This window comes from Alteromonas sp. KC3 (genome assembly GCF_016756315.1).
In the GTDB taxonomy this organism is placed as follows: Bacteria; Pseudomonadota; Gammaproteobacteria; order Enterobacterales; family Alteromonadaceae; genus Alteromonas.
In genome coordinates this window covers 3,690,976-4,152,348 of sequence record NZ_AP024235.1, presented here as the reverse complement: position 1 = coordinate 4,152,348, position 461,373 = coordinate 3,690,976, and the positions used below count along the sequence as shown (strand labels likewise).

Annotated in this window: 385 protein-coding genes, 7 tRNA genes, 6 rRNA genes and 1 pseudogene (2 of these 399 cut by a window edge); 260 read left to right on the top strand and 139 right to left on the bottom strand. The window is 44.1% G+C overall.

What is annotated here, in order from left to right; all coding sequences use genetic code 11:
- From JN178_RS18310 to JN178_RS18245, 14 genes are all read left to right on the top strand, one after another.
- Positions 1-1,436 carry the 3' portion of an NAD(P)H-hydrate dehydratase gene (locus tag JN178_RS18310; RefSeq protein ID WP_202262744.1) on the top strand. It extends 64 nt beyond the left edge of the window, so only the last 1,436 of its 1,500 coding nucleotides appear in the window; its start codon lies off the left edge, out of view; it ends in the stop codon at positions 1,434-1,436.
- A 74-nt stretch (positions 1,437-1,510) separates the two neighbouring features.
- The gene (gene tsaE, locus JN178_RS18305) at positions 1,511-1,993 is read left to right on the top strand and encodes a tRNA (adenosine(37)-N6)-threonylcarbamoyltransferase complex ATPase subunit type 1 TsaE (RefSeq protein WP_202262743.1); all 483 of its coding nucleotides are present in this window, start codon (positions 1,511-1,513) and stop codon (positions 1,991-1,993) included.
- Between the two features lie 63 nt (positions 1,994-2,056).
- On the top strand, positions 2,057-3,400 hold the full coding sequence (locus JN178_RS18300; RefSeq protein ID WP_202262742.1) for an N-acetylmuramoyl-L-alanine amidase: 1,344 nt from the start codon (positions 2,057-2,059) through the stop codon (positions 3,398-3,400).
- Positions 3,401-3,521: 121 nt separating this feature from the next.
- Entirely contained in the window at positions 3,522-5,285 is a 1,764-nt protein-coding gene (gene mutL, locus JN178_RS18295; RefSeq protein WP_202262741.1) for a DNA mismatch repair endonuclease MutL, read from the top strand.
- Position 5,286: 1 nt separating this feature from the next.
- Positions 5,287-6,222, top strand: a complete 936-nt coding sequence (gene miaA, locus JN178_RS18290) for a tRNA (adenosine(37)-N6)-dimethylallyltransferase MiaA (protein ID WP_202262740.1) — start codon at positions 5,287-5,289, stop codon at positions 6,220-6,222.
- 78 nt (positions 6,223-6,300) lie between these two features.
- A complete protein-coding gene (gene hfq, locus JN178_RS18285) occupies positions 6,301-6,549 on the top strand; it encodes an RNA chaperone Hfq (protein WP_014951092.1) in 249 nt (82 codons plus the stop codon).
- 17 nt (positions 6,550-6,566) lie between these two features.
- Positions 6,567-7,856 (top strand): ribosome rescue GTPase HflX, encoded by a 1,290-nt coding sequence (hflX, locus tag JN178_RS18280; protein WP_202262739.1) that lies wholly within the window; start codon positions 6,567-6,569, stop codon positions 7,854-7,856.
- Between the two features lie 67 nt (positions 7,857-7,923).
- The gene (hflK, locus tag JN178_RS18275; protein WP_202262738.1) at positions 7,924-9,075 is read left to right on the top strand and encodes an FtsH protease activity modulator HflK; all 1,152 of its coding nucleotides are present in this window, start codon (positions 7,924-7,926) and stop codon (positions 9,073-9,075) included.
- A 6-nt stretch (positions 9,076-9,081) separates the two neighbouring features.
- Positions 9,082-9,963 carry a protease modulator HflC gene (gene hflC / locus JN178_RS18270; RefSeq protein ID WP_202262737.1) on the top strand — a complete coding sequence of 294 codons (882 nt, stop codon included), beginning with the start codon at positions 9,082-9,084 and terminating at the stop codon, positions 9,961-9,963.
- A gap of 289 nt (positions 9,964-10,252) precedes the next feature.
- Positions 10,253-11,854 carry an AbgT family transporter gene (locus tag JN178_RS18265; RefSeq protein ID WP_202262736.1) on the top strand — a complete coding sequence of 534 codons (1,602 nt, stop codon included), beginning with the start codon at positions 10,253-10,255 and terminating at the stop codon, positions 11,852-11,854.
- A 244-nt stretch (positions 11,855-12,098) separates the two neighbouring features.
- Entirely contained in the window at positions 12,099-13,178 is a 1,080-nt protein-coding gene (hemH, locus tag JN178_RS18260) for a ferrochelatase (protein WP_202262735.1), read from the top strand.
- 28 nt (positions 13,179-13,206) lie between these two features.
- Entirely contained in the window at positions 13,207-13,614 is a 408-nt protein-coding gene (locus JN178_RS18255) for a DUF4112 domain-containing protein (RefSeq protein ID WP_202262734.1), read from the top strand.
- A 106-nt stretch (positions 13,615-13,720) separates the two neighbouring features.
- Positions 13,721-15,361, top strand: a complete 1,641-nt coding sequence (locus JN178_RS18250) for an acetolactate synthase large subunit (protein WP_202262733.1) — start codon at positions 13,721-13,723, stop codon at positions 15,359-15,361.
- 42 nt (positions 15,362-15,403) lie between these two features.
- Positions 15,404-16,834, top strand: coding sequence for an aldehyde dehydrogenase family protein (locus JN178_RS18245; protein WP_202262732.1), 1,431 nt, complete (start codon positions 15,404-15,406; stop codon positions 16,832-16,834).
- Positions 16,835-16,864: 30 nt separating this feature from the next.
- On the opposite strand, the gene JN178_RS18240 is transcribed toward JN178_RS18245, so the two are convergent.
- Complete coding sequence (locus JN178_RS18240; protein WP_202262731.1) at positions 16,865-17,224, bottom strand: DUF2237 family protein; 360 nt, start codon at positions 17,222-17,224, stop codon at positions 16,865-16,867.
- Between the two features lie 102 nt (positions 17,225-17,326).
- Between JN178_RS18240 and ubiG the strand changes: the two genes are divergently transcribed.
- The 6 genes from ubiG to JN178_RS18210 all read left to right on the top strand — a co-directional run bounded on the left by ubiG (position 17,327) and on the right by JN178_RS18210 (position 23,730).
- Positions 17,327-18,079, top strand: coding sequence for a bifunctional 2-polyprenyl-6-hydroxyphenol methylase/3-demethylubiquinol 3-O-methyltransferase UbiG (gene ubiG / locus JN178_RS18235; protein ID WP_202262730.1), 753 nt, complete (start codon positions 17,327-17,329; stop codon positions 18,077-18,079).
- Between the two features lie 256 nt (positions 18,080-18,335).
- Entirely contained in the window at positions 18,336-19,274 is a 939-nt protein-coding gene (locus JN178_RS18230; RefSeq protein ID WP_202262729.1) for a lipase family alpha/beta hydrolase, read from the top strand.
- Complete coding sequence (locus tag JN178_RS18225; protein WP_202262728.1) at positions 19,274-20,233, top strand: lipase secretion chaperone; 960 nt, start codon at positions 19,274-19,276, stop codon at positions 20,231-20,233. Before JN178_RS18230 ends, JN178_RS18225 begins: the two co-directional genes overlap by 1 nt.
- Positions 20,234-20,376: 143 nt before the next feature.
- A complete protein-coding gene (locus JN178_RS18220) occupies positions 20,377-20,985 on the top strand; it encodes a glutathione S-transferase family protein (RefSeq protein WP_202262727.1) in 609 nt (202 codons plus the stop codon).
- Positions 20,985-21,644, top strand: coding sequence for a glutathione S-transferase family protein (locus JN178_RS18215; protein ID WP_202262726.1), 660 nt, complete (start codon positions 20,985-20,987; stop codon positions 21,642-21,644). The genes JN178_RS18220 and JN178_RS18215 overlap by 1 nt, the downstream gene beginning before the upstream one ends.
- 106 nt (positions 21,645-21,750) lie before the next feature.
- Positions 21,751-23,730, top strand: coding sequence for an alpha/beta hydrolase family protein (locus JN178_RS18210; RefSeq protein ID WP_202262725.1), 1,980 nt, complete (start codon positions 21,751-21,753; stop codon positions 23,728-23,730).
- Between the two features lie 68 nt (positions 23,731-23,798).
- Here the strand turns inward: JN178_RS18210 and JN178_RS18205 are convergent, their stop codons facing one another.
- Complete coding sequence (locus tag JN178_RS18205; protein ID WP_202262724.1) at positions 23,799-24,695, bottom strand: LysR family transcriptional regulator; 897 nt, start codon at positions 24,693-24,695, stop codon at positions 23,799-23,801.
- A gap of 179 nt (positions 24,696-24,874) precedes the next feature.
- On the opposite strand from JN178_RS18205, the gene JN178_RS18200 reads away from it, so the two are divergent.
- Positions 24,875-25,615 (top strand): hypothetical protein, encoded by a 741-nt coding sequence (locus JN178_RS18200; protein WP_202262723.1) that lies wholly within the window; start codon positions 24,875-24,877, stop codon positions 25,613-25,615.
- A gap of 25 nt (positions 25,616-25,640) precedes the next feature.
- Here the strand turns inward: JN178_RS18200 and JN178_RS18195 are convergent, their stop codons facing one another.
- Positions 25,641-26,807 (bottom strand): ROK family transcriptional regulator, encoded by a 1,167-nt coding sequence (locus JN178_RS18195; RefSeq protein WP_232369615.1) that lies wholly within the window; start codon positions 26,805-26,807, stop codon positions 25,641-25,643.
- A gap of 205 nt (positions 26,808-27,012) precedes the next feature.
- Here JN178_RS18195 and JN178_RS18190 point away from each other — a divergent pair, with 205 nt between their 5' ends.
- Positions 27,013-27,999, top strand: a complete 987-nt coding sequence (locus JN178_RS18190) for a carbohydrate kinase family protein (protein ID WP_232369614.1) — start codon at positions 27,013-27,015, stop codon at positions 27,997-27,999.
- 63 nt (positions 28,000-28,062) lie between these two features.
- Here the strand turns inward: JN178_RS18190 and JN178_RS18185 are convergent, their stop codons facing one another.
- Positions 28,063-29,667, bottom strand: a complete 1,605-nt coding sequence (locus JN178_RS18185; protein WP_202262722.1) for a cisplatin damage response ATP-dependent DNA ligase — start codon at positions 29,665-29,667, stop codon at positions 28,063-28,065.
- Positions 29,667-30,683, bottom strand: a complete 1,017-nt coding sequence (locus JN178_RS18180; protein ID WP_202262721.1) for a ligase-associated DNA damage response exonuclease — start codon at positions 30,681-30,683, stop codon at positions 29,667-29,669. Before JN178_RS18180 ends, JN178_RS18185 begins: the two co-directional genes overlap by 1 nt.
- Before the next feature lie 144 nt (positions 30,684-30,827).
- On the opposite strand from JN178_RS18180, the gene JN178_RS18175 reads away from it, so the two are divergent.
- Positions 30,828-33,296 carry a ligase-associated DNA damage response DEXH box helicase gene (locus JN178_RS18175; protein ID WP_202262720.1) on the top strand — a complete coding sequence of 823 codons (2,469 nt, stop codon included), beginning with the start codon at positions 30,828-30,830 and terminating at the stop codon, positions 33,294-33,296.
- Between the two features lie 40 nt (positions 33,297-33,336).
- A complete protein-coding gene (gene pdeM / locus JN178_RS18170; RefSeq protein WP_202262719.1) occupies positions 33,337-34,041 on the top strand; it encodes a ligase-associated DNA damage response endonuclease PdeM in 705 nt (234 codons plus the stop codon).
- A gap of 167 nt (positions 34,042-34,208) precedes the next feature.
- Here the strand turns inward: pdeM and JN178_RS18165 are convergent, their stop codons facing one another.
- The 3 genes from JN178_RS18165 to folM all read right to left on the bottom strand — a co-directional run bounded on the left by JN178_RS18165 (position 34,209) and on the right by folM (position 36,980).
- Entirely contained in the window at positions 34,209-35,102 is an 894-nt protein-coding gene (locus tag JN178_RS18165; RefSeq protein WP_202262718.1) for a carbon-nitrogen hydrolase, read from the bottom strand.
- Positions 35,089-36,153: an agmatine deiminase family protein gene (locus JN178_RS18160; RefSeq protein ID WP_202262717.1), complete on the bottom strand. Its 1,065-nt coding sequence runs from the start codon at positions 36,151-36,153 to the stop codon at positions 35,089-35,091. The genes JN178_RS18165 and JN178_RS18160 overlap by 14 nt, the downstream gene beginning before the upstream one ends.
- A gap of 119 nt (positions 36,154-36,272) precedes the next feature.
- Positions 36,273-36,980: a dihydromonapterin reductase gene (folM, locus tag JN178_RS18155; protein WP_202262716.1), complete on the bottom strand. Its 708-nt coding sequence runs from the start codon at positions 36,978-36,980 to the stop codon at positions 36,273-36,275.
- 158 nt (positions 36,981-37,138) lie between these two features.
- On the opposite strand from folM, the gene folE reads away from it, so the two are divergent.
- On the top strand, positions 37,139-37,822 hold the full coding sequence (gene folE / locus JN178_RS18150) for a GTP cyclohydrolase I FolE (RefSeq protein ID WP_202262715.1): 684 nt from the start codon (positions 37,139-37,141) through the stop codon (positions 37,820-37,822).
- A gap of 57 nt (positions 37,823-37,879) precedes the next feature.
- Here the strand turns inward: folE and JN178_RS18145 are convergent, their stop codons facing one another.
- Together JN178_RS18145 and JN178_RS18140 are read right to left on the bottom strand one after the other, a co-directional pair.
- Positions 37,880-38,107, bottom strand: coding sequence for a hypothetical protein (locus JN178_RS18145; protein WP_202262714.1), 228 nt, complete (start codon positions 38,105-38,107; stop codon positions 37,880-37,882).
- A gap of 288 nt (positions 38,108-38,395) precedes the next feature.
- The gene (locus JN178_RS18140; protein ID WP_202262713.1) at positions 38,396-40,345 is read right to left on the bottom strand and encodes an alpha-amylase family glycosyl hydrolase; all 1,950 of its coding nucleotides are present in this window, start codon (positions 40,343-40,345) and stop codon (positions 38,396-38,398) included.
- A gap of 281 nt (positions 40,346-40,626) precedes the next feature.
- Between JN178_RS18140 and JN178_RS18135 the strand changes: the two genes are divergently transcribed.
- Both JN178_RS18135 and JN178_RS18130 read left to right on the top strand, forming a co-directional pair.
- Positions 40,627-41,841, top strand: coding sequence for an MFS transporter (locus JN178_RS18135; RefSeq protein WP_226432025.1), 1,215 nt, complete (start codon positions 40,627-40,629; stop codon positions 41,839-41,841).
- Between the two features lie 113 nt (positions 41,842-41,954).
- Entirely contained in the window at positions 41,955-42,767 is an 813-nt protein-coding gene (locus JN178_RS18130; RefSeq protein WP_202262711.1) for a mechanosensitive ion channel family protein, read from the top strand.
- Here JN178_RS18130 and gloA2 read toward each other — a convergent pair.
- Both gloA2 and JN178_RS18120 read right to left on the bottom strand, forming a co-directional pair.
- A complete protein-coding gene (gloA2, locus tag JN178_RS18125) occupies positions 42,764-43,147 on the bottom strand; it encodes an SMU1112c/YaeR family gloxylase I-like metalloprotein (RefSeq protein ID WP_202262710.1) in 384 nt (127 codons plus the stop codon). The genes JN178_RS18130 and gloA2 overlap by 4 nt on opposite strands.
- A 13-nt stretch (positions 43,148-43,160) precedes the next feature.
- Positions 43,161-44,111, bottom strand: coding sequence for an aldo/keto reductase (locus JN178_RS18120; RefSeq protein ID WP_202262709.1), 951 nt, complete (start codon positions 44,109-44,111; stop codon positions 43,161-43,163).
- 145 nt (positions 44,112-44,256) lie between these two features.
- On the opposite strand from JN178_RS18120, the gene JN178_RS18115 reads away from it, so the two are divergent.
- The 5 genes from JN178_RS18115 to JN178_RS18095 all read left to right on the top strand — a co-directional run bounded on the left by JN178_RS18115 (position 44,257) and on the right by JN178_RS18095 (position 49,009).
- Positions 44,257-44,793, top strand: coding sequence for a lipocalin family protein (locus JN178_RS18115; protein WP_202262708.1), 537 nt, complete (start codon positions 44,257-44,259; stop codon positions 44,791-44,793).
- Between the two features lie 69 nt (positions 44,794-44,862).
- Complete coding sequence (pyrC, locus tag JN178_RS18110) at positions 44,863-45,912, top strand: dihydroorotase (RefSeq protein ID WP_202262707.1); 1,050 nt, start codon at positions 44,863-44,865, stop codon at positions 45,910-45,912.
- Positions 45,879-47,204, top strand: a complete 1,326-nt coding sequence (locus JN178_RS18105) for a substrate-binding periplasmic protein (protein WP_202262706.1) — start codon at positions 45,879-45,881, stop codon at positions 47,202-47,204. The genes pyrC and JN178_RS18105 overlap by 34 nt, the downstream gene beginning before the upstream one ends.
- Positions 47,204-48,583 (top strand): ATP-dependent RNA helicase DbpA, encoded by a 1,380-nt coding sequence (dbpA, locus tag JN178_RS18100; protein ID WP_202262705.1) that lies wholly within the window; start codon positions 47,204-47,206, stop codon positions 48,581-48,583. The genes JN178_RS18105 and dbpA overlap by 1 nt, the downstream gene beginning before the upstream one ends.
- Positions 48,584-48,601: 18 nt before the next feature.
- Positions 48,602-49,009, top strand: coding sequence for an ACT domain-containing protein (locus tag JN178_RS18095; RefSeq protein ID WP_202262704.1), 408 nt, complete (start codon positions 48,602-48,604; stop codon positions 49,007-49,009).
- On the opposite strand, the gene JN178_RS18090 is transcribed toward JN178_RS18095, so the two are convergent.
- Positions 48,972-49,646: a lysoplasmalogenase gene (locus JN178_RS18090; RefSeq protein ID WP_202262703.1), complete on the bottom strand. Its 675-nt coding sequence runs from the start codon at positions 49,644-49,646 to the stop codon at positions 48,972-48,974. The genes JN178_RS18095 and JN178_RS18090 overlap by 38 nt on opposite strands.
- A 122-nt stretch (positions 49,647-49,768) precedes the next feature.
- Positions 49,769-51,835: a M13 family metallopeptidase gene (locus tag JN178_RS18085; RefSeq protein WP_202262702.1), complete on the bottom strand. Its 2,067-nt coding sequence runs from the start codon at positions 51,833-51,835 to the stop codon at positions 49,769-49,771.
- A gap of 226 nt (positions 51,836-52,061) precedes the next feature.
- On the opposite strand from JN178_RS18085, the gene JN178_RS18080 reads away from it, so the two are divergent.
- Complete coding sequence (locus tag JN178_RS18080) at positions 52,062-52,685, top strand: RraA family protein (protein WP_202262701.1); 624 nt, start codon at positions 52,062-52,064, stop codon at positions 52,683-52,685.
- A gap of 11 nt (positions 52,686-52,696) precedes the next feature.
- On the opposite strand, the gene JN178_RS18075 is transcribed toward JN178_RS18080, so the two are convergent.
- Entirely contained in the window at positions 52,697-55,162 is a 2,466-nt protein-coding gene (locus JN178_RS18075) for a carbohydrate binding family 9 domain-containing protein (protein WP_202262700.1), read from the bottom strand.
- A gap of 376 nt (positions 55,163-55,538) precedes the next feature.
- Here JN178_RS18075 and JN178_RS18070 point away from each other — a divergent pair, with 376 nt between their 5' ends.
- The 15 genes from JN178_RS18070 (at position 55,539) to tuf (JN178_RS18000) (ending at position 77,716) form a co-directional block, all read left to right on the top strand.
- Positions 55,539-57,380: an ABC transporter ATP-binding protein gene (locus JN178_RS18070; RefSeq protein WP_202262699.1), complete on the top strand. Its 1,842-nt coding sequence runs from the start codon at positions 55,539-55,541 to the stop codon at positions 57,378-57,380.
- A gap of 167 nt (positions 57,381-57,547) precedes the next feature.
- Positions 57,548-57,624, top strand: a tRNA-Trp gene (locus JN178_RS18065).
- Positions 57,625-57,702: 78 nt separating this feature from the next.
- The gene (gene secE / locus JN178_RS18060; protein WP_159625690.1) at positions 57,703-58,080 is read left to right on the top strand and encodes a preprotein translocase subunit SecE; all 378 of its coding nucleotides are present in this window, start codon (positions 57,703-57,705) and stop codon (positions 58,078-58,080) included.
- Positions 58,081-58,083: 3 nt separating this feature from the next.
- Positions 58,084-58,635 carry a transcription termination/antitermination protein NusG gene (gene nusG / locus JN178_RS18055; RefSeq protein WP_014951044.1) on the top strand — a complete coding sequence of 184 codons (552 nt, stop codon included), beginning with the start codon at positions 58,084-58,086 and terminating at the stop codon, positions 58,633-58,635.
- 194 nt (positions 58,636-58,829) lie between these two features.
- Positions 58,830-61,538 (top strand): Ig-like domain-containing protein, encoded by a 2,709-nt coding sequence (locus JN178_RS18050; RefSeq protein WP_202262698.1) that lies wholly within the window; start codon positions 58,830-58,832, stop codon positions 61,536-61,538.
- Between the two features lie 573 nt (positions 61,539-62,111).
- A complete protein-coding gene (gene rplK / locus JN178_RS18045; RefSeq protein WP_032097749.1) occupies positions 62,112-62,540 on the top strand; it encodes a 50S ribosomal protein L11 in 429 nt (142 codons plus the stop codon).
- 4 nt (positions 62,541-62,544) lie between these two features.
- A complete protein-coding gene (gene rplA, locus JN178_RS18040) occupies positions 62,545-63,240 on the top strand; it encodes a 50S ribosomal protein L1 (protein WP_159625692.1) in 696 nt (231 codons plus the stop codon).
- A 305-nt stretch (positions 63,241-63,545) separates the two neighbouring features.
- Positions 63,546-64,064, top strand: coding sequence for a 50S ribosomal protein L10 (gene rplJ, locus JN178_RS18035; RefSeq protein ID WP_159625694.1), 519 nt, complete (start codon positions 63,546-63,548; stop codon positions 64,062-64,064).
- Positions 64,065-64,121: 57 nt separating this feature from the next.
- Positions 64,122-64,499, top strand: a complete 378-nt coding sequence (gene rplL, locus JN178_RS18030; protein WP_015068303.1) for a 50S ribosomal protein L7/L12 — start codon at positions 64,122-64,124, stop codon at positions 64,497-64,499.
- A gap of 325 nt (positions 64,500-64,824) precedes the next feature.
- The gene (gene rpoB, locus JN178_RS18025) at positions 64,825-68,853 is read left to right on the top strand and encodes a DNA-directed RNA polymerase subunit beta (protein WP_159625696.1); all 4,029 of its coding nucleotides are present in this window, start codon (positions 64,825-64,827) and stop codon (positions 68,851-68,853) included.
- Between the two features lie 81 nt (positions 68,854-68,934).
- Positions 68,935-73,107: a DNA-directed RNA polymerase subunit beta' gene (gene rpoC, locus JN178_RS18020; protein ID WP_202262697.1), complete on the top strand. Its 4,173-nt coding sequence runs from the start codon at positions 68,935-68,937 to the stop codon at positions 73,105-73,107.
- A gap of 310 nt (positions 73,108-73,417) precedes the next feature.
- Complete coding sequence (gene rpsL / locus JN178_RS18015; protein ID WP_014951037.1) at positions 73,418-73,792, top strand: 30S ribosomal protein S12; 375 nt, start codon at positions 73,418-73,420, stop codon at positions 73,790-73,792.
- A 75-nt stretch (positions 73,793-73,867) separates the two neighbouring features.
- Positions 73,868-74,338, top strand: a complete 471-nt coding sequence (gene rpsG, locus JN178_RS18010) for a 30S ribosomal protein S7 (protein ID WP_014951036.1) — start codon at positions 73,868-73,870, stop codon at positions 74,336-74,338.
- 27 nt (positions 74,339-74,365) lie between these two features.
- Positions 74,366-76,468, top strand: coding sequence for an elongation factor G (gene fusA, locus JN178_RS18005; protein WP_202262696.1), 2,103 nt, complete (start codon positions 74,366-74,368; stop codon positions 76,466-76,468).
- Between the two features lie 63 nt (positions 76,469-76,531).
- Positions 76,532-77,716, top strand: coding sequence for an elongation factor Tu (gene tuf, locus JN178_RS18000; protein ID WP_202262561.1), 1,185 nt, complete (start codon positions 76,532-76,534; stop codon positions 77,714-77,716).
- Positions 77,717-78,340: 624 nt separating this feature from the next.
- On the opposite strand, the gene JN178_RS20345 is transcribed toward tuf (JN178_RS18000), so the two are convergent.
- Positions 78,341-78,616 carry a winged helix-turn-helix transcriptional regulator gene (locus tag JN178_RS20345; protein WP_442859712.1) on the bottom strand — a complete coding sequence of 92 codons (276 nt, stop codon included), beginning with the start codon at positions 78,614-78,616 and terminating at the stop codon, positions 78,341-78,343.
- Positions 78,617-78,762: 146 nt separating this feature from the next.
- Here JN178_RS20345 and JN178_RS17990 point away from each other — a divergent pair, with 146 nt between their 5' ends.
- Both JN178_RS17990 and JN178_RS20340 read left to right on the top strand, forming a co-directional pair.
- Positions 78,763-79,320 (top strand): carboxymuconolactone decarboxylase family protein, encoded by a 558-nt coding sequence (locus JN178_RS17990; protein WP_202262694.1) that lies wholly within the window; start codon positions 78,763-78,765, stop codon positions 79,318-79,320.
- A complete protein-coding gene (locus tag JN178_RS20340; protein WP_442859685.1) occupies positions 79,320-79,577 on the top strand; it encodes a CBU_0592 family membrane protein in 258 nt (85 codons plus the stop codon). The genes JN178_RS17990 and JN178_RS20340 overlap by 1 nt, the downstream gene beginning before the upstream one ends.
- 166 nt (positions 79,578-79,743) lie before the next feature.
- On the opposite strand, the gene JN178_RS17985 is transcribed toward JN178_RS20340, so the two are convergent.
- Positions 79,744-80,634 carry a TraB/GumN family protein gene (locus JN178_RS17985; RefSeq protein ID WP_202262693.1) on the bottom strand — a complete coding sequence of 297 codons (891 nt, stop codon included), beginning with the start codon at positions 80,632-80,634 and terminating at the stop codon, positions 79,744-79,746.
- A gap of 93 nt (positions 80,635-80,727) precedes the next feature.
- Here JN178_RS17985 and JN178_RS17980 point away from each other — a divergent pair, with 93 nt between their 5' ends.
- From JN178_RS17980 to JN178_RS17930, 11 genes are all read left to right on the top strand, one after another.
- On the top strand, positions 80,728-81,777 hold the full coding sequence (locus JN178_RS17980; RefSeq protein WP_232369613.1) for an alpha/beta hydrolase: 1,050 nt from the start codon (positions 80,728-80,730) through the stop codon (positions 81,775-81,777).
- Between the two features lie 125 nt (positions 81,778-81,902).
- On the top strand, positions 81,903-82,673 hold the full coding sequence (locus JN178_RS17975) for a DUF3450 family protein (RefSeq protein WP_202262692.1): 771 nt from the start codon (positions 81,903-81,905) through the stop codon (positions 82,671-82,673).
- The gene (locus JN178_RS17970; protein WP_202262691.1) at positions 82,670-83,971 is read left to right on the top strand and encodes a MotA/TolQ/ExbB proton channel family protein; all 1,302 of its coding nucleotides are present in this window, start codon (positions 82,670-82,672) and stop codon (positions 83,969-83,971) included. Before JN178_RS17975 ends, JN178_RS17970 begins: the two co-directional genes overlap by 4 nt.
- Positions 83,968-84,354 carry a MotA/TolQ/ExbB proton channel family protein gene (locus tag JN178_RS17965; protein ID WP_232369612.1) on the top strand — a complete coding sequence of 129 codons (387 nt, stop codon included), beginning with the start codon at positions 83,968-83,970 and terminating at the stop codon, positions 84,352-84,354. Before JN178_RS17970 ends, JN178_RS17965 begins: the two co-directional genes overlap by 4 nt.
- A gap of 3 nt (positions 84,355-84,357) precedes the next feature.
- Positions 84,358-84,765, top strand: a complete 408-nt coding sequence (locus JN178_RS17960) for an ExbD/TolR family protein (RefSeq protein ID WP_202262690.1) — start codon at positions 84,358-84,360, stop codon at positions 84,763-84,765.
- A 17-nt stretch (positions 84,766-84,782) separates the two neighbouring features.
- On the top strand, positions 84,783-85,403 hold the full coding sequence (locus JN178_RS17955; RefSeq protein ID WP_202262689.1) for an energy transducer TonB: 621 nt from the start codon (positions 84,783-84,785) through the stop codon (positions 85,401-85,403).
- 18 nt (positions 85,404-85,421) lie between these two features.
- Positions 85,422-86,813, top strand: a complete 1,392-nt coding sequence (locus tag JN178_RS17950) for a tetratricopeptide repeat protein (protein ID WP_202262688.1) — start codon at positions 85,422-85,424, stop codon at positions 86,811-86,813.
- A gap of 165 nt (positions 86,814-86,978) precedes the next feature.
- A complete protein-coding gene (locus tag JN178_RS17945) occupies positions 86,979-87,581 on the top strand; it encodes a PepSY-associated TM helix domain-containing protein (RefSeq protein WP_202262687.1) in 603 nt (200 codons plus the stop codon).
- Positions 87,582-87,685: 104 nt separating this feature from the next.
- A complete protein-coding gene (locus JN178_RS17940; RefSeq protein WP_202262686.1) occupies positions 87,686-88,219 on the top strand; it encodes a DUF2271 domain-containing protein in 534 nt (177 codons plus the stop codon).
- Between the two features lie 25 nt (positions 88,220-88,244).
- Positions 88,245-89,075: a DUF4198 domain-containing protein gene (locus JN178_RS17935; protein ID WP_202262685.1), complete on the top strand. Its 831-nt coding sequence runs from the start codon at positions 88,245-88,247 to the stop codon at positions 89,073-89,075.
- 39 nt (positions 89,076-89,114) lie between these two features.
- Positions 89,115-90,515, top strand: a complete 1,401-nt coding sequence (locus tag JN178_RS17930) for a flavodoxin domain-containing protein (RefSeq protein ID WP_202262684.1) — start codon at positions 89,115-89,117, stop codon at positions 90,513-90,515.
- Positions 90,516-90,532: 17 nt separating this feature from the next.
- Here the strand turns inward: JN178_RS17930 and JN178_RS17925 are convergent, their stop codons facing one another.
- Positions 90,533-90,670, bottom strand: a complete 138-nt coding sequence (locus JN178_RS17925; RefSeq protein WP_202262683.1) for a hypothetical protein — start codon at positions 90,668-90,670, stop codon at positions 90,533-90,535.
- A 93-nt stretch (positions 90,671-90,763) separates the two neighbouring features.
- Here JN178_RS17925 and JN178_RS17920 point away from each other — a divergent pair, with 93 nt between their 5' ends.
- From JN178_RS17920 to JN178_RS17905, 4 genes are all read left to right on the top strand, one after another.
- Complete coding sequence (locus JN178_RS17920; RefSeq protein WP_159627631.1) at positions 90,764-92,434, top strand: carbon starvation CstA family protein; 1,671 nt, start codon at positions 90,764-90,766, stop codon at positions 92,432-92,434.
- Positions 92,435-92,678: 244 nt separating this feature from the next.
- Positions 92,679-93,815 carry an SO_0444 family Cu/Zn efflux transporter gene (locus tag JN178_RS17915; RefSeq protein WP_202262682.1) on the top strand — a complete coding sequence of 379 codons (1,137 nt, stop codon included), beginning with the start codon at positions 92,679-92,681 and terminating at the stop codon, positions 93,813-93,815.
- A 122-nt stretch (positions 93,816-93,937) separates the two neighbouring features.
- Positions 93,938-95,020, top strand: a complete 1,083-nt coding sequence (locus JN178_RS17910) for a CNNM domain-containing protein (protein ID WP_159627627.1) — start codon at positions 93,938-93,940, stop codon at positions 95,018-95,020.
- Positions 95,021-95,086: 66 nt separating this feature from the next.
- On the top strand, positions 95,087-96,253 hold the full coding sequence (locus tag JN178_RS17905; protein ID WP_202262681.1) for an energy transducer TonB: 1,167 nt from the start codon (positions 95,087-95,089) through the stop codon (positions 96,251-96,253).
- Here the strand turns inward: JN178_RS17905 and JN178_RS17900 are convergent.
- From JN178_RS17900 to pdsR, 6 genes are all read right to left on the bottom strand, one after another.
- Positions 96,250-97,455 (bottom strand): outer membrane beta-barrel protein, encoded by a 1,206-nt coding sequence (locus JN178_RS17900; protein WP_232369611.1) that lies wholly within the window; start codon positions 97,453-97,455, stop codon positions 96,250-96,252. The genes JN178_RS17905 and JN178_RS17900 overlap by 4 nt on opposite strands.
- Before the next feature lie 23 nt (positions 97,456-97,478).
- Positions 97,479-98,132, bottom strand: a complete 654-nt coding sequence (locus JN178_RS17895) for a methylamine utilization protein (RefSeq protein ID WP_202262679.1) — start codon at positions 98,130-98,132, stop codon at positions 97,479-97,481.
- Between the two features lie 137 nt (positions 98,133-98,269).
- Complete coding sequence (locus tag JN178_RS17890) at positions 98,270-98,950, bottom strand: Fe2+-dependent dioxygenase (protein WP_202262678.1); 681 nt, start codon at positions 98,948-98,950, stop codon at positions 98,270-98,272.
- 28 nt (positions 98,951-98,978) lie between these two features.
- Positions 98,979-101,285: a TonB-dependent receptor gene (locus tag JN178_RS17885; protein ID WP_159627617.1), complete on the bottom strand. Its 2,307-nt coding sequence runs from the start codon at positions 101,283-101,285 to the stop codon at positions 98,979-98,981.
- 135 nt (positions 101,286-101,420) lie between these two features.
- Entirely contained in the window at positions 101,421-103,592 is a 2,172-nt protein-coding gene (gene pdsS, locus JN178_RS17880) for a proteobacterial dedicated sortase system histidine kinase (RefSeq protein ID WP_202262677.1), read from the bottom strand.
- A 45-nt stretch (positions 103,593-103,637) separates the two neighbouring features.
- Positions 103,638-104,327, bottom strand: a complete 690-nt coding sequence (gene pdsR, locus JN178_RS17875; RefSeq protein ID WP_202262676.1) for a proteobacterial dedicated sortase system response regulator — start codon at positions 104,325-104,327, stop codon at positions 103,638-103,640.
- A gap of 263 nt (positions 104,328-104,590) precedes the next feature.
- Between pdsR and pdsO the strand changes: the two genes are divergently transcribed.
- Positions 104,591-105,361, top strand: coding sequence for a sortase-associated OmpA-like protein PdsO (gene pdsO, locus JN178_RS17870; protein WP_202262675.1), 771 nt, complete (start codon positions 104,591-104,593; stop codon positions 105,359-105,361).
- Between the two features lie 31 nt (positions 105,362-105,392).
- Here the strand turns inward: pdsO and JN178_RS17865 are convergent, their stop codons facing one another.
- The gene (locus JN178_RS17865) at positions 105,393-105,995 is read right to left on the bottom strand and encodes a carboxymuconolactone decarboxylase family protein (RefSeq protein WP_202262674.1); all 603 of its coding nucleotides are present in this window, start codon (positions 105,993-105,995) and stop codon (positions 105,393-105,395) included.
- Positions 105,996-106,260: 265 nt separating this feature from the next.
- Between JN178_RS17865 and JN178_RS17860 the strand changes: the two genes are divergently transcribed.
- Genes JN178_RS17860 through trmB form a run of 3 tightly spaced genes read left to right on the top strand, consistent with a single transcriptional unit; the run spans position 106,261 to position 108,704 of the window.
- Positions 106,261-107,187, top strand: coding sequence for an ABC transporter ATP-binding protein (locus tag JN178_RS17860; RefSeq protein WP_202262673.1), 927 nt, complete (start codon positions 106,261-106,263; stop codon positions 107,185-107,187).
- A gap of 33 nt (positions 107,188-107,220) precedes the next feature.
- On the top strand, positions 107,221-108,036 hold the full coding sequence (locus JN178_RS17855; RefSeq protein ID WP_226433994.1) for an ABC transporter permease: 816 nt from the start codon (positions 107,221-107,223) through the stop codon (positions 108,034-108,036).
- Positions 108,036-108,704: a tRNA (guanine(46)-N(7))-methyltransferase TrmB gene (gene trmB, locus JN178_RS17850; RefSeq protein ID WP_159627605.1), complete on the top strand. Its 669-nt coding sequence runs from the start codon at positions 108,036-108,038 to the stop codon at positions 108,702-108,704. Before JN178_RS17855 ends, trmB begins: the two co-directional genes overlap by 1 nt.
- 57 nt (positions 108,705-108,761) lie before the next feature.
- On the opposite strand, the gene JN178_RS17845 is transcribed toward trmB, so the two are convergent.
- Entirely contained in the window at positions 108,762-109,493 is a 732-nt protein-coding gene (locus JN178_RS17845) for an EAL domain-containing protein (RefSeq protein WP_159627603.1), read from the bottom strand.
- A 376-nt stretch (positions 109,494-109,869) separates the two neighbouring features.
- On the opposite strand from JN178_RS17845, the gene panP reads away from it, so the two are divergent.
- On the top strand, positions 109,870-111,507 hold the full coding sequence (gene panP / locus JN178_RS17840) for a pyridoxal-dependent aspartate 1-decarboxylase PanP (RefSeq protein WP_159627601.1): 1,638 nt from the start codon (positions 109,870-109,872) through the stop codon (positions 111,505-111,507).
- Positions 111,508-111,580: 73 nt separating this feature from the next.
- On the opposite strand, the gene panC is transcribed toward panP, so the two are convergent.
- From panC to sfsA, 7 genes are all read right to left on the bottom strand, one after another.
- Positions 111,581-112,432 carry a pantoate--beta-alanine ligase gene (panC, locus tag JN178_RS17835; protein ID WP_202262672.1) on the bottom strand — a complete coding sequence of 284 codons (852 nt, stop codon included), beginning with the start codon at positions 112,430-112,432 and terminating at the stop codon, positions 111,581-111,583.
- A gap of 13 nt (positions 112,433-112,445) precedes the next feature.
- Positions 112,446-113,240, bottom strand: coding sequence for a 3-methyl-2-oxobutanoate hydroxymethyltransferase (gene panB, locus JN178_RS17830; RefSeq protein ID WP_202262671.1), 795 nt, complete (start codon positions 113,238-113,240; stop codon positions 112,446-112,448).
- A 63-nt stretch (positions 113,241-113,303) separates the two neighbouring features.
- On the bottom strand, positions 113,304-113,801 hold the full coding sequence (folK, locus tag JN178_RS17825; RefSeq protein ID WP_202262670.1) for a 2-amino-4-hydroxy-6-hydroxymethyldihydropteridine diphosphokinase: 498 nt from the start codon (positions 113,799-113,801) through the stop codon (positions 113,304-113,306).
- Positions 113,794-115,110: a polynucleotide adenylyltransferase PcnB gene (pcnB, locus tag JN178_RS17820; RefSeq protein ID WP_202262669.1), complete on the bottom strand. Its 1,317-nt coding sequence runs from the start codon at positions 115,108-115,110 to the stop codon at positions 113,794-113,796. The genes folK and pcnB overlap by 8 nt, the downstream gene beginning before the upstream one ends.
- A 98-nt stretch (positions 115,111-115,208) precedes the next feature.
- Positions 115,209-116,126: a tRNA glutamyl-Q(34) synthetase GluQRS gene (gene gluQRS, locus JN178_RS17815; protein WP_202262668.1), complete on the bottom strand. Its 918-nt coding sequence runs from the start codon at positions 116,124-116,126 to the stop codon at positions 115,209-115,211.
- Between the two features lie 66 nt (positions 116,127-116,192).
- Positions 116,193-116,642 (bottom strand): RNA polymerase-binding protein DksA, encoded by a 450-nt coding sequence (dksA, locus tag JN178_RS17810; protein WP_159627589.1) that lies wholly within the window; start codon positions 116,640-116,642, stop codon positions 116,193-116,195.
- 274 nt (positions 116,643-116,916) lie between these two features.
- Positions 116,917-117,618 carry a DNA/RNA nuclease SfsA gene (sfsA, locus tag JN178_RS17805; protein ID WP_202262667.1) on the bottom strand — a complete coding sequence of 234 codons (702 nt, stop codon included), beginning with the start codon at positions 117,616-117,618 and terminating at the stop codon, positions 116,917-116,919.
- 99 nt (positions 117,619-117,717) lie between these two features.
- Here sfsA and pepB point away from each other — a divergent pair, with 99 nt between their 5' ends.
- Positions 117,718-119,004, top strand: coding sequence for an aminopeptidase PepB (gene pepB / locus JN178_RS17800; protein WP_202262666.1), 1,287 nt, complete (start codon positions 117,718-117,720; stop codon positions 119,002-119,004).
- A gap of 82 nt (positions 119,005-119,086) precedes the next feature.
- Here the strand turns inward: pepB and JN178_RS17795 are convergent, their stop codons facing one another.
- The gene (locus JN178_RS17795; protein WP_159627583.1) at positions 119,087-119,269 is read right to left on the bottom strand and encodes a helix-turn-helix domain-containing protein; all 183 of its coding nucleotides are present in this window, start codon (positions 119,267-119,269) and stop codon (positions 119,087-119,089) included.
- A 347-nt stretch (positions 119,270-119,616) separates the two neighbouring features.
- Between JN178_RS17795 and JN178_RS17790 the strand changes: the two genes are divergently transcribed.
- Together JN178_RS17790 and JN178_RS17785 are read left to right on the top strand one after the other, a co-directional pair.
- A complete protein-coding gene (locus JN178_RS17790) occupies positions 119,617-120,219 on the top strand; it encodes a YhgN family NAAT transporter (RefSeq protein ID WP_159627581.1) in 603 nt (200 codons plus the stop codon).
- A complete protein-coding gene (locus JN178_RS17785) occupies positions 120,220-120,798 on the top strand; it encodes a YjaG family protein (protein ID WP_202262665.1) in 579 nt (192 codons plus the stop codon).
- A 9-nt stretch (positions 120,799-120,807) separates the two neighbouring features.
- Here JN178_RS17785 and rsmD read toward each other — a convergent pair whose 3' ends face one another.
- Complete coding sequence (gene rsmD / locus JN178_RS17780; RefSeq protein WP_202262664.1) at positions 120,808-121,476, bottom strand: 16S rRNA (guanine(966)-N(2))-methyltransferase RsmD; 669 nt, start codon at positions 121,474-121,476, stop codon at positions 120,808-120,810.
- 66 nt (positions 121,477-121,542) lie between these two features.
- On the opposite strand from rsmD, the gene ftsY reads away from it, so the two are divergent.
- The 3 genes from ftsY to ftsX are packed head-to-tail and all read left to right on the top strand — an operon-like array spanning position 121,543 to position 124,701.
- Positions 121,543-122,997: a signal recognition particle-docking protein FtsY gene (gene ftsY, locus JN178_RS17775; protein WP_202262663.1), complete on the top strand. Its 1,455-nt coding sequence runs from the start codon at positions 121,543-121,545 to the stop codon at positions 122,995-122,997.
- 25 nt (positions 122,998-123,022) lie between these two features.
- The gene (gene ftsE / locus JN178_RS17770) at positions 123,023-123,724 is read left to right on the top strand and encodes a cell division ATP-binding protein FtsE (protein ID WP_202262662.1); all 702 of its coding nucleotides are present in this window, start codon (positions 123,023-123,025) and stop codon (positions 123,722-123,724) included.
- Positions 123,721-124,701: a permease-like cell division protein FtsX gene (ftsX, locus tag JN178_RS17765; protein WP_159627569.1), complete on the top strand. Its 981-nt coding sequence runs from the start codon at positions 123,721-123,723 to the stop codon at positions 124,699-124,701. The genes ftsE and ftsX overlap by 4 nt, the downstream gene beginning before the upstream one ends.
- Before the next feature lie 107 nt (positions 124,702-124,808).
- On the opposite strand, the gene JN178_RS17760 is transcribed toward ftsX, so the two are convergent.
- A complete protein-coding gene (locus JN178_RS17760) occupies positions 124,809-126,044 on the bottom strand; it encodes an EAL and HDOD domain-containing protein (protein WP_202262661.1) in 1,236 nt (411 codons plus the stop codon).
- A 177-nt stretch (positions 126,045-126,221) separates the two neighbouring features.
- Positions 126,222-127,454 (bottom strand): EAL and HDOD domain-containing protein, encoded by a 1,233-nt coding sequence (locus JN178_RS17755; protein ID WP_202262660.1) that lies wholly within the window; start codon positions 127,452-127,454, stop codon positions 126,222-126,224.
- Positions 127,455-127,972: 518 nt separating this feature from the next.
- Here JN178_RS17755 and rpoH point away from each other — a divergent pair.
- Positions 127,973-128,827 carry an RNA polymerase sigma factor RpoH gene (gene rpoH / locus JN178_RS17750; RefSeq protein WP_159627563.1) on the top strand — a complete coding sequence of 285 codons (855 nt, stop codon included), beginning with the start codon at positions 127,973-127,975 and terminating at the stop codon, positions 128,825-128,827.
- Between the two features lie 113 nt (positions 128,828-128,940).
- Here rpoH and JN178_RS17745 read toward each other — a convergent pair whose 3' ends face one another.
- The 3 genes from JN178_RS17745 to pip all read right to left on the bottom strand — a co-directional run bounded on the left by JN178_RS17745 (position 128,941) and on the right by pip (position 131,383).
- Positions 128,941-129,855 carry a bifunctional GNAT family N-acetyltransferase/hotdog fold thioesterase gene (locus tag JN178_RS17745; RefSeq protein WP_159627561.1) on the bottom strand — a complete coding sequence of 305 codons (915 nt, stop codon included), beginning with the start codon at positions 129,853-129,855 and terminating at the stop codon, positions 128,941-128,943.
- 116 nt (positions 129,856-129,971) lie between these two features.
- Positions 129,972-130,409, bottom strand: coding sequence for a D-aminoacyl-tRNA deacylase (gene dtd / locus JN178_RS17740; RefSeq protein ID WP_202262659.1), 438 nt, complete (start codon positions 130,407-130,409; stop codon positions 129,972-129,974).
- On the bottom strand, positions 130,406-131,383 hold the full coding sequence (gene pip / locus JN178_RS17735) for a prolyl aminopeptidase (RefSeq protein WP_202262658.1): 978 nt from the start codon (positions 131,381-131,383) through the stop codon (positions 130,406-130,408). The genes dtd and pip overlap by 4 nt, the downstream gene beginning before the upstream one ends.
- Before the next feature lie 188 nt (positions 131,384-131,571).
- On the opposite strand from pip, the gene JN178_RS17730 reads away from it, so the two are divergent.
- The gene (locus JN178_RS17730; protein ID WP_159627555.1) at positions 131,572-131,808 is read left to right on the top strand and encodes a hypothetical protein; all 237 of its coding nucleotides are present in this window, start codon (positions 131,572-131,574) and stop codon (positions 131,806-131,808) included.
- 4 nt (positions 131,809-131,812) lie between these two features.
- The gene (locus tag JN178_RS17725; protein WP_202262657.1) at positions 131,813-132,451 is read left to right on the top strand and encodes a DUF2959 domain-containing protein; all 639 of its coding nucleotides are present in this window, start codon (positions 131,813-131,815) and stop codon (positions 132,449-132,451) included.
- Positions 132,452-132,532: 81 nt separating this feature from the next.
- Here JN178_RS17725 and JN178_RS17720 read toward each other — a convergent pair whose 3' ends face one another.
- A complete protein-coding gene (locus JN178_RS17720; protein WP_202262656.1) occupies positions 132,533-133,417 on the bottom strand; it encodes a virulence factor BrkB family protein in 885 nt (294 codons plus the stop codon).
- Positions 133,418-133,535: 118 nt separating this feature from the next.
- Positions 133,536-134,423 (bottom strand): methylenetetrahydrofolate reductase, encoded by an 888-nt coding sequence (gene metF / locus JN178_RS17715; protein ID WP_159627549.1) that lies wholly within the window; start codon positions 134,421-134,423, stop codon positions 133,536-133,538.
- A gap of 161 nt (positions 134,424-134,584) precedes the next feature.
- Here metF and metJ point away from each other — a divergent pair, with 161 nt between their 5' ends.
- The gene (metJ, locus tag JN178_RS17710; RefSeq protein ID WP_159627547.1) at positions 134,585-134,917 is read left to right on the top strand and encodes a met regulon transcriptional regulator MetJ; all 333 of its coding nucleotides are present in this window, start codon (positions 134,585-134,587) and stop codon (positions 134,915-134,917) included.
- 84 nt (positions 134,918-135,001) lie between these two features.
- Here the strand turns inward: metJ and JN178_RS17705 are convergent, their stop codons facing one another.
- A complete protein-coding gene (locus tag JN178_RS17705) occupies positions 135,002-136,240 on the bottom strand; it encodes a malic enzyme-like NAD(P)-binding protein (protein ID WP_159627545.1) in 1,239 nt (412 codons plus the stop codon).
- 423 nt (positions 136,241-136,663) lie between these two features.
- On the opposite strand from JN178_RS17705, the gene JN178_RS17700 reads away from it, so the two are divergent.
- Positions 136,664-136,978: a hypothetical protein gene (locus JN178_RS17700; protein WP_202262655.1), complete on the top strand. Its 315-nt coding sequence runs from the start codon at positions 136,664-136,666 to the stop codon at positions 136,976-136,978.
- Positions 136,979-137,045: 67 nt separating this feature from the next.
- On the opposite strand, the gene rpmE is transcribed toward JN178_RS17700, so the two are convergent.
- Positions 137,046-137,258: a 50S ribosomal protein L31 gene (gene rpmE, locus JN178_RS17695; RefSeq protein WP_071816133.1), complete on the bottom strand. Its 213-nt coding sequence runs from the start codon at positions 137,256-137,258 to the stop codon at positions 137,046-137,048.
- Between the two features lie 236 nt (positions 137,259-137,494).
- On the opposite strand from rpmE, the gene priA reads away from it, so the two are divergent.
- The 3 genes from priA (at position 137,495) to JN178_RS17680 (ending at position 141,257) form a co-directional block, all read left to right on the top strand.
- Complete coding sequence (priA, locus tag JN178_RS17690) at positions 137,495-139,678, top strand: primosomal protein N' (protein ID WP_202262654.1); 2,184 nt, start codon at positions 137,495-137,497, stop codon at positions 139,676-139,678.
- Between the two features lie 144 nt (positions 139,679-139,822).
- Positions 139,823-140,401 (top strand): SPOR domain-containing protein, encoded by a 579-nt coding sequence (locus JN178_RS17685; RefSeq protein ID WP_202262653.1) that lies wholly within the window; start codon positions 139,823-139,825, stop codon positions 140,399-140,401.
- An 85-nt stretch (positions 140,402-140,486) separates the two neighbouring features.
- The gene (locus JN178_RS17680; protein WP_202262652.1) at positions 140,487-141,257 is read left to right on the top strand and encodes a hypothetical protein; all 771 of its coding nucleotides are present in this window, start codon (positions 140,487-140,489) and stop codon (positions 141,255-141,257) included.
- Positions 141,258-141,314: 57 nt separating this feature from the next.
- On the opposite strand, the gene JN178_RS17675 is transcribed toward JN178_RS17680, so the two are convergent.
- The 3 genes from JN178_RS17675 to JN178_RS17665 all read right to left on the bottom strand — a co-directional run bounded on the left by JN178_RS17675 (position 141,315) and on the right by JN178_RS17665 (position 143,604).
- Positions 141,315-142,082: a substrate-binding periplasmic protein gene (locus JN178_RS17675; RefSeq protein WP_202262651.1), complete on the bottom strand. Its 768-nt coding sequence runs from the start codon at positions 142,080-142,082 to the stop codon at positions 141,315-141,317.
- A 101-nt stretch (positions 142,083-142,183) separates the two neighbouring features.
- Positions 142,184-142,852, bottom strand: coding sequence for a DUF4386 family protein (locus JN178_RS17670; protein WP_202262650.1), 669 nt, complete (start codon positions 142,850-142,852; stop codon positions 142,184-142,186).
- Between the two features lie 110 nt (positions 142,853-142,962).
- Entirely contained in the window at positions 142,963-143,604 is a 642-nt protein-coding gene (locus tag JN178_RS17665; RefSeq protein ID WP_202262649.1) for a DUF1294 domain-containing protein, read from the bottom strand.
- Between the two features lie 236 nt (positions 143,605-143,840).
- On the opposite strand from JN178_RS17665, the gene hslV reads away from it, so the two are divergent.
- From hslV to JN178_RS17635, 6 genes are all read left to right on the top strand, one after another.
- Positions 143,841-144,365, top strand: coding sequence for an ATP-dependent protease subunit HslV (hslV, locus tag JN178_RS17660; RefSeq protein ID WP_159627529.1), 525 nt, complete (start codon positions 143,841-143,843; stop codon positions 144,363-144,365).
- Positions 144,366-144,472: 107 nt separating this feature from the next.
- The gene (gene hslU, locus JN178_RS17655) at positions 144,473-145,801 is read left to right on the top strand and encodes an HslU--HslV peptidase ATPase subunit (RefSeq protein WP_202262648.1); all 1,329 of its coding nucleotides are present in this window, start codon (positions 144,473-144,475) and stop codon (positions 145,799-145,801) included.
- Positions 145,802-146,206: 405 nt separating this feature from the next.
- Positions 146,207-146,785, top strand: a complete 579-nt coding sequence (locus JN178_RS17650; RefSeq protein ID WP_202262647.1) for a hypothetical protein — start codon at positions 146,207-146,209, stop codon at positions 146,783-146,785.
- 129 nt (positions 146,786-146,914) lie between these two features.
- Complete coding sequence (locus tag JN178_RS17645; protein WP_202262646.1) at positions 146,915-147,616, top strand: hypothetical protein; 702 nt, start codon at positions 146,915-146,917, stop codon at positions 147,614-147,616.
- The gene (locus tag JN178_RS17640; RefSeq protein WP_202262645.1) at positions 147,534-148,637 is read left to right on the top strand and encodes a hypothetical protein; all 1,104 of its coding nucleotides are present in this window, start codon (positions 147,534-147,536) and stop codon (positions 148,635-148,637) included. Before JN178_RS17645 ends, JN178_RS17640 begins: the two co-directional genes overlap by 83 nt.
- A 740-nt stretch (positions 148,638-149,377) precedes the next feature.
- Positions 149,378-150,922 (top strand): hydroxymethylglutaryl-CoA reductase, encoded by a 1,545-nt coding sequence (locus tag JN178_RS17635; RefSeq protein ID WP_202262644.1) that lies wholly within the window; start codon positions 149,378-149,380, stop codon positions 150,920-150,922.
- 77 nt (positions 150,923-150,999) lie between these two features.
- Here the strand turns inward: JN178_RS17635 and JN178_RS17630 are convergent, their stop codons facing one another.
- Positions 151,000-152,058 carry a hypothetical protein gene (locus JN178_RS17630; protein ID WP_202262643.1) on the bottom strand — a complete coding sequence of 353 codons (1,059 nt, stop codon included), beginning with the start codon at positions 152,056-152,058 and terminating at the stop codon, positions 151,000-151,002.
- A gap of 218 nt (positions 152,059-152,276) precedes the next feature.
- Positions 152,277-155,609 carry an amidohydrolase family protein gene (locus JN178_RS17625; protein ID WP_202262642.1) on the bottom strand — a complete coding sequence of 1,111 codons (3,333 nt, stop codon included), beginning with the start codon at positions 155,607-155,609 and terminating at the stop codon, positions 152,277-152,279.
- 274 nt (positions 155,610-155,883) lie between these two features.
- Between JN178_RS17625 and JN178_RS17620 the strand changes: the two genes are divergently transcribed.
- A complete protein-coding gene (locus tag JN178_RS17620; protein WP_202262641.1) occupies positions 155,884-157,050 on the top strand; it encodes a response regulator in 1,167 nt (388 codons plus the stop codon).
- Between the two features lie 35 nt (positions 157,051-157,085).
- Here the strand turns inward: JN178_RS17620 and JN178_RS17615 are convergent, their stop codons facing one another.
- The 6 genes from JN178_RS17615 to JN178_RS17590 form a co-directional block, all read right to left on the bottom strand.
- A complete protein-coding gene (locus tag JN178_RS17615) occupies positions 157,086-158,303 on the bottom strand; it encodes an HD-GYP domain-containing protein (protein WP_202262640.1) in 1,218 nt (405 codons plus the stop codon).
- A 222-nt stretch (positions 158,304-158,525) separates the two neighbouring features.
- Positions 158,526-159,878, bottom strand: coding sequence for a glutathione-disulfide reductase (gene gorA / locus JN178_RS17610; RefSeq protein WP_202262639.1), 1,353 nt, complete (start codon positions 159,876-159,878; stop codon positions 158,526-158,528).
- Between the two features lie 211 nt (positions 159,879-160,089).
- Positions 160,090-161,400: a response regulator gene (locus JN178_RS17605; RefSeq protein ID WP_202262638.1), complete on the bottom strand. Its 1,311-nt coding sequence runs from the start codon at positions 161,398-161,400 to the stop codon at positions 160,090-160,092.
- 58 nt (positions 161,401-161,458) lie between these two features.
- A complete protein-coding gene (locus JN178_RS17600; RefSeq protein ID WP_202262637.1) occupies positions 161,459-163,132 on the bottom strand; it encodes an ATP-binding protein in 1,674 nt (557 codons plus the stop codon).
- Between the two features lie 11 nt (positions 163,133-163,143).
- Positions 163,144-163,974, bottom strand: coding sequence for a phosphate/phosphite/phosphonate ABC transporter substrate-binding protein (locus JN178_RS17595; RefSeq protein ID WP_202262636.1), 831 nt, complete (start codon positions 163,972-163,974; stop codon positions 163,144-163,146).
- 27 nt (positions 163,975-164,001) lie between these two features.
- The gene (locus JN178_RS17590; protein ID WP_202262635.1) at positions 164,002-164,562 is read right to left on the bottom strand and encodes a response regulator; all 561 of its coding nucleotides are present in this window, start codon (positions 164,560-164,562) and stop codon (positions 164,002-164,004) included.
- Between the two features lie 287 nt (positions 164,563-164,849).
- On the opposite strand from JN178_RS17590, the gene prlC reads away from it, so the two are divergent.
- The 9 genes from prlC to JN178_RS17545 all read left to right on the top strand — a co-directional run bounded on the left by prlC (position 164,850) and on the right by JN178_RS17545 (position 174,365).
- Positions 164,850-166,886, top strand: a complete 2,037-nt coding sequence (gene prlC, locus JN178_RS17585; protein ID WP_202262634.1) for an oligopeptidase A — start codon at positions 164,850-164,852, stop codon at positions 166,884-166,886.
- A gap of 6 nt (positions 166,887-166,892) precedes the next feature.
- Positions 166,893-167,582 (top strand): DNA-3-methyladenine glycosylase I, encoded by a 690-nt coding sequence (locus JN178_RS17580; protein ID WP_202262633.1) that lies wholly within the window; start codon positions 166,893-166,895, stop codon positions 167,580-167,582.
- 99 nt (positions 167,583-167,681) lie between these two features.
- On the top strand, positions 167,682-168,467 hold the full coding sequence (gene ubiE, locus JN178_RS17575) for a bifunctional demethylmenaquinone methyltransferase/2-methoxy-6-polyprenyl-1,4-benzoquinol methylase UbiE (protein WP_202262632.1): 786 nt from the start codon (positions 167,682-167,684) through the stop codon (positions 168,465-168,467).
- On the top strand, positions 168,467-169,102 hold the full coding sequence (locus JN178_RS17570) for a ubiquinone biosynthesis accessory factor UbiJ (RefSeq protein WP_202262631.1): 636 nt from the start codon (positions 168,467-168,469) through the stop codon (positions 169,100-169,102). Before ubiE ends, JN178_RS17570 begins: the two co-directional genes overlap by 1 nt.
- Before the next feature lie 17 nt (positions 169,103-169,119).
- Complete coding sequence (gene ubiB, locus JN178_RS17565) at positions 169,120-170,748, top strand: ubiquinone biosynthesis regulatory protein kinase UbiB (protein ID WP_202262630.1); 1,629 nt, start codon at positions 169,120-169,122, stop codon at positions 170,746-170,748.
- A 294-nt stretch (positions 170,749-171,042) separates the two neighbouring features.
- Positions 171,043-171,252 carry a transcription antiterminator/RNA stability regulator CspE gene (gene cspE, locus JN178_RS17560; RefSeq protein ID WP_012519905.1) on the top strand — a complete coding sequence of 70 codons (210 nt, stop codon included), beginning with the start codon at positions 171,043-171,045 and terminating at the stop codon, positions 171,250-171,252.
- A 164-nt stretch (positions 171,253-171,416) separates the two neighbouring features.
- Positions 171,417-172,058 carry a hypothetical protein gene (locus tag JN178_RS17555; protein ID WP_202262629.1) on the top strand — a complete coding sequence of 214 codons (642 nt, stop codon included), beginning with the start codon at positions 171,417-171,419 and terminating at the stop codon, positions 172,056-172,058.
- A gap of 3 nt (positions 172,059-172,061) precedes the next feature.
- Positions 172,062-172,535 (top strand): Lrp/AsnC family transcriptional regulator, encoded by a 474-nt coding sequence (locus tag JN178_RS17550; RefSeq protein ID WP_202262628.1) that lies wholly within the window; start codon positions 172,062-172,064, stop codon positions 172,533-172,535.
- A 234-nt stretch (positions 172,536-172,769) separates the two neighbouring features.
- Positions 172,770-174,365, top strand: coding sequence for a methyl-accepting chemotaxis protein (locus JN178_RS17545; protein ID WP_202262627.1), 1,596 nt, complete (start codon positions 172,770-172,772; stop codon positions 174,363-174,365).
- A gap of 554 nt (positions 174,366-174,919) precedes the next feature.
- Here JN178_RS17545 and JN178_RS17540 read toward each other — a convergent pair.
- The 4 genes from JN178_RS17540 to JN178_RS17525 all read right to left on the bottom strand — a co-directional run bounded on the left by JN178_RS17540 (position 174,920) and on the right by JN178_RS17525 (position 179,049).
- Entirely contained in the window at positions 174,920-175,927 is a 1,008-nt protein-coding gene (locus JN178_RS17540) for a cytochrome d ubiquinol oxidase subunit II (protein WP_202262626.1), read from the bottom strand.
- 9 nt (positions 175,928-175,936) lie between these two features.
- A complete protein-coding gene (locus JN178_RS17535) occupies positions 175,937-177,310 on the bottom strand; it encodes a cytochrome ubiquinol oxidase subunit I (protein ID WP_202262625.1) in 1,374 nt (457 codons plus the stop codon).
- An 11-nt stretch (positions 177,311-177,321) separates the two neighbouring features.
- Positions 177,322-177,879 (bottom strand): GbsR/MarR family transcriptional regulator, encoded by a 558-nt coding sequence (locus JN178_RS17530; RefSeq protein WP_159627473.1) that lies wholly within the window; start codon positions 177,877-177,879, stop codon positions 177,322-177,324.
- Positions 177,880-178,512: 633 nt separating this feature from the next.
- Complete coding sequence (locus tag JN178_RS17525; protein ID WP_202262624.1) at positions 178,513-179,049, bottom strand: hypothetical protein; 537 nt, start codon at positions 179,047-179,049, stop codon at positions 178,513-178,515.
- A gap of 164 nt (positions 179,050-179,213) precedes the next feature.
- Between JN178_RS17525 and JN178_RS17520 the strand changes: the two genes are divergently transcribed.
- The 6 genes from JN178_RS17520 to JN178_RS17495 all read left to right on the top strand — a co-directional run bounded on the left by JN178_RS17520 (position 179,214) and on the right by JN178_RS17495 (position 184,991).
- The gene (locus tag JN178_RS17520; RefSeq protein ID WP_202262623.1) at positions 179,214-179,843 is read left to right on the top strand and encodes a class I SAM-dependent methyltransferase; all 630 of its coding nucleotides are present in this window, start codon (positions 179,214-179,216) and stop codon (positions 179,841-179,843) included.
- A 136-nt stretch (positions 179,844-179,979) separates the two neighbouring features.
- Complete coding sequence (locus JN178_RS17515) at positions 179,980-180,876, top strand: LysR family transcriptional regulator (RefSeq protein WP_202262622.1); 897 nt, start codon at positions 179,980-179,982, stop codon at positions 180,874-180,876.
- A 137-nt stretch (positions 180,877-181,013) separates the two neighbouring features.
- Positions 181,014-181,409: a DUF6326 family protein gene (locus tag JN178_RS17510; RefSeq protein WP_202262621.1), complete on the top strand. Its 396-nt coding sequence runs from the start codon at positions 181,014-181,016 to the stop codon at positions 181,407-181,409.
- Positions 181,410-182,087: 678 nt separating this feature from the next.
- Positions 182,088-182,663, top strand: a complete 576-nt coding sequence (locus JN178_RS17505; RefSeq protein ID WP_202262620.1) for a GrpB family protein — start codon at positions 182,088-182,090, stop codon at positions 182,661-182,663.
- A 143-nt stretch (positions 182,664-182,806) separates the two neighbouring features.
- On the top strand, positions 182,807-184,069 hold the full coding sequence (locus tag JN178_RS17500; RefSeq protein WP_202262619.1) for an alpha/beta hydrolase-fold protein: 1,263 nt from the start codon (positions 182,807-182,809) through the stop codon (positions 184,067-184,069).
- Between the two features lie 199 nt (positions 184,070-184,268).
- Positions 184,269-184,991, top strand: coding sequence for a hypothetical protein (locus JN178_RS17495; RefSeq protein ID WP_202262618.1), 723 nt, complete (start codon positions 184,269-184,271; stop codon positions 184,989-184,991).
- A 77-nt stretch (positions 184,992-185,068) separates the two neighbouring features.
- Here JN178_RS17495 and JN178_RS17490 read toward each other — a convergent pair whose 3' ends face one another.
- The 3 genes from JN178_RS17490 to JN178_RS17480 all read right to left on the bottom strand — a co-directional run bounded on the left by JN178_RS17490 (position 185,069) and on the right by JN178_RS17480 (position 189,062).
- On the bottom strand, positions 185,069-186,793 hold the full coding sequence (locus JN178_RS17490) for a diguanylate cyclase (RefSeq protein WP_202262617.1): 1,725 nt from the start codon (positions 186,791-186,793) through the stop codon (positions 185,069-185,071).
- 289 nt (positions 186,794-187,082) lie between these two features.
- Positions 187,083-187,961, bottom strand: coding sequence for a dienelactone hydrolase family protein (locus JN178_RS17485; RefSeq protein WP_202262616.1), 879 nt, complete (start codon positions 187,959-187,961; stop codon positions 187,083-187,085).
- 111 nt (positions 187,962-188,072) lie between these two features.
- The gene (locus JN178_RS17480) at positions 188,073-189,062 is read right to left on the bottom strand and encodes a substrate-binding periplasmic protein (RefSeq protein WP_202262615.1); all 990 of its coding nucleotides are present in this window, start codon (positions 189,060-189,062) and stop codon (positions 188,073-188,075) included.
- A gap of 231 nt (positions 189,063-189,293) precedes the next feature.
- On the opposite strand from JN178_RS17480, the gene JN178_RS17475 reads away from it, so the two are divergent.
- The 6 genes from JN178_RS17475 (at position 189,294) to JN178_RS17450 (ending at position 196,736) form a co-directional block, all read left to right on the top strand.
- Positions 189,294-190,142 carry a PEP-CTERM/exosortase system-associated acyltransferase gene (locus JN178_RS17475; RefSeq protein ID WP_202262614.1) on the top strand — a complete coding sequence of 283 codons (849 nt, stop codon included), beginning with the start codon at positions 189,294-189,296 and terminating at the stop codon, positions 190,140-190,142.
- Positions 190,143-190,299: 157 nt separating this feature from the next.
- A complete protein-coding gene (locus JN178_RS17470) occupies positions 190,300-193,002 on the top strand; it encodes an ATP-binding protein (RefSeq protein WP_202262613.1) in 2,703 nt (900 codons plus the stop codon).
- Between the two features lie 106 nt (positions 193,003-193,108).
- Positions 193,109-193,450 (top strand): glutaredoxin family protein, encoded by a 342-nt coding sequence (locus JN178_RS17465; RefSeq protein WP_202262612.1) that lies wholly within the window; start codon positions 193,109-193,111, stop codon positions 193,448-193,450.
- 195 nt (positions 193,451-193,645) lie between these two features.
- A complete protein-coding gene (locus tag JN178_RS17460; RefSeq protein WP_202262611.1) occupies positions 193,646-194,179 on the top strand; it encodes an acyloxyacyl hydrolase in 534 nt (177 codons plus the stop codon).
- Positions 194,180-194,272: 93 nt separating this feature from the next.
- A complete protein-coding gene (locus tag JN178_RS17455; protein WP_202262610.1) occupies positions 194,273-195,625 on the top strand; it encodes a S41 family peptidase in 1,353 nt (450 codons plus the stop codon).
- 508 nt (positions 195,626-196,133) lie between these two features.
- Positions 196,134-196,736, top strand: coding sequence for a TetR/AcrR family transcriptional regulator (locus JN178_RS17450; RefSeq protein WP_202262609.1), 603 nt, complete (start codon positions 196,134-196,136; stop codon positions 196,734-196,736).
- 1 nt (position 196,737) lies between these two features.
- Here JN178_RS17450 and JN178_RS17445 read toward each other — a convergent pair whose 3' ends face one another.
- From JN178_RS17445 to ubiD, 6 genes are all read right to left on the bottom strand, one after another.
- Positions 196,738-197,568 carry a helix-turn-helix domain-containing protein gene (locus tag JN178_RS17445; RefSeq protein WP_202262608.1) on the bottom strand — a complete coding sequence of 277 codons (831 nt, stop codon included), beginning with the start codon at positions 197,566-197,568 and terminating at the stop codon, positions 196,738-196,740.
- Positions 197,569-197,677: 109 nt separating this feature from the next.
- Positions 197,678-198,157: a nuclear transport factor 2 family protein gene (locus tag JN178_RS17440; protein ID WP_202262607.1), complete on the bottom strand. Its 480-nt coding sequence runs from the start codon at positions 198,155-198,157 to the stop codon at positions 197,678-197,680.
- Positions 198,158-198,391: 234 nt separating this feature from the next.
- Complete coding sequence (locus JN178_RS17435) at positions 198,392-199,453, bottom strand: substrate-binding periplasmic protein (RefSeq protein WP_202262606.1); 1,062 nt, start codon at positions 199,451-199,453, stop codon at positions 198,392-198,394.
- A gap of 55 nt (positions 199,454-199,508) precedes the next feature.
- Complete coding sequence (locus tag JN178_RS17430) at positions 199,509-200,900, bottom strand: M28 family metallopeptidase (protein WP_202262605.1); 1,392 nt, start codon at positions 200,898-200,900, stop codon at positions 199,509-199,511.
- 141 nt (positions 200,901-201,041) lie between these two features.
- Positions 201,042-201,737, bottom strand: coding sequence for an NAD(P)H-flavin reductase (gene fre, locus JN178_RS17425; RefSeq protein ID WP_202262604.1), 696 nt, complete (start codon positions 201,735-201,737; stop codon positions 201,042-201,044).
- A gap of 107 nt (positions 201,738-201,844) precedes the next feature.
- Positions 201,845-203,311: a 4-hydroxy-3-polyprenylbenzoate decarboxylase gene (gene ubiD, locus JN178_RS17420; RefSeq protein WP_202262603.1), complete on the bottom strand. Its 1,467-nt coding sequence runs from the start codon at positions 203,309-203,311 to the stop codon at positions 201,845-201,847.
- Positions 203,312-203,546: 235 nt separating this feature from the next.
- Between ubiD and JN178_RS17415 the strand changes: the two genes are divergently transcribed.
- Both JN178_RS17415 and JN178_RS17410 read left to right on the top strand, forming a co-directional pair.
- Positions 203,547-203,798, top strand: a complete 252-nt coding sequence (locus tag JN178_RS17415) for a TIGR02647 family protein (protein ID WP_159627433.1) — start codon at positions 203,547-203,549, stop codon at positions 203,796-203,798.
- Positions 203,799-204,025: 227 nt separating this feature from the next.
- A complete protein-coding gene (locus JN178_RS17410; protein ID WP_201283996.1) occupies positions 204,026-204,688 on the top strand; it encodes a tetratricopeptide repeat protein in 663 nt (220 codons plus the stop codon).
- A 20-nt stretch (positions 204,689-204,708) separates the two neighbouring features.
- On the opposite strand, the gene JN178_RS17405 is transcribed toward JN178_RS17410, so the two are convergent.
- Both JN178_RS17405 and JN178_RS17400 read right to left on the bottom strand, forming a co-directional pair.
- Positions 204,709-205,248, bottom strand: coding sequence for a cytochrome b/b6 domain-containing protein (locus JN178_RS17405; protein WP_202262602.1), 540 nt, complete (start codon positions 205,246-205,248; stop codon positions 204,709-204,711).
- Positions 205,249-205,386: 138 nt separating this feature from the next.
- Complete coding sequence (locus JN178_RS17400; protein ID WP_202262601.1) at positions 205,387-205,671, bottom strand: PepSY domain-containing protein; 285 nt, start codon at positions 205,669-205,671, stop codon at positions 205,387-205,389.
- A 303-nt stretch (positions 205,672-205,974) separates the two neighbouring features.
- On the opposite strand from JN178_RS17400, the gene JN178_RS17395 reads away from it, so the two are divergent.
- The gene (locus JN178_RS17395; protein WP_442859711.1) at positions 205,975-208,260 is read left to right on the top strand and encodes a TonB-dependent receptor; all 2,286 of its coding nucleotides are present in this window, start codon (positions 205,975-205,977) and stop codon (positions 208,258-208,260) included.
- A 108-nt stretch (positions 208,261-208,368) separates the two neighbouring features.
- On the opposite strand, the gene JN178_RS17390 is transcribed toward JN178_RS17395, so the two are convergent.
- Positions 208,369-210,045, bottom strand: a complete 1,677-nt coding sequence (locus JN178_RS17390) for an alkaline phosphatase D family protein (RefSeq protein WP_202262599.1) — start codon at positions 210,043-210,045, stop codon at positions 208,369-208,371.
- A 328-nt stretch (positions 210,046-210,373) separates the two neighbouring features.
- On the opposite strand from JN178_RS17390, the gene rnr reads away from it, so the two are divergent.
- From rnr to JN178_RS17155, 47 genes are all read left to right on the top strand, one after another.
- The gene (rnr, locus tag JN178_RS17385; RefSeq protein ID WP_202262598.1) at positions 210,374-212,740 is read left to right on the top strand and encodes a ribonuclease R; all 2,367 of its coding nucleotides are present in this window, start codon (positions 210,374-210,376) and stop codon (positions 212,738-212,740) included.
- Positions 212,741-213,481, top strand: a complete 741-nt coding sequence (gene rlmB / locus JN178_RS17380) for a 23S rRNA (guanosine(2251)-2'-O)-methyltransferase RlmB (protein WP_159627421.1) — start codon at positions 212,741-212,743, stop codon at positions 213,479-213,481. It abuts the gene before it with no gap.
- A 608-nt stretch (positions 213,482-214,089) separates the two neighbouring features.
- On the top strand, positions 214,090-215,757 hold the full coding sequence (locus JN178_RS17375) for a S8 family serine peptidase (RefSeq protein ID WP_202262597.1): 1,668 nt from the start codon (positions 214,090-214,092) through the stop codon (positions 215,755-215,757).
- Between the two features lie 255 nt (positions 215,758-216,012).
- Complete coding sequence (locus tag JN178_RS17370) at positions 216,013-217,407, top strand: DUF4397 domain-containing protein (protein ID WP_202262596.1); 1,395 nt, start codon at positions 216,013-216,015, stop codon at positions 217,405-217,407.
- A 132-nt stretch (positions 217,408-217,539) separates the two neighbouring features.
- Positions 217,540-219,648 (top strand): GAF domain-containing hybrid sensor histidine kinase/response regulator, encoded by a 2,109-nt coding sequence (locus JN178_RS17365; protein ID WP_202262595.1) that lies wholly within the window; start codon positions 217,540-217,542, stop codon positions 219,646-219,648.
- A gap of 222 nt (positions 219,649-219,870) precedes the next feature.
- Positions 219,871-220,239 (top strand): 50S ribosomal protein L14, encoded by a 369-nt coding sequence (rplN, locus tag JN178_RS17360; RefSeq protein WP_012519228.1) that lies wholly within the window; start codon positions 219,871-219,873, stop codon positions 220,237-220,239.
- Between the two features lie 12 nt (positions 220,240-220,251).
- Positions 220,252-220,566 carry a 50S ribosomal protein L24 gene (gene rplX / locus JN178_RS17355; RefSeq protein WP_014950912.1) on the top strand — a complete coding sequence of 105 codons (315 nt, stop codon included), beginning with the start codon at positions 220,252-220,254 and terminating at the stop codon, positions 220,564-220,566.
- Positions 220,567-220,583: 17 nt separating this feature from the next.
- Positions 220,584-221,123 (top strand): 50S ribosomal protein L5, encoded by a 540-nt coding sequence (gene rplE / locus JN178_RS17350; RefSeq protein ID WP_071816102.1) that lies wholly within the window; start codon positions 220,584-220,586, stop codon positions 221,121-221,123.
- Positions 221,124-221,135: 12 nt separating this feature from the next.
- On the top strand, positions 221,136-221,441 hold the full coding sequence (gene rpsN / locus JN178_RS17345) for a 30S ribosomal protein S14 (protein WP_105932243.1): 306 nt from the start codon (positions 221,136-221,138) through the stop codon (positions 221,439-221,441).
- A gap of 13 nt (positions 221,442-221,454) precedes the next feature.
- Complete coding sequence (rpsH, locus tag JN178_RS17340; RefSeq protein ID WP_202262594.1) at positions 221,455-221,847, top strand: 30S ribosomal protein S8; 393 nt, start codon at positions 221,455-221,457, stop codon at positions 221,845-221,847.
- Positions 221,848-221,860: 13 nt separating this feature from the next.
- Positions 221,861-222,394 (top strand): 50S ribosomal protein L6, encoded by a 534-nt coding sequence (gene rplF / locus JN178_RS17335; protein WP_071816101.1) that lies wholly within the window; start codon positions 221,861-221,863, stop codon positions 222,392-222,394.
- Positions 222,395-222,406: 12 nt separating this feature from the next.
- Complete coding sequence (gene rplR, locus JN178_RS17330) at positions 222,407-222,760, top strand: 50S ribosomal protein L18 (RefSeq protein WP_105932260.1); 354 nt, start codon at positions 222,407-222,409, stop codon at positions 222,758-222,760.
- A 9-nt stretch (positions 222,761-222,769) separates the two neighbouring features.
- Entirely contained in the window at positions 222,770-223,270 is a 501-nt protein-coding gene (gene rpsE, locus JN178_RS17325; protein ID WP_012519221.1) for a 30S ribosomal protein S5, read from the top strand.
- Positions 223,271-223,276: 6 nt separating this feature from the next.
- Positions 223,277-223,456 (top strand): 50S ribosomal protein L30, encoded by a 180-nt coding sequence (gene rpmD, locus JN178_RS17320; RefSeq protein WP_014950907.1) that lies wholly within the window; start codon positions 223,277-223,279, stop codon positions 223,454-223,456.
- A gap of 3 nt (positions 223,457-223,459) precedes the next feature.
- Positions 223,460-223,894 carry a 50S ribosomal protein L15 gene (gene rplO, locus JN178_RS17315; protein WP_049586735.1) on the top strand — a complete coding sequence of 145 codons (435 nt, stop codon included), beginning with the start codon at positions 223,460-223,462 and terminating at the stop codon, positions 223,892-223,894.
- 5 nt (positions 223,895-223,899) lie between these two features.
- A complete protein-coding gene (gene secY, locus JN178_RS17310; RefSeq protein WP_159627411.1) occupies positions 223,900-225,219 on the top strand; it encodes a preprotein translocase subunit SecY in 1,320 nt (439 codons plus the stop codon).
- 38 nt (positions 225,220-225,257) lie between these two features.
- Positions 225,258-225,374, top strand: coding sequence for a 50S ribosomal protein L36 (rpmJ, locus tag JN178_RS17305; protein WP_012519217.1), 117 nt, complete (start codon positions 225,258-225,260; stop codon positions 225,372-225,374).
- A 171-nt stretch (positions 225,375-225,545) separates the two neighbouring features.
- Positions 225,546-225,902, top strand: coding sequence for a 30S ribosomal protein S13 (gene rpsM, locus JN178_RS17300; RefSeq protein WP_039217822.1), 357 nt, complete (start codon positions 225,546-225,548; stop codon positions 225,900-225,902).
- Positions 225,903-225,916: 14 nt separating this feature from the next.
- The gene (gene rpsK, locus JN178_RS17295; RefSeq protein WP_013786215.1) at positions 225,917-226,309 is read left to right on the top strand and encodes a 30S ribosomal protein S11; all 393 of its coding nucleotides are present in this window, start codon (positions 225,917-225,919) and stop codon (positions 226,307-226,309) included.
- 24 nt (positions 226,310-226,333) lie between these two features.
- Entirely contained in the window at positions 226,334-226,954 is a 621-nt protein-coding gene (gene rpsD / locus JN178_RS17290; protein ID WP_012519214.1) for a 30S ribosomal protein S4, read from the top strand.
- A 19-nt stretch (positions 226,955-226,973) separates the two neighbouring features.
- A complete protein-coding gene (locus JN178_RS17285; RefSeq protein WP_039226687.1) occupies positions 226,974-227,963 on the top strand; it encodes a DNA-directed RNA polymerase subunit alpha in 990 nt (329 codons plus the stop codon).
- A 41-nt stretch (positions 227,964-228,004) separates the two neighbouring features.
- A complete protein-coding gene (gene rplQ, locus JN178_RS17280; RefSeq protein ID WP_012519212.1) occupies positions 228,005-228,406 on the top strand; it encodes a 50S ribosomal protein L17 in 402 nt (133 codons plus the stop codon).
- Positions 228,407-228,661: 255 nt separating this feature from the next.
- Positions 228,662-230,119 carry a hypothetical protein gene (locus JN178_RS17275; protein ID WP_202262593.1) on the top strand — a complete coding sequence of 486 codons (1,458 nt, stop codon included), beginning with the start codon at positions 228,662-228,664 and terminating at the stop codon, positions 230,117-230,119.
- On the top strand, positions 230,116-232,413 hold the full coding sequence (locus JN178_RS17270) for a hypothetical protein (RefSeq protein ID WP_202262592.1): 2,298 nt from the start codon (positions 230,116-230,118) through the stop codon (positions 232,411-232,413). Before JN178_RS17275 ends, JN178_RS17270 begins: the two co-directional genes overlap by 4 nt.
- 105 nt (positions 232,414-232,518) lie before the next feature.
- Positions 232,519-232,836 carry a hypothetical protein gene (locus tag JN178_RS17265; RefSeq protein WP_202262591.1) on the top strand — a complete coding sequence of 106 codons (318 nt, stop codon included), beginning with the start codon at positions 232,519-232,521 and terminating at the stop codon, positions 232,834-232,836.
- Complete coding sequence (wecB, locus tag JN178_RS17260; protein ID WP_202262590.1) at positions 232,833-233,963, top strand: non-hydrolyzing UDP-N-acetylglucosamine 2-epimerase; 1,131 nt, start codon at positions 232,833-232,835, stop codon at positions 233,961-233,963. The genes JN178_RS17265 and wecB overlap by 4 nt, the downstream gene beginning before the upstream one ends.
- Positions 233,953-235,173: a UDP-N-acetyl-D-mannosamine dehydrogenase gene (gene wecC / locus JN178_RS17255; protein WP_202262589.1), complete on the top strand. Its 1,221-nt coding sequence runs from the start codon at positions 233,953-233,955 to the stop codon at positions 235,171-235,173. Before wecB ends, wecC begins: the two co-directional genes overlap by 11 nt.
- 100 nt (positions 235,174-235,273) lie before the next feature.
- Entirely contained in the window at positions 235,274-238,717 is a 3,444-nt protein-coding gene (locus JN178_RS17250) for a glycosyltransferase (RefSeq protein WP_202262588.1), read from the top strand.
- On the top strand, positions 238,717-240,801 hold the full coding sequence (locus JN178_RS17245) for a glycosyltransferase family 4 protein (RefSeq protein ID WP_202262587.1): 2,085 nt from the start codon (positions 238,717-238,719) through the stop codon (positions 240,799-240,801). The genes JN178_RS17250 and JN178_RS17245 overlap by 1 nt, the downstream gene beginning before the upstream one ends.
- Positions 240,801-242,396, top strand: coding sequence for a heparinase II/III family protein (locus JN178_RS17240; protein ID WP_202262586.1), 1,596 nt, complete (start codon positions 240,801-240,803; stop codon positions 242,394-242,396). Before JN178_RS17245 ends, JN178_RS17240 begins: the two co-directional genes overlap by 1 nt.
- Before the next feature lie 16 nt (positions 242,397-242,412).
- Positions 242,413-243,483, top strand: a complete 1,071-nt coding sequence (locus JN178_RS17235; protein ID WP_202262585.1) for a GSCFA domain-containing protein — start codon at positions 242,413-242,415, stop codon at positions 243,481-243,483.
- Positions 243,480-244,241 (top strand): hypothetical protein, encoded by a 762-nt coding sequence (locus JN178_RS17230; RefSeq protein WP_202262584.1) that lies wholly within the window; start codon positions 243,480-243,482, stop codon positions 244,239-244,241. Before JN178_RS17235 ends, JN178_RS17230 begins: the two co-directional genes overlap by 4 nt.
- A 51-nt stretch (positions 244,242-244,292) precedes the next feature.
- Complete coding sequence (locus JN178_RS17225) at positions 244,293-245,114, top strand: class I SAM-dependent methyltransferase (RefSeq protein ID WP_202262583.1); 822 nt, start codon at positions 244,293-244,295, stop codon at positions 245,112-245,114.
- A gap of 12 nt (positions 245,115-245,126) precedes the next feature.
- Positions 245,127-247,706 carry an asparagine synthase-related protein gene (locus JN178_RS17220; RefSeq protein WP_202262582.1) on the top strand — a complete coding sequence of 860 codons (2,580 nt, stop codon included), beginning with the start codon at positions 245,127-245,129 and terminating at the stop codon, positions 247,704-247,706.
- A gap of 471 nt (positions 247,707-248,177) precedes the next feature.
- Positions 248,178-248,858 carry a DUF6270 domain-containing protein gene (locus JN178_RS17215; RefSeq protein ID WP_202262581.1) on the top strand — a complete coding sequence of 227 codons (681 nt, stop codon included), beginning with the start codon at positions 248,178-248,180 and terminating at the stop codon, positions 248,856-248,858.
- A 283-nt stretch (positions 248,859-249,141) separates the two neighbouring features.
- Positions 249,142-250,314: a glycosyltransferase gene (locus tag JN178_RS17210; protein WP_202262580.1), complete on the top strand. Its 1,173-nt coding sequence runs from the start codon at positions 249,142-249,144 to the stop codon at positions 250,312-250,314.
- A gap of 553 nt (positions 250,315-250,867) precedes the next feature.
- Complete coding sequence (locus JN178_RS17205; protein ID WP_202262579.1) at positions 250,868-253,591, top strand: glycosyltransferase; 2,724 nt, start codon at positions 250,868-250,870, stop codon at positions 253,589-253,591.
- A gap of 301 nt (positions 253,592-253,892) precedes the next feature.
- A complete protein-coding gene (locus tag JN178_RS17200; RefSeq protein WP_202262578.1) occupies positions 253,893-256,682 on the top strand; it encodes a glycosyltransferase in 2,790 nt (929 codons plus the stop codon).
- A gap of 352 nt (positions 256,683-257,034) precedes the next feature.
- The gene (locus tag JN178_RS17195; protein WP_232369610.1) at positions 257,035-257,625 is read left to right on the top strand and encodes a hypothetical protein; all 591 of its coding nucleotides are present in this window, start codon (positions 257,035-257,037) and stop codon (positions 257,623-257,625) included.
- Positions 257,626-257,647: 22 nt separating this feature from the next.
- Complete coding sequence (locus tag JN178_RS17190) at positions 257,648-258,964, top strand: alginate O-acetyltransferase AlgX-related protein (protein WP_202262577.1); 1,317 nt, start codon at positions 257,648-257,650, stop codon at positions 258,962-258,964.
- A 351-nt stretch (positions 258,965-259,315) separates the two neighbouring features.
- The gene (rfbA, locus tag JN178_RS17185; RefSeq protein WP_202262576.1) at positions 259,316-260,200 is read left to right on the top strand and encodes a glucose-1-phosphate thymidylyltransferase RfbA; all 885 of its coding nucleotides are present in this window, start codon (positions 259,316-259,318) and stop codon (positions 260,198-260,200) included.
- Positions 260,201-260,275: 75 nt separating this feature from the next.
- The gene (gene rfbC / locus JN178_RS17180; protein ID WP_202262575.1) at positions 260,276-260,821 is read left to right on the top strand and encodes a dTDP-4-dehydrorhamnose 3,5-epimerase; all 546 of its coding nucleotides are present in this window, start codon (positions 260,276-260,278) and stop codon (positions 260,819-260,821) included.
- Positions 260,822-260,877: 56 nt separating this feature from the next.
- Positions 260,878-261,747, top strand: a complete 870-nt coding sequence (gene rfbD / locus JN178_RS17175) for a dTDP-4-dehydrorhamnose reductase (protein ID WP_202262574.1) — start codon at positions 260,878-260,880, stop codon at positions 261,745-261,747.
- A 26-nt stretch (positions 261,748-261,773) separates the two neighbouring features.
- Positions 261,774-262,856 (top strand): dTDP-glucose 4,6-dehydratase, encoded by a 1,083-nt coding sequence (rfbB, locus tag JN178_RS17170; RefSeq protein WP_202262573.1) that lies wholly within the window; start codon positions 261,774-261,776, stop codon positions 262,854-262,856.
- 81 nt (positions 262,857-262,937) lie between these two features.
- Positions 262,938-264,614 (top strand): glycosyltransferase family 2 protein, encoded by a 1,677-nt coding sequence (locus tag JN178_RS17165; RefSeq protein ID WP_202262572.1) that lies wholly within the window; start codon positions 262,938-262,940, stop codon positions 264,612-264,614.
- A 170-nt stretch (positions 264,615-264,784) separates the two neighbouring features.
- Complete coding sequence (locus JN178_RS17160; RefSeq protein WP_202262571.1) at positions 264,785-265,972, top strand: nucleotide sugar dehydrogenase; 1,188 nt, start codon at positions 264,785-264,787, stop codon at positions 265,970-265,972.
- Positions 265,973-266,239: 267 nt separating this feature from the next.
- Positions 266,240-266,848 carry a YkgJ family cysteine cluster protein gene (locus JN178_RS17155; protein ID WP_202262570.1) on the top strand — a complete coding sequence of 203 codons (609 nt, stop codon included), beginning with the start codon at positions 266,240-266,242 and terminating at the stop codon, positions 266,846-266,848.
- On the opposite strand, the gene JN178_RS17150 is transcribed toward JN178_RS17155, so the two are convergent.
- Positions 266,845-267,741: a LysR family transcriptional regulator gene (locus tag JN178_RS17150; protein ID WP_202262569.1), complete on the bottom strand. Its 897-nt coding sequence runs from the start codon at positions 267,739-267,741 to the stop codon at positions 266,845-266,847. The genes JN178_RS17155 and JN178_RS17150 overlap by 4 nt on opposite strands.
- Positions 267,742-267,893: 152 nt before the next feature.
- Between JN178_RS17150 and JN178_RS17145 the strand changes: the two genes are divergently transcribed.
- The 3 genes from JN178_RS17145 to JN178_RS17135 are packed head-to-tail and all read left to right on the top strand — an operon-like array spanning position 267,894 to position 272,080.
- Positions 267,894-269,591, top strand: a complete 1,698-nt coding sequence (locus JN178_RS17145; RefSeq protein ID WP_202262568.1) for an ABC transporter transmembrane domain-containing protein — start codon at positions 267,894-267,896, stop codon at positions 269,589-269,591.
- Positions 269,592-270,644: an HlyD family secretion protein gene (locus tag JN178_RS17140; protein ID WP_202262567.1), complete on the top strand. Its 1,053-nt coding sequence runs from the start codon at positions 269,592-269,594 to the stop codon at positions 270,642-270,644.
- A complete protein-coding gene (locus tag JN178_RS17135; protein WP_202262566.1) occupies positions 270,638-272,080 on the top strand; it encodes a TolC family protein in 1,443 nt (480 codons plus the stop codon). Before JN178_RS17140 ends, JN178_RS17135 begins: the two co-directional genes overlap by 7 nt.
- A gap of 24 nt (positions 272,081-272,104) precedes the next feature.
- On the opposite strand, the gene JN178_RS17130 is transcribed toward JN178_RS17135, so the two are convergent.
- A complete protein-coding gene (locus JN178_RS17130; RefSeq protein ID WP_202262565.1) occupies positions 272,105-272,935 on the bottom strand; it encodes a hypothetical protein in 831 nt (276 codons plus the stop codon).
- A 597-nt stretch (positions 272,936-273,532) separates the two neighbouring features.
- Here JN178_RS17130 and JN178_RS17125 point away from each other — a divergent pair.
- The 18 genes and pseudogenes from JN178_RS17125 (at position 273,533) to JN178_RS17040 (ending at position 293,402) form a co-directional block, all read left to right on the top strand.
- Positions 273,533-275,065 (top strand): 16S ribosomal RNA (locus JN178_RS17125).
- A 273-nt stretch (positions 275,066-275,338) separates the two neighbouring features.
- Positions 275,339-278,212, top strand: a 23S ribosomal RNA gene (locus JN178_RS17120).
- Between the two features lie 136 nt (positions 278,213-278,348).
- Positions 278,349-278,464 (top strand): 5S ribosomal RNA (rrf, locus tag JN178_RS17115).
- The 16S, 23S and 5S rRNA genes sit together here, the layout of an rRNA operon.
- Before the next feature lie 475 nt (positions 278,465-278,939).
- Positions 278,940-280,496, top strand: coding sequence for a methyl-accepting chemotaxis protein (locus JN178_RS17110; protein ID WP_269752169.1), 1,557 nt, complete (start codon positions 278,940-278,942; stop codon positions 280,494-280,496).
- A gap of 90 nt (positions 280,497-280,586) precedes the next feature.
- Complete coding sequence (murB, locus tag JN178_RS17105) at positions 280,587-281,594, top strand: UDP-N-acetylmuramate dehydrogenase (RefSeq protein WP_202262564.1); 1,008 nt, start codon at positions 280,587-280,589, stop codon at positions 281,592-281,594.
- Positions 281,591-282,577, top strand: a complete 987-nt coding sequence (gene birA / locus JN178_RS17100) for a bifunctional biotin--[acetyl-CoA-carboxylase] ligase/biotin operon repressor BirA (RefSeq protein ID WP_202262563.1) — start codon at positions 281,591-281,593, stop codon at positions 282,575-282,577. The genes murB and birA overlap by 4 nt, the downstream gene beginning before the upstream one ends.
- The gene (locus JN178_RS17095) at positions 282,567-283,325 is read left to right on the top strand and encodes a type III pantothenate kinase (protein ID WP_232369609.1); all 759 of its coding nucleotides are present in this window, start codon (positions 282,567-282,569) and stop codon (positions 283,323-283,325) included. Before birA ends, JN178_RS17095 begins: the two co-directional genes overlap by 11 nt.
- A 121-nt stretch (positions 283,326-283,446) precedes the next feature.
- Positions 283,447-283,522, top strand: a tRNA-Thr gene (locus JN178_RS17090).
- A gap of 7 nt (positions 283,523-283,529) precedes the next feature.
- Positions 283,530-283,614: transfer RNA gene (locus JN178_RS17085), tRNA-Tyr, on the top strand.
- 33 nt (positions 283,615-283,647) lie between these two features.
- A tRNA-Gly gene (locus JN178_RS17080) sits at positions 283,648-283,722 on the top strand.
- Between the two features lie 7 nt (positions 283,723-283,729).
- A tRNA-Thr gene (locus tag JN178_RS17075) sits at positions 283,730-283,805 on the top strand.
- Between the two features lie 68 nt (positions 283,806-283,873).
- Positions 283,874-285,058, top strand: coding sequence for an elongation factor Tu (tuf, locus tag JN178_RS17070; protein WP_202262561.1), 1,185 nt, complete (start codon positions 283,874-283,876; stop codon positions 285,056-285,058).
- Between the two features lie 408 nt (positions 285,059-285,466).
- Positions 285,467-288,040 carry a bifunctional diguanylate cyclase/phosphodiesterase gene (locus tag JN178_RS17065; RefSeq protein WP_232369608.1) on the top strand — a complete coding sequence of 858 codons (2,574 nt, stop codon included), beginning with the start codon at positions 285,467-285,469 and terminating at the stop codon, positions 288,038-288,040.
- A gap of 73 nt (positions 288,041-288,113) precedes the next feature.
- A pseudogene (locus tag JN178_RS17060) lies at positions 288,114-289,449 on the top strand (alkaline phosphatase PhoX).
- A gap of 92 nt (positions 289,450-289,541) precedes the next feature.
- The gene (locus JN178_RS17055; RefSeq protein ID WP_159627691.1) at positions 289,542-289,712 is read left to right on the top strand and encodes a hypothetical protein; all 171 of its coding nucleotides are present in this window, start codon (positions 289,542-289,544) and stop codon (positions 289,710-289,712) included.
- 256 nt (positions 289,713-289,968) lie between these two features.
- Positions 289,969-291,021: a chemotaxis protein gene (locus JN178_RS17050; RefSeq protein WP_202262560.1), complete on the top strand. Its 1,053-nt coding sequence runs from the start codon at positions 289,969-289,971 to the stop codon at positions 291,019-291,021.
- Positions 291,022-291,083: 62 nt separating this feature from the next.
- Complete coding sequence (locus tag JN178_RS17045) at positions 291,084-292,136, top strand: aldo/keto reductase (protein ID WP_202262559.1); 1,053 nt, start codon at positions 291,084-291,086, stop codon at positions 292,134-292,136.
- 111 nt (positions 292,137-292,247) lie between these two features.
- Positions 292,248-293,402, top strand: a complete 1,155-nt coding sequence (locus tag JN178_RS17040) for a Na/Pi symporter (RefSeq protein WP_202262558.1) — start codon at positions 292,248-292,250, stop codon at positions 293,400-293,402.
- A gap of 47 nt (positions 293,403-293,449) precedes the next feature.
- Here JN178_RS17040 and JN178_RS17035 read toward each other — a convergent pair whose 3' ends face one another.
- Positions 293,450-294,613, bottom strand: a complete 1,164-nt coding sequence (locus JN178_RS17035) for a DcaP family trimeric outer membrane transporter (protein ID WP_202262557.1) — start codon at positions 294,611-294,613, stop codon at positions 293,450-293,452.
- Positions 294,614-294,878: 265 nt separating this feature from the next.
- Between JN178_RS17035 and acs the strand changes: the two genes are divergently transcribed.
- Together acs and JN178_RS17025 are read left to right on the top strand one after the other, a co-directional pair.
- Positions 294,879-296,825 (top strand): acetate--CoA ligase, encoded by a 1,947-nt coding sequence (acs, locus tag JN178_RS17030; RefSeq protein WP_202262556.1) that lies wholly within the window; start codon positions 294,879-294,881, stop codon positions 296,823-296,825.
- Positions 296,826-296,840: 15 nt separating this feature from the next.
- Positions 296,841-297,485 carry a response regulator transcription factor gene (locus JN178_RS17025; RefSeq protein WP_202262555.1) on the top strand — a complete coding sequence of 215 codons (645 nt, stop codon included), beginning with the start codon at positions 296,841-296,843 and terminating at the stop codon, positions 297,483-297,485.
- 35 nt (positions 297,486-297,520) lie between these two features.
- On the opposite strand, the gene JN178_RS17020 is transcribed toward JN178_RS17025, so the two are convergent.
- From JN178_RS17020 to rimK, 4 genes are all read right to left on the bottom strand, one after another.
- Positions 297,521-298,468: an amino acid ABC transporter substrate-binding protein gene (locus JN178_RS17020; RefSeq protein WP_232369607.1), complete on the bottom strand. Its 948-nt coding sequence runs from the start codon at positions 298,466-298,468 to the stop codon at positions 297,521-297,523.
- A 71-nt stretch (positions 298,469-298,539) separates the two neighbouring features.
- Entirely contained in the window at positions 298,540-298,974 is a 435-nt protein-coding gene (locus JN178_RS17015; RefSeq protein WP_159627707.1) for an ATP-dependent zinc protease family protein, read from the bottom strand.
- Between the two features lie 17 nt (positions 298,975-298,991).
- Positions 298,992-300,011 (bottom strand): succinylglutamate desuccinylase/aspartoacylase family protein, encoded by a 1,020-nt coding sequence (locus JN178_RS17010; protein ID WP_202266110.1) that lies wholly within the window; start codon positions 300,009-300,011, stop codon positions 298,992-298,994.
- Between the two features lie 62 nt (positions 300,012-300,073).
- Complete coding sequence (rimK, locus tag JN178_RS17005; RefSeq protein WP_202262553.1) at positions 300,074-300,979, bottom strand: 30S ribosomal protein S6--L-glutamate ligase; 906 nt, start codon at positions 300,977-300,979, stop codon at positions 300,074-300,076.
- A gap of 230 nt (positions 300,980-301,209) precedes the next feature.
- On the opposite strand from rimK, the gene JN178_RS17000 reads away from it, so the two are divergent.
- Positions 301,210-301,839 carry a mechanosensitive ion channel family protein gene (locus tag JN178_RS17000; protein WP_202262552.1) on the top strand — a complete coding sequence of 210 codons (630 nt, stop codon included), beginning with the start codon at positions 301,210-301,212 and terminating at the stop codon, positions 301,837-301,839.
- Positions 301,840-301,874: 35 nt separating this feature from the next.
- Here the strand turns inward: JN178_RS17000 and JN178_RS16995 are convergent, their stop codons facing one another.
- Positions 301,875-305,321: a PAS domain-containing hybrid sensor histidine kinase/response regulator gene (locus JN178_RS16995; RefSeq protein ID WP_202262551.1), complete on the bottom strand. Its 3,447-nt coding sequence runs from the start codon at positions 305,319-305,321 to the stop codon at positions 301,875-301,877.
- 258 nt (positions 305,322-305,579) lie between these two features.
- Here JN178_RS16995 and JN178_RS16990 point away from each other — a divergent pair, with 258 nt between their 5' ends.
- The 4 genes from JN178_RS16990 to JN178_RS16975 all read left to right on the top strand — a co-directional run bounded on the left by JN178_RS16990 (position 305,580) and on the right by JN178_RS16975 (position 310,196).
- Positions 305,580-305,846: a DUF4212 domain-containing protein gene (locus tag JN178_RS16990; protein ID WP_159627715.1), complete on the top strand. Its 267-nt coding sequence runs from the start codon at positions 305,580-305,582 to the stop codon at positions 305,844-305,846.
- A gap of 3 nt (positions 305,847-305,849) precedes the next feature.
- Positions 305,850-307,556, top strand: a complete 1,707-nt coding sequence (locus JN178_RS16985; RefSeq protein WP_202262550.1) for a sodium:solute symporter family protein — start codon at positions 305,850-305,852, stop codon at positions 307,554-307,556.
- Between the two features lie 98 nt (positions 307,557-307,654).
- Positions 307,655-309,484: a DUF294 nucleotidyltransferase-like domain-containing protein gene (locus JN178_RS16980; RefSeq protein WP_202262549.1), complete on the top strand. Its 1,830-nt coding sequence runs from the start codon at positions 307,655-307,657 to the stop codon at positions 309,482-309,484.
- Positions 309,485-309,515: 31 nt separating this feature from the next.
- Positions 309,516-310,196, top strand: a complete 681-nt coding sequence (locus JN178_RS16975; protein WP_202262548.1) for a 3'-5' exonuclease — start codon at positions 309,516-309,518, stop codon at positions 310,194-310,196.
- Here the strand turns inward: JN178_RS16975 and JN178_RS16970 are convergent.
- A complete protein-coding gene (locus JN178_RS16970; protein WP_202262547.1) occupies positions 310,185-310,604 on the bottom strand; it encodes an MAPEG family protein in 420 nt (139 codons plus the stop codon). The two genes, JN178_RS16975 and JN178_RS16970, sit on opposite strands and share 12 nt — an antisense overlap.
- A 217-nt stretch (positions 310,605-310,821) precedes the next feature.
- Between JN178_RS16970 and JN178_RS16965 the strand changes: the two genes are divergently transcribed.
- Positions 310,822-311,976 carry a tetratricopeptide repeat protein gene (locus JN178_RS16965; RefSeq protein ID WP_202262546.1) on the top strand — a complete coding sequence of 385 codons (1,155 nt, stop codon included), beginning with the start codon at positions 310,822-310,824 and terminating at the stop codon, positions 311,974-311,976.
- Between the two features lie 61 nt (positions 311,977-312,037).
- Here the strand turns inward: JN178_RS16965 and JN178_RS16960 are convergent, their stop codons facing one another.
- From JN178_RS16960 to JN178_RS16940, 5 genes are all read right to left on the bottom strand, one after another.
- Complete coding sequence (locus JN178_RS16960; RefSeq protein WP_202262545.1) at positions 312,038-312,877, bottom strand: isopenicillin N synthase family oxygenase; 840 nt, start codon at positions 312,875-312,877, stop codon at positions 312,038-312,040.
- 168 nt (positions 312,878-313,045) lie between these two features.
- Positions 313,046-314,257 carry a NupC/NupG family nucleoside CNT transporter gene (locus JN178_RS16955; protein ID WP_159627729.1) on the bottom strand — a complete coding sequence of 404 codons (1,212 nt, stop codon included), beginning with the start codon at positions 314,255-314,257 and terminating at the stop codon, positions 313,046-313,048.
- Between the two features lie 12 nt (positions 314,258-314,269).
- On the bottom strand, positions 314,270-314,893 hold the full coding sequence (gene udk, locus JN178_RS16950) for a uridine kinase (RefSeq protein ID WP_014950808.1): 624 nt from the start codon (positions 314,891-314,893) through the stop codon (positions 314,270-314,272).
- Positions 314,894-315,072: 179 nt separating this feature from the next.
- A complete protein-coding gene (locus JN178_RS16945; RefSeq protein WP_202262544.1) occupies positions 315,073-316,023 on the bottom strand; it encodes a hypothetical protein in 951 nt (316 codons plus the stop codon).
- Positions 316,020-316,916, bottom strand: coding sequence for a PhnD/SsuA/transferrin family substrate-binding protein (locus JN178_RS16940; RefSeq protein ID WP_159627733.1), 897 nt, complete (start codon positions 316,914-316,916; stop codon positions 316,020-316,022). Before JN178_RS16940 ends, JN178_RS16945 begins: the two co-directional genes overlap by 4 nt.
- Before the next feature lie 382 nt (positions 316,917-317,298).
- Here JN178_RS16940 and JN178_RS16935 point away from each other — a divergent pair, with 382 nt between their 5' ends.
- Together JN178_RS16935 and JN178_RS16930 are read left to right on the top strand one after the other, a co-directional pair.
- Complete coding sequence (locus JN178_RS16935) at positions 317,299-320,508, top strand: TonB-dependent receptor (RefSeq protein ID WP_202262543.1); 3,210 nt, start codon at positions 317,299-317,301, stop codon at positions 320,506-320,508.
- Between the two features lie 186 nt (positions 320,509-320,694).
- Positions 320,695-321,378, top strand: coding sequence for a type 1 glutamine amidotransferase domain-containing protein (locus JN178_RS16930; protein WP_202262542.1), 684 nt, complete (start codon positions 320,695-320,697; stop codon positions 321,376-321,378).
- A gap of 73 nt (positions 321,379-321,451) precedes the next feature.
- Here the strand turns inward: JN178_RS16930 and argR are convergent, their stop codons facing one another.
- Positions 321,452-321,916 (bottom strand): transcriptional regulator ArgR, encoded by a 465-nt coding sequence (argR, locus tag JN178_RS16925; protein WP_159627740.1) that lies wholly within the window; start codon positions 321,914-321,916, stop codon positions 321,452-321,454.
- A gap of 236 nt (positions 321,917-322,152) precedes the next feature.
- On the opposite strand from argR, the gene mdh reads away from it, so the two are divergent.
- Entirely contained in the window at positions 322,153-323,091 is a 939-nt protein-coding gene (mdh, locus tag JN178_RS16920; protein WP_159627742.1) for a malate dehydrogenase, read from the top strand.
- A gap of 706 nt (positions 323,092-323,797) precedes the next feature.
- Here the strand turns inward: mdh and JN178_RS16915 are convergent.
- Positions 323,798-324,586, bottom strand: coding sequence for a DUF2071 domain-containing protein (locus tag JN178_RS16915; protein ID WP_202262541.1), 789 nt, complete (start codon positions 324,584-324,586; stop codon positions 323,798-323,800).
- Between the two features lie 221 nt (positions 324,587-324,807).
- On the opposite strand from JN178_RS16915, the gene JN178_RS16910 reads away from it, so the two are divergent.
- Positions 324,808-325,839, top strand: coding sequence for an alpha/beta hydrolase family protein (locus JN178_RS16910; protein WP_202262540.1), 1,032 nt, complete (start codon positions 324,808-324,810; stop codon positions 325,837-325,839).
- Positions 325,840-325,902: 63 nt separating this feature from the next.
- Here the strand turns inward: JN178_RS16910 and ppc are convergent, their stop codons facing one another.
- Positions 325,903-328,524: a phosphoenolpyruvate carboxylase gene (ppc, locus tag JN178_RS16905; protein WP_202262539.1), complete on the bottom strand. Its 2,622-nt coding sequence runs from the start codon at positions 328,522-328,524 to the stop codon at positions 325,903-325,905.
- 233 nt (positions 328,525-328,757) lie between these two features.
- On the opposite strand from ppc, the gene JN178_RS16900 reads away from it, so the two are divergent.
- The 13 genes from JN178_RS16900 (at position 328,758) to JN178_RS16840 (ending at position 341,091) form a co-directional block, all read left to right on the top strand.
- Positions 328,758-329,378, top strand: a complete 621-nt coding sequence (locus JN178_RS16900) for an FKBP-type peptidyl-prolyl cis-trans isomerase (RefSeq protein ID WP_269752166.1) — start codon at positions 328,758-328,760, stop codon at positions 329,376-329,378.
- A gap of 260 nt (positions 329,379-329,638) precedes the next feature.
- Positions 329,639-330,817: an enoyl-ACP reductase FabV gene (gene fabV / locus JN178_RS16895; RefSeq protein WP_202262538.1), complete on the top strand. Its 1,179-nt coding sequence runs from the start codon at positions 329,639-329,641 to the stop codon at positions 330,815-330,817.
- 501 nt (positions 330,818-331,318) lie between these two features.
- The gene (locus JN178_RS16890; protein ID WP_159627753.1) at positions 331,319-332,659 is read left to right on the top strand and encodes a Na(+)-translocating NADH-quinone reductase subunit A; all 1,341 of its coding nucleotides are present in this window, start codon (positions 331,319-331,321) and stop codon (positions 332,657-332,659) included.
- A 3-nt stretch (positions 332,660-332,662) separates the two neighbouring features.
- On the top strand, positions 332,663-333,865 hold the full coding sequence (locus JN178_RS16885; protein ID WP_159627755.1) for an NADH:ubiquinone reductase (Na(+)-transporting) subunit B: 1,203 nt from the start codon (positions 332,663-332,665) through the stop codon (positions 333,863-333,865).
- Positions 333,855-334,619 carry a Na(+)-translocating NADH-quinone reductase subunit C gene (locus JN178_RS16880; protein ID WP_202262537.1) on the top strand — a complete coding sequence of 255 codons (765 nt, stop codon included), beginning with the start codon at positions 333,855-333,857 and terminating at the stop codon, positions 334,617-334,619. The genes JN178_RS16885 and JN178_RS16880 overlap by 11 nt, the downstream gene beginning before the upstream one ends.
- Before the next feature lie 10 nt (positions 334,620-334,629).
- Entirely contained in the window at positions 334,630-335,262 is a 633-nt protein-coding gene (locus JN178_RS16875) for an NADH:ubiquinone reductase (Na(+)-transporting) subunit D (protein ID WP_014950795.1), read from the top strand.
- 3 nt (positions 335,263-335,265) lie between these two features.
- Entirely contained in the window at positions 335,266-335,874 is a 609-nt protein-coding gene (gene nqrE / locus JN178_RS16870) for an NADH:ubiquinone reductase (Na(+)-transporting) subunit E (RefSeq protein ID WP_014950794.1), read from the top strand.
- A gap of 19 nt (positions 335,875-335,893) precedes the next feature.
- Complete coding sequence (gene nqrF / locus JN178_RS16865; protein ID WP_202262536.1) at positions 335,894-337,126, top strand: NADH:ubiquinone reductase (Na(+)-transporting) subunit F; 1,233 nt, start codon at positions 335,894-335,896, stop codon at positions 337,124-337,126.
- A gap of 126 nt (positions 337,127-337,252) precedes the next feature.
- Positions 337,253-338,293 carry an FAD:protein FMN transferase gene (locus JN178_RS16860; RefSeq protein ID WP_202262535.1) on the top strand — a complete coding sequence of 347 codons (1,041 nt, stop codon included), beginning with the start codon at positions 337,253-337,255 and terminating at the stop codon, positions 338,291-338,293.
- Between the two features lie 9 nt (positions 338,294-338,302).
- On the top strand, positions 338,303-338,536 hold the full coding sequence (gene nqrM, locus JN178_RS16855; protein WP_159627761.1) for a (Na+)-NQR maturation NqrM: 234 nt from the start codon (positions 338,303-338,305) through the stop codon (positions 338,534-338,536).
- A 255-nt stretch (positions 338,537-338,791) separates the two neighbouring features.
- Positions 338,792-339,862: a DNA polymerase IV gene (gene dinB, locus JN178_RS16850; RefSeq protein ID WP_202262534.1), complete on the top strand. Its 1,071-nt coding sequence runs from the start codon at positions 338,792-338,794 to the stop codon at positions 339,860-339,862.
- Between the two features lie 31 nt (positions 339,863-339,893).
- Positions 339,894-340,142 carry a DUF1653 domain-containing protein gene (locus JN178_RS16845; protein WP_202262533.1) on the top strand — a complete coding sequence of 83 codons (249 nt, stop codon included), beginning with the start codon at positions 339,894-339,896 and terminating at the stop codon, positions 340,140-340,142.
- Between the two features lie 73 nt (positions 340,143-340,215).
- Complete coding sequence (locus JN178_RS16840; RefSeq protein ID WP_202262532.1) at positions 340,216-341,091, top strand: MBL fold metallo-hydrolase; 876 nt, start codon at positions 340,216-340,218, stop codon at positions 341,089-341,091.
- 93 nt (positions 341,092-341,184) lie between these two features.
- On the opposite strand, the gene JN178_RS16835 is transcribed toward JN178_RS16840, so the two are convergent.
- Positions 341,185-341,403, bottom strand: a complete 219-nt coding sequence (locus tag JN178_RS16835; RefSeq protein ID WP_202262531.1) for a VF530 family DNA-binding protein — start codon at positions 341,401-341,403, stop codon at positions 341,185-341,187.
- Between the two features lie 99 nt (positions 341,404-341,502).
- Complete coding sequence (locus JN178_RS16830; protein ID WP_202262530.1) at positions 341,503-342,237, bottom strand: helix-turn-helix domain-containing protein; 735 nt, start codon at positions 342,235-342,237, stop codon at positions 341,503-341,505.
- Positions 342,238-342,370: 133 nt separating this feature from the next.
- Between JN178_RS16830 and JN178_RS16825 the strand changes: the two genes are divergently transcribed.
- From JN178_RS16825 to yiaA, 3 genes are read left to right on the top strand one after another with little or no spacing between them, the layout of a single operon-like run.
- Positions 342,371-342,745 (top strand): hypothetical protein, encoded by a 375-nt coding sequence (locus tag JN178_RS16825; RefSeq protein ID WP_202262529.1) that lies wholly within the window; start codon positions 342,371-342,373, stop codon positions 342,743-342,745.
- A gap of 8 nt (positions 342,746-342,753) precedes the next feature.
- Positions 342,754-343,554 carry a DUF2145 domain-containing protein gene (locus JN178_RS16820; RefSeq protein WP_202262528.1) on the top strand — a complete coding sequence of 267 codons (801 nt, stop codon included), beginning with the start codon at positions 342,754-342,756 and terminating at the stop codon, positions 343,552-343,554.
- 9 nt (positions 343,555-343,563) lie between these two features.
- Positions 343,564-344,070 carry an inner membrane protein YiaA gene (yiaA, locus tag JN178_RS16815; protein ID WP_232369606.1) on the top strand — a complete coding sequence of 169 codons (507 nt, stop codon included), beginning with the start codon at positions 343,564-343,566 and terminating at the stop codon, positions 344,068-344,070.
- Positions 344,071-344,136: 66 nt separating this feature from the next.
- Here the strand turns inward: yiaA and JN178_RS16810 are convergent, their stop codons facing one another.
- On the bottom strand, positions 344,137-344,829 hold the full coding sequence (locus JN178_RS16810) for a choice-of-anchor E domain-containing protein (protein WP_202262527.1): 693 nt from the start codon (positions 344,827-344,829) through the stop codon (positions 344,137-344,139).
- Between the two features lie 289 nt (positions 344,830-345,118).
- Between JN178_RS16810 and JN178_RS16805 the strand changes: the two genes are divergently transcribed.
- On the top strand, positions 345,119-345,958 hold the full coding sequence (locus JN178_RS16805) for a class II glutamine amidotransferase (RefSeq protein ID WP_202262526.1): 840 nt from the start codon (positions 345,119-345,121) through the stop codon (positions 345,956-345,958).
- Positions 345,959-345,997: 39 nt separating this feature from the next.
- On the opposite strand, the gene JN178_RS16800 is transcribed toward JN178_RS16805, so the two are convergent.
- Positions 345,998-346,909, bottom strand: coding sequence for a LysR family transcriptional regulator (locus JN178_RS16800; protein WP_202262525.1), 912 nt, complete (start codon positions 346,907-346,909; stop codon positions 345,998-346,000).
- Positions 346,910-347,018: 109 nt separating this feature from the next.
- On the opposite strand from JN178_RS16800, the gene JN178_RS16795 reads away from it, so the two are divergent.
- Complete coding sequence (locus JN178_RS16795; RefSeq protein ID WP_202262524.1) at positions 347,019-347,534, top strand: lactoylglutathione lyase family protein; 516 nt, start codon at positions 347,019-347,021, stop codon at positions 347,532-347,534.
- A gap of 114 nt (positions 347,535-347,648) precedes the next feature.
- Here JN178_RS16795 and JN178_RS16790 read toward each other — a convergent pair whose 3' ends face one another.
- The 4 genes from JN178_RS16790 to JN178_RS16775 all read right to left on the bottom strand — a co-directional run bounded on the left by JN178_RS16790 (position 347,649) and on the right by JN178_RS16775 (position 352,453).
- Complete coding sequence (locus JN178_RS16790) at positions 347,649-348,290, bottom strand: MBL fold metallo-hydrolase (RefSeq protein WP_202262523.1); 642 nt, start codon at positions 348,288-348,290, stop codon at positions 347,649-347,651.
- A 64-nt stretch (positions 348,291-348,354) separates the two neighbouring features.
- Positions 348,355-349,680, bottom strand: a complete 1,326-nt coding sequence (locus tag JN178_RS16785) for an APC family permease (RefSeq protein WP_202262522.1) — start codon at positions 349,678-349,680, stop codon at positions 348,355-348,357.
- Between the two features lie 6 nt (positions 349,681-349,686).
- Positions 349,687-351,420, bottom strand: a complete 1,734-nt coding sequence (locus JN178_RS16780) for an amidohydrolase (RefSeq protein WP_202262521.1) — start codon at positions 351,418-351,420, stop codon at positions 349,687-349,689.
- Between the two features lie 4 nt (positions 351,421-351,424).
- Positions 351,425-352,453: a serine/threonine dehydratase gene (locus tag JN178_RS16775; RefSeq protein WP_232369605.1), complete on the bottom strand. Its 1,029-nt coding sequence runs from the start codon at positions 352,451-352,453 to the stop codon at positions 351,425-351,427.
- Between the two features lie 118 nt (positions 352,454-352,571).
- Between JN178_RS16775 and JN178_RS16770 the strand changes: the two genes are divergently transcribed.
- Positions 352,572-355,535 (top strand): putative bifunctional diguanylate cyclase/phosphodiesterase, encoded by a 2,964-nt coding sequence (locus tag JN178_RS16770; protein WP_202262520.1) that lies wholly within the window; start codon positions 352,572-352,574, stop codon positions 355,533-355,535.
- A 12-nt stretch (positions 355,536-355,547) separates the two neighbouring features.
- Positions 355,548-355,922 (top strand): PH domain-containing protein, encoded by a 375-nt coding sequence (locus JN178_RS16765; RefSeq protein ID WP_159627791.1) that lies wholly within the window; start codon positions 355,548-355,550, stop codon positions 355,920-355,922.
- A gap of 70 nt (positions 355,923-355,992) precedes the next feature.
- Here JN178_RS16765 and JN178_RS16760 read toward each other — a convergent pair whose 3' ends face one another.
- Together JN178_RS16760 and JN178_RS16755 are read right to left on the bottom strand one after the other, a co-directional pair.
- Positions 355,993-357,843 carry a S8 family serine peptidase gene (locus JN178_RS16760; protein ID WP_202262519.1) on the bottom strand — a complete coding sequence of 617 codons (1,851 nt, stop codon included), beginning with the start codon at positions 357,841-357,843 and terminating at the stop codon, positions 355,993-355,995.
- Positions 357,844-358,049: 206 nt separating this feature from the next.
- Positions 358,050-360,260, bottom strand: a complete 2,211-nt coding sequence (locus tag JN178_RS16755) for a S9 family peptidase (RefSeq protein WP_202262518.1) — start codon at positions 360,258-360,260, stop codon at positions 358,050-358,052.
- 70 nt (positions 360,261-360,330) lie between these two features.
- On the opposite strand from JN178_RS16755, the gene JN178_RS16750 reads away from it, so the two are divergent.
- From JN178_RS16750 to JN178_RS16715, 8 genes are all read left to right on the top strand, one after another.
- Positions 360,331-360,951 (top strand): NAD(P)H-binding protein, encoded by a 621-nt coding sequence (locus tag JN178_RS16750; RefSeq protein WP_159627797.1) that lies wholly within the window; start codon positions 360,331-360,333, stop codon positions 360,949-360,951.
- A gap of 120 nt (positions 360,952-361,071) precedes the next feature.
- Positions 361,072-361,776, top strand: a complete 705-nt coding sequence (locus JN178_RS16745; protein WP_232369604.1) for a tRNA1(Val) (adenine(37)-N6)-methyltransferase — start codon at positions 361,072-361,074, stop codon at positions 361,774-361,776.
- A gap of 15 nt (positions 361,777-361,791) precedes the next feature.
- The gene (locus tag JN178_RS16740; protein ID WP_202262517.1) at positions 361,792-362,301 is read left to right on the top strand and encodes a YgjV family protein; all 510 of its coding nucleotides are present in this window, start codon (positions 361,792-361,794) and stop codon (positions 362,299-362,301) included.
- Positions 362,302-362,531: 230 nt separating this feature from the next.
- Positions 362,532-363,104 (top strand): hypothetical protein, encoded by a 573-nt coding sequence (locus JN178_RS16735; protein ID WP_202262516.1) that lies wholly within the window; start codon positions 362,532-362,534, stop codon positions 363,102-363,104.
- Entirely contained in the window at positions 363,082-365,304 is a 2,223-nt protein-coding gene (gene bcsA / locus JN178_RS16730; protein ID WP_202262515.1) for a UDP-forming cellulose synthase catalytic subunit, read from the top strand. The genes JN178_RS16735 and bcsA overlap by 23 nt, the downstream gene beginning before the upstream one ends.
- Positions 365,304-367,580 (top strand): cellulose biosynthesis cyclic di-GMP-binding regulatory protein BcsB, encoded by a 2,277-nt coding sequence (locus JN178_RS16725; protein WP_202262514.1) that lies wholly within the window; start codon positions 365,304-365,306, stop codon positions 367,578-367,580. The genes bcsA and JN178_RS16725 overlap by 1 nt, the downstream gene beginning before the upstream one ends.
- Positions 367,574-368,665, top strand: coding sequence for a glycosyl hydrolase family 8 (locus JN178_RS16720; protein WP_202262513.1), 1,092 nt, complete (start codon positions 367,574-367,576; stop codon positions 368,663-368,665). Before JN178_RS16725 ends, JN178_RS16720 begins: the two co-directional genes overlap by 7 nt.
- Positions 368,662-371,061, top strand: a complete 2,400-nt coding sequence (locus JN178_RS16715) for a cellulose synthase subunit BcsC-related outer membrane protein (RefSeq protein WP_232369603.1) — start codon at positions 368,662-368,664, stop codon at positions 371,059-371,061. The genes JN178_RS16720 and JN178_RS16715 overlap by 4 nt, the downstream gene beginning before the upstream one ends.
- A 77-nt stretch (positions 371,062-371,138) precedes the next feature.
- On the opposite strand, the gene JN178_RS16710 is transcribed toward JN178_RS16715, so the two are convergent.
- From JN178_RS16710 to JN178_RS16690, 5 genes are all read right to left on the bottom strand, one after another.
- Complete coding sequence (locus JN178_RS16710) at positions 371,139-372,446, bottom strand: choice-of-anchor A family protein (RefSeq protein WP_202262512.1); 1,308 nt, start codon at positions 372,444-372,446, stop codon at positions 371,139-371,141.
- 174 nt (positions 372,447-372,620) lie between these two features.
- A complete protein-coding gene (locus JN178_RS16705; RefSeq protein ID WP_159627811.1) occupies positions 372,621-373,028 on the bottom strand; it encodes an ExbD/TolR family protein in 408 nt (135 codons plus the stop codon).
- A 142-nt stretch (positions 373,029-373,170) separates the two neighbouring features.
- Entirely contained in the window at positions 373,171-373,959 is a 789-nt protein-coding gene (locus JN178_RS16700; protein WP_202262511.1) for a CLCA_X family protein, read from the bottom strand.
- 30 nt (positions 373,960-373,989) lie between these two features.
- Positions 373,990-374,526: a flavodoxin FldB gene (gene fldB / locus JN178_RS16695; RefSeq protein ID WP_202262510.1), complete on the bottom strand. Its 537-nt coding sequence runs from the start codon at positions 374,524-374,526 to the stop codon at positions 373,990-373,992.
- Positions 374,527-374,543: 17 nt separating this feature from the next.
- On the bottom strand, positions 374,544-376,445 hold the full coding sequence (locus JN178_RS16690; RefSeq protein ID WP_232369602.1) for an alkaline phosphatase family protein: 1,902 nt from the start codon (positions 376,443-376,445) through the stop codon (positions 374,544-374,546).
- A 102-nt stretch (positions 376,446-376,547) separates the two neighbouring features.
- On the opposite strand from JN178_RS16690, the gene JN178_RS16685 reads away from it, so the two are divergent.
- A complete protein-coding gene (locus JN178_RS16685; protein ID WP_202262509.1) occupies positions 376,548-377,669 on the top strand; it encodes a hypothetical protein in 1,122 nt (373 codons plus the stop codon).
- A 99-nt stretch (positions 377,670-377,768) separates the two neighbouring features.
- Here JN178_RS16685 and msrA read toward each other — a convergent pair whose 3' ends face one another.
- Positions 377,769-378,314: a peptide-methionine (S)-S-oxide reductase MsrA gene (gene msrA, locus JN178_RS16680; RefSeq protein ID WP_202262508.1), complete on the bottom strand. Its 546-nt coding sequence runs from the start codon at positions 378,312-378,314 to the stop codon at positions 377,769-377,771.
- A 253-nt stretch (positions 378,315-378,567) separates the two neighbouring features.
- Here msrA and JN178_RS16675 point away from each other — a divergent pair, with 253 nt between their 5' ends.
- The 3 genes from JN178_RS16675 (at position 378,568) to JN178_RS16665 (ending at position 381,298) form a co-directional block, all read left to right on the top strand.
- A complete protein-coding gene (locus JN178_RS16675; RefSeq protein WP_202262507.1) occupies positions 378,568-378,963 on the top strand; it encodes a thiol-disulfide oxidoreductase DCC family protein in 396 nt (131 codons plus the stop codon).
- Positions 378,953-379,678, top strand: a complete 726-nt coding sequence (locus JN178_RS16670; RefSeq protein WP_202262506.1) for an SDR family NAD(P)-dependent oxidoreductase — start codon at positions 378,953-378,955, stop codon at positions 379,676-379,678. The genes JN178_RS16675 and JN178_RS16670 overlap by 11 nt, the downstream gene beginning before the upstream one ends.
- Positions 379,679-379,876: 198 nt before the next feature.
- The gene (locus JN178_RS16665) at positions 379,877-381,298 is read left to right on the top strand and encodes a sodium-dependent transporter (protein WP_159627825.1); all 1,422 of its coding nucleotides are present in this window, start codon (positions 379,877-379,879) and stop codon (positions 381,296-381,298) included.
- Positions 381,299-381,378: 80 nt separating this feature from the next.
- On the opposite strand, the gene JN178_RS16660 is transcribed toward JN178_RS16665, so the two are convergent.
- Complete coding sequence (locus tag JN178_RS16660) at positions 381,379-382,203, bottom strand: NAD-dependent epimerase/dehydratase family protein (RefSeq protein WP_202262505.1); 825 nt, start codon at positions 382,201-382,203, stop codon at positions 381,379-381,381.
- Between the two features lie 171 nt (positions 382,204-382,374).
- Positions 382,375-383,190 carry a DUF2884 family protein gene (locus tag JN178_RS16655; RefSeq protein WP_202262504.1) on the bottom strand — a complete coding sequence of 272 codons (816 nt, stop codon included), beginning with the start codon at positions 383,188-383,190 and terminating at the stop codon, positions 382,375-382,377.
- A gap of 344 nt (positions 383,191-383,534) precedes the next feature.
- On the opposite strand from JN178_RS16655, the gene JN178_RS16650 reads away from it, so the two are divergent.
- Positions 383,535-383,726, top strand: coding sequence for a hypothetical protein (locus JN178_RS16650; RefSeq protein WP_159627831.1), 192 nt, complete (start codon positions 383,535-383,537; stop codon positions 383,724-383,726).
- Positions 383,727-383,795: 69 nt separating this feature from the next.
- Here the strand turns inward: JN178_RS16650 and JN178_RS16645 are convergent, their stop codons facing one another.
- Genes JN178_RS16645 through JN178_RS16635 form a run of 3 tightly spaced genes read right to left on the bottom strand, consistent with a single transcriptional unit; the run spans position 383,796 to position 386,935 of the window.
- Positions 383,796-385,127 (bottom strand): mechanosensitive ion channel family protein, encoded by a 1,332-nt coding sequence (locus tag JN178_RS16645; protein ID WP_202262503.1) that lies wholly within the window; start codon positions 385,125-385,127, stop codon positions 383,796-383,798.
- A gap of 3 nt (positions 385,128-385,130) precedes the next feature.
- Positions 385,131-386,024, bottom strand: coding sequence for an acyltransferase (locus JN178_RS16640; protein WP_202262502.1), 894 nt, complete (start codon positions 386,022-386,024; stop codon positions 385,131-385,133).
- Complete coding sequence (locus JN178_RS16635) at positions 386,021-386,935, bottom strand: acyltransferase (protein WP_202262501.1); 915 nt, start codon at positions 386,933-386,935, stop codon at positions 386,021-386,023. The genes JN178_RS16640 and JN178_RS16635 overlap by 4 nt, the downstream gene beginning before the upstream one ends.
- A gap of 113 nt (positions 386,936-387,048) precedes the next feature.
- Here JN178_RS16635 and fghA point away from each other — a divergent pair, with 113 nt between their 5' ends.
- Positions 387,049-387,891, top strand: coding sequence for an S-formylglutathione hydrolase (gene fghA / locus JN178_RS16630; RefSeq protein WP_202262500.1), 843 nt, complete (start codon positions 387,049-387,051; stop codon positions 387,889-387,891).
- Here the strand turns inward: fghA and JN178_RS16625 are convergent.
- The 4 genes from JN178_RS16625 to JN178_RS16610 are packed head-to-tail and all read right to left on the bottom strand — an operon-like array spanning position 387,856 to position 392,820.
- A complete protein-coding gene (locus tag JN178_RS16625; RefSeq protein WP_202262499.1) occupies positions 387,856-390,003 on the bottom strand; it encodes a putative bifunctional diguanylate cyclase/phosphodiesterase in 2,148 nt (715 codons plus the stop codon). The genes fghA and JN178_RS16625 overlap by 36 nt on opposite strands.
- A gap of 9 nt (positions 390,004-390,012) precedes the next feature.
- On the bottom strand, positions 390,013-390,498 hold the full coding sequence (locus JN178_RS16620; protein ID WP_202262498.1) for a Rab family GTPase: 486 nt from the start codon (positions 390,496-390,498) through the stop codon (positions 390,013-390,015).
- Positions 390,499-390,513: 15 nt separating this feature from the next.
- Entirely contained in the window at positions 390,514-392,274 is a 1,761-nt protein-coding gene (locus JN178_RS16615; protein WP_202262497.1) for an OmpA family protein, read from the bottom strand.
- Between the two features lie 3 nt (positions 392,275-392,277).
- Entirely contained in the window at positions 392,278-392,820 is a 543-nt protein-coding gene (locus JN178_RS16610) for a hypothetical protein (protein ID WP_202262496.1), read from the bottom strand.
- Between the two features lie 421 nt (positions 392,821-393,241).
- Between JN178_RS16610 and dusA the strand changes: the two genes are divergently transcribed.
- Both dusA and JN178_RS16600 read left to right on the top strand, forming a co-directional pair.
- Positions 393,242-394,216 (top strand): tRNA dihydrouridine(20/20a) synthase DusA, encoded by a 975-nt coding sequence (gene dusA / locus JN178_RS16605; RefSeq protein ID WP_232369778.1) that lies wholly within the window; start codon positions 393,242-393,244, stop codon positions 394,214-394,216.
- 193 nt (positions 394,217-394,409) lie between these two features.
- Positions 394,410-394,697, top strand: coding sequence for a hypothetical protein (locus tag JN178_RS16600; protein WP_202262494.1), 288 nt, complete (start codon positions 394,410-394,412; stop codon positions 394,695-394,697).
- 23 nt (positions 394,698-394,720) lie between these two features.
- Here JN178_RS16600 and JN178_RS16595 read toward each other — a convergent pair whose 3' ends face one another.
- A complete protein-coding gene (locus JN178_RS16595) occupies positions 394,721-395,953 on the bottom strand; it encodes an FG-GAP repeat protein (protein WP_202262493.1) in 1,233 nt (410 codons plus the stop codon).
- 401 nt (positions 395,954-396,354) lie between these two features.
- On the opposite strand from JN178_RS16595, the gene pspA reads away from it, so the two are divergent.
- From pspA to JN178_RS16555, 8 genes are all read left to right on the top strand, one after another.
- Complete coding sequence (gene pspA / locus JN178_RS16590; protein WP_202262492.1) at positions 396,355-397,023, top strand: phage shock protein PspA; 669 nt, start codon at positions 396,355-396,357, stop codon at positions 397,021-397,023.
- 63 nt (positions 397,024-397,086) lie between these two features.
- The gene (locus JN178_RS16585) at positions 397,087-397,287 is read left to right on the top strand and encodes a PspC domain-containing protein (protein ID WP_159627855.1); all 201 of its coding nucleotides are present in this window, start codon (positions 397,087-397,089) and stop codon (positions 397,285-397,287) included.
- Entirely contained in the window at positions 397,287-397,649 is a 363-nt protein-coding gene (locus JN178_RS16580) for a hypothetical protein (protein WP_159627857.1), read from the top strand. Before JN178_RS16585 ends, JN178_RS16580 begins: the two co-directional genes overlap by 1 nt.
- Before the next feature lie 153 nt (positions 397,650-397,802).
- On the top strand, positions 397,803-398,795 hold the full coding sequence (locus JN178_RS16575) for a DUF2333 family protein (protein WP_202262491.1): 993 nt from the start codon (positions 397,803-397,805) through the stop codon (positions 398,793-398,795).
- A 3-nt stretch (positions 398,796-398,798) separates the two neighbouring features.
- Positions 398,799-399,554, top strand: coding sequence for a TIGR04219 family outer membrane beta-barrel protein (locus JN178_RS16570; RefSeq protein ID WP_202262490.1), 756 nt, complete (start codon positions 398,799-398,801; stop codon positions 399,552-399,554).
- Positions 399,555-399,721: 167 nt separating this feature from the next.
- Complete coding sequence (locus tag JN178_RS16565) at positions 399,722-401,545, top strand: assimilatory sulfite reductase (NADPH) flavoprotein subunit (RefSeq protein WP_202262489.1); 1,824 nt, start codon at positions 399,722-399,724, stop codon at positions 401,543-401,545.
- The gene (gene cysI / locus JN178_RS16560; RefSeq protein WP_159627865.1) at positions 401,545-403,266 is read left to right on the top strand and encodes an assimilatory sulfite reductase (NADPH) hemoprotein subunit; all 1,722 of its coding nucleotides are present in this window, start codon (positions 401,545-401,547) and stop codon (positions 403,264-403,266) included. The genes JN178_RS16565 and cysI overlap by 1 nt, the downstream gene beginning before the upstream one ends.
- Complete coding sequence (locus tag JN178_RS16555) at positions 403,256-404,002, top strand: phosphoadenylyl-sulfate reductase (RefSeq protein ID WP_159627867.1); 747 nt, start codon at positions 403,256-403,258, stop codon at positions 404,000-404,002. The genes cysI and JN178_RS16555 overlap by 11 nt, the downstream gene beginning before the upstream one ends.
- A gap of 11 nt (positions 404,003-404,013) precedes the next feature.
- On the opposite strand, the gene JN178_RS16550 is transcribed toward JN178_RS16555, so the two are convergent.
- On the bottom strand, positions 404,014-404,919 hold the full coding sequence (locus JN178_RS16550) for a TIGR03899 family protein (RefSeq protein WP_202262488.1): 906 nt from the start codon (positions 404,917-404,919) through the stop codon (positions 404,014-404,016).
- Between the two features lie 138 nt (positions 404,920-405,057).
- Between JN178_RS16550 and JN178_RS16545 the strand changes: the two genes are divergently transcribed.
- Entirely contained in the window at positions 405,058-407,283 is a 2,226-nt protein-coding gene (locus JN178_RS16545) for a bifunctional diguanylate cyclase/phosphodiesterase (RefSeq protein WP_202262487.1), read from the top strand.
- On the opposite strand, the gene JN178_RS16540 is transcribed toward JN178_RS16545, so the two are convergent.
- Complete coding sequence (locus JN178_RS16540) at positions 407,280-407,846, bottom strand: uracil-DNA glycosylase family protein (protein WP_232369601.1); 567 nt, start codon at positions 407,844-407,846, stop codon at positions 407,280-407,282. The two genes, JN178_RS16545 and JN178_RS16540, sit on opposite strands and share 4 nt — an antisense overlap.
- A 134-nt stretch (positions 407,847-407,980) precedes the next feature.
- On the opposite strand from JN178_RS16540, the gene JN178_RS16535 reads away from it, so the two are divergent.
- Entirely contained in the window at positions 407,981-408,286 is a 306-nt protein-coding gene (locus JN178_RS16535; RefSeq protein ID WP_159627875.1) for a pyridine nucleotide transhydrogenase, read from the top strand.
- A 50-nt stretch (positions 408,287-408,336) separates the two neighbouring features.
- Here the strand turns inward: JN178_RS16535 and sthA are convergent, their stop codons facing one another.
- The 4 genes from sthA to JN178_RS16515 all read right to left on the bottom strand — a co-directional run bounded on the left by sthA (position 408,337) and on the right by JN178_RS16515 (position 413,540).
- On the bottom strand, positions 408,337-409,758 hold the full coding sequence (gene sthA / locus JN178_RS16530) for a Si-specific NAD(P)(+) transhydrogenase (RefSeq protein ID WP_202262485.1): 1,422 nt from the start codon (positions 409,756-409,758) through the stop codon (positions 408,337-408,339).
- Between the two features lie 184 nt (positions 409,759-409,942).
- Positions 409,943-411,070 (bottom strand): acyl-CoA desaturase, encoded by a 1,128-nt coding sequence (locus JN178_RS16525; protein ID WP_202262484.1) that lies wholly within the window; start codon positions 411,068-411,070, stop codon positions 409,943-409,945.
- A gap of 149 nt (positions 411,071-411,219) precedes the next feature.
- Entirely contained in the window at positions 411,220-412,164 is a 945-nt protein-coding gene (locus tag JN178_RS16520; protein ID WP_202262483.1) for an alpha/beta fold hydrolase, read from the bottom strand.
- Between the two features lie 11 nt (positions 412,165-412,175).
- Positions 412,176-413,540 carry a DsbA family protein gene (locus tag JN178_RS16515; RefSeq protein WP_202262482.1) on the bottom strand — a complete coding sequence of 455 codons (1,365 nt, stop codon included), beginning with the start codon at positions 413,538-413,540 and terminating at the stop codon, positions 412,176-412,178.
- A gap of 221 nt (positions 413,541-413,761) precedes the next feature.
- On the opposite strand from JN178_RS16515, the gene fabR reads away from it, so the two are divergent.
- A complete protein-coding gene (gene fabR / locus JN178_RS16510) occupies positions 413,762-414,364 on the top strand; it encodes an HTH-type transcriptional repressor FabR (RefSeq protein WP_159627885.1) in 603 nt (200 codons plus the stop codon).
- 114 nt (positions 414,365-414,478) lie between these two features.
- Here fabR and trmA read toward each other — a convergent pair whose 3' ends face one another.
- A complete protein-coding gene (gene trmA, locus JN178_RS16505; RefSeq protein ID WP_202262481.1) occupies positions 414,479-415,573 on the bottom strand; it encodes a tRNA (uridine(54)-C5)-methyltransferase TrmA in 1,095 nt (364 codons plus the stop codon).
- A gap of 202 nt (positions 415,574-415,775) precedes the next feature.
- Between trmA and JN178_RS16500 the strand changes: the two genes are divergently transcribed.
- Entirely contained in the window at positions 415,776-417,092 is a 1,317-nt protein-coding gene (locus JN178_RS16500; RefSeq protein ID WP_202262480.1) for a DUF5610 domain-containing protein, read from the top strand.
- A gap of 73 nt (positions 417,093-417,165) precedes the next feature.
- Here the strand turns inward: JN178_RS16500 and JN178_RS16495 are convergent, their stop codons facing one another.
- Complete coding sequence (locus tag JN178_RS16495) at positions 417,166-417,630, bottom strand: RNA recognition motif domain-containing protein (RefSeq protein WP_202262479.1); 465 nt, start codon at positions 417,628-417,630, stop codon at positions 417,166-417,168.
- Positions 417,631-418,118: 488 nt separating this feature from the next.
- On the opposite strand from JN178_RS16495, the gene JN178_RS16490 reads away from it, so the two are divergent.
- The 5 genes from JN178_RS16490 (at position 418,119) to rrf (JN178_RS16470) (ending at position 423,456) form a co-directional block, all read left to right on the top strand.
- Positions 418,119-419,651 (top strand): 16S ribosomal RNA (locus JN178_RS16490).
- A gap of 77 nt (positions 419,652-419,728) precedes the next feature.
- Positions 419,729-419,804 (top strand) — tRNA-Ala (locus JN178_RS16485).
- A 44-nt stretch (positions 419,805-419,848) separates the two neighbouring features.
- A tRNA-Ile gene (locus tag JN178_RS16480) sits at positions 419,849-419,925 on the top strand.
- Between the two features lie 407 nt (positions 419,926-420,332).
- A 23S ribosomal RNA gene (locus JN178_RS16475) occupies positions 420,333-423,206 on the top strand.
- A gap of 134 nt (positions 423,207-423,340) precedes the next feature.
- Positions 423,341-423,456 (top strand): 5S ribosomal RNA (gene rrf / locus JN178_RS16470).
- Between the two features lie 66 nt (positions 423,457-423,522).
- Here rrf (JN178_RS16470) and JN178_RS16465 read toward each other — a convergent pair.
- Both JN178_RS16465 and JN178_RS16460 read right to left on the bottom strand, forming a co-directional pair.
- Positions 423,523-424,101 (bottom strand): hypothetical protein, encoded by a 579-nt coding sequence (locus JN178_RS16465; protein WP_202262478.1) that lies wholly within the window; start codon positions 424,099-424,101, stop codon positions 423,523-423,525.
- Between the two features lie 201 nt (positions 424,102-424,302).
- A complete protein-coding gene (locus JN178_RS16460; RefSeq protein WP_202262477.1) occupies positions 424,303-426,699 on the bottom strand; it encodes a DNA polymerase II in 2,397 nt (798 codons plus the stop codon).
- 175 nt (positions 426,700-426,874) lie between these two features.
- On the opposite strand from JN178_RS16460, the gene JN178_RS16455 reads away from it, so the two are divergent.
- Positions 426,875-427,885 (top strand): MBL fold metallo-hydrolase, encoded by a 1,011-nt coding sequence (locus JN178_RS16455; RefSeq protein WP_202262476.1) that lies wholly within the window; start codon positions 426,875-426,877, stop codon positions 427,883-427,885.
- Between the two features lie 29 nt (positions 427,886-427,914).
- Here JN178_RS16455 and JN178_RS16450 read toward each other — a convergent pair whose 3' ends face one another.
- The 6 genes from JN178_RS16450 to JN178_RS16425 form a co-directional block, all read right to left on the bottom strand.
- On the bottom strand, positions 427,915-429,192 hold the full coding sequence (locus tag JN178_RS16450; protein ID WP_202262475.1) for a sensor histidine kinase: 1,278 nt from the start codon (positions 429,190-429,192) through the stop codon (positions 427,915-427,917).
- Positions 429,192-429,776 (bottom strand): chemotaxis protein CheX, encoded by a 585-nt coding sequence (locus JN178_RS16445; protein WP_202262474.1) that lies wholly within the window; start codon positions 429,774-429,776, stop codon positions 429,192-429,194. The genes JN178_RS16450 and JN178_RS16445 overlap by 1 nt, the downstream gene beginning before the upstream one ends.
- Entirely contained in the window at positions 429,773-430,138 is a 366-nt protein-coding gene (locus JN178_RS16440) for a response regulator (protein ID WP_159626369.1), read from the bottom strand. Before JN178_RS16440 ends, JN178_RS16445 begins: the two co-directional genes overlap by 4 nt.
- 309 nt (positions 430,139-430,447) lie before the next feature.
- A complete protein-coding gene (locus JN178_RS16435; protein WP_202262473.1) occupies positions 430,448-431,614 on the bottom strand; it encodes a pyridoxal phosphate-dependent aminotransferase in 1,167 nt (388 codons plus the stop codon).
- A gap of 32 nt (positions 431,615-431,646) precedes the next feature.
- Positions 431,647-432,468: a sulfite exporter TauE/SafE family protein gene (locus JN178_RS16430; RefSeq protein ID WP_202262472.1), complete on the bottom strand. Its 822-nt coding sequence runs from the start codon at positions 432,466-432,468 to the stop codon at positions 431,647-431,649.
- Positions 432,469-432,553: 85 nt separating this feature from the next.
- Positions 432,554-435,202, bottom strand: coding sequence for a TonB-dependent receptor plug domain-containing protein (locus JN178_RS16425; RefSeq protein WP_202262471.1), 2,649 nt, complete (start codon positions 435,200-435,202; stop codon positions 432,554-432,556).
- A 414-nt stretch (positions 435,203-435,616) separates the two neighbouring features.
- Between JN178_RS16425 and JN178_RS16420 the strand changes: the two genes are divergently transcribed.
- Positions 435,617-436,606 (top strand): LysR family transcriptional regulator, encoded by a 990-nt coding sequence (locus tag JN178_RS16420; RefSeq protein WP_202262470.1) that lies wholly within the window; start codon positions 435,617-435,619, stop codon positions 436,604-436,606.
- Between the two features lie 16 nt (positions 436,607-436,622).
- On the opposite strand, the gene JN178_RS16415 is transcribed toward JN178_RS16420, so the two are convergent.
- Together JN178_RS16415 and JN178_RS16410 are read right to left on the bottom strand one after the other, a co-directional pair.
- Complete coding sequence (locus JN178_RS16415) at positions 436,623-437,351, bottom strand: endonuclease/exonuclease/phosphatase family protein (protein WP_202262469.1); 729 nt, start codon at positions 437,349-437,351, stop codon at positions 436,623-436,625.
- Positions 437,339-439,555, bottom strand: a complete 2,217-nt coding sequence (locus JN178_RS16410) for a VTT domain-containing protein (protein WP_202262468.1) — start codon at positions 439,553-439,555, stop codon at positions 437,339-437,341. Before JN178_RS16410 ends, JN178_RS16415 begins: the two co-directional genes overlap by 13 nt.
- 302 nt (positions 439,556-439,857) lie before the next feature.
- On the opposite strand from JN178_RS16410, the gene JN178_RS16405 reads away from it, so the two are divergent.
- A complete protein-coding gene (locus tag JN178_RS16405; protein WP_202262467.1) occupies positions 439,858-441,594 on the top strand; it encodes a PAS domain S-box protein in 1,737 nt (578 codons plus the stop codon).
- Between the two features lie 48 nt (positions 441,595-441,642).
- Here JN178_RS16405 and JN178_RS16400 read toward each other — a convergent pair whose 3' ends face one another.
- Complete coding sequence (locus JN178_RS16400) at positions 441,643-442,239, bottom strand: porin family protein (RefSeq protein ID WP_202262466.1); 597 nt, start codon at positions 442,237-442,239, stop codon at positions 441,643-441,645.
- A gap of 516 nt (positions 442,240-442,755) precedes the next feature.
- Here JN178_RS16400 and katG point away from each other — a divergent pair.
- Both katG and JN178_RS16390 read left to right on the top strand, forming a co-directional pair.
- Entirely contained in the window at positions 442,756-445,050 is a 2,295-nt protein-coding gene (gene katG, locus JN178_RS16395) for a catalase/peroxidase HPI (RefSeq protein ID WP_269752165.1), read from the top strand.
- 266 nt (positions 445,051-445,316) lie between these two features.
- Positions 445,317-445,802, top strand: coding sequence for a hypothetical protein (locus JN178_RS16390; protein ID WP_202262465.1), 486 nt, complete (start codon positions 445,317-445,319; stop codon positions 445,800-445,802).
- Between the two features lie 25 nt (positions 445,803-445,827).
- On the opposite strand, the gene JN178_RS16385 is transcribed toward JN178_RS16390, so the two are convergent.
- Entirely contained in the window at positions 445,828-447,153 is a 1,326-nt protein-coding gene (locus tag JN178_RS16385) for a mechanosensitive ion channel family protein (protein WP_202262464.1), read from the bottom strand.
- Positions 447,154-447,669: 516 nt separating this feature from the next.
- Between JN178_RS16385 and JN178_RS16380 the strand changes: the two genes are divergently transcribed.
- Positions 447,670-449,052 (top strand): DEAD/DEAH box helicase, encoded by a 1,383-nt coding sequence (locus JN178_RS16380; RefSeq protein ID WP_202262463.1) that lies wholly within the window; start codon positions 447,670-447,672, stop codon positions 449,050-449,052.
- A gap of 16 nt (positions 449,053-449,068) precedes the next feature.
- On the opposite strand, the gene JN178_RS16375 is transcribed toward JN178_RS16380, so the two are convergent.
- From JN178_RS16375 to JN178_RS16360, 4 genes are all read right to left on the bottom strand, one after another.
- Positions 449,069-449,902, bottom strand: a complete 834-nt coding sequence (locus JN178_RS16375; RefSeq protein ID WP_202262462.1) for a thioredoxin family protein — start codon at positions 449,900-449,902, stop codon at positions 449,069-449,071.
- A 65-nt stretch (positions 449,903-449,967) separates the two neighbouring features.
- Positions 449,968-451,554 carry an MASE1 domain-containing protein gene (locus JN178_RS16370; protein ID WP_202262461.1) on the bottom strand — a complete coding sequence of 529 codons (1,587 nt, stop codon included), beginning with the start codon at positions 451,552-451,554 and terminating at the stop codon, positions 449,968-449,970.
- 90 nt (positions 451,555-451,644) lie between these two features.
- A complete protein-coding gene (locus tag JN178_RS16365; protein ID WP_202262460.1) occupies positions 451,645-452,295 on the bottom strand; it encodes a response regulator transcription factor in 651 nt (216 codons plus the stop codon).
- A 165-nt stretch (positions 452,296-452,460) separates the two neighbouring features.
- On the bottom strand, positions 452,461-454,980 hold the full coding sequence (locus tag JN178_RS16360; RefSeq protein WP_202262459.1) for a S8 family serine peptidase: 2,520 nt from the start codon (positions 454,978-454,980) through the stop codon (positions 452,461-452,463).
- 670 nt (positions 454,981-455,650) lie between these two features.
- Here JN178_RS16360 and JN178_RS16355 point away from each other — a divergent pair.
- Genes JN178_RS16355 through JN178_RS16335 form a run of 5 tightly spaced genes read left to right on the top strand, consistent with a single transcriptional unit; the run spans position 455,651 to position 459,277 of the window.
- Complete coding sequence (locus tag JN178_RS16355; protein WP_232369600.1) at positions 455,651-456,154, top strand: curlin subunit CsgB; 504 nt, start codon at positions 455,651-455,653, stop codon at positions 456,152-456,154.
- Between the two features lie 23 nt (positions 456,155-456,177).
- Positions 456,178-457,626 (top strand): curlin, encoded by a 1,449-nt coding sequence (locus JN178_RS16350; RefSeq protein WP_202262458.1) that lies wholly within the window; start codon positions 456,178-456,180, stop codon positions 457,624-457,626.
- A 39-nt stretch (positions 457,627-457,665) separates the two neighbouring features.
- Complete coding sequence (locus JN178_RS16345) at positions 457,666-458,058, top strand: CsgE family curli-type amyloid fiber assembly protein (protein WP_201283921.1); 393 nt, start codon at positions 457,666-457,668, stop codon at positions 458,056-458,058.
- Positions 458,058-458,507, top strand: coding sequence for a curli assembly protein CsgF (locus tag JN178_RS16340; RefSeq protein WP_202262457.1), 450 nt, complete (start codon positions 458,058-458,060; stop codon positions 458,505-458,507). The genes JN178_RS16345 and JN178_RS16340 overlap by 1 nt, the downstream gene beginning before the upstream one ends.
- Before the next feature lie 8 nt (positions 458,508-458,515).
- A complete protein-coding gene (locus JN178_RS16335; protein ID WP_159626404.1) occupies positions 458,516-459,277 on the top strand; it encodes a CsgG/HfaB family protein in 762 nt (253 codons plus the stop codon).
- Positions 459,278-459,336: 59 nt separating this feature from the next.
- Here the strand turns inward: JN178_RS16335 and JN178_RS16330 are convergent, their stop codons facing one another.
- Complete coding sequence (locus JN178_RS16330) at positions 459,337-460,014, bottom strand: helix-turn-helix transcriptional regulator (RefSeq protein WP_202262456.1); 678 nt, start codon at positions 460,012-460,014, stop codon at positions 459,337-459,339.
- Between the two features lie 249 nt (positions 460,015-460,263).
- Here JN178_RS16330 and dld point away from each other — a divergent pair, with 249 nt between their 5' ends.
- Positions 460,264-461,373, top strand: partial view of a D-lactate dehydrogenase gene (dld, locus tag JN178_RS16325; protein ID WP_202262455.1) — the 5' portion only. Its footprint extends 624 nt past the window's final position; only the first 1,110 of its 1,734 coding nucleotides appear in the window; it begins with the start codon at positions 460,264-460,266; its stop codon lies beyond the right edge, outside the window.

Genomic DNA, 461,373 nt, shown 5'->3' with positions numbered 1-461,373 from the left:
AAAACGAAGCCCAAGCTGCCGCAGATTCTAACTGCGATATGTTTACGTTAATGCAGCGCGCTGGCGATGTTGTTTTTAAACAATGCCAAGAGCTGATGCCTAATTCTGATGTTTATTTGGTTCTGGTCGGTCAGGGCAACAATGCGGGAGACGGCTACATAGCGGCAATGAATGCCAAATTAGCGGGTAAGCAGGTACATTTGTGCGCGGTCGAGCCACAACGAATTCTAGAAGGTGATGCTGGCAAAGCTCAGCAGCGTTGGTGTGATGCAGGCGGAAAGATTAGCGCTTTTGAATCACACATACTTGAAAAGGCGGATGTGGTTATCGATGCACTGTTGGGAACGGGTATCAACAGTTATATCCGCAACGAGTTCGCCGATATTATTGATGCCCTGAATGCCTCGTCGACCCCCGTGGTGAGTGTCGATGTACCATCAGGACTAGATGCAAATACAGGGCAGAGCCTAGGGCGCTGTGTCCAAGCTGATATCACAGTCACTTTTGTTGGTATTAAGCCAGGTCTTGTAACCGGAGCAGGTAAACAATCTTGTGGCAAGCTTGTTTATGCTGATTTGGGAATAGGTAAGGCGTTTCAATCGCTCGCAAAAGCCAGTGCAACGATGCTTAACATTGATCACTTTAAAGGCATGGGGCCTCGCGAAATCAATAGCCATAAAGGCACTTACGGCAGGCTTCTGTGCATCGGTGGTAATAGAGGTACGGCGGGAGCTATTCGCTTAGCGGGAGAAGCTGCACTTCGCAGTGGAGCTGGCATGGTACGCGTGTATACCCATGAGTCTTCGGTTGTGCAAGTGAGTGCAGGGCGTCCTGAACTTATGGTAACAGACTCACACCTAACTGATGCGCTTGAATGGGCAAGTTGTGTTGTAATAGGCCCTGGTCTCGGTCAAGACGACTGGGCTAACACTACATTCGAAATGACGCTTAAGCATTGTCAGACTTATAACAAGCCTGTGGTTATCGATGCCGATGCCCTGAATATATTGTGTAAGCAGTCGACGGCTTACACCATAGCGGACAGCATTCTTACACCACATGCAGGCGAGGCGGCCCGTCTACTTGGCGTTTCAGTTGATGATGTAGAAGGTGACCGCTTTAATTACGCTAGGCAATGTTCTCAGCGCTACCACGCGGTTTGCGTACTAAAAGGGGCTGGAACGTTAATCGACAACGAAAAGAAGACATGGGTATGCCGCCATGGCAATCCGGGCATGGCTACAGCGGGTAGTGGCGATGTACTCAGTGGTATATTAGGTGCTTTACTGGCACAAGGCGTCGAAACCGATATTGCTGCTAAATATGGTGTAGTGCTACATGCAAAGGCAGGTGACGATATTGCCCAACTTTATGGGCAACGTGGTATGATAGCGAGCGATTTATTTGACGCAGTACGTGCACTGATTAATCACTAACTTTCGTGATATTCCCGCAAAAGGGGTGGCATTTACTGTGTTTTTCGGATTTTTAACACTGTGGAATATTGTCGATGTCATACCCGCAAACCTCTTTTTTCGCTAACGAAGTAGATGATACCGCGCAGCTTGCCAAAGACCTTGCGCAAGCTGTTTCCAGTCAACTTCCAACCGATGCTGTTATTTTTTTGAATGGCGATTTAGGGGCGGGCAAAACCACGTTCAGTCGTTATTTTATTCAATCACTCGGCCATTCAGGTAGCGTTAAAAGTCCAACCTATACACTGGTTGAACCTTATGAGCTAGAAAGCGTCAATATTTATCATTTTGATCTATACCGATTGGCCGACCCTGAAGAACTTGAGTTCATGGGGATCCGTGACTACTTCACAAGTGGCGCGATAGCGTTAGTAGAGTGGTCAGAAAAAGGTGGGGAATACTTGGCATCCCCTGACTTAGTGATTAGTATAAATATTACACCGTCTGGTAGGCAGTTCACTATCGAAGCTAAAAGTGCACATGGCGCAAAATTGTTACAGCAATGCAAGCGTGTGTAGCGGGTAAGTGTTGAGAATCACATAATAAGAAAAGCGAAAAGCAAAAGAGCGTGAAGGCATAATATGGTGCGTAGTATATTTTCGGTAATGCTTTTGTGGGTTGTTGTGCAAATGGCACATGCGGCCCAGAATACCATTGATGGTGTAAGGGTATCACCATCATCCGACACCACGCGCGTTGTGTTTGATATGAAGTACGCGCCGGAATTCACGTATTTCACGCTTAAAAATCCTCAGCGATTAGTCATCGATTTACCTAACACCAATAATAACTTTTCACTGTCAAATGTTGATAACGGCGGCGACCTCATAAAACGTCTTCGTTATTCCACACCAAAAAATAAAAGTGCGGCGCGTGTGGTCATTGAGCTTAATCGCCAAGCGACACCTTCTCTTTTCGCTATTACGCCGGCAGGCGCTTTTGGTCACCGTCTTGTACTTGATTTGGCCGACAGTGAGCCTAATCGTACTGCTGTATTAACAGCATCAGCTCCATCAGTAGTGATTGATGACAAAACGAGTCCACGGGATAGCGATATCATCGTTGCGATTGATGCGGGGCACGGTGGTAGAGATCCAGGTTCAATAGGACCGGCAGGTACGTTTGAAAAACACATTACGTTAAGTGTGGCCAAAAAGCTGCAGGCAATGATTAACGCAGAGCCTGGCATGAAAGCGATTATGACGCGTAGCAACGATTCGTATATTTCACCCAATAGACGACCTGAAATTGCGCGAGAGAAAAAAGCCGACTTGCTAATTTCAATTCACGCAGACGCCTTTAGTCAGCCAGAGCCGCGAGGTGGCTCCGTTTGGGTGTTATCTATGAGAAGAGCTGACACAGAGCTTGGTCGCTGGCTAGAAAAATCAGAACGACATGCTGAATTATTAGGTGGCGCTGCTGAAGTTATCAATGATAAATCAAGCGAGCGCTATCTCACAGAGACCATTCTAGGACTGTCCATGGATCACAGCATGGCGAGCAGTCATGATTTAGGAAACAAGGTGGTTGATGAGCTAAAGAAGGTGACAAGTCTTCATAAAAGAAAACCTCAGGCAGCCAGTTTTGCCGTGCTGACTGCGCCGGATATTCCATCTATCTTGGTTGAGTTAGGCTTTATTTCTAATCCTCAGGAAGAGAAAAACCTCAACTGGTCAAAGTATAGAGAGCGCTTGGCCAAAGCGGTGTTTACTGCAACGAAGCAATATTTTAAGCAGACGCCTCCAGATGGTACACTGTGGGCGCAAGAGAAAGCGAATAACAGAACGCATAAAGTACGTAGTGGTGAGTCACTTTCACTGCTAGCACAGCGCTATAACGTTAAAGTGAGCAGTATCAAAGCGGCGAACGACCTAAATAGCGATGTGGTGAGGGTGGGTCAGGTATTGACTATTCCTAGAACCTAACGCGTTTTTAATTCGGTCAAAGTCATCTTCGTTTTACCAAAGTTCGTGTTCGTTTCAGTGCATTGCGTGCAAGACGGCGCGATTGCGTTGTATCAATTAAATCATATTTTAGGGTAAGCCATTGCCTATACAGCTTTTATCTCCGCAACTTGCCAACCAAATTGCCGCCGGAGAGGTGGTAGAGCGTCCTGCATCTGTTGTGAAAGAACTCTTAGAAAACAGCTTAGATGCTGGTGCAACAAAAATTGAAGTGGACATTGAAAAAGGTGGGCACAAACGAATACGCATCAAAGATAACGGCTCTGGTATAGTCAAAGACGAGTTGCAATTGGCGCTAAGTCGCCATGCAACAAGCAAGATCACTACCCTTGATGACTTAGAGCAAATATTGTCACTGGGTTTTCGCGGCGAAGCGTTAGCCAGTATTAGTTCGGTTAGCCGTCTTACTTTAACGTCGCGCACGCAAGCGCAAACTGAAGCTTGGCAAGCGTATTGTGAAGGCCGCGATATGGCAGTAAATGTGCAACCAGCGGCGCATCCCGTAGGCACAACAATTGATGTTGCCGATCTCTTCTATAACACGCCAGCAAGAAGAAAGTTCTTACGCACTGAAAAAACCGAGTTTCAGCACATTGAAGAGGTTATTAAGCGTATTGCACTGAGTTATCCGAGTGTTTCATTTATTCTAAAGCACAACGATAAAGTGATTAAGCGCTACATCGCTGACAAAGCGGGAAGCCTAGCCACGCGAATTGGCGCGGTTGTTGGGCAAAAGTTTATACAGAATGCCGTGCATATTAACACGCAATATGAAGGTATTAGTATTGATGCTTGGCTGGGTAATGAAACTATGCTGCGCAGTAGTAACGATTGCCAATTTAGCTTCGTTAACGGTCGAGGTATGCGCGATAAGCTGATTATGCACGCCATCCGTCAAGCCTATGAAAGTGTTTGGGGTGTTATAGAACAGCCTAGCTTTGTTGTGTATCTGTCGTTGAGTCCAAGAGATGTGGACGTGAATGTACATCCCGCAAAGCATGAAGTGCGATTCCAGCAGGGCAGGCTTGTTCATGACTTTATTTGCAAAACGGTCAGTGAGGCGCTTCACGCGCTCACCGATGATTTACCGTTAACTGACGATTTACATCAGACAAGTAGACCAACACAAGGTGTATTGGCAGGAGATGTGGCTCACGACTACATAAGACCTCTTAAAACACAGTCGTCAGGCACGTCATCTCAAGGGGCAAATGCGCGTATAGGTTCGAGTCGTCCTATTTCTAGCGCCAAAGGGCCTACTGCGGCTTACCAAACGAATTATTCAGCATTAATGACGCCAAAAAGCGACATTTTGTCCCAAAGCACTGGGAAATTGGACGCTATTGAGTGTATCAACCTCACGCCGACATTACGTTTGTACTCACAAGAAGACAAACTTTTTCTAATTGGTGTGGAAAAACTTGCAAGTATCTGGTTGAGCGAACTATTTTTAAAAGCACAGCATGGACAACCGCTGCTAATGCCAGTTGCGTTGGAATATGATGGTGTAAAAGAAGAAAACTTAGCCCTATTGAAAGCACTGCATTTTGATATCAATAAGGTGGCTGGCAAGCTTCGTCTTCAACAAGTGCCCGCTGGCACACGTCACTTACCGTGGATTAAGTGGTTTAGCCATATGTTGTCTTTAGATGTGACTAGTGTTGAGACAGCTCACGCTCAGATTTCTTCGCTGATTTCCTTACCAGCACATGACATTGATGATGAGACTGCAACTCAAGTGTGGTACTGGTTGGAGCAGCAAAGCGAAGCGAAACAATGGGAATATATATCGCAATTTGCTAAAGTTCGCCCCATTAGTGAAGTGCTTGATGTATGGGGAGAATAATATGTCTAGTGGCATAAATTCTGCATCGCCTGTGATAGCAATTATGGGCCCTACCGCATCGGGTAAAACAGATCTGGCACTAGATATTGCTAAGCAGGTAGACAGTGAGATTATTAGTGTCGATTCGGCCCTTGTTTATAAAGGTATGGATATCGGTACTGCGAAGCCGACAGTCGAGGAACAAGCTGGAGTTGTACATCATTTGATCGATATAATCGATCCTGCAGAGAGTTACTCTGTGTCGCAATTTGTCAACGATACCAATAAGTTAATTGGTGAAATCTTCGAAAGAGGAAGGCAACCAATCTTGGCGGGTGGCACAATGATGTACTTTAATGCCTTGATAAATGGAATTTCGCCACTACCTAAGTCGGATGAGGCATTGCGAGAAGCAATCAACGAGCAGGCATTACGCGAGGGATGGGACAAATTACATGACGAATTGTGTCGTGTTGACCCTGTTAGTGGTGAGAGAATTCACCCTAATGATCCACAGCGTATTACACGAGCGCTTGAGGTGTTCCGCTCTACGGGTAAGACCTTGACCGACTGGCAACAGCAGCAAGGTGAAAGATGCCCGTATAATATCGCTCAATTTGCAATTGCACCGCAAGACAGAGCCGTATTGCATAAGCGTATTGCCGAGCGCTTCGACATCATGTTGAAGCAAGGGTTTGAGCAAGAAGTACAAGAACTCTACGAACGGAGTGATCTTCACCAAGATTTACCTTCTATACGTTCTGTGGGTTATAGACAAATGTGGCAGTACTTAGACGGAGAGTTGTCGTATGCAGAGATGCGTGAACGCGGCATTATTGCAACCCGCCAACTCGCGAAACGTCAGCTCACGTGGTTAAGGGGCTGGGAGAACGTTACTTGGCTAGACACATTTGCTAACGATAATTTGACTAAAATTACAGCGAAAGTCACACTTTAAATGTTGGAGTGTGGTATACATTAGACGTGCAGTGGTGGTGTAAGGGCCGCCGCGAATAATAAAAACTAAGGATATCAAATGGCTAAAGGGCAATCTTTACAAGACCCATTCTTAAACGCTTTGCGTAAGGAACGTATTCCAGTATCAATTTATCTGGTAAACGGTATTAAACTTCAGGGACAAGTTGAGTCTTTCGACCAATTCGTCATTCTACTGAAGAACACGGTAAGCCAAATGGTGTACAAGCATGCAATTTCTACAGTGGTACCAGCGCGCGCTATTACCATGCCAAGTGCAGGAGATTCTGAAAATACTAAAGGTGAATAAATTAAAAGGTAACGCGCTTGTTTGACCGTTATGAAGCCGGTGAACAGGCTGTACTTGTTCATGTAAATTTTTCCGACGAGAACAGTAAAGAAGACTTAAGTGAGCTTGAACTTCTTGTGTCTTCTGCTGGGGTTGATGCGGTTGAAGTGATTACAACGTCACGCAGTGCACCGCATGCCAAGTTCTTTGTTGGTTCAGGTAAGGCAGAGGAAATAGCAGCTGCTGTAAAGGCACACGATGCCAATGTTGTTATTTTTAACCACGCGCTCTCTCCCTCGCAGGAGCGTAATCTAGAAGCCGTGTGTAAATGCCGAGTGTTAGATCGCACGGGGCTTATCTTAGACATTTTCGCTCAGCGAGCGAGAACGCATGAGGGTAAGCTTCAAGTCGAACTGGCTCAGTTGAGGCATATCTCAACGCGTCTCATCAGAGGATGGACCCACCTTGAGCGTCAAAAAGGGGGGATTGGTCTTCGTGGTCCTGGTGAAACGCAGCTAGAAACAGACCGTCGATTACTTCGAGGGCGTATCAAAGCCATTCTTCGTCGTTTGGAGAAGGTACAGAAGCAGCGCGAACAAGGTCGTCGTTCGCGTAAGCGTGCTGAAATTCCTACGGTATCCTTAGTTGGCTATACGAACGCGGGTAAATCAACGTTGTTTAACACCATTACCGATTCTCACGTTTATGCAGCTGATCAGTTGTTTGCAACTCTTGACCCTACATTACGCAAAATCGAATTAAAAGACGTTGGGCCAGCCATTTTGGCTGACACTGTAGGTTTTATTCGACATCTTCCTCATGATCTTGTGGCTGCGTTTAAGGCAACGCTTCAAGAAACCCAAGAGGCCGACCTTTTGCTACATGTTGTCGACATTGCAGATGCGAAATATCGCGAGACAATGGATGAAGTGAACGATGTTCTTGAAGAAATTGACGCTTCAGAGATACAACAATTACTAATCTGTAATAAGATTGATAAACTGGACGATGTTAATCCACGTATAGAAAGAAATGACGAGGGCATGCCTGTTCGTGTGTGGCTATCTGCGCAAACAGGAGAAGGCTCTGAGTTGTTGAGCCAAGCGTTGACCGAATGTCTCGGTAAAAGCATGGTTAATTACACGTTGAAGATTCCGCCAGCCCAAAGTCGAATACGTGGTGTGTTGTACGAGCTAAACTGTATAGCAAGTGAAGAATACGACAGTCAGGGTGACTGGGTAGTTGATGTCAGAATGCCTACAGCCGACTGGAACAGACTTGAAAAACGTCTGGAAAACGGAATATCAGAGTATGTTGTGCGACATTAGTCTAGGCTAGACCTAGGTAATGGTTGCGTAATTCAAAAAATATAACAGTAATCTATGGAGTATCAGCATGGCTTGGAATGAGCCGGGTGGCAATAATAATGACCCGTGGAAAAATCGCGGTGGGAAAGAGCAAGGTCCCCCTGATTTAGACGATGTATTTAAAAACTTGTTCGGCAAGTTTGGTAAGTCTGGCGGTAACGGTAATGGCTCAGGTAAAAGCCTAAGCGGTATCGGGGCTGGTATTCTTGTAGTCTTGCTTATTGTCATTTGGGGTGTTAGCGGTTTTTACACCATCCGCGAAGCCGAGCGTGGCGTAGTGTTGCGATTTGGCGAATACCACCAACAAGTTGAACCAGGTCTTCGTTGGGCTCCTACGTTTGTAGATACTGTGATTCCTGTGGATGTGCAGTCTATTCGCGATCAGTCTTCATCGGGTTCAATGCTTACCGAAGATGAAAACGTCGTTAGTGTGCAAATGGAAATGCAGTACCGTGTTGTTGATCCATACCGCTGGACGTTTGCTGTAGAAAGCCCAGAGCAGAGCCTTAGCCAATCACTAGATAGTGCGATACGTTATGTAGTGGGTCATTCAAAAATGGATGACGTACTTACTGATGGACGTGAGGTGACCCGTCAACGTGTTTGGGAAGAGCTTCAAGCCATCATTGAACCATATGACATGGGGGTTTCTATTATCGACATGAACTTCCGTGACGCACGCCCACCTGAGCAGGTGAAAGACGCGTTTGATGATGCCATTGCTGCCCAAGAAGATGAGCAGCGATTTATCCGCGAAGCTGAAGCGTATGCCAGAGAGATTGAGCCGCGTGCACGTGGTCAGGTCAATCGCATGAACGAAGAAGCACAAGCGTATAAAGAGCGCGTAACACTTGAAGCGCAAGGTGAAGTAGCCCGCTTTGATGAACTTCTGCCACAGTATGAGAGAGCGCCGCAAGTAACTCGCGACCGTATTTACCTTGAGACGATGGAAGAAGTATTAGGCAGCACCAGCAAAATTTTGGTGGATAGCAAAGGCGGCAACAATATGATGTATCTTCCATTAGATAAGATAATGGAACGTCAACAATCAAATACGACTACCCGCTCTCGCAATACCCTAGAAGGGCTTCAAGACCCAGTGACTGACGTTTCTGGTCGAAGCCGCAATTCGTCACCATCATCGGGTCTACGCGGTGATAGCTTCAGAGAGGGGAGATAATTAGCTATGAAGAATTTACTTATTGCAGCAGCAGTTCTTCTTGTTTTACTTGCTTCAGGCTCTTTGTTTGCAGTGAAAGAAGGTGAGCGTGCCATTGTTATTCAATTTGGTAAAGTGCAGCGTGATAACGAAACGGGCGACACGAAAGTGTTCACACCTGGTCTTCACTTTAAATTGCCGTTTATTGATTCGGTACGTGTGTTAGATGCACGTATTCAGACGTTGGATGGAACTCCAGATCGCTTTGTTACCAGCGAGAAAAAAGACCTTATTGTCGACTCTTACGTAAAATGGCGTATAGATGATTTTGCGCGTTACTACTTGTCTACCGGCGGCAACAAACTTCAGGCTGAAGCCTTGTTAAAGCAGAAAGTAAACAATGGTTTGCGTTCAGAATTCGGTACTCGCACCATTGCACAAATTGTGTCTGGTGAGCGTTCTGCATTGATGAACCAAGCAATGGAGCAAGCGGCGACCTCGTCTGATGAACTGGGCATTGAAATTGTAGACGTTCGCGTTAAGCAAATTAACTTACCAACAGAGGTGAGTAATTCAATATTCCAGCGTATGCGCGCAGAGCGCGCCGGTGTGGCGCGTGAACACCGTTCAGAAGGCCAAGAGCAAGCAGAGGTTATTCGCGCAAATATCGATGCAAAAGTAACGGTTATGCTTGCTGATGCAGAGCGTAATGCTCGACAACTTCGCGGTGAAGGTGATGCACTTGCAGCACAGATATACGCAGATGCATACTCTAAAAACGCTGATTTTTATAGCTTCCTTCGCAGTATGGATGCCTACAAGAAGAGCTTTAATAGTAAGCAAGACGTGATGGTTATTGCACCTGACAGTGAATTCTTTAAGTATATGAATCAGTCAAAAGGCAATTAATTGCATTTGTGCACGTAAATTTCAAAAAGCCAGTCTTTATGACTGGCTTTTTTGTATCTGTCATTTCTTGTTAAGTTACTGTTTTTATGAGTAAAAGAGAGGGTTAGGATAAGAAAGGGTAACAAGAGATACTGTTTCATTTCACCCTTTGACTGCCAAAATTGAATGAAATCGGGTAAAATACCATCGAATTTACGATAAAAGATGCACCACTGTTTGTACGAAGACACAGCCTTCCCAGCTAGTGAGTCGATGATGTAGGTGCTAAAAAAACGACAGAGGGAAAATTTTGACAACGGAAAACACAAATACAGTTTCTGCCGACAGTAACGGCGGAAAGGGTGGTTTATTCTCGCGATTTCTCGCTACGGTTGAATTTTTAGGGAACTTACTACCTCACCCAGTGACATTGTTTGCGCTATTAGCCGTGTTCATTGTAGTGCTAAGCGGTATTTTAGGTTACTTCGATATCGCGGTTGCAGATCCTCGTCCTGTAGGGGCAAAAGGCAGAGAAGCCGATGGCATGATTGAAGTTATTTCTTTGATGAGTGCTGAAGGCTTGCAACGGATAGTGACTGGTCTTGTGACTAACTTCACTGGGTTCGCACCTTTAGGGACCGTATTGGTTGCCTTATTAGGTGTGTCAGTCGCTGAGCATTCTGGCCTGTTATCTGCCGCTATGCGGGCATTAGTAATGAATGCCTCTCAGCGTGCTGTAACTTTTGCCATCGTATTTGCAGGTATTGTCTCTAATACCGCATCAGAACTCGGTTATGTGGTACTCATTCCACTGGCTGCAATGATCTTTCATTCGCTGGGTCGACATCCGTTAGCGGGTCTCGCAGCTGCCTTTGCCGGCGTATCAGCAGGTTACAGCGCAAACTTACTACTCGGAACTGTAGACCCATTGCTGTCGGGTATTACGGAAGCCGCTGCACACATGATAGACCCCGATTATGTAGTGGGTCCTGAGGTGAACTGGTACTTTATGTTTATCAGCACATTCGTAATTGCGACCATGGGAGCGCTGGTTACGGAGAAAGTGGTGGAACCGCGCCTCGGTAAATTCGACGCATCAGAAGCATCGGTCGATTTGGGTAATCAGTCAATGGATGCACCCACTGATGTCGAGAAAAAAGGGTTGCGCTGGGCAGGTATTTCTTTTGCATTAGTGTGTGCGGTACTAGCACTTACTGTGGTGCCAGAAAATGGTATTTTACGTCATCCAGAAACGGGTGAAGTTGCCGGCTCTCCTTTCTTGAAGGGGATTGTTGCGTTCATTTTCATCACGTTTGCCATTCCCGGTTTTGTTTACGGTAAAGTCACCGGTTCAATGAAGAACGATAAAGACATCATTAATGCCATGTCGAAAAGCATGGGCGCAATGGGTCTTTATATCACCTTGGTATTTTTTGCGGCGCAGTTCGTGGCGTTTTTCAAATGGACTAACCTAGGTACCGTGCTTGCGGTAAAAGGCGCTGCGTTACTACAAGCTGCCGGTCTGGATGGTCCAGCTGTGTTTATCTTGTTTATCTTGATGTGCGGCGTTGTCAATTTATCTTTAGGTAGTGCATCGGCACAGTGGGCCGTAACCGCACCAATTTTCGTGCCTATGCTTATGCTGATTGGGTATGCACCTGAGGTAATACAAGCTGCGTATCGTATTGGTGACTCAGTAACGAACGTAATTGCTCCTATGATGAGTTACTTCGGTCTTATCCTTGCCATGGCCGCCCGTTACAAAAAAGACTTGGGAATGGGCACCTTAATCGCAATGATGTTGCCGTACTCGATGGTCTTTATCGTCGGATGGACATTGTTGTTCTACATCTGGGTATTCCTGCTAGGCATGCCAGTTGGCCCAGGCGCGGCGACCTATTACCAGCCTTAATTACACAACACTTATAGTGACACGCGAAAGGCGGTGGTTGAGTAACCACCGCCTTTTTTTGTTTTTTGTGAAAGCACCCAGTGGCTAATCGCTTCATTTGTACGTTGCAATCGCTTTATTTTCGCCGTGTAAAAGATCATAAGTCGTGGTATTTCAGTATACTATTACTTATTAAAGCGTTACTTATAACAGATAAAGTAATAAAGCTAATTCACAGCGTAGTACTTCTCGGAATCAGTTTTCAATGAAATATAAATCTAACAAAGGGTTCTCCCACGGTCAGGCAGACAAAATAGGTGTATTGGTTACTAATTTGGGTACACCAGAGGCGCCAACTAAACAGGCGTTGCGCCCGTATTTAAAAGAGTTTCTTTCTGATCCACGGGTTGTTGAAGTACCAAGAGCCATTTGGTGGTTTGTGCTAAATATGATCATTCTCAATATACGTCCTAAGCGTTCTGCTCATGCTTATTCGACCGTCTGGACTGACGAGGGGTCGCCATTGATGGCAATTACCAAAGCGCAAGCCAGTGCAATCGCTGAGCGCTGTAAAGCCACTTATGGTGATGATGTGGTTGTTGACTTTGCTATGCGCTATGGCAAACCTGCCATTTCCGATGTTCTCGACAATATGTTATCTCAAGGCGTGCGTAAGTTAGTTGTATTACCTCTATACCCTCAATACAGCGCTTCAACGACAGGCTCAACGTTCGATGCCATCGCCAAAGACTTTACGTCACGTCGCTGGCTACCAGAGCTTCGCTTTGTTAATCACTATAATGACAGAGAAAGCTTTATCAGCGCGCTGGCAAATAAAGTGAAAGCACATTGGGAAGCACATGGACGGGCTGATAAGCTTATTTTGTCTTACCATGGCATACCAAAACGCTACTTGATGAACGGCGACCCGTATCACTGTGAGTGCCACAAAACATCTCGCTTGCTAGCGGAAAAGTTAGGGCTAAGTCACGACGAGTATATGACAACATTCCAATCGCGCTTTGGGCGGGAAGAGTGGTTAAAACCTTATACCGATGAAACCCTAAAAGGGCTGCCTGAGAAAGGGGTCAAATCCATTCAGGTCATGTGCCCCGGTTTTTCTGCCGATTGCCTTGAAACCATTGAAGAAATTGGTGAAGAGAATCGCGAGTACTTTATGGAAGCAGGCGGGGAGCGCTACGAATACATTGAGGCGCTCAACAGCGACAAAGAACACATTGATGCACTGTTTGAAATTATCCAAGAAAACCTTAACGGTTGGACAGTTGAAACTGACAATGGATTACGCGCAGGTCTTGCAAGAGCACTGGGAGCCAGCAAGTAGCCATTGAACATTATGAAGGAAGAATGACATGGACGTTAAAGCGCCCAAAGCCCTGCTAAAGGCACAAAAAATGGCTAACTTACTTGATACGGCAGTAAAGCTACCGATTATACCCATTCGGGTGGGGTTAGACTCTCTCGTAGGCCTTATTCCCGGGGCAGGTGATGCGCTTATGTTGTTTGTGTCACTGAGAATTGTATGGCTTGGCAAGTCCATGGGAATGCCTAAAGCGCTCATTGCGCAAATGATTAAGAACTCAGCTATCGATTTTGGCTTGGGCTTCATACCTTTTATTGGCGATATTGCTGATATCTTTTACAAGGCTAATCAGAAAAACGTGCGGATTATGGAACGCTGGTGGATTAGCGAAAACAAGGCTCATGTCGACGCTGCTACGCAGGAAAAATTAGCGCAATGGGAGTCTGAGAACAGATAACCTCTGAATAAATGTCATAAAATTATCAATCGTTTTCTATACTGTAGGCGTAACAAAAGCGTGTTCACTTCTATCGAACTACCTCTCTACAAGGAGCGTGCAGTAAATGAAAGCGTCAGACCTATTTGTAAAAGCCCTAGAAGCAGAAGGTGTTGAATATGTATTTGGTATTCCAGGCGAAGAAAACCTCGATCTTCTAGAATCACTCCGTTCATCTTCCATCAAATTAGTACTTACACGCCATGAGCAGGGCGCAGGATTTATGGCCGCCACTTACGGTAGGCTTACCGGTAAGGTGGGGGTATGCTTATCAACGCTAGGCCCAGGCGCAACAAACTTAGTTACTCCGGCAGCTTATGCACAATTAGGTGCAATGCCTATGCTGATGATAACGGGGCAAAAGCCCATAAAGACCAGCAAACAAGGCCGCTTTCAAGTCATAGATATCGTCGATATGATGAGGCCGATTACGAAGTTTACGACGCAAGTAGTCAGTGGCGATCGCATTCCTTCTACGGTGAGAGAAGCATTTCGTTTAGCTCACGAGGAGCGACCTGGTGCAGTACATATTGAATTACCCGAAGATATAGCGGCAGAGCAGACGTCTGCCCATTTACTTGAGCCGAGCGTTTCCCGCAGGCCAATTGCAGAATATAAAGCTATTGCGCAAGCAATATCTATGATTGAAGAAGCTCAGTCGCCACTGCTACTTATTGGTGCAGGTGCAAATAGAAAGCTGACGGCAAAAATGCTAAGGGAGTTCGTTGATAAAACCTGTATTCCATTTGTCACCACGCAAATGGGTAAAGGCGTGTTAAACGAGAGCGACAAGCGCTTTGCTGGCAATACCGCACTATCGGATGGTGACTTCGTTCATCGCGCTATCGAGCGCGCAGACCTTATTATTAACGTAGGGCACGATGTTGTCGAGAAGCCGCCTTTCTTTATGCATCACAACGACAAACAGGTAATTCATGTGAATTTTGAGCCTGCTGCAGTTGACCCAGTTTACTTTCCGCAGTTAGAAGTCGTCGGTGATATTGCCAATAGCATATGGCAAATTAAAGAAGGCCTTACACCTCAAGAGGGCTGGAAACTCGACTTCTATCAAGATGTTCACGAAGCTTATGTCAATCACAGAGCCGAGGCCGAGGATGACAGTCGCTTTCCTATTTTACCAGAGCGCTTTGTACGAGACATACGCAAGGTTATGCCCGACAACGGTATTGTGACACTTGATAATGGTGTGTATAAAATTTGGTTTGCTCGAAATTATCCCGCATATCACCCTAATACTCTGTTACTCGATAATGCGCTCGCAACTATGGGAGCAGGGCTGCCCTCAGCGATTGCGGCGAAATTAGTCAAACCTGATGTCCCTGTGGTAAGTGTATGCGGTGATGGTGGGTTTATGATGAACAGTCAAGAAATTGAAACTGCGGTGCGGCTTAAGCTCGACCTTGTTGTGATCATCTTGCGCGATGATGCGTACGGAATGATAAAGTGGAAACAAGCGAATATGCAGTTTGATGAATTTGGTTTGGATTATGGAAACCCGAATTTCGTTAAATATGCGCAGAGTTATGGTGCTCAAGGTTGGCGTGTTGATGATACCGATGTACTGATTCCAATGGTGGAAAAGTGTTTGAATACACCAGGTGTTCATATTATTGATTGCCCTGTTGACTACAGCATGAATGATGAAACCCTGAACCACACCATTAAAGCGCTCAGCGCTAAGCTGTAAAACGCAAATGCAAAGGCAAAGGCAGAGAAAAGGAGCCTAAACATGTTGAAGGACAGTTACCCGTATTACCTTGCGAGCGAAGCCCATTTCGCGAACACCGACTTAGACGTTACCAACAAATTTACCGGTGAAGTGGCGACGAAAGTAGCAATGGCTAACGCCGACACAATAGATAAAGCCATTGCGGCAGCAGAGCAAGCACAACCTGCAATGACGGCGATGGCACCCTACGAACGCCAAGCAGTACTTGAGCACTGTGTAAAGCGTTTTACAGAACGAGCTGATGAGCTAGCACAAGCCTTGTGTATCGAAGCGGGTAAGCCTATCAAGGATGCTAAAGGAGAAGTGAGCCGTCTTATTGATACGTTTAAAATTGCGGCCGAAGAATCTGTGCGCATAAATGGTGAGGTGGTTAATTTGGAGATTTCAGCCCGCGCCAAGGGGTATCAAGGGATGACCAAGAAAGTACCTATTGGACCCTGCTCGTTCATTTCTCCATTTAACTTTCCTTTAAATTTGGCTGCACATAAAGTTGCTCCTGCAATTGCGGCCGGCTGTACCTTTGTTTTAAAACCTGCCTCTCGCACACCTATCGGCGCGCTGATTATCGGTGAAGTACTTGCTGAAACAGATTTACCTAAAGGTGCATTCTCAATTCTGCCATGTAGCCGCGACGGGGCGGACTTATTCACAACGGATGAGCGCCTCAAACTGCTGAGTTTCACTGGGTCGCCAGATGTGGGTTGGGCACTAAAGGCAAAAGCGGGGAAGAAGCCAGTTGTACTTGAATTAGGTGGTAACGCAGCATGTATTGTCGATGAAGATGCCGATATTAAAGACGCCATAGAACGGGTAATCATTGGTGCATTTTACCAGTCTGGTCAAAGCTGCATTAGCGTTCAACGTTTACTTGTTCACAGCAGTATTTACGATGAGTTTAAACAACAATTCGTAGAGCAAGTTAAAGCGTTGGTATCGGGTGACCCATCCGACGAAGACACCTTCATTGGGCCAATGATTTCAGAAGGTGAAGCAAAACGCTTACACGGCTGGATAGAAGAGGCTAAAGATAAAGGTGCCACTATCCTGTGTGGAGGAACTCGCGATGGTGCGATGCTTGAGGCAACGGTTATGGAGAATGTACCAAAAGACTGTGATGCAAGCGCAGAAGAGGCATTTGGTCCACTCGCGATTTTAGTACCGTTTGATGATTTTGATGCGGCATTAGATGAAGTGAATAATAGCCGCTATGGTCTACAAGCAGGCGTATTTACGCGAGATTTATACAAAGCGCACAAAGCGTGGAACGTGTTAGATGTTGGCGGTGTAGTGATTGGCGATGTTCCTAGTTGGCGCGTAGATAATATGCCCTATGGCGGTGTCAAAGACTCGGGCTTGGGCCGAGAGGGCATCCGTTACGCGATAGAAGACATGACTGAAACTCGCCTAATGGTAATTCGAACCCCGCAATAACTCTCTTGCAGTAGGTGCTCAATGGATCACCTACTGCGCAGCGTACTCTTCCAATAGGGCTAACGGAATAATATCCAATGCCTTTTCATGCGTCGCTTCAAGACGCACTTTTGGCGCAACGCCCGCTTGGTAAGCTTGTAGCCATCTTGAAGCACATAAGCACCAACGATCACCGGCCAGCAGCCCTGGAAACTCCATACTTGGCCATGGCGTTATAAGATCGTTGCCTTGGCGTAATGAAAACTGCAAAAATTCATCAGTAACAACAGCGCATACACTGTGGTTGCCTACATCAGCATCGGGTACGTAGCAGAACCCTTCTCGTGTGAAGCCTGTATTTCCACAGCACAGTTGCAATGGTCGACCGTAGACATTTTTTGCGTTTGCCAAATCAAATACTCCTTTCACAACGTATTACTAGCTTTAGAATAACATAGTACTTCATGTGAGCCACATGGTAGCGATTGTATAACGTGCCAAGGAATAATTGATATGCTGGATAAGAGTCAAAAAACGGGGAGCGAGAATTTTTCTCGTGAGGAAGTCGCACGATTTGACGCACTTGCTGAAAGCTGGTGGGATCCAAAAGGGCAGTACAAAACTGCACTGGCATTTAATCAAGCGCGGTTAGAAGTCATAAAAACACAGATTGAGCGTCATTTTGGAATAAACAGCGTTGTTTCAGACTACAGCGCACTGTCAATTATTGATATTGGCAGTGGTGGTGGACTCATCAGTGAACCGCTAGCGAAACTCGGCGCCAAGGTCACCGGAATTGATGCAAGTGCAGTAAGTGTAGAAGTAGCTAAACGGCATGCGGCTAAAGAAGGCGTAAAGGTGACCTATAAACATATGCTGTCAAGCGATGTGGTCAAAGAACAGTCTCAGTACGATGTAGTGATTAATGCAGAGGTGGTAGAGCACGTTCCGGATCAGCAACAACTTATCAGGGAATGTGCGAGTATGGTTAAACCCGGTGGGTTACTCATATTAGCTACCTTAAATAGAACTGTTAAAAGTTATATCATCGCCATAGTAGGTGCCGAGTACGTTATGCGCTATCTACCTATAGGCACCCATGCTTGGCGCAAGTTTGTTAAACCTGCAGAGTTGTATAGCTGGGTAGGCGATGCTTTTGAGCTTCATCACCAAATAGGCATGAAGTTGAATCCTTTTAAAGGTGAATGGGCTACAACGTCGAGCCTCGCCGTCAATTACATTCAAACCTATCGTCACAGAAAGTAATACGTTTACATTAGTTGTGTTTATGCAGTCTATGCACAACAAAAATAGTATGGTAGAGCATACTCAGCGGATACAGTTAACAAACTGATTTACAATGACTTTGAAAAAATAGGGTGCTAAAAATTTGAGCAATACGACACCGCGCGTCTAATTTGTGTCGCATCAAATGTTGATCTTTACATTGTGTTTACATAATTATAACAAAGGTCTGACCACAGACCTCATGTCAATAGACAATATAATTATGGGACACACAATGAAACTAGTTAAAAAACTCGTTGTAACCGTGGCTATTGTTGCTGCGGCGCTTGTTAGCCAAGCTCACGCCAGTACGTACGCCAAAACCAAGTACCCAATAGTATTAGTGCACGGCCTATTTGGCTTTGATGACGTGCTCTTTGTTGATTACTTCTACAAAGTACCGCATAAACTTAGCCGCAATGGTGCCGAGGTATATGTTGCTCAAGTCTCTCCTGCCAATTCCTCGGAGGTACGTGGTGAACAGCTTTTAGCTTATATCGATGAAGTACTCGCATTATCAGGAGCGCAAAAAGTTAATCTTATTGGGCACAGTCACGGCGGTCCAACAGCGCGTTACGCCGCTAGTGTTGCTCCAGACAAAGTGGCATCAGTCTCCTCAGTTGCGGGTGTTAATTGGGGCAGTAAAGTCGCTGACCAACTTCGCAATGCGATAGCTGAAGATTCTTTTCAAGAAGGCGCTGCAAGTGTAGTGGTTGATGCTTTTGCGAATATTATAGAGATTGCTTCAGGTTCTGACCCGCGTGACAAACCTACTGACTCTATTGCAGCAATGGACTCGCTTTCAACCACAGGCAGTATTGCTTTTAATCGCAAGTATCCAGAAGGTATGCCCTCTGCATACTGTCGCAACGATGGAAAGATGCTTGCAGAAAATGGTGTTTATTATTTTTCTTGGAGCGGGGCGAGAACGTTCACCAATGCACTGGATATTGCTGACCCGTTTCTTGCTATTACGGGCACCGCATTTAATGAAGCTAACGATGGCCTTGTGTCTACTTGTAGCTCTCACTTAGGCAAAGTGCTGAAAGACAATTACAAGATGAACCATTTGGATGAAGTTAACCAAAGTTTTGGTATCACCCATTGGTTTGAAACAAACCCAGTTGATGTATTCGTTAATCAAGCCAATAGGCTGAAAAACTTAGGTTTGTAATGAAGGTTATTCTTATTTTCCTAGGAGGGCTTGCAGCCCTCCTTATCGGCACGTTGGCACTTAATAAACAGCAGTCTGCTGCTTCAGTAGAACAACATTTAGTTGCCGACACACCAATGCTACCTTCTTCGCAAGTTGCACTACCGCAAACCTCGTCAGTAGAAAGTAATATAGGTAGCGTAACTCAGAACCAGAATGCCTTTTATTTGAGCTTCACCGTTAAGGACGATTTCGATAAATTTATTTTTGATAGGCAGGAAACCGCACCTGAGTTGGTGATAGCGCATTTCAATGTGTATGCGAGAGAAACGTTTAGCGATGATACCGAGAGTGTGGCGACAGATCTCTTTGAGCGTTATGTAAGATACAAAGTGGCGTTGTCTGACGAAGACATCGAGGTAGATATGTCGCTCTCAAATCTACGCGATGTTGCGTACAAACTCGATGAGAGAGAACTATTAAGGCGTGAGTATTTTTCCGACATTGAATATTACTACTTGTTTAGTCAAGACGCCCAAATTGATCAAGCCGCGTTCGATAGGCTACAGATAGCGCAAGAGAAAATGCTCGACAAATCACAGCGCCAAGCCTTGATCTTTGCGCAAATTGAAAATGCGAGCGACGCTGAAAAACACGCATTTAAGCCAACAGTAGACATGCACAAGATTCAGCAAATAAAGCGCGCACACACATCGCTAAATGCGCGTTACAACGCCGTGGCTGCCGAGTTTGGTCACGAGGTGGCCGAGCGATTCAGGAAAACCTGGCAAGCACAAAGCTCATGGGATGAGCGCGTTAAAGCGTATGAGAGCTACCGACAATCAATAGGGAATAAAGACCTAGAAAGTGATGTCGTGAAACAACAAATTGTCGACTATGAAAAGGCTCATTTTAGTGCCAACGAACTAAAACGGCTAAGAGTGATAACTTCTCTGCAAGCGGCAGCTTCGGCCGATTAAGCTTCAACGCATACATAGGTATAACCATAAAAGCGCTGAATAGTCATACTGTTAAGCAGAGTGATTTGAATGCCTACTCTCCACTGACTACATTAGCAATACACACCTCGCCCTACCGAGTTGCCTATGGAGAGTTTGACAGTATGAAAATATATGAAACGAAAACAGCACCCAATCCTCGCCGAGTACGCATGTTCCTCGCAGAAAAAGGAATAGACGTCGACTATGTTCAAGTCGATATTCAAAAAGGTGAGAATCTAACTGCTGAAATGCGTGCGAAAAACCCACTTGGGAAAATTCCAATTTTAGAACTCGACGATGGAACCTGCATCGCAGAAACCGACGCTATTTGTACATATTTTGAAGCACTGCAACCTGAGCCGCCATTAATGGGCACTACGCCGGTAGAAAAAGCAACGATTTCTATGTGGCAACGACAAGTTGAGTTTGCATTTATGCTTCAGGTTGGCATGTGCTTTCAACATACAACGGGCTATTTTAAAGACCGCATGGTGCCGGTACCTGAGTATGGAAAAGAAGCGGGTATTAATGCATCGAAGTACTTAAATATCTTGGAGCGTAGGCTTGGTGTAAAACCCTTTATAGCCGGTGATGCGTTTAGTATTGCAGATATTACCGCATTGTGTGCCTTAGACTTCGCCCGCGTTGTCGATATTCGAATGAAAGAAGAGCAAACCAACTTGGCTCGCTGGTATGAGACAGTGAGTAGCAGAGCGAGTGCAAAAGCCTGATGATTGATTTATATACCGCAGCAACCCCCAATGGATGGAAAGCCTCTGTCGCCCTTGAAGAAATGGGGCTTCAGTATACTGCCCATAGCGTTAATTTAATGAAAGGCGAACAAAAAACACCTGAGTTTCTCGCCATGAACCCCAACGGACGTATTCCGGTGATTGTCGACCGTGATGAGCAGGGGCATGTTGTGTTTGAATCCGGGGCCATAATGCTCTATCTCGCTGAAAAAACGGGTATGTTTTTACCCCAATCAGCAAAAGGTAAGAGTCAGGTTACTCAGTGGCTTATGTTCCAAATGGGGGGGATTGGTCCCATGATGGGACAAGCCAACGTGTTTTATCGCTATCTAGAAGAAAAGATCCCAGTTGCTATCGACAGATACCAAAACGAAGTGCGACGACTTTTCACTGTTTTAGACGGTCGTTTAGCTGAACATGAGTACTTGGTTGACGACTACTCTATTGCAGACATGGCGAACTGGTGCTGGGTACGCACTTATGAGTGGTCTGGCGTTAGCATAGAGGGACTGGACAATCTTATTCGCTGGAAAAATAGCATTGAAGCGAGACCAGCAGCGCGACGCGGTGTAGAAGTGCCTAATAAGATTGATAAAGAAGCCCTAATTAAAGGCGCCAAGAACGTGGTGACTCGCTAGAACATTAAACAAAGCGTGCTGTACTTTTTTAAATGCACGCTTTGTATTACACTGCAGGCGTGCAAAAACGCGCTAGAACTACGAAAAACAACGTTAAAGGTTTATCATGAAAGGGATTTTACTCTCGCTAATGCTATTAGTTGTGAGCGCTGCGTCCTTCGCTTCGCAACAGCTGCCACTTGAATACTTCATTAAACACGGTGATTACCTCGATTTAAAACTATCGCCTAACGGTAAACACATTGCCGCGCGCGTGCGTGTGGATGGTCGAGTATTCCTAGCCATATTAAATGCTGCGGATATGCAGATTGTAGGCGGTATCAAACCAGGTAATAAAGACATTATCCACACGGTTAACTGGGTAAATGATGAGCGTCTGGTTTTCGAATACGCGGAAAAACAAAGTTACCTCGATAGTCCTATTCCGACAGGCGAGTTATTTGCCATGAATATCGATGGCTCGCAAAAAGAAATGCTTTATGGTTATCGGGCTAGCGATGAAAGAACGGGTTCGCGTTTATCAAGTAAAGAAAACACGTTAGCAAGCCAAGAGATCTTAAGTTATCTAGAAGATGATGAAGACCATATTCTTATTGCCGAATATCCATGGACAAAAGAGGGGACATTGTATTACGACTCTCGTGAAAGACCTCCCATTATTAGCCGTCTTAATATTTACAGTGGTAAAAAGCGCAAACTAGACATATTACCTTATGGGCACAGCCGTGCACTAGCCACGAAAAAAGGCCAGGTTAACTTTATGACGTGGCGCGACGAAAATGGCAACGGACACTCTGCCTATCGCAAAAATAACGACGCAGAATGGGTGCCGTTGAACGAAGCTTTTGAAATTCAAGAAGGGCTATACCCACTAGGCCTTAGCGAAGATAATAAATCAATTTATCTGTCTGGCCGCACAGGTGAAGAAGAAGTGTACACACTGTACACGTTAAATCTTGAGACAGGTAAATACGCGCGCGCGTTCCCAGAGCATACAACCGATATTGAAAATGTGATTTTAGATACCAATGGAATGCCTGCAGTAGGTATTACTTATCCAAACAAGTCAGCGTTTGTTTATGCTAAAAATAACTCGAAGATTGGTAAGATCCACAAAATGCTAGCAGATGCATTTGAAGGGCAAACCGTTGATATAGCTAGTGCGACAAAAGATTGGAAAACGCTTCTTGTACACGTTTCTAGCGATGTAAATCCGGGTGAATACTACTTATTTGATAGTGAATCGATGGGGGCCGAATTTATTTGGGCGAACAGCTCATGGATAGACCCTGGTTACCTATCAGCAATGCAGCCTATCGACATTCCTACAGAAGATGGTGAAACCATTCACGGTTACCTTACCATGCCAAGTGTAAAGCTTAACGAAGGCAAGCCACCATTGGTTGTGATTATTCACGGTGGTCCGCATCAACAAGGAACTCGAGATTTTTGGCAGTATGATGCCGAAACTCAGTTGATTGCCAACCGTGGTTATGCCGTTTTACGCGTAAACTTTAGAGGCAGTGACGGCTACGGCAAACGCTTCGAGCGCTTGGGTTATCGAGAGTGGGGCGGCGCGATGATTAAAGACATTAACGACTCGGTTAAGTACGTTATTGATAAAGGCTACGTGGACGGAAACAAAGTATGTTCTTACGGCGCTAGCTACGGAGGTTACGCTGCCTTGATGTCAGTGGTTCGCGACCCAGATTTGTATAAGTGTACCATTGGCTATGTAGGCATTTACGACCTAGAGTACGTATATTCAGAAAGTGATATTCCAAATAGCTGGGGCGGTCAGGCTTATTTGCAGCGCGTACTGGGCACCGACAAACAAGTATTATCTGAGTTCTCGCCGATTAGTCATGCTAGTGAAATTAAGGCCAAAGTAATGCTTATCCATGGTTCAAAAGACCGTCGTGTACCTGAAATAAACTCAGAAGCCCTTGCTGAAAAGTTAGAAGAAGTAGGCAATGCGCCTCAATATCTTCAGTATTCACAAGCAGGCCACGGCGTGTTTGATGAAGGTGACAGACAAGAGTTGTATCAGGGATTACTCGATTTCCTAGATGCAAACCTTCATTAAAAACGTAAAATAAAACACGTTAGGGCCATTTAACAACTTATGAAATATACGTTGTTAAATGGCCTTTTTTATTGAGCTATGTTCTTGAGAGTTTGCATGAGGCGGTTGAGCCAACCGTTGGCCAGACTGGGCTTGTAAACCAGTACGACCTCCTCTTCGTTACAACTCTGGTTTTCTACTATATTAATCGTCGCGAGCTCTTCTGTCGTCGCTACAAACTCGGGAACATATGCCAGTGCCAACCCACGACGCACCAAAGATATAAGCGTGCTAAAGTCGTTGCAGCGATACTGAATGTATCTTGGCATTTTTTCATCATGCCAACCATCAGAGCCCATACCTCGGCGAATGCCACAAAGAGGGGAAACATTAGGGCAGGCAAAACCGAAACTGCTCAAACCTGCCATCGAGACGTTGCCATCTATCAATGAATTTATGATGGGATGAGACTTGCCTGCTACAATGCAATACGTCGTTTTCCCTAAACTAATAGAAGTGAGCTCACTTCTGGCACCGTGCTCTTGCAGTCCTGCTTTGGTGACCAAAGCTAAATGGCTTTGCCCAGTAGATACATGACTTAGCGCCTGCCCCTCCCAAACTGCATCAACGTTAAATTCCAAGGACATACTGTGTAGCCCTTTTACAATATCGCTTAGCTGATGTTGGAGCAGGATCGCTGGTCCAGACAGTTTTACGGTTGTAGTATGGTCAGCACCAATAAACTCACTAATCGCTTGTTCAGTCTCATGGACAATATGCAATGCATACTGGCGAAACTTTGCTCCCTGTGAATTAAGTACAATATTGCGCCCAATTCGATCGAAAAGTGTAGTGCCAAGTGTGTTCTCAAGTCGTTTAACAACTTTTGATAGGGCGCCAGCAGTGACATTCAGCTTGACCGACGCACGTTGTAAATTGCCACAGTTCGCTATTTCTATAAATTTCTTCAAGTCATCGGTATCCATTAAACCGTTTCCTAACTGGAAATGAATATTGAAATTTTATAGCTTAAAAGTGAATGTTCGCAATGTAATACTCTCGCCAATTCAACCCATACGCACATACAGTCAGGATTCATTGTAGGAATGCCAAGAGCAACAAGTGGTATGTAGGTATTGTGTCTTCGTCATCACGAGTAATAAAAATGAGATTTAGCTTAATTTTTCTGTGCTTTTTTACACTTGTAGGTTATTGCGTTGCCAACACTGAAAATCATGGCGGGGAGCATAGTGGTCATGAGTCACATCGAGTGGGTATGCATGGTATGGTGTTGTTCAGCGATGGCTTGCACCTATATGCGAGCCACCTCCCACTATATAGTACGCCGCATGACTATCAAATTCTTTATCAAGTCGAAAGTCGGTACCAAAGTGAGTTAATCAGCCTGCTTACTACAGCGCGTCGAGAAGTTGATCAGAGAAATGCGCTGCTAACACTACTGCCAGAGTCATTTGACTTGAATAGGCTTATTGCCGGTGATGCTTTTGAAATAAAAGCAACATTCTATAAAGGTCATTTTGAACGCGGTGGTTCAAAATGGAAAGAAGACGAGAGTTTTCAATTTGTGAAACTAATTTATAAGCGACAGTTACCAGCTTCCAAGAAGGGGGGCGCGTCGGCCTCTCAAACAGTACACAACCCAAATCATCATGCTACCCAATGGGTTTCCCTGCCAACTGAAAATGGCAAAAAGTCCATGTATGTCTATCGAATTGAGCGCAGGCCATCATTTGATGCCATTGTGTTAGCAGAGGGCTGCCCATCTGCAGAGCATCTACCATCAGTGGCGCCGCGAACGCCAAGTATTGAGCAAGTTTATGCAGCATTTGATACTTGTAGTCATCGCTCGGTAATGTATTTTGAGACAGCAGATTTCGCACTCTAAAGCAAACATTATGGGTAACGTACCTTCACGCGTAATTAGCCAATAAAGGTAAGTTGGCGCTGCCTATGGACTGCGCTTTGGCGCCAACATTGCCCGCTGTTATTGTCACAGGAGACAGTCCTCTCATATCTAAACGCGATAGTGCATTTTGCGTTGTGTCTACAAGCGCTTGCCTCACGTCGTTGGGCATTGCGCCGTCTATAATGATGCCATCGAGGTCGAGCAAACTCATTGCGCAGTGACTTGCATATGCGAGTCCTTGCGAGGCATTGCTTATCCACGTTGTTATTTCATGGGGAGAACACTGCCAATGGGAAGGGTGCTCATACAAAAGGCCGCCATTCTCGCCATTCGCATTAAGTTGCTGCTCAAGTAGATAAAGAGAAGACTGTTTTATGAGTTGTTGTACTTCCTTTCCATTAAACAGTGACAGCGAGCCAATTGCTCCCGCCCTGCCGCTTTTGCCCTCTAAAAGAGAACCATTGAGCACTAACCCACCACCCACAAAAGTACCAACAAAAATATAAAGGAAGTTACGCCATTGGTGAGCGTTGCCAAACGATAGTTCGGCGCTACATGCTGCGGCGGCGTCATTTCGCACAAAAACTGGTAGGGCTAACAATGCGTTTAACTGGCTTGCGATATCACATTGCTGCCACTGTTTTAACACCTCTATTGGCGCTCCTGCTTCCTCTGCCCAGTGCCATATTTCAAAAGGCATGGCCACACCGATTCCGCGGATCCGAGTGGTAAGGCTTTGGTCTAACGAGCTCGCAACAACATTAAATGCGCGCTGTGAAAAAGAGAGTAGGCTATCGACACTCGGGAAATCAACGCGTTCGTGCAGTGAGGCAACTACATTGCCAACGAAATCGATGAGCGTCATATCATAACTGCGCCTGCCGATCTTAAGTCCTACACTAAAAGCACCGTCTTCATTAAGTGCAAAAGGGATCTTGGGTTGGCCTTTCGCGCCTTTTAGGGGCGAAAGTCGCTTAACCAAATCGTCGGCTTCGAGTTTTTTAATAATAACTGTTGCAGATTGAGCAGACAGGCCTGTCATTTTTGAGATAGTCGCTTTTGGGAGGGCACCGTGCTGACGTATAAGTGCAAGCACCTCTCGTTCGTTTTGCGAGCGATTATCTAACAGTTCAGGTGCATTATTGTCGTTTAAGTCTACAGGTGTATTCACTATCTATGTGCATCAGCATTATGACAAAAGTTACGCTAAGGTTATCACACAATTCTCATCACTTAATGGTGTAATCATAAGCACAATACAATTAAATCAATCTAGTTGATTTAATTGGAGTGATGGTCAATACTACAGCGAAAGTCTGCTAAGCCGGTGGACGTTAGAAGCGCAGTAACGTTCGAATCGTCCCGAGTAGTGAATTATGAATAGTGTCGAGGTGGGTATGAAAATTTTATGTTTAGGTGAAGTGCTAATTGATATGTTAAGCCAGGGGGCTGCGCCAAAAGACAATAGCGCACCTGCAATGCTTCCCTTTCAACCCTACGCGGGTGGCGCCCCTGCCAATGTTGCCGTGGCAGTTGCAAAGCTAGGCGGGCAAAGTGCAATGGTATCTAAAGTGGGTAACGACACCTTCGGCGAGTTCCTTAAAGCAATGCTAGCGCATTACCAAGTGAATACCGATTTTGTGTGGACTACTGACGCGGGCAAAACGGCCTTAGCATTCGTTAATTTAGACGACGATGGCGAGCGTTCATTTGATTTCTACGTTGATAATGCGGCGCACAAGCACATTTCAGAAGATGATCTGTCGTTAATTCAATGCGATGACAACAGCGTTCTGCATTTTTGCTCTGGTTCTATTTCTACTCCAGAACTGCTCCCGAGTACCCATTACATGTTAGATAAAGCCAAACAGAATAATATGATGGTGTGTTTGGATATTAACTATCGCCCCGCATTTTGGGACGACACTTCAAACGCACCTACGCGCATTGATGAAGCGGCCAAAAAGGCGACCATTATCAAAGCAAGCCGAGAAGAACTTGCTGCGCTTTATGGCGAAGACAACGCAGAAATTAAAGTTCAGCAGTGGTTACAAAGCGGCGTAAAGCTGGTTCTTGTTACCGATGGTGGCGAGCCCATTCACTATTATACTGCCACATTCAAAGGCACGCTTGCATCGCCAAAAGCTGATGTAAAAGACACAACGGCAGCAGGCGATTCCTTTATTGGCGGTTTCTTGTATTACATCACCACTTGTGTTGGTAACACGGTTGAGTTTAACCAATGGGTTGAAAACGCTGAACAGGTTGATGAGGCCACTGCGTTTGCTATTCGCTGCGGCGCCTACACGGTTACCCAGTTTGGGGCTTTCAGTGCACTTCCTACGCACGATGATATTGCCTAGCTATAACGACAATGTGGGCGCAAAGGCAAAAGCCCGCAGGTTAAAGCCCGCAGGTTTTAAGCGTTAACGTTCAATCAAGCTTTTTACTGTATCCAGCGTGTCTGCCTCGTTTGCCGGTTTATCCCAGCGAATGCGGTGAATACGCGGAAAGCGAAGGGCCACGCCCGATTTATGTCGGTTAGACGGATGCACAGCATCGAAGGCGACTTCTAGCACCAAGGCTTTTTCTACTTCTCTCACCGGGCCAAAACGGCCAACAGCATGTCGCCTCACCCAGTTATCTAGTTTTTTTAGTTCTTCGTCAGTAAACCCTGAATAGGCTTTGCCTATAGGTAATAGCTGCTCGCCTTCCCATGCGCCAAAGGTGTAGTCGGAGTAAAAACTGGAACGCTTACCGTGGCCGCGCTGGGCGTACATCATGACCGCGTCTACCAAGAGTGGATCGCGCTTCCATTTAAACCACTGCCCTTTAGGCCGCCCTGGCACATACACACTGTCTAAGCGTTTAATCATCAATCCTTCAACAGCACGGTTTTCACACACACTGCTGTGAAGTGCTCTCAGGTCCTGTGGTGAATCTGCATCTAGTACATCAGACAAAAACAACTGCGGATGTGGGTTGGCACTTAGGTAGTTGGCGAGTTTTTCTCTGCGGGCCTTCAAAGGCATTTGTGTTATCGATTTACCCTCAAGCATAAGTGCGTCATACACAATAAGGCCTACGGGTGACGATTGCATTAGCGCTTTACTGGGTTTCTTTTTGTTCAGTCGTTGCTGAAGTGCGTTGAAGGTATCTACATTAGGAAGTGCATTGTCTGTAGCTTGGTTGTGGATCACCAGCAACTCACCGTCTAACACCATGTGACCTGACATATCACTGAGTAAATCGGGAAATGAGTGACTAATATCATCGCCCGTGCGTGAATATAGCGCTTTTTCTGGTGCTGCTTTCTGCGTATTCAGGCTTAATTGCACTCGTATACCGTCGTATTTGTTTTCAATTTGCCAGGTATTTGGCGCAAAGGCGTCGATATCCTTCTCTTCAATGGGGTGTGACAACATAACGGGGTGAAAGGTCACCACATCGTCAATGTTTGGCTTACTCGCTTTCCCTTCAAGCCATTGCAAAAGTTCGGTGTAGGGCGGTGAGACCGCATGCCATAGGGTTTCAATATCCTTAATGTCTTTATTGCCATAGTCAGCGAGAATGTGCTTAATGGAGCGTGCTGACACCCCAATGCGTAGCCCCCGTGTACCAAGCTTTAGTAACGCCCAGCGCTGCGAGGGAGTCATCATCGTTAGGTAGTCAGCCAAGGTCTCTGAAACGCGTTGCTTGCTAATACTGGCAAAGGTCTCAACAATGCTTCCTAACGAAGGCAGCGGGGAAACTGGCTCATTGTCAGGCCAAAGGTGCGCCACTGTCTCACTCACCTCACCAACGTAATCATAACTCATGGCAAATAGGGCAGGGTCGGTGCGCTCGGTTATTAGTTTCTTAACCGTGTTGCGTTTAAAAAAATCAAATCGCAGAGTTCCCGCCATGGCTGCAATAGCCCATCCTCTGTCGGGGTCGGGTGTATTGGCAATGTAGTCAGCAATAAGCTGCGCTTTGGCTTTCGTGCCTGCGGTGTAGTAAAGCTGCTCAAGTAAATGACTGAAGGCTTCCATTAGTCACCTCCTTGTTCTGCTTCATCATACCCAACAAGTGACAATGCACGCGCTTTGTAGCCCATCTTTTGGGCTTGGTACATTAGCGCATCTTCTCTTCCATGGGTTACCCATACTTCTTTGGGGTTTACCTCTTTAATAGTTTGAAGGAGTTCGGGCCAATCGCAATGATCGGAAATAATAAGTGGAAGCTCAGCATTGCGCTGTTTAGCGCGAGCGCGAATTTGCATCCAACCTGAGGCCATCACTGTGCGTACATTGGGTAAACTTCGAGACCAGCGGTCTGCCAGTGCCGATGGCGGAGCAATCACTATTTCGCCAGCCAGCGTAGCTTTGTCTGCAACGTCTGACACGGGAATTAAATTGCCTAAGTCAATATCGAATTGGCGATAGAGTTCGCAGAGTTTTACTTGCGCACCATGCAGGTAAATGGGCTTGTGATACCCTGCTCGACGCAGCGCAATTATGAGACGCTGGCACTTACCTAGCGCGTAAGCTCCCACCAAATGGCATCGCTGTGGAAATACTCGTAATGAATGCAGCAGTTTGTCGATTTCATTTTCTATGGGTGGGTGCGTAAAAACAGGTAAACCAAAAGTTGCCTCGGTGATAAGTACATCACACGGAACGACTTGAAATGGCGGGCAGGTGGGGTCAGGCCGACGCTTGTAATCGCCTGATACCACAACGCGGTAGCCAGCATATTCAATCAGCAACTGGCAAGAGCCCAAAATATGCCCTGCAGGATAGTACGTGACTGAAACATCGTTGAAATAAAGCGGCTCGGCCAGAGTCACGGCATGTTGCTCTTTAGCCATGTCCTCGCCATAGCGGCTACGCATGATAGCTAGCGTCTCTGTGCTGGCGTAGACGCTATGATGCCCTGCACGTGCATGGTCTGCATGACCGTGAGTGATAAGTGCTGTGGCGACCTCTTTCATGGGGTCGATATAAAAGTCACCTGGTTCGCAATAAAGGCCAATGTCGTCTGTTTTTAACCATGTTTCAGGATGCACGCTGTTTAAATACCTATTTTGAACACAAACCTACCGATATATACGTAAAATCAGTAAGAAGGCGCAATCTCTTGCCACTTTTCATATAACTAAACCGTTCAGTGCAGCCTGCGTATAATGAAAGAAAACCACAACGAGCAAGAAATGACATCACTGCCTTCAGTATTTACTGACTGGTTCAAGCAAAAAGGCTGGCAGCTTCGCGACTATCAAAAGCGCATGTTGGTAGAGAAGGACCAACACAAAAGCACTCTGCTAATTGCGCCAACGGGCGCAGGCAAAACCCTGTCGGGGTTTCTTCCAAGCTTGGTGGAGCTTTATGAACACACTAAACAGGCAGAATTTAAAGGGTTGCATACCCTCTATATTTCCCCACTTAAGGCCCTGACCCAAGATATCCATCGCAACCTTTTGCAACCTATAGAGGAGATGGGATTAAGTATTACCGCAGAGACGCGCACTGGCGATACCCCATCGCATAAGCGCCAGCGCCAGAGAAAAAAGCCGCCTCATATACTGTTAACCACGCCTGAGTCGCTCATGCTGATGCTAAGCTATGCTGACGCCGATAAGCTGTTTGGCAAATTACAGCGTGTAATCATTGATGAAACCCACAGCTTAATGGCCAATAAGCGAGGGGACTTCTTATCGCTTGCGTTAGCGCGGCTTAATGTGCTGTCACCACAGCTTAAACGCATAGGCTTGTCAGCCACGGTAGCCTTTCCTGAAACCTTAGGGGCGTGGTTGGCTGGAACTGACAGCCAGTCGCACATTGTTAAAGTAAAAGCCGGCGAGAAGCCCAATGTGGAGATGCTTCACTCAAAAGCGCGCATGCCTTTTGGTGGCTTTATGGCGCGCTACGCCATTGATGATATCTATCACGCCATTGAAAACGCCCAAACTACCCTTGTTTTTGTGAACACCCGTGCGCAGTCAGAGCTTCTGTTTCAAATGTTATGGGAGGCAAATAAAGCGGCGCTCCCGATTGCCTTGTATCACGGTAGTTTGAGTAAAGAGCAGCGTCGTAAAACGGAAGCTATGATGGCAAGCGGGCTATTGCGCGCTGTGGTGTGTACGTCTGCCCTTGAACTGGGCATCGACTGGGGGGACGTGGACAAGGTAATTCAAGTGGGGGCACCAAAAGGTGTAAGCCGTTTACTGCAGCGTATTGGGCGCGCCAATCACCGTTTAGACGAACCCAGTGAAGCATTGCTAGTGCCGGCCAACAGGTTTGAAGCGTTGGAATGTCAGGCGGCCATTACGGCGATTGAAAAAGGAGAGCTAGATGGCGAATCGCCACAACCGGGCGCGCTCGATATTGTTCCCCAGTTTATCCTAAATTGTTTGTGCAGTAACCCTGATACACCAGATACTCTTTATGCGCAGATACTTTCGGCAACGCCGTATCAAGGGTTGGACAGGGATGATTTCGACAAGCTATGGCAGTTTACCCAAGACGGCGGCAGTGCCCTAAATGCTTACGAGCGTTACCAGCGCCTGAGTCAAAACGAAGACGGCACCTATTCTCCGGCCAATCGCCGTGTTATTCAGCGTCATCGACAAAATATCGGTACCATTGTTGAAGCTGGGCGGCTTAAGGTGAAGCGTATCCGCCGGGGTAACCAAGGCAAAATTATTGGCGAAGTAGAAGAGTATTTTGCACAGCAGCTAACGCCTGGCGATACCTTCTATTTTGCCGGAGAGGTGCTCAAATTTGAGGCCATTCGCGATATGCAGCTACACGCAAAACCCGCGAAAGCCAAAGAGCCTAAAATCCCCAGTTATGCGGGTGGGCAAATGCCCCTATCGACGTATTTAGCAGACGGTGTACGCGCCATTTTGGCAACGCCGACAACGTGGAAGGCTCTGCCCGGGCAGGTGCAAGAGTGGCTCAACCTTCAAGCTGCCTTTTCTGAGCTACCTCAACCTGGCAATGTATTGGTCGAACAGTTCCCTTTTAGGCAAGCTTACTACACCCTTTACTATACATTTGACGGTAGAAAAGCCAATCAAACACTTGGCATGCTGCTAACGCGGCGAATGGAAAAAATGGGCATAAAACCGTTAAGTTTCAGTGTGACAGATTACGGGCTGTCAATAGCGTCAGTAAATACACTCTCCAAAGGACAGCTTCAGCAGCTGTTTCAACCTGATATCTTGGGTGATGAGTTAGAAGACTGGATGCTGCAAGCGCCTATGCTCAAACGTTCGTTTCGACAAGTGGCGGTGGTAAGTGGCTTGACCGAGCAGCGTTATCACGCTAGTCAAAAGACCATGAAGCAGGTCACGTTTTCTACCGATTTAATATACGATACGCTGCGCGAACACGACGCAGACCATATACTGTTAAAGGTTGCGCGGGCGGATGCCGAGCGCGAGTTATTAGACTTAACGCGCTTGGCAAACCTGCTTATTCGCTATGTGGATAGTGCGGTGCTCGTGAATTTAGAAAAACCGTCGCCCATGGCGATCCCCATTGTGCTTGATGTACGCAGTGAACAAGTAAAAGGCGCAGGGGCACAAGCCATTATCGAGCAAGCTAATTTGTATGCCGAAGCAGAAAGTATGCTTGATGAAGTGCGCGCGCTACTTTCCACTGCCGAGCGTAAGTAAATGACGTTTAAACGTTAATTGATGAAGTAGAAGGATTATTTTGGCTATCAGTGACACATGGCTGACACAGCAGTTAGGTCAGCGGCAGCTCAGCATTACAAAATTTGCTGATTATCTATGGATCCTCGATGCCCGTGGCGTTGCCTATTTACCAGCCTGTGATTGGCTAATAGTGTCTGATTTACACTTGGAAAAAGGCAGTTACCTAAGTAGTTATGCAAACCCGTTACCTAATCTAGATTCAAGGGCCACGCTTGTGCGATTAGACAAGATAATACGCGACTATAACCCTCGTCGCGTCATTAGTTTAGGTGATAGCTTTCACGATAAACACAGTATGTCACGCATGATAGAAGAAGATCGGATTTACCTGTGTGATTTGGTTCATCGCGTAGAAGAATGGTTTTGGGTGGAAGGAAATCACGATCCCGATTTACCCGATGGCATACCCGGAACGCCGTGTTTTGAAGTGCTGCTAGGTGATGCTGTGTTTCGTCATGAGCCTCAGCAAGCAAATGTTAAAGCACAAGTAATAGGGCACTTTCACCCTAAGACTCGCACCGCTATTTCGCGGCGTCGCTTTACCGGTAAATGTTTCACCCATAACGACGGGCTATTTATTATGCCTGCGTTTGGGCAGTTTACGGGCGGGCTTGATATTGATGAAGACGTTATGCTGGCGCTTTTACCTAAGAAAGCGCGGCACACTTTTATGATGTATGACGACATTCTTTTTAAGGTGTAGCGTTTAAAAGTGTAGCGCTAAAAGATGTTGGGCTTTAAGGTGAAACTATCTGAAAAGAAGGTGTTGTTGAGTGTTCTTCCAAATAGTCAATCAAGCATAAAAAAAGCGGTACAAACCTTTTAGTTTTGTGCCGCTTTTTCTCTAGCTGTTACTTTCGCCAGTGTTTATTAATCACGCCATCGCTTTGTCAAATCGTCGTAGGCGTCAATGCGGCGGTCGCGGAAGTAAGGCCAAATGCGCTTTACTTTCTCGGTACGCTCCATATCTAGCTCAACGGCTAATGTCGTTTCACCATCAGCTTCGGCTTTGGCCAAGATTTCACCCTGCGGGCCCGCAATAAAACTTTGCCCCCAGAACTGGATACCTGGGTCGCCTTCTACTGGAGAGGCTTCAAAGCCCGTACGGTTAGCGACGATAACAGGTACTGAGTTGGCTACCGCGTGTGCTCGTTGAATGGTTTCCCAAGCGCCATGCTGACGAGCGCGCTCGTCATCGGTGTCGGTTAGATCCCAGCCTATTGCCGTTGGGTAGAACAGCAAGTCTGCTCCTGCCATCGCCATAAGGCGTGCAGCTTCTGGATACCATTGGTCCCAGCATACCAATACGCCAAGTTTTCCAACGCTGGTTTCAATGGGTGTGAAACCCATATCGCCCGGGGTGAAGTAAAACTTCTCATAAAAACCAGGGTCGTCAGGAATATGCATTTTGCGGTATTTACCGGCAATCTCTTTACTTCTGTCGAACACAACGGCGGTATTGTGATAAAGCCCAGAACCACGTTTTTCAAATAGTGAGGTGACCAACACAATGTTGTGTTTTTCTGCAAGCTCGCCGAAAAATTCCGTTGCCGGACCTGGAATTGGCTCTGCCAAATCAAAAGCGTCAGTATCTTCTTGCTGACAGAAGTACATGGTGCTGTGCAGTTCCTGAAGCAATATACATTCACAGCCTTCAGCGGCTAACTTGGCTATTTGCTCGGCACTTTTATTCCAGTTCGTTGCTTTGTTGTTATCGGCAACGGCCTGCTGTACCAGACCAACTTTTAGCTTAGTTGGGCGCATGTAGTGACACTCCTTTCTCTAAGGTGGCAATAATCGAATCTTTTAATGTATGTGTGGGTACTTGCATAGAAATACAATGCAAACTACCGTACTGCTTTACGAGTACACTGCAATCAATAGGTTCAACAATGTGCCCAGGATACGCTTTTTGTACCTCGGCTATTGCTTCATCGTCTTCTGGCTGTCCGTACACGGGCAACAAGATAGCCTTGTTACAAATAAGGTAGTTGGCATAAGACGCAGGTAACCTGTCACCCTCTTCATTTTCGATATAAGGTAGCGGAAGGTGGAATTGCTCATGTTCTGGCAATTCTAACGCGCATTCGTCACACAATGCTTTTAGCCCCTCGTAGTGGCTGTCTTGTGGTCGGTTGTTACTCGCCTGAATGACCAAGCCTTTATCCGGAGTAAAACGCACAAGTGTATCTATGTGACCGTCAGTATCATCACCCTCAAGATGACCGTGTTGCAAAACGGTAACCTTGCTACAGCCTAGCATATCTTTAAAGGCGTCTTCGTAGGCCGTCAGCGACATATCGCCATTGCGCTCAGGGTTTAACAAACACTGTGCGGTGCTAAGCAAATGCCCGTCTTCATCAATTTCAAGTGCACCGCCTTCGGCAACGATTGGGCTGCTGCGCAGTGCCGCATTACACATAGACGCTAAATAACGCTGGTTTGCTAGGTTGTCTTCGCTTGCGTTGAATTTATTTCCCCAGCCATTAAAACGAAACTCTACTGGATAACCAATGCCTTCTGCATCTTTACAGGTAATAAAGCCGTAATCGCGCATCCAAGTATCATTAAAAACGGCGGGTACGATAAGTACACGAGCATCGTCAGGCAACTGACTCTTGAGACTATCCACATCGTCAGCAGCACAAAGCAGAATAACGCCCGCATTAAAACGGTTTACCGCAGCAATGACATTAAGATAAGTGCTTCTTGCTTCTTCAAGCCAAGGTGCCCAGTCGGTTTGCGCATGTGGCCACGCCAACATAACGGCATCAATATCATGCCATTCGGGCGCCATAGTGCGATTGCCTTGCATAGTAAATTCCAATTAAACAATAAAGCCGAGATTATAGCCTCACCAAGGCCTATGACCAAGGTGAGGGGTGATGAAATAAATTGGCTGTGACGATTCGTAAATACGTTGATTGAAATGAATTACTTTAGGTGCCGCCCACCGTTTAGGTGAAGAGTTTGCCCTGTGATGTAATCGCTTTGCATGAGATAGTGCATGGCTTTTACCGCTTCTTGTGCGCCGGGAACAATTTCAAGCAAGGATTTTTTTATGGCCTTTTGCTTGTAGGTGTCGTCATCACCCTCGTTAAACATGAGCAGTGCTGGCGCAATACTGTTTACCTTCACGCGAGGTGCGAGCTTTTTAGCAAAAGATAGCGTGAGGTTGTGCAAGGCGGCTTTGCTAGCGGCATACGCCATATGTTTTTCGCTACCTGTTTCTTGGACATAATCAGTCATATGGATGATGTCGGCTTGTCCCTTATCGCTAGTTAGGTGTGATTCAAGCGCCAAATTAATACGATAGGGCGCAACGGCGTGCACCATCATCATGCTGTGTATTAATGCGTGCTTGTCTTCACTGTCTTTCTCTTGTGCCCAATCTGAGGCATTGTGAATAATGGCTCGATAGGTTTTACTGATTGCTTTAATCTCATCAATTGCTCGATCAATAGCCGCCTCAGTGCTAAAATCCGCCTGTAAAACGGTGGCGCCCATCTCTTTGAGTGCGGTTATTGTTGGTTTAAGTGTTCGATAGGTGATGACTACTGAGTAACCTGTCTCTAACAAACTTTCTGCCATGGCCAGTCCGAGTCTTTGGCTGGCCCCTGTAATTAAAATGGGTGAACTCAACGCGAATGCCTTATTAGTTGGGTAACGGTTTACCAAAAGTGTGCCACACACCCAATAGGATGCATTGGCATTAAATAAAAGTCATGTTTCCTTGTAATGGATCTGTAACGATTTGATTAACGTACAAGATCAAAAAAGAAGTAATAACGGATAAAGTAATGTTAGCAAAAGAAGCGGTAATTGTGCGTGATGCACTGGACCCCTCCATTTCAGAACCTGCGCAGCGCGTGCGAGAAGCCTTACAAGCCAAAGGGTTAGAAACCCCTATGGTTGAAAATGGCCTATCGGATGAACAAAAGCGTAAACGCATCGAAAGTGCAATGCGTGATGTAATGGAAACGCTTGGCTTGGATTTAACCGACGATAGCTTGTGCGATACACCTAATCGCATTGCTAAAATGTACGTAAATGAAGTGTTCAGTGGGCTGGATTACCGCAAGTTTCCGAAAATCACTGCTATTGAAAACAAAATGCAGATTGATCAACCTGTACAAGTGTCAGACATTAGTTTGACAAGTACATGTGAGCATCACTTTGTGACCATTGATGGTACGGCGACGGTTTCTTATATTCCGAAAGACACTGTTATTGGTTTGTCAAAATTGAACCGCTTGGTTGGCTTTTTTGCCCAGCGCCCTCAAGTGCAAGAGCGATTAACGCAACAAGTACTGGTTGCGGTTCAAACCCTAGCGAACACCGATGATGTGGCGGTAAGCATTAATGCAACACATTATTGCGTGAAAGCAAGGGGTATTCGAGACACCAGTTCTTATACCAAAACATCGGCCCTCGGTGGGCGTTTTTTAACTGATAACGAACTTAGACGGGACTTTTTCCGCTAACCACGAACATAAAAAAGCCGCTCAATTGAGCGGCTTTTTACTTAACGTCAATTAAAATTATTTCATTGCCTTATCAGATTCGATAGCATCGATAACTAGATTAACACGTCCGCCTATACCATCGGCTGGGGTTAGACTTAACATTTTTTTACAGCAGTCACAGGTTTCGTGCTGTTCGTGATACATATCACGCAGCGCTTCGCGTCTTAACTCATTAATTGTGCCGCAATGCGGGCACATGTATTCCAAAGCACTATCACTTTGCATAGCTTTTTCCGTCACCATTTTCACATATCCGTATGAAGTAAGGTCTACCCCGTATAGTGGCACCACATAATTGATGATGCATTGCCGCAAGAGCAACGTTCACAACCATTATACGTAAAGCGAAAGCAATTCGATTTGCTTAACGGAAAGTATAGAACACATCAGCAAAATCACAGGGTGATTTTACACAAAAATGTTAAGTGTCTGGCGTATATAGGAATTAAGCTTTTTGGGGGAAGTGTAGTGCAGCCACAACGGCGGTTGTGACTGCCTTGGTCGAGAAAATCTTACGGATTTGCCAAGCCGCTAGTCGGCACTCAGCCATACTTGCTGAAATGGGCGAAGCGTAATAAGCGCCTCATTTCCATCAATGGTACTTCCTGTCAGTAAATCACTGCAGCGCTTGCGTTCGATGGTATTCAAAATATCCCCGCTTACCTGCTGAACATGTTCACTAAAGTTACAAATGACCAATAACTTTTGGTTGTCATGGCCTTCTCGTAAGAACGCGAAACAATGCTGATTGTCAGACTCAAGAATGTGTGTTGTCGCGTCCCCAAATACCGCATTCGTCTTTCTGATTTGCAGCATTTTTTGAAGCCCGTCAAAAACGGCTTTACTCGCAGATTGCTGCGGGCTCAGTGCTTTAGAAGAGGAGAGGGCTAAAGCGGTATCTTGCTCGGTAACTGCAATGCGATTTACCCAACGATCATCATGCTTTTTACTGTCGTCGTTACGATAGCTATAGTCATTTAGCTTGGCTATTTCATCACTAGAGTAAAGCAATGGAATACCACCAATACTAAAGGTAATACCGTAAAGCAGAAGCATACGTTTCACTGCATCATCTATTGCTTTTTGATCGCCGTGTTCTAACGCACCCTCTAGCCCACACAACGATGCCAATGAACCACATACCCGACAATCACCATTAGACGGGTTTTCAGCAAAAGGCACACCATTGGCAAAACTGCCATCAAAACGACCGGTGTAAAATTGGTTTAAGAAGTAGCGATGATCAAACGGATTAATTCCTAGTTCCTGTGCGACCGCGTCATCAAAGGTCCACCCAATGTCATCGTGACACCTTACGTAGTTCACCCATGTACATTCGCTTGTTATTGGAAAACTTTTTTGCATAGATCGCGTTAGCAAGCGTGTTTTGCGTGTTGCTAATGAATTCCACAACAACGCCATCAATAATGGGTTGTACGACAATTGACATTCATCTTTGTCGACATACTTAACCACTTCATCTGGGTGCACTATGGCTTCCGATTTAAACACTACTGCCGGTGCTGCTATTTGTAAGCAACTGTTGAACGCCTGTATCAGAACATGTGCTTTATCTTGGTTCTCACAGTTCGTTCCCATTTCCTTCCATATAAACGCCAACGCATCCAAGCGTAACGCGGCACAACCAATATTGGCCAAAAACAGCATTTCTGATGTTATGGCATTGAATACTTCTGGGTTGCTGTAATTTAGGTCCCATTGAAAGCTATTGAACGTTGTCCACACCCACTTTTCCATCGTTTCGTTGTACGTAAAACTGCCGCGGCGCACTTGCGGAAATATTTCTCGTAATGTGGTTTCAAACTGATCGGGAATTGTTCGGTCGTCAAAAAGGTAATAATAGTTTTGGTATTGCTTATTGCCAGCTAGTGCAGCCTTTGCCCACTGATGTTCGTCAGACGTATGGTTGAAAACAAAATCTAGTACTAGGTTTATGCCTTCTTTTTGCAGTGCCGCTGCGAGCTTCTCTAAATCAGCCATTGTCCCTAAAGACGGGTTTACTTTTCGGTAATCGCTGACTGCATAGCCACCGTCGCTGTCACCTTTTGGCGCATCGTAAAGTGGCATTAGATGAAGGTAGGTAATACCAAGCGCTTTGTAGTAAGGAATGCGGTCGTGTAAGTCATTCAGTGTGGGGCCCATTAAGTCAACATAAGCGGCCATGCCAACCTGATTTTGGTCTCGATACCACAACGGGTTTTTTAAGCGATTTTCATCGAGTTTTTTTAGCGCTGCTTTTCGGTTCTTAACACCGTCTCTTAACGTTTCGACTAATTTTTGTAAATGAAAATAGCAATCGTACTGGTGACCATACACATGCGTGTATTTTTCAAATAGCGTAGGGAAATGCGCCTTTAATCGTCGAGTGAACATAGCTGCATCTTTCTTTGTCAGGCCTGACAAATCAGTCGATGCCAAGATTCGGTCTAAACATAAACCACTGTCAGCTGCATAATTCATAAATGACTCCAACACATTACACATTTAGGCGCGACCACTTGTTGGATTGGCTTAGCCTAATTAACAAGTTTACAGCCTGTTTAAATTTTGTTAACTTTTATCTTAAACGATTAAGTGATTTTAGCAAATAAATTTGCGCAAGTATTTATTGTTTGCAGTTAAGTGGCGAAAAGCGAAGTGTGTTGCTGATGAAGCCTAGCGCTTTCGTACAAACTTTTATGAGATGCTCTATGACCAATCAAGATCCTAATAGCAAAATTATCCGATGGTTGACCTACTTGATGTTTATGATGTTCGCGATGACATCAGACTCTGTTGGCGAGATAATTAAAGAAGTAAAAGTGGCGTTTTCTGTGTCCAATGCACAGGCCAGCTTAATGCACTCTCTACCTATGCTAGGTATCGCGCTTTCAGGTCTGTTTCTTGGCTTTCTAGCTGACAAGTTAGGGCGTAAGCCTACAATTATTATAGGTCTCGCCCTGTTCGGTGTGGCATGTTACAGCTTTCTTATTGCTAACGATTTCGTACTCATCGTGAGTTTGATGACCTTATCTGGTGTTGCTGTCGGTGTTTTTAAAACCGGCGCACTGGCGCTTATTGGTGATATTTCCACATCGACTAAACAACATACCGCGACCATGAACGGTGCAGAAGCATTTTTTGGGGTGGGGGCTATTATCGGCCCGCTTATTGTTGCTTATTTAATTCATCAAGGTGTGGCGTGGCAATGGCTTTACGTAATCGCTGGTGGCGTGTGCACAGTCCTTATCGTTGGGGCGCTGTTGGTAAAGTATCCCAGCTATATGCGTGGCAACAGCGAGCAGGTTAAAAAAGTATCAGTAACCCAAAGCTTGGCACTGCTGAAAAATCCCTATGCCCTTGGCTTTTCTATTGGCGCATTTTTATACGTCGCGGCAGAAAGCGCCATTTATGTGTGGATGCCTAGCTATTTGGTGTGTGATGCAACATCGCTAAAGGCGACTTACGAATGTTATACAGAGGGCTTTGCGCAAACGTTAGCTATCTACTCTGTTACTGCATTTTTCATTCTACGTGCCGCTGGGCGCTTTGTGGGTATTTGGATGATGTCCCATTTCAATTGGGCGTTGGTGTTAATGCTGTTCAGTGGCGCCATTGTGTTGTGCTTTAGTGCAGGGCTTTGGGGTGGAAAAAATGTAGCCTTGTTCCTATTTCCACTGACCGGCATATTTATGTCGGTGATTTACCCAACATTTAACTCAAAAGGCATTAGTTGTTTCCCTAAGCACCAGCATGGCACTGTCGCCGGCGTGATACTCTTCTTTACGGCTGCAGGGGCGGCGACTGGCCCATTTGTTATGGGGCTAGTAAGTGATGCGAATGGCGGCGATGCAAAATACGGATTTATGGTGGCCACCGTGTTTGCAACAATCTTGTTCGTGGGTCTGGTATTTAACTACCTTTATAATCCTACACAAAGGAAACTGGCTGAGATAGAAGCCTCAGAGTACCATTAAATCAATTTTGCTGTGGCGCAAAACGACGGGTTTTGCGCTACAGCAAAAGATTGTGCTACCAACTATTGTTGTTTATGCTCTACGCATAATTGTTACAACAAGCCTTTCTTTTTATGGAAGAACTTAAACAAGCTCAAGTCCTTTACGACACACTCGTTGAATTCGCTGTTACCTATAGCTTCCAAATCTTTGGCGCAATTGTCATATTTCTTGTGGGCTGGTGGCTAGCTTCGAAAATAGGTGGAGCAGTAGAGCGCCTAATGGTAAAGCGTGATATTGATATTACACTAAGTCGCTTTACTGGCGGGGCAAGTAAGCTCGTTATTTTAGGTATTGTTATCATTATAGCACTGGGCAATGTGGGCATCAGTGTTACGCCGCTTATTGCTGCAGTCGGCGCAGTGGGTTTGGGTGCTGGCTTAGCAATACAGGGCATGCTTGCTAATTACGCTGCAGGATTCACTATTATTATCACGCGACCATTTGTCGTGGGCGACACTATTCGGGTTCAAGGTGTTGCGGGTGTGGTCGACCAGGTTATGCTGCCTTACACTATCCTTATTGATGAAGACGATGTCCATATTCAAATCCCTAACAAGCTCATTGTGGGTGAAATTCTTCAAAATTCCGCAGAACAAATGCTTATCGAGCTTGAGATTGGTGTTGCCTATTCCAGTGATGTTGAACAAGTGACCCAAATAATTACCGAGGCGGTAGCTAGTGTAGAAGGTGTGTCTAAAGAAAAGTCACCTGCAATAGGTATCGACAATTTTGGGGATAGTAGTATTAATTTCGGTGTGCGTGTGTGGGCACCCACCACACGACATTTTGAAACACGCTATGCGTTAAATCAGGCTATATTCAGCGCACTGCAAAGCGCACATGTGGAAATTCCTTTTCCACAGCGCGAAGTGCGAATGCTTTAAAGTTCGTACAGCTCTAATGGCAGTCCATCTGGGTCTTGGAAAAATGTGAAGCGTTTGCCTGTGTATTCATCAACACGCACGGGCTCGCTTTCAACACCTTTGTCACTCAGGTGACTAACCACTTCATCAAGGTTATCTACCTTAAATGCGAGATGGCGAAGTCCCTGTGCTTCAGGTCTGGTTGGCCGCTCAGGTGCTCCAGGAAAGGAGAATAGCTCTATTTGGCTTCCGTCAGGTAGTCCAAGGTCGCATTTGTACGAGTCTCTTGCTTCGCGATAATTCTCATCAATCACGCTAAAACCCAACACATCGGTATAAAACGTTTTCGACGTCGGGTAGTCGCTACAAATAATAGCGACGTGATGGAAACCTTTTAGCATATGCGCTCCTTTTTCATGGCATTTCTTGACCACGGGCAGTTTCAAAAAGCAGATACCAATGTTCGCGGGTTAGCGTTACATCCATTGCGCGTTGACTCGCCTCAATACGCGATAGATTTGTGCTTCCCAAAACTGGCTGTATCTTCGCGGGGTGTTTCATTAACCACGCCAATACAATAGCTTCAGGTGTTGTTTCATACTGTGCTGCTAGCGACGCCACAAGCTTAGCCGTTGCTTTATCATGTGCACTTTCACTCTTAGCTCCAGTATAGCGCCCCTGCGCCAAACTGCCCCATGCTTGGAGTTGGACTTTATGTGACATGCAGTATTCCAGGGTTCCTGGCGCGTAACCCATTTGCCTATTAGCTGCACTATTAGTAGTAATGCCGTCTTCTAACCAATCCCTGAATGCCAAGCTCATTTCTAATTGATTCGCCACTATAGGAGTATCGAGGGCAGATTGAAGGTACGCAATCTGGTGACCATGCATGTTAGATACACCCACATGCTTTATTTTTCCTTGCGTCTGCAATTGCTGTAAAACGCCTGCTACTTCTTCCAACTCCATAAGTGGGTCCGGGCGATGTAACAGAAGAATGTCTAATTGCTCGATATTAAGGCGCGATAAAATGCCCTCTAAGGAAGATTGAATATACTGGGCAGAAAAGTCGTAGCGTTTTGGTCCTAACGAGTCCTCAAAACGTATTGCACACTTAGATTGAATAAGCATGTTTTCTTTCAAGCTGGGCGCTTGTTTCAGCACTTGCCCAAACACGTATTCTGCTTTGCCAAACGTGTAGATATCGGCATGGTCAAATACATTGATGTTAAGCTCAAGAACCTTGTCTACGATGGCGCGGGCTTGGTCCACATCGTTTTGGGTGGCGGGGCTATCATTCCAGCCTCCTCCAAGGCCCATGCAGCCGTAAATCAGTCGGCTTGCGTGTGGAAAGTATGCTTGCATGTGTATTCTCCCTCGTGAATAAGTGCGACATGAACGGCTTACATTAGAGCGCGATGGCGACTGAATGAAAACCGCGTATAGATGAATTTAACCCAATGGGCGACAGTTTACGCCCTGAATACGTATGAAGATAAGGATTAATTACATGATCAGACGCACTGTATGGTTATCAAGTATTGTGGCATTGTTATTTGCTGTGTCAGGCTGCACGGGTGTACCGGACAACGTGAAGCCGGTCGATGACTTTGAGCTCTCGCGATACTTAGGGACGTGGTATGAAGTGGCGCGTTTTGATCATAGTTTTGAGGAAGGGCTAAGTGAGGTTACCGCTACCTACAGTATGCGAGAAGATGGCGGTGTTAATGTAATCAATAAAGGGTTTTCCAAAGAGGAAGGAAAATGGGATGAAGCGCAAGGGAAAGCCTTTTTTGTGGGGAGTGCGAATACAGGGCATTTGAAGGTTTCTTTTTTTGGTCCTTTCTATGCGAGTTACGTGATCATGGAATTAGATAAAGACAACTATCAATATGCGCTTGTTACTGGGCCTGATAGGGATTTTCTTTGGATACTGGCAAGAACGCCGACACTGCCACAAGATACACTCGAACAATTACTCAATAGTGCACAGCAAGCGGGCTACGACACTGAAAAACTCATCTGGGTTGAACACTCTTCAATGTAACGTTAACGGATGGCTTGTGCTATTATTGCGCGAACCCGCCGTTTAAACACGTATTGAGAGAGTTAGAGCATGCAAACGCTTACCATTACCACCCCTGACGATTGGCATCTTCATTTTCGCGATAACGAAATGCTAGCGGAAACAGTACCCGCTACCGCACGCTGCTTCCAGCGAGCTATCGTAATGCCAAACTTGGTTCCACCAGTGGTGAATGCTGAGATGGCAATGGCTTATAAAGCACGAATTGAAGCGGCGCGTCCGGCGGGTAGCAGCTTTGAGCCTTTGATGACCTTATTCTTGACCAACCAAACAACGGCGCAAGATATCGTTGATGCCAAAAATGCAGGTGTGACAGCCTGTAAGCTTTATCCGGCTGGCGCAACCACTAACTCAGACGCAGCAGTTAAAGGCATTCAAGCGCTTTATCCTGTGTTTCAGGCCATGCAAGAGCAAGGTTTATTGCTACTTATTCATGGTGAAGTCACTGAGCATCACATTGATATCTTTGACCGCGAGAAAGTGTTTATCGATACGCACTTAGGCCCAATCGTTGAAGCATTCCCTCAGCTTAAAGTGGTTTTTGAGCATATCACTACCGCCGATGCCGCGAGTTTTGTCGCACAGTCGAGTGATTTTGTTGGCGCGACTATTACGCCTCAACATTTACTATTAAACCGCAACGACCTTCTCGTAGGCGGTGTACGCCCTCATAATTATTGCCTACCTGTACTAAAGCGTAATACCCATCAACAGGCACTTCGTGAGATGGTAGCAAGTGGAAACAAGAAGTTTTTCTTGGGTACAGACTCTGCACCTCACGCGAAACATAAGAAAGAAAACGCTTGTGGCTGTGCAGGCTGTTACAGTGCATGGTCAGCTATCGAGCTCTATGCTGAAGTATTTGAGCAATTGGGCGTTATTGACAAGTTAGAAGGCTTCGCGAGCCATTATGGCGCTGATTTTTATGGGTTACCAAGAAATACGACTACAATGACGTTAGTAAAAGAAGAATGGACAGTGCCTGAAGAAGTAACCCTAGCAGATGGCACTGACATGGTACCATTTTATGCGGGGCAAACCTTAAGATGGAAATTGCACAAGGCATTTCAAGGCGCATAATTTTCGCGCTTTTCGCAGTAAGCTGCTTGTGGGGCTTTGCTCTACAAGCAAGCGCTGAGTCGTTATCGTATTCAATAGATACGATGCAATCATTGCCGCTAAATTCGCGCGATAAAGCAAAAATCCAAGGATACTCAAAAGTACTACTTGCTGAAAGCTTGAAAGAAAGCGGTATTACTTTAATGGCCACCGAGAGTGATTCACGCCCTACTAGCACTTCCCATATACGGCTCGGCATATTAAGAACGCCCGAAAATGAGCAGGACTTCTACTGGATTTCACCCCTGATAGCACTTGAATGTTCTGAATCAGGAGTGGTCTGTACACCAAATGCGGGCAGTCAGGCGATTAAAGTGGGCGTTACTTATATTGCATTAGAAAAGCGTAATGCTAATTCATTACTGGCTGAAAAACTTTCAGAAACCATTAGTGACTTTAAAACATCAGAGGCTTTCGCTGAATTAGCGAACCCGCTAGTTACATCGCTTAGCACTCGTTATCCCAATGCGCTATTAACCTATGGCACAATCAGTTTACCAGGCGAACTTCACGCGAATACTTCGAACCTGTGGGTAATCGCTGATTTAGTGCCTTTGTTCTCAGAACTGGGCGAGCGTGGTGAATTGAAAGGCATTGTGGCTGATTTTGTGAGAGACATTCTTGAACAAATGGAAATGCCACCTGCTATTTTGTCTGCGCCTTGGAAGCGCATAGCAAAAGAGGCAATGAGTAAGTCAAACGTCATGGTGTTTTCTGTAGTGAGAACACAAGAGCGCGATAATGTATTTCATTGGGTAACGCCTGTCTCCCGCAATCTTCATGGGCTATATGGATTAAATAAGCCCTACTTTGCATCGCTTAACGACGTGCCAAAAACGTATAGAATCGGGACATTACTAGAAGATTATCGGTATAATGTGGCAATTGACAATGGGTTCGAAGTGCGGGGATTTGGTTCTTGGCAGGAACTGGTTGAAGCGCTGCTCAGTGATGAAATAGATGTGGTGTTTGGTTCGCAGGGAGCAGTAGACCTCGGATGCACCGCAAAAAAAGATACTTGTAACAAAATCAAATTGGTAAGTGAATACGAAGTTACCACAGCATACGTTGCCCTTTCTCGAAAAAACACCTGCATTTTGGTACTCGAAAAACTCAAATTAGCAGCAGCAAGAGTAAGAAAAAGTAACACATTTAATGAGCAGTTATCTTCTTGGAGCCATATGGTGTCCAGCGACTACGGCATTGCTCATCACACCAAAAATGGTGTCATACACCTTTGGAACAAAAATTAATGACAGTTGAAACAGTAAAGCATTTAGACATTAATCCCGCCATTGTGAGAGCGCTAGATGCACAGGGTATTTATCAGTTATCCCCTATACAAGCACAATCGCTGCCGGATGCTTTGCAAGGTAAAGATATAATCGGTCAAGCACAAACTGGCAGTGGCAAAACCTTATGTTTTGTTATTCCCGCATTAGAAAGCATTGAAGTAAATGAGTTCACGACGCAAGTAGTAGTGCTTTGCCCTACTCGAGAGCTTGCCGACCAAGTTGCCGATCAATTCAGAATGGCAGCAAAGAACATTGGTAATGTAAAAGTAACGACCTTGTGCGGCGGCCAACCGATGGGGCCACAAATTCAATCGCTTAAACACAGCCCTCATATCATAGTCGGCACGCCAGGGCGTGTTATGGACCACGTTGAAAAGCGCAGAGTAGACTTAAGCAACGTGAAGCTTCGAGTATTGGATGAAGCCGATCGTATGCTAGATATGGGGTTTGAAGATGACTTGCGCGTGATTTTTGGGCAAGTACCACGTCAAGTGCAAACGCTACTATTCTCAGCAACTTATACAGAGCAAATTGAACGCGTTGCTAGGCAATACCTCAGTGATCCAGTGACGTGTAAAGTAGAGTCTCAGGACAGCAAGCCAGCTATTACGCAATTGGGTTACAACGTGTTAGCCCACACGCGTATTCAGGCACTAAAAGCCGTGTTAACGCACTATCAGCCAAAAAACGCTATCGTGTTTTGCAATCGCAAGGTACAGGTGACAGAAGTGGTTGAAGAATTAGTGGAAGAAGGCTTTAGCGCAGCTGGCCTTCAAGGAGATATGGAACAACACGCCCGCACTGCGGTACTCATGCAGTTTGCCAGTGATGCGCTGCAAGTGTTAGTGGCAACCGATGTGGCAGCGCGAGGACTCGATATCGATGATGTAGCCTGCGTTATTAATTACACGGTTAGTGAAGAGCCTGAAACCCATGTTCACCGCATAGGTAGAACTGCAAGGGCAGGTGCTCAGGGTATGGCAATTACCTTAGTAAGTGATGAGGAAGAGCACTTCCTACGCAAGATAGAAGTGCTGCAAGAAAGCGATATACCGCTTAAAGGCGCGCAGAGCTTACGCTTTCATAAAAACAAAATTACCCAACCTGAATTTACCTGTATTTCATTAAGTGCTGGCAAGAAGCAGAAGTTGCGCCCGGGTGATCTTGTTGGTGCATTAACGAAAGATGCCGGTATACCTGGAGATGATGTAGGTAAAATTGCAGTACAAAATAGCATGAGTTTTGTTGCAGTAAAGGCCCGCAGTGTAAAACGCGCGATGACGCAATTTCGCGAGGGCAAAATCAAGGGTAAACGCATAAGAGCACGAAAACTCTAACGAGGTTGAAAGATAACAATGGTTGGCGAAACAGAACTGAGTACATTTCTGCGTAACTTGTCACCAGTGGCAAGCGAAGATACCTATGTGTTTGTTTCTGTCGCCCCTGAAAAGGTAACAGCTGTCTTGTTACAGCGTGCTAAAGGAATGTTCAAAGAGCGAGAAGGTGTCACCTTTATTTTAAAAGCGCACTTAGCGCGAGATATGGGGTTGACCTTTAGTGGCGAATATCGCTGTATTACTTGTGAGGTGCATTCTAGCCTAGATGCCGTTGGCATGACTGCTGCCATGTCTACAGCGCTTGCCAATGCGGGCATGAGTGCGAATGTCGTGGCAGCCTATTATCACGACCATATATTTATTCAGTCAGATAAGGTGTCAGCAGCGCTCAGGGTGTTGAAGTCTCTCGCCGATTCGCCCCAATAAGTCCTCTTGTAAGCAAGTATTGCGCAACGTAGTACGTTAGCATAACGGCAAATCCAGATAGCGTGATAGGCTCTCTAAACACGGATTGCGCTAAAATGGCGTCTGAAATGACAAAAATAAGTGCGCCTGCCGCTATCCACCACGAACGCGTAAGTAGCACAGCGGTTACTCCCATTATGGTTATTACACACAAGTATGCGAGAACGGGATAATAAAGTTGTTGTGCCACAGGTAAGATATGCCCTGCCATTAATACAGCGAAACAAATTACTACAAAGCTTAGAAAGAGCTGTATTGAGGTGACGCGTTTTTTCTGCGGCGCGCTTAAAACTTTATTCGCACGCAAATGAATAAAGCTCACAATGTAAGCTAAGTGCGCTATGAAAAAGCAGGCTAGCCCATAAATAAAGCTTTTCGAAATAGGTAGGGCCAAGAATACATCACCCGCTAAACTCGCGATAAGGGCAAAGCAAACAGTCAACCTAGCGTTGCCTTTGAGGCGCAGAAAGGTGAAAAGCACCAGTAGTCCTATAGGCAAGGCTTTTACAATAAATTGCCCATTGTAAGGCGTGTAGCTCAAACTGCCTAAATAGAGAAATGCAAATGCGGCATAAATCAACGACATGTAATTTGGCATTACCCCTCCCAGTAAAAATAGCGACTAGGTTTATAAAAAAGGGCAGCGAAATGTCATCCATTTTGCCGCCCTCTATTTAGCGCTAGTTTCGCGCTAACGTGTTTTCATAAAGCGCTAGCGAGTTACCAGATTTTTACGCGCTCTTCTGGAGGAAGATAAAGTGCATCTTCAGGTGTTACGTCAAATGCTTCGTAAAACTCTGGTACGTTGCGCACTGCGCCATTAGTACGGAACTTGGTAGGCGAGTGCGTATCAGTTTGTACTTGGCTACGAAGCGCTTCTTCACGGTATTTACTGGCCCAAACCTGTCCGTAACCTATAAATACACGTTGATCGCCTGTGAAGCCATCAAGCACTGGTGCTTCTTCACCATCTAATGATAGATGATAGGCTTTCAGCGCAATGCTAATACCACCTAAATCACCAATATTTTCACCTAGCGTGTATTCGCCGTTGACATGAAGGTCTGGTAATACTTCAAACTGGTTGTACTGCTCAATCAGGTTCGCCGTACGTGCTTCAAACTCACCACGGTCGGTATCGGTCCACCAGTTGCGTAGCACACCGTCGCCGTCGAAAGTCGAACCTGAATCATCGAAACCGTGGCCAATTTCGTGCCCGATAACGGCGCCAATTCCACCATAGTTAACGGCGTCTTCTGCGTTCATGTCGAAAAATGGAGGTTGCAAAATAGCGGCTGGGAATACAATCTCATTTAGCGGTGGATTGTAGTAGGCATTAACCGTTTGTGGTGTCATGCCCCACTCATGTGTCCATACCGGGCCGCCTTGCTTTTTCAGCATCTCTTCATAAACAACGTCTGATGAACGCTTTAAGTTACCAAACAAATCACCCGCATCAACCGTAAGTGCAGTGTAGTCACGCCACTCGTCAGGGTAACCAATTTTAACGGTAAACTTCGATAACTTGTCGAGGGCTTGAGCGCGTGTTTCATCGGTCATCCACTCAAGGTTTTCAATACTCTCTTTGTAGGCAAGTAGTAGATTATTCACCATTTCCATCATGCGTTCTTTGGCTTCTGGTGGGAAATGTTGTTTTACATAAACCTTACCAATAAGTTCGCCAACGTGCGCATTCGATAGACTAACCGCACGACGCCATTGTGGCTCTTGCTCTTCAACGCCACGTAATACCTTGCTGTAGAAATTGAAGTTTGCTTCGTCTAATTGTGCAGATAGGCGGCTAGCAGAGGCGTTTAACAAGCCCCACTTTAAGAATGTCTTCCAGTTGTCCAGCGATGTTTCACTAATAACGCCATCAATGTTCTGCATAAAGTCTTTTTGCAGAATACCTAGGGCAGCGATATCACTGATTTCTGCTTTATCTAGGTAGGCATCCCAGTCGAAGTTGGGCATTAATGCTTTTAACTCTTCAATGGTTAGCTTGTTGTAGTTTGCTGCAAAATTACGAGCCTGCTCTTTTTTCATATGCAGCTCTGCAATTTTAGTTTCAAGGTCGAATAGCATTTTGGCGCTTTCTGCTGGCGCTTCAAAGTTGGCGAGTTCAAACATAGTTTGGATATGCTTTACGTACGCGTCGCGAATAGTCTGAGAGGCTTCGTCGTCTTTGAAATAGTACTCGCGCTCTGGAAGACCAAGGCCAGCTTGCCATGTGTACATCAAATACTCTTTGGGCGATTTTAAATCTGGGTACTGAGTAAGACTGAATGGTGTACCGTATCCATAGCGCGCTGCATAAGCAAAGTAGGCAGCAAGATCTGAGTAATTTTCAATACTATCAATTTTTTCAATCTCAGGTTTTAGTGGCGCTACACCTAAGGCATTACGCGTTTCCATGTCCATGTAAGCGCGGTAAAAATCCCCCACTTTCTGCTCGTCACTACCGGCTTTAAAATCACCTTCTGCAGACGATTTAATAATGTCCATCACGTGATCTTGCGCTTCATCTCGCAGAATCACGAAAGCGCCATAGCTTGACTTGTCAGCCGGAATTTCAAAGTTGTCGAACCATTTACCATTTACGTAACGGAAAAAGTCGTCACCCGGAGAAACAGACAAATCCATATTGTCTTTCATAATACCCGAGCTTAGCGTTTGTGTTTGTGCTGACTCTACTGGGGCTTGTGTTTGTTGTTCTGGGGCTGAGTTTTGCGGGCTACAGGCAGTAAGGGCCAGCGCAACACTCAAACTTAAAACGCTTCGTAACATGGTGTTTTCCTTTTTCTCAATATTCGGCGACCTTGGATATAACCAAAGTTTATTATTTTAAGAGGGGGCGCGTGCATCAAGCAGGCATGGTCACTTTTTTAGCATGTGCGCAGTGATAGAAAAAGCGTTTATAGTGAAAATACACAGCTTGTAACAACTTGTAATACACAATTGGCTATAGTGGAAGCAGTTTGGATGCAGGTTATTCAGTTAAAAGGAGTGGTGTATGAAAACCAATGAAATTCCGTTTGATAGTGTTTCCCCGTGCGAGTATGCCGATGCTTTGCCCAAAGAGCAGTTTATTGACTATGCCATAAAGCCTCTGTGGCCAGGTATTCCGCGGATTGCCGGGCCAGCCTTTACCGTTAAGTGCGACCCAGGCGACCATCTCATGCTACATGCAGCTATTTATCGAGCGAATGCTGGCGACATAATCGTGGTTGAAGCCGATGATAAGTATGCCGTTGCTGGAGGCAATGTATGTGCAATTGCTCAATCACGCGGTATTAAGGGGTTCGTGATTGACGGCGTTATTCGCGATATTGCAGAAACTAGAGAAAATCAATTTCCTGTGTTTGCACGTGGTGTCGTGCCAAAACCCGGCGCAAAAAAATGTATTTCTCCACTCAATCAGCCAGTGCGTTGTGGCGGTGTCACCGTCAATGCAGGGGATATTATTGTGGCTGATGAAGAGGGTATAGCGGTTATTCCTCGAGAACAAGCGCAGCGTGCGTTTGAGATCGCCAAGGCAAGAGGTGATAAAGATGCGGCAATGTCACTCAGTGAATGGCAAGCGCAGCATCAAGACAAAGTAGAGGCTACGCTCGCAAAATTAGGGTTCACTGATTAAAAATAGACGTTTTAGTAAAGCCACGCATAGCTGAACTTCATAAAGACGGCTTGCTCGGTGCGCAATAGGCCTGGGTTTTCATCATCGGCAAACGCTGAATCGCCATAGCCAATGAATAGGCGCGAAAGTGGGTTTATCATGTAAGAATACACCACTTGTGTGCCTAGGCTTCTATCTCGAGCATCTACGCGCATTAGGTAATTATCGGTATTGCGCTTGATATCTGCGTAAACCAGTGCAACGCGGATAAACTGTTTTGCACTAAACTGATAACTTAGTCGCAAATCCGATAGGTTGGCTGTAAAGAGCATTTCATCGTTCACATCAATACGATTGTATTCATGACTCAGCGACGCTTCCAAATGCTGCCCCAAATTGAGGGTAATTGAAGGCTCTAGTAACACCTGATCGCCCAACCGGTCGTTTCTTAAGTCGATTCTGTCACCAATACGGGCAAAATTTTCAAAGTAGAGGGTACGGCTTGGCTGGGCTTCAAAATAGAAGGAATATTGTTCTTCGGTAAAGCGCGTGGCATTGCCATCTATGGCTAAACTAGCGCCATTGTGGCGTAAACCAACAGTATCCCTTTTAATCCACTGAAAATTGAAATAAGACTGATAAGCAGCACTTAACTCCACTTGTGCCTGCATTTCGCGTTCAATAAGTTCACCGTCATCGTTGTGGGTGATATCCCAATCACCGCCGAACTCAAAGCGATTCCACCATGCATCTTCATTCCACCAGATATAGCCGCCGCCCAGTACACTTTTATGTCTATCTACGGTGCTTTCAAAGCCCAAGTCAGCACGAAAGTCAGCTTGAGTACTTGTGCGATTGGCATAAACATACCAGTCACGAACCTCGTGACGGTAGTCAATCTTGTAGGTACTACCCGAGAAAGTATCGTTTTTGCGCGTTCGTAGCGTGATCTCGTTAATATCATCATCGGCACTACAGTCATTACTGCAAAAATCAGAGAACAATGTTTGTGGGTATTGCGTTTGTGAGCGAAGTACTTGCACACGTAACGTGTCGCTTGGCGTTATTTGATAACGGCTATCTAGGCCAGTAACAATATTGTGGTAATCCTCTGAGTGACGACCAGTAATTATTGCGCCTACGGAAAGGTCATCTGAAATGTCATATCGGTATCGGGCGGCTATATTGGTACTTTCTTCGTTGAGCCTTGCTACACTAGAGCCCAGATTTCCAGGCACTAAAAACGTGGTGCTTTCGTCGTTAGCAGCCAAAATACCAAATGTATGGTTGTTCACCCGCCCAGTTAGTTTTGTGCCAATGTCAGGTGCGCCGATATTGCGGGTATACACAAGATCGTATTGAGTACTGAAAAAATCGGCGTTTTCGAGAAAGAAGGGGCGCTGTTCAGGGAAAAATAGTGCAAACGGGTTGTTGATGCCGAGTTGTCCAGCGTCGGCTTCAACTTGAGAAAAGTCAGGGTTAACTGTGGCTTGCAGTAGCATGTCAGATGATATGCCCCAGTTTATATCGACACCTATTTCTTGGTTATCTTGATACTGCCAGTCTGTCGCATTTTGCGAGGGTACAGCTTCACGGTTACGGGCATAACCCGCTACCGCATAGGGCGTTATGGATAAGTTTTGACCTTGCTTTGCCGTGGCGAAGCCCTCCATATCTCCCATTTGGCATAACCCGCATGCGTTATTCCTATCAACGGGCCTGTTAGAAATTCGAAGGTTATTTTCTCGTGGGTAGAAACGTACAAACTCAGCCCGCCATCTTTTTGGGCCATCACTGTCGAGAAAGTTCATGATGCGAAAAGGCAACGCAATCTCAACGGTATAGCCGTCTTGTGTTATTTGTGCTTGTGCGTCCCAAATTGCATTCCAACTATCGCTTTCACTCAACGTCATTTGGTTTTCGATGGCATCAGACTGTATGCCGCGTGGATTAACAAAGAACTGATACGACAGACGACTGTCGCCAAACGTATCTATTTTTATTCCAACTAAGTCGTTATCCCATACGTTATCTCTATCTCGAAATAAGGCGCGTAATTGCGAAGGGTTGTCGTCTTGCGCAGTAAACGCAATATATATGTTTTCGCCGTTTTCAAATATGCGTGCCGTTGTGAGCACGGGAGGCGTGGTATTCTCAAAAGGACGGGTAACAAAAGTAAGCGGTACTTTAGTTGCTTCTTCCCACACAGCCTCGTCGATAATGCCATCAAGTTCTACTGTGCCTGCGATAAAAGGAACAACCAGCGAATCGCCGATATTGTCATCAGACGTTTCTGTAATCGTATTTTCCGACCGCTCTGTAACGATAGTGGGAGGTGTGGAAGTTTCGGTTGCTTGAGGTTGCTCGTGTGGTGTTTCTTGTCGTGGTGTTGCAAAGGCAGAGCCCGCAGACAAACAACCCGCAAAGGCAAATGACGCAAAGATTGTACATACGCGCTTAAGCACAGCATCGCCGCGCTTTACTAAAAAATTATCCATAATAATGTGTGTGATGTCGTTATTATTTTTTCCCGCGCAAAGTATGAATAAAAGCCAATGCGACAAAAAGCGGCTTAATCGCAAATAAACGGATGCTTAACGTGTTTTGCATTTTTACTTAAGTGAAGATGCGGCGAAACAGGGCGATAAAACGGGGCGATGAAACAGGGCGATAATATACAGCGAGTAAACGGCATAAAACAAACCAAGGTATCACCGACAAGGCGTGAACATTTAGTGTAGAATTGCGTACTAAATCAGAGCCCGTTGACCTTTGTATCAAAAACATACCGCAATGGTAAACGCGCTCAAGCCACGTTATTGCTATCTAGCGTTGGCAACACGCACTAGTCATCTGTTAACAAACGAGTATTACATGTTTTCATTTTTTGAAAGGCTCACACAGCCCTTTCCTGATGCACAACCTACCCAGCCTCCTACGGGCATTATTGCGTTTTGTAAGTACTACACTAAAGGTATGTGGGGCGTCATACTGACTGTTTCTGTATTAAGTGCCATTGTTGCCATCTTAGAAGTTGCCCTATTTGGATTTTTAGGCCAGTTAGTCGACTGGTTTTCAGAGCAAGATAGAAGTACGTTTTTAGCAGATCAAAAATTTACCCTTATCGGTATGGGTTTAACCGTACTGGTGTTTATTCCGCTCTTCATACTATTGCGTTCGCTGTTTTCTCGTCAGTCGCTGATGGGCAATTATCCAATGCGCATCAGGTGGCAAGCACACCGCTATTTGCTTGGACAAAGCCTGACGTTTTTTCACAATGAGTTTGCCGGTCGTGTTGCAACTAAAGTTATGCAAACAGCTCTTTCAGTGAGAGAAACGGTTACTAAAGTACTCGACTTATTGGTGTATATCAGCGTGTACTTTATTTCCATGGTGGTCCTTATTTTCAGTACAGATTGGCGTTTAGCTATGCCACTCATCGTTTGGTTTTTTGTCTACATTGGTATTTTGCGCGTATTGGTCCCCAAGCTCAAAGACGTGTCGCAACGACAGGCTGATGCGCGTTCGCTAATGACGGGAAGAATTGTTGATAGCTATACCAATATCACAACGGTGAAATTATTTTCTCACAGCCGTCGCGAAGCTGATTACGCGAAGGAGAGTATGGACGGCTTTCTTCAAACCGTTTATCCGCAAATGCGCTTGGTCACAGTGCTAGAGTTTTGCGTAGAAATGGCAAATGCCATTCTTATTTTTACCATAGGTGCGCTGTCGGTTTACCTATGGATGGAAAACATAGCAACCCCAGGAGATATCGCTATTGCCATCAGTTTATGTTTGCGATTGAACGGTATGTCACATTGGGTAATGTGGGAAGTGTCAGGTTTATTCGAAAACCTTGGCACGGTGCAAGACGGCATGAATACACTGGCACAACCCATCGCGGTCAAAGATAAACCCAAAGCTAATGCGCTTGAAGTAAGCGGCGGCGGGATAGATTTTAAACGCGTTAATTTCTCGTATTCGGGGGCGGACAATAAACCTATCGATGTATTCACCAACTTAGACTTGGCCATTAAACCCGGCGAGAAAGTAGGGTTAGTGGGACGCTCTGGCGCAGGGAAATCTACCTTGGTTAATTTGCTTATGCGCTTTTACGATACCCAAAGCGGCAAAATAATTATTGATGGGCAAGATATTACTGAAGTAGGACAGGAAACCTTGCGTGCCAAAATCAGTATGGTGACCCAAGACACTTCGTTAATGCATCGCTCTGTGCGAGACAACATACTGTACGGGCGAACTGATGCAACAGAACAAGACATGATCCGCGCCGCTAAGCAAGCTGAAGCCCATGAGTTCATTTTGACGCTGACCGATAGCCATGGACGCACAGGATATGACGCTCACGTCGGTGAGCGTGGCGTAAAGTTATCTGGTGGTCAAAGACAACGTATCGCCATTGCGCGTGTTTTGCTAAAAGACGCACCAGTACTTGTACTCGATGAGGCAACATCAGCACTTGACTCAGAAGTAGAGGCTGCCATTCAAGCTTGCCTAGATAAAGTGATGGAAGGAAAGACGGTATTGGCGATTGCGCACAGACTATCAACTATCGCGCAAATGGACCGTTTACTTGTGCTCGACAAAGGTAAAATCGTAGAGCAAGGAACGCACGCAGAACTGATTGCCTATGACGGAATTTACGCCAAACTATGGGCGCATCAGACGGGTGGCTTTATCGGTATAGAATAGGGCGAGGATATTGTATTTGACATTCTTTACCGATACGAGATAAAGCGCTTGTATCTTAAAGGTGGTTAAGTATAATACGCGTCCCTCCCTTGCGATACCGCACTTTCCTAAGAAAAGACGCACCATTGACAAGGGTAGTGTAAGTAAAATTTGTCATTTGACACCACAGGGGTGTAGTTCGAATTGGTAGAACAGCGGTCTCCAAAACCGATGGTTGGGGGTTCGAGTCCCTCCACCCCTGCCATTTTACTTAACAACAAATTTTTTATTGCGCCCTCTTTGAGCGCGTAAGACAACGACGCTGTAGTGCTAGGATCGTAACATGAGCGAAAAGACGGAAAATCAGTCCAATGCATTGGACATGTTTAAATGGGTAGTGATTTTTGCACTACTTGCCGGTTTGGTAACCGCGAACACGGTTTACGGTGAGATTTCGGTACTATACCGTGCCATCGCTGCTGTTGTAGTAGTTGTTATTGCTGGTTTTATCGCAGCTTCAACTGAGAAAGGCAGCACTTTCTTGAGCTTTGCTAAAGAATCGCGCACAGAAGTTCGCAAGGTAGTTTGGCCAACGCGTCAAGAAGCAAACCAGACTACGCTTATCGTGCTAGCGGCAACGTTGATCATGGCACTGATTTTATGGGGACTAGACGGCATCATCGTTCGTGTAGTTGGCTTTATTACTGGAATAGGAGCATAACGTATGTCTGAAGAAGAAGCAGTAAAGAAAAGATGGTACGTAGTTCAAGCCTATTCGCAATACGAGTCTCGCGTTAAGAAGACCCTGCTTGAATACATCAAAATGCACAACATGGAAGACTACTTCGGTCAGGTGCTAGTGCCGACTGAAGAAGTTGTTGAAATGCGTGCAGGTCAAAAGCGTAAATCTGAGCGCAAATTTTACCCAGGTTACGTATTGGTTGAAATGGCGATGACAGAAGAGTCATGGCACTTAGTAAAAAGCGTTCCTCGTGTACTTGGCTTTATCGGTGGTACGTCTGACCGTCCTATGCCAATTACACAGAAAGAAGCTGACGCTATCTTGAATCGACTTGAAGAGAACGTTGATAAGCCAAGACCAAAAACACTGTTCGAGCCAGGCGAAGTTATTCGCGTTATCGACGGCCCGTTTGCAGACTTCAACGGTGTGGTGGAAGAAGTGGATTACGAAAAAAGCCGCGTAAAAGTGTCGGTACTTATTTTCGGTCGCTCTACACCAGTAGACCTAGAGTTTGGTCAGGTAGAAAAAGGCTAAGCCTTTATAAGTATTTAAAAAAAGACGGTTTATCCGTCTTTTTTTATATGTGAAATTCAAAAAAATAATTTGTAACAATTACTTCAGTAACAATTTAGCTTTCCTTGTTAACTCACGCCATCGCTATCTGGTATAACCCGCTACCTGTCATAACTTTTTGACACATAAACATAAATACAGCAAATAAAGGATGTATGATGAAGCGAAGCGTGTTTATTGGTAGCGCAGTACTTGCGTTAAGTGCGTGTGGCGGCGGAGGTTCTGGCTCGAATAACACGCCTCCCGTTAATGTTGCTCCTAATGCCACCGGATTGTCTCTGACGTTATCTGAAGACAACAGTATCTCAATTGTGCTTAGCGGCACTGATTCTGATGGCAGCATAAGCCAATACGAAATTATGTCGCAAACCGAAAATGGCACCTTATCTGGCAGTGTGCCAAACCTCGAATACACACCACACGAGAACTATTTTGGAAGTGACGTCTTCACTTTTCGCGTTATAGATAACGATGGGGCCGTTTCTGAAATTGCAACCGTCTCACTCGATGTCTCACCTGTCAACGATGCACCCGTCGTGCAAACTACCGATATTGCCACGGTATTAGAGAACACTACCGCGACAAGTATTAACCTCGCCAGTTTAGTGACTGATGTTGATAGTGACGACGTAAGTATTGAATTGGTGGCACAAGCCGATAGTCCACTGTTCACTATTGAAGGTGAAGTCAGCGCGTTACGTTTTATAAACCCACCTGATTTTGAGGCGCCCGCTAGCGAAAGTGGAAACAATCTATATCGTGTAATTTTTAATGCAGTGGACGGTGAGGGTGCTGTAACTCAAGGAGTTGCAAATGTTGAGGTTACAGACGAGTCGCAAATATCAATTAGTATTCATTATCCAACTGATGGTGCGAATCTAGGTGGTAATGCAACATCAGTAACGGTATCAGGCACGGTAGTAGACGACGAAGACGGCGAAGTGTTAGCCACGGATGTATCGTCAATTAATACAAATGATATTGCCGCAGTAGTAGATTTAGCAGCAGGGACATGGACCTCCACGCTACCTGTCGCATCAACTGACGTTGAGTTAGTTGCCGAAGTGAGTGTTGACGATAGCGTGGTTGCCCAAACTGCAGTGTCAGTCACAAACAGTGCGTTACTTTATACACTCGAGTCGCCATTAGGCGGTGTTGTCGATGAAGCAAATAATCGAATTATTGCTGTAGATGCGTCTTTAAATGCCGTGGTTGCGATTGACCTTGCAACGGGTGAGGTAACTGAAATTTCTGGCCCTAGTGTAGGCTCAGGCGTGCCCTTTGTTGTGCCGCGCAGTGTGGCATACGACAGCGTTCGCGATGTTATCTTTGTGACCGATACAACGGTAGATGCTGTGATTAAAGTAAATATTGAAACTGGCGCTCGAGAAATATTCATTGAAGAGAGTTTGCTAAATCCATCAGACTATTTTACGCCTAATGATATTACCTATGACCACACAAGCGATGCGCTATACCTGACGGCTAATTACGATACTATTTTAGAAAAGGTCAACCCGCAAACCGGTGCACGTACTGTCGTAACAGGGGGGGGGACTGGCTCTGGCGATACCATTTCAAATATAGACGCTGTGGCAGTGGATAGTGTCAACAATATCGCTTATGTAACAGAGCGCTATGCAGAAAAGATTTTTCGTGTCGACCTAGCGACAGGAGAGCGGACACTTATTGCGTTTGGAAGCGCAGACAGTGGTGAGACGTTTAGTGATATTGTGAATATTGCAATTTCTAATTCAGGCAATACGCTTTTCTTCGTAGGGCGTACAAGTGACGCTGATTTAAAGCCAGCAGTTTACGCGTTTAACTTAGTGACAAATCACATATCTCTCATTAACAGTGTCGATAATGCGACAGCAAGCAATATAGGCTCTCTTCAAGATATCATTCTAGACGATGACGACCAAACATATTGGCTGCTAGATAGCCGAGCAGAAACTGTGTTTGAAGTGGATATGGCCACAGAAGTTACAACTAGTCTATCGCCTCAAGATGAGACAACTGTACTCACCGAACCAACAAGTGCGTTGTGGGATAGCGTAAGAGCGCGTTGGTTTATTGCAGATAGAACACAGATTTACGTTGCAGAAAAAGGGGAAGGGGCACCGCTGCTAGCGCCATTTTCAGTAAGTGAGTTTACGGATATCGAGGCTGTTGAATTCAACGAGAAAACCAATCGCCTGTTTGCAGTCGACAGACTTTCCAGAACACGCAAAGTAATTGTAGAAGTTGATACAACAACTGGCGTAAGCAGTGTTGTGATGGACTCTGAGGTTATAGGTTCTGATTTTTACACAAATCAGCTCGTATTCGACGATGAAAATAACACCTTGTATTGGACTGATTATCGTTACGATGAGGTAGCGGGCTTCAATCTGAGTACCGCTACGCCATTTACGGTAGCGAATAGTAGCATTGGCAGTGGAGCAAACTTATCTTTCGCGACGACTACCGTTGGTGACCTCGCTAATGGGCGTCTTTTTGTGTATGACAACGCTATGAAAGGTATTTTCAGCGTTGATATTTCAACCGGTGATAGAGTTGAAATTGCTTCAGTAACTAAAGGTAGTGGCGTTGAATTCGAAGATGTTTACAGTATGACCTACGATGACGCGAAGGAACGCCTTTTCATCGCTGATTCAAAACACGATTTACTTATTACAGTAGACGTTGCAACGGGCGATAGAGAAGTTCTATCCCAACCAAATGGCACCATACCCTTATACGGTGCAAGCGGTATGTCGTTTGACAGTGAGACAAATAATATATTTGTTGCAGACTTTAACAAAGAATCTGTGTATGTAATCGACGCTATTAGTGGTGAGCGGGCTATTTTGACGCGCTAAAATAAACACACATAGGGTGCTCGCTATTGAAGCACCCTATGTACTGTGCGACCTGTTTTATCTCGTTCGATGATAGAGTGCCTAACTGGAAAAGTAATTGATTACCCAGAGAGTGCCAATAACATCACAAATCGTGATATAGCACGATAAAAAGCGGTAAAAAAGAACCTGTAACCCATAATACGTCTAGTAAAAAAACACGAGTCTTACTGATCTTGGTCGAATCACTAAACGCAGAGAAAAAGCTAACGCTTATAGCGCGCTTAAGTAACCAATTAGCAATGCACACAACCGCAAGCCATATCACTATTTTCATGCAAGACTCTTTAATTTCTTAAAAACCTAAACTGAATGCCTTTGGTAACGAGCACGTTGAGAACACAACGCATCAAACTAGCTAATCTGCCAATTCGAGAAAACTGGCCGTTAGACCGTTTTTTATTCTAATTAGCCCTTGCATAGTAATTAGTCACCTTATATAATGCGCGCCCTTTTAAATGGAAACGGGAAGCCGATTGAGCAAATAAACTCTGTATTTGCGAGGCGTTAGACCCAAACAAGAGAGCATGTAAAATGGCTAAAAAAGTAAGCGGTATTATCAAGCTTCAGGTTGCAGCTGGCGCTGCTAACCCAAGTCCACCGGTTGGTCCTGCACTAGGTCAGCACGGTGTAAACATCATGGAATTCTGTAAGGCTTTCAATGCGAAAACTGATAGCCTTGAGAAAGGCGCTCCGGTACCAGTAGAAATTACTGTATACGAAGACCGTTCTTTCACATTCGAAACTAAGACTCCTCCTGCGTCTTACCTGCTTAAGAAAGCAGCGGGCATCAAGAGTGGTTCTGGCCGTCCTAACACTGAAAAAGTGGGTAAAGTTACTCGCGCTCAGTTGGAAGAGATTGCTAAAACAAAAGAGCCAGATCTTACTGCAGCTGACCTAGATGCAGCGGTACGCACTATCGCGGGTTCTGCTCGCTCAATGGGCTTGAACGTAGAGGACTAATCGAATGGCTAAATTAACTAAACGCGCTCGCCTAATCCGCGAAAAAGTAGACTCGGGCAAAGAGTACGAAATCAACGAAGCTGTTGCGCTTCTTAAAGAACTAGCGACTGCTAAGTTCGCAGAGAGCGTTGACGTAGCAGTTAACCTTGGTATCGATGCGAAGAAATCTGACCAAAACGTTCGTGGTGCAACTGTACTACCTAACGGTACTGGTAAAGACGTTCGCGTTGCAGTATTCACTCAAGGTGCAAACGCTGAGGCTGCTAAAGAAGCTGGTGCTGACATCGTTGGTATGGAAGACCTAGCTGAGCAAGTTAAGAAAGGTGAAATGGACTTTGACGTAGTAGTTGCTAGCCCAGACGCGATGCGCGTTGTTGGTCAACTAGGTCAAATCCTAGGTCCACGTGGCCTTATGCCTAACCCTAAAACTGGTACTGTAACGCCTGACGTTGCAACAGCAGTTAAGAACGCGAAAGCTGGTCAGGTACGCTACCGTAACGATAAGAACGGTATCATCCACGCTAGCATCGGTAAGATTGCGTTCGAAGCGAACCAAATTCAAGAAAACCTTGAAGCGCTACTTGAAGCATTGAAGAAAGCTAAGCCTTCTTCTGCTAAAGGTACATACATCAAGAAGATCAGCCTAAGCACTACAATGGGTGCTGGCGTATCTCTAGATAAGGCTTCTGTAGGTCTTTAATTCCTTTGAGCGAAAGCTCGATGGAATCTCTTAAAGGTTATGGGTTGGAGCTGTTCATTTAGCAGTGCTAATAAGCAGCTCCCGTCCTAGACCGCAGGTGCGGTGTGGTGAAAGAGGTAAGAGAACTTTCACAATCAACATACTGCTTAATACAACAACCTGCGCAGACGGTGGTTTGACTCAGACTCTCTGGGGTAACAAACACCGTAGAGCGGTATCAATCATGAGGATTGGTATCAATCTGTGAACCCTGACGGCGTAAGTAGGCGACTACATACTAAGTCAGATACAAAGAGGTGAACTCAGTGGCACTAGGTTTAGCAGCAAAAAAAGAGATCGTAGCAGAAATTTCTGATGTTGCGTCTCGCGCTCTATCCGTAGCCGTTGCTGAATACCGTGGGATGGAAGTTGGTGAACTGACTGAACTACGTGTTAAAGCTCGTGAGCAAGGCGTATACCTAAAGGTTGTACGTAACACTCTTGCAAAACGTGCTCTAGCAGACAGTCAATTTGCAGACTTAGACAGCGCCTTAACTGGTCCGCTTATCTATGGTTTCTCTATCGACGCACCAGGCGGTGCGGCACGTCTTTTCAAAGACTTCGGTAAGACTAACGATAAGCTTAAAGTTACTGCACTTTCAATTGGTAGCGGTCTTCTTGGTCCAGAGAAATTGGACGCAGTTGCAGCACTACCTACCCGCGACGAAGCGCTTGCGAAACTACTTGCAACCTTCAAAGCACCAGTTGGGAAATTCGTTCAAACAATCAACGAAGTTCCTGGCAAGTTTGTGCGCGTATTGGCGGCGGTCAAAGACACCAAGTAATTGGCGTTTTTGGCATATTGATTTTTTTAACATTTTATACCCAGGAGTTTAGAGAAAATGGCTCTAACTAAAGAAGATATCTTAAACGCAATCGCTGAAATGCCAGTAATGGAACTGGTTGAACTAATCGAAGCGGCTGAAGAGAAATTCAACGTATCTGCTGCAGCTGCTGTTGCTGTTGCTGGTCCAGCTGCTGGCGGTGACGCTGCTGCTGCAGAAGAAAAGACTGAATTCGACGTTGTTATGACTTCATTCGGTGGCAACAAAGTTGCAGTTATCAAAGCAGTTCGCGGCGCGACTGGCCTAGGTCTTAAAGAAGCTAAAGAAGTAGTTGAGTCTGCTCCTAAAGCTATCAAAGAAGGCGTAAGCAAAGATGAAGCTGAAGCACTTAAGAAAGAGCTTGAAGAAGCTGGTGCAGAAGTAGAAATCAAGTAATTTGACATAGTCAAATTATTGCCTGAGACGGCAAGGCTGGTGGTTTTTTGAACCACCAGCCTTTTTGCGCTGTATAGCGTGTAGAATCTAACCCTTGGCTACACGACAAAAGGCGCCATTCGGACATACCCATAAAAAGCATAAAAATCCAACAAGTTAACTAATAATTGGTTAAATTTTGTTGTATGCTGGTGTATCTGCCCGAAAAAGGGTTGTGGAAGTTTGTTGCTTAGTGCGCCATTTGAAACGCAGCTTTTAGCCCATAGCACGCGTTTTAAAGCATTTTGCAGCAGGTTGGGTCAAAAATCAGCAGGCTGAGGAACCCATGGTTTACTCTTATAGCGAAAAGAAACGTATCCGTAAGGATTTTGGCAAACGCCCACAGGTATTGGAAATTCCATACCTTCTTTCAATTCAGCTTGATTCTTTCAAAAAGTTTATTGAGATCGATGCAGATGCTCAATACGGTTTGGAAGCAGCATTTCGTTCCGTTTTTCCAATTAAAAGCTACTCAGGTAGTTCAGAGCTTCAGTATGTAAGCTATCGCCTGGGAGAGCCGGTTTTCGACGTTAAAGAATGTCAAATTCGTGGCGTCACATTCTCTGCTCCGTTAAGAGTAAAACTACGGTTAGTGTTGTTCGATAAAGACGCTGCGCCAGGTACAGTAAAAGATATTAAAGAACAAGAAGTGTACATGGGCGAGATCCCGTTGATGACAGAGAACGGTACGTTCGTTATCAATGGTACTGAGCGTGTTATCGTGTCACAGCTACACCGTTCACCTGGTGTATTCTTTGATCACGACAAAGGTAAAACCCACTCGTCAGGTAAAGTGCTATATAACGCACGTGTAATTCCTTACCGTGGTTCGTGGTTAGACTTTGAGTTTGACCCGAAAGATAACCTGTTCGTACGTATCGACCGTCGTCGTAAGTTGCCTGCAACTATTATCTTACGCGCGCTTGAAATGTCGTCTGAAGAAATCCTAGATACCTTCTTCGACAAAGTAGCGATCCGTATCGACAAAGACAAATTAATGATGGAAGTTGTGCCAGACCGCCTTCGTGGTGAAACTGCGCAATTCGACATCATTGACGGTGAAGGCAACGTAGTTGTTGAAACCGGTCGTCGTATTTCTGCGCGTCACACGCGTGCACTAGAGAAAGCCGGACTTACTGAGCTTGAAGTGCCAGCTGATTACCTAATCGGCCGTGTTTATGCTGCAACTTACGTCAATGAAGATACAGGCGAAGTTATTGTTACAGCGAACGACGAGTTAACGCTTGAAAACCTAGCGGCGCTAAGCCAAGCGGGAATCAAAGAGTTCGAAACGCTTTACATTAACGAGCTAGATCACGGTTCATACATTTCAGATACACTACGTATCGATTCTTCAACTAACCGCCTTGAAGCACTAGTTGAAATTTACCGTATGATGCGTCCTGGTGAGCCACCAACAAAAGATGCAGCTGAAACCTTGTTCGATAACTTGTTCTTCTCTGATGAGCGTTACGATCTATCTTCTGTTGGTCGTATGAAGTTCAACCGCCGTCTAGGCCGTGAAGAACTTATTGGTGCGGGCACGCTAGATAAAGACGACATTATTTCTGTTATGAAGCAGCTAATAATGATTCGTGACGGTAAAGACGAAGTAGATGATATCGATCACCTAGGCAACCGTCGTATCCGTTCTGTTGGTGAAATGGCAGAGAACCAATTCCGCGTTGGTCTTGTACGTGTTGAGCGTGCAGTTAAAGAGCGTCTAAGCTTAGGCGACCTAGACAACGTAATGCCACAAGATCTTATTAACGCTAAGCCTATCTCGGCAGCGGTTAAAGAGTTCTTCGGTTCATCACAGCTTTCTCAGTTCATGGACCAAAACAACCCGCTATCAGAAGTAACGCACAAGCGTCGTATTTCTGCATTAGGCCCGGGTGGTCTTACACGTGAACGTGCTGGCTTCGAAGTTCGAGACGTACACCCGACGCACTACGGTCGTCTATGTCCAATCGAAACGCCGGAAGGCCCGAACATCGGTCTTATTAACTCATTGGCAAGCTTTGCGCGCACCAATGACTTCGGTTTCCTAGAAACACCGTTCCGTCGCATTGTTGACGGCGTAGTTACAGACGAAATCGATTACTTATCTGCAATTGAAGAAGGTCAATTCGCAATCGCTCAGGCTAACATCGCGTTAACTGAAGCTGGCGAGTTGGTTGACGACCTAATTCCATGTCGTCACCGTGGTGAAACTACTTTGATGCCTAAAGAAGACATCAAGTACATGGACGTTTCACCTCAGCAAATCGTTTCAATTGCTGCAAGCATTATCCCATTCCTAGAGCACGATGATGCGAACCGTGCACTAATGGGTGCGAACATGCAACGTCAGGCAGTACCTACACTACGCGCTGATAAGCCGCTAGTTGGTACCGGTATGGAAAGAACTATCGCGGTTGACTCAGGTGTTACTGTAGTTGCTAAGCGCGGTGGTGTGGTTGATTACGTAGATGCCAGCCGTATCGTTATTAAAGTAGACGAAGATGAAATGCTTCCAGGTGAAGCGGGTATCGATATCTACAACCTGACTAAGTACACACGTTCTAACCAAAACACATGTATCAATCAGAAGCCTACTTGTAGTGTTGGCGACCCGATTGTTGCAGGCGACGTGCTAGCTGATGGTCCTTCAACAGACCTAGGTGACCTTGCACTTGGTCAGAACATGCGTATCGCGTTCATGCCGTGGAATGGTTACAACTTTGAGGATTCAATCCTTATTTCTGAGCGTGTAGCACAGGAAGACCGCTTTACGACTATCCACATTCAAGAGCTTAGCTGTATCGCTCGTGATACTAAGCTTGGGCCAGAAGAAATTTCTTCTGATATCCCTAACGTGGGTGAGTCTGCACTGAGCAAGCTTGATGAGTCAGGCGTTGTTTACATCGGTGCAGAAGTGAAAGGCGGTGACATCCTTGTAGGTAAAGTAACGCCTAAAGGTGAAACGCAGCTTACGCCAGAAGAGAAACTACTACGTGCAATCTTCGGTGAAAAAGCGTCTGACGTTAAAGACACGTCTCTACGTGTACCTAACTCTGTTCACGGTACAGTAATCGACGTTCAAGTATTTACCCGTGACGGTGTAGAGAAAGACAAGCGTGCGCTAGAAATTGAAGACATGCAGTTACGTCAGGTTAAGAAAGACCTTACTGACGAGTTCGAAATTCTTGCAGACGGTATTTTTGCTCGTGCACAAACTGCGCTAATCCGTGCTGGTGTTGACCAAGCTAAGCTTGACAGCCTACCGCGCGAGAAGTGGTTTGAAATTGCACTAAATAGCGAAGATGCGCAGCTAGAGCTAGACCAAATTGCCGATCAGCACGCTGAAATCAAATTAGACTTCGATAAGAAGTTTGAAGCGAAGCGTCGTAAGATCACACAAGGCGATGACCTAGCACCTGGCGTACTTAAGATCGTTAAGGTTTACCTTGCGGTTAAGCGTCACATCCAACCGGGTGACAAAATGGCCGGTCGTCACGGTAACAAAGGTGTTATCTCGACTATCCAGCCTGTAGAAGACATGCCATACGATGCTAACGGTACGCCGGTAGATATCGTACTTAACCCACTAGGTGTACCGTCTCGTATGAACATCGGTCAGATCCTAGAAACGCACTTGGGTATGGCTGCACACGGTCTTGGTGTGAAGATTGATCGCATGATTAAAGAGCAGCGTGAGCTGGCTGAACTACGTGACTTCTTGAAGAAGGTGTACGAGCTTGGTGAGAATCACCAAGAAGTTGACATCGATAGCTTCACAGATCACGAAGTTCGTCGTCTAGCTGAAAACCTTCGTAAGGGTGTTCCAGTAGCAACACCTGTATTCGACGGTGCACGTGAATCTGAAATCAAAGAAATGCTGAAGCTTGCTGATATTCCAGAAAGCGGTCAGATTTCATTGTTCGACGGTCGTACCGGTCGCGAGTTTGAGCGTCCAGTTACGGTTGGTTACATGTACATGCTGAAACTGAACCACTTAGTAGACGACAAAATGCACGCGCGTTCTACGGGTTCTTACAGCCTTGTTACACAGCAGCCTCTTGGTGGTAAAGCACAGTTCGGTGGTCAGCGCTTCGGTGAGATGGAAGTGTGGGCACTTGAAGCATACGGTGCTGCATATACCCTTCAGGAAATGCTTACTGTTAAGTCAGATGACGTTAACGGCCGTACCAAGATGTACAAGAACATCGTCGATGGCGACCACAGAATGGAGCCTGGCATGCCAGAGTCATTCAACGTACTACTTAAAGAAATTCGCTCGTTGGGTATCAACATCGAGCTTGAAGAAAAGTAATACGGCAATCGCCGCGTAATGTTATGAGATGGCCCGGTGCTTGCGCCGGGCTCTAGAGACTGACTCCGCTGGGAGAGTAATGTGAAAGACTTATTAAAGTTTCTAAAGCAACAAAACAAGACTGAAGAATTCGATAATATTCGAATCGGTCTGTCTTCACCTGACATGATCCGTTCATGGTCATTCGGTGAAGTTAAAAAGCCTGAAACAATCAACTACCGTACGTTCAAGCCTGAGCGCGACGGTCTGTTCTGTGCGCGTATCTTTGGTCCGGTTAAAGACTATGAGTGTCTTTGCGGTAAGTACAAGCGCCTTAAGCACCGTGGTGTTATCTGTGAGAAGTGTGGCGTTGAAGTTACACTGACTAAAGTACGTCGTGAGCGTATGGGTCACATCGAGCTAGCTAGCCCGGTTGCACACATTTGGTTCCTTAAATCACTTCCGTCTCGTATCGGCCTAATGCTAGATATGACACTTCGTGATATTGAACGTGTACTTTACTTTGAATCATACGTGGTAACAGAGCCAGGTATGACTACCCTTGAGCGCAGCCAACTTCTTAACGAAGAAGAGTACTTGGATGCACTTGAAGAGCACGGTGATGAGTTTGAAGCGAAGATGGGTGCTGAAGCAGTATTCGATCTTCTTACTGCACTTAACGTAGACGCAGACGTTGCGGCTATGCGTGAAGAGCTGCCTTCAATCAACTCTGAAACTAAGCGTAAGAAAATTACTAAGCGTCTTAAGTTGCTTGAGTCATTCCAACAATCTGGTAACAAGCCAGAGTGGATGATCATGACGGTACTTCCGGTACTTCCACCAGACCTACGTCCTCTAGTTCCACTAGATGGCGGCCGTTTTGCAACGTCTGATCTTAACGACCTATACCGTCGTGTAATTAACCGTAACAACCGTCTTAAGCGTCTTCTAGACCTAGCTGCTCCAGACATTATCGTACGCAACGAAAAGCGTATGCTTCAAGAGTCTGTTGATGCGCTTCTAGATAACGGACGTCGTGGTCGTGCGATTACCGGTTCTAACAAGCGTCCACTTAAGTCGCTTGCAGACATGATCAAAGGTAAGCAAGGTCGTTTCCGTCAAAACCTTCTTGGTAAGCGTGTTGACTACTCAGGCCGTTCTGTAATTACCGTTGGTCCTACACTACGTCTTCACCAGTGTGGTCTTCCTAAGAAGATGGCACTTGAGCTATTTAAGCCGTTTATCTACGGTAAGCTTGAAGGTCGTGGTCTTGCCACTACAATCAAAGCAGCTAAGAAGCTAGTAGAGCGCGAAGCACCAGAGGTTTGGGACGTACTAGACGACGTTATCCGCGAACACCCGGTACTACTTAACCGTGCACCTACACTTCACCGTTTGGGTATCCAAGCATTCGAACCAACACTAATCGAAGGTAAAGCGATTCAGCTTCACCCGCTAGTGTGTGCGGCGTACAACGCCGACTTCGATGGTGACCAAATGGCGGTACACGTTCCGTTGACAATCGAAGCACAGCTAGAAGCACGTGCACTTATGATGTCGACGAACAACATTCTGTCACCTGCTAACGGTGAGCCAATTATCGTACCTTCACAGGACGTTGTATTGGGTCTTTACTACCTAACGCGTGACAAAGTAAACGGCCTAGGCGAAGGCATGGTATTTACCAGCCCGAATGAAGCAGAAAAAGCATACCGTACAGGTAATGCTGAGCTTCACTCTCGCGTTAAAGTACGTATTACTGAATATGACATCGATGAAGATGGCAACAAAACTGAGAAAGTAACGCTAACTGACACTACTGTTGGTCGTGCGATTTTCTCATTGATCCTTCCAAAGGGTCTGCCGTTTGAAATCATCAACCAAGCGATGGGCAAGAAGCAAATTTCAAAACTATTGAACGCTTGTTACCGTACGCTAGGTCTGAAAGACACAGTAATTGCTGCTGACCAAATCATGTATACCGGTTTCCACTACGCGATGATCGCGGGTGCGTCTGTTGGTATCGACGATATGGTTATCCCTGCTGCTAAGAAAGACATCATCGATGCGGCAGAAGCAGAAGTTATCGAAATTCAGGAACAGTTCCAAAACGGTCTTGTTACCGCGGGTGAGCGTTACAACAAAGTTATAGATATCTGGTCAAATGCTAACGAAAAAGTAGCTAAGGCCATGATGGATAACCTTAAGACTGACATCGTAATTAACCGCGATGGCGAAGAAGAAGAGCAATCATCATTTAACTCTGTTTACATGATGGCCGACTCGGGTGCTCGTGGTAGTGCCGCTCAGATTCGTCAGCTAGCAGGTATGCGTGGTCTGATGGCTAAGCCAGATGGCTCAATCATCGAAACCCCAATTACGGCAAACTTCCGTGAAGGTCTGAACGTACTACAGTACTTCATCTCAACTCACGGTGCTCGTAAAGGTCTAGCGGATACCGCACTTAAGACAGCTAACTCGGGTTACCTAACGCGTCGTCTAGTAGACGTTGCACAAGACTTGGTAATCACTAACGACGACTGTGGCACATTCGAAGGTGTTCAAATGACACCACTAATCGAAGGTGGTGACGTTGTTGAGCCACTACGCGAGCGTGTACTAGGTCGTGTGGTAGCAGAAGATGTACTTAAGCCAGGTACTAACGAAGTATTAGTAGAGCGTAACGTTCTTCTAGACGAAGCGTTAGTAGACATGCTTGAAGCTAACTCAGTTGACCAAATCATGGTTCGCTCGGTAATCACTTGTGACAACGACTTCGGTGTTTGTGCTAAGTGTTACGGTCGTGACCTTGCACGTGGTCACATGGTGGGTAGCGGTGAATCGGTTGGTGTTATTGCAGCACAGTCAATCGGTGAGCCAGGTACACAGCTAACCATGCGTACGTTCCACATCGGTGGTGCGGCATCAAGAGCATCTGCTGAGAACAGCGTACAAGTTAAGACTGCGGGTAGCCTTAAGCTACACAATGCGAAATTCGTACGTAACTCTGACGGCAAAGTGGTTATCGTTTCTCGTTCAACAGAACTTACTGTTATCGACGAGCAAGGCCGTGAGAAAGAGCGCTATAAAGTACCTTACGGTGCTGTACTTAGCGTGGATGACGGTGCAACCATTGCAGCTGGCGACATTGTTGCTAACTGGGATCCGCATAGTCACCCAATCATCACTGAACGTGCAGCTAAGATTAGCTTCGCAGACATTGATGACTCTAACACTGAAATGCAGCAAGACGAGCTTACTGGTCTAACCCGTATCGTTGTTAAAGACCTTGCGAAAGTAAACTCTAAAGAGCCTAAGCTAATTCTTGAAAGCGACGAGTTCGGTCTTCAAGAAATTCGTCTTCCAAGCTTCACCACTATTGAAGCGAAAGAAGGCAAAGTGGCTAACGAAGGTGACGTGCTAGCACGTATTCCTCAGGAAAGCTCGAAGACTCGTGATATCACGGGTGGTCTACCGCGCGTTGCGGACCTATTTGAAGCTCGTAAGCCTAAAGAGCCTGCAATCCTTGCAGAAATCTCAGGTACTATCGGCTTCGGTAAAGAGACCAAAGGTAAGAAGCGTCTTGTAATTACACCTGCTGAGGGTGACGCGTACGAAGAGATGATTCCTAAGTGGCGTCAGCTTAACGTGTTCGAAGGTGAGAAAGTGGAAAAAGGCGAAGTTATCGCTGATGGTCCAGAGTCTCCGCACGATATCCTACGTCTACGTGGTATCTCAGCAGTAGCAAACTACATCGTGAACGAAGTTCAGGAAGTTTACCGTCTACAGGGTGTTAAGATTAACGATAAGCACATCGAAGTAGTTATCCGTCAGATGCTACGTAAGTGTATTATCACTAACCCAGGCGATACGCAGTTCCTTGAAGGCGAACAGGTTGAAGTATCGAACGTGAAAGTGGCTAACCGTGAAATTGAAAAACACGGCAAGATCCCAGCGCAGTATGAAACACAGCTGCTTGGTATCACTAAAGCGTCACTGTCTACTGAGTCATTTATCTCAGCGGCATCGTTCCAAGAAACAACACGTGTTCTTACTGAAGCTGCGGTTCAAGGTAAAGAAGATGACCTACGCGGTCTGAAAGAAAACGTAATCGTTGGTCGTCTAATTCCAGCGGGTACAGGTTTCGCTTACCACGAACGCCGCGCACAGCGTCGCAAAGAGCAAATCGAAGAAATGTCAGTTTCTGCTGCTGAAGCAGAACAGGCACTAACCGAAGCGCTTAACGCTGGTGCAGACGAAGATACTGCCGAATAAGGCATGATCATAGGAGTGCGTTAACGTACTCCTAACAAATTGGCAGGCAAGGCGTACAAAAAGCAGGAAAACTTCCTGTCTAACCTTTGTACACCTTGACAGTCAGGGCGATGATCATTAATATTCCGCGACCCGATTTTTGATAGCCTAAAAAAGGTACTAAAAACGGTCGCGGTTTTTTGTATTAGCGCTCAGTGAATATTGACGAGCACAATGTTCACATAAAAAGGGCGACGAATTTTAAAAGTCGCATAAATAGGACCCAATCATAGTGATTGGGTTTTCGTAGTTTTTAATCAGGAGCTAGTTAATGGCAACAGTTAACCAGTTAGTGCGCAAGCCGCGTAGAAAGCCCGTTGAAAAAAGCAACGTAGCTGCTCTACAAGCTTGTCCACAAAGACGTGGTGTATGTACTCGTGTATATACTACTACGCCTAAGAAACCAAACTCTGCACTACGTAAAGTATGTCGTGTACGTCTAACTAACGGTTTTGAAGTTTCTTCATACATCGGTGGTGAAGGTCACAACCTACAAGAGCACAGTGTAGTACTTATCCGTGGTGGTCGTGTTAAAGATCTACCAGGTGTTCGTTATCACACAGTTCGCGGTACTCTTGACTGCGCAGGTGTAAACGATCGTAAACAAGCCCGTTCTAAGTACGGCGCGAAGAAGCCTAAGTCTTAACGGTTCTCCGTTAGTAAGGCCAAACTGAAGTTTAAGAGTTTTGGGTTTTCCCTGAATTCATACGGAGAATAGAAAATGCCAAGAAGAAGAGTCGTAGGTCAACGTAAAATCCTACCAGAGCCAAAATTTGGTTCACAACTGCTTGCGAAATTCATGAATGTCGTAATGCTCGACGGCAAAAAGTCAGTCGCTGAAAAAATCGTTTACGGTGCGCTTGATATTGTTGCTGAAAAAACCGGCAAAGCACACCTAGATATCTTCGAGGAAGCGCTTGATAACATCCGCCCAACAGTAGAGGTTAAGTCTCGTCGTGTTGGTGGTTCAACTTATCAGGTTCCAGTTGAAGTACGTCCAGTTCGTCGTAACGCGCTAGGTATGCGTTGGATGGTTGAAGCTGCACGTAAACGTGGCGAAAAGTCTATGGCACAACGCCTAGCGGCTGAAATGCTAGACGCAGCAGATAACAAAGGTTCAGCGGTTAAGAAACGTGAAGACGTTCACCGTATGGCCGAAGCAAACAAAGCGTTTGCTCACTACCGTTGGTAATCAACGTTATTTAACTGAGAGAGATTTATGCCTCGTAAGACCTCGATTGAGCGTTATCGCAATATTGGTATTGTGGCTCACGTGGACGCGGGTAAAACCACGACCACAGAGCGTGTTCTGTTTTATACAGGACTGTCTCACAAAATCGGTGAAGTGCACGATGGTGCTGCTACCATGGACTGGATGGAGCAAGAGCAGGAGCGTGGTATTACTATCACGTCTGCTGCAACGACTTGTTTCTGGTCTGGTATGGAGCAACAGTTCGATCAACACAGGATCAACATCATCGACACCCCTGGACACGTAGACTTTACTATTGAAGTAGAGCGTTCATTACGTGTGCTAGACGGTGCGGTAGTGGTTTTCTGTGGGTCTTCTGGGGTAGAACCTCAATCAGAGACAGTCTGGCGACAGGCTGACAAATATCAAGTGCCACGCCTAGTGTTCGTTAATAAGATGGACCGGGCTGGCGCTGATTTTGAACGTGTTGTGGGTCAAATCCGCAAGCGTTTAGGCGCAAACTGTGTTCCGATTCAAATCAACATGGGCGCTGAAGAGAATTTCCATGGCGTCATCGACCTCGTGAAGATGAAAGCCATCAACTGGAATGAAGACGACATGGGTATGACATTTACCTATGAAGACATTCCGGCTGAATATTTAGATACCGCTGAGCAGTACCGCACCGAAATGATCGAAGCGGCTGCTGAGGCATCAGACGAGCTAATGGACAAGTACTTGGAAGGCGAAGAGCTGACCGAGGAAGAAATCCGTTTAGGCCTTCGTAAGCGTACACTGAACAACGAAATTGTTCTTGCCACTTGTGGCAGTGCCTTCAAAAACAAAGGTGTTCAGGCTGTACTAGACGCTGTTATTCAATATCTTCCTTCTCCTACTGAAGTTAAAGCCATTACAGGTGTGCTTGACGATAAAGATGAGACAGAAGCAGAGCGTCATTCAAGCGACGATGAGCCGTTCTCGGCACTTGCATTCAAAATAGCGACCGACCCGTTTGTGGGAACGCTTACGTTCTTCCGTTGTTATTCTGGTGTGGTTAACACCGGTGACACGGTTTATAACCCTGTTAAAGGCAAGCGTGAACGTTTTGGTCGTATCGTGCAAATGCACGCGAAAGACCGTGAAGAAATTAAAGAAGTACGCGCAGGTGACATCGCTGCGGCCATTGGCCTTAAAGATGTTACTACCGGTGATACGCTTTGTGATCCAAATCACGTTATCACATTGGAACGTATGGAATTCCCAGAGCCGGTAATTTCAATTGCGGTTGAGCCTAAGTCTCAAGCTGACCAAGAGAAGATGGGCATTGCCCTAAGTAAGCTTGCGGCAGAAGATCCGTCGTTTAAAGTGAAAACTGACGACGAGACTGGTCAAACGATTATCTCTGGTATGGGTGAACTTCACCTTGATATCATTGTCGACCGCATGAAGCGCGAATTCAAAGTTGAATGTAACGTAGGTAACCCTCAGGTTGCCTATCGCGAAACCCTTCGTAAAAACGTTGAAGTTGAAGGGAAGTTCGTTCGTCAGTCTGGCGGCCGTGGCCAATTTGGTCATGTATGGTTACGCATTGAGCCTCAAGAAGAAGGGGCTGGCTACGAATTTGTGAACGAAATCGTCGGTGGTGTGGTACCAAAAGAGTTCATTCCAGCGGTCGATAAAGGAATTCAGGAGCAGATGCGAAGTGGTGTTCTTGCAGGGTATCCGGTACTTGATGTTAAGGTTACGTTGTTTGATGGTTCATACCACGATGTTGACTCTTCTGAAATGGCGTTTAAGATCGCCGGCTCTATGGGTTTCAAAAAAGGCGCCGCAGAAGCAAATCCGGTGTTACTTGAACCCACAATGAAAGTTGAAGTGACTACTCCAGAGGATTGGATGGGTGACGTTGTTGGTGACCTTAACCGTCGTCGCGGCATGATCGAAGGTATGGAAGATGGCGTAGCAGGTGTTAAAATAATACGTGCAAAAGTGCCGCTTTCAGAAATGTTTGGGTACGCAACTGATTTGCGTTCACAAACACAAGGTCGTGCTTCATACTCTATGGAGTTCTTCAATTATTCTGAGGCGCCTAACAATGTGGCGCAGGCTATTATTGAATCTAGAATTTAATCTAAATGAAGGTTCGGTCCGGTCTATTTGTGGGTCGGACTTTTAACTTAGGAAACGAGAAAAATGGCAAAAGAAAAGTTTGAACGTACGAAACCCCACGTAAACGTGGGTACAATCGGCCACGTTGACCACGGTAAAACTACCCTAACTGCAGCAATCACTACAGTTCTTTCTAAGACTTACGGTGGTAACGCACAGGCTTTCGATCAAATCGATAACGCGCCTGAAGAAAAAGCACGTGGTATCACCATCTCTACTTCACACGTAGAATACGATACTCCTACTCGTCACTACGCACACGTAGACTGCCCAGGACACGCTGATTACGTTAAAAACATGATCACTGGTGCTGCTCAGATGGACGGTGGTATCCTAGTAGTAGCTGCGACTGATGGTCCTATGCCACAGACTCGTGAGCACATCCTACTTGGTCGTCAGGTTGGTATTCCTTACATCATCGTATTCATGAACAAGTGTGACATGGTTGATGATGAAGAGCTTCTAGAGCTAGTAGAAATGGAAGTTCGTGAACTTCTTAACGAATACGAATTCCCAGGTGATGACCTACCAGTTATCCAAGGTTCAGCTCTTAAAGCGCTTGAAGGCGACCCAGAGTGGGAAAAGAAAATCATCGAGCTTGGTGAAGCGCTTGATTCATACATCCCAGAGCCAGAGCGTGCAATCGACAAGCCGTTCATCCTTCCAATCGAAGACGTATTCTCAATCTCAGGCCGTGGTACTGTTGTAACTGGTCGTGTAGAGCAAGGTATCGTTAAAGTTGGTGAAGAAGTAGAAATCGTAGGTATCAAAGAAACTACTAAGACTACTTGTACTGGTGTTGAGATGTTCCGTAAGCTTCTTGACGAAGGCCGCGCGGGTGAGAACGTTGGTGTTCTTCTACGTGGTACTAAGCGTGACGAAGTTGAGCGTGGTCAAGTACTAGCTAAGCCTGGTTCAATCACTCCACACGTTAACTTCGAAGCAGAAGTATACGTACTGTCTAAAGATGAAGGTGGCCGTCATACTCCATTCTTCAAAGGCTACCGTCCACAGTTCTACTTCCGTACAACTGACGTAACTGGTGCTGTAGAGCTTCCAGAAGGCGTAGAAATGGTAATGCCTGGTGACAACCTTAAATTCAAAGTTGAGCTAATTGCTCCGATCGCGATGGAAGAAGGTCTTCGTTTCGCAATCCGTGAAGGTGGTCGTACAGTAGGTGCTGGTGTTGTATCTAAGATCCTAGACTAATCTAGACTTAGCAACATAAGCCCAAAAAAGCGCACTTAGGTGCGCTTTTTTTATGCCTTTTTGAAAGTGCGTGAGTGTATGTCCTCTGAAACACGCGGTGAACCCATCCCTGGGCGCTCTGCCACAGCATCCATGCTGTGGAAGGTTTCAGAGGACATACTCTCACTCCCTTCTTGAGGCCTAGCAAAAAGTTTGAGGGAGAGGAAGGAACACGCCGTTGGACCATCCGTGCTTTTGTATTAGCGGCTTCGCAGCTGCATCCATGCAGCTGAGAGTTCTAGATTGAATAAGCGCCACCCCTTTAGCATTTATTAAGCTTGGTGGGAGAGGGGAAACACGCGGTGCCCCCCGTCTTTGGTAGCAATAAGAAAGCCAGTGAAAAGTCACTGGCTTTGTATTGGGTAGAATTTTAGAGAATCACTCTCAACTTGATCTGTCAGATTCGAATAATAGGACTCAATCAAATCTGACAGTCGCATTTGTGCCAAAAGCTGCCGTGCATAAGTAGGTATCATAACGTCAGATTTGTACTTAAAGCGGACGTATAGAATTTACAACCTGGCATCAAGCCGATTCAGAAAGAAAGGTGCTCTGTAATACAGCCAAGAAAGATTACTCTGTGCACTAATCGTCCCCTAAAGCCTCATATTTTTTTCTTAGCTCATGAGTATCGTTCAGCAAGCTCAGCGCATCTTTTCCCAAAGATGTAAGTTTGTATTCAACTCTTGGAGGAACTTCGTTATACAGTGTTTTCGTGAGCATTTTGTATTTAACTAGTCGCAACAAACTCTCATTCATCACTTTGACAGATATATCTGCAATATTTTTTTGTAACTCACCTGGTCTGTGCACGTTACTAGCAATCAACTTAAGTAATGTATGACTCCACTTGCACGACATTACGTCTAGCAACATTATTTCAAAATTATTTTTGTCCATATTACAAGTAGTTAGAAAAAAGTGTTCAATACTTACCACAAGGTAACGGATTGTGGTTGCGAGTGTAATCCTTATAGTGCCAATACTTTCACAAGAGGTATTACAAAATGTTCAAACAATTCGATGAAACTAGCGCGCCAGAAGCTTCAAAACCATTCTTAGCTAATACTAAAAGTTCCTTTGGTATGATACCAAATCTAGAGAAGACAATGGCAGGGGAGCCGACATTATTATCAGTCTACTCATTTGCGTGGGACAAATTCAGTGAGACACCACTTAACCCAATTGAACAGCAAGTAGTGTATCAAACCGTTAATTTCGAGAATGAATGCAATTATTGCGTACCATGGCATACAGTCTTGTCAAAAAAAGTAAAAATGCCTGAGGAGGTAAATTCGGCTTTACGTGAAGGAATTAAATTACCTGACGAAAAACTTGAAGCCTTGTCCACTTTTGCTCGATTGCTCATTCACAACAGAGGCAAGATCACACAAGGGCAAATGGATGCATTTATGTCACATGGTTACCAAGAGAAACATGCTTTGTCAGTCATTCTTGGTATTGCAATAAAAACCATGAGTAATTTCACCAACTCAATTGCTCAGACTCCATTAGACAAAGAAGTGGAACCGTTCAGGTGGGAAAAACCCACATTGGGTATCTAATGCAGTCTTTGCTTTTTGAAGTGGCAGGCATAATAGGAGTAACTTTTATTGTGTCTGCTTATTTATTACTTAATATGCAGAGATTAACCTCAACTAGTCTGACTTACTTGTGGTTGAATACTGTGGGTGCATCGCTAGTAATTTTGTCGTTGCTAAACACTTTCAATCTGGCAGCATTTGTTCTCGAATTGTTTTGGCTAGTCATCAGTTTCGTTGGCCTAATACGAAGGAAAAAAACTGTGGCGTCCATCAAATAGATTAAATCTATTATTGAATATTTAGGTCCGCTTATTGTCTGAAGCGGTCTCGCGAGTTAGATATATCCAATGTCCGCTTCACGCTCATAGCTGCCTGTCAGGTAGAGTCTAAACCTATTCATCGAAACTGTCAGATCAGATATGTGCTACTACAATTTAGAGCAATTTATAACTGTTTTACTCTGTAGCCTTTTTCTTGTAACAGGGTAAGTACGTTGTCCTCTCCTACTAGATGTCCTGCGCCAACGAGAACAAATTCAAGGTCATCGTCACCAAACATGGCTTCGATAAGCGGTACCCAGTTTTGATTGCGATTTGTAAACAGCTCATCAAACGATGCCGGTGATTCTTGCTTGAAGGTTTCTATTACCAGTTCGTTTAACTGCGCTGTGTTTCCAACGCGCCAAGCGTTAATGGTGTCTTGCAGCGTTGAATTAAGCTCAGGTAGGGTCTCTAAGGTCTGAGCAATGAAGCGGTCTTCTTCGCCTTCTCCCATGTTGGCAAGCATTTGAATTTGAAATTCTACTGACTCTAAGTATTCACTTGGCTTTCCGTCGCGCTTCGCGAGTCGGGTAAAATAGGCATCTACTCCTTCTCCAGCCAGTTGATTGCGCTGAGCTTCCATAGCAACTAACATCGTCGCCACCATGCCCGGCTTAAAGCCCGCTATTTGATCAGCTGTTGCGCCAAACGCGCTTAGGTACTTGTCCAATGCTGCGTAGGTTTCTGCCGACAGCTCATCCTTAAGTGTTCGCCCATTACGGTATGCCACAGCGGCCATCATCTTTTGTTGTGCTACAAGGTCTGTCGGGTCTGGTAATTGTGCTTCAAACACCACAGTGTCAGCGTTTTCGTATGTTGCTGTAAATACGTCAGGTAAAGGGAATTCTGACGCAGGCAGTAAGTGTATTGTGCCACCGACATACACAATGTCCTCGCCCTTCGACACCTGCCATACAGACGTAGTTGCGCTATTAACGTCGTTGGCCATAAGTGATAACGATGTTAACGCAACACTCAAAGCGAGTACCATATTGCGCAAAGAAAAGCGTTTCATTGTTAATTTCCCTATTAGCGTGTGTAGACCTTTATGCAGGTATAAGGTTTGTAGTAGATTGAACAATCACATATTTGCAGGGATTCGGCAATCATGAAATACCTAATGCACGTAGCATTTCTTTCTGTCGTTATTTCACTCTCATCAGTTGCTAACGAGATTACAATGCCCCAAACAGCGCTTCCCCCTCCCAGTGATACCAGCAGTCAGTTTAAACATGCGATCACGCAATTTCCTGTACCAACGGTTGAAGAGGCAATTGCAGCGACACCGCAAACTGTCGAGCAATGGCGAGACTACATACAACAGCGAAACGCCGACCAGAAAAAAAAGATTAAGAAAATGCGCAAGCAGTTCAACGTACACGTTGAGTTACTCGATATTGCAGGTGTGAAAGTACGTAAAATCACGCCTGAATCCTTATCTGAAGAATTTAAAGATAAGGTTTACATTGACGTACATGGCGGTGCCTATGTACTTTTTGGCGGATTGCCGAGTATAGAAGAAGGCATTCTAATCGCTCACAGGCTCGGAATTGTGGTATTAAGTGTAGATTATCGCATGCCTCCTTCGTCACCGGCTCCCGCTGCATTACTCGATGTCGTTGCGGTGTATAAAGACGTGCTTACTTCATATAGTGCCGATAATATTTTTGTCGGTGGTACTTCAGCTGGTGGAGGTTTGATTTTAGCTGTAACTCAGCAACTCATTAAAGATGACATAGCATCACCACGTGCACTTTATGCTGGCACTCCATGGGCTGACCTAACGAAAACGGGCGATACATTATTTACTAATGAAGGTGTCGATCGCATTTTAGTGACCTATGACGGGCAGTTGGCCTCTGCTGCAAAACTTTATGCATCAGGTAAACCGCTTGATGACGCAAGCATATCGCCGCTTTATGGCAGCTTTGAAGGATTTCCTCCTACCCTTCTCCTCACTGGAACCCGGGATATGTTCTTAAGCGATACGGTAAGAGTTAATCGCAAAATTCGTGATGCAGGTGGTGATACCGTGCTGGAGGTCTTCGAGGGCATGTCACATGCTGACTATCTTATTGCTTATGAAACACCTGAATCCATAGCGGCCTATCGCGCCATCAAGCAGTTTTTTAGTCAGCACACAGCATTAAGCAACTAATACAATATTGCAAATGATAACGATTATCGTTAAGATTGATTGGCGTCGCGTTATCATTTGCGTTTTAGCAACGCAATAGACACGGCCAAAAACCCTTTCCTTGTTTCGTAAAGAAGGTTTTCTTGATGTTGAATCGTTGCTACCTGTTTGCAATGTTTGTTTTTGCTTCTGTGCCGAGTTTTTGCCTAAGTGCAAGTAGCTTGCCCGAGCAAGTTGATAGCCTAACCGAGCAGTGGCTCCGCATAGAAAGACAAACGCGCGAGTTAGAAAATGATTGGCGACAAACAGAGCCAACACTTAAGCAGCGCATTGCACTCTTACAAGCTGAAAAAGCGCAGCTTTCCGAGATACTGTCACAAAGTAAGCAAACTGGCACTGATGTAGAAAAGAAACGCGAGGCATTGCTTGCACAACAGAATACGCTAGAAGCTGAACAACACGCATTAGAACAAACACTCGCGCCTTTGTATTCTGTGTTAAATAGCATTTATCCTACTTTGCCAGAACTTATTCAACAGCGCTGGGACAGTGAAAGCGAAGTGCTGACAAGCGACGCCACTTCTTCACAACAACTTCAAGTCGCGTTGGCGCAGCTTTCTTCTCTTCAAACATTCAATTCGGCCATTACCGTTCATGAAAGCATCATGAAAACTCCTGATAACAAAATGGTAATGATGAAGCAGCTTTACTTGGGCAGCCAATATGCTTGGTTTTCAAATAGCGATGGTCAATATCAGGGGTGGGGAAGTAGTCTCTCTGGGCAATGGCAGTGGACATTCAGCGCCTCAAAAGACGGTCAACTAGATGATATTTTGACCGCCATTTCGATTTATGAAAAGCAGCATCAGCCCGATTATGTCACGCTTCCATTGGATTTAAATAGGGCCGAATTATGAGATGCCTCAACCTATTAGTCATGCTGTGTTTGGCAACCTATACATTATCAGGTCATGCAACAACTGCGCAGTCGCCTAATGGTGAAATGCTCAAAAAAATCGAGCAAGCCAAGGTTAGGTTGGCGCAGACAGAATCGAGTATTAGTAAGGCGCGTGTATCGTTGTCGAATACGCTTAACGCACTAGAGCAAGAGGTCATAGCGCTGAGAGAGGCAACGTCTGTAGCCCGTCGTAAGGCAGACGAAAAAACGCTGGGGCTTGTGCAATTGGAAGAGCGCCTTGCCCGATGGCAGGAGCAGCACGTATTTCAAGAAGATGTTCTCAATCGCTTTCTACGGCAGGTAAAAAGTGAGAAAGCGGAGCTGAAATCTATGACGCTTTCTGAAAAAGTACAGTCCGTTTTGCCGATAGCAAAAAACTATTATGATGCACAGTTTCCGCAGTTCCAAGCTAAGTCCTTGGTGCTATCAAATGGAGAGTTGGTCGATGCACAGTTGCTCACTTTAGGGCCTGTCACCTGGTATCTCACTCATGCGCCGCAAATGTCTGGCCTAGCGACATTTCAAAATTCACACTGGCATACTGACACACAGTTTAGTAGTGCACGCACACAACAGTTATTTGATTTGCTGAATGTTGATTCAGGGGAAGTTGTTTTTGACCCCACACTAGGGCGAGCCGCCACACAATCAGACAGCAGTGAAAGCTTGCACGAACACGTTATTAAAGGCGGGCTTTGGGTTATTCCCATTGTATTGTTCGGCATTCTTGCGCTGAGTATTGCACTATTTAAAGTCGTTCAATTATGGCGATTACCTACTGTTAAGCCCGTCACGTCAGCAAAAGCGCTGTCGTCGTTGCTACATCAATCTTCTATCAATCACTTTTCTGGAATGCAGCGCGAGCTTATCGATATCGCACAAGGCGCACGCACGCCTTTTGAGCGTGACGATGAACTCTTTGCTAAGTTACAGGCATTTAAGTACAAACTAGAGAAATACAATGGCGCCATTTCAATTACTGCGGCTGTCGCACCGTTACTTGGATTGTTAGGTACAGTGAGCGGCATGATAGAAACCTTTAGAATGATGACCGCATTTGGCTCGAGTGACCCCGAAATTATTTCAGGAGGAATCGCAAAAGCGCTAGTCACCACTGAGCTTGGATTAGTCGTTGCTATCCCCGCACTTATCCTCAATGCCATTTTATCTCGCAAAGCGAAAACGTATTACGATTCACTCGAGTCGTTCGCACTGGTGATTAGCAGCGACAGCGAAGAGGCGAGGGCTGCGTCTTGATATCACAACTCATTGAAACCCCGTTGTGCTGGGTGATGGTGGTTACGGCCTGGTTTACCTATCAATCTATTTTTATTTCGTTGGGAAAGCAGAGACGAGACAGTATGGATACCCAAGACAGCGCGTCGAATGAAATGATACCCAATGTTCTTGTTGGTGCACTGCCTTTGATGGGGCTACTCGGCACCATCTCGGGGTTACAGTTAAGCTTTACAGGCATGATGTCACAAGGCATAGACAGTCAGTTGGTAACAAAAGGCATTGCGGATGCGTTGTTTACCACTCAGCTAGGTTTAGTGTTAGCCATTCCCGGCTGGTTACTTATGGCCCTTGCAAACCGTAAGCGGTCGCCTTCTCTTTTGCAAAATAGACAAGGAGCCTAGCCCTTGAGTCTTCGCCTTCAACGCCGAATTGAATTGCAGAATACGCAAGGTATTGATATGTCACCGCTCCTTGATGTGGTGTTTATTTTGCTGATCTTCTTTATTGTCTCAACCGTGTTTGTAAAAGAGACCGGTGTGGAAGTAGACAAACCGCAGGCTATTTCGGCAAAACAGCTAGAGCAAAATACCATTATGCTTGCTATAACCCACGACAACCGTGTGGTGTACGACGGCGCTAATATCGGGCTTACCGGTGTGCGTACCGTGATTGAGCAGACTCTAAGTAGTGAACCGCGCCCTGTGGTAATTCAAGTTGATAAATCGGTGCGCTCAGAATTACTGGTAAACGTTATCGACGAAGCCAAACTGGCGGGTGCACAGTCGGTCAATATTGCCACGTTAAAGCAGTAAAATAAGGTTAGCTATCAATGGTCACTCGTACATCTTCGTTTTTATTGTCAGGGCTGGTACTTGCCTTTGCGCTAGGAACTATGTGGCTTGGTCAGTTACTGGCAGAAAGTAGTGATACTACAGTCATTGTGCGTAATGTGGATATGCTTGTTACAACGCCGCCGCCTCCACCTCCTGTTAGTCAATCATCGCAAACAGACCCTACCCTTGATATTCAAGTAAAGGGGGCGGGTGCGCAATTGATGGTGTCTGAAATAGTCGTATCGCCCACACTTGATATTGATATACCGACTATGCCGGAAATCGACACCACTTTTTTACAATGGTCACTTTCCGATATCGATACCAGTGCATTTGCCCTTAATGAACTTGATAGCACGCCTATCTTGTTAACGCCGATAAAAGTCCACTTTCCCAAAAGGCTTAAAAAGCAAGGTGTGAGTAAAGTACTGGTCAAGCTTGATGTGCTGATAGATGAGCAGGGTAATGTCGAGTTGGTGGATATTGTTGAAAATCCTCACCATGAATTAAACAAAGAAATTGTACGCTTTGTTAAAAATAGCCGGTTCACCTCTCCATCTAAAGAAGATGCCGCAGTGAAAGCGCGTTTTATATGGCCGGTGCTAATAGAAGCCTAATAGGAGTTTGTTGCCATAATGAAGTACGGTATAGGTATACGGGGTCAATTATTCAAGGTCATCATTTCGAACGTCGTGTTTTTCGCATCATCATGTTTTGGTTATGCAGCTTCAGCGATAGACGTAGAACTTGATGTCCCAAGTTGGCAATTCGTAGTTGGTCACCTTCCAGCAAGCCCCTCTACAATGTCGATTACCGCAGATGAGCGCACATTTGCGAAGCAAGTAATGCCATTAGTTGAGCAAAAGGCGTTTGATAAAGCGCTGCGTTTATTCGATAAGCAAGATATATCGGCAATGAGTGCAAAGTTGAGAGAGCTTTATGGGCAAATTTTATTGAGTAACAAACGCTATGACAAAGCACGTGATGTACTAAGCAGCGTAATTGAAGAAGAACCTGATTTAGGTTCTGCCCATCGTGCATTGAGTCTTGCCTACTTGATGCAAGATGTGTTACCTCAGGCCCGTCATCACCTTACGCGCTGTATTGAGCTGGGTATTAATGACCCACAGGTGTTTGGTCAACTTGCTTACACAAACCTACAAATGGGCAAAGCGATTACCGCCATAAGCGGCTATCAACAAGCGCTTTTGTTAGAACCAGACAACGAGCAGTGGTATCAGGGGCTACTCTACGCGCTTATTCAAAGTAACAGCTTGGCGCAAGCAGAAAGCTTGCTAACACAAATGCTGGCGCAGTCGCCACAAGACAAGCAACTTTGGCTTCAACGCTCGCAACTAGCGCTAAAACAGGGGAATACGACTAAAGCTATTGGTAGCTTAGAAACCGCCTTGTCGTTGGGGAATAACACAACAGCTAATCTAGTGACATTAGCCAAGCTTCATATTAAAGCTGGCAGTACAACAAGAGCTACCCATTTACTCGCCGAGCACAGTGATATTCTGCTTCAAGATACAACCGGTGAAGGAGCGAGTGCCTATGTGGATATTGCTACGCATCTGGTAGACACTCAGCAGTGGCAGCTTTTAGCCACATCACTTGAGCATCTAAGTCATAAAACGCAGAGATTAAGCACAGAACACAAATCGCAATTCGATGTGCTTCATGCGCAGTTAGCGATCTCGAAGGGGCAAAATAAACAAGCATTGACGCGATTACGCAGTGCACTGGATGCCGTTCCTGACAACGGCGAGGCGTTATTGTTGTTAGCCCAAATTTATCGCAAGCAACATCGGCTAGATCACGCAAAAATGCTGTACATACGCGCACAGGCGCTTGAGGAAACCAAGCAGCGCGCTATGTTAGCGCAAGCGCAAATGGCCATAGAGCAGCAAGACTACGTTGAGGCGCTTTCATTATTACGCGATGTATATAGTCACTATCCATCGCGAACTGACTTACTACACAATATTGCGGCTTTAGAAAAAATCATCAAACACGCCGCGTAGCCATACATTTTTAATCAACATGACTACCCGTTTACACCATTACTTAAAGGGCTTTTTCTATTAGGTTAAAGATGATAATAAATCTCATTTGCATTGATTGTTGTCATAAAATCTGTATCATCTAGCCCGATAAAACGCAGAAGTAAATAAGAGTCAAACAAGTCAGTGAAGAGTTTTTCGATAGGCACAGTGCGACAGTGGCACTGGATAAGCGGCGCAGTGTGCTTAGTGGGCATGTGCTTATTCGCGCTCACCGGGATCACGCTTAATCATGCAGCCGACATACCTGCAAACAGAGTTGTTAACGCGGTAGAGGCTGAAGCCTCACAAGAGGTCGTTGATGCTTTTCGTGCCCTTGCACCTGATGAGATAAGCATACCTCAACAATTGGTGGCTCATATGGCAAGTATGCACGATGTTGCTATTCCTCGTTCACTTCAGGGTGAATGGGATGGAGTTGAATTTTATGCTGCGTGGCCTGGCCCTGGTGCTGATAGTTGGGTAGCGCTTGATGTTGAACTTGGCATCATTACTTATGAGAACGTGGATAGAGGCTGGATTGCCTACTTTAATGATCTGCATAAAGGTCGCAACACCGCGACGGCATGGCGTTGGTTTATCGATGCATTCGCGCTAGCGTGCGTTGTGTTTAGTGTAACCGGCCTTTTGTTACTCATGCGCCATTCTGCTCACAGAGCTTCAACCTGGCCCATTACCGCGTTAGGCGTGCTCATCCCATTTGTTATTTTGCTGCTTTTTGTCCACTAGAGAAACAGTAAAGCACCGTTGTAAATGATGTTTTTCGCCACGTAACTTAATAACCATCGAGGCTTTAGCCTAGGGCGACAATTTCTAGAGTTAGGAGTGTATTAATGAAAGTTCTGCATAGTTTGGCCATGGTAGCTGGCGCCTTGGCGTTGACAGTGTCTTCTAATGCCGTGAACGCACAAGATGAAGCCACATTAAATGTTGGTTTGCCACAGCTCGATGTGGCCGAGTATCACAAACCTTATGTGGCAGTGTGGATTGAAGATGCAAAGCGCAAAGCAACGCACGTAGCGGTGTGGTATGACGTAGATAAACGCGAACACAAGGGTAAAGAGTGGTTGAAAGATTTACGCCAATGGTGGCGTCGTGGCGGAAGAAGCTTAGATTTGCCATATGATGGGCTTACCAGCGCAACTAAAGGACCAGGTGAGTACTCCATTGATGAACAGTTAAATGAGGCTATTGATGGCTTGACGGCAGGTGACTATACATTGCGTGTTGAGGTATCGCGCGAGGTTGGTGGTCGCGAAGTCGTATCTATACCTTTCTCACTTCCCCTGTCTAAAAATGCGCTACCTATTGAAGCGTCTGGCTCATCTGAAGTGGGTACTGTGGTACTTAGCGTAAAAAGCAACTAAGCGAAATACAAAATAAGGAAACAACATGAAAGCGACGTTTAACCGTGCCATAGTCCTCGCTACCGCAACCCTTGCGTTATCGTTCTCGGCCAGTGCTCACCGTGCATGGCTACTGCCAAGCTCCACAGTATTATCTTCAGAAGAAGTGTATGTAACCGTAGACGGTGCTATCTCTAATACGTTGTTTCACCCAGACCACGTTGCCATGAGCATGAATAACCTGACGATAATGTCCCCGCAAGGCAATAATGTAGAAGCGCTCAATATGGCGAAAGGCAAATACCGAACAACGTTTGATGTAAAACTAGACCAAGAAGGCACTTACAAACTCGCATCGGCAAGCGCAGGACTACGTGCATTTTGGCGAGACGAAGACGGCAACAGAAAAATGTGGCCAGGTCGAGGGCAGCCTTTTGACGCGACCAAATTTGACACTGAAGTGCCAAAAGAGGCAAGTGAGCTTCGCGTAATTCAAAGTGCCCGTCGTGTTGAAACGTTCGTCACGCTTGGTGCACCGTCAAATAAAGTATTTGCACCAACAAATGTGGGGTTAGAGCTTGTTCCTGTTACTCACCCCAACGATTTGTTCGCTCAAGAAGCCGCAACATTCACATTGTTAATTGATGGCGAGCCTGCCGCTGGCGCACAAATAGAAGTTGTTAGAGGTGGCATGCGTTATCGCAACGACCAACAACTTATCGCAGTTAAGTCGGACCGCAGCGGGAAATTCACTGTTACATGGCCAGAAGCCGGGATGTACTTCGTCGAAATTAGCTACGAAGATGACAAGGCTTCAGCGCCAGCTACAGTAAGAAGCGCAAGCTATTCGGCCACACTAGAAGTATTGCCGCTGTGACAATTAACGCGCTTTAGCAATCAAAATATAAGAAGCACCATGACAGAAACGCACCGCTACCTCTTGGCCTTCCTAGCGACCACGCTGTACGTACTGTGGGTAGCAGTGCTTTATCACAAGCATAAGAAAGTGAGTGACCGCACACTCGCACATTCCCTCACCAGCGACAGTACGCTGGTGGTGTATGCTAGCCAAACAGGCACAGCAGAGAAAATAGCAAGGATAAAAGCGGCGCAACTACAACTACCAGAACCCGCACCCGTGATATCTATGGCGTCGTTGTCGTTGCAATCGCTTCAGCGAGTATCGAAGGTGATTTTTGTCGTTAGCACCTACGGCGAAGGCGAGCCTCCTGATATGGGACGTAAATTCAATCGCGCTATTGCGCAGGCTGCTACCAAGGGCTCTACCACACTATCTCATCTTCATTTTGAGGTTGTGGGGGTCGGTGATCGTCAATATGCGCGATTTTGTCAGTTTGCAGATACGCTTTTTGATGGAATAAAGCAATTAGGCGGTAATGCTACACAGCCAGTGCAAAAGTTAGATGCAGGAAGTGGTGAACACCTTGCTTTACTCAATACATCGGGAGACGTTCACTATCAACAACCTTCGATAACGCTAACCCTAACCAAACGAAACCAATTAAACAGCGACTCACCGCAGTCGCAAAAGCTATGCGCGCTGTCGTTTGACCACAACAGTCACTTGTCTACTGTCCACTGGCAGGCGGGCGATGTGTTGGATGTTCTTATCGAGCAAAACAATGAAGATGCTGGGCTTAACCTGCCAGCACCAAACGTGTCTCAACATCAATCTTCTCATCAGATACCACAAATCATTCGCACCTATACCATTGCCTCTGTGCCGGAAGAAAAAAATATCAAGCTGGTCGTTAGACAGTTAGTGAAAGACGAAGGTGAGCTTGGTATTGGCTCGGGCTTTTTAACTGAGACTTTGCAGAACGAGCAGCCCATCAAGGGCTATATTAGACAGCATGCCAATGCTTTCATCACAGATACCCAATCTCCCTTGTTACTGATTGGGGCTGGAAGCGGTGTGGCAGGGATAAGGGCACAGCTTGCTAAGCGCGCTCTACTCAAAGATGCGGGCCCTGTGTGGATTTTATTTGGCGAGCGCCATCCTACGTTTGACGATGTGCTTGACAAAACATTGTCACCTTTTCATTTATCGTCATGCTTAATACGTAAACACACTATTTTTTCCCAGGCAACTCATGGCAGTGGATACGTTCAACAACTGCTACTTCAGCAAAGCAGTGATATACGCAGCTTCTTAGGACAGACTGGGCAAGTGTATGTATGTGGACGCTACGAGGGTATGGGCAAGGGTGTAGATGACGCACTTCGTTCAATTTTAGGTGACAGCGGGCATAAGACATTGGCTGAGCACAAGCGTTATCATCGCGACCTCTATTAACCGGGTTAGACTTTAGTCTAATGCCTGCCGACTAAGCTATTTACATGTTTAAATACGCGACCGAAGTAACCTGCGTCGATGCCAAGTACATAGCATGAGTCGCTATCACTACCACCTACTGTGGTTTCTCTTTTTTGAATCAATCTGATTCCCATGTAAGTTACTGAGGTATTTGCAGTTTGCAGGTAAGACCTTTAGGCACTATAAAGTGGTGTAGTGTTTAGAAAAACAACAAATAGGACGACAGTATGCAGTCTATTGCCATTGTAATACTGGGCATTATTGGAATGATGTTCGGTTGGTTTGTGTATTCGAAATTTATCGCAAATCGCATTTTCAAATTGGATGATAGCTTTGTAACGCCAGCGCACACCGAGCGCGATGGCGTTGATTATGTACCTACCAACAAGGTGGTATTGTGGGGACACCATTTTACCTCTGTAGCCGGAGCTGCACCTATTGTGGGTCCCGCTATTGCAGTGTATTGGGGGTGGGTGCCCGCAGTCTTATGGGTAGTGTTTGGCACCATATTATTTGCTGGCGTGCATGACATGGGGGCGCTCTGGGCCAGCGCCCGTCATAAAGGAAAGTCAATGGGCGCACTATCTGAGAGTGTCATTGGCAAACGTTCTCGCGCCCTATTTATGATTGTTGTATTTCTTGTACTGCTAATGGTAAACGCGGTGTTTGGTGTGGTTATTGCCAATTCTTTTGTGTCTCAACCTAACGCGGTATTCCCAGCATGGACCGCCATTCTTGTGGCGTTGGTAATTGGCCAGTTATTGAAGCGCAACTTCAGTTTAATTCCTTTGTGTATCGTAGGAATTGTGGTGCTTTACGCATCGGTATACGCAGGCAGCTATATTCCATTAAGCCTGCCAGAAACCCTATTTGGTTTAGGCGATAAGGCAAACTGGATCATCATTTTGTTTGTCTATGCCGCTATTGCGTCATTGCTGCCAGTATGGATGCTTCTACAACCACGTGACTTTATTAACGGCATGCAACTGTTAGTTGGGCTCTTCTTGCTATATGGGGCGGTTTTCTTCTCGTTACCTGATATCACTGCGCCGGCATTTAACATGCAAACAGCGGTGGATACACCCAGTATCATACCGTTGCTCTTTGTAACTATAGCATGTGGTGCAGTATCAGGCTTCCACGGCATTGTTTCTTCGGGGACAAGTTCTAAGCAGTTAGATAAAGAAACCGATGCACGTTTTGTTGGCTATTTAGGCGCTATTGGTGAAGGTTCTTTGGCACTTATTACCATAGTCGCAGTGAGCGGCGTAGCCTTTGCTGCGTCACCTGAAGAATGGCATGAAGTCTACAGCCATTTAGGTGCTGGTAGTGTAGGGGCGTTTATTACCGGTGGTGCCAATTTAATTCAACAAGGGTGGGGCTTACCGGTTGATTTTTCCTCAACCATACTGGCTGTAATGGTCGTGCTTTTTGCTGGTACGACGATGGATTCTGGCGTGCGTCTTCAGCGTTACATCATTCAGGAGTGGGGTGATATCTACTCAATAAGCGCGTTGAAAAATGGCGTCGTTGCCACGTTAGTTGCAGTGGGATGTTGTTTGCTGCTTGCGTTTGGCGCTGGTGGTTCATCTGGTAGCGGCGGCATGATCATCTGGCCATTGTTTGGTTCGACTAATCAAATACTGGCAAGTCTAACCTTACTTGTTATCTCGGTTATGCTGATCAAGCTTGGACGCCCTGCGCGTTACACCCTTATTCCAATGGTGTTTGTGTTAGTCATGGCGTTCTTCGCTGGGCTTATAAAGTTAAAAGAGTATTACCTTGCTGAAAACTATCTATTGGTCTTTTTAGATGCAGTGGTACTAATTGTGTCTGTATTGGTCATGCTAGAAGCGTTTTCAGTTGTATCAAAGCTCAAGAAAGAGAAAGACGCGTAAACCGCTTTACTGTTTTCATGGTTGGCCTCGTTATTTGAACATCATTTCGAGAAAGTCAACATTCGGCCAGCGCATCTGCGCTGGCTTTTTTTATATGAAGGTTATGTCGTTCAGTCAGTAGAAGAGACTTCACGCTAGCAATTTAAGTATGCGGGTTTTTCGCATGGAGTATAATCTGGTAGTATCAAATCAACACTGGCAAGTGAATAAGCAATGTCACTTAATTTAGCCGCTACGAGGTAATATGTCGGAGATTTTTTTGTTAGGTCAAAACTTCTTGGCGCTTTTCATTGAGTCGGCGCCCTGGCTGCTTTTGGGGTTGCTTGTGGCTGGCGTTATGCACGAACTTGTTCCAGTGTCATTCCTTGAAAAGCATATGGGCAATGAGTCATTTTCCTCCATTAGTAAAGCGGCGATTATAGGGGCTCCTCTCCCGCTTTGCTCTTGTGGTGTTATTCCCGCAGCGCTTGGATTGCGCCGAAGTGGCGCATCAAAGCCATCAACCATCTCTTTTTTAGTATCAACACCAGAAACCGGTGTTGATAGCGTGTCGGTGTCATATGCGCTTCTCGGCCCGCTTTACGCCATAATAAGACCAATAACGGCAGTCTTAAGTGCAATTTATGCTGGTGTCATGGTCAGACTCTTTGACAGCGAAGTAAAAGGCGTATCAACAAGCCACTCAACTGAGAGTAGCTGCTGCGCCAGTCACACAAAAGCGCCAGAGCCGACGACAAGTTGCTGTGCAAGTGACAAGGGGCACCAACATCAGGTGTCCCCCACGCCGAGCGTTTCAACAAAACTAAGTCGAGTGGTGAGTTTCGCAAGTGGCAAGTTATTAGAAGATATTGTTGTATGGTTACTAATAGGTTTAGGGTTAGCGGCGGCAATTAAAACTTGGGTGCCCACCGATTTCTTAACGCAGTGGGGAGACGGTCTACTCGCGATGGTGGTCATGGCCGTTATAGGTATTCCAATGTACATTTGTGCCACTGCATCAACCCCGTTAGCGGTAGGCTTTTTGGCCGCAGGGTTATCACCTGGTGCCGTATTGGTATTCTTAATGGCAGGACCTGCTACTAACGTATCGACGATGGGCATGATCAAACAAGAAATGGGCAGCCGCACATTGATGTTGTATCTCTTTAGTGTGATGTCTGCCAGTATCGGGTTTGGCTATGGCTTGAACTATATGGTGAATGCGTTTTCGCTTTTCCACCTCATCAATACACAGAGTCACTTACACGAGCATGGTGGGAATGTGCAAGCCCTGTATGCTGTGTGTGCCATTGTGCTAGCTGCACTTATGTTACGACTGGGCTGGAAAAAGTGGCGTCAAGCACGAGAGCATAAACATGCGCAATCAGCGTGTTGCGGGTAATGTGCTGCAAGTTCTTGTACCACTTTATTGCTCAGTGCCCTTGTATATTATGTGCTGTCACTCATAATAGTTCTTTGCATTTTTTAACAAAACACGCTTTTTAGTGGGTTCGGAAACCATTCATGTTTTTACTTGTTGTGTACGTTTTTATTGCATTGGGCTTTTCATTTCTTTGCTCAATTGCTGAAGCGGTTATTCTTAGTGTTTCATCGGCTTACATCTCGGTGTTAGAAAAAGAAGGGAAGCCAAGTGGTTCGCTGTTACGCGCACAAACTGACAACATCAATACCCCACTTTCAGCCATTTTAACGTTAAACACCATTGCCCACACCATGGGGGCAGCGGGCGCTGGTGCACAAGCGGCGGCGGTGTTCGGTGAAGCCTATTTAGGGGTTATTTCAGCCGTACTTACCTTACTGATTTTAGTATTTTCTGAGATCATCCCGAAAACGCTGGGGGCGACATACTGGCGTTCGCTAGCGCCTGCAACGGCTTACTTCTTAAAGTATCTGTCGATGGTACTTAAACCATTTGTGAAAATGTCAGAGCTTTTAACCCGAAGCTTTAAAGAAGATAGTCCACTTCGTGGCCTAAGCCGAAGCGAACTACACGCAATGGCAGAGTTGTCGGGTCAAGAAGGCCAATTGGCCAATCACGAAGCAGCATTTTTACAGAGTTTACTAAGTTTGCATGAGCTGAAAGTAAAAGACGCAATTACCCACAGAACAGCGCTTTTTTCAGTGTCAGAATCAACAACGGTGGAAGCCTTTTTCCACAAGCACGCTAATATTGAGTTTTCACGTATTCCTGTTTATGAAGATAACGACTCAGAAAACATAACGGGTTTTGTCATGCGATCCGATTTACTGGTCGCCCAGGCGCGAGGCAATACTGACAAGCCGCTATCTGAATATGCGAAAGACATGGTAACGGTACTTAATACCATGCCGCTAAGTGTGACTTTCGATCATTTCATCAACAAGCATGTTCATATGTTATTGGTGGTGGATGAGTATGGTGGTTTAGAAGGGGTTTTAACCTTAGAAGATTTGCTAGAAAGGTTACTGGGTGTAGACATTGTAGATGAGAAAGACACCACAGTGAGTATGCGACGTTTAGCGAAAATGATGACTAAACGCAAAGAGCAAATGATGATTAAAAACGTACCCGATGCATCTTTTGAACAACAGAGTAAAAAGCGTTAAATTAACACTATAATTTCACGATGGGTAAGTGACTACCCTGTCGGTATTTATTAAGGACAATACGCCATGAAAGAAAATACACCTCACTCGTTACACAAACACAACACGCCTCGTCGTCGGTTGTTTGCCCCTTCACTGCTATTCACAAGCCTGCTGCTTTCGGGTTTAGCTAGCGCACAAGAATTAAGCGTGCCGTGCGATGAGTTAGAAGAAAAAGTTAAAGCGAACACATCAGATGATGAAGTGAAGCGTATAACGGCATTTCAGCCTGCAAAAACGCTTAAGCGCATAAACCCTGAATACCCAGTAGAGGCAGCAAGGCGTGGCCAAGAAGGGTGGGTTAAAATGAGCTATGTGATTGACGAAGATGGGCATGTACAAGACCCTGTCGTAGATGACTTTAGTGGTAACCGAGCCTTTAAGCGCAAAGCGCTAAACGCTATTAAACGTTGGACTTTTGAGCCTGCGATGAAAAATGGCAAACCAACTCAGCAATGCCATCAAGCGGTACAATTTGATTTTTTGATGGGTGGAAAACCCGGTGCAACGCGCGATTTTATTAGAGCGTATAAAGACGTTGATGCTATATACCAGCAAGGAAAATACGCAGAAGCTAACGCAGCACTTAAAGACTTGCACAATCAAGATAATCTAAATCGCTATGAGAATGCATGGTTATGGAATATGGATGCGCTTATAGCCAGTGGTTTAGAAGATTGGCAGCGAGAGCTAAATAGTTTCGCGCGTATGCTGCCTAGCAATAGAAGCGTCGACGGCAAACACAGTGTGTTTAGTGACAATCATATTGCTTTTGTGCATCAACGAATGGTGATATTAGCCAGCAAGTTAGGGCTGTATGCTGATGCGCAAACATACTACGAGCGCCTTCAAGAGATGGACAATCAACAAGAGCGTTTAAGTGAAATTACGCCGCTTATTGCTAAAGTGCGCGAACATATCGATTCAGACAGCGCTATTCAAGTTGAAGTAACCATCGACGAACGTGGAAATTGGTTTCACACCCTTGTCAGAAATCAATTCGCGTTTGACGGTATTGAAGGTGAGTTAGACACAGTTGAAGTACGATGTGAATCGCACCGCGAAAAATTCACCGTAGCAGAAAATCACATTTGGAACATTCCGAAAAGTTGGGGGCAGTGTAGGGTACTTGTTGAAGGGCAAGAGAACGCTGCCTTTAACCTTATTGAAGTCGCGCAGTCGACGTCTTCCTAGAATTTTAATGTTAAGGCAACCTGAAGCAAATTTTCGGTGTAAGTGGTTTGACTTTGAAAGAATGCCAGGTTGTCTTGCTTACCTTTGTTGGTTTGCCATTCCCCAGTAACAGCCATGTGTTCGCTCAGGTCGTAGCGGGCACTTAGTGTCAATGCGTAACCACTGCTGTCGTTCGGGTCGTACATTGTGTCGTCGCGATCAATCACTTGATACCAGTCTGCGCGTCCGGCGAAGGTAAATTGTTCAAAGGCATAAGCGACAGCGGCATAAGCACTAACAAAATCGTTGTTAACAATATTGCTCCCCATCAGTGTGTTGCCATACAAAAATTGTGAGAACAGCGTTAGGTCTCGATTGGCCATATAACGAAGCGTGAGTGAGTGAAAGCGGGTGTGCCACGCATAAATTCTATCTGGATCTAATTGCGTTGGATCAGCATTATTATCGTAGTAGTAGTATTTCAGCTCGGCATTGCGCTTATGCGCAATATGCGCCCCTACATAGTACCCAAAGCGAGTATCAATCTCGCGAAAAGGATCTGTCCAAGCGGGGGCATTAAGTCCACTGTCATTGACCACCCAAGGGATTGGGGCAAAGTTAACACGGTCATTTAGCAACGATTGTCGATCATGCAATGCGAATCCGCGCCATGACAGTAAAGTACCCGTAGTATCATTGCCCTTAAAAATACTGCCAAGTACTTTCCACGACCAGTTACTGCGCACCTGTCTGCCATTTTGTCGAAGACTTACTTCAATGCCGCCAGTGCGAAGCTCTTCGCCAATCCAGCTATTAATCGCAGAATTAGTCAAAAAATGAGGTGAAAGCCATCCACTATCCGTGTTCTCAGCGGATAATGACGGATAGAACATACCTATTTTCACTTCTGGTTTAATACTGGATGCACTTAAAGGGCGATACTTTGCATACAATTGTGAAATGCCTGCACGTCGCTCACCATCGCTATAAGCGTTCAGAACACCGGCAATAAACCAGTCATTCGTCAATTGATGTTCAGTTGAAAGCATTGCTTGAGACAGGTGTATGCCGTCACCGTCAAATCGCTGGTGGCTTACACCATGCTGCTGAAAGCTTGCGGTATTGTCTTGCGCGCTTAAGGTAGTGCGCAGCAGCACGTCTGTTTTGGCAAACCCTGTTACCGAATACGCTGTAAACACAATTCCCGCAACCAGCTTAATCACGTTAAATCTCGCCTTAAAACGCATTAATAGTCGCCAAAACCTGAGTCGAATCCGTCGTCAACGGGAATAGATTGGTTCAGTTGCCATGTCACTGTGCTTGTTTCGGTTATTGAAAGACGTTGAGCCGGAAGTGCCTTTTCGCCATCAATTAACGGATGCCAAAAACGCACACGGTATTCACCTTTAGGAAGTTGTACCGATACCATCCCCGACGCATCTGTTTTACCGAAAAACGGGGAATCTGAAACCACAATATAGCCCAACATCCAATCGTGGATGTTACAGCCAATATCGACAACACCCGCGGAGTCAAACCTAAGCGGCTCGGCATTAAACTCTTTGTACAGTTTTAGTTCGAACTGCTTGGCAGGGGAAAACGAGTAAACGTGATGAAATAGGTTATCCGCATTGGGAAAAGATATATCGGTACCCGCTTTTACCACTAGCACGTGGGGCACAAACTGCTTGTTAATTTGATTCATAACAGCCGGTGGCTGTTTAGGAATATATTTCGCGTCTACTTGAAACTGAGGTTCAAAAATGAACACGCCATCATTAACGTCTAACGATGCACTGTCAGTGAGTTTGATTGTTAACGCTGCACTGTCGTTGGCTATTGTAGTCTTACTAAAACAAGCAAGTACGCTAAAAATAATTATTATTAAACGCTTATTCATTTCATCGCCATATTAGAATAGTGAATTAGGTGCATGTACAGACACACCCTAAGACTAACCTACATTCTATAAAAAGACCTTAACTGGCGACGAATAATTTCATGTAATGCGAACAGTCGCTTATTTCACTGCCTTGGCTACACCACAGAAAACTTTCGGATAAGGTTATGGTAAACGTGATGAAGGTTATCTAGTTGCTCGCGATTCGCATTGCTGTCGTTGATGAGCGACTGAATACTTTGGTCAAGTTGAAATAGCGTTTCCCGCATTTGCTGGTCGCTGACCATACTTTGCATCCAAGTGATTGCTGCAATGCGCTCACCTTTCGTAACAGGAGTGACTTTGTGTAGGCTAGAAGAGGGATATAAAATGGCGCTGCCTGCCTCGCAACGAATACGCTGTTCGCCAAATCCGGTTTGGATAACAAGTTCACCGCCTTCGTATTCATAAAGGTGCGACAAAAACACTGTCATTGACATATCACTGCGCAAAACATCGGCTGAGTTAGGTAGGCGCATAATGGCTGCATCGACATGGTAGCCATAGGTTTGCGTTTCGCTGTAGCGATTAAAGCAAGGTGGAAAAATGCGTTGAGGCAGCGCGCCAGCAACCACTTTTGGGTGGTTGCCGAGCTTGCCCAAAAGCACATTAGCAAGTTGCATAACGCGCGGGTGTTGGGCGTCTGCCTGACCGTTATTTTTGACACTTGCCGCCATACCCATCGCCGTTTCTTTACCGTCGTTAAATGGCACTTCAGCTAAGTTTGCACGAAACTGTGCGACCTCATCAACTGACAATAGGTTTTCAATAACAATCATTTTTCAACGCTTCTTGTTGCTGTGTTAATTAAAACTCGTAGCTCAATGTACCAGTGATATTTCTACCATCACCGATATACATGAACGAGCCCGAGCGATACGCTGCAGTCCAATACTCTTTATCAAATAGGTTGCCAACGTTTACGCGGAAAGTCAGCGATTCAGAGTAATAGTAATTTGCAAACAGGTTCACTACTTCATAGTCAGGAACCACAATTGAGTACTCGCCTGTCTCAGCATTAAAGCCTGCCGCCGTATCAGGTTGACCGCCAAACATTTCTGACTGATAGCTGTAGTCACCACCAAACGCGAATTTCTCGCTTGGCTGGTAGCGCATTTGAATGTAGAAGCTTTCGTCGGCAAAGTTACTCAGTGCTAGACCAATGTTGTCTTCGTTGTAAGACTTCAGGATTTCAGAGTCCATAAATGCAGCTGATGCTTGAATGCTAAGCTTATCAGTAATATCGCCACTTAATCCAAATTCAATACCTTCAACGCGGTTTTCACCGGTATTAAGCGTCCCAAGTGTTGAGTACGAATCGCCCACACTTTCATGTACATCACTTTTAGTAATTCTAAATAGCGCAGCATTGGCGACTAACTTTTCATCGAATAAAGACCACTTGGTACCTAGTTCAAGGTTTTCTACCTGCTCTGGGTCGGCTTGTGCTGCTTGCTCAGGCGTTCCACAAAGACCGCCGTAGCCACAGTTTGCACCAAGATCTGATTCACCACCGTTGATATTGGTTGCTGTGCTGTATGAGGCATAAAGGTTACCGTGTTCAGTAAGTTCGTATACCAAACCGATATGACCGTTGTACAGATCATCTTCAAATGCATAAAGCTGATCGCCGCCACGACCTGATGTTGCATTGGTATAGTCGTAGCTGTCTGCGCGAAGACCGAAGAATACGTCAAACTTATCGGTAAGCTCAAACATATCCATTACGTAAAAGGAGTAGGTTTCAATATCGTAAAGCGCATCGGCATCGCCACGGGTATAACTTCTTCCCATTAGACCGCCAATGTTGTCAACGGCATCGCCATTGCCATCAAGAATACAGTAGCTTTCAGAAACACCGCGACGCCCGCCTACAAGGCAATTTGTGGGGTTGTTATTTTGTACACTGAAAACGCCGTTATCTACCGACTCGTCGGTGTACTCAAAGCCAAATACCAAGCGGTGGTCAACACCTAAGAACGGCGTATCCCAGAATAAATTGAATTGGGTGGTCACATAGTCTACATCCTGCCAGCCTTGGTGGGTGCTAAGAGATAACGTGTAAGCACCAGGCGCATCAGGATCGGTTGCGTCACGATTAGTACCACGCATTCCCGTTGTAATATATTCGTTTTCCGTTTTGCCAAAGCGCGTCGCATTGTAAAAACGCAAATTATCACTGATATCGTATTCGGTGCGCAGCGTAAACGTAGTGACTTCTGAATTCAGGAAGTCTTCGTCTTGTGCATATACCGGAATATCTTCAAGTGGATGGCCTGCATCACGGTCGTAGTAGCTGCCTAAATCTGGCTTGTCTTCAGCGTTTAGGTAGTAAATGTCGCCCGTAAATGACAAACGATCTGTAGGTTGATTTACATATGAAAGCTGAATACCGTCGCGGTCACGCTCAATGCCCTCGCGGCCCGGTTTGTCTTCTGAAGAGGTCAGCGCATTTAGGCGTACTGCACTGGTTTCTGTGAGGGTTTTATTCAAGTCAACGGTTAGGCGTGTGTGCTCGTCTGTACCGACTGCGGCATCGACACGCCCAAAGTTGTACGCTGTTGAAGCTTTCTTTGTTATTGAGTTTACCGCGCCACCTGATGAACCGCGCCCTGCAAAGGTTGAACTTGGGCCTTTAGTAATTTCAACGCGCTCTGTTGCAAAGCTCTCTCGAGTAGTCATACCTGGGTCGCGAAGTCCATCTACAAACACGTCACTACGCGCCTCGTGGCCACGAATAATGTAGCGGTCACCAAAAGCATTACCATTCTCACCTGTACCTAGGGTTACACCCGCTTGTGCTTGTAAGATGTCTTTTAAGTCGGTTCTTCCACTTTCTTGGATTTGGTCTTGGGTAAGAACGCTAATGGTTTGTGGTGTATCTACAAGATCGGCCAATCGACGAGGATCGCCAGACTTGTTGTAACGGTAAATAGACTGCTGAACACCGTGAATACGAATTAGCTCAATGGCCTCATCGGTTGTTGCTTCGCATTGTGCCGCAGTAGACTCGGTGCACTTGTCTGTGGTTTCTTGCGCAAATACTGCCGTATTGCCAAACGCCAAAGCAGCAGCAATAGTTTGTGCTCCCATGGTTAGTTTTCTGTTTTTCATTGTGTCTTCCTGAGTGTGTGTAAGGACGACGAAGTGTAGGGAAAGAATAATTTAATGTAAATATAAATGATAACAGTTCTCATTTATATTAAATGAAAGGACCTTTCATAATTGCTTAAGGTTGATGAAATTTTGCTAAATAGCTGGAAAGGACGCAGTCACCACAACGCCCGATTTGTCACTTTTATCATCGAGCGATAACGTGCCCTTGTGGAATACCATGATTATATTGGCTATATAAAGACCAAGGCCTAAATGTGGAGATTGCGCTGCATTTTGTACATCATTTTCTTTCCTCACAGAAACCATCGACTGCAATAATTGCGTCTTCATGCCCTGTGGAAGAAGTGGGCCGGGATTACTCACACGTAACACAACACGCTTGTCTTTTTTCTCAACACAGACATCAATAGTGTCGCTATCTCGGCTAAAGTCCACGGCGTTTGAAATGATTTTATCGAATAGCTGGGCAACAAGTTCAGGTGACCCGTTTATATTCAGTGCAGATTCTGGCGCCTGAAAAGTCCATTGTCTGTGCGCATAAGTATGACGGTAGCCTTCAATGCAACCACCAATGACCTTTACCAAATTAAATGGCTCTAGGTCTTCCTGTGCAATAGCGTGTTCCAATCGTGTGGCTTCACTCATGCTATTTAAAATGGTACTTAGCCGATTTACGCCTGACTGCGCACGCTCTACAAAAATAGCTTGTTGCTGTGAATCATCAACGTGAGAGAGCATATCAAGTGATGACTTCACTACTGCAATGGGAGTGCGAAGTTCGTGAGACAATCGCGAGGCCATATTTTCTAGATATGAATTGTATTGTTGTAGACGTGAGAGCACATCCGAGAATGAGCGTGACAGATCACCAATTTCATCACGCTGGGTAGAAGTGGGTAGCGTTCCGACTATCTTGCCATTGTCATCGATAACGGCTTCGGTATTGTCGCGCAGTGCACGGATACGACTTGAAATACGGCTAGCAAAAAGAAGTAGGCCTAGTGTGCCAAGTAACATCACTGCCAATATAACGTGGAATAGCTGTTCGAGGGCGCGATTACGCAGGGTGCGAATACCATTGGTCGTTTGCTCTACAATGACGGCGCCCATCACATTACCGTCAATAAATATGGGGTAAGCCGCTGACAAAATGATGGCTTTGTTGTCAGGAGATAAACGCCACAATGAATCCGGCTGGCCGTTAAGTGCGGTGCCTAAATCTTGCCCCACTAGGGCATAAGCGTCGTCAAGTTCGTCAATGAAGTCAGCTGGGGGGCGGGTTAATATCTGATAATAAATAGGAAGTAACCACTCACTTTCAAACCACTCCCATGCAGCAATGGTCGATGTTTCTTGTGGGGTTACTTCGATGCCCGTTGCAGATTGGATATCACCAGCACGGGCGAGCACACGCTTGTGCTTATCAACTACCCATACCCGTGAGTCTGCGTATTTTAACCCAGCAAGAATACGCTCAATTTCTGGTGAAGGGGTAATGACTGTGCCTAACTCTTTCAGTGCCTTTGTATTGGCTGTACCAATGGCATATTGAGTTTGGCGCGAGACAGGGTCATCCACATCGACAATCGAAAACGCTAAGCCACCTGTGGTCATCGACAGTGGAAATCGCAGTTCAATATTGTAGCCGTTTGCCGTTTCTTGCCAGCGTCCTTGAATAGATAATGCATTCTCCACTGCCCGCGTTGTGTTTGTTGAGCTTGCAAGTTTGTAAGCATTCACCCATCCGCTTTCGTAGGGGGCCACAACATAGCGAGCAAGTGTACCTTGCGCTGTCTCCATGCCAATAAGAAGGTGATCGCCCGTTTCAACGCTTAAGCTGTTGGGTTCACGCCACAACAGCGTATCGTCAGAGACTTCAAACATGGCATAAAGAAATTGACCGTATCGCCCAACCATGTGCTGAAAAGAAAGACTAACGGGTTCGCCTTGGTTACCTTGATAGTATTCAATCACTTCTTGGCTGCCGTAAGTGCCGATGAGTTCGTTCACTTGCTGCCAATCGTTTAACTCTCCGTCCAAACGAATAGGAGAGGGAATGGGCGGCGCGTATAAATCGGTTCCTGGCCTTACGTCTTGCAAATAGGCCGATTGACTGTCAAAAAGAGCAGGGCGTTCATGAAGTGCTGTGGCAACGGCACGCGCCGTGCCAATCATGGTTTGCTCTTGACCGTTCCTTAAGTACTGTTCCAGCTCCCACACATACTTGTAGCCCAAATAAGGAATGGTAAATAAAAATAACGACAGCACTAACAGCTGCAAGCGTATGGAAAAGCGAAACCGCATTAAAGAGTCCTAATCACTGAACACCCATTCTATTGCATTTAAACGCTATAGCTGCCAACGATAACCCATACCATAAACAGTATCGATGTGGTCAAAACGCGGGTCCAGTTGAACAAACTTTTTGCGCATACGCTTAATGTGCGACGTAATGGTGGTATCGTCCACCACCATCCGAGACTCGTCCATTAATTGTTGTCGACTTTTTACGTGCCCCGGTCGTTTGATAAGCGCATGTAGCATCCAAAACTCAGTTACCGTCAGTAAGACAGGTTGATTTTGCCAGCTCACTGTCATTCTCGAGACATCCACTTTTAGATCACCCACTTTCAATTCATCTTTTTGATCTGTAGGAGCCGACAATAAATCAGTGCGACGAAACAGCGCGGCAATACGCGCTAAAAGATGTGCCATGCTAATGTCTTTGGTGAGGTAGTCATCTGCCCCCATGCGCAAGCCACTAATGGTATCGACATCATTGTCTCGTGCAGTAAAGAAAATGATGGGTAAGGTTTGCGACAACCCGCGAAGCTGTTGGCACAGCATAAAGCCGCCTTCAATTTCGTCTTTCAGGCCAATATCGATAATCGCTAAATCGGGTAGCGTGTGGCTAAATGCCTGCGCCGCAGATGGTCTATCTTCATAGGCGTTTACGCTATAACCCTGTGCTTTGAGCGCCATAATGTAGTTTTCTCTTATAGCCGCGTCATCTTCTACAAGTGCGATGGTCTTAGGCATACCTGTATCCGTCTTTCATTTTCTGTCTTGGTGAACACTATACCTATGAACCGTCTACTTTGCTTAAGTTCGACATAAAATCCTCAAGAGTGCCTCATTTACGCCATATTTGGCGCTTTACATCACGACATTTCCCCGATTGCACGCTTTTTTTGCCATTTGTAGTTGGTTTACTAACGCTACTGAACACAAACAAAGACTTACCCTTTGCGCTGTGCGTTACCCCAACGACGCACAGCGCCTTTTTAAAAAGAGGAATCACGATGAGAAACAATAAAGCATTAGCCTCAGCAGTACTAATTGCGATGACCACCTTATCAATAAACGCAGCGGCTGCCTCACGTATGGCATCGAGTGGTAGCACGCCTGTCAACATGCAAGCCCAGAAAGAAAAAGAGTCAAAGGCCGCGGCAGTTGGCCTTGGTAGTGGCGTTGTCGTAGGGGCTATCATTGCAGGGCCCGCAGGTGCCGCAGTAGCAGGAATTTTAGGGGCGCTTATTGGGGAAAATGCGGCTCAGGAGACTGCCCTTAACGAATCGCATGCTGAGCTCGCCGAGCTCGCATACGTTCAACAGGAAAACTCAACATTGCGTGAAGAAAATCACGCTATGCAACAGCAACTAATGCTTACTAAGGTTGCCTATGAGGAAGAGTTAAGCCATGCGCCTGCCCCAACATTGAAAAGTAGTATTCAGTTTAAATCCGGCTCTGTTATTGTTGAGCCTGTTTATGGTGACCAGCTCGCCCTCGTAGCCAGAGCGTTAAAAGGCAACGAGAAACTCACTGTTCGTCTTACGGGTCAAGCCGACAAACGCGGTGACTCGCAATTTAATCAAGCGTTGTCGATGCAAAGAGCCCTTAGTGTGAAAAAATATCTAACGGAGCTTGGCGTGGCCAGTGAGCAAATTATGACGGTCGCAGTAGGGGAGTCGCAAAGCATGCAAACTGAACATGAAGGGATATTCTTTGACCGCAAAGTAGAAATGGAAATTGCAGAGCGAGCCCCTGTTTTGATGAGTCAAAACGCTCAATAGCGCTGCAACGTCCAAGTCTTATCAAGGCGGTTTACTTAACGTGTTTACCGCCCGTCCAGCCCCCTTTCGCTAGCACATCGTCACCTAAGGTTTTGGGTGACGATTCTATTTCTGTCGCCATGGAATCATTCCAACGGTTTAGGAAGCCATAGAGGCTGACGGCACCTAAAATTTCGACAATCTCTTGCTCACCCCAGTGCTCACGCATTGCCGCCATTAATGGTGCATCAACAGCGTTAGGTACACTACCTGCAGCCAGCGCAAAATCAAGCGCTACACGTTCTGCTTCAGTATATAGCGGACTCGTTTTATATTCCCACACTGCTGCCACTTTTTCGTCGCTGATACCGTGAATACCTGCCGCTATAAGTGAGTGTGCTTCACAGTACTGACATCCTGCGGCACGGCTGGCGAAGTGAGCGATAAGGCGTTTAAAGCCGCCATCCACAACACTGCCCTCACCCATAACGCCCTTGGTTAATGCAGCAAAGCCCTTTACCATTTCGGGTTTGCGTTGCATGGTCAAAAGACTGTTTGGGATAAACCCCAAAATATCGATAAACACAGCAAAGTCATCAGCTAGTTCAGGTGTAGTCTCAGGTGGAAGTGGATTTAAAAGTGGGTCCAGTGACATCGGCAATTCCTTCGTTGTTATTCTACAAGGGGCTTGAAAAGCACACTTTTTGTACCCACATACCTTGCTGTATTTAATCGTTAAAAACAATCGCTAGATCGCGCGCGTATTCTATAAGCAGTAAGTTTTACGTTACACTTAAACGCTTAAGACACGAACCGTAAAGATCAACACAGTCCTACCTCATCGCTAGGGTAATGGCTGTCGACGTCGCGATAGTATCTCACCACGGCTAACAGGCTGTGACCAATAACACAGGCAAATCATGAAAGCGTTGGATATTAAAGGGTTAACGAAAACCTATAAGGGTGGCGTTCAGGCACTTAAAGGTGTCGACTTGTCGGTAGAACAAGGCGATTTCTTTGCATTACTGGGTCCCAATGGGGCGGGCAAGTCGACCACTATTGGCATTATCAGCTCATTGGTGAATCAGTCACAAGGGAGCGTCTCTGTTTTTGGTTACGATCTTACTTCACAAAAAGAGCTCGCCAAAGCTTGTATTGGTCTTGTCCCTCAAGAATTTAATTTCAACCAGTTCGAAACGGTTCTGCAAATTGTGCTTAATCAAGCGGGTTACTATGGTGTGCCTCGAAATATCGCGAAAGAGCGTGCGAAAAAATATCTGGCACAATTAGATTTGTGGGAAAAACGCGATGCACGAGCACGAGAATTGTCAGGTGGTATGAAACGCCGCTTAATGATTGCACGTGCGCTTATGCATGAGCCGAAACTGCTGATTCTTGATGAGCCAACAGCAGGTGTTGATATTGAAATTCGCCGCTCGATGTGGGGATTTTTAGAAGAGATAAACCGTCAAGGTATTACCATTATTCTTACCACACATTATCTTGAAGAAGCTGAAATGCTGTGCCGCAACATTGCCATTATCAACAAGGGTACTATTGTGGAAAATACCAGTATGAAGGCGTTGCTTGCCAAACTGAGCTTAGAAACCTTTGTGCTCGATATCAAAGTACCTGAAGGCACGAGAGCCCCTGAACTTTCAGGCTTTGAGTATCGCTTATTAGACGACCATACGCTGGAAGTCGATGTGGAAAAAACGGAAGGGCTCAACCCTGTCTTTACCCAATTAAGTGAGCAAGGCGTACAAGTAATGAGTATGCGCAACAAATCCAACCGATTAGAAGAGCTGTTTGTACGTCTCGTAGAGTCTGCTAAACAAGCGGGCTAGGCCTGATGTGAATAACAAATACGGTAAATGACAGTGAAAACAGAAACCACAGACATGAATACACAAGACAATACAAGCTGGATAAAGCAAAACTATGTCGCTTTAACCACTATTTGGATAAAAGAATGCACGCGCTTTTTGCGCATTTGGGTGCAAACTCTGGTGCCGCCGGCTATCACAATGAGCCTTTATTTCGTCATCTTCGGTAGCCTTATCGGCAACCGAATTGGCGAGATGGGGGGCTTTACTTATATGGAGTTTATCGTACCTGGTCTCATTATGATGTCAGTGATCACAAACTCGTATGCCAATGTGTCATCTTCATTTTTCAGCGCTAAATTTCAACGCAACATTGAAGAGTTACTCGTATCGCCAGTACCTACCTCGGTTATCATCCTTGGTTACGTGGGCGGTGGCGTAGCACGCGCTATCTTGATAGGAATCATTGTGACGCTGGTGTCGCTATTCTTTGTTGATGTCACCATCCATAACCTTGGCATTATTGCGTTAACACTGCTCCTTACTTCTACACTTTTTGCTACCGCAGGTTTAATTAATGCGGTGTTTGCGAAAACCTTTGATGATATTAGCGTGGTGCCTACCTTTGTATTAACGCCACTTACTTACCTTGGTGGTGTGTTCTACTCACTGTCTTTGCTGCCTGAATTTTGGCAATGGGTAAGTAAAGCCAATCCGGTAGTCTACATGGTTAACGGCTTCCGTTACGGTTTTTTGGGCGTCTCTGATGTTAATGTAACCCTGTCTTTAGGTTTGCTAGTTGGCTTTAACGCATTACTTTTCAGCGTGGCGTATTACCTCCTGAAAACGGGTAAAGGTATACGCAGTTAATGGCTAGTGGAAATTCACGAGAAATCACCACCTCTCAGGTAGGTGTGCACGATAAACTTGATGAGCTTGTTACAAAATACCGTACAAGCGAAAACAAACGTCCAGTAAGTGAGCATACACAACGGGCATTTGACGAGGTGAACGACTGGCTTGAGGGCTACGATGGCGAGATTATTCTTGATTCCTGCTGTGGTGTAGGAGAAAGTACGGCTAACCTAGCACAAGCCAACCCTCACGCTCGTATTATCGGTATTGATAAATCAGCATTACGCGTTGATAAGCACGAGCACTACCGCGCGCAACAAAACAACTATCGTGTTATTCGCGCTGATGTGAACGATTTCTGGCGTTTGGTTCAACAGTCAAGTTGGAAGGTTACTCAGCACTTTTTACTGTATCCCAATCCTTATCCTAAGAAAACACAAGTGCAAAAGCGCTGGCATGGCAGTGCCGCTATGGTCGATTTAATGGCAATTACGCCTAATATTGAAGTCCGTAGTAACTGGCTCATTTACCTTATGGAGTTCGCGCAGGCCGCAAAGCATTATGGTTTGATATCTGACCTTAAAGAGGTAACAGGCGAGTTTCATATGACGCCTTTTGAGCGAAAATATCGCGCCAGCGGACAAGCGTGTTGGCAACTTAATTGCCGAAGCGAAGAAGACTGATAAGTTTAGCGCGAGTCAGTTTGGCGGTAGATAGCGCAACAATGTAACTCAATGCATTTAGTGTCGTTGTTGTGCTTGTCTCACATTCGCCATCGGAGGACTAAATACGTAGCCTTGCGCGTAACGAATAGGCAAGCGTTTTACTCGCTCTAGCAATAATTCATCTTCCACATGCTCCGCAATAACGTTGATACTGTGTTGCTCACACATACCAAGCAAATAGTCGACATACTCTCTCACAGCATCTTGCTCATCGTAGTGACGTATCAATCCGCCCGCCAGTTTTATGCCCCTTACTGGTACACTCATTAATGCGCGAATATTGCCAGGGCATGACCCGACATTATCGATAAATACGCCAAGTCCAGCATGCATACTCTTATCTATAAAGGTCATAAGTTGCTTGGGGTTAGATAAGGCTGTTGATGCGGTAACTTCGATACTCACACGCTCAGGGTTTGGGTAGCTAGCTAAGTGCGTTATCAGCGTGTGGATGAGTTCATCGTTGTGTAAGTCATTGGCGGTTATGTTGATATTCCACGGAATATTTACGTCGCGAAAGTAACTGGCACATTGCACAAACATATTGGCTGCAAGGGTATTTACGTGATGCTCGCGCTCGAGTAAATACAAAAATTCGCTGGGCAAAAAGGTTTTATCGCCCTGAGTGATCAGGCGGGCCAAACACTCATATCGCCACACCCCTTGGCTGTGTAAATCGACAATGGGTTGGAAGTAAGGCACGATGTCATCAATTGTGAATGCTTCAGATATTTCACGTATGGGCATAAACTACCACCCTCGCTTTTTCGTATTTATTCATAAATAAAATATAGCAGCAATGCACGGCGATGCCTGTATAAACGTGAAATAGAATTAAATAGCCTGTCTAGATAGACAAATGCGAGTGCCAAGCACTTGGCGAGAATTGCATTCTGATGTAAAGTGCGTCACCCTGAAAGTATTGTGATAAGTTTTCAGGTTTGGCAACGAATGGACCATGTCAATGCTAAGCTGTCTTGTCTGATTGAACAGAAGTTAACTCGCAGATAAAACAAGGCTAGCGCAAAAGGAAAGTAAGTGTCAGGCCGGTCTCCGACTAAACCGCCTGTTAATTCTGCTGATAGGCAGAATATGTGTATGTTTGATGAGTGAGGTGTGTTGAGTGGGTGAAGCGCAAGTTAGTTTAGAGCACTTGTTTAGGGTCTTTACCAAGCCTGAACACAAAGACTCAAAGCTGGCTCAAATTGAGCAGCATTTATCTGACAACATTCTAGACTTTTTGTCGCAGCATGTTGTTACGAAAAAGACATCGCTTGAAGAAATTGAAAAAGACTTCTCAGACTCGAAAGTGCCTGAGTCGCCTGAGTTTGTTTCTACGCATGCAGAAAGCCTTTTGGATAAACTGGTCGCTCACTCGGTAAATACATACTCGCCAACCTTTATTGGTCACATGACCTCTGCACTACCGTATTTTCACCTACCACTGTCTAAGTTGATGGTAGGGCTAAACCAAAACCTTGTTAAAATTGAAACATCGAAGGCCTTTACGCCGCTAGAACGCCAAGTTCTGGGGATGATGCATAACTTGGTGTACGACCAATCTCACGCTTTTTATGAAAAGCACCTTCATAGCGCAGCTCACTCATTAGGAGCGTTTTGTTCTGGTGGTACTATTGCTAACATTACTGCGCTTTGGGTTGCGCGTAATAAGTTGCTAGGCCCTCAAAAAGGGTTTGCAGGTGTCGCTAAAGCAGGGCTTGCGGCAGCTTATCGTTTTCACGATATTAATAATTTAGGAGTAATGTGCAGTAAGCGTGGACATTACTCATTGTCAAAAGCGGTCGATGTACTGGGCTTAGGACGTGAGCAGCTCATTACGCTACCCGCCCCGCAACAAACACTCGACCCAGCCAAAGCGCTACGCGCAGGCAAGCGCTATCAAGAAGAAGGCAATAAGCTACTAGCCATAGTGGGCGTTGGCGGTACGACCGAAACAGGTCATGTGGACCCCCTTGATGAACTTGCCGATGTTGCTAAAGAACTTGGTTGTTGGTTCCATGTCGATGCCGCATGGGGTGGTGCAACGTTGTTTTCGTCGCGCTACCGTGACAGGCTCAAGGGAATTGAACGGGCAGACTCTGTCACCATAGATGCACATAAACAAATGTATGTGCCGATGGGGGCTGGTATGGCGCTGTTCAAAGATCCGCAAAACGCCAATGCCGTAAGACATCACGCTCAGTACATATTGCGTGCTGGCTCTAAAGACCTAGGCGCTACTACACTGGAAGGTTCGCGCAATGGTATGGCGATGATGGTGTATTCAGCGCTGCATATCTTTGGTCGCAAAGGTTACGAACTACTGATTGATAGAAGCATCGATAAAGCCAAAGACTTTGCGCATATGATTGATAAAGCGCAAGACTTTGAGCTTACTACGTCTCCTACATTGTCACTGCTTACTTACCGTGTTTGTCCTATCGAAGTGCAACAAAAACTTAAGCATGTGAATGCAAAAACGCGCAACGCCATTAATGAAAAAATTGATGCATTGGTTGTAGCGGTGCAAAAGCAACAGCGTGAAGCGGGTAAGTCGTTTGTTTCGCGTACACGTTTAGAAGCGCCAGACTACCCGTCGCAATGTATCACCGTATTTCGTGTTGTTCTTGCCAATCCACTGACCAGTCATAACGACCTAGCCGCTATTTTGGCAGAACAGCACCTTATCGCTAAAGAGACGAAAGCGTGGCAAGAACTTATCGATTTTGTCTCAGACGAGCACATACTGGCGTCTGCCTGAACGCCATAAACCAAAAAATAAAAAAGCCCGCTACGCTAATTGTTGTGCGGGCTTTTTTGTATACATAGCGTTATTACACGCGATGTATCTGTAGGTTATCGATAAGACGTGTTTTACCCATGAAGAGGGCTACAACAATGACGATATGTGCGTCATCGGGCATGGCAGGCATAAAGGTTTGCGCATTGACTACTTTAACGTAATCGTTTTTAAAGCCGTGCTGCTCAAGCTCAGAAACTGCAGCGTTTTCAATCGCCAAAAAGTCGGTGTTACCTTCATCAATCGCCGTTTTCATTTGCTGCATCGCTTTATATATTAAGCTTGCAGTGGCCTTTTCTTCAGCGGTTAAATAACCATTGCGCGAACTCATAGCAAGCCCTGATTCTTCTCGCTCAGTGGGGACGCCATGAACCGTTACCGCCATCGAAAGATCGCGCACCATAGTGCGGATAACTTGCAACTGCTGATAGTCTTTTTCACCAAAAAACGCATCGTCTGGCTGTACCATGTTAAATAGCTTACTGACTACGGTTGCAACGCCTCTAAAGTGGCCGGGGCGACTTGCACCGCATAGCACATCTGAAATGCCAGGGACTTCTACATAGGTTTGTACGTCAAGGCCTGCGGGGTACATGTCACTCACGCTTGGAAGAAATACCGCGTCAGCACCATCTGCTATCAACTTAGCCTTATCTTCTTCAATTGTACGCGGGTAGGCATCAAGATCTTCGTTTGCACCAAATTGCATTGGATTAACAAAAATACTCACAATGACTTTGTCGTTGTGTGCTTTTGCGCGCTTTACCAACTTCAAATGGCCATCATGTAAGTTGCCCATTGTGGGTACAAAACCTACGGTTTGCCCACTGCGCTTCCACTGGGTAATTAATTCGCGCAATGATGCAATGCTATCGACAACCTGCATAGTAAAAACCTCGTTACTCAAAGCTGTGTTCTGGTGAAGGAAACACGCCGCTTTCGACTTCTTCAATGTACTGGGCAACCGCTTTGCGCATGTCCCCGGTTTCAAGCAAATAATTTTTTGAAAACTTCGGCATATAGTTCGCGCTAATACCAAACATATCGTGCATCACGAGAATTTGGCCGTCAGTATCTTTGCCTGCACCAATACCAATAACCGGAATGGTGAGAGCTTCGCTTACGGCTTTACCTAGCGATGATGGCACGCACTCAAGAACAAGAAGCTGAATACCCGCTGCTTCAAGGGCCTTTGCTTCCTGTAGGAGCTTTTCTGCTTGGCTGGCTTCGCGTCCTTGTACTTTAAAGCCGCCGAATACATGCACTGATTGCGGTGTTAATCCCAAATGACCACATACTGGCACGCCGCGTAAGTTAAGACCCTTGATGGTGTCACATAGCCAACTACCACCTTCCATCTTGACCATACTTGCGCCTGCTGCCATTAGTTTAGCCGCATTTTCATAAGACTGTGCTTCAGTGGCATATGACATAAATGGCATATCGGCGAGTACAAACGCGCGCTGAGTGCCTTTGCGCACACTGCGCGTATGATAGGCAATATCGTCAATCGTTACCGGCAGCGTATCGTCTTCCCCTTGCAGTACCATGCCAAGCGAGTCACCAATAAGAAGGGCGTCAATACCTTGCTCATCGAACATCTTGGCAAAGCTAGCGTCGTAAGCTGTTAGCGAGGTAATTTTCTCACCTGCTTGCTTTTTCTTTAGCAAGCCTGAAACCGTAACTTTCTTCATGACATGATCCCGATAATGTAAGGAAATAGAGATAATATGTGGCGAACTATACGGATTTTGTCGCTAATTGGAAGAGCGCAGGCGACGAAGACCGTCTAGAGAACAATTGGCGACCCATTGTGAAATTGGTTTCCCATCAGGCATTACCATTGTTGGGGCTATTTCAAACAATGGCACCATTACAAACTCACGCTCTGCCATGCCATAGTGAGGCACAACAAGGTCAGCGGTATCAATAGTTTCACTACCATAGAGTAAAATATCTAAATCAAGCGTACGTGGACCCCAACGTTCGCCCTTGCGCTCGCGACCCTCTTCAAGTTCAATACGTTGTAGCTGCTTGAGTAAACCATGGGGTTTCAATGCTGTTTCAATCAAACATACTGCATTGATATAGTCCGGTTGGTCTTGAGGTCCCATTGGTTTACTTGAATAAAGTGAAGATGTCTTAAGTAACCGAGTATCTTCAATCTTGGCAATCGCATCAAAGGCATTGCGCGCTTTACCTTGGCTGTCACCAAGGTTGCTACCTACACCAATATAAACATGTTCTTTATGCATCTGAGTCTCTTTTGGCTGGACGGCGCTTACGCTTTCTAGGCGCACTCTTCGAGCCTTCCGTTTTTCTAAGCGCGTTTAACATGCCTTTTTGCTTGCCATTTTCGGCATGCTGGAAGTGAGTCCACCACTGTGCAAGTTCAAGTAAGTCGCCACCCTCTGTCTGCCCTCGGGCAAGCAAGAAGTCGTAGCCCGCTCTGAATTTAGGATGACTTAATAACTGAAAAGCACGTCGACCAAATCGTTTGGGTAAACGCTGTTGTAATATCCAAATATCGCGCACCACAGTTGAAAAGCGCTTGGGTATCATGATGCGCTGCGTTTGGCGTGCGATAACCTCGCCTGAAGCAATGTTAAAGGCATCATGTGCATTTAGGCCAGACTCTGCTTGTAAGCGCTGAGATTGTTCTTCTACTGGGTACCATAAAAGTGCAGCATACAAAAACGCTGGTGTAACGCGCTGATTACTGTTAATTCGCTCATCGGTATTGGCTAACACACGGCGAACAAACTGCATTTCCCGGCTGTTTTCATCTTTTAAAAATGGTGCAAGCTGAGGAAACAATGGTTCTATCAGACCGTATTCATGCAACATCAAAAACGTTGCTTCGCCCTTGCCAGATAAAAAGAGCTTCAACGTCTCTTCAAATAAACGGGCAGGGGGAATATTTTGCAGTAAGTTTGCCAGTGACTTGATGGGCGCAGCGGTGTGTTTTTCAATTTGCATCGAAAGCTTCACAGCAAATCGAACAGCACGAAGCATTCGCACAGGGTCTTCGCGATAGCGAGTTTCTTGGTCACCTATCAGTGCAACCTCGCGCTTTTCGATGGCTTCAAGTCCGTTAGCAAAGTCTTTGACTGTGAAATCTGCCACGCTGTAGTACATGGCGTTAAAGGTGAAGTCGCGGCGTTCAGCATCTTCTTCTATCGAGCCAAACACATTATCGCGAACGAGCTGGCCGTGGGCGTCGCGTTTAGCAATTGCTTTGCCTTTAGGTATGGTGTCATCGTCATCGGATTCTTGGTGGTGCCCACGAAACGTGGCAACCTCAATGATTTCTCGACCAAAAACAATATGTGCAAGCCTGAAACGGCGACCAATCAAACGACAATTTTTAAATAGCCCTTTAATTTGCTCTGGTGTGGCATTGGTTACCACATCGAAGTCTTTCGGTTCATGTCCCATCAAAATATCGCGTACACAGCCGCCAACTAGATACGACTCAAAACCGGCTCCGTTAAGGCGATACATCACCTTTAACGCATTCGCACTGATATCTTCACGAGATATACCGTGCTCACCACGTGTCATAGTTCTAGGCTTTAATTTGTTATCTGACGAGCTTTCTTTTGAAAAAGCGCGTTTAACAGATTTAAAAACACGATGAATGATGATGGTATCTCCGCAGACTATAAAGGTTCGCTATAATAAGTGGATTCATGTTGTGGAACAATAATTTCGGGCGTTTTAACGACTTTTTTCCTGTCCCACACTGAAATAGCATAGTTTAACAATACTGACACATTTTCAAACGCTGTAGCATCAGGGAATGAAAAACCGAAAAAGCGCATTGCTCTTACAAGGTTTTCAAGCGGTGTTAGATTGTTGATGGGAGTAGCTCGATTTTGCTTGCTAAGTTTTCTACCGGGGGCGACAGCGGCAACAGGTACATGACCGTACGTTGGCATGCTAAATCCGAGTTCACCGTAAACTGCGCGTTGTAAAGCAGTAACGCCAATAAGATCACAGCCACGAATAATGTGAGTTACATGTTGAAAAACATCATCAAGCACAACAACCAAATTGTAAGAAAATAACCCATCTCGACGTTTTAGCACTACATCTTCCCCGCCACTGGTTTGAAGTGGAACTGCAACGTTGCCCATAATGACATCGTTAAAGCCTTCAAGTGATGTATCGAGTTTCAACCTTATGGCAGTGCCTTCTGTGGAAACTGTATAGCCTTTATCGCGGCAATGGCCATTGTACTGCCCCCCCATAGCTTTGATTTGCTTGCGGGTACACGTACAAAAGTAAGCTCGCTGCTGTGAGATAAGCTCATCGAGTCTGTCTTGGTATCGAGCATGTTGCTGGCTTTGATAAATAACCTCGTCATCCCAACACAATCCATGCTTTTCTAGGGTGGTAAGAATATCCTTGTCGACACCTGAGATACAGCGTGGCTCGTCAATATCTTCCATGCGCACAAGCCATTTGCCGTTGTGATGCCTAGCGTCTAGATAGCTGGCTACAGCGGTAACGAGTGAACCAAAATGAAGTTGGCCTGAAGGAGAGGGAGCAAAACGCCCTACATAGTTTTCATGCATAATAACAAAAAGCCCCATCGTTTCGGGATGAGGCTTTCACAATGACTCTAGCTAGGTGCGTTGCGCTTAGCCTTGAAGTTGTTTTTCTTTGATTTCAGCCATTGTCTTACAGTCGATACAAAGGTCAGCTGTAGGACGAGCTTCTAGACGACGAATACCAATTTCAATTCCACAAGAATCGCAGAAACCGAAATCGTCTTCTTCGATGCGCTTAAGCGTTTTTTCAATTTTCTTTATTAGCTTACGCTCACGGTCACGTGTACGTAACTCTAGACTGAACTCTTCTTCTTGCGCGGCGCGGTCCACTGGGTCAGGGAAGTTTGCTGCTTCGTCCTTCATGTGGGTTACCGTGCGATCAACTTCTTCGCGAAGCTGGTTACGCCATGCTTTTAGCAATAGACGGAAGTGCTCCATTTGGGGCTCGCCCATGTACTCTTCGTCTGGTTTTGCTTCGTATGGCTGCAAACCTGCCAGCGCTAATAGTCCTAGGGATTTTGTTTCTTTTCCTGTTGGCATATGCCACATCTCCTACACTACGACATCCATCTTGTCCTGATTGGACCGATATCTATATCAGACTCGACAGCTTCAGGCAATCAATCGTGTCTATGTAATTATTATGCTGGTAATTAGCGTCTGTTGAACTTTGCTCTAAAAAGTCAAGAAAAGGCCAACAGACACTAACTCTTTTTACACAAGCCTTGCGGCTTCCAGCTAACGCAATTAATGCGTTCTCCCATTAAAACAAGGCGCAAATATGGCGTCGAAATGAAAAAAATCAACCTATTTTTTACAAAATAACTGGGAGTGATTGATTTAAAATAAGTTTTTGTTCATCAATTGTACAGCCAGCTGCCACTATCTTTACGCCTGCATTCGCCGCAGCTTTTACGCTTTTTGCATAGGTTGGATCAATATGCGACGCAATGCGTACACTTTCTATTGCCGTATGTTGCACACAAAAAAGTAAATACGTTGGTATACCAGACTCGGCCAGTCGCGCAAGCTCTAAACAGTGCTTTGCTCCTCGCTGTGTAACTGCATCAGGGAAGTAACCCTTATTAGCTTCCGCCAGTGTTACCGACTTCACTTCCATGTAGGCAATATCATTGTGGCGGGTTAATGCGAAATCGAATCGACTATTTGCACTAGGTGGTGTTACTTCCGCTTTAAATGATGTTACGTCAGAAAAAATGCTAAGCACCTTGTTATTCAATGCTTGTGCCACCAACTTATTAGCATTGTGGGTATTAATACCAATAAAATGGCCGCTAAACGTTTGTGCCAGTTCCCAAGTGTATTTGAGTTTTCGCTTTGGGTTGGTAGATTCACTTAAATATACGGTGTATCCGGGTTCAGCGCAGCCTGTCATCGCACCAGTGTTAGGGCAATGCGCGGTTACTATAGTACCGTCAGCAAGTTCAACGTCGGCCAAAAATCGTTTGTATCTTTTTATAAGCGTGCCGCGTATGAGTGAAGATGAAAATTCCATGATTCTCCTTAATTGTGAGAACAAGCGCGCAGAATAACAGACATTTATGCAAGCCAGAATGTGCTTGCGAATTATTAGGACATAAAGGAGCCACATCTAATGGCAATATTTACCGTTAGCCTATCGACAGAAACCGCTCAAAGTACATGGGGCGAAGGCGCTAAACTTTCGTTTACCGAGTCTGGCGCGGTTATTCATTTACCCGATGAGTCACTCAACGAGCGCATAATTCAACAAGCAGCGAGAAAGCTCGACGGTCTGAACTTGCCGGAAGTCTCTTTAGCGGGTGAGTGGCACAAAGAGCAGCAATGGGCGTTCGCCATGAGCTTTACGCGTGCGCGCAAGCCTGGCGCAATTACTTGGGTCGACAATGCTGATAAATCGGCATTAGAGCAAGAGTACGCAGCATTACTGTTTACTCGACAACTGGTTAACGATACACCCGAAGACTTAAGCCCAGAGACATTAGCCGAACGTGCGGCAAAGTGGCTTGCGTCACTTGGCGGTGACAAGGTTTCTTATACGATGACCGTTGGAGAAGACCTGAAAGAGCAGGGGTGGATTGGCATATACAACGTAGGTCGCGGTAGTGAGCGCCCGCCTGCCATGCTAGTACTAGATTACAATCCTACTGGAAACGACAGCGCTCCAGTAGATGCAGTGCTAGTGGGTAAAGGTATCACTTTCGACAGTGGTGGTTATAGCATTAAATCAAGTGAAGGCATGCTTGATATGAAATGCGATATGGGTGGTGCCGCAACGGTAACAGGGGCACTCGGCTTAGCGATTACGCAAGGTATTGAAAAGCGTATTCAGTTGATTTTGTGTTGTGCTGAAAACTTAATTAGTGGACATGCTTACAAACTGGGCGATGTACTCACATACAAAAACGGGGTAACCGTTGAAGTGGTGAATACCGACGCTGAAGGTCGCTTGGTACTTGCAGATGGTTTGATGGCCGCAACTGACACCGGCGCTCCGCTTATTATCGATGCTGCGACGCTCACAGGCGCTGCGGTAGTGGCACTAGGCTCCGATTACCATGGCATTTTTTCACTAGATGAAAATGCACAGGCACAAATGTTAGCGGCGGCAAAAGCAGAAAACGAGCGCTTCTGGCCACTACCGTTAGAAGCATTTCATGCAGAGCGCTGCCCATCAGCCTTCGCTGATACTGCCAATAGCCGTCCAATGAAAGGTGGCGGTGGCGGCGGTGCCTCAAATGCAGCGGGCTTTTTGTCTCGATTCGTAAAACATGAAGGCTGGGTTCATTTAGACTTGGCGGCTGCTTATCACGGCGGTGCAACAGCTGAAATGCCGGTTGGCGCAACAGCTAAGGGTATTCGTTCGATTGCACGCATGCTAAAAGATTATAAGGCTTCTTAACCTTTATAAGTGGCGCACAGTAATGAAAAAGGCACAATCGCAGGATTGTGCCTTTTTTCAATTTTATAGGGCATGAATCAGGCTAGATGCCGCCTAAGCGCTCTGCTAGTTGCTTATAACGCTCAACATCGCCACTATCAAAAAGTGGGTTGCCGTCGGTATCTTTGTCCTTCGACACTAAAAGGCTCTCACGCTCCAAACGCTCAACGCGAACTTCTTGTACACCTAGAAACGCGGCTACCTCTTTGACTGTCATTAAACTCATTGTATTTATCCACTTGTTGTATTTTTGGTTATTCTTATTCTTGAAGTTAAAAGTCACGAACAAAAACGTCGGAACCTGTCATTACATCAAAAGCCATGCAGTTAAGACATTATCCAAAAGGTGTAGATAGTCAATACCCTTTGCCTTAAAACGTTCAAGCATCTATACCATGACTAAGAAAATTAGGTAATGTTCCGTCGTTACCTTATTATTTAAGCGTATATTTATTATTTTTCGAGTAATTTTCGCTTTCAATGCGAGATTGGTGTTTTTAACTTGCGTAGCTTGGTTTACCATTGCGCGCCAATACCGCCTTGCGTTTTATCACACTCTGGAGAGTACTATTAATGGATACTTGGTCTGCTGCAATCATGCTTTTTTTGATCATGGATCCACTCGGTAATCTGCCTGTGTTTATGTCGGTGCTCAAGTCAATCGAGCCTAAACGACGTCAATTTATTATGATTCGCGAGTTGCTCTTTGCGTTAGGCATCTTGTTTTTGTTTCTGTTCAGTGGGCAGTCGGTGCTTAACTTTTTGAATGTCGAACAAGAAACGGTGAGCATTGCTGGTGGTATCATTTTATTTTTAATCGCACTAAAAATGATTTTTCCTTCTTCGGGTAACCCCAGTGGACTCGCCGTGGGTGAAGAGCCGTTTTTAGTTCCTCTTGCTATTCCCATGATTGCAGGCCCATCAACGCTGGCGGCACTTATTCTCTTGGCCAACCAAGCGCCAGATAGAATGACAGATTGGTCTATCGCGCTTGCCGCATCGTGGTCAATTAGCGCCGTAATATTGATGTTTTCGAACGTATTTCACAAAATTCTCGGTGAGCGAGGCCTAGTGGCAATGGAGCGCTTAATGGGGATGATCTTAGTTATGATAGCTATTCAAATGTTATTGGATGGTGTGTCTCAATACTTTATGCATGCCACTGGAGCACTATAAATGGCGAAGCAAAAACTCAATACATTTGGTCGCGTTCGCGCACTTGAAGGTTGGAAAGCGGTTGCGTTTGGCGCAGCATTGCTTGAACGCATGTTGCCAAACTACGTGCTTTTCTGTGAAGTCACAGAAACAGGCGATGCTACTGGTCTTCGCAACTGCCTTAACTTGGTGTGGGAGTCGCTGAAGTCGCCTAAAAGCAAATTCAATGTTGCTGTTCAGTTGGAAAAGGTCGAAGTTGCCACACCTGATACGAGTGAATTTGATAATTACGGCGTTTACCCTGCAATTGATGCCGCTATTGGTTTGGCCGGATTGCTCAATTTAGTCGCGGGTGATGATCCTCAAGGTGCGGTGGTTATTAGCAAATTGTCGCAAGGCAGCGTTGAAGCATACCTTTTAGCGACAGATGAAGCGGACGATGAAAGTGTGAAATCGCACCCGCTTATGGAATTTGAAGTGGAAGTGCAAAACGAGCTTTTAGACTATGTTGAACAAGCCAAGTATCCGGCTAAAGCTGTTGATGAAATGAAACAGCTTGCATTAGAGGCTGGTATCTCGAATATAGGGCTTGAACTGTAGCCTAGTGTGTTAACTAACAACTTCTATCAGCATGTAGACTAGCGCATTTGTGCGCTTTTCTTTTGTAATTTGCCAGTTTTCCGGTAACGGCGGCGTTGACAAGCTGCTTTCGTGCTCTAGATAAATAACACTCCCCACTTGTACATTGTTCACCAGAGCATTGAGCGCTGGCTCAACCAAGTTTTGATTAAAGGGTGGGTCGACAAAAACAATGTCATAAGGCGTTTGTGCAAGAGACTTCACTATGTTCAGCGCATCGCCATTATGGACACGGGCAGTAGCGGATGGTTCGACTTTCAGCGTTGCTAAATTTGCTTTCAATTGCGCACTGGCTTGCTTATCTAATTCAATAAAGTCACAGTGCGTGGCATAACGAGAAAGCGCTTCTAGTCCCAAGCCTCCTGAGCCTGCAAAAAGATCGAGGCAACGAGCGCCGTTAACACGCTGCATAAGCCAGTTAAATAGCGTTTCCTTATTTCTATCTGTGGTAGGTCGTAACCCTTGTGCATCCAGCACGGGGAGCTTGCGTCCTCGCCATTGGCCCCCAATTATACGTATTTGACCCGGTTGTCCGCGTTGCGGTGCATGCGCATTTTTTGCGGTCTGACGTTTTTTTGCGGAAGATGGTGCCCGAGATGGGCGAGAAACTCGCTTCATAGTGGCTGACAATGGTATCATGCGTTCATACAATAGGCGGCAAGTGTAGCCGAATTTGCTCAGAATTTATAAGGATTTGTCCTAACAATGTCGAAACTTTTTGGCTGGTTCAGCAAGAATAAAAAAGCAGAGAAAGAAAAAGCGCAACAGGCGCAAGAGCTAGCGCAACAACAAGCGCAAGAAAAAGCCGCAGCAGAAAAACGAGCGCAAGCTGAGGCGGAAGCACAGGCGAAGGCGCAAGCTGAGGCGGAAGCACAGGCTAAAGCGCAAGCTGAGGCGGAAGTACAGGCTAAAGCGCAAGCTGAGGCGGAAGCACAGGCGAAGGCGCAAGCTGAGGCAGAAGCACAGGCTAAAGCGCAAGCTGAGGCAGAAGCACAGGCGAAGGCGCAAGCACAGGCAGAAGCACAGGCAAAAGCGCAAGCTGAAGCAGAAGCACAGGCAAAGGCGCAAGCTGAGGCAGAAGCACAGGCGAAGGCGCAAGCTGAGGCAGAAGCACAGGCAAAAGCCCAAGCTGAGGCGGAGGCACAGGCAAAAGCGCAAGCTGAGGCGGAGGCACAGGCTAAAGCGCAAGCTGAGGCTGAACCAAAAGAGAAAAAGTCTCTTTTTGCTCGATTAAAAGACAGTTTGTCACGTACGAAAGAAAATTTAGGTAGTGGCATCGTTAGCTTGTTTAAAGGCAAGGCTATAGACGATGAGCTATATGAAGATCTTGAAACACAGTTACTTGTCGCTGACGTGGGCATGGACACCACACAAAAGATAATCAATCACCTTACCGACAGTGCCTCGCGCAAACAGCTTAAAGATGCTGAAGCCTTATTAGACATTCTTAAGCAACAAATGGCAGGCATGCTGTCAAAAGTGAACCAACCGTTACCTGAAGTTATGCAAGCGCACGACTCAGCTGAAGGGCCTTTCGTTATCCTTATGGTGGGCGTAAACGGCGTAGGTAAAACCACAACTATCGGTAAGCTTGCTAAACAGTTCCAGCAACAGGGCAAAAAAGTCATGCTTGCTGCGGGCGATACCTTTAGGGCGGCAGCGGTGGAGCAGCTGCAGGTGTGGGGTGAGCGCAATGATATTCCGGTTATTGCTCAGCATACAGGTGCTGACAGTGCATCGGTACTGTACGATGCACTTGAAGCGGCGAAATCTCGTGGTACTGATGTGCTGATCGCCGATACTGCAGGGCGTTTGCAAAACAAAAACAACTTAATGGAAGAACTCAAAAAAGTGGTTAGGGTAATGAAAAAGCTTAACCCCAATGCGCCTCATGAAGTCATGTTGACATTAGATGCTGGAACAGGACAGAACGCTGTTAGTCAGGCTAAATTGTTTAATGAAGCAGTTGGTTTAACGGGGATCACATTGACCAAGTTAGATGGCACAGCAAAAGGTGGCGTTATATTCTCTATTGCTGATCAGTTTAACATTCCGATAAGGTATATAGGTGTCGGCGAGAACATTGACGATTTACGTCAATTCGATGGCCAAGAATTTATAGATGCCTTGTTTAGCGAAATGGAAACACCACAAAGCTAATCTAACGCGGCAGTAGGGAACAATAATGATAAAGTTTGAGCAGGTAAGCAAAACCTACCCTGGCGGCCAGCGCGCCTTAAGTAAGGTGAATTTCCATATCGCCCCAGGGGAAATGGCCTTTCTAACGGGCCACTCTGGTGCGGGTAAAAGCACGTTGCTCAAACTTATCAGTATTATGGAGCGACCTACTGTAGGTAGAGTGCTTATTAATGGGCATGATCTAAACAGTATTACTCGCCGTGACATTGCTTATATCCGTCGTGATATCGGTATGATTTTTCAAAGTCATCAGCTGCTTATGGATAAAACAGTTTTTGACAATGTTGCATTGCCGTTAGTTATTGAAGGGTATACTCACAAAGAAATACGCAAGCGTGTTGAAGCTGCACTTGAAATGGTGGGTCTACGAGACAAGGTCAGATGCTTACCTATTACGCTTTCTGGTGGTGAGCAACAGCGCGTTGGCATAGCACGAGCCGTTGTGAATAAACCTCCTTTGTTATTGGCCGACGAACCAACTGGTAACCTTGACCCTAAACTGTCGATGGAAATCATTCGCCTTTTTGAAGATTTCAATCAAGCCGGTGTGTCAGTGCTTATTGCCACTCACGATTTAGGACTCATTGCTCGTATGCGCTACCGCACGCTAACGCTTAAGAATGGACAAATGATTACCGATGGGTTGACCGAAGAGTTAGACACCACTGTCGATGGAGACTGGTCATGAGTATTTTGTTCAAAGGCCGAGCCCAAGGTGCTTCATCGTCAAAGGTTGGATTACTGCAAACCATTGTGATGTTTTTTGTGAGCCATGTCAGACAAGCGCTTTCAAGCCTAGGTGAGTTGTGGCGACAGCCCATGGCATCGCTCATGACCATAGGTGTTTTGGGATTAAGTATCACATTGCCAAGCACCCTGTATATTATGGTCAAAAACACCGAAAAAATTACCGCTGGGTGGGACCAGGCATCGGAGATATCCTTGTTTCTAAAGCCCAATGTGTCGGCGACTAGTTCACAACAACTGGTTGCTCGGCTCAACACATGGTCGGAAATCGACAGTGTGGTATACATTCCAGCTGATGACGCATTAAAAGAGTTTCAGCATTTATCAGGACTCGGTGATGCCATTGCCTACCTAGAAAAAAATCCGCTACCCGATGTTGTATTAGTTACGCCAAATGAAAAACACGCGTCGCCTACCGCAGCGCAAGCATTGTTAGATAAATTAAGGCAACAGCGAGAAGTCGATATAGGTAAGCTAGATATTGAGTGGCTTGAGCGTCTCTATGCGGTCATTGATATCGCCAGAGACCTCGTCACGTTAATCGGCCTGCTGTTATTTATTGCAGTGGTGCTAATTATCGGTAACACCATTCGCCTTAATATCCTCAATAAGTATGATGAAATCGTTGTAATGAAATTGGTAGGCGCGACAGATGCATTTATCCATCGTCCGTTCTTGTACACAGGCTTTTGGTATGGGCTGCTTGGTGGCTTAATGGCCTGGTTTGCGGTGATCATTATTTTATGGTGGATGGATAGCAGTATTACAACATTTGCTTCTATGTATCAAAAAGAGTTCAACATCACAGGGTTAACCGGAAGTGCGTTACTGACTATGTTGGGGTTATCTATATTACTCGGATTGTTAGGCTCTCTGATTTCAGTGCAGCGTCACGTGCGACAAATTGAGCCCAAATAATTTTTGAACACAGAATTTTAGGAAATATAATTTAAGTAGATATAGCTTAAAAAACAGCGTAATTAAAAAAGGCCCTTGTAGGGCCTTTTTCCGTTTTATAATAAATGCTAAGCAATGGCGCGCGGGTAATGTGATGAAATGGCACTTCTTACGCCGTTACCCCATACAATGGCCTGATTGTACAAAACGTGAAGCTGCTTTTGGTCAATATCCAATAGCTTTGCTTGCTTAATAACATTCATCCAAAGGGCACTTTCAAAAGCTCTTACTAATGTCATGTAACTATTTAATTCAACATTCTTACCCAGCAAGGCGTCGTTTACTTCTTCTGATAGTGGAAGCTGCTTTAATATGTCTGTCATTGATTGGTCAAGCAGACCTTCTAGCAGTGAAAACAAACCAACCAAAAATGAAATAGGCGGGTTGTTTTTGAGTCCGCGGCGTTCAGCAAGCAAGTCGAAAAATTTGGCGCGAACCAGAGACATGTGGATAATTTCAAGCGGCTTTTCGTCACCTAAATTCGTTAGGCTTAGTAGCGCGATAAACTTCTTAATCTCTACTTCTCCCATGTAATTCAATGCATGGCGAAGTGAAGTGATTTTGTATCGCTTATTAATAGTAGGGTTATTGATAAACTTCAGTAGTAAAAAGCTTAATGTCGCATCGCGCTCAATAATTTGACTGATGCGCGCAATGTCAAAGTCAGCATTAGCGCTTTCGCCCATCAAGTCCACGACATTCATTTTCGATGCTGGCAATTGTCGAAGAATTCGCGCTTCTGGCTGAGAGAAAAAATACCCTTGGAAGAAGTCAAAGCCTAAGTCAACGCACGTTGAAAAATTGTCCTGAGTGTTAACTTGCTCAGCGACCAATTGTACATTGGCATCGTGATAACGGGGGATCTGCTTCTCAATGGTCTCAAAGCGACCCTTTGTAACGTCAACTTTAACGATATCAATAAGTGGAAAAATGTCGTGTTTTGAGCCCACCATCATAGGATCGTCAATGGCCAGCTTAAATCCCAATTGCTTTATGTGCTGACACGCTTCAAACAAACCACTACTTGTGTCGGTAGGGTCAGCAAGCTCTACCACGACAGAGTCGGGGTTCAAATTTGTAGGGAAGCGAGAAATAAGTGTGTCTGAAGAAAATGTGATGAATGACTTTTTCTCACCACAGATGTCGTCTAAACCCAGAGGGTGAAACTGCTCGGTAATAAACTTCGATTTTTCTTCGCTATGCTCTGGATAAGATCCACTCTTACCGTCGCGAAAAAGCAGTTCGTATGCAAAAACACTTTTGCTTTTATCTAATATGGGCTGACGGGCAATAAACGCGAACATAATTCTTTCCTGATTCAACATGGTAGCGCGTGCCTAATAAGATTTGATTGCCTATCCTTTGGCGCCAAACCGGCTCAAACGCATTACTTAACTCTATGAGCCTGCTTAAAAAATAGCAGCTCTTTTTGTAGTCTAAGATATGTAAACGCAAACTAACAACTATTGTTGTTATTAATTCTACTCATTATTGTCGTTAAGCGCTGCGTTGTGCATATGTTTCGCCCATTTTATTGCTTCATTGTAGTAGCTATGAAGTAGGCTTTGTTTTATATCATACTTCACTGCAAACTGCTGAATACCAGCCCATTTTGCGCGTTCGAAGTACTGCGACAGTGTGAGGCAGTTGCGCAGCAAACCCGGTTTTCCACACAAAGCATCTTTTACCTCATCGCTTATTGGCACTTTACTCACCAGATCTTCAATACTTTGTTCCATCATGGCATCAAGTAGCGATAGTAAGCCTGTCAAAAAGCCTGTCATTGGGTCGTCATTGCTATGAATTTTGGTGTACACCAATTCACAAAATTTAGCGCGAACCAGTGCCATTTGCATGAGTTCGGTTGGTTGACCATCATTCAAATTCGCAAGCGCAAGCAACGAAATAAACTTCTTCACTTCTAGCTCGCCCATAAAGGTTAAAGCGTGTTTAAGCGAAGTGATCTTGTGACGTTTGTTGACTAAGGGGTTATTGATAAAGCGCAGTAGCAAATAGGTTAATGATGGATCGCGCTCAATAATTTTGTTCACTTCATCAAAGTTGAGTTTGCTTTGACTACTCAATGTCATTAGCTGCATCATTGTTAAGCTGCTCGGGCCTAGCTTTCGATGCCGAACAATTTCTGGTCGAGCTAAAAAATAACCCTGAAAATAGTCAAAACCCATTTCTTTGAACTTTCGAAACTCTTCGTAGGTTTCGATTCGCTCAGCGACGAGTTTTATTTTTTTCGATTTAAAGCGTTCTACAAGGGCGGGAATTTTGTCGTGAGGGATTTCTGTAATATCGATTTTGACAACGCTAGTGAAAGGGATGAAGTCCTCCCATTTCCCTTTCATATCATAGTCGTCTAGTGCAATCGGGTAACCTAACCCTCTGATGTGCTTGCATGCCGCGACAAGTGCATCATCCACCTCAACTGTCTCGACCACTTCTATGACGACTTTGCTTGCATCAAGCGATGTGGGAAAGCGAAACATGAGGGTGTCACGGTGAAAATTAATAAACGCCTTCTTATCACCGGTAATTTCTTCTATACCCAAACTCAGGTGAGTGGAGGTAAGAATTTTCGACGTTGCCTCATCAGGAGGAATATCAGGGAAGCAGTTTTCTTCGCCAATTCTAAAAAGTAATTCGTAGGCGTAAACTTCGCGATTTACATCGAATATAGGTTGTCTAGCGACATAAGCAAACATCAAATCCCTCTTTGCTGCATGAATGGCATCCCTTATACATCGACTTGTTTTTTATAGTTTGTGTCTAAAGAAAAGCGCTGCAGCGGTAGTAGTGCAAAAAATCGATTACATCAATCTATTATTTTCAGTTTCCATTGCGAAAAGCAAGACATATCATGTGTTACAACAAGTCAAATAGCCTAATTGATACTAATTGATAAGTGAAGCGAGAGAATACGGTAGTTTTCATCACGCTGAGATTAGCGGTAAACAAAAATTTATTCGCGTCCGTATAATACTACTGTAATAAAAAGTCGTATTATTAAGTTCAACTCTCGCACTTTATAAGCGTTCTTGTGACCAAGTTAGTTTATAGGTGGGAGTATCTACAGAAATTTGAACTTTTTTTCTACATGTAGGTCTTGATATTGTGTGAAAAGTCACTATACCTACATATCGGTTAGACTTCATATCTTAATTAGGTCTCGCGCGGCTTCAGTTACTTTGCTAATATGAAGCGGCAATAAATGAGGTGAACAATGAGCAATAATTTGCAATCTATGGCCCTGTCAGTGCCACACAGCGGTAGCATCGAAGGCTACATTCAAGCTGTAAGCAGCATTGATATGCTTAGCGCTGAGGAAGAGCGCGAGTTGGCAGTGCGCCTTCGCGAAGACGAAGACTTACAAGCCGCTCGAAAGCTAGTAATGTCACATCTTCGTTTTGTTGTGCACATTGCAAAGTCTTATTCAGGTTACGGCTTGCCACAAGCTGATCTAATTCAAGAAGGTAATATCGGTCTGATGAAAGCCGTTAAGCGTTTTGACCCTACAGTGGGCGTTCGCTTGGTTTCTTTTGCGGTACATTGGATTAAAGCCGAAATTCATGAGTTTGTACTTAAAAACTGGCGAATCGTTAAAGTTGCGACCACGAAGGCACAGCGTAAGTTGTTCTTTAATTTACGTAAAGCGAAGAAACGCCTTGGCTGGTTTACACATGATGAAGTACAGACGGTTGCTGACGAATTGGGTGTGAGTACAAAAGAAGTGCTTCAAATGGAAGCGCGTATGAGCAGCCAAGACCAAGCGTTTGATTTAACGGCAGATGAAGACGAAACGGGTAATTTTGCACCTGTTCAATACTTAGAAGATAAATCTTCTGACGTAGAAACTGATGTTATCAACAACGATTGGGATAAAGCCGCAAGTAAGCGCCTATATTCAGCCATTAAAACGCTTGATGAGCGCAGTCAAGATATTATCGAGACGCGTTGGTTGGCAGATAACAAGATTACGCTGCAAGATTTAGCTGACAAGTACCAAGTGTCTGCAGAGCGCGTTCGTCAAATTGAAAAGAACGCGATGAAGAAGCTGCAAGCAGCAATGGTAGCGTAAAGCTATTTTAGAGATACAAAAAAGCGCCTGAACGGCGCTTTTTTATTATCTGTTGAATCTGTCTTAAATAGCGTTGAGCTGACTACCACAGCTATTAAGCTTGGATTTAACGCTCACTCTTCTTCGTTCTTAGACGGGGGAAGTACCCAAAATACACCTTCAAATTCCGCAACAGGGTTATCTCCATCAAGGATCGCCACACTCAGCTCAAAGCGTGCTTTATGGTTCTTCTCTAAAGGCTTAAACTTCCCTGACAGCGTTTCGATATTGCAGATTGCACGTGGCTTCATGGTAATGGGTTTGTGATAGTGAATGTCACCGTCGCCAAGCACGATGTCACCGTCTAACCCGCGCTCTTTTAACTGCAGGTAAATCATGCCCCATCCCGTAAGGGTGGCCAATGAAAAAATACTGCCAGCAAACATAGTACCGTGAATATTGATGTTTTTATTCAGTGAAGCGCGGGTCTCTAAGGTTCTGCCAGTATACTGATAAAGCTTAATACCCATGTGCTCAGTGATAGGTATAGTTTCTGTCCACGTATCTTGTAGCGTCTTACACCATTTAGGGTGCAGCACAAGGGTGTTGTTTTCAGAAAACTTCTTCACCATTTGCTGACGTTTAAGCATACCCAATTCGTTAGGCGCTTCTCTCTCAATCTCAAAGCCACAGGCACTGAAAAAATCGATAGAGATTTCTCGGCTATTGGTTACTGCGCGAATTGCCCCTAAGTCTTTAGCAACGTTCTCAAGTGCTGCCATCATCATTTGCCCCAACCCTTTTCTAAGATGTTCGGGGTGTACGGCAATATGGCGAATTTGCGCCTCTTCAGCCGTGTTTAAATGCACGCGACCGCAGGCAACAATGTCGCCATTACGGTTAGTAATAATGCGGTGTTCGGCAACTTGCTCATATTCATCTTTTTCCGACCCAGGAGGGAAGTTCCAAGGCTGGCGTAAATGCTCCCAGCGAAAATGAAAATAAGCGTCAAACTCGGCATCGCTCTTTGGCGTTACAACCTTGTACACAATAAACCGACCTTTTTGTAAAAGTGAATTGCTATTTAAACGTAACCGTTACGTCGGCACAAGTTTAAATATGTAAGCAGAAATACGTTGAAGCAATGGTGTAACACTATCGTGAGTTACACCTGAAAATGAAATGTCACGGGTCCATCGTTGATAAGGCCCACTTGCATATCAGCACCAAATTGCCCTGTAGCAACGCGCATTCCTTTTTTATTGAGTGCTTCGATGAATTTATGATAAATCGCCTCGCCATGTTGTGGAGTGGCGCCCCTGGAAAAGCCTGGACGGTTGCCTTTTTGAGTATCGGCAACTAGCGTAAACTGCGACACAACTAAAATTTCACCACCAATTTGCTCGACATTTAAATTCATCTTACCGTCTTCATCACTAAACATGCGATAACGGCATAATTTGTTAGCGAGCTTTTCAATTTGCGCGTCGCCATCGTCTTTTTCAACACCAAGTAACACCAGCATGCCTTTACCAATTTCGCCCACAATTTCGCCGGCTACTGTGACATTCGCTTGTGAAACGCGTTGGATTAGTCCTATCACTTTTTTGACTCCCGAAGAAAACGCGACATATCGCGGGTTGCTCTGCACAAAGCGTACCCAATACTGGGCTCAGATGTGCTGTGTCCCGCATCTGGAATAATCTGCAATTGACTTTGAGGCCATGCTTTGTGAAGCATTTCTGCGGCTTCTGTCTTGCAGATCATGTCGTATCGACCGTGAATTATAGTGGCGGGAATATGGCGTATTTTGTCTATATTATCAAGGATATAGTTCTCGGGGATAAAGCATTTATTTGAAAGGAAATGGCATTCTAGCGTGGCTAGGCAGGTGACTAACTGCATGGGATACTGAGAAGTACAATCGCCAACGCCAGGCGGTAGCGTAATACGCGATAGACGTTCTTCCCATTGATACCACCGTTTTAGTGCGGCATGACGCAACACTTCATTGTTTGAATGCACGGCTTGGCTGTAGAAATCGCAAACCGCGGCGGTAGTGATAGGCTCTGGAATATCTTTAGTGAATTTCCTGTAGTACTCAGGGAACAGTTGTGCTGCGCAACCTTGAGGAGAAAGAAACCAATCTCTATCTTGCTGTCTTGCCAGAAATACACCGCGTAATATTAACCCTGTCACCCTTTGAGGATATTTAATCGCATAAAGCAAAGCTAGGGTAGAGCCCCACGACCCACCAAACAGCAATAGCTGAGAAATGCCTAAGTGCTCGCGCAATACATTAATATCGTTGACGTTGTTTGCCGTGTCGTTATTTGATGTTGAGGCTAAAGGGGTAGAGCGGCCACAGCCACGCTGCTCGTAGCCTATAATGCGATACTTGTTGCTGTCGAAAAAACACTTATAGTTGGGTGGCAGACCTGCACCGGGTCCACCGTGAACAAACAATACAGGTATCCCGTTAGGGTTACCACTTTGCTCGAAGTAGAGCGAGTGCCCGCTTCCTACGTCTATAAATCCATTTTGATAGCAGGTGACATCGGGGTAAAGTCGTTTCATTTTGTTTCTGCGCGTTGTGCGAGTGCCTGTTTTAGTTTAATTTATCATTATAAAGACTTACGCGAGCTTACCGCTTTCACCTTCCTAACGCCGAATCTTGTTGGTTGTTTCACAAAAAGATAAACGCTAGAAAAAGTGTTATGCGTACTAGCTAATCACATTATAGTCATAAATGCGAGGATGTTTATATGGCAGGTCAAGGATCAGGTGGTAACGTTATTGCCGCTATCTGTAACTTTTTTATCCCTGGTTTAGGGCATTTAGTACAAGGCCGCATTTTAGGGGCGTTGTTTTACTTCGTTGCGGTAGGTGTGTCTTATGCACTTGCGGCCACCGTGGTGTTAGCCGTTGTATTTTGGCCTTTAGGTGTCATTTTACATTTGATTTGTATTATCAGCGCAGCGCGCTACAAGGGTGGAGATTAGGCTAATGAAACTCATAGCATCAGTCTTTGTGGCAATGGTAGCCCTTAGCGGTTGTCAGTCTGCTTACTATGCGGCATGGGAAAAGGTTGGCGTAGAAAAGCGCGATATCTTAGTAGACCGTGTTGAGAATGCCAAAGAGTCACAAGAAGACGCGCAAGAGCAGTTTAGTTCTGCACTTGAAGCATTTAGTGCTGCGGTTGCCTTTGATGGCGGTGAACTTGAAGATGTATATGACCGTTTAAACGGCCAGTACGAAGATAGCGTAGCGGCTGCCGAAGAGGTGAGTGCTCGTATCGATAAGGTGGAAAGTGTTGCCGAAGCGCTCTTCGATGAATGGCAGGAAGAGTTAGAAAAGTACCAAAATGCATCGCTTAAGCGTGATAGTGCTGCAAAGTTGCGTGAAACGCAGCGTCGTTATAAGTCGCTTATGAGCGCTATGCGAAATGCTGAAAGCAAAATGCCGCCAGTATTAACGGCCTTACAAGACAATGTGTTGTATTTAAAACACAATCTAAATGCGAGTGCAATTGGTGCACTGCAAGGTGAATTATCAACTATTGAGAGCAATGTTGCTCAGCTTATTCGCCAAATGAACTCAGCCATTGCCGAGTCTGATGCGTTTATTGCGTCAATGAAAAACTAATAGCAGATCTATGTGGAAAGGGAGCAGTAGCTCCCTTTTTTTGTGCGTAATTCACGCGCTAGATAGCTTCTATCCTCACACCTATTCTTGAGGGACCTTTCTGGGCTCGTGTTCCGCTTTTCTATTCTCAAATGCTTCACCCAAACTACACGTGAATTCGGCACCAAATAACACGATGATCCACGACAAATAAACCCAGAAAAACAAGATGGGTATAACCGCAAGTGCACCGTAAATTAACTCATAAGAGGGAAAGTTGGTGACGTAAAGTGCAAAACCTGACTTTGTCATTTCAAATGCAATAGTGGCAACTAACGCACCCGCGAAAGCGTGGCGCGCAAATACCCGTCTGTTTGGCACTACCATATACAAAATAGCGAACGCGATCATGGCGGCGCCGCTAGGCACTAAACTGAGCAAGAAAGTGCCAAGGCCTGGTGTATATTCTTCGGTGAATGCAGCAAGCCCTGTTAGATATGAACTTACGATAACACTCGAGCCAATAAGCATGGGGCCAAGCGTTATAACCATCCAATAAATCGCAAACGTATAGATGATGGGTCTGTCACTTTGCGTACGCCAGATTCGATTAAGAGTTTTATCGACATTTGAAATAAGCAAAAGTGCAACGACGAGCAGTGACAAAATACCAATGGCACTCATTTGTGACGCATTTCCCACAAAGTCAGTCATGTATTTGTGAACAACATCACTGGCGGTTGGCACAAAGTTACTAAAAATAAAGTGCTCGAGCTTGCTGCGTACCGATGCGAATGCGGGAAACGCTGACATTATGGTAAACGTCACCATTATAAAAGGGACAAGCGAGAGTAAAGTGACATAAGCCAAATGCCCAGCGGACACCGCAATATTGTCTTCTTTGCAGCGCTTAATAAAGATATCAAAGAGATCTTTGACTTGCGGGGCAACGTCCCTATATATGGCTTTTACCCTGTCTAAATCCACGCTAGCTCTCCTGATAACACTCAATGACTTAAGATAAGAATAAGGTGCACCTGCGCGCACCTTATGAAATGTTAACTGTGAGAAGACGTTGTAGCAAAACTTTTGTGTAAAAAGCTATTTATCCGTTCCCGCGCACTCCAAGCATGTGACAAATGGCATAGCTCAACTCACTGCGATTAAGCGTGTAGAAGTGAAAATGCTTAACGCCTTCTTTTGCCAACACTTTAACTTGGTCCATGGCAATGTTGGCACCAATAAGGTTACGTGTTGCTTGGTCGTCCTCATCTAATCCGTCGAACATTTTATGTAGCCAACCTGGTACGTGCACATTGGTAAACCCGGCAAACTTCACCAAAGTTTGGTAATTGGTAACAGGCAATATACCTGGCACTAGGTCTAGGTCTACACCTGCTGCGGCGGCACGGTCTCTAAAGCGTAAGAATACGCTGGTATCAAAAAAGAACTGTGAAATGGCTTCAGTGGCACCCGCTTCAGCTTTGCGCTTCAAATTCAGTAGATCGAATTGAGCGTTAGGTGCTTCAGGGTGTTTTTCAGGATACGCTGCAACTGAAATGTCAAAATCAGCCACGTCTTTTAGCAATGCGACTAAGTCTGACGCGTACATTTCTGTTTTATCGACTCCCGGTGGTAAGTCACCACGCAGGGCAACAATACGGCGAATACCTGAGTCCCAGTAATCTTGCGCAATTTGCTTTAATTCCTCACGGCTTGCATCAACACAGGTTAAATGCGGCACAGCAGCTACGCCTGTTTGTTGTTGAATGCGCTTTACCACATCGTGTGTTCTATCGCGCTCGCCACTGTTTGCACCATAGGTTACTGACATATAACTTGGTTTTAGCGGCGCAAGACGCTCAACTGATTTCCAGAGTGTTTTTTCCATGGCTTCGGTTTTTGGTGGGAAAAACTCAAAAGACACATCAATATCACGCAGCTCTGATAGTGACTGATTTAATGCATCGATACCCTGTGCGTAAGAAACCATGGCTTATTCTCTCAAAATAGTAATCATATAGACGTTTAGACGTCTAAATTAAAGAATATATGTCTAGACGTCAAGAGGTTTACACTGCTCAATTGACCTTTTCGTGAACTTGTTTAGAATTTCTATTCATAACATAAATAAGAGTAGACCGAGTTAGTACAATGGCAGAATGGAACGGTAAATATATTCACCCCTACGCAGAGCATGGTAAAAAGAGCGAACAGGTTAAGAAAGTCACTGTTTCTATACCCATTAATGTGCTTAAAGCGTTGACAGACGAACGCACTCGTCGGCAGATAAACAATTTACGACACGCAACCAATTCAGAGTTGCTGTGCGAAGCATTTCTACACGCATTTACAGGGCAACCCCTGCCCAATGATGATGATTTGAGAAAAGACAATCCTAATCGCGTGCCGGCAGAAGCTAGACGAATTATGGAAGAGATGGGCATTGACCCTAGTTTCGAGAATGACGTGACAGAAGACGCGTAAGCGAAGACTAATCAATTGTTGGCCATAGATAATAAAAACGGCGCTTAAGATAAGCGCCGTTTTTATTAGAGTACGAGTAAATTGTTATTCAGCATTTGGTGTTTGCACGATGCGCGCTACACCAGACTCAATAGCGGCTTTTGATACCGCAGACGCGATACGTTCACACAAGCGAGGGTCCATAGGCTTCGGGATAATATAGTCCTTACCAAACGTTAAACTCTCACTTTTACTTGCCGCAAGTACCTCTGCTGGCACCTCTTCTTTAGTGATAGCGCGCAGCGCTTCAACCGCGGCCACTTTCATCTCATCGTTAATGGCTTTAGCACGCACATCCAGTGCACCACGGAAGATGAATGGGAAGCACAGTACGTTGTTTACTTGGTTCGGGTAGTCCGAACGGCCAGTGGCCATAATTAAGTCTTTGCGTACTTCGTGCGCAAGTTCAGGCTTTATTTCTGGGTCTGGGTTTGAACAAGCAAACACAATTGGGTTTTCAGCCATTAATGCTAACGTTTCTGGAGGCAGTACATCTGGACCAGAAACGCCTACAAATATATCGGCGCCTTCCATTACGTCTTCAAGGGTGCGCTTGTCGGTATTATTTGCAAAGAGCTTTTTATGTTCGGTTAAATCCTCGCGACGAGTGTGAATAACCCCTTTTCTATCGAGCATGTAAATACGCTCGCGCTGCGCGCCGCACTTAATAAGCAGCTCCATGCATGCAACAGCTGCTGCGCCTGCGCCCATGCACACTATCTTGGCGCTCTCTATCGACTTACCTTGAATTTCAAGGGCATTAAGCATACCCGCAGCGGTAACGATAGCTGTTCCGTGTTGATCGTCATGGAACACAGGTATATTACAGCGCTTGATAAGTTCTTGTTCTATTTCAAAACATTCTGGCGCTTTGATATCTTCTAAGTTGATACCGCCAAACGTGTCTGCAATGTTGGCTACCGTGTTAATAAACTCTTCGGTAGTTCTGTGCTTAACTTCAATATCAATGGCATCGAGTCCAGCGAAGCGTTTAAACAAAAGCGCTTTACCTTCCATTACAGGTTTAGATGCTAAAGGTCCAAGATTACCCAGTCCTAAAATAGCAGTACCGTTACTAATAACAGCAACCATATTGCCTTTCGCTGTATACTTATAGGCATTATCAGGATCTTCAGCTATTTCTCTGACAGGCTCGGCAACGCCGGGACTATAGGCGAGTGCAAGATCGTCAACGCTATCAGCCGGGGTAGAAAGCTCCACGCGAATTTTTCCCGGCGTGGGTTTAGCATGGTAATCAAGTGCGCGTTGTCTAAAATCTGACATGTAAAATGGTATCCTTAGATGTAGGGTTCATCGGTGTCTTCGCTCACGCCTTGTACGCATTTTTATCGTTGTTATTGTTAATGTTACAGCAAGGGTTACACGACGTTTTTGTTAGAATTAATCCAGCCTTAGCTGGTGCACAGGCAATAGTAAGGTATTATTCACAAAATTAATACTCACTATATCGCTTGTTGATCGCAACTCTAACACAGCCTTTCACTGTGTACATATCTGATCAGAATTCTCATGTACCAATGTAGGTGACGCGTACTTATTAGACCAGTAATATAGCGCTATAATTGCCATTCATATGATTTATTAATGGCATCGACCTCATACGTATACTGTATTTTTAAATGTGGGGGAGGTGGGTAACAAAAACAGTCTTATGCAGTTGGCTGTAATCGTTCAGGAGAAGTATTTGTGACTGATAGAAAGCTTGTTAACGTGCTTACTGATGTGTGCGAAGCGGCTAAGAAAGACGGTGTTGGCTTTGTGTGGCTTACCCACACTGGACACTGGCGTGCGCCTCATGTCGTTGCGGTGTTTCAAACTGAGTCGCAGCGCAACGCGGCAATTACCTCGCAGTGGAATATGGACTTTATAAACAGTGTGAATATTGCTTTAGAGAGTATTAAGTCTCAGGCTGCTTCAATACGTTTTGATAGCGAGGAAAAATGTCAACGGTTGAGTGGTGGCAATTGGGACAGGCATTTGCAAACTCATCACTTGCATTAATGTCTAGGCAATAAAAAAGCGCCATATAGGCGCTTTTTTAATATCGATACCGATAAAGGTAATGGGCTTATTTTTTGCCCAATGCACCGAAACGCTTCTTGAAGCGATCAACACGACCACCAGTATCAACGTTACGTTGCTTACCAGTGTAGAATGGGTGACAAGAAGAACATACGTCTAGGTTGATGTCTTTACCCATTGTTGAACGGATTTTCATTACGTTACCGCAAGAGCATGTTGCAGTGATTTCAGCGTAGTCTGGGTGGATACCTTGTTTCATGGGATTACCTCACATAATAAGGCCGTATCGCTATACAACCCGAAGTTGCACACCATACGTAACTTTATATTCAAATGATAAGTCGTTCAAAGAACAGCCTATCGCAAAAGAGCGGCGCATAATAAAGGAAGGCCGTGTATTGATCAAGCGGTTTTTGTATGGCGAATGAGCAGGGCAACCTGTATCATCAGCGGTTGCTTGTAACACGTGTTTCAAAAGGCTGACAAAAATCCACTATGGCATTTATTCAAGTCGCAGTACCTGCACCATTAAGACAACTATTCACTTACACGCATATCGCATCACTAGATAAAGGCGTGCGGGTGGTGGTGCCCTTTGGGCCACGTAAACTCGTTGGTGTGGTTGTAGGTACAGTGCAAGAAGCGCATGTGGAAAATGTTGAAAAATTAAAGCCTATTGAAGATGTCATTGATGATAGGCCCATCATTGATGATGTACTGCTTAAAATGGCGCAGTGGCTATGGCAATACTATCACCACGCGCCGGGCGAAGTATTACACGCCATGCTACCGGTACTGTTGCGAAAAGGTGAATCTCCTGACCCTACAGCACAGGAAATGTTGGTATTAAGCGAACAAGGGCGTGCTGAGAGTGCAGATACACTATCCCGAGCCCCTAAGCAAAAAGCATGTTTTGAAGCGCTTTTAAAGTCACAACTACACGCTTCTCAAGCTAGAAAGTTATATGGCGCGCCCGCGGTAAAGGCACTAATTGATAAAGGAATGGTGACGCTTGATGCCATGGTTCCCACCTTCATCGAGCATGGATGGCTTTCTACACTGCACATAGGTGAGAAGCCTGTGCCTGATACCGAACAGTCGGTTGCTATTGCGGCGCTCAATCGTCAGCACGGCAGTTTTGCTGTTAGCTTACTTGAAGGTGTGACCGGAAGTGGTAAAACGGAAGTTTACTTGCAGGCCATTGAGCCATTGTTAAAAGAGGGCAAGCAAGTACTCATACTGGTGCCCGAAATTGGGTTGACCCCGCAAACGGTTGCGCGTTTTGAAAAACGTTTTGGTATTGAAGTGGGCGTATTGCATTCACAAGTACCTGATAAAGCGCGTTTGCATGTTTGGCAGCGCGCACGTGCGGGTGAACTGGGTATTATCATAGGAACGCGGTCTGCCATTTTTACGCCGCTCAAACACCCAGGCATGATCATTGTAGACGAAGAGCATGATGAATCGTTTAAGCAGCAGGATGGTCTGCGCTATCACGCCCGCGACCTTGCAGCGATGCGTGCAAAACAGCATAACATACCGTTATTGTTAGGCAGTGCAACACCAGCGCTTGAAACCCTCAATAATGCGCTTAGTAATCGCTACGCACATCTTCAGCTAACGAAACGAGCAGGTGGCGCATCAAGTACGCATCAGCATGTGCTTGATGCGCGCGATCAACCCATTCATTACGGCATTTCGCAAGGTCTACTTACCATTATGCGTCAGCACATAACAACGGGAAACCAAGTGTTGGTGTTTGTAAACAGGCGAGGCTATGCCCCAGCAATGCTCTGTCACCATTGCGGTGAGACGGTAATGTGTAAGCGATGCGACAGGCCCTATACCGTGCACAAGGCGCAGAATCGTTTGCAGTGCCACCACTGTAGCAGCACTCGCGCAATGCCAAATAATTGCGAAGCGTGTCATAGCAGCGAGCTAGTCACTGCAGGTACGGGCACAGAGCAGGTTGAGCAAGGTTTAGCCTCACTGTTTCCTGGGGTAAAACAAGTACGCATAGACAGCGATACTGTTCGTGGCAAAGATAAACTTCATCAAACGCTAGACGCGATAAACAAGCGCGAGTACCAACTATTAATAGGTACTCAAATCTTGTCTAAAGGACATCACTTTCCTCACGTTACCTTGGTGGCTGTGCTTGATTGTGATGGCGCTTTATTTAGCGCAGATTTTCGTGCGCCTGAAAAACTTGCGCAGTTGGTAACCCAGCTGGCGGGTAGAGCGGGGCGTGCCAGTAAACCAGGAGAAATGTGGTTTCAGACCCATAACCCTCAACATCCGTTACTGCAAGACTTGGTGCACAATGGTTATGGGCATTTCGCGCGTCATGCATTAATGGAGCGTAAAGCGGCTAGGTTGCCGCCTTTTATCAGCCAGTTTGTTATTCGAGCGGAAGCAACTGACAGCGCACTGGCGTATCGTTTCTTACAAGGCAGCAAAGCAATTTTCTCACAACAGCAGGCAATTGAAATGAATGGTCCGTTTCCTTGTTTAATTGAGAAACGACAAGGGCGTTTTCGATTTATGTTGGTGTGCAGCCATGAAAAACGCGCGCCACTGCACAGTGCATTAAGACTCGCGCTGCCCTTTTTACAGGCGTTGCCACAGGCGACGAAAGTACGCTGGTCAGTTGATATCGATCCAACTGATTTCAGTTAGCTTGTTGCGCAGCAATGCGATAGAATTTTTATCAGCGATAGTGCGCATCGCTTGTATAGCTAACTTCGTTTTACATTATTTTAATTGGTATACGACGTTTCTTACGACAACGAAAAACGATAACAAGTAGGAATTTTGCCAACTATGGCCCAACGCGATTATGTCTCTCGTGGACGCTCTACACAAAAAAAGAAACCTGTAAGCCAAGGTAAAAAACCTGCGGCTAACGCACAGATGAATTCGTCTGCTTCTCCCAAACTACCTATTATCCGTTTAGTTGGCGTGTTTGCGCTTGTTATTGGTTTTGGCGCGTTCTTATGGTCTATCAAAGACAATGTGGAAGAAGACGTTGATACACAAGCAGCTCGCCCTGTTGCACCTACAGAAGAAGCTCTACCAGAATTACCTGAAGAAGAATGGGAATACATTAAAACCCTACCTGGCTACGAGGTAGAGGTTGAAGTAAAAGAACAAGAAAAGTCAGACAAACGCTACTTAATGCAGTGCGCATCATTTAGAACCCGTGCACAGGCTGAAGAAATGAAAGCGAAAATTGCGTTTCAAGGGTTAGAAGCGCTAATACGTCACAGTACAGGAAGTAATGGCGATTGGTTTAGAGTGATATTAGGTCCGTTTGAGTCTAAACGCGACGCTGAAAAAGCAAAACATAGCCTGCGCAAAGTGAATATAGCAACGTGCCAGATTTGGTACTGGAACTTATAGGTCACTGTTCACCTAAATAAGCCGGCAGAAACGCACCCCAAAGCAAAAAGGAATAGCAAAAAGGAATAATAAAAAGGACGTAAAAATGAATAGCCGTACGCACAATGCCGGCAGTGTCGAGCAAGGTCCTGACTATTCGCGTTATAGTGTAGAGGACCTTGAAGATGTGCTGGAGAATATCGATCAACGCGCTTATCCAGACCGTTACGCGGCGGCGCAAGCTGCACTTGCACAAAAGAAATCATCCGCAGAAATGTATAAGGGCGAACAGATAGAAGGTGAGGATAGCGACAAACCTCTAGTCAAGCCCAAATGGTCAGAGCGACATGTTGTCACTCGATGCTGTGACATCATAATACTTGTGTTATTCCTCGGGCCAATAATGACGCTTTTCACCGACTTTAGTGTGGCAAATCGTTGGTTGGATAACTCCTCGTGGGCAATATATGCACTAACCCTATTGGTAGGGTGGCTATGGTACACCTCGCTCTATGTCGATAAGCTACAACTACAGCAATTAAATAGCAGTGTGCGCGGTAAAATATCCATAGTGACAATGCCCTTACTGGGTGCGCTCTTTAGTTTGTTCTTAGTGGATGATACGTTGCCCTATCTACTGCATAGCGTTTCTGCTTCTCATGTGGCAGAGCATAAAGTGAAGTATCGAAAAGGGGATGCTGCAAAGCATTGTCGCTACAAAGTGCTGCTTGAGGATACCAAAACCTTGTCTCATGACAGACTGTGCCTAGCCGCAGAAGAATTCAAACGCTTGCCTCGAAAAGGTACGTTAGTGCTGAAAGGTGCCGAAAGCGCTTACGGGTTTAAAATTGAATCTTATCAACTGTCATATCGTTAATTGACGTTGTGAACTGTTATTCCCAGCTCGTTAGTCGCAGCTCTTTAGTCCTATCTGTTAGTCGATGCCGCTTGGCGTAAGTACTGCAAACTCAGCTAACCCTGAGCGAGCATAATGCGAACCATATATTTCTTCGAGTTTGCCGCTATCTCTTAAAAGTGGCATTGTGGCGTCAAAGTGCGCAGCAAGCGCCTTACCGCGTGGGGTATTCTTAAATGCCAAATATAACTTGTCTCCTTCTCGTATGGCTTTGTGGTGAATTCGGCCATGGTATGCCTCCAAGTAATTAATGTCGTAATCGAGCATATAATCGAGACGCCGATTTAACACAAGTTCAAACCCTGCTTCTATTGTGTCTAGTGGGTACGCGCTTTCAATATTAGGAAATAGCGAATCAAAGCCGTAGCCCTTTCGCCAAGCAACTTGCTTTCCTACAAAAATCTCGTCGAGATTATCTGAAGGTGGCGAATCGGGTCGATAAAAAATATGAATAGGCAGGTCAGTATCTAAAATCCACGTGGCATAAACCGCGTCGGGTAAGTCGTGTTGATATACACCAACCATAACATCGGCTTTATGCTGTTTGAACTGATTCAGTGCGCGGGGGTAAGTGCTGGTTTGATAGTGAATTGTATAACCGTCGAATACCTCGTCAAGCAGTTCGAAGTACACGCCGGTATTGTCTCTGTTGGTAAACTCTTTCCAGTAAGCCGCTGAGACTACAATGGGGCGTTCATTCGTATTCGCAAATGCGGTGCTGCTAAATAAACATGCCGCCCCACAAAGGCTGGAAATAAATACTGAGAAAAATACGAAGTAACGCAATGTATTGCTGCCTATAATTTTTGTTATCCGTATTTTTTAGTATAGACACCAATGCTTCGCAACCCCAATTAGAGATTGTTGTTCTTTGTTGCGCACAGTGCTTATTGCTTAGCGCTAACCATTGCAATACCCAACCACACAAACCAGACAATCTGTCCTAAACCAAAAATCGCCGTAGAGGCTTCAAATACCATGTTTCCAGTTAACAAAGATAAACCGGAAAACAGGGTTAATATACCGGCAATACCTACCGCAACACCAATGACGTGAAGTGCTTTTGTATAAACATTGGCCTTTATACCCATAAAGCTTAATATCAGCACCCATATGGCGCCGAGTAATTCTATGCCACCGCCAAGTGCATCAACTACGATATCCACACTCTTAAGTACCACTACCGCGCTGTCTTCGTCGGTATCGGCGAAGTTGGCTAAAAAGGGCAAGCTAACTAAGAAAATAAAAGTGCTTGCCAGTACAAAGGTAGCCCAAATGTGACCCAGCGCGCCGGTATATTTCGCAAAATTAGGCATACTCGATTTAAAACGCGCCTCAAGAGATTGATTGAGTAGTAGCAAACTCAAACTAAACACAATGCCTATCACAATATACCCAAGAAAGAAGGTATCTCGTTGTGAGATTAAAAAGTGAAGGTGACCTTTGTTAGAGCTATCTGAAGGCGCATCTAGCAGCCCAAAGAAAAGTACAAAGCCAAAAAGATAAGTGAGGGCACATATAATTGCAGCTATGCCACCGGCGCGTTGAAGTTGCATACTATTAATCTCAAGGTGAACCGTAAACGTTTGCTATTACGCGATATAACAACGCTGGCGGCAACTATGATTTGTAACAAGTGTTGTCACCGCCTATGCGCTATTTACCGTTAGCGATTAAACAGTGACGTTAACGCGCCGTTAGGTAATGCAGGGATATCGATGATGTTAAAAGCAACAAGTCCAAGGGCAGTAAGGTTTAGCAGTACAAGGGCCCAATAGACTCGCATAAACTCAGCTTTACTGCGCTTGTGCTTAAATACGTGCTGCGCCACTAGTGCGCCTGGCCAGCCGCCGATAAAGCCGAAAAAATGCAGCTTTGCTTCAGATATTCGCCAGCGGTTTTTCTCTGCCGCTGACTTGTCGATGGCATAGAGCAAAAACGTTACACCGCTTATTGCACAATACGCAAAAATTAGGGTGGCGGGTAACCTATTGAAGAAGGTCAAAAGTGCCAGCGCTATGGCGAAACACGTTAGAAAGACAGTAGTAAACTTGTTTTTAGCCGTGTGCTTAGCAGACGTTATCCGCTTGGCCTTATAATCTTTTAATAAGTTGATATTGTGTGCTTGATAACTACCTTTGTTGTCTTTTTTCAGCTCATACACAATGATATCGCCATTGACGGGCCGTCTAGAGCGGTTGGAAAAGGCCTTTATATGGGCAAAAGCGCGGGTGCCGCCTCCGTTGGGCTCGACAAAACCAAACCCTTTAGCATCGTCCCAATGCTGAATTCGTCCTTGATACTTCATTACTACTCCATGTGTTTTTGAACGGTTATTCACGCTGAAGTATGCGCGTTATGCGTTACCTGTTCAATGTGTTTTACCGCACATACACTTTTTTACTGTTTACGCGGTATGCACTTAATTAGGTAATACCCTTGAAATTAACCAGCCTTACCCCACTTTAATTGTTATTGAATTTATACGCTGTTGCCTTTAAAGCAATTTAAACGCGGCAGCGCCCAGCTAAACGGGGAATTAACGTGACAACGATTGTATCTGTACGACGTGGAAATCAAGTAGTGATGGCGGGCGATGGCCAAGTATCACTAGGCAATACCGTAATGAAAGGTAATGCACGCAAAGTGCGCCGTTTATACCACGACAAAATACTGGCTGGCTTTGCTGGTGGCACTGCCGATGCCTTCACGCTATTTGAACGTTTTGAAGCTAAGCTTGAAGCGCACCAAGGGCATTTGACCAAAGCCGCCGTTGAACTTGCCAAAGACTGGCGAACCGATCGCATGCTTCGAAAGCTTGAAGCTTTACTGGCTGTGGCCGATGAAACGGCATCATTTATTATTACCGGAAACGGCGATGTAGTGCAGCCCGAACAAGACCTTATTGCCATTGGTTCTGGTGGTAACTACGCACAAGCTGCCGCTACTGCCTTGCTTAATAACACTGAGTTAAGTGCAAAAGAAATTGCTGAAAAATCGTTAACTATTGCTGGTGATATTTGCGTATTTACCAACCATAGCCAAACTATTGATGTACTAGATTACTAAGTAACGACGCTGCTTAAACGCAACAACATGTCGTTATCTGCTGTGTGCGCTCGCATTCTTGTTATTAACTTACGCGCACAATGCACTTGTTAGAAAAGGGTTTATTCATGTCTGAAATGACACCAAGAGAAATTGTTCACGAGCTAGACCGCCATATCATTGGTCAGCAAGATGCAAAGCGTGCGGTATCTATTGCACTGCGTAACCGCTGGCGTCGCATGCAGCTTGAGCCAGAGCTGCGCCAAGAAGTCACACCTAAAAACATTCTTATGATTGGTCCTACGGGTGTGGGTAAAACCGAAATTGCACGTCGTCTTGCTAAGCTGGCTAATGCTCCTTTTATCAAGGTAGAAGCCACCAAGTTCACCGAAGTGGGCTATGTGGGCAAAGAAGTTGAAACCATCATTCGTGATTTGGCCGATATTGCCGTAAAAATGACGAAAGAAAACGAAATGAAGAAAGTGAAATTTCGCGCAGAAGAAGCTGCGGAAGATCGCATTCTTGACGTGCTTATTCCACCGCCAGAAGACGCGTGGGGAAATAAAGAAGACGTTGAAGATCGCGGCACGCGCCAAGCATTTCGTAAAAAGCTTCGTCAGGGCGACCTAGACGACAAAGAAATTGAAATTGATGTGGCACAGCCGCAGGTGGGCGTTGAAATTATGGCGCCTCCAGGCATGGAAGAAATGACCAATCAGCTTCAGGGCATGTTCCAAAACTTGTCTGGTTCGCAAAAGAAAAAGAAGAAGCTGAAAATTAAAGATGCGTTTAAGCTATTGGTTGAAGAAGAGGCTGCACGCCTAGTAAATCAAGAAGACTTAAAAGAAAAAGCCATTGAGTCGGTAGAGCAGCACGGTATTGTGTTTATCGATGAAATTGACAAAATTTGTAAGCGCGAAGGCAATACGTCGGGCGATGTGTCGCGTGAAGGTGTTCAGCGTGACTTACTGCCTTTGGTAGAAGGTTCGACGGTATCGACTAAGCACGGCATGGTAAAAACCGACCACATTTTGTTTATTGCATCAGGCGCATTCCAAATGAGTAAGCCGTCTGATCTTATTCCAGAACTACAAGGTCGTTTACCTATTCGCGTTGAACTTGCAGCACTTAAAGTTGGCGACTTCAAGCGCATTCTTACCGAGCCAAATGCATCGCTTACACAGCAATACATTGCACTAATGAAAACCGAGGGTGTGGACATTAGCTTTGATGATTCTGGTATTCAGCGCATTGCTGAAGCTGCATGGCAAGTTAACGAACGCACTGAGAACATTGGTGCTCGTCGTTTGCACACGGTGCTAGAGCGCTTAATGGAAGATATTTCGTTTGATGCTTCTGAAAAAAGCGGCGAGAGCTTTGTGATTGATGCTGACTATGTGAATTCTCACTTAGAGACACTGGTAGATAACGAAGACCTATCGCGCTTTATTTTGTAATTCGCGTTTTGTATATTTTGAAAGCCCAGCGTCATGCTGGGCTTTCACAATTCTATAGCGGATACACTGTAGGAAAATAAATGGTTCTACATCGTACGCTAAGCTATTTGTCGCCTTTACAGTAATAAAGAGCACCACTTTTTAAATTAGGTCTTTCTATCCAGGCTCATTGTACCTACGCCCATGTAGTGAAAGACAGAAACTTACATAAGATTTGGGGGTGTAAAAAAATTATGAAACAACAAAGGCTTACCCGGTTTTCAACTATTACTAGAATCCCTACGTTACTGTATAAGAAATGGAAAGTTTGAGTATTATCTTAAAAAATGAGTTGGTTTATAAATTCACTTAGATTAACCTTAGAGACGATAGGAGTTGTCGCTGTAAATTAAAAAGGAAATTTAAATGTTACTAAAAAAGAGTGTTTTGTTTTTGTTGTGTTGTTCTATGGCCTCGCTTTCGGGGTGCCAAATAACTGGTAGAGCAAAATATGAAGAAGGCCCTGTCCTAGTCGAAGTTGAAGGTTCAGCTGGTGACGGTGCCAACCTTATCGACGAACTTCTTGCTCCCATCTCCTATGCACTTGCTTCTGCAGGCGTTATTTCCGAATCTGATTGGGATTCATTTGATCCAGATTCATTCTACATAGAGGTAGAAGGTCAAAATTCACAAACAGTAGCTTCAAGAGCTAAGGTTTCGTTAAGTGACGGGAACTACTTGCTAGCTACAAGAAATTTCTCGGTGACACGCTCTGGGAACAGGTTTTATCTCGCGGATTCAAACTCATTTAAACAATGGGCTTCTGCATATAAAGACTCAGCTGATAAAATTGCGATAGAATTAAATCGAGAGACTACGTATTTTGGTCAAGGGTCATCAAAAACGACAGTCGTTTATGACAATAATGTGATCGCTGTTGCAACTGAATATCATATTTGTACTGATGAAGCTGGTGAAAATCAGTTTATTTGTACTAAATCATAAATAGACGAGACTAAAGCAGCAATGCAACTCCTATCCTCTTTTAGGTGTATAGTCCTGATTATTTTGGCAGGACTAATCGTCGGGTGTTCTATTTACCCGACCTATCCAAAACCGAATGGCACACTCAGCTTGTTTGTTGTAGAAAGTTTTTTAGGTAGGAATACAACGTACAGCCAAGTGTCACTTGATAATATGTCACTCCAGGAAAAAAGCTATAGCGATTTGAAAAAGGGAACTACTGCTAGGTGTGTTTATAACATCGAATCTATACGAGTAAGTGTTTTTGAAACTCGAGAAACGCAGTGTATAGCTTTTGAAGAAGAACCGCCAACTCTCAATATTAAGCTTCCAGTAGAAGCTGAGCTCTATTATTTAGATGAAGAAAATTTTTATATCAGAAATAAAATAGAGCGTAACCGTTTGGTTTTCGCTACAAGTAAAAATGTTTTTAGAAAAAAATATTATGAATCAAATTCCCGTTTTCATCTATACGCTATGTTTACCACTCTACACGAGGCTTTTCACTATCTTCATTTAATAGAAAATCCGGGGTTCTCAGTCTCTTATGAAAGAGAGGAAATCTTGGCAAGTGTGTTTGCTTTTGTATTACTAAAAAATAAAATCAAAATGTCTGAACTCAAAGAGTTTTTACACAAGGAGATGCTCCCAGCGGATAAACTATCATTATCTGAGATTACGAAATCACTCAATGCAGAAATAGAGTTTTTAAAAATAATAGAACAAGAAAATGAAGTTGAAAAATATTTTAGAGAAGCCCTTTTACTTATTGGCGCTGATTCTATCAATATTCAGCGTAAGCGCGCTTTGTGAAACAGTTGATGCTGAGGTTGCGACAAATAGAATCTTAGAGAATTCTTACATAGAGAAGTCATTCGGCACCTGTGTAGTTTCGCATGTACACAGTGTTCTACTGCAGACTTCTGGTAACGGTATAAGTCTTAACTGTTTACCTGAAGACCTACCTTCCAGAATAGGGCTATTGAAAGACTTTTTGAGCACAAGTCTTCTAATTGGAAATCATAACGAAGCTTATTCTTACCTTAAGTTATTAGAAAGCGAAGCAAAAAAATTAAGACCAGAGGCTAGAAAAGCGTTTAGCAATAGTATTGCTATGACCAGGGAAATTTTATCTAACACAAAAAGGATTCGTAGTCACAAACGCAGACTTAAAAGCCGCTACGAGGGTGAAATTGAAGGTTTGGGAGTCACTATAAAAAATCAATATTATTCAATTGACACCGGTGCCTTCTATGGTACCAAGAAACTTACAGTTAATGAAGGTAAGGTGAAGCTGAGTTCATTTCAAGCGGAAATGTTTGATGCTAATTATGCAATCGAAGACGGGCTCGTTTTTACAGAAAACGAAGAGTATGTTTTGGGTCAGCAATATTTGTATCAATCTGAAGTAATAAATTTCAAACAGCCAATCACTGCTGTAACGTCGAAAGAACTATTCTATTGGGCTGGGAACATCTTTTTTGTAGCAGAGTTACAATTGGCCTCCTTAAAGTTTGAGGAGAGAATTGTATGTGTTGACACAGGGTCTTCGCACTCGTACATAGATGATAAAGCAATATTTACAGCGATGGAAAAAGTGAAAGCCTTGAAAAGCGAAGAGTTTGTCTACATTGAAATTGAATCCTCTAACCGTATTTCCTCAGCTAGGGCATATAGAATAAATGTAGAAAACTCAATTCTGAAAGGCCAATACTATCTGATTGTACAACCTGAGATTAATCGGGTTTGTGATGTTATTTTGGGCAAAGATTGGGCTTCGAACAATTTGGTCAACCTAAGTTTGCGAAATAGATTTTTAGAAATAGCAAACTAAATATTTACTTCAATTGACCTCGGTAGAATAGCAAACATTTTCAGACGCGAATTCAACTCCCAAGTACACCAATCGCTGATTAGGCTGTTTTTTTCTTTTCTTCCAACACGATAGCAGGTTGTTTAAATCAGAGGAACTTTCTCAGTCTTAAGGTGATAGACCGCTCTGTATCTTTAACGCTTAACCAAGATGACAAACGCATCTTTACCGTTTTTATCTGATGCTGAATCGCCCCTAACTTCCTATACAACTCTCGGTTAGACTAATTAATCATGACTATGTGTTGAGAACGCTAACCGATAAAATTCAAAGTTAAATCAGTTTAACAAGTAGTTGATCGCGAGCACTAATAGTATGACGTTGTCGAGCGATGAGATGCCGCAACGCACAATCTTTGTGCGTAGGTTAGAAAGTACTGCCTTAATTCTAATTAGCGAAACAAACATTACTCGAGCTACAGTCGCGCACTCTTTAATTGGCAATAAGTTTGTCGGAAGCCGTCCCTAATTTAGAATCTTTCCACTAACAGAAAAGTACAATAGTTAGCAAAATTAGAACTATTTGAAAGTCAGAGGATGGTGCAATTGTGAAAGTGGTTGGCTCAAAAACGATAGTTGATTTATCACAACTAAAATAAACACGGTTGATAAATAGTCATAGAAGTGTCTAAAGAATGTGCTATAAAAAGCAAAGGAATGTGAAAAAAAACGGTAAGAATGCACTAATAAGAAGGAAGATACATGTTTGTACCCAGCATACTCTTAAAACAACTATACACTAGAGCAAGTCTTTCAAAGACTGATAAAGGGGTGTCATTTTCTCTTAAAAACAGATTAAAAGACGCCACAATAAAAGAGTTGAAATGGATTTCATTGGATGGAGAAAAAATTCCAGACCATAAAATATCGCTACAACTTTCAAGCGATACGTGCATTTCCGTAGAAGAACTTAACAAGTCTGAAGGTAAGCCATTTGGTCTACGTCAAACTATTACGGTGCATCTTGATATTGATGAAGCGCCGTGCCCTGAAAAGCGCAAGCTTGGTATTTGCTTCTCGGCCTCACCGTTCGGAAAATTAAAGTTTGAAGTAGAAGATAATATTACCGCGGCAGGTGAGCGCAGTGCGTTTATTCCGCGTGATGATATGGATGACTATGGCGAGTCAATTATAAAAACACGTCAAGAATATTTCGAAAGCGCGACCGACAAGAAAATTAATCATGTGGGTCAATACTCTATCGATCCACAAGAACTTAAAGGCAACATTGAACATTTTATCGGTGTCGCACAGGTGCCGATTGGTATTGCAGGGCCCCTGAAAATTAACGGTGAGCATGCAAATGGTGAGTTTGTTGTACCATTAGCCACCACAGAAGGCACCTTGGTTGCGTCTTACAATCGCGGCATGAAATTGCTTAACATGAGCGGCGGCGTAACGGCTACGGTAGTAGATGATGCCATGCAGCGAGCCCCAGTTTTCATTTTTGATAATGCCCGTGGCGCTCGTGACTTTGTGAAATGGGTAAAAGAGAATTTCGATAAGATAAAAGAGGAAGCGGAAGCAACGTCAAGCGTGGCAAAGCTCACTTATATTGACCACTTCCTTTCTAATAAATTCGCGTTCTTGCGTTTTAACTTTAGAACGGGTGATGCCGCGGGTCAAAACATGGTTGGACGTGCAACATTTGCAGCCTGTGGCTGGATTTTAGACCATTACGAAGGCATCGAGAATTTCTACCTAGAGTCTAACTTTGCAACCGACAAAAAAGCATCGCAAATTAATATTATGCGTACACGCGGTAAACGCGTTACTGCAGAAGCGACCATTAAGCGCGAACACCTTCTTGAAGTTATGCGGGTGGAGCCAAAGCAAATTGACTACCACGGACGTGTAGCGGGTGTGGGCTCATTTTTGTCTGGTGTAAATAATACCGGTCTACATTCACCAAATGGTATTACTGCCATGTTCATTGCTACAGGACAAGACGTTGCAAACGTGTCTGAATCGTCTGCCGCTATGATGTACTCAGAGCTAACAGAAGAAGGCGATTTGTATGTATCTATAACTATTCCATCACTCATTGTCGCAACGTATGGTGGCGGTACAGGAATAGGTACGCAGCGCGAGTGTCTTGAGTTACTTGACTGTTATGGGCGTGACCGCGTTTATAAATTTGCAGAAATTGTGGCTTCAGTTGTGTTAGCGGGTGAGATCTCGTTAGCATCAGCTATCAGTTCATCTGACTGGGTATCATCGCACGAGCAGTACGGTAGAAACCGTTAAGTCATTCACACTGTAACCTAGCTGTTTAAAAGGGCCTTTAAATAAAGGCCCTTTTTCGTGTGTGAATTCACTTAAGGTTAATCTTTTTTGCTATGTTCTAGGGCTGCAATAAAGCGCTCTGGTGCATCTACCCCTAGGTAATATTCAGTAATTTTTTGGCCTTTATCTTTTAGCGAAATTTTTATGTTAGGCACGCCAGAATAATTAAAGCGCTTGATATGTGCTGCGCGCTTCACATAGGTATTATGTAGCGAAATGCTTGCGATCTCACTCACTGGCACGGTAATAGGGTTGCTAAGGCCATAGCGAATAACCAATTGGGGTGAGTGCTGTTCGCTATGTAACAAAAGCGAAATAGGTCTTAACTTCATGGCGTTACGCTCTGCTATTACAAAAATTAAGCTAAATACAGACAAAGCAGTGACAACATTTGCCGCAAAGGGTGACCATATGAAATGTAGTAGCACATGCACAACTGGGATCTCAATTGCGATAACGAAAATAAACCCCAGTGCATTGGTGTGCGTACCGTCTTTTTGCCAGTAGGAAAAGTGCTGGTCGCCTTTTAATGGCAGTGATGCCAGCGTTTTTGACATAAGCAGGCATGCCCACATTCTGCCTTCAAACCACATTATTTTTTGCACCACACCTTCAGGAATAAACGACGAAACACCCTTTAAAATTGCGCTATCTAAATCAGTGCCAGCGTTAAACTCGGTGCGAATAAGGGTTAGTACGCTAATTATGGTAATAACTTCAAGCGCTACCATTAGTCCAAGCACGACAAATCGCGCATCCATTAAAGCAGGTAGCCAGTGCTGTTGTTCGTTAGGTAATAAATAACTGCCTACAACAAGCGCTAGCGACGCAAGTAATACGCCTTTGATAAGCGCCTTTTTCTTGTCTTTTATTAACAACAAACAAGCAAGGGGAGGGGTAATAAGTGCGTCAAGTAGAAACAGCCACTCGTTATTGCTCGCTGTGTTGCTAGGTTGTGTTGTTGATAAAAAAGGTGAGTAATGTAAAAACGCCCACCAGGCCGTTAGCATCAACAATAGTACTGAAAAAGGTGCGATACTTTCTCGCCAAAGCGTGCTGTGTTTTTTGTTTTCAAAGCGAGGGGAGTTTGCGTTCATTGTGCGTCTTACATCCTATTAGTAGCTACATGAATTTGAGTTTCATTAAGCAACACACAAAGAGCTGGCGGGCCAGTTAAGTGACAACAGATTGCAGTATTAACATAGCAAAAATAGCGGTTTGATAGTACAAAAAAGCCAGTAGAAAGTGCTTTCCACTGGCTATTATTTGTTACAAGTTGCAACACCGTTATACGGTGGTGTGGCTTGTCACTTATTTAGTGTTCCCAATGGTAGTGATGGGCTTTCGCTTCTACGTCGTCAGCAGTTTGCTGCGGCATAAACGTAGCGTTGTCTTGCTCGAAAAAGAACGGCTGACGCTGCTTTTTACTGCCCACCTCGTTCATAGTGGCCGATTCGTATACGCGACCGTTGAGCACGGTGTATTCAACAAACTCACTTTTTCTGATGTCACTTAGTACGTCACCATCAATAACCACAAGGTCGGCAAGTTTACCTTTCTCGATACTGCCAATATCCTTGCCCATACCCAGGTGCTTCGCGCCGTCGATTGTGCCGCCTCGCAATGCTTCCCATGGTGTAAAGCCGCCTTGGGCCATTATCCAAAGTTCCCAATGCGCTGCTAAACCTTCTCGTTGTCCGTGCGCACCTATATGCACGCTTACACCATTATCGCGAAGTTCCTTCGCATAGCTGGCAACGTTTTGATGGTTGTATTGATCTTCCGGTGCGCTAGGTCTGCGAATGGCACGCTTGTCCAAAATGGTCGACGGGGTATAACGAAGCAAGCGCGGGTTTTTCCATACTTCGGTTTTATCGTACCAGTACTCTTCACCCATCATACCGCCATACGACACAACGAAAGTGGGCGTGTAACCAAACTCTGTGGCTTTCCACAATTGCGTAACGTCACTGTAGCCCTTTTCAACAGGAATGCTATGTTCTAGTCCGGTATGTCCGTCCACAAGCATGGTTAAATTCTGCTGAAGTTTGCCGCCGCCTTCAGGTACTACCATCATGCCTTGATTCTTCGCAGCCCATAATACTTGCTGGCGTTGGTCTCGGCGAGGTTGGTTATAGCTTTTAACAGAAATGGCACCAGCTTCTTTTAATCGTTCTACATGGAAATAAGCATCGTCATAGTCTTTGATAATCGCTTTGTATCCCAAGCCTTCGGCACCGTACAAAATAGTGCCTGTAGAATAGATGCGTGGTGCAACAATTTTACCTTTGCGCTGTAATTCTGAAGCGGCAAAAATTTCAGTGGTGTCGTTTGATGGGTCATGAATAGTGGTCACTCCAAACGACACATTCGAATACTGTGTCCAGTTTTGCTGAGGAATGATTTCGTTACGTCCTTGCGAACCGTGCGCGTGCGCATCCACTAAGCCAGGAATGATCGTTTTGCCGCTGGTATCAATCTGCATAGTGTCATCTGGAATACGAATGTCACCCCGCTTACCTACGGCTTCAATTCGGTTGTCTTTAATTAGTACTACGCCGTCTTCGATAATTTCTTGGATGTTGTCGGCGTCGCGCATGGTCACAACTGTGCCTCCAACCAATGCTTTATAGCCTGATGGCTTATCTGCAGCTGTCGAGAAAGACAAATCAATGCCCTGTGTTACAGGCTCTGGCAAGACTTCAGGTGCACCCTCAACGAAAGCGAATGCCTCTTCAAGGCTGCGCATAAACAGCGTAGGTCCATTAAACCAGCTAAGGCGCGTATTATCTGGCGACCATGTAAGATACTCACCCGCTCTGTTTGAAAGTTGAGTGACCGGCAATGATTTCATTTTAGGCCCAATGGTTATCTTCTTGCCATTTTCGACAAAGGGCGCGACATAGGTCTTAAATTGATAAACAAAAGCAACCCATTTCTTATCATGAGATAGCTTGTACTCGCTTACTTTATCTTTCCCATAAAGGTGAGTTCGCTTGTCATTGCCGTTTAGGTTAACGCTGGACAATTGTGTTTCATAATAATCTTTGCCATTGGCAGATTCTGTAAAATACACGCGTTGATCATCGCCTGCGAAGTGGGCGTTGTAGCCGCCATCTGATACTTTGCTGACTTTTGATGTCTTGAGGTTGGCAACGTAGATACCGGGTTCCATTGAGTATTTTGGATCAAGTAAGTAACCACCTGTGAATTTACGGAATACCACTTTTTCACCGTCTACGGAAAACGCGGGCTCAATGTAATGTCCTGGTTGCGTAGAAATTACTTTCCCTTTTCCACCCCGTGCAGATACAACGCGCACGCTGCCTAGGTCTTTATCATTCCACGTGGTATACACAATGGACTTACCGTCGTTTGAAAAACGCGGATAAAACTCATCGTGTTCATTCTGCTTGGTTAATCGGCTCACCTTACCTGATTTCATATCGCGCACGTAAAGCTTACCAAGTGCTTGGAATAGCGCAGTTTTACCGTCTGGCGACAGTTGCGACCAGCGTATCATTCTCACGTCAAATTCATCAGGGGCGACATCAACATCAAAGCGAAGGGCATCGGCATATTGTACGGTGGCTTCAACGTTAATATTGATTGTGGATGTGGTCTTATCTTTGATATCGATAACGTTAAATTTACCACCGGTCCAATACACAATCTTTGAGCTATCTGGCATCCAGTCAAAATAGGCAAAGTAGCCCTCAGAACCAAAGCCTTCTTGCATATCGCGTTCAAGCTCAAGGGTAAGTGGCGTTTCTACACCGGTTGCAATGTCTTTCAAAAATAGTGCGGTTTTATCTTTTACCCTGCGGATAAAAGCGATGTATTTACCATCTGGAGACGGTGTAGGAACAACTGCGCCACCCGTTCCACTGATATAGCGTGTTTCTTTACCTGTTTCTCGCTCGTAACGTGTTATAGCGAAAATGCCTTTAAGCGGGTCACGGTTATACTCAAAGCGGCTGCCTGGTACCGTGTTTTCAGTAAAGTAGATGTATTTGCCGTCATGGGAAAAAACAGGGTCGGCAATGTTTTGCTGATCCCGTTTACCATGTTTGCGCTCTTTAATTTTAAGGCCCTCACCACCACCGTGGTGATACATCCAAATTTCCCCCGCCGGAATACTACGGCTAGACATGATGCCCTTGGTTACGACAAGATATTCGCCGTCTGGGCTCCATTTGGGCGAGTGAATAAGGTTACTTTTTTCTTGCGTTATTTGGCGAAGATTCGTGCCATCGATGTTCATTACCCATACGTTACTAAGCCCATTTCTGTCAGAAACAAAGGCGACTTTTTTCCCATCGGGAGAAATGGCAGGGTGTATATTCCACGCGAAGTCTTGGGTAAGTGGCGTAGCATTACCGCCTTTGATATCGACTTTATATAAATCGCCCAACATATCAAACACCATGAAATCGCCACTGGGCGCTACATCTAAGCTAGACCACGTAGTTTCGTTAGTGTTAATAGTGACTTCGTTCAATTTATAGGGTGGGTTAGTAACATCCCACGCACTATTCGCTTCTGTAGTATTTTCAGTAGATGATTGTGACAGAGCGCCTGGCGAGGCACAAAGATACAAGGCCCCCGTTATCGCAGCTGCGACGAGGCGTTTTGACGTAGTAAACATGATTTTCCCTGAATGTAATTATTGTTTGACTGTTTTTTACACATTATTTGTTATGGCATAACAACTCAATGATTGTGACATATTGTTAAGATTTATTGCGTAAAGCTAATCGCACGACCGCGCGGTCTGGCGCTAAAACATTAAATTTATGGCGCTCGTCTATTTTTAACTTGTACAAATTAGCATTTCAGATTAAATCAGCTAGCTTTTTAATAGGCGTACGCAACACAGGTTGCGACGTAGTGTTTTAACCTATATTGAGTGGATGATCGACATGGACTTGTTAATTGTTGAACAAGACAGTACCCAAACGGAAATATACGAGCTAGCGTTTGGAGAACACTTCACCGTGCACACTGCCTCAAATATGCTAGAAGCAGTGACCAGCATACAAGAGCACGACATTAGTATTGTTATAACTGATTGGAAAATCGGAAAAACGAAAGCCTCAATTTTTTGCGAGCAGCTGGATGCCTCGCAACCTATGGCATTACCTGTGGTGATCGTGGTGTCTGATGAAGGCAGTGACGATACGTTGCGAGAAGCCTTTAACGCTGGTGTATCGCATTACATAACGAAGCCCTACAACGTTCTATCTTTCACCGAAACTGTAATTGGCGTTAAGCATCAAATTGAAATAATGAACCAGATGCGGGCAGATAACGCCGACACGCGAGAAGTGGCGCAAACTGCGCTCAGTCAAGCGGCTATCTACGGTACGGGTATGGAAATTGTTTCAGCGTTAAATGCCTGTAACGACATTCATGCTATGTCGAAAAACATCTTAACGACGTTGCGTTTTAATGGCGTACATGCCGCCATTCAATATCGCGATGAAAATGGCACCACAAGCTATGACACCGACATGTCATTTTGTGATGAAACCACCGAAAAGGTCTTCACAGTATTACACGACCAAGGCCGTATTTATCGCTTTGGAAAGCGTTTAATGCTCAACGATACCGACGTGTCATTACTTATTAAACACGTAGCCCGTGAAGACCCTGTTATTCATGATGCAATACTGGATATGGGCGCGAAGCTTGTACCTGCAATCAATGCACGCTTTAACACCTTAAGGCAGCAGCAAGCACTTAGTGCAACACATGCTGACATTAGTAGCGTTATTAACCAAATTCGTCAGATCGTGATAAGCCAAGCGCAAGAAAAAGTGAGGGTTGCAAAGCACGTTTCTGAATCTATTCAAGACAGTTTCCACATGCTCGAAATGACTGAAGCGCAGGAAGCCTTCTTTATGCAGCTAATTGAAAGTCAATTAGAGGCACGAGACGAAGTAGCAGAAATTCAGACCGTAGACGATACCTTGCAGGCGGTGCTTGCTCGATTAGGGCCGCAGCTTGAATCGCAAGCCGATTCCAAAACACAAAGCAATAACGCCCAAGACGACGACCCAATTTATCAGGATGTGGAGTTTTTTTAAGGTGCGTTAAAACGTAACGCTGCCTGAACTTATCGCTATCTGTACCTATCAATAATAAGACGGTTGATAATTGCGTTTATGTCCAGTTGATAATCAGCAGGGTTGACGATTTTTACTATTGAATCGTTTTCTCTTGCTGATTGCAGGGTTATTATTTTGGGCTCAATGTGATGTTTGAATTTAGTGTGGTAAAACGCAGTAAGTTGAGGTTTTAATGGCTCGTCGTAGTTTGTATCTGTCACAATAGCCAGTTTGTGACTTTTCATCAGTACAACAGTACCAATCGAATATAAGCCAATAGCCCGAACAAAGCTGTTCAATAGTTCCCCATCGTATTCGGCACTACCAGAATCTCGCAATATTTTTAATGCTTCAACAGAGGTTAAGGCTGGTTTATACACGCGCTCGGCGGTTATAGCATCGAAGGAGTCAGCAATACTGCTCATTCCTACGTATTGGTTTAATTGATGGGCAATTAAACCATGAGGATAGCCTTTTCCAGATAACCGTTCGTGATGCTGTAATGCTATTTGCTTTGTGAGATCGTCCACGTCCATTGATTCAAGTATCTCAGCGCCATAAGTCGTGTGTCGCTTCATTTGCTCAAATTCATCACGAGTAAGCTTTCCTTGCTTGAGTAAAATGTCTTCGGGCACTTTGCACTTGCCTAAATCGTGCAGCAAGCCCGCAAGGGTGAGTTTTTTACCCAGTGATTCACTGTGCCCTAAATGAATGGAAAATACCGCTAGAAGAATGGCCACATTTAGCGAATGCGTAAGTAGATAGGTGTCTTTGTCTTGCATTTTGGTCATGCATAATAGGGCGTCTTGATTTCTGAAAATGGACTCAAAAAACGCTTCTGCAATTTTTTCATAAGGGGCGAGGTCAACAATACCGCCATTCTTTACGCTATTAAATGTATCGCCCAACACCGCCTTGGCATTGGTATACAGAGATTCTGCCCGGACTATTTCTGACGATAATGGTGTGGACTTCTTTTCTTTGGTTGGTGGCGTATCTAATTGTTGATTCTCTGGTTGATTTTGCGTTATTGATGGTTGCGATGGTGACGTTAGCAGGCTTTTACTGGTGTCTATTTCTACTTCTTTAACACCAAGGGCTTTGAGTTTTTCTATTGCGGCTTGATGCTTGATAATACCTTTTGATGTCATTACGGCTGCGCCAGTTGACTTTGTCACTTGCACTACATACATACCAACGACAAGGTGTTTAACTGCAACTCTTTTTTTCATTACCACTCAATTTGAAGAAAACGCGATGAGACACGATACAAGTAATACGCAAATGCAACAAGTATACTTTTTGCTCAAATTAAGGCGAGAACAAGAGATGGTTTGTAGAAGGTTTACGGTAATGAAATGCGATGTCTGTGGGAGTGGGACAGGGAAGTGAAGAGGCTGCTTTAACATTAAGCAGCCACATTTCATATAGTTAAAGGTAAAGTGTTATCTACACTAACCTGTCATAGTAACGAATTCTTCTGCGCTGGTGGGGTGAATGGCTACGCATGCATCGAAGTCTGCTTTTGTCGCTCCCATTTTTATAGCAACAGCAAAACCTTGAAGTATTTCGTCCATGCCATGACCGATACCGTGCAGGCCAACTACTTTTTCATCTTTACCGGCACATACCAACTTCATTTTTGTCATCTGACGATGGCGCGTAACTGCGGTGTACATAGACGCAAAACTCGATGTGTAGACTTTGATATTATCTTCGCCATATTCCTCAATGGCCTCAGGCTCCGTTAAACCAATTGTGCCGATTGGAGGGTGGCTAAACACGACAGTAGGAATGTTGGTGTAATCCATGTGGGCCTCTTTTTGCCCATTGAACAAGCGTTCGCTTAATAGGCGGCCAGCTTTAACCGCAACAGGAGTTAACTCAGCTTCTCCGGTTATATCGCCCACCGCATAAATGTTATTCGCCGTTGTGTTTTGGTACTTATCTACCTTAACGGTACCGTTATCGTTTAACTCAACATCGGTGTTTTCAATATCAATTTTGTCAGTCGATGGTTCGCGACCAATGGCCCAAATAAGGCAGTCAGCCTTAAGCACTTCCCCATTTGTGAGGAAGACAGAAAGCTCGCCGTCGTCTGCCTTTTCTACTTTCTCGACACTGGTATGATTATGCAGTTTGCAGCCTTCTGCATGGATCATGTCAACCAAGGTTTCGTGAATAAGCGGGTCAAAGTTGCGAAGTGGCGCGTGCTTTCGAACTACTAGATGCGATTCAGTGCCCAGAGCATGTAACACGCCTGCTAACTCAACGCCAATATAGCCTGCACCCACCACAACCGCGCGTTTGGGCTGCTCTTTAAGTGCAAAAAAACCGTTCGAATCTATGCCGTATTGTGCGCCTTCAATATCTGGAATGATAGGGCGGCCACCCACAGCAATGGTGATATGGTCAGCAGTGTACTGAACACCATCAACTTCGACGGTATTGTTATCAACAAACTTTGCAAAACCGCGGATAAGTGTGACATCGTTTGCAGTAAGCACGCGGTCATACGACGCGTGAATACGCTCAATATAGGCTTGTCGACTAGCAATTAAGCTATCCCAACTAAAGTGATTGACTGAAATATCGAACCCATATTCAGGTGCATAACGATGGATGGCTTCAGCAACTTGTGCGCCGTACCACATGGCTTTTTTAGGTACACAGCCCACGTTTACACAGGTTCCACCTATGTCACTTGCTTCAATAATTGCTGCTTTCTTACCGTGTTTTGCTGCGCGATTGGCTGATGCGATACCGCCGCTTCCACCACCAATACAGATATAATCAAAATGTGTCATAAATAGAGCCTTTAGAGTCGTTTAGGCGAGCCGCGTTATCACTTAACTATAAGTCTAACTTAACATAAGTGAAACGGTATCTCTTTAAGATAATGTGCCATAGAAAACTGTTAGTGATTGACTAGACCGGATGATACCGGTCGTCATTTCATCTATTTCAATCATGGGGATGGCGTAAGACAAATAAAAGGCGCTATGTAAAATAACGACTTTATGAATCTTCAGGTGAATCAACAACTTCTTCTGGCTCTACCTGAATACTGAATGCTTTTCCGCGTTCCTTTTCAAATTTAATAAGTTTCTGAATAGTCGCTTCTGAGAAAACATGCCCTTCGGGCAGAATAAGAATATGGCTATCGTTATACAAGTTTTGCGATAACACCATGCCTGACTTAAGTTGTGATGCTTTTAGCGAGGCGTGCAGCAATTTAGACGTTGATATATCGTCTGATGCTAATAACAAGTCCAAAAATTCCGCGTCGTAACGGGTATTTCTGTGCTTTTTCATTTCTATTTTAGCGTCTCGAGGGCTCATCTCAGCCCCCGTCATTCTGCCTGTTACTAAACGCCAAAAATCCCGTGCAATTGCGATAATGCGAGATCCTACGGGGATTTCTTTTGCCACCTTCTTATTTAGACCGGAACCATTATAGTGCTCAAATTGAAATTCAATAATGTCTGAAACAGCATGCAATTCATGGGCTGGTGCAAGTATCAGGGCGGCTTGTTTGGTCTGTGATAAATAGTTTTGCTGTTGCTGATACTTCAGCTTAGCGAACGGTCCAAGAAAGTCTTCAGTTTCAAGCCCTAATAGCCCTAATTCACAAATAAGGCCCGCATAACGAATTTGTTTTATCTCGTCTTTTTCTAGTTTCGCCGTGCGCGCTAATTTTGTCGCCAATTCACTTACTTCTATTGCGAATTTACCATTAATGTGTGGGTTAATACTGATAACGTTAAATAGCACCTGCTCCATAGCTAAATTATGCTTTTCAATTTTATTCAGTGCAGCCTTTATTTGACGCGTACGCTTGTGAACCATTTGTTCAAGGGATGAGTTGACGTCTTTAAGCTTTTTATTTTGAAGACGAGTTAGTTTTTGTAAGCGTTCGTTTTCCGCTTTAAGTTTTACGCGCTCTAACCCTTCTTCTACCGCAGCCACCAATTCTTGGTTATCCCAAGGTTTTTGTAAGTAGCGATGTATTTTACCTTGGTTTACTGCCTTAATTGTTGATTCAATATCAGCATAGCCGGTTAACACCACACGAAATGTCTCAGGGTAATTAATGGCGACTTGCTCTAACAATTCTGCGCCTGACATTTGCGGCATCTTCATGTCTGAAATAACCACATGAACTTCATTTTTTTCTAGAAGCTCCAACGCTTTTGCGCCACTTTCAGCTAACAACAATGTAATATCCATTGTAAAAAGCGCGCGCTTGATGGCACGAAGGATGTTGGGCTCATCGTCTACAAATAGGACCGTGTAAGTCACCTTGTTTTCTGTGCTAGGCTCAGTCATAAACATTTATCCTTAAAAACTAATCTCTTTTGGGGCGTACCTATCGAAGACATAGGGCTCATGTTTTGTCTTTCTCATCACTAGGTGGTGAAACCGGTTGCACGAGTGGAAGGGCTAGTTCAAAGCAACTGCCTTCTCCTTCTTTGCTAGATGCTGATAGCGTGCCGCCGTGCTCTTGTGCAATACCAAATGAAATTGACAGTCCCAAGCCTGTACCTTGTCCTTCTGGTTTTGTGGTAAAAAACGGATTAAACAGCTTGTCCAAATGACAGGGCTGAATTCCACAACCCGTGTCTTTAACATACAACTTCACAAATTCGCCCACCGTTTCAGTAGTGATAGTTATTGTGCCGTGTTGGCCGGTGCTTTCTATGGCTTGCCCTGCATTAATAAGCAAATTGGTAATAACCTGTGAAATTTTGCCTACATTCATAGCAATATCTGGAATGTTGCCAAGATGCGTTTCTACATTACAAGTATACTTAAGTTGGTTGTTAACCATGGCAAGGGTGGTGCGTACACAATCATTTAAGCTGTGTTGTTGCATTTCATCACTATCAACACGGGAAAAGAGCTTTAAGCCTTTTACAATATCGGCAACCCGTTGCAGCCCTTCTTTAGAATCGTTTAGCAAGTCAGTTATGTCATCGTTGATAAATGTCATATCGTGTTTTGTAAGAAGCGACTTAAATTCTGTTAGTGCTTTACGCTGTTGATCTTCATCTTGAGTGTTACTAATAACCTCAAGTTGCGTAAAGAGCATTTGATACGTAGCAACGTATTCACAAAGTGTTGAAATATTACTGCTCACAAACCCGACTGGGTTGTTGATTTCATGGGCGACACCTGCGGCTAGTTGGCCAACAGATGCCATTTTTTCAGCTTGGAGTAATTGAACTTGGGTTTCTTTAAGATCTCGATTGGCGTTTTCTAGCTGAACATTTCGTTGATTTAACTGTGCTGTCCTGTCTTGCACTTTGACTTCAAGTAACGCGTTAAGGTCTTTTAAATCATCTTGCGCGCGTTGTCGTTGCTCGTTCTCTTCTTTGAGCTTATCAACTAGCTGATTGAATGCTTCAGCAAGTTCACTGAGTTCGTCATTCCCTCGCACACTAATAAACACATCTTGATAGTTATTCTTGTCAACGGCCTCGCCAAGATGTTTTGCACCTTCGTGAAGGCGGACAAGCTGAGACATTAAGTACGAACCAAGAAAGTAGGAGCATAATCCGACAAGAACTAACTCAAACGCAGCAATTGTGAGTGTCCAATTTCTCGCTCTAGAGACAGATTCAGTGACCGATGCAATGTTCAGCCCGATTTCCACAAAGCCATACAGTGTAGTATTCACCATTATTGGTGCGCGGGTATCGTAAATGCCATCGCTGGCGGTCGCGACAGTATTGTCTTCGCGAAACGGACGGGAAATGGCCGTGGGTTCTCCATTTTCTACATAAATTCTGCCTTCTTTATCTTTAACTCTGACATAGGCAATATTGGGGTTTGTCAATATTTCAGCAACATCCGCTTCTAAAGACGATAAGTCGTAGCTAAGGAAAGCATTTTTAGTGGTTGATACAAATAGAGCAACAGACGTATCGGCTGATTTCTTTACGCTATTGTCAACCAACTCGTTAAGTTGATTAAATACGGTCACAACAAGTACCAAAAGCAATAGCAGTGCGGTAAATGCTATTCCGATTATGGTTTTTGTTCGAAGAGACAGTCGCATAAATCCCTAGTTCAAAAATGCGGTCTTGAAAGAGAGGGAATGCCAAGCGATCTGACATCGTCCCAGTCACTGTCTTTTGCGGGTATAAAGCCGCTGAAACCAAGCCCTTCCAAGATCCACATTTTGCTTGAATCATTTGTTATTGCTATCAATGCATTAAGGATAGCTTGTCTATCCTTTTGTGCCATATTGGGGTGAGTAGCGATTGCGTGAGGGGTATAGCCATCGCTTTCCCACAATACCCGAATATCCTTACTCACGCTTTCAGGAATACTACTCAAGGTTCGTAAAATACCGCCGCCAGCTTCAAAAAAGCCACGCTGAACTGCGAGGTAGACGGAGTCGTGCGAATTTACATAGCGTGGCCTAAATGCAATATTGTTTTTGCGTAATTGAGCGCTGGTAATAATCGTGGCAGCAAACGCCGCAGGTGCAGGAAAGGCAAGTTCTCTGCCATTTAATTCAGCGAGGTTTTGAATAGGACTGTCTTTGTGAACCACAATGATGCCCTTAATCTCCTTATCGCGTTGTCGAGCAAGTGCGTGGTATCCAACAAGGTCATTAAAGGTCACAAAATGATAAGGGTTCATATACGCAATGTCATAGACGCCATCTGCCACATCGGCCTCAAAAGATGGGATGTCTTTCGCGGTTTTGAACATAATGGATATGCCTGAATACTCGCTTATATAGTCGATAAGCGGTTGCCAAATTTCAACCATTCGTTTTGGCGATTGCTGCGGAACTACACCGAAGGTCAGCGTTTTGCCTTGTGCGCACACCGGAGTTGATGCTGTGCCGTACAGCAAGGCAATAAGCACGACGATAAACGCGTTTCTCACATCATATCCCTTCTATAAAAAGACGCTTTACACCGCCATAAATTGCTCTAGAACCATGGTCAGATCGTGGTTCGAGAATGGCTTTTGCAAAGTTGCATCGGCGCCAATTTCAAGTGCACGCTCTAAACTAGCTTCATCTAGTGCTGAAATGACGACAATTTTAAGCGATTTGTACTTTTCTTGGTCACGCGTAAAGTCGATTACACTGTAACCATCCATGCCTGGCATGCTTAAATCAAGCGTCATTACCTTAGGTTCGTACTGACTTAACATGATACCAGCCTGAAACCCGCCAGTTGCGATGTAGCTGTCAAAACCAGCGCGTCTTGCCACGCGTTGTATGGATTTTGCTACCGGCAATTCATCATCGACAATAAGAATTGATGGGATGACCGTACCTTTCAACGCGTCTGGGATTGGCATTTCATGGCGTTCTAGAAATTCGATGAAGTCTTCGACTAAAACGCGATTATTTCCTCGCCCTGGCAGCTTGAAGCCTTTTAGTTTGCCACTTTCTATCCAACGAATAACGGTACGCAAATTTACGTCACAGTAAGCTGCAATTTCGCCAGAGGTTAATGTCTTCATGTTTTCGCCTTTTAGCATTCAGTGGTCAAATTATAGGCTTTCGGTAATTTAAGACAAACTAGACAAAAGAATGAAATGTGACATTAGTGACATTTTTTGTTCTTGAAGATGACTTGTTTTCGCTGAATAAAAGGTGTGACTGAGAGCGCTAGCGAATAACAACCCAAGTGAACACATATGTAAAGTTAGGAGTAAAACAAGAAGGAGTCAATTAAGTGAAGATTAGCTTGCATTTGCGTTGCTAAGCCCCATGATAATTCTTAAATCAAAGTAAGCGTGGATATTTTATGACGACACCAGCAATTGAATTGGTAGATGGACTACCTATTTTTTCTTCTATTACACCGGTCTCTATTAAGCCCGCTATAGAAAAAGCCATTGAAGCGTGCAAAAACGAAATTGAAGAGGTAGTGGCGTCAAACGACTACTCATACAAAAACGTGGTTCTGCGATTAGAAGAAGTTGATGATCGCTTGGGGAAAATGTTTTCGCCTGTATCACATATGAATAGCGTTGTTAGTAGTGATGAATTGCGTGAAGCACATGATGCATGCTTGCCGCTACTTTCAGAGTACGGCACTTGGGTTGGACAACACGAAGGGCTGTACAACGCCTATGTCGCGTTAAAAGAATCTGATGAATTCAGTGCACTGTCACAAGAGCAGCAAAAAGTCGTTGAAAACGCAATTCGCGATTTCACACTATCGGGCGTAGCATTACCCAAAGAGAAGAAAAAGCGATTTGCCCAAATTCAGGCAAAATTGAGCGAGTTGTCTTCTACGTTTTCTAATAACGTCATGGATGCCACTATGGGCTGGACAAAGCATGTCACCGACCAAAGTGACCTTGCTGGCATGCCTGAGTCTGCGTTAGAGGCGGCTGCACAAGCGGCGCACCAAAAGGACTTACAAGGCTACTTGTTCACCCTTGATATCCCCTCTTACTTACCCGTGATGTTGTACGCCGACAATCGCGATTTACGTGAAGAGATGTACCGCGCATATGCTACCAAAGCGTCAGAGCAGGGGCCTAATGCGGGTAAGTGGGACAACACGGATATTATTAAAGAAACACTAGTGCTTCGTACAGAGCTTGCAGAGCTATTGGGTTTTGATACATATGCAGAGCGCTCCTTGGCCACCAAAATGGCTGATTCGACTGAGCAAGTCGTAGGCTTTCTTCGCGATTTAGCGAACCGTTCTAAACCACAAGCCGAGCGCGAATTAAAAGAGGTTGAAGCATACGCTAAAGACAAGCACGGCGTATCAGAATTAGCAGCCTGGGATATTCCGTATTACAGCGAAAAGTTAAAGCAAGAAAAGTACACCATTTCTGATGAAATGCTTCGCCCTTACTTCCCTGAAGATAAAGTACTTTCAGGTTTGTTTGAAGTTGTACACCGCTTGTATGGCCTGAAGGTTATCGAGCAACCTGGTGTGGACACATGGCACAAGGATGTACGCTATTTTACTATTACTGATGATGCAGACGTAATGCGCGGCAGTTTCTATCTTGATTTATACGCGCGTGCCAAAAAGCGTGGCGGTGCTTGGATGGACGAATGCCGTGTACGTCGTGAAATGCAAAGTGGCGAACTTCAACTACCTGTTGCTTATCTCACGTGTAATTTTAACGCCCCTGTAGGCGACAAACCTGCATTGTTTACCCACGACGAAGTGGTGACATTATTCCATGAGTTTGGCCATGGCATTCATCACATGCTGACCAAAATGAAGGCAGCTGGTGTATCTGGTATTAATGGTGTGCCATGGGATGCCGTAGAGCTACCTAGTCAATTCTTGGAGAACTGGTGCTGGGAAGAAGATGCGCTGAATTTCATTTCAGGTCATTTCGAAACAGGTGAACCGCTTCCTGCTGATTTACTTGAGCGTATGTTGGCAGCCAGAGACTATCAATCTGCAATGCAAATGGTGCGTCAGTTGGAATTCAGTTTGTTCGATTTCTTGCTGCACAGCGAGAAAGGCAGTGACGTTGATGTACAAGGCACGTTGGATAACGTGCGTGAAGAAGTCGCAGTGGTTACACCACCGTCTTTTAATCGTTTTCAAAATAGCTTCGGACACATATTTGCCGGTGGTTATGCCGCGGGTTACTACAGTTACAAATGGGCTGAAGTGTTGTCGGCTGATGCCTATAGTAAATTTGAAGAAGACGGTATTTTTAATCGAGAGACGGGCCAAGCATTTCTTGAAAATATTCTTGAAATGGGAGGCAGTAAGCCACCGATGGAGCTGTTTGTTGCGTTTAGGGGGCGAGAGCCTAAAGTCGATGCATTACTTCGCCATAGCGGTATAAAGGGCTAGGTGTACATGGCAGAGTCTTTTGAATCTATTTACCGCAGAGCGTGTGAACGCAAAGGTGGTGAGAAGGTGCTTGAAGCTATGCTTCAGGCGCCGCTGACTAAAGATGAAATTGAAGCGATTAGTGACGATCGCTTCTTAGCTGCAATGACCAAGAAGGTATTTCAATCTGGTTTTGTCTGGCGTGTTATTGAACAGAAATGGACCGATTTTGAAACCGTTTTTTTCGGGTTTGATATCGACAAAGTTTTGCTAATGCCTGATGAAATGCTTGAGCAAAAAGCAACAGATAAGCGCATTGTTCGAAACTACAAAAAAGTGATGACGGTGAGAGATAACGCCATCATGATTAAAGATGTAGCAAGAGAGCACGGCAGTTTTGGTAAGTTTGTCGCAAGCTTTGATGCAAGCAATATCACCAGTTTATGGGAGTTTCTCAAAAAGCGTGGTGCACGGCTAGGTGGAAACACTGGCCCTTATATGTTGCGTTCATTGGGTATAGATACGTTTTTGTTTTCGCGTGACGTTGAAGATTATCTGCGCAAGCACGACATTATTGATGGTGGGCTGACGTCCAAAAAATCGCTTGCTGCAGCGAATAACGCGTTCGCCACATGGCAAAAAGAAAGCGGACGTTCGCTACAAGAGATAAGCGCCATTGTTGCATTTAGTTGGGGCACCAATAATCGAGTAAACTAACTTGCTCGATTAATGCTGTCTTGGGGTTTAAAGCTTTTGCTTACCACTACAATCCGATACACTTCGGCTTTAAGACATTATTCATAGAACAGGACTGTCATGAGCGACAATCAGACTCCCACTTCGCAAACGGGTTCAGCACAAGAGCAAACGACGCACTTTGGTTATAAACAAGTTGATAAGGGGCAAAAAGCATCACTTGTTGCCAATGTCTTCGATTCGGTTGCAGCTAAATATGACGTGATGAATGACCTTATGTCGATGGGCGTACACCGTTTGTGGAAACGTTTCACGATTGATTGCAGTGGCGTACGTTCAGGCAACAAAGTGTTGGATATTGCTGGTGGAACTGGCGATCTAACCGCTAAGTTTTCTCGTTTAGTGGGGCCAACGGGCCGCGTCACCCTAGCTGATATCAACTTGTCGATGCTAAAAGTTGGGCGCGACAAATTACGCGACCGCGGCCTTGTAAGTAATATCGATTATGTTCAGGCTGACGCAGAAGCATTGCCGTTTCCAGACAATCACTTCGATGTTGTTACTATGGCTTTTGGCCTTCGAAACGTTACCGAAAAGCAAAACGCGCTAAATTCTATATACCGTGTGCTTAAACCGGGCGGCCGATTGTTGGTTTTAGAGTTTTCAAAGCCAACTTCTGAACAGCTTAGTAAAGTGTATGATATTTATTCATTCCATATCTTGCCTAAGATGGGGCAACTAGTTGCAAATGATGCTGAAAGTTACCAATACCTTGCCGAAAGTATTCGTATGCACCCAGATCAAGAAACATTAAAGGGTATGTTTGAAGAAGCTGGCTTTGAGCAATGCGACTACCAAAACTTAACGGGGGGTATTGTGGCCCTGCATAGAGGTTATAAGTTTTAATGCCGACCTCAGCCCTTGTTGCGGCATCCATTGAAAAAGCCATCAATAGAGTACTTTCGCTGGATGAGGATAGCGAAAAGCGATTAAAGGCATTATCGGGAGCGAGACTGACTGCGTTTGTTTCGCCATTGCCCTATGGCATCACTTTGTCGTTTTCAGATAGGGTTGACGTACTGACCGAGCAAGGCACGTTTGAAGAAGTCGTTGCAACGCTTGGCGCAAAAGATTGCTGCATAAAAACCTCTCTTAACACCTTGCCTGAACTTAAAGAGACAAGCCAGTTAACTCGCCTTATCCAGCAAAAAGCACTGTTTTTAGAGGGCGAGCTCAATGTAGCCCAGCAAGTAAGTGCGCTTTTTCAGCAACTCGATATTGATGTAGAAGAATTGCTCGCGAAAAAAACCAATGATGTGTTTGCACACCAAACCGTTAAGGTTGCAAAAACACTGCATGAAAAATCGTTACAAGCGTTATCCTCGTTGGGAAGAGTGGTAGGTAATGCGGTAGTTGAAGAGAAGCAACTCGCCGCCCATAAACTCGCCGTTATGCACTTTAGCGATGAAGTAAATGCACTGCGCGACAGTACCGACGGTCTTGAAGCAAGATTACGTCGTTTAGAAGAAAAAATTAAGTAATATAGACAGGGCCTTTGATGCGTATTGTAAGGTTATACCGAATTAATAAGGTATTGTTGGAACACGGACTCGATGAGCTTATTCCTTCAAAGTGGTTGCCTTGGTACGCACGTGCTATGCGCCACAGTATTTTCTGGGTGCGCAACAAGCACAAGGGTAAATCTGCTGGCGAGCGTATTACATTAGCGCTACAAAGCTTAGGTCCAGTATTTATTAAATTTGGGCAAATGCTGTCGACTCGCCGCGACCTGCTTCCTCCAGCCATTGCCAATGAACTAGCACGTCTTCAAGATAAAGTTGCCCCGTTTTCCTCAGAAGCTGCGCAAGACATTGTTAAGCAGGCGCTGGGTATTACTCATTTAAGCGAGCTCTTTAGCGAGTTTGATGAAGCGCCATTGGCGTCGGCTTCTATTGCGCAAGTGCACGCTGCCAAGCTTAAACAGAATAACGAAGATGTTGTGGTCAAAGTACTTAGGCCAGATATCCGCGACACCATAGTTGCCGATATGGAATTACTATTTAGTTTGGCTAATGTATTGCAGCGCTGGTTACCGGATGGTAAACGACTGCGCCCTGTCGAAGTGGTCGTTGAATACCGCAAAACCATAGTGGACGAGCTTGATTTATTGCGAGAGTCGGCAAACGGTATTCAGTTAGGGCGTAACTTCGAGGGCTCAGATGCACTCTACGTCCCCAAAATCTATAGCGACTATTGTCGTAGTAACGTGTTAGTTATGGAGCGTATTTACGGATTGCCTATTTCAAACATCGACGCGTTGCTTGCACAAAATACTAATATGAAAAAATTGGCCGAACGCGGCGTTGAAGTGTTTTTCACGCAGGTGTTCAGAGACAGCTTTTTTCACGCCGATATGCACCCCGGCAACATATTTGTATCAACAGAAAGCCCTGAAAACCCCAAATATATTGCTATCGACTTTGGGATCGTGGGTACGCTTAATCGCGAAGACAAACGCTATCTCGCTGAGAATTTTATCGCATTTTTTAATCGTGATTACCGAAAGGTAGCGCAGTTGCATGCCGACTCGGGCTGGGTGCCACAAGATACCAATATCGACGAGTTCGAAATGGCTATTCGCACCGTCTGCGAACCTATTTTCCAAAAGCCACTGGCAGAAATTTCATTTGGTAATGTGCTGCTTCAACTGTTCAATACCGCCCGTCGATTCAACATGGTTGTGCAACCCCAGCTAGTACTATTGCAAAAAACGTTGCTTTACATTGAAGGGCTGGGACGACAGCTATATCCGCAGCTTGACCTGTGGAAAACGGCTAAACCTTTTTTAGAGAACTGGATGAAAGAGCAGATTGGCTTTACTGCCATGATGAGCAAGGTAAAAGATAACCTGCCATTTTGGTCTGAAAAACTGCCTGAGATGCCTGATTTGCTGTACGACAGCCTACAGCAGATGAAAAAAATGCCGCTACAGCAACAACGAGCGCACGCCGCTTTACTATTGGCGCAAAAGAAAACAACTCAGACCACTCACTATAGCGTGGTGGGTGCCACTTTTGTATTAATGTCGGCTATATTACCAATTTACGATATATCGTGGTATTTCCCTGCATTTACAGGCTTGATCGGTGCTGCTTGCTGGTTCATGGCGTGGCGAAACGGGCGCTAAGCTTTGTTACGCTGCGGTGAAATATTTATGAAATCCGCAGTTTAGCAATTAATTTGTATATTAATCGTCCCGAAGAGTGTTATAGTGTTCTTGGCTTTTGGCCAAAGTCTTTAAATAGACGCGATTTTGTATTATTTGCTATATGTTAAACCACTCGAGTTACCCGGTAATTTGTTGTAAGTTGTTTGTCCATTCGTAAGTAAGACCCAATACTCCGCCAATTTGAAGACTCAAAAGAAACTAAGTTACACGCGCTTATGCGCAATTTAATACGATATTTGAGGTCTATACGACATGTCTAAAGTTACAGGCACAGTTAAGTGGTTCAACGCTGATAAAGGTTACGGTTTTTTAACTCAAGATAACGGCGGTAAGGACGTATTCGTTCATTTCCGTGCGATCATCTCTGACGGTTACAAAACGCTTCCAGAAGGTCAGCGAGTAGAATTTGAAGTTGAAGAAGGTCAAAAAGGTCTTCAAGCTGCTAACGTGCAAGCTATCTAAGAATTCAAAAACGGCGGTCAATTGACCGCCGTTTTTCTTTCTTATCCCCTCATTTATTTCTTACCAACTAGCAACGTCTCTGTGTTGCTAACGTTATCGGTTTAATGCTTTACTAGGTGTGCTATCTCATGTCTTCGAGTTGCATTGCTTGTAGGGAGAATAACGTGTCTATTCGAAAATTATTTTTATTGTTGTGTGTTGCAACATCGATGTGCTTTGGTTTTGCTTGGGCACAAGAAGATGATGTTCAAGATGAGCAGATACTCGCGGTAGTTCTAGGAGAGCCAATTACTGTGGCGTCGGTTCTACCAAGTGAAGCAGAGCGCAAGACAATGCGTGACAAAGCAAAAGAAAAATACAGTGCACTTCTTGATTACAAAATACAGATGGCGACATTTGATAACGTGCTCGAGCGCATTATTCTGGACTATGCCAAGCGTAACAGTATTGTTGCAGACCCTGACCTAACACAGCAGTTTGAAAACAAGTTCGGCGGTGAATTTGCGCGTAATCAAAAAGAAGGGACCAGCAAAAGCATTCAAGAGATTGCCAAGCTGGAAGTGATCAAGTTCTTGGTGGAAAAAGCCCTGTATGCTGAGTTTGGAGGCCGTGTTATTTTCAGGCAGTCTAACCCTCAAATGCCCGTAGACGCCTACCGTACACTTCTTGCCCAATACAAAGAAAATAAACAGCTTACTTTTGACGATGAGTCTCTTGAAACGGCATTTTGGGATGGCTTTTCCGAACCGTTCCAGTATGAAATACCTGTTGAAAACGTTAGCTTCAATAAACCGTGGTGGCTGTAAGCGGTGAAGAATAATGTACTTGATAATACTGATCGCGCCATTTTATCGCTGCTTCAGCAAAATGCTGAAACACCAGTAGCTGACATCGCCGAGAAGGTAGGACTCACCGTAACACCCTGCTGGCGACGTATTCAAAAGTTAGAAGAGAAAGGCATTATTTCTCGTCGTGTTGCTTTGCTCCAAGCGCGCTTGTTAGGACTTACCATGACGGTATTCGTGCAGGTTAAAGCCGGCAAACACGACGGTAAATGGTTAGCTGCATTTGCCAAGCATGCTGCCTCATTTGATGAAGTTGTTGAATGTTATCGCATGTCTGGAGAATATGATTATTTACTAAAAGTTCTCGTGACAGACATGGACTGTTTCGACCATTTCTATAAGCGTTTAGTAAATGGTGTTGAATTTTCCGACGTTACTTCAAGCTTTGCCATGGAGCAAATAAAATACACAACAGCCGTGCCTCTCAATCACCTTTAAGCAAAGACACAGACCCCGACCGATCAAGGCTAGCCTAAGATAAATACATCTCTATGAAAGAAAAAAGACTTGAAGACGGTCTATTTTTGTTCAATGTTTATTATACAAACCTGATTCGTTACTACGGGTGCCTTCGATAACTTTACTCAGTACTGTGCAAACAGCGTTAGCCTGACTGCTTGTTAGCAACAATAGGAGTGAAGGTAAGCATGCCCCAAAACAGAAGGGAAGAGCATGTTTAACACCATAAAGCAGAGAATTTTACTGGGGTACGCCCTAGTTATAACGGTGGCAGTATTAGCGGCGTTTGTGCTTACAAAAAACAATAATCGCGTTGAGACATTGGTTGATACTTATGTTTCACAAACGCTTCCTTCACTTAGCGCGATAAACGAAATACAAAGCGGCAGCAAAGAACTCGTCTTAATTGCTTACTCTTTATATGGCACCACGTTAGACACCACGCAGTTTGACAAGCGCAAGAAGCAAATCGTGAATGGGGTTTCAGCGCAATTTTCAGCTCTATCGAGTGCCGGGGCAAGCGGTGCACAGCAACAGTTCGAAAAGCTCACTAAAGCGATATCAGCACTTCAGGCTACCATGTCTGCATCGTCAGTAAGCTGGGACACCGCTCGTGACAATTTGGCCGATATAACACAGGCATCGAGTGCCCTTAATTCTCAAATGAGTGAGGTGAGAAAGGCCGTAGAGCAAGCCGCTAATACGCGAACCATGGCAATCTCATCTGAACTCAATACCAGTGAGTGGATCATTGTTGCTCTTGTTGTCTTATTACTGATAGTGACAATTGTTGGCTACGCGCTGTCTAAATTGCACATTGCCAACCCCATTGAAGCAATGGCAGCAAAGCTTAACGAACTAGCTAACTCACGTCGCCTAGCAACCCACTTACCACAACAGCAGCTAGCTGAACTTGATGCCATCACGCGAAGTGTACAGGGTTTGTTAAATGTATTTTTGAAAGGGATGCAGGATCTGCAAGTTGCAGTGAACAACCTGAACCATTCGTCGACTGCACTTAATGATGCTACAGGTCATTCTGCAAGCGCAATTAGCAGTTTTCAGGGAGACATTAAACAGCTCGTGAGTGTCATGGATACGTTATCCGGTGAGATGGAGCAAAGCTTACACCTTTCAAAGCAAGCCGCTAATGAAGCGCAAATTAGTGCAGAGCAAGTTGCGCAAGGGCGCGATGATGTAGAAGCTACTGCTAAAGCCATAACTGACCTTACGCAGGATATCGACAAAACCGCGTCAACATTAGACCGACTGCAAAACGATGGCAAGAATGTCTCTAGTGTAGTGTCCACAATTGCTGAAATTGCCGATCAAACCAATTTATTGGCTCTTAATGCCGCTATTGAAGCTGCGCGCGCGGGTGAGTCTGGACGCGGATTTGCAGTCGTAGCCGATGAAGTAAGAACACTTGCCTCTCGCACCCATCAATCGACAGTGGAAATAAATACCATGCTTGAGACGATAGTGGAGTCGATTAAAGCATCGGTTAGAACCATGACATCAAATAAAGATAAGGCACATAATGCACTTGCTATGGCTAACGATTTGGTTGCCACTTTAGAGAGCGGACGACAAAGTATTTTATCATTGGTTAAAGTGAGTAATGATGCCTCAGATTTAGTTCAGCACGCTAGAGAGCAGGTGACGCTGGCACGGGAAGGCGTGCTTGATTTTCAAATGCTAGGTGACAACGTAAAGGCTGCCAACAATCATGTAAATACAGAAGCGCGAAGTTTGGCAGGGTTAGCGACCGAGCTACAATCGAATGTGAATACGTTCAAACTAACGTAATGCACTGTTCTTTACTATCTCAATAACGGCACAAAAAAATGGGGCCTTTTTTACAGGCCCCAATCAAATTAATGTGTTTGGTCTTCAACGTGCTGTTCTGCGAATATCTTGGATTTCTTTTTGATTTTACATCCTAGGATACGCTGCGCATTCTTACGGCCGATGTAATGTGCGACCGTATAGGGGTGGGCGCGTTTGAAGAACCTTGAAAATGAGTGAAATACATTTTCCATATTTTGGCTCCTTCTTAATAAAATTACCCCAAATGAAATATAGTATTATTACACTTTAATGTCAATGTGGTATTTCAAGCTGATTCATTATTTTTTTAGACTAAAGTATAGATTTTGGATCACTTTTATCTCTTAGCGAGTGCGACAGAACGAACTAAAACGAACTAAGAGTGAGTAAAGCGCAGAGAACTTTTGGAGTATAAGTAAATAGTAGTCGGCAATTGAAAGTCAGGCCAATGATTAACATTAATGCTCATCATCAGTTAAAAAGAAGTTCGATGTTGCGGCCTCAAAAACAAGGCCGCAGAGGTTAACATTACGCTAGTAATAAGAGAGCTTTTCAGATTTACCCGAAAATATTTTGTATACCATTGCGGTATACGCCAGTATCACAGGAACAACTATGACCACCCCCACCAACAAGAAACGCAACGAACTCGCATCACTTAGAGCATAGGAGATGGTCATATGCCCAGGGATAATAAATGGGTAATAACTGATTCCAAATGCTGCAAAACAGAGCAAAAACACTAAAAGCGCGATAAAGAAGGGTAGCCATTCACCTTTGCCGTTAGATTCAGGGAGCCTTTTAAGCAGTATGCCGCACAATATCAGCAGCGCAAAGCACGCCGTCGGTATGGCAAATAGTACATACCCCCAAGGAGCAGATAACCACAATTCTCTAACATCGTCGTGTAGAGTTAAATTTGCAATACTTACGGCCACTATACCGGCAGCAAGAACATATAACCCTTTGCGTGCCCAGTAATAGGCTTTCTGCTGCAACTCACCTTCTGATTTAAGAATTAACCAGCAGGCGCCAATGAAGGCGTAAGCCGCGGTAACACCAAAGGCCGCAAGCAGCGCAAAACCCTGTGCCCATATGTCTGTACGAAGCCCTGTCACATAGATACCAAGCATATAGCCTTGGGCTAGGGTGGTAAGTAATGAACCGTATTTAAACGCCATGTCCCACTTTCGTTTTTTCACTTGTACAACCTTAGCGCGAAAATCGAATGAGACACCTCGTAAAATAAGACCTAACAACATAAATGTTGCAGGTAAATACAGTGTTTGTAGCACCTCACTGTGGGCTTCAGGAAAAGCGATAAGTAAAAGACCAATAGCTAAAACCAACCAGGTTTCATTGGCGTCCCAATAAGGGCCAATTGACGCAATCATATCGTCGCGAAACGATTCCGTTCTCGGGGGAATTAATACGCCTACCCCTAAGTCGTAACCGTCTAAAATGGCATAAAGTAATACCGATAAACCCAGTAAGCCTATGTAAATATTGCCTAGCATTTCTGCCGATACATTCTCAAACATGTTAGTTCCTTATACCGTTGCTGGGTCTGGGTTCGTAGGTTGCATTTTCGCTTTTGCGATTTCACGCTCTTCAGTCGTGATCTCTTCAATCTCTACCGCACGTCGACACATCAGCATTAAGGTTCCCATGTACGCCACGAGCAATACCGAATAAATAACCACATATAGGGTAAATGACAGCGCAATGTTGCTGGGTGGCAACTGCGTAACGGCATCACTTGTTTTTAAGACGCCACTGACAAGGTAAGGCTGACGACCTATTTCAGTGACATACCAACCCGCAAGTGTGGCAACCCATCCGCTAAATGCCATACCCGCAAAAGTGCGCTTAAGCCAAGTGGGGAGCGGCTTATTGCGTAGTAAGTAAACACTACCAACCCATGAAACAAGTAACATCAGCATGCCCATACCGACCATAACGCGAAAGCCGAAGAATACAGGCGCAACGGGAGGATGCTCTCCTTCAAATTCGTTTAAGCCTTTTATCTTGCCTTTTAGTTCGTGAGTCAGTATTAAGCTTGCTCCATAAGGAATAGGCACTTCAAAGTGGTTCTCCTTCGCATTCTCATCGGGAATGGCAAACAAAAGCAAAGGCGCGCCTTCAGTTGTTTCCCATAAGCCTTCCATCGCTGCGACTTTCTGAGGCTGGTGTTCAAGGGTATTTAAACCATGCATATCACCTGCAAATATTTGCAAAGGAATAAGCACAGCAGCAGTATAAGTGGCCGTTTTGAGTGCTAGTTTTGGCGCTAGCTTATTATCGCCCTTAAGCATTCTGTAGGCTGAAAGCCCCGCAATTAAGAAGCTAGCGGTAAGGCCTGATGCCAGCATCATGTGTACAAAGCGGTAAGGAAATGAAGGGTTGAAAATAATCTCTTTCCAATTGGTGGCATACACCACGCCGTCGATGACCTCATAGCCCTGCGGCGTTTGCATCCAACTATTCAGTGCCAATATCCAAAACGCTGACGTTGTCGTACCAATAGCAACAATCAATGTTGAAGCGGTATGCAGCCAATTAGGCACGCGGCGAATACCAAAAAGCATAATACCGAGAAAGGTCGCTTCCAAGAAAAAGGCGGTAAGTACTTCGTAGCCAAGTAATGGACCTGCCACATTGCCCACTTTTTCCATAAATCCCGGCCAGTTAGTGCCAAATTGAAATGACATGGTTACGCCACTTACAACACCTAGGGCGAAACTTAATGCGAACACACGGACCCAAAATCGGTACATGCGCATCCAAACGGGATGACCAGACAGGTTAGAGCGCATTTTGAAATAAAACAAAAACCATCCCATCGCCATAGTGATGGTTGGGAAGAGAATATGAAAACTAATATTTAACGCAAATTGTAATCGAGACAGCAAGAATGCATCCACAGAAGGCCCCCTTAGTTAACGCTGTTTTTCCCCGGAAGAAGCTTATCCTTAAGCTCAAGCATGCGGCCTACACCAGCGCCAAGCTTCATCAACGTATTTAGCTTTTCAGGCCCAAGATTCTGAAGTTCTTCAGACCATGCCGTAATTGATTCGAGTAAATCGTGAATTTCGTTCAGTTTATCTTGCGCATTGGCTTCTTTTTCATTTGCTGGCGTGTCGAGAAGAAGGTCGCGCAGCAAACTCATAGTAGGGTCGATTTCTCGTTTTCTTCGCTCTTCAAAAACGCGATTAGCCAATGTCCATATATCACCGGCTGGAACAAAGAATTCTTTGCGTTCACCGGGGACCAGGTGCTGTTTTACTAAGCGCCACGACTGCAATTCTTTGAGGCCCATACTAGTATTCCCACGAGAAATATTCAGTGCGTCAGCAATTTCCTGTGCTGAAATGGGCTCCTCATTCAGCACAATAAGCGCCAATATTTGCCCAACAGTGCGATTAAAACCCCATCGGCTACCCATTTCCCCAAAGTGCATAACCGCAGACGTGATAAGCGGAGTCATCTTCATATTTTTTACCTGCTGAAGTTTCAGAAATTACTGAAAGTTTATAATGTGGTTTGATTTAGATCAACATTTATTGTCTTAGTTGTGGATTCTCATGAAGGTTGATAGATCTTCTCTCAATCTCACTCATGGTGATAAGACTCACATTAGGTGGGTTTGGATTACTGGGGTGAGTTGATCAAATTTGCTTGAAAGGCTGATATGTACGCAAATGGTATCTGCCGAAATCATTTTGAACGCTATAAAGGCTAAAAATAAATTGAATATGTGTGCCAATATTAAAAACGCGTTGGCACATCACTGAGACGTAGCATAGTTTCGGTTCCTCTCAATAGTGTAGAGAAGGGTTTTTGTCGAGGCAGTATTTCGCCAAAAAAACAATAACTTATTTGCGCAGTCAACAAAAGCTCATTGGTGTCGCAAGACAGCTAAATTAAAGGCGGAGAAAGACGCTAGGCTATGAATCACTAGCACAGCGATTTAATCAATTTTATGCGGTAAAAAATCAACAGAAAGCTTTCAACTAGAATACTGCAAAATTTAAACGTCAAGGCACAATGAGTTGCAATTAACGATCCGACTCTGAAGGGCTCTAAATAGCTTGATGTCAAAGCTCTCCGGTGATTTTGTACGCGATCACAAACGGTATTTGATACCAAATTTAAGTACGCTTCCAAGATCTCCTGTATCCGAAAAAGATGCATCAAAAAACACTTTATTTATAGGGTTCCATTCAAGCCCGAACAAAATATCTATGGCGCTTTCTTCGCGCTTACTGATCAAAGAACCGGCGCCAGAGAATAGTAGCGAAACATCAGCGTAAACAAGTCCACCGTAAACCGAAAATGATTGAGTTACATTAAACCCCATACGAATGTCTTGACTGAAGAACGAATCTAGTTTGATTTCATCGATATCGCTTTCAAAATCTGAAAAACTAAATATACCTTGTTCACTATCAGAATGCAGTAGAATAGAGCTCTGAGTTGAAACATAAAATTGCTCGTTGATCGGATAATGATACCCTCCCTGTAAAAGAAGAATATTGGATGAAAACTCATCGGACAAAATATAATCGTCTTTCAAAACCGCATAGTCTAAACCAATAGACCAATCCGCTAAGGAAAGCGGCGAGACGAACAGACAAATAAGTGGAATAAACTTTTTTTTCATGAGATTACCTTCAACTGTACAAAAAAACGCCGCCAGTCTAGAGGTAAATGGACCCTATGTGCATACACATTTTTGCATAGCATCTATGTTAATTTATGCGTTAACGGGCTGCAGTTTTACTTTTACAATCTTGTGAGAGTTAGCAATGTAAATTGAGTGCCACTATGAATACAGATGGACAGACGTTCTGGAATAAACACGCGAAAAGTTATGCTGTGAAACCTATAAAAGACATGCACGCCTATGAAAAAAAATTGGAACGAACACGTCATTATCTGACTTCCAAATCATGTGTACTAGAGCTCGGATGTGGTTCAGGAATGACAGCATTATCCCATTCGGAACATGCTGGCTATGTGATTGCGACTGACTACTCACAGCAAATGATTGAGATTGCACGACGAAGAGTAACTGAGAAGCAGCAGACCAACATTAGATTCATTCAACAGGATGCCGTTTCAGCATGTTCCATAGGATCTTTTGATATGGTGCTAGCACTTAATTTAATTCACCTCCTAGACAACCGTGGGAATTTGCTAGAGGAAATTTACAAAACAGTTAAACCTGGCGGTATTTTTGTTTCATCAACACATTGCTTTGCAGATAGAACTCCGTACCTAATATACTTTTTCAACGCAATTTCAAAAATATTCCGAAAAATACCTTACATTCATGTTTTTAGCGCTTCTCAATGGGTAGATGAGCTAACTACCGCTGGATTCAAAATACTTGAAAGTTGGCGCAGTCCGTCCGACAAAAGTATGTTCATCGTATGTCAAAAGGCGTCTATGTAGGAACAGTCAGCGAATAACAATGCCCGCTGTGGTTTCAATTTTATTAGACGCAATAGACAATTCAAGCAAAGCCAGCTAGCATGATTTTCATAGTCGCGGATTAAATGCATCACTCATTATTGTTCAAGGGTTAAAAATGGAATGGAGAGATGTTTCATTTGATTGGAATCAAATTAAAACTCTTCTGGCTGTTTATGAGTCAGGCTCCTTTTCTGCCGCCTCCGAACTACTAAAGCAATCCCAACCAACGCTTAGCAGACAAATATCTGCACTGGAGGAACAACTAGGAATTCTGATCTTTGAAAGAAGCTCGCGCAAACTGGTGATTACAGAAGGCGGGCGTGCTTTAATTGACATGGCTGTGGCCATGCGTGAAGCAGCATTTGGAATATCTATTAAAGTGTCCGAACAGAAAAAGAGTTCTTATGGCAGAGTGAGCATTTCGGCTAGTATCGCTTTGTGTACCTACCATCTGCCGGGATTTGTTGAACAAATAAGAGAGAAATTTCCTGAACTTTCTGTAGATGTGCATGCGTCTGATGGCACTGCGGATTTGATAGGAAACCAAGCTAACATTGCTATTCGTCATGTAGAACCAAAAGACCAAGACCTAGTAGTTCGTCGCGCAGCTGGTGTGAGCGCAGGATTATTTGCGCGCGCCGATATTGCAGAGAGTTACGAACTCTGCATAGCAGACAACAAATTCGCTGATCTTCCATTTGTGGGATATGGCAACGTAGATGCCTCTTTAATGTATTATGCGAACGTTGGACTGCAACTGAGTGAACAGAATATCGCGTGCACCTCTAATGTTGGTGTTTTTGGATTTGAAGCGATCAAACGCGGTATTGGAGCTGGGCTAATGGATAACATAACAGCAAGCTTTTGGCCGGAGTTGGTTGAGATACCGCTTCCGAACGGAAACTTTACCGTGCCCACATGGTTGGTAACAACGCGCGCGCTCTACAGTACTAAACGAATAAAGCTTGTTTTCGATTTCTTTGCCGAACTTCTGATTGAATCAAAACTTTGAGATTAAACCTGAGTCAGATTAATCCGCTTTTATGCGGGAGTTCCAACATAAAAAAACGCATGAGAATTATACGTTAATAGACATAATCTCTCCCCAATAAATTCATTAAAATGCCCTTTTGACTTAGGGAGTATTTAATGAACAATTCAATTAATCAAAAACTGCAATTTTCATCGCTTTGGGTATTCGTTCTATTCAACACGCTTTTTCGAGACATCCACGAGTTTCTTCGACCAGGTGTAATCGAAAACATGAATTTAGGACTTTCCAATGGGGTGCAAGTATCTGAGTACACACTTTTTATCGCCGCTTTCGTACTGCAAATGCCGCTGCTGATGTTTGTATTGCCGTTTTTTCTAAGACTTAGAAATTACTGCAAGCTAAGTATTTTTGTTGGCATTACAACTTTTGCTGGAATTTGGTTTGAGTCTCCCCACGATATGGATGATTGGGCATTTGCCGCGTTCAAAAGTCTGACTATTGCGTTTATTCTTTATGGGAATATCAAATTATTAATTAGACGAGAAGATTGAGTGTTTTGGGGGCTGAAATAAGATAAGCGTGTGATAACACCACACGCTAAAGACCAATGTTTGGTCTCACCTACCTGGAGGCGTCAAAATGAGTATCCACTTGCCTACAAAAGTCTGCAAACATGCGACCCAAATAATATAGGATAAAGTCATAATACTTATAAATGTATGCACAATCACATGAATTTTCATTTCGAGTGACAGAAATAGAAAACCCAAAGAAATTACTGAGACAAAAAAGCTACTGATTGCATTTGCATTGGTTGAACATAACCTGCTCGCTATACTCATCCCAAGCTGCAAATAAAGCAAGAGGTTAAAAGTATCATTCATTAGGCTAATTGCCATGCTCTCAATATTGAATGTTGAGTGGGGCGTCAAAAGCGTAAAACCTATTATATGGTTTACTGCCGCCACTATCCAAAGTGTAGATAACAAAGACTTCTCATCTACTTTATTAAAAAAAATCACACTTCTACGCCCCAATTTAGTTATCGAGGGACGATTTTATGATCAAATTCATTTTTGAATAATCGCTAAAGGTGTATATAAGTTATGCATAAATGCATGGAGGAACACAAGTAGAACGATATTGTGATCACCATAGTATTGACATGGCTACCATTCCCCCTAGACTTTTTGTCCAAACACTATTGGCTGAACCCCCTTAGAATGAAAATGAAACGCGACCCTATTGATATCATTCCCTATCAGGAAATTTGGCTTAAACAATTTGAACAGGCAAAAAAAGATCTAAGCTTCGCCTTGGGCACACTAGCTGTTTGCATCGAGCATATTGGTTCTACCGCCATTCAAAATATGCCGTCCAAAGATCGCATTGATATTCAAATCGGCGTAAAAGAAGTTTCAGATGAGGTTTGCGAAGTAATCAACGCTGCCTTACAAGACTTTGGTTTCTCAAGCGCTTATCTAAGTGAAGATCACCTGCCGCCAAGCGAATCTGATGAAAATGAATGGAAAAAAATTTACTTACAGGGGGTAACTCATCGATGGCGCTTTAAAGCGAACATTCATATTCGAAGAGTAGGTGCTAAAAATTATAAATATGCGCTGTTATTCAGAGATTTTCTGAGAAATCATCCTGAATCGGCGACAGCCTATGCCAGATTGAAGCAGTCGTTATCTAAGCACACTAGATTTGATAGAGACGCTTACTGTGAAATCAAAGATCCAGTGTGTGACTTGATTATGATAAATGCACGGATTTGGGAAAAGTCCCAAAGCCAGGCTTAAGTCTTTAAATGCGCGTTTTAATCCTTCAAAAACGCGTATTCATCTATTTTCTACTTAACCCAGACCAATTATCGATAAGGTAGTGAGACCTAAGAGATTGCTATTAAAAAGCAATTCTACTAATTGCCTACGTGGAGTAACGGATGCGCTATATTACGTTTGGGATTTTCCTTACCATCTTGGTTAGTGCCTCAAAAACTAACGCCAATGAGTCGCACGATATTTATAATTCACAAAGCCAAAGCGCATTTAGTAATGTATCTCGACATGTCATAGAGTCGCACAGTCTGAAGGGGAAGCGGACAATTGATGTTTCACTACCGGTCAATTATTTGGAAACTGGCTCTAAGGTTACATACCCGCTTATTGTTGTTCTAGATGGCGAATTGCTGTTTCACAGTGTTTCTGGATTTGCACAATTTCAAGCGATGAACAGTCAAATGCCAGAGGCGATTGTTGTGGGCATTCAAAATGCACCTGATACCAGAAGAGACATGACCCCTAAACCCATAAACGCTAACGGTGATCCTTTGTGGTTTGGTGGAAAAGAAGATCAATACCTATCGTTCATTCAACATGAGGTTCTCCCTTTTCTGGAAGAGAACTACCGAATAGCGAACTTCAAAGTGCTCATAGGACTGTCTCCTTCTGCAAGTTTTACCTTACATAGCTTCTGGAAACAGCCACATCTTTTTTCTGGTTACATAGTCATTAATCAAGCGGACTTTAAAGCGGTTGGTTACGGTAAAGAAACAATCTTTGACAAAGTAATAGAGTCGGTAAGGCAGCAGCCAGAAGACAAGCGATATCTATATATATCAATGCCGGAAGGTGGCGCGGCTCGTAACCCTAAGATTGTGGATGACTACGAAAAGCTAGAAAGAGCATTGTCGCCATATTTGCCCCAAAAGGTCTCGTTCAAATGGGAATTAATCGACAAGCAGTCCTATGCGGCGGTTTTGCCAGCAATAATGTCAGGGTTTGAACTTATCTTTCCTGCTCAGAGATGGGATGTTAACTATCGCAATTTTGTTGCTGGGGAAAATGGCGCCACGCTTCGTAATATTAAAGCTCACTTTTCTGAGTTGAGTGAGCAATATGGCTTTATGGCGCTTCCCAAGGGTGAAAGATTTTACAATCGAAATCGCTTAAAACGCATAGTGTACGTTTTAATAAATGAAGAACGCTACACTGAGGCTGAAGCCATTGTGCAGTATTGGCTGTCTTTGTATCCCCACTCTGGTAATGCTTATGACACACTTGCTGATTTGTATTTGGCCAAAGGCGAAAAGGATATGGCGCTAAAACATCGTAAGAAAGCGCTGGAATTAGCCCGAAGAAATAACGATCACAGAGTGATGATTTTTGAAGAGGCTTTGAACAACCTTAAATCTACAAAGAAATAAGTTAATTAAGCACGTGTTTTCATCGCTTTGTGTTTATGGTTTCGCTTACGCAGAAAGCGCCAGCCTCTTATGACAATCACTTTCTCTTCGTATGGTTTGTGATACCTTTGTTTCATTTGGCATACCTAATGGGGCAAAGTTAACTTTTTTTGTTCAACCTGACCGCTATAGTTGCGATTCTGCTACTGAGGTCGACCCAATGCATATTCATACACAACTCTCTTACCGAGAACATGCTCGGGCCTATAAGGATATGGCACAGTTTATCGTTGAAAACCCAGCTATCAGTGTTGGACTAGGGCTATTGTCCTACCTGATATGTAACATACCGTTTGAGCTATTTGCCCTTAAGATGACGGCTTATATCGCACTAATTTCGCTTGTAGTGTGTGTGGTTACCACTAAATTCAGAACGGGGTCATTAAGCGGCGTATTGTCTGAGCTTTCCTTACAACAGTCGCTGTTTCTTCCCGTTTTAATTGGCTGCTTTGCTTTAAGCATGGTGGGAATGGGGGTTGCGGGTTGGATAACACAAGCCTTGCAGCAGGTGGGGGCAGCAAGTATGCCCATTAACAATATGCAATTTGGCGCAATGGAGGCAATAAGCGTAGTGCTAGCAGGGGTGTTAGTTTTTGTTACTCAGATAATGCCGTACGTTTTAGCCCATTTTTGTAAAGGCTTGAGCCTTTCCCGCCATCAAGGGGAGCAGATTTGGTACGCGTTACTAAAACACTGGAAAAACGGTGTATCTTATACGCCTATTGCGCTTATTAGTGGCATGGTATTTACAAGCGGGGTCGATGCTTCTGGGTATATTGTTACATTAGCGTCACTGTATTCTACATTTTTGCTTTTTATTGTATTTAACGTGCACAAAGCCGAAAAACAACAGTCAATGAATATGGCCTTTACGCCAACCTAGTTCTAAAAAGTATTGCAGAGGCAGGTACATCGCCTCTGCATTGCACGATTTCGTATTAAAACACGCTATTTCTTTGCCTAAAGCACTTCACTTGCAACTTGAACACTATTTCTTCCCGATTGTTTAACATCGTAAAGTGCTTTATCGGCAAGGTTGATGATATGTTCTAATGCATCATCGTTTAACTTTGTTTCACTTAACAAGCCGTCTTTCGTGCCGCATACTCCAAAACTTGCGGTGAATTGTATGTTCGCTTCGCCACTATCAATAACGGCGTCTTCTATCAGAACCCGCAGCCTTTTAGCATGCGTATTAGCCTGTGCTTCGTTTGTATCGGGAAGAAATAGTAGAAACTCTTCGCCTCCCCATCTCGCGATAATGTCACCACGCCGGCTACCATGTTCAAGCAGTGCTGCCACGCAGCGTAGTACTTCATCGCCTATCGCATGCCCGTATAGATCATTGATATTTTTGAAGTGATCAATGTCTATCAGTACTAAGGATAAATCCCTTTTTCTGCGAACAAGTTGATGCCACACTGGGTAAACTAAATGCTCGAACCCCGTACGGTTATTCAGCCCCGTAAGCGCGTCTTGGCGTGCACTGCGCTCAGCAATTTGCTTGTCTATTTCTGCTAATCTAAAACGCTGGGCAAGCAAAAACGCCAAGAAAATTGCCTCAAAAGCCACACCGAGTTCTATGAGCTTGAAAGTGAAATCGTTATAAGGCACTAAACCCCATACTGCCGCTGTTGATATACAGATACACGTGGCTGCGGTTACTGAACACATAAGAAATAAGCGCGCTGCCGGTACATCGTTTTTCAACGCCTGATGACCTAGCACAATGAACAGAACGGCAAAACTACTGTTAAGAATAAAAGCAAGCAGCAACGCGATGGTCAATTGATTTAACGCTGCACTTATAAGCATGCCAATGGGAATAACGACAGTAACGCCTATGGTAAGTTTGTCTAGAAGCGGGGCGTAAAGACGCGTATTTAACAACACCCGCGCAAAATGTAACCCGGCAATTGAATACGTGATCATCAAGAAGATATCCATCCAATCTTGAAAATAAGGGCCCCAATCAGGGGTAATCCACGTATGAAGCTGCCCGGTATAAGAGAGACTGTTGGCCACAAAACCCAAAAGATATAACGCGTAAAGCCCGTACTCTCGATGTCGAATACTAAAATAAATAATTAAATTATAGATAGCGAGGGCAACCATAATGCCGTACAAAAAACCATACTGATAACCACTCGATACATCGCGTTGAGTAGCAAGTTTCGCCTCTGAGATATACAAGGGAATTGCCATGGGGCCTACTGTTTCAACACGCATGTAAAGTACGGTTTCTCCCGCTGGCATTGATGACTCGAAGGCAAAGTAACGATATTGCATGGGTCTATCTGAATAGGCCAACGCATCGCCGCCGCGCACGTGTCGAAGAATTTGTCCTTCATGAACAAGCCACGCATCAATATGGTCAAGCCAAGGTGTTTCTACACTTATGCGATATAACGGGTCTTCGTTGGCGGGAAGCAATAGCCTCACTTTTAGCCACACGGGCGCTACGCTTATACCTAGCGACAATGACTGGCCACTTCCCATTTTCAAAGGCGTAGAATCAAACTGTTCGATTGCTTGTTGTAAGGTAAGGGGGGCGGAAGATTCTTGAAAAAAGTTGGCGTATTTGCCAGCTGTAAGAGCTTTATGTTGCGATAAATCGATAATAGCTTGGTCTCGCTCAACCGCATGTGCAGGTAGCGACAGTAAACCGAAAATTAAACAAAGCAACAGACATCTTAAATGCATTGTTAACACTCTCAAGCACTTAAACGTCCGGTGTAACGTGCTGCCAAATAGTTATTATTAATGTGAAGTGGCTAAGCAAGTTGGCAAAACAAACGGTTGTATAACAATGTTGGTCTCGCCGCGGCTAATGTCACTAAACTAACTGAATTACTGGCATTGAGGAAGTAATAATTTGTGATCGGCGCCTTACTTCTGTGAAGAAGTTAGTGATGACCTACTCGATTATGTCATTAAAAGCGCTACACCGATAATCATCGCCTCTACACAAAGACTAAACTAGATGTTTATTAAATAATTCAAGCGCTCTATCCCATGCGCGGTCAGCCTGCTTCTCATTATATGCTCGTGAGTCGGGTGGACACCATCCATGCAGTGTATCTTCGTAGACCTCGATTTCTGCTTCAAGTTGAGCCTGGTTGTACGCCATTTTCAAAAGCTTTTTCATTTCAGGTGCTTTGGCATCATCGTTTTCAGCAATGGCGTGCAATGCTGCGGCTTTTGAACGGACTACAGTGTGGTGTGGACTGTCCTGTGTATCGGTAGCTAGTCCACCACCGTGAAAACTGGCAATGGCCTTAAGTCTGTCTGGCATTTCAGCTGCCGCGCGCATAACAAAAGCACCGCTCATACAGTATCCCATTGCTGCGGCGCCAACGTTTGTATTTACGTTTGGTTGTTTGTCCAAAAATGCAAAGAATGCTTTGGCGTCTTCAGTAACCGCATTGGTAGTTAAGCGTTTTCGATAACCTCTTAAAATGTCCCATGCTTTTTTTGACGGAAAACTAATTTCTTCTGGTAGTGCTAGCCCTGTAACGTCACGATAAAAAGGGTTTACTACAAGTACGGCATAACCACTGCTTGCCAAGCGTCTTGCCATTTGTTTGAAAGCGGGACGAAGCCCCTTAATATCTGGCCACATTAATATCGCAGGATGTTTACCTTTATGCGGATGAACAAAATACGCATCAGCGTTACCGGAGGGGGTGTTAACAATAACGTCTTTGGACTGAACGTTGTCACTTGAAATAGCGAATTGCGGAAAGCTTAATGCCAAACCGCCTAACGCGAGTAATTTGTTAAAGTCGCGACGATTCAACGTGGATTCATTCAAGTTTTGTTGAATATCTAATTCGGTTTTTTCATCACACATGACGGTACTCCATAGCTGTTCAGGTAAGGTAAGCAAAACGCTACTAATAGCCCTAAGCACAAGTCACTTTACTAGACAGTAGTTAATTAAAACAGCCCAACAAACAAGTTACTATTTTAAATATGCGCAAGCTGCTTCTGACAAAGGAGCGCGCTCATCTATCAAAGCCGCTATTGGTCCTTCGTATCTAAAGCATTCGCTAAGTTGTCTTGTTTTTATCGAATGGAAGGGGTTTTGAAGCGTTAATACCGCTCTGTTTGAAAGGTCAAGAGTCGCATTGAGTATTGCCAGGTCAATGTACTGGTCAAATAGGTCATTAAAGCTTCCATCTGCTTTTGCTAGTTGAAGACCTCGTTCAATTCGTTCTGCTAACTCAGGACTGTTTTGCGAAACAAAGAAAAACATAAATGAGGGATAGTGCAGCAGAAATTGTGATTCAATGGCTAAAGTGGGGTCTTGATGGTAATTGTACTCTGTCACCACTTCATTAATTGCTCTTGGAAAATAGTCGATTCTTTTCTTACGCAATAAATCTATAAGCGAGTCATAATCGCTCGCTCCCCATACAAGGTACCCATTTGCACTTAAGATTTCCAAGTCAGGCCAATCGTGACCTTGACCCGCTATAAGTTTTCTTAATTCATTAGCATTTGCAAACCTATGAGTATCGAGTTTTCGAATGAGTGATACGCGATAACCCATAATGCCCTCTAGTAATGGCACTCGAATTGGAATTGACTGTGCTTCGCGCGACGCAGAAGTAACAGACCAAAATACGTCAATAGTGCTCTTTGAGTTCAGACCACTAAATGCTCTGTCTTGCATCATCGTTCCGGCTGTCTCGACGAGTTTCGCGTCTCCATATTCTTGTGCCGTTTTATCCAATGCTAGTTTAAGAAGTGATGAATAATATTTGTGGGAACGAAAATCGAGTTTGCTGCTTGGAATTATTTTTATCTGCTGAATTTCTTGAGTGGTAGTGGCACTTAGGGCATTTGTGGAGGCGATGACAGTAAAAGTAAAAAACAAGCTCAACAGCAAAAGACTGTTGACGATAGGCCGTTGCGCTACATCGAAATGACCGACACTAAGATACATCATTACTGGCTACTCATTGACTTAATCTGTACAGATTCGTACGTATTCTACGTCAAGCTTTGTTCAAAAATTGCATAAAAGCAATACAGCTTGCTTCTTAGTTACACCAAATACTAGATGAACGTTTTTTCACAATGTGGCGTAAAGATAAGTAGCGCAATAAGGGCGATAATCATTTTCACTTTGGGTCCCTCCTAGTTCACAAAGCCTCAAATCGGATATCGGATTGTATTTATGGCTACTAAAGCAACATCTAAAAAGAAATTCAAAAAAGGATTATCGAGCCTATTAGCGGGTCCAGTTGTCAAAAAAGTTATGGCTAACGTTGCTGATAAGAAAGTGCGAGAGATAAGTGAGCATTTTCCTCATATCTTTACGCCGAAAGTGGCTAAAACCGAAGAAGAAAGAAATAGTACTTTCTCTATTCGTCACGACGTATTCAGCGAAGAATTGGGACTTGAGCGACGCCGAGAAACGCTACTAGAGACAGATCAATTTGACAGATATTCTATTCATTGTTTTTTGCAGCATCGGCCAACAGGAAAGCTCGCCGGCACAGTCAGAGTAGTGCGGCCTGAAAACGAAAATCAACAGCTTCCAATGCAACATTATTTAGAAAATGGATTTAACGAAGAAGACATTAGCCCTGATGATTTGCGGCAAGATAAAATAGCTGAGGTTTCTCGTCTTGCCGTACCCAGAGAGTTTCGGCGTAAGCACGTTAAATCTGAGTACAAGAAAACTCGCCGCTCAACACGCTCCCTCAAAAACGAGATTCAATGCTACCCCTATGTGGCGATCGGTTTGTACTTTACTGCGATGTCGGTATTGCTAAAAAACAATATTAATCATGCTTTTATTATGGTTGAACCTCGTTTGGCAAAGAGTCTCAGATTTATCGGCTTTCCGCTTGAGCAAGTCGGCCCTGAAACAGACTATTTTGGGCGTCGAGCACCCTTTTACGTCAGAGTAAAGACAATTCCGTTTAAGTTGAGTAGAGGGTTCAATTTGTTATTTGAGTCCATTGATCAATCGTTAAATCATCAACAAATTGTAAAAGAAATAAAAAAGCGCCTTCGATAACATTAAAGCCATAAGGTTTTAATGCTATTCAAAAAAATTAATATTCACTGCAAGTGTATAATTGCATTGAGAAAAAGTGGTGTACTAGGATAATTACTAATTGACGTATTTTGGAATCTACCTCACCATAGAAAGAAACGAGTAAAATGGCACTGTAATGGGTACACGAGAACAAGCAACACTACAAAATTGTGAAGACGAGGCTATTCATCTTATTGAAAGTGTCCAAAGCTTTGGCTATGTAATCGCGGTAAACCCGAACGACAAAAAAATTCAGGTTGTCAGTGAGAATATATCTCAACTCTTCAAGGTTGATATTATTCCCGGTGAAACGCTCATTACAGAGCTTATCGATATACCCTCCCCAGATGCGCACACCTTTTTAACTATTCACCAATCTGTTGTCAGCAGTAAAACGCGTCGTGCTTATCAGTGGAAATTCGCAGAAAATGCTCTACACCTAGAAGACTGGGAAAAAGAGGGTAGTGGTGTTGCATTTGACTCTAATGGCTTGTTGGTCATTGAACTTGAGCCTACACCACAACTGAGTTACGAAGCGGCGAAACAATGGGTGCCAATGGATGTGGATATTCGTCCACTATTGCCTGACGTAGAACATTGCGAGTCTATCAACGATGTTGCCGATGCTATAGCAAGTGTATTCCAATCCTATATCGGGTTCGACTCAGTAATGGTTTACAAATTTGATAAAGCCTATTGCGGAGAAGTCATTGGCGAAGCTACCCACGTCGATGCTCGTTCTTTTAAAGGATTAAAGTTTCCGGCTTCAGATATTCCAAAGCAAGCACGAGAGCTATACCTTCGAAATAGAGTGCGATGCGTTTACGACGTAGAAGAAAGTCCAATTGGTCTTGTGCCCAGCTTAATCGACGATGACAGACCGCCGCTAGATTTGTCTATGTCAATGGTGCGCTCAGTGTCGCCTATCCATATTCAATATCTGAAGAATATGGGCATACGTTCGTCGTTTTCCGTGTCTTTGGTATTTGAAGGGCGGTTATGGGGCTTGTTGGCATGTCATAATAATACGCCACGATACATCGACCAGAAGAAGCGTTTAGTGTGTGAATCGCTTGGTCACCTTTACGCATGGCAGCTCCACACTAAAGCATTACACGAGAAAAAAGAGCAGTTTCAAATTCGGCAGCGAATGCTCAATAACATTGTTCATCAACTAACGACTTACTCGAATCCACTTGAAGCAATAACGCAAAAAGAAAAACAACTGCTTGAAGTGACAGAGTCTTGCGGTATGGCGGTTGTTACGCCAACCGGTAACTATGCCACAGGGAAAACACCTTCAGATTCAACATTAGCCTTCCTGTTAGAAAAGTTTGCTATAGCGAACTCTGAGCAGTCAATTGCGATTAATCGGCTTGGTGATGAGGTTAGCGAAACCCGGGATTTGAATGGTATCCGCGGTATGTATATATCGTGCGTTTCTTCTAAATTGGGGTATTACACGGTTTGGTTTAGAGAACAGAAAGATAAAACAATACGTTGGGCAGGGAAAGAAGCGGCTCGAAAAGACGTGGGTAAATCGCTGACACCACGTAATTCGTTTGATATGTACTTGCAAAGTGTTGCTGATGAGTCGCTAGAATGGACAGAAGACGACAAACTTATTATTGAAGGCTTCGATCACTTATTTATCCCTTATGCGTTAAGCCTTAAGGCGTCTTTGGATAAGCAAATCAGTAAATTGGAAGAGCTCGATAAAGCGAAGGATCAATTTCTTGCGAGCATTTCCCATGAACTTCGCTCGCCACTGAATTCGATAGTGGGATGGACCGATTTAGCATTGATGGATGTGAATAATATTGATCGTATGACTGACGCGCTTGGGGTGATCAAACGTGCTGCCTCAACGCAAGCTGCGCTTATCAACGATATTCTCGATTTATCACGCATTATCTCGGGCACCATGAAGCTCAGTACTCACTCACTGAAAGTCGCTAACGCCATTTCTGAAGTTGCGAAATCTTTTGAGGCTGGCTTTGCCAGTAAGAATATTCAACTTAGCATAGCGTGCGATGACGAACACACTCAAATTCTTGGTGACAGCCTTCGTATTAAGCAAGTTATTAATAACCTTTTAAGTAACGCACTTAAGTTCACCGCAAAAGGGGGAACTGTGCATGTGCTGGGTAAACGAGAGCATTCCAATTATTTGTTCCGAGTTAAAGACAACGGAAAGGGAATGACCCGAGAGCAATTATCCCATGTGTTTGAACGTTTTTATCAAGGTAAAAACGAGCACAACCGACATGGGCTCGGGCTAGGCCTTTCGATAGTAAAGAGCTTAGTGGAAATGCACGGCGGCGAGATTTACGCTGAGAGTGATGGCCCCAATACGGGCACTACTTTCTTCGTGTCTTTACCCATTGCACCATTGAATCTTCACGAAGATATTATTGAAACCAAAAATGCTGAAATAAGTGACCTTACAGAGTCGCGCCGCTTAGAAGGTTTACGCATTTTGGTTGCAGAAGATGAACAAGACGCTCGCGATTTTATTAAGCTTTTCTTGGAATCCAATGGCGCCAGAGTTAACGTGGTGAAAAATGGTTTATTGGCATGGAAAGAAGTGAATGATATGCCTGAAGCATTTGACCTGCTGCTATCCGATATAGGAATGCCCGAGCTTGATGGGTTAGGCCTTATTACTAAAATTCGCGCTAGCGAAATTAAGCAAATAGCATCGCTTGATGCGGTAGCACTGACCGCCTATGCATACACATCAGACCGCGTTAAAGCCTTAAAAGCAGGGTTCTCGAATTACGTTTCAAAGCCTGTAGATGGAGAGGAATTACTTACAATTCTAGAAATGTACAAATAGACGTTTTTTTCGTTTATTAGCAAAATGGGCTCAGCTTTTGGCGTTTTGGGGGCTGCCCATAGTGCTTTGTGCGATATGGTTAAGCCTTTAAATGAAAGGTGAGACTATGTTTAGTTTGAAAAAGCGCAGGCAAAAGCAACGCAATGCTTTGGTATCCAAAGCGATATCCAAAAATTCTTCAGAAGTGACTCCCGGGTACGAAGGTCTTACGCTATATCACCGCAAAACGTGCCCATTTTGTCGTTATGTGGCGTCCTACCTCAAATCGAAACAGCTAGTGCTAGCCACAAGGGATATTACAATGCGTGCGGCATATGCCGAAGAGCTTATAAAGCAAGGAGGCAAACGTCAGGTGCCGTGCCTCAGAATCGAGCAAGGTTCAAAAGTAAAGTGGTTGTATGAGTCTGCAGACATCGTTGCATACATAGAAAAGTATAAACCCGCTTAGTAAAAAATAGATACACGCAAGCAAATATCATTTTTTAAAGATGCTCACGCATCACAAATATATGTGGTGCGTAAGTTACGATCTATATCACCCACAAGTTGGTGCGATTTGTCTAAAACAGCGTACGAATGGATAAGTTTTGCACTGCTAAAAACGGCAATATTCCCCCATTAGAGAACACTCTTGGGGTGAAATATGTTTACGTTAAATCGCATTGCTCGACTATCACTTTTATTCATATCAATGAATATCGCTTGCGCGCACGCAGGTGAAATTTCCGCTGACTATATAAGAGGTGAGGGAGACGTGGAGGGCATAAAACTCGCCTACCGTTTCGATATCCTTAAGACCTACGATTTTGACCCAAGAATAAAGGTGTATGCTGAAAGTAGTGTTAACTTTTGGAAGTATGGTACGCCAGAACACTACGACTCAAACTTTGTTGTCTCTATATCTCCGGTCCTTCAGTACACATTTTGTGAATGTATGGAGGGTGAACTATACGGTGAGGTAGGAATTGGCCTTTCTTTACTTGATGACACGGAATTTGCCGGAAAGGACGTGAGTACACACTATCAGTTCGAGGATCGGTTAGGTGTTGGCTATCGATTTGGCGAGGCGCGAGAGTATTCTATCGCGTTGCGTTATTTTCATTACTCTAATGCGGGCTTTAAAAAGCCAAATCCTGGGCTCGACTTTATCAGCTTTTCCTTTTCAAAAGCCTATTAGCGCAGAAACATCGGATATTTTTAATTCTTGAATTTAAACCTTTTTATTTCCTTTTACGACCAATAGGGAAATAAAAAAAGGAATTAAAAATAAATGTCTAAGAAAAGCTGGTACATGCTCAAGGTGATTGTATGTTTTGGTGTATTACTTAACTGCTCAGTATTGAATGCGCAAACGACAAAGCACACTCCATTTAGTCAACAATTAACCGCCAAACAAGCACACAGTGACATGGAGCAATGGTTTGATTGGTTGCATCAGACACATCCCGATCTCACACACAGTATTAAGAATGTGGATGTGTTTTACGATGAGTATGCACGCATAAAGGCCAGTATAGTTGAGCCATTATCCGCTCTTGCGTTGTGGCAAAAAATGGCACCGCTTAACTCAATACTCGCAGATGGACATATAAAGGTGGGCCATGGATCCTCAAAACAGTGGCGCCAATGGATAACAGAAGGCACAGCGCTGTTTCCATTTGAAATAGATATAAAAGATGGAAGCCTATTTATCGTGCGAGATTTGTCTGAAGAGTCGAGTGAATATAAAGGCGCTAGAATTGAGTCAGTAAATGGTGAACGTGCAACGAGCATTCTAAACAAACTGTTGGTCAATACACACGGAGATACACCACAGTTTCGAGGTCACGTCTTACAAAGCCAATTCAACCGCCTTTTCTTTATGACCTATGGTCCGCATCAAACGTTTGATATTGAACTATTTCACAAAGCAGAAACGCAAAAGATAACCGTAAATGCTAAAGCAGCAATCCCTACTCATCTTAAAAAGCACACTTTTGAAGAGGTCTTTAATGTGACTTACGATGCCGAGACGGCGCTACTAACGCTTAACACTTTTGCATGGGACGACATAACACAATTTCTCCAATTCATGGACAGTACCTTTGCAGAAATTAGGCGCAGAAATATCGGTCATCTCATTATCGATATCCGCAATAATGGCGGTGGCAATGATGATATGTGGATGGCCGGCATACTTCGTTACATAGCAGATAAGCCCTATCGCCATTTCTCCTTTTATGAGTCTAAAATTTTACTGAAATATCGAGACCCCGGCCAACTGGTAGGAAATATCGAGCGAGGTGAAAATACCCGTCGAATTCAACCAGAACTCAAACTCGAAAACTTCTTTCGGGGTAGAACGACAGTGCTTATTGATACCGGTACTTACTCGTCTTCTATTGTCTTCGCCAATACCTTACAGGATTACGGATTTGCTCAGCTAGTAGGAAATCCAACAGGAGGGCGAAGTACACAAAGTGGTGGAATACAGTTTACTCAATTGGCACACAGTGGGTTGCAGATGATATCTCCTCGCTTTTTACTTATTAGACCAAGTGGTGCAAAGCAAATGACACCCGTAGTCCCTGACTTTGGATATTGTGATATTGAACTGCCTGACGTAGTTCAGCAGTGTATATAAACACTCTCTATTGCACCTTCTAAAAGAAGATAATCGGCATACCATGTTACTCTCGCAAAGCATGAAGGGCGTCGTTTAATTAAACGAGGTGAGGTGAACGCGACGGGTAATAAACTCGTTTATCGATGATTGCCGCTATCTAAAGTAGACATAATGGTATAAGTTTAACATTAGAGCGTGTTGATCTTTGCCGTACGTTTTTGCAGCAAAGTGTTTAGCATTTAGACAAGGAAGTGCACACGTCGTGTAGCCATCTACATAAGTGTGCGCAGACGCAGTATAAATGCTAAACAATTGCTGCCTGAAAGGTTCATCCAAGCGAGCCTCATGCGGCTTTACTCGTCGCTAATTTGGAATAACCAAACCACGCAACTCGTTCATTGCCTGATACTCGCTTGGAATGAACAAAAAGTGTACCGCAAAGGTCAACACGCTCTAGTAAAAGCTGCAATAATTAAGCGTGTTAACCGTTCTTAGTATACATAATAGTATGCTTTAGAGAGGGACAATGGATACTACCAAGAAGTCAAAGAAAGCACATTTGGTCGAAACGGCACAAAAGCTGTTTTATCGCCAGGGAATAAAAGGTACTGGTATCGATGCGGTGTTAGCGGAGTCAGGTGTTGCTAAAAGAACGCTATACAACCATTTTAAATCAAAAGATGAGCTAATTATTGCGACGCTTAAGCGTCGAGATGATGAATTTATGTCGATGCTTAAACGCTTGGTGGCTAAATTCGAAAAAACAGAAAGCAATGAGGGACCTTATTGCCGAATTCTAGCCTTCTTTGATGCTATTACAGAATGGACGCAAATGTCGACGTTTTCAGGGTGTATGTTCATTAATGCGTCGGCTGAGTATCCGCGACAGGACGATCCCATCCATGCGATATGCACAATGCATAAAAAAGTGGTCATTCAATACATTGAAGAGTTAATTGGTAATTTACCACTTAAACAGCCGAAGGAGACCGCGATTAAGCTAGCGCTCCTTGCCGATGGTGCAATTGTTAGTGCGCATACAACGAACCTTGCAGAAGCCGGTGAAATAGCGAAAGATATGGCGCTTATGCTGCTAAGGGCGCAGAGCACAGAGCGCCAGCGTGGATAAATCAAGCGACTAGCGATTGATTGTTTTCTTGCTGCAGCCATTGCATTGGCGATACCCCTAACTTCTTGCGAAATACGCGCGCAAGGGCTGAGCCGTGTTCATACCCCACTTCATATGCCACATAATTAACGGACTTTTCAGCTTTAAGAAGCTTCTGAGCCATAGCCAATCGCAGGGACGTAATGTAGTCATTAGCAGTTTGTCCTACTGCGTCTTTAAACGACTCTGCAAATTTTGACCGTGACATCGCGCCTAGTTGAGCTAATGATTCCAGTGTCCAATTGCGCGCAGGATCAGCGTGAATTGCATCGATAATCTTTGACAGTTGCGGGTGATTAATGGCAAGCAGCGTACCTTGGTGAAGTTGTCCATGTTCTGTTGCATAGCGCAACACTTGTAACATGAACATTTCCCCTAATCTGTCAATCATGGTCGACTTTCCAAAGCGATGCTCACGTATTTCGTCAAGAAGCCACTTTATTGTCCATGAAATAGCATTGTCATGGCTTAATTCAAGATAGAGTTCATCGGGAAGTGCATTCAACACCAAAGTGGGTGTTGGCACATGGAATTTAATACTCGCACTGATAAGTTGCGCAGGTTCATCGCTGATAGATTCTATATGATGCTTAACGGGTTTGGGCATAAACAAAAGCGATGGCTTATCTAAGAGTACCTCGTTGCCACCTTGGCGGTATACCTTAACAGCACCTTTCTCTAAAAGGTGTAGCTGGCCTGCGCCACTGAAGTGTTTAATGCCAGCTAATGGGCCTACGTGATTAATAGAGCTGTCAAAGGAGTGTTGGGTGAGTAACTCGCTAATATCTTTCATAATCTATCTCGCAATCAATGTTTGACTAATCAAACCCCATTCCCGTAGCGAGCATCGCCACGACAGCTTAAGAATGAATTTGTACTTGTCTGTCTACTTTATACTCTGCTTACAAGCCTAGCTCTGAAAGGCCAGGGTGGTCATCTGGACGAATGCCAAGCGGCCAATGAAATAGGCGCTCCGACTCTGAAATTGGTACATCATTCAGTGCAGCGTAGCGATTTGTCATGAGTCCATTCTCGTTGAATTCCCAGTTTTCGTTACCATACGATCTAAACCAGTTTCCCGAGTCATCGTGCCATTCATACGCATAGCGCACGGCTATTCTGTTCTCTTCGAAAGCCCATAACTCTTTGATTAAACGATAATCAAGTTCCTTTACCCACTTTCTCTCTAAAAAGCGTTTAGCCTCTTCACGACCACTAATAAATTCAGAGCGATTGCGCCACTGGGTATTTTCGCTGTAGGCGAGTGATACTTTTTCTGCATTACGGCCATTCCATCCATTCTCAGCAAGGCGCACTTTTTCAATAGCGCTCTCTCTCGTAAAAGGAGGAAGGGGGTGACGTTGTTCTTCACTTGTGCTCATAAGAAGGTCTCTTTGGTGTTTTATTGAACAACTTAATTCTAGTTTAAAGTAGACAGATCTGTATACACTTTATTTTGCTAAGACTTAGCCAAAAAATGGTTAAATAAGAAATAAGGCGCAGAAAGCGCCTTCTAACGTTGTATAGGCACTTATTGGAGTAAACTGATTTAAGAAGCGAGTGTGGATATATGCTTGTAAACGCTGGGCTCTAAGGCGTGATACTAAAGGTTGCCGCTACCATTTGCGAATGAGGTTTCGATAAATGGTTGCGTCAAGTTGAGATTCTTGCTGTAACGATGTGTCAGAAAGGGTAAGTGCACTTTGTGCATCTTCAATAGTGGCGTATTGCATCCCATCAATATAAAAGCGGCTTTTTGCTGACACTGGCTTTCCGTCAAGAGAGAACGCATATTCTACCGAATGGGAACGGCGGGTTACGGACGACGCGCCGACATAATCAGCCACACCATCATTATCGATATCTTTGGTTAACCAAGGTTTATTCAACAGTACGTTGTACGTGCCATTATCTTGCAGGGCAACAATGGCGTCGTTAAATGCGGTAATGGTTTGCTGTGCATTGCTTGCTGTTTTTCTGATCGCCAATTGAAAGCCGGTTTTTACCATGGGTTTAGCAGAAAAGTGCAGCAATTCTTCACTGTCATTGGCCAGCAGCAAGTTAAATTCATCAGCTAGCAGTTTAGTTGTTATGAGGTAGGGCGCTCTATCATCAGCAAGCTGGCGAAACGCGTCGAAAGTGGTGGGGTTTCGTGACCACTTTATTTCCTTTAGTGCGCGAAAGGTGGGCGTATTAGCAAATCGGTTTTCAATTGCTACGCGGTTATCTTTTAAATGGGGAAACAGTCGTACGTTTTCGACATCGTAACGCTTGCTAACAGCATATAGATGTATCGGTAAGTAGATGTCAGAGATGAAAAAGTCATCGGTGCTCTCACCTAAATTCACGTAGGCAAAATTACCGTCTACTTTGCCAGTTAACACGGCACTGCCCAAGAACGCGTCGCGCATCACCTGAAGATCAACGCTCAAATTGGCTTGCGCAAACGCATGACTGACAATAGCGTTTAGCCTAGCAGGTTCGCCGTCATCACTTACGTAAGTTTCAAACGGCGATGCTGCCAATGTAGTCGCAGCGAGCACAGCTTTTGGCATAAGGCATGACACGGCTAGCAGTAAGGCGGTCAACACACGGCGATGTGTTGACATTGTTTTAATAAAAATGCGCGATGAACGAGTCAGTGAAACGCTAGGCAAGATGATGTCTCCGTACTGCATACATGCTTTTACTACACTGTAATGCACAACAAAGGTTTAATCCAATGCGATGCGGTTACTCACCAAAACTTCCCGCAGGACCCGGGTATACCACAACACTCTCAATGCCATCGTTGTTTACACTGGCTACGCCAAAGAAGTAATTATCGATAACAATATTCTCAAGTGTTGCCTCTGTTACCTTACCTACAAACTTACTGTATTCCCATTGCGGCGCATCGGTATGGCGCCAATACACTTTATAACCTTTTAGCTGAGGGTTTTGCGTCGCACTTATTGTATCCCACTTCAGCGTTGTTGACGGTTGAACGGCACCTTCAATAGTGACATTGGCTGGAGGATTGGGTGCCCACGCCATTGCTGCTAGCGACACCGCGTTAAGCCCCGTTAATTTTGCCGCATAGTCAAAATTCACACCCTCTAGCGTATCGCCATAAACAATGCCGTTTTCTGTGCGCAGATCTTGATGCTGTCGAGTATAGTTTTCGTTTGTCTCCATAATGCGAATACCCGGATAGCCCAAGTCATTGAAAGGACGATGATGACCTCCACGACCAAAGCGATCCAATCGGTACACCACCATAGTGTCTAGATTTTCAATATATTGATCGGCGATTTTGTCGATATAACGGGCTAGATTTCGACTTGGTGAGTCTACCTCTCCACCGGTGAAGCGACGGCGTCTTGCTTCTGACTCTGTCTCGGTTACGCGAGTGCCTTCGGCGAAAATACGCGCGGTGGTATTATTAATAACGCCATTAACACCTTCGATGTTGCCAATCATGTCGTTGTTCAATACCGCTTTAATGCGCCAGCCATCTTCTTTGGCCTTGTTAGCCATAATGCGCCCACCAAACAAACCTTGCTCTTCTCCGGCAAGCGCTGCATAGACAATACTGCCATTAAATTTATACTGTGTTAGCACCCGTGCAGCTTCTAATGTGCCCGCAACACCTGACGCGTTATCATTTGCACCTGGTGCGTCAGAGGTATAGTCCATCACATCAGATACGCGTGAATCGATATCACCAGACATAATAACGTAGCGGTCGGGATCAGTCGTGCCTCGCTGAATCGCAATGACGCTCACCACCTCAACAGGGTCTGGAATACGCTTTTCACCACTTATAACTTCAGACTGGAAATACACTTCTAAGCAGCCACCGCATTGAGCAGATATCTTTTCAAATTCTGCCTTTATCCAACGTCTTGCAGCACCGATACCACGTGTATTCGACTCTGTTTCAGAGAGCGTATGACGCGTGCCAAAGTTCACTAGGGTAGTAATGTCGCTTTCAATTCGCGCCGGTGAAATGGCGTTGGCAATATCGTAAAGCGATTGAGATTGTTCGCTATTATTTGTTTGTGCAAACGAGGCCGGCAGAAATGAGGCACACAGTGCGGTTAAAAGAGTAGGTAATACCGATTTAGGATGGTTTCTTATCATTGTTTTCTCCATTGTTTGTGTTTTAACCATAACGAATACGGCGAAAACGAACAATTAGAGTAAACGTGTGAATAAGTTAGTTATCGCAATACAAAACGAAAAAACCGGCAGGACGCCGGCTTTTAACAATAAGGTGTGCTGTTAAATAAATGCGAATGCATCACCAAATAAGTTTTCTACTTTGAGACCGCGCTGCGTAAAGTCGTCGCGTACTACTTTTGCCATTTCAAAACGTCCGGCAACATAAACTTGGACACTCTCGAAGTTTGCATGGTCGGCCATTACTGCGTGATGTACCCAACCAGTGCGGCCTTTCCAATCGTCATTTGCAAATTCTACAACGGGAACAAAAGTAAAATGTGGGTTGGCCGCAGCTAATGAAGTGAGTTCGTCAGCCAAATAAAGGTCATGTGCGTGCTTTGCACCCCAATACAATGTGACTGGTGTTTTATCGCCGCTATTTAGGTGCTCTTGCAAAATAGAGTAGGTGTAAGAAAAGCCCGTGCCACCTGCAATTAGTACCATAGGTAAGCCGTTGCTTTGCAAAAATGCATCGCCATTACCCACCACAACAGATACTTCGCCCTCTTCCTTCATGCGTGCTAGCACATCACCCGCATAGCTATTGCCAGGCTCTGCACCAATATGTAGTTCGATGCGGTTGTTGTCATAAGCCGCATTAGCAATGGAAAAAGGACGCATATCCTTTTCACCCATTACAATCATAGCGTATTGGCCCGCCTTGAAGTTCACGGTTTCAGAGGGAGTTAACTCAACTTTTTGTACTACTTCGGTTAAAGGCGTAATGCTTGCAACCTTACACTTAATTTCTGACATGTATTCTCTTCTTACCTTGTACTTCTTAGCTTATAATTTAGCGTGACGCCTGTGGTAGCTCTGTGTTGTAGCTTTTTGTCGTGACAGCTTTTCTTCGCCATACCGAACTACATAATACCAAGTTCATCCCAGATATCATCAACCCGCTTTTTCACGTCTTCATCCATCACGATAGGTACGCCCCACTCGCGATCGGTTTCGCCCGGCATTTTATTCGTGGCATCCATACCCATTTTCGAACCAAGCCCAGATACGGGTGATGCAAAATCGAGATAATCGATGGGGGTATTCTCAATCATCACGGTGTCGCGGGCAGGATCCATACGCGTCGTAATTGCCCAAATAACATCATTCCAATCACGTGCATTGACATCGTCGTCGCACACTATGACAAACTTGGTGTACATAAACTGTCGCAAAAATGACCATACACCCATCATGACGCGCTTGGCATGCCCCGGATATTGTTTTTTCATAGTAACAACCGCCATGCGGTACGAGCAACCTTCAGGCGGTAGATAGAAGTCTACAATTTCTGGGAACTGCTTTTGCAAGATAGGCACAAACACTTCGTTTAGCGCCACGCCTAAAATGGCAGGCTCATCCGGTGGACGACCAGTGTAGGTAGAGTGATAAATAGGATCTTTACGATGTGTAATGTGGGTTACTGTAAATACTGGGAAGTCATCAACTTCGTTGTAATAACCTGTGTGATCGCCATATGGTCCTTCTGGGGCAGTTTCATCTTGCGCAATGTAACCTTCAAGCACAATCTCTGCGCTGGCCGGTACCTGTAAATCGTTGCTTATTGATTTAACAACCTCTGTTTTGTCACCTCGCAATAAGCCTGCAAACGCATATTCAGATAGCGTATCGGGAACAGGCGTAACAGCACCTAAGATTGTGGCAGGATCTGCACCTAGTGCAACAGAAACAGGGTAAGGTTCGCCCGGATGAGTTTGGCACCATTCGCGAAAATCTAACGCACCGCCTCTATGTGATAACCAGCGCATGATGAGTTTATTCTTACCGATGACTTGCTGGCGATAAATGCCTAAATTCTGGCGTTTTTTGTGAGGTCCTTTTGTGACACTCAAGCCCCATGTTACGAGTGGCGCTGCGTCTCCCGGCCAGCAGCGCTGAACCGGAATTTTTGACAAGTCAACGTCATCGCCCGTTAGCACTACTTCTTGGCAGGGCGCTTTTTTGAGTACTTTGGCAGGCATATTTAGCACCTGCTTAAATACGGGAAGCTTTTCCCATAAATCTTTCAAGCCCTTTGGGGGTTCTGGCTCTTTTAAGTAGGCCAGCAATTTGCCAACTTCGCGAAGTGACTCAACTGAATCTTGCCCCATGCCCATGGCAACACGCTCTGGTGTACCAAATAAATTAGCCAATACAGGCATATTGTGATTTTTCGGGTTCTCAAATAACAGCGCAGGACCGCCTGCTCGCAAGGTGCGATCAGCTATTTCTGTCATCTCAAGGTCAGTATCAATGGCTTGCTTTATGCGCACTAATTCGCCTTTTGCTTCTAACTGGCGAATAAAGTCGCGTAAATCTTTGTACTTCATTGGGCTGGCTTTTCCACAAACTTTAATTACGGCAAGAATATACTATTTTGAATGAAACTCCGATCAGTTCGCGGTGTGAAAACCAGATTAAACGTTTTACAGACAAAAATTACGCTTTACAGCGCATGCAATTGGGTGTGATATAGGAAGTGTGGCAACAAGTAAGATAAAAAATTCTCATAGCGTAGCACGCCTAATGTGCGCTAATTGTTAACCCTTTGCCTAAGGTGGTTATATGACGATATTCGATCAGGACATGCTCGACGAGTTAAACCTATTACTTAAGTTTCCAACCGATAGCCTGCTTCAAGGTTTAAAGATTCATCACGACGCGAGCCAAACTATGGTAAACGCTGCATCAAGACTCTACGCCAAGGGACTTATTACCCAATCAGATGGCGGCTATCTCACCGATTTAGGTATTGATGTTGCCGATCATGCAAGGCACATGCAGTCAGCGTTGTGTCCACGAAAAAGTAGTCACTAGGCCGCTAACCGAGCTTCACGCGGCGCTCATTTGGAACAAGTATTCCACGCGCCTCGTGTGTTGCCGATTCGTTGTGGTCACATCTTTCTGCTATTCATGCCAACTGGGTAGGTTCCAATGCAAGTTGGTTTAATACGCCCCTGATGTAAAGATGCATGCAGCGTGGTTAAGATATTCTATACTTTGTCGATAACATAGTTACGCTAGCTTTGTGTTGTTTGATAGTTATGAAACGAAATTTGCCTTCTTTATTACCGCTGAGTTTATTGTCCGGGCTTCTTATGGGAGTGCTGGCGACAAATGCTGTTGCCCTTGAAGGGGAAACCGTAGAAGAGTTGCGTGCCGTACAGCTGTATAGCCAAGACAAACTTATCGAGATGATTAACGCCAATACACACCTTGATAAGGTTGTAGAAGACCGTTGCCAGTTGGTACAAGACATCGAAGCCAGAGCCGATATTCTGAAAGTTCCCGCCTATCAGTTTTTATGGGGAGACATGTTGGCGTGGGGAGTTTGCGTAGATGCCGCTCCTTCTCGAGGCATCGGTTATATGGAAGATGCAGCGAATCAGGGCTTGCCTGCAGCACTTGAACAACTGGGGCGTTACTATGCTAAAGGGACCTTGGTTCAGCAAGACAAATCTCGTGCCGTGGTGTATTTGCGCGAAGCCGCAGCACTTAAAAACTTAAAGGCACAAATTCGCTTAGTTGAACTGTTTTTAGAAGGCTATGGAAGCCCTTACGATTATGAAGATGCCTATCATTGGCTATACAACTCTGTGACTGACGATAAAACGCAGCATCAACAAATTGCATCTTATTTGGCTCGCTTAGAAAAGCTAATGCACCCCAAGGCGGTTCGTGAAGCTAAACGCCCATTAGATAGTTAACAGCGAATTCTACGCGCTTTCTAACGCTTGCGTTTACCCGTAAGCATAGGGCGAATAAGTTGGATGCGACCTTTGTGTTGTGTCCAAAAAACGGCGGCAATATGAACCAGTGCACAACCATATAGGGCATCTGCCATTAAGCTGTGCGCCCACTCTAGCTGACTATTGCCAAAAAATGCGTCAATTTCTTCCATTAAAAAACCGGTTACTCCCAACCCGGTTATTAGCGTAATTACTGCAAAGACCATGAGCCATCCAAACGGATTATGGCCATGCGCTTTAGGCAGTTGGTTAGCATTTAGCTGTGTGATGTGAGTTTTAAACGATTGGCGTGTTAGTTTGACAGTCTTAAAGCTAGCAAAGGAAGACGCACTTGCTTTAAAGCCCCAAAAAATACGCACGACAATGAGGGCAAGTGCACAATAGCCTGCTATTTCGTGGATAAGCCTTCCTGGCTCGACAGTAAAATAATTGATGACAAACGCAGCGACTAAACCCCAATGACACAAGCGCACTAAGGGATCCCAAATATAAATGTCATTGTTCGTTATAGTTTTCATCGGTAATAGTAGCGTTAGTCGTGCTCAGGTGGAATAAGCATACACAAACAAAAAACGCCACTTCAATAACCGTGGCGTTTTTTTAGTGCATTGTATTTATTGCGCGTTAATAGCGCATATCAATACTTAAAGTGGTAATTAGTGACGCTCTTCTTTCACTACACTGCCATCAACGGGGTTGAAATAAATTTCAACTTTGTTTTCGTCTTTATCAAAACCATAGATTTCGTAGCAGTTACCGCCAGTTACTTTGAATTCATTAATTTTGTAACCTTGAGCAAGCAATTTTGCTTGGAACATATCCTGATTTTGCCATTCTGACTGTGGCGCTGTTGTGCACTGAGTAGTACCGTGTTCTGCACTGCATGCACTTAATAGTGTTGCAGCACCAACCGCCATAGTCATCATAATTGCCTTTTTCATATTACTTTCCCTCAACATGGTATTGATTAAACAGTTGTAATACGCAGCGTACCACGCTTTTAGTTCAAATAACTATATATCCCATTAATAGGCTGATATTTATGTAAATTATGTCACAAAAGTGCCTTTCACTTGTCACTTACACGTCATTGAAGCGTCTTAAATCCACACTACATTCTTTGTCTTCGCTGTTATTGACAGCTCATTCAATAAAAACATCAACACACACGTCAAAAGGAATAAGGTATGTACCCTCGCACGCTCATCGCCAGTGCAGTTTTACTCGCGTTTTCCCACTCTTCAATGGCGCAAACTCGTTCGCCAGATGGCGCAGATGATAGTAATGATTATATAGAAGAGATCACGGTAACGGCGCAAATGCGCGAACAGTCTATTATGGATGTGCCAGTGACCATGGATGTAATTGGTGGTGAGTTTTTAGAGCGCACCAATATCATGGAACTCGATGAACTCTCTCGCATACTCCCCAATGTTCAAATTCAAGAACAAGCGGTAAGTCTACCTTCGTTCAATATTCGAGGCGTCACTGATGATGTGTCGTCAGTATCGGCAACGCCGCGCATTTCTGTCTACCAAGACGGTTTCGATATCAGTAAAAAGACAGTCTCAAGTGTTGCATTATTTGATATCTCGCGTGTGGAAGTATTAAAAGGTCCTCAACCGACGTTATTTGGTGTGGCGGCAGCCAATGGTGCTATCAGTATTCATTCCAACACTCCCACCAACGAAGAAGAAGCCAAGGTTCAAGTTGGTTTCAATAGCGAACAGGGTGAAGAACTTGAGTTCATGTATAACCTTCCTGTGAATGACAATCACAGCTTTCGCCTAGCCGGCCTTTACCGCGATATGGATGGCATTGTTAAAAATAACGCATGTAGCAAAGATGCTTATTACGGTTTTGGTGATATGTATAATCACAATGGCAATGCAGAAGCGTGCAATAGCGAAGACTTGCAAGGTGTATCGGTGCAGGCGTTGCGCGCAACCTATAAAGCTACTTTTGATAAGCTAGAAGTCATCGCGCGTGCTGCGATGGAGTATAACGATCAACCTGGTATCGCATTTAAGTCAGGCTCCATTGCGCCGAACAATGGTGATACTAGCCCATTCAGCGCTGCTGAGTTTAGTTTGGGAAGTGAGTTAGGAATAGAGCGTACATTACAAGCATACGATATCACTGCGAACGTCGATATAAACCAAACGCTTAGTTTACATGCAGATGCGTTTTACAAAGATGTTGAAGTAAGCGAAGGGTTTGATGCAGACGGTTCGGCGCTTCGAATTCAAGATGCTTATTTTGATAATGACGCGACATTAAAAGGTGGCTCTGTGCGTCTGGTCTATGACTCGGGCGACAAACTAGCAGGTTTTGTTGGTGCTTCAATCAATCAAGATGACTCAATTTTGCCTTACTATGTCATGTTCGATCCGTTTGTACGTGGAACGTTTGACGCAGTCAAGGCGCAACTGGAAGCGACCTCAAACATTCCGCTTAACCAAAATATCGCTACCAATGCTTCGTTGTCTGATATTGAAGCGTTACGCAGTGTATTGGTCTCGTCATTGTTTAATGCAGATGGTACGCCTATTTCAAACCCTGACTTACCACCTATTATGGTGCAAGGTCCATTTACCTTTGAAGCTGAATTGGATATTCGAAGCTACGTTGCGGAACTTTCTTATTTTATCACTGACAATATCAATGTGACGGCTGGAGTGCGATACATTGATGAAACACGTTACACTCGCAATACGTTTGCTTTACCGGGTGGGCCTTTTACCTTCGAAGGCGAGGGTGATTTTGATGATACCTTACCCCGCTTTGCAGTGAGCTATGATGTGAATGACAACTGGAATATCTATGCAAACTATGCCAAAGGTCGTCGTTCACCGGTTGTTGACGCAAACGCTGGGGGCACAACCATCACTAAAGCTGAAATGGTCGATAGCTATGATCTCGGTGTGAAATATCAAAGTGCTAACTTCCTTTTCTCAGGTGCTATTTTCACCTATGAGTACAGTGATTATCAGCAAAGCTATACCGACCAAGACACGCTTCAGTCGATTACCGTGACAGTGGGAGATTCTACTATGTCAGGTATTGAAGGTATGGCGACCTATAATTACAGTGACACCTTAACATTCACTGCAAGTCTGGGATTTCTTGATGCGGAGTTTGCTGAGAATACAGTTGATGGTTCGCCTTTTCAGTACGGTGGCAACAAGTTTCGTCTTGCGCCCGAAGTAAGCGGGGCGATAAACATCAATAAACTGTTTAACGTTGGTAACTGGACCTATGATGTGAATTGGCTGACCAGTTTCCAGTCTGAAGTCTTTTTTGAAAGTAGTAACTATCCGGGGTTGTCTCAAGACACATATTCACTCACTGATGTATCGATTAAACTCAACAACGCCGATAGTGCATTCTCGTATGAAGTGTATGTGAACAATGTATTTGATAAAGAGTATGTAATTGACGCGGGTAATACAGGTGGTGGATTGGGCATTCCAACTTTCGTTCGCGGTATGCCGCGCATTGGTGGTGTGCGTCTTTACTATGCATTCTAAAAGTTTGCTTAATTGGCGTTTATAAAAGCGTGTATAAAAAAGCCGTCACTGAATAAAACAGGTGACGGCTTATCTACTCACAAACATATCCCCACCGTGCTTACCACATTATGCGTTAATCTCGAAGGTATGGGTATTTGAGACTTTGCCATCTTTCGTCAAAATGGCATCGACAAAGTGCCATGTGGCAGTCGCATTTTCTTCGGTAATTTCGAGCGTAAGAAAGCCGCGCTGGTGTAAATTACAATAAGCTAAATCGCCAATAAGAAGTGGTAAGTCATTCGCTAATGTTGTAGCCGCTTCATCGTCCATCGATAAATAGTGCTCCATACCAGGAGAAGTTACACCCGGTGTAGCCAGCTCTGTTGCGACAACCGTTCCGTTTTCTAGCGTAAGCGTGTTGTGCCAGGCGTTATGTGTATCACCTGCCAAGGCGATAACCGGTTTATTGAGATTGTTGAGCGCAGTAAGTAAACGTTCTCGCTCAACCGGATAGCCATCCCATGCATCTAAATTGTAGGGCATAACAGTATTGATAAGAGACAGCTCTTTATCAGATAGCGTTTCACCTTGCATTTGTTTGCGTTTCAAATTTGCCAGCGTGTGAACATGGGCTGGAATTTGCTCGCGAGGAACGCCATTAAAAATAGATACCGGAAACAGCATGCGACCAATGAGCAACTGTTGTCCTAACACCTGCCACTTTGCCTTGCTATTTTGCATCGCAGTGTTTAACCAGTCTCGTTGCGCATCACCTAAAAGTCCACGACTTGGCTCGCTGATATCTTTCATAAAAGTGGCTTTGTCGAATTCTTTGGTTTTACTGTCTCTATAGTGCCCATATTCAAGCTGCTTGTCGCGAGCCAGCACACGCGTGTCTAGCATGTAAAGGTCGAACAACGAGCCAAAGGTAAATTGTCGATAGATTTCTAATCGCTCAGCACCAAACGGTGGACGTATGGGTAACCATTCGTAGTATGCTTGAACTGCAGCTGCTCTTCGGGCATAAAAATCGCCTTCATCACTTTGGTGGTTTTCAGCCCCGTCTTTATAGGTGTCATTGGTGATCTCGTGGTCATCCCAAACCACAATAAAGGGCTTATTCTGATGAAGCGCAAGCAGGCCTTCGTCGGTACGATATAGAGCATAGCGTTTTCGGTAATCTGTTAGTGTGTATAACTCAGTATCATTGTCTGGCGCAAAAGTGCGACCAATCTCTTTTGCATGTTCTGTCGCATAACCTTCACCGTCGTACTCATAGATGTAGTCACCTAAGTGCAAGACATAATCGATACTGTTATTTTTGGCTGCCTCCATATAAGGCGTAAAGAAACCTGCTGGATAATTTGAACAAGAAAAAATACCTAATGTCACTTTATCTACATCTTGAGACGGTAACGTTTTCGTTTCGCCAATGGGACTTGTGTTATTGGCACTGATAAAGCGATAAAAGTATGTGCTATCTGGGGATAAACCTGTCACATCAACTTTTACGGTAAAATCGCTACTTGCCATAGCTTGTACGTTACCGCTAGCAATAATATTGGCAAAGGCCTTATCTGCAGCAACTTCCCACAAGATATCGGCTTTAACGCTTGCTGATGGTGGCTGAGCCCTTGTCCATATAATGACGGCGTCGCGAAGTGGATCGCCACTGGCAACGCCATGAGTAAACTCGGCATTGGTTTGTGACGTAGTACTAGAAACACACCCTGCCAACCCTGTAGATACTGCCACAGTAGCGCCCGTGAGTGATGATAATTTGATAAACGTTCTTCTATCCATAGTGCCTGCTTATTTGGTAATGGTATTTATTTGAACAGTCAAATAAGAAAAAAGGGTAGGGTAAATTTATACGTTGGCTATATGACAGGGTGATGTCAATGCAAGCAGTTCGTTGTAGTGGCTGAAAAGCAAAACACAAAAGGGCGGTAGCAAGTGTAATTACTACGCCGTGTTTTAAGCGAAATGCTGTTATACTGTGCAGCAAACGACCACATTAACTAGGTTTTAGTGATGGGGTTACAGCAAATACAAAGTAAAAAAGGGAATGAAAAACACGTGATGTGTCTTGTCGTTTCCTTTGAAGCAATAAAAGGTAATTTATAAATACATGAGTGATGATCCGCATTATCAGCGCGAGAAAGAGAAGTACGAAAATCCGGTAGCAAGCCGTGAATATCTAATGAGCTTGCTAAAAGAACACGACACACCACTGTCGTTCCTTGATATCTGTAATTTAGTGAACGCTTTTGACGAAGATGCCCGTATTGGCATTCAGCGTCGACTTCGCGCTATGGAGCGAGAAGGGCAAGTACAGTTCACTAAGCAAAAAAAGTACATACTTCAAAACCGTGATGAACTGATTAAAGGCCGCATTATTGGCCATCGTGACGGTTACGGATTCTTGCGCCCTGAAGATAAAAGCGGTGATTTGTTTATCAGTGCTGGGCAAATGAACTTGTTTATGCACGACGATGTTGTTGAAGCTCGCATTAGCGGGACCGATCGACGTGGGCGCAAAGAAGCATTTGTAACTCAAGTCATTGAAGCCCGCAGCGAACCCATTGTTGGCCGCTACTTCGTTGAGCAAGGTTTTGGCATGGTTGTGCCTGATGACAGTCGTTTACAGCACGAAATTGTTATTCCACCAGAAAGCGCACACGGTGCTCGAATGGGACAAGTGGTGGTGGTTGAACTTACTCAACGTCCACGTCGCAAAATGAGTCCTGTGGGAAAAATCGTAGAAGTGCTTGGTGAGCATATGGCACCGGGGATGGAAATTGAAATGGCATTACGCACTTTCGATATTCCGCATCAGTGGCCTAAAGGTGTGACCAAACAGATTGAAAGCTTAACGGGTCAAGTACCTGATGAAGCAAAAGAAGGGCGAATTGATTTACGTCAGTTGCCCCTCGTGACCATTGATGGTGAAGATGCTCGGGATTTCGATGATGCCGTTTATTGTGAACCTCTCGATGATGGTGGCTGGCAACTGTGGGTGGCTATTGCTGATGTTAGTCATTACGTGCGCACTGGTTCTGCATTAGACGACGAAGCTCAGCAACGCGGTAACTCGGTTTATTTTCCAGACCAAGTGATTCCTATGTTGCCCGAAGTACTTTCAAATGGTCTTTGCTCACTGAACCCTGAAGTAGACAGACTGTGCATGGTGTGTGAAATGACCATCAGTGCGCAAGGCACATTAGACGAGTTTCAGTTTTATGAAGCTGTAATGAACTCTCATGCGCGCCTTACCTACACTAAGGTGTGGAATATTTTGCAGGGTGATAAGGAGCTTCATCAGCGCTATGAAGCGCATGTACCGCACCTTCGCAACTTACATGACTTGTATAGAGCGTTGAAAAAAGCGCGTGCTAAACGTGGCGCAATAGAATTTGAAACCCAAGAAGTGAAGTTTGTCTTTAATGCGCAACGTAAAATAGAAAACATCGTGCCGCTTGTACGCAATGATGCGCACAAGCTTATTGAAGAGTGCATGATCATGGCAAACGTGAGTGCGGCATTAATGCTAGAAAAGCATGAGGCGCCAGCGCTATATCGAGTACATGACAAGCCAGATGCTGACAGGCTGACTGCATTTACCAGCTACTTGGGTGAAATTGGTATTCCTCATCGCATTACTGAGGATGCAGAGCCTGCCGCCTTTACCGATGTGGTACTTAAAACGCGCGGACGTGTAGACGAAGAGCTCATTCAAACTATGTTGCTTCGCTCTATGAAACAAGCTATATATGACGGCGACAATGTCGGTCACTTTGGCTTAGCGCTTGAAGCGTATGCGCATTTCACCTCGCCTATTCGCCGTTATCCTGACCTTGTTGTGCATCGCGCCTTAAAAGGCATCATTGCTAAACAACAAGGAAAAAAAGCGGTAAGTGGTGCGAAAAACTACACTATTGATGAAATTGAGCAGCTGGGAGAGCAATGCTCGATGACAGAACGTCGCGCTGACGACGCTACCCGCGATGTTGCAGACTGGCTCAAATGCGAGTTTATGCTCGACCACGTCGGCGATATCTTTGAAGGCGTTGTTAGTTCAGTAACCAACTTTGGCTTGTTTATCCGTTTAACCGAATACCATATTGATGGCTTAGTGCACATTACCTCGTTAGACGATGATTTCTACCACTATGACGATGTGAAACAAGCATTGGTAGGAGAGTCGGGGCATCGCCAATTCAGGTTGGGTGATACGGTAGAAGTGAAAGTGGCTGCGGTTAACCTTGATGAGAGAAAGATTGATTTATTGCTCGATAAGTCTATGCTGCGCGGCGCTGGCGGTAAGAAAGTAAAAGTGAAGTCTGCCAAGAAAGCATCAAGCAAAGGTAAGCGATACCACAGTGAGGCGCCAAAAGGCAAAGGCGGCGCGTCAAAACCGTCTGGCGCCCGTTCATCTGGTAAAAGCACTGGAAAAAGTGGCAAAACATTAAAGCTAAATAAAAGAGGTAAGCGTTAAATGGCGCAGCAAGAATGGTTATACGGTTTACACGCTATGCAGTCGGTTCTAGAGAAAGAGCCCGAGCGTGTAATGGAAGTATTGGTGTTGAAAGGGCGCAACGATGAGCGTTTGACGACAATTGTTAACCAAGCCCGCCGTTTCGGTATTTCTGTTCAGTTTTGCCAGCGAAAGGCACTCGACGATAAGGTAAATGGTGAGCAGCATCAAGGTGTGGTTGCTCGCGCAAAGCCTGCTCGCGTATTAGACGAAGCTGATCTGGATACAATTTTAGCGCGTGAATCTCAGCCGTTAATTCTTGTGCTAGATGGCATCACCGATCCTCACAACTTAGGTGCATGTTTGCGCACAGCCGACGGTGCTGGTGTTCACGCTGTGGTTGTGCCAAAGGATAAGTCAGCCAGTCTCAATGGTACAGTGAGAAAAGTGGCGTGCGGAGCGGCAGAAGTGGTACCGCTCATTCAAATCACCAACTTATCTAGAACGCTTAAGCACCTTCAAGAGAAGGGATTATGGGTTGTCGGTACGGCAGGCGAAACGGATAAGACCTTGTATGACGTCGATCTTAAAGGCCCAACTGCCCTCGTCATGGGTGCAGAAGGCAAAGGCATGCGCAGATTAACCAAAGAAACGTGCGATGAACTCGTTAAATTGCCCATGGCCGGCAGCGTAACAAGTTTAAACGTGTCTGTTGCCACCGGTGTATGCTTGTACGAAATCGTTAGACAGCGCGGACTTTGATCCGCGCGTTTGCGTTTAGCGACACATCTCCTCACTTCTCTTACTTTCCTTAATTTCTTACGCCTCTTTAGTTTTTCTTAATATTCTTGTCTAAAATCCGTTTTCGTTTTTGCAGGTTGTTGCGAAATGGCGACGATGTTGTGCTTTATGTATTTATTTTCGCTGCCAAGTCCCGATATTTAAGTAAATCTTATCGCTCCTTAATATTTTGTTACATTTGTTCTTGTTGAATTAATGTTAATTATGAAAGTTTATTCCTACTATGAATGTGCTCGTAACGCAGAGCTTATGTGGTTTCGATACTGAACGTTGCTTTTAAGCGCTTTTTTTTAAGTATAAAAAGCGCAAACCAGGGTTAAGGCAATATACGTAAGGTGTTGATTAGCTGGCTAATATGGGCGTTGTGTGTAGTTGCCTAATGTGCAACTTCACATTTACTCGACACGCGGGTACGTCGTTGCAACGCAGTTGCGTCGGTAGTCATGGATGAGCATTTCGTATGAGGTAACGGTAACACCTGTATGTCATCAAATAATAAAAGCGTTTCTAAAGTACGGAAAATAAAAACAGTACAGAAACACAACAAGACAGATAAACAGGAAATAAAATTGAACTCTAAGTTAAATAAGAAACACACATGTATAACGGCAGCTGCATTAGCTGTATCACTTGGCTTAACAGGTAACTCTGCAATGGCGGCAAGCGAAGGGCTTGTCAAAGTGAAAGAGAAACCACAAAACCTACAAACTGCTTTGGGTAAGCGCCTGACATTAGGCATTGATCAAGTAGTTGAGCAAGAACGCTATATCATTAAGTTCAAAGACGAGATGACAAGCGAGTACGCAACAATGTCTGTTGAAAAAGGCAACATGGCAAGCGCTAAAGCAAAAGGAAAGGCAAAACGTCCTTTCGACATTGTCACGGCGCGTTCAGAAGTTCGCAAAGCGGGTGGTGATATTAAGAAAGAGCTTAAGCAGCATAAGATGGTCGCTGCAACGATGTCTAAAGCTGCGCTTAACAAGCTTCGCAAAAACCCCAACATTGAAAGTATCGAGGTTGATGTACGTCGTAAATCAATGGCGCAATCTACGCCTTATGGTTACACAATGGTACAAGCAAACCAGTTTGGCCAGTCTGACACTCAAGCACGCAAAGTGTGTATCATTGATACTGGTTACAACTTAGGCCACCCAGATTTACCGGGTACTAACGATGGCGTAACAGGTCAAGCAAACAACAGTGCAGTAGGTAACTGGTACAACGATGGTAATGGTCATGGTACTCACGTGGCTGGCACTATCGCTGCCTATGACAACAACGAAGGGGTAGTAGGTGTATACCCTGGTGTTGATATGCATATTGTTAAAATCTTTAACGACAACGGTCAATGGACATATGCGTCAGACCTAATCGATGCGATTACACAGTGTCAGTCTGCTGGCTCAAACGTGGTAAACATGAGCTTAGGTGGTGGTAGTGCATCAACAGCAGAGCAAAATGCGATGCAGAGCTTTACTGATGCAGGCATGTTACTTGTTGCCGCTGCAGGTAATGACGGCAACAGTGCTAAGTCATATCCTGCTTCATATGATGCGGTAATGTCAGTGGCAGCGGTAGATTCAAATGAGAATCGTGCAAGCTACAGCCAATACAACAACCAAGTTGAAATTGCGGCGCCAGGTAGCGCAGTACAGTCAACTTACCCAACTAATACCTACGCATCGCTAAGTGGTACATCGATGGCAACGCCACACGTAGCAGGTGGTGCAGCATTAGTATGGAGTTATTTCCCGCAGTGCTCTAATAATCAGATTCGTAATGCATTAACGGCAACGGCGAAAGATAAGGGTAGCGCTGGACGCGACAACTTCTACGGCTATGGCTTGATGCAACTTGCTGATGCGTACAACTATCTTAATACGAATGGTTGTGCTGGTGGTGGCGGTGGTGGCGGCGGTTCAGAGCCAGGTGTTGAGCCTGTATCTGGTCAGCTTACCAATCTATCTGGTACGCGCAGAAACTGGGACCGCTACACTTGGACCATTCCTGAAGGTGTTACGCAAATGACAATTAGTACATCAGGTGGTTCTGGTGATGCGGACTTGTACGTTAAGTTTGGTTCTCAACCAGAGACCAATAGCTATGATTGTCGTCCGTACCAAAATGGCAACAACGAAGTATGCACATTTGATGCGCCAGCATCAGGTACTTGGCATATAGGTATCCGTGCTTACTCAAGCTACAGCGGATTAACCTTATCTTACTCGTATGAGTAATTATTAAACGTCTCCCTTTTAAGCCTGCTTATGCAGGCTTTTTTTTGTTTTCAATAATGGGAAGAACCGTTGCTATGAATTGGTAAATGTAAAGATTCCTTAAAGAAAAGTCAGCTTTGCAAAGATGGCGTAAAGCGGTGAACCTCTCGCTTCCCTAAAGGCCATATGGCGGTATTGTGCAAGCATTTCGGCGCAGCTTGCGCGAATTTTTTCGCGTTTAACCGTCTTTCGAAACACCTTAAGGAAATTCAATTTATGCAACTAACCACACCATCTGTGAATATGACAGTAGGTTTTAGAACAATAATATGTGGGCTTATCGTATTATTAGGGCTTAGCGCTTGTGGCGGCTCAGATAGCAGTAGTTCTGATTATACTTATGCGTATGTGCAGTTTTACAACGCATCACCTAATGGCGCAAACGTAGAAATGCGCGAAGTTGACGGCGATAGCTTTGGTTCGGCGCAATTTGGTGATACTACGTCTATGTACTCGCTAGAAAGCGGTGAATTGGAACTTGAGTTCATTCGTACCGACTCAGATGATCAAGAAGTTCTTATCGATACTATTACCGTTGATCTTCGCGAAGGTTATAAAACCTTGATTGTGATGAGTGGAGATTTTGCTGCACCGTCTTTTTCTAACTACCAATATGAAAGAAAAACGTTAGAAGACCATTTTCGTTTGTTTGCGTTATCGGTAACGGCTGATAATGCGTCATACGATTTCTATATGAGTGAGTCAGGTGACCCATTTGAAGCTGCAAATTACTTAGGAAGCGCAAACGCTGGCGACCTAGGAGAGTTTGTATTTTGGGATGCTGATGATGACAGTGACTATTTTGATGAAGGCGAGTACACAATTTATCTCACCGAGCCGGGTAGCGATGAGGTCATATTTGAATCGCAGACTATCGACTTCATCTATGAAACAGAATACGTTCTTACTTTGCGCGACGTAAGTGGTGCTATTCAAGAAGGCTTAGTTGTAGACACTATTCTTAATTCATCAACAGTAACAGCACTCACTGATGTTGAAGCTGACTCACAATATCGTATTTATAACTCGTCAAATATTGATGCAGATCTACAAGTGAGCTTTGGGGGGAATACCGACGAAGAAGATGTGAGCTTTACATTATCGGCTGGTGAGCTTTCTTCATTTACCGCCATTCGATATGGCGATTATAGAGTAACAGTGACAGACCCTTCTGGTAGTGCTACTTCACTCAATAATAAATTGATCACGTTAAATCAAGGCGAGAGCAAAGCAATACTGATTTATAACAATGACGACAAGCTTGGTGCTGCTACCTTTGTAGAAAGCGGCTTACCTCAAGCCTACGATAAAACGGTTAATTTCATCAATTTAGTTAACGATTTCGACGACGTTGACTTTTACTTAGTGCGTAATGATGAAACCATCGATACCGCTGAATACGACCTGCAAAACTTAGAATTTGGTGAAAGCGCGAGTGAGGTACTACCTTCCGACTACTACGAAGTCATAGCGGTTTACGAAGATGATAATGGCGAGCAAGTGCTGCTTGATAGAACCGCATTGTTTGGGTTTGTTGAAGAAGAAAACTACATTGTGACTGTTGAGCCCGCTGATACCGCTACAGGTTATGAAATTCGCGTGCTTTATTAATGGTTTAGTGATTTTTTATACTAATTGATAATGAGGAAAACTTTCATCTTTGCCAATTTAACTTAACTTTAAAGGGCTAGGCGCGTAAGTGTCTGGCCCTTTTTTAATGGTGTTCGAGGAGTGATAGGCCTCATGAGTGTTATTCAAGACCTTCGCACAGTATCTAACGATTGTCGTTTGTCGTTTGAAGACAAACTTCATAGTCTGCTTGAAATTGGTGCGAGGATCCTCAGCCTAGAAACGGGAATAGTGAGTAGCATCCAAGGGAAAAGCTACCAGATTGTTTCCGTGCATTCACCCGACAAATCTTTATGCGAAGGGGCAGTATTTTCGCTTTGCGACACCTACTGTGCTGACGTTGTCGCAACAGACGCTGTGGTGGCATATCACAATATTGAAGCATCACCAGGGGCGTCTCATCCTTGCTTTGAACAATATAGCTTACGAAGCTACTTAGCCTCTCCCATTAATGTAAATGGGGAGTTTTTTGGTACGGTAAATTTCTCTTCTCTTTCGGCAAGAGAAAGGCCGTTTAGCGATATAGAGTTAGATTATCTATTGCTACTTGCCTCATGGATAGGCAATGAGCTTGAGAAGCAACAGGTGATTAATAAACTTAAAGTGCAAAAAGTTGTATTAGAAGAGAGAAATTCACTGCTGCAACAAATCACTAATTTGGCAGGTGTTGGAACGTGGGAACTAAACGTTGTCTCGTATACCCTGGTTTGGTCTGAATCATTGAAAAAAATGCTTCATGTCAATAGTGATAAAGTAGTCACACCAGACTATGTAATAGGCCTCATTCAAGACCCTGAAGAGCAAAAAATCTATGTAGATAGGTTTAAGCGGACTATCAAATCAGGTGAAGATTTCACTTATCAGTTTCAAATAATAACGGATCAAGGGGAACATAAGTGGCTGGAGAGCCGTGCGCATCCAGTCATGCAAGAGGGACGCTGTCTTAAAATTATCGGCGCGACTATGGATATTACGCAACAATATCTCGATAAAGCCGCACTCAAAAGAAAAAGCGATATTGCAGAGCAGGCACTGAAAGCGCGCAGCGAATTCTTAGCGAATATGAGTCACGAAATTCGTACGCCCATTCACGGAGTTCAGGGCATGTTAGAGGCGCTCGCCTCCACAGCGCTCAGTACAAAACAACTAGAATACACTGAGGTGGCCACAAAGAGTGCCGATTCACTATTGGGCATAGTAAACGACATCCTCGATTTTTCAAAAATTGACTCTGGTAATATGCCATTTGAAAACGAACCCACGGATTTATCATGTGTTATTGATGAGCAAGTCCCGATGTTCAAGCGTCTGGCAGAGCGCAAATCGTTAGCATTACACGTTAATACCAGAGCGCTTCATGGGAAACGCTTTATGGTGGATAAGTTAAGAGCGAGTCAGGTGATCATTAACCTTCTCAACAACGCCATAAAATTTACCGAAAGTGGTGAAATAAAACTCGACGCTCGGTGTGTTCATTACGGTGAAGGACAATTTAAAGTAAAAATTATTGTCGCAGATACAGGCATTGGTATCAGTGAATACCAGCAATCGCTAATTTTTTCGCCCTTTGTTCAGGCGGAAAGCTCTACACACAAACGCTTTGGCGGTACAGGACTTGGGTTAGCAATCGTTAAACAAATCGTGAGCTACTATCAGGGCGATATCACCATTCAAAGCGAAATTGGTCAAGGAAGTACCTTCACTGTGGACGTGCTACTTAAGGATGCAATGACCTCAGACGTAAGTACAAATGAAGAAAGTGACGCTATTGCTATCGATGCCATCGTTGGGGACTTAACACAATTTAAAGCCTTAGTTGTTGAGGATAACGAGATAAATCAACTTGTCATTCAAGAACAAATGAAAGAAGTAGGGATTAAAACCGAATTTGCTTGTAACGGTAGTGAAGCGCTAGAAAAGGTAAAGCATTCGTTGGACAGAAAAAGCGCCTACAGCATTATATTAATGGACTGCAATATGCCGGTTATGGATGGACTAGAGGCGACACGCCGAATACGAAAACTAGGTGGCGAAGCGCAGGAGATACCAATATTGGCGTTAACGGCAAATGCATTAGTCGGCGATAAAGAAAAATGCTTGAATTCTGGCATGGATGACTTCATATCAAAACCTGTTGGAGCGAGTCGGTTAAAATCGTGTATTTATAAGCACCTAAGTAGACACATTGAATCAACAGAAAACGCGCTAAAAAGTTCTGCTTGATAACCTGTGACGTGGTTATTGGCCCCGACTTTTAGTTGGGGCTTTTTTATTGGTCACATAGTTTAAAAATAATTCAATTTACCGCTATCACTTCAAAAAGTTTTCTGTTATTATTTCGCGCCCTTTTTATGGGGGTATGTACATAAAAGCAACGATATCCAGTTGTTTTTAGCAGCACTAACGACTCGGGAGAGTCTTAATTTTTAAGAGCGGAGCACTAACATGATCCAAATGCAAACTAACCTGGACGTTGCAGACAACAGCGGCGCTCGCAGGGTTCAGTGTATTAAGGTTCTTGGTGGCTCGCATCGCCGTTATGCAGGTATCGGTGACATCATCAAAGTTACTGTTAAGGAAGCAATTCCTCGCGGTAAAGTTAAAAAAGGTGACGTACTGAACGCAGTGGTGGTGCGTACTAGAAAAGGCGTTCGTCGTGCAGATGGTTCTACCATCCGTTTTGACGGTAACGCGGCTGTTATGCTTAATGCAAACAAGCAACCAATTGGTACGCGTATCTTTGGCCCGGTTACCCGTGAGTTGAGAAGTGAAAACTTCATGAAAATCATCTCATTGGCCCCAGAGGTACTATAAGGAGTCACGATAATGGCTAATAAAATTCGTCGTGATGATGAAGTAGTCGTATTAGCGGGTAAAGACAAAGGCAAACAAGGCAAAGTCCTTAAAGTGCTTATTGCTGATAACCGTGTAATTGTAGAAGGTGTAAATCTTGTCAAGAAGCACACTAAGCCAAACCCACAACTGGGCGTAGCTGGTGGCATTGTTGAGAAAGAAGCTTCTATTCACGTTTCTAATGTTGCGATTGTTAACCCGGCAACGGGCAAAGCAGATCGCGTTGGTTTCCGTTTCGAAGATGAGAAGAAAGTACGTTTCTTCAAGTCTAACGGCGAACTTGTTTAATTATATTGGAGAGTACGATGGCGAAACTGCATGATTTCTATAAAGAAACAGTAGTAGCTGAACTTGCTAAGCAGTTCGGATACAAAAGCGTCATGCAAGTCCCTCGGATTGAAAAAATCACTCTAAACATGGGTTTAGGTGAAGCAGTTGCTGACAAAAAGGTACTTGAGAATGCTCAAGCTGACATGACGGCTATCGCCGGTCAGAAGCCTGTTGTTACAGTTGCAAGAAAATCAGTAGCGGGTTTTAAAATCCGTGAAGGTTATCCGATTGGCTGTAAAGTAACCCTACGTGGCGAGCGTATGTGGGAATTCCTAGAGCGTTTGATTTCAATCGCTATCCCGCGTATCCGCGATTTCCGTGGTTTGAACCCAAAATCATTCGACGGTCGTGGTAACTACAGCATGGGCGTGCGTGAACAAATCATTTTCCCTGAAATCGATTTCGATAAAGTGGATAAAGTTCGTGGTATGGATATTACTATCACTACCAGTGCGAGCTCTAATGAAGAAGCACGTGCTCTGCTGGACGCGTTTAACTTCCCATTCAAAAAGTAAGGGTGTAGGGTTATGGCAAAAGAATCAATGAAGGCACGTGAAGCTAAGCGTACTAAGCTTGTAGCTAAGTATGCTGAAAAGCGCGCCGCACTTAAAGCGATTATCAGCGATGTTAACGTTTCTGAAGAAGAGCGTTGGGACGCTGTTCTGAAGCTACAACAACTGCCACGTGACTCAAGTGCATCACGTCAACGTAACCGTTGTCGTGTAACTGGTCGTCCACATGGTTACCTACGCAAATTCGGTCTTAGCCGTATCAAGCTTCGCGAAGCTGCGATGCGCGGTGAAGTCCCTGGCCTTAAGAAAGCCAGCTGGTAAGGAGTAGCTGATAATGAGCATGCAAGATCCTATCGCGGATATGTTTACCCGCATCCGTAACGGCCAGATGGCACAGAAAGTTTCTGTAACTATGCCTTCTTCAAAACTTCGCGTTGCAATCTGTGAAGTATTGAAAGCAGAAGGTTACATTGCAGACTTCACTGCTGCTGGTGACGTTAAGCCTGTTTTAGAAGTTACGCTTAAGTACTTCGAAGGCAAGCAAGTAATTGACACTATCGAACGTGTAAGCCGTCCTGGTCTGCGCATCTATAAGAAAAAAGATGAGCTTCCAAAGGTTATGGGTGGTTTAGGCATCGCTATCGTGTCGACTTCTAAAGGTGTGATGACTGACCGTGCAGCGCGTAACGCTGGCATGGGCGGTGAGATCATCGGTTATGTAGCATAACGGAGGAGTTGAAATGTCACGTATAGCAAAAGCCCCAGTAGACGTTGTATCAGGTGTAGAAGTTTCTATCTCTGGTCAAGAAGTTACTGTTAAAGGTAGTAAAGGCACTTTGACTCGCGTTTTTAATGACGCTGTTGAAATTGCACAGGAAGATAACCAGTTGAAAGCACTTCCACGTGAAGGCTTTGCAAACAATTGGGCACAAGCAGGTACTGCTCGTTCTATCCTAAATGCAATGGTTCAAGGTGTTTCACAAGGTTTCGAGAAAAAACTTACATTGTTAGGTGTTGGTTACCGTGCACAAGCACAAGGTGCCAAACTAAACCTTACTCTAGGTTTCTCTCACCCTGTAGTATACGAAATGCCAGAAGGCATTACGGTTGAAACTCCTAGCCAAACTGAAATCGTCGTGAAAGGCGCCGATAAGCAGGTGGTTGGTCAGGTTGCGGCGAACATTCGTGGTTACCGTCCACCAGAGCCTTACAAAGGCAAAGGTGTTCGTTATGCTGACGAAAACGTACGTCGTAAAGAAGCTAAGAAAAAGTAGGTGGGTGATACGATGGATAAGAAAACAGCTCGCATTCGTCGCGCTACTCGCGCACGTGCAAAAATTCGTGAACTGGCCGCGCATCGCTTGGTAGTAAACCGTACACCTCGCCACATCTACGCTCAGTTAATCGCTCCTTGCGGTTCTGAAGTGTTGGCTGCAGCTTCAACTGTTGAGAAAGATCTTGCAAAAGGTCTTAAGTCTACAGGTAACGCTGAAGCAGCGACGGTAGTCGGTAAAGCAATCGCAGAGCGCGCACTTGAGAAAGGCATTAAAGCAGTGGCTTTCGATCGTAGTGGTTTCCAATACCACGGTCGCGTTAAAGCATTAGCTGATGCAGCTCGCGAAGCTGGTCTTCAGTTCTAGGAGTTTATAATGGCTAAACAAGACGTTCAAAATGGTGAATTTCTAGAGAAATTGATCGCTGTAAACCGCGTTTCTAAAGTGGTTAAAGGTGGTCGTATCTTTAGTTTCACTGCATTGACAGTAGTGGGTGACGGTAACGGTCGCGTTGGTTTTGGTTACGGTAAGGCACGTGAAGTACCTGCTGCAATCCAAAAAGCAATGGAAAAGGCACGTCGCAACATGGTTGACGTAGACCTTAACGGTCACACGTTACAGCACCCTATTAAAGGTCGTCACTCTGGCTCTAAAGTTTACATGCAGCCAGCATCAGAAGGTACCGGTATTATTGCTGGTGGTGCGATGCGTGCAGTACTTGAAGTAGCTGGTGTACAAAACGTACTTTCAAAATGTTACGGCTCTACAAACCCAATCAACGTTGTACGTGCAACAATCAACGCGCTGACAGAAATGAACAGCCCGGCGAAAGTTGCTGCTAAGCGTGGATTGTCTGTAGAAGAAATTTTGGGGTAATCAGACATGGCAACGATTAAAGTAAAGCAAACTAAAAGTGCAATTGGCCGTCTGCCAAAGCACAAAGCTACGCTTAAAGGTTTAGGCCTTCGTAAAATCAACCATGTTCGTGAACTGGAAGATACCCCAGCCGTACGTGGCATGATCAACCGTGTATATTACATGGTTGAGATCGTGGAGGAGTAAGACATGCGTTTAAATACAATTTCTCCAGCCGAAGGTTCAAAGCCTACTGGTAAGCGTTCTGGTCGTGGTATCGGCTCAGGTCTTGGTAAAACAGGTGGCGTAGGTCACAAAGGTCAAAAAAGCCGTTCAGGTGGCCGTGTTAAGCCAGGATTCGAAGGTGGTCAGATGCCTATCCAGCGTCGTCTTCCTAAGTTCGGTTTCACTTCACGCAAGAGCTTTGTTACTGATCAAGTAACTCTTGCTGAAATCGCAAAGGTTGATGGTGATACAGCGTCTCTTGAGACTTTAAAAGCAGCTGGTATCGTTAAGAAAGAAATCCAGTTCGTTAAAGTTGTTAAGAGCGGTGAAGTATCACGCGCTGTTACAGTAAGCGGGTTAAAGGTTACTAAAGGCGCTAAAGAAGCGATTGAAGCTGCTGGCGGTAAAGTAGAGGAATAAGCTAGATGGCTAAACCAGGATTGGATTCAGGCGCTAAAAGCGGCTTGAGTGAGCTCAAAGCAAGATTGTTGTTCGTACTTGGTGCGATTGTTGTTTTCAGACTAGGTTCTTACGTTCCTATCCCTGGCATCGATCCAGCTGTACTTGCTGACTTGTTCGAGCAACAAAAAGGCACCATTGTAGAAATGTTCAACATGTTCTCTGGTGGTGCGCTTGAGCGTGCATCCGTTCTGGCTTTGGGCATTATGCCATACATTACTGCATCCATTATCATGCAGTTGCTCTCGGTGGTTCACCCACCGATGGTGGAGCTTAAAAAAGAAGGCGAAGCAGGCCGTCGTAAAATTAGCCAGTACACGCGTTACCTAACGCTAGTATTGGCTATCTTCCAATCAATTGGTATTTCGACTGGTTTGCCTAACCTGATTAATGGATTGGTGATAAACCCTGGCTTCGGATTCTACTTCACGGCAGTAGTGAGTCTAGTCACAGGAACTATGTTCCTAATGTGGTTAGGTGAGCAAATTACCGAACGAGGTATTGGTAACGGTATCTCTATATTGATTTTTGCTGGTATTGTTGCCGGTCTGCCAACAGCGATAGGTCAGACTGCGGAACAAGCAAGGCAGGGCGACATTAATATGTTGTTCCTACTGTTGATTGGCGTCATTGTTATCGCTCTTACATACCTAGTTGTATTTGTAGAGCGCGGACAGCGCAGAATTGTGGTAAACTACGCGAAACGTCAGCAAGGCCGTCAGGTTTTTGCTGCGCAAAGCACCCATTTACCGCTAAAAGTCAACATTGCTGGTGTAATTCCACCAATCTTTGCTTCTAGCATTATTCTGTTCCCGGGTACTATCGCAGGATGGTTCGGACAGAATGAATCAACAGCGTGGTTGCAAGATGTAGCGCTTATGCTATCTCCTGGTCAGCCGCTGTACGTGATGTTATATGCAGCAGCGATTATCTTCTTCTGCTTCTTCTACACGGCGTTGGTTTTCAACCCGCGTGATACAGCAGATAACTTGAAGAAGTCTGGTGCGTTCATCCCTGGTATTCGTCCAGGTGAACAAACGTCGCGTTACATTGACAAGGTAATGACTCGCCTTACACTGGCTGGCGCACTGTACATAACCTTTATTTGTTTAGTGCCTGAATTCATGCTAATTGCTTGGAATGTGCCGTTCTACTTCGGTGGTACGTCGCTTCTCATTATCGTAGTAGTTATCATGGACTTTATGGCACAAGTACAGACACATTTGATGAGTAGTCAATATGAGTCTGTGCTGAAAAAAGCTAACCTTAAAGGCTACGGCCGATAAGTTAGCCCCTTAATTTTGAAAGAAAGGGGAGTGATGTAATGAAAGTTCGTGCATCAGTAAAAAAGATTTGCCGTAATTGTAAAGTTATCAAGCGCAACGGTGTTGTGCGTGTAATTTGCAGTTCTGACCCTAAGCATAAGCAGCGTCAAGGCTAATCTAAGCGGTACAGAATATTGGCAAGACTGTAAGCAGAACCTGACAATACTTATCAGGTTCTGCAGTTTTGCTTTGTAGTATTCTGAACCTTTATTTGCAATTTAGTCGACGGGTAAGTATCCTATCGGGCTTTTTAGGTCGTCGACAAATAAACAAGAGGAGTGCTGTTAATGGCCCGTATCGCTGGCATTAACATTCCTGAGCACAAGCATGCTGTAATCGCTATCCAAGCGATCTATGGTATCGGTCCCACACGTGCGAAAAGCATCTGTGCGGGCGCTGGTGTTGCAGAAGATACAAAAATCAAAGAGCTAGACGAAGCTACTATTGATAAGCTTCGTGACGAAGTGGCTAAGTTCACCGTTGAAGGTGACCTACGCCGTGAAGTCTCTATGAGCATCAAACGTTTGATGGACCTGGGTTGCTTCCGTGGTATTCGCCACCGTCGTAGCTTGCCTCTACGTGGTCAGCGCACTAAAACTAATGCGCGTACCCGTAAAGGTCCTCGTAAGCCAATTAAGAAGTAAGCGGGGAGTAAGTTATGGCTAAAGCACCAGCTCGTAGCACGCGTAAACGCGCTAAACGTCAGGTTGCAGACGGTATGGCTCATATCCATGCGTCTTTCAACAACACAATTGTGACTATTACAGACCGTCAAGGCAATGCACTAGCATGGGCGACATCTGGTGGTTCAGGTTTCCGTGGTTCACGTAAATCTACCCCTTTTGCTGCACAGGTAGCTGCTGAGCGTGCAGGTGTTGCTGCACAAGAATACGGTCTTAAGAACCTTGAAGTTTTCGTTAAAGGTCCAGGTCCAGGCCGTGAGTCTGCGATCCGTGCTCTTAACGCTACAGGTTATAAGATCACAAACATTACCGATGTGACCCCAATTCCTCACAACGGTTGTCGTCCACCGAAAAAACGTCGCGTTTAATCGACGGACAGTTGGAGAAAGATCATGGCAAGATATTTGGGTCCTAAACTCAAACTTAGCCGTCGCGAAGGAACTGACTTGTTCCTTAAGAGCGGCGTTCGCGCAATCGATTCTAAATGTAAAATCGATACAGCGCCTGGTCAGCACGGTGCCCGTCGTGGCCGTCTGTCTGACTATGGTGTTCAGCTGCGTGAAAAACAAAAAGTTCGTCGTATGTACGGCGTTCTGGAAAAGCAATTCCGCAACTACTATAAAGAAGCTGCACGTCTAAAAGGCAACACAGGTGAAAACTTGTTACAACTTCTAGAGCAGCGTCTTGATAACGTAGTTTACCGTATGGGTTTCGCTAGCACTCGTGCAGAAGCACGTCAGCTAGTTAGCCACAAGGCGATCATGGTAAATGGTCAAGTTGTGAACATCCCATCGTTTAACGTTTCTGCCGAAGACGTGGTTTCTGTTCGTGAAAAGGCTAAGAAGCAAGCGCGTATCGTTGCTGCTTTGGAACTGGCTGACCAACGTGAGAAGCCAACCTGGATTGAAGTAGACAGCAGCAAAATGGAAGGCACTTTCAAGCGCGTTCCTGAAAGAACTGACCTGTCTGCGGAAATTAACGAACAGTTGATCGTCGAACTTTACTCTAAGTAAAGCTAACTAAAGAGGAAGCATTGTGGGTTCTGTGACTGAATTCCTAAAACCGAGATTAGTAGAGATCGAAAACGTTTCTCCTACTCGTGCCAAAGTAACTTTGGAACCACTAGAGCGCGGCTTTGGCCATACTCTAGGTAACGCCCTACGTCGTATCTTACTGTCATCTATGCCAGGATGTGCAGTTACCGAAGTAGAAATTGATGGCGTTCTTCACGAGTACAGCACCAAAGAAGGTGTACAAGAAGACGTAATCGAAATCTTGCTTAATCTAAAAGGTTTAGCGGTTCGCCTTGAAGGTAAAACTGAGGCAACCCTAACTCTAGTGAAATCTGGCGCTGGCCCTGTTGTTGCTGGTGATATTCAGCATGATGGCGACGTAGAAATTACAAACCCTGATCACGTTATTTGTACTTTGACTGGCGAAGCTGAAATCAGCATGCGCATCAAAGTAGAAATGGGTCGCGGTTATGTACCAGCTTCTACCCGTCGCTCCTCTGAAGAAGATGATCGTCCAATTGGTCGTTTGTTAGTTGATGCTTCATACAGCCCAGTTGAACGTATTGCTTACAGTGTAGAGTCTGCGCGTGTTGAACAACGCACAGACCTAGACAAACTTATCATCGACATGGAGACGAACGGTACTTTGGATCCTGAAGAAGCGATCCGCCGTTCTGCTACTATCCTAGCTGAACAGCTAGATGCATTCGTAGACCTACGTGATGTATCTGAGCCAGAAGCGAAAGAAGAGAAGCCAGAATTCGATCCGATTCTGCTTCGTCCAGTAGATGACCTTGAGCTGACAGTACGTTCTGCGAACTGTTTGAAAGCAGAAGCTATCCAGTACATTGGTGACCTGGTACAGCGCACTGAGGTTGAGCTACTTAAAACGCCAAACCTTGGTAAGAAATCGCTAACTGAAATCAAAGATGTTCTAGCATCTCGTGGTCTTTCTCTAGGCATGCGCCTAGAAAACTGGCCGCCAGAGAGCATCGCTGAAAAAGATTAATCAGGTTTTTATCAAACTGATTTGTAGAGAAGGATAAAACTATGCGCCATCGTAAGAGTGGTCGTCAGTTGAATCGCAACAGCAGCCATCGTCAAGCTATGTTCAAAAACATGGCCGGTTCTTTGGTCAAGCACGAAGTGATCAAAACTACGTTACCAAAAGCGAAAGAATTACGTCGCGTAATCGAGCCTCTAATCACTATGGCTAAAGAAGACAGCGTTGCAAACCGCCGTCTAGCTTTCGCCCGCACTGGTGACAAAGAGGTTGTAGGTAAACTATTCAACGAGCTTGGTCCTCGTTACGAAGCTCGTCCAGGCGGTTACACTCGCATTCTTAAATGCGGTTTCCGTGCTGGCGACAATGCCCCAATGGCATATGTTGAGCTAGTTGACCGTCCAGTTGTAGAAGCTGAAGAAGAAGCAGTAGAAGCAACTGAAGAGTAATTGATACTCGATTAGAAAAAGGGGCCTGAGTGAGAACTCAGGCCCCTTTTTTTATGTTCTAACATTACGGCGTGTAGAGAGCGATTCTTTAAGTTTTCTAATTTAAATCGAAGGTATGCTTAACAAAGTGGTAACACATCTAAGCTATCAATAATGACGTAATCTGATAGTATCTATGTCTTAAAAGGATAATTATAAACCGTGTTGTTTTTTGCTTAAGTTGCATTGTTTGCCGAGTTCTTCTAGGAGAGAAAGATGGTAGTTTTGTGCGCGTTGGACCCATATAACCTCATCCAACGTATTTTTCATGAATCTTCTTTAAAATTTGTACCCACCTTAGATGATTTACAGAGTCACCAAAATAACAATATTTTTCTTGCAGAAAGCGAAGAAACGTTACTGGAGTTACTTTCAGCTAATACGGGAGCTAGTTTGGGTATTTTGATTCCTCCTACTGAACTTTTGATATCCGAAACACTAAATTCACCAGGCAGCCTAAAACTCGAAAATGTATCAGATACACTTAGTCGTGTATTAAAGCTCCAAACCCAGAATAGACTAAGAGTCTCGTTTATACCTCTTTGCAGTCTTTGTGGTACAGAAAGCGAAATCCCAGATATAGCAGCCCAGTTTAATGTTACAGAGGTTTTAGCCAACATTGATAGCCATCAGTTGTTGCTGTCTAATTATGTTTTAAACACGAATGCAGAGTTGAAAAAGTTAGACAAACGCATAAAGGCTTCGTTGCGTTTTCCACACAGAGATATTCTACCAACATTGGACGTTAAGGAAGTCATAGAGTGTAAGCGTCAGGAAAAAGACGAAAAAAATAAATTAGTGTACGATAACGCCAAGTTAGTTGACGAAATTCTTAGTATACAGGAAGCGCTAGAAGTTAATATCGCTAGGCTCAAAGTTGAAGAAGATAAATTTGCTGAGTTAAAAAGACAAAGCTTTATCAAAGAATCGTCATCCAAAAAGACACTTGATGAGAGTCGTAAAGCGATGGATTTTTCTGTCGATGCTTTACTTACAATACAAGAAGAGTTAGAGATACAAATAGAATGGCGAAATCGAGAAAACGCTGCACACGATAACCTTAAGGTAAGGCATAAACAAGAATACAATAAATTTGTACAGAAGATAGCCAAGTTAGAGCGGCAGCTAGAGGATAAAGCTAGAGAGTTAAAGGAAAAGAGTCAGAGTCTGACGCTACTTGAAAAACAAAAAGACAGAGAAATAGTTAAACTAGAAGCGAAAATCAGTGAGCAAGAAGACATTGCCCATGCGCTACGAACAGAATTGGCAAAGTATCGAGTAGCAACGATGTCTCCTTATTGGCGCTTTTCTCAAAAGTTCGAGAAGCTAAGCCATGTATTAGATAGGAGAGCGACGGATCGTAATCAACAGTTGTTGGATGCAAGTCTTATTTATACAAGCGATTTATTTGACGCTAATTGGTATTTAGAGAACTACAAAGATGTTGCTGCAGTCGATGTTGATCCTGTGCAACACTATCTAAGCTATGGGGCATTTGAGGGAAGAAACCCTTCATCACGTTTTGATGGTAACTGGTACCTTCAAAGATATCCTGATGTGGCGAAAACGGGCATGAATCCGTTGCTGCACTATATCAAGCATGGACGCGAAGAGGGGCGATCCATTTCTCCTCTTATGATTTCTCATGAGAAAAGGAAGTCAAAGAAGTCATGAACAAAAAACTTTTGTGGTTAGGTTGCGGAGAAGCAAACCACTTACCTGAAAAAACACAAGACTATGAACGTAGCTATTTCTTTGAAGCCCGACAAGAAGCTCTGAACAACATTACGGAGAAATTTGAAGGCTCTGTAGAATTGGTAAATGCAGCGGTTTCAGTAAACGGTGTTTTAAATAACTTAGAAATATATTCTATTGAAGAACTAAGTTCACTAAAGAAGCCAACCGGTCTAAAAGCACTGTTTCCCGGCCTAGTTGTTGAGGAAACTAGGGAGGTCGAAGGAATAAGTCTTTCAGATTGCCTTTCTTTATGTGAAGTCTCGGGACGCGATAATACCTTGATTATTGATTTACCGTGTATTGCTGGCGAAATCATCGAGTCCCTTATCCACACACGCAATATTGAACTCTTTTCTTGTATATATGTCTCTTCAGGTATTGAAACTCTTTACGAGGGCGCCAAAACTGCAAGCGAGCTTGAATTGTTATTGAACAATGGCTACTTCGAACTAAATTCGAGTGATACTGATGACCCCGATATTCCATTATTCAAATACATGTACGATGAGCGTTTAGCCAACCTTGGTAAAGCAAGAGCGCAGCTAGAAATTGCAGAGGAACAAGCAAAGGAACTAAAAAGGTCTGTAGTCGAGCTAGAAGCCCAATTGGCCTCGAAAGATTCTGAAATAGCTCAAAACTATACTCGTTCAAAAGAATATGAAACTGAGTTAACTGCTAAGGCTCATTCTCTTGAAGAGAGTAATCAAAAAGTAGAACAGTTATATTCTGAAAATAATTCTTTAAAGAATTCGTTGGAGGTTGCAAGTAACTCTTTAAAAGATAACAGAGAAGCATTTTCTGCTCTAGAAAAAGATCTTGAAAAGGCAAATTTAGAAGCGCAAAAACGTATATCTGAAAATGAAAAACTACGCTTTCATTTACATGAGTCAGAGAGTAATGTTGACACTCTTAAGATAGAGGTTGAGACATTAAACAGTTCGATTAATTCTTTAAAAGCCAAACTAGAAACATCAAAGAATGAAATTGAATCGCTTAGGTCGCAATTAGAAACGTCAAACAGTGTGATTGAATCCCTCAATGTCAAATTAGCCGACTCTAATAGCGAAATAGAATCACTCACCTTGCAGCTAAATACTTCGGGAAACAAAATCGAAAAGTTAAGCACTGCATTGAAAGCATCAGTTGAGGAAATATCGCAGCGTAACGATAGTGCCGAAAAGGACATCCTGAAAATCAAAAAATTAGAAGACGCGCTTAAAAAATCTCAAGACAAGTGCGACGAAGTTTATTCTTGGTTTGCAAGTAGGAAAAAGCAGGTAGAAGTCCTCGAATCTCAAATCAATTCATTAAAACAGGAAAGAGACAACCTAATGGCTTCTCGTGACACTCAAAAGTCAGTAAAAGAGTTAGAAGCTAAGATAGATGCATTATTCAAAAAACAAAGCAATGAAAGCGTTGAAATAGCAAACGCATTAGGGCGCCATATAACTAAAAGCGAAACGAATACCCGCAAAGAACTATTGGCGCTAAATAAACTTCAAGATGTGCTGCACAACAAGGAACTCATTACGTATGGCTGTGGGGAGTCACTTAGTTCAGAAAGTCTCCTTTTCCTTACATCACTTATCCGATTCAACAACTACGATGTAATCATTGAATTTGGAAGCGGTACTAGCACAGCCGTAATGGCTGATGTCGTTGCATCTAAAATCATAAAAAACAAAACGCTGCATCTTGGCGATGATTCGAAGCACTCAAAAGAGCAGAATAAGCTTACTGAAATAAAAAGCGGAGATTTCAGAAGTCTACCTAACTACATTATTTCCTTCGAGCAGTCAGAAACCTTTTTGGGAAATACCTTAAATCTATTAGAAAACGCAAACTTAACGCAGTTCGTAGACCTTTGTCTTTCCCCATTAATTGATAATAAATACAGTTCTGGCGATTCTACACTGTTTTACGATTGTGAAGAGAAGCTAAGGGAAGTCAAACGTATATTTGACGAACGTAGTGCAAATATCCTCGTAATAGTTAACGGACCTCTCTTGAAAAGTAATTCAACGGATGTTCGCGGTGTCGCACTTCCATCAATTTTAGATAAGCTTTCCCTGCATGCAGTTGACTTTTTTATTGAAGAAAATAACGCTGAACTAAGTCAGAAGCTTATCGCTAGTTGGCGAACTGAAACAGAAAGAAGGGGGCTTTCTTATAGTTTTGAACAGCTTAGCGGCAGCGGAGAATCGTTGTTAGTTAAAAGTAGGCCATTGTGAGACCAATACCCTTGATTAATGCAATCAGAATCAATTGTGGTAATATACGAAAGTCGCAAATGGTATACCTTTGGGCGCAATAGAAAAAAGATATAGAGCACGAAGATGAGTAGTGAAAAGCATTTGTACATGAGAGAAGCGAACCTCTTGTTTCGAGAAGAAAAATATCAAGAGGCTGCAGAAAAATATGAGCTTGCTGGAGCAGTGTTGGGTAAACATTTGGTTGAAGTTAATCTTTGGCTTTGTAAACAGCGTGCTGCTAGTAAAAAAAGTTCACAAGGCGTGCATCAATCTCACCTCATTTATTCCGAAGAAGCACTGAGTAACCAAAAGCAACTAGAACAATCTCAGGCGCTTGTAGAAAAGTACTATAACCAAGTACAAGAGTTACGTTTTAAACTGATGGACTTAGAGAAACAATGAAAATATTAACCGTGTTCGGTACACGCCCTGAAGCGATAAAAATGGCTCCTTTAGCATTGAAACTGGCTGAAACACAGGGCCTTGACGCTAGGGTATGTGTAACCGCACAGCATAGGGAAATGCTTGATCAGGTTTTAGAGCTGTTCGAGCTGAAGCCTGATTATGATCTAGATATCATGAAGCCCGGTCAAGACTTGACAGATGTTACTACTAATATTTTGCAAGGTATGAAGCCTGTGTTAGCTGACTTTAAGCCCGACGTGGTTTTGGTGCATGGTGATACAGCTACCACTTTTGCTACAAGTCTAGCTGCGTACTACCAGCAAATAGCTGTGGGGCATGTTGAAGCTGGTCTGAGAACTGGAAACATTTATTCGCCGTGGCCGGAAGAGGCCAACCGTAAACTGACGGGGGCAATTACCACCTACCATTTCGCGCCTACAGATATCTCAAAACAAAACTTGTTGAACGAGGCAGTGGCAGAGTCTGCTATTACAGTTACGGGAAATACGGTAATTGACGCGCTTTTAAGTGTAAGTGAAAAATTCAAAACCGACGCAGCCTTAAATAGTCAAATGGCTGAAGAATTCAGTTTCTTAGATGAAAACAAGAAACTTATCCTTGTAACAGGTCATCGAAGAGAAAGCTTTGGAGGTGGTTTTGAGAGAATATGTCAAGCATTAGCCGCTACTGCCGAAGCACACCCAGAATGTCAAATTGTTTACCCTGTTCATTTGAATCCAAATGTTCAAGAGCCAGTTAATAGGTTGTTGAACGGTGTTGACAATATTACCTTGATCAAACCACAGGACTATTTGCCTTTTGTTTACCTGATGAACAAGGCGCACATCATCCTAACTGACTCTGGTGGTATCCAAGAAGAAGCGCCCTCTCTTGGTAAGCCTGTACTTGTGATGCGTGATACGACCGAACGCCCTGAGGCAGTAAAAGCTGGAACAGTAAAGTTGGTTGGAACCGATGTCGAAGTGATCAAGCAACAACTTTCCCTATTGCTTACCAACGACAAAGAATATAAAGAAATGAGCTTTGCCCATAACCCGTATGGCGATGGAAAAGCATGCGAAAAAATCATCGAAGTTTTGATGGAGAAAATAAATGGAAATTAATAAAACTGTTTGTGTTGTTGGGATGGGCTATATCGGCTTGCCAACCGCAGCACTTCTTGCAAATCGTGGCTTCCGCGTACACGGTGTAGATGTAAACAAAAAAGCAGTTGATACAATCAACAAGGGTGAAATTCACATCGTTGAACCCGAGTTGGACACATTTGTAAAATCGGCAGTGAATAGCAACATGCTTTCCGCTCATTTAGAGCCGACTGAAGCCGATATTTTCTTAGTTGCTGTACCCACGCCTTTCCATCACGACAAGCTTAATTCAGTGACAAACTCACCTATTCCAAACTTGGACTACGTAAAAAGTGCCACTCAGGCGATTGCACCGTTCGTAAAGCCAGGAAATTTGGTTTTGCTAGAGTCTACTTCACCGGTAGGCACCACTGAAATGATGGCCGCTGAGCTCGAGGCTGCAGGGGTAGACCTTTCTGAAATTCATGTTGCTCACTCACCTGAACGTGTATTGCCAGGGCAAATTATGCGTGAGCTCATTGAAAATGATCGTGTTGTTGGTGGTATTAACTCTGCCTCAACTAAGGCTGCTGCTGAATTTTATCGTACCTTCGTTGAAGGTGAGGTGTTAGAAACGACATCAAAGACAGCAGAGATGGCTAAATTAACAGAAAACGCGTTTCGTGATGTAAATATCGCATTTGCAAACGAGTTATCTATGTTATGTGATGACATGGGTATTGATGTTTATGAGTTGATTAGGCTTGCAAATCACCATCCTCGAGTCAATGTACTGCAGCCCGGTTGTGGCGTAGGCGGGCACTGTATCTCTGTCGATCCATGGTTTATCGTTAACTCTGCTAATGGCAAAGCAAAAATGACTGAGCAAGCACGCAGAACGAACGATTACAAATCTGAATGGGTTACGGAGAAAGTAAAGAATGCCGCACTCGAGTTTGAAAAAGCACAGGGTCGTCCTCCTATCATTGCATGTATGGGGCTTGCTTTTAAACCTGATATAGATGATCTGAGAGAGTCTCCGGCGCTTTACATCACGCAAAAACTAAACAAAAGCCACAATGTAATTGCTGTCGAACCCAATATTGAGGAATTTGAAGGGCTAAAGCTGGTATCTGAGGAAGAAGCGAGTAATGCTGATATTCTTGTGTACTTGGTAGCTCACAAAGAATTTAAAGCACATGCATTTAGCGAAAAGTCTATCGATTTTGCAGGCCTGTTTAAACGATAGTCCAGCATGATATCTCAAAGCCGGCTAGACGTTCTCGTTTTGTCGGCTTTTTTGTAGTTCCTCAAAATTCTTAATACCCCTTTGCACGGCACATGCAGTTATGAAAAAAGATAAAGTTGTTCAATTAGCAAAAGAGCTTGCGTCCGAAAAATCCCATCAAGTCTATTCCTCTATCAAAAATCGAGTTGCCTACGTAGTAAGTCACGGTGCAAGTTATGCTAGCAATGGCTATGCCGTACGAACACAACGAGTAGCACGCTCTCTTATAGACAGTGGGAAAGATGTATTCTGCTTCGTGCGACCCGGAAGACCTTGGGAACTAAATGCTAACGTTGCGAATTCAATCAAGCCTGTGGTTGACGTGAACGGAGTGCGTTACATACATTCTCGATGGGAAAATGATAACTACAGGATAAGTGAGCAAGAACACTTAAAACAATCTTTTGCCCAGTTTTGTGAATTGTTTCAAATTTACAGACCTGAAAAAATCATAGCAGCTTCAAACTGGAAAATTGCCTTGCCAGCTTGGGCTGCTGCTAAAGCACTAAACATTCCATTTGCTTACGAAATAAGGGGGTTCTGGGAACTATCTCGAATTGCAAGAGAGCCAGAATACAAGGAAACACCTAGCTTTAAAAAGGAAAACATAAGGGATACTTTCGTTGCCAATCAGGCAGATAAGGTTTTTACACTAAGTTATACAATGAAAGCTGAGCTTACTCGCAGAGGGGTAAGCCAAGAGAAAATAAGTGTTATTCATAACGGATTAGATACGTTACCTCATATCGAAAGTGCCAATGGCGAATTGAGAACAGAGCTTGGCATTTCAGATTCTGACAAAGTGGTTGGCTATGTAGGTAGTATTACTGAATACGAAGGACTTGAAGTATTGATCGAGGCTTGCCGCCAACTGATTGAAGAAGGTGAGCAAATAAAACTGCTATTAGTGGGTGATCATCAACCTGTGGATGGTGTTGATGGTAACGAGTCTGACTCGGACTCGTCATGGCTGATCAGAACAGGGAGAGTTTCGCAAGATAAGGTGCCAAACTATTTCGCTCTTATTGATACAATAGTTATACCTAGAAGGAACTTGGATGTATGCCAAATCGTTCCTCCTATGAAAGCTGTTGAAGCACTTTCATATGGAAAAAAACTTGTTATCTCTAACTTACCCGTACTGAAAGAAATCACTGAAAAGTTTAGCAGCGTTTATTATTTCGAGGCTGATAATATTAAAAGCCTAAAGGAAACGCTAATACAAAGCTTACACGCAAAGACAGTGGCTCCAGATTGGCATAACTTAAAGCAAAGTCTGATTGATACTACCTTAATGGGAGAAGGTTTTTGTAGAGATAGAACCCTTAATTCTGTAACTGAAACTGTCGCTACTACAACGGACGAGAGCGGCGAACAGTTTGATAAAAAAATTACACTTAATTCACCTGAAGTATCTTGGTTCACATATGATGTTGAAAGCCCGTGTGAACTTAGTGTTCTGGGTCAAGTTGCTTACCAAAACACAACTAAAAAAGAAAGGAAAGCAGTATTACTTGTAAAGGCCTTTGATAAGCAGGGAAATGATATCTCCAAAGCGTTAGGAAAGCTTGCGTTTTCATCTCATCTACAATCTAAGTTTAAGTACATTGCTGACACTAATAAGCAAGTCAAACTATTACACAAGATAGCGTTACCGTCAGAGGTTAGAAAAATTGAAGTTGGTTTGTGTGCATTCAACTGCGAAAGTTCGGAGTTTATCGAAGTACACAATTTCGATGTTACGATGTCATCAGCAAACTGCGATGTGAGAGCAGAGCAGGCTCAGACAGTCACCAAAGACCCTTTATGGACTTCTTTTTCGGTAAGAGAGTTTGTTCCGCATACATTGACTGCCAAATTTAATTTTGAAAATCAAAGCGAACGGCGCAAGAAGTCGTTAATTGCAAGAGTTAAATTCCATGACAGCGAAGGCAATGAATTAGAGGGTAAACATCAAGGTTTACTTCAGTCTAAGACGGTAGGAAACTTTGTATATTTAGAGGTTACTTGTGAAAAAGTAGCTAAAATAATTCCACCCAAAGGTGCGACAAAACTGACGATTGGCCTGCAAAAGTGGGATGCGAAAGGTAATGTTTTCGTTGAGCGTCCTATGCAGTGCGCATCGGATGTTCAAAAAATAGCAGATACAAGCAAGGCTTCAGATTTAAGAAAAGTACTGCAAGCAACTCCTGCCCGACCATTAGCCAACGTCAAAGTTGCTGCTATTCTCGATGAGTTCACAATGGAATGCTTCAGAATGGAAGTAGATCTTGTGCCTATTTCACCAGAAAATTGGGAACATGAGTTGGACGCATCTCGTCCCGATTTTCTTTTTGTAGAGAGTTGTTGGTTTGGCAATAAAAATCAGTGGGGGGGGTTAATATACGGGTATACCTCCAATGGTACCAATCAAATGGATAGCTTGGTAAACGTTATCAATTATTGTAATAGAAAAGGTATACCAACCGTTTTTTGGTCTAAAGAAGATCCTGTGCACTATAGCCGATTTGCTCCTACTGCGAAGCTGTTTGACTATGTTTACACTACAGATGCAAATATGGTGCAAAACTACAAAAGTGAGTATGGCATAGATGCAGAGCCGCTTTCTTTCTTCTGTCAACCCAAAGTGCATAATCCTGTTGAAGTTATAACACGTTCCCATAAAGCAGCATTCGCTGGGTCTTACTATTCTGACAAGCAAGAGCGCTGTGATGACTTCCACACCATTTTAGGGGGGCTAGACGATGCTGGTGTACCCTATGAAATTTATGACCGTTGTTTGAAGCGCGGTGTGTCTCATCTTCAATTTCCTGAATATTTCAAAAAACATGTGGTCGGATACTTAGAGCCTCATGAGATGTGGAAGGCTTACAAGGGGTATCGCTATACGGTGAATATGAACACCGTTAAGCATAGTCCTACCATGTTCGCCCGTCGTGTATACGAATCACTGGCGTCAGGAACACCAGTAATCAGTAACTACTCTGAAGGTGTTGTAACGCAATTTAGCGGAATTGTTTGTGCTAGCGATAACAAAAAAGACATCATTGACTATGTGGAAATGCTGAAAGATGAGAAGGAATATAAGCGAATTGCTGAGCAGGGCGCTAGAGAGACACTCGGCAGGCATACTATTGCTGATAGACTAGAGCAAATTTGTAAGCGCGTAGGGATTCCTGTAATACCGCATCTACCTTTAGTGAATGCAGTTATTACTGCTGGTACGGTTGATATGGTAGAAAAGGCGAGGAAGCTTGTGAATTCTCAGACGTATTTTGATAAGCGTCTGGTTATAAATTTAGAAAATAGTAATGAGCTTTATCCATATCTCAACATGAATAGCGACAAAGAGATTTTTAGAGTGTTAACCGATTTCGCAAAACCGCTTGAGGGTGTGAGTGTAGACCTAGATTTGAATGACAATATTGCAGAAACGCTAATGGAAGACGTGGCCATTAAAACGCAATACGACAATCTTCACCCAGCGATAAGCGAGAAACAATAATGAGAACAATAAAGTTACTTATCTACGCCGATGTAAATCTAAACATAATGGACGGTTCTTCCGTTTGGCTTGCTGAGCTTTTGGCCCTAATCGCTAAAGACCCAAGAGTACAGCTCGACTTCTTGTCCAAGGCGCCTCATCAAGGCGGCCCATTGAATGGGCAGGTAGACAAACTGGTCAATATAAATCGCATTGAAAAAAGTGCTCGCCCATTAAAGCCAGAACAAGCGGCTGAAGCTATCGAGCAATTAGACAAAGAAAACAATTACGACCGAGTGCTTGTGCGCGGTAACATTGAATTGGGTAAGGCATTAGTTAAATTCCTTGCTGGCAGACTTGTTTATTATACGCTGGAGCCTTTTCAACGTCGCCATGAACTGTCGGTAAAAGAAAAGGTGGAGGTATCTGAACTGCTAAACGCAACAGCATTTGCAATAGTGCAAAGTGAAAGAATGCGAGAGAGTTATAGCAGTGAGTTTGATTTGCCCCAAGAGCATATATACATATTACCCCCGCTAATTCCGCCTATCATGAAGCGACCTAGTTTCCGCAATCAGCTTAATAGCGTTTGTTATACAGGGAAGTTCTCTGAAGAGTGGGGCACCCCAGATTTGGTAGATGTATTTAAGTTACTGAAAGAGAAGCTTCCGTACGCCAAATTAAATATCGCAGGAAATAAGTTTCACGGCGAACTAGGAGGTAGGAAAGATGAAATTCAAACCTATTTCGAGTCTGAAGATGGCGTTAATTGGGTTGGCGTTGTATCTAGAGAAGAGAGCATAGCGCTTTCTCGTCAATCTGATATTGGATTCGCTCTTCGCTCGGCAAAAATTGACAATGACGAGTCTCAAGAGTTATCAACTAAGCTCTTTGAGTACATGAGTAGTGCGAAGCCGGTCATTTTAAGGCCCACAAAAGTACACAAAGACTTACTCGGTAGTGATTACCCGTTATTTGCAAAAGATAATACTGATGCCGCTAATAAAATTTGTGATGCTTTGACAGATGTAGCGCTTTATAAAAAGGCCTCTGAAATGTCTTATGAAGCATACAAAAATTTCGCCAAGTCGGTTGACCACAATGAAATAATCGAGCGATTAATTTGTTACCAGAAAAAGACAATCTTATTCGCGGGACACGATCTCAAATTTTTGCAAGATGTGATTTCTGCCTACGAAAATGACAGTAAATACAACGTGCTTATTGATCAATGGAATGGTCATACAAAGCACGATGAAAACGAAAGCAAGTTAAAGCTAGAAACTGCTGATGTTATCTTCTGTGAATGGGGGTTGGGTAACATCCGCTGGTATTCAAAAAACAAAAAGCCTGGACAAAAACTTTTAGTAAGAATTCACTTACAAGAAAATCAGGTTCCTCAATATCTTGAAGAAGGGAACTTAGACAATATCGATCAATTTATCTTTATCGCACCGTATAGGTATGAAGAGTTTGTTGAGTTGCATAAATTGCCAAGGGAAAAATGTAAACTCATTTTCAACACGGTGGATTGTGAACGTTTTGCGTTGGACAAAAGCGACGATGCTAAGTTTACACTGGGATTCATCGGGATGGTGCCATGGCGCAAGCGTTTCGATTTAGCATTAGACATTTTTGAGTCCTTATGGAAAACCGACAGCAGATATAAATTAAGGGTGAAAGGAAAAACACCACATGATTATCCTTGGATGAAAGGGCCTAAGTTTGCTGACGAATTTGTAAAGTATGAGGAACAAGACGCTCGTATCGCGGCAGCTAAGTGGAAAGATAACGTTATTTTTGATGGTCACGGTAACGATATGCCAGAATGGTTTCAAAATATAGGCTATATCTTGTCGACAAGTGATTTTGAAGGCAGTCATCAAGCTGTGGCTGAAGGAATGGCGTCAGGTGCGATTCCAATCATCTTGCCTTGGGCGGGGGCGGTAACGGTGTATCCCAAAAAATATGTATACGAAAACCTACCCGAAGACTTTGAAGCCCCGATTTTCGATACGGCAAAGTCGAAATCCATAATGGAATACGCCAAACATCACTTTACTACGAGTCACATAGTAAGTCAGATAAAGGAACTAATTGGGTAATGGCTGTAACAACACAGAATAATTCGCTGAAAAATGTTTTTAAGAGCGTTAATGACGCTCAGGTTTCTTTTTTTTGCAGAGAAAACACAGGTAAAAATTTAGAAGCGAAAGATAATTTACTTGCAGCTATAAATGAAAGCAAAGTCAAAACCAATAGTTTCGACGATGCCGATATTGACTTCCGAACTTTCGACTGGGCACCAACAGGTCAAGACCGAAATTGGTGGTGGCAAATACAAGCACTTCCTTTTTTGACCTGGTTCGTGGCGTGTAGGAAGTTGCTTTCCGCGCCAGAACGAAAACTTGCTGCAAAGTTTTGCAAAGACAGTCTTATCAATTGGATCGAGATTATCCCAGAGGATAATGACAAAACGCTAAGATGGCATGACCATGCAACGTCGTACCGATTGACCAACCTCTTTAATTGGCTATTTTGTCTGTGGCTGGATGATGAACTCAATGAGTTTGTAGAAGAACTTGATAGCCCATATCTGATGGAAGATATTCTGAAAAGGCATATTGCTTGGCTGTCTGAAGACGAAAATTACTCAAAGCACACGAATCATGGTTTCGATCAAGCCACCGCTGTATTCATTATTGGGTTGTACACGAATCACTCTGTTTGGAAACCGTTTTTTGAATTGTCTGAAAATCGATTAATTGAAGAAATTGAATTCGCTTATACGGAAGAAGGCGTACATAAAGAAAACAGCCCTGGTTATCATATATTCATGCTAAGAAGGCTAACTCGATTTAGCAAGTTAGGTGAGTTGTACGCTAACAAGGTATCTGAAAAAGCGGCGTTACTTGAAGAGCGTGCTACAAATTTTAAAGAAGCCCTTACCCTTGTTGATGGTACCTTGCCAATAGTCGGGGATACTCGAGGTGGTCATTTTGTTGAGAAATATGATTTCCCTAGCGAGTTGACCGTTTATGACTATTCAAAGTCAGGTTATGTGATTGTTAAAGGTAAGGTTTTAGACAAACCGTTGTATTTAATGGTTAAGAACTGTTTTGACTCGGTATACCACCGACATGATGACGACCTCCACGTTTACCTGAGCTATGACAATATTGATTTGTTGTCAGATGGCGGACTTGGCGCTCATAATGAGAAAGATCCTCGCAGAATATCACTTCGAAGCAACGAATGTCATAATGTTCCTTTCATTATTGGCGAAAAAGCGAATAGAAATAGGAAGGCGCTCGTTGGTGTTCCGACACTACGTGTATCTGAAGGCGTTATTGTCGCGGAAAGTTTTTTGTATGGTCAAAAAATAAAGCGCACAATTAATATAAGTCAGTTAGCGTCTGGTAAGATTGAAATAACAGACGTTATCGAAGGGGCAGAAAAAGGAATGATGGAAAACCTTTTCTTCCACCAGTTCGCTGATGTCTCTTTAGAAAATAGTCAAGCTACTATCAGTGTTGAGGTACAGCCACGAATGATCATTTCATATGGTAGCGAAAACATTAAGGTTGCATTAAAGGAACGGCCTTTTTCTAAACAGTATGGAGTTTATGAAAGTGCTCCTTCATTAGAAATAGATGCGAGTAAGCATGGTCGGTTTAGCTTCTGCGTTCGGCTAATTTAGATATATTGGAGAGGATATGAAGTCACCATATCAAGGTTTATCGAGAGATGCATTCTGGCGCACAGGTGTCGCTGCAAAAAGTATTGAAAGCTTAGCGAATGTTTATCGACCCAAAAAACCAGTTAACAAGACCGAGAAAGTAATAACCTTGGGCAGTTGCTTTGCTCAGCATATAGCTAGAAATATGAGAAAGCGAGGATATACAGTATTTGATTCTGAGCCGCCTCCTAAAGGCTTACATGGGTTAGCTGCAAATAAGTTTGGCTACGAGCTGTTTTCAGCTAGGACAGGCAACGTTTATGTGATGAGGCAGTTGCTACAATTATTTGAAGAAGCATTTGGGCTCTGGCGGCCGTCGTCGGTAGTTTGGGAAAGAGATGGTCGCTATTTTGATGCAATGCGACCTTCAGTAGAGCCAAGAGGGCATGCTAGCTCAGAAGAGGTGATAGCGCACAGAGAAAGACATTTGTCTTGCGTCAAAACAATGTTCAAAACAGCCGATGTTTTCATTTTCACGTTAGGCCTCACCGAAGCTTGGATGCACAAAGGTTCCGGTGATATTTATCCAACTGCGCCTGGGACTATCGCTGGAGAGTTTGATGATTCTCAATATGAATTCAAAAACTTTACTTTCTTAGAAATTTACGAAGATTTTATGAAATTAAAGGCTCACATCAAGCGCGTAAATCCGAAGCTTAGGTTCATTTTGAGCGTTTCTCCAGTTCCTTTAACTGCAACTGCTTCCGGTCAACATGTATTAACGGCAACGACATATTCTAAATCGGTACTTCGGGGAGTTGCTGGTCAGTTAGCCGCCGAAAATGACGATATAGATTATTTCCCTTCATTTGACATTTTAACTTCGACGTTGGCTGCAGGTAAATTATACGAAAAGAATTTACGTTCAGTCTCACCAGAAGGTGTTGGCATTGCAATGAACACATTCTTTAGTGTTAACGAATCGGGAGACGCTTTCATTGAAGATAGGGGCGAAGGTACTTCCGTTTCTTCTGATCATTCAGAACAGTCTCAAAATTCTGATGAAGAGTTTTGTGAAGACGTATTACTTGAGGCATTTAACAAATGAGAAAAGTTGCGTTAATAGGTAATTCTCATACAGCAATGCTTAAATTGGCATGGGATCAATTGAGCCCGACTAAAACAGACGTTTCTATTGACTTCTTTATTTGGAGATCAACGGGAGAAGATAGTTTAGTTATTAAAGGTGTAAATGGAGAGGCACAAATAGACCAGATCAAGATTCTTCCTGGGCTAGCTAGCACAGTTGCCCTAGACAATTACGATGCGGTTATAATTTGTGGCCTAGGCTTTGAGTTAAAACAATTTTTGGATGTTTATAAAACACACAGGTTAACTTCACAATCTGAGACAAAATTTTTAGTATCCGAAGACTGTTTTAACGCAACAGTAGAAGAGTTAACTAAAAACTCCCTTGCCTTCAAGGTAAACCAAGCATTAGTTAATGCTGGGTTTAGGAAAGTATTTCTTGTGCCTACTCCGCGTTCGTCTGAATATCTACTCAATGGTGAATACACAGATGATGTCCATCAGATTTGTATTGACAACAAAGAACAATCGTTTGTAAGCAAAACTTTTGTAAATGCGTCGCAATACTTTTGTGAACTTGGTACTGAAGTACTTCATCAACCAGACGAAACAATCGTTGGAGAGATATGCACTGATAAAATTTTTAGTAATGCATATGGTACTCCGGAAAGTGAAAGATATTTTGAGCTGAAAGGAAGAAGAGACTTAATTCATATGAACGAAAAGTATGGAAAGATAGTGCTTCAGTCATTAATAGAAAAGGCATTCAGTGACTAATGTCATTCTACAAGTTGACAGAACTTTCAATTGCCGGGGAGAGCTGATTTTATGAGTGAATCAAGTAAAAGCGTTGAAAGTCTAATAACGTCTTTGCAGCAAGCTTTATTCAAACGTATCGAAAAGCAAGAGCGCACACACCGTAATCTGGTGAACCAAGTTTATTCACAGTTGGAAAGCTTGTTTTGGCTAGAAAAGAAGTTGTCACTGAAAAACCAACTCCCTCCACTTAGAGGTTGGGCAACGTCGCCTGATGTGCTTTTAAAGTTACACTCCTTTATTACCGAATCAAAGCCCAGCTGCGTTGTTGAATTTGGTAGTGGTGCATCGACAATTGTGATTGCTGACGCCTTAAAGCAAAATGGAAGCGGAAAACTTTATTCGTTTGACGATAGCGAAGAGTTCGGCGGTAAAACTCTGTGTAATTTGAAAGAAGAAGGGTTGGAGAGCTTTGTCAATTTGACAGTTGCGCCCCTGGTGCCTTGGTTGGGTAGTCACCTTACTCCTGAGAATGAAACTCCCTATTGGTATGATGCTAAAGTTTTGGATATTTTAGACTCTGTCGATTTAGTCTGGGTTGATGGTCCGCCAGGAAAAACGTGCAAATTTAGTCGCTTTCCAGCAGTACCAGCTGTGATTGATAAGTTACACTCTTCCTCTCAGGTATGGATGGACGACACTATTCGCGAGGAGGAGACGCAAATTTGCGAGGCATGGTCAGAGTTGACCAAAATGTCGCTGGAATTTTTCTCGCTTGAAAAGGGGGTAGGCGTTCTTTCATATAGTAACGAAAACAATGTCGTGGGCAACAAACCGAACGTCACAATATCAGAGCCAAATGATTCAATTGTTTCAAAACTTGATTTTAATTAGCAGCGTGATGCCATGAGTAAACAAATTAATTGGGAAGCATGGGCTAGCTATTTCTTTTTTGGTTACCCGTTGGGAAACTCTTGTTATTTAAAAGGTATCGATACCACTGAGCCAGCAGATTTAAATCTTCCTGTAGAGAGAGTCCATTTAGAACCTGTAACCCAAACAATCTCTAATTATGAGTATGCTACTCAACAAGCTGCGGATGTGTTTCTTCATGTTCTAGAAACACAACTGCAACATCGAGCTAATTTTAACCCTGTAGTTTTTCTAAGTGGGGGATGGGACTCAAGAGCAATACTGGCTGGCATCCGAAAGGTAGCGCCTGAAAGAAATGTAGAGGCTTACACGACGACTTATGATGGCGGAAATAACAAAGAACAAATTTTTGCTACACAAGTAACCAACTGTCTAGGCGTACCTCATACCATAATCGAGTTATCTGATAACTATTACCAATCACTTAGTGAGCAAGCGCTAACAGAAAGTGCTTTTTCTACTAATATGCATATTTGGATGCATGATTTCCTCACAAAAACTCCGCTCACCAGAAACCATGTAAATTTTGATGGATATGCAGGCGATTTGATTTTTCGAGGAATGAAGCAAGGTATCGATGACGACCAGCTGTCTCCAGACTCTGACGAATTTTTCCGTCGTTTCAGAGTACAGATCCCGTCCACCGTGTTTTCAAAGCCTGTTTATAACACGTTAGAAAAACTGGCTAGAAAGGCGCTTGCAGATGAATTAGCTAAGTACCCAAGGGAAACTCGGGCTTTAAACTTTCTTATAAACAATCGCGGAGCTCGAGCGGTAGGCTATTCAATTGCTGCGCAAAGGAAGCACATAGAGGTAGAGCTACCTTTTATGGATAACAGGCTACTTCAATTGGCCACAGAGATTGATCCTGCAATTCGTCTAAGTCCTAGCTTTTACCCAGATGTTTTGAAGAAAATCAATGCTGAGGTTGCAGTACTTCCTTCAACGAATAGTCCCGAACCAGAACAAATAGGGTGGACGGAAAAGCCAATAATTAAACACTCTGACGCAAATCTTAAGTTCATGCTTGATGAAATAGGTGGGTTGGCAAAAGATTTTGGCAATGCAGGTGGAATTGTAGATTGGTTTACACTAGACCCCTCAAAAACTGTCAATAGCAAGCGCGAACAGCCATTCTTAAGACGTCACAATCAAACTCTTGAGTCAGTCTATCTCTACACAAAATGGTTTAGACATCATCATAATCTGCTGGCTCCATGCAATGTACTTAGTGATAGTTTTGCTCTAGATGATGAAATCACCGCTTCTACAAAGCAACCTGCCACAGAGAATTTTGAGGAAATAAAAGCAAAATATAAATCTGAAATTGAGGCCCTTAATAGCAATCACAAGCTTCATTTTAACTTGTCTGTCGACGTTGAAGCATTTTCAATAAGTGATTATTACGCAAGTCAAACGGCGTATGAAAATGAAGTAAACAAGCTCATTTTTGCTGATTTTGGTGATGGTTCTGTGCTCGAGTCAGAGTTGCTGTCGAAGGAAATTCCTTGTACGTATTTTATTGAGAGTTACTCACCACTCTTAAATAGTAGTGATGAATTCTCGCGCGTTATATCTTTCTTCAATCGTGATCACACTGAAATTGGTTTGCATTGCCATGCATTTTCTATAGATGAAGGCATCAAGAAGCACCTCAATTTACAGCATGATTGGTATCGGGACGAAAAGAAGCTCACAGAAGTACTGGGCTGGGGTAAACAGCGCATTGAATCGGCAATACCTAATTCACAAAACATAAATTCTTTCCGCTCTGGTAGGCTGGACATTTACCCAAATATGGAGACTTGCATTAGGAATGCGGGCTTTAGTATTGATAGTTCACTAATGGATAATGTGGAAGAAAATTACTTTGAAACGCGTTCATCAACTATAGGTAACGGTGTTTTTGAAAGTGTCTCGCTAACCGAAGTGCCGCTCACAAGTTATCGTATTGGAGATAAAGTTAGAGGGTTAAATTTTAATAGCACCTCATTTGAGCAGGTTTGCCATTTAATTTATCTTGGCATTAAGTTCAAGCTGCCCTGTTTAACAATGCTGATTCATAGTTGGAGTTTTGGCAAAGGGGGGCAAGCAAGTTTGTTAGGTAAAAATGTTCAATATGAGCCTGATAACCATTTGATAGAAAAGTTTAGGCACTTAGTTAGTTTTGTCGAGCAGATTTCAAATACTCAGTTTTCCACCATAAGTGAAACTGTAAAAGCGACAGAGCACCAACCTAAAGATGAAAAATGCCAGCAAGCTAATCGACTCAATTTAAAACCAGAGCTAATTACTGTGACTTGCGAAGTAAACCGAGGTTCGTTAATTGCTTCTACACATGTCAATCAAGACCATTTGGACGGAGTTTTCGTTTACGCTTTCTATTTAGTGGTTAATGGAGAGGTGGTTGATAAACATTTGTACAAGTCAGATAACCTAACAAAGTTTGATATTTCTACTTATGATAATAGCGCAGAAATTGCTGTTAGAGGCTTTATAAAACGAGAAGGGGATGCGAAGCCCCTTATTGCGAGAACACAGGTGGTTGGTTAATTTTACTGTTAACCATAATTTTTGGAATTTTGTGGGTATGCAGAACGCCTATTGTATATATTGAGCAGCTTCATAGATTTCATTAGATGGGCCTTATCAAGTTAATTTACAGCCTTAAAAAAAGATGACGTAAAGTGGATGTAAAAACTAAACGAGCGAGCCAAAGGCCAATTAGTTTCGACAGAGGTTACTGTCCAACACAGAGTAAGCCAAAGGAAGCGAACAGTTAGGACATGAATTTAGACCTTGTTTGAACGCTCGGTTAGTGTTGTTATCGATACAGAAACGTTATACTCTTCCGTGCCGCTTTGATGAAGTGGCGCAACGTGGTTATGCGGCTGCGGTCAACTAAGGGGAGTTGAAAGTTCATAATTTTAGTTACACTAAAAGAAATGAGATGGTAAAAATGAATCAGCAGATAAAGTGTACAGCGTTTTTGAAATGAAAAATATACGAATACTTGGTAGTTGTGTGACTCGGGATGCACTCGAAATAACTACGGATTTTAAGTTGATTGACTATACTGCAAGAACCAGCTTAGCATCATTAGCAACGACTAGCAGAAAAGACCCAATATTAATAAATAACATTAAATCTACTTTTCAAAAACGAATGGTAGAAAGAGATATGACCAAGCAATTTTGGCAGAGTTTGGAAAAAAGTCAAAATGACATAATCGTTATTGATCTAATCGATGACAGATTTAATCTGAGGCTGTTTGATGATGGTTCGGCACATACTATTTCATCTGAGTATAAAATAGCGATGAAATCTCAATCTCAAAATGGACGTATAGTTAAAAGTTCTTCTGGCGAATTTAAAAGTCTATGGGAAACTGGCTTAAGACGTCTGAAGAGGCATTGTGATGAACTAAAGTTAAATAAAATTTTTGTTAATTGTGCTTTTTATCAGCCTACAGGCGATCACTCTATAGATTCTTCAATAAACATTGCAGAAAAAAATCAATATTTGCGAGAGGCCTATCTTAAGTTAGAAGGCGTTTTCGGACGTCAAGCTATGATTGAGTACCCCGAAGAAGTAATAAAGGCAGATGTTGACCATAAGTGGGGGGTAGCACCTTTTCACTTTACCATGGAAACATACAAGTTTTTTCTTTCCGAGTTGCTAAAGAAAACGTCACAAGATTTGTAATTATTTAAATTGTTAAAATCGGCTTGTCGACGTCGCCACAAACATATTAGCTCAATGCAATGTTCTGGACATTAACTATTTTAACTCTGATTGTTCCTTTGTTTTTTTTGTAAAATGCAAGTGTCAGTCATAGGGTGAAGGCTAGTGATTAGAAAAGGCTGGCGAAAAAGAGTATGAGGGCTGAGAAATTCAATATTTTGAAATGACTTAATATGTGAATTTTGTGTTTTTAATTTTTAGTATGCATATTTGTATATATTAGCGATCATTAAGGTTTTATTTTGTGAACTACTCATCGATGAAAAAAATTGGCTTTCCTATTTCTGGTAGGAAGGGCGAACGTGGAAATTGGGAAGAGGCTAGGCCCGGCGGTGCTGATTTATCAGCACTTGATTTGGCCGTAAAAATGTCACAAATGGGTTTCCAGATTGTCGTGATTATAGACAACGATGGGCCAACTGTTGATTACATAATACGCCTAGGTTTAGATTATGTAGTTATTGAATTGCCTTCTATAGATAAAAGAGCTCCATTTGACGATGCTGTGATCGAAGGTATTACCAATCATTCTGCTGAAGTAGAGAGGCATTTAGCAAGAGAGTCGATTGGAACTATCCACACAAATGATGCCGGTATGCATAGGATTTGGGGGGCCTTGAAACAAAAGCTTGGATTTATTCACGTATGGCATGAGCGAGGGTTGTTTCAGCATCCTGCTAAAGCTGAAGAGTTCCTACTAGCAGCTGAAATGGTGCTCACCATTACCATGTTTGTTAGAGATCGCGCACCTGAAAGTATCAGAGAGAAGGTTATAGTAGTAGATGACCCGATTACTATCGATGGGGTTTATGATCGCAAACAAGATAGTAATTGGCTAAAAAATGAGTTTGATATTCCATTAGACGCAAAAGTATTTACTATGATTGCGAATGGTAACAAAAGAAAGCGTTGGGATATGTTTTTTGAGGCCGCTGCAAAGTCTATAAAATCTAATAAGCGGCATTATTTCATTTGTCTAGGGTTAACTGTTCGTAGTGAAATTAATGATTTAAAGCGAAGGTTCATATCTTCAGACGTTTCAAATAATTTCATTATTGCTGGTTATCGTTATGATGCTTTGCGAATTGTTTCGGGAACCGATGTATTAGTTTCTACTGCCAAAAGTGAGCCTTTGGGGCGTACAATAGTCGAGGCTGGTATGTTAGGTACACCGATGATTATTTCTTCTGAGGGAGGACACAAAGAGTTACTCCAACAGCTTTCTCCGTTTTGTCTTGTAGAAGATGCCAATGCCAACAAATTCAAAAGTGAGTTTGATAAGGCTGACGAACTAGCTGAACGTTATGTGGGAGTTAGGAAGGACGTGGAGCAAAGTATGTCATGGCGTTTTGCGCCGGAAAGGCATGTAAAGAGTGTTGCTAATCTTTACATGTCAGTTCTTGATATAACTGTTTAACCCCGTATGCATCATTTAAATTTAAAACAGTAATTGGATGTTTTTTAACAACACACGACTTGATTTTGTGAACAAGGTCCATTAAAAAACTATGGACCTGAAGGCTTAACGGTCGTTAGAGATACAACTGTTTCTCTTGAACGTATCGTTTTTCACATTCTATCTGCAGTTGATAGTTATTGCGACAACGACTCTGTTAACAATGAATGAATCGCTTTTTACCGAGAACAGTTATTCGGCATGGCTTTGACTGCCAGTCATTGTTGAAACAACTGAGCACTTCAAAGCAATGGTCAATGGACTTTTACTTAAGGTGGATGGAAAATTAAACAATACCCGCCGCTGTATCTCTAAGTGGTTGCCTTATACGATACTCTAAAAATGGATACCAACGAATTTACCGAAGAAGAAACAAGTTTGTTTCTAAAATAAGATGTCGAAAAAGTAGTAGTAAAACACATTCAAGATATATCGACCGACCCAAACTTTTTCGGTTTACTGATAAGTTAATTAGGTATGCCGTACATTTTTATTGAAAAAACGGAAACTCATAATGTTCAAAGCATTTAAAAAAAGCTCTGCGTTTAAGCGAAACGTTACTAAGAAGCAAATAGAGCTTATAAAGCGCTCAAACCTCTTTGATACCTCATGGTATTTAAGCGAAAACCCAGATGTCGAAATTGCTGGTATGGATCCAATCGAACATTACCTTCTTAACGGTGCGATTGAAGGTCGCAATCCAAGTAAAGAGTTCGACTCAAAGTGGTATATTGAATATTACAAAGATGTTATGGAGTCGGGTATTAACCCGCTTCTACATTATATTGAGCATGGGAAAACGGAGGGTAGGCTGCCTCTACCTTCTTTGTTAAGCTCTTCCAAAAAGAATGTTTCTAGATACGAAGTAGCCTCTAGTGTTGTTGGAGATCTAAGTAAAAAATTGTGGGGTGGGTTTAGTAAGTACGCTTCGACAGAGTTAGCAAGCGTTTCCGATGACTCTAAAACAAAAGTAAAAGACCGAGTTGCTGCCATATATGCACTAGCTCGATGGTATGCTACGAATAATAATTGGTCTAGTACAATCGAAAACTTAAGAAAGATTCGTAAACTGGACATAAGAGCTTACCGTTCAAAACGTACAAAGCTACTGTTAGTGGAGGCATTACATAAGCTTGGTAAGTACGAAGAGGCTGCTAACTTTATAAAACCATCTCTAGAAAATAGATTTGACAGTGACTTTGTCTGTGCTTTATCGAACCAACCATTGCCAGCAGAACAAAGGCTTTCTTACATCAATGAAATTTACAATTATTACTCAATAGCTCCACTTAGCTTTGATGATACTAACAAAGGCATGAGTTTCGGTAATCTGAAAGCAGAGAAAAGTTATATACCAATTAGCAATGGGCCCAAAGTCAGTATTCTGGTGCCGGTATATAATGCAGAGAACTACATCAAGGTTGCTATTAATTCGTTGTTGGAACAAAGCTGGTCGAATATAGAAGTTATTGCCGTTGATGATTGTAGTAAAGATCGTTCTGTTGAGATATTAAACGAATTGGCAGAAAAAGATACTAGGCTGAAAGTGTTTAAAAACTCTGAAAATTTAGGGGCATACGGCACTAGAAACAAAGCGCTCAGTCTTGCAACAGGTGACTTCATAACTGTTCACGATAGTGATGACTGGTCCCACCCTCAAATGCTTGAAATTCAGCTAGGGGCAATGTTTAGTAATCCGCGATTAAAAGTGACTTGCTCAATGATGGCAAGAGTTATGCCCGATATGCGTTTTATGTTGAGACCACAGAGAAATAACCTAGAATACGTTCATAGAAGTTACCCATCTGTTCTTATAAGAGCAAGCGACTTGAAGGCTTTGGGTGAATGGGATGGTGTTTCTGCGAATGCTGATGATGAATTTGTTCAAAGGGCCAGAATTCTTTGGGGGAAAGATTCTGTTCAAGATATTTTGACCGGTGTTCCTTTGTCATTCTTTTTAGTGCATGAAAATTCACTTACTCAAAATGCTAAAACAAGTTTGAACAGCTTAACTTTCGGAATACGTCATGAATATTCTAGACAAGCCAATTATTGGAAAGAATATAAGGTCGAACAGTATAGCGAAACTATTGTCACAGAAAGAACCAGCTTAAAGAAACCGTTCCCGATACCCGCTGGTTTAGCGCCAAATAATTGGCCGATAAACAATCATTATGATCTAGTCATAATCTCTGATCTAAGCCTACTTGGTGGTACAAGAAGGTGTAATGAAGGTTATATAGCAGCAGCTTTAGAGTCAGGTCTCAGAGTGGGTCTTTTCCATTGGCCAAGGTACGATTTAAAGCTTGCCGATATCGCACATGAATATACAGAGCTCACTTATAAAGACAATGTTGATATGCTTGTTCATGAAGACGAAGTGTCTGCAGATTTAGTTATCATACATCACCCGCCCATACTAAAGTACGAAATTGATGCTGTTCCCAAAATTCGATGTGAAAAGCTTGGAATATTAATCAATCAATCTCCAATGCAGTTATGGAGCCAGGAGCCCCATTATTACAACGAGGATGAAGTTAACCAACTATGTATTAAGTTATTCAATACAAAGCCTATTTGGATTCCAATTTCACCCATTGTAGATAGAACTATGAAAATGGCTGGTGGTGGACACGAGCTTCATGACGAAGTTTGGTACCCGCCGTATTCCAAAAGTCTAGTTGACAAAGTTCCTGAGCTTCCTGAAAACTTTGGAGGTGAAAGGAAAATAATTTTGGGGCGCCATAGCCGTGATCATTGGACAAAATGGCCGTCGCAACCAAAGCAATTACTTGCAGCTTATTGTGCAAACAGTAAGCAGATAGATGTAAAACTTTTGGGTGGCGCTAAAACTCCGAAAAAGATGTTAAGAGCATTACCTAATAACTGGTCTGTATTAGAGTTTGACTCTGTAGCAGTTGATACTTTCATTAGTGATATAGATTTCTTCTTACACTTTACTCATGAAGACTACATAGAAGAATTTGGCAGAAATGTAATGGAAGCGATGGCGCATGGGCGCGTTGTTCTTTTGCCTCACAGTTATGAAGTGATTTTTGGCGATGCGGCTCTTTACTGCCTAGAGAAAGACGTGGAAAACATGGTTTTAGAAATGTGGAGCAGCGCTGAAAAGTACAGGGCGCAGGCTGAAAAAGGTTATAACTTTGTAGTCAATAATTGCAGTCAAGAGAAAGTTGCAAAAAATATAGCTGGGCTATTAAGTAGGAACGTAAAGTAGTTAATGAGCTTCAATAAAGATTCTATCTCGGAATTATTTGTATCCGATAATTTGTTTTACAGGAAAGTGTTAGCTATACGGCTTTTCGAAAAAGGATATGTCGAATCGGTAGAGAATACAGTTTCGTTTATTTTAACTAGAAGAAGCGATGATTGCGTTAAGTTTGGAAGCTATAAATGTTCTAAAAAACAAGGGTGTCTAGACGATAAGCGAGCAATAGAACGTTACAGGGATACTTTGGAACCCATGAAAAGATCGGGTGTCTATGGCGCTGATGTTTTGTCAAAAGACCTATTACTAAATGCATAAGCAAAACCAGTCATTTTACGTAGATAAAAAGTGGTATCTTGAAACTTACCCGGATGTTGCCGCAGCGGGTATTGATCCTATTGTCCACTTTGAAAAGCATGGTCGGCGAGAGGGAAGAATGCCCTGTGAGTTACCTTCACTTTCTCTCGAGCGCGATTTATGGGCAAATGCTTTAGACGGTAAAGAAAATGAAAAATTTCTAGTTAAGTTAATTGAGTTTTCTAAAGCTGCTGAATTTAATAGTGTCTACGCTCAAAAGGTATTAACGGAATATTTTTTATTTCGTTCAGAGTACACTAAAGCACTACAATTCTCAGAAAAAGTTCTTTCCAACATGGATGTGGCGTCCAAGTTGTTTGACTCTACATCGCTCTTTTTACTGTGTTTCGAGACACAGCTCAAAAGAGAACAGATAAAGTCGGCTAGCCAACTTATAGAGCACCCCTTATGGCCAGAATCTAACTCTAAATTATTAGCCAGACAGATGTTAGTTGCTCAAGACGGTAAACTTGCGTATTTAAATTCAATTTATCGTTCTTGTAATTTAGCGACGCTTGAGTCAACCAACGGAAAAATTAATATAGATCGCCTTATTTCGAAAGAACTGCAAGTGCCGTTTCTTCGGCGCATTCTTCAGACTTTTTCCCGAAAAAAGGTGTCCGTAATTGTCCCAGTATTCAATGCTGAAAATACCATTAAGACAGCAATAGATTCTTTGTTAAAACAAAGCTGGAAAAATATTGAGATAATTGTGATTGACGATTGTTCAACGGACAATACTGTAAAAGTGATGGAAGAATATAGCGAAGAACCAAATCTTTTCGTCTATCAAAATCATGAAAATAAAGGGGCTTACCCTACCAGAAATAGAGGTGTAGTTTTAGCAACCGGAGACCTTGTAACGGTTATGGATGCGGATGACTGGGCACACCCAGAAAAAATTGAGCAGCAAGTTTTACCGTTTTTATTCAAACGTAAAACTAAGGCTACGGTTTCCCACTGGGTTCGATGCACTAAAGATTTAGCATTCACTAAAATGAGGATAGATGGTTCATGGATCTATAGAAACGTTTCTTCGCTAATGGTCGAAAGAAGTGTTTTTGAGGACATTGGAATATGGGATGAACTAAGAGCAGGTGCAGATACGGAGTTTTACTATAGACTTATTGCAAATTTTGGTAAAAGTAGTGTACACGAGGTTCTTCCAGACGTCCCTTTATCTTTTGGAAGGGTTGTAGAAACCTCATTAACACAAAGTTCAGCTACTCATTTAGTAACGCAGTTCGGTGGCGCAAGACAAGAACATTTGGCCTTTGCCCAAACGTGGCACAGAAATGCATCCATTCCAATAAAATTTGATTCCGAAAAAAGTCCGTTTCCTGTGCCTTATGAGCTTTGCCCTAAAAAAGGAGCGAGATCACTGCGCAATGACGACTTGCATCGGTGGAATCGGGCTTTTGACAATCGCTGGTATTTAAGCAGTTACTCAAATGTCAACAAGATGGGGGGGAGTATTTACGACCATTACCTGTCATTAGGAGAGAGTTTGGACTTGTCTCCAAATCCATTATTTGTTCCCAGCGCTTACCGGTTGAAATTTCAGCTACGAAATCAAGGCTCTCCAACATGGCACGCGTTGAAAAGCTCTTGGTCTTTCGAGCACCCAGTAACTCTGGATGGCGACTCAAAAAACTCTCAAAGGGAAATTGCATTGTTTGCACACAGTGTGTCCCAAGATATTTTTGGTGCAGAAAAAAGTTTCTTGGATATAGCAGAGGCATTATCGGAAAGCGGGTGTTGTCTACATATTTTTCTTCCCAACGCTTTGAATGAAAGTTATATAAGTGAACTAAAACGGTTCGCTGTTAGACTAATCTTTATCCCCCTAATTTGGTTTAGCAAAGGAAGAGACGCCAGCGCTATGCAGGTGGAATATCTCAGCAACTATTTTGAGCAAAGTCGCATAGAGCTTGTATATGTTAATACTATCATGCTTTTAGAGCCCTATTGTGCAGCTGCCAAAGCAAATGTAAAAACGATTACACACGTCAGGGAGCTGCCGGAGTTTGACGAGCATATCCGGAATGTTCTTGGTGAAGACGAAGAAGAAACTCGCGAACGCATATGTAGGCTTTCTACTCACTTAGTCGCTAATTCTAACGTTACTGCCGAGTGGCTAGACGCAAAAGATAAATGCACTACTGTTTATAATGTTGTAAATGTTTCAACAGTAACCTCTGCTATCGAGACATCTAAACCGTTAAAAGTTTGCATGTTAAGTAGTAACTTGCCTAAAAAAGGTGTCGAAGATTTCTTTGAAATAGCCAGCAGATGCGTAGACAGCAAAATAACCTTCTCGCTTTATGGTCCTGTTACCTCAGAAGTTGAAGCAGCGAGTAGGCGTTTCCCCTCTGATAACGTAAAGATACGTGGATATACAGACAAAGTGGGTACTGAAATTTTGAATAATGATATTGTACTTAGTTTGTCGTCTTTTAAAGAGTCATTTGGCAGAACCGTTGCAGAGGCAATGATCCACAAGCGAGTGGTTGTTGGTTACCGGTGGGGGGCTGTCGAAGAGCTCGTAGATGAGTCAAGTGGGATTCTTGTGCCATTTAAAAATTTCGAGCAAATCGCAGAAATCTTGCAAGAGTTGTCTGCAGAAAAAATAAAGCTGCTTCCTTTTGCGGAGAATGCTAAGAGGCGAGCTGATTTTCTGTTTTCTCGCGGATCTTTTAATAGCTCAATAAAGGCAATTGTCGAGAAAACTTTACTGCAGTAGAAGTAGATGTTTTTATTTGCATACTCTTTCATCTATTGAATTACTATATTAATTCCCTTAACTGCTATTAGAGACTGATGTGGTCATAGTTTAGATAGTGATTCTGCGCCAACTATATAAGAGTAACATTATCATTGGAGTTAAATATTTGAAGGTAGTCTCTGCGTTTAATATCAGCAGGTTTTATATTGTAATGTCAATTAATTTAGCAAGTTAGTAAGTTATGTCTTATCGGATACATCCACTTTGGAGAGTCGAGCGATTGATATCGCCCACAATGTACTCGCAAAGTTTTCCTCACAATAATGTGACTTTTCTTTCTCATCACATACCCAAAACGGCGGGAAGTTCATTGAGAGTTGCTTTCGAACAGTCTTTAGGAAGCAGAGTAGTCTATGGTATTTATGAAAATACAGGCGCATTTGAAATGTCCGTTGGGAAAGAGATTTGGTTACCAGCCAAAGCCAAAATACTACATGGGCATTTTAAACCTCACAGTAACCACGAACGGATATTCCCTTTTGCGAAAAAAACTGTATGGGTGCGCGATCCTCTAGAGCGATTATGGTCGCTAGTTGGTCATCTCATGTCATTGGGAGTAAGACACCCCCAATATAATCTATTGAAATCAGCGTTACCAAAGACTAACTTTGACTCTCAAACGAGTATCGTTCACGACCTTGTCACTGAAGACGCAGTAAAGGTATTTACTCATGCCTATAGTAATTTCTTTAGAGCTGTGCCTGTTACTGATTTTGCATTTGTGGGGTCCAAGCATCAATATGAAAAAGCATTACGCAATCTTTCTGAGTTGATGAATTTAAAATTAGAAATTAAACAAGTTAATAGAAGAAATGCTTACGGTCATACAATACCTACTAGCATTCGTCGTCTCGAATCCTATCTTTGGCAAGAGTATGAAATAGTTGGAGACTATCTGTAATGTGTTATAGAAAGGAACTGTAGTGGCAGTTTATTCAATCAGTATTCAAAGAGTTAGCGCAGACGATGAAAGACAGTTTCGCTGGCACTTAGACTTTCCTGTACAGGGGCAAACTATTGATGGCTCTCTCTTAATTCATGAAGGGTTGCTATTTCAAGGTTGGTTTTTAAACGAGAGTGACTCAGCTATATCACTGGTGGTGCTAAACGGTAGTGATGTTATTCCTTTAAACTTATCTCGTGCTAGGCCTGATGTTATTTCTAAAATCTTAGAGGAGTCTCCCGAAGATCATCCTAAGCTCTATTGTGGCTTCTCTCAGCAGATCGAACTTAAGCATTCTTCTTTTTCTATTGGTGTTATCAAAGAAGGTCGATTCATTCAAGTTTTAACCGGTGCAATAGAGGGTAGGTTTCAGATACTTAAGGGGAAAAATGGATGGCTATTTCTAGATAACGACACAAATAAAAGTATTGAACAGCATACTGGAAAGTTTGGGTTGTCGCGTACGGCAAAGGCAGAATGGAAAGAGTATTTGGGCTCTTTAACTAATTATTCACTCTCAAAAAAAATGCCCGTTTGTTTACTTGTTGCACCTTCAAAGGAGATGGTATACCAACAATATTATCCGTATGAGTTTTCCAAAAAAGCACCCATTAACAAACTTGTTGAACTAATACCCGATGCTCTTAACTTTATACTGCCCATACAAGAACTTCGAGATCTTGACCGTCGGTCATTTAGAGTTTGTGATACTCACTGGACGGTTCATGGAGCAAGGCTTGCATCACAACTTGTCTCAAGTAAGCTATCACATAGAGATGTTAGTCAACTCGATATTTTTCATACTGATAAGTATCAAAAGAAAAGGTCAAGTGGTGATTTGGGTTCAAAACTTTTCCCTCCGCACCTACATCATGAAGATAGGCTTATTAGCTTTAGTTATCGAGACAAGGTGGTGTATGACAATAATATAAATAATTTTGGCAGAATTATTTGTATGTTTAACCAAGATGCATTACTCAATGAAAAGCTCTTAATATTTGGGTCATCTTCGTCTTACACCATGTTTGATTATTTGACACGTTTGTACACAAGTATCGTGTTCGTTCATACTGCTGGTAATCTTGACCACAAAGTAATCGAAGCTGTCAGACCTGACTGTTTATGCTTGCAAACTAACGCTCGGTTTGTAGTCAAAGCTCCTAAATTTGAAGATTCGACCCTTGCGTATATAAGAGCGAAGAAAAAAATGGGCAAGTTAAAACCTCCAACTATCGCGGTGACGCCTCCAGAACATAGCGTATCTTATATAGAATTCTTCAACGAAATGATACGTTAAACTTTTTTCTTCACTTTATCAGTTCAACGAAGTTTTGAAATGAACAAACATTAAGAGTTTGAGTGTTATAAACCCGCTGTGTAGCTTCTAATAAAGGTACTTTTTGAGACAACGCTTAAATGTTTGTTAATGAGTTGGGCTGAAAGATCGGTATCTATCCCTGACTCAGATTAAAAAATGAAAAGTGCTTGTTTGATAGGGCTCGGCGCAGACTAGCTCTTATAGTAAGGCAATTTGCTATAGAGCGTTTAACTTGTGTGATATTAGATACAGTTGATAAAACTGCGTTTTTTTCAAGTCAGTAACAAATAGCTTTGCAGAGATAATACGAAATTATCAACGAGGGAAAATATGAAACGGAAGGGGATAATACTAGCAGGTGGATCAGGCACTCGCTTGCATCCATTAACAAAGGTGGTCAGTAAGCAGCTAATGCCTGTTTACGACAAACCAATGATTTTTTATCCATTAACAACCTTAATGATGTCGGGTATTCGTGATGTACTCATTATTACAACACCTGAAGAACAGCAACGGTTTATCGACCTCATCGGTGATGGTTCGGCGTTAGGAATGAATATTCAATACGCGGTTCAACCTTCACCCGATGGTTTGGCCCAGGCTTTCTTAATTGGCGAAGACTTCATCGGAAATGATAGCTGTTCACTTGTTCTTGGCGACAACATTTATTACGGCCACGACTTAAGGGTGTCTTTGCAGAGTGCGTTTAAACAACAGCATGGTGCAACTGTGTTTGGTTATCACGTTAACGACCCCCAGCGCTATGGCGTGGTAGAGTTTGACGATAACTGGAATGCACTTTCCATAGAAGAAAAGCCGGCAGTTCCTAAATCTAACTATGCGGTAACAGGCTTGTATTATTATGATAATCGTGTAGTAGATTTTGCTAAAGAAGTGAAACCCTCGTCGCGATGTGAACTTGAAATTACCGACCTGAACAACTTGTATCTCAAAGACGGGAGCTTAAAGGTTGAGCTAATGGGGCGAGGTTCTGCGTGGCTTGATACAGGTACTATAGATTCACTTTTAGACGCTGCTAATTTTGTTGCTGCTATAGAAAAACGGCAAGGTTTAAAGGTATGTTGCCCTGAAGAAGTTGCTTTCAGAATGGGGTATATCAACGCTGAGCAGCTAGAAAAGCTGGCAGCTCCTTTAAAGAAAAGTGGTTATGGCGATTATCTATTGAAAGTACTCAAGGACAGAGTAAAGATTTAAACAAAGTTCAAATTTAAAAAGGTGGCATTGCCACCTTTCTTCTTATCTCAAATTGCCAATTCTTACGGAAAGTAAATGCAAGTAGTAAAAACAGATATTCCTGACGTTAAAATCATCGAGCCCAAAGTATTTGGCGATGAGCGCGGTTTTTTTCTAGAAACCTTCCGCACTGATTGGTTTAAAAAAGAGTGTGCGGATGTAGATTTTGTTCAAGATAACCACTCTAAATCTAGTCAAGGCATTCTTCGCGGCCTTCATTATCAAATGGAACAGACTCAAGGTAAATTGGTTCGAGTGGTAAGCGGTGAAGTGTATGATGTCGCCGTAGATATGAGAAAGAACTCACCTACCTTTGGAAAGTGGGTAGGGTTAGTACTTTCTGCCGAAAATAAACGTCAGCTTTGGGTGCCAGCAGGGTTTGCTCATGGATTTTACGTAACTAGTGAATCAGCAGAGTTTGTGTATAAGTGCACAGATTACTACCACCCAGCGTCTGAAGTTTCGGTTAAGTATGACGACCCTACGTTGAATATCGACTGGCCTTTGGTGAATGGCAAGAAGCCATCTTTATCAGGTAAAGATGAGGCGGGTTTGGCATTTTTAGACGCACCCACGTTTTAATTGTTATCAGGGTTTTTACTGGCTTTTTATTGGCTTTTATTGAGTATTAGCGATTAATGAATATTGTAATAATAGGTAAGTCTGGGCAGTTAGCGTTTGAGCTTTCTCGGGAGCTAGAAAACAGTGAGCATCACGTCACTTTTTTAGGGCGTGACGATATTGATATTACGAGAAGTGATAGTATTGAAACTATTTTAACGCCTTTGTCAGTTGATATGTTGATTAATGCGTCAGCGTACACGGCTGTTGATAAAGCTGAAGAAGACACTGAAGCGTGCAATGCCATTAATGCCATTGCCGTTAGGAATTTGGCGGCTTTTTGTAAAGCACATAGCGCTTTTATGGTGCATGTGTCGACCGACTATGTGTTTAACGGTCACAAAGGTTCGCCTTATTTGACAGATGACCCTATTGAACCTCACGGTGCGTACGGCAAATCAAAAGCTGAAGGTGAAAAAGTCTTGCTTGAAGTATTACCCAAAGCGAGCTGTTTAATTCGTACCGCTTGGGTATATTCATCTCATGGCAATAATTTTGTGAAAACCATGCTGCGTTTAATGGCTGATAAACCTCAGCTAGCAGTAATAGATGATCAAATTGGTACACCAACATGGGCCAAAGGTTTGGCTGAAGTTTGCGTTTCTGCTGCTCTAAATAAAACGGTAGGTGTTTACCACTGGACTGATGAAGGCGTAGCAAGCTGGTACGACTTTGCATTAGCGATTCAAGAGCTTGGTATTGAGAAAGGATTGCTTAAAAAAGAAATTCCAGTGTCACCTATTCCTTCTAGCCAATACCCAACGCCAGCGAAGCGCCCACACTACAGCGTACTGGATAAGCAAACTTCGAGAGAAATATTCACTTCGTGCAAGCCTACACACTGGCGACAGCAGTTGGCAAATATGCTTGATGAGTTAAAAGCGTAAACAGAATTATATTTTGGTAACAGGCAATGAGTAAAACAATTTTAGTAACAGGTGGCGCAGGTTTCATTGGCTCTGCAGTTGTTCGCCATCTAATTGACGACACCGATCACACAGTGGTTAATTTAGATAAACTAACTTACGCGGGTAATCTAGAGTCACTAACGTCAGTGTCGAACAGCGACCGCTATAGCTTTGAACAGGTTGATATTTGTGATGCTGAAGAAGTAAAGCGTGTATTTAATACGCATCAGCCCGATATTATTATGCATTTGGCGGCAGAGTCGCATGTAGACCGTTCAATCGATGGCCCCGGTGAGTTTATTCAAACAAACGTAGTGGGCACTTACACCTTACTTGAGCAAGCAAGAGCGTTTTGGTCTGCACTTGAGGGCGATAAGAAAGCAGGGTTTAAGTTTCATCATATTTCCACTGATGAAGTGTACGGCGATCTTCCTCACCCAGATGAAGTTGAGCCAGGAACAGAGCTTCCACTCTTTACAGAAACAACACCATACGCGCCAAGTTCGCCTTATTCTGCAAGTAAAGCAAGTTCAGATCAGCTTGTGCGTTCGTGGCTGCGTACTTATAAGTTACCCACTTTAGTAACGAACTGTTCGAACAATTATGGCCCTTTCCACTTTCCAGAAAAGCTTATTCCACTGGTAATCTTGAATGCGCTAGCCGGCAAGCAGTTACCTGTCTACGGCAAAGGAAACCAGATTCGTGATTGGCTATATGTTGAAGATCATGCACGTGCATTAGTAGTGGTTGCCTTAAATGGTGAAATTGGTGAAACCTACAACATTGGCGGGCACAACGAAAAGCAGAATATCGAAGTGGTGCAAACTATTTGCTCAATTTTGGATGAAGTTAAGCCGAAAGATAGCAAGTACGCCGAGCAAATTACTTATGTGCAAGACCGACCTGGACACGACATGCGCTATGCCATTGATGCTAGCAAAATAGAGCGTGAATTGGGCTGGAAACCACAAGAAACCTTCGAAAGTGGTATTCGCAAAACTGTTGAATGGTATTTGGCGAACGAAGGCTGGTGGAAAGCAGTATTAGATGGAAGCTATCAAGGTGAACGCTTAGGCACCGGAAATTAACGTTTAATATTGTTTCAATGATACACTAAAGCCACCGCCTGTTAGCGGTGGTTTTTTTGCTAATCAATCAAAACGGCTTTAATGAAAAAAATTATTATGCGCGCAGTTCGAGCTGCGCTCCAATTAGTTCCAAAGAACTTAAAAGAAAAGCTCAAACAAAGCGAGCGCTTAACTGGTTTGTATATAAAGTCGATAAGACAAGCTGGATTGTTTTATGATGCACCTACGCCAAAGCAAACACAGGCACTTTATAGTCAGTGGCTTTCGCATCATCAAAACATATTCAAAGACACTTGCGATGCACGTGAGCCTTGGCAGGCCGTTATCTTTTCAAACGGTATAAGCGCTAACGACACCATTGCAAGTGTAGAAGCCCACGGAGCAACGTGTTGGCTTGTTTTTGATAAAGACAATGGTAGTTTAACTGACACCTTCAAAAAACTAGACCCGCACGTTCCAACTTTAATGCTTAACAGCGGCGATACAGTGGTTGATAATGCAGTTAACTATATGCTCAAGCGTATACATGACTCTGATATCGTTTATTGTGATACCGATACTATAAATGAAAACGGCGAAAGAGCAGAACCCCGTTTTTTACCAAGCTGGAACCCCGAGTTGTTGTACTCAACTGCTTACATAAAAACAGGTGTGTTTATTAACGCCGCACTTCTTAAGCGCCTTAATAACGCGACCGTAAATTCCATTCCAGGGGTATTGGCTAGTTTAGCGCTTTCAAAAAATGCGATTAAGGTCGCCCATGTTCCTTTTCCCTTTGTACACGCATCGGCTTTAATAGACGAGATTCAGCAGTTAGAGGAAGTGGGGCAGTGTATTAACTGTAAACCAAATGTTCGTGCTGAAACTGATAGAGAGCGTAAATTAAACAAAGTGCTTTGGAAAAGTACCAATCCATTGGTTAGCCTCATAATACCAACTAAAAATGGCAAGGCATTGGTAAAAGCATGTATTGAATCTATTTTGGAGAAAACGACCTATCCCAACTACGAGATATTATTGATTGATAATGGTTCAGATGAAGAGGAAAGTATCGAGTATTTCAAGTACCTTGATACACTTGAAAAAGTAACAGTATTAGAATATCCGGCACCCTTTAATTATTCTGCTATCAATAATTTCGGTGTTAAACATGCCAACGGTAGTATACTAGGCCTCATAAATAACGATATAGAAGTGATATCACCTGATTGGCTTACCTACATGGTAGGTCAGGCTGAACGCGAGTCTATTGGTTGTGTTGGTGCAAAGTTGCTTTATTCTGACACACGAATCCAACATGCTGGTGTAGTTTTAGGTTATGGTGGTGGTGCTGGTCATGCACATAAAAATTTCCCTCGCTTCCATTCTGGCTATCTCAATCGAATTAACGCCACAAGCAACTACAGTTCCGTAACCGCAGCTTGCTTGCTTGTTAAAAAGCCTTTGTTTGATGAGGTTGGAGGGCTTAATGAACAAGATCTTTCCGTAGCCTTCAATGACGTTGATTTTTGTTTGAAGGTGAAAGAGCTTGGCGTGCAAAACGTTTACTGTGCTGAAGCTGAACTGTTCCACCATGAGTCTGTCAGCCGAGGTTTAGATATTTCGCCGGAAAAAGCAGCTCGCTTTAATAGAGAGCTTGAATATCTTAGAAATACTTGGGCAAACTATATAGCCAATGACCCTGCATATAGCCCGAATTTAACGCTCAAACGAGAGAACTTCTCTATTAAGGGTACAGAAGAATTGCTTGCAAGATAGATTAGGCATTATTGATGCATGTTACTTGCAACCGGGACTAATACGAAACGATACGAAATAAACTTAAAGTCATGTCAGCGGTATAATCTGATTACTTTCATCAATATTTAAAGTAAATATGCAAGGCTGGCTGTCGAAATCTAAATTTGAAGAAAATTGGAGTAATTTAAATGGAAAGTACAATGCAGAAGCTAAAAATAGCCGTCGCAGGAACAGGTTATGTTGGGCTTTCAAATGCAGTGCTACTTGCACAACACAATGAAGTGAAAGCTGTTGACCTTGTGGCGGAGAAAGTAGAGCTGCTAAACAGCAAAAAGTCTCCAATTGAAGACAAAGAAATTTCAGAATACTTAGCCACAAAAACGCTAGATCTTGAAGCGACATTAGACGCCGAAGTAGCCTATAAAGATGCCGACTATGTTGTTATTGCAACACCAACGGATTACGACCCACAAACCAATTACTTTAATACAGGAAGTGTAGAAGCGGTTATCAAAACAGTAATGTCAATTAACCCTGATGCAGTGATGATTGTTAAATCTACCGTACCAGTTGGTTTCACTAAAGACGCAAAAGCGCGCTTTGGCTCTGACAACATTATATTTTCACCAGAGTTTCTTCGTGAAGGTAAAGCCCTTTACGATAACCTTCATCCTAGCCGCATTATTGTGGGCGAGAAAAGTGAAAGAGCCGAAGTATTTGCAAAACTGCTTCAACAAGGTGCAATAAAAGAGAGCATTGATGTTCTATTCACCGACAGTACCGAAGCCGAAGCAATTAAGCTTTTCGCTAATACTTACCTCGCCATGCGTGTAGCCTATTTTAACGAGCTGGATAGCTACGCGGAAAGCCACGGTTTAGATTCAAAACAAATAATCGAAGGTGTTGGTCTAGACCCACGAATTGGTAAGCATTACAACAATCCAAGCTTTGGTTACGGCGGTTACTGTCTGCCGAAAGATACTAAACAGCTGTTGGCGAACTACAGCGAAGTGCCTAATAACATGATTCAGGCAATTGTAGATGCTAACCGCACCCGTAAAGACTTTATCGCCGATTCAATAGTAAGTCGTAAACCTAAAATTGTTGGTATATACCGACTAATTATGAAGACAGGTTCCGATAACTTCCGCGCCAGTGCTATTCAAGGCATCATGAAGCGTATTAAAGCAAAAGGGATCGAAGTTGTTGTTTATGAGCCAGTGCTTAAAGAAGATGACTTTTTCAACTCACGCGTAGTGAATGACTTGGAAGAGTTTAAAAAAATATCTGATGTTATTGTTGCCAACCGTGTAACTGGTGATATCGAAGACGTACTAGATAAGGTTTATAGTCGCGACTTGTTTAACGCTGACTAACGCATTGGTGGGTAGAGGGGCCTCTCTACCCACTTTTCTTTGCTTTTACCGTCAAATATTGACGAAAAACTATTCCCAAAATCCCATTTTCAAAATAAAATCCGCGCCAATTCAATCCTCGCTATCGAGCATCATGCTCACTCATTTCTTTTGGCGGGGAAGAAGCATGCTTTTAAATCTTTATAGGTGTCTTTGTAGTTAGTCGCTCAATCAAACGGGAGGCCGGCTGTGAAGGTGGTTTTAGTTTGCTTTTTTAGCGGAGTCATTATGAATAGGCTGCGTGAGCTGTCCAGCCAAGTGATGGATGTTTACCAATTACTTTCTCAAGAGTTCAGTGCTTTCCAAACAAGTCAGTCTTTGCACTGCGTCGAAAAGTGTGGAGCGTGTTGCAATAAGCCAGACATTGAAGTGTCACCTTTAGAGATGTTGCCATATGCTTTACATTTATTTGATACGGGAACGGCTGAGCAAGTATTCGATGAATTAGACAATTACAACGGATTTGCATGTAAGCAGTATCAACGCACTAGCCTAGATGGGAACGAAGGTTATTGTGGTATTTACGAGTATCGACCAAGCATTTGCAGAATGTTTGGCGCGGCTGGGTATGCAACCAAATCAGGCGAAGCCACGCTATCTGTGTGTAAACCTATAAAGCAGGCAGTTCCCGAAAAGTATGCCGCTTCGCTTATAGCCATTCAGACAAACACTCATCAACCACCAATGATAGCGCAAGGACGTCAAAAGCTGGCGCAGTTAGATTATGAGTTGGGTGAAAAACTAATGCCAATCAATGAAGCTCTGCGTTTTGTGCTAGAGAAAATACTTACGGTAAGTTATTACTCTTCTCACATTGATGATGGCGTTGCCGCTTAAGGCGTCTGCAAAATTGTTCTTGCTTCGGCAACAATGGCCTCGCTGATAGTGTAGTCAGCGCGGCTCTTGCCTGTGATTGCATAATATCGCTCGTTTAGCGTATTAGCATTTCCAATACAATGCACGTCATACTGGGCTTCCACATGGGCTGATATTGCCGAAGGTGCGCAAAATACACCAAAGTCTTCACTGCCGAATAGCTTGAGCAGCGCGCTATCATCAAATTCTGCGACGATTTTGGGATAGAGCTGTTCAGTTTCAAGCCAACTGGTAAGTGCCTGTCTTATACCTGAGGTATAGCCTTGAATTAGCAACGGCATTTGATTTAAACATGAGGGGAAACGTTGGTGCTTGGAAAGCGGTGCTTTGGCAAAAAAGCTCAGCGAGCTTTCGCCTAAAAAGTAACTATTGGCATTAACTTGTGTACCAGGGGCAATGCCACGATCAGCGACGATAAAATCTATGGCATTAATTGCCAACTCTTTAAGTAAACCGTCAAAGCTATCTTCTTTTATTACATAGCGCACATTAGCAAATTTTCGCATCGTCGAATGAACGAAATCGTAAAAAAGCACTTTAGGAATACCATTTGTAATACCTATCACGAATTCTTTCGTATTCACTTCGTCGCTATTGTTAAGTATTTCAGCCAGTTGATTACCCTTGTGAAAGATTTCACTGGCATACTGATAACTTACTTTACCTTTAGCATTTAAATAAAGGCGCTTATTTATTCTGTCAAAAAGTGAATACCCGAGTTGATTTTCAAAGGTACTTAACTGGCCACTTACCGTTTGTGGTGTAACGTGAAGTAACTTGGCCGCTTTAGCAATACTGCCTTCACGAGCAACCAAATAAAAATAATATAAGTGGTGATAGTTAAGGTGGTGCATAATAAATAAGCAAATAGAACGTTAAAAAAAGCGTCCCATAGTCCTAAATCAATATTTTTCGATGAAGTATGAAGAATATAACAGATTTATTCTAACTGCCGAATGGCTTACACTAACAATTAACTGCTATCAGAGTGATTAAAGAAATTACTATGGCGAAAAAGATAAACCTGCGTGCTACGCGAAAAACGCTATTCTCACTTCTTAAACCAGAATCGGGTTTTTTCTGGGTGGCCATTGCGTACGGCGTTGCAATTAGTTTGATGACACTCGCGGTACCTATTGCGGTACAAACGCTGATAAACAGTATAGCCAATATCGGCTCGACACGAGCGGTGATCATTTTGGCCGTTGTATTATTCCTTACCCTTTTCATTTCGGGTATTTTCAGTGCGCTTCGAATGCGTGTGATGGAATTCTACGAGCGTAAAGTATACGCGAGGTTAACTGCTGACTTAGGGCTTAAAACAATTATGGCGCCGCATAGTTATTTTGAAGGACGCCAGAATGTCAGTATTACCCAACGATACTTCGATATAATGACGTTGCAAAAGAATATCCCCTCTTTGATGATCGACGGCTTCGCGCTAGTGCTTCAAATGCTGGTAGGCTTTACCTTGGTGTCTTTTTATCATCCAGCCTTGTTCGCTTTTAACGTCGTGTTGTTAATGACAATGTACGCGGTGTGGAAAATTTGGGGCCGTGGCGCCAAAAGAACCGCCATTGAACTTTCTCACGCGAAATACGATGCCGCCAAATGGTTGCACGATATTGCAAGTGCTCATGAGTTCTTTAAGTCAGCCGACCACGTAGAGTACGCAGGTAGAAGTACTGAAGGCTTTATTGGTAATTACGTAAGAAAACACAAAAGTCACTTTCACTACACATTTTCTCAAGTGGTTATGTTTCTATTGATGTACGCTATTGCAAGCGCTGCGCTACTGGGCATTGGCGGCGTGCTTGTAGTAGAGGGTCAGTTATCGATAGGACAACTTGTTGCTGCTGAATTGGTGATGTCTGCAGTGTTTTTGGGTCTGTCTCGCTTTACACAGTATTTGAAGCTTTACTATGAGCTTTATGGGGCTGCAGAAAAGCTAGGTCATGCGCTAAGCATCCCGCAAGAAAAACTCCATACAAATGCTGATCATGTTCCTTCGTCATCGAAGCTGGCATTTAATAAAGTAATGCTATGTCATGGCAACGATACTTGTGAGCTGAACACAACGCTTGAGCCTAGCTCGCAATACTTCGTTACAACAGATAAAAGTTGGGTGCAGAAGCAGCTGTTGGGCTACTTGAAACAGTATGAGCCAGTAAAATCGGGCGATATCTTGTTGGGTGAGTTAAGTCTAAACGATTATGACACCCATGAGTTGCGACAAGCGGTTACGATACTTGACCGTTCACTTATTATAGAAGTGACTATTGAGCGTTATCTTAAACTGGCGCAGCCTAAGGCAAGTTTTGCTGATATTAGACATGCACTAGAAGAGGTAGAGATGGCAGGCGTTATTGATGCATTGCCAGAAGGACTACAAACTCGTGTATCAGTGTTAGGTGCTCCACTTCAACCACTTGAGTTTTTGTTACTCAAATTAGCTGCTGCAATTATAGCAAAACCCAAGTTGCTTATACTTAATCAGCACTTTGACGCTATACCCGTTGAGTTGCGCTCAAGATTATTAACAAGACTAAGCAAGCATGATTTTACTGTGCTGTATTTCACTAATATGCCAATGCCAGACCACTTTAATGGCGTGCTTCATTTGCATGATAATGCTCAGGCTACGCTTTATGACCATGAAGAATGGCAAAATGAAAATGGCGACAACGCAGGGGAGGTAAAATAGATGAACAATGCCGAACGTCGCTTTCTAGATAACATCGATACATTGCCTGCGCTTAAAGTGCCAAAGTTCCACCGAGTGGTAAGTGGCATAATTGTCTTTTTAGTGATTGCTGCATGTTTGATTTTATATTTTACGCCTTGGATCCAAACCGCCTACGGTACTGGGATGGTGGACTCGTTAGACCCTAAGGATCGCACTCAGCCCATCAATGCGCTTGTAGACGGACAGGTTAAGCAATGGCATGTAAGAGAAGGCCAGCAAGTCAAAGAAGGCGACCCTATTGTGACGCTCATCGATATTGATGCTCAGCGTTTAGATAAATTACAGTCGCAGCTTTCTGCCGCTAACTTGAAGCGCGAGGCTAATGAAACAGCAGTAAGGAATGCAGAGAACAACTTAGCGCGACAGATCGCGCTAGAAGAGCAAGGTTTGGTATCTCGCAAAGAAGTCGAAAAAGCTGAGATTAAAGTACAAGAGCTAAGGGCAAAAGCCGCTGCCTCTGTATCAGATATTAACGAAGTCAGTATGACGTTATCGCGCCAGTCTACCCAAACTAAGTTTGCGCCGGTTGATGGAACCGTTGTGCGTTTGTTATCAGGTGGTGTGTCTACATTCGTGAAATCTGGCGACATTCTAGGGCAGTTTATTCCCGCAGACGCTAAGCGTAGTGTAAGAGTAACTGTAAGAGGGCTCGATGCGCCTTTGGTAAAACCAGGTGCGAAAGCGCGCTTACAGTTTGAAGGTTGGCCTGTATTTCAATTTAGCGGTTGGCCAGGCAGTGCTATAGGCACCTTCGGTGGTGAAGTGGTTTATGTAGAGCCTGTTGCCAACGCCATGGGTGATTTTAACGTATGGATTAAGCCAGACGACAACGATACACCGTGGCCTGCGGAAAGTTCTGCGCGCTTGGGCAGCCGCGTAAAAGCGTGGGTACTGTTAGAGGAAGTGAGGTTAGGTTACGAAATGTGGCGTCAGCTCAACAATTTCCCGCCTCGCCCAACATCTGAACCCACTACCGATAGCGGTGCTAGTGCAGGAGCCTCTACATGGTAGTGGATGTAGTGAAAGTGAAAGCGTTACTCAAGTTGGCGGTGATAGCGATACCGTTAGCTACACTTTTTACAGCGCCGTCTTATGCACAAGCAACAGCCAAACGAGAAGCGCCATCTATTAGTGCGTTTATTGATAGCATGGTGCATTACCATCCTTATGTGCTTGCTATCAATGAAGGAAATTATCAGGCTGCTGCTGAATTAGAAATTGCAAGAAGTAACTTTGACCCCGTTATCGAGCAAAAAACCAATAGTCGAGTTAGCGGTTACTACGATGGCACCAATCTCACTCAGCGTTTTACTAATCCTATTGAAGATTTTAATGGCTCAGTTTTTGGCGAGTACCGTATCTCTGACGGCGACTTTCCTTCATACGAAGGCGGGTATGAAACCTTATCTGCTGGTGAAGCAAGTGTTGGTGTGGCTATTTCGCTTTTGCAAAACAGAGAAATAGATAAGCGTCGTACCGAGCTTAGAAATGCAGGGCTTGCAACGTCACAATGGCAGGCATTAGCGACGAGTTTAATCAACGACTTCATTTATAAAGGCATAGTCGAATACATTGCATGGTATGAAAGTGCACTTCAAGTTAGTGCCGTTAAAGAATTATTAGCCACGGCATCTGAGCGAGAAAAAGCACTTGTCACGCGTGTTGAGAAGGGAGACTTAGCCAGCATAATTCTAACTGAGTTTAAGGCTAACCTACTGCAACAAAAGCTCTTGCTAGCTGAGTTAAAGCAAAAACGAGATGCGCATGCACAAATGCTTTCTTTCTATTGGCGTTCGTCAACGGGAGATATGTTAGTTATCAATGAGACAACGCCTCCTAGTGATATACAGTGGCCATTTTGGATTGGCAATGGCCAATTGATAACCTTAAGAAATGCATTAAGGCAACATCCTGAGCTTGATATTATGAAGCTGGAGCAAGCCGTTGTAGAAAATAAGTCAGCGCTAGCAGAAAACGCGCTACTTCCAAAGCTGGATTTAAAGGCCTCAGTAGCCAGAGACATAGGTTCAGGTTCTGAAACACTAGAAGGGACAGAGACAAAACTTGGCCTTTCATTTTCATATCCACTAGGAAATAGAAAAGCGAAAGCAGAGCGTGCGCAATTGCAATCTAAGCAAAGGGAATTACAGCATAAGCTGGTATCAACACAGCAAGCAATCACTCAGCGGTTTGAGCAAGCCTTAGTATACTGGACTCAAGCGAAAGACATTGTCGAGCTGCAAAGTGAGAATGCAACTTTAGCAAAAACGTTATCCAGAGTTGAACGCACCCGTTTTGATGCAGGCGATAGTGATATGTTCGTGCTTAATGCACGAGCTCAGAACGAGATTAAGGCGCAAATTAAAGAGATAAAAGCGCGTGTAGATTTATTGAAGGCTGAGCTCATGCTGTATAAAGAATCCGCTATGTTATACAGCATGAAGTAGGGGGGATAAGACTAAAGAATGTGATTAGTTAGAACCCAGCGCAATCTTTAAGTCGTCTTCACTTAGGCCTGCAGACAATGCATATTGCTCTAGTTTGTCATGAGACACGCCAGCATGTTGTGCGGTGTTTAATATACGCATAACTTGTTCGCGTTGTTGAGATGACTCGCGAACTGCAGTTTCAACAACCATTTCCGCTTCATTTGGGAATACAGCTAAAAGTGCGTCTACAACATATTCACCAACGAAAGGAACGGCATTAAGCGCACTAGTCATAATATCTACAATTTTATTGGGATGTTCTTTTGATAGTGTTTGCACAATACTGTCTGCTGCATCCGGTTGGGTTAACACCGCTACCCTTACTATTTCATCAAGCTCTTCTGGTGTTGATACCGATGCGGCATGTACTACAAAATCGACATAGGTAGGCTCAGCTTTTATTGCTAGCTGAACAATATTCGGGCAACTGCTTACTTCCTTTTCAATTGCTAACTGTACAATTTCCTCGGTCGATGCTGGCTGCGCAGAAATTGCGGCGAAGATGATCTCGCGATACTTATCTGGATAGGTATCAAGTGCAATATCAACGATAGACACAACTTCTGCAGGATAATGGCCTGCAATTGAACGAATTGCTCTTCCTACAGACATTGTTTGGTCAACTTGTCGTTTTAAAAAGGCAGTTTGAAACTGGCTGTTTTCATCCGATGAGATAGAAGAAGACGCTGGTGGTTGGCTTTTAGTCTCTGAACTAGAACTAGGGACTTCATTATTGATATCTTGCGCAACTACCGTTTGGCTAACTGTTACAGTTAGTAATGCGGCCGATAGCAAAGAAAGCGTACGTAACATAAACCCACCTTTATAATTATTGCGTAGTCAATTTCTGACGCCTGTACGTATTATGTAGTTCAATATGAGAATCAGTAATAGAGCAGATTGTTTACTCTTATATATGTTCTTATACCTAACCTTTAATAATAACGGCAGGTTCAGATACTACTTTAAGGACTACTACTTTATAGGATCTGAATTCCCATCCTATTAGTAATTAGTCCATATTGTCTACTAATTATCACATTTGAACGAAAATTAGTCGTTTAGTTCACTTTTATCAAATTTTTTCAAAAAGAAGTTGACGTGGGCGCTCAGTTCCCTAAAATGCGCATCCGCTTCGGGGGGAAAGCAAAACAGCAAGCCTTCTGAAGTAAGTCTCTACTACCTACATAGGCCAGTAAAGACGGGGGTTTAGAAGAAACGCTTCAGAAAATAAATTTTCAAAAAGTGTTGACAACGAAAACTTCCAGCGTATAATGCGCACCTCACTCGAACAGGGTGAGTCACTAAGAAGCAACGCTTCTAGTGAATGTTCTTTAAAAATTTAGACAAGACAATCTGTGTGGGCACTCGTTAAGAGTGTCACAACGACGATTCATATTTCGATATATTTAATTGAAGAGTTTGATCATGGCTCAGATTGAACGCTGGCGGCAGGCCTAACACATGCAAGTCGAACGGTAACAGGATGTGCTTGCACATCGCTGACGAGTGGCGGACGGGTGAGTAATGCTTGGGAACTTGCCTTTGCGAGGGGGATAACAGTTGGAAACGACTGCTAATACCGCATAATGTCTTCGGACCAAACGGGGCTTCGGCTCCGGCGCAAAGAGAGGCCCAAGTGAGATTAGCTAGTTGGTGAGGTAAAGGCTCACCAAGGCGACGATCTCTAGCTGTTCTGAGAGGAAGATCAGCCACACTGGGACTGAGACACGGCCCAGACTCCTACGGGAGGCAGCAGTGGGGAATATTGCACAATGGGGGAAACCCTGATGCAGCCATGCCGCGTGTGTGAAGAAGGCCTTCGGGTTGTAAAGCACTTTCAGTTGTGAGGAAAAGTTAGTAGTTAATACCTGCTAGCCGTGACGTTAACAACAGAAGAAGCACCGGCTAACTCCGTGCCAGCAGCCGCGGTAATACGGAGGGTGCGAGCGTTAATCGGAATTACTGGGCGTAAAGCGCACGCAGGCGGTTTGTTAAGCTAGATGTGAAAGCCCCGGGCTCAACCTGGGATGGTCATTTAGAACTGGCAGACTAGAGTCTTGGAGAGGGGAGTGGAATTCCAGGTGTAGCGGTGAAATGCGTAGATATCTGGAGGAACATCAGTGGCGAAGGCGACTCCCTGGCCAAAGACTGACGCTCATGTGCGAAAGTGTGGGTAGCGAACAGGATTAGATACCCTGGTAGTCCACACCGTAAACGCTGTCTACTAGCTGTGTGTGATTTTAAATCGTGCGTAGCGAAGCTAACGCGCTAAGTAGACCGCCTGGGGAGTACGGCCGCAAGGTTAAAACTCAAATGAATTGACGGGGGCCCGCACAAGCGGTGGAGCATGTGGTTTAATTCGATGCAACGCGAAGAACCTTACCTACACTTGACATGCAGAGAACTTTCTAGAGATAGATTGGTGCCTTCGGGAACTCTGACACAGGTGCTGCATGGCTGTCGTCAGCTCGTGTCGTGAGATGTTGGGTTAAGTCCCGCAACGAGCGCAACCCTTGTCCTTAGTTGCCAGCATTAAGTTGGGCACTCTAAGGAGACTGCCGGTGACAAACCGGAGGAAGGTGGGGACGACGTCAAGTCATCATGGCCCTTACGTGTAGGGCTACACACGTGCTACAATGGCATTTACAGAGGGAAGCGAGACAGTGATGTGGAGCGGACCCCTTAAAGAATGTCGTAGTCCGGATTGGAGTCTGCAACTCGACTCCATGAAGTCGGAATCGCTAGTAATCGCAGGTCAGAATACTGCGGTGAATACGTTCCCGGGCCTTGTACACACCGCCCGTCACACCATGGGAGTGGGATGCAAAAGAAGTAGTTAGTCTAACCTTCGGGAGGACGATTACCACTTTGTGTTTCATGACTGGGGTGAAGTCGTAACAAGGTAACCCTAGGGGAACCTGGGGTTGGATCACCTCCTTACCATTACGTCGAAAGACGCCTTGATGCAGTGCCTACACAGATAGTCTTGTTTTTATTGAACAAAACTTATGTTCTTTAACAATTTGGAAAGCTGATATTAATAGTAATCAATCAAAATTGAGTAACTGAGAAATCGAAAGATGACTTTTTACTCTACTTGACTGAATTGCTTGTTATCAATCGATGATTTGATAGCAAGGCAATTCTTCCGATTAGCTTGTCATTCATGCGACATAACTCAGGCAGAAGTCAAAAGGCTGTTTGGGGTTGTATGGTTAAGTGACGAAGCGTATACGGTGGATGCCTTGGCAGTTAGAGGCGATGAAGGACGTGTAAGTCTGCGAAAAGCTGTGGTGAGCCGACAAAATGCATTTGAGCCACAGATGTCCGAATGGGGAAACCCACCTATTTATAGGTATCGTTACATGAATACATAGTGTAACGAGGCGAACGAGGGGAACTGAAACATCTAAGTACCCTTAGGAAAAGAAATCAACCGAGATTCCCCTAGTAGCGGCGAGCGAACGGGGAGCAGCCCTTAAGCTGTTTAGAATTTAGTGGAATCCTTTGGGAAGAGGAGCGATACAGGGTGATAGCCCCGTACACGACGGATTCTTTACAGTGAAATCGAGTAGGTCGGGACACGTGTTATCTTGACTGAATATGGGGGGACCATCCTCCAAGGCTAAATACTCCTAACTGACCGATAGTGAACCAGTACCGTGAGGGAAAGGCGAAAAGAACCCCTGTGAGGGGAGTGAAATAGAACCTGAAACCGTATACGTACAAGCAGTGGGAGCCCTTCGGGGTGACTGCGTACCTTTTGTATAATGGGTCAGCGACTTATATTTAGTAGCAAGGTTAAGTGAATAACGGAGCCGTAGCGAAAGCGAGTGTTAACTGCGCGTTTAGTTGCTAGGTATAGACCCGAAACCCGGTGATCTAGCCATGGGCAGGTTGAAGGTTGAGTAACATCAACTGGAGGACCGAACCCACTAACGTTGAAAAGTTAGGGGATGACCTGTGGCTGGGGGTGAAAGGCCAATCAAACCGGGAGATAGCTGGTTCTCCCCGAAATCTATTTAGGTAGAGCCTCGGACGAATTCCATTGGGGGTAGAGCACTGTTAAGGCTAGGGGGTCATCCCGACTTACCAACCCTTTGCAAACTCCGAATACCAATGAGAACTATCCGGGAGACACACGGCGGGTGCTAACGTCCGTCGTGGAGAGGGAAACAACCCAGACCGCCAGCTAAGGTCCCAAAATATTGCTAAGTGGGAAACGATGTGGGAAGGCATAGACAGCTAGGAGGTTGGCTTAGAAGCAGCCACCCTTTAAAGAAAGCGTAATAGCTCACTAGTCGAGTCGGCCTGCGCGGAAGATGTAACGGGGCTAAGCAATATACCGAAGCTGCGGCAGCATGTTTACATGCTGGGTAGGGGAGCGTTGTGTAAGTGGATGAAGGTGAGTTGTAAAGCTTGCTGGACATATCACAAGTGCGAATGCTGACATGAGTAACGATAATGGGAGTGAAAAACTCCCACGCCGGAAGACCAAGGTTTCCTGTCCCATGCTAATCAGGGCAGGGTAAGTCGGCCCCTAAGGCGAGGCAGAAATGCGTAGTCGATGGGAAACGGGTTAATATTCCCGTACTTATATAATCAGTGATGGAGGGACGGAGAAGGCTAGGCAAGCTTGGCGTTGGTTGTCCAAGTGAAAGCGAGTAGGCCGAGAACTTAGGTAAATCCGGGTTCTTAAAGCTGAGACGCGAGACGAGCTACTACGGTAGTGAAGTTGTTGATGCCCTGCTTCCAGGAAAAGCTTCTAAACTTATGATTATGTGAACCGTACCCCAAACCGACACAGGTGGTCAGGTAGAGAATACTAAGGCGCTTGAGAGAACTCGGGTGAAGGAACTCGGCAAAATTGTACCGTAACTTCGGGAGAAGGTACGCCCCTGTTTGTGAACGCCTTGCGCGGTAAGCAGATGGGGGCCGCAGTGACCAGGTGGCTGGGACTGTTTATTAAAAACACAGCACTCTGCAAACTCGTAAGAGGACGTATAGGGTGTGACACCTGCCCGGTGCCGGAAGGTTAATTGATGGGGTTAGCGTATGCGAAGCTCTTGATCGAAGCCCCGGTAAACGGCGGCCGTAACTATAACGGTCCTAAGGTAGCGAAATTCCTTGTCGGGTAAGTTCCGACCTGCACGAATGGTGTAACCATGGCCACGCTGTCTCCACCCGAGACTCAGTGAAATTGAAATCGCAGTGAAGATGCTGTGTACCCGCACCTAGACGGAAAGACCCCGTGAACCTTTACTACAGCTTGGCACTGAACATTGAACCTACATGTGTAGGATAGGTGGGAGGCTTTGAAGCACAGTCGCTAGATTGTGTGGAGCCGTCCTTGAAATACCACCCTTGTATGTTTGATGTTCTAACATTGGCCCCTTATCGGGGTTGTGGACAGTGTCTGGTGGGTAGTTTGACTGGGGCGGTCTCCTCCCAAATAGTAACGGAGGAGCACGAAGGTTAGCTAATCACGGTCGGACATCGTGAGGTTAGTGCAATGGCATAAGCTAGCTTAACTGCGAGACAGACACGTCGAGCAGGTACGAAAGTAGGTCATAGTGATCCGGTGGTTCTGTATGGAAGGGCCATCGCTCAACGGATAAAAGGTACTCCGGGGATAACAGGCTGATACCGCCCAAGAGTTCATATCGACGGCGGTGTTTGGCACCTCGATGTCGGCTCATCACATCCTGGGGCTGAAGTCGGTCCCAAGGGTATGGCTGTTCGCCATTTAAAGTGGTACGCGAGCTGGGTTTAGAACGTCGTGAGACAGTTCGGTCCCTATCTGGTGTGGGCGTTGGATGATTGATGGGAGCTGCTCCTAGTACGAGAGGACCGGAGTGGACGAACCGCTGGTGTTCGGGTTGTCATGCCAATGGCATTGCCCGGTAGCTATGTTCGGAACGGATAACCGCTGAAAGCATCTAAGCGGGAAGCCGGCCCAAAGATGAGTCATCCCTGAACTTTAAGTTCTGGAAGGGTTGTTATAGACGATGACGTTGATAGGCAGGGTGTGGAAGCGTTGTAAGGCGTTAAGCTAACCTGTACTAATTGCCCGAGAGGCTTAACCATACAACGCCCAAGAAGCTTTAAGCTTTTGAGTGTTGTAGACAAGCTAAGCTCTGAAAAATGAGCAGAAAGTAGAGTGAAAAGACAGTTACTCACTGATTGAATTGATATCCAGTTTTCTAGATTGTTACCAGTTTTTCCTGGCAGCCATAGCGATGCGGTACCACCTGACTCCATTCCGAACTCAGAAGTGAAACGTATTAGCGCCGATGGTAGTGTGGGGCTTCCCCATGTGAGAGTAGGACACTGCCAGGTCCCAATTCCAAAAAGCCCTTGTCGTTAGACAAGGGCTTTTTTTGTGTATGTTCAAAAGTATGAACAAAGTAGCCAACAACTGAGCGTACTGTGCGTCCTCCTTGCGCAAAAGTCACGATACTGTGTATCATGATTTTGCACGATAGTGCTACTCCCGCGGTCAGCCATCCCGAAGGGGGCTCCCGTTTCTTTTATAAGAGCTTCTCGCAGAGCTCGACCGTTCATCACTTGCCGCATGCCATTAGGCATTCGTCATGCACCTGCGGTGCAGCGTTCTTCACCCCCAGGTGAGAGTAGGACACTGCTAGGTCCTAATTAAAGAAACCCGCCTTACGGCGGGTTTTTTGCTTTCTGCACATTGACAATGTTTTAAATTGTTTACTTTTACTTACCCCCATAATACCAAGCGCTTATAGAAAAATAATGCACTGCACACTACAGTTAATTGATCTAAGCAAAATGTGGGGTGTAACTTGTGAAACATTTAGTGTTAGCGCTAGGCATAGGTACAATAACCGCATTGCTGATATATTTTGAAGCAAGCATGGTCATTTCTGTAGTAACCATCTTCTTAGCTGTTGCCTTGGGCTCATATGTTGCTAAAGACAAGAGTGACGGTAATCACACTGATTCTCCCCATGTTACCAAACGCGGTAGCGAAGACGTTAGACATTCCAAAGAAGCGAACAACATCAGTGATGCCGCTAGCAGAATAGCAATAGGTGGGGCTTCTATTTCTTTTTTTCTTGAGCAATTGTCAAGTGCGCTCAGAGCTCAAGTAACTAGCATCAGTGAAATGTCATCTAGACTTCAGCATATTGAATCCTCGGGCGTGGAATTGGATACACTCGCTAAAGGTGCGTCTATCTCAATGAATGAATCTGATGAAAACACACAACAAGGCACAAAACTTCTTGGTGAGTTATCTTCACAACAGCAAAAACTGGTAATTAATATTAATGAATCATCTGTTGCGCTTACCGAACTGAAGAGTAAGGCAGAAGGTATTAGCACTATCACAAATACTATTAATCAATTAGCTGACCAAACCAACATGTTAGCACTAAATGCTGCTATTGAAGCGGCCCGAGCGGGAGAGCAGGGCCGCGGTTTCGCGGTAGTTGCTGATGAGGTGAGAGATCTAGCTAAGAAGACAGCAGACGCTACATCAGGTATAGAAAATTTACTTCACGATATGAACACTAGTAGTCAATCGGCAGTAGAAACTATGGAGTCAGTACTGACTTCTAGTAATGAGATGAACACGTTGTTAGATGAAAGTGAAAAAGCTATATCGCACGCAGGTTCACTCTCTACACAAGCGCGTGATGCCGTAAATACTATGCAAGAACGTGTAGAAGTAAATACGGAGCACAGTTCGGGTATAGGCGCGAATATTTCAGAACTTCAGACGACTACAGAAAACTTAGATACAGATTTATCTGATGTATCGCGTCAGGCCCTCCTGTTGAGTGAGCAAGCAGAGGATATTTTTAGACTGTTAGAACATTTTGATGTAAACGACAAAAACAGTATGGTACGCGATATAGCAGTATCATCTGCTAAAGCAATAGGTAAGCGGTTTGAAAAGGCTATTGAAGAAAATGAAATCTCTCAAGAAGCATTGTTTTCTTTTACTTACTCCCCCATAGCAAATACAAACCCAGTAAAACACTCTACACCGTTTGACACGTTCACCGATTCTGTACTGCCCACTATTCAAGAGCCTATTTTGGATGAGCACACATTTATAATTTATGCGGGCGCCGTTGATAAGAATGGATATTTTCCTACGCACAACAAAAAATTTAGTCAGCCGCTAACAGGAGACTATCAGACAGATCTGGTCAACAACCGAACTAAGCGATTGTTTAATGATCCGACGGGCAGTCGATGTGGAAGCAATACCTCTGCATTTTTGTTACAGACCTATAAACGCGATACTGGAGAAATTATGCATGATCTCTCGGCACCAATTTTTGTTTACGGTAAACACTGGGGTGGTTTCAGAATAGGTTATAAAGCTAATTAAATAGGGCGTTGTTTTATTTGCTCCAATACGCTTTTATTTACGCTTTGCTTCCCATACCATTAGCGCATTGTTCGCAGCAAGTATAATGATATGCCGTCACTACAATCTTTCAGTACCTTCGGGCTTAATGCTTCTTGCAACGCTATTGAGCGTTTCTCCGATGTTCAAACTTTCTTGTCACTCTATGATAAAAATAAAACAACTTATCTGTTAGGTGGTGGCAGCAATACTATTTTTGCTGATGACTTCAACGGCACTATTTTATTAAATCAAATAAAAGGTATTAACCACTACGATACTGAGGAATATCATTTTTTGAGAGTAGGGGCTGGTGAAAATTGGCATGAATTTGTAAGCCTGTGCATGAAAGAAAAGTGGTATGGGCTCGAAAACCTTGCACTAATCCCTGGTTCTGTAGGGGCTTGTCCTATTCAAAATATTGGTGCTTACGGACGTGAGGTTAATGCATTTATTGACAATGTTGAGGCTGTTCTTCTTGAAACCGGAGAGCAAGTAAAGATTAACAATGAACAGTGTGAATTTGGCTACAGAGATAGCGTATTTAAGAACGCTTTAGCCAATAAAGTACTTATCACTCACGTTAATTTCAAATTGCCCAAAAAGGTTCATCTGGAAACCACTTATGGTGAACTACAAACATTGCCGTCGCCGACACCAGAAGCGATTTATGACAAGGTAATTGAAATAAGAAAAAGTAAATTGCCTGACCCTGCTAAATTGGGCAATGCGGGAAGCTTCTTTAAAAACCCTATTATTAGTCGCTTGCAGTTCGAGAACATAGCAAAAGATTATGAGGTTGTACCGCATTTTGACGTCAGTGACAAAAATAGCGATGCTATGAAAGTTAAGGTACCCGCTGCTTGGCTTATCGACAAAGCGGGGTTTAAAGGAAAAACGCTAAATGGTGTAAGGTGTCACCCTACACAACCTTTAGTACTGACCAATATTGGTGGCGCTACGGGCAGCGATATTCTAACAATGGCAAGAGATATCATAGCAAGCGTACAAGAAAAATTTGGGGTCGCCTTAGAGCCAGAAGTGCGCCTATTGGGAAACAAAGGACTTATTTCGCTATGAGACAGGCATCAAAAGCAATAAGAAAACACATCTTAGCACTGTTGTCAGATGGGCAATTCCACTCAGGTGAAACCATTGCACAGCAAGTGGGTTTATCAAGAACCGCTGTGGCAGGTCATATTTCCCAATTAGCGGATTGGGGGTTAGATGTCTTTAAAGTAAAAGGCAAAGGCTATCGTTTAGAGCGAGGGTTTCCGTTGTTAAGTGCAGATAGCATTAAAAAACATTTGGGTAATACCAAACGAGCAATGATTGATGTGGAATCAGTACTCCCTTCAACTAATACCGAATTGAAAAAACGCATCGCCAACAGTCGCGATGATTTAGAAAATGGCGATGTCATTTTTGCTGAAATTCAAACCGCAGGTAGAGGCCGTCATGGACGAACTTGGTTAGCGCCTGTGGGTGGGAGCCTTACTTTTTCTATGTATTGGTCATTTCCAGACGGCTACCAAAGCATGGCTGGACTATCCTTGCTTGTTGGATTAGCAGTTTGTGATGCGCTTAAAGAATTTGGCGTTAACGATGCCGAGCTGAAGTGGCCAAATGATATTTACCTGCAGGGGAAAAAACTCGCAGGTGTGTTAATTGAAGTAGAAGGGCAAATAGGTGCTACCGCACATTGTGTTATTGGTATTGGTCTAAATGTGTGTGTTCCTGATAACCAATATGATGTTGGTCAGCCCCACAGCGACCTAGCTTCGTATCTTGGCACCATACCCGATAGAAATGAGCTTGCAGCAGAGGTTATAAAATCGTTGTGGGCTTATTTGCCAAAATTTACGCAACAAGGCTTCGGTCCGTTCGTTCCGCACTGGGAGGCGTTAGACCTTTATGCGGATAAACGCATTGTTTTACAGATGGGTGAAAAGCGTTTTTCAGGTATTGACCGAGGTGTTGACGCCAGTGGTGCGCTTTTAGTTGAAACTCAAGACGGCATAACACGCTTTCATGGTGGTGAGGTTAGCCTTCGTGGTAACTAATGAAAATAATATCGACGAAAGTCAGGTGATATTAGTCGATATTGGTAACACCAAAATTAAATATACCCTATTAAGTGATGTCGAAAACGAACCATATAGCTGTGAAGAATCAGCTGATTTGTTTTCTTTCGTTGATAATGTGCAAAACATTTCGCATTTATACATCGCGTCGGTCAGAAATCAGGAACTGGTTGATGAAATTTCAACCTTGTGTGGTGAGCGAAAAATTGTTTTTGTAGAAAAGCACACAGAAAAAGAAGCCTTCGGTATTAAAAATAGTTACGACAACGAACAAAAAATGGGCGTTGATCGATGGCTTGCAATGGTAGGCGCAGCAGAAAAAGCAAAAAATGCATTTTTTGTGATGGATGTAGGAACGGCAATTACCGTCGATTTTGTTGTGGATGGTCAACATTTAGGCGGTTGGATTGTACCTGGTTTCCATGTAATGAAAGATTCTTTAGTAGCGTCGACCAAAAAAGTGTTCGCGAATGATGAAATTCCAACCACCTTTGGGGTAGGTAACGATACAGAAGAATGTGTCGCGAAAGGGTGCCATGCAGCCCTATATGGTGTTTATTTGAGCGCGGTTGATTACATATCAAGCAAACGATCCAATTTTGACGTAATTTTAGGGGGTGGAGACAAAAAAATGTTTGCATTCTTAAAATCTGCTGATAACATGCGCCTCGCTCATTTGGTGATGCAGGGTCTTGCCCGCTACGCTCGAAGTGAACTGATAAAGTAAACCTCGACGTAAGTTTTTGATTAGTTGAAAAATTGGTCAAAAAAGAAAATTGAAAAATTTTCAAAAAGACACTTGCACAGAGTTAAACAATACTCTAGAATGCGCACCCACTTGATGTAGTGCCGACTTAGCTCAGTTGGTAGAGCAACTGACTTGTAATCAGTAGGTCGCCAGTTCGATTCCGGCAGTCGGCACCATCAATCTGGAGGGGTACCCAAGCGGTCAACGGGAGCAGACTGTAAATCTGCCGGCTCAGCCTTCGCAGGTTCGAATCCTGCCCCCTCCACCACTTTCTTATGAGGTGGCCAGAGAATTAGGATTTGCGGGCATCGTATAATGGCTATTACCTCAGCCTTCCAAGCTGATGATGCGGGTTCGATTCCCGCTGCCCGCTCCAAATCAGTGCTGATATAGCTCAGTTGGTAGAGCGCACCCTTGGTAAGGGTGAGGTCGGCAGTTCAAATCTGCCTATCAGCACCAGTATATTTCTCCCCAGCTCATGTAAAATTTCATAAATTTTTTAATGTAACTTTGCTGGGATAATAGAAATGGCAAAAGAAAAGTTTGAACGTACGAAACCCCACGTAAACGTGGGTACAATCGGCCACGTTGACCACGGTAAAACTACCCTAACTGCAGCAATCACTACAGTTCTTTCTAAGACTTACGGTGGTAACGCACAGGCTTTCGATCAAATCGATAACGCGCCTGAAGAAAAAGCACGTGGTATCACCATCTCTACTTCACACGTAGAATACGATACTCCTACTCGTCACTACGCACACGTAGACTGCCCAGGACACGCTGATTACGTTAAAAACATGATCACTGGTGCTGCTCAGATGGACGGTGGTATCCTAGTAGTAGCTGCGACTGATGGTCCTATGCCACAGACTCGTGAGCACATCCTACTTGGTCGTCAGGTTGGTATTCCTTACATCATCGTATTCATGAACAAGTGTGACATGGTTGATGATGAAGAGCTTCTAGAGCTAGTAGAAATGGAAGTTCGTGAACTTCTTAACGAATACGAATTCCCAGGTGATGACCTACCAGTTATCCAAGGTTCAGCTCTTAAAGCGCTTGAAGGCGACCCAGAGTGGGAAAAGAAAATCATCGAGCTTGGTGAAGCGCTTGATTCATACATCCCAGAGCCAGAGCGTGCAATCGACAAGCCGTTCATCCTTCCAATCGAAGACGTATTCTCAATCTCAGGCCGTGGTACTGTTGTAACTGGTCGTGTAGAGCAAGGTATCGTTAAAGTTGGTGAAGAAGTAGAAATCGTAGGTATCAAAGAAACTACTAAGACTACTTGTACTGGTGTTGAGATGTTCCGTAAGCTTCTTGACGAAGGCCGCGCGGGTGAGAACGTTGGTGTTCTTCTACGTGGTACTAAGCGTGACGAAGTTGAGCGTGGTCAAGTACTAGCTAAGCCTGGTTCAATCACTCCACACGTTAACTTCGAAGCAGAAGTATACGTACTGTCTAAAGATGAAGGTGGCCGTCATACTCCATTCTTCAAAGGCTACCGTCCACAGTTCTACTTCCGTACAACTGACGTAACTGGTGCTGTAGAGCTTCCAGAAGGCGTAGAAATGGTAATGCCTGGTGACAACCTTAAATTCAAAGTTGAGCTAATTGCTCCGATCGCGATGGAAGAAGGTCTTCGTTTCGCAATCCGTGAAGGTGGTCGTACAGTAGGTGCTGGTGTTGTATCTAAGATCCTAGACTAATCTAGACTTAGCAACATAAGCCCAAAAAAGCGCACTTAGGTGCGCTTTTTTTATGCCTTTTTGAAAGTGCGTGAGTGTATGTCCTCTGAAACACGCGGTGAACCCATCCCTGGGCGCTCTGCCACAGCATCCATGCTGTGGAAGGTTTCAGAGGACATACACTCACTCACTTCTTGAGGCCTAGCAAAAAGTTTGAGGGAGAGAAAGGAACACGCCGTGAACCCATCCTTACCACTCTGAATTCTAGTCTCGCCTGATGTACCGTTAGTCTATTTGAAAGTGCTTTTTGAGCGTCTACTCTTATTATTTGATTCAACGCAAATAAATCTCATTTGATTGCAGGTAGGGTTAGCGCCCTCCATGCCCTACGTTGCCTTGGCAATGAAACGCTAATCTTTTTTAGAGGAAATGATGCACTCACTAAAGCCAGTGTTCGATGAAGATGATTTCATTTCGTTAGTAAATCAAAATGCGAACAGTATTTCTGAAGACCTAACTGCGCTCAATAGTCAGATAAATGCTGACTATCTGTTTCTTGGTGTGCGCGTAAAACAAAGTGTTAAGGTACTTGTGAGCGTTAGTAAAGAAGCGCCAATCGATGACTTCAGTTATAGCTTAGTGGGCTCACCATGTGAACATGTTTTAGTGCATGGAGCATGTGGTTTTTCAAATGCTATTCAAACGCAGTTTCCAAATGATGAGGTGCTCAAACGACTTAATGGTGAAGCTTACTTAGGCGCAGGTGTTTTTAATGAAAATAACGAAAACGTGGGTATTCTCGTTGCGCTTTATTGTTCTGAGCAGTCTGGTATCTCGCAGTGGCTTTATGGGTTTGCAACGCAAGCCAAACTTATTGGTATGCATATTCAAAAGCGTTATTTGGAGATGTGCACTAATCATCACTTAGCGCTATTGGAAGAGGTCAGTGACATTTCTAACACCGGCGCGTGGGAATACTACCCTGACGAAGAAAGGTTGTACTGGTCAGCACAAACATATCGAATTCATGGTTTGCCTATTGGCCATCCAATTTCACCGCAAAAAGCAATGTCATTTTATTCATTAGCGTCGCAAGCGGAAATTAAAAAAGCATTTTCTACACTCTTAAATGACAAAGTCGCCTACGACCAAGAATTTCAAATTGTAGATTCACAGGGGCAGCTAAAGTGGGTAAGAACCTCTGGAAAAGTGCAATTAAATAGCGAAGGCGTGGCCACACGTTACTATGGCGCTTTTGAAGATATCACTGAGTTCAAAAAAACAGTCGCTATTAGTGAAGAGAGAGCGCTGCGTATTCAGAATATTCTCAATAGTATTAGCGATGCAGTTATAAGCGTTAATGCGAACGGTATTATTTGTCACTGTAACGCTGTAGCGTCACGTATTTTTGGATATTCAATAGACGAGTTGATATCGCAGCCTATAGAACTATTAATGCCAGAACCCTACGCTTCGAATCACAAGAAGTATATGCATCACTACGAGAAAACGGGTAATGCCAGAATTATGGGAGTGGGCAGACAGCTTCCAGCTAAGCGAAAAGATGGTTCTGTTTTTCAAATGGAGCTATCGCTGTCTGAAAGTGCTGATATGGGAGAGAAGCGCTATGTAGGGGTTATACGAGACATTAGCGAACGTATTGAAGCGCAAGATACAATTTACAATTTGGCTTATACCGATTCGGTTACCCATTTACGCAATAGTCAGTGGTTTCAAAAAGAATTTCAGGACTTAATATTACGCTCTGCGATGCGTAACGAGTATGTTCACGTAATGCTTCTTGATATGGATAACATGGCGCAGATTAATACTCGCTTAGGTTTCATAAATGGTAACAAAGCCTTGCAAGTGATTGCAGAGAAACTGCTGTTTATCATTGGGCACGACTATGAACTTTACAAGTTTACTAACGACCGATTTATTGTCCTTTCCAGCAAAACGTATCGCAAAGAAGAGTTGCACCGCTTTGAACCCGCACTTATCGAAAATGCGCTGTTAAACCCCCGCCATTTTGAAGTTGATCTTGAGGACAATCAGTGGGCGCTAAGTGCGTCTTTGGGGAGTGCAATATTTGACCCCAAAGAGCAGAGTTTCGAGCGTGTCATTAATGTATTGGAACTTGCTGTTAAGCGTGCAAAAAGTTCTGCTCCTTTTGGCTTGTGTCACGTGTCGAGTGATGGCATTGAAGAGTTTGATCGCTATGTGGCGATTAAAACCGCGTTGAAGGGCGCCATTGAGAATGATGAGTTAAGCTTAGCGCTACAGCCCCAAGTAGACCAAAATGGAGCGCTGACATCGTTTGAAGCGCTTGTACGTTGGCATTCTCCTGAACTGGGCATTGTGAGTCCTGCAGACTTCATTCCTATTGCAGAGGAAAGTCATGCTATTTGTGAAATAGGGCAGGCGGTGTTAGATAAATCCCTTGAAGCATTAAGGAGTTTTATAAGCCGGGGCATGGATGCGAGTATTGCAATTAACATTAGTGCACGACAAATTGTATTACCAGACTTTACCTCTTCATTACTGTCAAAAGTCACCCAATATGCTATTGCACCGCAGTTGCTCATGCTAGAACTTACAGAAACAGCGTTAGTAGCAGATATACAGTTGGTAAAACAAACCATGCTCGAACTAGCGCGTTACGGTTTTCGTTTTTCGGTTGACGATTTCGGAACAGGCTATTCAAGCCTTGCCTACTTGAAAGAACTGCCAATTAGTGAACTGAAGATTGATAAGTTTTTTGTGGATGATATATGCGAAAAAAACAGTGGCAAGGCATCGCAAATCGTCGATGCTATCATTGAAATGTCTAAAGCACTCAAGGTGACATGCATTGCTGAAGGGGTCGAAACGCAGGCACAACTCGACTATTTAATTGCGAAAGGTTGCGACCGTTTTCAAGGGTACTATTTCTCAAAACCGTTGCCGGTTGAATATTGGCAAAATATAACCTCCCCTACATTACCGATAGGGACTAGTTAACGTTTGATTGTGATGTTGTAACAAAAGTGAGGTATGCTAGCGCTATAGCAAAAGTTAATTGTGGAATAGTGGCATGATTACACGTCGTCAGTTTATTGTTGGTTCTATTGCTTTTTCAGGCCTTGCGGCCAGTGCGTTTGGAAAACACTTCTTTTACCAACATGCGAACCGCGAATATATATGGCGCATTAGTGCCAGATAGTAATGGTTTATTGGACTTGCCCGAGGGATTCAGCTACACAGTTATTTCTGAATTTGGTCAGGTTATGTCTGATGGTTTGCATGTACCAGATAGAGCTGACGGAATGGGATGCCTTCCTATCGACAATGCCAAAAATAAGGTCGCCCTTATTCGCAATCACGAACTTCACCCAAAGCATATTGAACTTCAACCCCTTTCCATTCAATCACATGTCAACGAGTTGGCTTACGATACCTACCCCAATGGCATAGCTTTACCCGGGGGGACCACTACGCTTATTTATAATACCGAAACAAAAAAGGTCGAGCGTGAGTTTGTTAGTCTGGCGGGAACCGTTCGCAATTGTTCAGGTGGTGTTACGCCTTGGGGAACGTGGTTGACTTGCGAAGAAACGGCAGACACGCCCAATGGTACTGTGAGTAAAAATCACGGTTTCGTATTTGAAGTGCCTGCGAGTGCCTCAAAAACAGTTAAAGCAAAGCCCCTAAAAGCCCTTGGACGGTTTGTTCACGAAGCAGCGTGTGTAGACCCCACAACCGGATACGTGTATTTGACGGAAGATAGGGGAGATAGTCTACTTTATCGCTTTGTACCTAATGAATACGGAAAGCTTGAAGCCGGAGGTAGCTTACAAGCACTTGTTGTTAAAGGTCGCCCCCAATTTGATACACGTAATTGGCAACAGCCAGCGATGGGCGTTTCACAGTGGCTAGATGTGGAGTGGGTGACGTTAGAGAACCCAGAAAGTCCGGAAGATGACTTACGCAAACAAGGTTATGAAAAAGGAGCAGCCTTGTTCGCGCGTGGTGAAGGAATTCATTGGGGAGACGGCGAGATGTACTTTTGTTGTACCAATGGTGGGGTTAAGCAACTAGGACAGGTTATGCGCTTAGTTCCCGTAACTGATGGACCTGACAAGCTACAGCTCTTTTTAGAAAGTGAAGATAAAAACCTTTATAACTTTGGAGACAATCTTACGGTTTGTCCAAACGGCCACTTATTGGTGTGCGAGGACCAGTATACCGATATAGTTGATAACCACTTACGTGGTATTACACCAAATGGTGAGGTATACAATTTTGCCAAACTACATGCGCAAACTGAATTAGCTGGCGCATGTTTTTCTCCAGATGGGAATACGTTATTTGTAAATGTGTATTCTCCCACAAAGACGCTGGCTATATCAGGCCCGTGGTTGAAAGGATAATCGCATTCATCGATTGTTTTAATTTAATTGTTTTACTTTAATTAATTTGGGCGATTGATGATAATCCTTGTAACTTAACAAGGAGAGCAACAATGAGTGCATTATTAAAAAGATTAACAAGTAAAAGCCGCAATGTGGCGACTGTTCAAAGCGACACCAGAACGCAGTGTAATTACGCAAATAACTACTACGGCGACCAAGTTTGTGTAGCAGTAAAACCGGTAAAGCCGCGTATTAACTTTCACGTAGGTATTCAAATATAAGTGAGCAGAATGGCTGCTCACGCCCCCTCTATCGTTTTCTTTTTTTCGAAGTATATTGCCTTTCACACGAGGTGATTTAGTTACTGAGTCTGCGCCATCATCGTTAACTTTCATCTAAAGTTGCGACGAAGGTTTAATAAAAAATGTCATGTTTCCCACTTATAGTAAACGTAGTGCTTTTCATTACTTTGACTCGTATTTTTCAGCCACGCGATGTCAATGTACTTACCTGATTTCTCCTTAGAGGAGCGCGTTTATGAAATTCGATTCAATTAAGTCTCGCTTAGTGTTAATGACTCTCATCTGTGTAATGGGGATGAGCATGTTAGTAGTGAGTCAGCATTATTTTACTCAACGACTCATTGGCCTAAATCAACAGCGTGATGTCTTGCTTAGGATGGGACAAGATTTGCTGCAAATGCGCCGACATGAAAAAGATTTCTTGCTGCGGCACGACAGACGTTATTTTGAGAAATTTACCGAGCGCTCGACGCTGTTTAGCACTCGCTTGGATACATTGGTCCCCACATTCAATGAATACAAGCTTCCCATCACCGATGTTGAAAGCTTGTCGGTTTCTATAGATGCTTACAGCCGCACTTTTCAGCAAGTTGTGTCCTTACAAGAGCGTATTGGGTTAAGCAACGAACAGGGACTTCGCAAGCGGATTATCGATATTGAAGAAACGCTCACATCAAATATTAGCAACCCATATTCTATAAGTCTGTTTACTGACTTGAAGCTTGCAGTGCGTAACTTTCAACTGACTCATGAAGGGCAGTATGCAAAGCAGTTAGATGTGTTAAGTCGCCAATTGCTCAGTGCAAATAGTGAGGGCGGTGAGCTTCTAATAGCACTTAGCCAATATCAAACTGTGCTGAAAGAACTTGTAGCAACTTATACCGCATTTGGCCTTACCCACAACGAGGGTTTACGTGGAGAGTTTAGGCAAAGCGCTCATAATGTGGAATCTCAACTAAAAATGATCGATGGCGCTCTGCAACCCATAATTGAACAACAAGAAGCACAAGTGCGTATCTACAGTTTGGGTATTGCAGCGCTAACATCCATCGTATTAATTCTGGTTTTAATCAAGAGTTTTGCGACATTCCATCGCGCTTTTGCTAACTTTGTGATGTTCTTTTGCCGCTCTAAACGGCAGTACCAAAAAATAGATACGCGTCAGCTTGGCTTTGCTGAATTTAAATCATTGGCTGAGTTAGCCAATGAGATGGTGGAATCACGCCAGGATATTGAGGCTAGGCTTGCAAGTGCTGAGGCTGAATTGGCCAGTAAGAAGGCGTCATAGCGAAGCGAAAGTATTGAGACTATACGAATAATTTCGCATGTTTAATTTGAAGGTAGTACAACATGAAATTCAATCGCTTAGGAACTAGCGACTTATCAGTGTCTGAGGTGTGTTTAGGCACGATGACATGGGGAATTCAAAATACGCAAAGCGATGCTGATCAGCAAATTGCTTGCGCGCTAGACAATGGCGTGAATTTTATCGATACAGCGGAAATGTACCCTGTACCACCCAATAAAGAGACATACGGTGATACAGAGCGAATTTTAGGGAATTGGCTCTCAAGAAACCATGCGAAACGTTCAGACATGGTATTGATGACAAAGGTAGCAGGAAGTGGTCTTCGTTATATACGAGAAGGTGGGCCAATTACAGCAGATGCTGTAACACGCGCATTAGACGATTCACTAGCTCGACTTCAAACTGACTATATTGATGTTTATCAACTGCATTGGCCAAATCGCGTTACACCGCATTTCGGTAAGCACTGGCCAGATAATACCGACCCCACAAAAATAGATCGCAACCGCGAGGTTGAGGGAATGCGTGATATTCTTAAGGGCATTCAACTGGCTTTGGAAGCAGGTAAGATAAAACATTGGGGCCTGTCCGACGATACGCCTTGGGGAATACATACATTTCTTAAATTATGTAGCGAGATGGGCATTGAGAAGCCTGTCTCTATACAAAACGAATTTAGCTTATTGCACGCTAAAGACTGGCCATATCTTATAGAGATGTGCGCACTTGAAGATATTGCTTATTTGCCGTGGTCGCCTTTGGCAACGGGAATGTTAAGTGGAAAATATCAAAATGGCGCAAGACCAGAAGGTTCTCGCTGGACACTTGCGCAGCGCATGGGGTTATTTAGAGATAAAGCACCCGCGCAGGCGGCAACTGACAAGTATGTGGCGATTGCCAAGAGTATTGATATTACACCTTCACAGTTGGCCTTAGCATGGTGTCAGCAAGTACCTGGCGTAACGTCGACTATCATTGGCGCAACGTCAATTGAACAATTGAAAGAAAATATAGCGGCGTTCTCGTTGCAGCTGCCTCAAAAAACGCTAGAAGAGGTGCACGATGTATTGCGAGCGTACCCTCTAGGGTTCTGATACGCGAATAAAAGTTGATTTCTTAACCTTCAAAATGGCGAGCTTAGGCTCGTCATTTTTGTGTAATATGCACGTCATACTATGAGTCTTTCTGTATGCTTACGAAAGACTATGTCCACAATAGATCCCCAATTGGCCGACCAGGCCGCGTTAGATAATAACCACAATTGGCAGCGCTGGCTTGTACTTGCCTTACTTGTTTACCTGATGCTTATTGCGGTGAGCATGATAGGAAGCGGTTTTAAATACGCCACGGGCGATCACGCAAGAGAACTCTTTAACTTTGCATCGAACCCCATAATGGGGTTGATTATAGGCATGGTGTCAACCGCACTGATTCAGTCTTCTAGTACGGTTACATCCATTATTGTTGGGATGGTTGCTGGTGGACTTCCTATCACTATTGCGGTGCCCATGATGATGGGAGCGAACATTGGTACAAGTATCACGAACACGCTGGTAAGCCTTGGACACGTAGCGCGAAAAGAGGAATTCCAACGCGCTTTTAATGCCGCGACCATCCACGATTTCTTTAATGTGTTGTCAGTACTTATTTTCTTACCGCTTGAAATGGCATTTGGTATTTTAGAATACTTAAGTGGTCAACTGGTGGCCTTGCTGCACACGGGTGAGGCATTGGGGCTTAATGGGGTAAACCCTATTAAAGCGGCAACGCAGCCGGTGACTGATTTTGCAACGCAATCGCTACAGTTTCTTCCCTCCATCTATCCTGGCGTGGCCAAAATTATAATTGGTATTGCTTTAATTATGCTCTCCATTACCTATATGGGGAAAATCATGAAGGCATTAATGGTAGGTAAAGCGAAAGAATTACTGCATAGAAGTATTGGGAAAGGCCCGTTGTCAGGCATTGCATCAGGTGCAGTGATGACCGTGTTGGTGCAGTCATCTTCAACCACCACATCATTGATGGTGCCCTTAGTTGGGAGTGATATTTTAAAAGCACGAGACATCTATCCGTTTACGCTAGGTGCTAATATTGGTACTTGTATTACAGCGCTTATAGCAGCACTTGGCGTAGTAGGTGTAAATAGCGGGTTTGCACTTCAAATTGCGTTGGTCCATCTCATCTATAATGTACTCGGAGTGGTCATTATTTATGGCATTCCAGTGCTGCGAAATATTCCACTTACGTTATCGTATCAATTGTCTGTTATCGCGTCAGAAAGAAAACTCTATGGCGCAGCGTACATTGGTGGTTTATTTTTTGTGATGCCTTTGGGCATTATATTTACCACTATGTAAAAACAAAAAAAACGGCGCATGTGCGCCGTTTTTTATTCCATACGTTTTTAGAAAGCGTACTTTGCTGATACTTGAATTCGGTTCATGTCACCCTCTAAACCAGACTCTACTTCTCTGTGAGCAAAGGCGTATTCAGCACCTACAGTAAGGGCTTTGGTTGGTGAATATAGGTAATTAACACGTGTGCTGTAAGTGCTTTCAGTAACACCAAGACCCGTTAGTGCTACATCATTGTCGGCCTCAAATGCTGAAAACATTATGCTACTGCGTGCTTTTTCACTCCACACATGACGATATGCAATGCCATAACCGGTTGTATCAATGGTTTCTAAGTCACCATTTTCAGTAAGCACTGCACCGTTTGCGGCGTTTAGCGCTGAGTAACGACCCAAACCTGAACCGGTGTGGAATGTGAAACGAATGTCATCACCATTTGAAAGCTTGTACTTACCCGTTACAGATACGCCATAACTGGTTTCATCGGCATCGATATCGCCTGCGTTGTCATAAGAGAGTTGGCGAAGTAGGCCAGCTACTTTCCAATAACCCCAATCGTGTTTAGAGGTGTAGGCCGCAACAAAGTCTGGAAAGCTATTGTCATCACTTACAATGCGTCCACCGCCACCAAATGGTGTGATAGTCGATTCAGGGTTTTCCAGTGCAAGCTGTAAGCCGCCGTTAGTGTATCGAACCATGACCTGACGACCAAAGGTAATACCGTCAGTTGTACCAATGAAATCAAGCGATTCGGGTAGTGCACCTACATCCATGAAAGTGGTCCAAGTTTGACCTACCAACCAGTTTTTATAGCTAATATAAGCATGGCGTACACGAGGGAGATAAGAGTTACTAATACGTTCATTACCACCATCGGTCACCACGAAGTCGAGTTCGAATACACCATTAATTGTGTCACCTTCAGCTGTAGGCGTTGAAGTAGCAAAGCGAAAGCGTGAAGTTCTAATGTGAGCATCAAATTGCGCGTCTTCGTCAACGCCACCGACCGGAGTCAGTGAAGGAATGTAAAAGTCTCGTCCAACGCTGCCTGAGGCGATTGTGCCGTCTGAGTAATCACTCAGCATCGCATCTACTTTTACGTAACCTGTGAATTTCACACTTGTGTCGCCGATCGTGGCTGCATGCACTGCGCCGCTTGATGCTGCTAAGCAAAGCGCTACTGCTGTTGCTGTGGTTTTTATTTTAGCTTTCATCGTGTATTCCAAAAAAGTGGTTAATTAAATGTAAATTCAACGTTAACATTGCTAATTGTGTACGTATTATCTCAAAATTAAATAAGCCCTTGGTCGCATAAGACTATAGTCGTACAAGGAAAGGTCGTTCTATCCATAAATAAAAGTACTTTTCGCATTTATAAGTCTGTTAAGACCAAAGTCTCATTTTGCTTTATGGGTGAATGGCTAGAGTGTTTCACCATACAACAAGATTTTTACATATTTGATTGTGGAGGCAATTTTTATGACCACCAGCAAAACCTATGCTGTACCTGACAACATTCTTCAGTCTACCCACCTGACGGCCTCTCAATACGATGCAATGTATAAGCAGTCGGTAGAGCAACCAGAAGCTTTTTGGGCTGAGCATGCTGGCGCACTGGAGTGGTATACAGCGCCAACTAAAGTCAAAAATACAGTATTTGGTGAAAGCGATGTATCAATAAAGTGGTTTGAAGATGGTGAATTAAATGCCAGCTATAACTGCATTGATAGACACCTCGCTGACAACGCCACCAAAGTGGCATTTCACTGGGAAGGCGATTCACCAGAAGATAGTCAAGATATTACCTATCAGCAAGTTCACTATGAGGTGTGCAAACTTGCGAATGCGTTAAAGGCGATGGGTGTTGAAAAAGGCGATCGCATTGCCATTTACATGCCCATGGTGCCAGAGGCAGCTTATGCCATGTTGGCTTGCGCAAGAATAGGTGCTGTACATTCAGTGATTTTTGGCGGATTTTCGCCAAATGCTATTGCCGACCGCATAAATGATAGCGCGGCTAAAGTGGTGATTACGGCTGATGAAGGACGACGTGCCGGTCGTACTATCCCATTAAAAGCTAACGTCGATAAAGCACTTGCTGGTGACGCTTGTCCTTCTATTACCCACGTTCTCGTGCACAAGCTGACAGGTTCAGAAGTAGAGTGGAACAGTGAACACGACGTTTGGTGGCATGATGCTGTAGAAGGTTGTTCGGCGCAGTGTGAGCCAGAGGTAATGAATGCAGAGGACCCGCTGTTTATTTTGTACACATCGGGCTCAACAGGCACGCCTAAAGGCGTTGTTCACACCACCGGAGGGTACCTTTTATATTCAGCAATGACATTTAAATATGCGTTTGATTACAAGCAAGACGACGTATATTGGTGTACGGCCGACGTTGGCTGGATCACAGGCCATAGCTACATGGTGTATGGCCCTATGGTAAACGCGGCGTCGCAGGTATTCTTTGAAGGGGTGCCTACTTACCCTGATGTTAAGCGTATTGCACAAGTGGTTGAGAAGTATAAAGTAAATAGCCTATATACTGCACCCACAGCCATTCGCGCACTTATGGCCCATGGTGATGTACCTGCCGAGGGATGCGATCTCTCATCATTGCGTCTCTTAGGTACAGTCGGTGAGCCTATCAACCCTGAAGCATGGGAATGGTATCACCGCGTTATTGGTAAAGGTCGCTGTCCTATCATCGATACATGGTGGCAAACTGAAACTGGCGGTCACATGATATTACCATTACCTGGCGCAACAGAATTGAAACCAGGCTCAGCAACGCGTCCTTTCTTCGGTATTCAGCCAGCATTATTCGATGCTGATGGCAATGAACTAGAGGGAGTGGCAGAAGGTAATTTGGTGATTAAAGATAGCTGGCCAAGCCAAGCTAGAACGGTTTATGGTGATCATCAACGCTTTATCAATACTTACTTCAGTGCATATAAAGGCGTGTATTTCACGGGTGACGGGGCCCGTCGTGATGAAGATGGCTTCTATTGGATTACGGGGCGCGTTGATGACGTATTAAACGTATCAGGTCACCGCCTAGGTACGGCAGAGATTGAAAGTGCGCTGGTGGCTCATCCGAAGGTTGCCGAAGCGGCAGTTGTGGGTTTCCCTCATGACATCAAAGGGCAAGGTATTTACGTATACGTAACGCCGAACGAAGGGGTAGAGGCCGATGAGGCACTCACTAAAGAGCTTAAAGCGTGGGTGCGCCAAGAGCTTAGTCCTATAGCAACTCCGGACATGATCCAATGGTCACGAGGGTTACCGAAAACGCGTTCAGGTAAAATTATGCGCCGTATTCTTCGTAAAATTGCCGCTAATGAGCACGAGCAGTTGGGAGATACTTCTACGTTGGCGGATCCATCGGTTGTTGATACACTGATAGAGGAGAGACTTAACAAGTAATCAAGGACATAGACGATGATAACGCTTTTGATCGCAGATGATCACCCGCTGTATCGCGATGCACTGAGAGGGGCATTGTCATTGTCATTGCCCGCCTTAACATTGAAAGAGGCTGGCGACTTGAATACTACGGTCGATATTCTCAATAATGACGATATCGACCTGTTACTTCTCGACTTACATATGCCGGGCAGTAATGATCTGTTCGGCTTACTCCACATTCGTAAGCTTTTCCCCGATCTACCCGTAGCAGTGGTTTCTGGCACAGAGGACACCGCGCTTATTTCAAAGATAATCAGTGTAGGTGCACTGGGGTTTATTCCTAAAACTGCCAGCGCCCACGACATTGCGAATGCGGTAGAGGCAATCCTCGATGGTGACGTTTGGTTACCTGACAACATAAGTGAAAATGTTGATGAAGTTGACGAGGCATTCTCTGAATTAGCAGACAAAGTTGCTTCGCTTACTCCTTCTCAGTACAAGGTACTTTGTTACATGCGAGATGGCCTATTAAACAAGCAAATTGGGTACAACTTGGATATTGCAGAGGCTACAGTTAAGGCACACGTAACGGCAATATTTAAAAAGCTTGGTATCAACAACCGAACTCAAGCTGTGCTTATCGCATCGCAATTAGAGCTAGAGCCACCCTCGCAATAGCTATGTAAAGCTTGCATTAAAAAGAGTGTGAGTACTCACTCTATTTGGTTTTGCGGAGGCAGGCTTTGGTGAGCGGTTTCCAATGATTGTGAAAATTCGGGTAAGAAGCGTTCAAGTGCTAGTCGGCTCTGCTCGCTTAATAATGGGTTTTCTATTTCGATAACTGTTCGTCCTTCAAGTAGCGACATGCTTTGTTGGTAACCTGGCTGTTGTGTCAACATTGTTTGAAATCGGCCGGTTTCAAATAAAATGAGTAAGCCTTGTGCAATTCGTCCCGCTAGCTGGTGGTTATCGCTGCCCACAAAGAAAAAGATAGGGCTGGGGTAGGACACAACAAGGCTATCTTCTATTGCCAGTTCGCGACTCAAACTCTCATCACTGAGCTCTTCTTGAATCTCCATTGCACTGCGCGGAAACATATCCGCGAACCCCTCAGAAACAATTTTGAATGACGCGCGATAAGTTGTCTCTAAGACCGGTATATTGTTGGCCTTAAATATTTTTGTATCAGGCCAGTCGTACCCTAACACAGCGCGGTATGATTGAAGTGCTTCAAGGCTTTTCACTTGGCTGAAGCGGGCATCGCCTTCGCGCACAAGCAATATGCGTTTACCAAATAGCCCAGCCATAATCGGAATGCGAACTGGAAGAAAATGTTGCTCACGTTCAATAGAGGTGACGCTCCATGTTACGTCGAGCATGCTGTGTTCTAAACTTCGTAGCTGTCTTTCTTGTGCCGTTTCCTGAGTGCTGACAACCAATTCAAACGTACCGTAACTGTCTTCGGTGACTTCTAGCGCTTCGGTGAGTAGTTGCTTTGCATACGCATATACTGCGTCGCGACCGGGATGAACATTTGGCAACCTTAATACGCTGTGTGGCAGCTCATTGTTAACCACACTCGGTTGATTCTGTGCAACTGCACTGGTCAGTGGCAAAAGTACTGCTCCTAGAAGCAGCACCGGGGTGAGTTTGAGAGTCATCTCAATGTCCATATTTCATTTTCTGACTCTTAAGTACCCCTACAACTCCTTGGGGTACTTAAGCTGAGTAGTTAATCTTTACCGGTCAGTAAGAAATCAAATTCAGGGTCGACTATAAATTGACCGCTCATCGCTTCACGACCTAGCAGCATTAAGTAAGTCATTTCAGAGCGATCGGTCAGTGTTAACTGAATATCCCACTGGTTTCCGTCCATAATTATAGGCGTAATTATGACATAACGCTTTTCTAGCGTTGCCGTTGAGCTTTTTACGCGTTTTTGCCCTTCAACACGCGCTTCGCGACGCACCACACGATCTACATTGTGGATATCCGGATGAATATCGAACTTGATCCAGAGTTCATCATCTTTTTCAAACTCTTCAATATTGTCCACGTGCAGCGATGAAGTGGCTGCACCTGTATCAACACGCACGTTTAGGTCTGTTATTGCAAGCTTTGGTAAATCACAAAGCTCAACTGCGCCTACAATTTTTTTGTCTTTCATGGTTTTTTCTACCAATGCTATTCAATAGTGCCTTGTTGGGGCGGCAATAAATTGTCTTGTAATAATTCTACGTGCTCAGCCACTGTATCAGGCTCTGAGAAGTAGGCAATGTGATAAACCGCTTCACCTTCTTGAGTAAGCGGAATGTTTTGTTTACCAATAACCACACCTTCAGCCGGACTTTCCAACGTACCTAAATAGTTACCGAACGGGTCTGCGATAATGGCTAGCTTATCGCCTTTTGCAACGTGGTCACCAAGCTGCGCTAAGTGGGTTACGAAGCCACTTTCAGGCGCTCGCACCCAGCCACTTTGTCGCGCAATAAAGCGTTCAATGCTATGCCCTTTACTACGACTCTTGTTCAACATGCCTAAGTGGCGCATGGTGTTAATAATTCCCTTTACGCCTGCGCGAATAGAAAACTCGTCATAGCGCAACGCCTGACCTGCTTCATACAACAGCATTTTTACACCGCTCTCGCTGGCGGCTTCACGCAAAGAACCGTCTCGTAATTCGGCATTCAATAGCACGGGTACGCCAAAAGCCTTGGCCATTTCGAGTACATCTTCGTCATCAAGATCTGCTCGTATCTGGGGAAGGTTACTTCTATGAATTGCACCTGTGTGTAAATCTATGCCGACATCACACTTGCTCACAATTTCTTTAAAAAACAGGTTAGCTAATCGACCCGCTAGCGACCCTTTTTTACTACCTGGAAAGCTGCGATTAAGATCGCGCCTGTCAGGCAGATAGCGAGATTGATTCAATACGCCGTAAACATTTACCATTGGAACGGCTATTAACGTACCACGAATGCGTGAAATCGCCTTGGAGCGAATTAGCCTACCTACAATTTCAATACCATTGAGTTCATCACCGTGAATAGCGGCACTGACAAACATGGTTGGACCTGGGCGCTTTCCTCGTTTTACATAAACGGGGATACTCATACTGGTAGCCGTATACAAGGGCGGCATTTCCAGTTCAATTTTTTTAGTTTCACCTGGTGCTACGTCTACATCACCAATTGTGATCATGTCTTTTACTGCATTTCTTGCCACTAACGTTTTCCTATTTCTAACGTTGCGCTACTGCGATGTTAGCCTTTACCACGCGTTTTCGTTTTATGGGGCTCAGCACTTTTCTCAATAAATTCGATGATCATGGCGGCCACATCTTTATTGGTTGCTTTTTCAATACCTTCTAAGCCAGGTGATGAGTTAACTTCCATAACTACCGGGCCGTTATTAGAGCGAAGAATATCGACACCACAACAATTTAACCCCATTGTTTTCGCCGCATCTACGGCTGTTTTGCGTTCCGCTGGGCTTAAACGTACCAAGCTTGCTTGGCCGCCGCGGTGTAAATTAGAGCGAAACTCGCCGGGAGCTGCTTGTCGCTTCATGGCTGCGACCACTTTTCCGCCCACAACGAAACAACGAATATCAGCGCCGCCAGCTTCTTTAATGAATTCTTGTACCAAGATACTGGCATTTAAACCCATAAAGGCTTCAATAATCGACTCAGCTGCTTTTTGTGTATCAGCAAGTACAACGCCGATACCCTGAGTGCCCTCGAGTAACTTAATGACGACCGGAGCACCGCCAACGGTTTTAATTACATCGTCAATTTTATCAGGGTGGTGTGCAAAGCCAGTACGAGGCATGCCAATACCTTTTCGCGATAAAAGCTGTAAAGAGCGTAATTTATCGCGCGAACGGCTTATAGCAACCGACTCGTTAAGGCTATACGTCCCCATCATTTCGAATTGACGTACTACCGATGTACCATAAAAGCTTACTGATGCGCCTATACGTGGAATAACGGCATCATAATATGGAAGCTTTTTACCATGGTAGCGCACAGACGGCCGCGCACTCGTTATATCCATGTAGCAGTGCATTGTGTCGATAACGTCCACCTGATGTCCGCGCGCTTGTCCCGCCTCTACTAAGCGTGAAGTGGAGTAAAGACGTGGATTTCTTGAAAGTATTGCGATACGCATTATAAAAAGCCTGTAATTTGTGTTTGATAACTAGAATCTTTTCTTACTTACCCATACCACGTTAGAACGTGAATATAATTTAGACAAGTATTTTTGCGCGCATACTAATGCAAGGTGCAAAGTGTGTCTTACGAATAATTCTTGTTGTGTCGATTGCTTTTAATGCATGAAGTTATGCCATATTCGCGCTAGCATAAAAGAAAATGTTTCTACTTTTAGGGTTTTGTTTAATGAATGAGTGGTGGCACGCGTTTATGACGTGGTTAATTGAATACCAGTCAAACGTAGTGTGGAGCGGTGTGGTTTTACTAGTTTATTTGGCAATGTCGCGAAAGCTTTTGCCAAAACTTGAAACCAATATCGAAAAATCTAAGTTAAAGTCGAGCAGCGCGATTAAAGGGCTATTTGCTGCAAGGGTGTTGGTCGCTACGCTGTCTCTAGCATTGCTACTACTGGCGTGGGGTATCGATTTTTCCGGTCTACTGGTGTTGTCGACATCAATCCTGACCGTAACGGGTGTAGCCTTATTTGCTAGTTGGTCTCTTATCAGCAACATTACCGCTTACTTTATTCTATTGACCAATGTCGCATATCGAAGAGGTACCTATGTGCGTATTTTGGATGGTGACAATTATATTGAAGGTGTTATCGCCGATTTAGGGCCATTTAGTACTCGTCTTGTAACCGCAGACCGAGAAACTTTGATGTATCCCAACAACCTTATTCTAACTAGACCTGTTTTACTTAACCCTAAAGCGAAGTGGGGAACAATGGGCAAGGTAGTGGCTAAATCTGCAATTGAACCACAAGTCCAAAAGGTTGAAGAAAATAGAGTACCTGAAGAATTCCTAGGTAAATAATATATTCATGCTGCTATGGGCGATGAATATCGCCCTTAACTCACATTTTTCGCTTCTCGAATATAACGCGTCATACTTTGCAATAAGGCTCTAAGCTTTGCTGGTTTTAGAGGTTTAGACAAAAAGTTTACGCCTTGCGCTTTGCATTGTGTGACTAAGCTTTCATCTGGTGTTGCTGTAATAAGCGCAGCAGGTACCACAACATTCAGTCGCGTTCTAATTTCGTCAATCAGTGCTAGCCCATTCTTTTTATCATCGTGACTCAGCTGATAATCCATAAGCAATATCTGTGGCTGAATGGTCTCGCACAGGGTTAATGCATCTTCCCAGTTATTGGCAAGCGCCACATTTATTCCCCATTTGGTGAGTAGGGTTTGCATGGCGTCGAGATTCTCTCTTTGGTCGTCTACACATAAGACATCCATACCACTGAACGTAGTGTGCCGTGCTTTTGTCGACTCGCCCGTAGATACCTTTGGCATCGCTTTTTCAAGAGAAAAGGCAAAACAGCTGCCCTTACCAACTTTGGAATTAACTTGAATATCACTCTTTAGCTGCAGGCTTAGTCGTCTAACAACACCTAGTCCAAGTCCAAGGCCGTGCTCTTTACTGTCGTTAACGCGAAAGAAGTCGCCAAAAATACTGCTTTTTTTCTCGCTTGATATACCGATGCCGGTGTCCATTACTTTAAAGTGAACCCTATTCCCTAAAGGCTTCACGGTGAAGAGTACTTTGCCTGTGTCGGTATACTTTACGGCATTTGAAAGTAAGTTTTGTACAATGCGATATAGATAGGTTTTGTCTGCGGTAACCCAGCAAGGTCTGATTTTGGCGGTGAAGCGCAAACCTTTTTCTTTGGCACGCATGGCCATCTCATCCACAAGAGGTGATAACAATGCACATACATCAATTGCTTCAAGCTCCGGTTTCATCTCCCCTTGATCTAAGCGCGCAATATCAAGCAAGGTGCCTATTAGGTTTTCACTTGAGGTGACACTGTGATTGAGCTTTTGAATAATCTCGTGAGCTGAGTCTGATAAGTCTTGTTCTTCAAGAGCACTGGCGTACAGTTTTGCTGCATTAAGGGGTTGCAACACGTCGTGGCTTGCCAGTGCTAAAAAGCGCGTTTTGCTAGCGTTGGCATCTTCAGCCGCCTTTCTTGCACGAATAAGTTCTTTTTCCGCTTCTGAACGGCGCTCTATTTCAAGGCGTAATTCGGCATTAATAGAATGCACTTCTTCGGTACGCTTTTTAATTCGCGCTTCTAGATCAATGTTGGACTCTTCAAGTGCCTGCTGAATCTCGACGTGACCGGTAATGTCGTTAAAACTCGTTACAAAGCCACCGCCAGGCAGTGGGTTGCCAACCATCTCGATTACGCGTCCGTCTTTGCGCTGTCGCGTAAAGCGGTGGGGCATGCCTGAGCGCAAATGCCCTAATCGTTTTTCGACCTCAGCTTCCACATTGTCGGTGCCAAATTCGCCCTGAGAGGCGTTGTATCGAATTAACCGCTCAATGGGGGTACCAACTGCAAGTAAGTTATCTGGGTATGGATATAAGTCTGCATAGCGTTTGTTCCACGCCACGAGATTCAAGTGTTTATCGACAACACTGATGCCTTGGTCCATATTTTCGAGCGATGTTAATAGCGCGGTCATATTGAACTGCATTGCTTGGGTGGTATCGTCGAAAAAGTTAATGATTTCAGTGAAGTCCATCTTCTTTCCACGAAGTGCACTGTCGAGTAATACTTTTGCACTCGACGCACCAATCACGCCACCTAGGGCACGCTCACAAAATGAAAGAAAAGACTCGTCGGGCGTAGCTTCATGCTTAAGCTCGCAATGATTTAGCTGCTGATATTGCTCAAGCAATTGTTCACAGCGACCCGTTCCCATAAATGTTGATAGTAAGGTGATAAGGTCTGAAACCGTGACATTAGTCGCTTGGGTTTTAACGGTATTGTTTGCAGATATTGCAGGGGAAACGAAGGCCTCGGCCTGTATTCGGTCGATAAGGCGTTGAGGGGCGAACCAAGAAAAAATGGTGTATACCAGTGTATTTGCCGCCAAACTTATCATCGCTCCTTGGCTAATAAGCTCATTTTGTTCCAATTGTGATACTTGCTCACTCACAATGGGAAGGACTAGCCATAGCACCCATATAACAAGGCCTATCATTAGACCTGCATAGACACCGTGCGCATGTGCTCGTTTCCAGTATAGACCACCAACAATGGCAGGGAGTAATTGAATAACTAAAGAGAATGCGATAAGGCCAATTGAGTGTAACGAACGGCTGCCAGTCATTTGCTGGTGGTAGAAAAATGCCATCAATAGAATAAAGGCAATAACAATTCGGCGAATAAGTCGTATACGGCTAGATAGATCCTGCTTGTTATCTGCTTGTCCACTAAAGGCAAGAATGCGCGGCAAAATAACATCATTGGTTAGCATTGTACTCAACGTCAACGTGGCAACGATAATCATTGCCGTTGCCGCTGATAAACCGCCCACGAAAACAATAACTTGCAAAAGTGCCGACTCTGAAAAGACCGCAAGGGATAATACATACGAGTCAGGCTCGATAACGGTATCTACGAAAATGGCCTTACCGGCAATGGCAATAACAGGAATAACGGCTGATATAACGGCAAGATATAAAGGGAACAACCAACGTGCAGTGCGTATATGACCTAAGCTTAGGTTATCGATAATGGCTACATGGAATTGTCTGGGAAGACAAATAATGGCCGCAGCAGCCATCACAGTTTGCGCTATAAATGAAAAAGAGCCGAACTGAGAAAGGGCTGCTTCGTTGACGAAGCTCTCAAAGAAAGGCCCAGTTTCTGTGCGTTTCCACGCACTGTAACCCACAAAGGCAACGAGCACTAATGCCAATAATTTGATGGTTGATTCAAATGCTATAGCAAGCATTAAGCCTCGGCGGTACTCAGTTACATCGGCTTGTCGGGTTCCAAAATAAATAGCGAATACCGCAATAAATATAGTGGCAGCCAGAACAATGACATCGCTATTAGATTGCTGCGTCAGTAACTGAAACGTAGCACCTACCGCTTTCAGCTGCAGTGCAATATAAGGGATGGTAGCAAGTAGGGCGATAAGCGTTACTACCAATGCCACCGTTTGGCGTTTTCCGTATCGAGACGCAATAAAGTCGGAAATAGTGGTAATGTGCTGCTTCTTACTTACCAAAGTCATCTTGTAAATGAACTTATAGCCCAATGCGTAAACCAAAATTGGACCTAGCATTATGGGCAGGTAAATCCATGTATCGCGACTGGCTTGGCCTACCATGCCGAAAAAAGTCCAAGCGGTGCAATAAATGGCTAACGCGAGTGAGTAAATGGCTGGGTGTGAAGTTATAGCGCGCGCTTTAGTAGAGTTTTTCTCTCCCCAACTTGCTAATGAAAACAGCAAAAATAGGTAAAGCACTGCCAGTGTAACCCAACCAAAAACCATAACTTTCCTTTTAACCTTGTGTTAACAATCTAATCGACATTATAAACGTTTCGACCATAGTCTTACCTACGACCATGGTCTCATTTTGAATTCTCATAGCCAGGTCTAGAGTAATACGCGAGCTCCTAAATGCTTGACTTTGCTGCATTGGGTGGTTTTTACAACCCACCATGTTATGCGGCAATAACGTTAACAAAGCCGGGCGTTAGGAAAATGTAAAAACATAACAACTAGTTAACCTGACATGAGGGTGAAACAATGGCATTTAGAAACGAAGAAGACAAAAAAGCTTACTGGAGGGAGAATCTATCACTCCTTGCCAAGCTTTTGGTCGTATGGTTCATCGTATCATTTGGCGCCGGCATACTGTTTGTCGATGCATTAAACGAAATTCAATTCTTTGGCTTTAAACTGGGCTTCTGGTTTGCTCAGCAAGGCTCTATTTATGTGTTCGTTGCTTTGATTTTTGTCTATATGGCAAAAATGAACGCGATGGATAAACGCTACGGTGTAGACGAGGAGTAAGCCATGGACGTTCAAACACTCACATTTATCATTGTTGGTGCATCATTCGCACTATACATTGCAATTGCAATTTGGGCACGTGCTGGCTCAACAAACGACTTCTACGTAGCGGGTGGTGGCGTGCCTCCTGTGATGAACGGTATGGCTACCGCAGCCGACTGGATGTCAGCAGCGTCGTTTATCTCTATGGCAGGTCTTATCTCGTTTATGGGGTATGACGGTGCGGTTTACCTTATGGGCTGGACAGGTGGTTATGTATTGCTTGCGCTATGCCTTGCACCTTATCTACGTAAGTTCGGTAAATTCACGGTACCAGACTTTATTGGCGATCGTTACTATTCACAAACCGCGCGAACCGTTGCCGTATTCTGCGCCATCTTTGTTTGCTTTACCTATGTTGCAGGTCAAATGCGTGGCGTAGGTGTAGTATTCAGTCGCTTCTTAGAAGTAGACATTGTGGCAGGTGTGGTAATCGGTATGGTTATCGTGTTCTTCTACACCGTACTAGGCGGTATGAAAGGCATTACCTATACACAGGTAGCGCAATACTGCGTACTGATTTTTGCTTATATCGTTCCAGCCGTATTTATTTCAATTATGGTAACAGGTCACATTCTTCCGCAAACAGGTTTTGGTGCCACACTTGCTGATGGTTCCGGAATGTACATGCTGCAGAAACTCGATATGCTGTCCGTAGAATTGGGCTTTAACGAATACACCTCGGGCACAAAATCCACTATCGACGTATTCTTTATTACTTTCGCGCTAATGGTGGGTACAGCCGGTCTTCCTCACGTAATCGTTCGTTTCTTCACTGTTCCAAAGGTTCACGACGCACGTAAGTCAGCAGGTTATGCGTTGGCGTTTATCGCACTACTTTATACAACAGCGCCATCTCTTGCTGCATTTGCTCGCGTGAACATGATTGAGACAATCAATGGTTCTGAAATGACGGGTACGAGCTATGCTGAGGCACCATCGTGGATCAAGAACTGGGAGCAAACTGGCCTAATCGGTTTTGAAGATAAAAACGGCGATGGCAAGATGTTCTACTCAGGCGATGAGCGCAACGAGATGAAAGTTGACCGCGATATCATGGTATTAGCCAACCCTGAAATTGCGAATCTGCCAGCATGGGTTATAGCACTCGTCGCGGCTGGTGGTGTAGCAGCAGCGCTGTCAACATCTGCAGGCTTATTATTGGTTATCTCCACGTCAGTGTCGCATGACCTATTGAAACGAAACTTTATGCCGAATATCACCGACAAAGCGGAGCTTATGTATGCGCGATTGGCAGCGGGTGTGGCCATTGTAATTGCAGGTTACTTCGGCATTAATCCCCCGGGCTTTGTGGCGCAGGTGGTCGCTTTCGCCTTCGGCTTAGCGGCATCAAGTTTCTTCCCAGCTATTATCATGGGTATCTTTAGCAAACGTATGAATGACAAGGGCGCTATTTCGGGCATGATTTCTGGTCTTGCTTTCACAGCAACCTACATCATTTACTTCAAGTTTGTTAACCCAGCGGCCAATACACCTGAAAACTGGTGGTTCGGTGTGTCGCCAGAAGGTATCGGAACACTTGGTATGATGGTGAACTTTGTTGTGGCATTCCTTGTGTTCAAGGTAACTGACGAAGCGCCTGAAGAGATTCAAGAACTCGTAGAGAGCATTCGTTATCCGAAAGGAGCAGGCGAAGCGTCAGTTCACTAGGTAATAAATCTCTGAAAAAACAATATTGCCAACCTACTGACGCGTGTGAGTGGGTTGGTTTTTTGTTTCACACAGGGGGGACATGTTGAGGACAACATATGGCAGCAATTGCAAAGCAGGTTGAAGACTTCCTTTCTACTTCAGCGCCATTTGATGTGCTGGAGGATGAGCAAAGAGCGCATTTGATCAAAGGTGCTGAGATAATTTACCTTACTGCTGATAATGCAACTGATCTTAGCCAAGATGCAGCAAAGCTTTATTTAATACAAAGTGGACAATTCTCTGTAGAGGATGGTCAAGGTGCAATACGCCATTTAAGTGAAGGCGATTATTTTGGTTATCCGGCCATTATGGACAATCGTAAAACGGCATTATCGGTAACGGTAGATAGTCCTGGCTTAGTGTTTTGTTTTAAGGCCGAACAGGTTACGTCATTATTAAAAATTTCGGCAATAGGGAACTTCTTTGTTGGGCTTCGCAATAATGCACTGCAAAATAATGCTATTGCCGATAGCAATTCGATGTGGCTTTACAAAGGGTTGACCGATGTAATTAGTAAGGCACCCGTCTCGGTCAACGCAAGCACACCTATCTGCCATGCAGCGCAATTGATGACCGAGCAAAAAGTATCGTCGCTTTTGGTAACCGATGGCACCAAGCTTGTCGGTATTGTGACTGATAGAGATTTGCGCTCAAGGGTTGTGGCGACATCATTAGACACCCATTTGCCCGTCAGTGAGATTATGACGGTTAACCCAACGCAAATTAACGGCAATAGAACCTTATTTGACGCCATGGCGTTAATGACTGAAAAAAACATCCATCATCTTCCCGTTATTGACCATTTGTCATCTCAACCGTTAGGTATGATAACGGCGAGCGATATTATTCGGCATCAACGGGGTAACGTTTTATTTATTATTGGTGAGCTCTCAAAAGCGGAAAACTTATATGAGTTAACGCGTCTTTCTTGGCAGCTACCTCATTATTTTTCTGCTCATGCAAAGCGAGCGGGTGATTTTGATATCGCAGGAAAAATCCTATCTCAAGCAACGGATATTATGACGCGCAAGCTCATTGGTTTTTTCCAGCAAGAGCATGGCAAAGCGCCAATGATGTTTGCGTGGTTGGTGTATGGCTCGCAGGCTCGTGAAGATCAAACTATGGGATCAGACCAAGATAATGGTCTGCTACTGGCGAGTGAGCCTAACCAACAGCAAGCGAAGTACTTTGCTGATATGGCAGATTATGTATGTAACGGTTTAGCGAAATGCGGGATCAAACTGTGTGACGGTAATATTATGGCGAGCAATCCTGCGCTTAGGCTTTCACTGTCACATGCCATAGACGAAGCAAAGCAGTGGGTTGCTGCGCCTACGAAAGATGCCATCATGCATTTCAATATCTATTTGGATGTACGCTGTGCAGCAGGAGATAGTAGCTTGTTCAAAGCAATGCAAAAACAGCGAGCCCCCTTACTTAAACAAAATATGTTTTTGGCGGCCTTGGTGCGCCACAGCAATGATGTAGCAGTACCCCTATCTACATTTCAACGCTTCACTTACGAAAAAGGACGTAAACACAAAGACAGTATTGACCTTAAAACTCGGGCCGTTGCGCTCATCAATAATATTGCGCGCATTTATGCCCTAGCTGACGGGCAATTGATGCCAAATACCCTTGCTCGATTAGAAGCGCTATCTGAGTCATCGCAATTATCTAAAAGAGATGCAGCAAACCTCAAAGATATATGGTTATTCTTAAATAGGCTTAGGTGGCGACATCAGCTAGAAAATAAAGTTACTGATAACTGCGTCTCAGTAAGCACATTATCATCTATAGAAAAGCATCAACTAAAAGCAGCATTTAAAGCCATTGAACGCACTAACCAAGCTATGGTAATGAAATTTTCTGGTGGTATGGGGTAAAAATGTGTGAGTTCGTAATGAAGGTCAAAATGTGATTTCACAACTAATTTCGTCTTGGTTCTCTAAATTGAGTCCAAGCAATGCCATTGCTACGCAAACTAATACAACGTTAAGTGAATGTCGGTTCGTCGCCATTGATCTAGAATTGACGAGCTTAAACCCGACAACCACAGCGATTACTTCTGTAGGGTACGTAGCAGGGCAAAACGCCAGACTCAATCTATCAAGCTGTGGCTATTGCGTGGTGAATACACCAGAGGACTTAGGGCAAAGCCCAGTTATTCACGGCCTTACCCATGACCTAGTATCACAAGGCGTAACCCTTAAACACGCGATGAACGCATTATTGCCTTTGTTAGAGGGCAGTATTCTTGTTTTCCACAACGCAGCCCTAGATTTAAGTGCGTTGGATAGGGCATTTACAGCACTAAACCTGCCCGATATTGAAGTTGTTTATGTCGATACGCTAAAACTCGCTATGTATCAGCTTAATAAACAACATCAAGTACTGCCGAACAACAGTGCAACACTCGGTGTGTGTCGACAACGTTTAAACCTTCCTGCGTTCCCCGAGCATAATGCCCTTGACGACGCACTGGCTACACTAACGCTTTTATTTGCACAGCTAGACCAGCTTGGGGTGACATCAGGCGACACGCTTAATGCACTATCGCATACTCAGGCTCTAGGGCGGTATAAGCTAGGTAAATAACGCGTAGAAGGCCAGCGCAAAAACGCCTGCGGTACATAGCACTCCAAGCATATAGAAATAGCTTCTCGGGCTGGGATTCTTTTCGGTGGCAATGGCGTAATAAAGGGTCATATGAATGATGCGAGCAGCGGCATAGATCCATACCAACCAAGCCAAAACGTTGGTGGGAGCGCCAAGTAGAATACACAGTAAAGCGGGTATCACAAACTGATGAATATTCTCTAGCGAGTTATGAAATGTTCGGTGACTTCTAAACACAAAGCTGTCATGAGAGAGCGACTCGCTCACTTTACCCGGAACATAATGTGACTGCTTGCGGTGCGCTACTGCGGCAACGATATTTTGCAAAAATACGGTGGCTAGTATCACCAGCAGACCGGCAATACTATATGAGTAAACAATAAACATATGAATCTCCATTTCTTTAAAATCGTTACGCGGCAGGTGGAGAGATGGATCTAAAGCTAGTCGACGAGTAGCTTTTCGCCACAAGGCCGCATTTGACGACCAGTTCACAAGTTATTGCGCTTAAGCGACAAAGTGAGCTAAAAACGGGATGTAAAAAAAATGTAAATGTGAGGGCTGGGACTATACTTAATGTATCGAGTAACAAGAGGTGCCTGTGATGAATACTCGAATACTTATAGTGGTCTTGTGTACCCTTCTTGTAGCCTGTCAGTCGACAGAGCGAAAAGTGACAAGTGCGTCGCCAACATTACTTGATGACAGTTTATTTCCGTCGTACGGACTATTTCCCGTTGAAACCCCTGAAGAAATTTTTTACCTCGATGAAGAGGCGCGGCAGTTTGCCGAGCGTGCTGTATACGAAAGCAGTGCGTCGGAAAAAAATGTGAAACGCTTGGTAAAATCTATTTTTGGGCGTTCAGAACACGGCGTACTTTACCGAAATAGCGCCAACACTACGGCCAATACAACTTTTAGTAATCGGGCTGCCAATTGCCTCTCACTGTCAATTATGGCCTATGCATTGGCTGAGCATGCAGGATTAAAAGCAACATTTTACGAAGTTGATATTCCTGAGTATTGGACAAGAAGAGACGGCTTTAGCTTATTAAATGGTCATATTAACTTACGCGTCTCCGTTCCCAACGAGCCATTACTGGTGTCGATTGGTTCATCTTATGCAGATATAGATTTCGACCCACAAATGATTCAAAGTGACTTTCCGCGCAATGCTGTGCCAAAGGAGCGGGTGTTATCCATGTTCTACAATAATAAAGGCGCTGATGCGCTTGTAGCGAACAGCTACAGTCGAGCTTACAGCTACTTTCGTGCAGCGGCTACTCTATCGCCATCACTCCAACAAAGTTGGGTTAATTTAGGTGTACTGTACAGAATGGTGGGAGCGTATGAACAAGCGGAACTTGCTTATAAGCATGCGCTTACTATCAATGATAGCCACCTAACTGCATGGGAAAACTTGGCTATCTTGTACATTCACCAAGAGCGAGATGAGGAAGCTAAAGCAATAACTGAAATGGTAGAAGCAAGACGACGCAGTAACCCTTACTATCATTTTATATTGGGTGAGCAAGATTATGATGAAGGGAAGTATGCAAGGGCTATAGAGCATTACCAACGAGCACTGCGCATCGACGATAGCCGTCATGAAATATTGTTTAGTCTTGCCAGAACCTATCACCAGCTTGGTGATGTTAATAACGCCCAGCGTTATTTGGAGAAAGCGGTAAGGCATTCACCTAACGAACAGGATAGATCGCGTTATATGTCGAAAATAGCTGCGCTTGCAAGCCGATAACTAAACAAAAAAAGCCGCAGACTAGCTGCGGCAAAGAATAACACTACAAAAGGAACTTAATTTATATAACGCCCAGCTCACGAAGGCGCTCTTGCAGGTATGACCCTGCAGTATGACGTTCTGAAAGAACAACATCTGGTCTAGGGTGCAAAAACAGTGGCAACGAGATACGCGACTTCGTCATATCAGCACCATCTGGGTTAACAACCCTATGGGTAGTTGATGGGAAGTAATGGCCCGATGCTTCTTGAAGCATGTCACCAATATTTACGATTAGGTTTCCAAAATCGCAAGGCACTTCTAACCAGCTACCGTCTTTAGCTTGAACTTGCAAACCAGGCTCATTTGCTGCCGGCAAGATAGTAATCAAGTTAATATCTTCGTGGGCCGCAGCGCGGATTGCATCTACTTCTTCATCACCCTTAAGCGGTGGGTAATGCAAAATACGTAGTAACGTTTGATCTGAATCTTTGATCATGTCGCCAAGTGGCTGACTGTACTTTGCGCTTACCTCAGCAGGTGAATGCTTTTCTATCCACCCAAGTAGCTCTTTTGCTAGCGTGTTGGCCTCAGAGTAATACTGAGAAATCTGCGGTAGCAATGACTCAGGGCACTGGCCCCAAGGGTAATAGTGGTAATATTCTTTAATATCTTTTTTCGTAAAGCCTTTGGCTACCTCAGAAACACTCTGAGGGAAAAATCCGTCTTGTTTACCTTTGTTGTACAGGTAGTCATTCTTCTCTTCACTATCGAAGAAGCCCTGCCAGTTATCGTAAATACCTTGAACCAATGACTGCTGGATAGGGTGGTTTTTCAAAACACCAAACCCTGTCTCGCGAAGTGACTTCACGAATTCTTCTTGAGCGTTTTCCGCTTGGTAATCAACAGCAACTAATTGCATAACTTTATCCCGTATATTTTGACTGCGGCATTATAAAGGTAGACGGGCTACAGAAAAAAGTCGTGAAATTGATACAAATCAACTCCACGAGGAATTTGCGCGTAATTTACATAAACCTGACCAATTAGTCTAGTAAAAACTTGACCAATTAGTCTAATTTAACAAATTTTAACCGAGTGAGAGGTAAAAGCCCGCTAGTGCGGCACTCATCAAGTTGGATAACGTTGCAGCAATAACAGCCTTTAATCCCAGTCGCGCAATTTCTTTTCTGCGTGTTGGTGCCATAGCACCAATTCCACCCATCAAAATAGCGATAGAAGAGAAGTTTGCAAAACCACAAAGTGCAAAGGTGATAATGGCCTGAGACGCTTCAGATAGCTGTGATTGGTTTTCCAAGAAATTGAGGTATGCAACGAACTCGTTGACCACCATTTTCTGACCAATAAAGCTACCTGCAAGTTGTGCTTCCTCCCATGGTACGCCGATTGCCCATGCGAGAGGTTGAAGCACATAGCCCAGGATCCCTTCAAACGTTACATTTTCATAGCCAAATAGCGCAGCTGTCCAGCCAACAAGGCCGTTGAACATCGCGATAAGTGCTATGAAAGCGAGTAGCATGGCACCTACGTTTAACGCAAGTTGCATGCCTGACGCTGCGCCACTAGCAGCAGCATCAAATACATTGGCGTAGCCGGTATCTTCCGCATCTACGTCATTCAAATTTTCATTGGGTTTACTGGTTTCTGGCAAAATGATTTTTGCCATTAATAAACCACCCGGCGCAGCCATAAAACTGGCAGCGAGTAGGTATTTTAAATCAACGCCCATACCTGCATAGCCAGCCATTACAGAACCCGCAATAGAGGCGAGGCCACCCACCATAATGGCAAACAACTCAGAACTGGTCATATGGGGTATAAACGGACGCACAACTAATGGTGCTTCTGTTTGGCCAACAAAAATATTGGCAGCCGAAGACATTGACTCTGGGCGGCTTGTTCCCAGTGCTTTTTGCAAAAAGCCACCGATGACTTTGATGATAACGCCCATCACTTTAAGGTGATACAGCACGGCAATTAACGCAGAGAAAAAGACAATAACGGGCAACACATTGAACGCGAAAATAAACGCGATTGACTTATCGCCTATTGGGCCGAATAAGAAATTAATACCTTCTTGGCTGTACGCAATGATGTTGGCGACAAACTGAGTCGCCGCCAATAAGACTTCTTTGCCTGGTTCAGAATAAAGGACGAAAGCACCAACGGATGCTTGGATAGCAAATGCGCCACCCACCGTACGCCAATTAATACTGCGCTTCGCCGATGATAATGCGAAGGCAATAGCCAACAGGAGCGCGATGCCCAATAAACTAACCATATGTGAATTCCCTTAAAGAAGCGCTTGCTGAATGTGTGATTTGATCACATCTAATGCAATTTGATTTTTTCCACCTTGTGTTACCACAACATCGGCAGTAAAACGGCTAGGCTCAATAAATTGATGGTACATTGGCTTTACAGTTTCTTCGTACTGTTTTGCCACAGATTCTATGCTACGACCACGCTCTTTTAAGTCACGCATCATTCGACGCATTAAACAGATATCAAGCGGGGTGTCGATAAAGATTTTCACATCGTACAAAGGAAGTAAGTCTGTACGTGCCAACAGCATAATACCTTCCAATATAATTACAGGCGCAGGATTAAGGCGCTCGGTTTCTGGAAGGCGAGTGTGCGTCTTGTAGCAATAGTGTGGATAGTCGATGGGTTGACCATCACGCAATGCTTGAAGATGTGCTTTTAATAGCTCATGTTCAAATGCATTAGGGTGGTCGTAGTTGTTCTTCTCACGTTGCTCCATGGGCAAGTGATCCTGTGCGCGATAGTAATGATCTTCACGCAGTACTTGAACAGGGCGACCTTGCGCACTGAAGCCGTTAAACAAATTTTTTGTAAAAAGAGACTTTCCAGAGCCTGAAGCTCCAGAAATGGCAATAATTAATGGCGATTGCATAGTACTATAAAGCTGGTTTTCTTGGTGCAAAGATACGCGTTTAGGCCTCGCGAATCAATGTTATATTCACAAGATCTTCGTTTTTGGATCGGTCTTTGCTTTAACTTTATTGTATTTTCAAGGCATTGCAGTGCGTTTAAAAAAACACAAAAAGTTTTCCAAATGGTCAGTTTTCGCTACTAATTACCTATTATTTCAATATCCTCTAACTTTATTTCCGACAGGGCATAGGAATGTTGCTTAGAGCGAGAGCCCTCGCCCTGAGCCCGAGGTGGATAGTATATTTCTTTTTCTTCAGTGAACCCGGCAAACACTTCATCAAGGGCTGCACGGATCTCGCTTAAGGTTTTGTCTAAGTTCGCGTTAAAGTCTGGCCTTTTACGTTTGGTATGGCCAAGTTCAATCAGTCTACCAAAGCTCTTGTTAGCAAGAATCATCAGTTCATGCGGCACATCTTTATGCGGAGGAAGCGGCTGATTGGGGTACTCAATACAAAACTTAACTAAAGCAGTATAGAAACATAATGGCTTATTCTGTAGTGCAACCACCTTGTCATCAACACCGTTGGCAAGTGTTTTATCTTTGAGGTTAATAATGAGCTTAGGTGTTGGCGGCAGCAATTCTTCTTCAACAGCAGACTCTTTTTTACGCTTTTTCGTTGCAATAGCAAATACTGGAAGCAGTAAAAGTGAGCAAATCAATGCTATAAAACTAAATCCCACCCCACTCCATGGCGACTTACTGCGCATCTCGAGTACAATGTGCTGCTCTGCATTCATCAGTAAGGTAGATGTCACGTCAGGGTATTGTGTGAAATCTTGAGATTGAGTGCTGATTTCCTGAATATGACTCACTAAGACAGGATAGCCTTCTTTAGTGAGTTCGCTATTTAATCTATCTAAATAGCGATAGATAGCGTATTGATTGACTGGCGTATTAAGCGTTTCATTACCCACATCTAGAAATGCGCTGTCTAGGCTTATACGGCGTTCGACTTTATCTTGCGCTTCATGGATATCCGCCTTAAATGAAAAGTACTGGCCAATTAGCGCAATAGTCTGTAAGCACAGAAATAGCAGTGCCCAGTTTAACGCTATGCGTGCAGGTGATTTGAACTTAGGTTTGATCATTTGTTACACCCCGCTTCAAGTGTAATATTTTTGTAATATGGTCGCGGGTGAGCCATAGCTATTTCATGTACAACAGACTGCATAGCACAGAACAAATCGGTGTTTTGTGTCTGCATTTTTAGATACCACTGCATTCCACCTATGCTTTCTTGTAACGGTGTTGCGTAATTTCTTGAAAAGCGGTCACTGTCATCTTCAGCCCAATAAGACGAAATAATATCAACGTCACCTGCTAACAGTGCTCTTCGAAGCTCTTGGTGCGAACTGTAATATACAATTGATACGTTTGTGTCGCTTAACCCTAAATTTTGTAGAACAGTTTTGGGCACAATGTGGCCTGAGCGACTACTGGGGTAATCTAATAGACCAATCTTTTTACCAAGCAAGTATTCTTTATTTAACTGCGGGCGTTCGCGTAACGCAATGAAAAAGGCACTGTAATTAGGGTGCGATGCCACTCTAGACAACCCATATATTTGGTCAGCGCCAAATGCGTCGACCACGTTCTTTTTCACTAATGCTAGGTCAACAACGCCGTGGTTGATGTAGCGAAACGTGTCGTAGTCGCTTTGGCCGATGATAATTTTCACTTCGCCGAATTGCCTTTTTATTGTGCTGTCAGCGCACAATCTGTCTCTTGCCATTTCAGCAATGCGGCCATCGGTAACGTACACTGAAAAAATGTCGCTATTCGCACTTAATTCAGTTTTGCAGTATAAAAATTGACCGGTTTGTGGGGTGATGTCATTATAAATATTGTTTTTTTGTAAATAGCTAAAAGCACCGCACGCGATAGCGACGATGACAAATAATATCCACTTTCCGGAGGCAACAATTCTAAAATTCGCCAAAAAAACGACCAAATGAATTAACGATTTATGTAGGGATTTCATCAGTTAAGGTTATTTATTGCAATAGGTAAATTTATTTTAAAGCGTTAAGTTGTTGAAATTAGGTTTATTTTTATAGGTAAACCTGATTTTTATTAAACGCTGTTTATTAGTCGCACATCTGCCAAGAATAGAACCGTCCAATCGCTGCAGATAGACAACAATTATAACAAGTAAATTAACTTGACCATGTGGTCAAGTATTTTTTTGCAAAGTCACTAGCCTCGGGCGATTGGTGTTAAATAAAAATGTAAAACTGTAATAAATTTGACATGAACCTCGATAACAATTTCTCGCGGTACTAAAATAGTCAATGGTCTTGATAGGGACAACGCCCTGCGCAAGTCCATAAAAAAGAATTTTAAACAAAAAGGGAAACACACACATGAACTTCAAAGCAAAACTCAGCCGCGTTGCTATCGCTGTTGCTGTTTCTGCTGGCCTAGCTGGTACAGTTATGGCGCAGACAACAACGTCAGCAATTCGAGGCAACGTTGTTAGTGAAGCTGGTTCAAACCTTGCTGGTGCAACAGTTACCATCAAGCACGAACCTTCAGGTACAGTATCTACTGCAACTACAAACGAAAGTGGTACCTTCTCAGCACGTGGTCTTCGTGTTGGTGGTCCATACACAGTAACGATTACAGGCGACGGTTTTGTTCCTACAAAAGTAGAGAACGTTTATCTTTCTCTTGACCAAGCGCTTGCATTACCTATCACTGTTGAATCTGCTCAAAGCACCGAAGTTATCGTTGTAACGGGTAGCAGTGCTGGTACTGGCTATACTAACGAAGGCTTGAGCACTAGCTTAGGTTTAGAAGCACTTAACCAAGTTGCTTCAATTGACCGTGACATCACTGATGCTGCTCAACTAGACCCGTTTGCGTCTGTTAACGTGCAAAGCGGTGGTGCGAAAGAACTAACAATTGCTGGTGCAAACAACCGTTTCAACTCTTTAACTGTTGATGGTGTAGCACTAAATGACCGTTTCGGTCTTAACGCTAACGGTTACCCAACTCAGCGTTCACCAATTTCTTACGATGCAATTGAATCACTTTCAATCCAAACTGCTCCGTTTGACGTTGAGTACAACGGTTTTACTGGCGGTACAATCAATGCCGTAACTAAATCAGGTACTAACGAGTTCCACGGTTCAGTAGCTTACTACTACACTGACGACTCAATGATGGGCGACAAGAACGGTGATGAAGAGTTTAACTTCGACTTCGAAGAAAAAACGTTCGTTGCAACACTTGGTGGTCCAATCATCAAAGACAAGTTGTTTTTCTTTGTTGCATATGACAAGTTTGATTCTGTTGCTCCACTGAACAATGGCCCAGCGGGTTCAGGTGCGGTTAACGAATTCCCGAATATTACATTAGATGATGTTGCGCAAGTTCGCCAAGTCGTTTCTGATGTATGGGGCTTCGATATCGGTGACTTCCAGAAAGACGATGTTCAGGACGAAAAGATCCTTGCTAACATCGACTGGAACATCAATGCTGATCACCGTGCTAAGTTCACTTACATGAGTACCGAAGGTAACGCTATTAATGAGCAGAACGGTAATAACTTCCTAACTCAAGATGACAGAATTTCTCCTTCTTCTGCATGGTACGACCGCTCAGAAAAAGTTGAAAGCTTCATTGCTCACGTTTTCTCTGACTGGACGTCAAATTTCTCGACTCAGTTCAAGATTGCAAGTACGACTCAGGAAACTGGCCAGAACTCACTTAACGGTGCAGAATTCCCTAACTTCGCTGTTTTCCTACGTGAAGTAGATGGCGATGAGAACTACCTAACAATTGGTCCAGACCGTTTCCGTCACGGTAACTCACTAGACCAAGACTTCTTCCAAGTTAAATTAGTAGGTATTTACACTACTGGTGACCACATCCTTAAACTTGGTTACGAGCGTGAAGAAGTAGACGTAGACAACTTGTTTGCGCAGAACTCTGAAGGTTCATACTTGTTCGACAGCATTGAAGACTTAGCAAATGCACAAGCGTCTGCGCTTCTTTATAACAACGCTGTTACTAACAACGAAAACGACCTTCGTGCAATCTGGGGTTATAACTACAACTCACTATACTTCCAAGATTCATGGGAAGCGTCAGCTGAGCTAACTATCGACGCCGGTATTCGCTATGACTGGTATGAGTCAGAAGGCTCTATCCGTGAAAACCAAAACTTTGTTGACCGCTACGGTTTCACAAATACGACAGACATCGATGGTCTTGACGTAATTCTTCCTCGTGTGTCTTTCCAGTGGTATGCGTCTGACTACACAACTGTTCGTGGTGGTATTGGTCGTTTCTCTGGCGGTGCACCAAGTGTTTGGATTTCAAACAGCTACTCTAACGATGGCGTGATCTCTGATGATTACGAAGATTTTGGTTCTGGTCAAACTTACCAAGTACCAACTACGCCTGATGCGGCTACTGGTCAGTATATCCCTCAAAATGTACTTGATGCGCTAGCGAATACAGCACCTGACGGCACTGTAAATGCACTAGCACCAGATTTCGAAATTCCTACTACATGGAAAGTAAGCTTGGGTGTTGCACATGAGCCAGAAATCGAAGTACTTGAAGGCTGGTTGTTCTCTGCTGACGTTCTATATAACAAGCTTGAAAATGCAACTTACTGGTATGACCAGCGCTGTGAAAACCCTGTTGGAACAGCACCAGATGGTCGTGGCGTATACGACTGTAGCGAAGGTCCAGAAGCGATTGTTACAGGTTCTGTAGACGACGGCGACGCTATGCTATACGCATTGTCTGCGTCAAAAGCGTGGGAAACGTCTTACGGTTCGTTCGACTTCTTCACTAGCTATACATACGCTGATGTAGAAGATGTGGGCTACGGTACTTCATCTACTGCAACATCAAACTACTCTGACTTCGCAGCTTATGACCGCCAAGCGCCACGTGCTGGTACGTCTAACTTCCAGACTGAGCACCTATGGAAAATGCGCTTCAACTGGAGCAAAGAGCTAATCGACGGTTACGAGACTAAAGTGTCTGTGTTTGCTGAACGTCGTTCAGGTCAGCCTTACAGCTACACATTCGACGAAAACAACGCGTGTGTGCTAGATGTTGGTGGCGGTCGTTGTGCGCGTGAAAGCCGTAACGATGATGCGGGTCACTTGCTATACGTTCCTAACGGTATCGACGATCCGTTGTTTGCATCTACGTCATTCGGTGGCGACCTAGCTGCTCAGCAAGAGTTCATTGATTACATCAACAGCTCTGAGCTTGCACAGTACAAAGGCGGCATCGCTGAGCGTAATGGCGACAACTCTCGTTGGTCTACTATCATCGATGTACGTATTCAGCAGCAACTACCTGCATTCTACCCAGAGCATAAGCTTACTGTGTTCTTCGATATCGAGAACTTCGGTAACTTACTAAATGACGACTGGGGTCGTATCGAGCGTACTCGTTACGAGTATGAGCGTGCAGTGGTTTCTGCAAACATCGTTGATGGTCAGTACGAGTACTTTGACCTGAACAGCGACAGCCGTATTAAGAACCTAGAAGTTCTTGACCAGTCTGTTTGGCAAGTTCAGTTCGGTATTAAATACGACTTCTAATCCAATGGTGTGAACCAATTGTAGTGTTAGGTGCCACTTTCCTTAATCGGGGGTGGCACTTTTTTAAGCCCAAAATTCAATAGCTCCGCTTTCCCTTTCATTAAGATTTTCCAAAAAACTGATCTAACGCCTCTCTTTATGCGAACCAACTTGCACAAGATTTAAATAATCAAGCAAGGAGGAATAATGTCTAAGCATGTATTAATGGTAATGACATCACACGAGCTAATGGGTGATACAGGTAAGAAAACCGGTATGTGGCTAGAGGAGTTTGCCGCCCCGTACTATGCATTTAAAGATGCCGGCTATACCTTAACGTTAGCATCGCCTATGGGGGGGCAAGTGCCAATTGACCCCAACAGTTTGACGGATGACGCCATGACAGATGACGCTATCCGTTACACAAAAGATGAAGTTGCTCGCAGTGCTGTAGCCTCAACAATTCCGCTAGAAGATGTAAGAGCCGACGAGTTCGATGCGGTGTTTTATCCAGGTGGACATGGCCCACTTTGGGACTTATCGGATAACGCGCATTCAATTAAGCTAATTGAAGACACTATTGCAGCGAAAAAACCGGTAGGTGCAGTCTGCCACGCACCGATTGTACTTAAAGATGTTAAAGACCCAGAGGGTAAGTACTTAGTTGATGGAAAAGCGGTAACCGGTTTTTCAAACAGCGAAGAGGCTGCAATGGAACTTACCGATGTGGTGCCGTACTTAGTCGAAGATGAGTTGGTTAAAAAAGGCGGTAAGTATGAAAGTGCCGATGATTTTGCTGTGAAAGTGTGTAGTGACGGACTGTTGGTGACCGGGCAAAATCCGCCATCGTCTCGTCCGGCTGCTGACGCGCTTATTAATTTGTTGTCGTAGCGTCACGATTAGATGCAAAAAAGCCGCGAACCCTCCACAAGGCCTCGCGGCTTTTTGCTATTCGACAGTAAACCTATACGTTTTCGAACAAGTCTTCTACGCGTTGACGAAGCTCTTCTATGTTCGATACATCTGCCGGTGCAATAAAAATAGTATCGTCGCCAGCAATAGTCCCTAGCACGCCGTCTTTTTTGCTTAGGGAGTCGAGAAGGCGTGCAATAAGCTGTGCTGCGCCTGGGCTTGTTCTAATGATTACCATCACGTTGTTATGAACAATATCCAGCACCAACTGTTTAAGCGGGCTTTTTGCTGTAGGCATACCGAGTTCTGGCGGTAAGCAATACACCATGTCACCTCGGGCGTTACGCGTGCGCACCGCACCAAACTTACTTAGCATGCGAGATATTTTGGACTGGCTAATATTGTCAAAACCTTGTGCTTTTAAAGCATCAACAATTTCGCCTTGTGAACCGTAACTCTCTGCTTTAAGTATTTCTTTGAAAGCTTTTATCAGTTGCTCTTGTTTTGCGTTAGCCATTAGCGCTCTTTCTATTCTATCGTTCGTTAAAAAGGTTTTTATTTATTGTTGCTATATTGTGCCCCACAGGTGGACTTTGCGCAATTTGTTTGCATAATCATTCATGATAATGAATATCGCATAAAAATCGCTAAAAATAACGTTAATAAGACGATCCGGTGATTGAGTTTTCCCCCGCGTTGCATTAGTGTGACGTTCCGTTTAAATACGTGAAGTAATCCCATAGGAGAAATGGTATGAAAGTAGCCGTGTTAGGTGCTGCCGGTGGTATTGGTCAGGCGCTGTCTTTGTTGTTGAAAACACAATTGCCAGCAGGTTCAGAATTAGCGCTTTACGACGTAGCGCCAGTTGTTCCTGGTGTTGCTGTTGATTTGAGCCACATCCCCACTGCAGTAAAAGTAACCGGTCACGGTAAAGATGACCTAGCTGAAGCACTAACTGGATCTGACGTTGTTCTTATCCCAGCTGGTATGCCTCGTAAGCCAGGTATGGATCGTTCTGATCTGTTCAACATCAACGCCGGCATTGTTAAGAACCTAATTGAAGGTGTAGCTGATAACTGCCCGAACGCGTGTGTTGGTATCATCACTAACCCTGTAAACACAACTGTTGCGATTGCAGCAGAAACGCTAAAAGCAAAAGGCGTTTACGACAAGAACAAGCTTTTCGGTGTAACTACGCTTGACGTTATCCGTGCTGAAACGTTTGTTGCTGAGCTTAAAGGTGTAGACGTATCTTCTGTACACGTACCGGTAATCGGTGGTCACTCTGGTACTACAATCCTTCCTCTTCTTTCACAAGTTGAAGGTGTAGAGTTCACAGACGAAGAAGTTGCTAGCCTAACAACGCGTATCCAGAACGCAGGTACTGAAGTTGTTGAAGCAAAAGCAGGCGGCGGCTCTGCAACCCTATCTATGGGTCAAGCAGCAGCGCGTTTCTGTCTATCTCTAGTTGCAGCAATGCAAGGTGAGAACGTTGTTGAGTACACTTACGTACAAACTGACGACAGCGACGACGCAGCATTCTTCGCACACCCAGTTCGCCTAGGCGCAAACGGTGTTGAAGAAATCTTGCCATATGGCGAGCTTAGCGCATTCGAAGAAAAAGCGAAAAACGACATGCTTGAAGGCCTACGCGGCGACATCAAGCTAGGCGTTGACTTCGTAAACGGCTAATTGGAGAGCATCATTGGCGGGCCTTTGAACGTAGGCACGCCGTGAATACTTCCCTGTAGGCTTCGCCACCGCATCCTTGCGGTGGAGAGCCTACTTATCAAACCCCCGCCAACTCTAGGCACCTCAATAGCCTAATCATTGAAGTTTTAAAAAAGAATAGTCTGTTACGATCTTACGTTTCCAGCCTAATTGTTTCATCTCTGTAGGCTTAGTCACGGCTTCCTTGGCACAGGAGAGCCTACATTTTAATTACCTTTCCAGTCTTCTCTCCAAGATGCTATTTTATTAGCGCTAATTACTTTAGAGAGTAGAAAGTCTGTTACAACCTTACGTATCCAGCCTTTTTGTTGCATCTCTGTAGGCTTAGTCACGGCATCCTTGGCACAGGAGAGCCTACTTATCAAACCCCCGCCAACTCTAGGCACCTCATTAGCCTAATCATTGAAGTTTTAAAAAAGAATAGTCTGTTACGACCTTACGTTTCCAGCCTAATTGTTGCATCTCTGTAGGCTTAGTCACGGCATCCTTGGCACAGGAGAGCCTACTTATTAAAGCCCCGCCAACTCCAAACTCCCCAACAGTCCAATTACTGAAGTTGTTCAGAAAAGAACAGTCTGTTCCGACCTTACGAATCTAGCCTTTTTGTTGTGTCTATATAGGCCTCGTCACGGTATCCTTACTTGAAAGGGCTTGTATTCTCTTTGCGTTATCCAATAACTGTGGGTGGTAAGTAAATAGTAAACTCATTGATGGGTTCTATCAGGACGCTATAGGGCGAGTGTTGTTCTGACGCTTTGACAATGTCGAGATCAGATAAAAGCTTAAAATTCGCAGATACAAGTTTAGCGGGCTTTACTGCTAATTCTTTATGCCAGACGCGGTAAGTCCCCAGTTTGTTATCCCTTCGATAATAAAAACCGGCAAGAGGGTGGGTTAAATAAACTAAAGCAGATTCTGTGTCGGGAAAGCCGGGGAAACTAAGCTTGTCACTTTCATCTTGTACTAACTCTACCGACGCAGGGGCCCAATCAGACTCGGTATTCATTTGATACTTGTTGTAGAGGCCACTCACCTCATCTCGTTCACAATCAAAACTCACTCTTCCTGCATGCCAGGGTAAGTTCCAAACGTATCGAGGAACGGCTAGCGTCCAGGAATCGAGTGTAGTACCAAGAAACCAGACACAACGTTCCCCCGTTTCTTTATCGATGATGTAGATGCGATAATTGGTTTGCCCCATGGTAAATTTAGGGAAGGGGAACACGGCGGAAGTAAAATCAACGTCAATAAAAGGTACTACGGAAATAAGCCCAAGTTCTTGACCATTTATTTCAATAGTGTCGAGTTGAAACCTCTCGGGGAAAATTCCTTCAAAACGTTTGGCTGGTACTGCATAAGTAATAATTGCAAAATGTTCTAAACTGCATAGGACATCAATTCCACTGGGTTTAGGTCTACCGATCAAATAGTCTTCTAGCTTCCTTGATTCTTGCACAATACTTCCTTGGTTTAATAGATAGATATAAATTGAAAAAGAAGAGTAACGCTTACTTACATCTACAAGTAAAAACCTGCTTCGCTATTGGCCGTTTAATTCAATGCGCAACGACAAATTTTGTTACTAATCAGGTTCGTATTTTGTTGAGTCGCATACGTTTTCGTTATTTACTAGCTTCATTCTGACTGTTTTTTATTTGAATTCAACAAGGATGTGTTATGAGTCTTTTAAAACGCACTGCTTTACTTTCCATCGCTCTTTTAGCCCTTTGCATAAACGCCAATACGGTTGCAGCTACAAGCAATACTGCGCCATTGGCAGGTACTGCATTTGCTAAACTGCCAGAAGCATTAACCCTTAAAGGCGATGCACTTCCCTTTACTGATTACAAAGCATGGTTAGCACATGCGCAAAGCAATAACCAAAAAGTCGCGTATGTGGATAGATGGCAAAAAGCGGTAAACCCTAAAAAATTCAATGCGCTTATGAAGACAACAAGTGCGCAATGGATTGAGTATGAATCGGATGGTTTAAAGATTTCAGGTGTTATGGTGTCACCAAAGCATGTTGGCGACAAAAAACTACCAGTGATCATTTATAATCGCGGTGGTAACCATAAGCATAATGTAACGCGCATAGCGGTGGTTGAGCGTTTAATGCCGCTCGCCGAACAGGGTTATATTGTTTTGGCGAGTAATTATCGAGGCGCTAAATTTAGCCAAGGGAAAGATGAATTTGGCGGCGATGATGTAAACGACGTTTTGCGACTGATTGAAATAGCCAAGCAGTTACCTAATGCCGACTCCAATAAGATTGCCTTATATGGCGTAAGTCGTGGCGGCATGATGACTTGGCAGGCGCTTCGAAATAACACAAATGACATTGCTAGTGCCGTTATTGTAGCAGGCCCGTCTGATTTACATACAGTTGTGGCGCGCCGCCCAGACATGCAGGCGCTGCTTAATAAACTTGTTCCGAATATGGAGCAAAACCAAACAAAAGCCCTCGATGAACGCTCAGCGGTAAAATGGATTGATGAGCTAAATCCGAATGTACCTATTTTGCTAGTGCACGGAAGTGCAGATGTGCGCGTCGACGTTTCACATTCGCTTAAGGCGGCACAGCATCTAAAAGACAATAACCACTCGCATAAGCTGGTTGTTTTTGATAACGGCGATCACAGCTTAACGTTCTATCGCGAAGAGGTGGAAAGCGAAATCAATAGTTGGTTAGCGTTGCACTTTCAGTAACGCAATAAAAAAGCCCGCTACGTGTTAAGAAGCGGGCTTTTATGATTTACAGGGTTAGAGTACTTAACCTGTGTTACGCATACCAATGGCAATACCGGCAATGGTAACCATCATTGCGCGCTCTAAGCTGGTATTTTGCGACTCATCACCGGCTTTACGGATACGGTCAAGAAGCTCAATTTGCAGGTAGTGCAAAGGCTGTAAATACGCTGCGCGAATTTCCATAGACTCTTTACCCTGCGGGTCGTTCTTCATAATGTCGTCGTCACCGGTAATAGCAAGCAGCGACGAAATACTTTCTTTAAGCTCTGTGCGCAAAGCTTCACCAAAGTGCTTAAGCTCTTTAGGTACAAGACGTTCGTCATACGCTTCACTGATACGCGGGTCAGCTTTGTGGAACACCATGTCTAGCATTGATAGACGAGAGCGGTAGAACGGCCATTCACTGAACATTTCGTTCACGACCTTTTCGTTCTCTTCGTTTTTAACGCTGTCAATGGCGCGCATTACACCTAGCCAGCTCGGCAATACCAAGCGGGTCTGTGCCCATGCAAAGATCCAAGGAATAGCGCGTAAGCTCTCAATACCACCTTGTGGCTTACGTTTAGCCGGTCGACTTCCTAGCGGCAATTTGCCAAGCTCTTGCTCAGGAGTGGCAACGCGGAAGTAAGGAACAAACTCTTCATCGTGTCTTACCGTTGCGCGATAGTTATCGCGGCCTTGTGCGGCCATTGCCGTAATAAGCTCGCGCCACTCTTCTTTTGGTGCCGGTGGTGGGAATAACATAGCTTCAATGATAGCACTGGCGTAAATACCCAAGCTGCGCTTAGCCAGCTTCGGCATACCGAATTTGTAGCGAATGGTCTCGCCTTGCTCAGTTACACGGAAGCCACCTTCTAGCGAGCCTGGAGGCTGTGAATAAATGGCAGCATGTGCTGGCAAGCCTCCGCGGCCAATTGTACCACCACGACCGTGGAACAAGGTCAGGCTGACGTCGAATTCTTCAGCAATGGCAACTAACGCTTCCTGTGATTGGTATTGTGCCCAGCCTGCAGCTAATGCACCAGCATCTTTCGCTGAGTCAGAGTAACCAATCATGACAAACTGACGACCCTTCACATAGCCGCGATACCAGTCGATGGATAGAAGCTTGCGCATGACATCAGGTGAATTGTTTAAGTCGTCCAGCGTTTCAAACAAAGGCGCAACAGGCATTGGCCAATCTACGCCGCTTTCTTGAAGTAGAAGCTGTACTGCCATGACGTCTGATGGTTCACTTGCCATTGAAATAATATAAATACCAAAACCATGTTTGCTGTGTTTAGCAATTACTTTACAGGTATCAAGTACTTCTTTTACGTCGTCAGACGCATCCCATTGTGCAGGGAATAACGGGCGCTTAGAACCAAGTTCACGCAATAAGAAGGCCTGCTTGTCAGCTTCACTCCACTGTGCGTAATCACCAAGACCTAAGTAGCGGGTCAACTCACTAAATACATCGGCGTGACGTTCTGAGTCTTGGCGAACGTCAAGACGTAACAAGTGCACACCGAATACGCGAGCACGACGAATAGTGTCTAACAGTAAACCGTTGGCGACTACCTGCATACCGCAATCAAGCAATGATTGGTAGCACAGCATTAGTGGCTCAATAAGTTCTTCGTCGTAATTAACCCAGTTAGACGTATCTGGGTTTTTACCCGCTAGGTAGTCACTAATACCGTCACGCGTTGCGACAAAACGGTCGACTAACGGGCGAAGTAGGGCGCGATAAGGTTCATTGGCATCACCTACTTTTGCGCGAAGCTCGTCGTTGCAGTCATACATTGACAGCTCTACCTGCAAACGGTCTAGGTCGATTGCAAATAGCTTGGCTGCACGTTTACGAGCAAGTAATAACACTTGTTCAGTGACTTTTGACGTTACGAATGGGTTACCGTCACGGTCACCACCCATCCACGAGCTAAATTGAACAGGGGATGCATCGAGTGGCAATGAGACTTGATAGTCTTCATTTAAGCGGCCGTCCAGCTCGCGCATGAAATCTGGTACTGCTTCCCAAAGTGAATTCTCAATAACTGAGAAACCCCAACGTGCTTCATCAACAGGGGTCGGGCGTACCGAGCGAATTTCTTCGGTGTGCCAAGCCTGAGCGATGAGATCTGCAATACGTGTTTCAATCTTTGTACGCTCAACATCACTCAACGATTCTTGGTGAATGGCCTGTAAGCAGTTTGCCAGCTCTTTGTGTTTGTGAATTAAAGTGCGGCGCGTTACCTCGGTTGGGTGAGCGGTGAGTACTAAATCAATGTTTAGCTTGGCTACTGCTTCTTGCACTTTATCTGCAGTAAGTTCAGCTTTATCTAGGTGTTTAAACAGCGCATCTATCGACGCATCAACATTCATCGCAGCGTTGTATTCTTGTTCGGCAATGTTACCTAAGTTTAAGAATTGCGCGAAAGCACGACCAACAGTTAATAAATCGCTGTCAGACATGTTTTTGAAAGTTTCTTTCAGTTCTTCGCTGCAAGCAGCATCGCCCTGATAAGACGCTCGGCCGCCCTTTCTTATCTTTTCAATGCGGTCAAGCCATTCTTGACCCAGTTGATTTTTGATAGTTTCACCAAGGGTTTTTCCTAGGTAACGAACGGTGTCTTTTAGTTCAGCATCGTAGTGTGTTTGCATGCTATCCTCCTAAATATATGGTCTTAACCATACTGTGTCCTTTACAACTTGTCTAACCACTTTCGGTTATAATTTACAACATTTTGATACTTTTACACCCATCATAGTATTGCTCAAAGCAAGATAATTTCTGGTGTGATACACTCTTTCACCGGAAAATGCAGAAACATTCTCGCAGTATGCGTTTTGTTTGAAATTTGTACTGCATTTGTAATTAAATTTCAGGAGTTATCGTGACTGATACATTCAATACAGTAGAAACCCAAGCAAGTTACGGCATTGGTTTTCAAATGGGTCAACAATTGCAATCTAATCCTTTCGATGGTCTAGCAATTGATGCTGTGGTAGCGGGCCTAAAAGATGCATTCGCAGGTCAAGCACCTCAAGTTGACAACGACACGCTACGTGACGCGTTTGGTGAAATTCACAAGCGTATGCAAGCGGCTAAAGAAGAAGCTAGCAAAGCGGTTATTGAAGAAGGCACGAAGTACCTTGAAGAAAATGCGAAACGTGATGAAGTAACTGTTACTGAATCTGGCCTTCAATACGAAGTTATTGCTGAAGGTGACGGTGACACTCCTGTTGCAGCAAGCACTGTTCGCGTTCACTATCACGGCACTCTTATCAACGGTACTACTTTTGACAGTTCATATGAGCGCGGTCAGCCGGCTGAATTCCCAGTGGGTGGCGTAATCAAAGGTTGGACTGAGGCACTTCAGCTTATGAAGGTGGGTGCTAAGTATCGTCTATATATCCCACATGATCTTGCCTACGGTGAGCAAGGTGCAGGTGCCGCTATCGCACCTTACAGCACACTTGTATTTGATGTTGAGCTACTTGACATCCTAGGCTAGTTCGCCTTTGAGGGAGTGCCGCCCGGCGCTCCTTCATACAAGAGCGTATTGGCCTTTGCTATAAAAACGTACCACATACGTCAATACACTTTAGAAATCTTCAACAAAATCTCTTTTCTTCACACTACCTTTCGGTATGGTATAGCCTAATACTTTCACACTTTCTTACAGCGGACAGTCCCTTGGTATCTATCTGCTCCGAGTTGTTATCAGTAGCTTCGGCATTACAATAGCGCCATGCTTAAATAAGGAAAATTATTATGGTTATCAAGCCTAAAGTAAGAGGCTTCATTTGTACAAACGCACATCCTGTTGGCTGTGCTGCGTCGGTAGAAGAACAAATTGCTTATGTAGAAGCAAAAGGCGACTTAGGCGAAGGCCCTAAAAACGTTTTGGTGATCGGAAGCTCTACTGGCTACGGTTTGGCGTCGCGCATTACATCAGCATTTGGCTATGGTGCTAAAACGCTTGGTGTGTGTTTTGAAAAGGCACCTACAGAACGTAAAACGGGTACGGCAGGCTGGTACAATACGGCGGCTTTTCACGCGCAGGCAAAAGCGAAAGGCGTATACGCTGAAACCATCAATGGCGATGCGTTTTCTGATGAGATAAAACACGAAGCGATTGAGAAAATCAAAGCGGAAATGGGCAAAGTTGACTTGGTTATTTATAGCCTTGCGTCACCGCGTCGAACCGATCCTGAAACAGGCGTGACATATAAGTCTACGTTAAAGCCTGTAGGGCAAGCATATACAACAAAGACCTATGACACAGACAAAGACAAAGTTCACGAAGTGTCACTAGAGCCCGCAAATGACGATGAAATTCTTAATACCATCAAAGTGATGGGGGGCGAAGACTGGGAGCGTTGGATGGACTTCTTACGCGAAGCGGATGTGTTGGCTGAAGGCTGTAAAACAACCGCTTACACCTACATAGGCAAAGAGCTTACATGGCCTATTTACGGTCAAGCTACTATCGGAAAAGCAAAAGAAGATCTCGATCGTGCTGCTGCCGCTATCATTGGCAAAAACAGTGATTTGCTGGTACAGGCGAACGTTAGTTCATTAAAAGCTTTGGTGACTCAAGCAAGCTCTGCTATTCCTGTAATGCCACTCTATATTTCGTTGATTTACAAAGTAATGAAAGAAGAAGGGACGCACGAAGGGTGTATTGAGCAAATATTCGGTTTGTTTACCGAATGCCTATTTGGTGAAACGCCAACCCTTGATGAAGCTAATCGTTACCGAATGGATGGCAAAGAAACTAACGATGCTACACAAGCTAAAATAAAAGCCATTTGGGATGATGTTACCCAAGAAAACTTTCATGATGTGAGTGACTATAAGGGCTATCACCATGAGTTTTTAAAACTGTTTGGATTTGACATTGAAAGCGTAGATTACGAGCAAGATGTTGACCCAATGGTTAATTGGTAATACGTAAATAATATTTACTGATTTGTACTGAAGCCGTCTGATATGACGGCTTTTTTTGTTCTTGGCGTTAGTTTTGCTCAGTTTTGCTATTAATTGCGACTAAAGGTTTACATTAAATTGTAGAAAAATTTGGCTTTATTCTGAAATTGCGTGGCACAAACGTGTGGGTTAATGCTAAAATCCCGAAATTAAGTAGGGGGCTTTCTACCCACTACCAAAACAGCAGTAGCGATTGCAGCGCACAATAATAAAAATAAGTGTGAATTTCTGCTGGTGGTCTATAAAAATAGAGCGCATTAAAAACGCTCGCAAATTGGAATGAATGATTACAGCTTCATAACAGGCTGACTGTAGTTATGCTGACCAAAGGTTTTACAGCAAGTTCCGACAATCAATGAATTAGGTGTTTATCACCTGTTAATAGTGCGCTTTTGCATGCTGACAGGCAGGTTTTCTGCGGTCATGCAAAAGGGTATTTCTATTAGAGTAGTGCGATTACATATGATAAAAATCAAGAAAGGTCTCGACCTCCCAATTGAGGGAGCGCCGAAGCAGGAGATTGCTGATGCATCTGCTGCAACGCGCGTTGCCATTCTGGGAGAAGAATATGTGGGTATGCGCCCTACCATGCACGTCCAAGTTGGCGATGTAGTGAAGAAAGGTCAGGTACTTTTTGAAGACAAAAAGAACCCTGGCGTTAAATTCACTGCTCCAGCAGCGGGTGAAGTGGTAGAGGTTAACCGTGGTGCAAAACGTGTTCTTCAGTCTGTAGTTATCAAGGTAAACGGCAACGATGCTGTTAGCTTTGATAAAATTGCAGCTGACCAGATCGCGAGTGCTTCACGCGAGCAACTTCAATCAATCCTTGTAGAGTCTGGCATGTGGACAGCGTTGCGTACGCGTCCATTTAGCAAATCTCCTAAGCTTGACTCTGTACCAAGTTCAATTTTCGTAACAGCAATGGATACAAATCCACTTGCAGCTGATCCAGCTGTAATTATTGCTGAGCGTCAAGACGATTTTGTAAATGGTCTTAAAGCGCTAGCGCAATTGAGCGGTGGTAAAACTTTTGTTTGTAAAGCGCCTGGTGCTTCTGTAGCAACCGGTGATGCAGCAGTTGATGTTGAAGAGTTTGGCGGTCCTCACCCTGCGGGCCTACCAGGAACTCACATTCACTACCTTGATTCTGCTGGCATGAACAAAACAGTGTGGCACATCAACTACCAAGACGTTATGGCGATTGGTGCGTTGCTGACTACAGGTGAACTTGATAGCCGTCGTGTTATTTCTTTAGCGGGTCCTGCTGCTAAAAACCCTCGCTTAGTTCGTACAGTGATTGGTGCAGACCTAACTGAACTTACTGCTAGCGAGCAAGAAGACGGTGAAGTTCGTGTTATCTCAGGTTCTGTACTTAACGGTACAACTGCGATGGGCGTACACGGTTTCCTAGGTCGCTTCCACACACAAGTTTCACTATTAAAAGAAGGTCGCGAGAAGAAGTTCTTCGGTTGGATCATGCCTGGTTCAAACCAACACTCAGTGACTCGTGCTTACTTAGGTCACCTAAGTGGCAGCAAGAAATTTGATATGACAACAACTACCAATGGTTCTGAACGTTCAATGGTTCCAATTGGTAATTACGAACGCGTTATGCCCCTAGATATCATTCCTACGCTACTGCTTAGGGACCTGATTTCTGGTGATACTGACGGTGCTCAGACGCTGGGTTGCTTAGAGTTAGACGAAGAAGATTTGGCATTGTGTACTTATGTATGCCCTGGCAAATACAATTACGCGCCTATCTTACGCGACTGTTTGACCACGATAGAGAAAGAGGGTTAAGTCATGGGTTTAAAAGCGTATTTAGAAAAGATCGAACCAAACTTCGAGCCAGGTGGTAAACATGAAAAGTGGTATGCGCTTTACGAAGCTGCGGCGACCATTTTCTACACCCCAGGTAAAGTAAACAAAGCTAACACGCACGTGCGTGATAGCATCGACCTTAAGCGCATCATGATCATGGTATGGATGGCAACATTCCCAGCTATGTTCTTCGGTATGTACAACATCGGTTTCCAAGCGCAAGAAGCAATTGCAGCTGGTGCAGGTACACTACCTGACACGTGGCAAGCGGGCTTATTCGCTGCACTAGGTGGTGACTTGACGAATGCAGGCACATTGGGCTTGTTCTTCTACGGTGCGTGTTTCTGGCTTCCAATCTACGCAGTTACGTTTGCGGTAGGTGGTTTCTGGGAAGTACTTTTCGCTTCTGTGCGTAAGCACGAAGTTAACGAAGGTTTCTTCGTAACATCGGTACTGTTTGCACTAACGCTTCCGGCTACTATCCCACTGTGGCAAGTTGCACTAGGTATTACTTTTGGTGTTGTAATTGCAAAAGAAGTATTCGGTGGTACAGGTCGTAACTTCCTTAACCCAGCACTATCTGGTCGTGCATTCCTTTACTTTGCGTATCCAGCGCAAATTTCAGGTGACCAAGTATGGGTAGCAGCTGATGGTTATTCAGGTGCAACGTCTCTAAGCCAAGCGGCTTCTGGCAACCTTGACTACGCGAACATGGATCAGTGGATGAACAGCTTCATCGGTACTATCTCAGGTTCAGCGGGTGAGGTGTCTACTCTTGCTATTATTCTTGGTGGTTTGTTCATCATGTATATGCGTATAGCAAGCTGGCGCATTGTTGCTGGTGTGGCGATTGGTGTGGCGTTCTTCGCAACCTTGCTAAACCTAATCGGCAGTGATACTAACCCTATGTTTGCAATGCCTGCACATTGGCACTTTGTTGTTGGTGGTCTTGCTTTTGGTATGTTCTTTATGGCGACAGACCCAGTTTCTGCGTCGTTCACAAACCAAGGTAAGTGGGCTTATGGTATCTTCATTGGTTTCATGACGGTACTAATCCGCGTCCTAAACCCAGCCTTCCCTGAAGGTGTAATGCTAGCAATTCTATTTGCTAACTTGTGGGCGCCACTGTTCGACTATTTCGTCGCACAAAGCAATATCAAGCGGAGGGTAGCACGTGTCGGCTAAGAAAGAATCTTTAGGCAAAACGGTAGGTATTGTTGTTGCCGTATGTTTAGTTTGTTCAATTGTTGTTTCTGGCGCGGCTGTTGGCCTTCGCTCTTTACAGCAAACAAACGCAGCTCTAGATAAGAAGAGCAACATCCTAACTGCTGCTGGCCTTTATGAAACGGGCATGAGCAATAGCGCAATTGAAAGCACGTACAGCGAGCGAGTAGAACAGCGTTACGTAGACCTAGACAACGGTGCGTTCGTAGAAGCGCCGAGTCAAGATTACGATATGTACAAAGCAGCAAAGGTAACTGAGACAAGCACTAAAGTAGAAGGCAGCAATGTCGGCTTCCAACGTCGCCCTAACGTGGCAAGTGTTTACTTAGTGCGCGACGAGGCAGGTGATGTATCTCGTATCATTCTTCCTGTACACGGCAGCGGCCTTTGGGATCTTATGTACGGTTTCTTAGCGGTAGATGCTGACGGACAAACAGTTCGCGAGCTTATTTACTACCAGCAAAAAGAAACGCCAGGACTAGGTGGTGAAGTGCAAAACCCTGCTTGGCAGGCAAAATGGGACGGCAAGGAACTGTACGAAAATGGCGAAGTAGCTATTCGTGTAGTTAAAAATGCTAACCCTAGCAATCCTCACACTATTGATGCGCTTTCAGGTGCAACCCTAACCAGCAACGGTGTTGAAAACACAGTACGTTACTGGGTAGGCGAGCAAGGCTTCGGCCAATTCCTGAAGAACCAAGCATGGCGTTCATAAGGGAAGTCTCATGGCAGATACTAAAGAAATGAAAAAGGCCCTCTTTGGGCCAATTCTGGACAACAACCCGATCGCCCTTCAGGTACTAGGGATTTGTTCAGCACTTGCTATTACAACCAAGTTGGAAACAGCTTTGGTAATGTCGCTTGCGCTTACGAGCGTTGTAGCGTTCTCAAACTTGTTTATTTCATTAATTCGTAACCAGATTCCATCTAGCGTTCGAATTATTATCCAGATGACCATCATTGCGTCGTTGGTAATCGTTGTTGACCAAATTCTGAAAGCCTATTCATATGAAATATCGAAGCAGCTGTCGGTATTCGTTGGTCTGATTATCACGAACTGTATCGTAATGGGTCGTGCAGAAGCCTATGCCATGAAGAGCCCACCTCTGATGAGCTTCCTTGATGGTATTGGTAACGGCTTGGGTTACTCTTTCATTCTAATTGTTATCGGTACAATTAAAGAGCTATTTGGTTTCGGTACTATCTTAGGTTTCGAAATTCTTCCACTGGTTCAAAACGGTGGTTGGTATCAGGGTAACGGTTTGTTAATCCTACCATTCAGCTCATTCTTCTTAATCGGCGGTATGATTTGGTTTATCCGTACTATCCGTCCAGAGCAAGTTGAGCCTAAGGAGTAAGTCATGGAACATTATTTGTCGTTATTTGTTCGCTCAATCTTCGTTGAGAACATGGCGTTGTCACTATTCTTGGGTATGTGTACCTTCCTTGCGGTATCTAAGAAAGTTAAAACTGCTATGGGCCTTGGTGTTGCCGTTATCGTGGTACTAGGTATCTCTGTACCGGTTAACCAAGTTATTTATGTAAACATCCTTGCTCCAGGCGCGCTTGCGTGGGCAGGTTTCCCAGAAGCTGACTTAAGCTTCCTAAACTTCCTAACGTTTATCGGTGTTATTGCGGCATTGGTACAGATTCTAGAGATGAGCTTAGATAAGTTCTTCCCTGCGCTTTATAACGCACTAGGTATCTTCCTTCCGCTAATTACTGTTAACTGTGCGATCTTCGGTGGTGTAGCGTTTGCGGTTCAACGTGAATACAACTTTACTGAAAGCATCGTATACGGCGTAGGTAGTGGTATGGGCTGGGCACTAGCAATTGTATTGCTAGCGGCAGTACGTGAAAAACTGAAGTATGCCGATATGCCTGATGGTGTTCGTGGTCTGGGTTCTGTATTCATGATCGCGGGTCTAATGGCCCTTGGCTTCCAGTCTTTCACTGGTATTCAGCTGTAATAAGCTCGGGAGCATCTAAATGAATAATGTAGAAATATTTCTTGGCGTCGGCATGTTCATTGCCATTGTATTGGCGCTAGTATTTATAATCATGTTTGCTAAGTCTAAGCTGGTACCAACTGGTGATGTAACTATCACTATTAATGGTGACCCAGACAAAGCAATTAAAACTGCACCGGGTGGCAAGCTACTAGGTGCACTAGCAGACGCAGGTTTCTTCGTATCATCAGCATGTGGTGGCGGTGGTTCATGTGGTCAGTGTCGTGTAGACGTACATTCTGGTGGTGGTGAGATTCTACCTACAGAGCTTGACCACATCACTAAAGGTGAAGCACGCGAAGGTTGTCGTCTTTCATGTCAGGTTGCCGTTAAGCAAGACATGGAAATCGAACTTGAAGAGTCTGTATTTGGTGTTAAGAAGTGGGATTGTGAAGTTATCTCTAACGATAACAAAGCAACGTTCATCAAAGAACTTAAGCTTAAAATTCCAAATGGCGAGAGCGTTCCATTCCGTGCGGGTGGTTACATTCAAATTGAAGCGCCTGCGCACCACGTTAAGTACAAAGAGTTCGATATTCCTGAAGAATATCGTGGCGACTGGGAGCGTTTCGGCTTCTTTGATATTGAGTCTAAAGTTGACGAAGAAACAATTCGTGCATACTCAATGGCGAACTACCCAGAAGAAGAAGGCATTATCATGCTGAACGTGCGTATCGCTACGCCGCCGCCTAATAACCTAAGCCTGCCTGCAGGTAAGATGTCATCGTACATCTGGAGCCTGAAAGAAGGTGATAAAGCGACTATCTCTGGTCCATTTGGTGAATTCTTCGCGAAAGACACTGATGCAGAAATGGTATTCGTTGGTGGTGGTGCAGGTATGGCGCCAATGCGTTCACATATTTTCGATCAACTTCGTCGTCTTAAGTCTGACCGTAAGATCAGCTTCTGGTACGGTGCTCGTTCACTTCGCGAAATGTTCTACGTAGAAGATTTCGATGAACTAGCAGCAGAGAATGATAACTTTGAATGGCATGTAGCACTTTCAGATCCTCAGCCAGAGGACAACTGGGAAGGCTATACAGGGTTTATTCACCAAGTTCTTCTAGAGAACTACTTGAAAGATCACCCTGCGCCAGAAGACTGTGAGTTCTACATGTGTGGACCACCTATGATGAACGCAGCCGTTATCAACATGCTTAAAGATTTAGGTGTTGAAGACGAAAACATCATGCTAGATGACTTTGGTGGTTAATATACTGCTTACAACTAGCAATTAAGAATATTTAAAAGGGGCGCAAGCCCCTTTTTTATTCAAGTTGATCCAAAGCCCCATAAGGGTAGGGTCTAAGCTGTATGGAAATGAATTAAGGACAACAACGTGGTTCGATTTGCTTTGCGAATTTTTTTGGCAGTAGTCGCTATTGGTATCTTGTTGCTTGCCAGCTGCAGTGATGAGCAGCGCCCAGTGGTGCATCTGCAAGGGCATACAATGGGGACAACCTATAACGTTAAATACCTTGTTGATGAAAAAGAGACAGACGGCGTAGATGCCAATGCACTGCAAGCTGAAATAGATGCGCGCTTGGTGGACGTGAACAAAATGATGTCTACGTATGATCCAACGTCAGAGCTGTCTCGCTTTAATCAATATCGCTATACCGATAATTTTGCAGTATCGCCAGATACATTGGTGGTAGTGAACGAAGCGCTACGCCTTGCTCGTTTAAGTGGCGGCGTTCTTGATGTTACCGTTGGACCTTTAGTCAATTTGTGGGGTTTTGGCCCTACAAAGCGGCCTGAAAAGGTGCCTACACAAGCTGATATTGACGAGATAGCAGATTATGTGGGCTATGCGAAACTTTCTACCACGCCAACCGGTCTTAAGAAGTCACACCCTATGCTTTACGTCGACCTATCGACCATTGCTAAGGGCTTTGGTGTTGACGAAGTTGCTGAAATATTGGAACAACGTGGTATTGAAGACTACCTTGTTGAGATAGGCGGAGAAATGCGCGTACGCGGCGAGCGTGGTGATGGAAGTGAATGGCTTATAGCAATAGAAAAGCCGGTTACTACTGAACGTGCGGTGCAAAAAGTTGTGTCTATTGGGACTAATGCAGTAGCGACATCGGGCGATTATCGTAACTATTACGAAGAAGATGGAAAGCGCTATTCGCATTTGATCGATCCAACGACGGGTTCGCCTATTTCACACAACTTAGTGTCGGTGACTGTGGTTCATCCTTCGTCAATGACAGCAGATGGGCTTGCCACTGCATTTAACGTGATGGGATGGGAACAGGCTATTGCGGTAGCAGAGCAAGAACAACTTGCGGTATTTCTCATTCGTCGCACATCTGAAGGTTTTGACGAGTACGCATCGCCAGAATTTGATAAACTGGTGACAGTTCATAATTAGGGGGTAGCAATGTCTACATTCATTCTTGCGTTTGGTTTCTTTCTTGCCATGGTTTTAGCCATGGCGGTAGGTTACTTGGTACAGAAGAAATCTATTTCTGGAAGCTGCGGTGGCCTTGGCGCGCTTGGTATAGAAAAGGCATGTGATTGCCCTGAACCATGCGATCGCAAAAAGATGCGTATGGAAAAAGAAGAAGCGCGTCAGAAAAAGCTAAACGAATGGAAGCAAAATCAAATTTTGTAACGTTCTTAGCAATCTAAACTACTATTTAAAAGCGCTGTTTGATGTTTTAAACGGCGCTTTTTTGATCTCGACTAAATATGCTGTGCAACGTTCTTCGATTGATGAATTGCTCGAACAACTCTAATTCCATAACTATGCCGTCTAAACACAATGATATGCTTATTATTGCTTTGATAGTGTAATTTAACGGCTTTAATAATATACTGTCTATTTGTACAGTTTTACGCAATATGGCGTTAATAGCAAAGGCGGGTTATGCGAAAAATTATCCACGTCGACATGGATTGTTTTTATGCCGCAGTTGAAATGCGCGATAACCCAGCGCTGCGTGATATTCCCATCGCCATTGGGGGGAGCTCCGACAGGCGCGGTGTTATCTCTACCTGCAACTACCCCGCACGTAAATTTGGTGTGCGCTCTGCTATGGCCACGGCTTATGCCATGAAATTGTGCCCAAACCTTACTTTGGTAAAGGGACGAATGGAGGTCTACGCCAATGAGTCACAGAAAATACGAAAGATTTTTGCCGACTACACAGACCTAATAGAGCCACTATCTCTAGATGAAGCCTATCTTGATGTTACTAACAGTCAGTTTTGTGGTGGTAGTGCCACGTTGATGGCAGAGGAGATAAGAGCACGTATTAAGAGTGAGTTGGGACTTACCGCCTCTGCGGGGATAGCGCCTTGCAAGTTCGTTGCAAAGGTTGCCAGTGATGAAAACAAGCCTGATGGAATTTGTGTGATAACTCCTGAAAAGCTTGATGAGTTCGTTCGTGAAATGCCGCTTAAAAAGATCCCCGGTGTGGGCAAAGTCACTATGCAAAAACTTCAAAGGCTCGGTCTGACCACCTGCAACGATGTCAGGCAGTATCCTTTTGAGCGCATTCAGAAAGAACTAGGTAAGTTTGGTAGTGTGTTGTGGGAACGTGCACATGGCATTGATGATCGCGAGTTGTCGGTGTCAAGAGAGCGAAAATCGATAGGCGTAGAGCGTACCTTGAGCGAGGATATCCACACGTTAGAGCAGTGTAAGGCCTATTTACCTCATTTACTTGAAAAGCTTGAGCAGCGTATGGAAAATCACAGCAAACGCACTGGCAAACCCGTACGTTTGCGAACTCAAGGCGTAAAGCTAAAATTTAACGACTTTCAATTGACGACAGTAGAACATCGTCAAGCATCGCTTAATGAGCGTTACTTTCATGAGTTGATGGAAGAAGCGTTTGAACGGGCTAATGGACGCGGGATCCGCTTAGTGGGTCTTCATATTGGACTTGCCGCACAGCACTCGACACAGCAACTTACATTGCCTTTTGATCTCTAAGCATACTAACAACTATTTATTGGGCTCTAAAATGAATCACACACAGTTAATTACGCCAGGCCGCTATAGACACTATAAAGGTAATTTGTACGATGTATACGAGGTTGCCACGCATTCTGAGGATGAAACTAAACTTGTTGTTTATAGACCCTGCTATGGTGAACGTGCATTGTGGGTAAGGCCGCTGGACATGTTTATTGAAACGGTTGACCGAGATGGTAAAACATTGCCGCGGTTTGCCTACGTGGGAGATATACCTAATGACGAAAAAATGATCTAATTTTGAAATTAGGTCATAGTGTAGAAGGTCTTATTTAAGAATAATAATACGCCCATAACACAAGGAATAACTCATGCACTGTGCAATTCGTTCACGATCTCTCATATTGGCGGCATTGGTGGCCATATCTCCTTTGAATCTAGCTTTCGCCCAAGATAGGTTCGCTGATGTTGAAGTTAAAGCCACTGAAGTAAGAGGGGCTGTACATATGCTTACTGGTATGGGGGGAAATATTGGTGTTTCTGCTGGTGAAGATGGCGTACTTATTATTGATGATCAATTCGCGCCTTTGGCTGAAAAAATTGCAGCTGCATTAGGTGAACTGGGCAGCGACAAGCCTAAATATGTAATCAATACACACTACCATGGTGATCACACGGGCTCTAATGCGTTTTTCCATAGTCACAAGGGCGCAACCATTTTTGCGCACGAGAATGTTCGTGTACGCTTGGCAAGTGATGAAAAAGTAAAACCTGAAGCACTGCCAACAGTAACCTATGATGATGGCATCAAAATTTACTTCAACGGTGAAACGGTTCACGTGATGCACCTGCCAGTTGGGCATACTGATGGTGATAGCGTTGTGTGGTTTGAACAGCCTGACGTACTACACACTGGCGATTTATTCTTTAACGGTATGTTTCCTTATATTGACCAAGGCGCGGGTGGTAACGTCGAGGGATATATGGAATCTGTGCAGCACTTACTTAATAAAATTGATGACGATACGGTTATTATTCCTGGTCATGGTAAATTGAGTAACAAGAAGGAATACACCACCTTTTTGAATATGATCAGCGAAACGTTCAGCTACGTTAAATCACTCAAGCAAGATGGCAAATCTCTCGAAGAGGTCAAAGCGATGGGCTTAGACGACAAATGGGCTGACTGGAGTTGGAACTTCATTAGTGAAGAGAAATGGATAACTACTTTGTATACCGATGCTTAAGTAGCCATCAAGGAACCTAGTGGGGTGAGCAGGTTCATTCCACGCATTGGAGCGTGTTGCTTTTCCAAACCGAAAATGCAGCACGCTCGATAATTAGTTAGTGAAAGTTTGAATATAAAGTTGCTCTACTTTGTCTCTTGCCCACTGTGTTTTTCGTAAAAACTTTAGTGATGATTTCACTGAAGGGTCATTGTTAAAGCAATTTATTTTTATTCGGTAATACAAGCCCTCCCAACCATAGCGTTCCTGCAGTTGAGTTACTATCTTTTCTAAGGTAACCCCGTGTAACGGGTTGTTAGGTTGCTGATCCATTATTAAATGCTGCTTTGTTGTGAATCTAAAAGCAAAGTTTATCACGAAACACGTAATACACTGACATTGTCCATGAAGTATTGTGGCTTATCGCAACCTTTAACTACGCCGCATGTTCTCAAAAAGCGAAGGCTCCCAAGGCCGCATTGCCATGAGTAAGCCTATATGCTGACGCTCTTCAATAGGAAGAGCGTTGTCTTCGCTACTTAGCTTGGCCGCTTCTTGGCGTAACTGTTCCAATCGGCGCTGAATAATGGCTACTGAGGATGGAGAGTAGCGACCGCGAAGATATGAGCGAAACATCCATGGTTCATTCTTTTTTGGGGCCATGAATTTCACCATCACCTCATTTTCCATAAATTTCGCCAACGGCCCACCTGGTATCCATCTAAAATCTTGCGCAATGAGCAACTTGTAACGGTTGTTGGGCAGTAGCTCAATGAGTTTGAGTTTATCAAGCGTTGTCATTAGTTTAATACCTTCAACTTCTTCAATGTTGTAGTGGCTAATAATTTCATCAAACCGCCATCCATCTCTTACGCATACCGCAGCTAACAATAACTTAGGGTTAGCCAGCAGTTTGAGCTCTTGCTCTTCAGAGAGTTGAGATATCTTTTCTTGCTGCTTTTGCGACAACTGAAAGAGCTCACTCAATGATAGGTGCAAACATTCACAAATTTGCTCGAGCTTTTCCAATGTGAAGGCCTGAAGTGAAAAATTACGCTTTACACTGGCTTCACTGACATTGAGTGTTTGTGCAAGCTGCTTGTAGGTTATTCGCTGCTCTCGCAAACATTGTTTAAGCGTGTCGTAGATCAGACTAATCTGGCTCATGGTATTAAATATTTATACTCTTGGTGTAAATTAATACTACATTAATTATTATGGTTTACGAAATTTAATCCTTTCTCTAGTGTAGGAAGTGACGAAAGCAACATTTTAGCTTTCCACCTTAGGAGTGAGTGATATGAAAAATACACCATTAACATTGATGTTAGTCGCTGCGTTGAGCAGTGCTCTTTGTGTCAACGCTGTCTATGCTGATGACTCAGTAACGCACAGTGGTAAAGCAAGTAAGCATAGCGTACTCGCTGCGTCTGAAGGCCTAGCCTCTGCCGCAACAGTAGCCAGCGCAGTAGTAGCTGCCCCAATTATCGTTACCGGCAGTGTGGTTCTCGCAACGGGAAGTGTGATTGCAGAAAGTGCAGATTCGATAGCACAAAGTAGACATTCACATACAAGTAATACTCATCACAATGGTCCCTTGGTGATCACCGAAACCATTATTACGGCAGACCCTGCGCCAAACAAAGTAAAAGTCACGACAACCACCACGCGATAGGTGACGGTATGAAACGCTTTTTACTATTCATAATGGTGTTGGGTTCTGTAGCTGTTGGGCCTGTTTATGCTGGAAGTGAACAAACAGGCAAACCCAACTTTACACCTGAAGCCATAGCACAGTTTTCAAAATCGGTAGAGAGGTACGCTGCCGCTGAGGGGGCAAGAGCATTTATTATTGCCAGACGTGGGAGACCCGCAGAAGATTTGCCAAATGGCATACGCTTTACACATACAGCGATTGCCATCTACTCAAACATTGAACTAGATAATGGTGATATCGCAAAGGGCTATGCCATTCACAATTTATATCAAGATGCAGATCAACCCGATATTAGCCATCTTGTTACGGATTATCCGGTCGATTTCTTCTGGGCGGCATATGCATTAGAGGCCGGGATCATCATCCCCACACAAGAGGTGCAAGAGGCACTTGTAGAAATGTATCTGCAAGATAAAGCTAAATTGTTACACAACCCGCGCTATTCGGTCATCGCTAACCCGTTCAATAGTGAACGACAAAATTGTACCGAATACACTTTAGATGTTTTGAATGCAGCAGTGTACTCAACCACTGACGTCGGGCAATTAAAAGTGAATGCAAAAGCGTACTTTGAAGCGCAAAAAGTGCATATGAGTCGAGCGAAACTTGGTTTGGCTAGTATGTTTAGCGACGGAATAACAACCCGAGATCACGGCAGAAAAATTGAAACCACAACGTTTGGCAGCCTAGCGCGTTACATGGATAAATATGACCTTGCAAGTCATGCGGTAGTGTTTACACAAAGTGGTAAAACGGAAATTCTTTAGGAGAAAGACATGCAGCAAAGTATCAAACCAACAAAAGCATTTCGAATAGCGTCGATTGTAGCCTTAGTTGTGGGTGTAGGTGCATATTTCATTGGACTATACAACGCGCCAATGGCACTCAATGAGAAAGGGTACTACTTCACCATTATGTTGTTTGGACTATTCTCGGTGATCAGCTTGCAGAAAACAGTCAGAGATAAAATGGAAGGTGTTCCAAGTACCAAAGCTTACTTTTTAGCCTCAGGCGTAGCGGTAGCAAGTGCAATAGTGCTCTTGGTTATCGGGCTAATAAATGCCGAGCTACTACTTAGCGAGAAGGGATTCTTTGGTATGGCGTTTACATTAAGTTTGTTCGCCGCCATTACTGTACAGAAAAATGTAAGAGATGGCGCTGCACTTGAATTAAACGGCACAACCACGCAGCACAAGCCCAAAGGAAAAATTGAAGAGGGAAAGAACGACAACTCTCGATATTTAATGGAAGTTGAGCAAACGAAGGCCAAAGTTAGCCAATAAAAAGTGTAAGTCGAGATGCTAGTTTAACGAGGAGCCAACTAATGTTGGCTCCTTTATCGTTTTATATTAAGCGTGTCTTTTACGCTTTGAAACAAATAGCAGTAGCATGCCGATTAACAGCGTTGGCATCGTCGTGGGCGCTGAAACGGTTGTCGCAGGTTCATATTCATAGCTTACCGTGATGTTACCTTTCCAACGTGCGTTGGCATTGTAATAGCACTCGTTCCCCTTACATTGAGTGAATTTTACAGAGTTTATTAAGGTAATTAGAAAGCGTGCTTGCTCAAAGTAGCTAGTATCATTTAACGCCAATCCATTCAGACTGAGGTCATAATCGTAAGTTTGCGTATTGCTTTGTGAACAACTATCTCTAGAACCAGTACAGGAAATGTTCAGCGTGCGGTCATTGTCGTTTAAGTAAAAGTATCCAGCTCCATTTTCAAAAATACGAAAGTCTGCGCTGTGCTCGCCTTTAGCATTTGCACTCACACTACACCCGAAAAGGCACACATTAGAAGTGTAACCACTTACTTTCTTATATAACGTCAATGTTGAGTCAAGCTCAATAGTAACGTTTAGCAAATTACCAAGTGATGAATCAAAACCATTGATATATAGGTTTTGAACGGTAGAGTCAGTGGTTGTGCCACTAGAGTTAACGTATTGATGGTAATCAAAGTTAAGTGATTCGCTAGTAATCATGCTTGCTGAGCTTGAAAAGCTTACGAGGAGCAAAAAAGCAGAAAGTAACTTGTTCATTACATATACCTTGTGGGTGACTTCATGTATTTTTATTTTCTGCCAGAAGCAAATTGTGATCCATTTTTTAAGTTTATGAATAATTTGAATATTTTCGCTATTCCTATTGAGTGGTGTAAAATAGTTTGACGGTTTTTTCCATTTACGGCCAATTCGTTTGCGAAAGACCTATTTTGAACAATCTCTGGGGACTTGTCGGTTCACTCTAAGGACGAATTGATTAGTAGACATACCTTGCGTATGCTCTGGCAGACTATAGTTATTAACTGATATGAAGGCAAAATAGGCTGTGTGTGAACTTTTAGGCATGAGTGCCAATACTCCTACAGATTTGTGTTTTAGTTTCACAGGGCTAACCCGCCGTGGTGGTGAAACCGGCCCTCACAAAGACGGCTGGGGCGTTGCATTTTACGAAGGTAAGGGAGTTCGAATGTTTCATGACCCTGAACCTTGTGCCACATCGCCCATCGCCGATTTTGTATCAACCTTGCCGATTAAGAGTAAAAACGCAATTTGTCATATTAGGCAAGCCAATGTTGGCAATATTAATCTTGCTAATACGCATCCTTTTACGCGTGAGTTATGGGGCCGATATTGGGTTTTTGCGCACAATGGGCAACTTCCGCAATTTACGCCTTCAAGCGGAGTATATGAAGCAGTCGGGGATACCGATAGCGAAGCTTTGTTTTGCGATATTATGAATAATGTGCGGCAAAACCTTTCTCGTGATACAGCGCCAGAAGCGCTTGCACAAACACTCGTTACTTTAGCGCAGCGTTATGCTCAACAAGGCGTTTTTAATTGCTTATTGAGTAACGGCGACTGGCTGTTCACGTTTTGCAGTACCAAACTTGCTAGTATTACGCGTCGGGCACCTTTTGGCCCTGCATGCCTTAAAGATGTCGAAGTGGAAATTGATTTTGCCGCTGAAACTACCCCTAAAGATGTGGTAAGCATCATCGCTACCGAGCCGCTAACCAATGATGAGCAATGGGACATTTATGAACGCGGTGAGTGGAAACTGTGGCAAGAGGGCGAAGTGATTGCTCGTGGTAAAGTTGATGTACCCGAACACAAAAAAGAATCTGAAATGGTGTCACCAGACCCTTCTCTTCACTCAAGCTGTTAAATGACAATCCAATACCAGCTGCAATACACTAGACATTCACTATGACAACACGTCATGCAGTGTATCTTTAATCAGTTGATAGCGGACGGGTAGTGAACTATGCGGTGTTTGCACACAGTATAGCGGCTCTGTTACCTCATTTGGACCATCATGAACCGTCAACTTACTTGCAACATGGGTGTATGCTAACGTGCTTTTTGGGAGCACTGTAAATCCATGCCCTTCACTGACCGGCAGAAGAATTTGTGACAACTGGTTGATATAGCCTGAATGAGGCAGCTTGTTTGGATTTAGGCTTGCAAGTTTTTCCTCGCCACTGTCTTTGATGTAACGCTGTAAGTAGTGCATCGCATCGGGATGATTGATCAATCCAAGCTGGTTTAATCGCCTATCAATAGGGATTGGGTTACCGTCTTTGCTGCCCTTTATTGGCATTGCTGTTTTGGGGAGTATAAGCGCGAGTGTTTCCTCACCTACATAGGTGCAGTCAATATCTTCTGTACTAGGGCTATTGGTCACTATTCCAAGGGCAATACTGTTGTCTCGAATGCCCTGTAAGATAGTACGTCGAGGTGCAACTTCAACATGAATGGTCAGGGCGCGATGAATTGATTGTAATTTAAGTAATGCAGGGTAGATACGTTGCGCTATCGCACCAGAGCACGCTACCACACATTTACCTTCGAACGGCGCATCAAACTGCAGGCTCTCGATAAAGTCTTGTTCTTTGTTTATTTGGGCACAAGCATACTCATAAACCCGTCCGCCTTGTTCAGTCAACTGAATGCCTTTACCTAATCTCACGACTAGTTCGCATCGGCATGCTTCTTCTAGTTTCTTAAGATGCTGGCTTACGCCGGGCTGCGTCATAAATCGTTGCTCGGCTGTTCGCGTAAAATTTCCGGTCTCTACGAGCGTTATAAACGTATCTAACCATGTTGGATTGAGCATAGGTATAAATTTAAATTATCAATTTGAGAATTAATGATAATTTCATATTTTCTGTATGTCTAGCTAGCATAAATGCACTTTCAATTAAGCAAAACCGCAGGAGTGAGTTATGACTGAAGCAGTAAAGACACCGTACCCACGTACGTTTTCGCACATAGGTATTTCAGTACCTGATCTGGAAGCCGCAGTGAAGTTTTACACTGAAGTACTTGGTTGGTATCTGATTATGAAGCCAACTGAAATTGTTGAAGATGACTCGGCCATCGGGGAGATGTGTACTGATGTGTTTGGCCCAGGGTGGGGGAAGTTTCGCATAGCGCATCTTTCAACTGGCGATCGCGTAGGTGTAGAAATTTTTGAGTTTAGTAACCAAGAGGACCCAGAGGATAATTTCGAGTACTGGAAAACTGGTATTTTCCATTTCTGTGTTCAAGACCCAGATGTGGAAGGGTTAGCTGAAAAGATCGTTGCCGCGGGTGGTAAAAAGCGTATGAAAGCCCCTCGCTACTATTACCCGGGTAAAAAGCCATATCGTATGATTTACATGGAAGACCCATTTGGCAATATTCTAGAAATTTATAGCCACAGCTATGAATTACACTATGCCAGCGGCGCTTACGAATAAGCACAGAGCCGATATTACAGAGTGCGTGTTGAGCTTTGCTGAACAAAGCGAAATGCAAAGTGCAACACGCATTATTTCATATAACCAAACCTTTGATTTATCTAAATCTTCGATTTAACCAAACCTTCCCGATACGTAGGGATTTGATGACTTTTCTTTAGCAACGGTTGTCGTTGGCCCATGTCCCGGATAAATAATCATATCATCAGGTAATACCATGATTTTCTGGTTTATCGAATCGATGAGTTGTTGATGATTGCCTTGAGGAAAGTCGGTACGGCCAATAGAGCCTGCGAAAATAATATCCCCCACAATGACCTTGTTGCTCGCGCGCTCAACCAGTGCAATATGCCCCGGGGTGTGGCCCGGACAATGCAGGACATCAAGGGAAAGGTTTCCTACTTGAACTGAGTCATTGTCGTTTAACCATGTATGCGGTGTGAACGGTTCAGCGGGTGGGAACCCAAACATTTGGCTTTGTTGTAACAATGCATCTAACCAGAATTTATCACCAATATGTGGGCCTACAATCGGTACGCCATAATGCTCGGCTATTGCTACTGTGCCGCCCACGTGATCAAGGTGACCATGGGTGAGTATTATCTTGTCTATATCGATTCCGCGCGCTGATGCTGCCGCGATCAGTTTATCGGTCTCACCACCGGGGTCGACAAATGCGCCCTTGTTGGTCGATGGGTCCCAAATTAGTGAACAATTTTGGGCAAAGGGGGTAACAGGAATAACGGCAATTTCCACGTAAAAACCTTTTTATATTGCGAAATCAATATCGAGCATTATACATCGCTAGCCTTTGGCTGCATTATCGCACGTGAGTTCTGCTGCAAATAGTATAGAGAAGCGCTCCTACTACAAGTTCACCAAGTAAGAACTGCCATGCACTTGTCGAAGATTGTGTGATTGACCAGATGCATACTAAGAGCGCTACAAAAGGTAGTAGACGATTAACTATAGTGGGTGACTGAGTGAGTTCGTGCTGAGCACGGATAAGCACAACAATACACACTGCATATACGACAAGTCTTGCAAGTACACTGGCAATAGCAAGCCATACAAAGCTGCCACTTAATGCCATGATCCCAGCAAAAATACCCAAGACCAGTATAGATATGTGCGGTGTAGCAAACCGCTGATGCACGCGACCTAGGCCATTTTTCCCTAACTTGCCAGGTATCAGAGATTGGTGCGCCATAGAGTAGGTTAAGCGCGAGGTAGAAATCATATTAGCCAGAAGGTTTCCTGCCACTGACACTACCGCTGTAAATGTCATGACCAGCGCTCCAGTGTTGCCGAATATGATGTTAGCCAGCGTGATAAGTGGTGCATTTTGTTGTGGTTCAAGTTGCTGTTGTGTGCCAACGGTATGCCAGTGAAGCCATTGTACACAGAAGTAAAACAAGGCGATGCTGGCCACAGTGAACATTAATGCGCGCGGAATAGTTTTCTTTGGCGAGCTTGTTTCGCCGCTTGTCACTACAACGGTTTCAAACCCGATAAACGCATATAAGGTTAAAAGCGCACCGGCTGAGATAGTATCCAACGCTGGGATCACAAGTGCATTGTCTTGAGATGTATTAAACACGCTGAGGTCTAGTTGCCAATAACCCACAGCAATAAGCACGACAAAAGGGAGTAACTTTACTAACGAGAGTGTATCTAGTGATCGCATTGCGGCTTTTAAGCCCACAATGTTCACCGTAATTAACGCTGTTGTTATCACAACGATGGCGATAGATTTACCAATGCCTGTATTCAGCTCAGGCCATAAATATCCCGCATACAGCAAGAGTACATGCATATTTGCGGCAATTGCCGTTGCCCTAGCAAGATAGTAAATAAAACCCGTTTGAAAGGCAGCGGCATCACCGAATCCTTTTCTGGCATACACTACAGGGCCACCCGTTTCTTGATACAGGCTTGCAAGTTGCCCAAAACACCATACAACGGTGAGCATAAGGGCACCGAAAATCAAAAATATGTACGGGCTAAATGCGCCAAGTTCGGCAGCCATCTTAGCGGGCAGCGCAAAAATACCTGCACCAATTAAGCCATTTAAAACTAACAAGGCGGCGCCAAGGCCGCCAATACCGCGGCTCAACAAGCCAGCGTTCGAAACAGAATGTCGCATACAGTATTAATTGCTTTCAAATACGTTTTTGCCTGCCACATAAGTAGCATGTACTTTTGTTTTCCAAATATCTTTAGCATCAATAGTAAAAATATCTTGGTCCACAAGGATAAAGTCGGCCCATTTTCCTGGCGTTAGTGTGCCAAGGGTATCTTCCATGTGGCCGGCGTATGCGGCATCCAGAGTAAAGCCCTTAAACGCTTGTTCGATGGTCAGCGCCTCATGAGCATACCAACCTTTTACGGGCTGATTGTTACGGTCTTGGCGGGTAACCGCGGCATGAAGACCGTAGAAGGGGTTAGCAAGTTCTACGGGGAAGTCAGAGCCCAGTGGCAACGCTATACCTGAATCAAGCAGTGTCTTCCATGCATAAGCGCCTTTCATTCTGTCTTTTCCAATGCGATCCTCAGCCATGTTCTTATCGCTCGTTGCGTGGGTAGGCTGCATTGATGGCAAAACGCGCAAAGAGGCAAAACGAGCAAGGTCGTTTGGGGCAATAACCTGTGCATGCTCAATGCGATTACGAAGTTCACTGCCGCCAATAGTGTCAAAGGTCGACTCAAACTCGTTCAGCGCAACATGGTTAGCCTTATCGCCAATGGCATGATAGTTAAGCTGAAAACCTGCACCAATAACGGTTGTGAAAAGCTGTGTCATATCTTCAGGTTGCGTTAACAACAAACCGTGCTGATGAGGCGCGTCTGAGTAAGGGGCAAGTAGTGCAGCACCTCTACTTCCTAAGGCGCCATCGCCATACGCTTTTACTGAGCGAATATACAAGAAATCTTGTTTATCGCGAATTACACCATTGCCAAGCATGGTAGAAAGCTCGGGATCTGTCGCGCTAACCATAGCGTAAATGCGCACAGGTAAGTCGCCCTCTACAGCTTCTTTTAGGTAGAAGTCGTAAACATCTCTACTTACACCCGCATCGTGCATCGATGTGATGCCATTTGATAGTAAGTGCTCACCTGCTGCGTGCAGTTGCTGCTCATATATCGCATTGCTGGCTTTAGGCAGATATTCTTCAATCAACAACGATGCATTATCAATAAAAATGCCCGTAGGATTTCCATTTGCATCTTTAACTATTTCTCCACCAACCGGCGAAACGGTATCTTTGGTGATCCCAGCTAGCGCCATGGCTTTGCTGTTTACCCAAGCGGCGTGGCCATCAACACGGGTAAGAAATACAGGGCGGTCTGATACCACTTTGTCTAAATCGGCGGCAGTTGGAAATGCTCTGTCTGACCACAGCTCTTGGTTCCACCCTCTGCCTGTTATCCACGACTGCGTATTGTTAGCAAAGGCGTAATCAGCCACCATACTGGCGGCATCTTGTGCACTTTTGCTGTCGCGTAAATTCACCTCAAGTAGATTCGCGCCAAGGCCAAGCAAGTGCCCGTGAGCATCAATAAGCCCAGGAAGCATCACTTTTCCGTCACCATCGATAGTGCTATCGATATCATATTTGGCGTTGTCTTTTTCAGGTGAGATATTTAGCGCTACAACTTTGCCGTCTTCCATCACCAAGTTCGAAAAGGTCATGAGTTTGCCATCATTATCAAGCGTGTACCCTTTGACATTATTAACTAACGTTGCTGCATGAGTAACACTTGATAGGGCGCCTAAACAAACACTCAGCGCCAAAATAGATGCGCGCGCTAAGCAAGATTGTCTTATCGAATTAAGTCCACTTAGTGCTACTTGAGTGGTTGTCGGGTAGGGAGTTGTACTCATATCGTTATTCTTCTTCCATGTTATCGTCGGTATCTAAAATGGGGGGCTGCAGTAAAAAGTCGCGTTCCCAAATTTTAGCCATTGCACTTTGACTTATATTTCCGCCAGATAGTATGACCAGCGCAGTTTGCCCTTTAGGCGTATTCGCTGCCCAAGACGCTACAGCCGCCATTGTCATGGCACAGGTGGGCTCAATATGCAGTTTTAATAAATGATGAAGCCATTGTGTCCAGTAAGCGATTTGAATTTCGTCTACTTCATAAAAGTCGTCAAGCTCTTGTAAAATGGGAAAGGTAATGTCACCTACCGACGGAGTGGCAGCGCCGTCAGCGAGCGTGGTTGGCGCTTCTTTAAGCGCAATAATTTCTCCGGCTTGCAGCGACATTGATGCGTCGTTTGCAGCGGCAGGCTCAGCGCCAATTACTAAGGCGTCAGGTTGTAGTGCTTTAGTTGCTAGTAAAGTGCCAGATAGCAACCCTCCACCTCCACACGGAGCAAATACAGCATCAACATGGCCAACTTCCTCGAGGGCTTCCAGTGCAGCGGTGCCTTGACCGGCAATTATGTCTTCGTGATTAAACGGTGGCATCCATACCGTATCGCTCGCTTTTGCCGCTTCTTTTACGGCATTATCGGCCTCGATACGGGTTGGAAAAAGTTTGAGGTCTGCACCATAACTTTGTGTTGCGGCAGCTTTTATAGGGGATATGTTCTCACTTGCAAATACGGTCGCCTTTATTCCAAAGTGTGCTGCCGCATAAGCAACGGCTTGGGCATGATTTCCAGAACTATTGGCTACTACGTATTTCGGCAAACGGCCTTCTTCTTTTAAACGGGCGAGAAAATTCATTGCGCCGCGGATCTTAAAAGCCCCTATGGTTTGCAGGCATTCCGCTTTAAACAGAATACGCTGTCCCATCCACTCATTAAGTAAGCTTGATTCGACAATAGGCGTCTGTTTTACGTGTTGTTTTATTCGCTCAAAAGCCTGTTTAATGCTCTCGAACGTAGGCATTGAAGACGTTGAATTCATGTAACTAGCGCTCTTTTTTATTTATGAGTCCTACGTTATCACTGTAAATAGGACAATTCATAATATTTTCATATTTCTCGCGTATGCTTTGCACGCAAGAGTTCAACGAGTGTCCCCCATGTTAAAACGAATAAATCATCGCGTTTATGCTTTACCGACGATGTTATTCATATTCCTTAGTACATTGTTTTTATCCGCAGGGATTTATCTTCAAGAAGATGAAAAGCGGGCACGAATTTCCAAAGCACAGTCTGTTGCTGAACAAGTCAAAATTAGCTTAGAAGTATTCTCAACCGAACGGGTTCAAGCTATTAACAACCTAATGCTGAATTGGCCTACCTTCGAACCTAATCAGGTTGATTGGTTTAATGCGCAGGCTATGTCACTAATGGGCATGCAAAAAGGGTTTAGTTCTCTGGTCTTCATAAATGAGAAGGGCACGATACAGTGGGTCGCCACACCGTCTTTAGGTATGCGAACACGCATTGATAATGCACTTATAGGCCTACCTATGGATGCATTGGGTTTAACTATCGCCAACTTATCTGAATCACTGGAAAGCACGCTTATTTTTTCTGAAAAGACCAACCATCACCATATATTGGTTGGCCGCGCCATCAGTCCGCAAGAGCCTGAACATGGCTATGTGGTAGCAGGGTTCGATGTTCAGACTATTTTAGGAGTAATGCTAGGAGAGCTAGTGGGGCCTCAATTTAACTTTGAGATGATTGCTGATGACAGTTTGTTATTTAAGAGCGGTGAACTGATTAGCGATGGTACTATTGTGTCGCTTTCGCCGTTTCCTTTTATTGAGCGCCAGTTAGTGCTGTCGATGCAGTCTCAACTTAGCCCTTACAATCCTGGAATGTTGGTCATTGTGATAGGGTTACTGATGTCTGCCTTAGTCAGTTACGTGTTTCACAAACAACTCAAAGGCGCCCTAAAGCTTTCGGCTAGTCAGCAGCGTTATCTCACTGCCAGCGAGGCTTCTCTTGATGCGTTACTTATCTATCAACCCAAAGCTGATGATTTTCAGTTGGTTGAAGCGAATTCCTACAGCAAATATCTATTTCGAGGCGCATGCGACGAACTGAAAGAGATGACGCTATCCGAACAGATGCGCTACCTATGTTTTGACGGCGACTTTGTACATGTTACTCAAGTCGCTACCACAGGCGTACCTTATGAAGCACATATTGCAGCGACATCCGATAAGGTCGCGCCAGAATGGCTCAAGGTGCAAGTGGTGAAGGCGGGCAGCAACATTGCGATAACCATACGCGATGTCACCGAGCGCTTTAGAGCACAGCAAGATTTAAAGCGTAGCGAAGAGCGCTATCGGCGTCTTGTGGACGGCATGCAACGTCACTTTGTTTACACCAAAACTGCCGAGCACAGCTTTGTTTATGTGAGTGCAGGTATTGAAGATATATTGGGTTACAACACCAAAGATTTTTGTGCTGATGAGTCTAAATTTGTAAGGCAAGTGCCTGACGAAACATTTGAGATACGCCAGACTATTGCACGAGGCGAAAAGCCAGAGCCATATTTAGTTCACTATCGTGGTAAATCTGGACATGATCATATTATCGAGTTTTCCGACACGCCTATTTTAGATGAAGATGGCTTGCTGATTGCCGTGGAAGGTATTGCTCGCGACGTAACCAAAGAACTCGCTCTGCAAGAAGAGGTGTACTTTCAGGCAAATCACGATCAACTTACAGGGCTACTCAACCGCTATGCCTTTGACGCACAGCTTCGTTCGTTGTTAAGCGACTTAACACAAGACAAAGCAAGCGCGTCCCCCAGTACTAATATCACGCCGATATCACTGCATGAGCAATGCGGTGCACAGGTGAAGCAAAGTGTAATGTGCTTTGTTGATATGGACCGCTTTAAGCTGGTTAATGACAGCTGCGGCCATCCCGCTGGCGACAAGTTGCTAAAAGAAATTTCTACCATATTTAGGCAATATGTAAATAGCAAAGACCTGTTGGCACGTATTGGTGGTGATGAGTTTTGTATTATCTTTAGAAATCAACGCTTAGACGACGTTACAAAGGTACTTGATAAACTGCTTATTGCGATTTCTAACTACCGCTTTGTGTACGATGATAAACTATTTTTTGTTGGTGCCAGCATTGGTGTTATTGAGATAAACACCAGCACAACAAGTGCAGAAGCGCTAATTAAAGCGGCTGATAACGCCTGCTATAAGGCAAAACATTTAGGTCGCAATCGTTACTTTGTGTACAGGGAAAGCGATGGTCAAATGGCGATTGACGATAGTGAAAATCAGGTACTGCACGCGCTTCATCGTGCGCTGCAAAACGATGGCTTTGAATTGTATAGCCAAGCCATAATGCCTTTGTCTGTGCCTGACGGTGCACATACTTCACAGCTCCAACATTACGAAATTTTATTGCGCCTTAATTCAAACGAGGGAGGCTTGGTAAGCCCAGGGTTATTTATACCGCTCGCTGAACGTCATGGTCTGATGAATAAAGTGGATTTATGGGTAGTGGAGAATACGCTTAAAACACTAGAGCAAAACCCTGCTCATATCGACAATGTAGGAAAAGTCGCGATCAATTTATCGGGCATTACCCTAGGTGACGAAATGGCGCTGCATAAAATTACACAGCGCCTTCAAAGCACGAGTGTACCTGCTGAAAAAATCTGCTTTGAGATCACAGAAACTACCGCGGTAACTAACCTTAACGCGGCCAAACACTTTATTTCGACGCTGCGTGATATCGGTTGTAGCTTCGCACTCGATGATTTTGGTGCGGGTATGTCTTCGTTTACTTACCTTAAAAACCTAGACGTAGACTATGTAAAGATTGACGGTTCCTTTGTGCGAAACATTGTTCACGATCCAATCGATCATGCTACAGTAACTGCGATAAATAATATTGCGCATAGTATGGGTAAACAAACTGTGGCTGAATTTGTTGTTGATAAAGCAACAGCAGATGTGCTTCGTGAGTTAAAGGTCGATTATGGGCAGGGTTTTGCCTTAGACAAACCCAAGCCACTTGCGCATCGAGTTCAATGGCGAGTAAAACTTGCCTCTGCCTAGAAGGAAATTAATATGGGCTTATTTGATACTATCATGGGAAATGCCAGTGAGACGGATGCCTCGGACGTTCAGGAAGAATTGTCACCAATCCTTGCAGACAATGAAGTGGTGACGTCGGCATTTAAACTAGTCCGTGACTTAAGTGTTTTCACTAATAAACGTCTTATCCTTATTGATAAACAAGGTTTGACAGGACGCAAGGTGAACTATCATTCAATTCCGTATAAATCGATTACGCAGTTTATTGTAGAGACTGCGGGGCACTTCGATACGGATGCAGAACTCAAAATATGGCTTTCAGGAAAAGCTGACGCTATCGAAATTGAATTGAGCGCATCGTCAGCGCAAGCTGTACAGAAAAACTTAGCAACGCAATTGTTTGCTTAATAGGGCTGATTCGAATAATAAAAAAGCGGGCTACATGCCCGCTTTTTAGTGTGATCTATAATAATGTGCCTTAGAAGACAACATTTACTGTTGCAGAACAGGTCGTAGTGCCTGCCTCGCATACTTGATAGCTGTAAGAGCCACCGCCTTTCACATTCAAGGCATCAGTATAAGCACCATCGTTGGCTGTTGTCGCAATAACACTGCCGTTGCGATAAACATCAACATTTGATGATGTAGCATCTGCCCAAGAAAGGTCTACGCGTTGCGTACCTTTTACTTTGTAGCCTGTAGCGCTCAGCGTTAGGTCACCCGTACCGCCTGTATCACCGCCGCCATTGTCGCCACCGCCGTCACCGCCAGCACAACCATTTTGAGTAAGGTAAGCGTCCATATCGGCAGCTTTTACAATACCGTATCCGAAGAAGTCATCTTTACCTACGGCACCTGCATCTTGTGCAGTTGCTTTCAGCGCGCTACGAATTTCTTCACCGCTACATGTAGGGTGATTAGACCATACCAATGCCGCAATACCTGCTACTGCTGGTGTCGCCATTGATGTACCGCTCATGTAACCGTAATCGCTTGCGCCAATAGAAATATCGATAGTGCTTGCGGCAACTAGAGCACTTCTATCTTCAAATGCAGCGCCGACTGCCGGAATGCTTGTATCGTTGGTATCACCCAGTGTGCCATAAAGCATGCCCGGTTCGTTATTAACAACAACCGCACCTACGCCACCAGAAAGTTCACAGTTATTAACTTTGTCATAAAACGACACGCTACCACGGTCGATGACACACACTTTGCCTGCCGCATTTGCATCAACACTGTCACCCAATCCGAAGAAATAAGTAGACGCTGACGCGTTTCCTGTATTTTCCATCGCAGATGAAGCGAACCCAACGCCATCTGCACTCATTGTTGAAAGTGAGGCGCCGCCTGCTGGATAGGTTGAAAGCGTATCAACACCACCAGCGGTAACTTCCACACAGATGGTTTCATCTGTGGTTACGCGCTTGCCGCGACCAGAAGTACATGAAGGATATTGAGAGAAATCAGCAATGTTGTTGTCGGCATCGTTTGCACCAATCATCATGACTGAAGAGTAGCCTGCTGGGTATGAACGCACGCTGTTGCCATCGTTACCAGCAGCCGCTACAACCAGACCACCTGCAGCAACGAAGTCTTTAAAGGCATTTTCTTCGGTAGAGTTTGCACCACCGCCACCAAGACTCATATTGATGATATTAGCCCCTGCCTGCGAACAAAGCTGAGCAGCATGTGCTAAGTCAGATGAGTAACCCCAACCTGCTGCGTTGAATACCTTGATGATATGCATATCAACGCCCGGTGCCATACCCACAACACCAAAGCCGTTATCTGCAGCGCCGATTGTGCCCGCAACGTGTGTACCGTGTGGGCCGCCGTTATCAAACCAGTTACCAGTACCCGGATCGTTGTCACCAGTAATGCCTGCCCAGTTAAAGTCAGCATTAGATGAGTCTAAACCTGAATCTATAACACATACTTTCATGCCAGCATTGCTGTTAAATGCTACTTGATCGGCTTGTGATTGATATACTGCGTAAGGAGTAAGCTGGGTTTGCTCGGGGTTGCCCGCATCATCGTTGTACAGGGCCATAGGCTTACGTACTAAGTCTGCTTCGACTAACTTAACGTGTGGGTTATTCAAAATACCTTTTACGTCATCTAGCGACTTACCGCTAAATGTTGCTGCAATAAAGCCGTCCGCATCCACGTGAATATCCGCACCAGATTGCTTCGCAATTGCTTTCACAATGCCTTTTGCGTTGTTGTCTACTTGGATAATGTAACGGTCGTTTTCTGCAAGAGCGCTGAAGCTTGAAAGTGCCAAACCAGCCGCAATAAGAGAAGGGGTAAATTTATTATTCTTCATAGGTACCACTCTGTTCCACCTGTTGTTTAATCCCACTTTTATATTTGTTTTTTACAGTGGGTAAGCAAAATGCTCACTTTCGAACCTACACTATGAAGAAAAATTTAACAAACCTTGTAGCAAAAAATTATTATAAAGTTTAATACGCAAAAAAAAGGGTATAACGATAAATTTCAGTTATACCCTTATATATCATCTAGTTATTTCTATTTTAGCGTTCTTTCAAAGAAATTGGTTATTGTCTTGTATAAGTGAATACCCGTTTGCTTTCCGCGAATGCTGTGTTTCTTACCCGGGTAATCCATGGTTTCAAATGGAATAGCCAAGTCTTGCAGATGCTTGTATAGCATTGTTGAATGGGTAAACAGCACATTGTCGTCAGCCATTCCGTGGTAAATAAGCAAGTCGCCTTTTAAGTCTTTCGCATAAGGGAATACTGACGATGCAATATATGCATCATTGTCGGTGTTAGGGTTGCCCATGTAGCGTTCTGTATAATGCGTATCGTACAAACGCCAGTCCGTTACTGGCGCGCCAGACACGCCTGCTGCAAAGTAATCGCTTGCTTTGAACATGGTCATAAGCGTCATGTAACCGCCATAACTGTGGCCGTGTACACCAATTCGCGTAGCATCAACAAATGGCAGTGTGCGTAAGAACTCAACGCCTGCTACTTGGTCATCAACTTCAATAAAGCCCATCTTCTTATAGATTGGATCTTCAAAGCTTTTGCCACGATAGTTTGAACCACGGTTGTCTAGCGTAAATACCACATATCCTTGGTCTACCCAATGTTGGAAAAGCAAGCCGCGATTACCTGCCCAGCTATTCGTCACTACTTGGGCGTGCGGGCCGCCGTATAAGTAAACGATAACAGGGTGCTTTTGTTGCGGGTTTTCTTTCGCGCTTTGTGGCGTGTAGATGCGGTATTTAAGTGTTGCACCGTCTTTGGTGGTGATGTCACCAAATTCAGGCGCTGTCCAGCTGTCCATGTAGGCGTAAAGCGGGTGGCCTTTATCAACCTTATTCTCTTCAAGCCATGTAATACGCTTACCAGATGCGTCGTTTAGGCTAACTTGAGCAGGTGAATTAATGGTAGAGAAGCGGTCAATAAAGATTGACGCATCTTTACTGAACGCTGCGCTGTGATAGGCGCCAAGTTCCGTCACGCGATTGATGTCACCGCCATCTAGAGAGACGCTGTAAACATGGCTCTCTAATGGTGTGTCTTTGCGGCCAGAGAAGTAAAGTTGATTGTTAGCAAGGTCGATAGCTTCAACATCATCTACCACCCAGTCGCCTTTTGTTAGCTGTTTAACTAATTTACCGTTGTTGTCGAAAAGGTAAAGATGCTTATAGCCATCGCGCTCTGATGCCCAAATAAACTGGCTCTTATCTTTTAAGAAATAAAGGTCGTCGTGTAGGTTAACCCAAGTGTTGCTGGTTTCGGTCAGTAGCACATTTTGCTTGCCTGACAAAAGGTCAAATGCACGAAGCTCTAGCGTTTGCTGGTCGCGGGTTTGCCATTGATAAGTAAACGTTGTGCTATTTGGCATCCATTTGCCGCGTGCAAAGTAAATGTCTTTATCTTCGCCTAGGTCAACCCACGTACGTTTGCCGGTATTAATGTCTTGAATCGCGAGTTCTACCACAACATTCGGCGTTCCTGCCTTAGGGTATTTTTGCTCGATAAGTTTGATATCGTCAGCATAAATTTCTGAACGGGTAATAACTTCAACCGGGCTTTCATCCACTTTAGTGAAAGCAATTTTACTTTCGTCGCCAGACCACCAGTAGCCTGTCATGCGGCCCATTTCTTCCTGTGCAACAAACTCGGCCATACCGAATTTAATGTTGCCGCCACCTTCTTCAGTGATAGCCATTTCTTTGCCAGACGCAATATGTTTTACGTATAGGTTTTGGTCGCGAATAAATGAAATGTAGTTGCCTTTGGGCGATAGTTTGATATCGGTTTCGAATGCGTCGGTATCAAGTAGTTGCTTTGCGCCTTTCTCGCCGAGCTTGTGATAAAATACATCACCGCCTAGCGGGAATAAAAGGGCTTTACCGTCATCAGACCATTGATAGCTTACAATGCCGCTACCCGATAAACGCATACGCTCGCGTCGCGCTTTTTCCTCGTCTGATAAAACTTCTTCGCCGCTAGATAAATCATTAGAGTCGAATAGCATGCGGGTTTCACCACTTTCAATGTGGTATTCCCATAGGTCGAGACGTTCGTAATCGGTTTGTTTACCTTTTAAGAAGGTTACGCGTTGTCCATCGGGGGATACCTTTAATGAACGCGGTGCGTTGCCATCTAACGAGGGAGAAGAGAAAATACGCTCAATAGTGAGCGTTTCAGCGTTTAAAGCAGTAGAGAGCATAGCGGCTCCAATCAAAAGGGCTTTTTTCATTTTTATCTGCATATTTACCTGTCGAAGGTTTGATTGTAGAGAAACCAGTTAATGATACAAGGTGTGAAGTATGAAAACCGCAATCGTGCTAGGAGCGACAGGTTTGGTGGGACGAACGCTTGTAAATATACTTTTACAAGATAGGCGTTATACAGAAATCACCTGTTTAGTGAGAAAACCGCTATCGGCGCAGATGTTTAATGACCCTCATAAAAGGTTAAAACCAGTTGTTATCGATTTCGATAATCTGCAGGACTATCAGGGGTATTTTAGTGTTAATCACGTGTACTGTTGTTTGGGAACAACTCTGAAGACAGCTGGCTCAAAGCAAGCGTTTCGCCGTGTTGACTTTGAATTTGTGCACGTTGCGGCGCAGTTAACACGAGCACAACGCGCTGATAGCTTTGTGTGGATATCATCAGTGGGTGCAGATGCTAAAAGCAGTAATTTTTATTTGCGAGTAAAAGGGGAGCTAGAAAACGCCATAATGCGCATGCCTCAACTTCCGCACGCCTCTGCCGTTCGCCCCTCTTTGTTACTCGGGGAGCGCAATGAATCACGCTTTCTTGAAGATATTGCACAGAAAACGGCGCCAATATGGCAAACAGTAATGAAAGGACCACTAAAAAAGTATCGTCCTGTTCATGCTATTGACGTTGCTAGGAATATGATGTCTCTGCAAAAGTGGTAGAATAGTACCGCGTATTTGAAGTTAGTGCGTAGTAGACAAACAGGCTTTTTGGAAAGCAAGTCACTAATATCAGTTATAAAGTGTGGTAGTTCTATCATGTTTCATTGTAAGCAGTTTTCTGTGGCGCAAGATAATTGTGCCATGAAGGTCAATACCGATAGCATGATATTGGGAAGTTGGGCTAATGTTCATGCCGCAAGCTCAATTCTTGACGTTGGAACAGGGTCGGGAATATTGGCCCTGATGATGGCGCAAAAGTCGCAAAACTCGCCCACGAAGGCGTTTATTGATGCGATTGAAATTGATGATAACGCTGCAAAACAAGCATCACTAAACTTTGCCAATACAAAGTGGTCGTCAAGATTGCGCCTTATTCATTGTGATGTCACACAATTTAATGCATCACAACCTTATGACGTGATAATTGCTAACCCACCTTATTTCGACGCAAACACGAAAAAGACAAATGCTTATCGCTTGCAAACGAGTGCGCGAACCGTTGCTCGGCAAACCACGAATTTAAGTCCAAGTGATTTCTTTCGCTTTTGCGCCAAAAATTTAGCTGATGAGGGTGTGGTCTACTGTGTTTATCCGCACTCATCATTAACTGAAGTAATAAATTGTGCCGCTACACACAAGTTGCACCTCTCGCGGGTACTACATGTGAAGCACAACAGTCAAAGCCAACCCTATCTATGTGCCATGCGATTTAGCCGGCATAAAATGAGAGAAGTGCTACCAGAGCACCTTGTTATACGTACACAGGACAACGCGTATACCACTGAGTTTAAAAACTTGTGTAAACCATTTTATTTAAAATTCTAACAAGAGAACTTTTTCATGCTCATTGTCGCTGAAGCGTTTGGAGCGCTTGCTGTCATTCTTAATTTTATCGGCTATCGACAAAATAACGTCGACCGTTACTTGCTTATTTCTGCTTTTGCACTGGCCGCGCTAAGTGCTCACTTCTTTATGCTTGATGCTATGGCTGCAGGTGTTGGCACGTTACTCGCGAGTTTGCGAAATTTTATTGCGATTAAATACCGTAGCAACGGCATACTGTTTTTATTTGTCGGGGTTAATGTAGGTTTCTTGTTGTACGAGTGGTTTGTATTGTCACATCCCTGGATTATTTTTATTGCCTACGCGTCTTCCCTTATATTTACCGTCGGCTCGTTAGTCATTCGTGATACACACACAATTCGCAAAGTTTTTCTTGTCGCGGAAACGCTAGGGCTTATTTATGCTTTTTCTGTAGGCAGTATTTTCGGCACAGTATTTAATGTGAGCAACTTAATCAGCATTGTAAGCAAACTGAAAATTCAGCGCAGCGTAAAAAAGCACAAATAATCATCGCCTTTGCCCCTCGCTTTAAAGGCGAGGGGCGCGGTCCTTTCCACCCTCAAAAACCTCTCTACGCCCTGCCAATACTCACTATCCCAAAGTTTAATAAGCTAAAGTTCAATGGCAGATAAGGTATTAAAGCGTATTATTATTAATCAATAAGTATGATTTCAGCAATTTTTCCTCAGGAAGAGTGGAAGTAGACTCGGTATGTAGTGATGAGAGGAGTGTGCGTAGTGAAATTATTCGATAATTCGCAACAATTTGGTGACGTTAAAGCGCTTGAACATAAGCGTGTTGTTACGTCGTACGGCGAGAGTGCCGAAAACGTTATTGATGCTGCTCACCACTTTACTGACACCTTCGCAGGCGAAGAAAAGCCGCTACTGGTGGAAGCGCGCACAACGCTCGAAACTGAAACACTGTGGAAGCGACGTCTTAAAATGTTGCTGGATGCGGAAAATAATCTTATTAAAGTTATACGCTTACGTAAAATTACTGGTATATTTACTGTAGCAAGTATGGCTATGTTTTTATTTTCCCTGTATGTGGCGCCAACAATGTCACCAGCACTTTTCTACGGTTTATTCGCGTTATCAGTGTTTGGCTTTGTGACTTATCCTGCTTGGTTAGTAGCAAGTAAAAGCAATAAGAAACAAAGGGATGCGATTTCTAGAATGTTCTATATGAGCAACCACGAAGTTGATATGTCTGATGGCAAGATCACGTTAATTAACAGGGCGAACTATGCGAATGTAACGCATATAAACGTACTGGAACGTGAACTTGGACAATTGGCAAACTCATAGACCTCACTATACGACACAGTTTTTTGTATTATTTTGGGTTGCAGCGCTTTTATTAGGGCTGCTTCTGCTTGCGCCCATTGATGCTCTTGGGCAACTTTTCTCTTCTGTCACCATTCTTATTGTCATTTCGCTTTGCAGCAAAGAGGCGAATCACGCACAGAAACACCAACACTTTTTTCGTACACTGGCACTAGTCCTAGCGGTTGCGCTTAGTATCCGTTATTTGCTTTGGCGCGGCATTTATACGCTCAAATATTCCGATGTATTGTCGTTGATTGCGGTTTGGTTGCTGTTTGCGGCAGAAATCTACGCGGGGATCACCTCGATACTAGGCGCAATCGTGAACGCCTTCCCGCTCAGTCGCCCCTTGTTGACTTTAGAAGGAATGGATAAAGCGACATTGCCTACGGTAGATGTCATGATCCCAAGTTACAATGAAGATGAAGACATTCTGGAAGTGACAATTCGGGCTGCAAAAATGCTCGATTATCCTAAAGACAAGTTGTTTATTCACTTGCTAGATGATGGTGGTACCGATCAGAAAATCAACGCTGATAATCCCATAGCAGCGCAAACGGCCAAGCAGCGACGGTCGGACTTGCAGGCACTTTGTAAACGCTTAGAGATTACCTATCACACTCGGGCAAAAAATGAGTTTGCTAAAGCCGGTAACGTAAATAGCGCAATTAAAAACACCCAAGGTGAATTGATTGTTATTTTAGATGCTGATCATGTCCCCACGTCTGACTTTTTGGATAGGACCGTGCCATGGATGCTGAAGAACGAGAAAGTGTTCTTAGTGCAAACTCCTCACTTTATGGCAAACCCTGACCCGGTTGAACGAAACTACTTTTCTGCGTTTACGCGAATGCCTTCAGAAAACGACATGTTCTATGGCACCATCCAAAAAGGGCTCGATTACTGGGGTAGTTCTTTTTTCTGTGGTTCTGCTGCGCTTATGCGTCGCGCGCATCTAGATTTAGTGGGTGGAATATCCGGAGAATCAATTACCGAAGATGCAGAAACAGCGTTAGATTTGCATAAAATGGGCTATGAGTCCGTGTATGTAGACAGACCAATGGTAAGTGGTTTAGCACCTGAAACCTTCGATGCATTCATTCAGCAGCGTATGCGCTGGGCGCAAGGTATGACCCAGATCCTGCTACTTAAAAAGCCCTATAAAGCGCAAGGGTTAAAGTGGTATCAGCGAGTAGGCTACATGAGTTCAATCATGTTTTGGCTTTTTCCTTTTGCACGCATCATTTTTCTCCTTATGCCATTGGCTTACTTGGTGTTTGATTTACAGGTTTATCACGCCTCTATGCTCGAAATTCTCGCATTTACCGTGCCGCATGTTATTGCCACTTACACTATCTCAACGATGTTGTTTGGGCGAACGCGCTGGCCTCTGGTGTCAGAATTGTATGAAATTTTGCAGTGTGCATTTACGTTAAATGCGTTGGTTAAAGTGTTTCTCAAGCCAAGAGCGCCTTCTTTTGTGGTTACACCAAAAGGAGAGAGCCTCGACCATACCTTTGTTTCACCACTCTCTAATGTGTTTTATTGGCTAATACTGATTATTACTTTTGCCTTATTTGCAGGTGTGTACAAGTTTATTACCGAGCCACTTACTCGCGAGCTGACAGTAGTAGTAATGCTATGGAATAGCTTTAATTTGCTGTTGTTGCTATCAGTAATGAGTGTACTTCTAGAGCGCAAACAAGTGCGTGCTCAAGCGCGCTTGCCTGCTACCAATAGCGTTGTCATTAAAACGGGAAGCGATGAAGCATGGGTTGGCGATCTTATTGACTTATCGTTAGGTGGTGCCCGATTACGCTTGAAAGGAGAGGGTGCGCTTGTACCCAAGCAAGCTATATTTACATCATGGAGTCATGCGCAAAATAAGAATGTACATATTCCAATTGACGTTTTGCACTATGACAGTGAATCAAAAATTTTGCGTGTACGGTTTGCGCCTGAAACCGATACGCAAATAAACGAGGTGGTATCATTTGCGCTTTGCGATAGCTTGCGCTGGATGTCATTTCAACGCAGGCGAACTCGAGCGATATCGTATTGGTACGGTGTAAAGCATGTGCTTAAGGTAGGCATAAAGCCTGTCTTTCTTCACGTGCTTGTTTTAATGGGAAAAGTTGCCGGAAGAATTGGACTTTATATCAAACCGGCAAAGGAAAAATAATGATAAAAAAATACCTTACATTATGTGCGTGTTTATTGATGTCTTTCTCGCTTTGTGCGCAAACGGAAACATTTCGATTAACCGATTTCTTTGGTGGTGACAGTACGCTCCGTTTGCAGGGAAAATCGGATAATGTCGATATTGCTATCCCGCTAAGTGCCGTAACCGATGTCGACAATGCGTTACTTCGACTTGAAGTCGTCAGCTCGCAAGCGTTAATCAAAAAACGCTCTCAACTTTATGTTCGCTTCAATAATGCCACCATTGGTCAAATTGCCTTTGATCCAGATCGCCCCTCGCTGGTGTCTGAAATGACGATCCCCAAAACCTTGTGGCGCCCTGGTTTTAATACCCTTACGTTCGCCGTTAGTCAGCATTATGCAGAACAATGTGTAAACGGTAACGCACCTGAATTGTGGAGTGAGATCAATATCTACAACTCTACGCTTAAACTGACGACATCGATAAATGAAAGCGAATTCACGCTTGATGAACTGAGTGGCTTTTTCAACCCAGGTATAGGTGGCCAGCGTGCAGTTTCGCTTTACACGGCAAAAGCGCCTTCTCTTGAAATACAACAAACAACGTTACCGCTTGTGGCCCAAGCGTTAGCATTGCGCAATCAATATCAACCTTTGTCAGTGTCTCACAATGTGTTTGACGCAAGCTATGTGTTACCTGAAATTGACAATACGCAAGGCGACTATTGGCAACAAGACAACGTGCAACGTTTTGAACGCAGTGCATGGTACCTAACGTCAAAACCAAAGCAGCCAGTGCATGTGTTAGTGGGGACTGCCGCCGAACTCTCTGCTGTATTGACAGATGAACTCACTAACGAGATTGATGGTGCATTTTTACGTGCACAGCGCACCCCCGCGGTCATTGCCAACGATAAGGTTATCGTGCCTGCGAGTTATCGACTTATTGTCAGTGGAACGACAGAGGAAGAAGTTCACCAAGCCGCAAAAGCCTTAGCGGTAATGGATGATGCGTTGAATCCAATTAGCCAAGTGACCGTACTTTCGCAATCAGAGATGGACGCTGGTAATGTTCAGCGTCATAGAATATTGGCGCCCGGTCAGCACTATACGTTTGAAGATTTTGGCATATCGACTGCGCAGTTTAGAAATGAAAATGACTTTAATAAGCGCGTGTCATTTAGGTTGCCGGCTGATTTCTATGTGCCCGAAAATGCTAGTGTGAAGTTACTATTGGATTTTGCCTACGGCGCTGGCTTTGGCCCAGGTTCAATTATGAACGTAAGCGTAAATGACGAATTGGTACACGGTCTTTCGTTAACCAACACGAACGGGCAATCTTATCGAGATTATCAGCTGTCGATACCTGCGCGTTATTTTAAAGGTGGTACAAACAATATCGATTTTGATATTACCTCTCGCGCTCCGCTTGCTGGTGTGCCCTGCGATGATATTCCAGGATCACATTTGGTGTTTCAACTAGATAATTCTTCGGGTATTGATTTGCCTTCGGCAGGTCATGTGGCAGTTCAGCCGGACTTAGCGTTACTTTCTGAGGCGGCTTATCCTTTTGCACGGTTTAAATCAGCACCTATCGCTACCATTAATGCGCCAAGTGAAGCATTTCTAGACAGTGCGTTAACCTTGGCGGCTAAACTTGCACAGGTAGCGCGAGCGCCACTGTTGAACTTACAAATTAAAATAGGAAATAATTTGGATACAGAGGGTTCGCTTATTGTATTGGGAACACCACAAACCCTTACGCAAGTTGAACAATCGGAATTTAATACTGCAATTGAAGCCAGCAAGCGTTGGTCTTACCGCTTGCAAAACAACTTGTACAATCATGTACGTACGTTAAGTGAAGACTTGTCTTTTAAAGAGATGCGAGTTGATGGCCACACCGTACAAGAAAGTGACTTAGGGCAGCAGGCGATTTTAACGGCTCAACAGCATCCTACTGCGACCCAGCGAGAGACACTATTTATTGTCGCGGCACAAACACCTGAAATACTACATCAGCGTATTCAAGACCTAGTGAGCTTGTCGATGTGGGGCCAATTGGCAGGTGATTTCTTTGCATGGAAAGATAATTTATCACCCGCACTAGTAATGCAGGTCAGTGACAAATTTGAAGTAGGTGAAGCTGATGATAGCTGGTTGCATCTACGTTTGTGGTTGTCGAATAATCCATGGTATTGGCTGATAGGTTTTATCGCTCTTGTCCTAATTGTAAGCTTCGTTATGTATACGTTGCTTAAGCGCAGAAACAAACAAGTGCAAGACGCATGGTAAAGCGTATATTTCACGGGTTAGTAGTAGCGTTAGTTGTGCTACTAGCCTCGTGCTCTACACAACAAGACCTGACTTTCGTAAAGTATTTTGCAGCATATAAAGCGCTGTTTATTGATGACGGGCGCGTTCTAGATACGGGTAATGGCAATGTGTCGCACAGTGAAGGGCAAGGCTACGCCATGCTGTTTGCTGTAGGTGCTAATGATAAAGATACCTTTGATGCGCTATGGCAGTGGTCGCAGCGTGTGTTGCAGCGAGAAGATAAACTGTTTAGTTGGCGCTATCGACCCTGTCCAACTCATGATCGCGCGTGTATTGACGACATTAACAACGCATCTGATGGCGAAATTTTAATTGCTTGGGCATTACTTCGCGCTGCTGATAAATGGGGCGACGAAGATTATGCTTTTGCGGCAACAGCTATCATTGATAAAGTCGAATCAACGCTTATCAAAGATACTGAGCAGCTAACACTGCTACTTCCTGGTGAAGTCGGTTTTGAGGATGATAGCAGTGTCCAAGTTAACTTGTCGTACTGGATTTTTCCTGCACTAAAGGACATTGCACAGCACGCCAATCAACCCGAAAAGTGGAATCAGCTTTATACGAGTGGCTTGGCACTGCTCGCGAAATCGCAATTTTCTCAATATGGGCTACCCAGTGATTGGGTCAGGGTCGAAAACAGCATTGGCAACCACATTGGCAACCGCATAGACAACAATCACCGTGAAGAAGTGAGGCTGTCATTAGATAAGGTCATTTCTGCTGAATATGGCTTCAATGCCGTACGTATACCGCTGCATTTAGCGTGGAGTGGTTCAAGCACTATTGAGCAGCATGCCACGTTGTTTGAACCATTTAATGCGTGGTGGGAGCAGCCAAAAACACCGGCTACCGTGAATTTACTTACAGAAAAAGTAGCAGATTATGAGATGACGCTGGGGATGCGTGCTGTAGAAACTGCTGTATCTCACCTAACACGAGGTACAGAGGTAGATTGGCCTGAAATAAATCGCACCACAGACTATTACTCAGCAAGTTTAACATTGCTGTCTATGTTGGCTGTTATGGATAATCCGTCGTGAGTAATTTGAACAATGTTTTGTATATCAGTGTAGCGACTGCGTTACTAATGAGTGTTGATGTATTGGCTCAGACCAGTACAACGTATCAAGAAAAAGAGCTCAATATTGCGCCTTTAGCGTCTCAGCAACCAGATACAACAGGGTTGTGGTACCACATAAATGAAAAACAAATACGTCTTGCAAATGAAGAGTTTTATCGACTAAAAGCGGAATATCCTCGTTGGGAAATACCCGATGAAGTAATAACTGCTTTGGAGCGCATTAATGGAAAAACTAACCAAAACGCGCAGTCTGTTCCCTCACAGGTAGAAAAGCCTGCAAAAGAAGTTCAGCCAAAGCCTGAAGCACCACTAGAAGCATTCGCTGCGCTAACACCAAAAGCGCGGGCGGCTGCGAGCACGACAAAAGTGAAGCAGCTTGCAACACTCAGTAATGCGATGAATCGCACTGATTTTTATCTGTTGATAGGGTGGACCGCGCTTGATAAAAACATGCTTGATGTCGCGCAACAGCAATTTGAGCAGGCGAAAGGCATTGCGACTCTCGAAAGCCAAAAACAGTCGGTTGAGCAAGGACTAAATGGCGTTAAAGGCGTTAAAGTACAGCAAGCATTGTCGTTAAATGACTTTGAAAAACTGCGGCAGTATCTCAATAACGATAGCGGCGGTTACGTGGCGCAACTGTTACAAGGAAAAGCATGGAACTATTACGATGCGCAGCAGTTCGAGTTGGCGGCCATGCTTTTCGCGCTAATAGGCGATAACGAAGGCCAGTACGTTACCTTCGTTGCGAGCAACAAAGTAGACGAGGCTTTTTCACTAGCGTGTAGTATTAATTCAGAAACATTCTTACGTCGATGTGCCGACGCTCTGGCTGAAAGACAAGTTCGTTTCTATGAAGCGCAAGCGTATAGCAAAAGCATTGATGCCGCGTTGCAGTTAGAAAAAATCAGAGTATTGACACTTGAAGAGCGCGCGCTGCTTGGTTGGGCATCAAAAGAACGCGGTGATGTAGCCGCTGCAACAAGTGCGTTTGAAGAAGTGCTTTCTAACACTCCCCAAAATGAAGTTATTGCCAATGAACTGGTAACCTTAAATCGTGACGATAGCGCTACCCTTGGGCGCTTAGCGTTAAAATATCCTCAAATAAAAAAGCAGCTTCAACAACAAACTGTACAAAACGCTTGGCCCAGAAAACAATTTTTGTACGCGTATTTGAATGAAGACGAACGCGTAACTACCGCCCAAACTAAAGATGCTTTTACCACGCTATATGGTGTAAATGTGCGCCAGCGCAGCGGACAAGATGGTTTGGGGAATTTTGATGTAGTTAGTCAATACATAGGCATAGGCAGTACCTATGATAAGTGGTTGTGGCAAGTCACCTTCGACTATAAGCAATTTTACAGTGGAACACCGTCGCAAGGAGATTGGTTCGCAGGTGGCCAGTTAGACGATGCAGTGTCTGCACCTTTTGAAGGCATATCAGGCTTTGAGGATACAGGTGTTCGCGGTGAGGTGCTGTATCAAGCTAACGCATTTAATTTTTACGCTAACCTAGAGTACGGCATGTTTTCACAACCTGTTGATGCCGAGGTAACCGGGCAGCTTTCGGTTACCGGCTTTTTTACCGATACGACGGTGGCGGCAACGCTGTTCAGGCAAGCAAAAGAAGATAGCTTATTAAGTCAAACCGGTACGTTTAATAGTAATCATCAACAGCCATGGGGATATGTTATAGAAGAGGGCGCTCGGCTATTGGCTGCTTATGTCGTTGCACCTAAGTGGTCAGCGGCGACTACTGCTCAGTTAAGTACGCTTAAAGGTGATCGGGTTGACGATAATAACGCGTTCTCACTGCGCTTTGATATTAGCTACGATGTGGCAGAGGATGTTTCTTCCTACTTAGACTACTGGCGCGTGGGTCCTTTCGTGAGTTACAACAGCTATGATAAGAATTTAAGTGGGTTTACTTATGGTAATGGCGGCTATTTTAGTCCGGATTATTTCGTTAGCGTGGGTGGCTATTCAGAACTACTCACATTGGAAACCCTTAATTGGCAGTTAAAGTTGCGTAGTGCGTTAGCGCTTTCAAGAGTGAAGCAGCAAAATGAACTGCGCTTTCCTCTGAGTGACTTTTTTGATGATCCTGACGATGCATTAGCAAGACTAGACTACGATCGCACCACAGGGTTAAGCGGTAATATTATGGCTGAAGGGCAATACCGAATAACCGACAAATGGATAGTAGCGGGTTACATAGGCAAAGCATTTGCTGTGGAGTATCAGGCTTTTGAAGCTGGCATTCAGATAAGATGGCGACAGGGCAAGGGCACCGGTGTTACCAGCGACGAATTAATCTTGTCATCACCGCGACGCAGCGGCTTCGCACTGTAGCGATATGCTGCGATACAAACAAAAAACGCGGAGTTTTCGTTAATCAACTCCGCGTTTTATAGTAATTTGCTTCACGCTTATTGCTTTTTTCTTCTCGTATACATAAAGCACGCGGCACCAAATAGCAACGCAATAGACGCTGGCTCACTGACGTTAATTGCACCAAAGCGATAGTTATTGATTTGGCCTGTTGGCGCAAGGTATGGTTCGCCTTTGTCGTTGTACAAGGTCACCTCTGGCGTAACCAAGCTACTTGCAATAACGTTACCGTCTACATGGCCGTTGTAAAAGCTCAATTCAGCATAGGGGGCCAATACACTACCTTTAACACCAACCGAGTGTAAGGCTAAGCTGTCAGCATCAACAAAGTTAAAGAGAATGTTGTTGGTGTATAGGCCATCGTGACGTTGGTCAATGTTATTGTCATTGTCTCGATACTGACCATTCTCGCGAAAATACTCATTTTCTGTAGTGAATGCAGTATTGAAGAAACCAGTGTTGAACAGTTCTACTTCTTTGCCGTACACGTTAATAATGTTGTAGCTTGTGGTTGAGAAATCAAAAACAATACCTTTATCACCTGCGCTAAACCAATCCGTATCAATTGAATACACGTTAACGTCGTCGGTGCCAGAAAAAACGATCGTATCAATAGTGTCAGTAGCACTGTCAGAACACGCATTAGCACCGCATTTAAGTGTTGTTGTGCCATTCACGTTCATATTTGCAAACGCGTTCGACTGAGCGGTTACTTCATCTTGCAACGACTGAAAGTCAATATTGTCGACGGTTACGCGATTTGCCGGATCTTTCGTCGCGCCGCGCCCAGCGTTGCCACTGACCACTGAGACATCATTGCCGTAAATAACTTCACCATCGCCAAGTCCAGCATAAGTAATGCTAACAGAACCTTCGGCATGGATATCGCCTTGATTAATACCTGCACTGTTTAACGATGCATCTCCTTTACTAAAAATACCGCCTGACTCGATGTTGCCGTAAGTAACAGAGGTTGATCCGCCACTATTTAGTGCACCATCAAAAGACACATTTTCAGCAGTAATCATGCCTGATACAGTTACTTGACCACCGTGAACTTGACCGTGGGTGTATGTGAGATCGCCCCCTACATAAAGTGAACTGGAAGACAGATCCGGCGTTAATAGCAAACCCACATCGAAGTGCTCGACCGTGAGGTCACCACCTACCGCTAGCTTTCCTTCGACATCAGAACGCTCACCTTCGAAATCATTAAAAATGAGGGCGTTGTATTTGAATGCGTCACTGAGTTCGATAGGCGAAGCGTCGACGCACTGAGTGAATAGTGCAGTTGCGATGGCCAGCTGTACAGCAGCGGCCTGATTATTGGCTAGTTTTATTCTCATTTATTGGCTCCAGTGACTAAACAGCCTGGAACCGATTTTCAACATGGATTTCCAGACTCACCGAATACTACGATCTGAACAAAATTCATTCGATAGCACAAGAGATACTTTGGTATAAGTCCATATACGAAAAAAGCCGCCCGAAGGCGGCTTTTTATTGATTATAAAAGCGTTTTAGCTCTTTTTAACCAATACAGATACTTTCTCGATACCTGCAATTTTAACCTGGTTCATTACTTCTACTACTGTACCGTGCTCGCTGTCTTCGTGAGCCTGGATAGCAGCTGAATCAGTGTTGTTCTCTGCAAGGTATGTTTGCGTGTTTGCTACAACACGACGAATATCAACTTCACGACCACCCATCATGATAGTGCCATCAGCATCAATACGAATAGAAAGCGCTTTTGAAGGCTTGTCATTTTTCGCTTGATTATCTTCAGGACGGTTTACATCTAAACCTTTCTCTTTCACGAACGACGTCGTTACGATGAAGAAAATCAACATGATGAACACGATGTCCAACATGGGGGTCATATCAATCTGAGCCTCGTCTTCAGCCGAGGTATGCTTCTTTCTTTTCATCTCGTCTTCTTTCTTCTGTTACGTTCGAGCGCTTTAGTATACTGCTTGTTACAAAAATATACAGACTTTTGTATAAAAACAGTGTGCTCATTAACACTTGTTGCTGGAAAAATACTCAGTTTCACAGTAAAAAAACAACAAACTAGGTCTGTTTATGTGAAATGGCGACACCTAATTGGTAAAAATACAACATCAATGCCTGATTGAGTGATGTACGCAAGTTACCATGAGGATAAATGCCAAGTCTAGCTTCCGTTGATTTTTTTGTGCCTTGCACTAAAAACGCGTTTTTGATTTCGTGATCCTGAATACACGCTTCAAACGCACGGGCAGCCATCTCCTGAGGCATAGCATAATAATACATTTTTAACGCGCGATCAGCCTCTACGGATCGCACAAAGTACTCATTGGGCCTCTTTTGATCATTTAGGAACAACAACGAGAAGCAATCGCTCAATTTTTGATTCAATGGATGTGAGTGCATGGGGGCATTATCTAGCCATGCTTGTGTGGCAAACGACCCGGGTGCAACACCATCAAACATACGCGGAGCAATATAGTGGTCAAATGCGTGAAACCACTCATGGGCGAGGGCGCCGGCGCCTGCATTTTTCGCAAGTGCAAGTTGTCGTTTGGTGCTGTTGTAGTGTGCACTTGAATGCTTTTGACCACCGCTACCAAATGCCAAAGATAATGAGCCATTAAGCGATAGCACTTGTTCGTTAACATTCAAGATCGCCACGAGATCGTACAATGCGTCAAAAAACAAATTCGCTGCGATCTGTTGCTCTTCTGCGGTAACCCAGCGACCCACTGTGATCGTTGCAAAGTTAAAAAGCTTTCTTATGTCCTGAAACGAAACATCAGCACCATCGCGATGGCTTGGACCATTGCGATAGAATTGTTGATGGATTCGACCTTTAGATTCCATGTTCACAAAGCAGGTGATAGCTGTGGCGTCTTACGCCATCTCGCCAAGTAATTGCTCACACCATGCTTCTATGCGCGCTTCACTTTTATCGTATTGGTTTTCGTCATCAAGCGATAACCCAACAAATTGTGATTTATCATCGGTAAGGGCTTTAGAAGCAGTAAACTCATAGCCTTCATTAGGCCAGAAACCGATGATTTTACATCCTGATGGAGCTATGGCGTCGTGCAGCATGCCGAGTGCATCTTGAAACCACTCACCGTAGCCAAGTTGATCGCCAAGACCAAACAAGGCAACGGTTTTACCTTGCAAATCAAGCTGATGAGCTTCGTCCCAATGAGATTCCCAGTCTTCCTGAAGTTCCCCGAAATCCCAAGTAGAAATGCCAAAAATGACAATGTCGTATTCTGCTACGCGTGACAAGCTAACGTCTTTGATATTGTGTAGCACCACAATATCATCATCAAAGAGACTATTGAGCTGCGCTTGGATCTTTTCCGCCGCCATTTCTGTGTAACAGGTTGTTGAACCATAAAACAATCCGATGGACAGGGCGCTATCACTCATTAGATACCTCTTTTGAACTAATCATTTTCAATTGGCGGGAATTCTACCTCTTTACCGTTGGACAACAAAGCCTTGCATTCTACTTGTGTGCTTTTGTGTGAAATTTTTAATACACCAAGTGCAGAACCGTTGAAAAGTTCCCCGTATCCCATACTGGGGTGGCGGGGCTTAACTGACATATTTCGTCGCTTGGTGAAAAGGTTTAACGGAGATTTAGTGCGATATAAAATGCGATTCAAGCGATCTAACCATTTTATTAGCCCATCGGGGAAAGCGTTCTTTAAGCCACTACAGGTAAATTGTGTGATGTGCGGGCTATTGCGTCTAAAGCGTAGGCGAACATCGTAAACAAACGAGTAATGCACGTCACCTGACAATATGATGAATTCAGGAGGAGTTTTATAGTGCCTAAAAATGTTGAGTATGACATTGGCCGTACCTTTGTGTGCCATCCAGTTCTCGGCATCTACCGTTAGCGCTTTGCCAAAAAAAGTGAATACTTTTTGAATCGCCTCTATGACTTTTACGCCGTAAATGGGAGCTGCTGATACGACAATTACGGCTTCTTTACCTATGATAGAGTGTTGAAAGTCACAGAGGGCTTCCCAGTCCATAAGTCCAGAAGGCTTATTCATACTAGACTCTGACCGCCAGCGTTGTGTTCTTGTATCTAAAACTTCAATCGGCGGGGTGGTGTCTAACCGGTAGTGCCATTCGTCGAATTCGAGTAATTCGTCAATGAAATCATCGTGCTTTTCAATGCCGTTACCTCGCATTTTCTCCATTGCGCTTTTAATTAGCGGCGATACTTTTTCTGGTGCATTACCCCAACCCTGGCATAGCAAATAGCCAATTAATGCGTTACCAATCATTCGCTTAGAAAGTGGGTTTCCATAAACCTCTTGTTCCCAGCCCCGCGTTAGGTTCCAGTCGTCGGTAACATCATGATCGTCAAAAATCATATAGGTAGGGATATGGGCCAGCGCACGCCTTACTTTAGGTAAAGCGTTGACGAACCCTTCAATGGCATGCTTTTCTTTATCGAATGAAGCACCATATTTTTCGCCTACATGGTCCGAATCTATAGTGATATTTGGCCAAAGCGCATCAGACCAGACCAGCAAGTACATTGCTATAATTTCAGCACTGCCAATAAGGTGGTTTTGCGCATTAACCGAGGTGAAAACAGGTTTTTTCTTAGCTCCGAAAAATAGCGACGACAACGCGGTATTGGTGGCAATCTGCGGAAGAAGCTGTTCGCGTTCATAGAATCCGTGTGGATGCGTTGCGAGTTCATCTGTGTTGCTTACCACCGCTCCCTCAAGAGATTCATGAAACAGACCAAGTTGTTCAATAGTGTGGTGAATCGCTTTAAGCATGGGACCGGCAACATCATCTGCATATATTTGATCGCCAGTCATTAGCAATAAATCTGGGCAGAGAGTTTGCTTTGAAAATGCCGTTTCGTGCAATACATCGACTTGTGTAAGGGCGTCATCACCGTGAAAATGCGGTTTTCTACACGAGCCATGAAGAATGGTTTGGGGAGTTTGTGTGTAATGAAAGCTCAGCACAGTTTGATTGTTGTAAAGTAATGCTTCTTGTTCGTTGTTCCATCGTGCCTGCTCTGATGAATCGTTAAATTGTAAGGCATAGCCTATACGCTTACGATCCTCAAAGTGGGTGTTGCTTTTAAAATGCAGCAAATGAATATACGCGTGCTTACCAACTTGAATACTTTCGACTTGTGCTTGCCCGTTTATTGTCGTTTTATCGTGGGTTAAGGACAAATTTGGTGCGTCTGCGATAGAAGTACAAACCCATATGTAGCATGAGTTTTCTGTTACTTTTCGTACAATAGGCCCTGCAATGACAAGTGGAAGTTGCTGCGTAGAAATGACTAAACCCTCTAAGTACACATTTACAAACCTTTACCTTACTCTTTTTTGTCTATAAACGGTATGCTGGATATACTCCCTTACAATTTAGAAGCAGAATGTTTCAAAAAGGAATCTTTTAGCATGTTAAGAAACTCGATGTTTACTGCTTGTGTGGTGTTGGCAATCTCTGCCTGCAGTGAACCTAAGGACGTTGTTATTGCTCCTCAAAAGACCGATCTTACTGAGGTCTCAGTGGGTCAATGGATCAAAGACAGTAGTGGAAAGGTCATGTTTGATCCTCAAACATCCGGTTTGGTGGAAGTAGGCGGGCAACTTATCACTATTGCTGATGCCAGTGCTGATGTTACACAGCAGTTGAAGTTACATACGATTGACCCTGCTAGCGCTACGCTTACGCATTCAAGTGCCACATTTTCATTTTCTAATGCGGTCAGACGCAGTTGCTTCTACACGTACTTAAGCTCACAACCCGATTTAGAAGCGTTAGCCGTAGATCCTCGCGACCCCAAGATTATTTATACCGTAACAGAAGACGCTACGCGCACAGGTGCCTTAAGCCCGCGCTGCGAATCTAAGTACGAGGCTACTGGCTCGACAGATTATCCAACACTTTTGGTTAAACTAACGCAAAAAGACAACGGCAGCGTTGAAATGAGCGATGTACGCCCGCTTCAGTTTCCTATTGAGTTTGAGGTAGGTAACTTCCCCAATGATGGCATTGAGGGGTTAACCATGGATAGCGACGGTACGCTTTATATTGGCCTAGAAAAAGATAAAGCGGGTCAACCTAGAATCTTTACACTTAATATTGGCGATGACTTTTGGTCTTCAAGCGATTTTGCCAGTGTGTCAGATCCCCAGTTACGCCTTCCCGTTTTTACTTCGGGAAATCATCCTATAAACGGACTTGCGCTTCACACCACACAAAGCGGTGACGTATTTTTGCTCGCGGCTGCACGCAATGATAATGAACTTTGGGTAATTGACAGTACAAAACAAAAAGCCACAAAGCGGATCCCCATAACGTTTAAAGTTAATGGCGGCGAAGCGTGCGGTGAGTATCTCATGGATAATGCGTCAATGGAGGGGCTTGTTGTGGTTGATTCAACGCTATGGATAATTAACGATCCATGGGAAAAAAACTACATGAAAAACGCCATTTGCGAAGCCGATACCCCTCGGTACGAAGATCTCGCACCGTTGTTATTCCCGCTTACATTAAAAGCAAGTTGGTTTGAGTAGTTTTACCTATTAGTCGGATAAAAAAAAGGGTTGTTAGTACAACCCTTTTTTAATTTGTGAAGAACAGCTTTAAGCACGCACTTGCGTTGAGTAATGTGATTAAGCGTCGCTTCTTAAACGAGATGCAAATGTCTTCTTAAATTTTGCCAGTTTAGGCGCAACAACCATTGAGCAATATTGGTTCTGAGGATTGTTTTTAAAATAGCTCTGGTGGTATTCCTCGGCTGGGTAATAATTATTGATTGCGACAATTTCGGTTACTACTGGATCTGGCCAAATGGCATCTTCAGTAATTTCTGCAACAATTTTTTCAGCTTCTGCTTTTTGCGCTTCATCGTGGTAAAAGATAGCACTGCGATACTGTGTACCCACATCGTTACCCTGTCGATTTAGCTGTGTAGGGTTATGTAATGCGAAGAAGATCTCCAGTATTTCGCGGTACGAAATAATATCGGCATCAAAATTTATTTGTACCACTTCTGCATGGCCGGTATCACCTTTGCAGACTTCTTCATAGGTTGGATCTGCTTTTTCTCCGCCAGCGTACCCAGATATCGCTTTATCAACACCTTCTACGGTGTTGAAAGCCGACTCAATACACCAAAAGCAGCCGCCTGCGAGCGTTGCAACTTGCTTGTTAGCCATAATAAAACCTCAATAAAAATCAACTTGCTCTAGTGTGGGTGCGAGAGCCTTACAACTCAAGTCATCCAAGCCTGTTTTTTTAGCGTATAAACGAATAATTAATTATAAAAAATCAACCCTGCGAGTTTACATGCTGGGGAATCGGTATCCCAAGTAGCACGGTCGTCAGACCAACTAAGTAAAACGTGAATAACAATAGCTCAACAAAGTGTTTTGTAAGAGCGCTAAGTGTAAATAATTCAAAGGTGGTTTCGTGATTATTTTCTACGACAGCTATTGCCCATTATGTATGGCAGAAATGAGGCATCTGAAAAAGCGAGATAAGCACAACCGGCTTACACTGGTTGACATTCAGGCTCCTGATTTTGCTTCTCGTTACCCTTCGCTTGATTGGCAAGCACTAAACGCGCGCATCCACGGGATGACCGACGATGGTATTGTAATAACAGGCCTAGATGTCACCCATCTGGCTTGGAAAGCGGTGGGAATGGGCTGGCTATATGCTCCGCTTCGCTGGCCCGGTATACGCATTATCGCAGACGGCGTATACAACATTTTCGCAAAGCATCGCTACACGATTTCATACTGGCTAACAGGTAAAAAACGAACCTGCGATCGCTGTGTTCCCGGAGAGAGTAATGACAACTAAAACACTTATAGTCGGTGCTTCTGGTGGAATTGCATCGGCACTTATTCATCAATGTGCTTCGCGAGGTGACGATGTCATAGCGGTGACTCGTGGCAGTGTCTCTACCGATAGTAGTGCTTCAAACATAACGTATGTTCAATTAGCCGAACAAGACGATAAACACATTGCATCGTTTATTGAACAGCTTAGAGAAGACGATGTCGTGTTAAATACGGTGATAATAACCACTGGTTTTCTTCACGATGAGAATAAAAACATACACCCTGAAAAACGCTTAGAAGATGTGCGTGAAGACGCACTTGAAACATACTTCGCGGTAAATACCATCATTCCTTCGCTATGGATAAAGCACTTGGTCAACGTTATGGATAAAAACGATGCAACCTTAGTCTGTTTAAGTGCGCGGGTGGGAAGTATTTCCGATAACGGGTTGGGAGGCTGGTATGGTTATCGCGCCTCAAAGGCGGCGCTTAATATGTTTGTTAAAACGGCGTCAGTTGAATATCAACGCAGGCTTAAACATGCGCTTCTCGTTTGCTATCACCCAGGCACAGTTGATACGTCGCTTTCTAAGCCTTTTCAAAAAAATGTGGCGGCGAAAAAGTTGTTCACACCTGACTTCACAGCCAAGCAACTTCTTTCACATTTGTCGTCACTTAATCGTGAGCAAACCTGTCATTTCATTGACTGGGATGGTCAAGTGGTAACCTGGTGATACGGTCAGACCAGATTTCTGTGTATTCAACATCAAGACTTTTTATTTCACTGCTGTTACCATGCTGTTTTTGGGAATGGTGCAGCGTATTGATACGCCTTAACCGGTTGCAATACAACGCGTTGACGCCACAAGTGAGTCACCACATATAACGCCATCCCGATAATAAATAACAATAACTCAACAAGAGGAAGGGATATGAGCGGGGCCAGAGAACAGTTCGGATCGCGCATAGGGTTTATTTTAGCTGCTGCAGGTTCTGCAGTGGGTATTGGTAATTTGGTTGGATTCCCCGTTGGCGCTGCCAAAAACGGCGGTGGTGCATTTTTATTAATGTACGCTATTTTCGTATTTGCCATTTGTTTGCCGGTCATGTTGGCTGAAATGTCAGTGGGCCGTCATGCCAAGAAAGACCCATTAGGCGCTTATAGTGCAATTAGTAACAACAGCCCTAAATGGAAGCTCGCCGGCTGGTTAGCCATTGCTACGCCATTTATGATCGCCGTGTTTTACATGGTTATCACGGTATGGATTTTCGGTTATTTATTTGAAGCGGTAAGCGGAAACTTAGATAAATTGGCAAACCCAGACACCTTTGGGTTATTTATTAATTCACCGTCGATATTCGCTTACATGGCCGTTGTGGTAGGGGTGGTATACCTTATTCTTCAAGGTGGCGTAAAAGAGGGTATTGAAAAGGCTGCAAAGCTACTGATGCCTGCGCTTTTTGTTATGCTTCTGGGTCTTGTGGTATTCGTATTGACTCGTGACAATGCCATGGCAGGTGTAGAGTTTTATATTATTCCAGACTTCTCAAAGCTTACTGCTTCAGTGATTAACGGTGCCTTATCTCAGGCCTTTTTCTCGTTATCGCTGGGTATGGGGATTTTGATCACCTACGGTAGTTACATTGACAAGCGAGCTGATGTACCAAACTCTGCAAAACTTGTCGCGTTAACCGATACTGCTGTAGCGTTTACCGCTGGCTTAATGATTTTGCCTGCTATCTTTTCATTTAATCCAGAAATTAATCCTGATGAATTGAGTGAGTCATCAGTAGGCATGATATTTACGTACTTGCCTAGTATCTTCTTGGCCTTACAAGAGTCAATTGGTTATACAGGTGCGTCGGTGGTTGCCAGCTTGTTCTTCTTGTTAGTGTTCTTTGCGGCAATTACCTCGTTAGTTTCAATTTTTGAAGTACCGGTAGCTGCACTGATGGACGAGAAAGGGGTAAGCCGAAAGTGGGCATTGGCTTCACTGGGAAGCATCATGATAGTACTAGCGATCCTCAGTGCATTGTCTTTTGGCAAGGTTGAGTTTTTGACTACCTTTATGCACTACGCGGGCGTAGACAAATCCCTTTTTGATGTGATCTTCGATGTGTTCTACGAAACGATTTTGCCACTTAACGGCTTACTCATTTGTATTTTCGTTATTCACCGCTGGAAGAGTGCTAATTTCAACAAGTCGTTGGAAGAAGGAAGCAATGGCTTCAAAGGTAGCTGGTTCGAAAAGTACGTAGATATCTCTTTGAAAACATTTATACCACTTATTCTGCTGGTTATCTTCGTTAACACGGTAGCAGTGAAGTACTTCTCCTTTAGCTTCTTTGGCTAATGTTGTAGCACTTAACATAAACGTGAAGAAAGGCGACTCAGTGAGTCGCCTTTTTTATTGCATTTGAGAGGGCGTTTTCTTTAGAACATTGTATACGGGTCATTAAATGAAGGCGTAATACCCAGCGACGCCCAGCTAGCTGAAGCATCTATTACTTTGCCGCAAGCGGGAGAGTTAGTGTCGCTAAAGACAGGTTCCGGGATAGCGAATGCTGTAGCTGCTCTGGTGTAATACTCACCACGTTTAGGGTGATTAGCGCTACACAAATGATAAAGCCTTTTATCTGATGGCAATGTTATAATTTTGGTGAGAGCGGCGACTACATCGGTAACATGTACTAAGTTAACGCGTTTGTTGCCCATACTCACTGTACGCCCACTGAGTGATTTTGCAGGGTGACGGTCTGGCCCTACAAGACCCGCAAGACGAACACAAGTGAGCTTAGTCCTGCTGCTTGGTAAACCTACTTGCTCTGACAAATATTGCTCTATAGCCACATGTGCTTTCGCCGATGCCGTCTCAGGGGATAGTGGGGCAGTCTCGTCTAGTATGTTATCAGTGCTGTCACCATAAACGGATGTTGTACTGATAAAAACGATATGTGCAACGTTTGATGCGATGGCATCATCGATAAGTGCACACATCTTCTCAGTAAAGGCGCCTAAGTCAGTGTTGCGTCTTCCTGGGGGAATATTAATGACGAACGTGGCATTTGATAAGTGAGTACAAAGTTCGGCTGTATCATCGCCTAACGCAAACTGAACAGCATTTATTCCTTGTTGAGAAAGCGCAGTGCGTTTTTCACTGCTTCTTGTTGTCCCTACAATAGGCATATGCTGTTTAAGCGCGTCACCAAGATAACCTGCGAGCCAGCCATATCCACTAATTACGAGTTTTTGCTGCATGGTGTTTTCTTTATTGAAGTGTGTATGAAACTAAGATGATTACTTAGGATTTTAAAACAGGCAAGGGCTATGAAGACGAAACACTTAACCAGCGTGACAGGAATCGCTATTTTATACCAAAACGCCGAGCTCTAAGCTCGGCGCAGTATTCTTTTTGGGATTTTCAGGCAATTACATTTTCATTTCGCCATGGCTATCTAAATCAAGTAAGTTGAGATCGTCTAGCCCTGAGATAGATGCCTGCATTTGGCTTTCTGCATAGTCTGCTTTTTTAAGCACTTCGCACAGTGCGTTGCCTTTTTCTTCCAACGCCGCAGCTTGAGACTCCAGTCTGAACTCAAGGTCTTCGCCCCACGTCTCCATTCTTTGTTCAAACTCATCCATGTCACCACCTTCCCATAGCATTTGCGTACCAAGTGCAATCAAAATTCTGCCCATTGATTCGCTAATAAGTGATTCAAGTTCTGCTTCAAATTCTTGCTCCCAACTTTCGTCAAACCAGCCTGGCTCGTCAAATTTTGTCGAGTCTACACGGATGTTACCAGCATCATCATAAAACGAGGCTGAAAGCTTTGTTTCTAAATTAGTGAACAAGGTTTGAAAATCATCATCAAGTTCGTTATCGCCACCAAGCAGTTCAGAAAACACTTCTGTCACAGCAACATTCGCAATTTCCAAACCTTCACTTGCAATTGTTAAGGTCATTGGAATGGCCATATCGATGTTGTCATAGTACTCGGCAACCCATTTTTGTTGGTCGCTATTAAGCGCTACATCACGGCCATTTACCGTTAGGTTGTGAAATTTGTCGATAGTCATGACTGAACCGTTATCCATCTTGACGGTAAGATCGCCTTGGTAATACTGAATGTGTCCATCTAATTCGATATCACAACTATTGTTTTGGAAGCTTGTATTATGTGCCAATGCTTGGCCGCCAAATAAAGCACTTGCTACTGCAGCTGAAAGTAATAGTTTTTTCGACATTGTTATTTCCTTAATCAATAGTGACGAAGCAATTGGCATACACGTGTAGTTAGCTCGCATGCGTGCATGGTTATACGTAATTGTTTGAATAGTTGGGAAAGGTATTGCAATGCCCTTGCCAAAAAGATTTTTGTATAAAATACAATGTTTTATCTATTTTTGAGTTGCGAGCAAGACAAGCATTAATTAATTTTTTAGTGAAATGATCTATAAAGTAGTAATTTTGACCAAGATCAAAGGTTAGCGAAAGTCATCTTATTGTAGGTAATTAAACCGAGGTTAAGCATGTTCAAAACATTTTAATTGGTGCATAATACCGCCAATTATTTTAAGGGGTTACCACAATGGCTGATTGGATTAATGCAATTATGTTTGGTGTTGCGCTAATTGCCTTTACGCTTGGGCTAAGCAGCATCGTTATGGGCTTTATGACAGCGAAAGCTGGTGCTGAAGGCATGCAAGAAAAAATCGAGTATGGCTTCTTTGGTGTTACAGGCCTAGTGCTTTGCTTATTAATGGCATATGCAATTGCATAGTAGTACTTTTCAGAGTTAAATAAAAAAACCGGCTACACTAAGCCGGTTTTTTTGTGCCTTACTGAAGGCTTAGTCAGCTTGCTGATGGGGCTGTGATTCTGACTTAGATGGTGATTCTGACTTAGATGAGAGTACCGCCGATTCTCGCTGGGCCAATAACGACAAATGGCCGTCTCTTTGGTAAGCGCGTAAGTCGAATGGCGCAAGCATTGCCATAACGTGATCAAAAATATCAGCCTGAACCTTTTCGTATTTTACCCATGCTTTCTCAGCACTAAAGCAATAGATTTCCAGTGGAAGGCCTAATTCGTTAGGCGGTAGTTGGCGAACCATTAATGTCATTTCTTGATTAATGTTGGGGTGTTTGCGTAAATACGCTTCAAGATACGCCCTAAATGTACCAATATTGGTAAGTCGTCGGCTGTTGAGTAGGTCAGACTCATCAATGGAATAATCGCGATGATAAGCGCGTAACTCGTTTTTCTTCTTCTCTATATACTCATTGATATAACGAATACTTGAAAAACGCGCCAGCATGTCGTTATCACAAAGCTTTATAGAATGTACATCAATGTAAATAGCCCGCTTTATTCGACGTCCACCAGACTCTTGCATACCGCGCCAGTTCTTAACTGCTTCTGTCGTTAAGCTGTATGTCGGCAGGGTAGATATTGTGTTGTCCCAATTTTGGACTTTTACATTGGTGAGACCAATTTCTAAAATCTCGCCATCTACCTCGTACTTAGGCATGGCAATCCAGTCACCGGTGTTAAACATGCGGTTGGCGGCAATTTGGATACCCGCGACAAAACCTAAGATAGTATCTCTAAAAATAAGTAGAAGTACTGCAGCAAGTGCGGTTAACCCCGATACAATGAGTAACGGGCTCCTGTCTACTATCAGTGAAATACTCAGTAAAATAGCCACAATCGCAAACGCCAGCTTAGTGACTTGAATAAAGCCCGTTATTGGCGCTCTTCTAGATAGGGCTGAGGCGTTATAAACATCCTCGACAGTACTTAATAGCGCATACAGAGCTAGCAGCCCACTATACAACATATATAGTTGTGCACTTTTAATCACCATGCCATGCATGACGGCTACATCTTCAATGAGCACTGGAGTGGCGATGTAGATAAATAATGCTGGGAAAAGATGCATTAAGCGTCTAAAGAAACCATGCTCTTGAAGTGCATTGTCCCAGCGGTTATTTGATTTATAGACCCAATTGGCAATTTGAGGGCGAATGAGAAGACGCGCAATTATGTAAATAAACGCCGAGATAATTAAAATGCCACTCAGCGCGAGTACATTGTAGAGCGGGTCCTCAGTTGTGAGGCTCGGAAAAATATCGTTAATTAAATGGATAAAGGTATCGCGTATCGAGCTGCTCACTTCCATCGTTTACGACTCCAACAATTTCTTAATTCGGCTGTCTTTGTTTTTCCACAAATTGTTGAGCCAATCTTGGAAATAAAGACGGAACTCAGACTCTGAACGGTCTGACTCTTGTTGTAATTCAGGTATAGGAGTGACATTTACATCGATTACGATTTTTGTCATTTGCCCGCTTAACATTGCCATCATTGGATGACGCTTGTTTTCGGGGTACAGAAGGGAAATATCCAATACATTAGTGAACAATTCCCCCATAGCCGCTAGTGTAAACGACACGCCGCCTGCTTTTGGCGGGAGTAAATGGGCATACGGACTTTGTTTTGCGACATGCTTATCTGTAGTAAAGCGTGTTCCTTCAACAAAGTTGATAACTGTCGTAGGTACAGTTCTGAATTTTTCGCAATATGCCTTCGTGGTTTCTAAATCTTTGCCTTTCTTTTCAGGGTGCTTTTCCAGATATGCACGCGTGTATCTGTGCATAAAAGGCATATCAAGGGCCCAGGCTCCTAAACCAACAAACGGTAGCCAGATCAGCTCTTTTTTCAAGAAGAATTTGGGGGCAGGAATACGATGTGTAGCAAATTCAATGAGCAGAATTATATCCAGATAGCTCAAATGATTGGCAATAATAAGATACCAACGGTCTTTGGCTAATTCGCCGTGTACTGAGCATTCGATATTCACGTTATTAAACAACCGAATAAGTAACACACTTACGCGCCCAAAGCTGAACATCAGCGCGTGCATAACCTTATTCCAAAGCGCTTTGACCGCCCCGTTAGGCAATAGCAATTTAACAAGGCCAAGCAAAATAATGAGGCCACCCCACAACGCGAGATTCAAAATTTGTAGTGTGGTGTGAATAACAAAAATAAACGGAGCTAGTACTGCACGGATCATAATGGTTTCTGAGTTGCGTTAAGTGATTCCAATAAATTATCTTTTGCCTGCCAACGCTCGTTTAACCACGATTGGAATCGTGCTCGAACTTGCGGATCTTCAAAGTATTTATCGCTAAAAATGCCATTTTCCATAATGTCTTTTATGGGCATAACGTCAATATTCACACGAATATCGCGCACTTTACCACTGACAAAGTCCCAAAAAGAAGGTACGCCCTGAGGATAATCAATAGTGACATCAATGAGTTTGTGAAGATGATTCCCCATGGCTGAAAGCACAAACGCAATACCGCCTGCTTTGGGCTTTAGCAGGTGGTTAAAAGGAGACGCCTGCTTGTCGTGTTTGGCTTTTGTGAATCGCGTGCCTTCTACAAAGTTCATTATACTCACAGGCTTAGAGCGAAACTTTTCGCAAGCCTTGCGAGTAGTTTCCATATCCTTGCCTTTTAGGTGTGGGTTTTTGGCCAAAAATGATTTTGAATAGCGACGCATGAATGGGAAGTCGAGTGCCCACCACGCTAGACCAAGAATAGGAACGTAAATGAGTTCTTTTTTGAGGAAGAACTTCAAAAACGGAATTTTGCGGTTAAAAACCCGTTGAAGAACCAGTATATCAACCCAAGATTGATGATTAGCTAACACGAGGTACCAGTCGTCTCGAGTGAGTTTCTCTAGGCCGTTAACGTGCCATGTTGTGCCACCGCTGATACGTTGATTCATGTTGTTAACCCCAATCCACGCTGTCGCGCAGGCGTCGAGTAAATAAGAAATGAAGCGACGCCATTGGGGAATAGGTATTAGCTTAAACACTGACAATAACAAAATGGGCGTAGCCCAAATTACAGTATTTAGAAAATAGAATATGACTGAAATAGTGCCAACAATATGATGCAACACGGCTTTAACCATTGTACTTACCTCAAAAATTAGGCGCTTAGTGTAAACGAACTTGATCTAAAATCCGATAGAGCCTTTACTGATTCCACAATAAAGGCACAAATAAATGAATAAAAGGAAGAAAAATGGAGCTTATTGGCGAAAATAGAGCATTTGGAGGCAAACACCTTCGTTACACTCACGCTGCGAAAACCACCCAATGCGATATGACGTTTGCGATATTTCTACCCCCTTTTGCGTCAGACGAGAAACCTGTTCCTGTGCTTTACTGGCTATCTGGGCTGACCTGTACCGACCAGAATTTTATGCAAAAAGCTGGGGCGATGAAACTTGCTGCTGAATTAGGTATGGCAATAGTTGCACCCGATACTTCACCACGTGGAGACAATGTGCCAGACGATGAAAACGGCGCGTATGACTTTGGTCTTGGGGCTGGCTTCTATGTTGATGCAACCGAGGCGCCATGGTCTGAGCACTATAATATGTATAGCTATATCACCAAAGAGTTACCCGAACTCATAGAAAGTGCGTTTCCAGTTACCAAAGAGAGGGCGATTAGCGGTCACTCGATGGGAGGCCACGGTGCATTAGTTATTGGCATGCGTAACCCTAACAGATATGTGTCTGTCTCAGCATTTAGTCCTATAGCTAACCCAATGGATTGTGGATGGGGGCAGAAGGCGCTGGGTAACTATCTTGGAAGCGATAAGACTGCGTGGCAAGACTATGATGCGTCTGTTCTATTGGCGAGCAAAACCCATTACATTCCATTGCTTGTAGAGCAGGGTACAAAAGATGAGTTTCTGCACGAGCAATTAAAACCACAGTCGTTGGTTCACGCAGCTCAGCACTCTGAAACACAACTTACGTTAAATATGCATGAAGGCTACGATCACAGCTACTACTTTATTGCTTCTTTTATTGAAGAGCATTTAGAGTTTCACGCTGGCCACATGGGGCTCATTTAGTCGCTTTGCCACTGCAATAAATTCAGGCAGAGGGACGGGGCGCTGGTAAAAATATCCCTGACCATAGGTGCACTGATGCGTTTGTAAGAAGGTTTGTTGCTCAATGGTTTCAATACCTTCTGCAATAATGTTGATATTTAGATTCTTCGCAAGGCCAAGGATGGCTTGCACAATAGCCTGATCGTCAGTGTTGTTTTCAAGTTCGCTGACAAAAGAACGATCAATCTTAAGTTCATCAATCGGCAGCTTCTTCAGATAAACCAGTGAACTAAAACCTGTGCCAAAGTCATCAATTGACACGGTAACACCCATAGCCCTCAGTTCATTCAATAGTACAGAGACGGTATCTAGGCGTTTAATTAATATGCTTTCGGTGAGTTCAATAGATAGGTGACGTGGTGCTATATCATGCTCGACAATGGCTGTTTTAATTTGATCAAGTAAATTGAGATCACTCACTTGTCGACCAGAAATATTGATCGCCAACCGGATATCAATATCTAACGCTGTGAGTTGTTTAATGGTGCTACAGGCTGTATTGATAAGCCATTCGCCGAAGGGAAAAATTAGCTCACTTTTCTCCGCAAGGGGAATAAAAACCTCGGGTGAAATAAACTTTCCGTCGGCAGTAATCCAACGGGTTAGTGCCTCACACTTTACGATTTTGCCTGACGATAAGTCGACAATAGGTTGCAGGTACAACTTTAACTCGTTGTTTTCGATGGCTTCGCGAAGTTCATTCTCAAGTTTGTTCACCGCATGATGCTGTCGGTGTAGTGCTTCACTGTAGACTAGCGCACTATTTTTGCCTTTATATTTCGCTGCTTGCAGCGCTATATCGGCGTGATGAAGCAAAGATTCTGGCGAGCTACAGTTGCTTGGAAAACTGACTTCACCAATATTAACTGCCAAATTTGGTTCCGTGCCATCAAGTACTGTGTAGGTGCGGGTCAGTTTTTCTATTAACCCCTGAATAAACTCTGCTGTAGCTTGGCCATTAAAGGCATCATCGCGTTTAATTAACGCAAACTCGTTGCTTCCTATACGGGCAATAAAGCCTTTGTTGTTGACATAACTTTGAAGACGCAGCGCAAAAGACTTGAGAATTTCATCGCCAGATTTGTAGCTGAGCACTTCGTTAATGCGCTTGAACTGACAAATATCGATGATAAAAAGCTTAAATGGCACACCTTCATTGATAAGTCGGCGAATGGTATCTAAAAAAATGCTTCTACTGGCAACATTTGTCAAAGAGTCCATTCCAGTGTTGCTTAGTACTTTCTCACGCTTATTGTGAATATGCGTAATATCAGTGAACAGATAAACCCAATGAGTGAGATCTTTTCCTTGAAGCACCGGGTGAATAGTGACTTGTAGCCACGTACTAAAGCTGCCGAGCGGTTGCCAAAATACTTCCCCTTGCCAAGGAGATTTCTTTTTCACAAGAGAGGGCAAGAAGGACTGAGAGGTGTCCATTAAGTGCAGTAATTCAGAAATACGCTTAGTACTTGGTGTGGTGCTGTTGCAGACCAGCAAGCGATGAGCGGCCCTGTTATCTAGAACTAATTGTCCTTGTGCATCGAGGATCACAACCCCCGTATCAAGGTCGTAAATTGCTTGTTGAATTGGTGGTACTAATCGTTGCAACCGACTATTTTTTCTAAGCACATCATTAAGTTTGTGACGAATGTATTCGTGTTGACCAACAATTTCATGATGGCTAAGCAGTAACTCTCTAGCGGTTTGTAGTGTTCTTCGCTTGTCGTTGAATTCGTCCTCAACGTTTTTAATAACAAGATAACGAGAATCATTGCCGCTGTTTATGGCTAACGCTTCTAGACGCAAGTCAGCTTGGTCTATTTGTTCGGTCCAAAATCCAGAGGATAAGGTGAACGCCGTATCACCTTGCCAAACTTGCTCGGCATCAATGAAAAAGTCACAGAGAAAGAGAGAGGGAGTTTGTTCTTTTAATAAGCGGTTGTGCGTATCTAGCGTAACGATGCCGTTTAACCAAGGAAGGTCAGTGGTTAAACATTCGATGTCATTAGCCTCATTGCAACGGAACAATGCACAATTGGTAATGCCAAGCGCGTTTAATAAGTGAATGTCCATGGTTCCCTCCTACCAAAACGCGATCGTATTAAATAATTTATCTACGTTCTCACCGGTTTTAGCGCTTGTTTTAATAAGTGCAGCGAATTTTTGAGCATAAGACGCCAGTTCTTCTTCGCTCCAATGCCAGCTAGTGGGAAGATCAGTCTTATTCACCACAAAAAAAGCGGGTACATTTGGGTAATGATCCCTCGCTAACTCCAAAATTTCCATACCCTCTAATAGCGACTGTGAGCGAGTTTGATCAACCACAATAATGTATGCACTCGCTCCGCGAAGGTAGCGAGGATTAAAACCGCAGTAACGGTCAATCCCTTCTAAATCCCATATCAGCAATTGCACATCGCTGTCATTTTCATGCACGTGCTTTTTATCGATTTTAACGCCGATAGTCGTCTTATATTTTTCAGAAAAAATGCCTTCAACAAACTGCTTGGTAAGGCTCGTTTTACCTACGCCTGTTGGTCCTAATATGCATATTTTCTTCTGGATCACGAGAAAGCTTCCTTACTACTGTATATCGGATGTCAAAACGTTAATCATAACAGAGCGCCCCATTGATGGTTTCTTTAATGGGAGTTCGCCCAGACTAACGGCAATCAGTGTGTCGCTTGTAACGCCAAACGAAATTAGCGTATTAACCACATTGTCGGCACGCTTACGACTAAGCACCTTATTACGTGCACTAGAACCTGAGTTGTCACTGGCGCCTAATACTACAATACTTATAAACGTCTTGGTTTTCGCTGCTAACACTTCTAGCTGCACAATGTCACTAGCTAGCGCCTCTAATTTAGCTAACTGTACTGCAGAAATGTCTTCTTGGTTAGTGGCAAAGGGGACACTTTGTGAGGATATTTTATCTACCAATCGGGCAAGCGCCGCTCGCTGTAGTGTACTATCGTCTATCTCAATAACAGGTATGACTTCAAGTGCATCAATGTCAATACTGAGGTTGTCGATACCTGGTATGGCGTCCATTTGCTGAGAAAGGTGTGCCGCCGTTGACGAAAAAACGCTGCCGCTTATACCAACACTTTCGTTGTCGTGTATTAGCGAAAGTGTTTCTTTTGAACTCAAAGGATATTGGCGAACGAGTTGAGAGAGCTTTTTGGCAACAACAGACGCTTTCAGCGAGGCGAAAGGTTCTTCGATGATGTTGACGTCTTCAGCATTGATATCGTTGGCACTTAGCCATTCACTCACACTCTCAACTGCAGGATCTCTGAGGATTTTAGTGTGTACTTTGCCGTTAGTAATAAATGTGTCTGCCACTAAAATCCCATCGGGCGGAGTAAGGCTTTCAATATCGCTTTTTAAGATACTCAGTGATAGACGCATTGCTGACAGCGCAACCAGTGCGCCTACCAAAACAATTAATAGCACGCCTCCCAATAAGCGTTTGGGCTTTTTCTTTTGCTCTTCTTTTCGCTCGCTTACCAAACAGTCTGACAGAATGGTTTCAGCGCCTTCAAAGGGGGCGTTGTCGCCATTGTATTGAGACAGTGGTTGCTGATAGAACTTATGAAATTCTTCTAGGGTAAGCTGAAGTTTCTGGCGTATTGAAGGAGGAATTACACCAGTAACTGCTGCAACCAAAATGGCCTGAGGGCCAATTTTGATAAGCAAGGTAAAATCGCCCGTTTTAATCTCACCAATTTCGTTTTCTGTGGCATCACTACCTTGGCTGAACGCATCTGCGACAAAGTCGTTGATTGCTACAAGCATCGAAGAAATAAGATCGGCATCTTTTTCTTTTTCAGGATCAGATGACAAACCGCGAAGTAACGTACCTGTTTCTCTGTGAATAACGAGCAGTTGTTGAACTTGATATTGATAAATTTGTGAAGCCACAAATTCAGAATATCTCACGCCCGATTGCCAGGCTTTAAATCGCCACGATATGCTCCTTGGACTTAGACTGTTTTCGATGAGCGTGTTCGTGCGCTCAACGAACTCTATGACAAAAGAAGCAAACGCTTTTCTTACTAGCGTGCCCACCAGAGGGTAAAGTGAACCAACAATTTTTTCACTATTGGCTTCAATTGAACGGTGTAACGATTTTTCAACTAACGGTACGAGTACTTTATTAACTGAGCCGTCTTTATTTTCACGTGTCAATAGTGCTTCGGACACTACGTCAGTAACGTATTGCTTTGCATTGTGCGACAGCTTTTCATCAATATACTTGTCGTCTCTCCCAATAAGTAGTGCTCTTACACTATCAAGAGAGTGATCTGTGCGCTCAGGTGATGGCACCTTGCTTGTCATAATTTAGCTGTCTGTAGCGAGGTTTGTCGCCATGGTTGATAACAAGTTTGCCAGCGTTTTTCTGTCGGTCTTACTTTCAGATAGTTCACTGGTAACCTGTTGCAACTTAGCGAGTAATTCCTGGTGACGCTTGGTAAACAAATTGTCAAGTGACTCCAGCTCTTTAACAACATGCGCTTCAAGTGCGTCATTGTCATTCTTTGCTGTTGTTTCAGCTATTTCCAGCTCGCTTTGCAGTTTATCGGTGGTCTCTTGAAGGTGAGCTTGCACATTACCATGATTGTCATTTGCATTGGTGAGCTGTTCAGTCAGCGCTGCTACTTGAGTGTCTATTTGTTTTCGAATTTGGGCAAATTGCACGTCAAGGTGAGCATTGAGTTTACTGAAACTGTCTTCTACCCGTGCTTCCAGTGCCGAAAGATCAGCACGAAAAGCGCGATTAGTTTGACCGAAAAGAATCTCTCTAAGTTGTGATAGTTCATCTGTTTGTTCAACAGACTCGGCAGGAGTCGGTGCTTTCGCATCCTTTTGCTTCTTGTCTTCCATAAATCATCTCCGGCGAGAAAGGCGTGATGTAGGTGCTACTTTGGCTTTCAGTAGTTATTCTAGTCACATTGCTTTTTTTTCCTACAATAACGGTAAATGAGCAACTTTGAAATACTCAAAAAGTATATTAATAGTAAATACGCAAATAATGAAAAAATGCATTTGATTCAGCGTGTTGTAAAACTTAAAAAGCATTAAAGTACTGGTAGAAGTTCAAGCTGTTGAAGTTGAAGTAGTTAGTGGCACATAAATGCGGTGAAAATATACAATCTCGTCGTTGTTTTTTTAGTGAACATAGGTAGTATACGCGGCTCGCGAAAACGCGCTATAGCTGCATTTCGCTTTGCTTTTGTATTACGTTGTTATTGAGGTTTGTGTTGTGTCTATTACTCCCTTAAATCGCAAGTTATCTGTCGCTCCAATGCTGGATTGGACAGATCGCCATTGTCGCTATTTCTTGCGTCTTATGACTAAACACACCTTGCTTTACACTGAGATGGTTACAACTGGCGCCATTATTTATGGCAAGGGTGACTATCTTGGCTTTAACAACGAAGAGCACCCTGTCGCTGTTCAACTAGGTGGTAGCGATCCAAGTGACATGGCACGCTGTGCGATATTGTCTCAAGAGCGTGGCTATGATGAGGTTAATATCAACGTTGGTTGTCCCAGTGACAGAGTAAAAAACGGCAGCTTCGGGGCGTGTCTCATGGCGCAACCTGAAGTCGTTGCTGATTGCGTTGCCGCTATGCAAAAAGAAGTCGATATTCCCGTTACCGTTAAATGCCGTATTGGTATTGATGATATGGATGAAGACGAGGATTTTTCGCGCTTCATCAATGTGGTAGCCGATGCAGGATGCGATACTTTTATTGTTCATGCGCGAAAAGCGTGGCTACAGGGGTTAAGCCCAAAAGAAAACCGTGAAATTCCACCACTAAATTATCCTCGCGTACATCGCCTGAAGGCAGCTAGACCAGAACTTTCTATTAGTATCAATGGTGGTGTTAAAACGCTAGATGAAACTAAAACGCAACTACTCGACGTAGATGGTGTGATGATGGGGCGTGAGGTTTATGCTAATCCCTACATTTTAGCCAATGTCGACAACGTTATTTTTGGCGATGATCACAGTGAGATTATCTCTCGTCGAGATCTAGTTATGAAAATGCAAGAATACATAGCACGTCAAGACGATCCGTATTTCAAGCCATGGCATGTGGCGCGTCACATGCTAGGGCTCTATCAGGGCCAAGCAGGTGGACGAATTTGGCGACGTTACTTAAGTCAAAACGGTACAGGAAAGTCTCCCGATCCTGATCTTTTAATGAATGCATTAGATGCAGTGGAAAAAGCACAAAGAGAAGTTGCACAGTACAATGGTCAAAAAGACTAAAGTATTAGTGCTTTTGACTAAAGTTTAATATTTGTACTATTGGCTCTTTTCTCTCGCTGGCAATTTTATTTTTAATAAATTCTTTTAAAACAACATTTTAACGATTTGTTTTGATGTTGGCACGTCTCTCGCTAACTACTAAGTATCGCAACGACAACGTGTTGTTGCACTGACTTAACGTTCGAGGGAAACTATGAAAACTTCACTAATTGCAGCGACTTTACTTTCAGCAAGCATGATGAGCAGCGCAGTGAGCGCGCAAGAGTCAGTGCTTCAAACATTATTAACTGACATGGTTACAACAGCGGTTTCAGTTACTGCAAATGAGATAAGCGCAGACGTTTATCAAACTGTTGCCAATACGTCTTATCACTTCGAATTAGACGGCAAAAATAGCGGCAAGTCAGGTAGCGTAAGCGTAACAGACTTGGTAGTGAGTACTGACGCAGCAGGCTCATCAAATGAAGAAGATGCCGACTAACATCATTGTTGTAAAAAAGCGCCTTAGGGCGCTTTTTTTACGTCCAGTATATAAGCTGCTCCTGATTCAGCGCCATTGTCATCCTTATGCGGCGTACCTACGATGGCCATGTGATCATGCAAGGCTACATTCCAGCCGAACCTATCATTTTCTGATGCATCACTCGCTACTGTCTTGAACTTAAAGCGCCATTGTCCATTTTGCTTTTCATATATGTACAACGCGCCTTGATTAACTGCGCTTACGTCGCTGTGCATAGCACTAATTATTGCCGTACTACTTGTTAATGCAACGCCACGACCAAATCGGTCATCGGCATGGCTATCAGGTGCAGTGATTTTATCTGTCTGTTTCCATGCGCCATTGGAGCGTTCAAAAATATAGGCGGAGCCAGCGTCTATACCAACACCTTCAATATCACCTCTTCGCGCAGAAATTAAAGCGGTATTTCCGTTTAGCGCAACTCTTACGCCAAATATATCCGTTTTCTCTCCATCGCTTGCAAGTAACTTCGCCTGTTGATGCCACTGATTGTCATCGAACACAAAAGTATAGGCGGCCCCTGCGTTGTCAGCTTTCGCATCGTGTAGATCAGCACCCACAAGGATCGTATTGCCATCAATGGCAACGCTTATGCCAAATAAGTCACCCTCAGCACCGTCGGTTGCAGTGAGTTTGGTTTGAAATTGCCACTGATTATTCGCTTTTTTATACACGTAAGCTGCACCCGAATCGGTGTACGAACTATCGCTATGCGGCGCGCCAATCACAAGAAATTTTTCAGTTAGTGCAATACTCTGCCCATATGCATCGTCTTCACGTGCATCAACAGCCGTTAACACTTGAGTTTGGCTCCATGTATCGTTTTCTTTTTTGAAGACGAAAACTGCGCCGGCATTTTTCTTTTTGACGTCACTATTTCTCGCCCCTAAAAGTGCAAAACCATGTTTAAGCGCAACGTTTCCTCCCAAAGTATCATGGGGATAGCGCGGTGAGGCGATGAGTTTGGCTTGCTGCTGCCAACCCTCTTTTGTTTTTGCAAAGATATAGGCAGCACCCGCATCTTCACTGTCTCTTGAATCTGCTTTATATGCACCGACTAAGGCAATTTCTTTATCAATAGCAACGCTGTAACCAAAAAAATCCTCAGAGTTACCGTCATCAGGGACCACTTTAATTGGCTGTGCAAAACTATTCGGGGTGAGTAGCAGTAAACCACAAATAGTGAGCCTAATGGTTGTGAGATGTTTTTCCATTACCTTTTCATTCCTTGATTAGAAAGCAAACACACTAGTGGGTATAGCGCACTCCGACAATTCAGAGTCGATGAAATGAAAAATTTCAAAGATGGTTACAGCTCGCCCTTAGATGTAATGGCACTTTATTTACTCATGCTTAGGTGTAAAGACCGCTAATTCACAGTAGTGGTCAAATTCACAAAGTCAGTGGTTAAAAATACCAATTATTAGGTTTAGCTTGTTTTGAATTTACCTCTGTAAAAGTGATTTTTTGAAAAAATGCATACAAAACAATTGTTTAATAATTTGGCACGTTGATTGTAATAGTAATAGGGAATCCAGTAGGAAATCCAGCGAAGCACAATATGACAGTGGTACAGGGCTGGTAACCAAATAACATTCTTAACGGAGAAATAATCATGGGTATGTTTTCGCGTATTAACGATATTGTTCAAGCCAACATCAACGCAATGCTAGACAAGGCTGAGGATCCGGAAAAAATCATTCGTTTGATTATTCAGGAAATGGAAGAAACCTTGGTAGAAGTGCGAACTGATGCTGCGCGATATATCGCGCAACAAAAAACACTAGCGCGCCACATCGATGCAGCAACAAAAGAAATTAATGGTTGGCAAGATAAAGCCCAGCTTGCCATGAACAGCGATAAAGAAACCCTGGCTAAAGCTGCGCTTATCGAAAAGCAAAAGTACGTTGCAAAGCTCGCGTCACTTGAAGAGCAGCAAAAACATTTATCGGAGACGGTAGAGAAAATCCAGCAAGATACTTCGCGTCTTAATAGCAAACTAGCTGAAGCAAAGGCAAAACAGAAAACACTGGTACAGCGCAAAAATTCAGCGCAGACCCGCCTTAAAGTGAAGCAAGCAGACCATGAAAGCAAGATTGATGATGCGATGACGCGTTTTGAAAATTACGAGCAACGTATCGATTATCTAGAAGCGCAAGTTGATGCTTACGATTTGACGAAAACAAACGAAGCTACGTCACTGCAAGCTCAGTTTGACGCAATGGAAGCCGATGAGGCAATTGAGAAAGAATTGGCTGAACTTAAAAAGAATAAGGTCGCTTAAGCGACCTTACCCCAGCCAGTGTAAACCGCATTTAGCAAAGTACAGAATAGAGTGGAGAAAATCATGAAAATGCCAACACAAAAACGTATGTATAGAGATTTAGACTCAGGCGTTATCTCGGGTGTTTGTGCAGGAGTTGCACGCTACTTTGATATAGACGCGGTATGGGTAAGAGCTGCGGCCGTGGTAAGCCTGTTCGTCGCTACCCCAATTACACTGGTTGCCTATATCGCTGCCGTTATTCTTCTGCCGAGGATGGGCTAATGAAAAATTTCTTGATTGCAGTGGTTATCGCCATTGTTCTTGTAAACTGCTTAGGCAATTTAGTAGACAGCTGGTTAGGAATGCATATCGTCATGGCCGATGAATTGTTAGGGCCATGGGAAAACATAGCGGTGTTATCACTTATAGGTGTGGTTTTGGTTGTGGTGGGCTTTGTCGTGGCAGTGAGCGTATTAGGTACTATCGTGCTTGGTTTGGGTGCGGGCTTACTAGCACTATTTGTTGTAGGCGTCAGCGCGTTTTGGCCCATTATCATTATTGGTATTGCGCTTTATGCTCTGAAAAACCGTAACTCTGCACAGTATAAGCAGCGAAATAGTCACAATATGCACCATACTTTATAGAAAACATAAGCCAAATTAAGTTGTGTTTACGTAGTAAAAGATGATGTTATAGACGCAGCCGTCATAAAGGTTTCGCATTTTTCAGGTAGAGTAAAAAATCATATAGCTGGTGAACGCCGGCTATATGTCATTTAAAAGGAAGGTTGGTGTGATATGAGACAATCAATTAACGCAAAATGGATCGCGATTTTCACTGCGGTAATATTGGTCGTATTCTGGATTATTGGTTGGTATTGGAGTTTTTCACCCGATACGTATGACGTGAGAGAGCGTTTACAGAAAAACTCGTCAATTGAAAATCCAACGAAGATTGCTGGCTACACATTAACCACAACAATGATTGATGTATCAGAAACCTTGCTCGACAAACCGGGTGGTTATCTTTCTAATGACGTTACACCACCGGGACTTTTCTTAGATAACATGCCGGCTTGGGAGTTTGGTGCGCTTGAAATGGTGCGTGACCTGGCGTTATCAATGCGTAAAGACTTCAGCCGTTCTCAATCACAGTCAATTGAAAACCCTTATCTTACCAAAGCACATCCCAAATTTAATATGGACCACAAAAGCTGGGCGTTACCCTCTTCAGAGTCCAGTTACGCTGAAGGTATCGCGTTGTTAAAACAATATCGCGATGAGCTTGCCAGTACGCGTAATTCTGACAGTCAGTTTTATACACGTGCCGATAATTTGCGCGAATGGCTTAAACAAGTGGAAAAGCGGCTAGGTAGCTATTCACAAAGGCTTAGTGCCAGCGTAGGATCTGCTCGCATTAATACCGACCTTGCTGGTGACGCCAACGCAAGACAATCTTCACCGGTAGCCAGTCAGCGTGTTGTAAAAACAAGTTGGTGGAAATTAGATGATAACTTCTATGAAGCGCGCGGCGCTACATGGGCACTACTGCACTTTTTAAAAGCAGTAGAGATTGAGTTTTACGATGTGCTAGAAGATAAAAATGCATTGGTGAGTCTGCAGCAAATTATTAGAGAGCTAGAGGCTACTCAACAAACGGTATATAGCCCAATGATTTTAAATGGAAGCGGTTTTGGTATGTTAGCTAATCACTCGTTAGTAATGGCAAACTATATTTCTCGAGCAAATGCCGCTTTAATTGAACTTTCTGAACTGCTCAATCAAGGATAATTAATGAAAAAAGGTCTATTAGCTGCAGCATTAGGTTGCGCATTAGTGTCAACGGCATCTCAAGCTGACACCATTGCGGGTGTATATGTAGGTGCACAAATGTGGCAAACCGACACATCTGGTGGATTTGCTGATAGCAGTAGTACAGCAGACTTTAATTTTGATGATGAAACAAATACTGCGCTTTACATCGCTTTTGAACACCCAGTGCCTTTTGTTCCAAATATTAAAATTAGCCATGCGACATTGGATAACTCTGGCTCTACGGTATTGAACACCAATTTTACCTTTGATGGTGAGTTGTACACTGCAAACAGTGAAGTGAATACAGATGTGGAAATTGATTCAACCGATTTCATTATGTATTACGAGCTGTTTGACAATGACCTCGTTAGCTTTGACTTAGGCATAAATGCCAAGTATATCGATGGTTCTCTAGCGGTTGCAGACAGAGCCAGCAGCACATCGGGGTCTGCGGAGTTCTCTGGTATTATTCCAATGGCATACTCGAAGGTACAATTGGGCTTGCCGTTTACAGGGCTTTCTGCCTACTTTGAAGGTAGCTATCTGTCATTTGATGATCACGAGTTAAGCGACTATCAAGCTGCAGTGCAGTATTCATTTATCGAAAGTATTGCGATAGACATGACGCTACAAGTCGGTTACCGAAGTGTAACAGTAGACATTGAAGATCTTGACGACGTATATGCAGACATGGAATTTGACGGCGTATTTGCTGGACTAGAGCTACACTTCTAAGCACTTTTTGCCAAATAGTGATAAGGCGTGACTGAGTTTCAGTTCACGCCTTTTTTATTTCAATATCGCTTTTAAGCACTTTCCGTAATAAAAAAGTTTCATTTATTCTTTTCTCTTCTTGAAGAAAGTCGTTAGCCTTAGCGCCATTGATAAAAGGCTAAAAGACTATGTCACAAGATTCTAATTCGAACTCAGCGCCAGGCGCCGTATTAAACGAACAACAATGGAATGCAATTACGCAGGCCATTGCGGGGTTAAATCGTGATCAACTTACTTGGGTAAGTGGATATGCTGCGGGTATGGCGGCAGCGCAAGGTGGTGCAGTAGCACCAATGATGGAAGCGCAAGCTGCGCCTGCGGGTGATGCGCCAACATTGACCATTTTATATGGTTCACAAACCGGTAATGCAAAAGGTGTGGCAGCACAGTGCCAAGCAAAAGCAGAAGAAGCTGGGTTTAATAGCAAGCTCGTTAGCATGGCAGACTACAAGCCGCGCAACTTGAAAGGTGAAACCCACGTTGCTGTTTTCGTTAGTACGCATGGTGAAGGCGATGCGCCTGATGATGCTATTGAATTGCATGAATTTTTAGCAGGCAAAAAAGCGCCTAAGCTCACCAATACAAAATATGCTGTTTTAGGCTTAGGTGATAGCAGCTATGAGTTTTTCTGCCAAACAGGTAAAGACTTTGATGAGCGCTTGGGCAAGCTTGGCGGTAAAGCCATTGTAGAACGCCTCGATTGTGACGTTGACTATGAAGCTGAAGCCGAAGCATGGCTAAGCAAACTTATCGAGTCGCTTAAAGAAGATTTTAGTGCTGCGTCAGCGCCAGCAGTTGCAGCGCAAACCGGTGCAGCTGTTCACGGTGTAGCTGCACAGACGTACACCAAAAAAGCCCCGTTTAAAGCGTCTCTCATCGAGTCATTGAAGATAACAGGGCGCGACTCTGTAAAAGACATACGCCATATCGAAATTAGTCTTGAAGACTCTGGTATAACGTACCAGCCGGGTGATGCACTTGGTGTATGGTTCAAAAACGCACCATCACTGGTATCTGAGCTTGTTAGTCTACTTTCTTTAGACGGCAACGCCGAAGTGGTTGTGGCCGAATCAAGTATGCCTTTGTCTGAAGCACTGACTTCAAAACTTGAGCTTACGTTAAGTTATCCTAATTTTATTAAGTCTTACCAAGCGGCCACAGGCTCTGAGAGTTTAGCGGCATTAATGGAAGACAAAGCGCAGCTTCGTACTTACATGGCTGAACGTCAGATAATTGATATTGTACGAGACCATCCAGGCTCGCTGACTGCTCAGCAGTTAGTTGATGCACTGCGCCCGCTAACGCCGCGTTTGTATTCAATTGCATCAAGCCAAGCGGAAGTGGAAGAAGAGGTTCATCTAACCGTTGCACACGTTGATTATGAAGCTTTTGGTCATCGCCATCAGGGTGGTGCATCGGGTTTCTTGTGTGAATACCTTGAAGAAAATGGTGAAGTGGATGTGTTTGTCGAAAACAACGACAACTTCCGTTTGCCTGCAGATCCAAATACCCCAGTCATTATGGTAGGGCCGGGTACAGGTATAGCGCCATTTAGAGCCTTTATGCAAGAGCGCGACGCTCAAGACGCAGAAGGTAAAAACTGGTTGTTCTTTGGAAACCCACACTTTACGCAAGACTTTTTGTATCAAGTCGAGTGGCAGGGTTATGTAAAAGACGGTCTACTGGACAAAATTACATTGGCATTCTCACGTGACCAAGAAGAAAAAGTATACGTTCAACATCGTTTATTAGAAAACGGCAAAGAAGTATACGAATGGCTTGAACAAGGTGCACATTTCTATGTTTGTGGTGATGCTATGCACATGGCAAAAGATGTAGAAAATGCCTTAATTACTATTGTTCAAGAGCACGGTGGAAAATCTGAAGCTGATGCTAAAGCCTATATTGTTGAGTTGCGTAAAGCGAAACGTTATCAGAAGGATGTCTATTAATGAGTAACGAAAAATCACCTTTTATCGTTGAGGGCAAACTGGCTGACAACGAACGTCTTAAGCGTGAGAGTAATAACTTACGTGGTACTATTGAAGCCGATTTAAAAGATGATCTTACCGGCGGATTTACGGCGGATAATTTCCAGCTAATTCGTTTCCACGGTATGTACCAGCAGGACGACCGCGATATTCGCGCAGAGCGCGCTAAACAAAAATTAGAGCCATTGCACAATGTCATGCTTCGTGCGCGTTTGCCTGGCGGTGTTATCACGCCTGATCAATGGTTAGCAATCGATAAATTTGCAGCAGATCACTCTATTTATGGCAGTATTCGTTTAACAACGCGCCAAACATTTCAGTTTCACGGTGTGTTGAAGCCAAAAATTAAGTCGATGCACCAAATGTTAAATAAAGTTGGTATCGATTCAATTGCCACAGCAGGTGACGTTAACCGAAACGTGCTATGTACTTCGAACCCTGTTGAGTCTGCACTTCACGTTGAAGCATTTGAGTGGGCTAAAAAGATCAGTGAGCATTTGCTTCCTAAAACCCGCGCCTATGCTGAAATTTGGCTAGACGGCGAAAAAGTGGAGACCACCGAAAAGCCTGTTGAGCCTATTCTAGGTGATAACTACTTGCCACGTAAGTTTAAAACTACCGTGGTCATTCCACCGCAAAACGACGTAGACGTACATGCTAACGACTTGAACTTTGTAGCTATTGCCGAGAACGGCAAGTTAGTGGGCTTCAATGTACTAGTGGGCGGCGGTCTTGCGATGACACACGGTGACAAGAGCACGTATCCGCGTAAAGCCAGCGACTTTGGTTTCATTGGGCTAGAAAACACCCTAGATGTTGCAGCGGCGGTTGTTACCACTCAGCGCGATTGGGGTAATCGTGTCAATCGTAAAAACGCAAAGACAAAGTACACACTTGAACGTGTTGGTGTGGAAAACTTTAAAGCCGAAGTTGAAAAGCGCGCTGGTGTAACATTCCAAGAAAGTCGTCCGTACGAATTCACTGGGCGCGGTGATCGCATTGGTTGGGTAGAAGGTATCGACGGTAAATATCACCTTACTGTCTTTATCGAAAATGGCCGTATTTTGGATTACCCAAATAAGACCTTGAAAACAGGTTGCGCAGAGATTGCCAAAATCCACAAAGGCGATTTCCGTTTAACCGCAAACCAGAACCTGATTATTGCAGGCGTAGCCCCTGAAGATAAAGACACTATTGAGTCTTTAGCAAGACAGCACGGTTTGATTGCGCCTGAGATTTCTAATCAGCGCCTTGACTCAATGGCATGCGTAGCATTGCCTACATGTCCATTAGCTATGGCAGAAGCAGAGCGTTACTTGCCTGATGCGGTAACCGAACTTGAAGGGTTATTGGCGAAACACGGTCTAGAGCAAGACAGCGTGATCTTTCGTGTAACCGGTTGTCCAAACGGCTGCGGTCGCGCCATGTTGTCAGAAGTAGGCTTGGTGGGTAAAGGGCCAGGTAAATACAACCTTCATTTAGGTGGTAACCGGGAAGGTACACGCATTCCACGTATGTACCGTGAAAATATTAGTGAACAAGAAATCATGGCAGAACTTGATACGCTTTTAGGCCAATGGGCGAAAGAGCGTAATGATGGTGAAGCCTTTGGTGATTTTGTCATTCGCGCTGGTATCGTTAAACCAGTAGTAGACTCCGCACGGGATTTCTATGACGCATAATACAGCTACATCGCAGCAACCATTGTCACTTGATATCAGCAAAGAAGCGTTAGCCGATATCAATGAAACGTTGGAAACCATGACGGCGCAAGAGCGAGTTGCTTGGGCGCTGGAAAACTTGCCGGACACGCACATTGTCTCATCGAGCTTTGGCGCGCAGTCAGCAGTGATGCTGCATATGCTGACGCAAGCACAACCGGATATTCCGGTTGTGCTTACTGATACTGGCTACCTATTCCCAGAAACGTACAAATTTATTGATGAGTTGGTTCAAAAACTGAATCTTAACTTACATGTTTATCGAGCAGATATGTCTTCAGCGTGGCAAGAAGCGCGATTCGGCCGTTTGTGGGAAAAGGGTATAGACGGTATCGAACAGTACAACAAACTGAACAAAGTCGAGCCGATGCAGCGCGCATTGTCTGAACTAAATGCAGGAACATGGTTTGCTGGCTTACGTCGCAGTCAGTCAGACACGCGAGGAAAACTTCCTGTGCTTCAAAAGGTAGGAAAGCAGTTTAAGTTGTATCCTATTATTGATTGGAGCAACAAAGATCTTCACTACTACTTAAAAGAGAACAACCTTGAGTACCACCCATTATGGGAGCAAGGATATGTTTCTATCGGTGATTGGCACACAACGCAATCACTGCAAGAAGGTATGAGTGAGCAAGATACCCGTTTCTTCGGCTTGAAACGTGAATGTGGACTTCACGAATTCGGTGACGGAATTTAAGGTTTAACAACCTAGGCAATACTGAATACTTCGCCCAGAACTGTTTTTAGGGCCGCTAAATACGGTTCATTGGGCGACTTACCTACAAGGGTATATAACTCGCTCCCCACGGGTGTAAATTTATAATACACCAACGCGACACCCGATGTCTGACACGTGAGATCAATGGTGTCATTGACACAACGCAGAGACACTTTCTGGCCTTCTGTATACTCGCCACTCTCAATTTCACTCGCGTAAATGAGTTTCATTTCTTGTAATGACAACAAGTCAGGGTAGCTCAGTCCAATCGATGCTAAGTTTACATGCTCAGGCACAGGGCGTTTCAAAAACGAAAAAAGCCCTTTTCTTCTGTGAAACCCTACTAAAATTCGCGGCACGGGATCATTATTTCTTTTACTTGCCACGCTTACCGCTTTACTGAAAATCTTTGCATCGCGATGAGTGAGAGTTTTCAAGAGCTGTAAGGTGCGCAACGAAAAGCTACCGGGACGTGCTACTTCTACAGCAAAAATTTTTCCCCATAATTCCTGCATAGGCGGGCTGTAAATCTCTTCAGCCATAGTACTAAAAGCAAAAAACCAATCTGGGTCAAGATTCTCTGTAGTTTGTTCGTTGATTGTTACATTTAGTGCTATATTTAGGACAGCTTGAAGGTTACTGGCCTTTTGTGTTTCAAGGATTTGTTTTCTGCGTTCGATAGCATGCTTTTGCTTTTTCGGATCAGGCGACAACATCGAAGGGCTAATACCAACGCGCGCAAACCAAGACAGCATTCGTTGACGACTCACGTCTACCTTGGCGTTGACGGTGTTTCGCTCTGTGGGTATGTTGTCTGCAGCGTTTGGTTTAGCTTTTTCCTCAGGTGCAGGTGTCTTATTTACCTGTTGGGAAAAATGCTGTGGCGTAATCTTCATATAAATGTGTTAAGTGATAAATTTAACGGCACTAGGGGAGCACTATTGCATTGCGTAACCCAATTATCAATGTAATCGTTGCCTTTATACAATGAGTAGCGCATTCTAGTATTGTATATGTTGAGGAAATAAGTGGTAATGTCGGCAATGGATTACGATAATGACGAACTCATCTTCTTAGACGATGATGGGTCAACTGACGAACAAGTACTTCTAGGCAAAGACTGGAACATTCTTATTGTAGATGATGATGAAGAAATTCATACCGTCACCCGTCTTGCTTTGTCTGATCTAGTGGTCAATGACCGCAAGCTTAATTTCATCCATGCCTATTCAGGTAAACAAGCCAAGGAATTACTGCACGAATATGGCAATAGCATTGCCATTATTTTACTTGATGTAGTGATGGAAACCGATGATGCCGGTTTTGAAGTGGTCAAGTACATTCGCGAAGATATGAAGCTATTTGAGCCTCGCATAATTTTACGTACAGGCCAGCCCGGTTATGCGCCGGAAGAGCAAGTCATCAAAGTTTACGACATTAACGACTATAAGACGAAAACAGAGCTCACAAGAGCCAAGTTACTTACCACAATTATTGCCTCTCTGCGTTCTTATCAGCAAATCATTACCATAAGTCAAAATCGCGCCGGTTTAGAAAAAATCATTACGTCGTCAGCTAATTTGTTTGAAGAACATTCGGTTAAAGCTTTTTGTGAAGGTGTCGTCACACAAATAAGTTCGCTTATAGGACTGGATTCAGAAGGCTTACTTTGTGCCAGAGCGGGCTCATTGATTGACCGTGAAGATGAAGATGTTTATGTGCTTGGCGCTGCCGGTGAGTATGCAAAGTACATTAACAAGCCTATTGAAGAGCTGCAGAAAGACGAAATTGCAGATAACGTGTCACGCTGCTTACGCCTTAAAAAACACATTTTTGAAGCTGGGTTCTCGGTTTTATTTATTAGCCGAGCAGGCTTTGAAGCCGCAGTCTACGTTCGCCAAACACACGAAATCAGTGACCTTGACCGCGATTTATTAGAAGTGTTTTTATCAAGCATTTCCGTTGGCTACGAAAACGTAAATCTATTCCATGAATTGAGAAATGCAGCATTTAGAGATTGGCTAACGCGTTTACCTAACCGAAATGAATTTATTAATATGCTCGATAAACCCCATATCTTTGCATGCGAAGATTGCTGCGTGGCGCTTATCGATGTAAATCATTTTTCTGATATTAACGATGGACTTGGTCAGGAAGTTGGAAACGATCTGTTACGCGCAATAAGCGACCGTTTTCAAACCGCGTTTGGTGATGACGTTAAAAAAGGGCGAATTGGTGCCGATGTCTTTGGTCTTATAGGGCCAGCAACCTCAGTTTCGCCTGATTCAATCAATGAGATATTTGAATCTTCATTTCAAGTTGGGGATCACACGTTACCTGTTAATGTGACGCTGGGTTTATGCAAGCTCGATAACAAGCGTAATATTGGTATAGAAATTCTCAAGCGAACTAATATCGCGCTTAATCGTGCTAAGAAGAACTTAACCGATAATTTTGAGTATTACGCGAAGGATATTGAAGACCAAACTACGTGGCGACTAGATATGATTAGGCGTTTGCGCAACGATTTTGCTGCACGCAAGCTCGAACTGTGGTTTCAACCTCAAGTAGATTTACTGAGTGAAAAAGTAGTGGGAATGGAGGGGTTATTGCGCTGGCCTGACGGTGACGGCGGCTATATTTCACCCGCAGTATTTGTTCCTTTGGCTGAATACTCTGGCTTGATTGTTGATATAGGTGAGTGGGTATTAGAAGAATCCTGCCGAAGGCTACAGCAACTACGAGAGCTAGATTATGGTCATTTGCGTGTTGCAGTGAATATTTCTATTCCACAATTCAGAGATCGTTTATTTGTCGATAAAGTTAAGCATGCTTTGTCTACCGCTAATTGCGATCCAAGCTTGTTAGAACTGGAGATCACTGAAAGTGTGGTAATGGACGAACCACAAATTGTGATTGATGCACTTAGAGCATTAAAAGAATTTGGTGTGAAAATCGCGATTGATGATTTTGGCACAGGCTTCTCATCTATGAGTTACCTACAGCAATTACCACTGGATCGTTTAAAAGTCGATCGTTCGTTTGTTAAGGACATCAAGCCCGGTGCAAGTGCAGTTCTTGCTGAAACAATCGTGACATTGGGCAACAAATTGGGATTGTTAACTATTGCAGAAGGCGTTGAAAAACGCGAGCAAGCAAGTTACATGATTAAATTGGGATGCGATGAAGCACAAGGGTATCTATATGCTAAACCAATGCCCTTTGACGATCTGCTAGAATTATTGAAAGAGCAAGATTAACGGCGTAATGCCTCGGCTACGCGCTGCTGCAGCCGAGGAACGACATTATTTTCAAACCACGGGTTCTTAGCTAGCCATCGGTTGTTTCGTCCCGATGGATGAGGAAGCACATATTCGTTGGACTTATTGTATTTTACCGCTTCTGTTAGTGTCTTGTACTCTTTGACGTAATATTGTTGCGCATAACGGCCGACGTAAAGTGTAAGTACTGGTTTTAAGTGTGCAAGAACAGAAGGGTGCCAAGTAGGCGCACAACGTTTGATTGGCGGTGCATCAGCGCCGTCAATTAAGCCCGGAAAGCAGAGCCCCATTGGTAGAATAGCGACATTCTCAGGTTGGTAAAATAATTCAGCACTGATCCCCATCCAATGGCGTAGACGCTCACCGCTTAAGTCGTCGAACGGCTTTTCATTTTTATGGGCTTTTAAGCCTGGTGCTTGACCAATAATAAGGATCTTAGACTTATTATGTAGAGAAAAAATTGGACGCGGCGCATAGGGTAGTGTGTCACTACATAGAGTGCAAGCCTTGATATTTTCTACTAAGTTTCGGAATTCAGACAATTTTTTTCCAAATCTCGTCAAATATTTCACACTGTCATACTTCTGTAACATTACTATGATCTGAATTGACTATCTAACGTATATACAGTATATTTACATTTAACAGTAATGTACTGTAACACAGGAGAAGAGACATGCGTAAAGTAGTACTTGGATTAGCATTATCAGCTGCATTTGGTATTGCGCATGCGGAATCTGGCAGTAACCAGCTTTTCGATTGCATGGATGCGAAAACATTCGAAATGAATAACCAATGTATGGCCGACCAAATCGGTAACAACATTCGTTTCCGTGATGCACAAGCAAAAATGATTGAAGTTGCTAGCGAGAGTCAAGGCGACTACGCCATTGCAACAATGACATTCGATCAAGAAAAAATGCACATTGATATCGTGGCTCATAAAGACGCGTTGAATGCGTTAGCTGCGAACCGTAACTAATTATATAGTTAGCTCAAAGCCGGCGCTTGATGCCGGCTTTTTTGTGCCTGTTAAAAAATTCTATTTAAGCCATTAATAGCTGCAACACGATAAGCCTCAGCCATCGTTGGGTAGTTAAATGTGGTATTGACGAAGTAGTCAATCGTGTTGCCTTCGCCTTTTTGCTGCATAATTGCCTGACCGATATGTACGATCTCCGATGCACGCTCGCCAAAACAGTGGATCCCAAGGATCTCTTTGGTCTCTCTATGAAACAAAATTTTAAGACTACCTGTTTGAGTAGAGGCAATTTGTGCACGGGCTAAGTGTTTGAACTGGGCGCGGCCCACTTCATAAGGCACTTTTGCAGCCGTGAGTTCTTGTTCTGTTTTACCAACAGAGCTTATTTCAGGAATGGTATAGATCCCCGAAGGAATATCTGCGACCAGTGCGGCATGGGTTTTCTTGTCCAGCATCGCTTCTGCGGCAAAACGACCTTGATTATAGGCTGCTGATGCCAAGCTAGGGTAGCCAATTACATCGCCCACGGCATAGATATTATCGACCTCAGTTTGGTAGTTCTCGTTAACGCTTAATTGTCCTCTGCTGTCTGCCTTAAGTCCTACGTTTTCAAGTTTAAGCGTATCGGTATTACCCGTTCGACCGTTTGCAAACAACAAACAATCTGCACGCATTCGCTTACCTGACGCTAGGTTAAGGATCACTGAATCGTCAGTTGCTTCCACCGATGAATAGGTTTCGTTATGGCGAATAAGCACGCCGTTATTCCACAAGTGATAACTCAACGCATCTGAAATTTCGGTATCTAGAAACGACAGTAAACGATCGCGCATATTCACCAAATCAACTTTTACGCCAAGCCCTCTAAATATACTGGCGTACTCAGAGCCGATAACCCCTGCACCATAAATAATGATGGACTTAGGATCGTGATTTAAAGACAAAATAGTGTCTGAGTTATAAATACGCGGGTGATTGAAGTCGATATCCTTCGGGCAATAAGGGCGAGAGCCCGTAGCAATGGCAATTTGCCCCGCAGTGACAGTATCTCTCGAACCGTCTTTTCGGGTGATTTCTAACGTATGGGCATCAACAAAGCTTGCTTCTCCATGGAACAGAGTAACGCGATTTCGATCGTAAAATGAAGAGCGTAGCCTCGTTTGGCTTTTAACAACACCACTGGCATGGCGCATAATGTCGGAAAATGTAAGACTCTTACTTAAATGGTTGTCAGCAAAAAGTGGCGACGTATTGTATTCAATTAAGCGACTAACGGAATGGCGCAGCGCTTTAGAGGGTATTGTACCCCAATGAGTACAGCCTCCTCCTACAGCGTCGTAGCGCTCTACAATTGCAACTTTCTTTCCCGCTTTAGCAAGCTGCATTGCCACACCTTCACCGCCAGGGCCTGTTCCGATTACAATTGCATCATAATGGTATGACGGTGCCTTTGTTTTTTGCTTCGTTGCCATGTTTTTCCCAACTCGTTGTTTTTTATTTTAGATAAGCGTGTACCAAGTGAAACTTAGCACGCTCTTATCATAGTATTACCTGACTACCACAGTAATTCCAACCGACTCTAGTCGTAGATAATAAAAAACCACACGAGCCAAAGGCTGGTGTGGTTTTTTTACGCGTATTGTTAACTAAATTGGCTTATGCCATTTGCAAAGACAAGGTTTGCAGTTGTAACCATTTTTCTTTTTGAACAGCAAACGCGTGCTTTAGTTCCTTGTACTTATAAGCTAGCTCTAATCCTTCAATACTGCGCTTCAATGTTTTTTGCTTAATACGCATTACCCGTTTCTTTGTTGAGTAGTAGTCGCTCATACGCTGCATAAGTAAGTCGTATTCTTGCTGAATGGTGTGCATTAACTCTTCAGCATTTGGTAATACAGAGACTTGTTCGCTAGCACGCTGAAGTTGCATAGCTGCCAATGCTTTTTCGATACGTTCTTCAGGTACCTTGCGAAGATTACGTGTTAACCCAAAATAAGAAAGACCTTTAATCAACCACTTGGTTGGATCAAACTGATACCAACGAATCCCGTTGCGATAGTCATACTCAAAGATATGGTGATAGTTATGATAACCTTCACCAAAGGTGAAGAATGCTAGAACACCATTATCTCTTGCTGTGTTCTTGTCGGTATAAGGTTGACTACCCCAAAAATGGGCAAGTGAATTAATAAAGAAGGTGACGTGATGAACCAATACCAGACGAAGAACACCCGCAATTAAAATCATGCCAAGCACATCACCATTTAGATATCCTAGCAATCCAGTAATACCAAAATTAGCCGCCAGAACGATAGGGAGATAATGATTGTGTTGCCACATTACGACCTTGTCCTTCTGTAGGTCTTTGCAATTGCTGTAATCATCATAGCGTTTCGCTTGATATTCACGCAGCATCCACCCTATGTGAGCGAACCACAACCCCTTTTTGGCTGAGTAGGGATCTTTGTCATTGTCATCAACGTGACGATGGTGAATGCGGTGATCTGACGACCAGTGCAGAATACTATTTTGCAGTGCCATGGCACCGCCGATTGCGAGTATGACGCGTACCACAACATTGGCGTCATAAGTTTTGTGTGACCACAAGCGATGGTAGCCAGCAGTGATAGACATACCTGTAAAGTAAAATAGGAATATAGCAGCGCCAATTTCGGCCCAATCAATACCTTGATATGCCACCCAAAGTGGAACACCAATAAATGCAATCGCGCCAGATATTAAAAATACCAGCACGTTAGTCAAAATAAGAGGAGGTTTTTTCATTTTATACAACTTGGCTTACAACTGTTCGCTAATTTATCGTTTTACGGAAGTTCAGGCAAGCAAAACCAAGATAAGTTCTGCTTACATGTGTAAAGTTTAATTATAGATTATGCCGTCAAATTCGCGTCGACATTTGAAGTGAAAATCGCTTATTGCTTGTTTATAAAAGAGATGATTGTTTCGCTAACGGCTTCAGGTGCTTCCATTTGAGGGTAATGCCCAACATTTGCGAGGCGAACGATATTCTTGCTTGAGACTAATGTCTCATACCGCTCTACCATGTGCTCTCCTGATATGGGATCCGCACTACCGTTGATAATTTGTATTGGGCAAACGGCGTGTGTTAACGCCTCTAACCACCGCTCTCTGTGATATTTGCGTTGTGTCATATACCCGATGAGTTTATGGAAAACCTGCTTTCCTTGGTTGAAATTAATAAGCTGCCACATTTCCTCTAGTTCCTGAACACTTGGTTGAGTATCGTTTCCAAAGACAGATCGCATATTGCTATCAACGCTTTTTTTGCTGATCAACTTAGCGACATAGAAGCCCAGAGGAGAATTCAGCAAAGTTTGAATAAATTTAGGTCGATGAGTTTCAGGAAAGAGTCCGCCGTTAAGGAGTGTCGCGCTTTGTAGGGTAAGTCCTTCATCATTGTGATGAATGTGGGCGTGTCGATAAAGTAACTCTTGCGCAACAGAATCACCGTAGTCATGGGCGATGATATGACATTGCGTTATATTAAGGTGCTTTAACAGTGCTTCGAAAACATTCGCTTGGTTGTGAATTGAATAGTCATACTCGCTTGGTTTATCGGAAAAGCCAAATCCAAGCATATCAAGTGTAATCACTCTAAAGTGCTGACACAGTGAAGGCCATATTTTGTGCCAGTCCCAACTAGCGGTAGGGAATCCATGTATTAAAACTACTGTTGGAGCAACCTGCAAATTATTGGGATGAATCTTTTTTACACCCAATTCACTGTATTTACTGTCCTGGTAAAAGATATTCATTTCGCAATAAGGAAACGTTTGGCCAGTTTGCTGCCACTGCTCAATGGATAAATTGGATGTAATATACTTTGTGCTATTCATTTTGACAGTTCTTAATCTAGTTGATGAATTGAGACCGGCGATGTTCTCATTGCGTCTCGTAATTCTCTCTCAATGACAAACATTCTGTCCTGACCCCACACCATCGTGTTTTTGTAGCGAAAAATCGGTACACCCCAATTACCAAAGGCGTACATTTCTTGTTGATTTGATACCACTTCCTCTTTCCAGTGACTGTCGCTTAGGTGACATTTTGCTTCGGTCCAATTTAATCCCGCTTGTTCAACAATACGTTTCATTCCCTCATTGGTGTCTGCCCTAATGCCTTTGGCATTTACGCCTTGTGCGAATGCCAAAAGGTATTCAAGGTAGCGTCCTCGTTCGCGAGCAAAACGTAAAAGGGAGTAACAACGCTCAACGCCAGGGCCTAAGGGATCTGCGACAAAACCGTATTCAATGCCCAATTTTCGAGCTTCTCGTGTGGTATCTAAGAATATGTAAAGGGCTTTCTTTTTAGGGACATCTAGTCCCCTCATCATCATAGGTAGGACAGGCTTTACGTTAAGTGGTACACCATACGCGTTGGCAAGGTATATGGCCTTGTAAAGTGCGATATAGGAATAAGGACTGCGTGCTGACCAAAACAGTTCAATAGGGGGGACGTTTTCCACTTTTACAGAGGGTAGTGCGGCGTTATGTATTATTGAGCTTTGAATATTCAAATAACTGCGGTCGAAAACAACATGGATAGTAGGTAGTTTTCCTAGATTCTCGTGTAACAAACGCTCTTCCAAATGGCAAAGGCGATCTATGCCCCAATACCACTCTCCCTCAAAATAGAGGGTCGCAGGTAGGTAGTGCCCTTGCTGTGATAGGGAATTACTATTTTCTTTGAGCTTTATTTTGAGGGCATCAGCGTTCTTTGATTGTTTCATTTGACGATATGGCTCGTTAGCATTGCGTGATTGCCAGTAATCTTCAAATATACGGAGTAAAGCTTGCCAACTGTCTCCTTGGTCAATTCTATCTTGTAAATGTATTGCGTAGGCGTCGTAATGTGCTACATCAATCGCCGATTGTGACTTGTTGGGGTGTGGTAAAAATTTGAAGTGATAAAGAGAAGCCACATAATTTGCGTCAACTAACGCGTGTTTTGCCCATAATTCTGGTTCGGGAAACATGTCTTCTTGCAATGAATAAATGACGTTAGCACTAAACTCGACATTAAAGCGCTTTTCTATACTGGGGAGCGCCTGCACTAAAAGGTATGAATAGGGATCATCCACTTTCAGATAAACATTAATGCATGCCTTACGATTTGTAAGACGGCGTAGTAAGCGGTGAAATTTGCGCCGTCCATCTCGCAATACGTCACTTGATATCGCTCTTAGTAAGTAGCGTTGAATGACCTTTTTCACAATAAACTAGGCACAATACGCCCCTTGGTTATTTGACAGCAGACTCTATTAAACTACCGTATCACACTCTATTTTCAGTTCTTAACAAAATATTAACTTCGTCACGTTTTAATATCGTCAACATTTGCTTAAGCGAGAATTCACCTTCTTTGTTTCTTTGACGCATACTCTTACGATAGACTACAAAGTCTTATGCTAGGGCCTCTTAATATGGTGTAACTGTGAGCCGACAAGAACAGAAATTAAAAACCCGCCAAAATATCATCCACGCCGCGTTCTCTTTGCTTGATGAAAACCGAAGTCTTTCGGCAATTAGCTTAAGAGAAGTTGCTCGTGAAGCAGGTATTGCTCCTACGTCTTTCTATCGACACTTCAAAGATATGGATGAATTGGGGCTTACATTGGTCGACGAAGCTGGTTTAGCACTTCGACAATTGATGCGGCAGGCCAGGCGACGCATTGCATCTGGCGGCGGTGTTATTCATACCTCAGTAGAAACTTTCATGGAGTTTATCGCAGCGAATAAAAATGTATTTCGTTTATTATTGCGTGAGCACACAGGAACGTCTTCGGCGTATCGTTTAGCAGTTTTTCGAGAAATACAGCATTTTATTGATGAGCTCACCGACTATATTATTGAGCAACAAAGTGTGGAATATGCATGTGCGCAATTGCAAGCTGATGCGATGGTGAGACTTGTTTTCAGTGCGGGGGCTGAAGCACTGGAAGCTGACGATAAATTGCGTGGTGAAATTGGTGAAAAAGTTAAAGCTCAACTGAGGTTTGTGCAGGTGGGCGCAACGACAACTGTAGGTAAGAAATAACGAGAGGGTGTTGATCTTTACCGTAAAACTAAAGCGCAAAAACTAACATTCTCTAATGTAAAAGAGGCCGCTTTTGGCCTCTTTAGTATACTTTTTTTGTATAGAAGCCGTGCTCTATTTTCGTGACAATAGCACACCAGCTTCGACGTGATGTGTAAACGGGAATTGGTCGAATAACGCCGCTGCACTTATTTCGTGAGTTTTGCAAAGTAATTCAAGATTCTGTGCAAGCGTCTCGGGATTACATGAGATATATACAATGTTGTCGTAATCCTGAATCATTTTTAGTGATTCTACATCAAGGCCTGCGCGCGGAGGGTCGACAAGAACCGTTGTAAAGTTGTAATCCTTCAGTTCAATTCCTTCTAACCGACTAAACGTACGTTCGCCTTTCATGGCTTGTGTAAATTCTTCCGCGGCTAATCTAACAATTTTTACGTTATTCAGTTTGTTTTGTTCTATGTTGAACTGTGCAGCTTGAACTGACGGCTTCGCTATTTCAGTTCCAACCACATTGTCGAAATGAAGCGCCAAAGGAAGTGAGAAGTTTCCTGCGCCACAATACATTTCGAGTAGATCACCGGTAAGGGGGGTAACACAGTCAAGAGCCCATTCAATCATGCTGCAATTTACCGAAGCATTTGGTTGGGTAAAGCTATTTTCGATATGTTTGAAAATGAATGTTCTGTCTTTAATTGGTAATCGCTCAATAACGAAGTCATCATCTATAACGCGTTTCTGCTTACGAGCTCGGCCAATGATGTTTACTTTTTTAAACTCAGTTTCAAGTGATTGCTTTAATGCTCTTGCCTGTTGTTCCCATTCGTCGTCGAGTTGACGGTGATATAAGAGGCTTATTACCAATTCTCCTGAAAGCGCAGAAAGGTAATCTATCTGAAAAAGCTTTTTCCTTAAGACTTCTGACGGTCTTACGTGTTCCAGTAACGCGGTCATTGCGCGATTAATGGTCTCGCATGCTGGTGGAAAAGCGTCGACACGGTATTTTTCCTTTGTCTCTTGGTTGAACATGATGTGATATAGGTCGTCACCTTCATGCCAAACCCTAAACTCAGCACGCATACGGTAATGCGTAGGCTGGGAACTAAAAACCTCTAACTTCGGTGCATTAAATGGAGAAAGTAAGTCACCTAGGCGGGTAACTTTTTCGTCAAGCTGAGCTTGATAGTTTTTCAGATCTGGTGCGGTCATATTACTCTCTCCATCACGATTTCGTGGTTAACACCGTTGTTTTGTTTTGCAAGGTCGCGAATTGTAGTCCCTCACAAAATATGTGCAATGCTAAATGGCTTTATAAGCACTTTTATACAAGCAGGGATAAAAAAGGTGTATTAAAATTAAACAATCCTGATTCAGTGCCGATAATAAGAAAGAGGATAGTGAGGATCAAATTATGAACGTGGGTCAAATTAAAGCCTTTATGGGAGACCAAAAGGCTGAGCAAAAGGCATCAGTTCACCCGAATGAGGCGCTGAAAAAGCAATTGCAACAAGATGGGTTGCAACAAGCTGCCGAGTTTTCAAAGCAACAAGCGGCGTCGGTGTCGGTATCAAGCAGTCAGACCAGTATCGGACTACGTGTTGTCAGCAGCAGTCTTAACCAAACACTTGAGATTGACGGCCAAAAACCACAGGAATCGAAAGACAAAGCGATTGAAGAAAAGTCGACCAGTTTGTTCGATTTTGAAAAGGTGGCGAGGAACGTTCTTAAGTTTGTGGGGGGAGTGATTCGAGGTGCGGCGAATGGTGGGGCTAGTGATGAAAAGCTCACCGGATTATTTAGCCAAGCGAGAGAAGGTGTGAGTCGTGGCTTTGCTATGGCAGAAAAAGATCTTGCGGGGTTTATGAATGACGAAATTCAGCAAGGAATGACAAAAAGCCGTGACTTGATTGATACGGGCATTGACGACCTAGAAACAGACATTTTTGGTCGCAATGAAGCTACTGCAGTGTCATTAACGTCTTTAGAAGCAGTATCAGCGTCAGATGAAAAGTCAGGAAGCCTTTTAATCCGAACCAAAGATGGCGATGAGGTGACCTTTAGCTTTGAAAGTCTGCGGTCATTTCAGGCTTCGCAGCAATTGTCATTCACTGCACAAAATTCTGGTACGCAAAACGCGTCAGATGACAACGGCGCTGAAACAAGTAGTGATTCGCAATCGTTTACAGCTGAGCAAACCACTTCTTACCAATATTACGAAAGAAGCGGTATTAGTTTTTCGCTCAAAGGTGAGTTAGATGAAGATGAGCTTCAATCAGTTGCGGATCTCGTTGGGCAAGTTCAGGATCTTGCAGATACGTTTTATAGTGGAGACATAGACAAAGCGTTTGAAGAAGCACTCAGTTTGGGCTTTGATGATAAGGAACTGGTTGGTTACGCGCTTCAACTGAACAGGACAACACAAACAGAAGTCCTAAAGACGTATGAAAATATTCAGCATTATAATGATGAGAAAAGTGACAAATCGCAATTTGGAAATGTTGTGAGTCCAATCTCGCAATACCTAGATAAAATGATGAGCACATTTTCCAATGTAGAAAGTACGTTATCTAGCAATGAAGATTACAATACCTTAATTGCGGGACTAATTAGTAAAATGGAAGACGTTCAGGTGCCTGACTTGGTATCGGCAATAAATAGATTTCATACCTTTAACCAAACTTTGTTGCAAGGACTTCCGCAAAGCACAGAGACAACTGCTAATTCATAATTAGGAAGAGTTTGTAAATATAAAAAAGCCCGGAACGAGTCCGGGCTTTTGTTTATATCAACATGAACATACCTTAAGCGTGTTCGACCTTATCTTTCGCTGGGCGTACTTTTAGCGTACGTTCTTGAAAGATGGAATCGTTAGTTTTATCAATGACGCTATTTAGATCGTCAGTGATCACTTCAATAAAACCATAACCTTTACGCTTACCTGTTTTGCGATCCTTCATTAGGCGGACAGACTGTACTTCTATATAACTGCTAAAGTATTCCTTAACTGCACTCTCGTTTGCACGGTAAGGTAAATTACCTACGTAGAGTGTTTCAATGGAACCTTCTTGAGTGTTATCTCTGGCATCTGAGGAAGATGTGCTTTGAATAAGAGATGCTAGCCATGGTGTGACGATACCGCTAATGAGCAAAGCGGCGGACACGGTCAATGGAACGTGTACATTTAAACTAGCTGAAGAAAATAACAAATAACCTGCAATTGCAAAAATAGCGCTAATAACAGCGCATTGAATAAAGCCTACTTTCATATACCTACCTTTCTATTGTTTATTATGGGTTGGAGGCTGGTCATAGTTTACTCATTTGTAACAAATTGAACAATAAATTGTGAAAAAACTAGTCTAAAGGTGCATTTGATCATATGAAATGATGGAGAAATGAGCGGTTAACACTAAAATTGGGTTAAAATGCAAAAAAAGACAAATTAGCTGTTGATCTTTTCCAGTAGGTATCTATAATGCGCTCCACGTTCTGAGGGGGCTTCAAGTAAAATGAAGTGTTCAAAGAGCTAAGTGCGAAACCAAGTTTTCAAGCAAATAAAAAGTTTAAAAACAAGGTTGACATCAAAAATAAACGATGTAAAATGCGCACCTCACTCGAACAGGGTGAGTCACTAGGAAGCAAAGCTTCTAGTGAATTGCGACGAAGTCGCAACGTTCTTTAAAAATTTAGACAAGACAATCTGTGTGGGCACTCGTTAAGAGTGTCACAACGACGATTCATATTTCGATATATTTAATTGAAGAGTTTGATCATGGCTCAGATTGAACGCTGGCGGCAGGCCTAACACATGCAAGTCGAACGGTAACAGGATGTGCTTGCACATCGCTGACGAGTGGCGGACGGGTGAGTAATGCTTGGGAACTTGCCTTTGCGAGGGGGATAACAGTTGGAAACGACTGCTAATACCGCATAATGTCTTCGGACCAAACGGGGCTTCGGCTCCGGCGCAAAGAGAGGCCCAAGTGAGATTAGCTAGTTGGTGAGGTAAAGGCTCACCAAGGCGACGATCTCTAGCTGTTCTGAGAGGAAGATCAGCCACACTGGGACTGAGACACGGCCCAGACTCCTACGGGAGGCAGCAGTGGGGAATATTGCACAATGGGGGAAACCCTGATGCAGCCATGCCGCGTGTGTGAAGAAGGCCTTCGGGTTGTAAAGCACTTTCAGTTGTGAGGAAAAGTTAGTAGTTAATACCTGCTAGCCGTGACGTTAACAACAGAAGAAGCACCGGCTAACTCCGTGCCAGCAGCCGCGGTAATACGGAGGGTGCGAGCGTTAATCGGAATTACTGGGCGTAAAGCGCACGCAGGCGGTTTGTTAAGCTAGATGTGAAAGCCCCGGGCTCAACCTGGGATGGTCATTTAGAACTGGCAGACTAGAGTCTTGGAGAGGGGAGTGGAATTCCAGGTGTAGCGGTGAAATGCGTAGATATCTGGAGGAACATCAGTGGCGAAGGCGACTCCCTGGCCAAAGACTGACGCTCATGTGCGAAAGTGTGGGTAGCGAACAGGATTAGATACCCTGGTAGTCCACACCGTAAACGCTGTCTACTAGCTGTGTGTGATTTTAAATCGTGCGTAGCGAAGCTAACGCGCTAAGTAGACCGCCTGGGGAGTACGGCCGCAAGGTTAAAACTCAAATGAATTGACGGGGGCCCGCACAAGCGGTGGAGCATGTGGTTTAATTCGATGCAACGCGAAGAACCTTACCTACACTTGACATGCAGAGAACTTTCTAGAGATAGATTGGTGCCTTCGGGAACTCTGACACAGGTGCTGCATGGCTGTCGTCAGCTCGTGTCGTGAGATGTTGGGTTAAGTCCCGCAACGAGCGCAACCCTTGTCCTTAGTTGCCAGCATTAAGTTGGGCACTCTAAGGAGACTGCCGGTGACAAACCGGAGGAAGGTGGGGACGACGTCAAGTCATCATGGCCCTTACGTGTAGGGCTACACACGTGCTACAATGGCATTTACAGAGGGAAGCGAGACAGTGATGTGGAGCGGACCCCTTAAAGAATGTCGTAGTCCGGATTGGAGTCTGCAACTCGACTCCATGAAGTCGGAATCGCTAGTAATCGCAGGTCAGAATACTGCGGTGAATACGTTCCCGGGCCTTGTACACACCGCCCGTCACACCATGGGAGTGGGATGCAAAAGAAGTAGTTAGTCTAACCTTCGGGAGGACGATTACCACTTTGTGTTTCATGACTGGGGTGAAGTCGTAACAAGGTAACCCTAGGGGAACCTGGGGTTGGATCACCTCCTTACCATTACGTCGATAGACGCCTTGATGCAGTGCCTACACAGATAGTCTTGTTTAAAATGAAGAACGACACAAGTTTATGGGGCTATAGCTCAGCTGGGAGAGCGCCTGATTTGCATTCAGGAGGTCAGCAGTTCGATCCTGCTTAGCTCCACCATCTACTTGAAAATCTGAGCTTGAAAGCTTCAGGTTGTAGACTGAAGGCTTGTAGCTCAGCTGGTTAGAGCGCACCCCTGATAAGGGTGAGGTCGGCAGTTCAAGTCTGCCCAAGCCTACCATTTCTTACTTATACTGCGTTATCGTATCGCTCACGTGCTACTAGCACGCTACGCAATCCGATGCCTTGTCTAAGCAAGAAATAGATGGCAAAAATGTGTCAAAACGGAAGTTGAATCCTAATGAATATTTACTGTTTCAGTAAGCATTGATTAGGGTTTTTTACTCTAAGGATGAAAGTACTGCTTTTGCAGGAAACATCTAACGTTCTTTAACAATTTGGAAAGCTGATATTAATAGTAATCAATCAAAATTGAGTAACTGAGAAATCGAAAGATGACTTTTTACTCTACTTGACTGAATTGCTTGTTATCAATCGATGATTTGATAGCAAGGCAATTCTTCCGATTAGCTTGTCATTCATGCGACATAACTCAGGCAGAAGTCAAAAGGCTGTTTGGGGTTGTATGGTTAAGTGACGAAGCGTATACGGTGGATGCCTTGGCAGTTAGAGGCGATGAAGGACGTGTAAGTCTGCGAAAAGCTGTGGTGAGCCGACAAAATGCATTTGAGCCACAGATGTCCGAATGGGGAAACCCACCTATTTATAGGTATCGTTACATGAATACATAGTGTAACGAGGCGAACGAGGGGAACTGAAACATCTAAGTACCCTTAGGAAAAGAAATCAACCGAGATTCCCCTAGTAGCGGCGAGCGAACGGGGAGCAGCCCTTAAGCTGTTTAGAATTTAGTGGAATCCTTTGGGAAGAGGAGCGATACAGGGTGATAGCCCCGTACACGACGGATTCTTTACAGTGAAATCGAGTAGGTCGGGACACGTGTTATCTTGACTGAATATGGGGGGACCATCCTCCAAGGCTAAATACTCCTAACTGACCGATAGTGAACCAGTACCGTGAGGGAAAGGCGAAAAGAACCCCTGTGAGGGGAGTGAAATAGAACCTGAAACCGTATACGTACAAGCAGTGGGAGCCCTTCGGGGTGACTGCGTACCTTTTGTATAATGGGTCAGCGACTTATATTTAGTAGCAAGGTTAAGTGAATAACGGAGCCGTAGCGAAAGCGAGTGTTAACTGCGCGTTTAGTTGCTAGGTATAGACCCGAAACCCGGTGATCTAGCCATGGGCAGGTTGAAGGTTGAGTAACATCAACTGGAGGACCGAACCCACTAACGTTGAAAAGTTAGGGGATGACCTGTGGCTGGGGGTGAAAGGCCAATCAAACCGGGAGATAGCTGGTTCTCCCCGAAATCTATTTAGGTAGAGCCTCGGACGAATTCCATTGGGGGTAGAGCACTGTTAAGGCTAGGGGGTCATCCCGACTTACCAACCCTTTGCAAACTCCGAATACCAATGAGAACTATCCGGGAGACACACGGCGGGTGCTAACGTCCGTCGTGGAGAGGGAAACAACCCAGACCGCCAGCTAAGGTCCCAAAATATTGCTAAGTGGGAAACGATGTGGGAAGGCATAGACAGCTAGGAGGTTGGCTTAGAAGCAGCCACCCTTTAAAGAAAGCGTAATAGCTCACTAGTCGAGTCGGCCTGCGCGGAAGATGTAACGGGGCTAAGCAATATACCGAAGCTGCGGCAGCATGTTTACATGCTGGGTAGGGGAGCGTTGTGTAAGTGGATGAAGGTGAGTTGTAAAGCTTGCTGGACATATCACAAGTGCGAATGCTGACATGAGTAACGATAATGGGAGTGAAAAACTCCCACGCCGGAAGACCAAGGTTTCCTGTCCCATGCTAATCAGGGCAGGGTAAGTCGGCCCCTAAGGCGAGGCAGAAATGCGTAGTCGATGGGAAACGGGTTAATATTCCCGTACTTATATAATCAGTGATGGAGGGACGGAGAAGGCTAGGCAAGCTTGGCGTTGGTTGTCCAAGTGAAAGCGAGTAGGCCGAGAACTTAGGTAAATCCGGGTTCTTAAAGCTGAGACGCGAGACGAGCTACTACGGTAGTGAAGTTGTTGATGCCCTGCTTCCAGGAAAAGCTTCTAAACTTATGATTATGTGAACCGTACCCCAAACCGACACAGGTGGTCAGGTAGAGAATACTAAGGCGCTTGAGAGAACTCGGGTGAAGGAACTCGGCAAAATTGTACCGTAACTTCGGGAGAAGGTACGCCCCTGTTTGTGAACGCCTTGCGCGGTAAGCAGATGGGGGCCGCAGTGACCAGGTGGCTGGGACTGTTTATTAAAAACACAGCACTCTGCAAACTCGTAAGAGGACGTATAGGGTGTGACACCTGCCCGGTGCCGGAAGGTTAATTGATGGGGTTAGCGTATGCGAAGCTCTTGATCGAAGCCCCGGTAAACGGCGGCCGTAACTATAACGGTCCTAAGGTAGCGAAATTCCTTGTCGGGTAAGTTCCGACCTGCACGAATGGTGTAACCATGGCCACGCTGTCTCCACCCGAGACTCAGTGAAATTGAAATCGCAGTGAAGATGCTGTGTACCCGCACCTAGACGGAAAGACCCCGTGAACCTTTACTACAGCTTGGCACTGAACATTGAACCTACATGTGTAGGATAGGTGGGAGGCTTTGAAGCACAGTCGCTAGATTGTGTGGAGCCGTCCTTGAAATACCACCCTTGTATGTTTGATGTTCTAACATTGGCCCCTTATCGGGGTTGTGGACAGTGTCTGGTGGGTAGTTTGACTGGGGCGGTCTCCTCCCAAATAGTAACGGAGGAGCACGAAGGTTAGCTAATCACGGTCGGACATCGTGAGGTTAGTGCAATGGCATAAGCTAGCTTAACTGCGAGACAGACACGTCGAGCAGGTACGAAAGTAGGTCATAGTGATCCGGTGGTTCTGTATGGAAGGGCCATCGCTCAACGGATAAAAGGTACTCCGGGGATAACAGGCTGATACCGCCCAAGAGTTCATATCGACGGCGGTGTTTGGCACCTCGATGTCGGCTCATCACATCCTGGGGCTGAAGTCGGTCCCAAGGGTATGGCTGTTCGCCATTTAAAGTGGTACGCGAGCTGGGTTTAGAACGTCGTGAGACAGTTCGGTCCCTATCTGGTGTGGGCGTTGGATGATTGATGGGAGCTGCTCCTAGTACGAGAGGACCGGAGTGGACGAACCGCTGGTGTTCGGGTTGTCATGCCAATGGCATTGCCCGGTAGCTATGTTCGGAACGGATAACCGCTGAAAGCATCTAAGCGGGAAGCCGGCCCAAAGATGAGTCATCCCTGAACTTTAAGTTCTGGAAGGGTTGTTATAGACGATGACGTTGATAGGCAGGGTGTGGAAGCGTTGTAAGGCGTTAAGCTAACCTGTACTAATTGCCCGAGAGGCTTAACCATACAACGCCCAAGAAGCTTTAGGCTTTTGAGTGTTGTAGACAAGCTAAGCTCTGAAAAATGAGCAGAAAGTAGAGTGAAAAGTAGTTACTCACGATTGAATTGATATCCAGTTTTCTAGATTGTTACCAGTTTTTCCTGGCAGCCATAGCGATACGGTACCACCTGACTCCATTCCGAACTCAGAAGTGAAACGTATTAGCGCCGATGGTAGTGTGGGGCTTCCCCATGTGAGAGTAGGACACTGCCAGGTCCTAATTAAAGAAACCCGCCTTACGGCGGGTTTTTTGCTTTATGACGTTTAGTAGCGAAGTAAAAGCTATTCCGATTCAATTTCTTCAAAATAGGCACGATATTCCATTCGCGTGATTACTTGGTCATCGTTGTCATCCATTTCATCAAAGTCACCTTGGATTTCTGCAACTTCGATCTCTTTAGTCGTTAGTTTACCGTCGCTGTTGGTATCAATCTGCGTAAATCGATCATCGGCCATCGCTGACATTTCGGTACGAAGCTCTTTATTTTTTTCAGAGATCATCTCACCATCTGCTTTTTCCATTAACGCTACATCGCCGCGTTTAATCAACACCGCATCTGTGGTACTGGTAGTCTTAACTTTAGTAATAATTTCATCGCTGAACATAGACGGCTTTTCATCAACGAATATAGAAAACTCATTACGATTAACCATGTTGTCGCCATCTGTATCCATCATTGCTAACGTTTTGGCTTCAAGTGTGCCTTCAACCTCAGAAGCGACAATGAAACCATCGCTATTTGTGTCCATAGCATTAAAGCTAGTATCAACCTTTGTTTCATGATGGCCAGCAAACGCTGTAGATGAAATAGTTGCTGCCAATACTGCACTCATGATCGTACTAAGTTTTGTAGTCTTCATAATGTAAATCCTTCTATTTGAGAATAAATGTGAGCGATCAATTGCTCATTACTACACAACGAAAGACTATTCACTAGTTGTGCCAATGGTGTATCTAATTGAATATTATAGATATTGCTAGTTTTTTAACTGGTGGGCTTATAATGGCGGTATGTTAATACGTAACAACATTTGAAAGATGTTCATACAAACAAGAATGATTCAGAACAGGTTTAGCTGTTGATTAGTGAGCTTGTCGAAATCTGAGCCAATCAACGGCAATATACTATCTGCAATGGGTTTAATTTGCTTTTCAATATAGTGCTCGTAATCTAAAGGGGCGGAAACTGTGTCTGTCGTTTGAGGCCCTTGCACCGTTATTACGTAAGGTATTGTTGTATTGTTCTGGAATCGTAATGGTTCTCCTCGTTCTTTATAAAGTGCATCTGCTAGTCTGGCTGCTTTTACATGAGGAGGTATAGACTTTACATACGATGACAATGGCTTTCTCAGTCGTTTCTTATAAACAAGCAACGCATCTACGTTTCCCTGTCGAATGTCAGCTAATGTGTGCTCAATATAATTTTTAACCGGCTCTTTGTTAAACACCTTCTGATACAAAGTGTATTGAAAGTTCTTGGCAAGCTCTGTCCAATCTGAACGTACATTTTCCAGGCCTTTAAATATGAGCGTATTCGTTTCTACTCCATCAATTACTTCACTCTTTAAACCGGAATAACGTTTTTTGCTGCCTTGAGAAGAGCCGCGTATTGTTGGCATAAAAAAGGTCGAGAAATGTGATTCAAATTCAATTTCTAAATGGCACTCAATGTGAAATTGCGAACGCAGAAGTTCACGCCACTTTTTATTGATAAGCCCAGCAAGCTGCTTTCCTGTCTCTTTCGGAGTACCAAATGCATTATTGCCTTCAACGTGCACAAAAGTTGAATCGGTATCCCCATAAATAACGGTATACCCCAGTTCTTCTATCCAGCGTGCAGTGGTTTGCATAATTTCGTGACCGCGCAGGGTAATTGAACTGGCTAGCCGGGGGTCGTAAAAAGGACATCCTCCACTACCTAATACACCATAAAATGAATTCATAAGTATTTTAATGGCTTGGGAACGGGGCGCGTCATTTTGTTTTTTCGCCTCATCACGCTGACGCCAAAGGTTTTCAATGATATCTGGGAGAAAGTGTTTGTCGCGACTAAATACAGCGCCCTTAAAGCCCTCAATTGCGCTAGCGGGGTGCTTGAGACCTTCTGCTAACCCCAATGGATCGATTTTAAATGTTCGAATTATAGAGGGGTATAGGCTTTTAAAATCCAGTACCAAAACGTCTTGATACAATCCAGGTTTCGAATGCATCACATAGCCGCCTGGGCTGGCAAGCCCACCATTTTCAGGGCGAACACCAGCTACATAGCGTTCTCGGTGTAATTTGGGCAAATAAACATTGAGAAAGGCTGCGACAGAGCCTCCCGGACGGCTTATATCTAAACCTGTTAGCGTGCCTCTAAGTGCAAGAAAATCGATAAACTGGGTCGCGTGCTGTATTTGATTAACTAACACCGTGTCTTTAAAGTTGTAGTTAGCAAGGGCAATCGGATCGTTTTGATAGAGTTGTTTGATTGCTTCAAGTTTATTGTGATCTTGGATAAGCTTGTTTTCGCCCAATAGTACTTCTGATACATGATCAAGTGAGAAAGACTCAAATTGATAAGTCATTGTCTTAAGCGACTCTATACCATCAACAACAGCCCTGCCTGGCACATCTACAATCGTTTGGTCTTCCCACTCTCTTACCGAGGCTTCTCTGTCATGCCTACCGATTGCAAAGGGCAGTTTGTTATATTTGGCACGTCTTGCAATCACAGCCATATCAAACTGTTTGACGTTCCAACCTAGAATAATATCGGGGTCGAAAGCGCTAAGTCGTTGAAAAAAGTGTTCAAGCAACGTCGCTTCATCATCAACAACGGTTAACGTGTAATCTGTTTGCGCGGTACTTAATTCAATGTCGCTATTCAAAGTATCAGGCCTTTTCAGTATCACTTCGCTAAGGCCGTCGCCTGCTAGCGCAATGCTGAAAAGTGTCTCATGCTCGTCACACTCAATATCGATGCTAAGAGAAGAGAAAGTAGGGCGGTAGTTACCGGGTCTAATTTGCGCATTTTCAATGGTAACGGGTGACGATGCAGATTTACGGTCACTTGGGCTAAGAAATTCAATCGCGCCATAGACAAAGCGTTCCATTAGAAACCTATCTGCAACACGAATATCGGCTTCGTAGAGCGTCACCCCAACTTGCTTTGCGATTTGTCTTAGCTGATGCATGCGGCTTTCTGTGTCAGCTTTAACGGTTACAACTGCAACTTGCTCTAACGTTGTGAAACCATCGTCTGAAAAGGTTATGTGTTTCTGGAGTGTGTCCAATACTGCCAATAAGTCGTCTTGTTGTGTGGTTGCAACAAAGCAAACGGGCTGCTGAGGCTCAGATATCAGCCTTACTGTTGTTGTGTCTGTCTTTACCCATAATTCCACATGCACTTTTCCCGAACGAGTAAACGTGCCCTTGCTCAAAATGAAGCCCTGTTTTATTAGCGGTTTTGACATGTCGTGTAATGCAGAGAATGTATTTCAAAAGGCAAATATGTGTATATGTTTCTAAGTATACCCTTTGCTATCACCGACTCCTATAGATCTCTATTCGGCAGATACGTTTGTCTTTATACGATTGACGCGATAGAACACTTATATAGTGTGTGCACCGTTATAGATGGACAGGAAGATGAAATACCTTTTCGACGAACAAGTTGAGCCGGGTCAGTTAATTGAAATTGTTGACGGCGTATTGTGGTTAACAATGCCGCTTCCATTTGAGCTTGACCACATCAACTTGTACCTTATACGCGCTGAAAATGGGTGGGTGGTTGTTGATACAGGCTTAGGTACATCAAAAACCAAGGCGCTCTGGGAAACAATATTCGCTCAGCTAGATTCTCCAATATGTGGTGTCATTGTGACACATTTACACCCAGATCATATCGGCCTTGCTGGGTGGATTGCTGATAATTACAACGTGCCTTTTTACATGTCTCAAACGGAGTACTTTACTGCTCGTGCATTTGGTGCAGGGAGAAATGGCGCCACTAATGAAAGAGATATTGAGTACTATAAACGGGCGGGGCTCGATTCGACGTTAATTGAACAGCTAACTTCCGGCGGTAACAAAGGTTATAGTAGCGTCGTTTCTCCTGTACCTATCAGCTATACACGTTTAAAACACGATATGCAGCTAACGTTTGGAGGAGACACCTGGAAAGTAATTATCGGTCGTGGCCACTCGCCAGAGCATGTTTGCCTATTCAATAAAGAAAAAAACGTATTGATTTCGGGAGACCACATTTTACCGATCATCACCCCAAACATTGGCGCATACTCTACGGAGCCTGAGGCGAGTACACTAGAGGACTACCTAACAACGCTACCTCAATTCAAATTACTTCCTGAAAATACTATTGTATTGCCAGCCCACAAACTGCCCTTTGTGGGGCTTCATCAACGGGTAGATGAGTTGATCTGCCATCATCAGGAACATTTATCGGCGCTGGGTGAAGCGTGTAACAAACCACAAACACTAGTTTCATTGCTACCAGTAATGTTTAAAAGGGAGCTGTCGAGTCGAAACATGGTGTTTGCTGTTGCTGAATGTATGTCGCATCTTAATTATTTGGTGGCAAAAGGTAGGCTTAAAAGGTCGTTAAACAGTCAGGGTATTTATGAGTATGTCACGCACTAATGACAGTAAGAGGTGAATGGAGCTGTTGCTTATATTTCTGCGTCTTGTGCTAAGAAGTACTTAGGAAGAATAATTTCGAAGACAGTACCTTTACCTTCTTTACTACTGACATTTATTTTTCCCTGGTGTTGCTCAACAGCAGTATACGCCACTGAGAGCCCTAAACCTTGGCCTTGCCCCTCTGGTTTTGTGGTAAAGAAAGGATCGAAAATTCGCTTGAGATTTTGTTGTGAAATACCGTGGCCGCTGTCTAAGACTTTCACGTGAATATGTTGGTTCTCTTCCTTTATATAGATTTTCACGAAGCCCTTTTGCGCAGTGGCCTGTGCAGCGTTCAATACAATATTCATCAACGCTTGTTTAATTGGGCCTGGATAGCCCGTGATAGTCACATCTTCGCGTTCATAGTCTAGTTTGTAGAGCGGTTTATTGTATTGCGCAGAGACAAGAGAAATAATTTGTCGGCAGATTTTACATAGGTCAATGTTTTGCACACCTTCTTTTGATTCAATAGAGAAGTTCTTTAAGTTCTCAACAATTTCTTTAACCCGCATCAAACCCTCGGCGGATTCACTAATCAGCTCGTTGATATCTTCTTTTAACAACGCATAGTGGTTAGATTCATAAAGGGAAGTAATTTGTTCGGCAAGCTCTTCGCTAAACGCATTTATCTGTTCCTGTACACCGTCAGCAATATTGATAAGGTGTGATGCGTACTGTGCCAAAGTATTTAAGTTTGCGTTGACAAAGCCAATGGGGTTATTGATTTCATGTGCGATCCCCGCCGCGAGTTGACCCGTAGAGGCCATTTTCTCAGCCTGGATTAATTGGCTTTGTGCGCTGTCGAGTTTTTTGATGAGCTTTCGCTGCGCTTCGTGTTCTTTTTTTAGTGCTTCTGAGAGTTTTTGTTGAGTACGAAAATAGCTCGCTTGAGCAGTGACATCTTGCAGAAAAATGCACGCGAGTCTCTCGCCAGTGTTCGGGTCCTTGACCGGCAAAATTTCCATATTTTGATACATCTGCGTTTCTTCACCCGTAATTGGGCGAGAGCTTTTGAATGGAAAAATATGCGGGCGTTGCTCCCAATAGCTAAAGCTAGGATGTTGTAAAACAAACACCGATTTGAGCCTGCGCTTTAAAAACTTACCTTGGCCTTCAAATAGGTCGGTAACCACTTTTTCTTTATAGTCACCACGCAGCTCATGAGGCAAGCGGTCTAGGAAAAACTCGTTAAGATAGACAACCTGAAAGTTCTCATTTACCACACCAATGCCGACAGGTAATTTACCCACCAGTTGTTCAAACATTATTCAAGTAACTCGTCCAATGTCGTTTTCATTCGAGTGAGAGATTCATCATCTAAACAGAAAACAACACGCATACTGAAAGATGAAATAGCGATAGCAAAGCGAACTTCCATCACCAAACTGTGCTGCCATTTGAGTGCATCAAAATTAGTTTTATCTGGGACAAAAAGCGTTGGCATATTTAAATTAGTCGTTAGTTCTAATTGTTCAGATAAACCGGCTAAACAGGCACCTGCGAGTATGTTGCAAAGCTCAAGAATGATCTCCTGCACATCTTCCTTAGAGAGTGGTTCATCATAATCCATAAGCTCTGCCACTTCAGATAAGCCCGAGCGAGAGAGTACTGACATTACTTCACCGTGAATGTCGCCGAGAAAAGACTGGCGAGTGTAAAATGCGCCAGTTGTTTCAAACAGCAAGCTATACAACTCATTGGGCGTCACTGCTGAAATGGTGGGAATGGAGATGTCAATTTTGGTTTCAATTAATTGTGCCAATGAATTTGCGGCTTGACCCATAGATATATTTAAGAGCTCTTGGAGTGCGTCTCTTTGCTCTTCGTCTAATGGTAATACACTACTCATAAGTACCCCAGTTCGAAAAGTGTCATGGCGAGTTCTTCTTTATCGAGCGGCTTTCGCAAGAATCTCTTAGCACCCAAGGCCATCACAATTTTTTGCTTTTCCGGCTGAAAGTCAGCACTTATCACGATAACGTTGGGTTTGTCTTGCTTGTCTTGTAGATATTCTAATACGCCCACACCATCAACGCCTGGCATTGTTAAATCTAGCAGCAGCAAAGCAAAACCTTGCTGAGAGAGCGAATCAATCGCTTCTTGCCCATTGGTTGCTTCTGTTATGTCGTAATCAAGCTCTTCTGGAAGCGAGCGGATTACGCTTCGTCTCGATAACTTTGAGTCGTCAGCAACCAATACAGAAATTGACATGAACAACCTCCTTCCGTCACTTTTTGATTGGTATCAAACGCGCATAAAAAACGGGCCGGAAAATAAGGTTTAGGCCGCTATGCGTTTTTATAAAGTATGTGCAACTTTGGCGTTAGTGCAACCTACTTAGGAAAATACTCAAAGAGCAATGTAACTGCGCTAGCGCCAATGCCTTAAATATATGGCAAAACAGGAAGTTTCGCGTATTAGACTTAAGTGTTGAGTATGCAAGAGATAGAGTAATGGAGAAACAAATCGATGACCTGCAGCAATTGTGCTGCAGGCCAAAATAGAAACACGTATTGTTCATTACGTTTTTTGCAGTGTCGACATCTTTTCAAGTGCGTAGGGCATGGCATCTACATAGCGCTTAACGTCGGCGATTTTACCCATGCTGACGCGTGACCAATTTGTGTAGGTTCGGTAAACGCCTCGAATAAGCACGTCTTTTTCAGCCATGGCTTGTCGAAAGTATTCAGCGTTTCCATCACCCAAATTGACGAATATAAAGTTCGTATTTGATGGTAACGCGGTTAAGCCGTTTGCCTGGACCGCGGCCATTACCATTGCCTTTGCTTCATCTATTTTTTCTTTTGAAAAAGTGAGAAACGCATCGTCGTTATAGCTAGCTATTGCTGCGGCAAGGCCAGCTTGGTTTAACGTGTAGCCCCCCATACCGTATTGATTAATCCATTGCGTATTTTCCTCTGATGCAATGAGGTAACCCACGCGCATTCCTGCTAAGCCGTATATCTTGGAAAATGTTCTTGCCACAATAACGTTGTGACCTGCTTTGACCAGCGGGATCATAGAGTGTTTTGGCGGCTCATCAATTAACTCGTTATACGCTTCGTCTACCAAAACTAACGCTTTTTTAGAGGCCTTAATGCAAAAGGCTTTTAGTTTTTCAGGATCGAGTATTTTCCCAGTTGGATTATTTGGATTACAGATGTGTACCATGCCAACAGATTCATCTAACGCAGCATACATTGAGTCTAAATCAATATCGAGGTCAGGCGTATTTGGCACCCTTACAATCTCAGGTGCGCCTTGCTTTTCTGGCGCTTTCGACGTTGTGTCCCAAAAAAGATCAGGCCCTAGAATTTTGCCTTTATGACTAGCCGCAAGCGCAGCATAAGATAGAATTGGACTGGACCCTGCGCTTAAAGAAATGTTTTCGCGTTTGATACCGTGGCGTTCTGCAATCATGTCTAATAATGTCATTGCAGCAGGGTAGGCATAATAGGCGCCTCCCTCGGCCGATGCTTTGGCAATAGCTTTGAGTGCAAGAGGACTAGGCCCAAACGGGTTTTCATTGGCATTGAGTTTGGCTACGCCGGGTTTAGGACCGTAAGTGACATTATTTACAAGGCTGTCTGCTCCGTTTGCTGCTGTGCTTACTAAGCCGCTTGCGCCTAGGGCTGTAGCTGCGACAGTTCCGCCTAAAAATAAACGTCTTGAGCGATTGTATGTCATGCTGATTTTCCTCTATTTCATTATTTTCGAGTCTACATGGCCTTGTAAAACATGGCGCTTGAGACAATGACCAAGTAAACGCCAAAAAGGCGTTTGAGTTTCTTTTCGCTGAAGTTGTGCGCCATTTTGGCGCCAATAGGAGCGGTAAATATGGCGCCTATACTGATTGCAATTAGGGCGGGTATATTGATAAAGCCAACAGTGCCGAAGGGTAGTGATGCGCTTTCGGGGTGCTTCATAAACAAAAAGCCTATCGCGCCGGGAAGTCCGATAAGAAAGCCCACGCCCGCTGCAGTAGCAACGGCTTGCTGAATAGAGCGTTGGCACATCACCATTGTGATAACGGTGGGTGTACCGCCTCCTATACCGAGTAATGCAGAAAAGCCGCCTAGCACGAACGCGAGTACCGCTTTTCCTAAACCCGTTGGCATGTCAAAGACTAGACCCGGACGAACGACGAACTCAGGAAACAAAAAGTACACGGAATACAGCAGCACACCTGCTGCAAATACGACGGTTAAGCCATTAGCACTGGTATTGTTGGCTATGAATACACCGCCACCAACACCTAAAATAAGCCAAATGCTCCAAGAGCGGAGTATGTCAAAATCGACCGCTCCCTTGGCGCGGTGTGCCATTACAGAGCGGGCACTTGAGACCACAATGGACGCCAAAGAAGTGCCTATGGCAACTTTAACCAAGGCTTCTGATGGAGGCGTAAAAAAAGGAAACACCGCGAGTAGCGCGGGCACAACAACAAAACCTCCACCATTGCCGAAAAGTCCTGCTGTTATTCCCGCGATTGCGCCGGTAATACAAAGTGTCACTACAAACCACAGTAGCTCTATTTCCATCTAATTTTTCTCCGATGAGCATGGACGAACAACATAGAATTCGCTGAAAAAACAAACACCGGCAAAAGCCGGTGCTCAGGACTAATTAGAATCGAGCTGCTAAGCGTGTGTAGTAATAACCACCTTGCCAATCGACGATAGAATCAGAGCGATATATTCGCCCACAACAGGTTTCTCCCATGGTGCCTTTATCTGGATAGTTGTCGAATAGGTTTCTAACGCCGACTGACAACGTAAGATTTTCATTGAAGTGGTAACTACCTTCCATATCAAACATGAACTCAGCGCCAAACTTTTGAATTACCTCTAGTGTGCTGTTGCTCGCATTTTCGTAGTCTGAGTAATAATTTAAGCGACTGACGAGCATCCAATCTTCATAGCTGTGTTTGAGTGACAGCACTCCTCGAACTTCAGGCGTACCATTTTCAAAATCAAATTGATCTTCAGCATTAAAAAATTCGCTCGGGTCAGAATCAAACTCGTTGGTGTTATAGTTAACGGAGGCAGTTAGCGTTGTAGCACCATATGTGGTCTCCATGTTATAGGTGGCCACTACATCAACTCCTTCGGTCACGGTATCGAACGCGTTTTGGAAAAAGAACACGCCACCGATTGATTCTGCTCCAACTACACCTGCTCCAGCCAACGCTAAGTAATTTTGGTAGGCATCATAGCCAGATGCATTGGGGTCAGTTACTTCCACTGTAGATACATCAAGGGTGGATACAGAGTTAACGCGGTCTTCAAGCTTGATGTTGTAGTAGTCGATGGTAAGTGTCATATCGCCGTAATTGGCGGTGAGACCTAGGGTGAAGTTGGTAGACTTTTCAGGCCCTAACTCATTGGCGCCTAACGCTTGTGCGACGTCACTTCCAGCTGGGAATAAGCCGGTTGCTACAGGAAACCCATTAGGTAGGCGCGTCGACACATTAGTTGTACCCTGTTGCCCTGGCGTCGGTGCTCTAAAGCCTGTACCAAAAGAGGAGCGAACGGCCACTTCGTCGGTTATCTGATATATGCCAGCCACTTTATAGACTAATTCAGAGCCAAAATCCGAGTAGTCTTCATAACGAATAGCGCCCTGTGCAAATAGGTTGTCAGTGATATCACCAGACACATCAGCATAAATAGCGTAAGAGTCGCGAGAATAGGTATCTGAAAACTCGGGGGAATAACCCGGAAAACCGTTAGAGCCTACACCAACAACTGTGTAAACAGCGTCTACTCCTTCAAAACCGTCGTCCTCAACGCCATCACCATTGGAATCTAAAGTGGTGTAATTACCACAGTTAAGTGATGAACCATTAGCTATTACACCTAGACCAGCGGCGGTAGCAGTATAATCATCGTTACAAAACATCCACGGGTCTGACGTTGCATAAGGACCTGCAAAATAAGAATCTAATTCGCCCTCTTTAATTTCATAGCTTTCATCGAGATAACTCACACCAAATGCAAGAACATAAGATGATAAGTCGTAGGTGAAGTCTGCTTGAAATTGAGTTTCTTCATTGGTTAAGTCACCCGGACTGAATTGTGTTGGTGACATATTTCCCATCGAAGGGTTAATGGTATTTTTTAACGTGTATGAGATTTCATTTGAACCATAACGGCCACTCACGTCATAGCCTAAATCGCCAACCGCGCCTTTAATGCCTCCAACAAATGAGTAGTCAGTGACATCGCCAAAGAAGCGTGGTGTGAAACCACCGGGGAAAAACTCAGTTGGATTCCAAATAGAGCCATCTTCTAGGCGAATATCTTCTATGGTGCCGTTGCCTGGATAGCGGTAAAAAAAGGAACCGTCACCTTCACTTTCTGAGTAATTTGCAAAAGCATACAATTCTGCTTCTGAAGAGAGAGTGTAGCCTGAATTGACGAAAATACGTGTACCGCTGGTATTGGGTTGCCCCCAAGGCTGTACTTGGTCTGAACCATGTACTTCGTTTGCCATGGCTTGTGCAGCTGCGATGTATTCATCAGATTGCTCGTCTACACAAAACCAGCTTTCACAGTATTGCTCTCCGCGAAATGTCGCTTCACTGTCAGAGTACTCAGCAGAAACACTGACAAATCCATCGGTGCCTAGTGCAAAGCCCTTATTGGCGGTAACGGTGATTTGATCACCATCACCCTCATAGTAAGTACCATAGTCTGCGGTAAATGAGCCGCCTTCACTGTTATTCTTTAATTGAAAGTTTATCACACCGGCAATAGCATCAGAGCCATACTGTGCAGCAGCACCATCGCGTAAAACCTCAACGCTACCGATTGCAGAAGTGGGTATTGTCGCAAGGTCGGGACCTTGTGTACCTGATCCGCCAATTTGTACCAGTGCAGCACGATGTCGCCTTTTAGAGTTGACCAAAACCAGCGTTTTGTCTGTTGGAAGGCCTCGTAAGGTCGCAGGCCTTACAAATGTGCCTCCATCAGAAATTGGTTGTCGAGCCAGTGAGTAAGAGGGAACTAATGTCATTAGTACGTTGTTCATGTCTGTGAACGCTACTGCTTCCATATCTTCTGCACTTAGCACATCGACAGGAACAGGTGAACTCATTACCGAGCGCGGCGCACCGCGTGCACCCACAACTGCGATACGTTCTAAATCTTTCGCTTCTGTAGTTTCTTCTTTTACTTCTTGAGATTCTTGTGCCATCGCAAGATGAGACACGCCAATAAGTGAAAACGTGGTGAGCGCATAGAGTATTGCGGTATGTAACTTATTTTTTTTCATGTGTGTTCCTACTCGTGCTTAAACATTGCTTTTATGATGGGCAGGCCTTTACCAACTCGCCCTTTTTTGGCACGCACAGGCACCACATTGATGCGGTTCGCATCTTGTAAGAATTGTTCGGATACCTGTGAACAAGAATTAGGCTAAAAACTCTTTTGAGTTAGAGGAAGAAAGAAGAATATTTAGGGATATAAGAAAAATATATAGCCGCCCAGCAAAGCCTTGTGTATAGCGATTTGTTGGCTTCATAAACTAAAAATATGAATTTTTAAACACTTTCTTACGGTCGTGAATTTTACATTTTTTTCTCATATAACTAATTCGAATGGCATATTCATTGCTGAATTTATGAGGAAGGCCTGATTCTATCTATCTGACCTGACGAGAAAATTCTAATAAGGGGGGAAGTGTAAAGTGCATGCCAAACAGCTACATTATTTTGTCGCAGCTGCAAAAAAAGGCAGTATTGCTGCGGCGGCGAGAGCGCTGGACATTGCCCAACCTGCCATTAGTCAGCAACTGGCGAGCCTTGAGCGTGAAACGAAGTCTACCTTGTTTAATAGAAGCTTTTCCGGTGTTACGTTGACGCCAGCGGGGAAACTATTTCTCGAGCATGCGCAGAGCATCTTGAGCCAAATGGAAATGGCCCAAAAAGCACTGGACGGTTTAAATAAAAAGCAAACTAGCATAATAAAAATAGGCATGTTGCCTTCGGTTGGTAACGTACTATCGTTGCCGTTACTTAACGAAATAACACGTCACCATGCGCCGCTTAAAATCGAAATTAGTACGGGTCCTTCATACACCATTAATGATTGGCTGGCGTCAAAGCAGGTGGACATAGCACTAACCTACGAACAAGCTCTTGACGAGACTCTGATGTCAGTAACGCCACTTATTCAAGAAGAAATGCACTTAGTCTTTACTGCTTCAACATCTTCTATTGGGTACACTGCACTCAGGCAGAAACAATCAATTCACTTTTGGGAGATGAGTGATTTACCGTTACTTTCTCCGGGAAAGAAAGATGCGTTGGGGCAATTAATAGACCATTATGAAAAAGCGACCGGTGTATCATTGCAACACGATCTTGCTTATTCAGGACAGCTAATGACTGGGTTGCGGCAAGTAATGCAGGGGGAGGGGGTAATGATACTGCCTACTTCCGCTATTTTTCACCTCAAAGAATCGGGGTTAGTGTCAACGCTCAAAATCACCCAGCCAGAGATGCATCGTAGCGTGTTCGCGGCGGTTAATAAGAGAATTAAAACTGACTCCCATCTTGATTATGTCATCAATATTATTCGCAAGGTTGTCGCACAAGAAAATGCACTGCAGCACTGGTGTGGCACCCTAGAATTTGCTGCTTCAATGTTTAAAAATGTGCCCTTAAGGACATTCTAACCTCGTTAGTTGCAAGCTATATAGCATCGGTTTCCTTGTCTTTTTCTGGCAGCACAATATCCACTTGTATAGGGAGGTGATCAGACATTACTTTTGTACGCGCGTTTTTAACTTTAGTCACTCCCTTTACTTGAATATCGCTGGTCACCCAAACCCTGTCTAACGAGAAGATTGGAAATTGGCTGGGGAAAGTAGCCCCTACTTTGTGTTGAACTAATAATGAATCAAGGGACGTGAATGCCTTTGAAAAGAACTGCCATTCATTAAAATCCCCCGCCAAAACAAGTGGGGTGGGTTTATCCTCAAGACGCTTGGCTAAGTAGTCGTGCAGTAAAGTAAATTGAGAGCGACGCTCAAGCTTCTTGAGTCCTTTGTGCGTATTAACCACAGTAAGTGGCCCTTTTTCCGTTTGTAACACAACAACTTGTACATTTCTCGGTTGGCGTCCTGTTTGACTAACATCAATGACCTCTTGAGATAGTACCTTAAAACGCGATAACACAGCATTGCCATACCAGCCATGCGCTTCACGAATAGCAGGTGATGGCGCCATTTGAAACACGTGACTGGCGCAAATATCTTCAACGTCCTGCGCCGTTTCTCTTTGTGCAGAGCGGGTATCCATTTCCTGAAGCAACACTACATCGGCACCTGTGTTCGCCAGAAACTGGCCAATGCGTTTGTAATCGTGTTGCTTATCGCGGCCTACACCGCTGTGAATGTTGTAGGAAACTATGCGGCACATTTTTCACCTTCATCTTTCGAACAACTATCCTGACTCTCATCTACAGCTGATGGCGCCTTTCGAGACTGGTAATAGCGGGCGAATTTTTGTGAGCCCCAAATCATCAAGCCCCACAGCACAATGCCGCCTGCAAGATAGCTTATGGTTTCAACTGACGGGTTCTGCCAAATTTGTGCAATTGAATCGCCTACCAAGCCTTTGGCTATCATAGGCGGGAACATGCCTAAAAAGGTGCCAATCAGAAACTGAATAATGCCAATGGATGAAATGCCGGCAACTAGGTTAACTAAACTAAAGGGTGCTACAGGAAGCATACGTATTGCCGCGACGCCAACAATACCACTTCGCTTTAACTTCTCATCGACCGCGGCAACTTTAGGACCGCCAATTTTCCTCAAACCTGCGTTACCTGACACCTTGCCGATACCAAATAAGATGGCAGAACTCAGTAATGCCCCCATGATGCCGTAGATGGGGCCCCATATGGGACCGAAAATGGCCGCAACTGCTAAAGAAAGTACTGTAACAGGGAAAAATAAGATTCCCCCTATTACGTAAACCAATAACACGGTAGGTAGTGCGAAATAGGTACCGCGACTCTTCTCTAAAAAGGCATTGATACTATCTGAGCTCAACCACTCAATAGATTGGCTTGCCCAGAACATCAAACCACCAAGAACAGCAACAATGGTGACACCTATCATGATCATGATACTGCGTCTTCGAGGGTTCCTCGCCGGTAGTGCCGCACCGTCGAGTGTAGGGACTGAAATAAGCGGTTCTTCAGGGTCGGAAAGTGCACGAAATACATTTTTAACAGAGTGCTCGGTGAAAACTTCATCACGTACTTCAGTTAACACATAACCGTGAGCAATTTGGTTATGCATGAGTGCTTCTACGGGATGCTCTGACTCAAAAAGTGCGGGCATATCGTCAAGTGCTCTGCCAGTATGTTCCGCCAGTAAGTCATTTCTCACTTGCGCAATTTTTTCTTTATTTTGCGGCGTATTACCATAGAGAACTGTATCTATTTCAGTATCTAGCGTCATTGACCGATTGCTTAAGTTCGATGAGCCAATGACGAGATATTTGTCGTCTATTGTCATCACTTTAGAGTGGATACGTTTATAGGCTTTTCGGCCTTGCATATCCTCAATCGATGAATAGGTAAGTTTTACGCGGTTAGCGTCGATGCCCTTTTCTAAGATGGCCTTAAACTCGATACGACTTGCCCAGAATGCCTCACACTCAAACTTTCCTTTCGGTTCGTAAGAGCTCACTATAATGACGCTAAGTTCGGGCTTCAGCTTTAATTGCTTATTAAGCGTTTCAGCTATTTCTTGACGAGTGGTAAATTGGTTTTCGATATAGATTACCGACTCAGCCTCTCTAATGAGGTCAAGTAGCATATGGCGAACTTCTTGTGCGGGTTTTACTTCATCCATAAACGGTATGGTACGGGCAAGCGCGCACTGTACATTTTCGAAAAGCGGTGGGTAATCGTCCGGCCACGCTTCGGGCAATGGCGCATCTTCACCGTTTTGGGCTTCTTCGCGAATATCAATGGGTGAGCTATCCGCAACACGTTGCCAACGCCAGCGAACAAGCTTGGCAAAGTCAACGACGACAGGGCCACTCGATACCATTTGCACATCGTGGAGTGGGCCGTATTCACCATCTGGTCCATCACGTTCTTCAGATATCACAGGGTGATCTCGCGTGTCCCATCGGTTCGTTGATACATCCATACCACCAGAAAAAACTAACTCGTCGTCAATGACAACGATTTTTTGATGCTGACTACCACCCATTGGTATGGTGTCATCTAGTACTGTCTCTACGTTATCGGGCGTTTTCTCTTCCCATACTTCTTTGGCCCACATTTCACGCTGGGCGAAAAACGCTAGAGAAGAATCCCAACGTAAAAGATAAATTTTAATGTCGGGGTTTTGTTCTGCTTTCCACTTTAACAGGTCACTAATTACACTTGGCGCTTCGCTTTGTTGCTCGTCTTTCCCGCGAAGAAGACGTATACGGCTGTCAATGTCCCAGCCTACGATAAATATACTGTGCGAGGCCTTAACAATGGCACTGTGTAATGCTTTGTAGTAGTTCGCACAATCAATCAAAGGAGTAGAAAAGCGGGCTTGGCTTTCTACCCAACAATTTTCACCTGGTTGAAAAATATTATTACTTGATGTCATGGCGACCTACCTAAATTCCTTATTAACTAGTCTCTCATACTTGCAGAATTTATTCCGCTAATTGAGAAATCAGCTAACTTCCCTAATTACTGATAATTAAAGGAAATTATGAAATAGGCCATTTCAAAGTGTAGAGTAAAAGGACAAGAGTGTAATTTGTTCACGCGCTTATGACTCGTATTTACATAAAGTTCGCACTAATTTATCGATTAGTATGTGGTCTGATGAGTGCGTTTCGACGAGCAGATAGTTTCCATCTAATATAATGTTTACTATATGACGCAGTCCTTATGTAATCCAAAATGATTTTCAAAAAGCGCGACGACACTATTAAATCTATTCTAGATCAGGCAATTGATGCTGTGATAAGTATCAATACTCTGAATGAAGTCACTTACATGAATAATGCTGCGGAAGACTTGTTTGGCTACTCCGCATCAGAAATCTTGGGTAAAAATGTTAAAGTTCTTGTTCCAAGGGAGTTTGCTGGTCAACATGATGACTACGTGAATGCGAACAGGGATGGAGGACCGGACAAGATCGTGGGCACGTCTCGTGACATACAAATTGAAACTAAGCGCGGCAATAAGAAATGGTGCAGTTTATCCTTATCAAAGGTCCGTCAAAGTGACGGGATTCACTATACCGCTTTCATAAAAGATATTACTAAGCAAAAAGAAGCACAGGACAGAATAGATCAAACTCTAGAGCAATGTATTGATGCGGTGGTGAGCATTGATGAAAATAATTGCGTCACTTTTTTCAATAAGGCTGCAGAAATACTTTGGGGCTACCCTAGGGAAGAGGTGTTAACCAAAAATGTCAAGCTCTTGGTTCCACAAGACATTCAACGTAATCATGACCAGCTAGTAAACCGGAATAGGGAAACAGGACAAGATCGAATTGTTGGCACGTCGAGAGATGTGAAGATCGAAAGGAAAGACGGTAGTCTAGTGTGGGGGAACTTATCTTTGTCAAAAGTAAAGATTGGCGGAAAGATAACATATACTGCATTTGTCAAAGATATAACTAAGGAAAAACAACAGCGCGATCAGATTGCTTTGCTTTCATTGGTTGCAAATGAGACTGATAACTCTGTTATAATCACTGACCATCAGGGGTTTATTCAGTATGTGAACCCTGGCTTCTCAAAACTCACAGGGTACAGACAAGAGGAAGTTATCGGTAAAAAACCTGGCGAAGTAGTTCAGGGTAAGCATACATCAAAGCGAACGATAAAGCGCATACGGAATCACTTGGACAATAGAACACCCTTTTACGAAGAAATTCTAAATTATACAAAGTCGGGAGACCCGTACTGGATAAGTTTGGCTATCAATCCTGTTTTTGACTCAAACGGTGATTTAAAACAGTTTGTATCAATTCAAGCAAATGTCGACAAAACGAAACGAATAGCACTCGAAAATGATGTTAGGTTAGAAGCTATCAGTAAATCGAACATAGTTATGGAGTTTAACGCCGAAGGAAAGTTAACTTTAATTAATCCAATGGGCTTGAAGTCACTAGGTTTCCAGTCGAAAGAGCAGACATTATCTCAGCTCAAACCTCTTTCCAGTTACTTGTCAGAACAAGAATGGGAGCAACTGAAAGCTGGCCGCTATATAACGAAGCAACTGAGTTTTCCGTCGTCGAAAGGAGCCGCAGAAATCGATGTAGCGGTCTCTCCTGTCCAAGACGAAGATGGTAATCTGAGTAAAATACTTCTCTACGGAGCTGATGTTTCTGAAAGAAACTCAGTGTTAGCAACTACTCACAATGCAATGACTCAAGTGTTGTCTAAGATTAGTACAATCATTAGTACAATCAATAGCATCTCAAACCAAACAAACTTGCTGGCACTTAATGCGGCTATTGAGTCAGCTCGCGCTGGAGAAGCAGGGCGAGGATTTGCAGTAGTGGCGGATGAAGTTCGGAGTCTGGCGTCGAGAACCACCGACTCTGCTGAAGAAATAGGTGGTTTAGTAGAAGAAACTAAAGCACATGTCGATCAACTTAGCGGTTACGTCAAGCGGTCGTAGAAAATAAAGGTGCGTAGACCACAATCGGCCCTTCGCACCTTTGAAAACTTAAAAGCGATATTCAACACCAATACTGGCCTGCTTTAGATCTGTTTCAAAATCAGTGTCGTCGATGTCATCAAATGCTTCGTCAGCATCCAATTCAGTGTCGTAAACAGTATATTCGGCATTAACCAAGAAGTTACTCGTGATTGCATAGCTTAAGCCCGCACCAACAAACAGACTTTCGTCATCGTTATCTCGGCGAATTGTGCCAATGTTATACTCAGTTTCTGACCACAACTGGCCTGCTTTGGCGTACAGTGAAAAACGCTCTGTTAGCGGAAGAATACCTTTAATTGCCGCTGTGTAGCCGTCAGTTTCAGCGCCGGCTATGTCGTTGCCATAATCACCGAAATCGATATAGCCACCTTCTAGTGCAATCCATTCGTTAAACTTATACCCTACAAGTCCTTGCCACACATCTTTATCGTCATCAAAATCATCTTCACCTTCAACGCGAAGATAACCATAATTACCGCCAACATAGAAGCCACTGTCCTTGACTTCTATTTCGCTTGTTTGGGCCTGCGCACCAAAAGCGGCCATTGCACTAATTGACGCTACCGTAGCAATACTCGTCAGTGATTTAAGTGTGTTTTTCATAAGTTCGTCCTCTTACTTCTTAAACAATCCATTGACTTCTCGTATGAAGAAAATGTGCTTTAGTTGGCATTTATGTTTCCCAACTGTGTCCTCCTTTCCTGTTTCAAATGCTATGCCAGCGTAGAAGTTGCAAAAACGTATCGAAAACTACGAAAAAATTTCAAAATCATCAGTTTGGCGCTTTATTTTTAACCACTTTTAGGGAGTGAAAGAATCGTATTTCAGGCGAACAACGTAAAAAATTCGCGCGCTGTGAAATAGATTCATGAAATTCAAGTGGCTTTTTTCTTATTGTGGTTGATTCTTACTTTTGATGTGTCTTTATTTAATTTGTTGAAAATAAAGAACTTTATTGTTGATTGGAAATATCAATCATCTGAATCCATTTAATTGACTGTAAATATGAAGTGTCTCTGTCTATCTTTTTAAACGCACAAGTAAACAAAATGTTAACGCTTGGGTTTGTTGCTGTTTAGCAATCGAACAACGAATAACAATTTAAGACGGGAAATGACCATGATCACATCAAGGTTTAAGAAAACCACACTTTCTGCTTTGGTAGCATTGAGTTTAAGTGCCACTGGCGCACTAGCAAACGATCAAATGACTAAGCCTGCTGGCGCAAAAGGCACAGGAATGTCTAAAGCGTTTCAAGCAAAAACTAATCAGTTTTGGTGGCCCAACCAATTGGATCTCTCGCCATTACGCGATCATGACAGTCGCTCAAATCCACTTGGTGAAGATTTTGACTATGCTAAAGCGTTCTCAAAGCTGGACTTAGACCAAGTCAAAAAAGACGTTAATGATCTTCTCACTACTTCGCAAGATTGGTGGCCGGCTGATTTCGGTAATTACGGTCCATTCTTTATTCGCCTTTCTTGGCACAGCGCAGGTACTTATAGAACGCTAGATGGCCGTGGTGGCGGTGATGGTGGTCAAATGCGCTTCGACCCTCTTAACAGCTGGCCTGACAATGGCAATCTAGACAAAGCGCGTCGACTACTTTGGCCAATCAAACAAAAGTACGCTGAAAGCTTGTCATGGGGTGACCTGATGATCTTAGCGGGTACCGTGGGCATGGAGAATATGGGTTTCGATACCTATGGTTTTGCTGGCGGTCGTACCGATGATTGGGAACCTGATATGGTTTATTGGGGCCCAGAAGTTGAAATGTTAGCAAGCGATCGCGAAGAAAAAGACGGCAAGCTTCAGCGTCCACTAGGTGCAACGCATATGGGGTTAATCTATGTTAACCCTGAAGGTCCAAAAGGCGTTCCTGATCCTATGGGGTCGGCTAAGAACATTCGCACCGCGTTTGGCCGTATGGCAATGAACGATGAAGAAACTGTTGCCCTTATCGCGGGTGGTCACACGTTTGGTAAAATGCACGGTGCGCACAAGCCTGCTGATTGTCTAGAGGCAGAGCCAGGTGGCGCTGGCCTTGAGGAACAAGGATTAGGTTGGAAAAACAACTGCGGAAAAGGTAACGCTGAAGATACAGTAACCAGTGGTTTAGAAGGTGCGTGGACACAGCTTCCGACTAAATGGACAAGCTTGTATTTGCAGAATCTTCTTGGTTTTGAGTGGAAGCAAACGCGTAGTCCTGCTGGCGCTATTATTTGGATCCCAACCGACGAAGCGGCACATACGTCTGTACCGGACGCACACGTTGAGGGTAAAAAGAACCCGCCGGTTATGACAACCGCAGACCTAGCGCTTAAGTACGATCCTGAGTATCGCAAAATTGCAGAGCGCTTCTTAGCAGATCCGAAAGAATACCAAACTGCATTTGCAAAGGCGTGGTTTAAGCTAACGCACCGTGACATGGGTCCAAAAGCACGTTATTTGGGTAATGACATACCAAAAGAAAATTTCATTTGGCAAGACCCTGTACCAAAAGCAGATTACAAAGCAATCTCTGACAAAGACGTGAAGAAGCTGAAAAAAGAAATCTTAGATACAGGATTATCAGTTCAACAGCTTGTAAAAACAGCGTGGGCATCAGCGGCTAGCTTCAGAGCATCAGATTATCGTGGTGGTGCTAATGGTGCGCGTATCGCCCTTGAGCCACAAATGAGCTGGGAAGCCAACGAACCAGAAACCGTAAAGGCGGTAGTCACTAAGCTTAAAGAAGTGCAAGAAGAATATAATTCTCGCATGTTCTCTAAGAAGAAAGTGTCGCTTGCAGATTTGATTGTTATTGGTGGTGCGGCAGCTATCGAAAAAGCGGCGTCTGATGCCGGTGTTAAGATAACTGTGCCTGTTGTCCCTGGCAGAACTGATGCGACTCAAGAGCAAACAGATGTGAATTCTTTCTCACTTCTTGAGCCAACAGCAGATGCGTTTAGAAACTACTATAACGCAGAAGCTAGCTACCGCTCTCCTACTGATATGTTGGTTGATAAAGCGGACCAGCTTAGTTTAACTGTGCCTGAAATGACGGTATTGCTAGGTGGCTTGCGTTCACTTGGTGCCAACACTGGTGGCGCAACGCATGGTGTGTTCACAGACAAAGTAGGAACGCTAAATAACGACTTCTTCGTGAAGCTGCTCGATATGGGTATCAAATGGAGAAAAACTGATAACCCTGCAGTTTACGAAGGGGTTAACCGTCAGACTGGCGAAGTCATGTACACAGGTACGCCAGTGGACTTGGTTTTCGGTTCGAACAGTGAGCTACGCGCTGTTGCTGAAGCTTACGCTTACGACAATGCTAAGCAACGTTTTGTTGAAGACTTTGTGGATGCATGGACAAAAGTTATGACGTTAGATCGGTTCGATTTACGTCATGACTTACACGCCGACTTATAGTTGTAAGCATGCGCTATAGCAATACGCAGCAAAGCAAACAATAAACGCAAAACGGGGCAAAAGCCCCGTTTTTTATCTTCCACTTGGGCTTTTGGACTTTTTAGTAGATTTCGCTGCAAAAACGTACCGCAACGTTCACTATGCCTTAATTCGTTTAAACAAAGTCACCAAATTTGTCTCACAATATTTAGCAATAGCAGAACACATTCTGTACACTGAATTCTTTTAGACTATCCAGCGATACATTGGCTACGGGCCCTGAGTTAATGGCAACACTACAGCGTATATTAGTGAACTTGGAAATGTTAAGTGATGACATTTCGCTTTTGGAGCCCTCGCAATACAATAATGCTGATCATTTACGCCTTTTACATAGCATTCTTGTGCTATTGAATGAATTAGATAGTCAATCGAAGTATGAAACCGAGGCCGGGTTTCAACATGTTGTGCGCGGCTCTATTTTTGAGGACGTGTTTGAACGTAAACGTATGGTCAATGTGTACAAAAAACTGGTGGAATATGTAATCACAGCGTGGGAGGCTAGTCAGAAAGCAAGTCGTATTATTGCCGATAGTTTTGACGAGAGCGCTGACAAAAGGCTAGAGTTGTTACAAGTCAAAGCAATCAAAGCTAAATCTCAACTGAAAACTGTGGCTATTGCGATGGGAAAAGCTGACTACGAGAAGTTTACCCGTCTGTTTGGTTTACTTACTCAACAGTGGGAATGGGATACGCTTCGCGCTAGGTTTTAAGCTAGCGCGACATTCAGTACAGTAGTTACGGCGTGGTGTTGCGAATACCGATATCCTGCTCATTGATGACTCGAACTTCCCTTTGTGGGAACGGAATTTCGATATTGTGTTCACGTAAGGTTTCAAAAACCGTTAGTAGCAAGTCACCACCTACGCGATTTTTGCCATCATCCACGCCTTCCATCCAAAACTCGACAAACATATTCACACCCGAATCACCAAAGCTATCAATTTCACAATCAGGAAGCTCTTCAAACGGAATATCATCGCCAGAAATCACTTGAGGATGTGCTGCGACGGCTTCTTTAACAATCTCGACCATGGCGCGAATGTCGGTCTTGTATGCCACTGAAAAATCAATACGGTAGCGCTGTTTTAGATTCTTGTGGGTCCAATTAATTAACGATGAGCTAATAAACTTCTCATTAGGAACCAAAATATCCTTACCATCAAAGGTTTCTAGCACGGCGTAACGCATCTTAAACTCGCGTACTATGCCTTTCTGGCCGTCTTCTAGTTCTACGTAATCACCGACAGTAAGAGACTTGTCTAACAATATAATAATGCCAGATATAAAGTTCGATGCTATAGACTGCAAGCCGAGACCTAAACCCACACCCACGGCACCACCAAATACAGCGAGCGCCGTTAGATTAATACCCATTACATTTAGCAATAGAAGAAATACAACGCAGAACAGGGCAACTTCAAATAACTTTGCAAACACTTCTTTGGTGGATACATCAAGCGACTTGTGATTTCGAATAATATCTTGACCAATCGCATTGGAGCTTCTGCCAAGCCAAAACAACAGGGCACCAAACAACAATACTCGTACGACACCGTAAGCAGAAATTTCTACATTTCCAACCGATATAGCAATTGATTCAAGTGCTGATGTAATAAGCGGTAGCACGCCAATCAGGTGGAGAAACAAAATTGGCAAACCCACCCAGCGCATAATCATTGCGATTGTTTCGTTTACGACAAATCCATTGATGAGTGAATTCACAAAAAGCATAAGCGCAACAACAACAGCAATTTCCAAAAGCCAAGCGTCAAATTGGAATTGAGCCCCAAGTACGGTGGTTAATTTCAGCATGCTGATGGTGATTAGCGGAAATAAGGCTTCACCTAAGTTATACATAAAGCCGTGTAATGTGTGAGCCCCTTGAGAGGGCGCTTCGCGTGTAAATTTAAATGGCTTCTTAACTTGTCTTGCAAGCACAAAGGCAACGCTGTAGATAACGAGCATTGTTGCTAGCTGGATAAGAAAACTGTCAGACATCACTGACGCTTTAATAAGCGCAAGCTTTTCTCCTAGATGAAGCGTTATAGTCTCTACATTCATGCTGTCTTTTTAATCCTATAAACCGCCCACACGGCAGTATAAATTTAATTGAGCGCTTTTTATCCTTTATACCAAATATCGTAAAGCTTTTTTTATTTATCGATACAAGTTTCGTTTTTTCTTGTCCAACCAGAATTACATCTAACCTATATTTAAAATGCATTAAAAGTCTGCGGCTTGGAGATCGTAAATAACGATAGATGAAGCAGCCAATAGTTACGTTATAAAGCTAAATAGGCCAATGCCTGCATTGCCCATAATGGCAGTTTTTGGTTGACTAAAAAATGTGCTAGCGAACGTGGCATATTGGTGGTAGACTCCGCGCCGCGTTGTGTAAGAGTAAATATCATTCTTCCTTAATCGACAATTCTTGGTGTTATTGGCACCGGCGAATTGGCGTATCACTAAAGAATTTCTTCTTAGGCTATAATCTCACACGGTAAGTGCTATAGCTGCCACGCTACTAATCATTCTTCGACCTATATTTAGGCAAATAGCTATTTCAGGAGTTAGTTAATGTCATTTACCCAGCTTGGGCTTGCTGAACCGTTGCTAAAAGCAATTGAAAAGCGTGGTTTTACCACACCGTCACCTATACAGGAAAAAGCAATACCAGAGGTATTAAAAGGGCGTGATGTGTTAGCGGCTGCGCAAACCGGAACAGGCAAGACGGCCGGTTTTGGCTTACCTATTCTTCAAAAGCTCATGCAGGGTAACAAAGTTTCTGCCAACAACGTAAGAGCGCTAATATTAACGCCTACCCGAGAACTCGCTGCACAAGTAGAAGAAAGTATTCGTCATTTTGGTGAATTCTTGCCGCTAAAAACCGCAGTGGTGTTCGGTGGTGTTGGTATAAATCCGCAAATGATGAAGCTTAGAAAAGGCGTTGATGTGCTTATTGCGACGCCCGGCAGACTGTTAGACCTTTATCAGCAGAATGCAGTGAAATTTTCTCAGCTTGAAGTGTTGGTGCTTGATGAAGCCGACAGAATGCTGGATATGGGATTTATCCACGATATTAAAAAAGTGCTTAAATTGCTTCCTGAGAAAAGACAGAGCTTATTGTTTTCAGCAACGTTCTCACCTGAAATAACCGCATTGGCTCAAACCATTACTCAAGATCCTGTTAGCATTTCTACAACACCTGCAAATTCAACAGTTGATGCTGTAGAGCAGCATCTTGTTACCATTGATAAGTCAAAAAAGACAACGGCACTTATTTGTCTTATTAAGCAACAAAAATGGGAGCAAGTACTCGTTTTTAGTCGTACCAAGCACGGCGCCAACAGAATTGCAGAGAAACTTACCCGTTCTAAAATTCCAAGTGCGGCTATTCACGGAAATAAAAGCCAAGGGGCGAGAACAAAAGCCTTGGCCGATTTCAAAAACGGTGACATCAAAGTGCTTGTGGCTACCGATATTGCTGCTCGAGGCATTGATATTAGCGAGCTACCCATAGTGGTTAATCTTGATTTGCCAAATACGGCGGCAGATTATGTGCACCGTATAGGTCGCACTGGGCGTGCTGGTGCCAGTGGTCAGGCTTGGTCGTTTGTCTGTGCAGAAGAACTTCAAAGCTTAAAAGATATTGAAACGCTTATTCAAAAGCTATTACCAAGAGAAACACTTGAAGGGTTCGAGCCACAACAAGCAGTACCGCCAACAACACTGTCGAAGCCCAAAAAACCGAAAAAGCCCAAGAAGCCAAAAACGCTAAGTAGCGCTTCGTCGGCAAAGGCGCCTTCTGCGAATACTAAAAGTGATGCCAAGGCCAATAGAAGTGGGGCCAAAAAACAGCATTCACGGCCCAAGCATCGCAATAATAACGCCAATCGCTCAAGAAGCGGCAATATGAACAATAGTGGCAAACACACCCCACAGCGTGCTACTGCACAGTAGCACGCACATTCTGTCGCTACTTTGATTCCCATGAAAAAGGATGATAATGACGCAAAGCTGGCGCGACTTGGGCGTCAGCTTTCCCATTGTCATTCTGCTCTAGTTGAGTTTCAGCGCGCTTAACCATCGTTTCCTGTAAATCACTTCTATAACCTCGTACTTCTTTCCACAGATCGTAAAAACCTTCAGGTGGCTCTCCAGCAATATCCTTTTGCAATAATGGGCCCAATAAGTCGTACGCTTTTTGCAAACGCGCTGCGTGTTGAGTGTCATACGCAGCAACTTGCGGGTCGGCTTGCCAATTCATCATGGGTAACTTTTGTTTATCAGAAAGTTGAGCAAACTTAGAAAAGTAGTCTACATAATCAGCAAGGGCGATACTGTCTGCCCGTCCCCATATTGCCATGCTAGCGCGATTCAATAATGCACTTGAAGCAGGGTCCACTATCATTACCGTGGGAGTGGCATAATAGGTTGGATAGTCAAATCGTTGAGTAATTGCTCTTCGGTCTTCCAGTAAGCCTACGTCTACAAATATGGTTTCGTAATGAGATGTAAGAATAGGCTGCATTTCTTGAGTTTGGAAACGTTTTGCTAGACCTGTACTATCATGGCACCACTGAGCGCCGAGCACTACGAGTAGTAACTTTCCATTCTCTAGGGCACTTTTCTGTGCGTTAACTACGTCATCATAAGCCGTTGCTGATGCCTCATAGGTATATTGCGGTGGCTGCTCAGTACTCATACAGGCAGTAAGTAACGCAATAGAGGCGAATACGGCGGTAATGAGTTTAGCGAATTGTCGCTTTAGTAAGGGTGGCTGGTGATGTACGTTTTTATGCAAATCCATGTGTAGTACCAAAAAGGGAAACTTGTCAGCAATGTATCATAAAAACAAAGGGTAACGCGGGATAATTACACTTCAATAGCGATACTTACTACTGTGCCAGAAGGCGTATTTTTCAAAATGCTGAGCTTACCATTTATCAAATGCGCTCGCTCGTGCATTGAAAGTATACCCATTGAAAAATCGACGGGTGCGTCTTTGATACTATCTGTCAGGTAGGAGGCGGGAATACCCATGCCGTTATCCGAGATGGTAAACGTAGCAACAGTGGGATGATACACAACGTCAATATTAAGTCTTGTGGCGTTTGCGTGTTTGATACTGTTGGTCACCGCTTCTTGAATTATTCGATAGATGTGAATTTTCTTTTCATTCTCTAGTGCGACCGCTGTTCCTGATACGTTCAAAGTGTAGGCAATATTAGATGCATTGAGTGACGATATAACTTCAGAACGTTGCAGCACGGCTTCGATAGAAAGCGTATCTATACCACTGGGCCGAAGACTTCCTAAGCTTTTCTTCATAGCAAAGTAGAGGCTATCAATTTTCTCTGACAGAACCGTTAATAAATCTTCTTTCTTTCTGAGAGAAAGTTGAAGTTTTAAATCTACTATTCTATGACCAAAGTCGTCATGCAAGTCACGTGAAAGCGTTCTTCTCTCTTCTTCTTGCACCGCTACGAGCTTTGCGGTCACTGCGCGAGTATTATCGATTGCTTTGTTAAGTAATGCGTTTTTTTCGCGAATTTTCGCGTTAGTTAGTGCAAGGGTCGTGTTCATTCTTTTGGCTTGTGTTACCGACGCTCCTAAGATCAAGCTACTTACACACAAGGCAATGATATAGAACTGATGCTCTAACGGATTCAATGTTGTTTGTGAAGAAACTAAAAATGCGGTTACTCCGATAAGAATACAAGACAAAGAGCTTCCATAAATGCCAAACCGATGGGCAAGATAAAGAGCCGGAAGTACAGCGATATATTTTAGTTGGTAGCTTAGGTTTATACCGTTATCGAATGCTAAGACACTGCCACTTAAAGCGAGCAACCAGCCCGCGACGATATAATAGAGCTGCCCCCCGCCATGCTTGAAACACTGTTTGGTATAAAGCGTTATCAGTATAGGAACAATAACAATTATTCCTACGAAGTCACCTAATGAGAATTCGAAAAGGGTAACTAAAAACGATACTAAATCCATGTTGGATTCCAATGCTCTTCGCCCCAAAAACATAAACCCCAGTGCAATACTCAACAACATTGAAAAGCTGAGTAAAGAAAGTGTACTCGATACATTATCGAGATAGGGGCTGCTATAGAAACGACGAAAGGTATAAACCGCAGCGCATAGCAATAGAGGAGTAATCATTAAGTGGACTAAATACCAATAAACACTACCACTCATAAATTGGCTATTGTCTAAAAGCCCACCTGGGGAAAATAAAAGTAGATGAGTAAGTTTCTCGCAAAGTAACAGGGCAGGCCAGCTTCGGATTGGCAGCAGTAAAAATGCGCCTAACCTAACACCTGCAGGTAAGTACCAACTTACGATACTGGTAACGGTTTCGAAATGGCTGCTGATTAGCCAGACCCCGTGAAAACAAAACGTATAGAGCAAGCCGTAAAGAAGATAGTGTGGTGAAAAAACGGAAGACATAGTGGGTTGTGTCGAAATAGTATGGGAGTTGTCAGAGAGTTCCATTTAAACAGTGGAAGTGTGTTGTTAATAAGTCAAATATCACAGTGTTTACTGTGATATTGCATCTTCATTAATGAAGTCTGCCAAGTCCAACATGCCGGTTTCCAGCGCAATCTTTAACAATCCAAACTGTGAGGTGGTATTAAGTTTTCGGTAGATATTCGTTCTGTGGACCATCACTGTTTTGGGAGCTGTATCTATGCGATAAGCAATTTGCTTTGGTTGTAGTCCCTTCGCCAGTAATAAGAAAACTTCTTTTTCTCGTTCTGTGAGCTGAGCAATAACGCGCTTTTCTCCAAATGCCAGCTTACTACTGATATCTGAACTTAAGTAGTTTTCATCTCGCTCTAGCGCTTCAAGTGCATCCATTAGTTCTTTCGTTGCCGCTGTTTTTGTCACATATCCATCGGCACCAAGCTCTAATGCTTTAGTTATGTATGCCACGTGATCGTACATACTTAACATCAGGCACTTTACATGGGGAGCTTGCGATTTAATTGTGGTTAGCACATCGAAACCAGACTCATTAGCAAGCGAAATGTCTAATACCACAACATCGACATCATCGAGACTAGTGTGAGAGGGCAGAGCGGAAAGGGTACTGACGGAGTGTTTAACATGCCACCCATATTCTTGCTCAATAAGTGCGGCAATACCATCTCTTACTACTTCATGATCGTCAATTAATACAATTTCCATATACTTACACACGGCCCCAATATTCTTGTAAGTGTATGACTAAAATAGTTAATGTGGAATAAGCCAAAGGCTTAGATGACGAAGTTATAGTCAAAAAAAACCGGCCCTTCCATGGGCCAGTATTTACTTCAACTTGCGCTGTGTAAATTCACAGCACTCACACGATTAAAGATTAACCGTTACAGGCGCAGAGCACGCTGATGTCTCATCACACACCATATAGGTGAAGCTACCAGGATTAACGCCACGGCTTCTATCGCGATAGCGACCTGTGTTGCTTACCTCTTCCAGTAATTCACCATTGCGATAAATCATAACGGTGTCAGCGGTAGAGCCGCTATACGAAAGGTCAACACGTAGCGAACCAAAACGAGATAGCATAGCGCGATCGATCTCGGTCACGATATTGCTATTGGAAACCGAGACAGTTTGAGTAGAAACACCTGTTTGACCCTCGGCATCTGTGACAGTGAGTGTTACGTCATAGGCCCCAGTCGCTGCATAAACGTGAGTGGGGTTTTCATCTGATGACATTGCTCCATCGCCAAAGTCCCAGCTGTAACTCACAATATCGTCATTTACATCACTACTGTCGTTGGTAAAGTCTACAGACAGTCCCGAAGCGTCGAATGTGAATGCTGAATTTGGAGGTGTTGGACCAACTTCACCAATACCCGTTACCACAATGCTCCACGTGTTTACGGTTCCGTTGTCACCGTTGAAGGTGTCTAATACATTGAGTGTCCAATCTCCCGTTGCAACTTCACCATTGAATGCGTCGGTATTGTAACTTTCAACAATGTCATCAGTGCCACCACCTTGATTCTGGCGAAGAACTGTCGTTGTGCCTTGAGGCGATGTAAGTGACAACACTAAGTCGCCGCTGTAGGTGTGCGTGATATCTACTGAAGCTTGCATGCCAAATACAGTGATATCGTCTGGTACATTAATAACAAGATCTACACCCACATCATCTGGATCATCTTCGTTAGGCAATGTTGGGACTGCCTCGCCTGAATAGCTGTAAGGGAAGTCGTTCAGTCCTACCGGGTAAACGTAAAGGTTGGCTGTTTTCGATTTTTCGATGTCGCCACTCACCCCGTTAATGGTAAAGCTGTACTGTCCCCACGCTGTATCTTCTGTTGTAGTAACCGTAAGTGTAACTGTGTCACCAGGCATTGCGCTGCTAGCACTTAGCGTTGCAATAGCGCTTGGTTCTGATAGCGATAGAGTAACGGCTTGGTCGTAGCCTGCAATCGCACCCACCTCAATATCAAACGTGGCGGTTTCACCGGCAATAATTTCAGCTGAGCCTGGTGTAATACCTAACTTGAAACCAGGCGTTGGGTCAGCTTCTTCAAGCGCATTAAGTACATTTAAGCGATTGCCTGATGCCGTGCGCCCATCTGCCCACAAACTGGTTTCGCCAGTCAGCATAAGTAGTTCTTTCATTTCTGAAGGTGTTAGCTCAGGGTTGAGAGACCAAACGAGTGCTGCTGCGCCTGCCACGTGGGGTGTTGCCATTGATGTGCCTGAATAAGCAGCATATCCGTTACCTGGGACGGTCGATAATATAGCTGTGCCGGGCGCAGCCAAATCAACGGTTTCAACGCCATACGAATAACCGCTATCGCCGTCGTTACGGTTAATACTAGCCACTGCCAGAACACTGTTTGTTGAGGTCTGGTAGTTTGAAGGATAATTATCAACATTGTCGTTGTTAGAGCCAGAGTTACCTGCAGCAGCAACGAATAGAATGCCCGCTTGACCCGCTTCTTCAATAGCGGTTTCTAAGGCTTCACTGTAGCCACCACCACCCCAACTATTATTGGTCGCTTTAATATTGATTCCGCGGTTAACCTTTAGGTCCGTGAAGTAGTCGATACACTCAATTGCGCCAGCAGTAGAGCCACCGTCAGGGCCTAAGAATTTACATGCTGCAATAGACACTTGATGGTTAACGCCCACGACGCCAATGCCGTTATCGCCAACAGCACCGATGGTTCCTGCTACATGGGTACCATGAGAGTCGTCATCCATCGGATCGGTGTCGACGTTGAACGCATCTATCCCATACACATCGTCAATGTAGCCGTTACCATCATCATCAACACCGTTACCTGCTATTTCACCAGGGTTAACCCATGCATTGTCAGCAAGGTCTTCGTGGTTGTAGTCAACGCCCGTATCGATAACACCGATAACAACGTCGCGATCACCGGTTGTGATATCCCATGCTTCTGGCGCATCAATATCTATATCGTTCGTCCCGCCAGCTTGTCCAGTGTTATTCAATCCCCAGAGATCGCCCAAAGAGGGATCGTTCGGAATAAGTGCTTTTCGGTATAAATAGTTTGGCTCTGCAATTTTGACAGCAGGGTTTTTGCTCAGGATCTCAATGGCTTCTTTTACCGATTTGCCGCGTAGCTGTAATTTTGCAATTCGGCCATTTAGCAGGTTTGAAAAGCGATCATCAATTTCGTCGCGATTTGCGTCGCTAATACGTGCACCTACTGATGAACGCGCGCGCATCTTGTCGGTTTTGCTGACATTTTCTTTGTAAACAACAATAACGCTGTCATCAAATATTTCGGCTTTTGAAGCATGCGCATGGCCTGCAGCAAAAAGTGGAAGTAAAGCTACAGATAATGCTGAAAGACCCGTTTTAAAAGGCTTTGTTTTCATTTTTAGATTCCATAATTAGGACAATGCGTACAATTACGAAATCCTCTCATTCGGTCTGATATAACTAACGGTTAAAACTTATAACCGAAATTTTAATCATCGCCAGTAATTAAACTCAAAATACAACTATTCGATGAGGAAAAAGCGTATTTGCCATAGAAATTAGTACTAATTTACTAGAGCGTGTTGACCTTTGCAGTACACTTTTTGTTCATTCCAAGCGAGTATCAGGCAATGAACGAGTTGCGTGGTTTGGTTATTCCAAATTAGCGACGAGTAAAGCCGCATGAGGCTCGCTTGGATGAACCTTTCAGGCAGCAATTGTTTAGCATTTATACTGCGTCTGCGCACACTTATGTAGATGGCTACACGACGTGTGCACTTCCTTGTCTAAATGCTAAACACTTTGCTGCAAAAACGTACAGCAAAGGTCAACACGCTCTAGAGCGTTTTGTTCTCACTGTGTGGTCTTACCAAACCAAATTACGTGATTACTTTCTGTGCAAAACTAGCACTAAGGTGCGACAAAAAGTCGTTAAGCTGCTGATTTTTCGTAGTCAAGTAGTATTAAGTTCGTCATAAATACAACTTAAAGGTGATGGATTCTGAAACAATTACAGAGTGATATAGAAGGGTCACATTTGTTGTTTCTCAGGAAGTCATTGTTCACATGGATAAGAAGTTCGCAGACCTAGAGTGCCAAGCACCGTTTTCTTTGCAAGTAAAAAGACTCGCGATGTTTGGGCTTCTACTTGGCGTTATGCTTCCTCTGTCAGTTCGAGCGGAGTCTTCCGACCTATCAACAAATGCAGACATGGTGGAATCTTCTCTTTCAATGAGTCTGAATACCCAAGCGATCACGGTAGACAATGAAACGGTCCTCATCTCTGTCAGTCAGTTTGGGTTAAATAACATAACTAACATCATTCAAAGCGGTAACGCGTCAAACCTTTCAAATGTAGTACAAGACGGCAATAACAACGAAGCCATCATCACACAGCTTGGTGAAGGAAATGTTGTGAATTTATTGCAACAAAACGACAACAACTACTTTGAAATTGTTCAAGACGGTTTTGACAACGTTGCCAATGTTAATCAATTAGGTGAGCAGGCCTTTACTGTTTATCAAATAGGGAACGAGATGGTGATCAACATCACACAATATCAACAATGATGTGATTACCATAGGGAGACAAAATGAAAAGAACAAAAATCGCCAGTGCATTATTACTTGTTGCAGCAACAGGATGGGCATCTGCGCAGGAAGTACCTGACAGCAAAAATGTAGAATTTAGCGCAGCGGCAGATTTTCTTGCTGCGGCAGAGGGCAACAGCATCACGCTAACCCAAACTGCGCCAGAAGGTAATGAAATTGGTAACGAGTCTGTACTTAGCCAAGAAGGTGACCTGAATGTTATTGATGTTGAAGTTGTAGGAGATGCCAATGAAGTGATGGCCTCTCAAATGCAAACGGGTAATACGTTCCTAACCAGCATTTCTGGTAATGGTAACCTTGTTGAAGCTGAGCAGGACAGTATCCAAAGTACAGCTGAATTTGCGATAGAGGGTGATGATAACGCGGTGTCGCTAACACAACTGGGTGATGGTGGACCAATCGGCTTTATCTTCAATCGTTCAATTAACAGTATTACTGGTAGCGGTAATACCATGTCGATTGTGCAAGGTGACGGGGGTCATTGGGCAAATAACACTGTGTCTGGTAATGACAATACGCTCTTTGTTGAACAAGAAGGCGATTGGCACGAGTCTTATGTACGTGATCTTAGCGGCGATGCCAACGTGATTGAAGTTGTCCAAGACGGCTATTACAACGTATCTAACCTGACCGCAGTAGTGGGCTCTGAAAACGAAATTGTGATTGATCAAGATGGTGATCGAAATGCAATTGAGTGGAGCGTTGTAGGTGATGGTAATACGATTGAATTTGAACAAGATGGTGATGGCAATGAAATTGCCACAGGTGTTTTTGAAGGTTCTAGCAACGAAGTTAATATCGACCAGATTGGTGATGTGAACCTGGCAACGGTTGAAACGATTGACGGTATTCTAAATACCTTCGAGATTAATCAAGCGGGTAATGAAAACACAGCTTATGCGGGTGTTATTGGTTTATTCAACGAATTTGATTTAACACAAGTAGGCAGCGGCAACGAAATAAGCACGGTCAATTTTAACGGCTTCTTTAATACTGTAGAAATTGAGCAAAGTGGTGAAGCTAACTTAGCCTTAGCGCAAGCCGGTATCGGTGAAACTAACTATTATGCAGATGGCAACATTATTGAAATGGCGCAAGACGGCATTGAAAATACCGCATCTGTAGAGTTAGCGAGTGCAGTACCGACAAACTACAACGCCATTACAGTAGAACAAAGTGGTGAGCTGAACTTACTTGATTTACTCGTTAACGGCAGTGATAACACGATTAGTGTTATGCAAGAAGGTGTGGGTAACTGGGTGACGAATGATGCCGGTGGCCAGTTTGCTATTAGTGGAGATGCTAATACATTTGAGGTAACGCAAATGGGTAACGACAACTTGGTTACGGGCAGCATGACCGGTAGTGGTGGTACTATCAGCGTAACTCAAGTGGGTGATTACAACGTTGCAACTGTTGTTCAGATGTAACAAGAAGCAGGCCGAGTTCTCTCGGCCTTTAACACAGTTATGAAACTTCTCTCTTTTTGTTTTGCGTACGTTGTGGTGGCGTGCGCTTTTTTAACTATCTCTCACGCCGAAGAAATAAGACTCGGTGGATTACTCCTTGATAACAGTATCAGTCGTCAGGGCCATGAGTTCGCTTCAAAAATAAGCCAGTACTGGCGAGAAGTACCTGATAGCTCAGGCAAAAATCTCATTGTAAAAGAAATTATTGTACCTCAGGCGGGCACGCTACTTTCTGTTATTTATGATAACAAAGTGGTGTATCAGACCTACATGGGAAGAAGGCAAGTGCCACTGGATGAGAAAGTGCAACAAGCAATCATGTTAGTGCTCGATGCAGTAGCAAATGCAAATGTGGACAGTCGAAGTCCAGATCTAGCAGCGGATGAATTCTAATGAAAAAAATAACGAAGACAGCATGGGTTTTAGTCGGCGGTATCGTCTTATCGCTTTCAACATCTGCAACTGAGTTGGTCTATGAACCTATAAACCCATCTTTTGGTGGAAATCCACTTAATGGATCTTTTCTGTTAAGCAAAGCGAACTCTCAAAATGCGCATTCGGCGCCTTTTAATGAACGTTCATACGATGAAAGACTTCAAGAGTCACTAGAGCGTGCTTACATCAATCGTATTGTCAGAGAAATCACTGATCTTGCGTTTGGAGAGCAAGAGCTCGATGAAAACGGTAATCCCATTCAAAGTATTTTTGACCAAGATAGTTTATTTGTAAGTGGCGACTTTCAGGTTGAGCTAATAACTAGTAACCCTGATAGCATTATTGTCAATATCACCAACTTATTGACGGGTGAAGTCACAGTTGTAGAAATTCCACGGTTTGGGTAGGGACGCACATGAGAAGTACCGTATTTATTGTATTAACTATTTTGTTATCAGGGTGTCAATCAATTACCAATACATTGCCACCTGACACCACAGAAGCAGCTATTATTAAAGAAAGTGACACGCTTTCTGAAGTAAAAAGTTTACCGCAACCTATGGGGCAAATACCGGTGTCGGTATATGCATTTCGCGATCAAACAGGTCAGTATAAGCCGAGCTCTGGTGCAAGCTCGTTTTCCACAGCAGTTACCCAAGGCGCAACCTCTATATTAGTGCAGACATTAAGTGAAACAGCGTGGTTTCTCCCTGTTGAACGGGAAGGGTTACAAAACATCCTTACTGAAAGAAAGATTATTCGAGCAGATGAAAACAATAATGCCGACTTACCACCTTTGACGACGGCGCGCATTATTATTGAAGGGGGAATCATCAGCTATGATACGAATATTCGAACAGGCGGTGCTGGTGTAGAGTATTTTGGCATTGGTGCAAGCGAGCTATTTCGTGAAGATCTTATTTCTATTTATATGCGTGCGGTGGATGTAAGAACCGGGCAGGTACTCGTGTCTGTGTCTACGTCGAAAAAAGTACTAAGCCAAGAAGTCAGAGCGGGCTTATTCCGCTATGTTTCATTGAAGCGTTTACTTGAGGCAGAAACCGGCTACACAACCAACGAGCCAATGTTTGAATGTGTTAAGCAAAGCATTGAAAAAGCGGTAGCTGAATTAGTTATACAAGGAATGGAAAAAGGAGTTTGGCGCGCTAAGGCTTAAGCGCTTTCCACTGTAAAGCGCCAATTACCTGTAAGAGGATATGGCGCTTTTGCCTCTATTTAATAGTTTACTGACTGTACTTGGTCGAACTGACTGTCAAACCATTTGATCAATTCAACACGATTTCTGCAATCGGTTTTGCGAAAGATGCTGTATACATGTGTTTTTACCGTATTCACACTAATGTGAAAGCTATCAGCAATTTCTTGATTTTGGGCGCCTTCTGCAATTTTGCGGGTAATAGCCATCTCTCTTTTCGTTAGCACAGACGCGGTTGCTTGAATAGTCGAAGTCGCCTTGGTTTTGGTGGCCAAATTAGCATCTATATAGCGACTCATAATTTCTCTGCTAAACCACTTATTTCCAGCCTGAACCTGTTGAACGCCTCGAACAATCAATTCCAAGTTATCTTCGGCGTGAAAAATCCCGTTGATCCCCTTTTGAAGTGCATTGAAGTGAAATTCAACGTTACTTTCGGGAGCATTAAAAATAACCTTATTGAGATGTGGATAGTCACTGACAACCGGAAGATTGAGCATAGCTTGAGGATTACAGTAGTCGGCGTCTATAAAAAAAGTATGAGTGTTAGCTAATACGCTTCTAGGTGGATGAATTGCACCCGTTGTAATGGTAAAACCACAAGAAGGTAAGATTGACAGAAAACGCTCGTGAACCCCTTTATTTTGAGTGCTTTCAACATGGTTATTTCTTGTTAGTACAAACGCTTGGTGTGACATGAAAGCTCCTTTTCCTATCACTCAACCTTACGAGCATAACCCTATCTTTACAATAGGTGTGTGGTCTTACTTGATGTGTCAAAGCGTAACAAAATGTAACAGTCAGAAACGGGCAATTAGGGGGCCTAAAAGCAGCATTAAATATAAGTAAATTGTCAGCTTAAAATGCACTTGTCCCCTTTGTTAAAAATGTGATTAGTGTATAGTTCGTCACCAATATCATTTTCCACTATTACCACAGAGAGAACCATGACCGTATATGTTGACACTCAGTCTTTGATTGCATCAATGCGCGATGTAGTAGGGCAAGCCTATTTGTTAACTGACCAAGCGAAAAAACAGCCCTATTGTAAAGGTTTCCGCTTTGGCGCGGGTGAGGCCCTCGCTGTTGTGCGTCCTGGTTCACTCGTTGAAATTTGGCGCGTGCTAAAGCTGTGTGTTGAAGCCGATGTGGCGGTAATCATGCAAGCAGCGAACACTGGTCTTACTGGCGGTTCAACTCCTGATGGTAAAGACTACGATCGCCCGCTTGTTATTATTAGCACAATGCGAATTGATGCTATTCAACTTGTGGACGATGGCAAGCAGATAGTTGGTTTAGCGGGAAGCACATTATTTGGCCTTGAAGAGACATTAGCGCCTTATGGCCGTGAGCCTCATTCGGTCATTGGTTCATCCTGCATTGGCGCGTCTATTGTTGGTGGTATTTGTAATAATTCAGGTGGCGCATTAGTTAAACGTGGACCTGCTTATACCGAGCTTTCTTTATTTGCTCAAATAAATGCAAACGGTGAACTTTCGTTGGTTAACAACTTAGGCATTGAGCTTGGAAGTGAGCCAGAAGAGATACTGGCTAACCTAGAGCAACAACGTTATCAAGCGAATGATGTTAAACACCCCGATGCAAGAGCGTCTGACAATGAATACGATGAGCGCGTTCGCGATGTCGATTCAGATACGCCGTCACGTTTTAATAATGATGGCCGCAGATTACATGAGGCATCAGGGTGTGCAGGCAAACTTGCAGTATTTGCAGTTCGATTAGACACCTTTCCTATTCCTGAAAAGAAACAGGTATTCTACGTAGGGTCTAATGACGCAGCCGTATTTACAAAAGTACGCCGTGATATTCTCTCTACGTTTAAAAACCTGCCTGATTCGGGTGAGTATTTGCACCGCGACTGTTATGACGTATCTAAAAAGTACGGCAAAGATATGTTTATCGTTATTAGTAAGTTAGGCGCAAAATTCATTCCTAAGCTTTTTGCGTTTAAACGCAAGTTCGATGCATTTACCGACAAGTTAGGGTTTTTACCGAACAAAATGTCAGATCGTGTAATGCAATACATGAGCTACCTT

Excerpts from the sequence above, each read along its gene's own strand:
- JN178_RS17445 (WP_202262608.1), bottom strand. The coding sequence starts at position 197,568 with ATGAAAGATATTAGCGAGTTACTCACCCAACACTCCTTTGACAGCTCT.
- JN178_RS18165 (WP_202262718.1), bottom strand. The coding sequence starts at position 35,102 with ATGCGCCCAACTAAGCTAAAAGTTGGTCTGGTACAGCAGGCCGTTGCC.
- rpsM (WP_039217822.1), top strand. The coding sequence starts at position 225,546 with ATGGCCCGTATCGCTGGCATTAACATTCCTGAGCACAAGCATGCTGTA.
- JN178_RS17570 (WP_202262631.1), top strand. The coding sequence starts at position 168,467 with ATGCCGACCTCAGCCCTTGTTGCGGCATCCATTGAAAAAGCCATCAAT.
- JN178_RS16700 (WP_202262511.1), bottom strand. The coding sequence starts at position 373,959 with ATGGAATCTAAAGGTCGAATCCATCAACAATTCTATCGCAATGGTCCA.
- JN178_RS16350 (WP_202262458.1), top strand. The coding sequence starts at position 456,178 with ATGAAAAGAACAAAAATCGCCAGTGCATTATTACTTGTTGCAGCAACA.
- JN178_RS16565 (WP_202262489.1), top strand. The coding sequence starts at position 399,722 with ATGTCACAAGATTCTAATTCGAACTCAGCGCCAGGCGCCGTATTAAAC.
- JN178_RS17450 (WP_202262609.1), top strand. The coding sequence starts at position 196,134 with ATGGATACTACCAAGAAGTCAAAGAAAGCACATTTGGTCGAAACGGCA.
- JN178_RS17680 (WP_202262652.1), top strand. The coding sequence starts at position 140,487 with ATGAATAGCCGTACGCACAATGCCGGCAGTGTCGAGCAAGGTCCTGAC.
- JN178_RS16340 (WP_202262457.1), top strand. The coding sequence starts at position 458,058 with ATGAAAAAAATAACGAAGACAGCATGGGTTTTAGTCGGCGGTATCGTC.
- JN178_RS17145 (WP_202262568.1), top strand. The coding sequence starts at position 267,894 with ATGGCGAAAAAGATAAACCTGCGTGCTACGCGAAAAACGCTATTCTCA.
- JN178_RS17605 (WP_202262638.1), bottom strand. The coding sequence starts at position 161,400 with ATGACTGAGCCTAGCACAGAAAACAAGGTGACTTACACGGTCCTATTT.
- JN178_RS20345 (WP_442859712.1), bottom strand. The coding sequence starts at position 78,616 with ATGTCGTGCAAGTGGAGTCATACATTACTTAAGTTGATTGCTAGTAAC.
- JN178_RS17430 (WP_202262605.1), bottom strand. The coding sequence starts at position 200,900 with ATGATAAGAAACCATCCTAAATCGGTATTACCTACTCTTTTAACCGCA.
- JN178_RS16835 (WP_202262531.1), bottom strand. The coding sequence starts at position 341,403 with ATGGATCAGCAACCTAACAACCCGTTACACGGGGTTACCTTAGAAAAG.
- JN178_RS17010 (WP_202266110.1), bottom strand. The coding sequence starts at position 300,011 with ATGATCACAATTGGTGATGTAGACGTAGCACCAGGTGAAACTAAAAAA.
- rplE (WP_071816102.1), top strand. The coding sequence starts at position 220,584 with ATGGCGAAACTGCATGATTTCTATAAAGAAACAGTAGTAGCTGAACTT.
- JN178_RS16660 (WP_202262505.1), bottom strand. The coding sequence starts at position 382,203 with ATGCAGCAAAAACTCGTAATTAGTGGATATGGCTGGCTCGCAGGTTAT.
- JN178_RS18090 (WP_202262703.1), bottom strand. The coding sequence starts at position 49,646 with ATGCCAAATTACATGTCGTTGATTTATGCCGCATTTGCATTTCTCTAT.
- JN178_RS16435 (WP_202262473.1), bottom strand. The coding sequence starts at position 431,614 with ATGACATACAATCGCTCAAGACGTTTATTTTTAGGCGGAACTGTCGCA.
- JN178_RS16465 (WP_202262478.1), bottom strand. The coding sequence starts at position 424,101 with ATGAAGACTACAAAACTTAGTACGATCATGAGTGCAGTATTGGCAGCA.
- JN178_RS17530 (WP_159627473.1), bottom strand. The coding sequence starts at position 177,879 with ATGAAGATGACTCCGCTTATCACGTCTGCGGTTATGCACTTTGGGGAA.
- JN178_RS17860 (WP_202262673.1), top strand. The coding sequence starts at position 106,261 with ATGAAAGCGTTGGATATTAAAGGGTTAACGAAAACCTATAAGGGTGGC.
- JN178_RS16370 (WP_202262461.1), bottom strand. The coding sequence starts at position 451,554 with ATGTCTTCCGTTTTTTCACCACACTATCTTCTTTACGGCTTGCTCTAT.
- hfq (WP_014951092.1), top strand. The coding sequence starts at position 6,301 with ATGGCTAAAGGGCAATCTTTACAAGACCCATTCTTAAACGCTTTGCGT.
- JN178_RS17395 (WP_442859711.1), top strand. The coding sequence starts at position 205,975 with ATGGCGCAAACTCGTTCGCCAGATGGCGCAGATGATAGTAATGATTAT.
- JN178_RS18080 (WP_202262701.1), top strand. The coding sequence starts at position 52,062 with ATGAAAACCAATGAAATTCCGTTTGATAGTGTTTCCCCGTGCGAGTAT.
- JN178_RS16610 (WP_202262496.1), bottom strand. The coding sequence starts at position 392,820 with ATGGAAGACAAGAAGCAAAAGGATGCGAAAGCACCGACTCCTGCCGAG.
- JN178_RS18135 (WP_226432025.1), top strand. The coding sequence starts at position 40,627 with ATGTTTATGATGTTCGCGATGACATCAGACTCTGTTGGCGAGATAATT.
- rpsG (WP_014951036.1), top strand. The coding sequence starts at position 73,868 with ATGCCAAGAAGAAGAGTCGTAGGTCAACGTAAAATCCTACCAGAGCCA.
- JN178_RS17640 (WP_202262645.1), top strand. The coding sequence starts at position 147,534 with ATGAAGTTGAAAAATATTTTAGAGAAGCCCTTTTACTTATTGGCGCTG.
- JN178_RS16970 (WP_202262547.1), bottom strand. The coding sequence starts at position 310,604 with ATGTTTATTGTTTACTCATATAGTATTGCCGGTCTGCTGGTGATACTA.
- JN178_RS16830 (WP_202262530.1), bottom strand. The coding sequence starts at position 342,237 with ATGAGCCAGATTAGTCTGATCTACGACACGCTTAAACAATGTTTGCGA.
- JN178_RS18075 (WP_202262700.1), bottom strand. The coding sequence starts at position 55,162 with ATGGATAATTTTTTAGTAAAGCGCGGCGATGCTGTGCTTAAGCGCGTA.
- tuf (WP_202262561.1), top strand. The coding sequence starts at position 283,874 with ATGGCAAAAGAAAAGTTTGAACGTACGAAACCCCACGTAAACGTGGGT.
- JN178_RS16930 (WP_202262542.1), top strand. The coding sequence starts at position 320,695 with ATGTCTAAGCATGTATTAATGGTAATGACATCACACGAGCTAATGGGT.
- nqrE (WP_014950794.1), top strand. The coding sequence starts at position 335,266 with ATGGAACATTATTTGTCGTTATTTGTTCGCTCAATCTTCGTTGAGAAC.
- JN178_RS17270 (WP_202262592.1), top strand. The coding sequence starts at position 230,116 with ATGAACAAAAAACTTTTGTGGTTAGGTTGCGGAGAAGCAAACCACTTA.
- fldB (WP_202262510.1), bottom strand. The coding sequence starts at position 374,526 with ATGAGTGATAGCGCCCTGTCCATCGGATTGTTTTATGGTTCAACAACC.
- JN178_RS17620 (WP_202262641.1), top strand. The coding sequence starts at position 155,884 with ATGGACTTGTTAATTGTTGAACAAGACAGTACCCAAACGGAAATATAC.
- JN178_RS16360 (WP_202262459.1), bottom strand. The coding sequence starts at position 454,980 with ATGAAAACAAAGCCTTTTAAAACGGGTCTTTCAGCATTATCTGTAGCT.
- JN178_RS16965 (WP_202262546.1), top strand. The coding sequence starts at position 310,822 with ATGAATACTCGAATACTTATAGTGGTCTTGTGTACCCTTCTTGTAGCC.
- secE (WP_159625690.1), top strand. The coding sequence starts at position 57,703 with ATGAGCGAAAAGACGGAAAATCAGTCCAATGCATTGGACATGTTTAAA.
- JN178_RS16825 (WP_202262529.1), top strand. The coding sequence starts at position 342,371 with ATGAAAAATACACCATTAACATTGATGTTAGTCGCTGCGTTGAGCAGT.
- JN178_RS16450 (WP_202262475.1), bottom strand. The coding sequence starts at position 429,192 with ATGTTTGAACAACTGGTGGGTAAATTACCTGTCGGCATTGGTGTGGTA.
- JN178_RS17135 (WP_202262566.1), top strand. The coding sequence starts at position 270,638 with ATGGTAGTGGATGTAGTGAAAGTGAAAGCGTTACTCAAGTTGGCGGTG.
- JN178_RS16335 (WP_159626404.1), top strand. The coding sequence starts at position 458,516 with ATGAGAAGTACCGTATTTATTGTATTAACTATTTTGTTATCAGGGTGT.
- JN178_RS17165 (WP_202262572.1), top strand. The coding sequence starts at position 262,938 with ATGAAAAAAATTATTATGCGCGCAGTTCGAGCTGCGCTCCAATTAGTT.
- trmB (WP_159627605.1), top strand. The coding sequence starts at position 108,036 with ATGGCTAGTGGAAATTCACGAGAAATCACCACCTCTCAGGTAGGTGTG.
- JN178_RS17365 (WP_202262595.1), top strand. The coding sequence starts at position 217,540 with ATGAGTGTTATTCAAGACCTTCGCACAGTATCTAACGATTGTCGTTTG.
- JN178_RS16800 (WP_202262525.1), bottom strand. The coding sequence starts at position 346,909 with ATGCTCAATCCAACATGGTTAGATACGTTTATAACGCTCGTAGAGACC.
- JN178_RS17985 (WP_202262693.1), bottom strand. The coding sequence starts at position 80,634 with ATGAAACGCTTTTCTTTGCGCAATATGGTACTCGCTTTGAGTGTTGCG.
- rfbA (WP_202262576.1), top strand. The coding sequence starts at position 259,316 with ATGAAACGGAAGGGGATAATACTAGCAGGTGGATCAGGCACTCGCTTG.
- pdsR (WP_202262676.1), bottom strand. The coding sequence starts at position 104,327 with ATGCCTAAGACCATCGCACTTGTAGAAGATGACGCGGCTATAAGAGAA.
- rpoH (WP_159627563.1), top strand. The coding sequence starts at position 127,973 with ATGAGCAATAATTTGCAATCTATGGCCCTGTCAGTGCCACACAGCGGT.
- JN178_RS17160 (WP_202262571.1), top strand. The coding sequence starts at position 264,785 with ATGGAAAGTACAATGCAGAAGCTAAAAATAGCCGTCGCAGGAACAGGT.
- nqrF (WP_202262536.1), top strand. The coding sequence starts at position 335,894 with ATGAATAATGTAGAAATATTTCTTGGCGTCGGCATGTTCATTGCCATT.
- wecC (WP_202262589.1), top strand. The coding sequence starts at position 233,953 with ATGGAAATTAATAAAACTGTTTGTGTTGTTGGGATGGGCTATATCGGC.
- dusA (WP_232369778.1), top strand. The coding sequence starts at position 393,242 with ATGCTGGATTGGACAGATCGCCATTGTCGCTATTTCTTGCGTCTTATG.
- JN178_RS18225 (WP_202262728.1), top strand. The coding sequence starts at position 19,274 with ATGAAGGTTATTCTTATTTTCCTAGGAGGGCTTGCAGCCCTCCTTATC.
- pip (WP_202262658.1), bottom strand. The coding sequence starts at position 131,383 with ATGAAACGACTTTACCCCGATGTCACCTGCTATCAAAATGGATTTATA.
- JN178_RS16995 (WP_202262551.1), bottom strand. The coding sequence starts at position 305,321 with ATGGTTTTTGGTTGGGTTACACTGGCAGTGCTTTACCTATTTTTGCTG.
- JN178_RS18215 (WP_202262726.1), top strand. The coding sequence starts at position 20,985 with ATGATTGATTTATATACCGCAGCAACCCCCAATGGATGGAAAGCCTCT.
- JN178_RS16570 (WP_202262490.1), top strand. The coding sequence starts at position 398,799 with ATGAAAAAAGGTCTATTAGCTGCAGCATTAGGTTGCGCATTAGTGTCA.
- JN178_RS16390 (WP_202262465.1), top strand. The coding sequence starts at position 445,317 with ATGGCAACACTACAGCGTATATTAGTGAACTTGGAAATGTTAAGTGAT.
- JN178_RS17460 (WP_202262611.1), top strand. The coding sequence starts at position 193,646 with ATGTTTACGTTAAATCGCATTGCTCGACTATCACTTTTATTCATATCA.
- ftsY (WP_202262663.1), top strand. The coding sequence starts at position 121,543 with ATGTCGAAACTTTTTGGCTGGTTCAGCAAGAATAAAAAAGCAGAGAAA.
- cspE (WP_012519905.1), top strand. The coding sequence starts at position 171,043 with ATGTCTAAAGTTACAGGCACAGTTAAGTGGTTCAACGCTGATAAAGGT.
- JN178_RS17390 (WP_202262599.1), bottom strand. The coding sequence starts at position 210,045 with ATGGATAGAAGAACGTTTATCAAATTATCATCACTCACGGGCGCTACT.
- JN178_RS17455 (WP_202262610.1), top strand. The coding sequence starts at position 194,273 with ATGTCTAAGAAAAGCTGGTACATGCTCAAGGTGATTGTATGTTTTGGT.
- pdsS (WP_202262677.1), bottom strand. The coding sequence starts at position 103,592 with ATGCGGTTTCGCTTTTCCATACGCTTGCAGCTGTTAGTGCTGTCGTTA.
- rplQ (WP_012519212.1), top strand. The coding sequence starts at position 228,005 with ATGCGCCATCGTAAGAGTGGTCGTCAGTTGAATCGCAACAGCAGCCAT.
- JN178_RS16725 (WP_202262514.1), top strand. The coding sequence starts at position 365,304 with ATGATAAAAAAATACCTTACATTATGTGCGTGTTTATTGATGTCTTTC.
- JN178_RS16655 (WP_202262504.1), bottom strand. The coding sequence starts at position 383,190 with ATGTCGAAAAAACTATTACTTTCAGCTGCAGTAGCAAGTGCTTTATTT.
- JN178_RS17730 (WP_159627555.1), top strand. The coding sequence starts at position 131,572 with ATGGCAGGTCAAGGATCAGGTGGTAACGTTATTGCCGCTATCTGTAAC.
- JN178_RS17520 (WP_202262623.1), top strand. The coding sequence starts at position 179,214 with ATGAATACAGATGGACAGACGTTCTGGAATAAACACGCGAAAAGTTAT.
- JN178_RS17935 (WP_202262685.1), top strand. The coding sequence starts at position 88,245 with ATGAAAGCGACGTTTAACCGTGCCATAGTCCTCGCTACCGCAACCCTT.
- JN178_RS16635 (WP_202262501.1), bottom strand. The coding sequence starts at position 386,935 with ATGGTTAAAGCCGTGTTGCATCATATTGTTGGCACTATTTCAGTCATA.
- rpsL (WP_014951037.1), top strand. The coding sequence starts at position 73,418 with ATGGCAACAGTTAACCAGTTAGTGCGCAAGCCGCGTAGAAAGCCCGTT.
- JN178_RS17670 (WP_202262650.1), bottom strand. The coding sequence starts at position 142,852 with ATGCAACTTCAACGCGCCGGTGGCATAGCTGCAATTATATGTGCCCTC.
- JN178_RS17525 (WP_202262624.1), bottom strand. The coding sequence starts at position 179,049 with ATGAAAAAAAAGTTTATTCCACTTATTTGTCTGTTCGTCTCGCCGCTT.
- JN178_RS16885 (WP_159627755.1), top strand. The coding sequence starts at position 332,663 with ATGGGTTTAAAAGCGTATTTAGAAAAGATCGAACCAAACTTCGAGCCA.
- folK (WP_202262670.1), bottom strand. The coding sequence starts at position 113,801 with ATGCATAAAGAACATGTTTATATTGGTGTAGGTAGCAACCTTGGTGAC.
- JN178_RS17500 (WP_202262619.1), top strand. The coding sequence starts at position 182,807 with ATGCGCTATATTACGTTTGGGATTTTCCTTACCATCTTGGTTAGTGCC.
- rlmB (WP_159627421.1), top strand. The coding sequence starts at position 212,741 with ATGGCGCAGCAAGAATGGTTATACGGTTTACACGCTATGCAGTCGGTT.
- JN178_RS16785 (WP_202262522.1), bottom strand. The coding sequence starts at position 349,680 with ATGCGACATTCTGTTTCGAACGCTGGCTTGTTGAGCCGCGGTATTGGC.
- JN178_RS17225 (WP_202262583.1), top strand. The coding sequence starts at position 244,293 with ATGAGTGAATCAAGTAAAAGCGTTGAAAGTCTAATAACGTCTTTGCAG.
- JN178_RS16345 (WP_201283921.1), top strand. The coding sequence starts at position 457,666 with ATGAAACTTCTCTCTTTTTGTTTTGCGTACGTTGTGGTGGCGTGCGCT.
- JN178_RS16670 (WP_202262506.1), top strand. The coding sequence starts at position 378,953 with ATGACAACTAAAACACTTATAGTCGGTGCTTCTGGTGGAATTGCATCG.
- JN178_RS18050 (WP_202262698.1), top strand. The coding sequence starts at position 58,830 with ATGATGAAGCGAAGCGTGTTTATTGGTAGCGCAGTACTTGCGTTAAGT.
- JN178_RS17465 (WP_202262612.1), top strand. The coding sequence starts at position 193,109 with ATGTTTAGTTTGAAAAAGCGCAGGCAAAAGCAACGCAATGCTTTGGTA.
- JN178_RS16330 (WP_202262456.1), bottom strand. The coding sequence starts at position 460,014 with ATGTCACACCAAGCGTTTGTACTAACAAGAAATAACCATGTTGAAAGC.
- JN178_RS18245 (WP_202262732.1), top strand. The coding sequence starts at position 15,404 with ATGTTGAAGGACAGTTACCCGTATTACCTTGCGAGCGAAGCCCATTTC.
- JN178_RS16960 (WP_202262545.1), bottom strand. The coding sequence starts at position 312,877 with ATGCAATTAGTTGCTGTTGATTACCAAGCGGAAAACGCTCAAGAAGAA.
- JN178_RS16795 (WP_202262524.1), top strand. The coding sequence starts at position 347,019 with ATGACTGAAGCAGTAAAGACACCGTACCCACGTACGTTTTCGCACATA.
- JN178_RS17475 (WP_202262614.1), top strand. The coding sequence starts at position 189,294 with ATGGCTACTAAAGCAACATCTAAAAAGAAATTCAAAAAAGGATTATCG.
- JN178_RS16810 (WP_202262527.1), bottom strand. The coding sequence starts at position 344,829 with ATGAACAAGTTACTTTCTGCTTTTTTGCTCCTCGTAAGCTTTTCAAGC.
- JN178_RS17725 (WP_202262657.1), top strand. The coding sequence starts at position 131,813 with ATGAAACTCATAGCATCAGTCTTTGTGGCAATGGTAGCCCTTAGCGGT.
- JN178_RS18250 (WP_202262733.1), top strand. The coding sequence starts at position 13,721 with ATGAAAGCGTCAGACCTATTTGTAAAAGCCCTAGAAGCAGAAGGTGTT.
- JN178_RS17470 (WP_202262613.1), top strand. The coding sequence starts at position 190,300 with ATGGGTACACGAGAACAAGCAACACTACAAAATTGTGAAGACGAGGCT.
- JN178_RS17130 (WP_202262565.1), bottom strand. The coding sequence starts at position 272,935 with ATGTTACGTACGCTTTCTTTGCTATCGGCCGCATTACTAACTGTAACA.
- acs (WP_202262556.1), top strand. The coding sequence starts at position 294,879 with ATGACCACCAGCAAAACCTATGCTGTACCTGACAACATTCTTCAGTCT.
- JN178_RS17000 (WP_202262552.1), top strand. The coding sequence starts at position 301,210 with ATGAATGAGTGGTGGCACGCGTTTATGACGTGGTTAATTGAATACCAG.
- fusA (WP_202262696.1), top strand. The coding sequence starts at position 74,366 with ATGCCTCGTAAGACCTCGATTGAGCGTTATCGCAATATTGGTATTGTG.
- JN178_RS18160 (WP_202262717.1), bottom strand. The coding sequence starts at position 36,153 with ATGCAAGGCAATCGCACTATGGCGCCCGAATGGCATGATATTGATGCC.
- JN178_RS17760 (WP_202262661.1), bottom strand. The coding sequence starts at position 126,044 with ATGTTCGCGTTTATTGCCCGTCAGCCCATATTAGATAAAAGCAAAAGT.
- JN178_RS17405 (WP_202262602.1), bottom strand. The coding sequence starts at position 205,248 with ATGAAAACTATAACGAACAATGACATTTATATTTGGGATCCCTTAGTG.
- fghA (WP_202262500.1), top strand. The coding sequence starts at position 387,049 with ATGGAGCTTATTGGCGAAAATAGAGCATTTGGAGGCAAACACCTTCGT.
- JN178_RS16840 (WP_202262532.1), top strand. The coding sequence starts at position 340,216 with ATGCACTGTGCAATTCGTTCACGATCTCTCATATTGGCGGCATTGGTG.
- JN178_RS16545 (WP_202262487.1), top strand. The coding sequence starts at position 405,058 with ATGTCGGCAATGGATTACGATAATGACGAACTCATCTTCTTAGACGAT.
- JN178_RS16645 (WP_202262503.1), bottom strand. The coding sequence starts at position 385,127 with ATGGAAGTGAGCAGCTCGATACGCGATACCTTTATCCATTTAATTAAC.
- JN178_RS17990 (WP_202262694.1), top strand. The coding sequence starts at position 78,763 with ATGTTCAAACAATTCGATGAAACTAGCGCGCCAGAAGCTTCAAAACCA.
- JN178_RS17650 (WP_202262647.1), top strand. The coding sequence starts at position 146,207 with ATGTTACTAAAAAAGAGTGTTTTGTTTTTGTTGTGTTGTTCTATGGCC.
- JN178_RS16520 (WP_202262483.1), bottom strand. The coding sequence starts at position 412,164 with ATGAATAGCACAAAGTATATTACATCCAATTTATCCATTGAGCAGTGG.
- JN178_RS17050 (WP_202262560.1), top strand. The coding sequence starts at position 289,969 with ATGAAATTCGATTCAATTAAGTCTCGCTTAGTGTTAATGACTCTCATC.
- JN178_RS18095 (WP_202262704.1), top strand. The coding sequence starts at position 48,602 with ATGGTTGGCGAAACAGAACTGAGTACATTTCTGCGTAACTTGTCACCA.
- sthA (WP_202262485.1), bottom strand. The coding sequence starts at position 409,758 with ATGGCAACGAAGCAAAAAACAAAGGCACCGTCATACCATTATGATGCA.
- JN178_RS16585 (WP_159627855.1), top strand. The coding sequence starts at position 397,087 with ATGAAAATGCCAACACAAAAACGTATGTATAGAGATTTAGACTCAGGC.
- dksA (WP_159627589.1), bottom strand. The coding sequence starts at position 116,642 with ATGCCAACAGGAAAAGAAACAAAATCCCTAGGACTATTAGCGCTGGCA.
- panB (WP_202262671.1), bottom strand. The coding sequence starts at position 113,240 with ATGAAGAAAGTTACGGTTTCAGGCTTGCTAAAGAAAAAGCAAGCAGGT.
- dbpA (WP_202262705.1), top strand. The coding sequence starts at position 47,204 with ATGACAGTTGAAACAGTAAAGCATTTAGACATTAATCCCGCCATTGTG.
- JN178_RS17580 (WP_202262633.1), top strand. The coding sequence starts at position 166,893 with ATGGCAGAGTCTTTTGAATCTATTTACCGCAGAGCGTGTGAACGCAAA.
- JN178_RS17235 (WP_202262585.1), top strand. The coding sequence starts at position 242,413 with ATGAAGTCACCATATCAAGGTTTATCGAGAGATGCATTCTGGCGCACA.
- ubiG (WP_202262730.1), top strand. The coding sequence starts at position 17,327 with ATGCTGGATAAGAGTCAAAAAACGGGGAGCGAGAATTTTTCTCGTGAG.
- JN178_RS17025 (WP_202262555.1), top strand. The coding sequence starts at position 296,841 with ATGATAACGCTTTTGATCGCAGATGATCACCCGCTGTATCGCGATGCA.
- JN178_RS17790 (WP_159627581.1), top strand. The coding sequence starts at position 119,617 with ATGGATACTTGGTCTGCTGCAATCATGCTTTTTTTGATCATGGATCCA.
- JN178_RS17890 (WP_202262678.1), bottom strand. The coding sequence starts at position 98,950 with ATGATTGTTATTGAAAACCTATTGTCAGTTGATGAGGTCGCACAGTTT.
- JN178_RS17495 (WP_202262618.1), top strand. The coding sequence starts at position 184,269 with ATGCATATTCATACACAACTCTCTTACCGAGAACATGCTCGGGCCTAT.
- fre (WP_202262604.1), bottom strand. The coding sequence starts at position 201,737 with ATGTCAGAAATTAAGTGTAAGGTTGCAAGCATTACGCCTTTAACCGAA.
- JN178_RS16595 (WP_202262493.1), bottom strand. The coding sequence starts at position 395,953 with ATGGAAAAACATCTCACAACCATTAGGCTCACTATTTGTGGTTTACTG.
- JN178_RS16640 (WP_202262502.1), bottom strand. The coding sequence starts at position 386,024 with ATGATCCGTGCAGTACTAGCTCCGTTTATTTTTGTTATTCACACCACA.
- udk (WP_014950808.1), bottom strand. The coding sequence starts at position 314,893 with ATGCAATCGCCATTAATTATTGCCATTTCTGGAGCTTCAGGCTCTGGA.
- JN178_RS18220 (WP_202262727.1), top strand. The coding sequence starts at position 20,377 with ATGAAAATATATGAAACGAAAACAGCACCCAATCCTCGCCGAGTACGC.
- JN178_RS17970 (WP_202262691.1), top strand. The coding sequence starts at position 82,670 with ATGAGATGCCTCAACCTATTAGTCATGCTGTGTTTGGCAACCTATACA.
- rplL (WP_015068303.1), top strand. The coding sequence starts at position 64,122 with ATGGCTCTAACTAAAGAAGATATCTTAAACGCAATCGCTGAAATGCCA.
- rpsH (WP_202262594.1), top strand. The coding sequence starts at position 221,455 with ATGAGCATGCAAGATCCTATCGCGGATATGTTTACCCGCATCCGTAAC.
- JN178_RS16650 (WP_159627831.1), top strand. The coding sequence starts at position 383,535 with ATGGCTGATTGGATTAATGCAATTATGTTTGGTGTTGCGCTAATTGCC.
- JN178_RS17150 (WP_202262569.1), bottom strand. The coding sequence starts at position 267,741 with ATGCACCACCTTAACTATCACCACTTATATTATTTTTATTTGGTTGCT.
- JN178_RS16990 (WP_159627715.1), top strand. The coding sequence starts at position 305,580 with ATGGCATTTAGAAACGAAGAAGACAAAAAAGCTTACTGGAGGGAGAAT.
- rpmE (WP_071816133.1), bottom strand. The coding sequence starts at position 137,258 with ATGAAACAAGGTATCCACCCAGACTACGCTGAAATCACTGCAACATGC.
- folE (WP_202262715.1), top strand. The coding sequence starts at position 37,139 with ATGTTAGCAAAAGAAGCGGTAATTGTGCGTGATGCACTGGACCCCTCC.
- rpoB (WP_159625696.1), top strand. The coding sequence starts at position 64,825 with ATGGTTTACTCTTATAGCGAAAAGAAACGTATCCGTAAGGATTTTGGC.
- mdh (WP_159627742.1), top strand. The coding sequence starts at position 322,153 with ATGAAAGTAGCCGTGTTAGGTGCTGCCGGTGGTATTGGTCAGGCGCTG.
- JN178_RS16985 (WP_202262550.1), top strand. The coding sequence starts at position 305,850 with ATGGACGTTCAAACACTCACATTTATCATTGTTGGTGCATCATTCGCA.
- katG (WP_269752165.1), top strand. The coding sequence starts at position 442,756 with ATGATCACATCAAGGTTTAAGAAAACCACACTTTCTGCTTTGGTAGCA.
- JN178_RS18200 (WP_202262723.1), top strand. The coding sequence starts at position 24,875 with ATGAGATTTAGCTTAATTTTTCTGTGCTTTTTTACACTTGTAGGTTAT.
- JN178_RS18210 (WP_202262725.1), top strand. The coding sequence starts at position 21,751 with ATGAAAGGGATTTTACTCTCGCTAATGCTATTAGTTGTGAGCGCTGCG.
- JN178_RS17410 (WP_201283996.1), top strand. The coding sequence starts at position 204,026 with ATGAAACGAAATTTGCCTTCTTTATTACCGCTGAGTTTATTGTCCGGG.
- pdsO (WP_202262675.1), top strand. The coding sequence starts at position 104,591 with ATGAGAAACAATAAAGCATTAGCCTCAGCAGTACTAATTGCGATGACC.
- JN178_RS16740 (WP_202262517.1), top strand. The coding sequence starts at position 361,792 with ATGCTCATTGTCGCTGAAGCGTTTGGAGCGCTTGCTGTCATTCTTAAT.
- JN178_RS16535 (WP_159627875.1), top strand. The coding sequence starts at position 407,981 with ATGCGTAAAGTAGTACTTGGATTAGCATTATCAGCTGCATTTGGTATT.
- JN178_RS17915 (WP_202262682.1), top strand. The coding sequence starts at position 92,679 with ATGTCGGAGATTTTTTTGTTAGGTCAAAACTTCTTGGCGCTTTTCATT.
- pcnB (WP_202262669.1), bottom strand. The coding sequence starts at position 115,110 with ATGACACGTGGTGAGCACGGTATATCTCGTGAAGATATCAGTGCGAAT.
- JN178_RS20340 (WP_442859685.1), top strand. The coding sequence starts at position 79,320 with ATGCAGTCTTTGCTTTTTGAAGTGGCAGGCATAATAGGAGTAACTTTT.
- JN178_RS18300 (WP_202262742.1), top strand. The coding sequence starts at position 2,057 with ATGGTGCGTAGTATATTTTCGGTAATGCTTTTGTGGGTTGTTGTGCAA.
- JN178_RS17505 (WP_202262620.1), top strand. The coding sequence starts at position 182,088 with ATGAAACGCGACCCTATTGATATCATTCCCTATCAGGAAATTTGGCTT.
- JN178_RS16820 (WP_202262528.1), top strand. The coding sequence starts at position 342,754 with ATGAAACGCTTTTTACTATTCATAATGGTGTTGGGTTCTGTAGCTGTT.
- JN178_RS18185 (WP_202262722.1), bottom strand. The coding sequence starts at position 29,667 with ATGGAAGCCTTCAGTCATTTACTTGAGCAGCTTTACTACACCGCAGGC.
- gloA2 (WP_202262710.1), bottom strand. The coding sequence starts at position 43,147 with ATGCTAAAAGGTTTCCATCACGTCGCTATTATTTGTAGCGACTACCCG.
- prlC (WP_202262634.1), top strand. The coding sequence starts at position 164,850 with ATGACGACACCAGCAATTGAATTGGTAGATGGACTACCTATTTTTTCT.
- JN178_RS17925 (WP_202262683.1), bottom strand. The coding sequence starts at position 90,670 with ATGGGAATCAGATTGATTCAAAAAAGAGAAACCACAGTAGGTGGTAGT.
- rplN (WP_012519228.1), top strand. The coding sequence starts at position 219,871 with ATGATCCAAATGCAAACTAACCTGGACGTTGCAGACAACAGCGGCGCT.
- pyrC (WP_202262707.1), top strand. The coding sequence starts at position 44,863 with ATGCAAACGCTTACCATTACCACCCCTGACGATTGGCATCTTCATTTT.
- JN178_RS16550 (WP_202262488.1), bottom strand. The coding sequence starts at position 404,919 with ATGAAGATTACGCCACAGCATTTTTCCCAACAGGTAAATAAGACACCT.
- hslU (WP_202262648.1), top strand. The coding sequence starts at position 144,473 with ATGTCTGAAATGACACCAAGAGAAATTGTTCACGAGCTAGACCGCCAT.
- JN178_RS17920 (WP_159627631.1), top strand. The coding sequence starts at position 90,764 with ATGCAGTCTATTGCCATTGTAATACTGGGCATTATTGGAATGATGTTC.
- JN178_RS18115 (WP_202262708.1), top strand. The coding sequence starts at position 44,257 with ATGATCAGACGCACTGTATGGTTATCAAGTATTGTGGCATTGTTATTT.
- tuf (WP_202262561.1), top strand. The coding sequence starts at position 76,532 with ATGGCAAAAGAAAAGTTTGAACGTACGAAACCCCACGTAAACGTGGGT.
- ftsX (WP_159627569.1), top strand. The coding sequence starts at position 123,721 with ATGAGTATTTTGTTCAAAGGCCGAGCCCAAGGTGCTTCATCGTCAAAG.
- nusG (WP_014951044.1), top strand. The coding sequence starts at position 58,084 with ATGTCTGAAGAAGAAGCAGTAAAGAAAAGATGGTACGTAGTTCAAGCC.
- JN178_RS17510 (WP_202262621.1), top strand. The coding sequence starts at position 181,014 with ATGAACAATTCAATTAATCAAAAACTGCAATTTTCATCGCTTTGGGTA.
- JN178_RS17930 (WP_202262684.1), top strand. The coding sequence starts at position 89,115 with ATGACAGAAACGCACCGCTACCTCTTGGCCTTCCTAGCGACCACGCTG.
- JN178_RS18130 (WP_202262711.1), top strand. The coding sequence starts at position 41,955 with ATGGAAGAACTTAAACAAGCTCAAGTCCTTTACGACACACTCGTTGAA.
- JN178_RS17485 (WP_202262616.1), bottom strand. The coding sequence starts at position 187,961 with ATGTGTGATGAAAAAACCGAATTAGATATTCAACAAAACTTGAATGAA.
- JN178_RS17615 (WP_202262640.1), bottom strand. The coding sequence starts at position 158,303 with ATGAAAAAAAGAGTTGCAGTTAAACACCTTGTCGTTGGTATGTATGTA.
- JN178_RS18190 (WP_232369614.1), top strand. The coding sequence starts at position 27,013 with ATGAATAGTGTCGAGGTGGGTATGAAAATTTTATGTTTAGGTGAAGTG.
- JN178_RS16875 (WP_014950795.1), top strand. The coding sequence starts at position 334,630 with ATGGCAGATACTAAAGAAATGAAAAAGGCCCTCTTTGGGCCAATTCTG.
- JN178_RS17065 (WP_232369608.1), top strand. The coding sequence starts at position 285,467 with ATGATGCACTCACTAAAGCCAGTGTTCGATGAAGATGATTTCATTTCG.
- nqrM (WP_159627761.1), top strand. The coding sequence starts at position 338,303 with ATGTCTACATTCATTCTTGCGTTTGGTTTCTTTCTTGCCATGGTTTTA.
- JN178_RS16400 (WP_202262466.1), bottom strand. The coding sequence starts at position 442,239 with ATGAAAAACACACTTAAATCACTGACGAGTATTGCTACGGTAGCGTCA.
- JN178_RS18175 (WP_202262720.1), top strand. The coding sequence starts at position 30,828 with ATGACATCACTGCCTTCAGTATTTACTGACTGGTTCAAGCAAAAAGGC.
- birA (WP_202262563.1), top strand. The coding sequence starts at position 281,591 with ATGAGACAGGCATCAAAAGCAATAAGAAAACACATCTTAGCACTGTTG.
- JN178_RS17665 (WP_202262649.1), bottom strand. The coding sequence starts at position 143,604 with ATGAAGTATCAAGGACGAATTCAGCATTGGGACGATGCTAAAGGGTTT.
- JN178_RS17245 (WP_202262587.1), top strand. The coding sequence starts at position 238,717 with ATGAGAACAATAAAGTTACTTATCTACGCCGATGTAAATCTAAACATA.
- JN178_RS17440 (WP_202262607.1), bottom strand. The coding sequence starts at position 198,157 with ATGAGCACAAGTGAAGAACAACGTCACCCCCTTCCTCCTTTTACGAGA.
- JN178_RS17950 (WP_202262688.1), top strand. The coding sequence starts at position 85,422 with ATGAAGTACGGTATAGGTATACGGGGTCAATTATTCAAGGTCATCATT.
- rfbC (WP_202262575.1), top strand. The coding sequence starts at position 260,276 with ATGCAAGTAGTAAAAACAGATATTCCTGACGTTAAAATCATCGAGCCC.
- JN178_RS16910 (WP_202262540.1), top strand. The coding sequence starts at position 324,808 with ATGAGTCTTTTAAAACGCACTGCTTTACTTTCCATCGCTCTTTTAGCC.
- JN178_RS16760 (WP_202262519.1), bottom strand. The coding sequence starts at position 357,843 with ATGAAGAATAATAAATTTACCCCTTCTCTTATTGCGGCTGGTTTGGCA.
- metJ (WP_159627547.1), top strand. The coding sequence starts at position 134,585 with ATGGCAGAATGGAACGGTAAATATATTCACCCCTACGCAGAGCATGGT.
- JN178_RS16375 (WP_202262462.1), bottom strand. The coding sequence starts at position 449,902 with ATGGATTTGCATAAAAACGTACATCACCAGCCACCCTTACTAAAGCGA.
- dinB (WP_202262534.1), top strand. The coding sequence starts at position 338,792 with ATGCGAAAAATTATCCACGTCGACATGGATTGTTTTTATGCCGCAGTT.
- JN178_RS16555 (WP_159627867.1), top strand. The coding sequence starts at position 403,256 with ATGACGCATAATACAGCTACATCGCAGCAACCATTGTCACTTGATATC.
- JN178_RS18230 (WP_202262729.1), top strand. The coding sequence starts at position 18,336 with ATGAAACTAGTTAAAAAACTCGTTGTAACCGTGGCTATTGTTGCTGCG.
- JN178_RS18205 (WP_202262724.1), bottom strand. The coding sequence starts at position 24,695 with ATGGATACCGATGACTTGAAGAAATTTATAGAAATAGCGAACTGTGGC.
- rpmJ (WP_012519217.1), top strand. The coding sequence starts at position 225,258 with ATGAAAGTTCGTGCATCAGTAAAAAAGATTTGCCGTAATTGTAAAGTT.
- rplO (WP_049586735.1), top strand. The coding sequence starts at position 223,460 with ATGCGTTTAAATACAATTTCTCCAGCCGAAGGTTCAAAGCCTACTGGT.
- rpsK (WP_013786215.1), top strand. The coding sequence starts at position 225,917 with ATGGCTAAAGCACCAGCTCGTAGCACGCGTAAACGCGCTAAACGTCAG.
- JN178_RS17275 (WP_202262593.1), top strand. The coding sequence starts at position 228,662 with ATGGTAGTTTTGTGCGCGTTGGACCCATATAACCTCATCCAACGTATT.
- JN178_RS17370 (WP_202262596.1), top strand. The coding sequence starts at position 216,013 with ATGCAACTAACCACACCATCTGTGAATATGACAGTAGGTTTTAGAACA.
- JN178_RS17845 (WP_159627603.1), bottom strand. The coding sequence starts at position 109,493 with ATGCCCATACGTGAAATATCTGAAGCATTCACAATTGATGACATCGTG.
- rimK (WP_202262553.1), bottom strand. The coding sequence starts at position 300,979 with ATGCGTATCGCAATACTTTCAAGAAATCCACGTCTTTACTCCACTTCA.
- JN178_RS16380 (WP_202262463.1), top strand. The coding sequence starts at position 447,670 with ATGTCATTTACCCAGCTTGGGCTTGCTGAACCGTTGCTAAAAGCAATT.
- sfsA (WP_202262667.1), bottom strand. The coding sequence starts at position 117,618 with ATGGAATTTTCATCTTCACTCATACGCGGCACGCTTATAAAAAGATAC.
- JN178_RS16750 (WP_159627797.1), top strand. The coding sequence starts at position 360,331 with ATGAAAACCGCAATCGTGCTAGGAGCGACAGGTTTGGTGGGACGAACG.
- rplK (WP_032097749.1), top strand. The coding sequence starts at position 62,112 with ATGGCTAAAAAAGTAAGCGGTATTATCAAGCTTCAGGTTGCAGCTGGC.
- priA (WP_202262654.1), top strand. The coding sequence starts at position 137,495 with ATGGCATTTATTCAAGTCGCAGTACCTGCACCATTAAGACAACTATTC.
- rnr (WP_202262598.1), top strand. The coding sequence starts at position 210,374 with ATGAGTGATGATCCGCATTATCAGCGCGAGAAAGAGAAGTACGAAAAT.
- JN178_RS16405 (WP_202262467.1), top strand. The coding sequence starts at position 439,858 with ATGATTTTCAAAAAGCGCGACGACACTATTAAATCTATTCTAGATCAG.
- JN178_RS16365 (WP_202262460.1), bottom strand. The coding sequence starts at position 452,295 with ATGGAAATTGTATTAATTGACGATCATGAAGTAGTAAGAGATGGTATT.
- rplR (WP_105932260.1), top strand. The coding sequence starts at position 222,407 with ATGGATAAGAAAACAGCTCGCATTCGTCGCGCTACTCGCGCACGTGCA.
- JN178_RS18255 (WP_202262734.1), top strand. The coding sequence starts at position 13,207 with ATGGACGTTAAAGCGCCCAAAGCCCTGCTAAAGGCACAAAAAATGGCT.
- JN178_RS17040 (WP_202262558.1), top strand. The coding sequence starts at position 292,248 with ATGTCCACAATAGATCCCCAATTGGCCGACCAGGCCGCGTTAGATAAT.
- JN178_RS17200 (WP_202262578.1), top strand. The coding sequence starts at position 253,893 with ATGCATAAGCAAAACCAGTCATTTTACGTAGATAAAAAGTGGTATCTT.
- JN178_RS16685 (WP_202262509.1), top strand. The coding sequence starts at position 376,548 with ATGTTAAGAAACTCGATGTTTACTGCTTGTGTGGTGTTGGCAATCTCT.
- JN178_RS18105 (WP_202262706.1), top strand. The coding sequence starts at position 45,879 with ATGGAAATTGCACAAGGCATTTCAAGGCGCATAATTTTCGCGCTTTTC.
- secY (WP_159627411.1), top strand. The coding sequence starts at position 223,900 with ATGGCTAAACCAGGATTGGATTCAGGCGCTAAAAGCGGCTTGAGTGAG.
- JN178_RS16355 (WP_232369600.1), top strand. The coding sequence starts at position 455,651 with ATGGATAAGAAGTTCGCAGACCTAGAGTGCCAAGCACCGTTTTCTTTG.
- rpsN (WP_105932243.1), top strand. The coding sequence starts at position 221,136 with ATGGCAAAAGAATCAATGAAGGCACGTGAAGCTAAGCGTACTAAGCTT.
- JN178_RS16575 (WP_202262491.1), top strand. The coding sequence starts at position 397,803 with ATGAGACAATCAATTAACGCAAAATGGATCGCGATTTTCACTGCGGTA.
- JN178_RS18085 (WP_202262702.1), bottom strand. The coding sequence starts at position 51,835 with ATGTTACGAAGCGTTTTAAGTTTGAGTGTTGCGCTGGCCCTTACTGCC.
- JN178_RS18070 (WP_202262699.1), top strand. The coding sequence starts at position 55,539 with ATGTTTTCATTTTTTGAAAGGCTCACACAGCCCTTTCCTGATGCACAA.
- JN178_RS16500 (WP_202262480.1), top strand. The coding sequence starts at position 415,776 with ATGAACGTGGGTCAAATTAAAGCCTTTATGGGAGACCAAAAGGCTGAG.
- JN178_RS16600 (WP_202262494.1), top strand. The coding sequence starts at position 394,410 with ATGAAAACTTCACTAATTGCAGCGACTTTACTTTCAGCAAGCATGATG.
- gluQRS (WP_202262668.1), bottom strand. The coding sequence starts at position 116,126 with ATGCATGAAAACTATGTAGGGCGTTTTGCTCCCTCTCCTTCAGGCCAA.
- JN178_RS16755 (WP_202262518.1), bottom strand. The coding sequence starts at position 360,260 with ATGAAAAAAGCCCTTTTGATTGGAGCCGCTATGCTCTCTACTGCTTTA.
- JN178_RS17265 (WP_202262591.1), top strand. The coding sequence starts at position 232,519 with ATGAGTAGTGAAAAGCATTTGTACATGAGAGAAGCGAACCTCTTGTTT.
- JN178_RS16710 (WP_202262512.1), bottom strand. The coding sequence starts at position 372,446 with ATGAGAATAAAACTAGCCAATAATCAGGCCGCTGCTGTACAGCTGGCC.
- JN178_RS16430 (WP_202262472.1), bottom strand. The coding sequence starts at position 432,468 with ATGGAAATAGAGCTACTGTGGTTTGTAGTGACACTTTGTATTACCGGC.
- JN178_RS17975 (WP_202262692.1), top strand. The coding sequence starts at position 81,903 with ATGTTGAATCGTTGCTACCTGTTTGCAATGTTTGTTTTTGCTTCTGTG.
- JN178_RS17625 (WP_202262642.1), bottom strand. The coding sequence starts at position 155,609 with ATGTTTACTACGTCAAAACGCCTCGTCGCAGCTGCGATAACGGGGGCC.
- panC (WP_202262672.1), bottom strand. The coding sequence starts at position 112,432 with ATGCAGGTTGTCGATAGCATTGCATCATTGCGCGAATTAATTACCCAG.
- JN178_RS16625 (WP_202262499.1), bottom strand. The coding sequence starts at position 390,003 with ATGGACATTCACTTATTAAACGCGCTTGGCATTACCAATTGTGCATTG.
- rfbB (WP_202262573.1), top strand. The coding sequence starts at position 261,774 with ATGAGTAAAACAATTTTAGTAACAGGTGGCGCAGGTTTCATTGGCTCT.
- JN178_RS17055 (WP_159627691.1), top strand. The coding sequence starts at position 289,542 with ATGAGTGCATTATTAAAAAGATTAACAAGTAAAAGCCGCAATGTGGCG.
- JN178_RS16775 (WP_232369605.1), bottom strand. The coding sequence starts at position 352,453 with ATGAATTCAACGTCTTCAATGCCTACGTTCGAGAGCATTAAACAGGCT.
- ubiB (WP_202262630.1), top strand. The coding sequence starts at position 169,120 with ATGCGTATTGTAAGGTTATACCGAATTAATAAGGTATTGTTGGAACAC.
- JN178_RS16440 (WP_159626369.1), bottom strand. The coding sequence starts at position 430,138 with ATGTCAATTTCTGTATTGGTTGCTGACGACTCAAAGTTATCGAGACGA.
- JN178_RS17635 (WP_202262644.1), top strand. The coding sequence starts at position 149,378 with ATGTTTGTACCCAGCATACTCTTAAAACAACTATACACTAGAGCAAGT.
- JN178_RS17240 (WP_202262586.1), top strand. The coding sequence starts at position 240,801 with ATGGCTGTAACAACACAGAATAATTCGCTGAAAAATGTTTTTAAGAGC.
- gorA (WP_202262639.1), bottom strand. The coding sequence starts at position 159,878 with ATGACACATTTTGATTATATCTGTATTGGTGGTGGAAGCGGCGGTATC.
- yiaA (WP_232369606.1), top strand. The coding sequence starts at position 343,564 with ATGCAGCAAAGTATCAAACCAACAAAAGCATTTCGAATAGCGTCGATT.
- pepB (WP_202262666.1), top strand. The coding sequence starts at position 117,718 with ATGGCAATATTTACCGTTAGCCTATCGACAGAAACCGCTCAAAGTACA.
- JN178_RS17865 (WP_202262674.1), bottom strand. The coding sequence starts at position 105,995 with ATGTCACTGGACCCACTTTTAAATCCACTTCCACCTGAGACTACACCT.
- JN178_RS18120 (WP_202262709.1), bottom strand. The coding sequence starts at position 44,111 with ATGCAAGCATACTTTCCACACGCAAGCCGACTGATTTACGGCTGCATG.
- JN178_RS16765 (WP_159627791.1), top strand. The coding sequence starts at position 355,548 with ATGGGCTTATTTGATACTATCATGGGAAATGCCAGTGAGACGGATGCC.
- JN178_RS17230 (WP_202262584.1), top strand. The coding sequence starts at position 243,480 with ATGAGAAAAGTTGCGTTAATAGGTAATTCTCATACAGCAATGCTTAAA.
- JN178_RS17885 (WP_159627617.1), bottom strand. The coding sequence starts at position 101,285 with ATGAAAAACAGAAAACTAACCATGGGAGCACAAACTATTGCTGCTGCT.
- JN178_RS17435 (WP_202262606.1), bottom strand. The coding sequence starts at position 199,453 with ATGCAGTACGGAGACATCATCTTGCCTAGCGTTTCACTGACTCGTTCA.
- JN178_RS16780 (WP_202262521.1), bottom strand. The coding sequence starts at position 351,420 with ATGAGTACAACTCCCTACCCGACAACCACTCAAGTAGCACTAAGTGGA.
- JN178_RS17905 (WP_202262681.1), top strand. The coding sequence starts at position 95,087 with ATGAAAGAAAATACACCTCACTCGTTACACAAACACAACACGCCTCGT.
- ubiE (WP_202262632.1), top strand. The coding sequence starts at position 167,682 with ATGAGCGACAATCAGACTCCCACTTCGCAAACGGGTTCAGCACAAGAG.
- rplX (WP_014950912.1), top strand. The coding sequence starts at position 220,252 with ATGGCTAATAAAATTCGTCGTGATGATGAAGTAGTCGTATTAGCGGGT.
- trmA (WP_202262481.1), bottom strand. The coding sequence starts at position 415,573 with ATGACCGCACCAGATCTGAAAAACTATCAAGCTCAGCTTGACGAAAAA.
- ubiD (WP_202262603.1), bottom strand. The coding sequence starts at position 203,311 with ATGAAGTACAAAGATTTACGCGACTTTATTCGCCAGTTAGAAGCAAAA.
- JN178_RS16980 (WP_202262549.1), top strand. The coding sequence starts at position 307,655 with ATGGCAGCAATTGCAAAGCAGGTTGAAGACTTCCTTTCTACTTCAGCG.
- cysI (WP_159627865.1), top strand. The coding sequence starts at position 401,545 with ATGAGTAACGAAAAATCACCTTTTATCGTTGAGGGCAAACTGGCTGAC.
- JN178_RS17940 (WP_202262686.1), top strand. The coding sequence starts at position 87,686 with ATGAAAGTTCTGCATAGTTTGGCCATGGTAGCTGGCGCCTTGGCGTTG.
- rsmD (WP_202262664.1), bottom strand. The coding sequence starts at position 121,476 with ATGATACCATTGTCAGCCACTATGAAGCGAGTTTCTCGCCCATCTCGG.
- JN178_RS17955 (WP_202262689.1), top strand. The coding sequence starts at position 84,783 with ATGGTCACTCGTACATCTTCGTTTTTATTGTCAGGGCTGGTACTTGCC.
- JN178_RS17415 (WP_159627433.1), top strand. The coding sequence starts at position 203,547 with ATGACGATATTCGATCAGGACATGCTCGACGAGTTAAACCTATTACTT.
- fabV (WP_202262538.1), top strand. The coding sequence starts at position 329,639 with ATGGTTATCAAGCCTAAAGTAAGAGGCTTCATTTGTACAAACGCACAT.
- JN178_RS17515 (WP_202262622.1), top strand. The coding sequence starts at position 179,980 with ATGGAATGGAGAGATGTTTCATTTGATTGGAATCAAATTAAAACTCTT.
- rpsD (WP_012519214.1), top strand. The coding sequence starts at position 226,334 with ATGGCAAGATATTTGGGTCCTAAACTCAAACTTAGCCGTCGCGAAGGA.
- JN178_RS16720 (WP_202262513.1), top strand. The coding sequence starts at position 367,574 with ATGGTAAAGCGTATATTTCACGGGTTAGTAGTAGCGTTAGTTGTGCTA.
- JN178_RS17205 (WP_202262579.1), top strand. The coding sequence starts at position 250,868 with ATGTTCAAAGCATTTAAAAAAAGCTCTGCGTTTAAGCGAAACGTTACT.
- JN178_RS16385 (WP_202262464.1), bottom strand. The coding sequence starts at position 447,153 with ATGAATGTAGAGACTATAACGCTTCATCTAGGAGAAAAGCTTGCGCTT.
- JN178_RS17045 (WP_202262559.1), top strand. The coding sequence starts at position 291,084 with ATGAAATTCAATCGCTTAGGAACTAGCGACTTATCAGTGTCTGAGGTG.
- JN178_RS16580 (WP_159627857.1), top strand. The coding sequence starts at position 397,287 with ATGAAAAATTTCTTGATTGCAGTGGTTATCGCCATTGTTCTTGTAAAC.
- JN178_RS17020 (WP_232369607.1), bottom strand. The coding sequence starts at position 298,468 with ATGACTCTCAAACTCACCCCGGTGCTGCTTCTAGGAGCAGTACTTTTG.
- JN178_RS16410 (WP_202262468.1), bottom strand. The coding sequence starts at position 439,555 with ATGACATCAAGTAATAATATTTTTCAACCAGGTGAAAATTGTTGGGTA.
- miaA (WP_202262740.1), top strand. The coding sequence starts at position 5,287 with ATGTCTAGTGGCATAAATTCTGCATCGCCTGTGATAGCAATTATGGGC.
- JN178_RS16940 (WP_159627733.1), bottom strand. The coding sequence starts at position 316,916 with ATGAAATCCCTACATAAATCGTTAATTCATTTGGTCGTTTTTTTGGCG.
- JN178_RS17035 (WP_202262557.1), bottom strand. The coding sequence starts at position 294,613 with ATGAAAGCTAAAATAAAAACCACAGCAACAGCAGTAGCGCTTTGCTTA.
- rplF (WP_071816101.1), top strand. The coding sequence starts at position 221,861 with ATGTCACGTATAGCAAAAGCCCCAGTAGACGTTGTATCAGGTGTAGAA.
- JN178_RS16845 (WP_202262533.1), top strand. The coding sequence starts at position 339,894 with ATGAATCACACACAGTTAATTACGCCAGGCCGCTATAGACACTATAAA.
- JN178_RS16455 (WP_202262476.1), top strand. The coding sequence starts at position 426,875 with ATGAAATACCTTTTCGACGAACAAGTTGAGCCGGGTCAGTTAATTGAA.
- JN178_RS16890 (WP_159627753.1), top strand. The coding sequence starts at position 331,319 with ATGATAAAAATCAAGAAAGGTCTCGACCTCCCAATTGAGGGAGCGCCG.
- JN178_RS16415 (WP_202262469.1), bottom strand. The coding sequence starts at position 437,351 with ATGTGCCGCATAGTTTCCTACAACATTCACAGCGGTGTAGGCCGCGAT.
- JN178_RS17480 (WP_202262615.1), bottom strand. The coding sequence starts at position 189,062 with ATGATGTATCTTAGTGTCGGTCATTTCGATGTAGCGCAACGGCCTATC.
- JN178_RS17155 (WP_202262570.1), top strand. The coding sequence starts at position 266,240 with ATGAATAGGCTGCGTGAGCTGTCCAGCCAAGTGATGGATGTTTACCAA.
- hemH (WP_202262735.1), top strand. The coding sequence starts at position 12,099 with ATGAAATATAAATCTAACAAAGGGTTCTCCCACGGTCAGGCAGACAAA.
- JN178_RS17630 (WP_202262643.1), bottom strand. The coding sequence starts at position 152,058 with ATGAACGCAAACTCCCCTCGCTTTGAAAACAAAAAACACAGCACGCTT.
- JN178_RS16460 (WP_202262477.1), bottom strand. The coding sequence starts at position 426,699 with ATGTCAAAACCGCTAATAAAACAGGGCTTCATTTTGAGCAAGGGCACG.
- pspA (WP_202262492.1), top strand. The coding sequence starts at position 396,355 with ATGGGTATGTTTTCGCGTATTAACGATATTGTTCAAGCCAACATCAAC.
- JN178_RS16665 (WP_159627825.1), top strand. The coding sequence starts at position 379,877 with ATGAGCGGGGCCAGAGAACAGTTCGGATCGCGCATAGGGTTTATTTTA.
- wecB (WP_202262590.1), top strand. The coding sequence starts at position 232,833 with ATGAAAATATTAACCGTGTTCGGTACACGCCCTGAAGCGATAAAAATG.
- JN178_RS17545 (WP_202262627.1), top strand. The coding sequence starts at position 172,770 with ATGTTTAACACCATAAAGCAGAGAATTTTACTGGGGTACGCCCTAGTT.
- JN178_RS16705 (WP_159627811.1), bottom strand. The coding sequence starts at position 373,028 with ATGAAAAGAAAGAAGCATACCTCGGCTGAAGACGAGGCTCAGATTGAT.
- rpmD (WP_014950907.1), top strand. The coding sequence starts at position 223,277 with ATGGCAACGATTAAAGTAAAGCAAACTAAAAGTGCAATTGGCCGTCTG.
- hflK (WP_202262738.1), top strand. The coding sequence starts at position 7,924 with ATGGCTTGGAATGAGCCGGGTGGCAATAATAATGACCCGTGGAAAAAT.
- hflC (WP_202262737.1), top strand. The coding sequence starts at position 9,082 with ATGAAGAATTTACTTATTGCAGCAGCAGTTCTTCTTGTTTTACTTGCT.
- JN178_RS17590 (WP_202262635.1), bottom strand. The coding sequence starts at position 164,562 with ATGAAGACATTAACCTCTGGCGAAATTGCAGCTTACTGTGACGTAAAT.
- JN178_RS17540 (WP_202262626.1), bottom strand. The coding sequence starts at position 175,927 with ATGTTTGAGAATGTATCGGCAGAAATGCTAGGCAATATTTACATAGGC.
- JN178_RS17220 (WP_202262582.1), top strand. The coding sequence starts at position 245,127 with ATGAGTAAACAAATTAATTGGGAAGCATGGGCTAGCTATTTCTTTTTT.
- JN178_RS16445 (WP_202262474.1), bottom strand. The coding sequence starts at position 429,776 with ATGAGTAGTGTATTACCATTAGACGAAGAGCAAAGAGACGCACTCCAA.
- JN178_RS17400 (WP_202262601.1), bottom strand. The coding sequence starts at position 205,671 with ATGAAAAAGGCAATTATGATGACTATGGCGGTTGGTGCTGCAACACTA.
- JN178_RS17755 (WP_202262660.1), bottom strand. The coding sequence starts at position 127,454 with ATGTTTGCTTATGTCGCTAGACAACCTATATTCGATGTAAATCGCGAA.
- JN178_RS17250 (WP_202262588.1), top strand. The coding sequence starts at position 235,274 with ATGAAAAAAGATAAAGTTGTTCAATTAGCAAAAGAGCTTGCGTCCGAA.
- JN178_RS16425 (WP_202262471.1), bottom strand. The coding sequence starts at position 435,202 with ATGAAAAAAAATAAGTTACATACCGCAATACTCTATGCGCTCACCACG.
- JN178_RS17600 (WP_202262637.1), bottom strand. The coding sequence starts at position 163,132 with ATGCGACTGTCTCTTCGAACAAAAACCATAATCGGAATAGCATTTACC.
- rplA (WP_159625692.1), top strand. The coding sequence starts at position 62,545 with ATGGCTAAATTAACTAAACGCGCTCGCCTAATCCGCGAAAAAGTAGAC.
- JN178_RS17895 (WP_202262679.1), bottom strand. The coding sequence starts at position 98,132 with ATGAATAAGCGTTTAATAATAATTATTTTTAGCGTACTTGCTTGTTTT.
- JN178_RS18145 (WP_202262714.1), bottom strand. The coding sequence starts at position 38,107 with ATGGTGACGGAAAAAGCTATGCAAAGTGATAGTGCTTTGGAATACATG.
- JN178_RS17705 (WP_159627545.1), bottom strand. The coding sequence starts at position 136,240 with ATGTCAGATTTTAGACAACGCGCACTTGATTACCATGCTAAACCCACG.
- JN178_RS17980 (WP_232369613.1), top strand. The coding sequence starts at position 80,728 with ATGAAATACCTAATGCACGTAGCATTTCTTTCTGTCGTTATTTCACTC.
- JN178_RS17785 (WP_202262665.1), top strand. The coding sequence starts at position 120,220 with ATGGCGAAGCAAAAACTCAATACATTTGGTCGCGTTCGCGCACTTGAA.
- JN178_RS16525 (WP_202262484.1), bottom strand. The coding sequence starts at position 411,070 with ATGAAAAAACCTCCTCTTATTTTGACTAACGTGCTGGTATTTTTAATA.
- ppc (WP_202262539.1), bottom strand. The coding sequence starts at position 328,524 with ATGCAAACACACTACGATGCTGAACTAAAAGACACCGTTCGTTACCTA.
- JN178_RS16770 (WP_202262520.1), top strand. The coding sequence starts at position 352,572 with ATGTTAAAACGAATAAATCATCGCGTTTATGCTTTACCGACGATGTTA.
- rpsE (WP_012519221.1), top strand. The coding sequence starts at position 222,770 with ATGGCTAAACAAGACGTTCAAAATGGTGAATTTCTAGAGAAATTGATC.
- JN178_RS18140 (WP_202262713.1), bottom strand. The coding sequence starts at position 40,345 with ATGAATTATGCAGCTGACAGTGGTTTATGTTTAGACCGAATCTTGGCA.
- msrA (WP_202262508.1), bottom strand. The coding sequence starts at position 378,314 with ATGGCTAACAAGCAAGTTGCAACGCTCGCAGGCGGCTGCTTTTGGTGT.
- JN178_RS17910 (WP_159627627.1), top strand. The coding sequence starts at position 93,938 with ATGTTTTTACTTGTTGTGTACGTTTTTATTGCATTGGGCTTTTCATTT.
- murB (WP_202262564.1), top strand. The coding sequence starts at position 280,587 with ATGCCGTCACTACAATCTTTCAGTACCTTCGGGCTTAATGCTTCTTGC.
- JN178_RS17140 (WP_202262567.1), top strand. The coding sequence starts at position 269,592 with ATGAACAATGCCGAACGTCGCTTTCTAGATAACATCGATACATTGCCT.
- metF (WP_159627549.1), bottom strand. The coding sequence starts at position 134,423 with ATGGTTTCTTACGCACAGGGTATCGATGCATTAAATCAGTCACTATCA.
- JN178_RS17795 (WP_159627583.1), bottom strand. The coding sequence starts at position 119,269 with ATGAGTTTAATGACAGTCAAAGAGGTAGCCGCGTTTCTAGGTGTACAA.
- ftsE (WP_202262662.1), top strand. The coding sequence starts at position 123,023 with ATGATAAAGTTTGAGCAGGTAAGCAAAACCTACCCTGGCGGCCAGCGC.
- rfbD (WP_202262574.1), top strand. The coding sequence starts at position 260,878 with ATGAATATTGTAATAATAGGTAAGTCTGGGCAGTTAGCGTTTGAGCTT.
- JN178_RS16945 (WP_202262544.1), bottom strand. The coding sequence starts at position 316,023 with ATGATCAAACCTAAGTTCAAATCACCTGCACGCATAGCGTTAAACTGG.
- tsaE (WP_202262743.1), top strand. The coding sequence starts at position 1,511 with ATGTCATACCCGCAAACCTCTTTTTTCGCTAACGAAGTAGATGATACC.
- JN178_RS16955 (WP_159627729.1), bottom strand. The coding sequence starts at position 314,257 with ATGGTTAGTTTATTGGGCATCGCGCTCCTGTTGGCTATTGCCTTCGCA.
- JN178_RS16615 (WP_202262497.1), bottom strand. The coding sequence starts at position 392,274 with ATGACAAGCAAGGTGCCATCACCTGAGCGCACAGATCACTCTCTTGAT.
- argR (WP_159627740.1), bottom strand. The coding sequence starts at position 321,916 with ATGGCTAACGCAAAACAAGAGCAACTGATAAAAGCTTTCAAAGAAATA.
- JN178_RS17685 (WP_202262653.1), top strand. The coding sequence starts at position 139,823 with ATGGCCCAACGCGATTATGTCTCTCGTGGACGCTCTACACAAAAAAAG.
- JN178_RS16495 (WP_202262479.1), bottom strand. The coding sequence starts at position 417,630 with ATGAAAGTAGGCTTTATTCAATGCGCTGTTATTAGCGCTATTTTTGCA.
- JN178_RS17015 (WP_159627707.1), bottom strand. The coding sequence starts at position 298,974 with ATGAAAGACAAAAAAATTGTAGGCGCAGTTGAGCTTTGTGATTTACCA.
- JN178_RS16935 (WP_202262543.1), top strand. The coding sequence starts at position 317,299 with ATGAACTTCAAAGCAAAACTCAGCCGCGTTGCTATCGCTGTTGCTGTT.